The organism is Pseudomonas sp. TYF_14, from assembly GCF_043105275.1.
Taxonomy (GTDB): Bacteria; Pseudomonadota; Gammaproteobacteria; order Pseudomonadales; family Pseudomonadaceae; genus Aquipseudomonas; species Aquipseudomonas alloputida.
In genome coordinates, this window is sequence record NZ_JBICLK010000086.1 from 1 (window position 1) to 388,880 (window position 388,880).

A 388,880-nucleotide genomic window follows, 5' to 3' on the forward strand; every position below is an offset into this window, starting at 1 on the left:
TGAACACCGCTCCCAGCTACACTGTCTTATCGAATAGCCGTTGCAGTCCATCGCCCCTTACAAGAGCAGGACCACCCGCCATGTTCGATATCCGCAAATACCCCCAGGCACTGGCCGTCAGCCAGTCCGCCGCCCTCCCCCCCGAAGACTACCGCCGCCTCTACCGCCAGTCGGTCGAAGACCCAGACACCTTCTGGGCCGAACAGGCCAAACGCCTGGACTGGATCAAACCGTGGTCAAGCGTGCAGCAATGCGACCTGCATACCGGCAAGGCCCGCTGGTTCGACGGTGCGCAACTCAACGTCAGCTACAACTGCATCGACCGTCACCTGGCCCAGCGCGGCGAGCAAACGGCCCTGCTGTGGGAAGGCGACGATCCCAAGGACTCCAAGGCCATCACCTACCGCGAACTGCACCGTCAGGTCTGCCGCCTGGCCAATGCAATGAAAGCGCGCGGTGTGAAGAAAGGCGACCGGGTGTGCATCTACATGCCAATGATTCCCGAGGCCGCCTTCGCCATGCTCGCCTGCACTCGCATCGGCGCCATCCACTCGGTGGTGTTCGGCGGTTTCTCCCCCGATGCCTTGCGAGACCGCATTCTCGATGCCGACTGCCGCACCGTGATCACCGCCGATGAAGGCGTGCGTGGCGGCAAACGCATCCCGCTGAAACAGAACGTCGACAAGGCCCTGGCCAGCTGCCCAGCGGTCAGTAGCGTGTTGGTGGTGCGCCGCACTGGCGGCGATGTTGCCTGGACCGAGGGCCGCGACCTCTGGTATCACGAAGCGACGAAGGATGCCGGCGACGACTGCCCCCCAGAACCGATGGAGGCCGAAGACCCGCTGTTCATCCTCTACACCTCCGGCAGCACCGGCAAACCCAAAGGGGTGCTGCATACCACCGGCGGCTACCTGCTGCAGGCAACGATGACCTTCAAGGTGGTGTTCGATTATCGTGACGGCGAGGTGTTCTGGTGCACCGCCGATGTCGGCTGGGTGACCGGCCACAGCTACATCGTCTATGGCCCGCTGGCCAATGGCGCAATCTCGCTGATGTTCGAAGGCGTGCCCAACTACCCGGATACCTCGCGCTTCTGGCAGGTGGTGGACAAGCACCAGGTGAACATCTTCTATACCGCCCCGACCGCCCTGCGCGCACTGATGCGTGAGGGCTCCGCGCCACTGCAGAGCACCTCACGCAAAAGCCTGCGTCTGCTGGGCAGCGTCGGCGAGCCGATCAACCCGGAAGCCTGGGAATGGTACTTCGAGGAGGTCGGGCAAAAGCGCTGCCCGATTGTGGATACCTGGTGGCAGACCGAAACCGGCGGCATCATGCTCACCCCACTGCCCGGCACACAGTCACTCAAACCCGGCTGCGCCACCCAGCCGATGTTCGGCGTGCAACCGGTGCTCCTGGACGAAAAAGGCAAACTGATCGAAGGCCCCGGCGCCGGCGTGCTGGCGATCAAAGCCAGCTGGCCCGGGCAGATCCGCAGTGTCTACGGCGACCACCAGCGGATGGTCGACACCTACTTCAAGCCCTTGCCCGGCTACTACTTCACTGGCGACGGTGCCCGTCGCGATGCCGATGGCGACTACTGGATTACCGGGCGCATCGACGATGTGATCAACGTGTCCGGGCACCGCATCGGCACCGCTGAAGTGGAAAGTGCACTGGTGCTGCATGACAGCGTGGCCGAAGCCGCGGTGGTCGGCTACCCCCACGACCTCAAGGGCCAAGGCGTCTACGCCTTCGTCACGACCATGAATGGCGTGACACCAGATGACACGCTCAAGGCCGAGCTGCTGGCCCTGGTCAGCAAGGAAATCGGCAGCTTCGCCAAGCCTGAGCTGATTCAGTGGGCGCCAGCGCTACCCAAGACGCGCTCAGGCAAGATCATGCGGCGTATACTGCGCAAAATCGCCTGCAATGAGCTGGAAAACCTGGGCGATACCTCGACCCTGGCCGACCCAAGCGTGGTACAGGGCCTGATCGACAAACGCCTCAACCAGTAACCGGCGGCCACCCATCATGGCCGCCCTGCACAGCAGGTCGCCATGGAAGCCCTTCGTCGCCGCATCGAAACCCAGGTCATGAGCCTCACCGGGCTGGCCCTCGGCCAGCTCGACCTGCAATCGCCCAAAGGCGACCCCGGCCTGTTCGGCCCGCACAGTATCAGCTGGCGGGTACATGGCGACTTCCCGAGCATGCTGGTCGGTGGCATCAGCGCGCTGATGCTGCAGTTGTTGCATCCCCTGGCCCTGGCCGGTGTGTGGGACCACTCCAACTTTCGTGAAGACCTGCTCGGCCGCTTGCGCCGCACCAGCCAGTTCATTTCCGGCACCACCTTCGGCGCCACTGGCGATGCCGAGTGGCTGATCGACAAAGTGCGCACCATTCACCTGCAGGTCACCGGCACGGCACCAGATGGCCGCCCTTATGCGGCCAGCGACCCGGATCTGTTGACCTGGGTGCATGTAGCGGAGGTCAGCCGTTTCCTCGCTGCCCACCTGCGTTACCGCAACCCACGCCTGCCACGCGCCGAGCAGGATGCCTATTACAACGAAATCGCCCTGATCGCCGAGCGCCTTGGCGCCCGTGACGTGCCGCGCTCGTGCCAGCAAGTTGAAGACTATCTGCAACACATACGCCCGCAGCTGCATTGTGATGCGCGCAGCCATGAGGTGATACGAATCCTGCTCGACGCCCCTGCCCCCAGCCGCCTGGCACAGCCGGTTGGCAAACTGATGCTGCACGCGGGTATCGACTTGCTGCCCGGCTGGGCCCAGGCCCTGCTCGGCCTGCAGCACGGGCCCCTGCAGCAGCGCCTGATCCGTCTGGGCCTGCGACGCACCGCGCCGGTGTTGCGCTGGGCAATGCGCGACGGTTCGGCACACCGAGCCAAACGGCGCATGGGCATTGATTGAGCGCAAAGGGTGGCCCCTGCGGAACTGATTTAACGTGCCATACTCCAAGCACTCCTGCTTAGACTGACGAAGCGACACATGTACAAAGGATTGACTCGCGCCGCTGGCGCAATCGTGGCCTTGGTAGCCCTGTATAGCCTGCTTGGCTTTCTCATTCTTCCTGGTGTCGCACTGCGCATTGCCAACCAGCAGTTGGCCCAATACGCCACCGTGCCGGCTCACCTCGAACGGATCGAACTCAACCCCTTCAGCCTCGAGCTGACGCTGTGGGGCCTGCAGATCGGCGAGCCGGGCAAGGAGCAGGTCGGCTTCGAGCGTCTTTACGCTAACGCCTCACTCGACAGCCTGTGGACCAAAGCCCTGCATCTGGAAGCGGTGGAACTCGACAAACCGCGCAACGAAGTGCTGTTCGCCAAGGACGGTACCCTCAACCTGACCGGGTTGTTCAAACTACCGGCCAGCGAAGCCAAACCCGAAGAGCCGCCCAGTGACCCGTTCCCGCTGCGTATTGGCAGCATCAAGCTCGTCGACGGCTACCTGCACTTCGAGGACCTGCGGCCCAGCGAGCCGATCGAGTTCCTCTACGACAACATGAATCTGGAGCTGAAAAACCTCAGCACCCTGCCCAACGACAACGCCGACATGACCTTGGTGGCCAGCGGCCCCAATGGCGGACGCATCGACTGGAAGGGCACCCTGAGCCTGTCGCCGATCGCCTCCGAAGGCACACTGAAGGTCACTGACGGCAAGATGAAGCTGTTCTGGCCCTACGTGCGCGATGCCGTGCCACTGGTGCTGGAAGACGGCGTGGTAAGCCTCGATACGCACTACAAGCTCAACCTCGCCAAACAGACCGAGCTGCTGCTGGATAACGTCTCCGTGCGCATCGCGCCATTCGCCATCAAGGCGCCGGATGGCCGACCGTTGGCACGCCTGGCCAGCCTGGAGGTTAGCGAAACCTCCATCGATCTGGTCAAGCAGCAGGTCACCGTGGGCAAGGTTCGCAGCGAAAAGCTCGAAACCTGGGCGGCGCTGGAAAAAGATGGCCAGCTCGACTGGCAGAAGCTGTTTGCCAGCCAACCCACCAAGGCCACGCCGAAGGAAAAGGCCGAGCCGGCTGCCGCAGAACCTACGCCTGAAGAGAAAGCTGCCAAGGAGCCAAGCAAACCCTGGCAAGTGCTGCTCAAGGACGTGCAGTTGCGCAACTACCTGGTGCATCTGGCAGATCGCAGCCAGAAGGAACCGGTAGCCTTGGACATTGGCCCCCTCAACGCCGACCTGCAAGGTTTCGACAGCCTCAACCAGTCGCCCTTCACCCTCAAACTCGATACCGGTGTGGGCAAGCAAGGCAAGCTGCAGGCCGCAGGCCAGGTCAACCTGGCACCGATATGGGCAAAGCTGGATGTGAGCACCCGCGACATCGACCTGCGTGTGGCCCAGGCCTACATCAGCCCGTTCATCCTGCTGGAGCTGCGCAGCGGCATGCTCTCCAGCGACCTCAAGGTCGACCTGAAGAACACCGCGCCGCTGGCCTTCAATGTGACCGGCAAGGCGCAGGTCAGCCAGTTGCACACCCTCGACACCATCAAGAGCCGCGACTTCGTCAAATGGCAGCAGGTGAACGTCGACGGCTTGTCCTACGTGCACGGCGATGCTCTGTCGATCGACAAGGTGACCCTGCTGCAGCCCTATGCACGCTTCATCATCAACGAAGACCGCACCACCAATGTCAATGACCTGCTGATCCCGCAACCGGCCGACGCCCCGGCGAGCAGCCAGCCCAAGCCGACCACGGCCAGCAACAACAAGCCGCTTGGCATCCATATCGGGCAGATTGACATCAACGACGGCTCGGCCAACTTTGCCGACCTGTCGCTTACCCCCAACTTCGCCACGGCTATCCAGCAACTCAACGGCCAGATCGGCACCATCGACAACCGCAAGCCACAGCCGGCCAAGGTCGACGTCAAGGGCAAGGTAGACCGCTACGCACCGGTGACCATCAAGGGCGCACTCAACCCGTTCAACCCACTGGCCAGCCTGGACATTGCCACCAGCTTCAAGCGCGTCGAACTGACCACGCTGACGCCCTACTCCGGCAAGTTCGCCGGCTTCCGCATCCGCAAGGGCCGGCTGAACCTGGACCTGCACTATCTGATCACCAACGGCCAACTCAAGGCCGAGAACAAGGTAGTAGTGGAACAACTGCAGCTGGGCGAGAAAGTCGACAGCCCGGATGCGGTCGACCTGCCGATCCGCCTGGCGGTGGCATTGCTGAAGGATACCGAGGGCAAGATCTCGATCGAACTGCCGGTGTCTGGCGACCTCAACAACCCGCAATTCAGCGTCATGCCGATTGTTTGGCAAACCCTGCGCAACCTGGTGCTGCGCGCGGCGCAGGCGCCATTCAAATTCATTGGCGGGCTGATCAGCGGCGGCAGCTCGGAAGACCTTGGCAACGTGGCGTTCGCCCCCGGCTCCAGCGAACTCAGCAGCGAGGCCCAGTCGTCCCTGGACAAGCTGGCATCCGCGCTGAAAGAGCGCCCGGAACTGCGCCTGGAAATCGAAGGCACCAGCGCCCAGGCCAGCGATGGCCCGCTGATTGCCCAACAGCGCCTTGAGCGTGAGTACCAGGCCACCTGGTACAAGATCCTGCAGCGACGGGGTGACAAGGTGCCGGCCAATGCCTCGATGCTGGTGGTTGACGACAGTGACAAACCGGCGATGCTCGAAGGCATCTACCGTACCCGCCTGAAGCAGCAGCCGCCTGCCGAATGGGAGCAGTTGGGCCGTGACGAGCGCGCCGCCAAGCTGCGCGAGGCCGTGATCAAGTCGTGGGCCGAGAGTACCGCCTTGCTGCGTACCTTGGGGCAGGAGCGGGCCAGCAGCATCAAGGACTATCTGGTCGACAAGGGCAAGCTGGAAGACGACCGGGTGTACTTCATCGATACCAGCCTGGGGCAGCCTCAAAGCGATGGCCGGGTGGTGACACCGATGCACCTGGATGCCGAGTAATCCCCTCTGGCAGGCCCGCCCCCACAGGCCTGCGCACTACCTGTGGGAGCGGGCGTGCCCGCGAAGAGGCCAGCACGGGCTTCAAACCAACCGCTGCCCCGACACCGCCGGGTGATACAGCGGTTGAACCTTGTTCCCGGCCGGGTCCAGCAGGTGGAAGCTGCGTGCGCCGTCACCATGGTTGAACGGCCGGTCGAGCAAGGTCACGCCATGAGCCTTGAAGTACTGGTACCAGGCTTCCAACTCCTCCACGCTGTCGACAATGAACCCGTAGTGATCCAGGGTCTGCAACCCGTTGGCCGCCCCTGCCCCACGCCCCAATGACAGGTTGTCGTTACCGCAAGTGAGGTACACCAGGTCCTCATTGGCGCGATTCAGCACTTCCATGCCCAGCACATCGACGTAGAAGCGTTCACACTCTTCCAGGTTAGGCACCAGCAGGGCGATGTGGCGCAAGCCATTCAGGCGGCCAGGGCGTGCAGGCAATTCGGACATTGGCGAAGCTCCATTTTTGTATACAATTCATTATTGAATTTAAAACAAAAGGAGAGATTTGTGTATAGCCTGTTCATAAAGACCCGAGTGAAGCCTGGATGCGCCGACGCTTTCCTGAGTGCAATCAAGGTCAATGCTGCAGCTTCCGTGGCGAGTGAGCCAGGCTGCCTGGTGTTCGATGTGTCGCAGGACCGGGTCGACCCGGAGGTGATCTACCTGTACGAAATCTACCGCGATGATGCGGCGTATGACGCGCATACCCAGACCGCGCATTTTCGCGACAGCCGTCCATTGGTGGAGCCTCTGATCCTTGAGCAGGAATGCTTCGAAAGCGATGTGATCGCGCGCAACCCGGTGTATTGAGCGCAAGAAAAAGCCCTGGCACGGGCCAGGGCTTCGATGAAAGTGGCCAAATCCATTTGGCCGACGGGACATTCCTTATTCGGCTTTCAGGCCGTCAGACATTACGCTCTTGACGCCTTTGATGTTCTTGGTAATGCGCACCGCTTCTGCTTTCTGCGATTCGGTAACCTTCACATCAGAAGACAGCGAAACAACGCCTTGGCTGGTCTCGACTTTGATGTCGCTGCCTGGGATGCCTTTTTCAGTCAGCAGATCAGCTTTGACCTTGGTAGTGATCCAAGTGTCGGAGCCTTCTTGCTTGGCGTTGTCGACGGTGTTGGCCGCCAACATGACTGGAGCCTGGGTTGGCTCAGCGGCGAATGCACCGTTAGCCATGGTCAGGGTCAGAGCGGTAGCAGTAGCGGCAGCAATGGCGAACTTCTTCATGTGGGTCACTCCTGTTTTTCGAAAGGTCTGCGCCGTATGTCCTGGCGTCAGGTATGAAGGTAGTTGCACGGGCTGTGCCAGCTTTGCTGCTTCTGTTATTTCCTTTTAAATCAATAAGTTAGCAAATATCTATCACTTCGGTGGTCGTGCATTTTGCAATCAGCGCGGTAAACCTGCATGCAAGATGCAAGTCCGCAAAAGGTTCCCGTCCCCATGAAAAAAGGGCCCTGCGAAGGGCCCTTTCTCTATTGCGTGACGTTCGCTTACACGCCCGAGGCCTTGGCCGCAGGGACGTCTTTGATCGACAGCTTGATACGGCCGCGGTTGTCCACGTCCAGTACAAGCACTTCAACTTCCTGGCCTTCCTTGAGGATGTCGGTGACTTTCTCGACGCGAGCATCGCTCAGCATGGAGATGTGCACCAAACCGTCCTTGCCAGGCAGGATGTTGACGAAGGCGCCGAAGTCGACAATGCGCTCAACCTTGCCGACGTAGATCTTGCCGATCTCGGCCTCAGCGGTGATGCCCAGGATGCGCTGCTTGGCAGCATCTGCCGCTTCCTTGGTTTCGCCGAAGATCTTGATCGAGCCGTCGTCTTCGATGTCGATCGAAGCCTTGGTCTCTTCGCAGATGGCGCGAATGGTGGCGCCGCCTTTACCGATGACGTCACGGATCTTGTCGGTGTCGATCTTCATCGCGATCATGGTCGGGGCGTTGGCCGACAGTTCGGTACGCGACTGGCCAATAACCTGGTTCATCTGGCCGAGGATGTTCAGGCGCGCTTCCAGGGCTTGGCCCAGGGCGATTTCCATGATCTCTTCGGTGATGCCGTTGATCTTGATGTCCATCTGCAGCGCGGTGACGCCTTTGGCGGTACCGGCTACCTTGAAGTCCATGTCGCCCAGGTGGTCTTCGTCACCCAGGATGTCAGTCAGGACTGCGAACTTGTCGCCTTCCTTGACCAGGCCCATGGCGATACCGGCAACCGGCGCCTTCATCGGCACACCGGCGTCCATCAGGGCCAGGGAAGCACCGCAGACCGAAGCCATGGAGCTGGAACCGTTGGATTCGGTGATTTCCGAAACCACGCGGATGGTGTACGGGAACACGTCAGCAGCAGGCAGCATGGCCTGAACCGAACGGCGGGCCAGACGGCCGTGGCCGATTTCGCGACGGCCAGCACCGCCCATGCGGCCACACTCACCTACCGAGAACGGTGGGAAGTTGTAGTGCAGCATGAAGGGGTCTTTCTTCTCGCCTTCGAGGGTGTCCAGCAGCTGGGCATCACGGGCAGTACCCAGGGTCGCAACGACCAGGGCCTGGGTTTCGCCACGGGTGAACAGTGCCGAACCGTGAGTTTTTGGCAGCACACCCACTTCGATGTTCAGCGGGCGTACAGTCTTGGTGTCGCGGCCGTCGATACGTGGCTTGCCGTTGACGATGTTTTCGCGAACGGTGCGGTATTCGATTTCGCCGAAGATCTCTTTTACTTCGGAAGCCGAAGGCTGGCCTTCTTCACCGGAGAACTTGGCAACCGCCTGGTCACGCAGCTCACCCAGACGCGCGTAGCGGTCGGCTTTGACGGTGATGGTGTAACCCTGCGAAACCGCTTCGCCGAACTCGGCGCGGATAGCATTGAACAGCTCGGTGTTGGCAACGGCAGGTTTCCAGTCCCAAGTCGGCTTGCCAGCTTCGGCAGCCAGCTCTTTGACAGCCTGGATAACAGCCTGGAATTCGTCGTGGGCGAACAGTACGGCACCCAGCATCTGGTCTTCGGTCAGCTCTTGAGCTTCCGATTCAACCATCAGTACAGCGTCGGAGGTACCGGCAACGACCATGTCCAGGCTCGAGGCAGCCAGTTGCTCATAGGTCGGGTTCAGCAGGTAGCCAGTGCTTTCGTGGAAGGCAACGCGGGCAGCGCCGATCGGGCCTTCGAACGGAATGCCGGAAATGGCCAGGGCAGCCGAGGTACCGATCATCGCAGCGATGTCCGGGTCGGTCTTCTTGCTGGTGGAAACCACGGTGCAGACGACCTGCACTTCGTTCATGAAGCCTTCCGGGAACAGCGGACGGATCGGACGGTCGATCAGGCGCGAGGTCAGCGTCTCTTTCTCGGAAGGACGGCCTTCACGCTTGAAGAAGCCACCTGGGATCTTGCCAGCGGCGTAGGTCTTTTCCTGGTAGTGAACCGACAGCGGGAAGAAACCCTTGCCTGGATCAGCCTGTTTGGCGCCTACCACAGTCACCAGCACGGTGACGTCGTTGTCGACGGTAACCAGCACGGCGCCGGTTGCCTGACGGGCAATACGGCCCGTTTCGAGAGTGACGGTCGATTGACCGAACTGGAAAGTCTTGATTACCGGGTTCACGGTTTCCTACCTTTTTCAGTGGCTCTTGGGGGAACTGGTTTCTTGCGAATTCTTGGGCAGAACGGGGAATCGGCCCCATTGACCGTCCAGATACAACACGAGGCTGGGAGCCTGGCACCAAGCGGAAAAACCGCTCAGCATTGCCAGGCTGCCAACCTCGGAGATACGCGTGAAGTGCCCAACGGCAGCGCTGCGAAACAGCCCTGCCGAAGCCTGCGACACCCCACGCACACCACTGACCAGGCCGCTATTAGCGACGCAGGCCCAGGCGACCGATCAGGGCGCTGTAACGAGTGGTGTCTTTGCCCTTCAGGTAATCCAGCAGCTTACGACGCTGGTTGACCATACGGATCAGACCACGACGGGAGTGGTGGTCTTTGTCGTTGGCCTTGAAGTGGCCTTGCAGCTTGTTGATGTTGGCGGTCAGCAGAGCAACCTGCACTTCCGGGCTACCGGTATCGCCGGCGGCTTGCTGATATTCGGCAACGATCTGAGCTTTTTCTTCAACGCTGAGGGCCATGTGGCTTCTCCTGATAACGGATCCCGCATGCGGGGTCCAATAGGCCAGGGACAAATCCCTGTATTAATAAAAAAGGTGTGACCGTGCCTACTGACAGCCACCCTTGATGCCGTGGGGCTCGGCAACTGCCTGACCCCGCGGTTTCGGTCATTCCGACCGAATCAGCCGACGCGGCGCAATGCGCCCGTCTTCGCTCACTTCACCGATACCGATGAAGCGTGCATTGTGATCCTGCACCCGAACCATGCCAAATTGTGGCGCGTCCGGCGCGCGTACCGCCTGGCCATGCAGCCAGTAGAACGCACTGTGTTCCGACAGGCTGACCAACGGCCAGTCCTGCAGCCCGCTGTCCGATGGCATCAGGAAGCGGTCGAGCGCTTCGTTACCACCTTCGGCATGGGCCTGTTCGAGTTCCTCGAGGGTGACCGTCTGTGCCAGCGCAAAGGGCCCTGCCTGGGTCCTGCGCAGCTCGGCGACATAGGCCCCGCAACCAAGGGCTTCACCGATATCCTCCACCAGCGTGCGGATATAGGTGCCTTTGCTGCATCCTACGCTCAGCCGTGCACGGGTGCCTTCGCACTCGAGCAACTCCAAGCGGTTAATAGTAACAGAACGCGCCTCGCGCTCCACTACCTCTCCTGCACGTGCCAGCTTGTACAACGGCTGGCCGTCACGCTTGAGCGCCGAGTACATAGGCGGTATCTGGCTGATCGGGCCGCGAAAACGTGGCAGCACTGCTTCGATGTCGGCGCGACCAACGGTCACGTCGCGGGTCTGCAGCACCTCACCCTCGGCATCGCCGGTGTTGGTAGTCTGCCCCATCTGCATGACGGTTTCGTAGCCCTTGTCGGAATCCAGCAAGTACTGCGAAAACTTGGTCGCTTCACCGAAGCACAGCGGCAACACGCCGGTCGCCAGCGGGTCGAGGCTACCGGTATGGCCGGCCTTTTCCGCATTCAGCAGCCAACGCACTTTCTGCAAGGCGGCATTGGACGTGAAGCCCAGCGGCTTGTCGAGCAGGATGATGCCGCTGACATTGCGGCGGATACGTTTGACCTGGGCCACCGCTTACTCCTTGGTGTCCGACTCGTCGGCATCCTTGTGCAGGCGGTCTTCGGCCACTGCACGCTCGATCAGCGCCGACAGGTGCACACCACGGCTGACACTTTCATCGAAATGGAAATGCAGCTGCGGCACGCTGCGCAGTTGCATCGAACGCCCCAGGTGCAGACGCAGGAAGCTGGCGGCGCTATTCAATGCCTTGAGCGACTGCTGCACGGCATCCGGGGTTTCCTCGCCCATGACGGTGATGAACACCTTGGCATGGCCCAGGTCACGGCTCACGTCCACGGCGGTGATAGTCACCAGACCGACACGCGGGTCCTTGACTTCGCGACGGATCAGCTCGGCCAGCTCGCGCTGCATCTGATCGCCAATACGTTGGGTACGGCTATATTCTTTGGCCATTCTTGCTACCTGTAACTTAAAGCGGCAAACGCCCGGACAGACGAATGCCTGACCGGGCGCTACCTGAAGAGGTACCGCAAGCCGCCCTGTAGCAGGCGCTTGCGGCTCGCTCGCCCTTAAAGGGTACGAGCCACCTGGACTTTCTCGAAGACTTCGATCTTGTCGCCGACCTTGACGTCGTTGTAGCTCTTGACGCCAATACCGCACTCCATGCCCGAACGGACTTCGGAAGCATCGTCCTTGAAGCGACGCAGCGATTCCAGCTCGCCTTCGAAGATCACAACGTCATCACGCAGTACGCGAATCGGACGGTTGCGGTACACGGTACCCTCGATGACCATACAGCCAGCGATGGCGCCGAACTTCGGCGAACGGAACACGTCACGTACTTCGGCGACACCCAGGATGTTCTCGCGAACATCGCTGCCGAGCATGCCGGTCAGGGCCTTCTTGACGTCTTCGATGATGTCGTAGATCACGTTGTAATAACGCATATCCAGACCTTCCTGCTCGACGATCTTGCGCGCACCGGCATCGGCACGCACGTTGAAGCCGAACAGTACTGCATTCGAAGCCAGCGCCAGGTTGGCATCGCTCTCGGTGATACCACCAACGCCACCACCAATCACGCGCACTTGCACTTCGTCGTTGCCCAGGCCGCCGAGCGAACCCTGCAGCGCTTCCAGAGAACCACGCACATCGGTCTTGAGAACGATGTTGAGGGTTTTCTTCTCTTCCTGACCCATGGTCTCGAAGATGTTTTCCAGCTTGCCGGCGTGAGCACGGGCCAGCTTGACCTCGCGATACTTGCCTTGACGGAACAGGGCAACTTCACGGGCTTTCTTCTCGTCGGCAACCACGGACAGCTCGTCACCGGCTTCCGGAGTACCGTCCAGGCCGAGGATTTCGACCGGGATCGACGGGCCAGCTTCCTTCACAGGCTTGCCGTTCTCGTCGAGCATGGCGCGAACGCGGCCATAGTTGGAACCGCACAGGACCATGTCGCCCTGACGCAGGGTACCGTCCTGAACCAGGATGGTCGCGACCGGGCCACGGCCCTTGTCCAGGCGCGATTCGACGACCACACCACGACCTGGCGCGGTTGGGGTAGCGGTCAGTTCGAGGATCTCGGCCTGCAGCAGAACGGCTTCGAGCAGCTCGTCGACACCGGTACCCATCTTCGCCGAAACCTTGACGAACGGCGTGTCACCACCCCAGTCCTCAGAGGTAACGCCTTCTACGGACAGCTCGTTACGGATGCGATCGAGGTCAGCACCTGGCTTGTCGATCTTGTTCACCGCAACGACCAGCGGAACACCGGCTGCCTTGGCATGCTGAACGGCTTCGCGGGTTTGTGGCATCACACCGTCGTCCGCCGCCACCACCAGGATGACAATGTCGGTCGCCTTGGCACCACGGGCACGCATCTGGGTAAACGCAGCGTGACCTGGGGTATCGAGGAAGGTGACCATGCCGCGGTCGGTTTCCACGTGGTAGGCACCGATGTGCTGGGTGATACCACCGGCTTCGCCAGCGGCAACCTTGGCACGACGGATGTAGTCGAGCAGCGAGGTCTTACCATGGTCAACGTGACCCATGACGGTAACCACCGGCGCACGCGACTCGGTCTGGCCTTCGAACTTCAGCGATTCGGCCAGGGAGTCTTCCAGGGCGGTATCGCTGACCAGCGTGACCTTGTGGCCCAGCTCTTCGGCGATCAGCTGAGCGGTTTCCTGGTCGAGCACCTGGTTGATGGTAACCGGGGTCCCCATCTTGAACATGAACTTGACCACTTCAGCGCCCTTGACGGACATCTGGTTGGCCAGCTCGGAGACCGTGATGGTCTCGCCGATGGTCACGTCACGGATGACGGGGCCAGTCGGGTTCTGGAAGCCGTGCTGATTACGCTTTTTCAGCTTGCTCTTGCCACCACGACCACGACGAGCGCCATCGCTCTCTTCGTCGGTAGTGCGCGGAGCAGCACGCGGAGTCGGCGCCTTTTCCTTCTCCTTGACCTTGACCTTGATCGACACACGAGGCGCTTCGCCACGACGACGGTCGTCATCACGGGTACGGCTTTCGTTGCGACGGGTCTCGTCTTTCTTGCGCTCGGCAGCACGGGCTGCGGCGTCTTCAGAGGCCGGGGCGTCTGCGACTACCGGGGCCGGAGCAGCGACCGGAGCAGCGGCAGGAGCCGGCTCTGGCTTGGCAGCAGGCGCAGGGGCGGCGGCTGCGGCGCCGGCGGCCTGACGGCGAGCCTGCTCTTCGTTGCGCTGGCGAACTTCGGCCTCGACCTTGTCGCGAGCGGCATTTTCAGCCGCGCGGCGCTCATCCAGCTCACGCTTCTGCTCAGCCTGGATTTCTTCAGGGCTGCGCTGAACGAAAACTTTCTTCTTGCGTACTTCTACGCTGATGCTCTTGCTACCGGCGACACGCAGGGTGCTGGTGGTTTTGCGCTGCAAGGTAATCTTGCGCGGCTCTTCCGCCTTGCTCTTGTGGCTGCTTTTCAAATGAGTCAGCAAGGTCTGCTTCTCATTGTCGGTCACTACCTGACCGGCGTCGGTGTGCGGCAGACCTGCCTCACGCATCTGCTGCAGCAGGCGCTCTACCGGTGCCTCGACCTCTTGGGCCAGTTCTTTCACCGTGACTTGCGTCATGCACTTCTCTCCTCAGGCCGCGCCTAATTACTCGAACCAGTGGGCTCGGGCGGCCATGATCAACTTGCCGGCACGCTCTTCGTCGATGCCGTCGATGTCGAGCAGATCGTCGATCGACTGCTCGGCCAGGTCTTCGCGGTTAACCACGCCGCGCACCGCCAGTTCAGCCGCCAGGTCTTTGTCCATGCCCTCAAGGGAGAGCAGGTCTTCGGCCGGGTGGGCGTCTGCCAGTTTTTCTTCGGTAGCGATGGCCTTGGTCAACAAACGGTCCTTGGCTCGAGCGCGGAGCTCATTGACGATGTCTTCGTCAAAGCCATCGATGTTGAGCATTTCTTCCAACGGTACGTAGGCAATTTCTTCAAGGCTGGTGAAGCCTTCGTCGACCAGCACTTGGGCCAGCTCCTCGTCGACTTCCAGTTCCTCGATGAAATTGCGCAGGATGTCACCGGTTTCGGCCTGTTGCTTGGCCTGGATGTCCTTCTCGGTCATCACGTTCAGGGTCCAGCCGGTCAACTGACTGGCCAGGCGAACGTTCTGACCGCCACGGCCAATGGCCTGGGCCAGGTTGTCCTCGGCGACGGCGATGTCCATGGCATGGGCATCTTCATCAACGATGATCGCCGCGACTTCAGCCGGCGACATGGCGTTGATGACGAACTGCGCCGGGTTATCGTCCCACAGGACGATATCCACACGCTCACCACCCAGCTCCCCGGATACGGCCTGGACGCGCGAACCACGCATGCCGATACAGGCACCTTGCGGATCGATACGCTTGTCCTTGGAGCGGACGGCAATCTTGGCTCGCGAACCCGGATCACGGGAAGCAGCCATGACTTCGATGAGGCCCTCGGCAATTTCCGGCACTTCAATGCGGAAAAGCTCGATCAGCATCTGCGGCGCGGTGCGCGACAGGATCAGCTGTGGGCCACGGTTTTCGGTGCGAATTTCCTTGAGCAGCGCACGCAGGCGCACGCCAACACGGAAGGTTTCGCGCGGAATGATGTCTTCGCGAGCCAGCAAGGCCTCGGCATTGTTGCCCAGGTCAACGATGACGTTGTCGCGGGTAACCTTTTTTACGGTACCGGAGATGATCTCGCCAACGCGCTCACGGTAGGCATCGACCACCTGGGCACGCTCGGCCTCACGGACCTTCTGCACGATGACCTGCTTGGCGGTCTGGGCGGCAATACGACCGAACTCGATGGACTCGATCTTCTCTTCGATCACGTCACCGACCTTGGCTTCAGGGTGGGTGTCCTTGATCTTGTCCAGCCAGGTCTCTATCGCCGGATCATCAAGATCGGCTTCGTCGACCACGGTCCAGCGACGGAAAGTCTCGTAGCTACCGGTGTGGCGGTTGATTTCCACACGTAGGTCGACTTCGTCTTCAAAACGTTTTTTGGTTGCAGTGGCCAGGGCCACTTCCAGCGCTTCGAAAATGACGCCGGGCGGTACACCTTTTTCGTTGGATACCGATTCAACAACCAGCAGTACTTCTTTGCTCATCGTACGCCTCGCCTTGCGCAAGCCATTGGGCCCGGATAGTCCGCCGGGCCCGGCACGTCTCAGTCAAAACTGGGAATAATATTGGCCTTGTCGATCGAGTCGATCGGTAACAGGAACTCCTGGTTGTCCACCTGGACCACCACATCCTGCTCCTCCACACCGCGGAGAAGGCCCTGGAAGTTACGACGACCCTCGAAGGGTGAGCGCAGCTTGATCTTCACTTGTTCGCCGGCATGCGAGGCAAACTGTTCCAGCGTGAACAGTGGGCGATCCATGCCTGGAGAAGACACCTCGAGGGTGTACTCACTGCTGATTGGATCTTCCACATCGAGGATTGCGCTGGCCTGACGGCTGACTGCTTCGCAGTCGTCCACCAGAATACCGCCTTCCTTGTCGATGTAGATGCGCAGTACCGAATGCTTACCCTGGGAAACGTATTCGATCCCCCAGCACTGATAGCCCAGACCCTCGACAACCGGGGCCAACAAGGCCTGCAACTGTTCTAGCTTGCTCGACACCTGAACCCCCTCGTGCATGCTGTGCAAATAAAAAATGGGCGAAGCGCCCATCCCTGAAAGCGCCGTAGGACAACGACGCCGAAACTGTTCGGTTAGCAAAAAGCCCCTGAAAAGGGGCTCCGCTGAAGCTGGTTGCGGGGGCTGGATTTGAACCAACGACCTTCGGGTTATGAGCCCGACGAGCTACCAAGCTGCTCCACCCCGCGACAAAGCTGGGGCAAAAGTATAAGACCGAACCCTGTTGAGGGTCAAATCCAAACATTCACCTACAAGAAAGCCCGCTAAAGCGGGCTCTCAAGCTTTAATTGGTACCGAGAAGGGGACTCGAACCCCTACACCCTATGGGCACAACCACCTCAAGGTTGCGTGTCTACCAATTCCACCACCTCGGCAATACTACTACTTGAAACCCGTTACTTCTGCTCTTGAGCCGGAGGAGGTACATCACCCGTATTATTGGTGGTTTCGCTCTTCTGCTGCTGGAGCACCGGTACATCATCATTAACTGCCGGTTTTTGCGGCTCTTTCACTTCTAGCACTGCTGGATCTGGAAGACCTGCTTGGCTAAGCTGGTGAGCTTGTTGCTTCGCGAAGTATCCTAACCCAAGTGCTGTCAAAAAGAAAGTGGCAGCGAGTATAGCAGTTAATTTACTTAGGAACGTTGCAGAGCCTTGGCTCCCGAACACGGTGTTTGAGGCCCCCGCGCCGAAAGATGCACCTGCTTCAGCACCTTTACCCTGTTGCAACAGAACCAGCACTACAAGCGACAGCGCTGCCAACAGATGAAAAACAACGATGACTGTTTCCAGCATTTGTTCAGTTTCCTGCGGCGCGACAAATTGCACCGAATTCGTCTGCGTTCAGGGAAGCCCCACCAATGAGACCCCCATCGATATCCGGCATGCCGAACAGTTCGGCCGCATTGGCCGCCTTCACGCTGCCGCCGTATAGCAACTGCACCTTCGCAGCCACTTCAGCATCTTCTGCCGCCAACTGGCCGCGGATGGCGGCGTGCACATCCTGGGCCTGCTGTGGCGTGGCCGTAAGGCCCGTACCGATGGCCCATACAGGCTCATAGGCAATTACTGCATCGGCAAAAGCCTTAACACCGAATGCTTCGATGATACTGCTTAGTTGACGCCCGACAACTTCGAGCGTTTTGCCTGCCTCGCGCTCCTCAAGGGTTTCCCCTATGCAAAGCACTGGCTTCAAGCCTTTGGCCTGGGCCGCTGCAAACTTGCGATTGAGCACTTCGTCGGTTTCACCAATAATCTGGCGACGCTCCGAATGGCCAATCAACACCAACTTGCAACCTGCTTCAACCAGCTGCTCGGGAGCAACTTCCCCGGTCAGCGCACCCTGTTCGGGTTGTACAGCAGAATTCTGTGCGCCGACAGTAATTTCTTTACCTGCCAGGCCATCAATCACCTGATTGATGAACAAGGCCGGTGGAAATACGGCGACTTCCACTCCGCTCGGCAAGGCGAGATTACTCAAGCCTTTGGTCAGCTCAGCGACGCTAGCGCGGGTACCGTGCATTTTCCAGTTACCAGCTACCATAGGGCGACGCATGCTTTACCTCGTCGGTCAAAGTGGGCGCAGATCTTACCCAACCAGATCTGCGCTGGCAAGCGCCTTCAGACACAAACTTCGCCGACCAGTTTGGCCAGCGCTTCAGCATGGGCCCGCACCTGGCTTTCGTCCTCGCCCTCAACCATGACCCGCACCAACGGCTCGGTACCGGACTTGCGCAACAGCACACGACCCCGCCCCGCCAGCGCTTCGGTAACCTTGGCACTGGCTTCCTTGACGGCGGGGTGCTCCAGCGGGTCGACCTTGCTGGCGCCAAAGCGCACATTGATCAGCACCTGCGGGCACTTGCGCAGGGCCTGACGGGCCTGGGCCAGGGTTTCGCCCCGGCGCTTGAGCGCCATCAGCACCTGCAGCGCGGCAATGATCGCGTCGCCCGTTGTGGTGTGGTTGCAGCACACGACGTGACCGGAGTTTTCACCGCCGACCAGCCATTCACGCTCCAACAGCTCGGCCATGACGTAACGGTCGCCGACCTTAGCCCGCACAAACGGGATGTCCAGGTCCTTGAGCGCCAGCTCCAGGCCCAGGTTACTCATCAGCGTACCGACCACCCCGCCTTGCAGCTTGCCATGTTCCTGCAGGTCGCGAGCAATGATGAACAGCAGCTCGTCACCGTCGACGATGGCGCCCGTGTGGTCGACCATCAGCACGCGATCGCCGTCACCGTCAAAGGCAATGCCGAGATCGGCATGCCCGACCAGTACAGCGGCCTGCAGCGATTCGATGTGTGTCGAGCCGCAACCTTCGTTGATGTTCAGGCCGTCCGGTTGCGCATGCAGCACGGTCACGTCGGCACCCAGCTCACGGAATACGCTGGGCGCAACCTTGTAGGTAGCACCATGGGCGCAGTCGACCACCAGCTTGAGGCCTTCGAAGCTGGTGCTGCTCGGCACACTGCTCTTGCAGAATTCGATGTAGCGGCCGGCGGCATCGTTGATACGCGAAACCTTGCCCAGCTTGCCCGACTCGACAACGGTCATCGGTTGGTCGAGCAGCTCTTCGATCATCAGCTCGACCTCGTCCGGCAGCTTGGTGCCCTGGCCCGAGAAGAACTTGATGCCGTTGTCATCGTGCGGGTTGTGCGAGGCACTGATGACGATGCCGGCTTCGGCGTGGAAGGTACGCGTGAGGTAAGCGATGGCCGGTGTCGGCATCGGCCCGAGCAGCATCACATCGGCACCTGCCGCGGACAGGCCGGCTTCGAGTGCGGACTCGAACATGTAGCCGGAGATACGCGTGTCCTTGCCCACCAGCACGCGGCAATGGCCTTGCTTGCGGAAGGCCATGCCGGCCGCCCAGCCAAGCTTCAGCATGAAGTCAGGCGTGATCGGGTATTCGCCGACGCGGCCACGAATGCCGTCGGTACCAAAGTATTTTCTGCTCATAGGGACTCCAATGTTCTTATTCGGCGTTTTGCACCGCAGCGATCATGCGTACCACATCAACGGTTTCGGCCACGTCATGTACCCGAAGGATGCTCGCCCCTTTGGTCATGGCCAACGCCGCCAGCGCAAGGCTGCCGTACAAGCGCTCGCCGACCGGACGTTCCAGCGTCAGGCCGATCATGCTCTTTCGTGAAACGCCCACCAGCAGTGGGCGCCCAAGGCGATAGAGCGCTTCCATGTGCTTGAACAGGCTCAGATTGTGCGCCAGTGTCTTGGCGAAACCGAAGCCCGGGTCAAGGATGATTCTGTCAGCATCAATGCCCGCTGCGGCGCAGGCGGCCATCCGCTGTTCAAGATAACGGGTGACGTCGGCGGTCACGTCCTGGTACTGCGGATCGTCCTGCATGTTGCCTGGCTCGCCACGCATGTGCATGAGGCACACCGGCAGACCGGTATCCGCCGCAGCGTCCAGGGCGCCATCGCGCTCCAGGGCCCGCACGTCGTTGATCAGCCCGGCCCCCAGGCGCGCGGCTTCACGCATGACAGCAGGCGTGGAGGTATCGACCGAAATGACCACGTCGAGGCGACTGTTGATGGCCTCGACCATTGGCGCCACACGCTCCAGCTCCTCGGTCACCGAGACTGCACGCGCACCCGGGCGCGTGGACTCGCCACCGATATCGATCAACGTTGCGCCGGCGGCAACCATCGCTTCGGCGTGGCGCAGGGCCTCGTCGCGCTGACTGAAGCGACCGCCATCGGAGAAGGAATCGGGGGTGATATTGAGAATACCCATGACATGGGTATGCGACAAATCAAGAACCCGGCTGCCGCAAGGCAACCGGGTAGGGTACTGCACTGAGCTCATAGATGCCCTTAGTGTTCAGCCGCTGGGCCGCCGATTGGCGATTCCGGACGCTCATCCTGGGCCGCAGGCGTGCCCGAGTGCTTGTCATCGTCCCAATCACGTGGCTCACGTGGTGTGCGCCCAGCCATGATGTCGTCAATCTGATCGGCATCGATGGTCTCGTACTTCATCAGCGCTTCGGTCATCGCCTCGAGCTTGTCGCGGTTGTCGATCAGCAACTGCTTGGCAGTGGCGTAGCACTGATCGATGATGCTGCGCACCTCGGAGTCGATCAATTTGGCAGTCTCGCCGGACACGCTGGCATGCTGGCTACCGGCACTGCGGCCGAGGAACACCTCGCCCTCTTCCTCTGCATACATCAGCGGGCCGAGCTTCTCGGACAGGCCCCATTTGGTCACCATGTTACGAGCGAGCTGGCTGGCGCGCATGATGTCGTTGGACGCGCCAGTGGTCACGCCATCGAAGCCCAAGGTCATCTCCTCGGCGATACGGCCGCCATACAGCGAGCAGATCTGGCTGATCAGCGCACGCTTGGAGAGGCTGTAGCGGTCTTCTTCCGGCAGGAACATGGTCACACCCAAGGCACGACCACGCGGGATGATCGAAACCTTGTAGACCGGGTCGTGCTCAGGCACCAGGCGACCGACAATGGCGTGGCCAGCCTCGTGATAGGCAGTGTTTCTCTTTTCCTTTTCGGACATGACCATGGTCTTGCGCTCGGCGCCCATCATGATCTTGTCCTTGGCCAGCTCGAACTCTTTCATTTCGACCAGGCGCTTGTTGGAACGCGCGGCAAACAGCGAAGCCTCGTTGACCAGGTTGGCCAGGTCGGCGCCGGAGAAGCCTGGGGTACCACGCGCGATGACCGCCGGGTTGACGTTCTCGCCAATCGGCACCTTGCGCATGTGCACCTTGAGGATCTGCTCGCGACCACGGATGTCCGGCAGGCCAACCACCACCTGGCGGTCGAAGCGGCCGGGGCGCAGCAGCGCAGGGTCGAGCACATCCGGACGGTTGGTGGCGGCGATGACGATGATGCCATCATTCATCTCGAAGCCGTCCATCTCCACCAGCAACTGGTTGAGGGTTTGCTCACGCTCGTCGTGACCGCCGCCCATGCCGGCGCCACGATGGCGACCAACGGCGTCGATTTCGTCGATGAAGATGATGCACGGGGCGTGCTTCTTGGCCTGCTCGAACATGTCGCGCACACGGCTGGCACCGACACCCACGAACATTTCCACGAAGTCCGAACCGGAAATGGTGAAGAACGGTACTTTCGCTTCGCCCGCGATGGCCTTGGCCAGCAGGGTCTTACCGGTACCGGGTGGGCCGACCATCAGCACACCGCGCGGGATACGGCCACCCAGGCGCTGGAACTTGCCCGGATCGCGCAGGAACTCGACCAGCTCGCCAACCTCTTCCTTGGCCTCGTCGCAGCCCGCAACGTCAGCCAGCGTGGTCTTGACCTGGTCTTCGGACAGCAGGCGCGCCTTGCTCTTGCCGAAGCTCATCGGCCCGCCCTTGCCGCCCGCGCCACCTTGCATCTGGCGCATGAAGAACATGAACACGGCAATGATCACCAGGATCGGGAAGCTCGCCACCAGCAACTGCGTCCAGATGCTCTGTTGCTCAGGCTGCTTGCCTTCGACGACCACGTGGTTGTCGACCAGATCGCCGATCAGGCCATTGTCGGTGATGGCCGGGCGCACAGTCTTGAAGTTGTCGCCATCGGTGCGCTTGCCAGTAATGATGTAGCCATCGACGGTCACACGCTCGACCTTGCCATCCTTGACCTGCTGGATGAAGTCGGAGTAGTTGAGGGTCTGCGGCTCGTTAGGGCTGGAGAAGTTGTTCATCACTGTCACCAGGACAGCTGCGATGATCAACCACAGGATCAGATTCTTTGCCATGTCGTTCAATTAGCTACCCTCTGAGGCCGGCGCACGACGCAGCCGTGCCTCGCATGATATTCATCGCCCTAACTTACTACATTACCTACGCAGCCGCAGGCACCGTCTGTAACCCTTTGTGAAAGCTAGACTACACGAAGTTCGGACGATCCTGACGCAGTGGCCGATTGGAATTAACTATCGACCACCCCGCTTCACACCTTTCATTACCCTTTGAAGCCCCTGCCCAACAGGTATTGCTCCCGGGAACGGTCCCGTGACGACGACGGCTTGCGCATTTGCACCTTGTCGAACTTGCTGCGCACGTCCTTCAGGTACACGTCAAAACCTTCGCCCTGGAAAATCTTGATCAGGAAGTCGCCCCCGGGCTTGAGTACGCGGGTCGCCAGATCGAGGGCCAGCTCGCAGAGGAACATGGCACGCGGAATGTCCACCGCGGGCGTACCACTCATATTGGGGGCCATGTCGGAAATCACAAGGTCTACATGCGAATCGCCCACCGCTTCGAGAATGCGCTGCAGCACTTCGTCGTGGGTGAAGTCACCCTGAATGAAGGTCACGTCGGCGATCGAGTCCATTTCCAGAATGTCGGAAGCGATCAGGCGACCCTGGCCACCAATCAGACGACTGGTCACCTGGGACCAGCCACCAGGGGCCGCGCCGAGGTCGATCACGCTCATGCCTGGGCGGATAAGGCGGTCCTTCTCCTGGATCTCCAGCAGTTTGTAGCTCGCACGCGAGCGATATCCATCCTTCTGCGCCTGCTTCACAAAAGGGTCGTTGAAATGCTCTCGCAGCCAGTTTGCGCTGCTTTTGGAACGTTGTACCACGGGGCACCTCGATGATATGCGTCGTGATTGACTGGGCGGAGCCGGTGGCCCTCGGGTAAAATGCCGGTCAATTTTACAGAATCAGACGGAAAGGGTCAGATTATGCCGCTCAATAACGAGCAGAAGAAGCAATACAAGTCCATTGGTCATGACCTGAAGCCGGTCCTGATCGTTGCTGGCAACGGTTTGAATGAAGGCGTGATCGCCGAACTGGAGCGCGCTCTGGTCGACCATGAGCTGATCAAGGTCGAGATTCGCTCGGAAGACCGCGAAGAACGCGCCGAGACCATCGCCGAGCTGTGCAAGGCCGGCCGTGCCGAGCTGGTGCAGACCATCGGCAAGAAAGCCCTGATCTACCGCAAGAACCCACAGCCGAACAAGCAGCTGTCCAACATCCACCGTTACAAGTAACGGTAGCTCCGATCAGTGGCGCGGTGAACGCGCCCTGACCGGTACCGGCTGGGCCACCAGCACGATGCCGGAAAAGCCCAGCACCAGGAAGCAGAACATCTGCCAGCGCTCGCCCACGGAAATACCGTAGCGCAAGGTGTAATACCCCACGCAGGCCCCGAAGCCGAGCAACAGCATCTGGCCGCGGAACTGCCGCCACCAGGCCGCCAGGCCGTCCACCCTCGCCAGCACTGCCAGCTGGGTCAACAAGCCAAGCAACGCCACGCCGATCAACCAGCGGTCGATCTGCCCGGCGATATCCTGTACCAGCAGCGGGGCCAGGCCACTGACCTTGAGCGCAGGCACCAGCCCTACATGGAACACCCACAGGCCACCGACCCAGAAAACCTGGGCCAGTTGCCAGAGGATCCCCTCGAGGGATGGCGCCCGCAGGCGTCGGTCAGATGTGCTTGACTTCGACAATCTCGTACTCGACCGTGCCACTAGGCGTCTTGACGACGACAGTATCACCTTCTTCCTTGCCGATGATGGCACGGGCAATGGGTGCGCCGCTCGACAGCTTGCCCTGCTTCACGTCAGCTTCATCCTCGCCAACGATCTGGTAGGTCACCTCTTCATCGGTTTCGGTGTTGGCCAGTACCACGGTGGTACCGAAAATCACCTTGCCGGTGTGAGGGATGGTGGTCACATCGATGACCACCGAATTCTGCAGACGGCCTTCGATATCACGGATACGCGCTTCGACCATGCCCTGCTCCTCACGGGCGGCATGGTATTCGGCGTTTTCCTTGAGGTCACCCAGCTCACGCGCTTCACCAATGGCCTGACTCAGGCGCGGGCGCTCGGTCTTGCTCAGGAACAGGTGCTCTTCTTCCAGGGCGCGAGCGCCCTGGACGGTCATCGGGTATTTGGTAATGCTCATGCTTTCAGTCCTGCATGCAGATCCTGCAAGCGACGAACGGTCTTTTCGGGACCGAATTTCAGCGCTTCGCAGATGGCTTCACCAGCCGCAATGGTAGTGGTGCAGTAAATCTTGTGCTGCAGCGCATTGCGACGAATCGAGTAGGAGTCGGCGATCGACTGACGACCTTCGGTGGTGTTGATGATCAGCGACACTTCGTCGTTCTTGATCATGTCGACCACGTGAGGGCGACCTTCGGTCACTTTGTTCACACGGCGCACTTTCAGGCCAGCCGCCTCGATAACCTTGGCGGTGCCGGCAGTGGCAACCACTTCGAAGCCCAGGGCGATCAGGTCGCGGGCAACGCCGGCCACTTGTGGCTTGTCGTCGTCGCGCACGCTGATGAACGCGGTACCGCCAGTCGGCAGCACTTCGCTGGCACCCATCTGGGCTTTGGCGAAGGCTTCACCGAAGCTGTCACCGACACCCATGACTTCACCGGTCGATTTCATCTCAGGGCCGAGGATCGGGTCAACCCCTGGGAACTTGGCGAACGGGAAGACGGCTTCCTTCACGCTGTAGAAGTTCGGGATGATTTCCTGGGTGAAGCCCAGCTCTTTCAGGGTTTTACCCGCCATGACACGGGCTGCGATCATCGCCAGGGACGTGCCGATGCACTTGGACACGAACGGTACGGTACGCGAGGCACGCGGGTTGACTTCGATCACGTAGATCTTGTCGCCCTGCAGGGCCAGCTGCACGTTCATCAGGCCGACTACACCCAGCTCCAGCGCCATTTTCTTGACCTGAACGCGGACTTCGTCCTGCACTTCCTTGCTCAGCGAGTAAGGTGGCAGCGAGCACGCCGAGTCGCCGGAGTGTACGCCGGCCTGCTCGATGTGCTGCATGATCGCGCCGATGACCACGTCGGTGCCGTCGCACACCGCATCCACGTCCATCTCGATGGCGCAGTTGAGGAAGTGGTCGAGCAGTACCGGGCTGTCGTTCGACACTTGTACCGCTTCACGCAGGTAGCGCTTGAGCTCGTCCAGCTCGTAGACGATCTCCATGGCACGGCCGCCCAGTACGTAGGACGGACGCACGACCAGCGGGTAGCCGATGCTGCCCGCAGCACGGATGGCTTCTTCTTCGCTGCGCACGGTGGCGTTTGGCGGCTGCAGCAGGCTCAGGCGCTGAACCATCTGCTGGAAGCGCTCGCGGTCTTCGGCGCGGTCGATGGCGTCAGGGCTGGTACCGATGATCGGCACGCCAGCCTCTTCCAGAGCGCGGGCCAGCTTCAGCGGGGTCTGGCCGCCGTAGTGAACGATCACGCCCTTCGGCTTCTCGACGCGGCAGACTTCCAGCACGTCTTCCAGGGTCAGCGGCTCGAAGTACAGGCGGTCGGAAGTGTCGTAGTCGGTGGAGACGGTTTCCGGGTTGCAGTTGACCATGATGGTCTCGTAACCGTCTTCACGCAGCGCCAGGGCGGCGTGTACGCAGCAGTAGTCGAACTCGATACCTTGGCCGATACGGTTCGGGCCGCCACCCAGGATCATGATCTTGTCGCGGGTCGACGGGTTGGCCTCGCACTCTTCCTCGTAGGTGGAGTACAGGTAGGCGGTGTCGGTGGCGAACTCGGCGGCGCAGGTGTCGACGCGCTTGTACACCGGGAACACTTCCAGCTTGTGGCGGTGGCGACGCAGGTTCTTGTCGGTGATACCCAGCAGTACTGCCAGGCGCTGGTCCGAGAAGCCCTTGCGCTTGAGGCGCAGCATGTAGTCCTTGTCGATTGCCGACAGGGCCAGGGTCTTGACCTTCTCTTCTTCCTTGATCAGGTCTTCCATCTGCACCAGGAACCACATGTCGATGCCGGTCAGATTGAAGATTTCTTCGCAGGTCATGCCCGAACGCATGGCGTCAGCCACGTACCAGATACGCTCGGCACCCGGCACGGTCAGTTCGCGCTTGAGGATGCTGGCGGCTTCCGGGCTGGCCAGGTCGACTTTCGGGTCGAGGCCGCAGGCGCCGACTTCCAGGCCGCGCAGGGCTTTCTGCAGGGATTCCTGGAAAGTACGGCCGATGGCCATGACTTCACCCACGGATTTCATCTGGGTGGTCAGGCGGGCGTCGGCTTTCGGGAATTTCTCGAAGGCGAAGCGTGGCAGCTTGGTGACGACGTAGTCGATCGAAGGTTCGAAGGACGCTGGGGTGCGACCGCCAGTGATGTCGTTCTGCAGCTCGTCGAGGGTGTAACCAATGGCCAGCTTGGCGGCGATCTTGGCGATCGGGAAGCCGGTGGCCTTGGAGGCCAGGGCGGACGAACGCGACACGCGCGGGTTCATCTCGATGACAACCATGCGGCCGGTGTTCGGGCAAATGCCGAACTGGACGTTGGAACCGCCGGTTTCCACACCGATTTCACGCAGCACCGCCAGCGAGGCGTTGCGCATGATCTGGTATTCCTTGTCGGTCAGGGTCTGTGCCGGGGCAACAGTGATCGAGTCACCGGTGTGCACACCCATCGGGTCGAAGTTCTCGATCGAGCAGACGATGATGCAGTTGTCCTTCTTGTCGCGGACCACCTCCATCTCGTATTCCTTCCAGCCGATCAGCGATTCGTCGATCAGCAGCTCTTTGGTCGGCGACAGGTCCAGACCACGGGTGCAGATTTCTTCGAACTCTTCACGGTTGTAAGCGATACCGCCGCCGGTGCCGCCCATGGTGAACGACGGGCGAATGATGCATGGGAAGCCGAGCTTCTCGAGGACCGCATTGGCCTCTTCCATGCTGTGGGCGATACCGGAGCGCGGGCACTCCAGGCCGATGTCCTTCATGGCCTTGTCGAAGCGCGAACGGTCTTCGGCCTTGTCGATGGTGTCAGCGTTGGCACCGATCATCTCCACGCCGAACTTTTCCAGAACGCCGTGGCGCTCCAGGTCCAGGGCGCAGTTCAGGGCGGTCTGGCCACCCATGGTCGGCAGGACGGCGTCCGGGCGCTCTTTCTCGATGATCTTGGCCACCGATTGCCACTTGATCGGCTCGATGTAGGTGGCGTCAGCCATGGCCGGGTCGGTCATGATGGTGGCTGGGTTGGAGTTCACCAGGATGACGCGGAAACCTTCCTCGCGCAGGGCTTTACAGGCCTGGGCGCCGGAGTAGTCGAATTCGCAGGCCTGGCCGATCACGATCGGGCCAGCGCCGAGAATCAGGATGCTTTTGATGTCTGTACGTTTTGGCATGGTGGTCACTCAAATCCGGGGTCAGTCGGCAAGCCGCTTTGAACAATCTGGGTCAGGCGCTGCCGGGCGCGGCAGGTGCCGGCCCGGGGCCTTGAAGCAGGATGCTCAGCGGCGCTTGGCCATGGCATCGGTGAAACGATCGAACAGAGGCGCGACGTCGGTCGGGCCCGGGCTCGCTTCAGGGTGGCCCTGGAAGCTGAACGCGCTCTTGTCGGTACGCTCGATACCCTGCAGGGTGCCGTCGAACAGCGACTTGTGAATGGCGCGAACGTTGCCCGGCAGGGTCGCCTCGTCAACGGCGAAACCGTGGTTCTGGCTGGTGATCATGACCACACCAGTATCCAGGTCCTGGACCGGGTGGTTGGCACCGTGGTGGCCGTGGCCCATTTTCACGGTCTTGGCGCCGGACGCCAGGGCCAGCAGCTGGTGGCCGAGGCAGATGCCGAATACCGGGATCTCGGTTTCGAGGATTTCCTTGATCGCCTGGATCGCGTAGTCGCACGGCTCAGGGTCACCAGGGCCGTTGGACAGGAACACGCCGTCCGGGTTGAGTGCCAGTACTTCGCTGGCCGGGGTCTGGGCTGGTACCACGGTCACGCGGCAGCCGCGGGCCACCAGCATGCGCAGGATGTTCAGCTTGACGCCATAGTCGAAGGCAACCACGTGGTACGGCAGGTCGGCAGCGTCGATGGTCGGGTGGCTGTCGGTTTTCAGCTCCCACACGCTGGAGCGCCACTCGTAACGTTCCTTGGTGGAGACGACCTTGGCCAGGTCCATGCCCTTCAGGCCCGGGAAGCCGCGGGCAGCAGCGATGGCAGCTTCTTCGCTGATGTTGTCACCCGCCAGAATGCAGCCGTTCTGGGCGCCCTTTTCACGCAGGATACGGGTCAGGCGACGGGTGTCGATGCCGGCGATGGCGACGACGTTGTTGGCCTTGAGGTACTCAGGCAGCGACTGGGTGTTACGCCAGTTGCTGGCCAGCAGCGGCAGGTCACGGATGACCAGGCCAGCGGACCAGACGCGGCTCGACTCGGCGTCTTCCGGGGTAGTACCGGTGTTGCCGATGTGCGGGTAGGTCAGGGTAACGATTTGCTGCGCGTAGGAAGGGTCTGTAAGGATTTCCTGGTAGCCGGTCATAGCGGTGTTGAATACCACCTCACCAACGGTCTGACCGTCGGCACCGATGGCTTCACCGCGGAAAATACTGCCGTCGGCAAGGGCGAGTATGGCTGGCTTTGTCAAGAAGACCTCCCGTAAATCAAGCATGAAAGGGCGATCGCAGGTTGCAAAAAAGCGGAGTGACGTATGGACACGTCACCCCGCTTTCATGTGCTGAATTCAATTCGCTGCGCGCTTTTAGTGGACACACTAAAGCTGTAGCTTACAGAAAAGTGTGTTTTCGGTCTACCGCGGATGTGTCTCTAAAACACATCAATGCGACAGACTGACATCTGTGTTGGCTTCTACGCGGGCTGGTGCGCTTTCACAGGGATCGCACCAGCCCAAGAGCAACGCCGCACCTGTGGGAGCGGGCAAGCCCGCGAAGAAGCCCACACCACACTCACGGCTTAACGCAGCTCAAGCACATCCTGCATGTCGTACAGCCCCGGCTCACGCCCGTCCAGCCACAGCGCCGCACGCACGGCACCCTTGGCGAAGGTCATGCGGCTGGAGGCCTTGTGGGTGATTTCCAGGCGCTCGCCTTCAGCAGCGAACAACACGGTGTGATCGCCCACCACATCGCCGGCACGCACGGTGGCGAAACCGATGGTTTTGCGATCACGCGCGCCGGTTTGCCCTTCACGGCCATACACGGCCACTTCCTGCAGATCACGGCCCAGCGCATTGGCAACCACTTCACCCATGCGCAGTGCAGTACCCGACGGCGCATCGACCTTGTGCCGGTGGTGCGCCTCGATGATTTCGATATCGACATCATCGCCCAGCACCCGCGCAGCCATATCCAGCAGCTTGAGGCTAAGGTTGACACCCACGCTGAAGTTGGCGGCGAACACGATTGGAATATCCTTGCCAGCCTCGGCCAACAGCTGCTTCTCTTCGACTGTAAAACCGGTCGTGCCGATGATCATCGCCTTGCCGTGCTTGCGGCAGAACGCGAGGTTCTTCAGGGTCACCGAGGGGTGAGTGAAGTCGATCAGTACATCGAACTCGTCGGCAACCTTGGCCAGGTCGTCGGACAACAGCACGCCAATTCGGCCAAGTGCCGCCAGCTCTCCGGCATCAGCCCCGACCAACGAGCTGTCAGGGCGATCGATCGCCGCAGTCAGCCCCGCGCCCGGGGTTTGTTGCACGGCTTCGATGAGGGTTTTGCCCATCCGCCCCGCCGCGCCCATCACTGCAATACGTCGCATAACCTGTTCCTTGTCAGAGATCGCCGAAGAAGCGCTTCACACCATCGAACCAGCCGCTGGCCTTGGGCGAGTGGGAACTGTCACCTTCCAGCGAATCACGCAGCTCTTCGAGCAGCTCGCGCTGACGGCGACTGAGATTGACCGGGGTTTCTACGGCCACACGGCACAGCAGGTCACCCGCACCACCACCACGCACCGGGGCAACACCCTTGCCACGCAGACGGAACTGCTTGCCGGTCTGGGTGCCTTCCGGAATCTTCAGCTTCACGCGACCATCCAGGGTCGGCACTTCCAGCTCGCCACCCAGGGCAGCATCGGTGTAGCTGATCGGTACCTCACAGTACAAATGCTTGCCATCGCGCTGGAAAATCTCGTGCTCACGCACGCTGATCACCACGTACAGGTCGCCAGTCGGGCCACCATGAGTACCGGCCTCGCCCTCACCCGACAGACGGATGCGGTCGCCGGTATCGACACCTGCCGGCACCTTGACCGACAGCGTCTTGTATTCCTCGACACGCCCTTCACCATGGCACGAAGTGCACGGGTCGGTAATGATCTTGCCTTGGCCATGGCAGCGCGGGCAGGTTTGCTGCACCGAGAAGAAGCCTTGCTGCATGCGCACCTGGCCGATGCCGCCACAGGTCGGGCAGGTCGACGGGGTCGAACCCTTCTTGGCACCGGAACCGTCGCAAGGCTTGCAGTTGACCAGGGTGGGCACGCGGATACTGACCGTGGTGCCACGCACCGCTTCTTCCAGGTTCAGCTCCAGGGTGTAGCGCAGGTCGCTGCCGCGCTGGGCACCGCCTCGACCGCCACCGCGACCACCGCCGCCGAAGAAGTCGCTGAACACATCGCCGAAGATGTCGGAGAAATTGGCACCACCAAAGCCGGCACCACCGCCACCCATGCTTGGGTCGACACCCGCATGGCCATACTGGTCGAAGGCCGCACGCTTGCTCGCGTCTGACAGCACTTCGTAGGCCTCGTTGGCCTCCTTGAACTTGTCTTCCGATTCTTTATCGCCCGGGTTGCGGTCCGGGTGATATTTCATCGCCAAACGGCGGTAAGCCTTCTTGAGGTCCGCTTCAGTGGCGCCGCGCTCGACACCCAGGACCTCATAATAATCACGCTTGGACATAGGTCATTTGCACCTTGTTGGGCGTGTGGCATCTGCGCCACGCCATCAGCACCCGCCTGCTACCCATTAAGAGCCACTGACAGATGCTGTAAAAATTCTCGAATTCCAGATACGCCAACGCGGGAGCAAGCCCCCGCGCGGCGACATCCTACCAGCTCACCGGCAAACGACGGGGAACTGGCCGACAACATGCAGGGATTACTGCTTGTTGTTGTCTTTCACTTCTTCGAACTCGGCGTCAACCACGTCATCGTGCTTGGCTTCCGGCTCGGCCTGCTGCGCGCCACCCTGAGGCTGTTCAGCCGACTGCTCGGCGTACATCTTCTGGGCAACCGGGGCAGAGACCTTGGACAGCTCTTCAACCTTGGCGTCGATGGCAGCCTTGTCGTCGCCTTTGACAGCGGCTTCCAGGGCAACAACGGCGGCCTCGATGGCGGTTTTCTCTTCAGCGGTAACCTTGTCACCTGCGTCAGCGACCATCTTGCGGGTCGAGTGTACCAGCGCGTCACCCTGGTTACGGGCAGCAGCCAGCTCTTCGAACTTGCGGTCTTCCTCGGCGTTGGCCTCGGCGTCACGCACCATACGCTCGATCTCTTCGTCCGACAGGCCGGAGTTGGCCTTGATCACGATCGACTGAGTCTTGCCGGTGGCCTTGTCTTTCGCACCTACGTGCAGGATGCCGTTGGCGTCGATGTCGAAGGTCACTTCGATTTGCGGCACGCCGCGCGGTGCTGGCGGAATGTCAGCCAGGTCGAACTTGCCCAGCGACTTGTTCTGCGCAGCCTGCTTACGCTCACCTTGCAGCACGTGAATGGTCACGGCGCTCTGGTTGTCGTCGGCAGTCGAGAACACCTGCGACTTCTTGGTCGGGATGGTGGTGTTCTTCTCGATCAGCGCGGTCATCACGCCGCCCATGGTTTCGATACCCAGGGTCAGCGGGCTGACGTCCAGCAGCAGGACGTCTTTCACGTCACCGGCCAGTACCGCACCCTGGATGGCAGCACCCATGGCAACGGCTTCGTCCGGGTTGACGTCCTTGCGCGCTTCTTTACCGAAGAAGTCGGCCACTTCTTTCTGCACCAGCGGCATGCGGGTCTGACCACCGACCAGGATCACGTCGTCGATCTTGCTGGCGTCGATGCCGGCGTCTTTCAGGGCGATGCGGCAAGGCTCGATGGTACGCTTGACCAGGTCTTCGACCAGCGACTCCAGCTTGGCGCGGGAGATCTTCACGTTCAGGTGCTTAGGACCGGTGGCATCTGCAGTGATGTACGGCAGGTTGACGTCGGTCGACTGAGCGGACGACAGCTCGATCTTGGCTTTTTCTGCGGCTTCTTTCAGACGCTGCAGGGCCAGAGGATCGTTCTTCAGGTCCATGCCCGACTCTTTCTTGAACTCGTCGACAAGGTAGTCGATCAGGCGCATGTCGAAGTCTTCGCCACCCAGGAAGGTGTCGCCGTTGGTAGCCAGTACTTCGAACTGGTGCTCACCGTCGACTTCGGCGATTTCGATGACCGAAACGTCGAAGGTACCACCACCCAGGTCATAAACGATGACGGTGTGGTCGCCCTTGGCCTTGTCCATGCCGTAAGCCAGTGCAGCGGCAGTCGGCTCGTTGATGATGCGTTTTACGTCCAGGCCAGCGATGCGGCCGGCGTCTTTGGTCGCCTGACGCTGGCTGTCGTTGAAGTAGGCCGGAACGGTGATGACCGCTTCGGTGACTGGCTCGCCGAGGTAGTCTTCGGCGGTCTTCTTCATTTTCTTCAGGACTTCGGCACTGATCTGCGGCGGAGCCATTTCCTTGCCAGCAGCCTCGACCCACGCGTCACCGTTGTTCGCCTTGACGATCTTGTACGGCACCAGCTTGATGTCTTTCTGCACGACATCTTCTTCGAAGCGGCGGCCAATCAGGCGCTTCACTGCGAACAGGGTGTTGTGCGGGTTGGTGACTGCCTGGCGCTTGGCCGACTGGCCAACCAGGATTTCGCCATCGTTGGCGTAGGCCACGATCGAAGGGGTAGTACGCGCACCTTCGGCGTTTTCGATGACTTTGACGTTACCGTTTTCCAGAATGGAGACGCACGAGTTGGTGGTCCCCAGGTCGATACCGATGATTTTACCCATGTTAACTCTCCCGAAACTTGAATTTGGTAGCAGCGACTACTTTGGCCAACTGCGGTAATACTTGAAGGCTTGACACCTAGATGGGGATGCCCCGAAGGATTTCAAGCCTTTTCATTGATCGAGGGTTGCGCCGCGCTCGGCGCCTTGCTGACCACCACCATGGCGGGGCGCAGCAGGCGGCCGTTCAGCAGGTAACCCTTCTGGAACACGTTCAACACGCTGTTTGGCTCGACCTCGGCGTTTTCCTGCATGGCCATGGCCTGGTGGTGCTCAGGGTTGAACGGCTGGCCGTGCGGGTCGACGGCTTCAAGGTTGTAGCGCTTGAGGGTGTCCTGGAACATCTTCAGGGTCAGCTCGACACCTTCGCGGATCTGCTTGACGTGCTCATCGTCGGCACTGGAGTGAGCCAGGGCCAGTTCCAGGCTGTCGATCACCGGCAGCAAGTCGCTGGAGAACTTCTCCAGGGCGAACTTGTGGGCTTTCTCCACATCCTGCTCGGCACGACGACGTACGTTCTGCAGGTCGGCTACGGCGCGCAGCGCCTGGTCCTTGGCTGCGGCCAGCTGTTCCTCGAGCTCCAGAACACGGGTATCAGCTGCATTGCCTGCACCGGTTTCTTCCACGTTAAGGTCTTTCTCGTTCAGCTGCTCATCAGCCATGGGGTCTCTCCTGCGCAATTTTGTGGACTGCGAGCCAGGCTCGCCTTGGATGTCGGCTATATGGGGCCGGAAAAACCAGGTTCAAGGGGCAAGGTGGTTTTCAAGGCTGCAACATAATCTGCGAAGGGGCATTGGCAGGCCTGAAAAAAGTACTGTATAAATAACCAGACCTGATTTCCGGGAGCCGACCCCATGCTGGTGCACCTGTCCATTCACAACTACGCCATCGTCGAGCACCTCGACCTCGAAATCGCCCGCGGCATGTCCGTCATCACCGGCGAGACCGGTGCCGGCAAATCGATCATGCTCGACGCCCTCGGCCTTGCCCTGGGCGACCGTGCCGACAGCGGGGTGGTGCGCCCCGGCACCGACAAGGCGGACATCCTGGCCACCTTCGACCTGGTGGACATTCCCGAAGCCCACACCTGGCTGGCCGAGCGCGACCTGGACAACGAAGGCCTGTGCATCCTGCGCCGGGTGATCACCGCCGAAGGCCGCAGCCGCGGCTACATCAACGGCACGCCCTGCCCGCTCGGCGACCTCAAGGCGCTGGGCGAACTGCTGATCGATATCCACAGCCAGCACGAGCACCAGTCCCTGCTCAAGACCGACACCCACCGCCGCCTGCTTGACGAGTATGCCGGCGCCGTCGACCTGGCCCGCCAGGTACAGCTTGCAGCCAAGCGCTGGAACCAGACCCGCCTGGAGCTGGAGCGCCTCTCCAACTCGGGCGACGAGCAGCGCGCCCGCCACCAGTTGCTCAGTTACCAGCTGGAAGAACTGGACAACCTCGGCCTGGGCGAGCACGAACTGGAGCAGCTGGAACAGGAACACAAGAACCTGACCAGCGCCGAAGCCCTGTTCGGCATCTGCCGCCAGGTCATCGACCAGTGCAGCGAAAGCGATTCGGGCAATGTGCTCAGCGCCCTCACCTCCAGCCTCAACCGCCTGGGTGCCGCCACCAATTCGCCCAAAGCGCTGAGCGAAGCGGCCAACCTGATCGCCAGCGCGCAGATTCAGGTCGAGGAAGCCGTGGGCGAACTCAACCGCTTCCTCGACAACTTCGACGCCGACCCGATGCGCCTGCAAGCCCTGGAAGAGCGCCTGGACACCATCTACACCCTGGCACGCAAACACCGGGTGCACCCCACCGAACTGCCCCACCTGCAACAGCAACTGATGGAGGAGCTGGAAGGCCTTAACGCCAGTGACGAGTCGATCGAGCGGCTGGGCGAAGAGCTTGCCGCCTACGCCCAGCACTATAAAGAGAAGGCGCGCGAACTCAGCGGCCTGCGCCAGCAAGCGGCGCAGCAGCTGGCAGGCGCGGTGGAGCAGGAAATCCAGCGCCTGGGCATGCCTGGAGGGCGCTTCTGCATCGAACTGACAGCGAACGAAGGCACCGAACTGTCACCCCATGGCCTGGAGCAGATCGAACTGCTGGTCAGTGCCAACCCTGGCCAGCCGCTCAAGGCCCTGGCGAAGGTGGCGTCGGGTGGCGAACTGTCGCGTATCAGCCTGGCGATCCAGGTCATTACCGCGCAGACCTCGCGCATTCCCACCCTGGTGTTCGACGAAGTCGACGTGGGTATTGGCGGGCCAACGGCAGAAATCGTCGGCCAACTGCTGCGGCGCCTGGGCGAACGCGGCCAGGTACTGACCGTGACCCACCTGCCGCAGGTGGCGGCGCAGGGGCATCACCATCTGTTCGTGCACAAGGTGCGCAACAGCGACACCACCCACACCGCCGTGGCTAGCCTTGGCAAGCGTGAGCGCGTGGAAGAAGTGGCGCGGATGCTCGGCGGTATCGACCTGACCAAGGAATCTTTGGCGCATGCGCGCAAGATGGTGGTGAGCGGCAAGGCCTGAGCCTTGCTTTTCCAGGACGATTCGCGGGCACGGACAACACATCTTTCAGCTTCAGAAAGCACAAAGGCGACCCGAAGGTCGCCTTTGCTATCCATAACGAAAAATCGTTACTTCTTCTTACGCACGTACAGGACCAGATTGTGGTCCACCAGCTCGAAGCCATGCTCGGCTACGATTTCGCGCTGGCGCTTCTCGATTTCGGCATCCATGAATTCGATGACTTCACTGGTATCCACGTTCACCATGTGGTCGTGGTGACCGCCATCGGCCAGCTCGAACACTGCATGACCGCCGTCGAAGTTGTGGCGAACCACCAGACCCGCCGCCTCGAACTGGGTCAGCACGCGATAGACGGTGGCCAGGCCTACATCCTCGCCAGCCTCCATCAGCGCCTTGTAGACATCCTCTGCACTCATGTGACGCTGCTCGGTAGAGTCGAGCATCTGAAGGATCTTGACTCGAGGCAGGGTCACCTTGAGACCGGCTTTGCGCAATTCGCTATTTTCAACCATGGTCAGCTTTCTCGCCGATGCTGCTTCGCAGCTTCTCTTAATACGGGTATGATCGGGGTTTACGTTGTCCAGCCAAGATAGTGGAAGTCGCCCACCGATGCAAAACACCAAGCTCTTGCTAACCAGCCTCACCCTAGTGGGACTGCTCGCACTCGCCGGTTGCTCGTTTCCCGGGGTTTACAAAATCGACATCCAGCAGGGCAATGTCGTCACGCAAGACATGATAGACCAATTACGCCCGGGAATGACCCGCCGGCAAGTAAGGTTTATCATGGGCAACCCGCTGATTCAGGACACCTTCAACACCAATCGTTGGGATTACCTGTACAGCCTGCAGCCTGGTGGCGGTAAACGTCAGCAAGAACGCATGAGTGTATTTTTCAACGAAAGCGATCAACTGGTCAGCCTGTCTGGCGACTTCATGCCAGGCGTCAGTCGCGATCAGGAAATCCTCGGCGGCAGCAGCGATACCACCGTCAGCCCGGCTACCGAGCCAGGCCAGACCGAACAGCCGGCAGCGCAACCTGAAGAAAAACCGGCCAAGCCTGGTTCGACCGAAGAGTCCATCCAGCGCGAGATCGACACCATCGAGACCACCCCGGTCCCGACCCCGGCACCGCTGGAAACCCGCTAAGCGGGAACAGCAGATGCAAAAAGCCCGGACCTGGTCCGGGCTTTTTGTTTGTGCCTTATCCGTCAGGCATTCAATTGCTTGGCACGCTGACAGAACGCATCGACCAGTGTGTTGGCCGCCTGATTGAACAGCGGGCCCAACGTGGCGCGCACAATCGGCCCAGCGTAATCGAAGGACAGGTCCAGGCTGATCTTGCAGGCTTTTTCACCCAGCGGCTTGAACACCCAAACACCATGCAGCTGGGTGAATGGCCCTTCTTCGAGGTTCATCTCGATGGACTGCCCCGGCACCAGCACGTTACGCGTCACGAAGTGCTGGCTCATGCCCCCCTTGGCCACTTCGAGCTTGGCACGCATGTGTGTATCGCTGGTTTCGATCACCGTCGAGGCCGAGCACCACGGCAAAAACTCAGGGTAGCTGGCCACATCGTTGACCAGATCGTAAAGCGCCTGGGCGGGGTATGGCAGCAGGGCGGAGCGTTGAATATGGGTAGTCATCCAGGCGTCACTTCCAAGGCTGGGTGGCGGCGCTTCGCAGCGTGCCGAAAACAGGTTCTGTGCGTATGACAGGGTTTGTATTGTCCGGTATTCATTCCAGTGGCTCAAGCACACCGAAATCCCATAGCGGACGACGCGCGGACTTGCCTATAATGCCGCCCCTATGGCTAAGCAAAAAAAACATCCGACCGGGACCATCGCGCAAAACAAGAAAGCGCGACACGATTACTTCATCGAACACAAGTTCGAGGCCGGGCTGGTCCTGTCCGGCTGGGAAGTAAAAAGCCTGCGAGCCGGCAAGGCGCACCTGACTGACAGCTACGTGCTGCTCAAGGACGGTGAGGCCTGGCTGTTCGGCAGCCACATCACCCCGCTGACCACGGCCAGCACCCACGTCATCGCCGACCCCACACGCACCCGCAAGCTGCTGCTGAACAAGCGCGAGCTCGAGCGCGTGGAGGCGGCCGTGGCGCAAAAAGGCTACACCTGTGTGGCTTTGGCGCTGTACTGGAGCAAGCACCTGATCAAGTGCGAAATCGCACTGGGCAAGGGCAAGAAGGAATTCGACAAGCGCGACACCATGCGCGAACGCGATTCCAACCGCGAGCTGCAGCGGGCTGTGCGGAACAAGGGCAAGGAAGAGTAACTACTCTTCAACCTGTTCCGGCCTCTTCGCGGGCAAGCCCGCCCCCACAGGAATGGCACCAGATTCAAGCCCGGCGCCTATCCTGTGGGAGCGGGCTTGCCCGCGAAGAGGCCGGTACTGCCCATAAAAGCCTCAGCGCCCGCTGCGCCGCTCTGCCCGTGCCACCCGCTGCGCTTCTTCGTGCGCCTCATGCAGCACCTCCTGCACATACAAAATGTGCCGGCTGGACACCTCCCGCGCATCCTCCGCCCTGCCCTCGACAATCGCCAGGTACAGTTCCCGGTGCTGGCTGATCAGCATGTCCCGGGTTTCGGTGCGCTGCTGGTACATGCCGCCGATGTTGGTCACCACGTTACGCTTGAGCAGGTCGAACAAACCCCGGATGGTGTGCAGCAACACCGCGTTATGACTGGCCTCGGCGATCGCCAGGTGGAAGCGCGCATCAGCCGCGCCCTCCTCCGCACGGGTCACCTCATCGACCCTGGCATAGCAATCCTGTAGCGCATCGAAGGCCGCCTTCAACCGTGCCCGGTCCGGCTCGGTGGCACGCTGGGCAGCGTAATAGGCGCAGGACGCCTCCAAGGTATGGCGGAACTCGAGCAGGTCACGCTGCGCTTCGGCACTGTGCTCGAGCAACTGCAGCAACGGGTCGCTGAAGGTGGACCCCAACGACTCCGCCACAAAATTGCCCCCGCCCTGACGGCTGACCAGCAGCCCCTTGGCCACCAGCTTCTGGATCGCCTCACGCAGTGACGGGCGGGACACACCAAACTGCTCGGCCAGGACGCGCTCGGCCGGCAGCCGCTGCCCCGAGGTCAGCGTGCCTTCCAGAATCATCCCTTCCAGCCGATCGACAATGTCGTCGGACAGGCGCCGTTGGCGTACCTGATCAAAAACCATCACATGCTCTCCACAAACCCCCGGCAAATTTCAGGGGGTGCCTATTCTCGCCGATCCAGGCCACGCAAACACCCATCAAGCCGCGATTTTCCGAGCACATCAGACGCCCGCTCATCGGCACGCGACCAAAGTTTTGCACGGGACAAATTGACACACCCACCGCAGCGCTTTTAACCTAGCGCCCAGCCATTGTAAATTGGTCTTACCAATTATCCAATGCCAGTGCCTGACCAACAACAATTAGGGGCCACCCCATATGCAAACCTGGCAACAACTCTATAGCCCGCTTGGTAGTCTTGGCCTGTCCGCACTGGCGGCGGTCATCCCTATCGTGTTCTTCTTCCTGGCCCTCGCCGTGTTCCGCCTCAAGGGCCACGTAGCGGGCAGCATCACCCTCGCGCTGTCGATCCTGGTGGCGATCTTCGCCTTCCAGATGCCTGTCGACATGGCCCTCGCCGCCGCGGGTTACGGCTTCCTCTATGGCCTCTGGCCAATTGCCTGGATCATCGTTGCCGCGGTGTTCCTGTACAAACTCACGGTCAAGAGCGGCCAGTTCGAAGTGATCCGCAGCTCGGTGCTGTCGATTACCGACGACCAGCGCCTGCAAGTGCTGTTGATCGGCTTCTGCTTCGGCGCCTTCCTCGAAGGTGCGGCAGGCTTTGGTGCACCGGTGGCCATCACTGCCGCACTGCTGGTGGGCCTGGGCTTCAACCCGCTGTACGCTGCCGGCCTGTGCCTGATCGCCAACACCGCGCCAGTGGCCTTCGGCGCCCTGGGCATCCCGATCATCGTGGCCGGCCAGGTCACCGGTATCGACGCCTTCCACATCGGCGCCATGACCGGCCGCCAGCTGCCGCTGCTGTCGCTGTTCGTGCCGTTCTGGCTGGTGTTCATGATGGACGGCCTGCGTGGCGTGAAGGAAACCTGGCCTGCCGCCCTGGTCGCCGGCCTGAGCTTTGCCGTCACCCAGTACTTCACCTCGAACTTCATCGGCCCGGAACTGCCAGACATCACCTCGGCACTGGCCAGCCTGATCTGCCTTACCCTCTTCCTGAAAGTCTGGCAGCCCAAGCGTGCGTTCAGCGAGGCCAAAGGCAGTGTCGGCGCAGCCGTTGTGCAGCCAAGCGGCAGCCAGCCTAGCCCGTACAGCTTTGGCGAGATCTTCAAGGCCTGGTCGCCGTTCCTGATCCTCACCGTGCTGGTCACCATCTGGACCCTGAAGCCGTTCAAGGCGGCTTTCGCTCCGGGCGGCGCGATGTACAACTTCGTGTTCAACTTCGCCATCCCGCACCTCGACCAGCTGGTGATCAAGACCGCACCGATCGTAGCCGCGCCGACCGCCATGCCAGCGGTGTTCAAGCTGGACCCGATCTCCGCCACCGGCACCGCGATCTTCCTCTCGGCGCTGATCTCGATGGCGGTGCTGAAGATCAACTTCAAAACTGGTCTTACCACTTTCAAAGAAACCTTCTGGGAACTGCGCTGGCCGATTCTGTCGATCGGCATGGTGTTGGCCTTCGCCTTCGTCACCAACTACTCGGGCATGTCCTCGACCATGGCCCTGGTGCTGGCCGGTACCGGCGCCGCGTTCCCGTTCTTCTCGCCGTTCCTCGGCTGGCTGGGCGTGTTCCTGACCGGCTCGGACACCTCGTCCAACGCCCTGTTCAGCTCGCTGCAGGCCACCACCGCGCACCAGATCGGGGTCAACGACACCCTGCTGGTGGCGGCCAACACCAGCGGCGGCGTAACCGGCAAGATGATCTCGCCGCAATCGATCGCCGTGGCCTGCGCCGCTACCGGCCTGGTCGGCAAGGAATCCGACCTGTTCCGCTTCACCGTCAAGCACAGCCTGTTCTTCGCCACCATCGTCGGCCTGATCACCCTGGTCCAGGCTTACTGGCTGACCGGCATGCTGGTTCATCACTAAAGTGAAAGGGGCCGGGCGCCGTCGCGCGCCCGGCACTCCCACAAGCAACGCTGCGAGAATCCATGATCATTTCTGCCTCTACCGACTATCGCGCCGCGGCCCAACGCAAGCTGCCCCCCTTCCTGTTCCACTACGCTGACGGCGGCGCCTACGCCGAGCACACCCTGCGCCACAACGTCTCGGACCTGGCCGGCATCGCCCTGCGCCAGCGCGTGCTGAACAACATGTCCGAGCTCAGCCTGGAAACCAAGCTGTTCGACGAAACCCTGAGCATGCCGGTGGCCTTGGCCCCGGTCGGCCTCACCGGCATGTACGCCCGCCGTGGCGAAGTGCAGGCCGCACGCGCAGCGGCGGCCCATGGCATCCCGTTCACCATGTCGACCGTCTCGGTGTGCCCGATCGAAGAAGTGGCGCCCGCCATCAACCGGCCGATGTGGTTCCAGCTGTATGTGCTCAAGGACCGCGGCTTCATGCGTAATGCCCTGGAGCGGGCCAAGGCCGCCGGCGTCAAGACCCTGGTGTTCACCGTGGACATGCCCGTACCCGGCGCTCGCTACCGCGACGCCCACTCTGGCATGAGCGGCAAGAACGGCCCGCTGCGCCGCGTGCTGCAAGCCATGACCCACCCCGAGTGGGCATGGGACGTGGGCGTGATGGGCCGCCCGCATGACCTGGGCAACATCTCCAAATACCGTGGCAACCCCACCGGCCTTGCCGACTACATCGGCTGGCTGGGCAACAACTTCGACCCGTCCATTTCCTGGAAGGACCTGGAGTGGATCCGCGAGTTCTGGGACGGCCCGATGATCATCAAGGGCATTCTCGATGCCGATGACGCCCGCGATGCGGTCAAGTTCGGTGCCGACGGTATCGTGGTGTCCAACCACGGCGGCCGCCAGCTCGACGGCGTGCTGTCCAGTGCCCGCGCCCTGCCGGCCATTGCCGACGCGGTCAAAGGTGACCTGAAGATCCTGGCCGACTCGGGCATTCGCAGTGGCCTGGACGTGGTGCGCATGATCGCCCTGGGTGCCGACACCGTACTGATCGGCCGCGCCTTCCTTTACGCCCTTGCCGTGCATGGCCAGGCCGGCGTGAAAAACCTGCTTGAGCTGTTCGAAAAGGAAATGCGCGTGGCCATGGTGCTGACCGGTGCCAAGTCGATCAGCGAGATCACCCGCGACTCGCTGGTACGCGAACTGGGCGCCTGAACGCCTGCAAGAACCACCGCCTGAATGACCCGGGGCATGTAGCGCACAGACGCCACAGCCCCGCGAGGAGACTGCATGAGCCTGCCCGCCGCGTTCCTGCGTGATGCCGAGCGCCTGATCCCCGCCGAACGCCGCTTCGACGACCCCACCTCCACCCTGGCCTTCGGCACCGACGCCAGCTTCTACCGCTTGATCCCCAAGCTGGTGGTGCGCGTCGAGTCCGAGGACGAAGTGGTCGGCCTGATCAAACTGGCCCAGCGCGAGCGGGTGCCGGTCACCTTCCGCGCTGCCGGCACCAGCCTGTCTGGCCAGGCCATCAGCGACTCGGTGCTGATCGTGCTTGGCGATAACTGGAACGGCCGCGAAATCCGTCGCCAGGGCGAGCAGATTCGCCTGCAACCCGGCGTGATCGGCGCCCAGGCCAACGCCTGGCTGGCCCCCTTCGGGCGCAAGATCGGCCCCGACCCGGCCTCGATCAACGCCTGCAAGATCGGAGGCATCGTCGCCAACAACGCCAGTGGCATGTGCTGCGGCACCGCGCAGAACACCTACCACACCCTGGCGGGCCTGCGCCTGGTGCTGGCCGACGGCACCCGCCTGGACAGCGAAGACCCAGCCAGCGTCGCCGCCTTCGAAAGCAGCCACGCCGAGCTGCTGGAAGCACTGGCCCGCCTGGGCCGCGAAACCCGCGCCAACACCGCGCTGGCCGAACGCATCCGGCACAAATACCGGCTGAAGAACACCACCGGCCTGTCACTGAACGCACTGGTGGACTACGACCAGCCGCTGGACATTCTGCAGCACCTGCTGGTCGGCTCGGAAGGCACCCTGGGCTTCATCAGCGCCGTCACTTACGACACCGTGCCCGACCACCCGCACAAGGCCAGCGCCCTGCTGGTGTTCCCCAGCGTCGAAAGCTGCTGCCGCGCGGTACCCGTGCTCAAGCAGCAGCCGGTCTCGGCCGTGGAACTCCTCGACCGCCGCAGCCTGCGCTCGGTGCAGAACATGCCCGGCATGCCGCTGTGGGTAAAAGGCCTGTCGGACAATGCCTGTGCCCTGCTGATCGAATCCCGCGCCGCCAGCCAGAGCCTACTGCACGAGCAACTGCAGCAGATCATGGCCTCGATCGCCGACTTCCCGCTGGAACAGCAGGTGGACTTCAGCGAAGACCCGGCCGTGTACAACCAGCTGTGGAAAATCCGCAAGGACACCTTCCCCGCCGTCGGCGCTGTGCGCCAGACCGGCACCACGGTCATCATCGAAGACGTGACCTTCCCCGTCGAGCAACTGGCCGAAGGCGTCAACCGCCTGATCCAGCTGTTCGACAAGCATCACTATGACGAAGCGATCATTTTCGGCCACGCGCTGGAAGGCAACCTGCACTTCGTCTTTACCCAGGGGTTCAACAGCGCCGAAGAAGTCGCCCGTTACCAGGCGTTCATGGACGACGTGGCGCAGCTGGTGGCGGTGGAGTTTGGCGGCTCGCTCAAGGCCGAACACGGTACCGGGCGCAACATGGCGCCCTTCGTGGAGCTGGAGTGGGGGCACGACGCCTACCAGCTGATGTGGAAGCTCAAGCGCCTGCTCGACCCCAACGGCATCCTCAACCCCGACGTGGTGTTGAGCGAAGACCCGGATATCCACCTGAAAAACCTCAAGCCGCTGCCTGCCGCCGACGAAATCGTCGACAAGTGCATCGAGTGCGGCTTCTGCGAACCGGTGTGCCCGTCCAAGGGCCTGACCCTCAGCCCACGCCAGCGCATCGTCATGTGGCGTGACATCCAGGCCAAGCAGCGCGCCGGCATCGATACCCGTGAACTGATGCAAAGCTACCAGTACCAGGGCATCGACACCTGCGCCGCTACCGGCCTGTGCGCCCAGCGCTGCCCGGTCGGCATCAACACCGGCGAGCTGGTGAAGAAACTGCGCAGCCAGGCCGCCGACCACGCTAAAACCGCCGACTGGCTGGCCGAGCATTTCCACACTGCCCTAAGCGGTGCGCGCCTGACCCTGACCGCCGCCAACACCGCACGCAAGCTGCTAGGCGCCCCGCGCCTGGGCCGCCTGAGCGCTTCGCTGAGTAAAGCCAGCAAAGGCCGCCTGCCCCAATGGACCCCGGCCATGCCGCAACCGCTTCGCCCGCTGGCCTTCGGCGCCACCAGCAACGACGCCCGCCCCCGCGTGGTGTACCTGGCCGCCTGCGTTTCCCGGGTAATGGGCCCGGCCTATGCCGACCGCGAGCAAAGCTCGCTGCTGGACAAAACCCGCGCCCTGCTGGAAAAGGCCGGTTACCAGGTGGTGTTCCCCGACAACGCCGACAGCCTGTGCTGCGGCCAGCCGTTCGCCTCCAAGGGCTACCCCGAGCAGGCCGAACACAAGCGCCAGGAACTGATCACCGCCCTGCTGCACGCCAGCCGCGGCGGCCTCGACCCGATCTATTGCGACACCAGCCCCTGCACCCTGCGCCTGGTGCAGGACCTGAGCGACACCCGGCTGGACCTGTACGACCCGGTGCGCTTCATCCGCACCCACCTGCTCGACCGACTGGAGTTCACCCCCCAGGACGAACCGGTAGCCGTGCACGTGACCTGCAGCACCCAGCACCTGGGCGAAAGCCAGGCCTTGATCGACCTGGCGCGGCGTTGCAGCAAACAGGTGGTGATCCCGGAAGGCATTCATTGCTGCGGGTTTGCCGGTGACAAAGGCTTTACCACCCCCGAGTTGAACGCCCACTCGCTGCGCAGCCTGAAGGACGCCGTGCAGTATTGCAGCGAAGGTATTTCCACCAGCCGCACCTGCGAGATAGGCCTGTCGAGCCACAGTGGTATCGACTATCACGGTTTGGTTTACCTGGTAGACCGCGTCACCCGGCCACGCAGTATTTAGGGCGGAGGCGGTTCGCCGTGGGGGGTGTGGCGCCTGGGAGATCGAGCGCCGCCCGCGCGGCGCATCGCGAGCAAGCTCGCTCCTACATCTGTTTCGGGCCAATTATTCCTGTGGGGTTTGCGCGCGAGCGCCTTGGCGCATGGCGTGATATCGCGTTGGCTACCACGGCGGTCGCGCGCGCCTGTCACAGGCGTAACTGGCCCGAAACAGATGTAGGAGCGAGCTTGCTCGCGATGCGCCGCGCGGGCGGCGCTCGATCTCTCAGGCCCCGAACATCCCACGCCGAGCACCTGCCCCCCCCCACACATCCCGATGGAACCCCCGCCAATCCCCCGCAGTCCACCTTACAGGCCCACCTTCCAGAGGCCCCAGAGGAGACACCCATGAAAGGTACCGCACTTTCGGCCCTGTTCGCGGCCGCCACCCTGCTGGCTTCGCCGGTGTTCGCCGCCGATGACCTCTGCACCGCCAACCTGCAAAAGATCGACGACACCATGGCCACCGCCGGCGCCACTTCCGAAGGCCTGGACAAAGCCATCACCGAGCACGTCGACAAAGCCAAGGCCGCCCAGGCCTCGGGCGACACCAAGGAATGCATTGCCATTACCAGCAAAGTGCTGGAGCGCCTGGAAAAAACCGAGAAAGGCAGCGGCAGCAGCAGCGGCGGCGCGTGAGCCCAAAAGCGGGCGACTGGACCGGCTGTCGACGTCGCCCGCGCAATGGCGTATACTCCGTCCTACGCGCCGTAAGGTGCGTTAGCCAAGAGCTAGTGCGGGGCCGATTAGGATTCGACGCCGGTAGCGAAACTCTAGGTGCATGCCGAGTTGGTAACAGAACTCGTAAATCCACTGTTGCAACTTCTATAGTTGCCAATGACGAAACCTACGGCGAGGAATCCTACGCTCTCGCAGCGTAAGTGACCTTTGCTTCTGGTAGCTTCGGCTCCAGCAATCACTAGGGGATGCCTGTAAACCCGAAATGATTGTCATACAGAACAGGATCGTCGCGTAGCACGTTGTGGGCGAAGTGACTAAAACTTACACAACTCATCCAAAGCACCCTGCCCGTCGGGCGGCTGCGGATTAAATCAGTAGACACGGCTAAGCATGTAGTACCGACAGCGGAGTACTGGCGGACGGGGGTTCAAATCCCCCCGGCTCCACCAAATCCAAAGAAGAAGACGCCCTCGGGCGTCTTTTTTTGTGCCTGGCATTCGGGCGCTGCGGGTCGAAAAAATCGGATTTAATCCCTTTCTTGTAGGGCGTTTCCCAAAGATACTGCCTGTGCCTGTTTTCCGTTGCGGTCATTTTTTCAGGGTTTTAGTCTCGGTGGGTCGTTGCTCATCAACGGCATGACTTTGACAGGTCGCGACGGTAAACAACAAAACGGCTCGTCGTTATGGCGGCTGTACGTGCGGGCACGCTTGCGTGCGCCGGAACTTGTTGTTTCCGCCGGTCTGTCAACCCGCGTACAGCTGCCACCCTCTGTTTGACAGCAGACGGTGACGGCCCTGAAATGGAAGCAATCATGTTGAAGATAGTCCCCGACCCACCCCACCACCTCCATTCCCTGGAAGACACGATCATGATGGCCTCGGACTACGCGCTCTGTGCGGAAGCCGTAGCCCAGCAGGCAATACTGATGCAGCCCAAGTCCCCCGCATCAGTTTTGATCATGGCCTCGATGCACGAGATTGAAACCCTGCGGCGGCTACTCGAATCCGCGCTGACGCAAATACAGCAAACAGCCAACCCGCAACCGATGCATTGATTCGCATACCGAGCGAAAAGCCTGTGCAAGCCCGGCTTACCGGCGCATCAGCAGAACCAGGGAGATTGATCAATGACAACCGAAGACACCCAATGCACAGTTGGTAAAACCATCTTCTTTCAAGGCGAAAACCAGACCCACCCATTGTTCCGCATCGAAGCCGGCATTCCTTGCCAGAACGCCCGCGAACAGGCCTCGGAACTGATGGGCTACGCGCGGGACCTGACCATCGATGGGCTGATGGAAGACAAGCCAAAACTGATCTGGGCGGCGCATTACCTCTGTGCTTTGGGCAAAGCGCTACTGGATGATGCAGAACTCGGCATGATGCGTTGAATCACGCCCCGCGATGCTTAAAGGGGTCAGCGTCAGCTGCTTGGCCCCTGTTACGCCACACGATCAACGCCGAGGGATGCGGTCTTTCTCAGCAACCGTCGCATTGATGCGCCGCAGCATTGCCATCAACCCACCATGCAACCCGGTGCGCGTCAGCTTACGTCCCGCCAGTTGCTGCTGGATGAGCGCTCCCGGTCCGTTGTAGATCTCTTCGAATGTACCGTCACGGTTCATGCGAATGCCCAGGTAATAATCAGGCACATGGTGTACCGGGAAAGTCAGGCTCGTGCCAAACGTGGTCTTGATCTGGACATTCCGCCCCTCGTCGCAGACTGCATCGTGGTGCTTTGTGAGTCCTTCGTTCAGCGTCAACTTGTAAGCCAAGCTGGCTACTACTTCACCTATATCACCGACTAAACGGCCATCCAGGGTGAATGGTTTGCCAGGGTATGCAGACTGTAGCTGGGAGACGGCAGCGAACAGCCCCTCCAAAGCGTTTTGGATTTTCGACTCAATCTTTGGATCCATGTAATCCCTTGATGCCTTACCGAACCTATGCGCCATACCGTCCAGATCGGCGCCGGCTCTCGGTTTGAAATTCCAGCTACTCAAATGATATCAAATTGATGTCCAGAGGCCTATTTACGTGGCCGACGCCACTAATACTTCTGAAGAGATAGTCGCGGATAGTTTTGCGGATTTCCTCTCATGGCAAGCGTCGATGTGACCAGCAACGGTGCTGTGGATGAGGGTGCAGCAGACCAAGGAATTGAGCGGTGTTGACGGGCTCGCACGTAACTCGACAACGCCATGTACGACAGGCGAAAATCACTCCGGCTGAGAGCGCAGAGCGCTGGCAGCGAGAACGCCTTGGGCTTGGCAGCGGAAGTATGTGATTGGGTTCCTCAAAAAGCGTCTTCTCGACGCAGCAACGCAACGCGGTATACTTCCTCCTAACCCTGCGACTTTGCTCGCTCGTCGTTTACAAAAGTTCCAGTTAGAATAGCCTCCTCTAGGAGGCACTACCCCGATGATTGATGCTGTTGACCTTTTCTGTGGCGCCGGAGGCCTGACCGCTGGCATGCGTAATGCTGGTATCGAAGTCTACGCCGGCTACGATATTGAGGCCCAGTGCAGGCACGCTTACGAAGTAAACAACCAGGCAGCATTCGTAGCGCAGGACGTCAAGACTCTCACCAAGGAACAGCTTGAAGCATGGTATCCACGAGTCGAAGGCCGCTACCGGCTCCTCGCGGGCTGTGCCCCCTGCCAACCCTTCTCCACCTACAATCAAGGGCGAGACACCAGTACAGACAGCAAATGGCCTCTGCTGTACCACTTCGCACGCCTGATTCGAGAAGTGCAACCTGAACTGGTTACGATGGAGAACGTTCCTGATGTAACCAAGCATCAGGTCTACCAGGACTTCGTAGCCAACTTGGAGTCTCAAGGCTACAAAGTGTGGGCGAACCGAGTGGCCTGCGTAGACTACGGCCTACCTCAGCACCGTCGTCGACACGTCCTGTTGGCCTCCAAACTAGGCCCAATCAAGCTCATTGAGCCCACCCACCGCAATGCCCCCGTCACCGTCATGGACATGATCCATGACCTGCCTCGAATTGCCGCAGGCGAGTGCGATCCCAATGACCCCATGCATCGCGCTGCCACGCTGACTCCGATCAATTTGGAACGCATCCTGCGCTCACGCGAGGGCGGCACTTGGCGGGATTGGCCCCCACACCTAATTGCAGAGTGTCACCGCAAAGCTAGTGGCAAGACCTACCCTAGCGTCTACGGCCGGCTGAAAAGAGATGAACCGGGCCCCACGATGACCACGCTGTGCTACGGCTTCGGTAATGGCCGCTTCGGTCACTACGAGCAAGCGCGAGCGCTCTCGCTGCGCGAGGCTGCAATTCTCCAGTCCTTCCCAAGAGACTACGAGTTCATGCCGCCGGAGCAAATTACCTTCAAAGCAGTCGGGCGGATGATCGGCAACGCCGTACCAGTTCGTCTGGGTGAAGTGATAGGTGAAAGCCTCATGCGTCACGTCGAGGAGTACGAACAAACTCGCCCACAAGAAATTCCCGCCCGAGTCGTTCCTCAAGCTCTGTAGGCTTGCGAGTTTCACATTCCCAGATCACCAGTACACGCCAGCCCAGCTCACACAGCTGGGCTTCTTTTTTTGCATCCCGCACGACATTGGCCTCGAACTTGGGAAGCCAATATTCCTGCCGGCTCTTCGGCACGCTCGCGTAACGACAGCCAAGATGTCGATGCCAGAAACACCCATGCACGAAGACCACCGTCCGGAATCTCGGCAGGACTATGTCCGGTGAACCTGGGAGATCCCGACGATGCAAACGGAACCTCAGCCCCAAAGCATGCAATGCTCGACGCACGACGATTTCCGGCCCAGTATGAGCACGCTTGACCGCACGCATAATGTCACTACGCGACATTCCCCTCCTCCACTGATCAGGCGTCGGCAGGAACGATCACCCCTGTCATCGCCAAAGCCTCCAGATGCCCGTGAAGCTGGCCCGGCAGAGGGTCGCCCGAGATCAAAACGCCAGCCTCTATATTTTTCTCCATGGCGTGCCCAGTCAGGTTCGCACTGGTGATAAAGCACATTTTGCCGTCGGCTACGGCGACTTTGGCGTGGACGCGCCCGTCAGAGAATGGGCCGACCTTTTCACGCCACGCATAGATTTTTGCGGCGGGGACCAGCGTTCTCATTTTGCCTATCGCATCAAAGGCGATGCTACCGCCGTGATCCTCGGACAACTCAAGCAGCATGGAGATGACCACTCCTCGATCACTAGCCGCATTCAGCGTCTTTACGATAGTCGAGACGTCATAAGCCACGAAACTGGTTATGAAAAGGGTCCTCTCAGCGGCATTGATGACTTGCAACAGCGCCTGCTCTGTTCGACGAGCAGAGACGATGGGTGTCGTCGGCCCTGTCCACACGAGCTCGGTGGATTGCTGATTCGCAACCTTGGTCAAGACATGACCTGAAGCGAGAAGCATAGATGCCAACTCCTCAGCGCTAACAGCGCTAGCTCGCCAGGCATTGATGAGTTGATCCACTAGCCCGGCGGCAGTGGGCGTGCCAACCACGCCCGACAGTGCGCTGCTAGCTTTGCTGGTATCGGTCCGGCGAATCCGGCTAGCTATAGCCTGAACCTTCTCTGGAGAGACCAGGCAGACAACGGCCGCAATGGCGTCCAAAAGCTCATCCACGTCAAAAACCCTTGAAGAAAGCAGCGTCGGCGCGTTCGAGTGTCGGTACGAGCAGTGATCGATCCAGATAGCGGTTGCCCCGCTCACAAGAGGTCTCCGCCACCAAACTGCAGGCATGGCAAGCAGCACCATGGAGGGAGCGATCCTTTTCCGGACCATGCTCCGAACAAAGTGGATCGGAAGAGCAAATTTTCGAACGATTCAATGCTTGCTCCAGTAAGCGCCCCAGATTTTCTGGCTTACCGAGATCGACGAGGCCGCCCAGCGTGCCGTCCGAATCCGCTGCAGCGGTATAGATGAGGATGCCAGCCTGCGAGCTAGCTCCTGATGTTTCGGCATAGATGCGCTCACGAATGCTCGCGGCGTTGTATCCGCACTCCAGCGCCAACTCTCGAATTAGTAAATGAGAGAGCGTGTGCAGCATCGCATAACGAATTCCGGGATAACCCTCATCCGGGTCGAGATGACGCGAGTTCCGCCAGCCCTTATGACCACCCCGAAGCATCTGGTCGACCTTTCTGACACCTTCCAAAGCCTCCCAGCCAGCAAGCGCGGCCTCGTCGAACTGGATGAAGATTCCCTCACCATGAACCTGATTGGCTGGCACCCAATCTGGCTTGCCACGTGACAAGCTAGCCATCTGCGGTCGCTCATCGGGGTTACCAGACTCTTCAGGGGCCTCGACCCGAGTAAAACCCAGCAACGCATTCACCTCGCGTAAACGCTCAAGGAGCAGGACTCGGCTGATATGGCCTCCGAGACCCGGCGGCGTTCCAACTTTCTTACTCATGAAATGGGGGTAGTCCGTGGGCGGATTAGCTTCAGTCAGCACGCCCCACTCAGGACCTTTGATGTCGACCTCACCAACGACCGCCTGTCCTCCGCCGTTGCGGTGAGCCTCGACGGCCGTCCAGATCGCGGCCGCATCATATTTGTCGATACCTGGTAGCGCTCCAGTCTTCTTCAAGGTCTTCACCGTCACCAATACCTCGGCCTCGGAATTAAGGTCTTCGAAGAACTCCCAACCATCCTGAATCAGTTGACTGAGCGGGTCTTGGGTTTGAGGAATCGCAAGCGCCGAGAGTGTGATCGGAAACCAGCTATTCGTGGCCCCCAACAATACTGCGCGAGCCTCCTCTTCACACTCCTTATCGAAGTGATCCAGATGCGGATGGCGCCCTCTGCAGCCAGGCAGATTCTCTTTCCCGGCCTTACCGAATGCCTGGGCCAAGCTTCTTGAAGTCGAACAGGTATCACACTTAACCCAAAGGTTTTCGGTCTGTAATGAGGCTCCACTTTCATAGAAACGCAGAGTTCCCTTGCACGAACTGTTGCCACCATGGACGAAATAATGCCATGGGAAGTCGTCGAGATGACCGTCGCGGCAGGCTAAGAGGAAACGCGCAGGCACGGCGTCCGCATCCTTGGGAGGCTTGTTACCTTCAGAACCACGGCAGCCTCTGTGGACGAAACGTGTTCGCTCCGGTCTAAAGCGGTTCTCCTTAATCTCGAACAGGCCGGCATCGAAGGGTGACAGTAGGCCGCACTTCACGCAGCGCATCCAGCGCGGGAATGGCCGAACAGGTACGCCAATATTGGCCTCAGCCGACCAGACGTCGGCAAGCTCACTCTTCTGGAAGGGTGGCATCCGCAGATTCTCGACCTGCGCCCCCAGAACCTTCCGGACCGCGGCAAGAAGCCGTGCCTCTTGAATCGGCTGGCAGCGATCCTTTTCCCATCGGTCGATACCGAGCGTCACTACGGAAAGGCTGGGTAGGTCGATCAGAGCACCGGGTCCATAAGTCCACAGTAATTGGCTGGGACGTACTTCGCCGACTGGAGTTTTGTTATTGATGATCATATTCAATCCTCATCCTTAGTTGCAGGACGAGGCTTCCAATCGTGATCGTCCGTGATATGGCTCGTGTTCATGATCAGGCGCACCCCTGGCTCAACCTCACGCATCGACATGGGTACAGTCCAGTTGTCCCAGGCTTGAAATCCTGGTGGCTTGATCAATGCAACGGTCTTGTCTTTTTCAGGGCCGCGTTTCTCATACGCCAAGATCCGTCCGCCCTTGCTTACTTCTTTCGCCCATTCATCGGCGCGCTCTTTCAACTCGGTCTCAGCCAACTGCTTACGCGAATTGTCTTCAGCGACATTGCCCGCGCGAGTCGCCAACACCTTGATGGCATCGACGATCTCGGCCTGATTGGACATGCTCAATTGGCCAGCGCCTTCGTTCGGGCTGAAATTGTCGTACTCCAAACGCATCAAGCTCAACAGCGAGCCCGTCAGACCTCGATCCATCGCTCGCGGTGAGAACGGCGTTACCGATTGCGCCTCGACGTGTTTGTAGAATGTGGCGTGGTAATGCTCGAAGGTTTCGTAATGCGAAAGGTCGCGCGGTCTGGCCCATGTCAGCACCGTGCAGACTAAGCCAGGGAAGGAACGCCCGACGCGACTGGTGGCTTGGATGTACTCAGCCGTACCTTTGGGCTGGCCATTGACGGCCATCAGGCCGAGTCGATTCACGTCAACACCCACTGACAGCATGTTGGTCGCCAGTACCACATCGATGGCGCGCGTGTCACCTTCCTGCCAGCGGGTCACATACCTGCCGGTAGCTGTGTCGAACTCAGACTTGAACTTGACCTCCAGATTGTCGAGATACTTGGGAATATCCTGACTCGATACGCGCGACGTCAGCTCACGAATGTTACTTATGCTGCGCTGTGCTAGCGCTGGGCGCTCCACCATGCTCATCTGTACGCGGTAGGAACGTGTCTGTACGTCATCCTCTGCCAGACGCTTCATCCCCCCCAGCTCACGCAGGGAGTTGAAGTAGCCCACCATAGTCATGTAGGGGTCGGCAGGCTCGCCAAAGTGATCGAACAGCTCTTGTGCCGCCGTCAAAAACGCAGTGTAGACTCGGATCAGCATCGCAGGGCGTGAACTACCGGGAGAGCACACACCGAGATAGCGCCGCCCCGGTTTTTCCTCTATCGGGCGCTGCACCGAAAAGAAGTTGTCTTCCACGTCCAAGCCGTGCGGAGGAAACACCGAAACACGCCGCATGAAGACGTTGTTCACTTGCTCCTTGGCTTTGCGTACCGTTGCCGTGGAAGCGATGATCTTCGGCTTAACCGTCTTGCCATCAAGCGTCCAGCCGCACAGCTCATCGACAGCAGTTTCATACAGACCAACCATGGTGCCCAACGGCCCACTGATGAGGTGAAATTCGTCCTGAATAATCAGGTCAGGTGGGCGAATCGGGTTGATGACCTTTACCTTCGAAGTAGGAAAGCCTTTGCCCGCTTGGTGATTGCCATTGCAATCGGCGCCTTGCCAAAGCAGCCCGTGGCGCTCGCATTCCCGGCCCACACGACCAAACAATGTCCGCACCTGACCACGCCACGCCATCATGGCGAACTTGTCCACGGTTGCGATCATCATGGTGGGTGGGCGGTGATAAATCTCTTCGTCCACGACCAGCAACGGAATCCCCGGGTGCGGCTGCTTGATGGACTTTCCTTTGGAAAAATCGCAGCGGCCTTTGTTGTCGCCGCAATAGACGAAGGTTCGGCCAGCTCTTTTATCGACTTCGACGTCTCGTCCCGGAGCCACCTCCGAGCCACACCACGGGCAACTGGTGAGCTGCGAGGGCGATGCCGCCCCGGCGTTGTATCTGCCAGGGTTGCGTACATCCTCAATAGCGCGATGGCTGTCCTCGGTCGTGCCCGGCGTGACCTTGTTGCCAACCCAGAGGCCGATGGTGAAAGGTTCGGTGCCGAGGGATTTGTCGCCCTTGTCCAGCGCCTCACGCCGTAACACCTCCATCGCACAAATCAATGCCGTAGCACGCTGGAACTGCTGAAGCGTCAACAGACGCAGGGTGTAGCGCATGATTACGGCCAAACCGCGTGAGCTGTCGTAGCCGCCAAGGTTGCCCTGCATACGTCGGATGGCCATGGTGAAGGCAGCTACACCCAAGTAGGCCTCGGTCTTGCCACCGCCGGTAGGGAACCACAACAGATCGGCATAAGCCTCGACGGGCTGGACGCGATCCGGGTGACTCGGATCTGCCAGCGATGGAATCGAGAGAAGCAGAAACGCCAACTGGAATGGACGCCAGCTGCGGTTCTTCACCAGATCGAACTTGTCGATGCTGACATTTTCACCCCGCCGCATCGCCAGTGCGTATTGGCTGCGCACGCGTTGCGTCGCCATCGAACGGTTAGCGAACCGGAAGGCCGCCAGGGCCTTCTCATTGGATTTCAGCGTGTCGATGCCTTGTTGCAGACGCTCGCAGATCTCCTGGCAGCGATCCATCGCATGTTGCGACTGAGTGTCATAGCCAGTCACTTCGGTACCGATACGAGCACGCTGTTCTTCTATCCACGAGGTGTAGTCCTTGGTCAACATGTTCAAGGCGTCAACCAGCGGGTCAATATCTAAGGTCGCCAGTCGCTGCATGTCGAGCAAGCCGCTGCTGACCATCACGCGCATCGCCGGGCGATCGGAAGAGTCAAGGCCCGGTGTCTCCGTCACTTGCACTTCGTACTGCGGCATGACGGTGGTGCGGACTTCGGTGGCTAGCGACACGTCCTCTGCAGTTTCAGCATGGACGGCAACTCCATGGCCCATGGCGAACTCGACGCGATTGCGATAGATCATTTCCAGCGCTTCACGCTCGGGATCCACACCGTCTGTGTCTAGCACTGGCCTGCGCCGGAAGATGGCCCGTTTGGCGGCATCCTGCGCAGAACGAGCGATCAGCTCAGGCTGGAATACCCACGCCGTATCGCGGTTGGTCTTCAATTCTTTCTGTGCATTCACCAGGAACAAGGTGACCAACCGATCTCCCTTGGCGCTCTTGGCTCGAATGGAACCCTGCACGCGCACTTCGGGAAACTTATTATCAGGAGCCAGATGTGGAATCACGCCTTCAGTCAACGGCAGTACGATCTTGCCGCCACAGGGAATACGTTGCCACACTTTGGCTTTCTGTAAATTAGGTTTTATGAGGTCGTGCTCATCGTTCGGTACACGCTCGTATCTCCCCCAACGAGCTTCGATCTCGATCCGATCGGCATCCCCATCCACACAGAACGTCATACCGATGCTGCTGGGCACCAGCGACTGGTTACTGGCAGCATCAATCTCATCAGCCGAATCCGATTCCGGCTCCACCCTTCCGGTAACCGTTCCAAACTCCGCACCGGGTTCGTGCCGACCGGGCGGCTTGGGCTCGGTAGGTTCCTCGGCCTCGTCATTGGCCAGCGGCCCGTCCAAACCCTCAATGCCGCCCTGTGCGGCCTCACGCGGGGCCAGCTTGCCTACCAAATAGCGATCCCGCACCCCCATATCAACGATGCGCTCACGGGGACCACCAGCCGGGCCGAGCAAGTCGTCCATCACGGCCAGTTGCAGCAGCTCGCGGATATAGGCCTGATCCTCAACGGTAGGCACCTCAGCGATGCTCTTGTTCAATGCCCTGGGAAGCGACTCCAGAAAATCCGCCCATTGGATGCGACCAACGTCGCCAGAGGACGGTGGGGTGAGTGACATAAGACCAATAGAAACCGCCGAATCAACCAACAGCATGCGATCGAAGTAAATCGTGGTTGCTTCCAGATCGGAACGAACCCGCAGCACCCTCGCGACTCGTTTGATGTAGCCAACGGCGCTCAGGATCAACATCCAATCGTCATCGGCGATGGCTTGATACAGCGAGCGTTCCCCCCTCAGCCTCAATGTGTAGGGGGCCAGCGTTGGATCGAAGGAAAGAGCATGATCAACGGCGATCCATGCATTTGGTGTTGTCGTCATATTCTTGAACCTCGATTCACGGGCTAAACTTCGACCCGCGATAAATACGGATAGATGCGGTAGCACTTCTTGAAGATTTCGAAAGGGTTCTCGTCCACGTCCGAAGTTGGCAACTCGAAGCCCATCGTTGTCATGGCATCAGCGCTCGATTCCACAGTCAGCGGCTCTTGAGTCGAAAGCGCGTGCAGATCAAGACGATGCGAAGCATCATCCGTCGCGTAGAGCTCCCATCTCTTCAACAGGCCTTCTACGGCCTTGCCGTACTTCTTGGAAACGATGACTGCAGTGGTAATCATCGCCTGGCCCTCGGCGTAGTGCGTAGCAAGCGCCCAAACGATCCGACGATCCCGAAAACTGGGCACTTTCTTCTGCGGCGAGGCCTGGACTTGAATCATGATGTCCCTCTGTGCTGGCTTTCTCGGTGAGCGGGCTGGATGCAATAGCGTGCCCCACGCCTCTCGCCTTGGCGTTCGATTCTCCTGTCCGCGATCAGGGCATTGATCGCGGCGTTCCATTGGCCGTCAGTGATACCGACGGCAGCGACGAGGTCGGCTTTGGCGTGCCAGCCAGGATGCGCTTTCAGATATTCGGCAATTGCGTGGGACGGGCCAACGGCACTTTCATTGGCCGGAGCAGAGTCGAAGTCGAATGACGGCTGTTGCGTGGGCACGTTCTGAGTGCTCGCAGTGCGAGATTTGCGGGCCACGAAGCCAGCAGCTTTTCCGTGCAATCCTTGGGCGACTTCTTCACCGTAGCGCTGGCGGTTCAGCTCCGACAGCCGCCGCAGCACTTCGACGCGCGCAGCTTCCGAGATGGTGAAGCGGACGCGATCTTTTTCCGGGAGGTATGGTACTTCGTGGAAACCGTGTCCGAGATCTAGATCTTCCCAGCCGTAGGCCTGCACCACAGCCGCGTCCATTTCACGCTGCAATGCACGCAACCGTTCGATGCGAGGATCGCGTTCGGTGTCGGTATGAAAGCGGTTGTAGAGCTTGGTAAGACCGATGCGATCGGCTTGCATGACTTCAATACGCGCTTGATCAAGTCGACTCCCCAGGTCATCAAGCGAGCCATCTGGTGCATCATGAAAACCCACAGGGAACGAGAACGGTTCGAGCGCATCCGTTGGGCTATATCGCAAGTCATTCTTCAGTCGTGAAGCGTGTTGCCACGCGAATACCGCATGAATATTTGATTGAAGTAGTGCGAGATCTCTATCTCTATTTGCTGAAAAAATGACAGTAGCATCTGAAAAAATGATGCCTGTTCTGACAAATGAGAATGCTAGCGTCTTGCTTACGCGCGTAACGACCAACACACGCTCTGATCGCATAGCCGCCGGATTCCAGTCTGGCGGATGCTTTTCAAATTTATGTCCAAAACCAATGGTGTGATACAGATTTGGAACAGCTTCGGAATAATGCCACCAGCGGTCTCTATACTTTGCTCGATTGAGCTTTTCACGAACCGGTTTAACGAGAGAAAGAACTCGTTCATAGGGTTTAACGTATGCTTTGGCGCGTTCTTCACTCCAGTCCCAAAAATTGATTACAAAGCGACTCGGGCGCTGTTCCGGATCAGAATTTAGGTCGCTACCGTTGAGATAAGGAAAGATTACCTCTGAGTTTTTAGGGTCGGCGTCAAGCATTTGCTGAGCTTCTTCGGGCGTGAGAATAAACCCCATGCCGTTGACAACCGATCCGATGAAAGTAATTCCTACATTAGCTTTTAGCCGCTGAAGACTCCAATCTTCATGGCCCGACAAAAAAGCTGATATGTAGGGCACTTCCACACCGTGCAGACTGCGGGAGCCATCCCATTTACCCTTTCGCACGTGGACACGGCTAGTGACAACCGCAGCGGCTCCTGGCCAAGCCTCGTTGGGATAAGCAGAATGTATAACAGCACCAGTTTTGAGCATTTCCTCAAGACCGACTTGACGCGTATCACCCTCGGCAATTGTGTTTACCGCAAGAAGACCAAAATGCCCATTTTCGCGAAGAAGCGAAAAAGATCGTAGAAAAAAATACGCAACCAAATCAGCGCTTCCAACTTTTCCCCCAGCTACATAACTAACAAGCCAATCTCGGAAAGCTGTTCCCGCAGCACCTGTTATCCGCTTTCCTCCTAAGAACGGTGGATTGCCCACTATGCTGTCAAAACCGCCGCGCTCGCAAGCGAATACCTCGGGAAACTCCAATGGCCAATGGAAAGACTGGCGGGCTGGCTTGTCGGCGAGCAAATCGGTTGAGAGCGTGAGGAGGGATCGTTTGCGAATGGCTTTAAGTGAACTCGTGCTGCCATCAACAGCTTGGTCCGCCAAAATTGCAAGCGATGCGAGCCCATTTTCTAGGGCTGAAGCATTGAGCCCTGTTGCGAAAATATCACCGATAAACGCATCAGCGATGCTTTCCGGTACCTTGAGCCTGCGGCGAGCATCCGCATCCAGATATGCCATGGCCTCCACATCGCGAATGTCGCGGATTGGCACTTCGCGCAGGCGTATCCGCAGCTCGATAGCCTCACGCACGGCCTGCTCGATGTTCTGCCCAAATAGACGTAACTGACCTTGACTAGTGGGGCTCATCGAAAGCTGGGTGAGCTGATCTAGCCGATGGATGCCCAACAAGCTGTCGCCGCAGCGCAGGTTATGGTCTAGGAAGCCAAATGGGCACCCCTTAGCTAGGGTCACCAGCCAAATAGAGAGCTTGGCAAGCTCGACCGCCAACGGATTCAAGTCTACGCCGTACAGACACCGTTCGGCGATGAGTCGGCGGGCTGTCACAGTGCGAGTCTCAGTGTCGCGGGACAGAAGCTCTTTGGCAGTTCCCACATCCAGAATTTCACCATCCACGCTTACAGACTTCCCCGAAGCCTCGACCTGTGACCAGGCTTCAACAAGTCGATCTGCTAACCAGCGGCAGGCTTGTACCAGAAATGCTCCCGACCCCATGGCTGGGTCACATATCTTGAGATCAAGCAGATCGGCGGGGGATTTCAATACCCATCGATCACGAGGCATTCCCTCTGCCGGTCCGACATAGGCCACCGGAGTGAGAGTTTCGGCAACGATCGCTTCGGTCAGTGATTTCGGCGTGTAGTGCGTACCGGTTTCGCGCCGGTCGGAACCGGTAGTGACGATGAAAGCACCTGCGGGATAGACCAGTGGATAGCCCCATGGATCGGTACGCAGCAGATGGGCATAGGGTTTGACGCGGTCGCGGAGTTTGGTGTCACCTTGGCAAGCGGTCAGCAGGTGGTCGGCTAAGGTGTCATCGACCGGCTTGGTCAGATCGTTGCGCACCCGGCTGGCAGAGCTGCCAGAGCGTTCTTGCAGCAACTCAGCCAAGTGCGTTGCACCATCCAGACGTGCCGAATCCAGCTCGGCCAGCTTAACCCATGGCGTCTTGGCGCTCTTGGTGGCATCCAGCTCCAGCGTGACTTCATCGGTGCGCTTGACGGTGCGTTCGAGCAGACCTTCATACACGTAACCAATCTGCTCGACATCCAGTGCGCGGTAAGACAGTGCGCGCCCCTGAAATTGCTGAATGGCTTCCAACAACAATAGAACGGTGCGGTTGTCGATGGGCAGGGGCCTAGCTGCATCGGTGCGCCAGTCCGAGCCTTTCGCCCGACCTTCAAGGAAGGGGAAACGGTCGGGATCGAATAGCGAGCCGCCCAGTGCGGGCAGCCGCAGGTTTTCGTGCTTTATGCCGCCAAACACCGCGCGGAAGATCGCCAACAAGCGCGACCACGCATCCCAGCGGCGCTCAAGAATTTCTTCGGATTCCTTGCGTAACTGCATGCGCAAAGTAGAGAGCGCGTAGTTGGCTTCATAGCGTTCGTCGCCCATCAAGAGCAGGCCACGCTCCTCGGCGGAGAGCAGGAACACCAAGCGCATCATTACCGTCAGAGCGGCTTCATAAAGCTCGGGTTCCTTGACGTCGTACAGGAGTTCTCGATTGCGATCCTGGTCGGCTTTGTCGAGCGTCTGAATCAACACTTCAACGGCACGGCGTACTTGCTCACCAAGCGCATCGGTGACTTCGTCCTGGAACTTCAGGGAGCGATCGAACAGTGCAGGCAGTTGTTCGGACTCATCGACAAAGAAACGACGAATGCCGAGCAGGTGCACAAAGGCCTGTAAGGTGATGGGCTCCTGGCTCCAGATACGAGCAAACCAACTTGCAAAGGTGCTGACGGCACCCACAGGGGCATCCACCAACATCCAACGCTCACCGTTGGTCAACAGTCCAAGCCGGCAACCGAGTGAACGGCATAACTGCACCATGCGATCAGCGGGAGTGGCAGCCCAGCCGTCTCGCTTCAGGGTGGCATCGAGATCGACATCCTGTGCATATGTCTGGATCAGCAGCAGCGGCTTGTTAGCACGCTGCTCATCGATTACTGCAAGATCCGGCGACAGCGTTGCGCTATATTCAGGGAAGCTGGCTTGTAGATTTAGGGCGCACCAGCCAGCGCGTTTTAGAACGTCGCCTTTGCCATCTTCATCAAGTTCAAGGCCCCGCGACAGCACTTCGTCAATCCACGCCACGTGCAATTCGGCGAACTGCGCGTCTTCCAGCTCCAGCGCTTCGCACCATTCCTCGTAAGCTTGGCGCAGACGTTTGCGTTTGATGCCATTGAGTTCCTCCAGTCCTTGCGGGAGGGCTTCCTTTAGAACAGGAACGGCGAGGAAAGGGCCGGAGATTTCGATCAACGAAAGCCAATCCTCATGCGCACTAATCGTACTCATACGGCACCTCCCTGAACTGCCGACTCAGGCACGAGAAAGACCACGGCGACCGGGAAGGTGCGGTCATTGAGTTTAGTGTAACGGGTTTCGATGGCCTCGGCCTCCTGCTGGCGCTCGGCTGGAATGCGAACGAGGCGCGCCTCCAGTGCGGCGGTGTCGCGCCTGATCTGTATTCTCTCGTCTTCCGAGAATAATGAGAGCTGCTCTGGCTGTTGATCTTTTTTCAGTTCGGCTTGAATGGCTTTTTCCAGCTCATCAAGCACAGTGCCGATGTCAGCCACTTCCAACTGCTTACGGGATTGAAGGGTGTTGGTCAGGAATTTGAGCCGGTCTTTAGAGCGTGCGTCGACCGACTGCAGGATGGAGCTCTGCGCTCGGTCGAAACGCACGCGGATGGCATCAAAATAGGCGTCTGCAGCTTTCAGTGGTTTGGCCTGATCCAGCCACTGCTGGACCTTAGTGACGCCTTCTTCACGGCGAAAGTATTTGTCCCCTAGGTAGCCACCTGCCACAGTCAGCTCTTCGTGAAGGCGATGATGGTTACCACCGGTGACGACCAGCCGCGAGATGACGACCACAGCGGGGCCATCAATCAGGGCATCCGGTACCGAACGCACGGTTACTCGATGCAGTTTCTTCACATCGTCCTGCGCCCAGACCTCGGCGCGTAGCAAGCGCAGGCTCATCTGTACCAATCGGTGGTTCAGGTGAACCAGCACCACATCGTCACGCCCGGTTGCGACATCGTGATCAAAGGTGATAGGTCGAATCTGCAGTGTATGGGGGTGTCGCAAGCCTTCAAGGCAACGCGCCCACGACCCAGAAAGGGTGGGCATCTTGAATACGGTTCCCGCCGGGGCATCAGCCAAGGCAAAGGGTTCGAGCGGCGGGCGGCCTGCCAACTCAAGGCCTGTCTTGACCGCCATTAGAATGTGCTCTGGCGTGAGGTGAAAATCCTGCTGCGTGGTCAGGAGCCGTTCGTGCAGCTTGGCGACGCGGTCTTTCAGTTCGCGCTCGGCGCGCACGAAGCGTTTGGCCTGAGCAATCTTGGCTTCTGCCAAGCGAGTGTCGAGCTCTTTGAGCGAGCCTTCGATCAACCCTGACATCTGTGGCGCGATGACCGGGTTGACGCTACCCATATCCGCCCGCATGGATTCGAGCTTGCGCAGAGCCCGGATGATGTCCTCGCCATGGCCACCAATGGTGGCTTCGTCTTGTTCGCCGCCATCGACAGGGTGCCAGATCAACACTTCCTTCTGGCGCTGACCGTGTCGGTCGATACGGCCGTTGCGCTGCTCCATCACATTGGGGTTGTAAGGGATCTCCAGATGGATGAGGCAGTTACAGTGGTTCTGTAAGTCAATACCTTCGGATGCGGCATCAGTGGCCAGCAGGATGCGAACTGCTGAATCCTTGGGTGAGGTCTGGAAGGCCGCTTTGACTTTCTCACGTTCCTCCTGCGCCATGCCGCCATGGAGGATGGCCAGTCGGTCGCCACCGAAATCATGGCTGGCCAGGATCTGGTGCATCCACTGCTGCGTGGTGCGGTATTCGGTGAACAAGATGACCCGACGATCATTCCATCGACCGTCGGTTTTGATGTTAGCGGTCAGCCAGTCGAGGATAGCCTTGGCTTTAGCGTCGACCTGGTTCTTGGCCGATTGAGCCCACAACCGCAGTTCATTGAGCGTTTGTTGCTGGTCCTCCGTCAGTGGTAGCGCACGACGCGAGGCCTCTTCAACGGCCTCGGACTGCGCGTTTTCAACCTCTAAATCGTTTGCATAGTCTTCGTCGACCCGCAGGATGGCTTTGCGCAAGATGCGGTCGGCCATCGCATCTTTGTCTTTGCGCTGTTGGCCATTGGTCAGACTGGTGATGTACTTCTCAAGGGTAGATGCGAAGGCAGCGGGAGAGGAAAAAAGCCGTTTCTTGAGCAGTTGGTTCACGAACGACGTGCCGAAAGCATCGCCAGCTTTTTTGGCATCCTGCTCTCGGCTCGCGCAGTAGTCGTTCAGCTTCTTGTGAATGACACGCTCTTGTGTTGAGTACGAGGTCGGCAGCGCTTGCAGCTTGCGCTGCGCATAGAGCGGCTTGCCTTCGGCATCGACCAGATCGCTTTTGAGGCGACGGATCATCACCTGACTCAACTGCTTTTCATCGGGCAGGATGTTTCTAGCGAAGCGTTGGTCGTCCAGCAACTCCAGCAGAGAGGTGAAAGATTCCGTGTAACCATTATGCGGAGTTGCGGTGAGAAACAGGCGATGCTGGAAGTGCGGGCTGATTGAACGAATGAAGCGCGTCCGCTGGCTTTCCAGTGCGTAATTTGCTCCGGCAGCGGGGGCGATGTTGTGTGCTTCGTCGACGACAAGCATGTCGAATTTGCGTGGGTAGCTGGTGTGCGCAGGTAGGACGTCGCGCATGGCGCGCAGTCCTTCGCCGCTCTTGACCCAGTCCATGGAGGTGATCAGGCGCGGATGCGAAGTCCACGGATTGGCGTGGATACCGCGACCTCGACGCAATTGTTTGATGTAGCCTGTATCGACAATGCTGAAATCTAGGCCGAATTTCTCCAGCATCTCGACCCGCCACTTCTCTTGCAGAGAAGCGGGGCAGACGATTAGGACTGTGCGAGCACGGTGCCGCAGCAACATCTCCTGGATGACTAGGCCGGCCTCAATGGTCTTGCCTAATCCGACATCGTCAGCGATGAGCAGATTGACACGGGCCATGTCGATGGCGCGTACCAGTGGGTCGAGCTGGAAGTCCTCAATGCTGACGCCACTGCGAAACGGAGCTTGCAGAAAGCCTCTGTCAGCGTTGGTCGCAGCCCCCCAGCGCACTGCATCGAGAAACGCATCAAGGGTGTCGGAATCATCCTGGCCGGTGATCGACGGCAGCCCCGCACGCTCAATGACATGTGCGCCCGGCTCGATTTCCCAGATTACCTGGAGTTCTTCGCCGAGGGCATCCTCATCAATGGAGGCCAGCGTAACGGCATGCTGTCGTAAGCTGCCCAACTTGGAGGCATCCACTTCTGCCACCACCCACTGGCGGCGTCTCACTTCGACAAGCTGACCTGGTTCCGGGATATCACGGTAGCTGCTTTCCGCCATTGCCATTCTTAACCCCATAACACCATTCATCTAACCGATGATAACGAATGAAAAAAAACCATGTGCTGTGCGCCTTAGGAGCGCGCGGCATTAAATTCAGTTGGATACCAGCAGGAGAATCGAGGCCTGAAGCTGCAGCGTTCGTGCTCGTGTAAAACGCTGGAGATCGCCCCTCGGACACCAGCCTTGCATGATGTGAAGCCCGTCACCTTATCCATTGCTTCAAAGTGGGTAAACCCATGTCACCCCCTTTTTGCCATCATGGCAAATGCACAGAAATGCTCTCGTTGGTCTTCAGCGTTCCGGTTAGATCGTCGTGCCCTCCGTACTCCAGGAGGGTGCGTATGCCCTGCTGAAGCTCGTCAGCATAATTAGAACAAACGTAACCTACCCATGTCCGTATACGGCATGCTGTATCGCATGCGCACTGGCGGCCCTTGGAAAGGCACAAGACCAGTGCGCGACGCACTACAAAAGGTTATCTCTATCTCCGGCTACATCCAAAGCCATGGCAACCATCTCCATAGCGCTTCGTCGCTGCTCTGCACAGGTAGCTGGCTCGATGAAACAGTTCAGGTAACTGATCCATGTTACCTGGTCGGACTTCCCAATCTACTCGGTATTCTGCATTACACTGGATATGTACCAAGCCCCTCACTTGCTCAACCTCGCACTTCAACGCGCTCGCCCAAGCCTCTTGCATACAGGTGATCAAATTAGGCCTTTGTGGCTGCAACCGCCCGACTGTGTAGTAGGCGTCTCTGTTGAGCAGGATCAACAGGTGGTAAGACTGTCGCCCTCCCTCGCTCCTTTCTCTTGCCCAAACGTAAAGTACCTTACAGTCATGGGCGTGCTTGTTCAGCTCACGTGCCTTTTCACGGTTGTGCTCAATTTTGGCTTTGAACGATTCGATGAACCTGCTAATTGCATTTTATCTGACCACCGATTGCATCGGCATTTATCAGCACGCTTCGTAAACATAATCGGCGAAGAGCGACCCCAAGCGGGCAGCGCAGAGCCTTCTGTCGTGAACACTGCCCCGCCGCCCATCGAACAGGCCCCCAAAGATGTCGAGGGTTATATTCAATGCGTCCAGGACGCCTACGCTGCCAACCGCTGGACAGCCAGCCCCCCCCCGACAAGCACACCTCTAACCGTTCACCCAAACCCCTACCCTCACTCCATAACGCCCTCTTCTTTAAGGCTCAGCCGAAACGTATCCCGAGCCGTCTTCCCCACATACTTCGTCAGCGCGTAATTCGCCGTACCACCCACTACAACCCCAATCCCAAATGGAATCACTTTAGCGGCAGCCTTCTGGGTGAACGTAATCCCGATCTTCTTGAACAAATCCTTGATCACTTGCAAAACCGGACCCGTGAGGTACTTCTTGACCATCCGCACCCCGGCTTTGCTGGCGATTCGGGTCGTTCCCGTTGTCCCCATCTGCTCCAGGGAACCGTAGAGGGCGATGATGTACGACATGTGCTTGGCGTCCTCATTGGACATCTTCCCGTTGATCGCGACCGCCAGGCACATCGTCATATCAATCTGAAGCTTCATGCACACCGAAATGTCCGCCAACCCGCCGCCCACAGCACTCACCGCAGTTCCGATACCCGGGATAACACCCGGCAGTGCAGTGGCAGCACCAGAGGTGGCGGCCAATTTTGAGTAGCGGCTGATAATCTTGTCGACCACCGTGTCCTCGATTTTCTGCTCCGAGGCAGACGGCGAGGCCTTGCGCGCCTGCGCCTGGTACTGGGCGACCAGCTCCCGCGCATCTTGGGGACTAATGGCGATGGCTTCCACCATCTTCATCAACGACGAGCTGCTTTCTACTACTTCAGTGGTCATGCCGGATTCCGTTCGTAAAATGGTTTGCCAACTGCCCGCAAAAGCGAAGCATGGGTATCAAGGCGGTCAACGTGGCGCCTGGCGCAGGGTCTCACACGACCCGATACTGGCTTCGCCGCTAAAGGTCCGTGCCCCGCGCAGGGCTGCAGCAGCCCTTAGCGCTCAAGAAGCCGCATGGCTGATAAGGCATAATGCCATCATTTGATTGTAAGTCTCCACCGGGCCAGGTGAAATCGGCTTTGAACCGTTCCGTAGGCATTCAGCACTGCACCTGCCCAAGCAGCGGCCTATTCAAAAGCCTCCCTTAACGGCCTTGTGTCACAGCCATGTCCTGCAAAATGACCACCTTGCGCTGCAACTGCGCAACATGCTCTCGCTCCGCCCGCAACGCTGACCGTAGCTCGCGGTTCTCCATCTCCCAAATTTGCAGCCAACGCAAATCCCGCTGGCAGTGCTCCACCTTCTTGCCAAGCTCCCCCAGCTTCAACCCTTGCTGGATCAGCACCAGCAGGATGATTCCCATTGCCACCAAGGCCCCCGTCGCAACCACTTCCGGCATCGTCATGTTCATGTCCTTTGATGCCTCCGATGCATTCCGAAGGCGAGTCAAAGGTATGTAATGAAAAACTACACGTCTAGAATGTAGACTTATACAGGTAAAGTAATCGCGCACATGGAGAGGGTATGAAACGCAAGCAATCCATCGAGCAGGTACGCTGGGACCTGGCACTTCGCTATCGTTTGATCGAGACCGTTGCCTGGTGGGAAGGCCGGCTGACCACGGGGCATCTGATGCAGAGCTTTGGCATCAGCCGCCAGCAGGCGTCGAAGGACATCAATACCTACATCACCGAGCATGCGCCCGAAAACTTGACGTATGACAAGCAGATCAAGGGCTATGTACCGAGCGAGCAGTTCGAGCCGCGGTTCATCGACAACAGCGCCAGCGCCTATTTGCACCTGCTGTACCAGAACAATGAGCGCGCCCCGCACATCGACGGGCTGGCACTGGCCTATGCGCACACCCGGGTGCTGGAAGTACCCGATCGCCCAATTCGGCCAGAGGTGCTGCGCCCATTGCTCAAAGCCTGCCGTGAAGGCCTGCGCCTGGAAACCGAATACGTGTCCTTCAACACCCCCAACGTCGAGGTACGCCTAATCGCCCCGCACACGCTGGTGTACACCGGCATGCGCTGGCACGTGCGGGCTTATTGCGAAAAGAACGGCCAGTACCGCGACTTCGTGCTGAGCCGCTTACGCGGGCAACCGGACTTGCTCGACGCATCGCCGAACACGCGTGAGCAGGATGAAGACTGGAATGTGGAAGTGCCCGTCATCTTCGAACCTGATGGGCGGTTGAACGCGGCGCAGAAGGCAATCATCGAAACCGACTTCGGCATGACGGATGGGCAATTGGTGGTACCGAGCCGCAGGGCGTTGGTGAAGTATGTGTTGCAGCGGTATCAGATCGACCACCGCAACATGGCGATACTGCCCGAGGCCCAGCAACTGGTGGTGAGCAACCTCAAGGAATTGAAACAGTGGTTGATGAATGACTAATAGCTGAATGCCGGGGCCGAGAGTTGCTGCCGCAAGTCTCAGCCCGGCACACGCGCTCAGCTACGACCACCTGCTCCAGCGCTTGCTGGGGTTATCAGGGCTCATTTGCGCAGCAATTCGTGCCTGAAACGTGCTTCCAGCGAGGGGATTTCAAGCAACACATCTTCGTCTTCCCACACATCGTAGGAGCGTTCCATCTCAATGTTTCCGGCCATGAAATCTTCATCGAAAGGGGCATCATCATCGATTTCCTCGTAGAGCGACGAGGTGTAACCCTTGATCCAAAGCTTGCGCTTTTCTGCACTGACCACATAGCCGGAAGAGTACTCACTACCCAGCAGGCGCTGGGGCTCCGCAGAGCCTTTACGGCCAAGGGCGGTAATGGCAATGACCAGATGCGCCAGTTCATCCATGTCTGGGCAGACGAACTCATGAAACGCTGGCCAAAACTCCATATCGGCGTCAGAAGCGCGCCAACCTTTCGCATCGTTGACCTCGCTCAGGTCTTCGTAGGGGTGCGAATGGAACGTGCCGATGAGCTCCAACTGCGGCCAGTACTCTGCGAAGAAGTCGCGCTTCATCGCGATGGATTCGAAATCGGGCTTTACCCATTCCGAGTGCCTGAGCGCCGAGGTTTCGACCGTGGCGACCACCGCAACCAGGCGGGCAGGAAGGTTGTTGCGCACGGGTAAGGCATACCCCCACAGCAAGCCGAATGTTTCGAGCTTCTTGTTGCTTCGTCCCCGCGCGTGCGCCCTGTGCGACACCTCGTACGCCTCGATCGCCGAAGTAAGCAACTGCGGCAGGACATGATCCTCAATAATTACCTGTGTGCGCATTTATTCCTTCCTGGGAGTTGTTGATGGCTTGCGCCGCGTTATCAATGCCCAGGACACGCCAGGCAGATAATGGCAAATAGCCTTTATCCTACCTTATTTAGCTGATCAGAATACGGTGGAGGCTGGCCGAATGCCCAGCGTCCACCCGGTACACATTTCCCCTACCAGCTATAACTCACCTTCGCCGTAACCTCCCGCCCCGGGTTGTAGTAATTCGCCGTCCCCGACCCCACCACATGCTGCTCGTCAAACAGGTTGCTCACATTCAGCGCCAGGTCGGTCCCTTTGGCGATCTTGTAGTTCAGCGCCGCATCAAACAACGTGGTCCCATCGCTCTTCTTGGTATTGGCAGCATCCATGTAGTACGCCCCCACATACCGCGCGCCCAGGCCGACACTCACATCAGTGCCAGGTATGTCGTAGTAGCTCCACAGCGATGCGGTGTGTTTGGGCGCCGTGGTGAACTCATTGCCCTTCAAGGAAGAGCCGTCATACAGCGACCCGCGCAGCACTTCGGACTCCATGTAGGAGTAAGCACCAATCACGCTGATGTCTTGCGTGACTTGTGCCTTGGCTTCCAGGTCAAGGCCACGCACGCGTGACTCGCCCACCGTCTGCTGCTCGATGATGCCGCTTGGCAACACCACGGCAATGGTGACGTTCTCTTGGGTCAGGTCATAAACAGCGGCGGAGAAGAGTGCGTCCATGCCCATGGGCGAATACTTGATGCCCACTTCGTATTGCTTGCCGGTCTGCGGGGTAACGCCCACTTGCGGGGGCGAGACGGACTCCACCATGCTCACGTAGGTCGACACTTCATCGTTGACGATATAGGTCAGTGCCGCGCGGTAGGAGGTTTCGGAGAAGTTGTCCTTTTCCGTCTGCTCGCCACCGATGTATTCCTTGCTCGACAGGTCCATCGAGTCATTACGCACGCCTGCGGTCGCGATGACGCGGTCAAAGAACGACAGGTTCTGCTGCAGGAAAACCGCCTTGGTGGTGGCGTCATTCTTTTTGCGGGTATAGGGCGTGATGCCGCCGGGCACGCCGGTGAATACCGGGTTGGCGATGTCGATGGAGGGCGCCAGGCCGTAGACCGAGCTCTGTTTGGTCGTCGAGTCGAGGTACTCGACGCCCACCAGCGTGCTGCTGTCGATGTGCTCGAACTGGGCATCGTACTGCAGCATCAGGTTGCCGTTGAGCTGATCGGCATCGCTGTCGGTGCCGAAGACGTAACGTGGAATGGTGGTGCCAACACGCGAGGCGTTGTCGCTCAGGTAGACATAGCCGAAGTCATCGGTCAGCTCGCTGTAGCGCAGGTTGCTGCGCAGGGTGAAGCCGTTGTCGAAGTCGTGGGTAATGTTGCCGCTCAGGCTGGTGCGCTCGACATCGTGGAAGTTGTAGCCGGGCTCGCCGTAGAAGTCGCTGCGGTCGTACTCCTTGTCCAGCGGGTAGCCACCGCTGTTCGGCGAGCTGTTGGTCTTCAGGTAATCCAGCACCACCGTGCCCGAGGTGAAGTCGGTCGGCGCCCAGGTCAGGCCGCCCATCACGAAGCGGTTATCGTCCTGCGAATGGTCGTACTCGCGGTCGCTGTTCTGCATCTTGGCCGTGAAGCGGCCGGCCAGGGTTTGTTCGTCGTTCAGCGCATCGCCTACATCAATCCCGGTTTCGGCATGGTCATAGGAGCCGTAGGTCACGTAGCCTTGGCCAAACTTCTCGAAGCGCGGTTGCTTGGTCACGAAGTTCACCGAGCCACCCGGGTCTGCCGGGCCGAACAGGGTGGAGTTGGCACCCCGCAGAATTTCGATACGCTCGTAGGCGTAAGGGTCTTCGCGCACACCGCGCATCGAGCTGAGGGTCAGGCCGTCTCGGTAGGTGGTGGCCTGGAAGCCGCGGATCAGGAAGTAGTCGTTGCGGTCGTCCGAACCGTAGTAGTCGCTGACCACGCCGGGGGTGTATTGCAGCGCCTCTTCGGTGGTGCTGACGCTGCGCTGCTGCATTTCCTTGTTGGTCACCACAGACACGGACGCGGGCGTGTTGAGGATGCTGGTCGCCACCTTGCCCCCAACCCACAGCTCCTTGGCAACCACCGAGTTGGCGTCATCGTCAGCGCTGGCCTTGACCTTGGCATTGATGATGACAGGCGCCAGACGGTAGTCCTCGGTCGCGCCCAGTTCCAGCGGGCCGGCAGGCTTAGGCTGCGGTATTACCAGGTACGCATTGGGGCCCTGCGGCTCAAACTGCAACTCGGTTCCGCGCAGCAGCGACGACAGCGCCGACCGCGTATCCAGCGCGCCCTGCACCCCGTTGGTATTGCGGTTGGCCACGTTCTGCGCATCGAACGAAAGGCTGATGCCCGCCTCGCGCGCAAAGCGGTCCAGTGCCGGCGCCAGCGGGCCCGCGGGAATGCTCCATTGCTTGAGCGGGCTGTTGTGATCAGCGCTCAAAGGCTGTGCAAGCGACGGCAGTGCGTAGGTGCTGACTGCCAGGCCCAATAGTGCAGCATGCAGGGCACGACTCAAGGGGTGGCGCTGTGGAACCGGGGTAAAACTCATTCTCTCGCTCCGTGTCGGGGGTCGGCGGGCTGGCCTGTAATCCGGCCTTCTCTACATGCCGAACGAGAATGAGAAAACACCTCATTTATTTTCAATGAATTGCGCTAGCGGGGCGGGTACCTGCGAGCACCTGTTAATCCAAACGCTCTCTCAAACCAAAAAACAAAGGGCACCCATCCTCGGGTGCCCTTTGCCTTACAGCCAGGTGAACTGAATCACCCCATCGATCGCGCGCCCACCGGTTGCGCATGGCCCCTCGACGTCACGATCCCCAGGAAGGAAATCACGATCGCCAGGCCCAATGTCGAGCTCACTTCCGCCCGATGCTCAGGCGTGTACATCATCACCGCCAGCGCCCCTGCGATGAAAATGATCACCGCCCAGGTCAGGTACGGGAACAGCCACATGCGGAACTTCAGTTCGGTGTTCTCGCGCTCCAGTCGGCGGCGCATGCGCAGCTGCGAGATGGCGATAACCATGTACACCAACAGGGCGATGGCACCAGAGCTGGCCAGCAGGAACTCGAACACGCCCTTCGGCGCGAAGTAGTTGAGGACCGCGATGGCCGCACCGATCAGGGTGCTGCCGAACACTGCAGCACGCGGTACACCGACCTTGGAGGTCTTGTTGAGGAAGGCCGGGGCGTCACCGCGCTTGGCCAGCGAAAACATCATCCGCGAAGCGATGTAGATGGACGAGTTCATGCAGCTGGTAACGGCTACCAGCACCACCAGGTCGACCATGAACGCGGCGTTGGGGATGTTCATGATTTCCAGCGCACGCTGGTACGAACCCACCACCGCCAGCTGCGGGTCGTTCCACGGCACCACCGAAATGATCACGAAGATCGACAGGATGTAGAAGGTGCTGATACGCCAGATCACCGAGCGGGTGGCCTTGGCGATGTTGCGCGACGGGTCGCTGGACTCGGACGCGGCGATGGTCACTGCCTCGGTGCCGATGAAGCTGAACATCACAGTGATGAACGCACCCACCACTGCCGACCAGCCTTTCGGCGCAAAGCCGCCGTACTCGGCCATAAGCCCGCTCAGCCCACTGACCTCGCGGTTGGGCAGCCAGCCCATCAGCGCGGCGAAGCCCAGGCCGATGAAGCCCAGGATGGCGGTGACCTTGAGGATGGCGAACCAGAACTCGAACTCGCCGTACTTGGCCACGCTGAACAGGTTGGTACCGGCCAGCAGCAACACCGAAGCCAGGGCGAAGATCCAGCTGTCCACCTGCGGGAACCAGGCGTTCAGCACATGCCCGGCGGCCAATGCTTCGATAGGAATCACCAGTACCCAGAACCACCAGTACAACCAGCCGATGGTATAGCCGGCCCAGCGGCCAATGGCCTGGTCGGCATAGGTGGAAAACGATCCGGTGTCGGGGTGTGCCACGGCCATTTCGCCGAGCATGCGCATGACCAGTACCACCAAGGTCCCGGCCACGAAATAGGAAATTATGGTTGCTGGGCCGGCTGCCGCGATGGCATGGCCAGAGCCGACGAAAAGTCCGGCGCCGATGATGCCGGCGATGGACAGCATCGTTACGTGACGTGGCTTGAAACCTTGTGCAAGGTTGCCATCAGATCCCACGGTGTTCATTGATGTTGTTCTCTTTTTGCTGACACAAGGAAGGACGGGCAGGCGTAGGCGAAAAATATCTCCTTTGAAATCAATAAGTCGACACGTTGTTCGCGCGCTGTTGTTGATATTTGGCACGCGTCACAGAGCAAGGTGTCAGTGCGGTTCGGGGTTCATTTAATCCCCGCATGGCTGTGGGGAATTACACGAGAACGCCACGGAACTGTTCGATCACGACAGGGCATTTCCATCAACGCCAGATGTCGCGAATGGCATATCTGATCGCGCCACAGGCCCAAATGGAGGTTTTGTTTTGCATTTGGATGTGTTGCCGGTGCCGATATCTTCGCCGCACGCCGACGCTCGATGAACCCGCTTCTGCAAGCCGCCAATCGAGTAGGAGGCGGATTCACACCCGCCGTCCTCTCACACCACCGTGCGTACGGTTCCGTACACGGCGGTTCAGGTTACGCGGCTAAGCCGGTTAATCGTATCCAGTATCGAGACCAGCCCGAGCCGGTCCCACAGTTTCTTTGGCAGCGCGTAGTTCATATGTTGCGCTCCCGAATTCCACCATGGACCTCGGCCATTGAAGGCTGACTTGTTGGCACGCTCCTCGCTCAACCCCAGGCGCATCAAGTTTCTCAGCCTCGTGGGAGGCTGCTTCCATTGACGCCAGATGACGCAGCGGAGTTTGTGCCTGACCCAACCATCCAGTTCCTCAAGCGGCCGCTTGCTCTGGCTGAGCTTGAAGTAGCTAGCCCAGCCTCTCAGGACGGGGTTGATCCGCTCGATGACAGTCGCCATTTTGCGAGCCCGTACGCTGCGCAGCAGCATTCTGAGCCGGTCGCGTAAGCGGTCTAGGCTCATCCTTGCCACGCGCAGTCTTGGCTGCTGGTGCCAGCTCATCCCATAGCCTAGGTAGTCGCACTTCCACGCCCTTGCCACTTGGCTTTTCTTCCTGTTCACCGTCAGCTTCAGACGTTCTCTCAGGAAGCGCTCGACGCTGACCAACACCCGTTCGCCGGCCCGGGGACTGCGTACATAGATGTTCGCATCATCGGCATAACGTACGAAGCGATGGCCCCGCCGCTCCAGCTCGCGGTCGAGTTCGTCGAGCAGGATATTCGACAGCAACGGCGAGAGCGGGCCGCCTTGCGGCGTCCCCTCCTGCCGTGGGCTGACGACACCGCCCGACATGATCCCGGCTTCAAGGTAGCGGCGGATAAGCCTGAGTACGCACTTGTCTCTGATCCGACGTTCGATGCAGGCCATGAGGATGTCGTGATTGACCCGATCGAAAAACTTCTCCAGATCGAGTTCCACGCACCAGCGGTGTCCCGCTGTCACATGAGCACGGGCCATCTCGATGGCTTGATGCGTACTTCTGCCCGGACGAAAACCATAGCTGTAGTCCGAGAACAGTGGGTCGAAGATAGGTGTGAGCTGCTGCTGCAGTGCTTGCTGGATCAGGCGATCCACGACGCTGGGGATTCCCAGTTGCCGTGTGCCGCCCTGCGGCTTGGGAATTTCAACCGCTCGCACTGCTTGGGGCTGGTATTCACCGGCCAGTAACCTGACCTTGAGGGTTGGCCAATACTGTCTCACGTAGCCCGCCAAGTCAGCGACCGTCATGCCATCGGCACCCGGTGCTCCCTTGTTGCTGACCACGCGTTGATACGCACGTCTGAGGTTGGCCGGTGCAAGCACCCGCTCCATCAGCGTGTCCGGCTCCGCGTTCGTCCACGTCACGGACGCCGTCGATACCTTTGCACTGTCAGGCGTCACCCTCGGCTTCTGGCCGGAGCTCGGGATGACAGTTTCCGCTGTGGGAAATTTCTGCATTACGGTTACCAACGAGACGGCGACGCCTACTGGCGGCATAACCTGTTCGGCCCTTGGTGGCGCGGTTAACCGCCACTTACTACGGCTTCGGCTGACTTCTGCACGCTCATCCCGTCGCCTTTCGACGCGCGGTAGCACAATGGCAAACGTACAGATCTCCCAGGGTAATTCGCGCGACCTTCCTGCTTATGCCTGTCGGATCTACGTCACAGCGTTCCGTGCAAGTATTGGGCTTTGGCGATTTGTGCCACCTCACCCCGCTGTGCCGCCTCTATCCGCTTCCTGTTCGTCAGGCCAGCATTTTGCCTCGGGCTTCCTTCAGATTCGCGGTCACCCGCGACACCCTTGCCTCCGGCTAACACTTCCCCTTGCCGGGTGTGTAGAGGACTTTCACCTCCAAGTCACCCACTTGGCCACCACAACCAAGCGGGTTGCGCTTACGCGCAACGCGCCATGCCTGGCGCACACAAAAAAGCCCCGGTTTCCCGGGGCCTCTGTTGCCAAGGCGTCTGCCTACGCCTGCCCGGTACGCTCGAAGCGCCTGGCCAGCAACAGGTAAGCGAGGATCCCCAGCACGCCATGGGCGGCCACGAACCAGAGTGCGTTGTGGAACGAGCCGGTGCTGGCAACCACGTAACCAATCACCAGCGGGGTGACGATGCCGGCAATGTTGCCGATGCCATTGAACACGCCACCGCACAGGCCGACCATCTTCTTCGGCGCCACGTCCGACAGCACCGCCCAGCCCACCGCAGCCAGGCCCTTGCCGAAGAACGCCAGGGTCATCAGGGCTATGACCGCCGCGTTGCCATCCACATAGTTGGCCAGCACCAGGCTGGTGGACAGCCCCATGCCGATGATGAACGGGGTCTTGCGCGCCCTGGACGGGTGCACGCCACGGCGGATCAGCCAGTCGGATACGAAGCCACCCAGAATACCGCCAGTGAAACCACAGATTGCCGGCAGTGCGGCCACCCAGCCGGCCTCCATGATGGTCATGCCACGGCCCTTGATCAGGTAGATCGGGAACCAGGTGATGAAGAAGTAAGTCAGCGCAGTGATGCAGTACTGGCCAAGGTACACCGCCCACAGGTTGCGGCTGGTGAACAGTTGCGCAAGCTCTGCCCGGGTCGGCTTGCTCTTGGCAGCCTTGCGTTCCTTTTCCAGGTCGACCAGGGCGCCACCTTCGCGCATGTATTCCAGCTCTTCACGGCTCAACCCAGGTGCGCTGTGGGGCTCATGGTACAAGCGGAACCAGAACAGGCTCAGCAGCAAGCCCAGAAGCCCCATCCAGATGAACACCTGCTCCCAGCTCATTGCATGGGTCATCCATGCCATCAAGGGGGCGAACACCACCACCGCCATGTACTGCGCCGAATTGAACAGTGCTGATGCAGTGCCACGCTCCTGGGTGGGGAACCAACAGCTGACGATGCGCGAGTTGGCCGGGAAGGCCGGCGACTCCACCAGCCCAAGCATGAAGCGCATTGAAAACAGTGCCACCGCTGCCGAGACGCCGGCCAGCCCCATCCAGCCCACAGTGCCTTGCAGCAAGGTAAACAGCGACCAGAGGATCAGGCTGATACCGTACACGCGGCGGGCACCGAAGCGATCGAGCAGCCAGCCCCCCGGCACTTGGCCGAGGGCGTAGGCCCAGGCGAAGGCAGAAAAGATCATGCCCAGCATGACCGGATCGAGCCCCAGGTCCTTGAGCACCTCGGTGCCGGTGATCGACAAGGTGGCGCGGTCGGCGTAGTTGATGACGGTAATGACGAAGATCAGCGCCAGCACCAGGAAGCGATGGCGACCGATCCCGGCCACGGCCTGCGGTGCGGCAACGGCGGATTTGCTGTTCATGTGGACCCTCTTGCTTCTCGATGGAAGCGATTGTTCTTGTACGCAGAAGGGGTGGCCGCAAGGGCCTTGTAGTACCTGTACCCGCGAAAGGGGGCTAACTGTCGATCACCCGATTCGGTGGCACTTCACCTCGGAAACAGGCCTGAAGGTTGTCCAGCACCATGCGCCCCATCTCCAGTCGGGTCTGCAGCGTCGCGCTGCCCCGGTGCGGTTGCAGGCTGACCTGGTTCAGGTCCAGCAATGCCGGCGGCACCCGTGGTTCATCGACAAATACATCCAGCCCTGCCCCGGCGATCCGCTGCTCGCGCAACGCTTCCACCAGCGCGTCTTCATCGACCAACTTGCCACGTGCCACATTGACCAGGTAACCCTGTGGCCCCAGCGCCTCCAGCACCTCGGCCGTCACCAGCACTTGCCCGCCGTCAGCAGAAGCGGCCACGACCAGGACATCCACCGAGCGCGCCAACTCAACCAGATCCGGCTCATAGCGATAGCCCGTTTCTGGCTGCTCGCGCCGGCCGTTGTAGGCGATGCTCATGTCGAAGGCGGCGGCACGGCGAGCGATGGCCTTGCCCACCTGGCCAAGGCCGACGATGCCCAGCGCGCAGCCACTGACCCTGTGCGCCAGCGGCAGGTCGACCTTGCCCCACAAGCCATCGCGCACCAGCCGCTCCCCCTCGCCCAGGCGACGCAGGCTGCTGATGATCAACCCCATGGCCAGGTCGGCAACGTCAGCCGTCAACACCCCCGGGGTGGTGGTGACATGGATGCCGCGGCTGGCCGCATGGCGCAGATCCACCGCATCGGTACCGATGCCACTGATGGCGATGATCTCAAGGGCAGGCAACTGGTCCATCAGCGCGGTAGACAGGCCTTTGGCACCGCCGGTGACCACGCCGCGGATGCGCGGTGCGGCTTCGTCCAGCAGCTGTTGCGGGTTGTGCTGTTGGTACAACCGATGCACGTGGTAGGCGCTGACCAGTTGGGCATCGATCGCCTCGGGTACGGGCTGGGTCAGCAGCACTTCAATCGGGGTGTGAGTCATCGCGGGCTTCCGGCATTGAGAAGACATGAGTCGATGCTAGGCCTGCATTTGATACAGGTCTAATATAGATGCTGGATTGAATAATTCAGGATTTGAATCATGGAATTGCACCAGCTGCGTTGCTTCGTGGCCGTGGCCGAAGAGCTGCATTTCGGTCGCGCTGCCACCCGCCTGCACATGACCCAGCCACCCCTTAGCCGCCAGATCCAGCTGCTGGAGCATGCCTTGGGTGTGCTGCTGCTCGAGCGCAACAACCGTCAGGCGCGGCTCACCCTGGCGGGCGCGAGCTTCCTCGAGGATGCCCGGCGCATTTTGCAGATTGCCGAATCAGCCAGCCACTCCGCGCGGCGCATCGCCCACGGCGAAGCAGGCCGCCTGACCCTGGGTTTCACCGCCGTTGGGGCGTACAGCATGGTCCCCCGTTTGCTGGTGCACGCCGGGCAGACGCTGCCGGACATCGAGCTGGTGCTCAGCGAGCGCGTCTCCAGCACTCAGGTGCATGACCTGGAAGCAGGGCTGATCGATGTCGGGCTGGTGCGCCAGGTACTGCCCAGCGCGCGGGTGGAGTACTTGCCAATCCACCGCGAGCCCTTCGTCGCCGCCCTGCCCGCCGGGCACGCGCTGGCGAACCACGAACGGCTGACACCCAGCGACTTCGACCAGCAGCCGTTCGTGATGTACAGCGCCAACGAAGGGCGGTACTTCCATGACCGTATTGCCAACCTGTTTGCGCGGCACGAAGTGCAGCCGCGCTACCTGCACCAGTTGGGTCAGACTCATTCGATTCTGGGCCTGGTCAATGTGGGACTGGGCTGTGCCGTGGTGCCGGCCTCTGCCCAGGCACTGCGCCTGGAGCAGGTGGTATTCCGGCCGTTGGAGGGGATGGAGCAACAGGCAGAAATCTTCCTGGCGTTCTGCCGGGACAACCCCAACCCGGTGCTGGGGTCTTTCGTTGCAATGGCGCGGGCCTTTTTTGAAGCCGCTTGAGGGCTGCCACCCCCACAGGCCCCACACCAGCCTGAAGCCAGGTGCAATCCCTGTGGGAGTGGCTTTAGCCGCGAACACCGGCGGAGCCGGTGCCATGCACTGTGTTGAATTCTTCGCGGGACAAGCCCGCTCCCACAGGTGCCCCCGCAGGCTTGAGGCTGATGCAGTACCTGGGGAAACAACTGGCTTGCTCAATTTCTAGAATCTTGCGCAATCCCGGTGGAAGCGGCCAGCCGCCTTACCGTACCAGGCAAGGCCGTTTGTTATCGAAGCTCCAACCCGGAATCAGGAACTGCATCGCCACGCTGTCATCCCGCGCACCCAGCCCCATGTTGCGGTAGCACTCATGGGCCTTGGCCAGCTGGTCTTCGTCCAGTTCCACGCCCAGGCCCGGCCGCGCCGGTACCCGCACATGCCCATCGACAACGCGCAGCGGATCACGCGTCAGCCGCTGGCCATCCTGCCAGATCCAGTGCGTATCGATCGCAGTGATATCCCCCGGCGCAGCAGCCGCCACCTGGGTGAACATCGCCAGCGAAATGTCGAAGTGGTTGTTCGAGTGCGACCCCCACGTCAGGCCCCAGTCGTTGCACATCTGCGCCACCCGTACCGAACCCTGCAAGGTCCAGAAGTGCGGGTCGGCCAGCGGAATGTCCACCGACTGTAACTGAATGGCATGGCCCATCTGTCGCCAGTCGGTAGCGATCATGTTGGTCGCGGTGGGCAGCCCGGTGGCGCGGCGGAACTCGGCCATCACCTCGCGGCCCGAGTAACCGTTCTCGGCGCCGCACGGGTCTTCGGCGTAGGCCAGCACATCGTGCTTGTCACGGCACAGGGCGATGGCCTCCTTCAGCGACCACGCGCCATTGGGGTCGAGCGTGATGCGCGCTTCGGGGAAGCGTTCGGCCAGCGCTGTCACAGCCTCCATCTCTTCTTCACCGCGCAGCACGCCGCCCTTGAGCTTGAAGTCGCTGAAGCCATAGCGCGCCTTAGCGGCCTCGGCCAGCCGCACCACTGCTTCCGGGGTCAGGGCCTTTTCATGGCGCAGGCGGAACCAGTCGTCATCGCTGTCGGCTTCGTTGCGGTAGGCCAGGTCGGTCTGCTGACGGTCGCCGATGTAGAACAGATAGCCGAGCATCTTCACCGCATCGCGTTGCTGCCCCTCGCCCAACAATGCTGCCATCGGCACGTTCAGGTGTTGGCCGAGCAGGTCGAGCAACGCCGACTCGATGGCCGTCACCGCATGCACGGTGATGCGCAGGTCGAAGGTCTGCAGGCCGCGGCCCGCCGAGTCGCGGTTGGCGAAGGTCTGGCGCATGGCATTGAGCACGCGCTGGTAATGGCCGATCGGCTGGCCGACCACCAGGCTGCGGGCGTCCTCCAGGGTCTGGCGAATCTTCTCGCCGCCGGGCACTTCGCCCAGGCCGGTATTGCCGGCGCTGTCGCGCAGCACCACCACGTTGCGGGTGAAGAACGGACCATGGGCGCCACTGAGGTTGAGCAGCATGCTGTCATGGCCGGCCACGGGGACCACGCGCAGGTCGGCGACCACCGGGGTGCTGGTGTGAAGGGTCTGCATATTCATGAGGGTTGTCTCGCAGTCATCAGTGGGTCTGGCCCAGGGCCGAAGGGGCCATGAGGTCATCGGAAGGGGCGCCCTTGGGGCGAGTGCGTACGAAGAAGATGGCAATCGCCGCCAGCACCGAGGTCACCGCCAGGCCGTACAGCCCGCCCTGGATCGAACCGGTCTGCTGCTCCAGCAAGCCGAAGGTGGTGGGGGCAACGAAACCGCCGAGGTTGCCGACCGAGTTGATCAGGGCAATCACCGCCGCAGCGATGCGGGCGTCCAGGTAGCCCTGGGGGATCGGCCAGAACAGTGACGACGCTGACTTGAAGCCGATCGCGGCGAAGCACACGGCGACGAAGGCGAACACCGGCCCACCCGTGGTGGACATGAACATGCCCGTGGCAGCAACCAGCAGGGCGCCTGCCACCCAGGCCTGCTGGAACTTCCAGCGCGCGGAACCGGCGGCGAAGGCGTACATGGCCAGGATCGAGATCAGCCAAGGGATCGAGTTGAAGAAACCGACTTGCATGTCACTGAGGTCGCCCATGCGCTTGATGATGCTGGGCAGCCAGAAGGTGGCGGCATAGATGGTCAGCTGGATGCAGAAGTAGATCAGGCAGAACAGCACGATCTGGCGGTCCTTGAGCAGGCTCCAGGCCGACGGCCTGACCGCGCCGATGGCCTCACGCGCTTGCTGCTCGCGGTCGATGGTGGCGACTAGCGCGTCCTGCTCGGCCTTGCTCAGCCACTTGGCGTCCTGCGGCTTCGAGTCGAGCCAGAAGAACACAAAGAAGCACAGCGCCACCGAGGCCATGCCTTCAATGAACAGCATCCACTGCCAGCCATGCAGGCCCAGGCCCTGGATCTGCATCAACGCCCCGGCCAGCGGCCCGGAAATCAACGAAGCCAGCGCCGAGCCACTGAGGAAGATGGCAATCGCCTTGCCGCGTTCTGCCGCCGGCAGCCAGCGGGTGAAGTAGTAGATCACTCCAGGAAAGAAGCCTGCTTCGGCAACACCGAGCAGAAAACGCAGCACGTAGAACTGGGTTTCGTTCTGCACGAAGGCCATGGCCGTGGCCACCAGCCCCCAGGTGAACATGATACGGGTCAGCCACAGCCGGGCACCGACCTTTTGCAGCAGCATGTTCGAAGGGACTTCGAACAGCGCGTAACCGATGAAGAACAGCCCGGCACCAAAGCCATAGGCCGCAGCGCTGATGCCCAGGTCGCTTTCCAGGTGCGGGCGGACGAAGCCAATGTTGACGCGGTCGAGGTAGTTGACGATGAACATGATGACGAACAGCGGCAGGACGTGGCGCTTGACCTTGGCCACGGCACTGGCCAACGCGTCGCCTTCATGCCGGGCAGACGGAGCGAGGGTGTCGTTCACTTGCGGATCTCCCACTAATTGTTTTTGTGCGGGTCGGGTTGTCTGACATGGCAGTGGGGAGGAGCTTATTCGCAGCGAGGTTGTACGACAAGATCATTAACGTCGGCAAAATAGCAAAATACAAGCTGCCATAATGCCAATTTGATCCTAACGCGCAAAAACAGCTCAACTACATGCTGAATTGGATGCGCGAAAAATCGGCAAAAAATATTTCTATCGATTAACTTGTCGTACAAGCCAATCAAGAACCGGATCACACATGGAACCCGAACACGCGCGCAAACGCGGCCACAGCCGTGCCCACGACCTGGTTTCCAGCCTGACCCAGCAGATTTTGCTGGGCACCTTCAAACCAGGCGACAAACTGCCTTCGGAAAACACCTTGGTGCGCGAGCACGGGGTCAGCCGCACGGTGGTTCGCGAAGCCTTGTCGAAGCTGCAGGCCTCTGGGCTGGTGGAGCCGCGCCACGGGATCGGTACGTTCGTGATGGAACGCCAGGCCCAGGCCGGCCTGCGCGTTGCGGCGGAGAGCGCGGCGAATGTGCGCGATCTGCTGGAGCTGCGTATTGGCCTTGAGGGCCAGGCTGCCGCGCTGGCCGCACTGCGTCGTGATGAGGGGCAACTGGCGCGCATGCGCCAGGCGCTGGATGACTATCAGGACCTGGCCGCTGCCGGCGACAGCTGCATCGAAGCCGACCGGCGCTTTCACCTGCTGATTGCCGAGGCCACCGGCAATCTGTATTTCACCGAGATGCTGCTGCAACTGGGTAACGGCCTGATCCCGCGCAACCGCATGGCCCTGGCCGAGCGCGCGGGGGCCAAGCTGGCGCGGCAAGCGTACCTGGCCAACCTGGAGCATGAGGCGATCCTCAATGCCATTCGCCGACAAGACCCGGATGCCGCGCGGGCGGCAGTGTGCCTGCACCTGTCCAACAGCCGCGACCGGCTACTGCCGGACTGACTGTCAGGCAGTGTAAGACGAGTATATTGGCGTGCAGGGTGGGCCGTTACATCCAGCTACCCTGCCCTCACTTCACCAGGTCAGGCAGATCTTGCCGAAATGCCGGTTGCTCTCCTGGTAACGGAACGCCTCGACGATCTGTTCCAGCTCGAAATGCTTGTCCACCACCGGCCGCAGGCCGTTGGCGTCGATCGCCCGCACCATCGCCTGCTGCTGCGCTCGGCTGCCAACCAGCACCCCTTGCAGCCGAATCTGCCGCACCAGCGCCTGCACCAGCGGCAACTGCCCGGCCACCCCGGTAAGGATGCCGATCAGCGAAACATGCCCGCCAATGCGCGCAGCAATCATCGACTGCTCCAGTGTCGCCGGGCCGCCCACTTCAATCACATGATCGACACCGCGGTTGCCTGTCAGCTCGCGCACCTTCTCACCCCAGGCCGGGGTGCTCTTGTAGTTGATCAGGTGGTCGGCACCCAGGGCCTTCAGGCGCTCCAGCTTGGCATCGCTGGACGAGGTGGCGATCACGGTCGCGCCCGCCAGCTTGGCGAACTGCAGGGCGAAAATCGACACACCGCCGGTACCTTGCACCAGCACCGTGTCGCCGGGCTTGAGGTGATCATCGCTCATCAGCGCCCGCCAGGCGGTAAGGCCGGCGGTGGTCAGGGTGGCAGCCTCGGCATGGCTGAAACCCTGGGGTGCCAGGGTGAAGGCGGTGGCGCGGGCAGTCACCTGTTCACGGGCGTAGCCATCGATGCCGTCGCCGGGCACCCGGGCAAAGCCCTCGACGTTGGCCTGGCCATCGAGCCAGTCGGGGAAGAAGGTGCTGACCACATTGTCGCCGACCTGGAACTCAGTGACGCCAGCCCCCACCGCAACCACCTCGCCGGCGCCATCGGCCATGGGGATGCGCCGCTCGCTCGGGCCCCACATGCCGCTGACCACGGCAAAATCGTGGTAGTTGAGGGAACTGGCGTGCAGGCGCACGGTAATCTCGCCGGCCTGGGGGGCCTGGGCCTCGCAGGTGCCGACCTCGACCTTGTCGTAGCCGCCGCCGGGTTGTACGTAGATGGCCTTGCTGCTCATGGGTGGGTCTCCGTATCAGAGCAAAGAATGGGGTTGAGCATAGACAGATCCGGCCCTTTCGCGGGCACGCCCGCTCCCACAGGGGCACCAAAGGACCCGAGACTTGCGCAATACCTGTGGGAGCGGGCATGCCCGCGAAGAGGCCCGCATTGCCAACACAAGCGTCAGCCCAGCATCACCTTCAGCGCCCGGCAATCCGCCGCATGCCAATCCACCAGCTCTGGCCAGGGGTTGTCCGGCAGGTTCACCAGCACCGTGCGCGCCCCCGCCGCCCGCCCACAGTCCAGGTCAAAGCGGTAATCCCCCACCATCACCAGTTCGCTCGGCGTCACGCCCCAGGCGCTGGCAATCTTCAGCAGCCCATCCGGGCTCGGCTTGGGCGCAGCCTCGTCACGCCCGAGAATGTGTTCCACCGGGAAGCAGTCCGCCAGGCCGATGGCCTCCAGCGTTACATGCGCCAGCTCACGCGCATTGCGGGTCAGAATACCCAGCCGGCACCCGCGCCCGGCCAACTCGCGCACCAGCTCCACCGCCCCGGTGGCCGCCGTGGAGGCCGTTGCCAGGTCCCTTTCGTGCGCCAGCAACCAGGCATGCTTGGCCGCCGCTTCCTCTGCCGGCAAGGCCGCTAGGTGGGTGAGGATGTCGTGTTCGGCCGGGATGTCCAGCGCCACCCGAATGGCGGCGAAGTCGTGCACGGCCACGGTCAGGGTGCCGTCCATGTCGAACACCCAGTTGCGCACCTCGCCCAGGCTCATGCCCAGTCCTTGCGATAGCGAATCAGGCCTTCCTGGGCCGACGACGCCACCAGTTGCCCGGCCTGGTTGAAGATGCTGCCGCGGCTGAAACCACGAGAATTGCCCGCCCAGGGGCTGTCGGTGGCGTACAGCAGCCACTCGTCGGCGCGCAGGTTGCCGTGAAACCACAGCGAATGGTCGAGGCTGGCGATCTGCATGTCGCGCTGCCACACCGATTTGCCATGGGGCAGCAACGCCGTGGTCAGCAGGCCGAAGTCCGAGGCGTAGGCCAGCATGTACTTGTGCAGGGCAGGCACGTCAGGCAGGTTGCCGTCGGCGCGGAACCAGGCGTACTTCACCGGGTCGCCCGGCTTGGGGTTGAACGGGTCGCGCTCGGTGACCGGGCGGATCTCAATCGGCTTGGCACACAGCACCTTGTCGCGAATGCGCTCGGGCAACTGGTCGGCCATGGCGCGGGCCAGCTCCACCTCGGTGGGCAGGTTTTCCGGGCCGACCACCTCAGGCATTTGCGCCTGGTGCTCGAACCCTTCCTCGTCGTACTGGAACGATGCACTGCAGGTGAAGATGGTCTGGCCCTTCTGGATCGCCGTCACCCGTCGTGTACTGAAGCTGCCGCCATCGCGCACGCGGTCTACCGAGTACACCACTGGAAGGCTGGCATCGCCCGGGCGCAGGAAGTAGCCGTGCAACGAATGCACATGGCGCGCGTCCTCCACTGTCTGGCTGGCAGCCGACAACGACTGGCCCAGCACTTGGCCACCGTAAAGCTGGCGGAAGCCCAGGTCCTGGCTACGTCCACGGAACAGGTTCTCCTCGATGGATTCGAGGCTCAACAGGTCGACCAGGTCGTCCAACACATGACTCATCGGCGGTTCTCCGTAGGAGCGAGCCTAGCTCGCGATGCGCCGCCCGAGCGGCGCTCGATTTCACAGGCGCTGAACGTGTTACGGGCAAGCGCCTTCCAAGTAGGCAAATGATACAGCGTTTGTCATTCGCGCCGGGCATGGCCGTGCATTCAGGCGCGCAGGGTGCGCTCCCAGTGTGCGCGGTCGATGCGGTACAGCACGTGCGGGCGCAGCGGGTGGCCCTCGGCCAGGCGGGGGTGTTCGAAGCTGCCGTTCAGGTCCTGCTGCATGCCGATGGCTTGCATCACCTTCTGCGACGGCAGGTTGCTCTCGCTAGTGAACGACACCACTTCTTCCAGGCGCAATTGGGCGAAAGCACAACGCAGGCAGGTCCACGCCGCCTCGCTGGCAAAGCCCAGGCCCCAGTGGCGACGTGCCAGACGCCAGCCGATTTCCACCGCCGGGGCAAAAGGCGCGTCGAAGTTGACATTGAGCAACCCGGTCATGCCGATGAACGCGCCACTGTCCTTGCGCTCCAGGGCCCACAAACCAAAACCGTACTCATTGAAATGCCCACGCACGCGGCCGATCAACGCAGCCGCCTCAACGCGCGTCAGCGGCGCCGGAAAGTAGCGCATCACCTGTGGGTCGGCGCACAGTGCGGCGAACTCGCGCAAGTCATCGTCATGCCATTGGCGCAGCACCAGCCGTGCGCTTTCCAGTTCGAGGATGGGGGTCATCGGGCCTGCTCCGGTTTACCGCCTTGCAGTTTACAGCGTAGGCGCGGGCGCAGGTTTCACCCAGCCGGCAGCCGCCAAATGCAATTTTCACACGCCCTTCACCGGCCCCCGACAGGCCGCTTGGCAGGATGCCGCCATCCACCACCGCGCCAGCCGCGGCACTGCCAACGGAGCAACGCATGCTATCTAGCAACACCCTGGGGCACCCCGCCATTCATGCCCGGCGCAAGCGACGCCTGACTCGCAAAGCCGTCGGAACCGCCCTGGGCCTGTGCATGGTCGTGGCGGCGTTGACCACCTGGCTGGCGACGAGGACGCATATCGTGGACCTTGGCAACGAGCAACAACTGAGTGACAGCGGCCTGCTGCAGGACTGGGCCGACGGTGCGGTGATCGTGATGATCCGCCACGCCGAACGCTGCGACAGCGCCCCCGGCCCCTGCCTGGACGACCCCACGGGGATCACCCTGAGCGGCAGCCAGGCCGCTGCCCGCGTTGGCCAAGGGCTGCACCAGCTGGGCCTGAACAAAGCCGACCTGCTCAGCAGCCCGAAACTGCGCACCCGGCAAACCGCGCACTTCATACTGGGTCAGGCGGTGGCCAGCGAGGACTGGCTCGAAAGCTGCGACAGCCAGTTCGCCAACGAAGCGCTTGCACACAAACGCGCGGGCTACAACCTGGTGCTGGTGACTCACAACGGCTGCATCGACCACTTTGCCCGCCAGCAGCACGTTGCTGGCGGCGAACGTCAAAGCAACTATGCCAGCGCCCTGTTCGTATCGGTGGATGGCAATGGCAAGGCACGTATCCTGGGGCGCTTGAACGAACCGGACTGGCAACGCGTATTGGCCAGCACAGGAAAATAGCCTCTGTGGGAGCGGTACCGGCGCAAGAAACAGGTACTCCCATTGCAGTCACCCGTCATGGCAAGATCAGCACTGGCCCTGATTGCGACCCCATCCATGCCGTTGCCGCTGATCTACCACGAAGATTACAGCCCGGAGTTCCCCGCTGAACACCGCTTCCCGATGGACAAGTTCCGCCTGCTGCACGACCACCTGGTCGGCAGCGGGCTGACCACCGACCAGGCCCTGCTGCGCCCGGAGATCTGCCCCAACGACATCCTCGCCCTGGCCCATGACCGCAGCTACATCGAGCGCTACATGAACGGCGAGCTGTCGCGCGAGGACCAGCGCCGCCTCGGCCTGCCCTGGAGCGAGGCCCTGGCCCGGCGTACCGTGCGCGCTGTCGGTGGCTCACTGCTGACTGCCGAGATGGCGCTGCAGCACGGCATCGCCTGCCACCTCGCCGGTGGCACCCACCACGCCCATTACGACCACCCCGCCGGCTTCTGCATTTTCAACGACCTGGCGGTCATCAGCCGCTACCTGCTGGAAGCAGGCCGGGTACACCGGGTGCTGATCTTCGACTGCGACGTGCACCAGGGTGACGGCACCGCGCGCATCCTGCACGACACGCCCGAGGCCATCACCGTGTCGCTGCACTGCGAGCAGAACTTCCCCGCCCGCAAGGCACAAAGCGACTGGGACATCCCCCTGCCCCGAGGCATGGGCGACACTGCCTACCTGAAGGTGGTGGACGACGCCCTCAACTACCTGTTGCCGCTTTATCAACCCGACCTGGTGCTGTATGACGCCGGTGTCGACGTGCACAAGGACGACGCCCTGGGCTACCTGCAACTGACCGACGCAGGCGTTGCCGCCCGTGACGAAGCCGTGCTGCGCCACTGCCTGGGCCGCGACATCCCGGTGATGGGCGTGATCGGCGGAGGCTACAGCAAGGACCGCACAGCCTTGGCCAGACGCCACGGCATCCTTCACCACAGCGCGGCACGTGTCATAGGTTGTTCACAATGACTGTGGAACCGCTTGTGGATAACCTGCGCGAAAGGCGCTGTAGCCCTTTACTGGCAAGGCCTGCATAACACTGGCTATTTTTTGATCAGTGCTTCCATGGGCAGCGCTGCGGTAGAATGCGCCTCTTTTCCACAGCCTGCTGCCCACCATGCCCGATCTGACCCCCGCATCCCCTCCCCCCGCTGTCGTCATCGGTGGCGGCCCCGCCGGCCTGATGGCTGCCGAAGCACTGGCCAAGGCAGGCCTGGCGGTCGAGGTGTTCGATGCCATGCCTTCAGTGGGCCGCAAGTTCCTGCTGGCGGGCGTCGGCGGCATGAACATCACCCATTCCGAGCCCTACCCGGCGTTCGTGGCACGCTATGCCGAACGCCAAGGCGAAATCGGGGCCCTGCTACGCGACTTCGATGCTGACGCGCTGCGCCAGTGGATTCATGGTTTGGGCATCGAAACCTTCGTCGGCACCTCCGGCCGGGTGTTCCCCACCGACATGAAAGCCGCACCGTTGCTGCGTGCCTGGCTCAAGCGCCTGCGCGACAACGGGGTAGTTATCCACACCCGCCATCGCTGGTTGGGCTGGAACACCGATGGCAGCTTGCGCATTGCTTATCCACAGGGCGAGCGTCAGGTGAAAGCCTCGGTCGTGGTGCTGGCGCTGGGTGGTGCCAGCTGGGCGCGCCTGGGTTCTGACGGCAGCTGGCAACCGCTGCTGGCAGAACGGGCTGTGGATATCTCGCCTTTGCAGCCGAGCAACTGCGGTTTTGAAGTAGCGGGCTGGAGCGCGCTACTCAAGGACAAGTTCGCGGGCGCACCGCTGAAGAACATCGCCCTCAGCGTCCCGGGCAGCGCACCGCGCAAGGGCGAGTTCATTCTCACCGCTCAAGGCGTGGAAGGCAGCCTGGTGTATGCCTGGTCGGCACCGGTCCGCGAGGCCATCCACCGTGAAGGCCGCGGGGTGCTGTTGCTGGATCTGCTGCCGGACAAGCCTGTGGACAAGATTGCCCAGGCGCTGGCCAAACCCCGCGGTTCACGCTCCATGGCCAAGCACCTGCAGAGCCAGCTGGGGATTGATGGGGTCAAGGCGGCGCTGCTGCGCGAGCTGACCGATCAGGCGACCTTTGCCGACGTTGATGCGTTGGCTCGGGCCATCAAGGCATTGCCCATCACCCTGGTACGCACACGGCCGCTGGATGAAGCGATCAGCAGCGCCGGCGGAGTACGCTTCGAGGGCCTGGATGAGGGGTTGATGGTCAAGGGCATACCGGGGGTGTTCTGTGCCGGCGAAATGCTGGACTGGGAGGCGCCGACCGGGGGCTATCTGCTGACAGCATGCTTTGCCAGCGGCTTGCGCGCCGGACGGGCAGCGGCGGATTGGGTGCGGGCTTCCTGACAGATTGCCGGGCTCATGCGGGAGCGGCCTTGCGTCGCGAAAGGGCCGCAAAGCGGCCCCAAAACCTCAAGGCTTGCGCTTGCGCGGCCCACCATTGAAGCTCGGCACCTTGCGTACAGCCTTCACCGCCGGTTCCGCACTGCCGGCTTCAGTGCTGTCCATCCAACGCCCCAGCCCGCGCTTGGCGCTGTTTTCTTTCGGTTTCTTGGGCTTCTTCGGTTTCTTGATAACCTGCCCACTGGCATCGGTCATCGGCACCCGGTGCTCGGGGATGAAATCCGGCTCTTCATGACGCGGCAGGGTCTGCCGGGTCAGCACCTCGATAGCCGCCAGCAGTTGCACTTCATCCGCACACACCAGCGAAATCGCCTCGCCCTTGTTGCCCGCCCGCCCGGTACGCCCGATGCGGTGCACGTAGTCTTCGGCAACGATCGGCAGGTCGAGGTTGACGACCAGCGGCAAGTCATCGATATCCAGGCCGCGGGCCGCCACATCGGTCGCCACCAGCACTTGCACCTCACGGGCCTTGAAGCTGTCCAGCGCACGCTGGCGGGTCGCCTGTGGGCGATCACCGTGGATGCCGTCGGCATTCACGCCTTCGGCCAGCAAGCGCTCCACCAGCTGATCGACGCCATTGCGGGTCTTGGCGAACACCAGCACCTGCTTCCAGCGCTGCTTGCGCAGCAGGTGGCAGAACAGGTCGGCCTTGCGCTTCTTGTCCACAGGCACCAGCCACTGCTTGACGCTGGTGGCCGTGGCGTTGCGCGGGCTCACTTCGATACTGAGCGGGTCATTCAGCGCCAGCCCCGCCAGCATGCGAATCTGATCAGAGAAAGTGGCGGAAAACAGCAGCGTCTGGCGCTTGCGCGGCAGTGCCGCGTACACCGACTGCAGCTCTTCGGCAAAGCCCAGGTCAAGCATGCGGTCGGCTTCATCCAGCACCAGGGTCTGCACCTGGTTGAACTTCACGGCGTTCTGCCGGAACAGGTCGAGCAAGCGGCCAGGGGTAGCCACCAGCAGGTCGACACCCCGGCGCAGGCGCATCATCTGTGGATTGATACTGACCCCGCCATACACCGCGTAAGTAGTCAGCGGCAGGTTCTCGGCGTATTCGCGCACGTTGTTGTGCACCTGCTCGGCCAGCTCGCGAGTGGGTACCAGCACCAAGGCGCGGATCGAGTTGCTGGCCACCTTCTCGCCCTCCAGCGCCAGGCGCTGCAGCACAGGCAGGGCAAAGCCTGCGGTCTTGCCGGTACCGGTCTGGGCTGCGGCCATCAGGTCGCGGCCGGCCAGCACGGCGGGGATGGCTTTGGCCTGCACCGGGGTCGGGGTGGTGTAGTCCAGTTGCTGCAGCGTGCGCAGCAGCGGTTCGATCAGGCCGAGTTTGGCGAAATTCATGGCAATACCGTCAGGGGGTTCAGCGAAGGCGGCAAGTTTACCGCATCGCCCCTGCCTACTTGCAGATTTCACCTTTCAACGGTTGTACAGGTTCAGGCGCCTTGCGCCACTGCGGCAGGCCGATCAGCACCACCGCGCCGATGATCACTGCCATCGCCACACACTCTTCAGCGCCAATCTGCTCACCGGCAAAGACGATACCCAGCAGCACCGCCACCGCCGGGTTGACGTAGGCGTAGCTGGTGGCCGCTGCCGGGCGCACGTGCTTGAGCAGGTACATGTAGGCACTGAACGCCAGGATCGAGCCGAAGAACACCAGGTAGGCCAGCGCCCCCCAGCCAGCGGCGGTCGGCAGCTGTGTCATGCGTTCGCCCGATAGCACACTGCCCAGCAACAGCACCGCACCCCCGACCAGCATTTCCGCTGCGCTGGCCATCGGCCCCTGGGGCAGCGGCAAGGTCTTGCTCCACACCGAGCCAAACGCCCAGGACGCCGCCGCGAAGATGATCAGCGCTGCACCTATCGGGCTTGCCTGCAGGTTGGAGCCCAGGTTCAGCAGGCCGATGCCCACCAGCCCAAGGGCTATCCCCGCCCACTCCAGCTTCGAATTGCGGTGCCCGAACAACAGGCCGAACAGCAAGGTGAACAGCGGCACCGTCGCCACCGCCAAAGCCGCCACGCCCGAAGCCACGCCGGCATGCTCGGCCACGGTCACCCCGCCGTTGCCACAGCTGAGCAACAAGAAACCGATCGCCCCTGCCGCCCGCCATTGTGGCCAGGTAGGGGCCGGCACGCCGCGCCAACGCAGGAAGCCGTACAGCAGGCCACCGGCGATCAGGAAGCGCACACCGGCCATGAGCATCGGAGGCCAGCTCTCGACGCCGATGCGAATGAACAGGTAAGTAGAACCCCAGACCAGATACAGGGCCAGGAAGGCGCCAATCAGCAGCAGCGGGAAACGACGGGAGGCAGGCATGGGGGAAACTCGAAATCCGTTTACGGGTGCCTCAGTTTAACGGCCTGTCTGGGTGAAGGGACGTTACAGAACGGGTTCAATTGAGCGGCACAATTCTGGTGCGTTCGACGTAGGCGACCCTCCCCCCGACGTTCACTGGCTAATCCCTGCAGTACTTGGCCAGCGCTTCGCGCAGCTTCGCAGCCGGGGTTTTCTGCAGCCGGCAAAGCAGCTCGTGCGACAGTTGCTGAACCCCGTGGTCCTGGCGCAATACACCCGCCAGATACTGCAGCAGGTTGGCGGCCATTTCGGCATCGGCCATGGCCCGGTGCGCGGTCCCCGTGTCCGGCAACCCAGCCCAGCGTGTCAAAGTGCCCAGCTTGTGGTTCGGCGCGGCGGGCAGCAGGCGCCGTGACAGCAACAGGGAACACGCGAAGGGCTGGCTGCGGCTGCGGCCAATACGGCTAAGCTCGTAGTCCCAGAACTTCTGGTCGAAAGCAGCGTTGTGCGCCAACAATGGGGTGCCACCGACGAACTCGGCCACCTCGTTCATCACTTTCTCCACCGGCGGCGCACTGCGCAGCATGGCGGTGGTAATGCCGGTCAGCCCTGCGACGAAGGCCGGCACCGGCACGCCAGCGTTCATCAGGCTCTGGTAGCGCTCGACAATGCGCCCACCCTCAAGCATTACCACCGCCACCTCGGTGGCACGGCAGCCGGTACCGGGGGAAATGCCGGTGGTTTCAAAGTCGATGACAGCGATACGTTCCATGAAAAGACCTTAGTGTTTGAGCAACAGCGCGCCTTCGATGGGCACGTAGCGGGTGGCAGCACGGATCAGTGACAACGCCGTCAGCCCCGGCACGCCATACACCACCGCTTCGGTGCCATGGCGCTGGATTACCCGCTCCAGCAGCAAGTCGAAATCACCGTCGCCGGAGGCCAGCACCACCTGGTCGACCCGGCTGGCCGCGTCGATCACATCCAGGGTAATGCCCACATCCCAGTCACCTTTGGCCGAGCCATCACTGCGCTGGATGAACGGTTTGAGGCGCACATCGAAACCGAGGTTGCGCAAGATCTGCTGGAACTGCTGCTGTTTGCTGTCGCCACGGTCGATGGCATAGGCCACGGCCTCGACGATCTGGCCTTCGCGGCTGACATCGGCCCACAGGGCGGTGTAGTTGAAATGGCAGCCGTGGGCCTGGCGCACGGTGTAATAGAGGTTCTGCACATCGGCGAACAGCGCGATCTTTTTCACCTGGGAACCTCATTTTTGGCCTGGGGTGCCGGGGGGCTGCTGCGCAGCCCTTCGCGGGCACGCCCGCTCCCACAGGTATCGCACGTACACCTGTGGGAGCGGGCGTGCCCGCGAAGGGGCGCAAAGCGCCCCCGGAAATGCCAGCAGTATGCCAGACCTGTCAGACGTAAGAATCGTCGTCCGAGAAGAACCCGCCGTCATCGCTGCCAAAACCACCGTCGGCGTATCCACCCTGGTCACTGCCCCAGCCACCGTTGTCAGCCACTTGCTGCTGCCCGCCCTGGTCGTTCCAGCCGCCACTGTCGCTGGCTGGCGCCGGCTCTTCCTTGATGACCTCGACCACTTCTTCCGGTTGCGAGTTGTGGTTGAACAGGCTGCTGATACCCTGCGCCAGCAGCACACCACCGGCCACACCGGCGGCGGTCTGCATGGCCCCGCCAAGGAAGCTGCTGGCCCCACTGCGCGCAGGCGCGGCGCCATAGCCAGGCTGCGGCGCCTGAGGCTGGGCGAAACCAGGTGCCGACGGCTCGCGCCAGCCACCACCGGACGCTACAGGGGGCGCCGAAGGACGCTGTGGCTGCACCGCCGGGGCTGCGTTGCGCCCACCCGAACCAAAGATGCTGGACAAGAAGCCACCCCCGCCATTGCTCGGCGCACTGCTGGCGGCTTGTGCCGCCTGAGCCTGGGCACGGGCCTGCTGCAGCTCGGCTTGCAGCTGCTTGTTCTGTTCGTCGAGGCGCTTGATCGCGGCCTCCTGTACCAAAATCGCCTGGGCCATGTAGTAAGGCGCCGCCGGTTGCTGACGCACGTGCTGCTCGATGCACGCCTGGGCTTGCGCGTCACGCGGCTGGCTTGGGTCTTCGGCTTGCTTGAGGCGGCCGAACAGGCCGTCGATCAGGGTTTGTTCTTCAGTGTTCATGGGGCGACCTCGTGGGGTAGCGGGACATCGGACAGCGTCAAAGATGGGGCGTACAGGCGCGGGATTCAATCACTGCTGCGGTGAAACTTTTTTCAGCAAGTGACAGCTCCAGGCCCGCTTTGGGCTAAAGTTAGGCCCCTGTTTTTACTGCCATGCGATGTTGACTGATGAATCCGCTGAGCGTTCTGCGCGACTCCCTGTACTTCTTCCGCCGTCACCTGCCAAACATCCTCCAGCTGTGCCTGCCGTTGGTGGTGGTGGAAGCCCTGCTCACCCAATTGCTGGACCGGCAGCTGGGCGACCAGGCATCACCGGCCTACGGCATGCTGGTCAGCCTGTTGTTCTACCCGCTGTACAGCGCAGCCCTGATCCTGTACCTGGACACACGCAGCAACGGCCAGGAAATCGCCAAGCGCGACCTGTTCGCCCGCGCCCTTCAACTGTGGCCGCAACTGGCCCTGCTGATCCTGATCAGCTCGCTACTGATCATGGCCGGCCTGGCGCTGTTCATCTTCCCGGGGGTGTGGATCATGATCAACCTGGTGTTCGCCGAGTACCTGCTGGTGCTGCGCGGCCGGCCGGTGGTGCAGGCGATGCGCGAAAGCGCAAGCATGACCACCGGGCATTTCATGCGCATCATGATCTGCGTGTTAGGCGTGCTGGCACCGATATGGCTGATCGACGGGCTGCTGTTGATGGCCTTCCCCGAGCCATCACCCGGGATGGAACTGGCCATGGACAGCCTCAGCGGCTTCCTGCAGCTGTTCAGCACCGTGGTGCTGTACCGCCTGTTCATGTTGCTGGAAGGTGAAGCCAGCACCTGAGGCCACCGGGGAATGTTTTCGATCTGCCGGCTGCCCAGCCTTGGCGCCAGAGTGCACACCCTCAACGCCATTCAAGGAGTGCACCATGAACGAAACCATCAAGGCAGGGTACGCCCGGTCATTTCGCGGCCAACTGTACATGCGCGCCGTCGACCGAGACATCCCGCTGCGCCTCAGCCGCAGTACAGACAAATTCGGCTGGGGCATTAGCCCCGAGGATGACTGGTTGCAGGCGGGAGGTAGGCAGGAGTCGCCGGTGATGGACTTTCATTACCACTCGCGGACCAACGATCGCCTGCACTACCGCATCAGCATGCCAGGGCGCCCGGAGACCAAGAAGCTAGGATTCAGCCGCAATGGCTATCTGGGCTTCTACTGGCATGCAGACGTTAGCGAATACTGGAAAATCGAGCCGCTGGCGCTGACAGATGAAGGACTTGTCTGCCATCTGCGCGACCAGCGGGGCTACAGGGTCGGCGCCCTCACGGATACGCCGCACAGGAGTGGGGAGTGGGTAGCCTGGCTCAACGTCGAGGAAGGCGAAGTGATCACGTTCCTATTGAGGCAGGCAGATCGAGCTTCACTGGCCGGGGCAATACGATGAATGGCACGACCACTGACACGTCGTGGCCAGCGCATGATTTTTTCGGCCTGCCGCACTCGGTGGTGTGCATCAGCTCCCTCTCGGCTTGGCCCTGGCGGTAGCCTCGGCCACCAGAGGGTCGTCCGGCCAGTAGTGCTTCGGATATCGCCCTTTCAGGTCTTTCTTCACCTCGGCATAGGTCGTGCGCCAGAAACTGGCCAGGTCCTGGGTCACCTGCACCGGCCGACGCGCCGGTGACAGCAGGTGCAGCTTGACCTGCTGCCGGCCATTGGCGATGCGCGGGGTGTCGGCAAGGCCGAACAGTTCTTGCAGACGCACGGCAAGAATCGGCGGGGTTTCGCTGTAATCCAGGCGGATGTTCGAGCCGGACGGCACGGCCAAATGCGCCGGGGCCTGTTCTTCCAGGCGTTGCGGCAGCGGCCAGGGCAGCAGGTTGCGCAGCATCGACGGCAAGTCCAGCGCGGCAAAGTGGCTGAGGCGCGATACTTTGCTCAGGTAAGGCTGTAACCAGTCTTCCAGGCTGGCCAGCAGGGCTTCGTCCCCCAGGTCAGGCCATTCGCTGTGGCCATCCTTCTGCAGGTCGAGCTGACGCAGCAGCGCCACACGTGCCTGCCATTGCCGCAGTTCCGGCGTCCAGGTCAGCAGGTTCAAACCTTTGCGCCGGACCAGGCCAAGCAGCGCCCGGGTCCTGGCTTCATCATCCAGCCCAGGCAGCGGCTCGCGGCTGAGGACCAGTTCGCCAACCTTCACCTGACGCTCGGCGCGCAACACCTGCTCGCGCTCGTCCCAATCGAGGATATCGACCCGCTCGACCTGCTCGGCCAGTACCCCCTCAAGCAACGCCGGATCGAATTCGGCTGCCAGATAGATCCGCTCCTCACGCTGCCCCTGGCGGCTACCCAGGTCGGCGATCACCAGCCATGGGCACTTCATCAATGCATCGACTTCGCCAAACAGGGCCGCACGGCCGTTGGCCAGCCGATACTCCGCCCCACCCGCCCGGCGCTGCTGGGCGACCCGGTCAGGGTAGGCCAGCGCCAGCAGGGCGCCCAGCCAGCGTGGGTGGTCCGGGTCGGCGACCGGCGCACCGACCTTGCCACGCAACAGGCCACGGTATTGCCGGGCCAGCTGACGAGCACGCTGCACACCACCCTGGCCGCCACGCGCTGCCTTGCTCTCACCGCTGACCAGCGCAAGCCGGCTGTGCAAGTCGGCACCACCGCCACGCTGGATGTCCCGCTCCCCCAGCAGTGCAGCCACATCGCAGGCCATCTGTGCCAGGCCCAGATCCTGACCCCGCAGCAACAAGTGCGCGATGCGTGGGTGAGCCGGCAGTTCGGCCATGGCCTGGCCATGTTCGCTGAGGGTGTCGCGGCTGCCCGGCCGGAAGGCGCTGAGTCGCGCCAACAGGTCCTGTGCCTGGGCGTACGCTGCAACTGGCGGCTGGTCGAGCCAGCGCAACTGCTCGGGGGTTACACCCCAGCGCGCCAACTGCAGGGCCAGCCCGGCCAGGTCGGCCTGGAGAATCTCGGCACTGCCATGGGCGGCCAGCTGGTCATGCTGGGCCTCGGACCAAAGGCGGTAGCACACGCCGGGTTCCAGGCGGCCAGCACGCCCAGCGCGCTGGGTGGCACTGGCGCGGGAAATGCGCTGGGTGTCCAGGCGGGTCATGCCGCTGCCGGGGTCGAAGCGCGGCACTCGGGCCAGGCCTGCGTCGATCACCACGCGCACGCCATCGATGGTCAGGCTGGTTTCGGCGATGTTGGTGGCCAGCACCACCTTGCGCAGGCCCTTGGCCGGCGGGTCGATAGCGGCGCGCTGGGCATTGAGGTCGAGCTCGCCATGCAGCGGGCACAGCAGAATCTCGGGTCGCGCCCCCAGGGCGTCCTGAAGGCTTTGGTGAACCCGGCGGATCTCGGCTTGCCCAGGCAGGAACACCAGCACGCTGCCGGCCTGGTCAGCCAGCGCATGCAGCACGCTGTCCACCACCCGTGGCTCGATGAATTCGCCTGGCTGAAACGGCCGCCCCCAGCGGATATCCACCGGATGCATGCGGCCTTCGCTGCTGACCACCGGGGCATCGTCCAGCAACCGCGACAGGCGTTCGCCTTCCAGGGTCGCGGACATCAGCAGAATCTTCAGTGGCGGGTCGTCACGCAGCAACTCGCGGCCGTTAAGGCTCAGCGCAAGTGCGAGATCGGCATCCAGGCTGCGCTCGTGAAATTCGTCGAAGATCAGCAGGCCCACACCTTCCAGCGCCGGGTCGGCTTGCAGGCGGCGTGTGAGGATGCCTTCGGTCACCACTTCAATACGGGTTTTCGGGCCGACCTTGCTGTCCAGACGGATGCGGTAACCCACCGTTTCCCCAACCTGCTCACCCAGCTCACTGGCCAGCCGTTCGGCCGCTGCCCGCGCAGCCAGGCGCCGTGGCTCGAGCATGAGGATGCTCTGCCCGGCCAGCCACGGTTCGTGCAGCAGCGCCAGTGGCACGCGGGTGGTCTTGCCAGCGCCAGGCGGCGCTTCAAGCACCACTTCGTCACGGTTTTCCAGAGCCTGGCGCAGGGCGGGCAAGGCAGCATCAATGGGTAATGAAATCATGGTGGTCCTCGAGCAGTCTCGCGAGTATAACGGCGAACCCAGCCTGCTCTATCATGGTCTTAACATCAGGTGCAGGCGCTTCGCTTGTCCTGCTGAACACCTTCTCGGAGATTTACATGCGCATCTCGACCCGCGTCATCGGTGGCGCCCTCATCGCCACCCTGCTGACTCAACTGACGGCCTGCGGCACCATTTTCTACCCGGACCGGCGCGGCCAGATCGGCGGCAAGATCGACCCTGTGGTTGCTGCAATGGATGCCATCGGTATCCTGTTCTACGTGATCCCGGGGCTCATTGCCTTCGGCATCGACTTTGCCACCGGCGCCATTTACTACCCAGGTGGCCGCACTGCCCAGGTTGACCCGGCCAAACTGCAGGAAGCCGTCAGCCCCGATGGCAAGGTCGACAACCTGAAGTTGCAGGCCATTCTGGAAAGCGAACTGGGCCAGCGCCTGCCGCTGAACGACCCACGGCTGATCCAGCACCGCGGCAGCATCGAACAACTGGCCAGCCTGGGCCTGGTCCCGGCAGCCTGAGCCACAAGGACACTGACCACGGATGATCACTACCCCGGCTGAACACCAGCGCCTGCTCCGCCTTGCCACGCGCGCATCACTGGCGGTGGCCGGCATCCTGGTGCTGAGCAAGGCGCTGGCCTGGTGGCTGAGCGGGTCGGTGAGCCTGCTGGCCGGGCTGACCGACTCGGCACTGGACGCCGTGGCCTCGTTCCTCAACCTGCTGGCGGTGCACTACGCCCTGCGCCCGGCCGACGACGATCACCGGTTCGGCCATGGCAAGGCCGAGGCCTTGGCCGGTATGGCTCAGGCGCTGTTCATCGGTGGCAGTGCGGTGCTGATCGGTGTACAGGCGGTCGAGCGCTTGTACACCCCGCAACCGCTGGGTGATACCTCCATCGGTATCGCGGTGATGCTGCTGTCGCTGGTGCTGACGGTCGCCCTGCTGGCGCTGCAGTACAAGGTCATCCGGCTCACCGGCTCCACTGCGGTACGGGCAGATTCCCTGCACTACCGTTCTGACTTGTTGCTCAACGGCAGCATTCTGCTGGCCCTGTTGCTGACGCGTTTTGGCTGGCCGCAGCTGGATGCGCTGTTCGGCCTGGGCATCGCCTTTTACATCCTCTGGAGCGCGTTGCAGATTGCCCGCGAAAGTACGGCCATCCTGATGGACAAGGCCTTACCCGGCGATGTTGGCGAGGACATGACCGCGCTGGTGCTGGCCGTTGCAGGCGTGAAAGGCGTGCATGACCTGCGCACGCGCGTGTCGGGCAACCAGTGGTTTGTGCAACTGCACCTGGAACTGCCGGGGCAACTGCCGCTGCATGAAGCGCATAGCTTGTGCGTGGAGGCCTCGCGGGTGATCCGCCAGCGTTACCCACAGGCAGACGTGATGGTGCACGCCGACCCGGTATGAGGTAATTAATCCCTACCCCTGCAGGGTTCAGTTGATGCTGTAACCCCGACCACTGAAGCAAGCCCCCAGCGCCCGCTGGTAGTGGCTGAGCACAGTGGCCGCCGGTGCGTACGTCGCCGTCGCCGGGTCGAAGCCCGACTGGCTCACCGCCCAGCGATGGCACTGGTAGCGGTCCTGCTCCTGCTGTTCCTGACCCTGGCCATACATCGGATAAGCCACCACGTCATACCCGCCATTTGCCGGGGCCACCGGCACGGGCGACGGCACGCCGACCGGCGGGTTGACCACCACATATTCCTGGCTGTCTGCCAGGTACTGGTAATAGGTATCGGCCACCAGAAAGAACAGCGCACCACCCAACCACACTTCCCGCGCGTAAGGCGGCAGATAACTGACCCGCACGCCGTACGGCGGGGTCACCACGATGTAACGGCCCCCGTGCGGGCGGTACCAGTAACCCCCGGAGTAGAAATAGTCAGCGCCCCGGTAGGGTACTTTCCAGTAGCGGTCAGGAAAATGATCCACCGTGTGCCCTGGGCGATACTGCGGCCCAGGCCCCCAGCCATTGCCATGGCCATCCGGGCGCCCCTGCCAGTCGCCACCGGGCCGTTGCCCCGGGCCACCGGTTTGCCAGTGGTGATCATCACCGTGGCGGCGGGGGATGTCCTGGTAATACCCCTGGCGCGGCGGTTGGGTCTGGCGCACTTCGTCGCGCGAGTTGAGCGAGCGCCCCGGTCCACTCTCACCTTGCACCTGCTGGCCACGTTCACCGTGCCCCTCGCCGGGCCCTTCAGCCAAGGCCCCAAGGCTGATGCTCAAACCCAGTAAACCAACACCTGCCAACTGCCAGATGCGCGACGTCATGGTGTTCCTCTCGGTAGAAAAAACTGCAACCAACGCCAGTCTACCGTGCCCACCACACAGGCCAATTAAAATTCCCGACATGAAAAAAGGGAGACCACAGGGCCTCCCTTCAGGAATTGTCGTCCGTGCTCGGCACTTGTGGCGCCGGCTCACCTCACACCGTCTTCTGGAGGGTGTGTAGCCCGGGGGCCTGCAGATCCTGTTGGATGGCCGGCCGCGACCGCCCGCCTAGGGCGCGTCGCCGTGGACTGATGTCCGGGCAGTGATTCTGGTGATAAAGATACCGGACGGGTTGCGACAGAGGATTGCGAAGATTGCTCAGATAAATAGCACTTGCGCAATTTTTCACCCTGGATTGATAATTCGCAGCAATCCGAACAGAAAAGGCAAATGCCATGAGCAAACTTGACCGCTACGACCTGAGCATCCTCGCCGAATTGCAGCGCGATGCGCGCATTTCCAACCAGGAACTGGCCGAACGCATCGGCCTGTCGCCATCGCCATGCTCGCGTCGGGTCAAGCAACTGGAGGACGACGGCTATATCTCGCGCCAGGTGGCCCTGCTCGACCGCAAGAAGCTGGGCCTGAGCCTGACCGCCTATGTGTTGATAGGTATGGACCGCCACACCCCGGAGCGCTTTGAAACATTCGAGGCCGCCATCCGCAACCTGCCACAGGTGCTCGAGTGCAGCCTGGTCACCGGCATGGATGCCGACTATCAGTTGAAAGTGGTGGTGCCGGACATGGACCACTACCAGAAACTGCTTCTAGGCAGCCTGACCCGTATCGAAGGCGTCACCAGCGTGCGCTCGAGCTTCGTGCTCAACCAGGTGTTGGCCAGCACCGAGCTGCCATTGACCCACCTGCGTTAATTGCTTGCCCAGCCGACGTATAATCGGACGCTCAACCCGCCTGGAGAACACCGATGGATCCCGCCGTATTCGAAGAATGGATGATGATCATCCTGGTCACCGTGTTGATCGGTTTCATGGGCTTCATCGTCTGGGACCTGGCAAAAAAGTCCAAGGCGGGTAAGTTCGGGACGCTGATCCTGTTCTTCGTGCTGGGCCTGGGGGTGCTGGCCTTCATCATCAAAAGCGTGGTGGTGGGCTTTCTGGAAGGCGTATAAAACATTTCAGGGCCATTCGCGGGCACGCCCGCTCCCACAGGTTGGGCGCAGCCTTCAAGTACTGCACCGTCCCTGTGGGAGCGGGCGTGCCCGCGAACAGGCCCTGACCTGAACTAAAGCTTGGCAGGGACCTCCCGCCAGCAACCCTGCTCCAGCCCATCCAGCGCCCAGTCACCAATCCGCACGCGCACCAGGCGCAAGGTCGGCAAGCCCACTGCTGCCGTCATGCGCCGCACCTGGCGGTTACGCCCTTCGCGAATCACCAGCTCCAGCCAGCTGGTCGGCACGCTCTTGCGAAAGCGTACCGGCGGGTTACGCGGCCACAGCTCGGGTTCTTCCAGGCGCCGCGCCTCAGCCGGCAAGGTCGGCCCATCGTTCAGCTCCACGCCATCACGCAAGCGCTGCAACTGCTCGTCACTCGGCTCACCCTCCACCTGCACCCAGTAGGTCTTGGCCAGCTTGTGCTTCGGATCGGCAATCCGCGCCTGCAACCCGCCATCGTTGGTCAGCAACAGCAAGCCTTCGCTGTCGCGGTCCAGCCGCCCGGCCGGGTATACGCCCGGAATGTCGATGAAGTCCTTGAGCGTCGCGCGCCCTTCACCGTCGCTGAACTGGGTCAGCACGTCGAACGGTTTGTTGAACAGGATCAGGCGCGGCTCGGCGGGTGGCGCCTTGGCCTGGCGACGCGGGCCGGCGGCAGGCCGCGCCTGGGGGCGGCGCGGCTTGTTACGGGGTGGCAGTGACATGGATCCTCAGCGGAACGGCGGCTCATCGAAGCTGCGCAGTTTACGCGAGTGCAGCGAGTTGAGCTCGGTGCGCAGCAGGTCGAGGGCAGCAATGCCGATCTTCAGGTGCTGGCTGACCGCCCGGTTGTAGAAGGCGTTGGCCGAACCTGGCAGTTTGATCTCGCTGTGCAGCGGCTTGTCGGACACACACAGCAAGGTGCCGTAAGGCACGCGCAAACGGTAGCCCTGGGCAGCAATGGTGCCGCTTTCCATGTCCACCGCCACGGCACGCGACAGGTTGATCAGCGGGCGTTCCTGAGCCCAGCGCAGCTCCCAGTTGCGGTCGTCGTAGGTCAGCACGGTGCCGGTGCGCAGGCGCTTTTTCAACTGCTCGCCACGCTCGCCAGTGACCTGCGCGGCGGCCTCCTGCAAGGCCATTTGCACTTCGGCCAAGGCCGGGATCGGGATATTCGGCGGCACGACCCGGTCGAGAATGCCGTCACGGCGCATATAGGCGTGTGCCAGCACGTAGTCGCCGATGGTCTGCGACTGCCGCAGGCCGCCGCAGTGACCGATCATCAGCCAGCAATGCGGGCGCAGCACGGCCAGGTGGTCGGTGATGTTCTTGGCGTTGGATGGGCCCACACCAATGTTGACCAAGGTAACGCCATCGCCGTCGGCGGCGATCAGGTGGTACGCCGGCATCTGGTAACGGTGCCAGACCACGCTGGCCACCAGGGCCTGGGTTTCGCCATGGTCCATGCCCTTTTCGATCACGACGTTGCCCGGCAGCACCATACGCACGAAGCGCGGGTCGTCACGCAGTTGTTCCAGGCCATGGCTGATGAACTGGTCGACATAGCGGTGGTAGTTGGTCAGCAGGATCCACGGCTGTACATGGCGCCAGTCGCTGCCGGTGTAGTGCACCAGGCGGCGTAGCGAGAAGTCGACGCGCGCGGCATCGAACAACGCCAGTGGCATGATTTCAGCACGGTCCCAGTCGTACAGGCCATCAGCGATGTTGTCGGTTGCCGCCGACAGGTCAGTGCTGGGGAACACTCGCGCCAGCTGGGCAGCGGTAATGCCGCTACCGGCCAGCTCGTCGCCCTGGTCGACCACATAGGGATAAGGGATGTTCTGCTCGCTGACGCCGACTTCTACCGTAACGGTGTAGTCATGCATCAGCGGGCGCAGTTGCTCAAGCAGGTAGCCACGGAACGCAGCGGGCTGGGTGACGGTGACGCTGTAGGTGCCGGCAACCTGGACCTTGGCATAGGCACGGGTGGTGGCGGCGACTTCGCCATGGCTGTAGTAGGTCAGGCGCAGTGCCGGGTAGCGGAACAGGTCGCGCTCATCGGTATCGGGCTCGGTACGGTCCTTCAGGTAACGCTTCAGGGCCTGACTAAGGGCACCTGTGGCCTGTTCATGCAAGGCCGCCAGACGGTCGACGGCCTGTTCGGGGGTATCAACGACTACAAAAGCGTGGCTCACACTGTGCTTCCTGTCTGGACATGCATGTGATCCATCTTGCCTGCCTTCTTGGTTAAATACACCCCCATTGATCGGTGTTGGGTTCATTCGCGGGCAAGCCCGCTGCTACAGCGGCCAGGCAGGCGTAGCCCTTGTGACCAATGCCATCACATCCACACCTCGCGGCAGCGCCCCGTACACCCGGCCACCACCGGCCAAGCGGCTGCCGATAAACGCATCACTGACGTCTGCATTCCCGGCCTCCAGCAGCAGCTTGGCCTGCAACGCCAGGGCAATATCCTCGGTCAGTTGCCGCGCGCGGTACTGCATGTCACCGGTGTCGGCAAACGCCCCCTTGAGGTTGCCGATATGCGCCGCCAGGCGCGGGTCGCCATGCCCGTCACCCAGCTCGACAAACAGTGCATCGAGTACGCCCGGCTCCTTGGACAAGGCCCGCAGCACATCCAGGCACTGCACGTTGCCCGAGCCCTCCCAGGTCGAGTTGACCGGTGCCTCGCGGTACAGCCGTGGCAGAATGCTGTCTTCCACATAACCCGCGCCACCCAGGCATTCGGCGGCCTCGTTGATCATGGCCGGCGCACGTTTGCAGATCCAGTACTTGCCCACCGCCGTGACCAGCCGGGCAAAATGCGCCTGTTGCGGGTCGTCCAGTTGCTCCAGCGCCTGGCCCATGCGCAAGCTCAGGGCGAGCGCAGCCTCGCTTTCCAGGGCCAGGTCGGCCAGCACGTTCTGCATCAATGGCTGCTCGTTCAGCACCCGCCCGCCGACCTTGCGATGCGCGCAATGGTGGGCCGCCTGCGTCAACGCCTGGCGCATCAGTGCGCTGGAGCCGACCATGCAGTCGAACCGGGTCATGGCGACCATCTCGATGATGGTCGGCACGCCGCGTCCCTCTTCGCCGATCATCCACGCCAGCGCACCGCGGAACTCCACCTCGCTGGAGGCGTTGGAGCTGTTGCCCAGCTTGTTCTTCAGGCGCTGGATATAGAACTGGTTGCGGTTGTCATCGGGGCGGTGGCGCGGCAGCAGGAAGCAGCTCAGGCCTTTTTCGGTTTGCGCCAAGGTCAGGAAAGCGTCGCACATCGGCGCCGAGCAGAACCACTTGTGGCCAACCAGCTCATAGGCCTGCCCCGGGCCCGGCGCACCGACCGGATAGGCCCGGGTAGTGTTGGCGCGCACATCGGTGCCGCCCTGTTTTTCGGTCATGGCCATGCCCAGGGTGACCCCGGCCTTGTGCCGGTCGCCAACGTTGCGCGGGTCATATTCGCAGGCAAGGACCTTCGGCAGCCAGTATTCAGCCAGCTCAGGCTGCAGGCGCAATGCCGGCACGGCGGCAAACGTCATGGTCAGCGGGCAGCCGGTGCCGGCCTCGGCCTGGCTGTGCAGGTAGGTCATCGACGCCCGTGCAACATGGGCGCCAGCACGGGGTTCGGCCCATGGCAAAGAAGGCAGGCCATGTTCGACGGCGGTACGCATCAGCTCATGGTAGGCCGGGTGGAACTCGACCAGGTCGATGCGATGGCCATAGCGGTCGTGGCTGCTGAACTCGGGTTTGTGCGCGTTGGCCAGGAAGCCTGCCTGCATCAGCGGGCCGCCGGCCAGGGCACCATAGGCGTCGATCCGCGACTCGGCCCAGCCCGCGCCAAAACGCCTTGACCATTCTTGCAAGGGCAGGTCGAGGCGGTACAGGTTGGCACCGTCGAGCGGCGGCGGCTGGTTGGTGACTTCGTGGGTTTCAGCGTACTGGTGCAGGCTCATCGGGGGGCTCCTGGATCCGGGTAGGCTTGAGAGACCCAGTGAAGCACTGCTTGCGGGGTAGTCAAAGGGGTATTAATGACTAAACGTGTGGTTGCAGGCGTGCGCGCGCGCGTAGGAGCGGGTTTACCCGCGAATACGGTGGTGGCGGCAACGGTGAACGGTGGGTGGATATTGGCCAGCAGACCCGGCCCTTCCGCGGGTGAACCCGCTCCTACAGCGAGCGCCGCGCCTGCAGCATGTGCGGGCTCATCTGCGCCTGCGAAATCGCCATGTTCAAACTCAACTCGAAGCGGCTACCCAGCCCGCGCGTCGATTCATGCGCCAATCTGGCCCCCAGCAACTCCCCCATCTGCCGGCAAATCGACAACCCAATCCCCAAACCGCCATACCGCCTGGTCATCGAACCGTCGACCTGGAAGAACCGCTGGTACAGGATCGACTGCTCCAGATCATCGAAACCGATACCGCTGTCGCTGACGGTAAAGGTCAACGCCAGATCATCCGGCCCCACCCGGCGGCCGCGCACCTGGATCATCACACCGCCCTGATGAGTGAACTTCAAACCGTTGTCCACCAGGCAACCCAGGCAGTGCGCCAGCTTCTGCCCGTCACCGAGCAACCCGTCCGGCAGGTCGGCCGGAATATCCAGGCTCAAGTACAGGCCTTTGCCAAGCGCCTGCCCGGCATAACCGGCGCGCAAACCCTGCAACAGGGCGCGCAGGCTGAACGGTGCCGGCTGCGCCCGCAGGCGGCCGGCCTGCAGTTCGGACAGGGTAAGAATGGCATCGACCATATCCATCATGCCTTGGGCAGACCCCACAGCCGTGTGATGGTACTGAGCCATTTCAGCCCCCATCGGCAGGGTGTGCATCAGCTCGAGCGAGCCAATCACTCCGTTCATCGGGGTACGCAGCTCATGAGTCACGCTGGCCAGGAACTCGTCCTTCAGGCGATTGCTCCTGGCCAGTTGCAGGTTCAGTTGCTCCAGCGTACGCCCAGTGTCGCGCAAGGTCTGTGCCTGCTGCTCGCGCAGGCTGTTGATGCGGTCGGCCAGTGCCAGCGACAGCAAGGCCACTTCCAAGGCCGAACCCAGCTGGCTGGCATACATGGTGATGAACACGTTCGGCAGGTAGCCCAGTACCATCAAGGTGTTGACCAGGCCACCAAGCAGGAACGCCGTCCAGGCGATGATGAACCAGCGCGCCACTCGCAAGCCGCGCCACCAGGCATACAGGCCGGCGCTGAAGACGCTTATGGTGAACAGCAGCGCCAGCAGCGTGGCCATGCGCAGCGCAATGCCGTAAGGCATGCTCACCGCCAGTACCATGACCAGCGCCCCCCCCAGCATCAGCAGTTGCAACAGGCGATCGAAGCCACGGTTGAGGCTGCCCAATTGCAGGAAGTGCCGGGCGAACTGGCAACCGAACAGCCCGGCTGCACCAATGAACAAAGGCGTGGAGGCGTTCGCCCACCAAGGGCTGTCTGGCCAGAAATAGGCTACACCGGCGCCGTTCACCGAGACCTGGTAAAGGCCGAACGAAGCTATGTAAAGGATGTAATAGAGGTAGCTGACGTCACGCACGCTGAGGTAGATGAACAGGTTGTACACCAGCATCACCAGTAACACGCCGTAGATCATCCCCAGCACATACAGGCGCGTGGGCTGCTCTTCCAGATAGGCTTCAGGGGACCATAACGCCAGCGGCGCTTGCACCGAACCCTGGCTGTGCAGCCGCAGGTACGCGGTGGTCACCTTGCCAGGTGGCAGTTGCAGTTCGAACAAGTAGTTGTTCTGCCGGATCTGCCGGCTGTCGTAGGGCAAGGCATCGCCGGTGCGCTGCGCCAGGCGGTACAAGCCGCTGCTGTCAGGCAAATACAGTTCGAGGTGATCCAGCGGCGGGTAGGCCAACTCCAGCAGCCATGACCGCGGGGCGGCGTTGGGCGCGGCAGTGGGGCGCAGTTCTACCTTGAGCCAGAACACCGAGGTGGAGTAACCGGCGTTCAGCACATCCTCATGGTGGGGCTGAAAGTGTTTGGCGAAACCGGGGGCACTGACCTGAGCGATGCTGGCATTGCCATCGGGGTCTTCATAAACCTGCATGGCCTTGCCCAGTGGAAGATGCCGGGTAGCGTCGTCGAAATCGACCGCTCCGGCCAGCACGGGCAGCAAACCCAGAAGCACAATCAGCAAATAGCGCATACAGCCCCAGCATGGCCTGTCCGGTCGCGTCGCGGTAGCCTCCCATCCGTTTGAGACGACGTGATCCTGCAGAACCCGTTTATCGAGTTATCCGAGCACTCTAGCATAGCCTCACAACCTGGCAATCGGCCACATAAAAACACAAAGAAAAGGCTCTAAATCAATGCTTTCAATAGAAAACCAATCAATAACCTGACCGATCGATCAGTAAAACTCGTTTGTCGGACGATCCGCCCAAACAGGTTTGGTGGTAAGCTCGCCGACCATGAATACCTACAGCTCCCGCCCCGTTGTCCTCTGTCTCTCCGGCCACGACCCCAGTGGCGGCGCCGGCTTGCAGGCAGATATCGAAGCCCTGATCGCCCAAGGCTGCCACGCTGCACCTGCAGTGACCGCCCTGACCGTGCAGGATACCGTCAACGTTTCCGACTTCCGCGTGCTCGACCGCGAGTGGGTGCTGGCCCAGGCCAATGCCGTGCTGGCCGACTCCACGGTGGCCGCCGTCAAGTTGGGCATGCTCGGCTCGATCGAGATGGTCGACACCGTCGCCGAACTGCTGGCCGCCCACCCTCACCTGCCGCTGGTCTGCGACCCGGTGCTGCGTGCCGGTGGCGGTGGCCGCCTGGGCAAGGACGAAGTGGGCTACGCCCTGCGTGAACGGTTGCTGCCGCTGGCGACCATCGCCACGCCGAACCTGCCCGAAGCACGCATCCTCGCAGAACTGCCCGAGGGCACCGCTGACGAATGTGCCGAGAAACTGTTGCCGTTCTGTAGACACCTGCTGATTACCGGCGGTCACGGCGACGAAGACGAAATCCACAACCGCCTGTACACCCAGGACGGCCAGCACTTCACCTGGACTTGCCAGCGCCTGCCGGGCAGCTACCATGGCTCGGGCTGCACCCTGGCCAGCGCCCTGGCCGGCCGCCTGGCGCTCGGCGAGCAGTTGGAAAGCGCCGTGCGCACCGCCCTGGACTACACCTGGCGCACCCTGCGTGACGCCGAGCAACTGGGCAAGGGCCAATACGTGCCGCGCCGCCTGCCCCTGGACTTCTGCTCCTGATACGAGGCCTTCAATGAAGCTACGCGGTCTGTACGCCATCACCGACAGCCAGCTGCTCGCCGGCCGTTTCCTGTCCCATGTCGAGGCAGCCCTGGAAGGCGGCGTGTGTCTGCTGCAGTACCGCGACAAGAGCGACGATGCGGCGCGCCGCCTGCGTGAAGCCGAAGGGCTGATGAAGCTCTGCGAGCGTTACGGCACCCAGTTGCTGATCAACGACGACGCCGAACTGGCCGCCCGCCTGGGTGTCGGCGTGCACCTGGGCCAGACCGACGGCCCGCTGACCCCGGCCCGCGCACTGCTCGGCCGTCAGGCAATCATCGGCTCCACCTGCCACGCCAGCCTCGAACTGGCCGCCCAGGCTGCCAGCGAAGGCGCCAGCTACGTGGCCTTTGGCCGCTTCTTCAATTCTGTCACCAAGCCGGGCGCGCCCGCTGCCAACGTCGGCCTGCTCGAGCAGGCCCGCGCCCAGGTGAAACTGCCGATCGCCGTGATCGGCGGCATCACCCTCGACAACGCCGCCCCGTTGGTCGCCCACGGCGCCGACCTGCTGGCGGTGATCCACGGCTTGTTCGGTGCCGACAGCGCGCAGGAAGTCACCCGCCGCGCCCGCGCCTTCAACGCCTTGTTCGCATCCTGATTCGAGAGATACTTCCATGTCCCGTTCCGAAGCCCTGTTCGCCCAAGCCCAGAAGCACATCCCTGGCGGTGTCAACTCGCCAGTCCGCGCTTTCAAGAGCGTTGGCGGCACGCCGCTGTTCTTCAAGCATGCCGAAGGCGCCTATGTCGTTGACGAGGACGACAAACGCTACGTCGACTACGTCGGCTCCTGGGGCCCGATGATCCTCGGCCACGGCCACCCGGACGTGCTGGACTCGGTACGCAGGCAGCTGGAGCACGGCCTGTCCTACGGCGCGCCGACCGCCATGGAAACCGAGATGGCTGACCTGGTCTGCTCGATCGTACCGTCGATGGAAATGGTGCGCATGGTCAGCTCGGGCACTGAAGCCACCATGAGTGCCATCCGACTGGCCCGTGGCTACACTGGCCGTGATGCCATCATCAAGTTCGAAGGCTGCTACCACGGCCACTCCGACAGCCTGCTGGTAAAAGCCGGCTCCGGCTTGCTGACCCAAGGCGTGCCAAGCTCGGCAGGCGTGCCAGCGGACTTCGCCAAGCACACCCTGACCCTGCCGTTCAACGACATCGCCGCCGTCGAGAAGACCCTGGCCGAAGTTGGCCAGACCGTGGCCTGCATCATCGTGGAGCCAGTGGCCGGCAACATGAACTGCGTACCACCGGCACCGGGTTTCCTCGAGGGCCTGCGCGAGCAATGCGACAAGCATGGCGTGGTGCTGATCTTCGACGAAGTGATGACCGGTTTCCGCGTCTCGCTCGGCGGCGCCCAGGGCCATTACGGCATCACGCCGGACCTGTCGACCTTCGGCAAGATCGTCGGTGGCGGCATGCCGGTCGGCTGTTTCGGCGGCAAGCGTGAAATCATGGGCTGCATCGCCCCGCTCGGCCCGGTCTACCAGGCCGGCACCCTGTCGGGCAATCCACTTGCCATGGCCGCCGGCCTGACCACCCTCAAGCTGATCAGCCGCCCAGGTTTCCACGCCGAGCTGACCGACTACACCAGCCGCATGCTTGACGGCCTGCAGCAACGCGCCGATGCCGCCGGTGTGCCATTCGTCACCACCCAGGCCGGTGCCATGTTCGGCCTGTACTTCAGCGGCGCCGACGATATCGTCACCTTCGAAGACGTGATGGCCAGCGATGCCGAGCGCTTCAAGCGCTTCTTCCACCTGATGCTCGACGGTGGCGTGTACCTGGCACCGAGCGCATTCGAGGCGGGCTTCACCTCCATCGCCCATGGCGACAAGGAGCTGCAGATCACCCTGGATGCGGCTGAGAAAGCCTTTGCTGCCCTGAAGTGATGGCCAGCCTGTACCGGCCTCTTCGCGAGCAACCCCACGCCTACACTCATGAAAGCGACACCCCCTTGTAGGCGCCGGTTCACCCGCGAAGAGGCCGGCACAGGCAATAAATACGCACGCACAATCAGCTGACTTCCCCAACCAAGCAGAAATTCGAGTAAAACTTTGTAAGGTTGGCGCTGCTTATCCCATAATGTGCCACCAGAGACATTGGCCGCAGCTTTGCAGAGGTAAGTCGATCCCCATGAACCGCACCGGCCGCGCCCTGACCCTGGGCTGCCTGTTGCTTCTTCAGCCCCTGCTGGCCCTGGCGGAGGGCGGTAACTCGTTGCTGATTCCGGCGACGGGCCGCTGCACCTTGAACGTTCAGCCTGAAGACCTGGCAAACGCCCTCAAGGCCTGCGAGCAGACGGCGACTGCGGGGGATGCCCAGGCGCAATTCGAACTGGGCGAGTATTACTACACGCAAACGCCAAAAAACCTGGGCAAAGCCCTGGACTGGTTCCAGAAGGCATCGCTGCAAGGCCAAGCCGACGCCCAATACCGTCTGGGTGCCATGTTCTTCCATGGCGAAGGGGTCAAGGCCAACAACGTGCAGGCCTACATCCTGCTGAAAATGGCTGCGGTCAATGGCGCCGAAGATGCGCTGGACATGGCCGACGAAGTGACCGAGCAAATGCCCCGCGACGAACTGGAGCATGCCACCCAGGTGCTCGGCCAGATTTTCCGCAAGTACCTGCTCGAACTGCAGAACGCCGAAGGGCGCACGCCGTTCTCGCCACTTCCCTGAAGGTCACTTTTCCGGCATTGGCATCGGGAACGGCATCACATTGCCTCCACCCTTGGCCTCGCTGATCTTCGCCGTGCCCAGGCGCTCCACCTCATCGATGCGCACAATCGAGTGCATCGGCACGAAACTGCGGACCACTCCGTCGAACTGGCTCTTGAGCTTCTCCTCACTCGGGTCCACTACCAGTTGCGAGCGCTCGCCGAACACGAACTCCTCGATTTCCAGAAAGCCCCACAGGTCACTCTGGTAGATCTGCTTGGCGTACATCTCGAAGACCTGACCCTGGTTCAGGAAGATCACTTTATAGATGGCGGGTTCGCGTTTGCTCATGTTTGGCCAGATAACACATGCGTAAGAAAAGACGGGGATCATACCTGCACCGCCCCCTTCGCGGGCAAGCCCCACAGGTATTGCACCCACCTTCAAACCCGTGCAGTACCTGTGGGAGCGGGCATGCCCGCGAAGAGGCCAGAACAGGCACTATATACCTTGAGCCAACCCTTGATCGTTTCAGTGCTTTCGCCACTGCCATTCAAGGGTTATTCTTGAGTTCAACTCCATCGCCGTCGAGCGGCTAAAAACGACCTTGAACGCACCCATAGAACCCCATCGTTTCATCCTCGAACCCTTCGAGGCCCACCGTTTCGCCAACTTGTGCGGCCAGTTCGACGAGCACCTGCGCCTGATCGAACAGCGCCTGGCCATCGAGATCCGCAACCGCGGCAATCAGTTCGAACTGATCGGCGAACCCAGGACCACCTCCGCTGCAGAACAGCTGCTGCGCCGTCTCTATCGCGAGACCAAGGCCACCGACCTGTCACCGGAAACCGTGCACCTGTACCTGCAGGAGTCGGCTGTCGAGAACATCGACAACCCGGCCGTCAACGAGGTCAGCGTGTCGCTGCGCACGCGCAAGGGCAATATCCGCCCGCGCGGGCTCAACCAGCAGCGCTACGTCAAGGAAATCCTGGCCAACGACATCAATTTCGGCATCGGCCCGGCCGGTACCGGCAAGACCTACCTGGCCGTAGCCTGCGCCGTGGACGCGCTGGAACGCGAACAGGTGCGCCGCATCCTGCTGGTGCGCCCGGCGGTCGAGGCGGGTGAAAAGCTCGGTTTCCTGCCCGGCGACCTGGCACAGAAAATCGACCCGTACCTGCGCCCGCTGTACGACGCCCTGTACGAAATGCTTGGCTTCGAACACGTGGCCAAGCTGATCGAACGCCAGGTGATCGAAATCGCCCCTCTGGCCTACATGCGTGGCCGCACCCTGAACAACAGCTTCATCATCCTCGACGAAAGCCAGAACACCACGCTCGAGCAGATGAAGATGTTCCTGACCCGCATCGGCTTCGGCTCCACCGCGGTGATCACCGGTGACATCACCCAGGTCGACCTGCCCCGTGGCACCAAGTCGGGCCTGGCGCACGTCATCGAGGTGCTGAAGGACGTTCCGGGGATCAGCTTTACCCATTTCCAACCCAAGGATGTGGTTCGTCACCCACTGGTTCAGCGTATCGTCGAAGCCTACGACCGCTTTGAAGCCCGCCAGCCCAAGCCCGAGGCGCCCGGCAAAGATGCTTGAACTTGATATCCAACGGGCCACGGATGCTGCCACTCCAGAAGACGCCGCCTTGCGCCGCTGGTGCGAATTGGCGTTGCGCCAGCGCAGCGCCGACTCGGAAATGACCATTCGCCTGGTCGACGAAGCCGAAGGCCGCGAGCTGAACCACACCTACCGGCACAAGGACTACGCGACCAATGTGTTGTCGTTCCCGGCCGATGTGCCCGATGACCTGCTCGATATCCCGCTGCTGGGCGACCTGGTCATCTGTGTAGCGGTGGTCGAGCGCGAAGCGGCCGAACAAGGCAAATCGCTGGAAGCGCACTGGGCGCACCTGGTCATCCACGGTTGCCTGCACTTGCTCGGCTACGACCACATCGAGGATGAGGAAGCCGAGGAAATGGAAAGCCTGGAACGGGAATTGCTGGCAGAACTGGGTCACCCCGACCCGTATGCCGATGATGAAACCGACACAATCACACACTGATACACGAAGGATCACGAGAACCGCCATGAGCGAAGATCGATCGAGCAACGGGCAGAAGTCCTGGCTGGGTAAACTGACCCAGGCTTTTGCCCATGAGCCGAAAAACCGCCAGGAGCTGCTTGAGCTGCTGCGCGAAGCCCATCAGAACAAATTGCTGGACAGCGAAGCGCTGACCATCGTCGAAGGCGCCATTCAGGTCGCCGACCTGCAAGTTCGCGACATCATGGTGCCGCGTTCGCAGATGAACAGCATCAAGGCCGGCCAGTCGCCTCGCGAGTTCCTGCCGGCGGTGATCGACGCCGCGCACTCGCGCTACCCGGTAATCGGCGAAAGCCATGACGATGTGCTCGGGATCCTGCTCGCCAAAGACTTGCTGCCGTTGATCCTCAAGGAGAACGGCGACAGCTTCAACATCAAGGACCTGCTGCGCCCGGCCACCTTCGTGCCCGAGTCCAAGCGCCTGAACGTGTTGCTGCGTGAATTCCGCGCCAACCACAACCACATGGCCATCGTCATCGACGAATATGGCGGCGTGGCGGGCTTGGTCACCATTGAGGACGTGCTGGAGCAGATCGTCGGCGATATCGAAGACGAGCACGACGTCGAGGAAGACAGCTACATCAAACCACTGCCCAGCGGTGATTTCCTGGTCAAAGCGCTTACCCCGATCGAGAACTTCAACGAGTTCTTCGACAGCGAGTTCTCCGATGACGAGTTCGACACGGTCGGCGGCCTGGTGATGAGCGCCTTTGGCCACCTGCCCAAGCGCAACGAAACCACTGAGATCGGGTCTTACAAGTTCCGTATTCTCAACGCCGACAGCCGGCGGATACACTTGCTGCGCCTGACCCCGATCACCCGTTAAGGACAAACATGCGTTGGATCACCCGCCCCGGCTGGCCCGGTAACCTGCTGGCCCTGGCGGCCGGTGCTTCCACCCTCCTGGCCCTGGCGCCGTTCGACATCTGGCCGTTGGCGGTGCTGTCCATCGCAGTGCTCTACCTTGGCCTGCGCGAGCTCAGCCCGCGCCAGGCCATGTGGCGTGGCTGGTGGTTTGGGTTTGGCCTGTATGGCGCCGGCACCTGGTGGATCTACGTCAGCATGAACACCTACGGCGGCGCCTCGCCGCTGCTGGCAATCGTGTTGCTGCTGGCGTTCTTCGCCGCACTGGCCTGGTTCTTCGCCCTGCCCACCTGGCTGTGGGCGCGCTGGCTACGGCGCAACGAAGCACCACTGGCCGACGCCCTGTGCTTCGCCGCCCTCTGGCTACTGCAAGAGGCCTTCCGCGGCTGGTTCCTGACCGGCTTCCCCTGGCTCTACGCCGGCTATAGCCAACTGGACGGCCCGTTGGCCGGCCTTGCGCCGCTGGGCGGGGTATGGCTGATTTCCTTCAGCCTCGCCCTCACCGCCGCCCTGCTGTGCAACCTGCACCGCCTGCGCACCCGCCCCTCGTTCCTGGCCGTGGCCAGCGTGCTGTTGCTGGCCCCCTGGGTGCTGGGCCTGGCGCTCAAGGGCCATGCCTGGACCATTCCGGCAGGCGATCCGCTGAAAGTGGCGGCGATCCAGGGCAACGTCGAGCAGGACCTGAAATGGGACCCCGCGCACATCGACGCGCAACTGGCGCTATACCGCGACCTGAGCTTCAGCTCCAGGCCGGTGGACCTGCTGGTGTGGCCGGAAACCGCCGTTCCGGTGCTCAAGGACCAGGCCCAGGGCTACATCGACGTGATGGGCCGCTTCGCCGCCGAGCGCCACTCGGCGCTGATCACGGGCGTGCCGGTGCGTGAAGAAGTGCACCACCAGCGCCGCTACTACAACGGCATCACCGTCACTGGCGAAGGCGACGGCACCTACCTCAAGCAGAAGCTGGTGCCATTTGGCGAGTATGTGCCGCTGCAAGACGTGCTGCGTGGGGCCATCGAGTTCTTCAACCTGCCCATGTCCGACTTCGCCCGCGGTCCGGAAGACCAGCCGCTGCTGCAGGCCAAGGGCTACCAGATTGCCCCTTACATCTGCTACGAGGTGGTCTACCCCGAGTTCGCCGCCGGCCTGGCTGCGCGTAGCGACCTGCTGCTGACCATCAGCAACGACACCTGGTTCGGCAAATCGATCGGCCCCTTGCAGCACCTGCAGATGGCGCAGATGCGCGCGCTGGAAGCCGGCCGCTGGATGATCCGCGCCACCAACAACGGCGTGACCGCGCTGATCGACCCGTTTGGCCGCATTACCACGCAGATTCCGCAGTTCCAGCAGGCCGTGCTGTATGGCGAGGTGGTGCCGATGCAGCAGCTGACGCCTTACCTGCAATGGCGCTCATGGCCGCTGGCGATTGTCTGTGCATTGCTGCTGGGCTGGGCGTTGCTGGCAGGGCGCATTGCAAAAACCGTCTGATTGACGATACGCGACCACTGTAGGAGCGGGTTTACCCGCGAATACGGTAGTCGCGGCAACGGTGAACGGCGGGTGGAGATTGGCCAGCAGGGCAGGCCCTTTCGCGGGCAAGCCCGGTCCTACAGGGGATTATGTAAGCCGGTGAATCAGTAGAACACCCGATACCCCACCAACCCCACCACTTCATTGAACAACTGCCCGCTCTGCCACATCGCCCGGCTCTCTGGCAGCAGCCCGCCAAACGGCCGCGCATGATCGCGCCCAAGGAACCCCACCGGCGCCGGCACCACCTCGAACCCCGCCTGTTCAAAACTCCAGCGTGAACGCTGCATGTGCCAGGCCTGGGTCACCAGCACCACCCGGCGAAATCCCAAAGGCTGCAGCACCTTGGCCGTCAGCTGAGCATTTTCCAAGGTCGTGCGGCTGGCCTCTTCGCGCCATTTCACCTCGACAGCGAAATCTTCATGCAAGCGTTCCGCCATCAGCCTCGCCTCGCTGGGCGGCGTGCCGTAATGCAACCCACCACTGGTCAACACTGGCAGGCCCGAAGCCTTGGCCAGCCGCGCGGCAAAGCGCATCCGTTCCAGTGCCGTGGCCGTGGGCTGGTCACCGCCACCCCAGGCCGGGTCCCCGCGCTCGCGCCCGGCGCCCAGCACCACAATGGCATCCGCCCGGCTCGCCAGGCCGGCCCAGTCGCTCACGGCCAGCGGCGGCTCACTTTCCAGCACACGGGCGGTTTCCTGCACCACCAGCGGCAGGCTCATCAACCACAGGCCACCCAGCCCTACGCTAAAGCAAAGCACCGCCAACCGGGGCCGACGCGTACGCAGCCACCATGCCGCAAGCAGCAGCAAGAACAGCACGCCTGGCGGCATCAGCCATTGTTTGATGAAGAATCGGATCGGCATCGGCCACACCTCCTTGGCAGGCGTGCAGCCTAGAAGGATCGACGCCGGTCAACAAGTGCGTACCGGCGTCGATCTTGAGTTGTGTGATAGTGAAGAACCGGCGCGCGATAGCCTGCGCCTGGCGTCCTGAACGGCTAGCGATGTGGCAGCGTCCTGGATCTCGCCGTACTGGCGGGGCGTTTCTTGTCCTTGAGCCAGATGATCTTGGCCGATGTCGGCTCCGCTTGTGGGTAACTGCCGACAGGGGCATTGTGGCGCTCCGGAAGGGATTCCAGGTAGGCCTTGATCACTTCGAACTCTGCGTGGCTCAGGCCACGCAACTCAAGCTCAGCTGGCATCTCGTCGCGCAATCGCACCGAGGTCCTGGCCGTTTCCAGTGCCAGGCCAAGCCGGTCGATCAGGCGCTCGTAAAGCTCCGGTCTGATTGCGGGTAGCTGCGTCTCTCCCATCCGTTCACCTCATTGAAGGTAAGAATATCTCCCCCCACACCTGAGCTTAGCGTCGCTGCAAAAAGCAGCCGTGCGCCGCGACCAGCGGCCATTCGCAACGAAGGTTTCCCACGATGCGCGGCGCTGCTGTATGCTACGGCGTTCACTCTAAACGACACCGGAGTGCCGGACGCAGCGAGGTTCCGCTGCCTGGAACAAGGTCTCTTCTCTCTCAGCCAAAAGTAGCCATGCACGAACAATACACGCCCCGTGATATCGAAGCCGCCGCCCAGAAGTTCTGGGACGAGCAACAATCGTTCGCTGTTACCGAACAGCCAGGCAAAGACACCTACTATTGCCTATCGATGTTCCCGTACCCGAGCGGCAAGCTACACATGGGCCACGTGCGCAACTACACCATCGGTGACGTGATTGCCCGCTACCAGCGCATGCTGGGCAAGAACGTCCTGCAGCCGATGGGCTGGGACGCTTTCGGCATGCCCGCGGAAAACGCGGCGATGAAAAACAACGTCGCCCCGGCCAAGTGGACGTACGAAAACATCGACTACATGAAGACCCAGCTCAAGAGCCTGGGCCTGGCCATCGACTGGGCACGTGAAGTCACCACCTGCAAACCCGACTATTACCGTTGGGAGCAGTGGCTGTTCACCCGCCTGTTCGAAAAAGGCATCATCTACCGCAAGAACGGTACCGTGAACTGGGACCCGGCGGACCAGACCGTACTGGCCAACGAACAAGTCATCGACGGCCGTGGCTGGCGTTCGGGCGCGCTGATCGAGAAGCGCGAAATCCCGATGTACTACTTCCGCATCACCGATTACGCCGACGAGCTGCTGGAGAGCCTCGACGAGCTGCCGGGCTGGCCTGAGCAGGTCAAGACCATGCAGCGCAACTGGATCGGCAAATCGCGCGGCATGGAAGTCCAGTTCCCGTACGACCAGGCCAGCATCGGCCACGAAGGCACCCTCAAGGTCTTCACCACCCGTCCGGACACGCTGATGGGCGCCACCTATGTCGCCGTCGCCGCCGAGCACCCGCTGGCCACCCAGGCTGCGCAGGGCAACCCGGCGCTGCAGGCGTTCATCGATGAGTGCAAGAGCGGCAGCGTTGCCGAAGCCGACATGGCCACCCAGGAGAAGAAAGGCATGGCCACTTCCCTGCTGGTCGAGCACCCGCTCACCGGCGAGAAGCTGCCAGTATGGGTCGCCAACTACGTGCTGATGCACTACGGCGATGGCGCGGTAATGGCCGTGCCGGCCCACGACGAGCGCGACTTCGAGTTCGCCCACAAGTACAACTTGCCGGTCAAGGCCGTGGTGCGCACCAGCGCTGGCGATGAAGTCGGCAGCGAGTGGCAGGCAGCCTATGGTGAGCACGGCCAGCTGATCAACTCCGCCGAGTTCGACGGCCTGGACTTTGCTGGCGCCTTCGACGCCATCGAAGCGGCCCTGATCCGCAAGGAACTGGGCAAATCGCGTACACAGTTCCGCCTGCGCGACTGGGGTATCAGCCGCCAGCGCTACTGGGGCTGCCCGATCCCGATCATCCACTGCCCGTCCTGCGGCGACGTCCCGGTGCCGGAAGACCAGCTGCCGGTCACCCTGCCGGAGAACGTGGTGCCGGACGGCGCCGGTTCGCCACTGGCACGCATGCCTGAATTCTACGAATGCAGCTGCCCGAAATGCGGTGCTGCGGCCAAGCGCGAAACCGACACCATGGACACCTTCGTCGAGTCGTCCTGGTACTTCGCCCGCTACGCCTCGCCAAACTACGACAAAGGCCTGGTCGACCCCAAAGCCGCCAACCACTGGCTGCCGGTAGATCAGTACATCGGCGGTATCGAACACGCGATCCTGCACCTGCTGTACGCGCGCTTCTTCCACAAGCTGATGCGTGACGAAGGCCTGGTCACCTCGAACGAGCCATTCAAGAACCTGCTGACCCAGGGCATGGTGGTCGCCGAAACCTACTACCGCGTTGCCAGCAACGGCGGCAAGGACTGGTTCAACCCGGCCGATGTCGAAATCGAGCGTGATGCCAAAGCCAAGATCATTGGCGCCCGCCTGAAGACCGACGGCTTGCCGGTGGAAATCGGTGGCACCGAGAAAATGTCGAAGTCGAAAAACAACGGCGTCGACCCGCAGTCCATGATCGAAGCCTACGGCGCCGACACCTGCCGCCTGTTCATGATGTTCGCCTCGCCGCCCGACATGAGCCTGGAATGGTCCGACTCCGGCGTCGAAGGTGCCAGCCGCTTCCTGCGCCGGGTCTGGCGCCTGGCTCAGGCTCACGTCAGCCAGGGCCTGCCAGGCAAGCTGGATGTTGCCGCCCTGGACGACGCGCAAAAGGTCATCCGCCGCGCCATTCACGCTGCCATCAAGCAGGCCAGCACCGACGTGGGCCAGTTCCACAAGTTCAATACCGCCATCGCCCAGGTGATGACCGTGATGAACGTGCTGGAAAAGGCCCCGCAAGCCACCGAACAGGACCGCGCCCTGCTGCAGGAAGGCCTGGAAGCCGTCACCCTGCTGCTGGCGCCGATCACTCCGCACATCTCTCACGCGCTGTGGCAGCACCTGGGCCACGCAGGCTCGGTGATCGATGCCGCCTGGCCAAGCGTCGACGAACAGGCGCTGGTGCAGGACTCCATTACCTTGGTGGTTCAGGTCAACGGTAAACTGCGCGGCCAGGTCGAGATGCCTGCCGCTGCCAGCCGCGAAGAAGTCGAAGCCGCTGCCCGCAGCAACGAGAATGTCCTGCGCTTCATCGATGGCCTGACCATCCGCAAGGTCATCGTGGTACCGGGCAAGCTGGTCAACATCGTCGCCAACTGATGAAAACGCCCACCCGCATCGATTGCGGGTGGGCGGAACAGGCCCAAAAGGGAGCAACAACATGATCAAACGCAATTTGCTGGTAATCGGCCTGGCGGTCATGCTCAGCGCCTGCGGTTTCCAGCTGCGCGGCACCGGCGCCACCGAGCTGAGCGTGAAGGAAATGGACGTCAGCGCGCGCAATGCCTATGGCCCGACCGTGCTCCAGCTGCGTGAAGTGCTGGAACGTAGCGGCGTCAACGTGCACGCCGGCGCACCGTATCGCCTGGTGCTGACCAACGAACAGGAGCGCGAGCGCTCGGCGACCTACAACAGCGGCAACCGTACCGCCGAGTACGAGCTGACCACCAAGCTGGACTACAGCATCCTGGGCCTGAACAACCTGGAGCTGATGAGCGACAAGCTGGAGGTGCGCAAGGTCTACGTGCGTGACGGCTCGAACATCACCGGCTCCGAGCAGGAAGCCAAACGCGCCCGCGAAGAAATGCGCCGCGACCTGGTCAACGCCATGGTCGTACGTTTGCAGATGCTGTCCCCGTCCCAACTGGATGAGCTGCAGCGTAAAGCAGACGAGCGCGCCCAAGCCGAAGCTGCCGCGCTGGAGGCTGCCCGCCGCCAGCAAGCCGAGACGCCTCAGCAATCGCCACTGGAAGTACCGGGCAACTAAGCCCGCGAGGGGCGCCCTCGGGCGCCCCACCTGTTCCCCATGAAACTTGCCCCCGCCCAACTCAACAAGCACCTGCAAGGCGCCTTGGCACCGGTCTACGTGGTCAGCGGCGACGACCCGCTGCTGTGCCAGGAAGCCGCCGACGCCATCCGCAATGCCGCGCGTCAGCAAGGTTTCGATGAACGCCAGGTATTCAGTGCCGACGCCAACTTCGACTGGGGCACCCTGCTCCAGGCCGGTGCAAGCCTGTCGCTGTTCGCCCAGCGCCGCCTGCTGGAACTGCGCCTGCCCTCGGGCAAGCCCGGTGACAAGGGTGCCGCTGCGCTGATGGAATACTGCGCCAACCCCGCCGAAGACACGCTGCTGCTGATCAGCCTGCCCAAGCTCGACAGCAGTGCGCAGAAGACCAAGTGGGGCAAGGCATTGATCGAAGGCACCCATTGCCAGTTCATCCAGATCTGGCCGGTGGATGTGCACCAGCTCCCGCAGTGGATCAACCAGCGCCTGCAACAGGCCGGCCTGTCAGCCCAGCGTGATGCCGTCGACCTGATTGCCGCGCGCGTGGAAGGCAACCTGCTGGCAGCCGCGCAGGAAATCGAAAAACTCAAGCTGCTGGCCGAAGGCAGCCAGATCACCGTGGAAACCGTGCAGGCTGCCGTCGCCGACAGTGCCCGCTTCGATGTCTTCGGCCTGGTCGATGCCATTCTCAACGGCGAGGCTGCGCATGCCCTGCGCATGCTCGAAGGCTTGCGCGGTGAAGGTGTGGAGCCGCCAGTCATCCTCTGGGCCTTGGCCCGTGAGCTGCGCCAACTGGCGGGGCTAGCCCAGCAGTTCAGCCAAGGCGTGCCATTGGACAAGGCGTTCAGCCAGGCCCGCCCGCCCATCTGGGACAAACGCCGACCGCTGGTCAGCAAGGCCCTGCAGCGCCTCTCCGCGCAACGTTGGGCGCAACTGCTGCAGGATGCCCAGCGAATCGATGCGCAGATCAAAGGGCAGGCTGAAGGTTCGCCGTGGATTGGCCTGGCGCGGCTGTCGCTGTTGATGGCTGGCCAGCGCCTGGCCCTCCCTCCGGAGTAACTGCGGCCGTCGTAGGAGCGGGTTTACCCGCGAATAGGCCGGACCTGCTAATCAATCTCCACCCACCGTTCATCGTTGCCGCCGCCACCGTATTCGCGGGTAAACCCGCTCCTACACATAGGCACCAGCGCCTCGACCATATACACAATCAATTGGCCCCCACCCTTCGGGGGGCCTACAGTGCGCCCGAAACTCACCCAACCCGGGAAGCCCACCATGAGCAAAAAGCCGAAAAAGCACGGCCCCAACAAGGCCAAGTCCATCGTTGCCCAGCCACTGTTCCGCTGCCGCCAGGAACAACCGAACAAGGGCAAAGGCAGCTACCGCCGCGAAGCCTTCCAATCCAGAGATTGGGAGGCTTCCTACTTTTTGGCTGCATGAAAGCATCGCAAGCGCAGGCATGGTATGGTCGTCACCTGACCTGCAACTCTGGATCTGTGCATGCTCTTCCGTCTTATCCCCCGCTGGGAAACCCGCCAGCTGATCGCGGCCTCCAGCTTCATCCTGCTCGTGGCCTGTGCGGAAAAGCCCACCGCCGCCGACGCGCTGCCACTGGCCCCTGCCCAACCCAATCCCGTGGTGACCGTGCCCGGCGCAACGCCCGACGTCAGCACTGACATCCAGCCCCTGCAAACCTTCGCCCAGTGGCAAGCGAGCTTCCGCGAGCAGGCCCTGCAAGCCGGCATTTCGCCGAGCACCTTCGACCGCGCCTTCCTCGGTGTCACCCCCGACCTGGACGTGATCAAGGCAGACCGCAGCCAGCCGGAGTTCACCCGCCCGGTGTGGGAATACCTCGAAGGCGCCCTGTCGCCCCTGCGTGTGCGCAACGGCAAGAAGCTGCTGGAGCAGAACGCCGAGCTGCTGACTCGCCTTGAGCAACGCTATGGCGTGGACCGCCAGGTGCTGGTCGCGGTATGGGGCATGGAAAGCAACTTCGGCCAGTTCCAGGGCAGCAAGTCGGTGATCCGCTCGCTGGCCACTTTGGCCTATGAGGGCCGCCGCCCACAGTTCGCCCAGGATCAGCTGATTGCCGCGCTGCAGATCATCCAGCACGGAGACATCCAGCCTGAAGCCATGCGTGGCTCGTGGGCCGGCGCCATGGGCCAGACCCAGTTCATCCCGACCACCTACAACACCCATGCCGTGGACTTCGACGGCGATGGCCGCCGCGACATCTGGAACAGCACACCAGACGCCCTGGCCTCAACAGCGCACTACCTGCAGAGTTCGGGCTGGAAACGCGGCCAACCGTGGGGCTTCGAGGTACAGGTGCCGGCCGGCTTCGACTTCTGGCAGGCCGATGGTGCACTGCGCAAACCGGTGAGTGAATGGCTGGCGATGGGCGTGAAACTGCCAGCGGGTACCCAGCTGCCGGCAGGTAGCAACCAGCTGTCTGCCGCCCTGCTGCTGCCGGCCGGTGCACGCGGCCCGGCGTTCCTGGTGCTGGACAACTTCCGCGCCATCCTCAAATACAACAACTCGTCGTCCTATGCCCTGGCGGTGAGCCTGCTCGGGGATCGCTTCAGCGGCTGGGGCTTCATTGCCGGCAGCTGGCCGAAAGAGGACCTGCCGCTCAGCCGCACCGAGCGCATGGAGTTGCAGAACTTGCTGAACAGCCGCGGGCATGATGCGGGTAATGCCGATGGCATTATCGGGGCCAATACCCGCAAGGCAATCCGCAATGCCCAGCAAGGGCTGGGATGGCCGGCGGATGGCTACCCGACCCACAAGCTGCTTGAGAGCCTGCGCCAGCAGTAAGCATTCCGGGGCCGCTGCGCGGCCCCGGTAATCTCACGCCCTGAACAGATCCTGCTCCAGCACCAGTGTTTGCTGAACACTGTCCAGCCTCACCCGAGCCCCCAGGGGCAAGCATACATTCGGGTCACAGTGCCCGCTGCGCCAACCCGCCAGCACCGGCACACCCAGCGGTGCAAACGTATCCTCCAGCAACGGCGTCAGCGCCGCTGTGGTAATCCCGGCAAAGTCGCCCACCAGCACGCCCTTGACCCCCTCCAGCTTGCCTGCCAGGCGTAACTGGGTCAGCAGCCGATCCACCCGGTACAACGGCTCATTGACGTCCTCGATGAACAGGATGCAGCCCTGGGTATCCAGCTCGGCAAGGGTCCCCATGGTCGCCCCCAGCATCGACAGGTTGCCCCCCAGCAACGGTCCGCTGGCCACCCCCGGCAGCACGCAGTCCAATGCGAAGCCCGCCGGGTGCGCGACCTGCTCGCCTGCCCTCACATGCCCACCCAGTTGCGCCAGCAACGACGACTCGGTCGGTGGCAACTTGGCCCCCAACAGGTCGGCATTGAGCATTCCCCCATGGAAGGTCAGCAGCCCGGCATGCCGGTAGATCGCCGTATGCAGTGCGGTGATGTCGCTGTAGCCGATCAGCGGCTTGGGGTTGCGCCGGATCAGTTCAAAGTCGAGCTGGTCAAGCAGGCGCATGCTGCCGTAGCCCCCACGCATGCACAGGATGGCGTCCATGGCCGGATCGGCAAACGCTGCATGCAAGTCCTGCAGGCGCTGCTGGTCCGGCCCCGCCAGGTAGCCCTGCGCCTGCAGGGCACCCGGGTAGATATGGCAACGGTAGCCGCGGTCAACGAACCACTGGCTAACCCTGTGCGCATCAAGCCGCGCCGCGCCCGCCGGGGCGACAATGGCAAAACATGCGTTGGCCGGCAGCGCGGCTGGCAGGGTGGGTTGGAAGGTTTTGGCGCAGTACATCGCGGCTCCTTGCAGCGCATTGGACACAAACAAAAATGCCGATGCCGCCCTTGGGCGCGCATCGGCATCTGTGGCTCCGCTCTAGGCTAGAGCATAGCTCAGAGCTTGATCTTGGCTTCGTGGGCCTGCTGGTCGGCGTGGTACGAAGAACGCACCAGCGGGCCAGAAGCAACGTTCTTGAAGCCCATCTTGTAACCTTCCTCGGCGAACCAGGCAAAGGTGTCCGGGTGAACGAAACGCTGCACCGGCAAGTGGCTGCGCGACGGCTGCAGGTACTGGCCGAGGGTGAGCATGTCGATGTCATGCTCGCGCATGCGGTGCATCACTTCGATCACTTCCTCGTCGGTTTCGCCCAGGCCGAGCATCAGGCCCGACTTGGTCGGTACGTGCGGCACCAACTGCTTGAACTTCTGCAGCAAGTCCAGCGACCAGTCATAGTCCGAACCCGGGCGCGCGGCCTTGTACAGGCGCGGTACGGTCTCGAGGTTGTGGTTGAACACATCCGGCGGCTCTTGCGCGGTGATCTCCAGGGCAACGTCCATACGGCCACGGTAGTCAGGCACCAAGGTCTCCAACTGCACGCCCGGCGACAGCGCGCGGATTTCCCGGATGCAGTCAGCAAAGTGCTGGGCACCACCGTCACGCAGGTCGTCGCGGTCCACCGAGGTGATCACCACATACTTCAGGCGCAGGTCGGCAATGGCGACCGCCAGGTTTTTCGGCTCGTCCAGATCCAGCGGCTTCGGTCGGCCGTGACCAACGTCGCAGAACGGGCAACGACGGGTGCAGATGTCACCCATGATCATGAAGGTGGCGGTACCACCCGAGAAGCACTCGCCCAGGTTCGGGCAGGAGGCCTCTTCGCACACGCTGTGCAGTTTGTGCTTGCGCAGCAGCTGTTTGATGCGGTCTACCTCGGGCGACACCGGGATACGCACGCGAATCCAGTCGGGCTTCTTGGGTAGCTCATCGGTAGGGATGATCTTCACCGGGATGCGCGCGACTTTGTCGGCACCACGCAGCTTGACCCCAGCTTCCACCTTCTTCGGCGCTGGGCGCGGGGTGGCATCCTGGGTAGGTATCAGGTTCGGCACGGCTTCTTGCACAGTTGTCATATTCAGTCGATTCCGCCCGTGAGGGTCGTCTGCTCAGCGTAGTCGAGGTGCTTGACCAGCTGTCCGCGCAGCCTTGTCCTGACCTCGTCGAGTTCGATCGGGCCTGCCAGGTCGCGCAGCTGGGTCATCGCCAGCCCCGCATAGCCGCAGGGGTTGATTCGGCGGAATGGCGCAAGGTCCATGTCCACGTTCAGGGCAAGGCCGTGAAACGAACGGCCGTTGCGAATTCGCAGGCCGAGGGAGGCGATTTTCGCTCCGTCGACATAGACACCCGGGGCATCGGGCTTGGCAGACGCCTGAACAGCATAGCTGGCGAGCAGGTCGATGAGGGCCAGCTCGATACGGCTGACCAACTCACGCACGCCAAAGCCCAGCCGGCGCACATCCAGCAGCAGGTAGGCCACCAGCTGCCCGGGGCCATGGTAGGTGACCTGGCCGCCGCGGTCGGTTTGCACCACCGGGATGTCGCCCGGCACCAGCAGGTGCTCGGCCTTGCCGGCCTGCCCCTGGGTGAAGACCGCAGGGTGCTCGACCAGCCAGATTTCATCCTGGCTGTCCGGGCTGCGCTGCTCGGTAAAACGACGCATGGCCTCCAGCACCGGTTCATAGGGCTGCAGGCCAAGCTCGCGAAAACCGAGGCAGGCGGACATCAAAGCACCATTTTCACGATGCCGGTAGCGCGCAGGGCGCTGTTGATATCGTGCAGCTGGTTCTCGCTTTCGGCAACGATGTGCAATTGCACGGTGGTGTACTTGCCTTCCTTGCTCTGGCGTTCGGCCAGGGTGGAAAGATCGACTTTGGCGTGCTTGCTGAGCACCTCGATGACCATGTCCTTGAAACCGACAACGGTGTCACCAATGACCTTGATCGGGTAATCGTCGCAAGGGAATTCGATCTTGTGCGACTTGACGTCTGGTTCGCTCATGGCGGAAACGGCCTCGTAAGCCGTGGCAACAACAACACCCCCGCGGTAGGCGCGGGGGCATGCAGGTCACGTATCAGTTGAACAACCCGTAGAAGAATAGACGGATGCTATCCCACATACGGCGGAAGAAACCACCTTCCTCGACGCCATCAAGGGCGATCAGGTCGGCACTGTGAATCACTTTTTCGTCCAGTTTGACTTCCACTTTGCCGATCACGTCACCTTTGGCGATCGGTGCGGTGAGCTGCGGGTTCATGGTCATCGAAGCCTGCAGGCGCTTCAATTGGCCTTTAGGCATAGTCATGGTCAGGTCGTCAGCCAGGCCAGCCTTGACCTGGCTGGTAGCGCCCTTCCAGACCGGCGCCTGGGTCAGCTCGGTGCCTTTCTGGTAGAAGGTCTGGGTTTCGAAGAAGCGGAAACCGTAGGTCAGCAGCTTCTGGGTTTCGGCAGCACGCGATTGCTCGCTGTTGGTACCGAACACCACGGCGATCAGGCGCTGGCCGTCACGAACGGCCGAAGCCACCATGCAGTAGCCGGCTTCGTCGGTGTGACCGGTTTTCAGGCCATCGACGGTCTTGTCACGCCACAGCAGCAGGTTGCGGTTAGGCTGCTTGATGTTGTTCCAGAAGAACTCTTTCTGCGAGTAGATGGCGTAGTGGGCCGGGTCGACGTTGATGATCGCACGGGCCAGGGTCGCCATGTCGTGCGCCGACGAGTAATGCTCGGGGTGCGGCAGACCGGTCGGGTTCATGAAGTGGCTGTTGGTCATGCCCAGGTCGGCAGCCGTCTTGTTCATCATGTCGGCAAAGGCGTCTTCGCTGCCGGCGATGTGCTCGGCCAGGGCGACCGAGGCGTCGTTACCGGACTGGATGATGATGCCGTGCAGCAGGTCGCTGACCGTTACCTGGCTACCAACCTTGATGAACATGCGCGAACCGCCGGTACGCCAGGCGTTTTCGCTGACGGTAACCGGGTCGCTTTCACCGATCTGGCCGCGGCGGATGTCCAGGGTGGCGATATAGGCGGTCATCAGCTTAGTCAGGCTGGCTGGCGGCAGGCGCTCGTCACCGTTGTTCTCGACCAGCACGTTGCCGCTGGACGCGTCCATGAGTACGTAGGACTTGGCTGCCAGTTGCGGTGGCGCCGGCGTCATCTGCTCCGCCGCGAAGGCGGCAGGCGTGATCAGCAGCAGTACAGGCAGGCAAAGTCGTTTGGCAAGGTTGGTGATGTTCATCCGTCTCTCGAAAATCGCTAATGGTCTGAGATGTTCCCTGGGCAAGATCATGTGCCCAGCGCCAGTCAGTCTAGTTTTATGGCCAATGGCCTGGCCCGCGAACGTGCGGCTTTATGTCGCTGCGGGCAAAAGCGGTCATTGTACATGGCCGCGACCGGCAATTCATGACAAAACCGATAGTTTGGTGTTGCCGTCTTCGCAGGCGCGCCCGCTCCCACAGTCAGTCTGCTGTGACCAGCTTTGCCTGCCCCAAGTTCGCCAGGCGAATGCTGTCTTGTGCTTGCTGGATCTCGCCCTGGCTGCCGATCGGCCCCAGGCGCACGCGGTGCAGGGTCTGCTGGTTACGCACGATCGAGCTGATGAACACGGGTGCATTGACCATGGTGCTGAGCTTGGCGCGCAGCAACTCGGCAGCGTCCGGGTTGGCGAACGCGCCTACCTGCAAGAAACTGCCACCGTTACCGCCGGGCACGTTGTTGCCACCCACCTGTACGGGTACCACGGGCGCTGCGTGCTGCTGTGGCGGCGGGGTCCACTGCTCGACCCGCCCGGTACTGGCCGGTATTGCCTGGGTCTGCGCCACTTGCGGCTCCTTCAGCACCATCGGCGGCGTTTGGCCGCGCTGAGCCCACCACTGCTGCGGATCGATACCCTCGACGCGCACATGCGCGGTGCCGATCTCGGCATAGCCGAGCTTTTTCGCGGCAGCATAGGACAAGTCGATGATTCGGTCGGAATAGAACGGGCCACGGTCGTTCACCCGAAGGATCACGCTGCGGCCGTTCGCCAGGTTGGTCACCCGCACATAGGCTGGCAGCGGCAGGGTCTTGTGCGCTGCGCTCATGCCATACAGGTCGTACAGCTCGCCGTTGGCAGTGTTCTGCCCGTGGAACTTGGTGCCGTACCACGATGCCGTACCCTCGGCGCGGTAGTTGCGCGAGTCCTGCATCGGGTAGTAGGTCTTGCCCAGCACGGTGTACGGGTTGGCCTTGTAGTTACCGGTGTGCACGGTCGGGGTGGCATCGGGGATCTTGTTCACATCCACGTCCCACCACGGTGCGCCGTCCTTGTGCGCCCGGTTGATGTCCAGGCCCGGCTGGCTGCGCACGACATTACCACTGCTTTTCGGGGCCGGGCGGTTGGAAGAGCAGCTGACCAGCGCCACACCGACGGCGAGGCAGGTGAGCAGCTTGAAAGCGTTGCCAGAGATGATTGCGCGCATTACTTGACGCCCCGTACTTGAACCAGCTGTTCCGCAAGCTGATGTACCGCCATGGCATACATCACGCTGCGGTTGTAGCGAGTGATCGCGTAGAAGTTCTTCAGGCCCATCCAGTACTCGGGGCCGCTCTCGCCCTCGAGACGGAAGGCGGTAACCGGCAGATCATCGCGCAGCGAATCATGAACCGACCAGCCCAGCGTACGCAACTCCCCTACCGTTTTCACCGGCTCGATGCCGGTGGTCAGGCCTTCGTCGGCGCGCTCACCTTCCACCCAGGCGCGACTGACCACACCCTCGCCGGCCACCCAGCCGTGGCGCTTGAAGTAGCTGGCCACGCTGCCGATGGCATCGTCAGGGTTGTTCCAGATATTGATATGGCCGTCCCCGTCGAAGTCCACCGCGTAGTTGCGGAAGCTGCTTGGCATGAACTGCGGCAGCCCCATGGCGCCGGCGTACGAGCCCTTGAGCGTCAAGGGATCAAGCTGCTCCTCACGGGCCAGCAGCAGGAACTCTCGCAGCTCCTTGCGGAAGAACTCGGCCCGTGGCGGGTAGTCGAAGCCCAGCGTCGACAGGGCGTCGATCACCCGGTAGTTGCCGGTATTGCGGCCAAAGAAGGTTTCCACGCCGATGATCGCGACAATGTACTGCGCAGGTACGCCGTACTCCTGCTCGGCACGTGCCAATACAGCCTCGTGCTGACGCCAGAAATCCACACCGCGAGCGATACGCGCATCGGTGATGAACATCGGCCGGTAGTCCTTCCACGGTTTGACCCGCTCGGCCGGGCGCGAGATGGCGTCGAGGATCGACTGCTTGCGCTGCACCTCACGAAACACACCCATCAGTTGCTCAGGCGCAAAACCATAGTCGCGGCTCATTTCGCCAACAAACGCGGCTACCTCGGGCGAGCCGTCGTATTCGCCGGCATGGGCCAGCTGTACAGCGCCGAACAGGCCCACCGCACCGATCCAAGGCGCACAACGGGCAGCCCAGTTACGCACTGCTTGCATGAAATTGTTCACCTTATTCAAACCTGCGCGATCCATTTGCGGTGCGTATGGATCGACATCAAAACGCCAAACGCTGACAGCAGCGTCACCAACGATGTTCCGCCATAGCTGATGAAAGGTAACGGCACGCCCACCACGGGCAGAAGGCCGCTTACCATTCCGATATTGACGAACACGTATACAAAAAAAGTCATGGTCAGGCTGCCCGCAAGCAGCTTGCCGAACAGGGTCTGCGCCTGGGCGGTGATCACCAGGCCACGGCCGATCAGCAGCAGGTAGACAATCAGCAGCAGGCAGATGCCGACCAGGCCGAATTCCTCGCCGAGCACGGCGATGATGAAGTCGGTGTGGCTTTCCGGCAAAAAGTCCAGGTGCGACTGCGTGCCAAGCAGCCAGCCTTTGCCAAACACCCCGCCCGAGCCGATCGCCGCCTTGGACTGGATGATGTTCCAACCGGTGCCCAACGGGTCGCTTTCAGGGTCGAGGAAGGTCAATACCCGCTGCTTCTGGTAGTCGTGCATGACGAAGAACCACATTGCCACCGCGACTGGCACGGCTGCCGCCAGCACGCTGAGGATCCAGCGCCAGCGCAAGCCGCCCATGAACAGCACGAAGGCACCGGAGGCCAGGATCAGCAGCGCGGTCCCCAGGTCGGGCTGACGTACGATCAGCATGAACGGCACGCCGATCAGCACCAGGCTGATCGCCACGTGCTTCAAATGGGGCGGCAAGGTGCGCTTGGACAGGTACCAGGCGATGGTCGCCGGCATGATGATCTTCATGAATTCCGAGGGCTGGAAGCGGATCACCCCAGGAATGTTGATCCAGCGTGTGGCCCCCATGGCGTTGTGGCCCATCACGTCCACTACTACCAGCAACAGCACCCCGGCCAGGTAGGCCAATGGCACCCAACGCGCCATGAAGCGCGGCTCCAGCTGGGCGATGACGAACATCGACACCAGACCGATGCCAAACGAGGTGGCTTGCTTGAGCAGCAGGTCCCAGTTCTTGCCACTGGCCGAATACAGTACGAACAGGCTGCCGGCTGCAAGGGTCAGCAGAATGATCAGCAAGGGGCCGTCGATATGGATGCGTTGCAGAAAGCTCGCACGCCGACGCATCACATCCTCGCTGGAGAGCATGCGATCGAAATTGTTCATCACAGGGCCGATTCCTGGGTAACGGTGGCGGGCGCGAACTCGGGTTTGAGCCGGCCATTTTCGTCGAGCAGCCAGGCGTCCATGATCTGGCGTACCACCGGAGCGGCGACACCCGAGCCGGACTCACCGTTCTCGACCATCACCGAAACCACGATTTTCGGGGCTTCGGCTGGGGCAAACGCGACGAACAGGGCATGGTCGCGGTGGCGCTCCTGGAGTTTGTTGCGATCGTACTTCTCGCCCTGCTTGATCGCCACCACCTGGGCGGTACCGCTCTTGCCGGCAATGCGGTACTGGGCTCCGGCAGCTGCCTTGCGCGCGGTACCGCGGGCGTTGTGCATCACCTGTTCCATGCCATGGGTGACCTTGGCCCAGTCGGACTTGTCACGCAGTACGATGTCTTCCATGGGGTTGTCGTCTACCGGCGGCAAGCCTTCGATGGTCTTGGCCAGGTGCGGGCGGTTCCACACACCTTTGTTGGCGATCAGTGCAGTGGCCTGGGCCAGTTGCAGCGGCGTGGCCTGCATATAGCCCTGGCCGATGCCGAGAATCAGGGTTTCGCCAGGGAACCAGGCCTGGCGACGGGTGGCACGCTTCCATTCGCGCGACGGCATCAACCCGGCAGACTCCTCGAACATGTCGAGGGAAACCCGCTGGCCGATACCGAACTTGTTCATGTAGCTGGACAAGCGATCGATGCCCATCTTGTGCGCAAGGTCATAGAAGTAGGTGTCGTTCGAGCGCATGATGGCGGTGTCCAGGTCGACCCAGCCATCCCCGGAGCGGTTCCAGTTACGGTATTTATGGTCGTAGTTGGGCAGCTGGTAGTAGCCAGGGTCGAACACCCTGCTGCTGGCATTCACGACGCCACTGTCCAGACCGGCAATAGCCACCGCCGGCTTGATGGTCGACCCCGGCGGGTACAAGCCACGCAGCACGCGGTTGAACAGCGGCCGATCGATCGAATCGCGCAACTCGGCATAGGCCTTGAAGCTGATGCCGGTGACGAACAGGTTGGGGTCGAAGCTAGGCTGACTCACCATCGCCAGCACCTCGCCGGTTCGCGGGTCGAGCGCAACCACTGCACCACGCCGGCCTCCCAGGGCGGCTTCAGCGGCCTCCTGCAGCTTGATGTCCAGGCTCAGCACAATGTCCTTGCCCGGCTTCGGATCGGTGCGCTTGAGCACCCGCAACACCCGGCCACGAGCGTTGGTCTCGACTTCCTCGTAACCCACCTGACCGTGCAGGGCGGCCTCGTAGAAGCGCTCGATGCCGGTCTTGCCGATATGGTGGGTACCGCTGTAGTTCACCGGGTCGAGCGTTTTCAGCTCTTTCTCGTTGATCCGCCCTACATAACCCACCGAATGGGCAAAATGCGCACCCTGCGGGTAATGCCGCACCAGCTGTGCCACCACCTCGACACCCGGCAGGCGGAACTGGTTTACCGCCACGCGGGCGATCTGCTCTTCGTTGAGCTCGAACAGGATCGGCACCGGCTCGAATGGCCGGCGGCCCTGGCGCATGCGCTTCTCGAACAGGGCACGGTCGTCAGCGGTGAGGTCCAGCACTTCGACGATGGTATCCAGCACTTCCTGCCAGTTACCCGCACGTTCGCGGGTCATCGACAGGCTAAAACTGGGCCGGTTGTCGGCAACGATCACCCCGTTGCGGTCGAAGATCAGCCCGCGGGTCGGCGGGATCGGCTGCACATGCACCCGGTTGTTCTCCGACAGCGTGGAGTGGTAGTCGTACTGGATGATCTGCAGGTAGTACAGCCGTGCGATCAACACGCACACAAGCAGCATGATCGCGACTGCGCCGACCACGACGCGTTTGCGCACCAGGCGGGCGTCTTTCTCGTGGTCCTTGAGACGGATCGGCTGCGACATCGGACTGCTTACAGGCTCATTTGTGGTAAGGGTGCCCGGACAACACGGTCCAGGCGCGGTAGATCTGCTCGCCGATGAGTATCCTTACCAACGGGTGCGGCAACGTCAGCGGCGACAGCGACCAACGTTGCTCGGCGCGCGCGCAAACCTCAGGCGCCAGGCCCTCCGGGCCGCCCACCATCAAATTCACCGTGCGCGCATCCAGGCGCCAGCGGTCCAGCTCGGTCGCCAGCTGCTCGGTACTCCATGGCTTGCCATGGACCTCGAGGGTGACAATGCGTTCCCCAGGCTGCACTTTGCTCAGCATGGCTTCGCCCTCCTGACGGATCAGGCGGGCGACGTCGGCATTCTTGCCACGGGTATTCAGCGGGATTTCCACCAGCTCCAGCGACAGCTCGGCGGGCAGGCGCTTGGCATATTCATGCCAGCCTTCCTCGACCCACTTCGGCATGCGCGAGCCGACCGCAATCAGGCGCAGACGCACAGCGCTTTCCTTATTCGCGGTCTTTGAGCTTGTCGGAGTACTCGTGGGCATGGTCCGGGCTGTGGTGCTTGCCATCGGCGGCACGGCTTTGCTCGGCACCCTGCCACAGACGCTCAAGGTCGTAGAACTGGCGGGCAGCGGCGGTCATCATGTGCACGATGACGTCGTTCAGGTCCAGCAGCACCCAGTCGCTGTCGCCCTTGCCTTCTTCACCCAGTGGCTGGGCGCCCTTGGCCTTGACTGCTTCACGGACCTTTTCGGCCATCGCGTTGATCTGGCGGTTGGAGGTACCGGTGGCAATGATCATGTAGTCGGTCAGGCTGTGCTTCTCGCGCACGTCGATGACCTGGATGTCCTGGGCCTTGACGTCTTCCAGCGCTGCCTTGGTCACTGCGACCAGTTCTTCGCCGTAAATTTTCTGCTTGGTCATATAAAACTCGTTCAACTCGTTGGATGAGGCGCCAGAGGCACCGTCAGTTGGGCGCACGATACAGTTCGTGCGCCTCGATATAGGCCAGTACGGCGTCCGGCACCAGGAACCTCACCGATTTGCCGCTGGCCAGCAGCTGTCGGATCTGTGTAGCCGACACCGCAAGCGGCGTCTGCCAGACGAACGAAATATTTCCCGCCGGGCCGGACATGGCGGTGGGATCGCTCTCCGAGCGCGCAGCCAACAGGTTGCGCAACTCGTCAGGGGGTTCTACGTCGGCATCCGGACGTTGCAGTACCAGGATGTGACAGTGTTGCAGCAATTCTTCCCAGCGATGCCAGGCGGGCAGGCCACAGAAGGCATCCCAACCCAGCACCAGGAACAGCTGGTCGTGGCCGGACAGTTCGGCGCGGATCGATTCCAGCGTATCGATGGTGTACGACGGCTTGTCACGTTCCAGCTCGCGGGCATCGACGCTCAGGCAAGCGACGCCCTGCACCGCTTCACGGACCATCGCCAGGCGATCCTGCGCGGCCACCTGTGGCGTGTCGCGGTGCGGCGGCCGGGCATTGGGCAACAGGCGTAGCTCATCCAGCCCCATGAACTCGGCCACTTCCAGCGCGCTGCGCAAGTGGCCGATATGCACGGGGTCGAAGGTACCACCTAGAATGCCGATACGCCGGACTGCCTGGGCCTTGCTCAACTCAGCAGGACCCCTGGCCGCGCAACTGGCCATCGCCGATCACCACATACTTCTCGCAGGTCAGGCCTTCCAGGCCGACAGGGCCGCGGGCATGCAGCTTGTCGGTGGAAATACCGATTTCCGCACCCAGGCCGTACTCGAAGCCATCGGCAAAGCAGGTCGGGGTGTTGAGCATGACCGACGCCGAATCGACCTCAGCCATGAACTGACGGGCTTCACCCTGGTGTTCGCTGATGATCGAGTCGGTGTGGTGCGAGCCATAGTGGTTGATGTGCTCGATGGCCTGGTTCAGGCCGTCGACCACGCGAATCGACAGGATCGCATCGAGGTATTCCGTGTGCCAGTCGGCTTCGGTGGCCGGTTTGGCGCTGATGATAGCCTGGGTACGCTCGCAACCGCGCAGCTCCACGCCCTTCTCCACGAAGCGGCGGGCCATTTCTGGCAGGAAGCGCTCAGCCACTTGTTGGTCGACCAGCAGCGTTTCCATGGCACCGCAGATGCCGTAGCGGTAGGTCTTGGCGTTGAAAGCCACATTCCAGGCCTTGTCCAGGTCGGCATGCTGGCTGACATAGATGTGGCAGATGCCGTCCAGGTGCTTGATCACCGGCACGCGGGCATCGCGGCTGATGCGCTCGATCAGGCCACGGCCTCCGCGCGGCACGATGACATCGACGAATTCCGGCATGCTGATCAGCGCGCCCACGGCTTCGCGGTCGGTGGTTTCGACCACCTGCACCACCGCCGCCGGCAGGCCGGCTTCGGCCAGGCCACGCTGAATGCAGGTGGCAATGGCGCGGTTGGAGTGGATGGCTTCGGAACCGCCACGCAGGATGGTTGCATTGCCCGACTTGAGGCACAGGCTGGCGGCATCAATGGTCACGTTCGGACGCGATTCATAGATGATCCCGATCACCCCCAGCGGGGTACGCATCTTGCCTACCTGAATGCCCGATGGACGGTAGCTCATGTCGCGGATGGCACCGACTGGGTCCGGCAGGCTGGCCACCTGGCGCAAGCCGGTGATCATGCCGTCGATACGCGCCGGGGTCAGCGCCAGACGATCGAGCAGTGCGGGCTCCAGGCCACTGGCGCGGCCGGCGGCCAGGTCCAGCTCGTTGGCAGCGGTGAGCTCGGCACGGGCAGCATCCAGCGCGTCGGCGGCGGCTTGCAGGGCGCGGTTCTTCTGCGCGGTGCTGGCACGGCCAATCACCCGGGAAGCCTCACGGGCAGCGCGACCCAAACGGGTCATATAGTCAAGAACGGACTCAGTCATGGGTTCGGTGTCTTGGCGAAGGGGAAATCGGCTGATTATAACTGCCGCGCAGGTGTACGCCCAGCGGCGGGTGGCGGATGGTAGAAAATGGATGGGGCAATGTGTAGGAAAGATGTAACCGGGGTTATCGAGATTTCCATCTCCTGTCGCGGCCCTTTAGCGGGCGCGCCCGCTCCCATTGGGATTTGTGTAGGAGCGGATTTACCCGCGAAAGGGCCGGCACTGCCAACATCACCATCCAATTCAGCCTCGATTAAGCCATTCATTGCTATCATCCCCGCCTCTCCAGCCACGAACTGCCCCGCATGCCAGCCCTGCCCGACAGCTTTTTCGACCGCGACGCCCAGACCCTGGCCAAGGCCCTGCTGGGCAAGGTCATCCGTCACCGCCACGGCGACCTGTGGCTGGCCGCGCGGATCATCGAGACCGAGGCCTACTACCTTTCCGACAAAGGTAGCCACGCTTCGCTCGGCTACACCGAAAAACGCAAGGCGCTATTCCTGGATGGGGGGCACATCTACATGTACTACGCCCGCGGCGGCGATTCGCTGAACTTCAGCGCCCACGGGCCGGGCAACGCGGTGCTGATCAAGTCTGCCTATCCTTGGCAGGACACCCTCTCGGGGCCCGACAGCCTGGCGCAGATGCAATTGAACAACCCCGATGCAAGCGGCAATATCCGCCCGCAAGAGCGCCTGTGCGCCGGCCAGACCCTGCTATGCCGGGCCCTGGGCCTGAAAGTGCCGCATTGGGACGCCCAGCGTTTCGACGCCGAACGCCTGTACGTCGAGGACTGCGGCAACGCCGTGCCCCGGGTGATCCAGGCCGCTCGCCTGGGCATCCCGCACGGGCGCGACGAGCACCTGCCGTACCGCTTCGTCGATGCCGAGTACGCCCGTTTCTGCACACGGAACCCGTTACGTCGCGGCCAAGTCGAAGGCCGTGATTTCTTCATTCTCGAACAAGGAAGCTGAACATGGGCCAATGGCTCGACAGCCTGACCGGCTGGCTCAGCGCCAACCCGCAGTGGCTTGGCCTGGCGATTTTCCTGGTGGCCTGCATCGAATGCCTGGCCATCGCCGGCATTATCGTGCCGGGCACCGTACTGCTGTTCGCCGTTGCGGTACTGGCCGGTAACGGCACGTTCAGCCTGGGCGAAACGCTGCTCCTCGGCTTTCTCGGCGGCCTGCTGGGCGACGCCATGTCTTACGCAGTGGGCAAGTACTTCCACCAGAACATTCGCCGGCTGCCGCTGCTACGCCACCATCCGGAATGGATCGGCAGCGCCGAAAGCTACTTCCAGCGTTATGGCATCGCCAGCCTGCTGGTAGGCCGCTTCATCGGCCCGCTGCGGCCGATGCTGCCAATGGTCGCCGGCATGTTCGACATGCCCCTGCCGCGCTTCATCGCCGTCAGCCTGCTGGCGGGCGCCGGCTGGTCGGTCGCCTACCTGCTGCCCGGCTGGGCCACCGGCGCCGCCATGCGCCTGCCCCTGCCGGAAGGCTTCTGGCTGGACGCCGGGATCATAGCCGGCGCCCTCGCGGTGCTGATCGGCCTGAGCCTCAATACCAGCCTGCGTGACCAGCGCCACGGCACCCGGCTGGTTGCCGCGCTCAGCTTCATCGCCCTGGCCGGTGTATTCCTCGGCTGGCCCTACTTCCATGAGTTCGACCAAGGCGTGATGACACTGGTCCAGGAGCATCGCAGCCAGGCCATCGACGGCACCGCGGTGCTGGTGACACGGCTAGGCGATTTCCGCACCCAGTTGTTCCTCGGCGCCCTGCTGACCGGCCTGCTGCTGCTTGCCCGTCAGTGGCGACACGCATTTTTCGCGGCGGGCGCGTTGATGGGCACGGCGATCGCCAACGGCACACTGAAATGGCTATTTGCCCGGGCCAGGCCGGAAGTACTGACCGACCCACTGACCAGCTACAGCATGCCCAGCGGGCACAGCTCGGCATCGTTCGCGTTCTTCCTGGTCATGGCCGTACTGGCGGGGCGTGGGCAGCCACCACGCATGCGCCTGACCTGGGTGATGCTGGGGTGCATTCCGGCGCTGGCGATTGCCCTGTCGCGGGTGTACCTGGGGGCGCACTGGCCAACCGATATCCTGGCCGGGGCCCTGCTGGCCTGCTGCGTGTGCGCACTCAGCCTGACATTGGTGCAACGCCAGCAGACCCTGCCAGCCCTGCCGCTGCGGGTGTGGTGGCTGGTGTTGCCGGCATGCGTGGCGCTGCTGGCGTTCTTCGCCATGCATGCGTTGCCGCAGGCGTTGGTCAGGTATCAATATTGATGTTGCCTGTGCCGGCCTATTCGCGGGTAAACCCGCTCCTACGCACGGGATCGCGCTTATCGTAGGAGCGGGTTTACCCGCGAATAGGCCGGCACAGGCAATACAGAACCATCAGGCGAACAACTCCCCCTGAATCCGCTCCAGCAGCTTCTGGATCTCGCCCAGCCGCTGCTGTGGCGAATCGAGGGTCAGCAGGTCCAGCTTGTCCTCTTCCATGAACGGCAACAGGTACGCCAGCTGATTGGCCAGCGCCTGACGCCCGTCCACCGGCCGCGGCATGCCCAGCGCTTCGACCATGGGGTGCTCACCCAGGGCCACCAGCAGCGCCAATAGGTCGTCATCGGCCTCCAGCAACGGGCTGTCGGCCTGCTCCGGCAGCCATTGCACCTGGCCCACCAGCAACTGGTCCTTCTGCACCTCGGAGCTTTCCAGATTGAAGCGCCGCACGCCCTCGACGCGGATACCCAGCAAGCCGTTATCCTGCTGCACGAAGTCGCGGATCACCGCTTCACAGCCGATCGAGGCGACCACCGGCGGCGCCTTGCCGACTTGATCGCCCTCAAGGATGCACACCACACCAAACCCTTCGCCCTGCTTCATGCAGCGCCCGATCATGTCCAGGTAGCGCGCCTCGAAAATCTGCAAATCGAGAAAGCAGCCAGGAAACAGCACGGTATTGAGCGGAAACAGCGGTAGCGTCATCACAATTCCTCAAGCCACCAGGCTGACCGCCAGCGGCAGGAACACCGCTGTAGCCACTCCCATCAGGCTCATCGCCAGCGCGGCAAAGGCGCCGCATTCGTCACTTTCCTGCAGGGCCACCGAAGTGCCCACTGCGTGTGCGGTCACGCCCAGCGACATGCCGCGCGCCTCAGGGCTGTGCACGCCGAAGCGGCTCAGCAACGCCGGGCCGAAGATCGCCCCGATCACCCCGGTAATCAACACGAACACCGCCGCCAGGGCCGCCACGCCACCAATCTGCTCAGCCACCAGCATGGCGATCGGCGAGGTGACGGACTTCGGCGCCATGGTCATCAGGATCATGTGCTCGGCACCGAACCACCAACCCAGCACCAGACAGCAGAGCGTGGCGAACAGGCCTCCGACTACCAGCGTAGTAAATGTAGGCCAGAACAGCTGGCGGATCCGCCGCAGGTTGAGATAGAGCGGCACAGCCAGGGCCACCGTAGCGGGCCCCAGCAGGATGTTCATGATTTCGGTGCTTTTGCGGTACTCGCTGTAATCGATGCCGCACAGCAGCAACACACCGATCACCAGCAGCATCGATACCAATACAGGTTGCAGGAAGATCCAGCGGGTTTTCTCGTAGGCTGCCAGCACTACCTGATAGGCCCCCAGCGTGATGCCGATACCGAACAATGGGTGATGAATGACCGCATCGAGCGCGCCCTGCCAATCGAGCATCATGGCTGCTCCTCACGCTTGCCCTGGCGCTGGATGAGCTTTTGCATCAGCACACCGACGAACACCAGGGTCACCAGGCAGGAGATCAGCAAGGCCCCGACAATCGCCCAGAAGTCGGCGGCAATGTCCTTGGCATATACCATCACCCCGACTGCCGGCGGCACCAGCAGCAGCGGGAGATAGCGCAGCAAGCTGCTTGCGGCCTCGTTCAGCGGCTTGCCGACCTCACCGCGGGCCATGAGGAAGAGCAGCAGCAACAACAGGCCGATGATCGGCCCGGGTAAAAACGGCACGAACAGGTGATTGATCGCCGTCCCCAGCAGCTGGAACAGTACCAGCCAGGTCAAACCACGCAACAGCATAAGCATCTCCCTCGGGCATGGCCGCCATTATAAGCACGCTCGGCTGTAGACCGATATTCGCCGAAAAGCGGGCAACTTGACTGAAACGGTTCGCCGTGCTGATCTTGTACTTTCGTACCAACTGACAACCCGGAGAGTCCGCGATGCCCCATGTACCGGTTACAGAGCTTTCGCAGTACGTTGGCAAGGAGCTGGGCCACTCGGAGTGGTTGAAGATCGACCAGCAGCGCATCAACCTGTTCGCCGAGGCGACCGGCGATTTCCAGTTCATCCATGTCGACCCTGAGAAGGCGGCAAAAACCCCGTTTGGCGGCACGATCGCCCATGGTTTCCTGACCTTGTCGCTGATCCCCAAGCTGATCGAGGACATCCTCGTCCTGCCGCAAGGACTGAAGATGGTGGTGAACTACGGGCTGGACAGCGTGCGCTTCATTCAGCCGGTCAAGGTCGACAGCCGGGTTCGGCTGAAGGTAAAGCTGGGCGAGGTGACCGAGAAAAAACCGGGGCAGTGGCTACTCAAGGCGATTGCCACGCTGGAGATCGAGGGTGAAGAGAAGCCTGCTTATATAGCCGAGTCGCTGTCGCTCTGTTTTGTCTGATACATGCCGGGGGGCTGCAGTGCAGCCCCCGATCCACAAATCCCCCGCACTCGCGTAAACTGCCAGCCTTCGCGCAGCCTAGGGCTGCCCCTGTCGATTTATCAAAGGTGCCCGCCATGCCCTGGCTGCAAGTACGCCTGGCCATCAGCCCGGAACAAGCCGAAACCTATGAAGATGCGCTGCTTGAAGTAGGCGCCGTCTCGGTCACGTTCATGGATGCCGAAGATCAACCGATCTTCGAACCAGACCTCAACACCACCCCGCTGTGGTCGCACACTCACCTGCTGGCGCTGTTCGAGGCCGATGCCGACCCTGAACAGGTGTTCGCCCACCTGCGCCTGCTGACCGGCGCCGAGCTGCCCGAGCACCAGGCCGAGGTGATCGAGGACCAGGACTGGGAACGCAGCTGGATGGACAACTTCCAGCCGATGCGCTTCGGCCGCCGCCTGTGGATCGTGCCCAGCTGGCACGATGCCCCGGAAAAGGACGCCGTGAACCTGCTGCTCGACCCGGGCCTGGCCTTTGGCACCGGCACTCACCCCACCACGGCCCTGTGCCTGGAATGGCTCGACGGCCAGCAGCTTGAAGGCACCCAGGTGCTGGACTTTGGCTGCGGTTCGGGCATCCTGGCCATCGCTGCGCTGCTGCTGGGCGCCCGCGAAGCGGTAGGCACCGACATCGACGTGCAAGCCATCGAGGCTTCGCGCGACAACGCCCAACGCAACGGCATTGCCGACGAGAAACTGGCGCTGTACCTGCCCGAGCACATGCCGGCGATGCAGGCCGACGTGCTGGTTGCCAACATCCTCGCCGGCCCGCTGGTGTCGCTGGCGCCACAGTTGTCCGGCCTGGTTCGCCCAGGTGGCCTGCTGGCGCTTTCGGGCATCCTCGCCGAGCAAGGTGAAGACGTGGCCGCCGCTTATGCCGCCGACTTTGAACTGGACCCGATCGTCGTGCGCGACGGCTGGGTGCGCATCAGTGGTCGGCGTCGCTAAGCGGGCCTAGAATACTTTTCTGCACAGCTCCCGGATCGCCGCATGACCGACAGTTTCGTCACCCAGTGCCCGCATTGCCAGACCAGCTTTCGCGTCACCCACCACCAGTTGGGCGTGGCCCGTGGCGTAGTGCGCTGCGGTCACTGCCTGCAGGTATTCAATGCCGCCAAGCAGCTGCTGGAGCAAAACCGCGCCGCCACCACCAGCGCCCCCGTGGTGCCGGCACCGGTACCTGCAGTGCCTGCCGAGCCGCTGGCCGAGCCGGCGCAAGAGCCTGCCACCAGCGTACGCGGCACCCCACCTGACCAGGACTGGGCGCTGACTGCCCAGGCGCTGGACGAGCTCGACCTCGACAAGGAACTGGAGCGCCTGGAGCGTCGCGGCCAACCGGCCCCGACCCACCCGGCCAGCCAGGATGACAAGCTGCAGGCACGGCGCGATGAACTTCACCCGGACGAGCACGCAGAAGACCTTTTCGGCACGGCTACCGATGAGCCCTACGTGCCGCAGGAACCGGCAGAGCCTACCCCGGTGCTGCTGGAACCGGAACCTTTGGAGCTCGACCTGGAGCCTGCACCCGGCGAACGCACCGAGCCTACCCTGGGCAGCAACCTTGACCTGGACATCGATGGCGAGCCGCCCGTGCACGGTGCGGCCGAACGCGATGACCAGCCCGCATTCAGCGAACCGCTGCGCATCAGCGATGACGAAAACCCGGAAACGGGCCTGAGCGCCCGCGACGACGAGCCACTGGCGCTGCGCCTGTCGGCGCATGACGACGAGCCCGTCGAGCCGCTGCCCGGAGAGCGCCTGGAACCAGGCCTTGCCGGCAAATCCGAGCGCCCCTCGCGCAAGGAGCCGCTGGTCGATGTGGTCGACGACCCATTGCAGCTAGGCTGGGAAAAACCCGCACCCAACTGGGGCAAGCGCCTGCTGTGGGGCTTTCTGACCCTGCTGGCTGCCGGCCTGCTCGCGTTCCAGTACGTGTGGTTCCACTTCGACGAAATGGCCCGCCAGGACCAGTATCGGCCGATTTTCCAGCAGATCTGCCCGATGGTCGGTTGCCAGGTGCCTACCCGCGTCGATATTGCACGCATCAAGAGCAGCAATCTGGTGGTACGCAGCCACCCGGACTTCAAGGGCGCGCTGATTGTCGACGCGATCATCTACAACCGCGCGCCGTTCGCCCAGCCATTCCCGTTGCTGGAGCTGCGCTTCGCCGACCTCAATGGCCAACTGATCGCCAGCCGTCGCTTCAAGCCCAGCGAGTACCTGTCGGGCGAACTGGCAGGGCGCGGTGAAATGCCCAGCCAGACGCCAATCCACATTGCCCTGGACATCCTCGACCCTGGCCCGAAGGCCGTGAATTACAGCCTGAGCTTCCGTTCGCCGGAGTAGGCGACAAGCGGCCAGCAGCGAGCGACAAGACAAGAAGCCCCAACCGCGACCGCTTTTCGTCCTGTCGCCTGCTGCTTGAAGCGCAAAGGCATAAGCCGACAACTGTTCAGATTTTATCCAAATCCATCTTTATCCAGTCATCGAGAGCGGGTATCATGCCAACCCTTTTTCGAACTCCAAGATTCGGCCCCACAACAGGGATCACCTATGTCGGCGGTACGCATCGGCCAATACACACTACGTAACAACCTGATCCTCGCGCCCATGGCCGGGGTCACGGACCAGCCTTTCCGTACACTTTGCCAGCGCCTGGGCGCCGGTATGGTGGTGTCGGAAATGGTTAGCAGCGACATGAGCCTGTGGAACAGCCGCAAGTCGAGCCTGCGCCGCATCCATGAAGGTGATCCCGAGCCACGCTCGGTGCAGATCGCCGGCGGCGATGCGCAGATGATGGCTGCGGCGGCAAAGGCCAATGTCGAGGCGGGTGCCCAGATCATCGATATCAACATGGGCTGTCCGGCAAAAAAAGTCTGCAACAAAGCCGCAGGCTCTGCTTTATTGAGAGATGAAGCCTTGGTCAGCGAGATCCTCCACGCCGTGGTCAGCGCCGTGGACGTACCGGTGACCCTGAAAATCCGCACCGGCTGGGACCGGGCGAACAAGAACGGCCTGAACGTGGCGAAGATCGCCGAACAGGCTGGCATCCAGGCGCTGGCGGTGCATGGCCGCACACGTGCCGACCTGTACACCGGCGAAGCCGAGTACGACACCATCGCTGCCATCAAGCAGGCGGTGTCAATCCCGGTTTTTGCCAACGGCGATATCACCTCGCCAGAAAAGGCCCGGGCGGTGCTGGAAACCACCGGGGTCGATGGCCTGTTGATTGGCCGGGCTGCCCAGGGGCGGCCATGGATCTTTCGCGAGATCGAGCATTACCTGCGCACTGGCGAACATCTGCCAGCGCCGCAACTGGACGAAGTGGAACGCATCCTGCTGGAGCATCTGGCCGCGCTGCATGCCTTCTATGGCGATGTGATGGGCGTACGTATCGCCCGCAAGCACGTTGGCTGGTACCTGGCAACACGACCCGGCGGCAAGGAGTTTCGCGCCCGGTTCAACGCTTTGGAAGACACACAAGCGCAGTGCGCCAACGTTCGCGCGTTTTTCAGCGAACGTCGACAGAGCCTTGAGACAGAGGACGGACAAGGGGTGGCCGCATGACGATGATGACCGAGAATTTTGTGAGTGGAACAACGCCCGTGAGCGACAACGCCAACCTGAAACAGCACCTCAACACGCCGAGCGAAGAGGGCCAGACCCTTCGCGACAGCGTCGAGAAGGCGCTGCACAACTACTTCGCCCACCTGGAAGGCGCGACCGTGACGGACGTGTACAACCTGGTGCTCTCCGAAGTCGAGGCGCCCCTGCTCGAAAGCGTGATGAACTACGTGAAGGGCAACCAGACCAAGGCCAGCGAGATGCTCGGGCTGAACCGAGGCACCCTGCGCAAGAAGCTCAAGCAGTACGACTTGTTGTAAGCCAGAATCCCATCCAGAAAAGGCGACTCCCTGAACAGAGGCGCCTTTTTTGCTGACTCCACCGCGTTATTGGAACCCGAAATGACCGACCAGACTACCCGCCTGCCAGTCCGCCGCGCCCTGATCAGCGTCTCCGACAAGACCGGTATCCTCGAATTCGCCCGTGAGCTGCAGCAGCTCGGTGTCGAGATCCTGTCCACCGGCGGCACCTACAAGCTGCTCAAGGACAACGGCGTAAACGCGGTGGAAGTGGCCGACTACACCGGCTTCGCCGAAATGATGGATGGCCGGGTCAAAACCCTGCACCCGAAGATCCACGGCGGTATCCTCGGCCGTCGTGGCACCGACGACGCCATCATGAACGAGCACGGCATCAAGCCGATCGACCTGGTTGCGGTCAACCTGTACCCGTTCGAAGCCACCATTTCCAAGCCTGGCTGTGACCTGCCGACCGCCATCGAGAACATCGACATCGGCGGCCCGACCATGGTCCGTTCGGCAGCCAAGAACCACAAGGACGTGGCCATCGTGGTCAACGCCAGCGACTACGCCGGCATCGTCGAAGGCCTCAAGGCCGGTGGCCTGACCTATGCCCAGCGCTTCGACCTGATGCTCAAGGCGTTCGAGCACACTGCCGCCTACGACGGCATGATCGCCAACTACATGGGCACCATCGACCAGGCCAAGGACACCCTGAGCACCGAGGCGCGCAGCGAATTCCCGCGCACCTTCAACAGCCAGTTCGTCAAGGCACAGGAAATGCGTTATGGCGAGAACCCGCACCAGAGCGCGGCGTTCTATGTAGAAGCCAAGAAAGGCGAAGCCAGCATTTCCACCGCTGTCCAGCTGCAAGGCAAGGAACTGTCATTCAACAACGTGGCCGATACTGACGCCGCGCTGGAATGCGTAAAGAGCTTCGTCAAGCCGGCCTGCGTCATCGTCAAGCACGCCAATCCGTGCGGCGTGGCAGTAGTACCGGAAGACGAAGGCGGCATCCGCAAAGCCTACGACCTGGCCTACGCGACCGACACCGAATCGGCGTTCGGCGGCATCATCGCATTCAACCGTGAACTGGATGGCGAAACCGCCAAGGCCATTGTCGACCGCCAGTTCGTCGAAGTGATCATCGCCCCGAAAATCTCCCAGGCCGCCCGCGACGTGGTGGCTGCCAAACAGAACGTACGTCTGCTGGAGTGCGGCGAGTGGCCAGCCGAGCGCGCTGCCGGTTGGGACTTCAAGCGCGTCAACGGTGGCCTGCTGGTGCAAAGCCGCGATATCGGCATGATCACCGCCGATGACCTGAAGATCGTCACCAAGCGTGCCCCGACCGAGCAAGAGATCCACGACCTGGTATTCGCCTGGAAAGTGGCCAAGTTCGTCAAGTCCAACGCCATTGTCTACGCCAAGCAGCGCCAGACCATCGGCGTCGGCGCCGGCCAGATGAGCCGCGTCAACTCCGCCCGCATCGCTGCAATCAAGGCTGAGCACGCTGGCCTGCAGGTGCAGGGCGCGGTCATGGCATCGGATGCATTCTTCCCGTTCCGTGACGGCATCGACAATGCAGCTAAAGTGGGTATCAGCGCCGTGATCCAGCCGGGTGGTTCGATGCGTGATGCTGAAGTCATCGCTGCTGCCGACGAGGCCGGCATCGCGATGGTCTTCACTGGCATGCGCCACTTCCGCCACTAATTACGCGGATCCCGAGGCAAGTCGAGATCCTGTGGGAGCGGGCTTGCCCGCGAATACGATGGTGGATTCACCGCCGCATTCGCGGGCAAGCCCGCTCCCACAGTGTTCGGCGCAAGCCACGGGATCACTTGAATCGAGGTTTTGACATGAAAGTTTTGATCATCGGCAGCGGTGGCCGTGAGCACGCCCTGGCCTGGAAAGTCGCCCAGGACCCACGCGTCGAGAAAGTCTTCGTTGCCCCGGGCAACGCCGGTACCGCCATTGAAGCCAAGTGCGAGAACGTCGCCATCGACGTGTGCGCCCTGGAGCAATTGGCCGACTTCGCCGAGAAAAACGTCGACCTGACCATCGTCGGCCCGGAAGCACCGCTGGTTATCGGTGTGGTCGACCTGTTCCGCAGCCGCGGCCTGGACTGCTTCGGCCCAACCAAGGGCGCGGCCCAGCTGGAAGGCTCCAAGGCCTTCACCAAGGATTTCCTGGCGCGTCACAAGATCCCGACCGCCGACTACCAGAATTTCACCGAGATCGAGCCAGCCCTGGCCTACCTGCAGGAAAAGGGCGCGCCGATTGTGATCAAGGCCGACGGCCTGGCTGCGGGCAAGGGCGTAATCGTCGCCATGACCCTGGAAGAAGCCGAAGCCGCCGTGCGTGACATGCTGGCTGGCAACGCCTTCGGTGAAGCAGGTTCGCGTGTCGTGATCGAAGAGTTTCTCGACGGCGAGGAAGCCAGCTTCATCGTCATGGTCGACGGCCACAATGTGCTGCCCATGGCCACCAGCCAGGACCACAAGCGCGTCGGCGACCAGGATACCGGCCCGAACACGGGCGGCATGGGCGCCTACTCCCCTGCCCCGGTCGTTACCGCCGACGTGCACCAGCGCGTGATGGACCAGGTGATCTGGCCAACCGTGCGCGGCATGGCCGAGGAAGGCAACGTCTACACCGGCTTCCTCTACGCCGGCCTGATGATCGACAAGGCGGGCAACCCCAAGGTCATCGAGTTCAACTGCCGCTTCGGCGACCCGGAAACCCAGCCGGTCATGCTGCGCCTGGAGTCGAGCCTGGTCCTGCTGGTGGAAGCCGCATTCGCCAAGGCACTGGACAAGGTCGAAGCACAGTGGGACCCGCGCCCGAGCCTGGGCGTGGTCCTGGCAGCGGGCGGTTACCCGGGCGACTACGCCAAGGGCAACGTGATCAACGGCCTGGACGCTGCCGCCAAGATCGAAGGCAAGGTATTCCATGCCGGTACTGCGCTCAAGGATGGCAAGGTAACCACCAACGGCGGGCGCGTGCTGTGTGCCACCGCCATGGGCAGCACCGTTGCCGACGCGCAGCAGCAGGCTTATCGCCTGGCCAAGGAAGTCAGCTGGAACGGCAGCTTCTACCGTTCCGACATCGGCTATCGGGCCATCGCCCGCGAGCGCGGTGAGCACCAGCAGTAAGTACTACCGGTATGCCGTAGCGGTTTCAGCCTGCGGCATCCGGCTCGTCGACAGGGCCCGGAATGGGCCTTGCCTTCGACTTGGCGCGCCGCGCATAGTGAGTACCCGGCACATCGGCCAAGAAGGGATTTCGTAGTGCGTCGGCTTCGGATTGCCTCAGCTCTGATCGTCAGCTTGCTGACCCTGCTCTGCATGTTTCCGGCTGCGGCCGAACATGACGGTGGCTGGACCGTTCTGCTCGACGAACAGGCCAACCTGCAACTGAGCGATGTGCGCTCCGAGCGCTATCGCAACCAGTTCAGCCCACTGCCTCTCGCCGACCTTGATGCTGCCCCGGCTGGACAGGCCTTGTGGCTGCACTATCGTCTGGCACCAGGTGACCAGGAGCAGCTGCTGCGGGTATTTGCCCCGGACCTTTCTGGCCTGGACCTCTACGCCCTCGAAGGCGAACAACTTCTGCGTCAGCTGCACCACGGGCGCCAGGCCGGCAATGCCAGCCCGACCCTGCGTGGCAGCGACCATGTATTGCCCCTGCCCAACAGCAGGCAACCGCTGGACATCTACCTGCGCCTGGTCTCAGAGCACCAGCTGCGTCCGGCCATCAGCCTTGAGCCTGCGGCCGAGGCAGCCTCGGATCAACGCCAGCCGCTGCTGTTCGGCATGCTGTTCGGCGGCCTGATCATGCTGATCATGCACAACCTGATCCGCTTCCTCTACACCCGCTCCAGCACCACCCTGATCCTGGCGCTGTACCACGGCCTGATGCTGCTCAGCGGCCTGATCCTGCTGAACCTCAGCGGCCCTTGGTGGCATGTGTGGCACAGTGCGCAAACGCCTGCCGCCTATCTGACGCTGGTCCTGGCCGGCCTGTCCGGGTTGTATTTCACTCAACATTTCTTTTCGCCGTGCAATTCGCCCCGGCTTAACCGCCTGCTGCAGGGTGAGATGCTGATTGTCGGGCTCAGTGGCCTGGTGCTGCTGTTCGTCGATACCCTGCCACTGAACCTGATGACCTACGCCCTGATGGCGCTGGGCAGCGTGAGCATGCTGCTGGTCAGCAGCTACCACTGGTACAAGGGTTATGCGCCCGGACGCCTGTTCAGCCTGGCCATGGTGGTGTTCAACCTCGGAGGCCTGGTACTGCTGCCAGCCCTGCTGGGCCTGACACGCACCTCGACACCCTGGCTGCTGTGTATCCTGCTGGGCCTGACCGTGGTCAGTGGCCTGCTGCTCAACCTGGCGGTCAGTGAACGGCTGCGGCGCATAAGCGAGGAGCGTTTCAGCGCCAGCCGTGCACTGGCCGCCAGCGATGCGGAAATCAACGCCAAAGCCGAGTTCCTGGCCAAGATCAGCCACGAAATCCGCACCCCGATGAACGGCGTGCTCGGTATGACTGAACTGCTGCTGGGCACACCGCTGTCGGTGAAGCAACGAGATTATGTGCAGACCATCCACAGCGCGGGCAACGAGCTGCTGACGCTGATCAACGAAATTCTGGACATTTCCAAGCTGGAATCCCGGCAGATCGAGCTGGATGACGTGCAGTTCGACCTTAACGCGCTGATCGAGGATTGCCTGAACATCTTCCGCGCCAAGGCCGAGCAACAGAACATCGAGCTGATCAGCTTCACCCAGCCACAAGTACCGCGGGTCATCAGCGGAGACCCGACGCGTCTGCGCCAGGCCTTGTCGAGCCTGCTGGAAAACGCCCTGAAAAACACCGACCAGGGCGAGATCCTGCTGGTGGTGGCGCTGGATCAACGCGGCGAGGTGCCACGCCTGCGTATCGCCGTGCAGGACAGCGGCGAACCGTTGCCCGCCGCCGACCGTGAAGCCTTGCTGCAGGCCGAGTTGCACAGCCACCACTTCCTTTCCAGCAACAAGCTGGGCGGCCATCTGGGGCTGGTCATCGCCAAACAGCTGATCGGTCTGATGCAGGGCGAGTTCGGCATCAAGAGCAGCACCGGCATGGGCAACACCTTGTGGCTGACCTTGCCGCTGGACCCTTCGCGCCTGGAACAGCCACCGGCGGACCTCGACAGCCCGCTGCGCGATGCCCGCGTGCTGGTGGTCGACGACAACGACACGTGCCGCAAGGTGCTTGTACAGCAGTGCAGCGCCTGGGGCATGAACGTCAGCGCGGTGCCGTCAGGCAAGGAGGCTCTGGCCCTTTTGCGCACCAAGGCGCACCTGCGCGACTACTTCGACGCGGTGCTGCTGGACCAGAACATGCCCGGCATGACCGGCATGCAGCTGGCCGCCAAGATCAAGGAAGACCCGAGCCTGAACCACGACATTTTGGTGGTGATGCTCACCGGCATCAGCAATGCGCCGAGCAAAGTCATCGCGCGCAACGCCGGGGTCAAGCGAATACTGGCCAAGCCGGTGGCCGGTTATACGTTGAAGACCACCCTGGCCGAGGAGCTGGCCCAGCGCGGCCGCGAACAGGCGATGCCTGCCAGCCTGCCTGGCATCCCGCAGGCGCTGGACCTGCCAGGCGACTTCCGCGTGCTGGTCGCCGAAGACAACAGCATCTCGACCAAGGTGATCCGCAGCATGCTCGGCAAGCTCAACCTCAAGCCCGATACCGCCTGCAATGGCGAAGAGGCCTTGCAGGCGATGAAAGCGCAGCATTATGACCTGGTGTTGATGGACTGCGAGATGCCGATACTGGACGGTTTCTCGGCCACCCAGCAGTTGCGGGCCTGGGAAGCTGAAAACCAGCGCCAGCGCACGCCGGTGGTGGCACTGACAGCGCACATACTGGCCGAACACAAGGAGCGTGCGCGGCTGGCAGGCATGGACGGACACATGGCCAAGCCGGTGGAGTTGTCGCAGTTGCGTGAGCTGATTCAATACTGGGCCAATCACCGGGAAGCCAAGGTGGACCCGGCACATACGTCCTGACCGATATCCAATGCTCTTGCAGGAGCGGCCTCGCGACACAAGGCCGCGCCGGCATAAACCCAAGGAACACTGCTCATGCTCCATGAGTTGTTCAGCGTCTACCTGAAAATGCTCGTGCTCTACAGCCCGTTCTTCGTGCTGTCGTGTTTCATCAGCCTGACCCGTGGCCACTCCAGCAAGGAGCGCAAGCAACTGGCCTGGAAGGTCGCGTTCGCAGCCTTGGTCGCCAGCGTGTTGCTGTACCTGTTCGGGCGGGCGATCTTCGGAATTTTCGGCATCACCGCCGATGCCTTCCGCATCGGTGCCGGCAGCGTGCTGTTCATTTCGGCCCTGGGCATGGCCCAGGGCAAGCCGGCGGTACAGGCAGACAACGTTCAGCAGGATGTGACCATCGTACCGCTGACCATTCCGCTGACCGTTGGCCCCGGCACCATCGGTGCCCTGCTGGTGATGGGGGTGAGCCAGCCGCACTGGGATGAAAAACTGCTGGCCATCGTCAGCATTGCCCTGGCCAGCTTTACCGTAGGGCTGGTGCTGTATCTATCGCACGGTATCGAGCGCCTGCTCGGTGACCAGGGTTTGCAAATCGTCAGCCGCCTGATGGGCCTATTCGTCTGCGCCCTGGCAGCACAGATCATCTTTACCGGGATTCGCGGCTACCTGCTGCCCTAGGGTGCAGAGCCTACAACTGCAGCTCAAGGATAGCCTTGCCATTTTGCTTGTCGACACTGGCCTGGGCCCGCTTGCGGTAGTCTTCGCGGAACCCCTGCAAGTTGAAGTGGATCACGTCGACACGCATGTCCAGGAGTTTTACTTCACTGTTCAACTGCATGAACAAGAAGCCCTTGGAGGTCTTTTTCATCGACATTTCCATGTGCACCAACACCATGTCGATGAAGCCGCTCGACTGTTGTGAGCAAGGCAGCAACTGAAAGCGCCCGACCGCTTTGGAGACTGCCCTGGATTCAAACGCGGTCAGTGCCTGGCTGTCATTGCGCAGCGCCTGAAGCGACGACTGGGCAGATTGATAATGGCCGGCGGAGCCTTTCTGGCGAATCTGGGCAAGCGCCTGATCGGCAAGGCTGGCCCTGTCCGGCCCCGGTCGAGTCGCCGTGGGCGCGAGCTTGCCATCAAAGCCCAGAAACGCAAGGTTACGCCAGTAGTTCCTGAACCAGTCCGGCTCCAGGCCTTCGTTGAAGTCCCCCCAGGCAACTTGCTGGGCAAACGCATTGGCCAACAGGATGTCGTCACGGGCTTCGCGACTAACACCTGGCAAGAATGACAGCAGGCTGCTGTGGACGAGTTTGCCACTGGCGGCACCTTGATTGAACTCACTCATTTTCGACTCCTGAGGTAGTGGCAAGTTTGACCTGGCTGCGGTACTGCAATTGCTTGACCTTGATAGCGTCATGCAAGCCCGGACTTATCGAACTGATCACTTTTTCATGGGTGAAATAATTGGCATCGAACTGCTGAGTGGCCTGGGCACTTGAAAGATTCAGCGGCTGCCACAGCCAATCCATCGCCAGATGCTCTGCTGTGCTAAAGCCCAACTCGGTACTGATGACGCCTGAATCGGCCAGTATCAGGCGCAACTCCATACGAACATGGCTCACGCCTTTATCGTCCGGGGGCTGAACACATTCCGCCCATAACAACTGTTCCATGGCATCGTCTGGTTGGGCGGAGTAGGCGTCGAGGCATGTGGCTACCGCCCCCTGCAGGGCGCTGGGCACACCTGCCAAGAGCTTGGCCCGCAGCATGTTCCACGGTTCACAGGCCACTGCGGTTGCAGCAGGCACGGCGCCGGAATGCAAGGTCGCGACAGTGCAGCCGAAGTTACCCTGAATTCGCAGATAGTCCTTGTGCCAATCAGCGTCCTGAATGGCGTGCCCCTTGTTAGCGGTCAGGTAGGCTGCCAGCTGAACATCCAACAGTGCTTCTGCTCGTGAAGCACTGACATTGTTGTCGATCAATACCAGGCTATTGCCGTTCAACCACAAAGTGTAATTGGCTTGCATCAGTATGCCCTCCAGGCCCGTCGACGCCGTGTCGACAGGCCAACTTCATGGTCAGAGTTCCAGTGCCAGCAAGACCTGCAGGGCATTGTCGTCAAGTTTGGTTTCTACAATGGCGCGAACTTTGTCATATCGGCGGCTATCGAAATTCAACACCGCACCACAGGCAAAATTGGAGGTGCCACTGCTTTCCCATTTGGCCAGGAGATAGTTGGCAGACTTGTCAGGCTTGGCGTCGGTCTGGATCGCACTGACCAGCATCGCCACCTGCCCTTCGCCGGTTTGCTCGCACTTGACCAGGCTCAGCTCGGTTCGGTCATCTTCCACCGACTTGCGATTGAGCAACTCGACGTTTTTGGTACTGGCGGCCAAGGCTGAAACAACCGTTTTGCCGAGATTGTCCAGGGCCATTGCTACATCGCCAGTGAAAGCGCCATATGCTGCCTGCAGGCCCTTGCCCAGCAGGTTGCTGATCTCAAGGTGCATATTGCGTTCAGTGAGCTGCTGTACGTCGACATTGGTTGACGCCCAGCCCAATTTGGACATCAGGTAGATGTAGTGCTTGAACCAAAGCTGCGTTTCACGCATAGGGTCATGCTGCCTGTTGGCACCTTGCGTAGCCAAGGCATGACAAGCCTTTGCAGCATCGCGGTTTAGCTCACTCATTTGGTCGGGGAACACGAACAGATTCTTGTCCGGCAGAACCTGAAGCTGCAGCTTCTCTTTATCGGTCGTCATGGGAAAGGTCTCCAGGAAGGGTACGGTTGGAGCCAAATAGCTCCAGCCGAAAACCTACCTGTGACCTTTACCTCAATCTGCCACGAAGCAGTTCCTCATCTGCCCGCGCTGCCGCCGCTTACGGCTTTGCGCCATACCAGCGCGGGGTATAGACCCAAACCCCGCCAGCTGCGCGGTCGAAAGTGCAGGTAGTGGACGATCCAACCAGCACCATGGTGCGCATGTCGACCATTTCTGGCAGCAGTTCGGCCAAGGTGACTACCTTCAGCGTCTGCCCCGGCCTACCGATGTCACGGCCAAGGACTACAGGCGTGTTCCCGTCACGATGTCGGCGCACAACCTCCAGGGCCACACCGAGCTGGTGCGGCCTGGCCTTGGAGATCGGGTTGTAGAAGGCCAGCACCAGGTCGGCCTGGGCAGCCAGGTTCAGGCGCTTTTCAATGATCGACCAAGGCTTGAGGTTGTCCGACAGCGACATCACGCAGAAGTCATGCCCCAGCGGTGCACCTGCCTGGGCGGCGGTTGCCAGCGAGGCGGATACTCCCGGCAAGATCTGCAGGTCAACGCGATGCCAGGTGGGGTCGCTGGATTCGTGCAATGCTTCGAGCACCGCAGCGGCCATGGCGAAAACGCCCGGGTCGCCTGACGACACCACCACCACCGAACGGCCTTGGGCCGCCAGTTCGAAGGCATGTCGGGCGCGCTGCATCTCTTCGCGGTTGTCGGTGCAGTGCAGCACCTGGTCGCCGCGGAACGGGCCAGCCATGCGCACGTAGGTTTCGTAACCGAGCACATCTTCGGCCTGCGCAAGTTCGGCCTTGACCGCGGGCACCATCAGTTCCGCCGCACCTGGGCCAAGGCCGATGACCGCCAGGCGACCGCGACGGCGGCCGACCTGCACTACGTCGACCGGGGCAGGCGCCACCGCGACCACGACTTCTTCAAGCGCTATCAACTCGGCATCGGGCACCGCCGCAGCGACCATGCTGGCCACATCGCCAGGGCCGGTGGCAAAGCGCAGGGGTACACCCAGTGCCTGCGCAGCTTCGTGCAGGGCGCTGTCGGCCATGGTTCGCTCGTCGGCCAGCACGCAGGCAACCGAGGGCTCGGCGATGCCGGCCTGCTGCAGTGCTGCGCGAATACTGCGCAGATTGCCACCTGCAACGCCCACGACCACCTGGCGCGGGTGGATAAGCAGCTCGTCGCGGTTGGCCGGACGCGCCTGATGCCCCACATGGATGGTGCGCTGCGCCGCTTCGCTGGCGGGCAACTGCGCCAGCTGCAGCCACGGTGCGTTACCTTCGATACGCACGGACTCACCTGCCAGCAGGTCGGATACAAAGCGCTTGCCTTGCTCGATGTCCGCCAATGCATAGCCCTGGGGCGGGTTCAGCAGGCAAGTACCGAAGCGCAGCTCGCCACTGGTGGTGATGGCGGCGGAAACGCCCAGCGCGTCAGCGATTTCGCGCGCCATCACGTTCACCCCGCCGAGGCCGCCGAGCAACGGCACTACCGCGCTACCATCCTCGGCCACGGCCAGTACCGGCGGCTCGCTGCCCTTCTCGCTGAGCAGGCTGGCCAGGCTGCGGATGACGATACCCGCGGCGCACAACGCGATGATCGGCGTGTCTTGCTGGTACAACCCGCGAAGGGTATCGCCAAACGACGCGTACGACTGGTCCGCACCCTCGACACGCCCCTCGAGGCCATGGATCGTGGCCTGTGGATAACAGGCCTGGATACGCTGCGCCGTCGCCAGGCTGCCCGGGCCGAGAATGACGATGGCTGGTGCCTTGTGCATGTTCAGCCCTGCCATTTTTCCCCCGGCACGATGATCAACGAGAAGTAGGGCGACGACTGCGGGTCGACCTGGTCCAGCGGCACGATCTTCTGGTTGGCCATGGTCGCCCGTTCCACATACAGTGCACGCCTGTCCAGGCCCAGTTCGGCCAGCACTTCGCGCACCTTGGGGAAGTTGCGCCCAAGTTTCATGATCACCGCTGCATCGGCGTCGGCCAGACGGCGCTTGAGCTCTTGAGCGGGCAACACGCCGGACAACACCGACAGGCTCTGGTTACGGTACACCAGCGGTGCCCCCAGCACCGAAGCGCCACCGAGCATGGAGCAGACACCCGGAATCACTTCGGCGTCATAGCGCTGCGCCAGGCGGTCATGCAAGTACATGTAGGAGCCATAGAAGAACGGGTCGCCTTCGCAAATCACCGCCACGTCGCGGCCGGCATCCAGGTGCTCGGCCACCTGTACGCTGGCTTCGTCGTAGAAGTCGCTGATCACTTGCTCATAGGACAGCGGCGCCGGCAGCACTTCGGTGGTGACCGGGTAGACCAGCGGCAGCAAGGTCTGCTCGGGCTGCAGGTGCGCCTCGATAATGCCGAAGGCATTGCCACGCTTGCCCTTGGCCACGAAGTAGCCGACCACCGGCGCCTCACGCAACAGGCGCAGGGCCTTGAGGGTAATCAGTTCAGGATCGCCAGGGCCCACGCCCAGGCCAAGCAGTCGTCCGCGCGGCGCCATCATTCCACCTCCGTGGCCAGGGCGTTGACCGCCGCGGCGGCCATCGCGCTGCCGCCCAGGCGGCCTTGCATGATCACGAACGGCACGCCACGGCTGTCGGCGGCGAGCATGGCCTTGGACTCGGCAGCGCCGACGAAACCGACCGGGAAACCGAGGATCAGCGCCGGCTTGGGCGCACCGGCGTCGAGCATTTCCAACAGGTAGAACAGCGCAGTAGGGGCGTTGCCGATGACCACCACGCTGCCCTCCAGGTAAGGGCGCCACAGTTCCAGGGCTACGGCGGAGCGTGTGTTGCCGGCGTCTTTGGCCAGGCCCGGCACGCTGGGGTCACGCAGGGTGCAGATGACTTTGTTGTCAGCTGGCAAGCGGGCCCGGGTGATCCCTTCGGCCACCATGTGCGCATCGCAAAGGATCGGCGCGCCGTTGAGCAGCGCCTCACGCCCGGCCCGGCCGGCACCGTCTGAGAACTGCAGGCCATCGATGGCGTCGACCATGCCACAGGCGTGGATCACGCGCACGGCGAGCTTTTCAAGGTCTGCGGGGATCCGCTCGAGTCGGGCTTCCTCACGGATGATCCGGAAGGAGTTGCGATAGATCTCCTGACCATCGCGGATGTAGTCAATCATCAAGGTGCTCCGTCGGCAGGTCGAGCATGGCGCCTGCTTCATTCAAGGTAAGGTCGGTGGCGCGCAGGGCACCGAAACCCGGCTGGCGCGCATCACGCAGGTACAGGTCGTAACGGCCCGGCGAACGGGCCAGCAAAGTGGCCGGGGCAACATGGGCCACGGCGCAGGAACGGGGGCAGCCGGACAGGTGCACGCTGGCCGGCACGCCAGGGCCCAGCAGCGCGGCCAGGACAACGGCGTCAGCCTTGGTCTCGGCAAGGGCCTTGGCGCAGCCGCTGGCACCGGTGCAGGCGCTGATACGCGCCAGGGGTTCACGGTCGTGGCACAACAACCCCAGCGCAGACAGCTCGGCCAGGGCCTGATCGATGTGCTGCGCTTGCAGGTTGCTCAGCACCAGGCTTTGCCAGGGACTAAGGCGCATGCTGGCATCGCCCAGTTCACGGGCAATACGTGCGGCGCCACGCAGCATCGCGGGGGTCAGGCGGCCTTGCGGCGGGGCAACGCCAAGGGCAATACCCTGCGCCTGGGGCAACCTGCCCAACCACGAGGCGCGGTGCTGTTCACGCCGCCAGGTGAGCACGGCGGCATCGCGGCGGATATCCAGGCCGAGCTCAGCGACAAAATCGGCTGTCGGGTACACCTCAAGCAGGTGGCGCATGCGCGTCTGCGTCGGGGATGCCAGATCGAGGAAGCGCTCCAGCACGGCGCGCACCAGCATCAGACCCTGCGTCAGCGGCACCGCACCGAGCGCCTGGCCCTCTGCCGGGCACCCTGCCAGGCCAAACGCCAGCCAGGTCTGCTGGTCCAGGTGCAGGGGCGACAGCCACAGGTCATGGGGGTGTTCGAGCATCGCCAGGCGCTCGCCTGCATCCAGCTGCACAGCGAACTTGGCCGACAGCTGGTGAAAGCGCGGGGTGCCTTCCAACAGGTCGAGGATCTGCCCGGCCAGCGGCCTGGCGTCCAGCAGCATGAGCGGGTCATGCCCGGCCAGTGGGCTGAGCATCACGTTGCGCACATCGTCACCCGCGGCATCGCGTGGTCCCAGGCCGGCTGCGAGCAGTGCCTCGACCAAAGCGCGATGCTCGCTGCCAATGCCACGAATCTGCAGGTTGCCACGGTTGGTGGCCTCGATCACGCCGCCAGCAAAACGCTCCGCCGCCGCCGCCACGGCTTCAGCCTGCTCGGCCAGCAGCAGGCCACCCGGCAGCTTGATGCGGCAGATACCGCCATCACGGGCACTGACGATGCGCCACAACCCCGGGCAGGCCGAGGGACGAGGGATGACAGTGGGGGCTTCGGCCTGGGTCAATGGGGTGTCCGGCAATCTGTGAAAGTGCGCTTGAGTGTAGAAGGCGCGGTATTATGCCTGCTTTGTCCGGCGGCATGAAAAGCCGGTGGTCGAGCATCCTCGGCGATCAAGTAGAAATTCAGGACCGCGTCGCCTTCTTCACGGGCTCGCCCGCTCCCACAGGATCACTGCAGGCTGCACATGCTGCACTGTACCTGTAGGAGCGGGCTTGCCCGCGAAGGGGCGCGAAGCGGCCCCAAAAATGGCGGATTGAAATACATGACACCCTGGCTGACAGTAGTAGGCATCGGCGAAGACGGCTTCAGCGGCCTGGGCAAACAGGCCCGGCGCGCCCTGCTGGGCGCTGGCCGGGTCTTCGGCAGCCCGCGCCAGCTGGCCTTGCTGCCACGTTGCGTGACCGCTGAACAGCTGGCCTGGCCCAGCCCGTTCTCGCTGGCCCCGGTGCTGGCCCTTCGCGGCGAGCCGGTGTGCGTGCTGGCCAGCGGTGACCCTATGTTCTACGGCGTCGGCGCCAGCCTGGCACGCCAGGTGCCTGCTACAGAAATGCGCGTGTTGTCGCTGCCCTCTTCCTGCGCCCTGGCCGCTGCCCGCCTGGGCTGGCCGCTGCAGGACCTGCAGGTGGTGTCGCTGGTGGCCCGCCCCCTGGCAGCGCTCAATGCCCACTTGTACAGCGGCATGCGCCTGCTGGTGCTGAGCAACGATGGCGACAGCCCGGCGGCAATTGCCGCGCAACTGCGCGAGCACGGCTTCGGCCCTAGCCGCCTGCAGGTGTTCGAGCACCTGGGGGGCGTGGACGAACGTGCACTGGCCGGCACCGCCCAGGACTGGCCGCACACCGGTATCGCGGCGCTCAACCTGGTCGCCATCGAATGCCTGGCTACACCGGATGCCCCCCGCCTGCACCGGCTGGCCGGGCTGCCAGACGCCGCATACCGGCACGATGGCCAGTTGACCAAGCGTGATGTCCGCGCCATCACCCTGGCGCGCCTGGCACCGCAGCCTGGCGAACTGTTGTGGGATGTGGGCGCGGGCTGCGGCTCGATCGGCATCGAATGGATGCGCGCCCACCCGGCATGCCGCGCGCTGGCCATCGAGGCCGACGAAGGCCGCCAGGGTTTGATCGAGCATAACCGCGATGCATTGGGTGTACCCGGCCTGCAACTGATTCGCGGCAAGGCGCCAGCGGCGCTGCAAGGCCTGGAACAACCGGATGCAATCTTCATTGGAGGCGGCGTTACCCGCACAGGTGTACTGGACCTGTGCTGGGCAAGCCTGCGCCCCGGCGGCCGCCTGGTGGCCAACGCCGTCACCCTGCAAAGCGAACTGGCCCTCGCGCACTTTCGCGAACAGCACGGTGGTGAGCTGACCCGCATCCATGTCGCGCATGCCCAGCCCTTGGGTGCATTCGACACTTGGCGCCAGGCGCTGCCGATCACCCTTCTCGAAGTACTGAAACCCGCCGATGCGTGAAGAAACCCGCGAACAGCCCGCGCCTCTGCGCAGCGGCCTTACCACCGGCAGCTGCGCCACCGCCACCAGCCTGGCAGCGGCCAAGCTGCTGCTCACCGGGCAGCGTAACGATGCGGTGGACATCACCCTGCCCAAAGGCAAGGTCGTGCAGATGCGCCTGGAATTCTGCCGCCTGATCGGCGAGTGCGCCGAAGCCGGCACCCTCAAGGATGCAGGTGACGACCCGGACGTGACCCACGGTGCCCTGGTCTATAGCCAGGTGCGCCTGCTGGCGGAACCTGGCATTGGTTTTGTCGCCGGCAGCGGCGTGGGCACGGTGACCCGGCCGGGGCTGGTGCTGGCTGTGGGTGAACCGGCCATCAACCCGGTGCCTCGGCGCATGATCAGTGAACACCTGCAACACCTGGCCGACGCGTGTGGCTACCTTGGCGGCTTCGAGGTCACGGTCAATGTGCAAGGTGGCGAGCAGCTGGCCCTGAAAACCATGAACCCGCGTCTGGGCATTCTCGGTGGGCTGTCGATCCTCGGCACCAGCGGCATCGTGCGGCCGTTCTCCTGCGCGGCCTACATTGCCTCGATCCACCAAGGCATCGACGTGGCCCACACCAATGGCTACACGCACATAGCCGCGTGCACCGGCAATGCCAGCGAAGACACCATGCGCCGCGTCTACGGTCTGCCGGAAATCGCCCTGATCGAAATGGGCGATTTCGTCGGCGCGGTGCTCAAGCACCTGCGCAAGGTACCGGTGCCGCGCCTGACCCTGTGCGGCGGCTTCGGCAAGATCAGCAAACTGGCCGCCGGGCACATGGACCTGCACAGCCGTCACTCCAGCATCGACTTGCCGCAACTGGCAGGTTGGGCCGCAGACATTGGCGCTGACGAGGCGTTGCAGGCTGCCATCAGCGGCGCCAACACCAGCCAGCAAGCGCTCGCCCTGGCTCATGCGGCCGGCATTGCCCTGGGTGACGCGGTGTGTGCCCACGCCCTGGCCTTCGCCCGTAGCGTCGTGCCGGCGCAGGTGCACGTGGAAGTGTTCGCCATCGACCGCCAAGGCGGCATCGTCGGCCAGGCGGGTGTGCAATGACTGCGCGCATCCTGTTGCTGGGAGGGGTCACTGAAGCCCTGGCGATGGCCCGCCAACTCGGGCCTCGACATGTCTACAGCCTGGCCGGTATCGGCCGCGTGCCCCAGGGCTTGCAATGCCAGGTGCGGGTCGGGGGCTATGGCGGTGTCGAGGGCCTGACCCGCTACCTGCGCGAAGCGGGCATCACCCTGCTGATCGACGCCACCCACCCCTATGCCGCGCAAATCAGCCGCAATGCCGCCAGCGCCGCACGCAACGCCGGCATCCCGTGCTGGGCCTTGCGTCGTCCCGCCTGGCAGGCGCAAGCAGGGGACGACTGGCGAGAAGTCGAGGATTGGGCAGGGTTGATCGAAGCACTGAAGCCGTTCCGCAGGCCACTGTTCACGCTAGGACGCGAGCCGCTGCAGCACCTGGACGAGATTCCGCCGGAGCAGTTCTGGACCTTGCGTGCGCTGGAGGCGTGCCCTGGCAACGAGCGCTGTGAAGTGATTGGCGCACGTGGGCCGTTCCATATCGAGGATGAGCGGGCGTTGTTCCAGCGCCGCCACATCGATGTGCTGATCAGCAAGAACAGCGGCAGTGTGGCGACCGAGCCGAAGCTGGAAGTGGCGCGGGAGCTTGGCGTGCCGGTGCTTGTCCTGAAACGTCCGACGCTGCCGGAGGTGGACCGGGCATTCGACTCACTGACGGATCTGGCCACAGCGCTCGCCCTTTAGGCGCTGCCCTTTCGCAACACAAAGGCACTCCTACAAGGATTTCAGACTTTTCTTCCAACCAACCCAGTGGCCCGTTGCAGATCTGCTGCCTTAAACTCGACGCCCCTCCCCCGGAAGGTTTCACCCATATGGAAATGCAATGGTGGATCTGGCTGGTCTTCGGCATTGCGCTGATCCTGCTTGAACTGGTCCTCCCAACGTTCTTCATACTCTGGTTCGGCATCGGCGCCGTGCTGGTCTCGCTTATCTCGCTCGCCGCACCCAGCCTGCAACTGGACATGCAGGTCCTGCTGTGGGTACTGCTGTCGTCGGCCACCACCGTGCTGTGGTTCAAAGTGTTCCGGCGCAAGCAGCCGGATGTGCGCTGGACCGCCGACAGCGTGATCGGCGAAGTGGGCCTGCTGACCGCTCCCGTGTCGGAGTTCCAGAAAGGCCGCGTACGCTTCCAGAAGCCGATCCTCGGCAACGAAGAATGGACCTGCATCGCCGATAGCCAGATCGCCGCCGGCGAGCGGGTACGCCTGACCGCCATCGAGGGGAACACCGCCCGCGTTATCCGGGCCTGAATCCGCATTAAAAGGAATTTTGCAGCATGACCAGCCTCATCGTCGTCGGCGCCATCGCCCTGTTCGTCCTGATCACCGTGTTCAAGGGGGTGCGCATCGTGCCCCAGGGCGAGGAGTGGATCGTCGAACGCCTGGGTCGCTACCACAGCACCCTCAAGCCGGGCCTGAACATTGTCATCCCCTACATGGACGTTGTCGCCTACCGCCTGCCGACCAAGGACATCATCCTCGATGTGCAGCAGCAGGAAATCATCACCAAGGACAACGCGGTAATCGTCGCCAACGCCCTGTGTTTCGCCAAGGTAGTCGACCCGCAGAAAGCCTCGTATGGTGTGCAGGACTTCTCGTTCGCCGTCACCAGCCTGACCATGACCTCGCTGCGCGCCATCGTCGGTGCAATGGACCTCGACGAGGCGCTGTCCAGCCGCGAGCAGATCAAGGCCCGCCTGCGCGATGCAATGTCCGAGCAGACCGAAGACTGGGGCGTGACCGTGCGCTCGGTGGAGATTCAAGACATCAAACCCTCGGAAAACATGCAGTTGGCCATGGAACGCCAGGCCGCAGCCGAACGTGAGCGCAAGGCCGACGTTACCCGCGCCGAAGGGGCCAAGCAGGCGGCGATCCTCGAAGCAGAGGCGCGCCTGCAGGCGGCCAGGCTGGATGCCGAGGCACAGATCAGCCTGGCCGAGGCCTCGGCGCGCTCGATTTCGCTGGTGAAGGAAGCGGTAGGCAACGAAACCGTACCGGCGATGTACCTATTGGGCGAACGCTATGTGGGCGCGATGGAGAATCTCGCGGGGAGCAGCAATGCCAAGGTGGTGGTGTTGCCGGCTGACCTGCAAGAGACCGTGCGCGGGTTGATGGGCCGCAACAAGGTTTGAGAGTGTCGGGGGCGCTTTGCGCCCCTATCGCGACACAAGGCCCCACAGGACAGCGCAGTATTCGAGGCTGCCGCAATTCTGTGGGAGCGGCCTTGTGTCGCGATGGGCTGCACAGCAGCCCCCATTACCAGACCACCTGCGTCACTTCACCGCACCCCGGCATTTTTACCTATACTCCGCCGTACAATAGCCACCACGATTCCTGACCGGATCTCTCCATGCCCCCACGTCGGCACATTGCCTGGATAGCCTGCCTTGCAGTGCTGTTCAACCTGCTGGCCATGCCGCTGTCTTCTGCTGCGCCCAAGGGCACGGCCGAGCAGCTGCTGTGGGGGGCTTTCTGTTCCAGCATGGCCAACAAGGCCAACGTCGACGTTCAGGCCCTGGCCAAGATCGACCTCGGCCCGCAAAGTGACGACAGCGTCGGCATGATGAACTGCTGGTGCTGCTCCGGTGCCGTGCCGCTGCTGGCCCTGCCCGGCTACCCGCCACAGTTGCACAACCCGCCGACACTGCTCAGCGGGCTGCTGCCGCCACCTGCCAAGTACACACCCACGCCCCGCCAGCTCTGGCCTGGGCTAAACCCTCGTGCCTCTCCGCTAGCCTGAGTTCATCATGCTGTCTGCCTGAACCAGAACGGAAACGGAGATTCACCATGCTCAAGCACGCCCTCGTCATGGCCGCCCTGCTGCTGCCTGGCGCCTTTGCCAATGCCCACGAATACAGCGTGGGTGACCTGCACATTGCCCACCCGTGGTCGCTGCAGTTGCCACCCAACGCGCCTAACGTCGCCGCGTATTTCGTGGTGCACAACAATGGCCAGGCTGATGACCGCCTGCTCAGCGTCGACAGCCCCATCAGCGATGACGCGCAACTTCACGAGCATGCCATGAGCGCCACTGGCGCCATGAAGATGCAACAGGTGCCCAGCGTGGTAGTGCCTGCCGGCAAGGACCTGACCTTTGCCCCCGGTGCCTACCATGTGATGCTGATGCAGCCCAAGGACCGCAGCCTGCTCAGCGACGGCAAACGCTTCCCGTTGACCCTGCACTTCGAAAAGGCCGGCGACATCACCGTCGAAGTGGCCGTACAGAAGCAGGCGCCTGCGGACCAACCGCAAGCCCACGAACACGCGCACTGATACCTGCTGACAGGCACGCGCCATGAGCCTGCCGCGCCACAGCATCGGCCGTACCACCCGCCCTGACCTCAGGCGCGCCGGTGGCGGATGGCTGAGCCTGTTCGCCATGTGGATGATCTTCATCGGCCCGCTGATCTCCCAGTCGATGCCGATGGACCACCACGCGGGCATGAACATGCCGATGGACATGCCGATGGCGGCTGCCCATCAGCATGGCGGCGACGCCCATCACGGCCACGGCGGCGATGGCCAGTTGCATGTGATGTGGGAAAAGTGCGGTTACTGCAGCCTGTTGTTCAACTGCCCGGCCCTGCCCCAGGCCCTCAGCCCGCTCAGCGCCGGCAGCATCGCCCCCACCACCCACCTGCTTGCGCCAACGCACCAGGGCCATGCCCGGCAGGCTGTATTCCCTGGTGCGCGCAGCCGCGCCCCGCCTTCTTCGATCAACGTCTGAAACAACATTTTGCGCACGAAGCCAGGAGGCTTCGCGCTAACTCATGACTGATCGACTGGAATCATTATGTCCGGCTGCACCCCTGTTTTTGCCTTGTCCCTGCGTGGGACCATCGCCGCCCTGTGCGGCTCGCTGCTCGCGCCCATGGCCCTGGCCGCCGGCCCTGGCCATGAAGACCATGTGCACGACGCACCCGAGTTGAGCCCGACGGTGATCACCGCCGTGGCCCCGAGTTCGCCGCTGACTGTGGTCACCAACCCGAAAGACCCGCGCCAGCCAGTGCCGGCCAGCGACGGCGCCGACTACCTGAAGACCATCCCCGGCTTCTCGGCAATCCGTGCTGGCGGTACCAACGGCGACCCGGTATTGCGCGGCATGTTCGGCTCGCGCCTGAACATCCTCACCAACGGCGGCTTGATGCTTGGAGCCTGCCCCAATCGCATGGACGCACCCACGTCCTATATCTCGCCAGAAACCTACGACCGCCTGACCGTGATCAAAGGCCCGCAGAGCGTCATCTGGGGGCCCGGCGGCTCGGCCGGCACCATCCTCTTCGAGCGCGAACCTGAGAAATTCGGCACCCTCGGCAGCCGCGTCAACGCAAGCCTGCTGGCCGGCTCCAACGGCCGCTTCGACAAGGTGCTGGATGCCGCGGCCGGCAACAGTCAGGGCTATGCCCGCTTCGTCGGCAACCAGTCACGCTCGGACGACTACCACGACGGCAACAACGACACCGTGCCGTCGCGCTGGGAAAAGTGGAACGGCGATGTCGCCCTCGGCTGGACACCCGACCAGGACACCTTGCTGGAACTGACTGCCGGCAAGGGTGACGGCGAAGCCCGCTACGCCGGGCGCGGCATGGACGGCTCGCAGTTCAAGCGCGAAAGCCTGGGCCTGCGCTTTGAAAAGTCCAACCTCGGCGAGGTGCTCGACAAGGTCGAGGCGCAGGTCTACTACAACTACGCCGACCATGTGATGGACAACTACAGCCTGCGCACGCCGTCGGGTAGCGGCATGATGGGCATGCCGATGGTCAGCAACGTCGACCGCCGCACCATGGGCGCACGCATCAAAGCCACCTGGCGCTGGGCCGACGTGCAACTGATCAGCGGGATTGACGCGCAAACCAACGAACATCGCCAGCGTGGCGGTATGGGTGTGGACGCACACAAGGGCCAGGCCTGGACCAAGGACGCCGACTTCCACAACTACGGCGCCTTCAGCGAACTGACCTGGTACGTCAGCGGTGAGGACCGCTTGATTACCGGCGCCCGCCTGGACCGCGCCTCGGCGCGTGACTTCCGCAAAACCAGCGCCACCGAAGGCGACACCCGTGCCGACACCTTGCCGAGCGGTTTCATCCGCTACGAGCACGACCTGGCAGCCATTCCGGCCACCACCTACATCGGTCTCGGCCATGCCCAGCGCTTCCCCGACTACTGGGAGCTGTTTTCACCCAAGCTGGCACCACCCGGGGCAGCCAATGCCTTCGACGGCATCAAGCCAGAGAAAACCACCCAGCTCGACTTCGGCATCCAGTACCGCACCGAGCGCCTGGAGGCCTGGGCTTCGGGCTATGTCGGGCAGATTCGCGACTACATCCTGTTCGACTACCGCACCGGCATGATGGGCATGAGCACCTCCCAGGCGCAAAACATCGACGCCCGCATCATGGGTGGCGAACTGGGCGCCGCCTACCAGCTGACTGACAACTGGAAGGCCGACGCCACGCTTGCCTACGCTTGGGGCAAGAACAGCAGTGACGGCAAGGCGCTACCTCAAATGCCTCCCCTGGAAAGCCGCCTGGGCCTGACCTACAGCCGCGACGTGTGGAGCGTCGGCGCACTGTGGCGGCTGGTGGCGGCGCAAAACCGCATTGCCGAAAACCAAGGGAACGTCGTCGGCAAGGACTACGACAAGAGCGCCGGCTTCGGCGTGTTCTCCCTGAACGGCGCCTACAAGGTGAACAACAACCTCAAGCTCAGCGCAGGGGTCGACAACCTGTTCGACAAAACCTACGCCGAGCACTTGAACCTGGCCGGGAACGCCGGGTTCGGCTACCCGGCTACAGATCCACAGCCGGTCAATGAGCCAGGCAGGACCTTCTGGACCAAGGTCGACTTCAGCTTCTGACAACAACGGGCGCAGCTTCGGTTGCGCCTTTCAGCTGGTCAAAAAAGGAGGTTCCCATGAGAGGAACACGCGTCTCTTTCTATAACCTGGCCTGGCGTTGGCATTTTTATGCGGGGCTGTTCGTGGCCCCGTTCATGATCCTGTTGGCAATCACCGGGATCATCTACTTGTTCAAGCCCCAGCTCGCCCCGCTGCTGTACCGCGACCTGATGGTGGTCGAGGCCGGCCAGCACCGGCAGGGCGCAGACACGATGCTGGCTGAAGTGCGCCAAGCCTACCCAAAGGGCCACATCGCCCAGTACTTGCCGCCACTGAACGCCGCGCGCAGTGCGCAGTTCGTGGTGCATGACGGCGGGCGCGAACTGAACGTGTTCGTCGACCCATACAGCGGCAAGGTCCTCGGCGAACAGGACGGCAAGCAGAACCTGCAGGCTATCGCCCGCGCCCTGCATGGCGAGCTGATGGTCGGCACGGTCGGTGACCGGCTGGTGGAACTGGCTGCGGGCTGGGGCATCGTGCTGGTGGTATCGGGCCTGTACCTGTGGTGGCCGCGCGGGCGCAGTGGCGCTGGCGTGCTTTGGCCGCGGCTGTCGGCGCGCGGCCGGCTGTTCTGGCGAGACCTGCACGCGGTAACCGGTTTCTGGGGTTCGGCCTTGCTGTTGTTGATGCTGGTCAGCGGCATGACCTGGACCGGCTTGTGGGGCAAGCAGTACGCTGATTTGTGGAACCGCTTCCCGGCAGCCATGTGGAACGACGTGCCCAAGTCGGACCAGCAGGCGCGTGAGCTGAACAGCGCACACCGCCAGACCGTGCCCTGGGCCATGGAAAACACGCCGATGCCACAGTCCGGTGCACACGCCGAGCACGCCGGGCACCACATGATGTCGGACATGCCCGCAGCGCCCCAGGTGAGCGTGCAGCAAGTCGAAGACATTGCCACTTCGCGTCAGGTCGAGCCGGGCTACAGCATTACCCTGCCCACCACGGCAGACGGCGTGTTCACCATTGCCGTGTTCGCCGACGACCCGCGCAACGACGCCACCCTGCATGTCGACCAATACACCGGCAAGGTTCTGGCCGATGTGCGCTGGCACGACTACAGCCCGGTTGCCCGCGCCACCGAGCTGGGGGTGATGCTGCATGAGGGCAAGATGTTCGGGGCGCTGAACCAGATCATCATCCTGCTGGTGTGCCTGATGATTCTGCTGGGTTCGGTGAGCGGGCTGGTGATGTGGTGGAAGCGCCGGCCTGAAGGCGGGCTGGGCGTGCCGCCTTTGCGTCATGACCTGCCACGCTGGAAGGCCGCGGTGGGGGTGATGCTGGTGCTGGGGCTGATGTTCCCGTTGGTGGGCGTATCGATGGTGGTGATGTGGGTGGTGGACAGCCTGGTATTGCGCCGCCGCCGGGAGCTGGCCAGCGCCTGAGCCCTGCATAACCTGCACTGGCCTCTTCGCGGGCTTGCCCGCTCCCACAGGATCTCTGCCGCCCTCAGGCGTGGCGCGATACCTGTGGGAGCGGGCATGCCCGCGAAGAGGCCGGTGAAGGTCTCGAACTTTTCCTGCGAAAGCACGGCTGCCATCTGAAAATCGTGGCGATCTGTCGCGATCTCGAATTGGAACGCCCGTGTTAGCCTAGCCGGCGACTTTCAAGGGAATGCAGCTTATGACCGCAATTTCACCAAAACCACAAGAAGAGCAGCACCTGCAACGCAACCTGACCAACCGCCACATCCAGCTGATCGCCATCGGCGGCGCGATCGGTACCGGTCTGTTCATGGGCTCAGGCAAGACCATCAGCCTGGCCGGGCCATCGATCATCTTCGTCTACATGATTATCGGCTTCATGCTGTTCTTCGTCATGCGCGCCATGGGCGAACTGCTGCTGTCGAACCTGAACTACAAGTCGTTCATCGACTTTTCCGCCGACCTGCTCGGCCCCTGGGCCGGCTACTTTACTGGCTGGACCTACTGGTTCTGCTGGGTGGTCACCGGCATTGCCGACGTGGTCGCGATCGCCGCCTACACGCAGTTCTGGTTCCCCGACCTGCCGCAGTGGATACCGGCGCTGACCTGCGTAGGGCTGCTGCTGTCGCTGAACCTGGTCACCGTGAAAATGTTCGGCGAAATGGAGTTCTGGTTCGCCCTGGTCAAGATCGTTGCCATCCTCGGCCTGGTCGCTACCGGCCTGTACATGGTCATCACCGGCTTCACCTCGCCAAGCGGGCGCACCGCCCAGCTGGCCAACCTGTGGAATGATGGCGGCATGTTCCCCCATGGCCTGATGGGCTTCTTCGCCGGTTTCCAGATCGCCGTGTTCGCCTTCGTCGGCATCGAGCTGGTGGGTACCACCGCCGCCGAAGCGAAGAACCCGGAACGCACCCTGCCGCGGGCGATCAACTCGATCCCGGTCCGTATCATCGTGTTCTATGTGCTGGCGCTGATCGCGATCATGGCCGTGACCCCGTGGCGCGATGTGGTGCCCGGCAAAAGCCCGTTCGTTGAGTTGTTCGTGCTGGCAGGCCTGCCGGCGGCGGCAAGCATCATCAACTTCGTGGTGCTGACCTCGGCGGCTTCGTCGGCCAACAGCGGCGTGTTCTCCACCAGCCGCATGCTCTACGGCCTGTCGCAGGAAGGTGACGCGCCCAAGGCTTTCGAGAAGCTGTCGAGCCGTTCGGTGCCGGCCAACGGCCTGTATTTCTCGTGCACCTGCCTGTTGCTCGGTGCGGTGCTGATCTACCTGGTGCCGAACGTGGTCGAGGCATTCACCCTGGTCACCACCGTGTCGGCGGTACTGTTCATGTTCGTGTGGACGCTGATCCTGCTGTCATACCTGAAGTACCGCAAAGACCGCGCGGCGCTGCACCAGGCATCGAACTACAAGATGCCGGGCGGGCGCTTCATGTGCTACGTGTGCCTGTCGTTCTTTGCGTTCATCCTGGTGTTGCTGAGCCTGGAGGCGGATACCCGTTCAGCACTGGTGGTGACACCGATCTGGTTTGTCGTGCTGGCGGTGACCTACCAGCTCGTACGCAGCAGGCGCCATCCCCGCACGGCCGTGCGTAACGGCTGATGGCCTCGGGGGCTGTTCCCACGAAGGCACGGTGTACGCCGTCCGATGTGGGAGCGCCCTTGTGTCGCGATGGGCCGCACCGCGGCCCCAATCCTGTGCACACAAATCCATCAGGCACCAACCTGGATCCAACCAACGCCCCAAGACCTCGCACAGCCCCTCTAAACCGTACCTTTCGCCACTAGGCACAGCCCTTGCAACGCCCTCCCCGCTTGCCCAACACCATAAAAAACTCAGCGGAGAGAGCACATGAAGCGTCGCAGTCTGATCAAGGCCCTTACCCTCAGCGCATCGATCGCGGCGATGGGCCTGAGCTGGAGTATCCAGGCCGCCGAGACCATCAAGGTCGGTATCCTGCATTCGCTTTCCGGGACCATGGCCATTTCCGAGACATCGCTCAAGGACATGGCGCTGATGACCATCGAGCAGATCAACGCCAAGGGTGGCGTGAACGGCAAGATGCTGGAACCGGTGGTGGTCGACCCGGCGTCCAACTGGCCGCTGTTCGCTGAAAAGAGCCGTCAACTGCTGACCCAGGACAAAGTGGCCGTGGTGTTCGGCTGCTGGACATCCGTGTCGCGCAAGTCTGTTCTGCCGGTGTTCGAAGAACTCAACGGCCTGCTGTTCTACCCGGTGCAGTATGAGGGCGAAGAGATGTCGCCGAACGTGTTCTACACAGGCGCCGCCCCGAACCAGCAAGCCATCCCGGCCGTGGAATACCTGATGAGCGAGGACGGCGGCAGCGCCAAGCGCTTCTTCCTGCTGGGCACCGACTACGTCTACCCACGCACCACCAACAAGATCCTGCGCGCATTCCTGCACAGCAAAGGCGTGGCCGACAAGGACATCGAAGAGGTGTACACGCCGTTTGGCCACGCTGATTACCAGACCATTGTCGCCAGCATCAAAAAGTTCTCCGCCGGCGGCAAGACCGCGGTCATTTCCACAGTCAATGGTGACTCCAACGTGCCGTTCTACAAGGAACTGGCCAACCAGGGCCTGAAGGCCACCGACGTGCCGGTGGTGGCCTTCTCGGTGGGCGAGGAGGAACTGCGCGGCATCGACACCAAACCGCTGGTGGGCCACCTGGCGGCGTGGAACTACTTCGAATCGGTGGATAACCCGGTCAACCAGAAGTTTGTCGCCGACTGGAAGGCCTACGCCAAGGCCAAGGGCCTGCCGGGTGCCGACAAGGCCGTGACCAACGACCCCATGGAAGCCACCTATGTAGGCATCCACATGTGGGCACAAGCGGTGGAGAAAGCCAAGTCCACCGACGTCGACAAGGTCCGCGAAGCACTGGCCGGGCAGAGCTTCGAGGCGCCGTCGGGCTTCACCCTGACCATGGACAAGACCAACCACCACCTGCACAAGCCGGTGATGATCGGCGAGATTCAGGATGACGGCCAGTTCAGCGTGGTGTGGGAAACCGAGCAGCCGCTGCGGGCGCAGCCATGGAGCCCGTTCATTCCGGGCAATGACAAGCGGCCAGATTACGCCGTGAAAGGTAACTGAGTGCATGGGGCTGCTTTGCAGCCCATTCGCGGGTGAACCCGCTCCTACAAGGACCGCGCAGGTTTCAAACCTTGCACCGTCTCTGTGTAGGAGCGGGCTCACCCGCGAAGAATCCAACACCGATTTCCAGGATTGCCCGCATGCTCAGACTCCTGCTCACCCTCCTGCTGCTAATCCCCCTGGCAACCCACGCCAGCGAGGGCGAATTCTTTCTCACCGCCAAGCCCGCCGAGCAGGCCGGCCTGCTCGAAGGCTGGGCAGCACAACCCGATGCCGCGCGCCTGCCGCTGCTGGAAAACCTGCGCCAAGGCCGCATCGCCACCGATGACACGCGCAAGGTGCGCCTGAACAACCGCCTGCGCGGCCTGATCGACAACGCCCTGGCCAGCCACCAGTTGCTCAGCGACAACAGCGAAACCCGCCTGGCCGCAGCCCAGCAACTACAGAAAAGCGCACAACCCGCGCAAATGGCCTTCCTCGACCGGCGCTTCGCCGCCGAGCCGGACGCCGCCGTACAGGCCGCCCTCGGTCTGGCCCTGGCCAACCTGCAGCTGGGCGCCAGCGAGCCTGCGGTACGCCTGGCCGCCGTGCGCCTGCTGGGTGAAACCGGCGACCCGCTGGCCCGCACCCGCCTCGAAGCCCTGCTGCAGCCCGATGCAGAACTAGACCCGGGCGTGCGCACAGCCGCCGAAACGAGCCTGGCCCAGGTCAAGCGCAAACTGCTGGTAGGCGAGCTGCTCGGCCAGGCCTTCAGCGGCCTGTCGCTGGGTTCGGTCCTGCTGCTGGCAGCGCTGGGCCTTGCGATCACCTTCGGCCTGCTCGGGGTGATCAACATGGCCCATGGCGAGATGTTGATGCTCGGCGCCTACAGCACCTACATGGTCCAGGTACTGCTGCAGCGCTTCGCCCCAGGCGCCATCGAGTTCTACCCGCTGATTGCCCTGCCGGTGGCCTTCGCCGTCAGTGCCGGGGTAGGCATGGCGCTGGAGCGCACGGTGATCCGCCACCTGTACGGCCGCCCACTGGAAACCCTGCTGGCCACCTGGGGCATCAGCCTGATCCTGATCCAGGCCATCCGCCTGCTGTTCGGCGCGCAGAACGTCGAAGTGAGCAACCCGGCCTGGCTGTCCGGCGGCATCCAGCTGCTGCCCAACCTGGTGCTGCCGTACAACCGCCTGGTCATCATCGGCTTCGCCCTGGCCGTGGTGCTGCTTACCTGGCTGCTGCTCAACCGTACCCGGTTGGGGTTGAACGTGCGCGCAGTCACCCAGAACCGCAACATGGCCGCCTGCTGCGGCGTGTCCACCGGGCGCGTCGACATGCTCGCCTTTGGCCTTGGCTCGGGCATCGCAGGGCTCGGTGGCGTGGCTTTAAGCCAGGTGGGCAACGTCGGCCCGGACCTGGGCCAGAGCTACATCATCGATTCGTTCCTGGTGGTGGTGCTCGGCGGCGTCGGGCAGCTGGCCGGTAGCCTCTGGGCCGCGTTCGGCCTGGGCATCGCCAACAAGCTGCTGGAGCCGCAGATCGGTGCCGTACTCGGCAAGATCCTCATCCTTGCGTTGATCATTCTGTTCATCCAGAAACGCCCGCAAGGCCTGTTCGCCCTCAAGGGACGGGTAATCGACTGATGAACCAGCCACTGCTTGTCACTGCTACGCAAAAGGCCGGCCCACGCCTGACCCTTGCCATCGGTGCCGTCGTCGTCCTGCTGCTGGTGGCTTTGCCACTGTGCTCACTGCTGCCGGCAGATCATGCCCTGCACGTGTCGGCCTACACCCTGACCCTGGTCGGCAAGATTCTCTGTTACGCCATCGTCGCCCTGGCCCTGGACCTGGTCTGGGGCTATGCCGGGCTGCTGTCACTGGGCCATGGCCTGTTCTTCGCCCTGGGCGGCTATGCCATGGGCATGTACCTGATGCGACAGGCCGCCGGCGACGGCTTGCCTGGGTTCATGACCTTCCTGTCGTGGACCGAGCTGCCCTGGTACTGGGCCGGTACCCAGCATTTCGCCTGGGCCCTGTGCCTGGTGGTGCTGGCACCCGGGCTGCTGGCGCTGGTGTTCGGCTGGTTCGCCTTCCGCTCGCGGATCAAGGGCGTGTACTTCTCGATCATGACCCAGGCCCTGACCTTTGCCGGCATGCTGCTGTTCTTCCGCAACGAAACCGGCTTCGGCGGCAACAACGGCTTCACCAGCTTCCGCACCATCCTCGGCTTCGACATTGCAGCCCAGGGCACCCGCGCGGTGTTGTTCCTGCTGACCGTGGCCCTGCTGCTGGCCAGCCTGTACCTGTGCTGGCGCCTGACCCGCAGCAAGTTCGGCCGCCTGCTCACCGCCGTGCGTGACGCTGAAAACCGCATGATGTTCTGTGGCTACGACCCGCGCGGCTTCAAGCTGCTGGTGTGGGTACTGAGCGCCGTGCTGTGCGGCCTGGCCGGTGCCCTGTACGTGCCGCAGGTGGGCATCATCAACCCCAGCGAGATGTCGCCGACCAACTCGATCGAAGCCGCCGTCTGGGTAGCCTTGGGCGGGCGCGGCACGCTGATCGGTCCGCTGCTCGGTGCCGGCCTGGTCAACGGCATGAAAAGCTGGTTCACCGTGGCCTTCCCCGAGTTCTGGCTGTTCTTCCTCGGCGCGTTGTTCATCCTCGTTACCCTGTACCTGCCCAAGGGCGTGGTCGGCCTGTTGAAGAAAAGGAGCCAGCCATGAGAGGCGTGCCCCCAGTCCACCCGGAGTTCATGCTGGAACCGGTATTCGACAACCTCGGCGCCGGGCGCGATGCCATCGGCCTGGGCCAAAGCCGCAAGGCCGGCCTGGATACCCGCCACGGTACGGTGCTGAGCCTGGAAGACATCAGCGTCAGCTTCGATGGTTTCAAGGCGCTCAACACGCTGAACCTGTACATCGGGGTGGGCGAGCTGCGCTGCATCATCGGCCCCAACGGCGCCGGCAAGACCACGATGATGGACGTAATCACCGGCAAGACCCGCCCCGACAGCGGCACGGCTTACTTCGGCGACACCCTCGACCTGACCCGCATGAGCGAATACCAGATCGCCCAGGCCGGCATTGGCCGCAAGTTCCAGAAGCCCACAGTGTTCGAAGCGCTGACCGTGTTCGAGAACCTGGAGCTGGCGCTGAAGACCGACAAGTCGGTGTGGGCCAGCCTGGCCGCGCGCCTGAGCGGTGACCAGCGCCAGCGCATCGAGGACGTGCTGACCACCTTGCGCCTGCTGCCGCTGGCCCAGCGCCAGGCCGGCTTGCTGTCGCATGGGCAGAAGCAGTTTCTGGAGATCGGCATGCTGCTGGTGCAGGAGCCGCAACTACTGCTGCTGGATGAACCGGTGGCAGGCATGACCGATGCCGAGACCGAATTTACCGCCGAGCTGTTCAAGGGCCTGGCCGGCAAGCATTCGCTGATGGTGGTGGAGCATGACATGGGCTTCGTCGGCAGCATTGCCGACCATGTGACCGTGCTGCACCAGGGGAGCGTGCTGGCAGAAGGCTCGCTGGAGCAGGTGCAGGCAGATGAGCGGGTGGTCGAGGTGTATCTGGGCCGGTGACCGGATTTGAAATTTTTGGAGCCTGTGCCGGCCTCTTCGCGGGTAACCCCGTTCCTACAGTGGGCGTAATGCCATGGGGCGGTTCCCGTCGTAGGAGCGGGTTTACCCGCGAAGAGGCCGGCACAGGCACAGCATCCCTTTCAGGAACTCTCACATGCTCAAGATCGACACCCTGCACCAGTACTACGGCGGCAGCCACATCCTGCGCGGCCTGTCCTTCGAAGCCAAGATCGGCGAAGTGACCTGCCTGCTGGGCCGCAACGGCGTGGGCAAGACCACCTTGCTGCGCTGCCTGATGGGCCTGGTGCCCGCCCGCGACGGCAGCATCGAATGGGAAGGCAAGCCGATCACCGCGCTCAAACCGCAGCAACGGGTGCAGGCCGGCATCGCCTACGTGCCCCAGGGCCGCGAGATCTTCCCGCGCCTGACCGTCGAGGAAAATCTGCTGATGGGCCTGTCGCGCTTCCCCGCCCGTGAAGCCCGCGAGGTCCCGGCCTTCATCTACGAACTGTTCCCTGTGCTGGAGCAGATGAAACAGCGCCGCGGTGGCGACCTGTCTGGCGGCCAGCAGCAACAGCTGGCCATCGGCCGCGCCCTCGCCAGCCGCCCGCGCCTGCTGATTCTCGACGAGCCGACCGAAGGCATCCAGCCCTCGGTGATCAAGGAAATCGGCGCGGTCATCCGCCGCCTGGCCGAGCGTGGCGACATGGCGATTTTGCTGGTGGAGCAGTTCTACGACTTTGCCGAGGCGCTGGCTGACCAGTACCTGGTCATGGCCCGTGGCGAAATCATCCAGCGCGGTCGCGGCGAAAACATGCAAGCCGAAGGTGTACGCGGGCTGGTAACCATTTAATCTGCGAGCAACGACCTTGCGAGACGCTGTCATGAGCTACGAAATTCGCGATGCCCTGCACACCGACGTGCCAGGCATACTCGACATCTACAACGACGCGGTGCTCAACACCACGGCGATCTGGAACGAAACCCCGGTGGACCTCGACAACCGCCAGGCCTGGTTTGAAGCGCGTGCGCAGCAGGGCTACCCGATTCTGGTGGCGGTCGATGAAACCGGCGTGCTGGGGTATGCCTCGTTTGGCGACTGGCGACCTTTCGAGGGCTTTCGCCTGACCGTTGAGCACTCGGTGTACGTGCGCAGCGACCAGCGTGGCAAAGGGCTCGGGCCGGTGTTGATGGCGGTGCTGGTCGAACGCGCGCGCGGATGTGGCAAGCATGTGATGGTGGCAGCGATCGAGCGTGGCAATGCAGCTTCGGTGCGCCTGCATGAGCGGCTGGGCTTCGTGGTGACCGGCCAGATGCCGCAGGTGGGGGTTAAGTTTGGCCGCTGGCTTGATCTGACCTTCATGCAACTGGTGCTGAACCCGGGCGCCGAACCGACCTGAAATGCGGTCCATCGTGTGAGCATCGCGAAAGGGCTGCAAAGCAGCCCCGGCAATTTTGCGGTGGAGCAAAGATCTGGGGCTGCAAAGCAGCCCATCGCGACACAAGGCCGCTCCCACAGATGCCGGCACGGCCGGCCTACAACTGGATAAACCGGCCCAGCCGCTGCTTCAGCATGCTGTTCTCACTGCGCAACTGCTGCACTTCCTGCAACAGCTCCAGCGCCAGCGCCACCCCTTCCCACTCCAGTTCCAGCTCCTGGTGCAGCTTCACCGCTCGTTTGGTCACCAACGGCGCCTGATCGTCAAACAGCCAGTCCTCCGGCGTTCGCCCGGAAGGTTCGACAATGCCGTGCTCGACGATTTCGATCACGCATTCAGCCGTGACATCGGCTTCCTGACACAGGGTACGCATGTCCAGTTGAACGATCAGGGTGCTGCTCATGATCACTTACTCCATTGTGTCCTCGGGTTGAACGCAGCTTTCTCGGAAAGCTTGGTCCAGAGTTCGCGGGCAGATTCGTCCGACGCGGGCGGCATGACCACCTTGAGCTGCGCATAAAGGTTGCCGCGCTCTCCCTGTTTGTTCGCCAGGCCCTTGCCCGGTACACGCAGGCGCTGGCCGCTCTGGCTGTCAGGACGGATGGTCAGGTTGATCTTGCCATCCAGGGTCGGAACCGCCACCTTGGCGCCCAGGGCCGCCTCCCACGGTGCCAACGGCACAGTGATGATCAGGTCATGACCTTCGACATCGAACAGCGGGTGCGGTGCCATGCGGATGGTCAGGAACAGGTCACCGTTGGCCCCGCCACCGCTGCCGGGCGCGCCCTGGCCCTTGAGGCGGATGCGCTCGCCGTCGGTCACCCCAGCCGGAATCCTCACGTTCAAGGTTTTGGTGGTGAAGCCGGTGCGCTGGCCCATGGCATTGGTTTGCGGCACCTGGAAGCTGATCTGCTTGGACTCCTTGCTCAGGGTCTCTTCAAGGAACACTGCCAGTTCAAGCTCCACGTCCTGCCCCCGCCTGCCAGCACTGCGTTGCTGCTGCCGGGCGCCACCGAAGGGGTTGCCACCCGCACTGCGCCCACCGAAGATCGAGCTGAAGAAGTCGGAGAAGTCGCCGCCTTCGAAGCCGCCGCCACCACCGCGGCTTTCCCAACCCGGTGGTGCCTGGAACGGCCGGCCATGCTGGCCGCCGTACTTGCGGATTTCATCGAACTCGGCACGTTTCTGCGCGTCGCCCAGCACCTCATAGGCCTCGTTGGCCTCCTTGAATTTCTCCTCGGCGTCGCGCTCCTTACTGACATCGGGGTGATACTTGCGCGCCAGTTTGCGGTACGCGGCCTTGATCGCCTTTTCGTCCGCAGTGGGCTCTACGCCGAGTATCTTGTAATAGTCTTTGAAGTCCATTTATGGATCACCAATGTGAATGTGCATGTTGCAACTGAAGATAGGGGTCAAGCATAGCCTTTCAAGACCGACTTGGGTTTGCCTCAAGGCAGACGACTGGTCTTGATTCTGTAGCCAACTGGCATACACTGCGCGGCCGTTTTGCCTCCGGAAGCCCATTTCCCATGTCTGACGTATCCCCGGCCCGCGCCCTGGGCATCGACTTTGGCACCTCCAACTCCACAGTCGGTTGGCATCGGCCTGGCGTCGAGTCGCTGATTGCCCTGGAAGACGGCAAGATCACCTTGCCCTCGGTGGTGTTCTTCAATATCGAAGAGCGGCGCCCGGTGTATGGCCGCCTGGCGCTGCACGAGTACCTGGAAGGCTACGAAGGCCGCCTGATGCGCTCGCTGAAAAGCCTGCTGGGCTCGAAGCTGATCAAGCACGACACCAGCGTGCTGGGCAGCGCCTTGCCGTTCAAGGACCTGCTGGGCATGTTCATCGGCGAGCTCAAGAAGCGCGCTGAGGCGGCCGCTGGCCGTGAATTCGACCAGGTGGTGCTGGGCCGCCCGGTGTTCTTCGTCGACGAAGACCCGGCTGCCGACCAGGAGGCCGAGGACACCTTGGCCGAAGTGGCGCGCAAAATCGGCTTCAAGGACGTGTCGTTCCAGTACGAGCCGATTGCCGCGGCCTTCGACTATGAGTCGAGCATCAGCCGCGAAGAGCTGGTACTGATCGTCGACATCGGCGGTGGTACCTCGGACTTCACCCTGATCCGCCTGTCGCCCGAGCGCCATCTGGTCGCCGAGCGCCAAAGCGACATCCTCGCCACCGGCGGTGTGCACATTGGCGGTACCGACTTCGACAAGCAACTGAGCCTTCAGGGCGTGATGCCGTTGTTTGGCTATGGCAGCCGCATGAAGAGCGGTGCGCTGATGCCGACCAGCTACCACCTCAACCTGGCCACCTGGCACACCATCAACGCCTTGTATTCGCAGAAGTCACAGTTGGCGCTGGGCAGCATGCGCTATGACATCGAGGACAGCTTCGGCATCGATCGCCTGTTCAAATTGATCGAACAGCGCGCCGGGCACTGGCTGGCGATGGAAGTGGAAGCCAGCAAGATCGAGCTGACCGAGCATGACAGCCGCCACATCGACCTGCGCCGCGTCGAGCCCGAGCTGACTGCGGAACTGACCCGCACGCTGTTCGAAGAGGCGATCGAAGGCCTGCTGGAGCGCGTGCGCGGTAGCGTGACCGAACTGCTGGCCAAAGCTGGGGTAAGCGAAGGCCAGGTCGATACGGTGTTCTTCACCGGTGGCTCCAGCGGCATTCCGGCGCTGCGCAACAGTGTTTCGGCGATGCTGCCGAATGCACGGCATGTGGAAGGCAATATCTTTGGCAGCATTGGTAGCGGGCTGGCCATCGAGGCGCGCAAGCGTTACGGCGCGGCCTGATTTGTCGTTTAGCCTGTACCCGCGAAAGGGCCGGTACAGGCCACTACATGATCAGACCAGCTCCGCCCGCTTCAGCTCACTCTTCAGATAGGCATAGTAGATGGGCCCCGCCACGACACCAGGCAGCCCGAACGCCGCCTCGAATACCAGCATCGCCAGCAGCAATTCCCACGCCTTGGCACTGATCTGCCCACCCACGATCCGCGCGTTGAGGAAGTACTCGATCTTGTGGATGACGACCAGGTAACCCAGCGCCGCTGCCGCCACCCAGATCGACAGCGACAGGCCGACGATGGTGATCAAGGTGTTGGACATCAGGTTGCCGATCACCGGCAGCAAGCCCAGCAGGAAGGTCAGCACGATCAGCGTCTTGGTCAGCGGCAGGTGTACGTCGAACAGTGGCATCACCACGGCCAGGAAAATGCCGGTGAAGATCGTGTTGAGCAGCGAGATCTTGATTTGCGCGAACACGATGTTGCGAAACGCTTTCACCAGCAGGCTAAGACGTTCGAACAGCGCCGCCGCCAGGGGCTTGCGCCGGGAAATATCGGGAATGCGCTGCAAAGCGATGATGGCACCGAGGATCATGCCGATGAGCATCGTCACGAACATGTGCGCCATACCCTTGCCCACCAGCTGCAAATCGCTCAGGTGGCTCTTGATCCAGTCGCCGATGGCCACCTTGAACTCTGCGGCACTGGCAGGCAGGTAGCCCTCGATGAAAGGGGGCAACTGGCTGCGGGCTCGCTCGACCAAGGCCATGAACTTGTCCAGCGAGGCGCCGGGGTTTTCCGCCTCGTGCAGCAGGAAGCTGAAGGCACCGGCAATCAGCAGTGTCAGGGTGCTGACCACCAGCGTGCCGAGCAACGCCACGGCCAGCCAGCGCGCGCGTTGGCCAGCAAGCAGCGGTTGCAGGCGCGGGGTCAGCATGTTGACCAGTTCGAACACCAGCAGACCGGCCAGCAGGCTGGGCAGCAACTTCAGGGGCAAAGCCAGCAGCAGCCCAGCCATGACGATGATCAGGCTGGCCAGGGTGATCTGACGGGGGGTAAAGGTCATACAGCCTCGACGGCAGACAGCGGGAATGCCGCAGTCTGCCAGCCTTGGCGGCGCAGGCATAGGCGCAGGTCATTTCTTCTTCAGGCAATCGCTCATGAAGGCCTTGCGCTCATCCCCCTTCAGGGCTTTGGTGGTGGCGTCAGCATTGCAGGTCTTCATTTTTTCTTGCTGGGTTTGAGGCACATCCTTTTTCAGGCAGGTGCTCATGAACGCTTTGCGTTCATCGCCCTTGAGGGCCTTGGCAGTGGCGTCGGCGTTGCAGGTTTTCATCTTTTCCTGCTGCGCGGTATTGGCAGCGAAACCTTGGGCACTGAACAACACCGCCAGCGCCAGTAACGGGATTTGCAGCACTTTCATGGAGTGGTCTCCTTGGCTCCGCGCCCGATGCACGGTGATCGAGCTGAGTGTAGCCAAGAATGTTCAGCGCCCCGCCCGCGCCTGCCGGCGGTACTGCTCGGGCGTACACCGGGCCTGGCGCTGGAACATGGCGATGAACGCCGAAGCGCTGCTATAGCCAAGGTCGAAGGCAATGGCCTGAATCGGCAGGCCGGCTTCCAGCGCTTCGATGGCACGCAGAAAACGCAGGCGCAGGCGCCATTCGCCAAAGCTGATGCCCAGCTCGCGCAGAAACTGGCGGGCCAGGGTGCGTTCGCTGACGTGTACGCGTGCGGCCCAGTCGGCCAGCGGGCGGTTGTCCCCCGGCTCGGCGCTGAGCGCGTCGAGCACCTGGCGCAAGCCATCGCTGTGGGCAAACGGCAGGTAGCAGGCCAAGGTGGGCGCCAGCAGCAACTGGTCAAGCAGTACCTGTACCAGGCGCTGGTCACGCTCGTCCTCGGCCACCTTGAGATTGCGCCGGGCGAAGTCACCGAGGATGGCCTTGAGGATGTCACTGATCATCAGGCTGCACGGGTGCGGTGGCAGCGCTGCGCACAGGCTGCGGTCGAGATAGATAGAACGGTAGACGATGGCCTGGGGGTTGTAGCAGCCGTGCTCGGTGTCGGGCGGCACCCAAACGGCGTAGTGCGGCGGCGACAGGAAGCGCTGGCCGGCCACATCCAGTTGCATCACGCCGTGGGCGGTGTAGTTCAGCTGGCCCCAGGCGTGTTGGTGCACGGCGCTGTGGGTGTCGGCAACGAACTCGTCGTGGCGGAAGTACACCGGGGCCGGCAGTTGGGTGAACTGGGGGATATCGAGGTATTTACGCGGCATGTTGTCTGCTTTGCAGGGTCGGTTGTCTGGATAGAAGTATAGGCTTGTAAACAGACACTCGATAATACAGGCCTATCGAGGGCCTGCCTTGCAGGCCTTCGCGGGCTCCCCGCTCCCACAGGATCTGCGCCAGCCTCCAGGCCTGTGTATCCCCCGTAGGAGCGGGTTCACCCGCGAAGGGCTGCAAAGCAGCCCCATTCCAGCCCCCAGCGAGTACCCTGCTGCATGAACTACCTGTTCCCCCTCACCGCCATCCTCATCTGGGCCGGCAACACCGTGGTTACCAAGATGTCCGCCGGTGCCATCCACCCTGCGGAGATCGGCTTCTACCGCTGGTTGCTGGCCGCCTTGCTGTTCACGCCGTTCCTGCTGCCCGCCGTGTGGCGCAACCGTGCAGCCATCCGCCCGCACCTGGCCAAGGTGTTCGTGCTCGGCGTGCTGGGCATGGCGATGTACCAGAGCCTGGCCTACTTCGCCGCCGGCATCACCAGTGCCACCAATATGGGCATCATCCTCTCGCTGATGCCGCTGATGTCACTGGCGCTGTCCATCGCCTGGCTGGGCCAGCGCCTGAGCTACGGTGCCCTGCTGGGCGCGGTGGTGTCATTCTTTGGCGTGCTTGAAGTGGTCAGTGCCGGCCACCCCGCCAGCCTGCTGCAGCATGGGCTGAACAGCGGCGACCTGTTGATGCTGGTGGCTACATTGGCCTATGCGCTGTACAGCTTCCTGCTGAAGAAATGGCAGCTGCGCCTGCCGCCGATGCAGCTGCTGTACCTGCAGGTTCTGGTGGCCATCGTCGTGTTGCTACCGCTGTTCTTGCTGTCGGACAAGACCGGCCTGAACAGCCACAACATCGGCCTGGTCCTGTATGCCTGCGTACTGGCCTCGATGATCGCGCCACTGGTGTGGATGCAGGCCGTGCACCGCCTGGGGCCCAGCCGCACCACACTGTTCTTCAACTTGCTGCCGCTGGTCACTGCGCTGATCGCCGCCGTGGTGCTCGATGAGCAACTGGCCAGTTACCACCTGGTCGGCGGCTTGCTGACCCTGGCCGGGGTAGTGCTGGCCGAACGCTGGACCACGCCGATCCGCCGCCAAGGCACTTGAGCTAAAGCCCCGCCGCCTTGAGCCGGGCGGCATGTTCGGTGAATAGCCGCACAGGCTCCGCGCCTTTGCCCACGGCACCGAGCGACTGGTTGACGATGTCCAGGTGATCGAGCGGGTAATCGTCGCCGATCACCTGCCCCAGGTGCGAACTGAAACGCCCGACCATGCCGTCGCAATGGCCCTTTTCCTTGATGAAACTGCGTGCGAACAGGCGGCAGAAGCGGCTGCTGCCGTCGAAGCGGTTGCGCCCCTGGTCTGTCAGGCCGGGCTGCAAGGTGCCGGACCAGGAGTAATAGCGTACGCCATTGACCTCATAGGCCCCTTCCCCACCCCAGGTTTGCGGCAGGCCCTGTGGATAAGCCTGGTTGAACAGCGCCACCCCGGCGCTGGTCAGCGACTGGTGCGAGGCGTGCACATCTACCGGCAGCGGGTCACGACGCCAGCCGGTTTCCAGCCACACCAGCAGCACGGCAAACCCATGCAGCACGGCCTTGAGGACGCGCCCCTGGGGTGAATGGCCCGGTGCCGTGCGTTCCAGGTGGTCGGCCAGCTCGGAGCCATGGTTGGGCCCCGCCACCGAGGTGACCGACGCCACCCGCTCCGGCCGTTTGGCCGCTGCGTAACGCGCGCTCAGGGCGCCCTGGCTGTGGCCGATGAGGTTGACCTTGTCGACGCCGGTACGTTGGCAGATATCGTCGATGATCGCCAGCAACTGCTCGCCGCGCACCTCGCTGGAATGCAGCGGCGAAACCTGCACCGGAAACACCTGCGCCCCGCCCTTGCGCAAGGCCGGCACAATGCCGAACCAGTAGGGGTAGAGCACCATCCGGACAAACCCGAGCATGCCTGGCACCAGCACCAGCGGGTATCGCGTTGCCAAATCCTGCTGCATTGCCGCAGCTCCTTTGCGTGTACGACGGGCCAACACTACAGCGGCCATCATGACCATCGCAATCGAACTCCTGGCGCGCGCTGTGGTTCAAAACCACACAGACCCTTTGCAAGGAGCGGGACCATGTACAAGCAGACCCTGGCAATCCTTCTGGCAAGCGCCACCCTGGCCGCCTGCGGCAGCCGTCCGGAAAACCCGGTGGATTACGTCACCTACCGCGATGAGCCGCTGGTCAAGCAGGTGGAGAACGGTATGACCATGCAGAAGGTCATCGCCATTGGCGGCAGCCCGTCGAGCGTGATCGACCTGCCACACGGGGGCACCTGCAACGACTACATCCTCAACCACGATGGCAAGCAGCAGCCCTATTACGTGCGCTTCGATGCCACCGGCCATGTGGATGCCAAAGGCTTCAAGACCTGCAAGCAACGCCAGGAGGACAGCGACGCCCTGCATGGCGCGTAAGCCTGTGTTCCGACCCGACCCTGACCCCTGCTGGAGATAACCATGAGCAATGTTGAACTGACCGATGTGAAAACCCTGCGCGAGCGTGCACGCCAGCATGTGGAGCAAGGCGCAGTGACCGAGGGTTACCACGCCGACCGTGAACAGATCCTGCGCCTGCTTAATGAATCGCTGGCCACCGAGCTGGTCTGTGTGCTGCGCTACAAGCGCCACTACTTCATGGCCAGCGGCATCAAAGCCAGTGTGGCTGCCGAGGAGTTTCTGGAACATGCCAACCAGGAAGCCGAACATGCCGACAAATTGGCCGAACGCATCGTGCAACTGGGCGGGGAGCCGGACTTCAACCCCGACAACCTGACCAAGCACTCGCATGCCCAGTACGTGGCCGGCAATTCGCTCAAAGAGATGGTGCTGGAAGACCTGGTGGCAGAGCGCATTGCCATCGACAGCTACCGCGAGATCATTCAATACATCGGGGATAAAGACCCGACTACCCGTCGTATCTTCGAAGACATCCTGGCGCAGGAAGAGGAGCACGCGGACGATATGTCCGACCTGTTGCAAGGCCTTTGATTTCTGACACCCTCAAGGGGCCGCTTTTGCGGCCCCTTGCTATTTCTGTGCTTTCACCGCTGCCGGCGCCTTGCCTGCCTTCATCTGCTGCAACAACGGTGTGCACTGGTTCGGGTCATCCCCGCTGCTGGGCGCAATCAGCGCCAGCAACCCCGCCGCCGGCCCTGCCACCACCCCCAGCGCAACCATCCCTGCGCCACGCAACGCCAGCGGCACTGCCTGCACACCGGCGTTCGGCTTGGCGAACGGTCCGCGCACATACAGGGGTGAACGCAGCGAGAACAACCGCAGCCCTTTCGATTCAGGGGTGATGTTCAAATCCAGTTGCTCAGAAGCGAAGTTCGCCGTGCCGTCGATGTAGATGATCGCGTTCTCGGTATCGAAGATGAACAGCCGCGTAGTCGCCAGGCCATCCTTGATGCCTACATCGGCTGCCGCACAGTTGATCTTCACGTCCTCGTCACCAAACAGCTTGCCGACCACATAGTTGCCCACGTTCAAGCCGGCAATTTCCATCAGGCTGCGGCTGATGGCGCCATCGTTGATCAGCATGCGCAAGTCGCCATTGGCGGTACCCAGCAAGGCGGCTACCGAGTTGCCACGGCCGCTGATGTCGGCGTCGCCATTGAGCTCACCAAAGCTGGTCTGCATTGGCGCAAAGGTGGGGAACAGTTGCTTGAGCTTGAAGCCCCGCGCAGTCAACTTCGCGCGCCCCTGCAAGGGCACGCTGCGCCCGTCCAGGCGGATGTTGGAGGCCAGGCTGCCGCCGGCCACGCCAAAGCGCAGGGGCTCCAGGCGCAACAGACCGTCTTCCAGAACCAAATGGGCCGACAGGTCAGTGAACGGCAGTTGCGCGCTGTGCACGATGCGCTTGCCAGCAAAGGTGACATCAGCGTCCATTGCCCGCCAACGCTCGGTGCGAAACGCCTCCACTGGCAGCACCTTGCCTGCCGGCTGCTTGCTGGCACCGCCACGGGCCTTCTGTTCGGCATTGGAGTCGGCACCGATCAGCGGCGCCAGGTCCTTGAACAGCAACTGGTTCGATACCAGGTTGCCGGACAGTTTAGGCCGTGGCTGGCTGGCAACGAAGGCCAGGTCCCCATGTATATCGCTGTCGCCGATCTTGCCGTTGAAGCCCTGGTAATTGAACGACGCCCCTTGCGCCGCCTGCAGGTTGGCGCGTAGGTGGCCGTCGGTGGAATAGGCCGGGGTGTCAGGCAAGGTGACGCCGGTCAATGGGTAGAGGTTGCCCAGGCTGGCACCCGACAAACGCAGGCGCAGGTCGAGGGCACCAAGGTTGCGCGGGTCGGTGAGGGTGCCGGCGAGCACCACATGGGTGTCGGCGATGCGCACGTCGGCCTGCAGCGGGAACGGCTGGCTGGCGTCCTGCAGGGCCAGCAGGCCACCGATCTTGCCGGTGCCGGACACTGGCTGGCCTTTGTAGCGGCCCTGGGCCTTGAGGCCGAAGGCATAGTCCTGAGCACCGCCGGCCTTCTCGGCGCTGGCCTTGCCGACAATCTCACTGAACGGGATTGGCTTGCCAAGCGGGTCGACCTGCACCTTCATGCTGGTTTTCAGGGTCTGGTCGTCGAAGCTGACGTTGCCCTGGTCAAAGCCGATGGCGCCGATGTCCAGCTGCCATTTGGAAGGTTCGGCGTTTTCATCCTTGGGGCCGAAGTCGAAGACCCAGTTGGCGCGGCCATCGGCCAGGCGAGTGAGGCTGGCAGTGGGCTTGGTGAGGTTGATGCGGGGTATGCTGATCTGCTGGAACATCAGCGGCAGCGGCGCCAGGCGAAACTCCACACGCTCAAGGCCGACCATCTTCGGCTCCTTGAGCCACTCGGGGTTGCCCAGCGTCAGGTCTTCGGCAATGAAGTGCGGCCAAGGCACCCAGGCACGCCACCCGCCCTCTTCGGGCTCGGTACGCCAGTGCACGGCGAGGTTGCCGTTGATCGCGAAGGGCCGATGCAAGGCTTCAGAGACCTTCTCGTTGAGCAGTGGCTTGACGCGGTTCCAGTCGAAGGTGGCAATCACTACCACCAGGATCGCCAGCACGGTAAGCAGGCTGGCGAGGGTCCAGACGAGGATTCTGGCGGGACGCGTCATTGCGTAATTCTCCTTGCGGCATGACAGAAAACAGGCGCTGCGATGGCCTCAATAACTCCGACTGATGAAAACCCGTGAGGTTTTATCAATGGCGCCATGATAGCGAAGTTTTTCCTGGCCCTTTGCTCAGGAATGTGTCGCGCCAGACTGCACATGTTACCCACCGCCAACAGGGGCCGGTGGTTGCCTGCATGGCTGCAAGGTCCGGAATAGAGGCACTGCAATCCTCTATCAATATGGTCGATTGTTACCATTACCCGTATGAACTTCTCTCTGGCGTTACGCGGCGTAGCATTGGCTTCGTACCCACTTTCCAGCCCCCGAGAGGAGCACCGAAATCATGAAACGCCATCTGCTGACCCTGACCCTGTCCCTTCTGGCCGCCAACGCTTTCGCCCTGCCGGCGTCCGAGCAACACCTGACGTCCGAAGCGCGCTCCAGCGCTGCCGAAATCGCCCAGCCGCTGAACACCGTAGCTGAAGGCGGCTCCGATCGCCTGATCGAACGTTCTGGCCGTGTTGCCGAAGGTGGCTCCGATCGCCTGATCGAACGTTCTGGCCGCGTTGCTGAAGGTGGCTCCGATCGCCTGATCGAACGTTCTGGCCGCGTTGCTGAAGGTGGCTCCGATCGCCTGATCGAACGTTCTGGCCGTGTTGCTGAAGGTGGCTCCGATCGTCTGATCGAACGTTCTGGCCGCGTTGCTGAAGGTGGCTCCGATCGTCTGATCGAACGTTCTGGCCGTGTTGCCGAAGGTGGCTCGGATCGTCTGATCGAACAAGCTGGCCGTGTTGCCGAAGGCGGCTCCGATCGTCTGATCGAACAAGCTGGCCGTGTCGCTGAAGGTGGCTCGGATCGCCTGGTTGAACTCAGCCGTGTGAGCTGATCGCCATGGCCGAAAAGAACAACTTCTGTCACAACGCTTGCTCCCCTCCAGGCCCGGTCCATTGACCGGGCTTTGTTTTTTTATCTAGAGTGCCCAGCCTGACCGTTACAGAAGCCCGCATCATGCTGCCGCGCGCCGAACAGAAGCTACAGACCCGCCAGGCCCTGCTCGATGCCGCCTGCCTGCTCATGGAGAGTGGCCGTGGTTTCGGCAGTATCAGCCTGCGCGAAGTGGCGAAGACAGCTGGCATCGTGCCGACCGGCTTCTATCGGCATTTCTCCGACATGGACGCTCTGGGCCTGGCCCTTGTCGCCGAAATCGACACCACCTTCCGCCAGACCATCCGCCTGGTGCGCCAGAACGAATTCGAACTGGGCGGCATCACCGACGCTTCGGTGCGCATCTTCCTCGACGTGGTAGCCGCCCACCGCGCGCAGTTCCTGTTCCTGGCCCGCGAGCAGTACGGCGGTGCGCAGGCCGTGCGCCAGGCCATTGCCCGCCTGCGCCAGGATATCAGCGACGACCTTGCCACCGACCTTGCGCGCATGAAGCGCTGGCAACACCTGGACAGCGCCGCGCTTGCGGTGATGGCCGACCTGGTGGTGAAGACCGTGTTCGCCACCCTGCCCGAGCTTATCGACAACCCGGAAGCGGGTTATCCACAGGCCCTGACGCCGCAGGAAAAGATCACCCAGCAATTGCGCTTCATCTTTGTCGGGGCGCGGCATTGGCAGGGGCTCGGCAACCCAGGCTACTGAAAACCCCACTTCTGCTACCATGGCGCCCTGCCCGACAGCGACGAGCGCCCAAATGTCCGACCCCCGCCCCACCCTGCCCGAACTGGCCCGCTTCAACCAGCACTTCGCCGAACGCATCGTGCCGCTGTGGCAAGGCCCGGGCTGGAACGCCGACATGGCCCTGCCCTACGAAGCGCTGGACGCCCAGCACCAACCGTTGCCGGTGCAGCGCTACCGGGCCATGGCCTGTGCACGCCAGCTGTACGTGTTCAGCAGCCGTATCGGCCAGCCGGGCGCCGCCGAACGCGCCGCAGCCCTGTTTCGCTCGCTGCAAAAGCACTTCCACGATGCCGAGCACGGGGGCTGGTTCTACAGCATCGACGCCCAAGGCAAGCCGCTGGACCGGCGCAAGGACCTGTATACCCACGCCTTCATCGTGTTCGCCTGCGCGCACTACTGGGGCAAAGTGCGCGAAAACCTGGTGGAGTCCACGTTGAATGCCGCGCTGGACATCATCGACCAGCAGTTCGCCCGTGACGATGGCCTGTACGAAGCCTGCCTGGGCGAAGACTGGGCCGACCTCGGCAGTGGCCCGCTGCAGAATCCGCAGATGCACCTGGCCGAAGCGTTCCTGCAGGTACTGGCTGTGCGTGACGACGAACATGTCCGCCAGTCGCTGCTGCAATTGTGTCAGGCACTCGAGGCGCATTTCATTGAACCGGCCCATGGCCTGATGCTGGAAAAGCCACGCGGGGCTGTGGATAACTGGTTCGAGCCTGGGCACCAGTTCGAGTGGTTCTATCTGCTGCATACCTCCCCGCTGCTGCGTGACACCCCGCTGCATGCGTCAATAGACCGGGCTTTCGCCTTTGCCGAGCAATTCGGGGTGAAGGATGCGGCCGTACTGGCCATGCTGAATGTGGATGGCCGGGTGCTTGATGCCTCCCAGCGTATCTGGGCGCAGGCCGAGTACCTGCGGGCGCTTACATTGCGTGAAGGCAGTGAAGCAAAGCTCGCGGGGCAGTTGGGCGCCCTTTCAGCGCGGTTCCTGCGTGACGCCGGCTGGTATGAGTGCCGAGGGGGTGACGGCGCGGTGAGCAGGGATGACATGCCATCGACCACGCCTTATCACTTGGCTACCTGCCTGGAAGGGCTGAATCAGGCGAACATCTAATCCATACAACGAATCTGTCAGGGGTGAGCGTTTCCCTCTGCCGGAAGCATCTCCCCACCCCTATGTTGGTGCCCCTTTCTCGAACGTTCAGGAGTAACCAACTATGGAAGCAGAAGCCTTCAAGGCATTTGTCGAAGAGCAGATCAACCGAGCGGCACAGAAGATAATCGATCACGGCCACCGCTATGACGAGCACTCCCATGGCAAACTCAGCTACCTGCTAAGCCTGCGCCGTGTCATCAATTGCGAGGCAACGGCCGAGGACATGGGCCGGCATGACGCCATCAACGATGTCCTTCAAGCGTTAGGCATCATCCCTGAAGGCAGAACCGGCTTTAGCTATATCAACTGAGCGATGCGGTTGTTTCGCGAACCGGGTCTTTCCGGTTCGCGGCGTATGCTTAGCCTTTTGATCGGTCGATCGAGAACCCTGCCCAGTCCTGGCTCACCGGCATCAGTTCCAAGCTGTTGATGTTGATGTGCGCCGGCTGGTTGAGGATCCAGAAGATGGTCTCGGCAATATCCTGTGGCTGGATCGGCTCCGCACCCGCGTAGGTAGCATCGTACTTGGCCTGGTCACCCCCGAAGCGCACCAGCGAGAACTCGCTCTCGCACAGGCCCGGCTCGATGTTGCTCACACGCACGCCGGTACCGCGCAGGTCGCAACGCAGGCTCAGCGAGAACTGGCCGACGAAGGCCTTGGTGCCGCCATACACGTTGCTGCCCGGGTACGGATAGTTGCCCGCCACCGACCCGACGTTCAGGATCGACGCGCCGCGGCCATGGGCGATGAGCCGTGGCAGCAGCAGGCGAGTGGTGTACATCAGGCCCTTGATGTTGGTGTCGACCATGGTTTCCCAGTCGTCCAGGCTGCAGTTCTGCGCAGCATCCACACCCAGCGCCAAGCCGGCGTTGTTGACCAGACCGCGAATCTTTTCAAAGCCGGCCGGCAGATTGGCAATAGCCTGCTCCATTGCCTTGCGGTCACGCACGTCCAGCACCAGGCCATGCACTTCGGTCTTGGCCGACAGTTCAGCGCACAGGGCATCCAGGCGCTCTTTGCGGCGCCCAGTGAGTACCAGCTTCCAGCCGGCTTCTGCGAAGCGGCGGGCGGTGGCCTCGCCGAAACCGGAAGTCGCGCCAGTGATGAATACGGTGGACGTCATGCTGTGTTCCTCACGGTAGGTTGTCATGGCAGCTTTGCAGCATGCCCGCGCACGGCGCAGGCAGCAAGCCGCTCAGGGGCTGTTCATTTTTTGTTCATACTCGCGAAACCCTTGCAGCAGAGGGCTCGCCGCCAGGTATGCGCATGTTATCCACAAGGCTTTCCCCACGGATTGGGGGCAACTTGTCCACTGTACGGAACCCTTTCAGCGGATTGTGGTCTGTGGATATCTTGTCGGTGATGGCGCAAGGCTTTCAAACATGCCGCCTGCAGCGGTCTGTCCAAGGTTTTTACACAGAGTTATCCACAGGATTGGCACTGCACTTGAAGCACACGCAGAGATGTTGAAAGCTTGGGAAAATCATCCACAACGGGGATATGAACAAAAAATGATCAAATCGCTACAGGGCTTGATACTCAAGGCCTTGAGCGATATGCCACCATGTTTTCCACAGGCGGCTCCACACTATCCGTGGAAAAGAGTTGGCCTGTGGAAACAATGGCTTGCGAAGGAATATGGGTGTGTTTCGGGAGAAGGGAACGACAAGTTTTCCACATTGAGAAGGGGGCTGCACTGCAGCCCCTTAACACAACTCAGTGCCCGCCCAGATAAGCGTTACGCACTTCCTCATTGACCAACAGTTCCTGCCCGGTCCCGGTCATGCGAATCTGCCCGTTGACCATCACATAGGCCCGGTCCGACAGTTTCAGCGCATGGTTGGCGTTCTGCTCCACCAGGAAGATAGTCATCCCGGTCTTGGCCAGTTCTCGCAGGGTCGAGAAAATCTGCTTGACCACGATCGGTGCCAGACCCAGCGAGGGCTCGTCCAGCAACAGCAATTTCGGCCGGCTCATCAGCGCCCGGGCAATCGCCAGCATTTGCTGCTCGCCACCCGACATGGTCATGGCCCGCTGGTTACGCCGCTCCTTCAACCGCGGGAACAGCTCGTACATACGCTGCATGTCTTCGTCGGCATGCTTGTCGCCGATGGGGATGGTACCCATCATCAGGTTTTCCTCGACGGTCATGTCGGGAAACACCCGGCGCCCCTCCGGCGACTGGGCAATGCCGTTGGAGGCGATGTAGTGCGAGGATTTGCGGGTGATGTCGGTGCCGCGGTACACGATATGCCCGGATGCCGCCCGCGGCTGGCCGAAAATCGACATCAGCAGGGTCGACTTGCCGGCACCGTTGGCGCCGATCAGGCTTACCGTCTCGCCCTCGTTGATGTGCATCGAGACTTTCTTCAGTGCCTGGATCGGCCCATAGAACACGTCCAAGTCTTTCAGCTCGAGAATGGGTGCACTCATACCAGTTCCTCTTCGTCTGCACCCAGGTAGGCGGCAATAACCGTCGGGTTGTGGCGGATGTCCTGCGGCGCACCTTCGGCAATCACGTTGCCGTGGTCCAGCACCACGATATGGTCGGAGATGCTCATGACCATGCCCATGTCGTGCTCGATCAACACCACAGTGATGTCGTGCTCGTCACGCAGCACACGGATCATGCGGCTGAGTGCCTCGGTTTCCTGCGGGTTAAGGCCTGCCGCCGGTTCGTCCAGGCAGATGATCTTCGGCCGCGTGCACATGGCCCGGGCGATTTCCAGACGCCGCTGCTGGCCGTACGACAGCTCGCCGGCCAGGCGGTTGGCGCAATCGACCAGGTCCACTACTTCCAGCCAGTAGAAGGCGTGGTCCAGCGCATCGCTTTCGGCCTTGCGGTAGGCCTTGGTGTTGAGCACCCCGGCCAGCAAGTTGCGGTTGACCCACATGTGCTGGGCCACCAGCAGGTTCTCCACCACCGACATTTCCTTGAACAGGCGAATGTTCTGGAAGGTGCGCGCCAGGCCGGCGCGGTTGACCAGGTGGGTACCACCGAACATCTTGTAGTACATACGGTTGGCAAAGCGCGCAGGCGACACGAAGTCGGCCGCCTGGAAGCGCTCGCCGAGCAGCTGGATGACGTTGGTGTGGCTGCCGCGCACGTTCAGTTCGATACGTCCGCCACTGGCCTTGTAAAAGCCGGTCAGGCAGTTGAATACCGTGGTCTTGCCGGCGCCGTTGGGGCCGATCAGGGCAAATATCTGGTTGCGCCGGACCTTCAGGCTGACGTCGCTGAGCGCCTTGATGCCACCGAACTGCATCATCAGGTTGTCGACCGAGAGAATGATATCGTCGCTCATGGCGCCACTCCTTTACGTGGGGTCACACCGGTACGGCTGATACGGATCAGCCCACGCGGTCGCCAGATCATCATCAGCACCATCAGCACGCCGAACAGCAGCACCCGGTACTCGGAGAAGCTGCGCAGCAGTTCCGGCGCCACGGTCAGCACGAACGCCGCGATGACCACACCCACGGTCGAGCCCATGCCACCCAGCACGACGATGGCGAGGATCAGCGCCGACTCGAAAAATGTGAACGACGACGGGTTGACGAAGCCCTGGTAGGTGGCGAAGAACACCCCGGCCAGACCGGCAGTCGAGGCGCCCAGGGTAAAGGCCGACAGCTTGACCAGCACGTGGTTCAGGCCCATCGAACGGCAGGCAATCTCGTCTTCGCGCAGCGCTTCCCAGGCCCGGCCGACCGGCATGCGAGTCAGGCGATGCTTGATGTACAGCACTGCCAGCACGACCATGAACAGCACCGCGTAGATGAACACGAACTTGAGGCTGGCGTTGTACTCGAAGCCGAAGAACTCGTGGATCGGCACCCCGCCATCCTTGGCCCGGCGGCCGAACTCAAGGCCGAAGAAGGTGGGTGAAGGTGCCGGCATGCCGTTGGGGCCACCGGTGAACGATAGCCAGTTGTTCAGCACCAGGCGAATAATCTCGCCAAAGCCCAGCGTCACGATCGCCAGGTAGTCACCGTGCATGCGCAACACCGGGAAGCCGAGGATGCACCCCGCCAGCGCCGCAGCGATGGCCGCCAGCGGCAGCACGCTCCAGAAGCCCAGCCCCAGGTACTGGTAACCCAGCGCCAGGCCGTAGGCACCGATGGCATAGAACGCCACGTAACCCAGGTCGAGCAGGCCGGCCAGGCCGACCACGATGTTCAGGCCAAGGCCCAGCAATACGTAGATCAGGCCGAGGATGACCACGGTCAGCAGGTACTTGTTGGCGAAGATCGGGAAAACGATGGCAATCACGATCAGCGCGGGGATGATGTAACGCAGGCGCGACTTGTAGTCCGGTGCGGTCACATGCACGCCCGAGCCACCGCTGTCGAAGCCCAGGAGCATGCGCTGCCCGGGGGCAGTCTGCAGGAACAGGCTGAGCAGGAAGCGCCCCACCATCACACCGCCGACCAGCCAGGCCACGCGGCGCGGCTCGGCATTGAAGGTGTAGCCGTCGAGCACCACACCAACGACCGGACCAAACACGATAAGTGCCAGCAGGCCAGCGACAATGGTCTCCAGCAGGCTGCGTTTAAGGTCGAAACCCTTGGTTTCGCTAATAGAGGCAGTTTTGGCAACGGACATGTTCACACCTTAGCCACGAGCGGGCGACCCAGCAGGCCTTGTGGGCGGAAGATAAGGATCATCACCAGCAGCGAGAAGCTGAACACATCCTTGTAGTCGGAGTTGATCAGGCCTGAGAACAGCGACTCGGAAATTCCCAGGATGATCCCGCCGAGCATGGCACCCGGCAGCGAGCCGATACCCCCGAGCACTGCGGCAGTGAACGCCTTGATACCGATGATGAAGCCGGCGTAGAAGTCGAAGGTGCCGTAGTTCATGGTGATGAGCACGCCGGCCAGGGCGGCCATCACTGCACCGATGACGAACACGTAGGAGATTACCCGGTCGGTGTTGATACCCAGGATCGAGGCCATCTTGCGGTCTTGCTGGGTAGCACGGCACATGCGGCCGAGCTTGGTGTACTTGATCACGTAGGTCAGCAGGCCCATGCCGACAAAGGCCGCCACCAGGATGAAGATCTTGGTATAAGTCAGTTGCACGAAGCCGGACCCGACTTCGACACGCATGGCGCCTTCCAGCAGGGTTGGCACGCCTTGCTGGCGGGCGCCCTGGCTGATCTGTGCGTAGTTCTGCAGGATCAGCGAAATGCCGATGGCACTGATCAGCGGTGCCAGGCGGGTGGAGTTACGCAGCGGTTTGTAGGCGATGCGCTCGATGGTGAAACCATAAACGCCGGTGACGACGATGGTGAACAACAAGGTGCCCAGCATCAGCAGGGGGAACGATTCGACACCGAAGTAAGCCAGCAATGCCAGGCTGATCGCCGCGAGGTAAGCGGAGATCATGTACACCTCGCCGTGCGCGAAGTTGATCATGCCGATAATGCCATAGACCATTGTGTAGCCGATGGCGATCAGGCCATAGACCGACCCGAGGGTCAGGCCGTTGACCAGTTGCTGCAGGAAAATACCATCCATAACGCAATCTCACCTGATTGAGATTGCACGAGCGCCGACCACGGCGCGGGCCACCTGTGCGGGGCCCTCGCAGCGCAGAACTGTGCAGATCTACGAATAAAGACAGGTACCGCGGGGCTTGGGCCCGAGCAACCGCCCGGGCCGCGGGCCGTTGTTATTTTTGTTTTTCCAGCTGGTGGTATTTACCGGTCTTGTCCCACTGGTAGACCACGTAGTCGGAGACGGTCAGGTCGCCCTTGCTGTCCCACTTCTTCTCACCCATGACGGTCTGCACCGGGTTGGCCTTGAGCCACTTGGCAGCGTCCTCGCCCTTGTTCGACTTCGCGCCATTGAACGCGGCAGCCAGAGCCTGCAGCGAAGCGTAGGCGTACAGGGTGTAGCCCTCAGGTTCGGTGCCGGCCTTGCGGAACTCCTCCACCACCGCCTTGCTGTCTGGCAGCAGGCGCGGGTCGGCACCGAAGGTCATGTACACGCCGTCAACGTATTGCGCGCCGCCGGCGGTAGACACCAGTTCGTCGGTGACGATGCCATCATCGGACATGAACTTGACGTCCTTCAGGCCTTGCTCGCGCAGCTGGCGTACCAGCGGGCCGGCTTCCGGGTGCAGGCCGCCGAAGTAGACCACGTCGGCACCGGTAGAGCGGATCTTGGTGACCACCGCGCTGAAGTCTTTCTCGCCACGGGTCAGGCCTTCGTACAGCACAGGCTTCACGCCGCGTTTTTCCAGCTGCGCCTTGGTCGCGTCAGCCAGGCCCTGGCCGTAGGTGTCCTTGTCGTGCAACACCGCAACCTTCTTGCCCTTGAGCACGTCGACGATGTAGTCGCCAGCGACGATACCCTGCTGGTCGTCACGGCCGCACATGCGGAACATGGCACTCAGGCCGCGCTCAGTGACCTGTGGGTTGGTGGAGCCTGGGGTGATGGCGATCACGCCCGCCTCGTCATATACCTCGGAGGCCGGGATCGTGTTGGAAGAGCAGAAGTGGCCCACCACGCCAATCACCTTGTCCTGATCGACCAGGCGGTTGGCCACGGCCACGGCTTGCTTCGGTTCACAGGCGTCATCGCCTTTGACCAGGACGATTTTCTCGCCATTCACGCCACCAGCGGCGTTGATCTTGTCAGCCGCTGCCTGCGCACCTTTCATGTACTGCTCGCCAAACGCTGCGTTTGCCCCAGTCATGGGGCCCGCTACACCGATCTTGACGTCGGCCTGAACATACGAAGAAACACCCAGTGCCGTAGCTACGGCCAGAGCCAGGAAACCTTTCTTGTAAAACGTCTGCGACATGAGGTGGTGCTCCTAGAGTTTTTTTGGTTGGCACTACAACTTCTCAGCCCGGTACTCAGAGCAAGGGCCGTGCCATCGGTTTTGTCTTCCGGGAAAACACACTGTGAAGGGTGCCGGTAGGCGACGGGCGGCCTTTTCTTTATTGAGCGTGCAACCGTCTGCCACGCGGCAGGCGCCACCACACGTACAGACAAGGAGCAACCTTCGAGTGCCATCATTGCAACCCTGGCAAGTGTTTACGTGCAACCGCCCTGTAACAGCGGACGTCACCGAACTGCACACCGCTGGTGCGCGACTGCTACAGGCGGCACCGTTTCAAGGCTAGCTGGTGCACGGAAAAACACCTCTGTTTTGGCTGTTTCGGCCTCTTCACGGGCACGCCAGCTCCCACATTAGGAGCAAGTCCCCGCACCGTGCAGGAGCGGGCTTGCCCGCGAAGAGGCCGGAACAGCCACACAAGGTGGAAAAGGCTGGCACAATGTCCGCCAATCGCCGCTTCCGGAGCCCCCTTGATGAGCGAAAGCGCATTCGCCGAGCGCATCGTGCACAACCTGCTCGACACCGACTTCTACAAACTCACCATGATGCAGGGTGTGCTGCACAACTACCCGGACGCCGACGTCGAATGGGAATTCCGCTGCCGCAACGGTGAGGACCTGCGCCCCTACCTCGGCGAAATTCGCAATCAGCTCGAACGGCTTGCCGACCTCACCCTGGACGATGGCCAGCTGGCCTTCCTCGAACGCATCAGCTTCCTCAAGCCCGACTTTTTACGCTTTCTGCGCCTGTTCCGCTTCAACCTGCGTTACGTGCACGTCGGCATCGAAAATGATCAGCTGTTTCTGCGCCTGAAAGGTCCGTGGCTGCATGTGATCCTGTTCGAAGTGCCGCTGCTGGCCATCATCAGCGAAGTACGCAACCGCAATCTGCACCCGCACATGCGCCTGGCCGAGGCGCGGGATCAGTTGTACCGCAAGTTTGACTGGCTGCGTGCACATGCCAGCGACGACGAGCTGGCCGAACTGCAGGTGGCCGACTTCGGCACCCGCCGGCGCTTTTCCAGCCGCGTGCAGGAGGAAGTGGTAAGGGTGCTGCGCGACGACTTCCCCGGCCGTTTTGTCGGCACCAGCAACGTCGACCTGGCATGGAAACTGGATATCAAGCCGCTGGGCACCATGGCCCACGAGTGGATCATGGCCCACCAGCAGCTCGGCCCACGGCTGATCGACAGCCAGATCGCTGCGCTGGACTGCTGGGTACGCGAGTACCGCGGCCTGCTCGGCATCGCCCTGACCGACTGCATCACCATGGATGCCTTCCTCGGCGATTTCGACCTGTACTTCGCCAAGCTGTTCGACGGCCTGCGCCATGATTCGGGCGAGCCGGTAGCCTGGGCGGAAAAGGCCATTGCCCATTACCAGAAACTGGGTATCGACCCGATGACCAAGACCCTGGTGTTTTCCGACGGCCTCAACCTGACCCGCTCGCTGGAAATTTTCCGCGCCCTGCGCGGCCGCATCAACGTCAGCTTTGGCATCGGAACCAACCTGACCTGCGACATCCCTGGTGTGGCACCCATGAGCATCGTGCTTAAAATGACCGACTGCAACGGCGCGCCGGTGGCCAAGATTTCTGACGAAGCCGCCAAGACCCAGTGCCGCGACGAGAACTTCGTCGCCTACATGCGTCACGTATTCAAAGTCCCCAGCAAGGAGTAACCCATGCAAGCGGTTCAGCAAGAGATTGCCCAGGCGCTGAAGGTACAGCCGCCGTTCGCCGACGCGGCAGCGCTCGAGGCCGAAGTCGCCCGGCGGGTGGCGTTCATCAAGGACTGCCTGGCCAATGCTCGACTCAAGACCTTGGTGCTGGGCATCAGCGGTGGCGTCGACTCACTGACTGCCGCCCTGCTCGCCCAGCGCGCCATCAACGAGCTGCGCGCCGAGACCGGCGACAAGGCCTACACCTTCATTGCCGTGCGCCTGCCGTACCAGGTACAGCATGACGAGCATGACGCCCAGGCATGCCTGGAAGTTATCAAGGCAGATGAAGTTCACACGGTGGATATCGCCCCGGCAGTGCGTGCATTGGCAGCTGAAGTGGCGGCGTTGAAGAACGGCTCGCCGACGTTGGTGGACTTCGTGGTGGGCAACGTCAAGGCACGCACCCGGATGGTCGCCCAGTACACCATCGCTGGCGCCCGCGCAGGTCTGGTGATCGGTACCGACCACGCGGCCGAGGCAGTAATTTCTACCCCCCTACACTGAACTGCACAATCCGATAGCCCTTAGCCTAACCCCCTCCAGAATCTGAGCCATGAGCCATACTTCCCACCGACCTTCCTGAGTCGGTGTGTAGGGCCTCAGAATATGAAAGTGATTGCGGTGCGAGACAGAGAGCTCGACCTAAGCAACTCCATCCTTGCCAATGGCAAACACAGAGAAGAGTTCCTAGCTCAGCCAGAAGGCAGCAAGCCATCCGTGAAGGTAACTGGGTGCGGGCTAATTGATGACGATGAACAGCTTCTTCCTCTGGTGTCCTCCTACCTATGCCGGAACTACCGGAACGTCTCAAAGGCAGACAAAACCGTTCTGTCCTATGCCAGGCGTATTTCGTACCTGCTTCAAGACCAGAAGACCAAACCCGAGTACGAGAACACCCGCCGAGACGATCTCCTGCTGAGTATCGGGTTAGGTAGCCTAGAGGTGTACCTGGGTCAACTGGATGCTGCGGGCTTAGCTCCCAAAACAGTTCAAGGCCGAGATGCCGCCTATAACCATTTCTTCAGCAAACATCTGTGCATCAGCCTGAATGGCAAGCCTCCGATCCGGAGTGACGACCCTTACGAGCACGGGCCGATTCGGACAGGCAAGGCAAACATCAAAGCCATCGTCCAGCCATGCAGCATGCTTGAGCTTGAACAGATGATCCTGCATACGAAATCAGAACGTGAGAGGTGCATGCTGCAGCTGATTTACGACGCGGGCATTCGAGAGTCTGAGGTTCCACGCATAACGCTTCAGCACATTCTCGATGCGCTTGATTACCAGAAGCTCCAGTACGTTTCTAATGAATGCAACATCCCGGTGAATGCGGACTACAGCCCCTTGCATGTCCAGGGCAGCAAGGGCAAAAAAAATGAAATAGTCCCACGGATAACGCTCGTCAGCAGGACGACACTGGAACGCATCGAGAACTACCACAGGACACCGCTGTACCGTCGCTACAGCCAGCGCATCAGAGACCCGAACGATACGCCTGCGTTCTTCAACTCACATGGAAAGCCTTACACCACCAAGAGCGTTGAAAAGCTGTTTGAGCGCCTTTCCAAGCGGGCGAGAAAGTCACGCAAGATCAAGCGAAAGATCTCAGCACACAAGTTCCGACATGGTTCTGCATACCTTCTGCTCACAAGTCCTGATCTTGGAGAGGATTATTTCGAGCGTTTGGGAATGCTTTCGGTAGGGCATGGCCACTCGTATACCACCACGACTGAGGGTTACGCGCAGATCCCTCATGACATCTACCAAAAACTCTGCACGCCGGACTCTCTCATCAAAACCAAGTGCGGAGAGATGCACGTCCTACGCGAGAGGACGACCATTCGCATCAAGACCGGAGATAAAAAATGATGCGCCTCGTAAGCCGTCAATCTAGCCACAACCTAGGCTAACGGCACCGTAGGATAAATCCGCTGGGCAGTTGATTACCCGCCTCCTCCCCTCGCGACGCTCGACGAAAATGTCTTGAACGTCAGCTCTTTAGCGTCAATGGGTATGCTGCAAACATACCCGTATACCACTGATTTAAATGACTTTTTTACGAATCTGGCTTGACGTAAAGCCCTCTCTGGACTTCCATTTTTTCAGCCCACGGGAAGTGATAGCTCCCAGGCCTCTCCCATCCGCGTTATCCAGAAGGATGCTCAAGATGAAAACGACCAAGCCGACCTCTACTTCCGATCAGCCAGTTGATGATCAGGCCCGTCTTGAAGCAGTAGCTCAAATTTTCGACTTCCAGGCAGACCACTATGAGCGACTCATTGAGGTTTCCAAGCGATTCGGTCACATGCACCAGACGACCACTGATGCTTATGTGAATCGACATTACGTCAGCCAGATAGCAGCCTCCCGCTTCTCAGTGGACGGTAGCCCCTTCCTGCCCTGCCTCAGATGCAAAAATTTTGGCGAATTGCTTGTGACACATTCCGTCACCTCTGCCCCGAAAAAGGCCTGAGAGGACAAGTGCTTAGCGTTAAGGGTATGCCAGCAGCATACTCTTAACTCGTTGATTCATAAGGTTTTTGTACATTTTTCCGGCTTGACCAACGCTTCACCATGGTGTTCAGTCTGTTTACCAGTCGGCGTTCACCTGGATCGGGAGCAAGCCTAGAATGAGCACTACTCATCAGCCGCCTGAGGATCAGGCAGACGGTCAATCTCGCAGCGAATCTGAGGCTTCCGGCCAAGCAAGGCGTCCCAAGCGGAAAAAGTCCGAAGTCACTGAGGCAATCGAGGCTTGGGCCACCCAGATCATGAGCAGTCGTCAATCCCTCTTGAACGTACAGCTCTCGCAGAGAGGAAAGCTGAGCCCCGCCTATACGTATCTCGAGACGGAGCTGGAGACAAGCGGCACCACCTTCAACACGAGAGTAGAAATCCTCGACTCAATCATCCAACGGATGATCGAGGAGCAGATCGTGATACCCGACCAACCCTCAATCGCAAATGAGTGGCGCCGGAAGCTTCTTTGCTGGTACGAAAGCCTGACGGAAGAAGAGAAGCAAAGCATCCCGGTCTTCGGCAATACCATCTCTTCTAAGGCGAGCCTGTTCCAGGTCGAGGGGATGGCAAACCTGAAGTGGGCCCGCTCCAAGTTCGTTATTGTTGAACAGACTTTTCAAGACATTCTCACTGACCTCACGCGGCTTGGCGTCATCAAGGCAGACTACAAAAACTGCAAGGAACGAGAGGTCGAAGCCGAGCTTAAAAAACAACAGGCCGCGCCAAAGGACTCCCTTACCAAGGCGCTCTCTGAGCTCAGGCTCATCGGACTTTCAAAGTACGAAGACCTGGTAGAAGACCCCAACAGGCCATTCGGCAAGCTTCTGCACATGTTTGCTGCCGCATCGCTGAAATCGAAATCCGCATCCGGCCAGCAGAACTACAGTGATGGTTTTCGACTGATGACCCTTCATCTGAGTGAGGTTGGCTTCACGGGAAATGAGGATCCTCGGGAGTACGTTACAGCCCACTACCTGACGCGTTTCAGGAAGTACCTCACCGACCAAATGGAGGCCAACATCCTCACGTCGCTCTACTCAAAGGGTGTCTTGTCGGCAGTCCGCTCGATGCTCAAGCGAGCAGTGAAGATTCGTGGAATGGGGCTCACATCATTTATTGATGTGGAAGGATTCAACACTGCCCGAGAGACGGATGAATATCGCCCATACCCGAAATTCGCACGAACGGCGATCCAGCAAGCCTGTGACATGGAGCGGCAGCAGACTAACGAGCTAGCAAAGGACTATGTACCCTTCCATGGTGGCAGTGATCCGTTGGGTGAAGATGGATACCTTGTGAAAGGTATGGCCACCTTAGAAAACGCTCGCTGGATATTTGAGAACAAGCTCAGCGGCAGGATGATTAGTCAGTGGTCAGCTGACCCTGATGACAAATATGAGCAGGCCTTTGTGCGGCTGCTGAATATCGGCGGGCTCGGACTCGCTGAGACGTATGCCAGCTGGGGTGTTATTTACCATGTTACCTCGAGGATGCTGGCGCCATACATCACACGCCTCGCGCAAGTGACGGGGTTGAACGCCGACTCTCTCAAAAGCTTGGATATCGATGATTTCGTCGAGCGCCACGAGGTTACCCATCGCCCATACCTGCGGTACTGGAAAGTCCGCTCAGGCGGGGGGAAGGTTCTTCATCTCGACATGATGCACGCGGATTGGACATGGTACTCGCGGGCACAAAGCATTGAGATCAAGAAGATCTTCCAGGAGGTCATCTACCTGACCCGCCACATTCGCGAGCGCGCTGAAGGGGCAATCAAAGAGAGGCTGTTCATCTACGAGTCGCAGAAGGGATCCGAGTTTCGGAAGGTGAAGTCTTTCGAGGATTCAACTGTCATCAATAACGTAATGAACCAGTTGGCCAGGGATCACGACCTCAAAACTGAGGACGGGCAGCCGCTGAATATCTCGGCTTCCCGGCTGCGCCCGAGCCTCGTGGCTGACCTCGTTGAACTAGGCCTGTCAGTCAGGGAAATCCAGGTGATTCTCGGCCACAAATCGATTTATGCCACACAGACGTATCTCGACAAGCTCGAGTTCAACAAGACGGCTCGCGAAGTCAACACCAAAGCGCTGACCCAAATTCACAAAGGGACGATCATTCGGGAAAGCCAGCCGGCCAAGCCGATGCCCCCAGCTGCAAACTCGTCACCGATCATCATCAGGACGGGCCTGGTCAGTTGCAAGGATGCGCTTAACCCTCCTGACGAAATCAAAAGGCTGCCGAGCTATAAAAAGGGCAGTAAGTGCTCTCTGCTGAACAAGTGCCTGTCCTGTAGCAACTCCATCATCACAGTGTCGAATCTTCCCGACCTCTTCGCCATGCAATGGGACTACATCTCGATTATGTCCTCAAGCAACGTGGCCGAAACGCCCTATGGCGCCGTCATCCGCGAGAACCTTGAGGTGCTGGAAAGTATCCTCTCGCCTAGTGATAGCGGTTTCACAGCGGCGCAACTGGAGGAGGCTCGTCGACTCGCAGAGCACATCATCACTAGCCCTCTGATTGAGACGGTGTCCCTGTGATTCTCGGGTTCGATAGCCTTATCTACAAGATCAAATCGGTGCGAGACCGGTTCTTGGGCTACTTGGGCAACGAGCTCATTGCGGTTACCTCCCATTCCAATGATGGCGTAAACGCACTGGAATTGCTCGCAGCACTGATGAACCTCCCAGCCAGCAAGTTGAGCCTCGTAAAGGATATGCTCTGGGATTACAACGATGAGCCCTACGCAATTCCGAGGGGCATCCAGGGCTCTAAATCGCGAATTGATTTCGGGGTCTATGAGAGCCTTAGCAGCACTATCCTGTTCGAGCTGAAGATGGCCATGCTGTGCATGCTCGAGATTCCAGGGGCTCTTCACTACAGTCGAAAACCTAAAAGCTATAAACCTCACTATGTCTTGGACATCTTCAAGTCTGTGATCCCATTTATCAATCAGATGTGTGCCCGCAAGCGAGCTGAACATGGGGATCACTTCTTTGAAAAATCGCACTTCAGCCTGTCAGACTTTACCGAACGGGACTACCAGGTAGGTGCTGAAAACTTTGATCGAGCTTTCAGGGAGCCGACCGTTCAAGCCTTCCGGATATTACGGTCTCACTTCCTGGTCGAGAATCTATTCGCCAAACCTTTGGCCTATGTCGAATTAGAGGCTTTGAAGTGGAAGCACAACAGCTTCATCAACAAGAAAAAACGCACCAAAAAGAAATGGTTCAGTAATCATATTTTTGAAAAGTGCTCCCGTGAGGGCTCGTTCGCGGTTGTCGACTTTCTTAGAGCTCTGAAGGAAGACATCTGCGATCAGCACACGCTGAGCCGACTCGACTTGGTTGAGTACCAGAAGGCTAGGAGCGCCAAGATCACACGTAGAAATTACGACATCTACGTTGCTTACCGTATGACCTCAAGGGGTTACACAGGTCTCGAGATCAAGCCATTCCTGTACAAGCTCGAGCCTGAGTATTGGTCGCCCCAGAACCTTGGAATGCTCAAGGACAAGGAAGCCCTGTGCAAGCTGACACGGGCCCCCATGGACAATGCGCTGTATGAGTACCTCACCCATATCAACAATAGCGCGTGCTACATCGTTGCCCAGTACACCGGGATGAGGCCATCAGAGCTAGCCAGTTGCCTGATTGATAGCTGCCTGACAGTCGATGAGTTTGGGCACGACCTCATCATCAGCGGAGTTATCAAGCATCAGGAAATCCTCAGGAAGCTGTTCGATGATAAGTGGGTTGCGATCCCAATCGTCAAGGATGCAGTTCAAGCGCTGCGGATCTTGAACCGATTCAAGCAGCACCCCTACCTGTTCTCCAACATGAATACCGTGCCGCCAGGCATGCAGCATGAGGCCAATTCGTTAAGCGGGTCAGGATTAACCCATCAGCTCTGTACGTTCTTGGAGAATACCGTAACCTTCGAAGAGCTCGAAAACCTGGATGTATCGCCTTACACACTGAGGCATTCATTGTCCAACCAGATGTTTAGGGCTGCTGTGGGACTGCCCTTCATTTCGTATCAGCTTAAGCACTTTGGCCATCATGCCAGTACCATCGGCCAAGACATGCGTCACAAACGGGTCGGCACCGTCACCATTGATTACGGTGGCATCGGTGAGGCCCTAAGCTCAGGTGGTGGCTCAGATGCTCCCGGTCGAAGGGATGCCGAGAAGGAGTTCATCATGAATTCCTTAAACCCCGACGGTGGTTATGCTGGCGAGAACGCCGCCGCACACCGTGCTCGTCTCAAAAAATACTTCAGGGGGTATCTTGAGGCCGGCTATTCGAACGACGACATTTTCGAGCGAATGGTTGAGTTGGGTTTCGCGGTCATCAACGTCGGTCAAGGCTATTGCTACGGTAACGCAACGGATCTGGATGACCCTTCCATCCCCTGCATTGGCTCACTGCGGTGTAACCCTAACCGGTGCGAGAACGCGGTAGTGACCGAGGCCAATGCGCCTAAGTGGCAAGAAATCTATGTCGAAAACACCATAGCGCTCAGGCGGTATGAAACGAATCCTGCTGCGGCCTTTGCAGAACTGAGAGATCTGGATGACGTTGCTTTATCCATCAAGCAAATGAAGCTCGTGATTGCCGAGGCCAAAGGCGTGCTCACGCAACTCGGTATTGAGGTATCTGTGTGAGTACAGCCGCGTATGACGCCAAGAATGAGGAGAACTTCGAGGCTGTCACGTTGGCGCTTGATGCTGCGCTGAAGAAAATGGAAAAAGACTCTTCAATCTCGGCCAACGCAACCCAGCTGGCCAAGCTAGCTGGAGTGCATCGGAACACCATCTACCATCGCGTCTGGCCGCTTGAGCGTCTGCAAGAAATCAAGGCCAAACGGGCTCAGCAAAAAAAAGATGAGGCAGCCACAAAAGCACTGACGCGCACACCTGCGGAGCTGCTGGAGCTCAGCAGGCTGGAGATCGTCTATTGGTTCACCCAAGTTCAAGATGCTCGAGCTGGCAATACCCAAGTGCTCGACAGCCTCAGGGAAACAGAGAAGGCTCGCGATATGTACATGGCGGATCATCAGGAAGCCCTGAAGGTCATCAACCAAATGCGAGTCAACATCCGCAAACTCGAGCACACGATTGTGGTGCTTCAGGATGAAATTCAACAGCTGCAGGGCCGCTTGGATGCTGAGACTGGAGCTGGAGGGTGAATGATGTCGCTGAATAGGGAAAGTGCGGAGTTTGAGAAAGACCGTGCGGACGAGCTGGAGGCGGTAGAGGAAGCGATTGACGCGATGAGTGATGCACCTGACCTGGACTCACTCTGGGAACAGCAGCGTTTAATCCGAAATCGTCTTCTTAACGCTTGGTCGACGCTTATTGATGATGAGGAGCATGACGACTGGATGGATAGGTTGAATGCAGCCACTCGCTGGCGGGAGCGTGAATTGTGATAGGACAATCTATGTACCGTCGCTCAAGGCGGGCTGCCGTAAATTTCGGCAAACGCCTGTGGAGCCTCACTACAGATGATGATCGCTCTGAACTTGAGAAAGCCAGAGAGCGGTCGTTCATCGACGCGGTGAACTCACTCAAGACGCTGAGAACAACACCTGGAGGTGGCATGGCCATCGACCCCGAGGAGATTCGTGATCAGGTGTTAGCGTCACGAGAGGAAATGAAGCAATTCGTCCACAAATCGCAAAACTTCCCCAAAAGGAGCGCCCCCATGAGTAAGCCGGCCAAGTACAGTGACGTCAGAGTGATTTTCGAGATTGATGGCTGCCAGGCGGATGCCTTCATGAGCCACGGAGAGGCTATGGCACTCGCCCAATTCTTTAAGCGATCCCACTGGAGCGAGTTCCGTGGGTGCACAGTAGATGATGACGAAGCCTATTCAATCCGAGCCGCTGTCGGAAAAGTGCAAAATGCCCTGGCACGTAGTGGTTATAACCCACGCTGATCGAGCGCTTGTTCGGCAAACTGGCTCTTGTTTGCCGGGCAGGTCGGGAAATTCACGACAGGCGTGAAGCGCAATGGTTGGAGCCTCTGCATGAGTCTGGCATGCTCCAGGTCTAGCTCTTCCTAGATACGATGACAGGTACTACCTTATGTCATCATTCTGCTGCGACGGTGGCTCCCGTGGACTTGCTAAACCCTCTCTACCCTACCGACAAGCTCCATCCGCATTTCAAAACGATCACCGATGGGCGTGAGGGCCGGCATTATCAGCGAGATGAGCTACTGCGCTGGCTCGAGGGGTTCCCCGACAGGGATAATAAGTTTGTGAGGGAGTTTCAGACGACCTTCAACTCGAGCTTCTGGGAAATCTACCTGCACGCGGCCTTTCGCGAGTATGGCTTCTCGTTTGACTGGACTCATCCTGCACCCGACTTTTTACTCACAGCGGGTAGCGTGAAATTCACCATCGAGGCTACCACTGCCAACCATGCCGCTGACGCAACGCCGGAATGGGGGTTGGGAATGACGCCAGAGTTTTACAAGAACGTCGACTTCAACGAGCTCAATCGGGTTGCCATCATTCGCTTGGCTAATGCCTTCATGAGCAAGTCGCAAAAATTCGATGACAAATACGCCCTCCATGACCATGTCAAAGGTCGTCCCTTCGTCCTCGCTATTGCCCCTTTTGAACAACCCGGTTTCCATCTGCAGGCCTTTCGACCAATTGAAGCTTTGCTGTTCGATTACTACGTGGATGAGGCCGAGTACCTAGCCAATCCTGAGCGCTTCCCAAACGGTCTAGAAGGCAAAACATTGGAGAGCGTTCAAAAAGACAATGGAGCAGAGATCGAGCTGGGTTTTTTCGACTGTCCGCGCTTCAGCCACATCAGCGCAGTGGTGTTCAGTCATCTGGGCACCTGGGGGAAAGTAGATGCGATGTGCGGTTGTCCGACTGCGGTCATTCGTTCGACCTGGTCATCTCCGAGCGGCTTGGAGCACGTTGTTTCCAAGGGCGATGAATGCACGGAAAAGATCACCGATGGGCTGAGGGTCTATCACAATCCGTATGCGTCATTTCCTCTCCCGATGGAGGTATTCCGCAAAGAGGGTGTGGCCCAAATTTGGGCTGATCCTATCGAACGCTCACTATTCAGTGAGGAAGCGGAAAACTGCTTGCAGTCCCGAACGGCCATGATGTTCTTTACCGGCAAAGATAAGGATTTCGAGCAGATGCTTGCGCCGTAGCCGCGCCAGCCCGCCGCGTCAAGATTTCTCCCTGAGATGCCGTGTAATGAATAGTGCTCAAAAAAAGCGCTTGGTTATCACTCGCCTGCGTGCCACAGACGCCCAACAGTGGTATCCGGCAACCCCGGCATCTTGCAGACCTCGGCCTGAGAAAGGCCGGCCTCCTTCAGCTCTCGTTTCGCTCTGAGCTTCTTAGCCGGAGCTGCCTGGCTCTCGCTCCCAGAGCCGCCACACAGTGCCCTTCGAGTACCCTAGAGCACGAGCCACCTCTGCCTGGGTGAGGCCGTCTTTTTTCAGCGCCTGTACTGCCTTCCACTTCTCTCTCGCAGCCGTCACTCGTGGATGCTCAATCTCGCGAGGTCGACGTTCCATTATCTCGCTGGCTCTCCCCAATGCCTCTGCTTCCACGATTGCATCGATCAGCACCTGGTGAGTCGTTTGCTGATTTTCAGCTGCAATGACCATGGCGAACAGGGTGGCTGGGCTGATGCCCAGCGAAATGGCAAGATCCCTCACGGTATCGATGGTGGCCGTGAAGCGAGCCGCTTCCAGTTCGCTGATCGTTTGTTGACGAAGAAGGCCGGAAATCTCCTGTTGAGACAGGCCTTGCTGCGTTCGGAGCGACTGGAGCACGGCGGCGAGAGAGTGGCGTAGCGGCATTTCTGCCTCCGCAAAAGGAGACGGTATGCCTCGTTTGCCTAGGCTCGCTCAAACAGATATATTGGTTTGAGTGAGTCGAACGGCGATCTGCCGCTACGTTCCCGTTCGCACATCACCTCGTCGTTTTGAATACCGAGGTAATTGGTGACTGATAGCTCCGTAGAGCACGAGCTGCTCCAGGAAGGGCACGTCTCTTCCGCAGGGACGTCGCTGTCCCAACCCGAAATTGAGGCATTGCTTGCCGAACGCTTTCCTCGCAGGCCGTATTGCTTGGTTGAGGACTGGCTCATCTTCCACGTTGACGAGCCACAGGAGTCGCTGGACAGAGTCAGGTCTCTAGGCCTGCAGCCGATGTTCCTGTACTCCCATTGCGTCAACTACGACAGCGAGGGCCGATTCCCACCAGGGGGTTGGGTGCGCTCGACGCTGTGCAAGACCTACGACAGCGTGTGCATGTTTGAAACGCGCAACACCGTGTACGTCCTGGTTGGCCCTGGTCGTGAGCAGACCGCCTCGCTGAAGACAATTTTCGGCTTATGTTGACCCGCAGGTTCCGCCTGGCGGGCTTGCCCTGATGAGATTCACGATGTTCCGCATTAGCACGCAAGACCAAGCTGGCCCAGTAGGCATGTTTGGAGACGGCTTGGCTCACTTTCATGCCGTCACACGATCTCTGGCCACTCACTGGTATCACGTCAGCCTCAAGCGCCGGCATGAGGATCGATTCGTTGCCTACGAGGAGATGCTCAACGATGAAATGCGCCTTGTGGAGTTACTGGTATCCCAAGATGAGAGCTTTGTTGTACAGGAAGTCCAAGCCGTCACCCCATCCTGGATGAACAAGGATGGTGGTTGGAGGATGGAGAAGCTCACTTCACTGTCGATGGGACACAACCAGGCTGGTGTGGCTGTTTGCGTACTGGAAGTAGAGGGTGGTGCTGTGTACGTCGATACGCATGAGCCTGGTCTCGGTGCCGACTCCCTGAACGACGTCAAAGAGCTGTACCGACGCGGTATGGCTCAGGCCGGTGCTGCAGCTCAGCCTAGGAGGGCGTAGGCATGGCAAAGGACAACACGGTGAAGGTGGATTACCTCGTGAAGCGCTACTCGGACTTCGACCTGTTGCGTATCGCTCGAGCTGTAGGCCAGGGGTACGAGGACGAGATCACGGCATTTCTGGTGAATGTCCACATTCATAGACTCAGTGCCGTTGGCGTCGTCTTCGGGCATGTGCGGCAAGGGCCTCATGGCCGATTCGCCGATGGGCACTTGATCCAAACCTCCGACATCGTGGCTATCAAGAAAGAAGGTAGGTTCTGGGTGATCACGACCATGAACTCCAAGTACGTAGTGGCTACCTTTCGCCGTGATGGTGGGCGCCGCAGCCTGAGGGATTTTTGCCGCCTGGTTGGAGACCGCTTCCCCAATACACAGCTGCACTGATTTAGATCGAGCCTGAGCACGCCGAGGTGTGCTCAAGGCCCCCCCTGCCTGTCATTCAGGAATTGAGCAAGGAGCTGCAAGTGTTTATAAAGTTTGAATATCTGAAGTTTTCGGGGTGCTTAGAAGACATACGGGTTTTTGAGAGCTTCTCAGATAATGTTCAGGTCATCATGAAAATCGATGATGTGCTCATACCCAATTTCCGAATGCCGACTCGTATCTACGAAGAGCTGGAGAATGGCGGTCAGTATGAGTTCTACGGCCTGGTTCAGAAGTCTAGAAACAAAGTGAAGAATAAAGGATTTGTATTTGCTGTGAAGGACGCGAGTGGAAGGGTTCTTGAGCAGCCTAGCTTAAAATACACCAGTCAGGTTGGTATTTGGGCCAACGGTGCGGTAGTAGCGGGTGTTGCGTTCCTGCTCTCTTGGGTTGCCTTGTTTTTTGCAATCGGTCTGTTCGATAGAAGTGGTGGATCTTACAATGCCTTTGCTCAATTTGTATCTGATCTGACTGGTTATTCTCTTACCATCGCTGGTTTGGTGTTTGCTGGTTTTGTTGGCATAGGCATCAACTTATTCCGTAAAGCAAATGCGTTTGAGACATGGCAGTCGATTTCTCCCGGCAAGCTCGTGGAGCGCTTCAGCAAACTGCATCGTTGAAGCCTGGACGAGCCTCCTTCGGAGGTGCGGCTGTCGTGAACTGAGCCCGGCCTTGCCGGTCTCGGCCCTCGCGGACTTTCATCCTCTCGCCTTTGCCCATCCCTGGCCTGCGCGTTCCGCTTGCGGTTTGATCGCATATCACATGGCCGGGCCTCTACCCCTACAGTGAACCTTGAGCACTATGAAGACGCCGCCTGAAGCTCTACCCGAGATCGACATAGAAGAGTTCCGTCAGCGCTATCCGCAGCTGTTTTCTGATCCTGGCGTCGATGTGATCTACTGCGGGCCTGGCTGGAAAAACCTCCTCCTCGCACTGTGCGATACGCTGCGGGATCACCTGGCTCGACATCCAGAGGTTGTCCCGGTGACCGTCGCGCAGATCAAATCAAAATTCGGAGAGCTGCACTTCTTCTACGATGGCGGGGATGCCTACTGCCGAGGCGCGGTAGATGTTGCCACCGAGTTATCGCTGAAGACTTGCTCCTACTGTGGCTCTCCTGGAAGGCAGGTGGGTACGACCTGGGTCAGCACGCTCTGCTCCGCACATAGCAGCAATGCCTCTCTTACTTCTGAGTAGAAGTCCGGGCTTACTATCGTTAAGGATGGTGGGCTTTGAGCGCGATAGCCCGTTGGGTCTTTCACAGCGATGTCGTATGCTCGATTCGCTGTGCTTGATCAAGGACGCGTGGCATGCCCAAGATAAAACCGTTTGATATGAAGCTCCTGGATCTCCTCTTCGAAATGGAAGGGGGGTACGTTTTGGATTTTTCGAACGCTACCTTCAGCCGGTTCTTCCTCGGGGAGTTGGAGCTCGATATTGATGATCAACTCTTCACCGCCGATGGTACGTCCAAGGCCAAGCGCTTTCGCAGCTTCCTAAACCTTGCAGATACCCAGACGTGTGTACGAGCCTTGAAGGCCGTGTGGGCACATCGACAGGCTCGCCTGTTGTATGAAGGTCGAGATGACCCAGTTGCGAATGCCGAAGGGCGTTTTCTGACCCTGATCCAAGATTTGGAATCGGGCACCTCCAGTAGCGGCGTTGCAGGCGATCCATTTGCCGCAGTACGCAAAGTCAGCGTTGATGAGGCGGCCAAGCTCAAGCAGGCCCTGCTGGATATCCATAAGCTCGCGCCCCAGGCACGAGGTTATGCGTTTGAGACGTTCCTGCAGCAGCTGTTTGAGGCCTCCAACCTCCAACCACGTGCCCCATTCCGGAATACCGGGGAACAGATCGACGGGAGCTTCATGTGTCGCGGTGACATCTACCTCGTCGAAGCGAAGTGGGTAACTAACCCCGTTGGAGCTGGTGAGCTTCATGTCCTACAGGGCAAGATCAACGAGAAGGCTGCATGGACACGCGGAGTGTTCATCAGCTACTACGGCTTCACGGATGTTGGATTAGAAGCCTTCGGTCGTGGGAAAAGCCTGGTGTGTATTTCTGGCAAAGATATCCGCGACGCACTCGACAAACAGATACCGTTCGCCGACGTCATCGACCGCAAGGTTCGAGCTGCCGCAGAGACCGGATCGGTGTTCGTTGAGGTGAATAGCCTGTTTTAGATCGAGACTTATCTTCAGTCCGGGATAGCAGTTGGGCGTTAACTGAATGTATTCTTGCCCCACCAACAATGTAGGAAGCTAACAATGTCTCGTCTTGCAGAATTTCGTCGTCTCGAGCAGCAACTCGCTCAGCAGCTTGCAGAATTGGAAGCGATGAAAAGCGATGGCGCCATCCAGGCCGAAATGGAGTTTGAAAACAAACTCCGCGCCTTGCTTGGCGAATACGGTTACAGCCTCCGCGAAGTGATTAACATCCTGGATCCGCAAGCTGGCACTCGTCGTCTAGCCCCTCAGACTCAAGAGAAATCCACTCGTAAGCCACGCGAGCTCAAGGTATACAAAAACCCGCACAACGGTGAAGTTGTGCAAACCAAGGGCGGCAACCACGCTGTTCTGAAAGAATGGAAAGCTGAGCACGGTGCCGAGACTGTGGAATCGTGGCGTCAGTAAGCATCGCTTCTTGACGCAGCAAATGTCAGTTAGGTAGCCTCATGTGGTACGTGTCCGGCACCAAAACCTCTCTGAGGAAAAGACCTCTTCAACGGCAACCTAAACCCCGTCGTGGAGAGCCGGAGACCCCGGGCAAGACCTTGAAAAACCGCCTTTCCAGGCGGTTTTTTTATGTGTGTAAGTACCCTGGATGCTTGGCTCAGAAGTGGTTTCGAGTGCGATCAGCGATTTCATTGAGAACAGTATGGATCGGCGTTGGACGTCACGTCCGCGTGGCCAAATAGCCTGCATTCATAGATATAAAAGGTTCAGCAGGTAGCGGCAGCCTTCGTCCTGGCCAGAGATGTAACTCACCGGCCTGTCGACCGCAAATTCAAGCACATCGCCAGGCTGCATCGAGTATCTGTCGTCACCGTACAGCACCTCTAGCGCCCCCTCGAGCAACCAAACTCGCTGATGGTAGGGATTGCTGTGCCATTGAGGGTAATCGACTCGAGTAGCCGGTGGCAGGTCGATTTCGATGAGCTCGCTACTGCTAGACTCCTTCCGTTCCGCGACCTGCCTGCGGATGTAGCCGCTTTGGCTGTCCTGCCAGGTTGGCTGGTCTGCCTGACGTCGCAGAATTGAGTAAGGAAGCGCAGTTTCCTCTGTGAGTAGCTCGGTCAGCGAAACCCCTAAGCCCGCTGCCAGTCGACCCAGAACTGCAGCTGTTGGACTGCTTTCAAGTCTTTCGATTTTCGAGATCATGGCCTTGCTCACGCCTGCCTTCTCGCCAAGCTCGGCCAAGCTCAGGCGCTGTTCCTGACGGAGCGATGAAAGCTGTTTTGCGATGATCTGATCAATCGTGTTCATGTCTTCTCTTCTGGCAAAATCATCTATACGATACGAATCGTATCATATAGTGGATTCACGGAGAGCATATGAACAACCTAGTGCGTTGTACCGAAGAACGGCATTCAGCCGCGATACTGGAGATTTTCAACCACGCGATTCTGACCTCCACGGCCCTTTACGATTACAAGCCTAGGACTGCCGAATCCATGATCGGGTGGTTTGAGGTAAAGCGTCGGAACGACTTTCCGGTGGTTGGCGTTGAAGACGATGCCGGCAAGCTTCTCGGTTTCGCCAGCTATGGGACGTTCCGCGCCTGGCCTGCCTACAAATACAGCGTCGAGCACTCGGTCTACATCCACCACGACTTTCGTGGTCAGGGCCTGGGGAAGCTGCTGATGCTGAAGCTCATCGAAGAGGCTACCGCCCGTGACGTCCACACGATGATAGGAGGGATCGATACCACCAACCGAGGCAGCATCGTACTGCATGAGCGGCTCGGTTTCGTTGAGGCTGGGGTGATCAAGCAGGCTGCATTCAAGTTCGGTCAGTGGCTGGATCTGGGTTTTTACCAAAGGATATTGGAGACACCAGCTTCACCAACCGAGGATTAAATCATGGCTTCAAGGCATGTGATGAACTGCTAGCCATTAGCAATCTTGTCTGTGGATGTTGCGACTGACCGCGATGAGCTCTCGTTCGACTCTTTAATTTCGGCTAGCACGTGGTTCATGAGTTTGTTCCTGGATCGATTTAGCGATGCCCGGCGAGCGGCGCTGACCTGTTGCCAGGCAGGCTAGGCGGCTTGCCGGGTACGCTTGAAAGCGTCAGGCGATTGCGGCTATTACGGACATCTCAACGAGCAGGCTTGGCTTGAACATAGCCGCCTCAACGCAAGCTCGCGCAGGAGCCTGACCTTCCGCGACCCACTCTTCCCAAACCTCGTTCATGGCAGCGAAGTCGGTGGTGATGTCTTTCAGATAGATAGTCACTGTGAGGATTTTCGACTTGTGACTACCGGCCTCTTCAAGAAGCCTGTCGATGTTCGCCAGGGTCTCGGCAGTTTGAGTGCGAATGTCGGCATCGTGGTTGTTCGCCAACTGGCCTGCGAGATAGACGATGCCGTTGTGAATAACGGTGTTGCTCAGGCGCTTATTAGAGTGCAGTCGCTGGATTGCCATGATTATGGGCTTCCTTTTGGTTGGAGTAACGGGAGATATCAAGGCCTTTGGCGCTGATCTTTGGCTTTTTTCCTGCCATCAAATCGGCCAACAACCGACCTGAGCCGCAAGACATCGTCCAGCCTAGAGTCCCGTGGCCGGTATTGAGGAACAGGTTGCGGTATTTTGTTTTACCAACAATTGGAGTTCCGTCAGGTGTTGCTGGGCGTAGCCCTGTCCAAAACGTAGCTTTGGTGAGATCCCCGCCTTTTGGATAAAGGTCGCCTACAACAAGCTCAAGCGTGTCTCGGCGGCGAGCGTTCAGTGACAGATCGAAGCCTGCGATTTCAGCCATGCCACCAACACGGATTCGATCATCGAAGCGTGTGATAGCAACCTTGTAGGTTTCATCAAGAATGGTGGATGACGGAGCCATACTTGCATCCGTGATGGGAATCGTAAGTGAGTATCCCTTCAGCGGGTAAATAGGTGCCTGGATGCCCAGTGGCTTCAACATCTGGGGGCTGTAACTTCCCAGTGCCAGCACATACTGGTCGGCTACTTCGAGTTTCCCATTGATCCATACGCCGGAAATGATATCTCCAGAACACTCGAGGCGATCAATATTGCATCCAAAACGAAATTCTACGCCAAGCTCTTCAGCCATTTTTGCCAGCTTCCGCGTAAACATCTGGCAGTCACCGGTCTGATCATTTGGTAGGCGAAGAGCCCCTGCCAACTTATCGCGCACACTTGCGAGCGCCGGCTCAGCTTTAGCAATTCCGTCGCGATCAAGTAACTCGAAAGGCACGCCTGACTGTTTCAGGATAGCTATATCCTTAGCAGCATTATCTACTTGAGCTTGAGTGCGGAACAGTTGCGTAGTTCCGAGCTGGCGAGCCTCGTAAGATATACCAGTCTCAGCCCTGAGTTCATCCAGGCAGTCTCGGCTATATTCGGAAATCCGAACCATCCGCTCTTTGTTGACTGCATAGCTTGCCGGATTACAGTTGCGCAACATCTGGATCATCCAACGATACTGATCCAGGCTAGACGTAGGCTTGATCGCTAAAGGTGCGTGTTGCTGAAGCATCCATTTAATGGCCTTCAATGGCACTCCAGGTGCGGCCCAAGGTGAGGCATACCCCGGAGAGACCTGCCCTGCGTTTGCGAAGCTTGTTTCCATCGCGGGGCCGTCCTGGCGATCTACCACGACGACTTCAAAACCCTCTCGCGCGAGGTAGTAGGCACTGACAGTTCCGACGACGCCGCTACCGAGTATCAGTACACGCATTTCCAGGCACCTCGTAATTTAGAAATTCTTTGTTCTTCTCGCAGTGCGCGATGCGGCCAGTGTAACTAGATACCAGAAGTGAATTTCGCTGAATAAGTAACGTAGCTCAGCTAAAAATCTTAAAATCGCTGAAGAACATAAGCAATCTTTCGGATGCTTTTTCGCCAATCCAGTGGTTTGTGTTGCCGGCAACTACATGATTGATGAAATGCTGCGTTATGACGCGAAAGAGAGGGCATTAACGCTCAATTCCTGCGCGCTTTTGGCTTTTCTCGTTGGTAAACTGCGTTAAACCGCACGGCTTCGATTAAGGGCAAGAGATAACGAAGACACTGATATCAGGGCCAGATGCCAGCGGTGAGATAAGAATAAAAAGGAAGGGTAAAGCGCTGCTGCTTAGATGGACGTAGCCGGTCGGTTTGCCCGGAGGATTGTAGCTTCGCGACAGCCTGGGTGCTGATTTGCACCCAGGCTCTATACCATCTGCCTATTAGGTTATTTTGCCCCAGGGATTCCATCCCCGCGAATCGAGCAACCTTTAGTCTCGATCACAAAGAACAACGCAATAATCCCAAGTGCTGATGCAATCATGATGTAGTAGGCAGGTGCGTCAGGTGAACCGAGGAATTTAATAATTTGATCGCATACCAGTGGTGTTGTTCCGCCAAAAATAGAGGCCGAAATATTGTAGACAATGGCCAGCGCCGCATACCGGATTTGCGTTGGGAACATTGCCGGGAACATGGCGGAAATAGTGGCAAGCTGAGGGACGAAAAATGCCCCTAGCACTGCAAATCCTATCATTGAACCCGTCAGCCCTGTAGACATGAGCTTGAACATCGGGATCGCTAAAATGAAAAGACCTACAAGCGAGAATAGCCACATCTTTTTGAAGCCAACCACGTCTGAGATTCGCCCCGCAAATGGTATGAACATCATCATGGCCAACATTCCAACCAGAGGCGCAAGCAATGACATGTTCTCGCTCGCCCCAACTTCCTTGTGCATGTAGGTCGGCATGTATGCCAGCAGGATATAATAAGTTATGTTCAGTGCTGCTACCAGAACCCCTAGCGACAATGCTGCCTTTTTGTATTTCCCAAAAATTTCAGCAATAGAAGTCTTCGGTCGAGCAGGCTCGCTTGCCATCTTCTTTTCGAGCTCTAGAAACACAGGGGTGTCTTCGATCCTGGTGCGCAAATAGACTGCGATGACGCCCAGTGGAGCTGCGATCAGGAATGGAACGCGCCACCCCCACTCGTACATGGCGGCATCTCCAATGACGACCGATACGCTCAAGGTCAACAAAGCGCCGAGTGAAAAACCAGCGAGGGAGCCAAACTCCAGGAAGCTACCGTAAAAACCTCGCCGCTTGTCAGGCGCGTATTCCGCTAGAAAGGTAGCTGCTCCACCGTACTCACCGCCTGTTGAGAAACCTTGGATGAGCCTCAGCGCGATAAGCGCTACAGGTGCTATCCAGCCTACCGATTGATAAGTAGGCAGGATGCCAATAATAAATGTTGCTACAGACATCATGAGGACAGTCATGGCCAGCACACGCTTGCGGCCAATTCGGTCACCTAGCGGCCCCCAAAACATCCCGCCAAGGGGTCGAATGAGGAACGAGATAGCGAATGTTGCTAGGCCGAAGTAAAGGGCTTCAGATTGAGAGCCAGGAAACAAGGCGGCTGAGATGAAGGTAAGCCCGTAAGCATAGATTCCGTAATCGAACCATTCCGTTGCGTTGCCTAATGCAGCGGCGACCACGGCTTTGCGAGGCATGCTCGTGTTCGAGCTTTTTAATGTGCTCGAATAAATGCTTGGAGCTGGATGCGTACTAATAGACATAATTTACCACTTTTCTTAGGTAAGACGAACTGGCTAGTCAGGCTTGAATGCACATGGCCAAATGACCAACTGCTGATCTGCGCTCTATCGCGAAGCCGCTCTTTGATTTCGATAATAGTTGGCAGTTATGCAAGAAGTCGCTGTGGGGCATGTTGTCACCTTTTTTTGTTATCTGTCTTTTAGCGCTTGAGCAGGAGGTCTATGCCACCAACCCAGTATGGTGTGTTACTTCTATCCAGCGTCGTCCTTGATAAGTTTCAGGCGTTAGGCACAGGTTGATTCGCTCCCTGGGGAACAATCAACTTTCAACCTCTTCAAGGCTGCGTGCTTTTTTGTAAAACAAAGAAGTGGCTGGAGTGATGGTGCTTTAAGGCACCATCACATTGTCGCTGAAGATAGCCGTGGAACTATAACTCCAGCGACTTGCAAACTTCTCGTCAGTCCTTGACGAAGAGCTTGCGAGGAGTCGAGCAGAACGTCTCGACCCCAGTATCAGTGATCAGGATGCTCTCGGTAATCTCGAGCCCCCAATCATCCATCCATAGGCCAGGCATGAAGTGGAAGGTCATACCAGGTTTGAGCACGCTGTTGTCGCTCGGGCGCAGGCTCATGGTGCGCTCGCCCCAATCTGGTGGATAGCTGATACCGATTGGGTAACCGCAACGGCTGTCCTTGTGGATATCGAACTTCTCAAGCACGCCGAAGAAGGCACGTGCGATATCACCAGTGGTGTTGCCAGGCTTGGCGGCCTCGAGGCCGGCAGCGATACCTTCGACGACTGCTTTCTCACCATCGATGAAATGCTGCGGTGGCTTGCCCAGGTAAACAGTTCGGGACAGCGGGCAGTGATAGCGCTTGTAGCAGCCGGCGATTTCGAAGAAGGTGCCGGCGCCGACCTTGAATGGAGAGTCATCCCAGGTCAGGTGTGGGGCGCTGGCGTCTGCTCCGGTAGGAAGCAGCGGCACGATGGCCGGGTAGTCCCCGCCATAGCCATCGACACCGAGAATGCCACTGGCATAGATGTCAGCAACCAGCTCGTTCTTCCGCATGCCGGGCTCAATGCGTTCCAAGATGCGGTCATGCATCTTTTCGACGATTCGGGCAGCCACACGCATGTAGGAAATTTCTTGCTGGGACTTCACCGCACGCTGCCAGTTTACGAGCGCGTTCGCGTTGACGAACTTGGCCTTGGGCAGATGCTGCTGCAGTGCCAGGTATGCCGCAGCGCTGAAGTAGTAGTTGTCCAGCTCAACGCCGATAGTGAGCGAATCCCAGCCACGCGCCTGGATCACCTCTTTGCAGAGGTAGTCCATTGGGTGCCGTTCAGTCGACTGAACGTAGATATCGGGGTAGCCGACAATGTTGTCTTTCTTCATGAAGACAGTACGTCGAGCGCCGTTAGCGTCCTGGTTACGGCCATACCAAACAGGCTCACCTTCCATGGCCAGCAGTACGCACTGGTGGACGTAGAACGACCAACCGTCGTAGCCGGTCAGCCAAGCCATGTTCGAAGGGTCAGTAACCAGCAGCAGCTCAATGTTCCTAGCCTGCATTTCTGCACGGACTTTGGCGATACGCTGGGCGTACTCCTCCCGTGTAAACGGAAGGTTCACAACAATTTCAGACATGATCGATCCCTCATGATTGGGGTATGGTTTTATTGCGTTGCCTGGTGATTCAGTTGTTGTAGAGCAAGCCTTTGCCTGTGCTGATTGCTCTGGAAAAAGCCAGGTTGGCAATCGCTGTGTCCTGAACGCCTGTGCCGGTGAGATCGCAAAGAGTTACGTCGGTTGGAGTCAACCTTCCGACGCGATCTCCAAGGATCACCTGACCCAGTTCGGCGTACACACGAGGGTCTTGTGCAACACCAGCGTTGATCGCGTGATGGAGTTCTCCGAGTGTTGCCGTCTGGCTGACTCGATCCGCAACGTAGTGATCGACTGCTGCTATTACCTCAGGAGCAACCTCGTTTTTGTGTTCGGTGTCTGCCCCCATAGCCGTGATATGGAGACCAGGCCGCAAGTGCCTGCGATGTAAAATTGGCTGATTGCTCGGCGTGCAGGTGACTGCAATGTCAGCGCTCGACATTGCTTCATCGACCGACTCTGCGGCAGTGGCTTCCAGGCCGTAGACGCTCGATAGCTGCAAGGCCAGTTGCTGCGCTTTTGGGGCACTCCTAGCCCATACCCGTACTCGCTTGATATCCCGTACAAGAAGCAGCGCTTTGAGTTGAAGCTCGGCCTGTTCACCTGCACCAAGAAGGGCAACCTCTTCACTGTCCTGGCGGGCGAGCCAACGTGCAGCCACAGCCCCAGCAGCTGCTGTCCTAACGGCAGTGAGGTATCCGTTGTCGAGTAGGAGCGCCTGGAGAAGTCCAGTGCGTCCAGAGAGCAGCATCATCATGCCGTTCAGACTTGGTAGGCCTAGACCAGGATTGTTGAAGAAGCCTGGACTGACCTTGATAGCGAAATTCTCAAGGTCTGGCAGGTAAGCGGTTTTGACGTCCACCTCGCCATTGTGCTCGGAGATGTCTAACCGGAGGACTGGCGGCATGACCACTTTGCCTCTGGCCAGCGATGCAAATGCGTTTTCCACTACGTCGATACTGTCTGTATCGAGCGTTACGCACTCACGGATTTCGCGTTGGTTAAGCAGAAGGACTTCGTTCACATGGCACCTCTTCAAGCACGTGCTGGGCGGCGGTCGCGCACAGCTTCCAGGATGATACGTTGGTGTTGGGCCATGTCGACATTTCCACCGCTCACGACGATCACGATTGGCCCTTGAGCTTCAACCTGCCTGGTAAGCAGAGCTGCGATACCTACCGCTCCTGCTCCCTCAATGACGAGCCGTTCTTCTAAGTAGGCATGGAGCATCGCATCCGCGATTGAGCCTTCATTGAGCAAAATCACGCGGTCGATGAATCGACGGGTGAGTTCAAATGTGTATTGGTTTCGCAGACCAATTCCGCCACCGAGCGAGTCGGCCAGCGTGGCTACTTCCTCAACATTCACGGGCTTTCCAGCCTCGAGGCTCTGTGCCATTGCTGCGCCAAGCCTCATGCTCACACCATGGGTTTTCACCTGAGGAAGTAGTGCTTTGAGCGCCAAGGACACGCCGGAGAAAAGTCCTCCACCCGAAAGCGGTATGAGTACCTGCGAAACGGAAGGGAGTTGCTCAGCGATCTCCAGGCCCAAAGTGGCTTGGCCTGCAATTACGTCCTGGTGATCGAAAGGAGGGATGAAGGTAAGGCCCTCTTCTTGAGCAAGACGGGCAGCTTCGAACTGAGCATCGTCTTGAGAGTTACCAACCACCTGCACGGCGGCGCCCAGCGCACGAATCGCAGCCACCTTGTTGGAAGGGACAAGCCTTGAAAGGCACACGGTAGCGCGAACGCCGGCGGCAGCTGCGGCATAGGAAAGGGCACGACCATGATTGCCCGTTGAAGCGGTTACTACTCCCAGAGCACGCTGTTGAGAGGTAAGGCCCGCTATCGCGTTCGTGGCCCCTCTCAGCTTGAAGCTACCAGTCGCCTGGTGGCATTCCAGCTTGAGGTACACGGGCACTTTCATGAAGTCGGAGAGGCTTGGAGAGAGCTCCATTCGCGTTTCGCGCACCAGGTGCTTAATGCGCTCCCGGGCGATGAGGGCCTCTCGAACTGATACTGCCGGCATGGTAGACCACCGAACGATTGTTTTTTCGGAGTCTACGAGCCGCTGATTGTCATAATGAATGTACTAGGGCAATCCAGTGGCGTTTTTTCAGATTTGTGTCAAACGGTCAGAAGTCATGGACTCCTGGGTATTGTTCGAAAGTCATCCGCATGGTTTTCAGGGCCTGGGATAGCTCGCTTTCACTCGTTTCAGCGCCGATGCAAAGCCGGATGCCGCGTGCTGGGGTCACCCCCCGAACGGAGAACGGCTCCGGTGACGTAACCGCAATATGCTGTTGTCGCAGTGTGCGCACCAGGCTGGAAACATCCCAATGTGCTGGCACATTCAGCCAAGCGTTTAATGAATGAGGGCGATGGCAATAGAGGTAGTCCCCCATCTCGTCTGCTACCAGCTTCTGGCGTGTCTCCAGGAGCCTTCGCTGGTGTTGGATCAATGTGTCGGCCCTCCCATCCATAATCCACCGTGCGGCAACCTCGGCAAGCATGGGGGCAGCCATCCAGCTCGTCACGCGGAGGATGCTTTCTGTTCGCAGCGCCAGTCGTTTAGGTACTTTAAGGAACCCAATTCGCAGCCCAGTCAGAACTGACTTCGTCATGCTGGTGCAGTAAAACGAGAGCTCGGGGGCATATGAGCTGATTGGAGGGCCTTCGTACTGGTTAAGCAGGGGGCCGTAAACGTCATCCTCAATAATGTGGACACCGAAGCGACGAGCGATGGAGGCTATCTCTTTCCTACGGCTATTGGGCATCAACGCGCTGGTCGGGTTATTAAGGTTCGGCGTGCATACCAGGGCCGTAACGCGCTCGTTGCTGCAGATATCCTCAAAGTGCTCGGGATCGATCCCGTCACGATCAGTGTCTAGGCCTTTCAGATTGAAACCGAGGACTTGAGAGTTCCCAATAACACCGTGATCGGTCATGCCCTCACAGAGCACCAGGTCATCAGGGCCTGCAAGGGAGGCCAGCGCCAGGAACAGACCGTGAGCTGCCCCATTTGTGATCAACACATCTTCACGAGCCAGCCCTGGCAAGCCAAGGCGCCCAAGCCAATGGCAGGCGGCATCACGATGAGCATCGAGCCCCGCTACAGGTCGGCACAGCCGAATCCAGCTTTGATCGACCTCATTAGCAAGCTCGGCACATGTTTCTCGCCAGTACCTGTCATGCTCTGGGGTGTGAATGATTCGGGCGGTGGATAGATCGACGAGTGCGCGCTCGGGAGCATCGAGAATGTAGCTCGCTACACGGTCACTCATTCGCCGAGAAACGAAACTCCCGCGACCCACTTCGCACCTTACCAGCCCTTGGCGCTCGAGTTCCTTGTAGGCGTTTGTCACGGTTTGGACACTGATGCCCAAGGCATCGGCAACCTGCCGTTGAGGTGGCAGGCGCTGATCATCCGCCAGCTTATGCTGTTCGATGTCCGATCTGATCGCTTGGACAAGAATCTTGTACTTCGACTCGCCGCCACGGGCGTGCTCAACCGCTTCCCGCCATTTTTCCATCATCGCTATGCTTGCTCCTAAGCCACGGCCTACAGCATGGACGTTACAACATGTTGAGATCAATTGTCCTAGTGCAATGCTCGTCACGGAAAGCCTTTTGTATGCTCATCTCACGCTTCCGAGGAAGGCTTGGGTCTTCTTCAAGCTACCGCTATCAACTCCAAAAATAGCGGCGCTGCAGCGTGATCTTCTATCTGCCCAAAACTCCGCGCCACGCGGGCCAATTACAATAGAGGGAGATTTTTGATGAACTTGGTCACTTCGCTTTCCGCAGTCGCTCAACGCCTGACCCTGGCGTGTGCCATTGCGAGCATCGCCGTATCCGCACACGCAGCTACAACCCTCGACTCTCTCAAAGAGCAGGGCAGTGTTCGGATTGGCTATGCCAACGAAACGCCTTTCGCCTATACCGGAACCGATGGAAAAGTCACGGGCGAGTCGCCTGAAATCGCCACCGCGATTTTCAAGCAGTTGGGGATCAAGGACGTCAATGGTGTACTCACCGAATGGGGATCGCTGATCCCTGGCCTGCGAGCTGGTCGTTTCGATGCTATCGCAGCCGGCATGTACATCACTCCAGCCCGCTGCAAGCAGGTCTTGTTCACCGACCCTCACTACCAGCTCCCTGACGCGCTCCTGGTGCCGAAGGGCAATCCCAAGAAGCTGTTCAGCTACGAAGATGTCGCAAAGAACCCAGAAGTGAAGCTGGCCATTATGGCGGGCACCGTGGAGCTCCAGTACGCCCGTGACTCTGGCGTGAAAGACGAACAAATCCTCCAGGTTCCAGATACCACGGCTCAGCTGCAGGCAGTTCGTGCCAAGCGGGCAGATGCTGCTGTAGGCACACAGCTCACGATGAAAGGGCTCGCGGCCAAAGGCGGTGATTCGGTAGAGGCCATGACCGACTTCAAAGATGACCCTTCCCATATCGGCTACGGTGCCTTGGCCTTCAGACCGGAAGAGAAGGAGCTTCGTGACCAGGTCAATGCCCAGCTCAAGAAGTGGCTCGGCAGTGAAGAGCACCTGAAAACAGTGGCGCCATTCGGATTTGACAAGAGCAACCTCACCACCAAAACAGCTGCGGAGCTCTGCGGGCAGTAACCCTGCATCCAAATCGGCGCGTCAAGTCCACTGCCGCGCCTTTCGCTGATTTAACGTGAGGTAGGGTCAAATGGCAGATTTACTACCACTTATGCTCCAGGGCGCATGGGTTACCCTGCAGGTCACCTTCTTCGGATCTCTCCTGGCCATCATTGCAGCGACCCTGGCGGCACTCGGCAAAATGTCGACATGGAGGCCGCTGCGCTGGTTTTGCGTAGTCTACATTGAGATATTCCGGGGTACGTCGCTGCTCGTTCAGCTGTTCTGGCTTTTCTTCGTCCTTCCGCTTCCTCCATTCAACCTCGAGCTTAGCCCTTATACCGTCGCAATCGTTGGCCTTGGGCTGCACATCGGCGCCTATGGTGCAGAGATAATGCGCGGCGCGATTAACTCGGTAGCTAAAGGTCAATATGAAGCTTGCACAGCACTTAACTTCGGCCCATTCACACGCTTTCGTCGCATCATTTTGCCGCAAGCCCTGCTCGCAGCGATGGGGCCTGGAACTAATCTGCTGATCGAGCTGTTGAAAAACACATCCCTTGTTTCCCTTATAACGCTTGCAGATTTGAGCTTCAGGGCGCGTCAACTCGATCAGGCTACATTCGAGACTCTCAAGGTCTTCGCCCTTGCGCTGCTCATGTACTTCGTAATGGCCCAAGCGATTAACTTGGCAATGCGGCGTTTAGAGCGACATCTGGCCCGTGGTCGTGTCCAAGGGAGCCTGTGATGAATTTCTTCGACTGGAACTATGCAATACAGCTTTTGCCCGAATTGTTCCGGGCAGCTCTTAACACAATCGGCGTCACGTTGCTGGGCTTTGCAATCGCTATCGTTCTTGGGCTGTTCCTCGCCATTGGCAGACGCAGTGCAAGAATATGGATCTCTTGGCCAATAGGTGGGGTGATCGAATTTATCCGCAGTACACCTTTACTGATCCAGGTTTATTTTCTTTATTACGTCCTGCCTAACTACGGCGTTAGCCTGACAGCAATGCAAGTAGGCGTGCTAGGCATCGGTCTACACTACGCCAGCTATCTGGCAGAGGTGTATCGAAGCGGACTCGATGCGGTTCCGCGAGGCCAATGGGAAGCAGTGACAGCACTCAACATGAGTCCTTCGCTTGCCTATCGAAATATCATTTTACCCCAAGCTCTTCGTCCGATTTTGCCACCGGTTGGCAACTACCTAGTTGCGATGCTGAAAGATACACCTGTGCTTTCAGCTATCACTGTCGTTGAGATCATGCAGCAAGCAAAGAACATCGGCTCTGAGACATTCCGATATCTTGAGCCAATCACCATGGTGGGTGTGTTCTTCCTTGTTCTGAGTATTGTTCTGGCTTATTTGGTACGCCGCGTTGAAGCGCGCTTGGAGCAAAAATAATGACCACCTCTCCTGTTTCCAACATTCAGATAGCTCCAAGCGAAATTTTGACTGGTGTCAGCTCAGCCGCCATTTCGTCCCCGGCCATTGGCAAGCCCATGGTTAGCTTCCGCAGCGTTACTAAGCGATATGGCGACTTCACTGTCTTGGACGGCTTGGAACTGGATGTTTCGGCAGGCGAAAAAGTCGCCATCATTGGCCCCAGCGGGTCAGGTAAATCGACGTTGCTCCGAGTGCTGATGACCCTTGAGGGAATCGATGAGGGGAGCATCCTGGTCGAAGGCGAGTCGCTGACTCACATGCAAGGAAGGAATGGAAAGCTGGTTCCAGCCGACGCGAAGCACGTGCGTGCTGTCCGGGGCAAAATAGGAATGGTATTCCAAGGGTTCAACCTCTTTCCCCACCGTACTGCGCTGCAAAATGTAACTGAGGCCCCCGTCCATGTCCTGGGTGTAAAACCAGCCGAAGCCAGGGATCGCGCCGTGCAGTTGCTGGAAATGGTGGGACTGGGTGCCAAGCTCGATCATTACCCTTCGCAACTGTCTGGTGGCCAGCAGCAGCGGGTCGCGATAGCACGGGCCCTAGCCATGAGACCAAAGGTCATGCTTTTCGACGAGGTCACCTCGGCGCTCGACCCGGAACTCTGCGGTGAAGTCCTTAACGTCATCCGTCGACTTGGAAGCGAGCATAAGCTGACCATGCTTATGGTTACTCACCAAATGGGCTTTGCTCGGGAGTTTGCGGATCGCGTTTGCTTCTTCTACAAGGGTCGAATTCATGAACAAGGTGCTCCAGGCCAACTGTTCGAGAACCCCCAGGAAGAGCGTACCCGCAGCTTTCTGAGCGCCGTTAGAGAAGCAAATTAAGAATTTCTGCTGGCTCTTCAGGAGTAGCCCCCCTGAAGAGCCAAGAGGTGCTAAGCATCATCAATTGGAAGTGTGAATCCGGCCTTTACCCGATCCATCACGACCATTGTTTTGAAACTCTTGATGTCATTGTTTTCGTAGAAGAACCTTCGGGTGAAGTTTTCGTAGTCCTCCATATCCTTTGAGGTTACGAGGAGTACAAAGTCAGCATCACCCGTGACATAGGATCCGCTCATGACCTCAGGAGTATTTTTAATGGCCTGCTTGAACGTATCGATAATGTCTGAGCGCTCTCGTTCCAAAGTGACCAGCACCAGCATGGTGACATGTCTTCCAACCGCTTTAGGGTTGATGATGGAGACGTCGCTCTCGATGACCCCTTCACTGCGCAGGCGCTTAAGCCTGCGCTGGCAGGCCGTGGAAGATAAACCGACCAAATCACCAAGCTCTTCAGAGGTGAGCCTGTTGTTGACTTGCAAGGCACTTAAAATTCGTAAGTCAATCCTATCAAGCTCCATGAGTCTCTCACCCCTACTAATACTTGATGAAAATGAGTCAGTTGCGTTAGCTGAGTGTACATCAGATACGTCAGCCAACAAAGCTAAATGCCAATGCTAGTAGTGCATCACCCCTACGCACTGGTTACACCTGTTGGGTCGAGACATAGCCGCTGCGCTGAGACTTAGCCTACTTGAACGACAAATAAACAAGGAATTTGCAATGAAACCTAGTCCCATCAAGCCAACTATCGACTTCGACCAACAAGGGGTGTCGCACGGGTTCTTGAAGCTGCCTTACTCACGTGATGACTCTGCGTGGGGCGCGATCATGATTCCTATCACCGTCATGAAAAACGGGATCGGCCCGACTGTGCTCCTCACTGGCGGCAATCATGGCGACGAGTATGAAGGCCCGATTGCACTCACCAAGCTAGCTAATCAATTGGACATCGAAACAGTCAGAGGGCGGATCATTATTTTGCCCTTCATGAACTATCCTGCTTTTAAAAACGCCTCCAGAACCTCTCCGATTGATCGCGGGAACCTGAATCGTACCTTCCCAGGTAAGGCTGACGGGACAGTTACGGAAAAAATCGCTGACTATATCCAGCGACACTTGCTGCCATTGGCGGATTACGTCCTTGATATCCACTCTGGCGGCAAGACTCTGGATTTCATTCCATTTGCCGCTGTTCATATTCTGCCGGACAAGCTGCAACAGCAGAAAGGCGAACGGGCAATGGATGCTTTCGCGGCTCCCTACAGCATGAAAATGCTGGAGATCGATAGCGTGGGCATGTTTGATACGGCTGTCGAAGAAGCTGGCAAGATCTTTGTGACAACCGAGCTTGGTGGTGGGGGTACAGCCAGCGCCACCACTATTAAAATTGCAGAGCGCGGGGTGCGAAATTTCCTGGTTCATGCAGGGGCGGTCATGGGTGATCTTGATATTGCACAGGACAGCATCTTCCTGGATATGCCTGACGACAATTGCTTCATTGCAAGCGAGCATGCCGGGCTCATTGAATACTGCTTCAATCTGGGCGATCAGGTCTCAAAAGGCGATGTGATTGCTCGGGTGTACGACGTCACAAGAACAGGTGTGGCACCTACCGAATACAAGGCCCAACGTGACGGCCTTCTTGCCTGCCGTCACTTCCCGGGGCTCGTGCAGTGCGGTGACACAATCGCAGTTCTGGCTGAGAAAATTTCTTAAAACATCTGCCCCTTCAAGAAGGCTGCCAAGTGCAGCCTTTTTTGTTTTTCTACACCGAATTGGTTTTGCTCCAACCATTTTATATGCACCTACAGACCTGAAATCGCATCTCTGAGAAATGACGCAGGAAAGCTGCGTAACCATGAAAACATCACAGCATTACTGCGTACGCTGGTTGAATTACTCACATTTTCAGCGTCAAGCCAGACATAGAATGATCCTCGTCGAACATCAGCTTTATCTCTTCGAGGCATATAAAAATGAAAGATCTTGCGCCCTCCGCCCTCAATAAGCTTCGTCGTAATGACCTGCTTGAGACTCGGGCCTACATTGATGGGCGCTGGGTTACTGGCGAGGGCTCGCTCGACGTCACTGATCCAGCGAATGACCAGGTGATCGCGCAGGTAGCCCATTGCGACGAGTCCTGGGTAGATCTGGCCGTCGAAGCCGCTTCGCGTGCCTTCGATGGTTGGCGGAACACCTTGCCGGCACAGCGTAGTGCAGTCCTTCGTAAATGGGCAGCACTGATGCGTGAGAACCAAGAAGACTTGGCGGTCATCATGACCTGCGAGCAAGGTAAGCCGCTCAGCGAATCACGCGGAGAGATCAATTACGGCGCGAACTTTGTCGAGTGGTTTGCGGCAGAGGGTGAGCGTTGCTACGGCGAGACAATTCCAAGTCATATCCCGAACAGCCAGTTGGTCACTAAGCTGCAGCCGATTGGTGTAACCGTGGCCATCACGCCCTGGAACTTCCCCAGCGCCATGATCACCCGCAAGGCTGCTGCTGCACTGGCGGCTGGATGCCCGATGATCGTCAAGCCGGCGCCTGAAACTCCGCTGTCTGCCCTGGCTCTCGCCCGGTTGGCTGAAGAAGCTGGTATTCCTGGTGGTGTGTTCCAAGTGCTGACCGGGGATGCACCGAAGATGTCGGCTCGTCTCTTGGCCGCCTCCGCAGTCCGTGCGTTCAGCTTCACCGGCTCGACAGAAGTTGGTCGAATTTTGCTGCGCCAGTCTGCGGACACGGTCAAGAAAGTATCCCTTGAACTGGGTGGCCATGCTCCATTCATTGTGTTCGATGATGCCTCAATCGCAGAGGCCGTCGAAGGGTGCATTGGCGCCAAGTTCGCAACCTCTGGTCAAGATTGCCTGGGCGCGAATCGCATCTATGTGCATCGCAATATCTACGGGCAATTCGTAGAGGAATTCACCAAGGCCACCGAGAAGTTACGCGTTGGTCATGGCCTCGAAGAAGGCGTTGATATCGGCCCAATGACCAGGGTAACGGTTGCCAACAAGTGCCGCGAGCAGATTTCGAATGCACTCTCGCTGGGTGCAAAACTCACCTGCGGCGGTATCGACAATCACCTGGGTAGCAGCTTCGTCCTCCCGACTGTTCTGGCTGACGTCACGGACAAAATGGACATCGCTTTCGAAGAGACCTTCGGCCCCGTGGCGGCAATCTTGCCCTTCGATTCCGAAGATGAAGTAGTGACCAGGGCCAACAACACCGAGTTCGGCCTCGCTGCCTACGTGTACACCAACGACCTTCGTCGTGCCTGCCGAGTATCTGATCGACTCGAGTACGGCATGGTCGCACTCAACACTCCGAAGTTCACCGGCGCACCAATCCCGTTTGGCGGCTGGAAGCAATCGGGCTTGGGCCGTGAAGGCTCGAAGCACGGTTTGGCTGAGTACATGGAACTGAAATACGTCTGCATCGGCGGTCTGTAAAAATCACAAGAGGATTGAAAAATGGATAAGCAAAAGCAAGATTTGATCTCCCAACAAGATCGCGGTGCAGTGCTCCACCCGTTCACCCAGCTGAAAGACTTTGCCTCTGGCAAGGCAGGTGATCCAACAATCATCGAAACCGCGAAAGGGATCACTATCACCGACGCGACTGGGCGTGAGTACATCGATGGCTTCGCTGGCCTGTACTGCATGAACGTCGGCTATGGCCGTACCGAAGTCGCCGAGGCGATCTCCAAGCAAGCCCACAAGCTGGCGTACTACCACACCTATGCTGCGCACACCACGGAAGAGCTCGCTCGCCTGTCTGACCGCCTGGTGAAGATGGCTCCGGGCAAAATGAGCAAGGTCTTCTACGGCATGTCCGGTTCGGATGCCAACGAGACCCAAGCCAAACTGGTCTGGTACTACAACAATCTGCGCGGTAAGCCGAACAAGAAGAAAATCATTGCTCGTGAGCGCGGCTATCACGGTTGCTCGGTAGTTTCTGGTTCCATGACCGGCATGTCCTTCTACCATGACCACATGGATCTGCCGATTGCAGGCATCCTGCGTACTGGTGCTCCTCACTACTACTGGGGCGCCGAGCTAGGTGAGACTGAGCTGGAATTCTCTGCCCGGCGTGCACGTGAACTCGAAGAGCTCATCCTGCGTGAAGGCCCAGACACTATCGGCGCATTCATTGCTGAGCCTGTGCTCGGAACCGGTGGTATTACCCCTCCGCCAGAAGGCTACTGGGCTGCTGTTCAGCCGGTGCTGAAAAAGTACGACATCCTGCTGATCGCTGACGAAGTAATCACCGGATTTGGTCGTACTGGTGCCATGTTCGGCTGCGACAAGTACGGTATCGAGCCTGACCTGATCACCGTAGCGAAAGGCCTGACTTCTGCTTACGCACCGCTGTCGGCTTCGATTGTTGGTGAAAAGGTGTACAAGGTGATGGAAGAAGGCGCTGATCGTGTAGGCGCGTTCTCCCACGGTTACACCTACTCCGGCCACCCTATCGGTGTCGCGGCAGCAAACGCGGTACTTGATATCGTCGAGGGAGAAAACATTCCAGCTCACGTCGACAAGGTTGGTCAGTATTTCCAAAAGTCGATGCAGGAAACCTTCTCCTCGCTACCAATCGTCGGCGAAGTGCGCGGTGTAGGCATGATGGCCGCCATTGAATTCGTAGCTGATCCAGCTACCAAGAAGCGATTCGACCCAGCCCTCAAGGTTGGTGCACGGATTTCGAAAGCAGCCCGTGATCGCAACCTGATTGCTCGTGCCATGCCTCACGGTGAGATCCTGGGCTTTGCTCCTCCCCTGGTCACGACCGAGCAGGAAGTTGATCGCATCATCAGCATCGCACACGAAGCTGTGCTCAGCGTGCTTGATGAGCTGAAGGTCTGAACCATCAAGGTCGGCAACCATGCCAGCCCAATTGTCCTCTTCGTTTTGAGCCCGCCGTTAGGCGGGCTTTTTTTTGAGCAGTCACAATCGAAGCAAAGGCGCTCGTATTAACTCATGAGGACGTACTCTCAGTTCAAATACTTGTCCAATACCCAGAAATTAAAACCCGTACCTGCCAACCTCCATGAGAGCGATGTAAGTATCGCTTCTTCTCGTCGGTTGTCACGGGGCAGGCCCAGTTAACAGAAAGTCGACAGAAAATCCTCTGAGGTGATCCATCAATGATCCTTAACCGACCGGCTCCCAGGGTTTTCCATAATAATCCTTGCTGATCGAAAAGCCCTGGCAATTTGGCACGTAATTCGCCAACCCGTACTGACGCCAATCCAGCATTGCTTGACCGTCCATCTGTTGGGGCCTTTTCTCATGGAGCCAGCGCACGGTGTTCATGACCTGCCCATGCGAAAACACAACGATATCAGTGGCCGACTGCTCTGCCAGTCGCTTAAGAAATGCCCGAACCCTGGTCACTAGGTCGATGAAGGACTCAGCACCGTCACCATCAGAAAAGGCAGGGTCTGATCGCTCCCAATTAACCTCGACCCAACCCTGCCGCTGTGCGAGCGTCGTATCTACACAGCGTGCTGGCGCAAGGTAGGTGAATTCGTGAATCGGCCAAGTTTCGAAAACAGCACCAGGATAGAGTGCCGTGGTAGCCAGTGCGGTTACTTGGGCGCGAGGGAACGGTGAGGCCAGAATGAGGCCTGGGGCGCTGGTGATCGACTGAGCGACGATACGGGCCTTTTGCCGTCAAAGGTATGCTCGCGTGATCCCTGGTGGGCTCGCCAGCGTTGGCGGCGCTCTCGCCGTGGCGTATCAGCCTGACGTTCTTCATGGGCTATCCTTCCCTGGCTCACGTTGCTTGGATTGCGTAATGCTGGCATGGCATTGACTGGGATAGCCACGGCGAAAGGGAGAGATCGTGAAAAGAGATCTGAGCAAGGTGCTCATGCCCGACCACCACGTGTACACCGAGGCTGTGGAAGCGCTGAAGGTCTACCATCAGGCCGAGGCTGATGGAGTCGAGGGGATGGAACTGGAGCGTCTGCGGTTGATGGCCGAGCATCGTTTTCAAGCCGTCACTGATTATCAGCTTCGAGCCCTTGGCGGGCCGGCAGAGAAAGACCATTGAGCCTCTGGCTGACCACGCCCTACCTATCAGCGATTCAAGGCTTGCTGTACGGCGTCGACCGTACCGATCCAGTGACGGCCATTGTCGCGTGGGCTGAAGCCCAGCCTTTCGGCGAACGCTGATGCGTTGGCATTGGCGGACTCGATTGCTAGGTAGCGATAGCCGAATTGGGGAGCTAGCTCCACCAGGCGCTGCACCAGCGCTCGCCCATGTCCAACACGCTCCTTCGTGAAGCCGATCCGAGCCAGGACGAGGCACTCCCTTGGCCAGTAGTCATTTGGCTTCACGAACATTCGGATGTAGATGTCGAACTGCGTGCTCAGGGCCGACACGGTCGCGAAGGTTCGCCACACGCGTTGTTGGACATACCTGGGCTTGTACGTGAACCTTTCCAGGATGAACTCCGCCACATGAGGCTTGAGCTCCTCACAGCGCTCTTCGGCAAAGGCGCGCCATTCTTCGTCACTGGCCTCAGTCGGAGGAAGTGTGGGCATCGTTTTGACCTCGGTCGCGGGCTGGAAAAACGAGTGTAGATGCCTTTTAGGAGCTAGCTGCAGCGATTATCGACAAGCGCCTGACTAGGTGAATCGGTCTGTACACTCAACCAGCCAGACCGTGGTTCAAGGAGTAAGGCATGAGGCCCACTGACGCGATACGAGGAAAGGCAGCGGACATCCGGCGCCTGATCGAGAGCTATAGCTTCGTTGAGCCCAAATTTTTCGGCTCTGCCGCTCGAGGCGATGATTACGAAGGGAGTGATCTCGATCTGCTCGCCACGATCCCTCCAGCAATGGCTGGCAAGATTTCCTTGTTCGACATCGCCGAGCTCGAGGATGAGCTCCAGGCCATGGTGGGGGTGCCAGTCGACTTCCACGTCTGCAACAACATGCCCGAACACCTCAGGCAATCCATCGAGCGTGAGATGGTTACGCTGTAGCTGTGAACATGCTTGCGATGATCCTGGCGTCGAGCAGGGCATGGTGAGGCAGTTCTTCCCCATCGTTCATCGCGGTCAGGGTCGTGGCATCAGTGGGGAAATTCCTCACGTTCTGGGGCCATTTCCCATCCTCATAAGCGAGCTCGCAAAACAGCTCCCAATCGTAGGCAGGTGCGTCAGTGACAATCTCGAGCTCTTCATCGTAGGTTGCCAGGAACCGCAGGAGCGCCGCTCTGGCCTCGATGATCGGCATGGCGTATTCACCATCCCACAGCTGCGGCAGTACGATCTCTTTCACGAAATCACTGCAGTCTTCTTCTCGCCACGCGTCGATCACTTCCACGTAGAATTCCTGGCGATCCTCGGCGACCAACGCCAGGGAGATCAGCTTTGCCTGCGCGGTGAGCTGAGTGAACTCACAATCGAGAAAGAGCCTCATCTGTTGGAACCTCTGCAATGACTAGGGCCTGCCTGAAACTGTCCCAGGAAGGCTGCCTGTGGGAAATCGCCTTGGCGTATTTCGGCCCCGAAAAGCTGTTGGAAACGATTGTAGATCTGTGGGGCGATGCGAGCCCTCCCACAAGGCCGACCGTCGAGCACCTGTCGACCGACACGCTACCCGCAGATGTCGTGAATATACTGAAAATTGCCCAGGTGCGAGTCGGGGCCCTCGTTCCAGATCGCGTGCCTGTACCAGATGTTGTCACGTTGTACGCCCGGCATGCCAATGACCTCGCCGATGGGATCCTGGCAAGACTGCCGAGAGGCGAGCTCACCCGCACCTTGCGGGAATCGCAGTTAGAAGTCGAACTTGGCCTGTGACGTCCACCTGCAGCTGGGAGAAATGACGTGACGATTCATCATCGGCTGCGGAGCCTGGAGATCGCGAGGCGCAGAGCGCTGTGGGCACTTGCCGATCTACAGCCTGGAGACGCTCGCGCTGAAAAGGTGCTGGCTGAACTCGACGAGGTTGACCAGGCCCTGCAGGGCGTCGTGGGCGGTGATCAGCTCTTCGCCCAGGTGCTCGTCGATGTCGTCACCACGAAGCTCCACAATGGCGTTCAACTGGTCGTCGAGGACAGCATCCCCGAGCCATGGCTGCAGCGCTTCCAAGCGGCAAGTGTTGGATCTACCCGCCTGGCAGAGGGGCCCTATCTGCGCGACTTCGAGAAGTTCGTGGCCGTGTGGCACCAGGAGCTTGAGCACCTGAGCGCCCATCGCAGTAAGAGGTCGCGATGAAGAGAACGATCCTGGGCATGGCAGAGGCCGGCGAGCCGCTCTTGCAGCAGGCTCTCCAAGCCATCCGGGCCCATCAGCAGGCGGTGGATGAAGGGCGACCAGCAGGGGAGATCGAAAGGCTCCGCCTCGAGGCTGATCACCTGTATCAAACCGTCATCGACTACCAGTTGCACAAGGCTGGCACGCTTGGGCAGTCAGTCCACTGATAGATGGCAGTGATCTCCAGGCGCGCCGGTTTTGTTCAGTGGAGTGTCGGCTTGATCTCGCCCACGTCCTTGGCCATGTAGCCCAATGTGGTGGTGCGTAGGCGCAGTCCAGGCATCTCACGGGTCTCAGTGGGTACTAAGGAGCAGGTCGATTTCGAGAGCAGATCGGACATGGCCATGGCTGCAAGTGGAGCGCGCCGGCCCAAAGGGCCAGAGGCGAGAGGCGAGAGGCGAGAGGCGAGAGGATGGAAGCCCGTAGGGCCAAAACCGGGCGCAGACAGGGTTTGGTTCACGACAGCTGTGCCCGCAGGGCCGAGCCAGCAAATTTGTGGATTCAAAAAATCCCTGGAGCCATCGTAGCGCCTGGCTTACAGCGAAGAAGTCTCCCAGTTTTCTCGGATTTCTTTGCGGATTTTTCAGCACACCGTGCGGATGTCATGGCACCTCAGGTGGTACTAGCTTGCAGGCCGGCTTACCGTTCTTGGTGATCACGAACGAGTGCCCCTCCTGCAGAAGCTTCATGATCCTTCGGAAACGCCGCCTTGCCTGGGTCGCGCTGATCACTTGCATTCTGATCCTCCCAGCCTGATTCGAGAGTTGACGCATAAGTCCGTTAGCCATTACTGATCGGGCCATTCGTGGATTGAGCTGGTCACTTCTCTGGCTGGGACTATCCTAGTGGATAGCATAACCCGCCGAAAGAATGAATAGCTTGGTGCAGTGCTGGCGAGGTCAATTCTTGGTTAAGAAATGGAATCGCAGTAAGCCTTCTGCTATCTGGATTATCTCATGTTGATCCGGGACGAAATGCTGGTAAGAAGCGGTAAGGTGTATGTTATAAACGCAGCTCCTCGTCAAAGTGAACCGGTCTAGACGACGCTTCCATCATTCGAGGTGGTGCGGGGTTAGGTGCAAGGTGCCAGTATTGGCTAAAAACGATGTCTCAGAGATAAATAATGCGTGAATTCCCAAGAATAAAAGAGCCAGTTGAGAACATCAATATTTATGATCTTGATTCGGGTAAGATACCTGGCCCCAGGCAATCAGTGGTGCTGAAACGTGTTGAGTTCGGAGTGAATCGGCCAGATGTGCGGATTTCGCGCATAAAGAATATCACCTTTGAAAGGTGTGTTTTTAATCACCAAGAAATCGGGCAAATGAACTTCTACGGTTGCAAATTTGTCAACTGTGAGTTTAATGGCTCAAAATTCAAAAGTAGTGAATTCCACAAGTGCACCTTCATTAACTCACTATTCTACAAGCCAAACTTCGAAGACACTTATATAGACCCGAAATCCTTCAAGTTCGACTGGTATTGGCGCCGCCACTTCGCCAACATCAATGTAGGCTTATTCCAAGCTTTATACAGAAACTCAAAGGATATGCATCAAGATATATTTGCAATGGAGGCAGATAAAAAATTCCTCCTTTACAAAAGATACGAATACTTATTCGGAAAAAAGAAAAAGTACGGTAGTTTTGTATTCTCTCAAGGTTACAACATCTTGCTAGGTAGCGGCTACGGAATAATTAACGCCACGCTGTTTACCGCTTTCGGCATTCTATTATTTGCCTGGTTAATAGACGGACACTTAGTGGATCAAAAAGGATACTTAGAAGCACTTTACTTCGCAGTAGTATCATTTACCACAGTGGGATATGGTGACATAAAACCTGAGATGCATTGGGCTCCGCTCGCACTGACAATGTTTTTCATAATGACGTCCGTCATTTGGTGTGCGATAGTGACAGCAATTGCAGTAAAAAGGATTGTAAAATAGTGGCATATTTGGTCATGGAATGCGGCTCCTCGGCCAGGGGAGATACGAACTCGAATAGTGATCGCGATGTAGTATGCATTTGGCGCGATCAGTTTCCCGACTTAAGCGCCATAAATGCCGCCTATGACCAAGTAATGTTCTATTCGGTGAGCGCGCTTCATAGAATGAAGCAAAAAGGATCTTTGTTCCTCGTACATCTTGATATCGATGGTGTATGTCTAGAGGGCGACATTTCCCTCCTAAATGAAATAAGAGGATTTCGCCCAGCCCCTGAATTGATCGAGGAAACTCTACAAGGGGCTATTAGCTTTGTGCGGGAAATCTCTTGGTATCCTCCAAGCCAAGAGGGTTACCTATGGTTGCTTGACTCACTTTATGTTGCCTTGAGGAATTGCATTTACAGTGCCAATGCAATAAGAGGTCATTATGCTTTCGGGCTGCTACAAGCGCTGCAAATTTTTGGACTATCTCAATCAGACATCAACACAATACTTTTAGTGAGAGAGGGTAAGTACAGCTATCGAAGATCCTGCGCTTCCATCGACACGTTGCCGCCTCTCAAAGATGTAGAAAGGGCTTGCCAGGCAATCATCCAATATGAAGTGCATTTTTCATGCGGGGGGTTGACGGATTGGCATAGGGCCTGGAAATTTGATTATTGGGATGAGCGGCTCATCGAACGAGCCATCTTGAACAACGAGCATCATTCTCCAGAGTTCATGAAGAAAATGCGCCATCATAATTACTTCAAAAACTCACTAAAAAAAGAGATGGCCTGCATAGTTGATGATCATTCTAATTGATAGCAGGTTAGAAGTTTCTTACGCCCGATCTCAAAGTATCTGCCATGAGATCAAATTCTACATTTCGGCGCTTAACGTAACCGGCAACCGGCCTAGGTTGATCGTCTAGGAAAGAATTGCAAACGGAGCGCGCAGGCCTAGGGCGGGCCGTAGGCTTTAGGATGGAAGGTCTCGGGCCGAAACCTGACTCTGATGGGGCTCGGTTCACGGCAGCCGTACCCCGAAGCCGAAAAAAGCAAAATAAAACGCTCGATATAATGCTCCAATTTGGGAACATTATAGCCATTTATCCTCATAATGTTCCCAAATGGGGACATTACGAGAGGCGCTGACTTGTAACACTCAAGATCAGGTTTTCGCGTTACACCAATGGCCGGCCTACACTGAGATTTTTACTCAACCATAGGTAGCAGCCATGTTGACTCTGGGCGGAATTCAACTACGGGGTTTTTTCAGCATTCAAACAGAGGTAGTGAAAAATCTTCCCATTCTTCAACATTCCGACGATATCAATATCAAACGAAACATGCTTCAAGCCTTGCAAATGTTTGATGCATATATGACCCTTACTGGCCTCCACCCACATACTATGTGCCTTGACGACTACGCAGGATATAGAGGCTTCCTACATAAAGTGCTAAAACTCACTGAAGATGATACAAAGTTCTTCACTTGGCAGTTACTTCAAGACTTTGTTATTGCTGGCTTTCTGGAAGAAAAGCAAGCCAACTTAGCTCTAAGTATGTCTCAAGCTGAATGCAATGAAAAATATCAAGAGCGCGAGCCTACTAAATGCCGCTTCCTACATTACCAGTCGCTGTTCCAAACCTCGGATCCGAATGGTTTCGTGCATGTAGATTTCGCCTCTATAATGCACCTACTTAGTGAGGAGTCTTTCGATTATCTAGGTAGGCTGCTTACTGAATACCTTACACCCCTTCCTACGGCGCGGGCGGAGATAGATGCCCCGCTCATCATTGCCATAGCACAAGGGCTGCTATATGACCACCCGGGGGTAGATTTTGGTGAAATTCACCTTAACGCTAATAAGTCTGCCGATTTTTTCGGGAGCGTCCGCACCGTTGCTGAATGGCGAATGCACAACGCAGGTTTCTTTCGTGGGGACGTCGCCGAGAACTGGAAGTACCTCTCGGCAGTGCTAATGAATTTTTTCGTAGCCAACAATATCTGCTGTCTCAATAAGGCTGGTCGCCGCATGCTTGCGCCCTACTGATTCAACGTTGCATTGCAATTCTACGCTTAGCATCAACTGCTTTGATCAAATACTCAATCGCATTTGTTTGCAAACGCAGAGCCTTACGGCATCGTTCATTATCACGAGCGGAGCTAGCCGACAAGGCTTCAGCCTGCAAGAAATTGATTTCGAATTTGAGATGGGCAATCATTTGATTAACAAGACGTTCGCGCATATTACACCCCGTGATTGGTAATGGGTTACGTCACCCAGTGGCTATGTAAGCCGAATCTAACAATGCAGTGTAGCTGCTGTAGACGATTGCGCTCGGCTTTAAGTGAGCTCGCCGGAAAATCCATAGGCCAGGTGCTCCATCTCGTCAGCAGCGCGATGTGGTGAGCCCCACCTATGCTGCCACTCGCTCCCCTGGTAAAGCGAACGGGAGCCCTTGGCTCGAGCCGCCCCCTGCTCTGCTGAACCTCGATGCAGCCCTCAGGAAGGGTTCCGAGGCCTGATAGCCACGCACGCAGGCCGTGGCCTCAAAAGCTGCATCATCCCACCTAATCCGAGGGTTCGCGGCAGGAGCGCCCTTGTGGAGCCGTAAGCGAAATCTGTAATATCACGCTGCTGGCACTCACTGCCGAGTGACCGACTACCATGGAGAAAGGAATGTTCGGCTTCTTGAAGGTTATCGTAGGCGCAGGGGGAACATTCACAGCCCTAGGGGCGGCCATGTTCTACTCTATGTACGCCGGCTGGTTCAATTCCGACTTACTCAAGGGCCTGCCAAGCGAATCCATCTACAAGCTGTTCTTGTACTCCCTTGGAAGTTGCGTGTTCTGCTTTACTCTATTGGTGGCGCTGCAAGCGTTCAGTAGAAAACCGGCGATTTCAGCTTCGTCGGACAATAGTTCTACCACTGTTGTATCCACAGGTCGCGGCAGTGTAACTGTGCATAAGCCATGAGCCTATTCACGCCGAATATTGACGCTCAGGCAACGAACGGTGGATTAACAGTTGTCAGCACGGGAAGCGGGGGTGTCACAGTAGCTGCATCCCCAGCGGCTATCTCCTCCCTACTAAATCCGCTTTTGATAAAAATCGTATCAAGCCATACTCCGTATGATGAGATCGCCGACGTCGAAATTGATTATCGTGGCGTTGATGAAAAAATCGAGCACAACAATGTCACGGTTTACTCAGAAATTATAATCGACAATGTGGGCTACATGGAGCTCATTGAAAGTCTGATTTTAACTATTGATAACGAAGAGCCTGGCGCACAGAAGCGATTTCTCTACGCCATTAATCAGAAGTACAAAATTGCGAGGCGCGAACTATTTATGCGCCAGACAGAGAAGCCTGCTACAGATGAACAAAGGCTTAGTGTAGTCCGGCTAGGCTCGGACGAACTTATCTTGAAAGTATCCGAGCTCATTGTAGATATCAAGACAGGCTTTCACGGAATACCATCCGAACTGGTCGAATGGGCCAGACAGCTGATTGTTTGCTACGGCTTCATTAACTGCAAGATTTTGGAGCCACCACAATGATTATTCAGAACACCAGTTCCCCGCTCAAAAGCCTTTACATTATTGGCGGTCGGATACTTATGGTTTTGAAATCTAGCGACCTTGGCGCCATGAGCCCCCTGGCGCTATTTGAAAGATACCAAGAAAAATTTGAGCGTGTTTCTTTTGCTTACATTCTGTACGCGCTCGACTGGCTTTACATCACTGGATGCGTAGAGCTGACGAAGCAAGGTGATATTTCTTTATGCAACTGATTAAGTTATCTGTATTTGATGGAAGCGAAGAAATACGTACCATTTCATTCAAGGAAGGAATGAATATAATTACCAACCTGGGCGAAACCGGAAACCAGATCGGTAAAAGTACGTCACTGCGCGCCCTCGCGTTTTGCTTAGGCAGCAAACCTGATCCTCTATGGAAAGACCCTGACAACAACAAGATCAACGAAAAGGTAAAAGAATTCCTTACCAAAGGGGACGTGAGGTTTGAGTTAGTCCTAAACATTTCTTCCATTAAGCACACTATTACTCGAGTATTATCAAAAAAGATTGGTGCGCGCGAGACCATCGCAGTTTCCAGCACCATTGATGGTATTGGGTACAAGAATGGCGCCTCTTTCGACAGAGATCTGCCACGGTTGTTCGGTTACACAAGAGAACAACCAAAATTCGGATCAATTCGCAGCAAGTTTTTCAGAATCAACAGGCCGACAAGCAACAACTCGCTAAAGTATTTGAACGTATTTACGAGCAACAACGAATACGACTTAATCTACGCATACCTTTTTGATTTCGAATTCATCGACTCCGTCCGTCAAATAAATTTGATTGAGCAACATATTCAGATTGAGGAAAGCCGGATCAAGACTCTCCTTGACGGAGCCGAACTTGAGTTCCGACTTGAAGAAATCAAAACAATCGAACACAAGATAGCCGACTTGCAATCAAAGGAGGACGAATATGATCTCCTTGACTCTCAAAACTATGCCATTGCCGAACTCCGCGAATCACGCAGAAGTGTAGCCGCACTAACATCTCGAATTGTCAACCTGGAAACCAAACTCTACTACAACAACAAAACCATTGAACGATACAGAGACAATTCAGTAGAGATTAATGTAGGAGAGATAACCGCCCTATACAATGAAGCTAAATCTTTAGTGCCAAACCTTAGCAAGACCCTAGAAGAGACCATTGAATTTCACAACTCAATAATGAGCCGTAAGGCAGCCTATGTTGAAGAGCTTTCTGCTGATACCGCCGATGAACTTGAGTCCCTAAGAAGCAGCCTGGCTCAACGGCTGATTGACGAAAAATCAATAGTTAAAGATCTTTCTAGGGATAGCCACTTCAGCGGTTTGATTTTGGCGGAGAAACAACTGCAAGACTTGCGCGAGGCCAAGGGGCGGCTTGCATACGTCACAAGTGAAATAGAGATCTCTACCAACAGAATTGCAGAACTGAAAAGCACAGTTGAAGACGTGAGACGAACTATTGCTGTGTACTATTCAGATCTGCATACCAAGCTTGAAATTTTCAATGAAGCATACACCGACATCACGGGAAGGCTTTTCATAAAACACCATAACGAATTGCTAGTTACCGCCAGCCATAATGGCAAAGCGGACTTCACAATCGTGAACGAAGAAAAAAATACTGGCGACGGTGTTCCACGGGCTGCAGCAATGGCTTTTGACATGGCCTACGTGTACTTCGTTAATAAGTACAAATCAAAGCTGCTTGCCTTCACCGTCCAGGACTATCTAGAAGTGGTTGATGAGGACAAGCTCATCAAACTCTTCAGCTTTGCCAATGAGAAAAAAATTCAAACCATCGCTGCCATATTGAATGACAAACTTGATGGTTTTGACAAAAAATTCATTCAAGAGAATACCGTTCTTCGACTCGCTAAAGACGAAAAATTCTTCAAGATTTAATTACACTGAACCGACGAGAAAAAGGGGCGCAAAGGCGCCCCTAGCATACCCAGTCAGCTGACTAAGGCATCAATCTCCGATGCTCCAGCCAGAAGTGATTGGGTAACGCCGGTCACGACCGAAGCCACGCTCGGTGACACGCGGGCCCACAGCCGCCTGGCGCCGCTTGTATTCGTTCAGGTCGACCAAGCGAATTACCTTCCTCACAACCTCCTGATCGAAGCCCTTCTCGGTGATGGCATCGGCAGACAAGTCCTGCTCGATGTACAAGCGAAGGATCTCATCGAGGACTGGGTATGGAGGCAAGGAATCCTCGTCCTTCTGGTCAGGAGCAAGCTCTGCAGAAGGTGGACGATCAATGACGCGCTGCGGAATGACGTAGCCCAGGGTGTTGCGGTATTCACAGAGGCGGAATACCAAGGTCTTTGGTACGTCCTTCAAGACGTCATAGCCACCCGCCATATCGCCATACAAGGTTGCATAGCCGACCGCCATCTCACTCTTGTTGCCAGTCGTGAGGACGAGATACCGCTTCTTGTTAGAAATCGCCATGAGCATGGTGCCGCGACACCGGGCCTGGAGGTTCTCCTCGGTGGTGTCCTTACCCAAGCCTTCGAACATTGGTGCAAGCGTGGTCAGGAAGGCTTCTACCATGGATGCGATGGGCAGGACGCTGTACTTCACGCCCAGGATGTCGGCTTCCTCTTTCGCGTCGTCCTGGCTCATCTGGGCCGTGTAGTGGTACGGCATCATCACAGCTTCGACGTTTTCCGCGCCAAGGGCATCCACAGCAACAGCGAGCACCAGCGCGGAGTCGATACCACCCGAAAGGCCCAGCACGACGCCTTTGAAGCCATTACGCTGCACATAGTCCTTAACCCCAGCTACCAGAGCCTGGTAGACGCTAGCTTCCAAGCTGAGAAGCTCGGAAGCCTGAGCAGGCACCGGCACCAAAGCACCGTCTTTGACCTCGAAGTCCGCGACGAAGAGTCCTTCCTCAAAAGCAGGAGCGCGCTGGGTGACCTTTCCGCCGCCATCCACCACAAAGCTATTGCCGTCAAACACTAGCTCGTCTTGGCCACCGACCTGGTTCACGTAGACCATGGGCATGGAACATTCGCTGGCACGCTTCGCCAGGAGCTCTTCACGCTCAGCCTGCTTCCCGCGATGGAACGGCGACGCGTTAAGGGTCAGCATGATCTGGGCGCCGGCATCACTAGCCTGCTTAAGAGGCTCGGAGAACCAGATGTCTTCACAGATGGTGATACCGACTGGCACGTCGAACAGATTGACCACACAAGGGCCGCTGCCTGGCTCAAAGTATCGTTTCTCATCGAATACACGGTAGTTGGGCAGGCGCTGCTTGTTGTAGCGGGCGAGTTCCTCACCGTCCGAGATCACGGCGCAGCTGTTGTAGCGCGCTCCATCCTCGACCCAAGGGAAGCCGATTACAGTGACGATGCCTTGAACAGCGTCCTTGATATGCTGCAGGGCTTTTTCGATCCGGCTCTGCATGCTGGAGCGAAGGAGCAGATCCTCTGGTGGGTAGCCACAAAGGGTCAGCTCTGGAAACACGATGACCTGGGCTTTGAGGTCGTCGCGGGCCTTATGAGCGGCTTCGATGACCTTCTCAACGTTGCCGTATACATCCCCGACTCGGATGTTCAGCTGGGCCATTACCACTCTCAAACGTTGCTCCATGGTTCCTCCAGAAATGCCTAGATCGAGATCGGCAAGATGCAACACTGTCCTGACATCTGCGATCAAAGAAGCACATCTGAAGCTCCATGCTGTGCGCGGGGCTATCGGATTACTGCTAGCCATTACGGCTCATTGAACCTGGGTCAGGACTGCCCGGAGGTCGCGGGCATCTTGCGAACTAGGACATTATGCCCTATCCAAGCTCAGCCCAATCTAGCGAAATCGGATGAAGCTCGAGGAGATCACGCAGCCCAGAACCCCCAGTCTGTGCAGATACAGCTTCTGCACAAGAGCACAAATAGTCACTCACTCAGTCACTGCGCCGGATTGGGCACTATTTCGGGGGGAGGAAGGTGATGGGCTTCTTTACCAAGTTTGGTGATGGTGCCTGCGACCTCGCGCCGTTGAGTGGGCTGGTGAAGAATCAGGTGCGGGCGATTGCGCGCAGCTTCGGTGCGCCGGAGTCACTGGTGGAAAAGGTGCCAACGGCCGACCTGGAAGACCTGGAGCCGGGCAAGCCGGACGAGGCGTCACATGGCGTGACCTACGCGCAGATCGATGCCTTCCTGCATGGGCAGCCGGTTGACCAGGCAGCGTTCGACATCATCGTCGCCACCTACCGCAAGACCCAGCACAAGCGCGAACTGCCGTTCGCTCCTTGATAAGTGGCCTGCAGGAGCGGGTTCACCCGCGAATACGAGGGTGAACCCACCGATGCATTCGCGGGTGAACCCGCTCCTGCAGGGTTCGCCGTCAGCCTTTGATTACTTGACGATGACCTTGCCTTTCATCATCGAGATGTGGCCCGGGAAGGTGCAGAAGAAGCTGTAGTCACCACCGGCTTCCAGCTTGGAAGTGTCGAACTTCACTTCGGTTTCTTTCTCAGGCGCGCCGATCATCTTGGTGTGGGCGATGATCGCGGCGTTGTCAGCCTTCAGATAGTCCTTATCCAGACCCTGACTCATGCCTTCGGTGGCAATGGCCTGCATGTCGGCAGTCTTGCTGATCACCAGGTTGTGGCCCATGACGTTCTTCGGCAGGTTGCCAGAGTGGGTCAGTTTGACGGTGAATTCCTTGCAGCTCTTGTCGACAGTGAATTCCTTGCTGGTGTAGGACATCTGGTCAGTCGAGTCGACAGTGACCGAGCACTCGGCGGCGAAGACAGAAGCGCTGGCGAGGGTCAGCAGGGATACCGCTACAGCTTTCGCAAACATCATGAATCTCCTTGGCAGGGTTTTATCAATTGCGAGACTGCCTGAAACCGTTCAGCCCCTTGCTGATATGGGTCAAGGGGGCGTCAAGAGGCCAGCCAGTAGAATTGTTCAATGGATTGTATACAACAAATCTAAGGGCACATCATGCCCTTTTATTGGACGATGAGACAACCTCTCATTTAGGAGCAATACCAAATGCCCATCTCCAACTTCCTCAATAGCCTGCTCGCCGCCTACGCCCACGGGGCCACAGGAGCCATCTGCGAATTCTCCCGGCCAGAATGAACCGGCCTTGGAAGTGACCGGCATGCGCCGTAACCTGTGCGCCTCAGTGACAGGAGATGAGCAATGCCCGTACGTTCCGTTTGTGTGTTCTGCGGCGCCAGCATGGGCGCCAACCCTGCCTACCGTGAAGCAGCCGTCGCGCTAGGCCAGGCCATTGCCCGCCGTGGCTTGACCCTGGTGTATGGCGGTGGCGCGGTCGGCTTGATGGGCGTGGTGGCCGACGCGGCCATGGCGGCCGGCGGCGAAGTGGTCGGGATCATTCCGCAGAGCCTGCTGGACGCTGAAGTCGGCCACAAGGGCCTGACCCGCCTGGAAGTGGTGGATGGCATGCATGCGCGCAAGGCCCGCATGGCCGAGCTGAGCGATGCCTTCATTGCCTTGCCGGGTGGGCTGGGTACGCTGGAGGAACTGTTCGAAGTGTGGACCTGGGGGCAGCTGGGCTATCACGCCAAGCCACTCGGGCTACTGGATGTGAACGGTTTCTACGACAAGCTGGGCGGGTTCCTCGACCATATCGTCGAAGAAGGTTTCGTGCGCCCGCAACACCGGGCGATGTTGCTGCTGGGGCAGCAGCCGGACGAGCTGCTGGACGAGATGGACAGCTTTGTGGCGCCGGTCGCGCCTAAGTGGGTCGACAAGCAGCCTGACTGAAGCTGAGACTTTTGGGACCGCTTCGCGGTCCTTTCGCGACACAAGGCCGCCCCCACAAAGGCAATGGGGGAGCGGCCTTGTTTCTCGATGGGCTGCAAAGCAGCCCCAATAGTCGATCAGTTAACGCGGAATGACAGGCTGACGCGGCTTCTTGTTGCCCTTGCCACCCTTGCTCGCCTCTTTGCGCTCCTTGGCAGCCTGCTGGTTACGCGCAAACGCCTCGGCCTTGGCCTTTTCGCGCTTGTCCCACGGCTTGCTGCCATCGCTGCCACGCGGCGGCAGGCCGGTGTGCTGGGTCAGGATCTTCTGGTCCTTGCCCACCTTGTGGCTCCCCGCCGGGGTCGAGTTCTTCCGGCGCGCGCTCTGATAAGTATCGGTCTGCGGCTGGTGCAGCGGGATCAGCTGGTGCTTGCCCGGCCCGATCAGGTCGGCTCGGCCCATACGCTGCAGCGCTTCACGCAGCATCGGCCAGCCCTTCGGGTCGTGGTAGCGCAAGAACGCCTTGTGCAGACGGCGTTGCTCGTCGCTCTTGACGATCTCCACCCCTTCGCTCTTGTAGGTCACCTTGCGCAGCGGGTTCTTGCCTGAGTGGTACATGGCCGTGGCCGAGGCCATGGGCGACGGGTAGAACGCCTGTACCTGGTCGGCGCGGAAGCCGTTGCCCTTCAACCACAGGGCCAGGTTCATCATGTCTTCGTCGGTGGTACCGGGGTGCGCGGCAATGAAGTACGGGATCAGGTACTGCTCCTTGCCCGCTTCTTTCGAGAACTTCTCGAACATGCGCTTGAAGCGGTCGTAGGTGCCGATACCCGGCTTCATCATCTTGTCCAGCGGGCCACGCTCGGTGTGCTCCGGGGCAATCTTCAGGTAGCCGCCAACGTGGTGGGTGACCAGTTCCTTGACGTACTCCGGCGACTCCACCGCCAGGTCGTAGCGCAGGCCGGAAGCAATCAGGATCTTTTTCACACCCGGCAAGGCACGGGCCTTGCGGTAAAGCTCGATCAACGAGCTGTGGTCGGTATTGAGGTTTTCGCAGATACCCGGGAATACGCACGACGGCTTGCGGCAGTGCTTCTCGATTTCGGGGCTTTTGCAGGCGATGCGGTACATGTTGGCAGTCGGCCCGCCAAGGTCCGAGACCACGCCGGTGAAGCCCGGCACCTTGTCACGCATCTCTTCGATTTCGTGCAGGATCGACTCGTGCGAGCGGTTCTGGATGATGCGGCCTTCGTGCTCGGTGATCGAGCAGAAGGTACAGCCACCGAAGCAGCCACGCATGATGTTCACCGAGAAACGGATCATCTCGTAGGCCGGGATGCGCTCCTTGCCATAGGCCGGGTGCGGCACACGGGCGTAAGGCATGCCGAACACGTAGTCCATTTCCTCGGTGCTCATGGGGATGGGTGGCGGGTTGAACCACACATCCACTTCGCCATGCTTCTGCACCAGCGCGCGGGCGTTGCCCGGGTTGGTCTCCAGGTGCAGCACGCGGTTGGCATGGGCATAGAGCACCGGGTCGTTACGCACCTTTTCGAACGATGGCAGGCGGATCACCGACTTTTCCCGGGTCACGGCCGGGCTGTCGAGAATCTGCACCACCTTGGCTTCGTTCGGGTCTTCCTGGTCGCCCTTGGCCTGCTCGATGGCGCAGGCCTGGGTGTCCTGGGTGTTCACGTACGGGTTGATGATCTTGTCAACGCGCCCCGGGCGGTCGATACGGGTGGAGTCGATCTCGTACCAGCCCTGCGGGGTATCGCGGCGCACGAAGGCGGTGCCGCGCACGTCGGTGATGGTCTCGATCTTCTCCCCGTTGGACAGGCGCTGGGCCACCTCGACCACCGCACGCTCGGCGTTGCCGAACAGCAGGATGTCCGCGCTGGCGTCGATCAGGATCGAGTGACGAACCTTGTCCTGCCAGTAGTCGTAGTGGGCGATGCGGCGCAGCGAAGCCTCGATGCCGCCGAGCACGATCGGCACATGCTTGTAGGCTTCCTTGCAGCGCTGGCTGTACACCAGGCTGGCACGGTCCGGACGGCTGCCGGCCAGGCCACCCGGGGTGTAGGCATCGTCGGAACGGATCTTCTTGTCCGCGGTGTAGCGGTTGATCATCGAGTCCATATTGCCGGCGGCCACACCGAAGAACAGGTTCGGTTCGCCGAGCTTCATGAAGTCGTCTTTCGACTGCCAGTTCGGCTGGGCGATGATGCCCACGCGGAAGCCTTGGGCTTCCAGCAGACGGCCAATGATGGCCATGCCGAACGACGGATGGTCGACGTAGGCATCACCGGTCACGATGATGATGTCGCAGGAATCCCAGCCGAGCAGATCCATCTCCTCCCTGCTCATTGGCAGGAAAGGTGCTGGTCCGAAGCATTCGGCCCAGTACTTGGGATAGTCGTAGAGTGGTTTGGCTGCTTGCATGTCAGTGACCGGTTCTGGTGTGCAGGGAAATCGCGGGCGCGGAATATAGCACAAATTTTGACCAAATCCGACTGGATTCGTGGGGATTGGTGGGCGGGGCGACGGTTGGGGGATGGACGTGGCAGGTGGTTGGGTTGAGGGGTGTAGTGGGGTTGCCAGGTGTTCGACAGAATCCTTGCAGCGCCTTTGAGATCAAGCGCCGCGCGGGCGGCGCTCGATCTCATAGGCGCTGAAACTGTTGCGGCGAACTCCTGGCGGCCTTCATGCAACCTGAAGCCAACCCCTCACTGCCTCATCCACAGCTCAGCATCATCCATCAGCGCCTTGGCCATCGCACTCAGGTAATGGGCAGCCCAGATCATCATCGGCTTCTCATCCATCAACCCGGTGATGGTCAGTTCGCGCACATAGCCCATCAACTCCGAAGACTGCTCGCGGGCGTCTCTACACTGGATCCCGGGCTCGATGCGGAACAACGGGTGGGGTAAACCCGCTCCCACAGGTACGGTGCAACTCTTGAAGCCTATGGTGAACCTGTAGGAGCGGGTTCACCCGCGAAAGGGCCAGCCCAGGCAACACATCAACGAAGCCTTACAGCAGGCCCCTGCCCCTGCATCGGGTTGTCTTCAAGAAAAGGGGGATCGTGGGGTGGATCGGGGCAAGGCGATTACTCACAGGAAAACCTGAGCCTGCTTAGACCGATGGCGATCGCGCCCCCTGCTGAGCGATCGCAATTCCTTCAGTTTTTTACTGAATGTTTAGCCTACCCAACCCTGAGAAAGTGCTAACCAGCTAATTATTGGTGCTTTTTTCTTTATCTCTTAAGAATTGTAGGAATCGACCTTCTAGTCTTAGTAAAAAATCCTACATTAACTTTCCTCAACAAATCCCGAGAAGATCTTGAACCCCCAAAAAAACAAGTGCTACAACAGTGACGCGCTGAAAGGCGCACTCAAACCAACTCTATAGGAGCATTAGCCATGGGACGTCGTCGTTCTGAAATCCACACTCTGCAGATCCCACGCGTGATGAACTACACATTCACCGAGTCCGAGGTTGAATTTCTCAACCTTCTGTAAGTGACAAACCAGAAGGGGCTTAGCCCCTTCTGGCTCTACCAAGGAGCAGAACATGATCACCGAACGCGAGCTGAACATAGAAGAGGCCTACAACCGCTTGACAAGAATGCATCATCACTTAGGGCTTCAATCGAAAACAGAACTATCAAAAAAGAATAGCCTGGTCGCCACATGCCACTTATACGACAGCGCCTACAAAGAAGTTTCTTGCGGAGCAGGAAAAGGGGAGCATTGCGAACTAGGAGCCCTTGCCGAGAGCCTAGAGCATTACTTCGTCGACAAGAGCACTCCACCACTCATCGAAAGCGACCAAATTTTGCAATCGATAGCCCCATTTGACGATTGGCTCCTAAAATCCATTCCCCCGGATTGCCGAATACCTTATTTCAGTCTTCAGGCATTGAACAGCTACGACGAAATAGCCATTCCCGCGATATTGATAGCACCTTCCTCCAGAAACATTGATGAAATCGAAAAAACTGCAGCGGACTTTCTTTCCAAATATTCGACTAACTCTGGTACAGCACTTGGCTGCACGGAGAACGAGGCTCTGCTCCACGCCATCAATGAAGCTATCGAACGTCACGCACTTTCTATGTACTACCTATCACTTTGTGGCCTGACTTCCCCACCCGAACTTTACCAACCTTCGAGTTCTTTTCTGGAAGAAACATTTGCCCATGATACCGAGCTTCTCCGCCGAGCCAAAAAACTAGAAATATACTTGACGCACGACTTCTACGAAGTTTCATTTTGCATTGCTGTTTCTCGTAGTAAAAAAGAAGGTTCACTCAGCAGCATTGGCTCCGGCAGCTCCATCAACCCCTCCATTGCAATGTACCGCGCCGTAACGGAGCAGATTCAGTGCGAGCAGCTTTCTGGGGCCACAGAAAAACAAGAGGATCTCTCTGCTGAAAAAATGCTTACTCATTCAACCCGCCTTTCAGCACTTATACACCCATGCCCCACATATGCTGTACCCGCTTTTCACCCTCCGCATACCGACCTCAGCGTGCGCGGGCAAGTCAAGCGAACACTGATCAACTTGGAAAAACATAATAAGGTCGCATTCTATCGCACACTTTATGAGCACCCGAATCTCGCTACGGTTGTTCAGGTGTTCATACCCGGACTTGAACGCTTCCACCTGATCAGATCAGGTATTCCAGTCGCGCCACAGAGTGCACTCAAAGGCATAAGGCAATGACATGCAAATCTATAGAGGAATTCTCGCCGCCCTCGGCGCGACACTGCTCCTGAAAATCGCGACCGTCGTACCTGCTCTAGTCTTGGCCGACATCATTGACAACCTGGCCACCTCAGCCGCGTCTTCCCAGCTTCTGCTAGGAGCCTTCATATGCCTTGTCGCATTACAAGCCTCAATGACCCCTCTACAAGCCTGGTGCCTGGCGCGGCTTTGCCAGGAACGCGTGAAGCAACTTTCCATCCGCTGGTGCCGCGAATTGCTGGACAAGCGCTTCGAGGCCTATGGACAACTCCATGGCGGAACACTGGTAAAAGTACTGGATAGGGGCATTACCGCACAGGAGCGGTGGTTAGGCTTTCTGATTGGCTCGGCATGGCCGGTGCTAGCCGAAGCTGCAGTGCTGATAACGCTCTTCGCTTACCTGGGGGCTACTTCGGTATTGATCGGCCTCATCCCTTTGAGCCTGGCCTACCTGTGGGCCAACGATCGCCTGGTGCGCTGGCGCCGGCCACATATCGAGGCAGTGAACGCGCGCGAGGATGAACTGGCGGAACAATGGGTCGATACCTTCGCCAGCGCGGCAACGGTCAAACTGGAAAAGGCCGAGGATGCCGCAATGCTCCCGGTCAACCAGACACTTTCGCACTATGCCGACTCAGCAGTGCAGGTAGCTCACAGTGGGGGTTGGATTCAGAGCCTGCGCACCCTGTTCATAGGCCTGGGCAGTGGCGGTTTGCTCATGTGGGGTATCCATGATCAGGCTCTGGCAACACCGCAATTGAGCCTGGGCGAGCTGGTTGCTCTCTTCACCTTGGTGAGCGGATTGCTGGCAGGGGTTGCGCAACTTGCTGAGGCCTGGCGATTGCTAGACCAGTTTCGGCTAGACAAACGCAAACTCGAACACTGGCTCCAGCTCCCCTCGTTCGGCCCAGCATGCACTACTGAGGCGAAGTCCCAAGACAAGGACGCTGGCCTAAGCATCGCCCCGTGCCAGTTGAGCGCTCGAGATACTGTACAACTTCACATCGAAGAACCCTTGGTACTGCACAAAGGAGAACGGGTCGCACTGATCGGGCCCAGCGGATGTGGTAAATCGACACTTCTGCATACGCTGGCGGGAACGATATTCCCGTTGCGCAAGGATGTGCACCTGCACGGCAGGTGCCTGGCGTCGCTCGACGCTAGTGAACAATTCAGTCGATTACGACTCTGCCCTCAGGATGCGCATTTCATTCCCGGCCCCCTGCCCCGCGCGGTGCTGTTCGAGCAAGCTCATGATCGCGCTCAAATCGAACGATGGCTTGAACGGTTGGGCCTGAGCAAAGACTGGTACGAACTTGATCTGGATGCACGCGCAGAATCGATATCGGGCGGCGAAGCACGCAGGCTGACGCTGCTACGCCTTCTTAATCAGCCTGGGGAATTCAATTTCTTTGACGAACCCACAGCCGGGCTCGATGCCGCGTCGGCAGAGCGTACCTGGGACCTGTTGTTCGAAGCATTTAAAGGGCGAGGGCTGATTTGCGTGACGCATGATCAGAGCGCACTGTCGCGGTTTGACCGGGTGATCACCCTGAGCGAGGGGCGGATCATCAGCCAAGGGCAAACGAACATCGCTCAGATTTCAGAGCTAGCAGGCGCACCACAAACCTTGTAGGAGCGGCCTTGCTAGCTCAATGGGTTATTCATCATCATCAAAGTTGTACATCCCCGGCGCCAAGTTCTCGAACCGGGTGTACTTGCCGATAAACGCCAAACGCACGAAGCCGATGGGGCCGTTACGCTGTTTGCCGATGATGATTTCCGCCACGCCCTTGTGCTCGGTCTCGGGGTGGTACACCTCGTCGCGGTACACGAACATGATCACGTCGGCGTCCTGCTCGATTGCACCGGATTCACGCAAGTCGGAGTTCACCGGGCGTTTGTTCGGGCGCTGTTCCAGCGAGCGGTTCAGCTGCGAAAGGGCAATGACCGGGCAGTTGAATTCTTTGGCCAGGGCCTTGAGCGAGCGGGAAATCTCGGAAATTTCGTTGGTACGGTTGTCACCGGCCGACCCCGGGATCTGCATCAGCTGCAGGTAGTCGACCATGATCATGGCGATTTCACCATGCTCACGGGCCAGGCGGCGGGTACGCGCGCGCATTTCCGAAGGGCTGATACCCGCCGTATCGTCGATGAACAATTTTCGGTCGTTGAGCAGGTTCACTGCCGAGGTCAGGCGCGGCCAGTCGTCGTCATCCAGCTGGCCGGAACGGACTTTGGTCTGGTCGATACGCCCCAGGGACGAGAGCATACGCATGATCAGCGACTCACCTGGCATCTCGAGGGAGAACACCAACACCGCCTTGTCGGTACGCAGTACGGCGTTTTCCACCAGGTTCATGGCGAAGGTGGTCTTACCCATCGACGGACGACCCGCGACGATGATCAGGTCGGCTGCCTGCAGCCCGCTGGTCTTCTCGTCCAGGTCGGTGTAACCGGTGGAGATACCGGTGATGTCACTGTCGGAGTTGAACAGCGTATCAATGCGGTCGATGGCCATGGTCAACAGCTCGTTGACGCCCACCGGGCCGCCGGTTTTAGGCCGCGCCTCGGCGATCTGGAAGATCTGCCGTTCGGCATCGTCGAGAATCTCGGCAGCGTTGCGCCCCTGCGGGTTGAACGCGTTGTCGGCGATGTCGGTACTGATGCTGATCAGCTGGCGCAACGTGGCCCGCTCACGAATGATCGCGGCGTAGGCCTTGATGTTGGCCACCGAAGGGGTGTTCTTGGCCAGCTCGGCCAGGTAAGCCAAGCCGCCGACTTGCGAGGACAGGCCTTCCTTGTCCAACTGCTCGTGCAGGGTCACCACGTCGAATGGCTGGTTGGCGTCGGCCAACTTGTGCACAGCGCGGAAGATCAGCCGGTGGTCATGCCGGTAGAAGTCGCCGTCCGACACCTGGTCCAGCACCCGCTCCCAGGCATTGTTGTCCAGCATCAGGCCACCGAGCACGGCCTGTTCGGCCTCGATGGAATGCGGCGGTACCTTCAGGGCTGCGGTTTGCAGGTCAAGCTGTTCGGAGGTGGTGATCTCGTTCATGGCCACGAAAGAATTCTGGAGGATGAAAAAGACAAAGGGCACGGCCTGTCGAAAACAGGACCGTGCCCGATGTTAACCGCCTGACTCGCAAGGAGCCAGCCAGTTAGCGCAGCTTAGGCAGCTACGACGACCACGCGTACGGTGGCTTCAACGTCGCTGTGCAGGTGCACGGCTACGTCGTATTCGCCAACCTGACGGATGGTGCCGTTCGGCAGACGAACTTCAGCCTTGGCCACTTCAACGCCGGAGGCGGTCAGGGCGTCAGCGATGTCGTGGGTGCCGATCGAACCGAACAGCTTGCCTTCGTCGCCAGCGGTGGCAGTGATGGTCACTTCCAGCTCGGCCAGTTGGGCAGCGCGGCTTTCAGCCGAAGCTTTCTTGTCAGCGGCTGCTTTTTCCAGCTCGGCACGACGCTCTTCGAACGCAGCCAGGTTGGCGGCGTTGGCAACGGTGGCCTTGCCGAATGGCAGCAGGAAGTTACGGCCGTAACCAGCCTTAACTTTTACTTTGTCGCCCAGGTTGCCCAGGTTAGCGACTTTTTCCAGCAGGATCAGTTCCATTTGGTAAAACCTCTTAACTTTTAACCTTCACCGTTCGCGGAGTCTTTCCCCGGAGGGGACTTGCGACCGCGAAAATCAATCAGGCTGTCGACAATGGCCAAAACCATCAGCAACGGATAAATCAGCTGCATGATCAGCGGTAGCGTCACGTACATCCCCACCAGCCAGAAACCGGCCAGTCGGCCCTGTGCCACCAGCCCGTGCATCAAGGCGATGCCGGCCAGCACCAGTACCAGGCTGGAAGCCGATGCCAGGATGATGAACTGCGGGCCGATAAACGGCGCCACCACCATCACTGCCACCAAGACCGCCATGGTCTGTTTCGGCAACTTCAGTTCGCGAAACTCGCGACCGAAGCCTCCAGGGTTGTACAACGCTGCCTGCCAATAGCGCGCCAGCATCAACGCCAGCACACTGAACAATTGCACCGTCACTGCTGTGGAAGCGACCAGCACAGGGCGGATCAGCTCACCGGAGAGCACCGGTTGCCCTTCGATTTTCGGCATGGCTTCGGCAAACGCCTTGGCCAGCACATCGAAGGTTTGCGCCAGCGCCAGATCAAGCACGAGGCTGAAAGCCACGGCGAACACGGCACTGGCGAGCAACACCCGGCTCCAGGGGTGCTCGGCACGCAACATGGCGGCCAGGGCCAAGGCACCCGCAATCACCAGAAAGGTGATGGGATCACCCATGACCCACACGGCCAGCCCGGCCAGCAAGCCGCCGGCGATGACCGATGTAGCATCCTTGAACCCACGCCGCAGCAGCACGAGGCTGCCGGCAGCGGCACTCAACCAGAACAGCAGCGGCAGTACCGCGCTGATGACCACCACGAGGGTGGCCTGCACACGACCGCGCATGATGAAACTTGCTAACGCTCGCATGCTAATCCCTTACTGCTTGTCGACGACCCGGTCTCAGCGGCCGTGGCTGTCGGTGTAGGGCAGCAGGGCCAGGAAGCGGGCGCGCTTGATAGCGGTAGCCAGCTGACGCTGATAACGAGCTTTGGTACCGGTGATACGGCTTGGAACGATCTTGCCGGTTTCGGATACGTAAGCTTTCAGGGTGTTGAGATCTTTGAAGTCGATCTCTTTCACGTCTTCAGCAGTGAAGCGGCAGAATTTACGACGACGGAAGAAACGTGCCATTTAATAGGCTCCTCTAAAGGTCCGTGGATTACTCGTCAGCGTTATCGCTGGAGTCGCTGTCATTGCTGTCGTCGCCTTCGGCGGAGTCAGCATGCTCAGGACGCTCGCGACGCTCACGGCGCTCGCTGCGGTTCTCTTCAGCCTTCAGCATCTCGGACTGGCCGGTAACGGCTTCGTCGCGACGGATGACCAGGTTACGGATAACGGCATCGTTGTAGCGGAAGTTGTCTTCCAGCTCGGCCAGGGCTTTGCCGGTGCACTCAACGTTCAGCATCACGTAGTGAGCCTTGTGAACATTGTTGATTGCGTAGGCCAGTTGACGACGGCCCCAGTCTTCCAGGCGGTGGATCTTGCCACCATCTTCTTCGATCAGCTTGGTGTAACGCTCAACCATGCCGCCGACTTGTTCGCTCTGGTCCGGGTGAACCAGGAAGATGATTTCGTAATGACGCATGAATGCTCCTTACGGGTTAGTAGTCTGCCAGTGAATCTGGTCAGACAAGGAGTGAATGACACTGTATGTCTTGCACGGAGGGGAGGCACATGAGCGCCTGCCAGCTCGGCAAGGGGCGCAATTGTAGAGAAGCCGGGGCGCACAAGCAAGGTGATTGGTGAATATTTGAACAGCCTGAAACATATTCACAAGCTGCGGGCCCTTTCGCGGGTGAACCCAGTCCTACAGGGGAACGCAATCACCCTGTAGGAGCGGGTTCACCCGCGAAGAGGCCGGAACAGGCTGAGAGTCAGCGCTTGACCTGCCGCTGACGCACGGCTTCGAACAGACAAACCCCGGTCGCCACCGACACGTTAAGGCTGCTGACGCTACCCGCCATCGGCAACTTGACCAGGAAGTCGCAATGCTCACGGGTGAGCCGGCGCATGCCCTTGCCTTCCGCCCCCATGATCATCACCAGTGGCCCGGTCAGGTCCTGCTGGTAGATCTCCTGCTCGGCCTCGCCAGCAGTACCCACTACCCACAGGCCACGCTGCTGCAACTTCTCAAGCGTACGCGCCAGGTTGGTCACAGCCACCAGCGGAATGACTTCGGCCGCCCCACAAGCCACCTTTCGCACAACCGGCGTCAACGTTGCGGATTTGTCCTTGGGCACGATCACTGCCGTGGCACCGGCCGCATCCGCGGTACGCAGACAAGCGCCGAGGTTGTGCGGGTCGGTCACGCCGTCCAGCACCAGGATCAGCGGCGGCGTTTCTGTGCGCTCAAGCAGCTCTTCGAGCATCAGCTCGCCCCACACCTGGCTCGGACTGACCTCGGCTACAACGCCTTGGTGCACGCCTTCGACCCAGGCATCCATCTCACGGCGCTCGGCCTGGCCGACCGGCACGCGGTTTTCCGCGGCCAGCGCCAGCAAGGTTTCGAGGCGTGGCTCGCTGCGCCCTTCCGACAGCCAGATCTGCTTGACCCGCTTTGGATGGTGCTGCAGCAATGCCTGCACGGCGTGTACGCCGTAGATTTTTTCCAGCTGACTCATGAATTGCTCTTGTTTTTGCGTGGAGCGCCGGACTTCGGCGGGCCTTTACGGTGCTTGGTCGGTTTGCCGGACGGCTTGCCACCTTTCTCCGATTTGCTGCCAGCACTGCTGCGCGCGTCGGTCATCAGCGCTTTTTTCATCTCGCGGCTTTTACGCACTTCTGCGTTACGCTGCACAGCATCCTTGGGGAAGTACGCTTCGGACGCTTCGCTTTTGCGGCTGCGCGGCTTGGGCGTGGCTTTCGCTTCGGTTGTCGGCTGCTGCTCGGCTTTTTCCGCAACCGGTGCGGCGCCACGCTGCTTGCGGCCGATCGGTGCGGCGAGGGTCTTTTCCGACACTTCGAAGTCGATCTTGCGCTCATCCAGATCAACACGCATGACCTTGACTTCGATGGTGTCGCCCAAGCGGAAGCTGCGACCGGTGCGCTCGCCGGCCAGGCGATGGTGTACCGGGTCGAAGTGGTAGTAGTCACCCGGCAACGCACTGACGTGCACCAGGCCCTCTACATAGATATCGGTCAGTTCGACGAACAGGCCGAAACCGGTAACCGCAGTGATCACACCCGGGAAGGTCTCGCCCACGCGGTCTTTCATGAACTCGCACTTGAGCCAGTTGACCACGTCACGGGTGGCTTCGTCGGCCCGGCGCTCGGTCATCGAGCACTGCTCGCCGAGTTGCTCCAGGGTGTTCTCGTCGTACGGGTAGATACGCGCCTTGGGAATGCTCATGGCGCCGGCACGCTTGACGTGCGGGGTATCGACCTTGGAGCGGATGATGCTGCGGATGGCGCGATGCACCAGCAGGTCCGGGTAACGACGGATCGGCGAGGTGAAGTGGGTGTACGCCTCGTAGTTCAGGCCGAAGTGGCCGTTGTTCTCGGTGCTGTACACGGCCTGGCTCAGCGAGCGCAGCATCACCGTCTGGATCAGGTGGAAGTCCGGGCGACCGGCGATGCTCGCCAGCAGGGCCTGGTAGTCCTTCGGCGACGGGTCCTTGCCCTTGTGCAGGCTAAGGCCCAACTCGCCGAGGAAGGTGCGCAGTTTTTCCAGGCGCTCCGGCGGCGGGCCGTCATGCACGCGGTACAGGGCCGGTACGCCGTGCTTCTGCAGGAACTCGGCGGTGGCCACGTTGGCCGCCAGCATGCATTCCTCGATCAGCTTGTGGGCGTCGTTGCGCACGGTCGGGCGGATTTCGGCGATCTTGCGCTCCTCGCCGAAGATGATGCGGGTTTCCTGGGTCTCGAAGTCGATGGCACCCCGGGTGTGGCGCGCCTCCACCAGCACCTTGTACAGGTTGTACAGGTTCTTCAGGTCCGGCACGACCTCCTTGTACTCTTCGCGCAGCGCCTTGCCCTCACGGGTACGCGAGTGCTCGAGCATGCTGCTGACCTTGTTGTAGGTCAGACGGGCATGGGAGTGGATCACGCCTTCGTAGAACTGATAGTCGACCATCTGGCCGGCTTTGTTCATGGTCATTTCACAGACCATGGCCAACCGGTCGACATGCGGGTTCAGCGAGCACAGGCCGTTGGACAGCTCTTCGGGGAGCATCGGCACCACGCGCTCGGGGAAGTACACCGAGTTACCGCGCTGCTGGGCTTCGACATCCAGGGCAGAGCCCAGACGCACATAGCTGGAGACGTCAGCGATGGCCACGTACAGGCGCCAGCCACCGGAGAACAGACGCAGCTTGCCCAGCGGTTCGCAATAAACGGCATCATCGAAGTCGCGGGCGTCTTCACCGTCGATGGTGACGAACGGCAGATGACGCAGGTCGACACGCTTCTCTTTGTCCTTCTCCTCGACTTCGGAGCGGAACTTGCGTGCTTCCTTGACCACATCATTGGGCCAGACGTGCGGAATGTCGTAGCTGCGCAGGGCAACGTCGATTTCCATGCCCGGCGCCATGTAGTTGCCGATGACTTCGACCACATCGCCTTGCGGCTGGAAGCGCGGAGTCGGCCAGTGGGTGATCTTGATCTCGACGAACTGGCCGATCTTGGCACCGCCGTTGCGCCCGGCGGTCACCAGCACTTCCTGCTGGATCTTCGGGTTGTCCGGGGTCACGTAGCCGATGCCGCCTTCTTCGAAATAGCGGCCGACCACGCTTTCGTGGGCACGGGAGATGACTTCGACCAGCACGCCTTCACGGCGGCCACGGCGGTCGACACCGGAGACGCGGGCCAAGCCGCGGTCGCCGTCGAACACCAGTCGCATCTGCGACGGGCTGAGGAACAGGTCTTCGCTGCCGTCATCGGGAATAAGGAAGCCGAAGCCGTCGCGGTGGCCGGAGACGCGACCACAGATCAGGTCCAGCTTGTCTACCGGGGCATAAGTGCCGCGCCGGGTATAGATAAGCTGGCCATCGCGCTCCATGGCACGCAGGCGGCGGCGCAGGGCTTCGATCTGGTCTTCTTCATACAGACCGAACTCTTTTGCCAGCTCCTCGCGGGCAGCAGGTTCGCCTCGGTCGGCGAGACGCTGCAGGATCAGCTCACGGCTGGGAATGGGGTTGTCGTATTTTTCCGCTTCGCGAGCGGCCTCGGGATCGAGGGATTGCCAATCGGCCATCAGAAGGGGTTCACCTTGGGGTATATAGATAGGAATTCTGGCATAGGCGTATTGAAACCGGAAATGTCTGCCTTGGACAGCCCCCGCTGCAGTGCATAAACAGCAGAAATAGGCTTGTGGAATCAACAAGTTGAATTTTTTGAATTTTTTTTCGATTGGGGGCTTTACAGCCTTGGGGAGCGTCCGTATAGTGCGCACCACAACGACGGACAACCCCGAAGTTGTAGTAGAGATGAACGACGCTGTAAAGCATCAAGTAACCTCGAATGTGTGCCCAGGTGGCGGAATTGGTAGACGCGCTGGTTTCAGGTATCAGTGACCGCAAGGTCGTGGAAGTTCGAGTCTTCTCCTGGGCACCAAATATTTTCAAGTAACAGATGACCAAGGATCTGTTACTACTGTGTGAAAGCGAACGATAGTCGCCTTCTGCAGATGATGTAAAGCTTTGCCCAGGTGGCGGAATTGGTAGACGCGCTGGTTTCAGGTATCAGTGACCGCAAGGTCGTGGAAGTTCGAGTCTTCTCCTGGGCACCATACAAAAACCCACTAGCTTGCTAGTGGGTTTTTTCTTGCCTGCGATTTATGTGCCCCCTCCCCCCCCTTGCACCATGGTCTGACCATGAATTTCTCGTCACACGGCCACTTGAGAAACAATTTCGTTTACCATTGTTTCCAAATATGTAGCCGTAAGCGAGGAAGTACCCGCATGACGATCCGCCCGCAACCGCTGATGCGTACCCTGGCCGCCGCAGTGCTGAGCCTGGTCATCGGCGCTCCGGCCGCCATGGCAGACGCACCGGTCACGCTGACCATGTACAACGGTCAGCACAAGGAAATTGGCGAAGCCATTGCCAAGGCCTATGAGGCCAAGACCGGCATTCACATCGACATCCGCAAAGGCAGCAGCAACCAGCTGGCCAGCCAGATCATCGAGGAAGGTGATCGTTCGCCGGCCGACATCATCTACACCGAAGAGTCCCCGCCCCTGAACAACCTGGGCGAGCTGGGCCTGCTGGCCAAGATTGACGACGCCACGCTGAACATGATGCCCAAGGAGTACGTTGGCGCCAACGGCACCTGGATGGGTATCACCGCCCGTACGCGCATCGTGGTGTACAACCCGAAGAAAGTCGACGAGAAAGACCTGCCGACCACGGTGATGGACTTCGCCAACCCTGAGTGGGAAGGGCGCGTCGGCTACGTCCCTACCAGCGGTGCGTTCCAGGAGCAGGCCGTGGCCATTCTGAAGATGCACGGGCGCGAAGCCACTGAAGAATGGTTGACCGGCCTGAAAGCCTTCGGCAAGACCTACACCAACAACATGGTCGCCCTCAAAGCTGTGGAAAAAGGTGAAGTGGCTGCAGTACTGGTTAACAACTACTACTGGTACGCACTTGAACGCGAACGCGGCAAGCTGGACACCAAGCTCTACTACCTGGCCGACGGCGATGCTGGCAACCTGGTCACTATCTCCGGCGCAGGCGTGGTCAAGGCCAGCAAACACCCGAAAGAAGCCCAGGCCCTGCTCAACTGGATGGCCAGCGAAGAAGGCCAGCGCGTGATCACCCAGACCACCGCCGAGTACCCACTGCACAAGGGCATGGTTTCTGACCGCGGCCTGAAACCGTTCGACGAGCTGCGCCCGCCGAAGATCTCGCCAGCTGACCTGGGCAATGCCGAGGAAGCCATCGAACTTGAGCGTGAGGTCGGCTTGCTCTGATGACTGCCGCCCTGTCCGAACCGGTGCCGGTACGCTTCGTACCGCGCCGCAAGCGCCCTTCCATCTGGGTAGTGCTGCCTGTGCTGTTCCTAGTGGCAATGAGCTTGCTGCCACTGGCTTATGTCGCCATCAAAGCCTGGGAAGCCGGCTGGCGCGAAGCCTTGCACCTGCTGTGGCGGCCCTTTGTCTGGGGGCTGATGCGCAACACCCTGCTGCTGATGGTCGGGGTGACGCTGACCTGCATGGTGGTCGGCCTGGCACTGGCCTGGCTGCTGGAGCGCAGCAACCTGGCCGGCCGCCGGTTGTGGGGCGTGGTGCTATGCCTGCCATTCGCCGTGCCGTCGTTCGTCAGCAGCTTCACCTGGGTGTCGCTAAGTTCGGACTTTGAAGGCCTGGGCGGCGCGATCATGGTCATGGCCCTGTCCAAGTACCCGCTGGTGTTCCTGCCCGTTGCCGCGACCCTGCGCAACCTCGACACCTCGCTGGAGGAGTCGGCACGCACTCTGGGTTGCAGCCGCTGGGGCGTGTTCAGCAAAGTCACCCTGCCACTGCTGTGGCCGTCGATGCTCGGCGGTGCGCTACTGATTGCCCTGCATATGCTGGTGGAGTTTGGCGCATTGTCGATCCTCGGCCTGCAAACCTTTACCACGGCGATCTACCAGCAGTTCGAACTGGAGTTCAGCAACGCCAACGCGGCCATGCTGTCTGCCGTGCTGCTGGCGATGTGCCTGGCAATGCTGTGGCTGGAACTGCGGGTGCGCGGCAAAGCCCGCCATGTACGCATCGGCCAGGGCGTAGCGCGGCGTGCGCAACCGGTGCGGCTGCGCGGCTGGGCGGTGCTGGCGCAACTGTTCTGCGTGGGCCTGGCGGTGCTGGGCAGCGGCATTCCGCTGGCGATGCTCGGTTACTGGCTGAGCGTGGGTTCGTCGGCGGCATTCCCGGTGGCGGCCATCTCGAAGGCGTTGTTCACCTCGCTGTCGGTGTCGCTGGGCGGTGCCGGCTTCTGTGTGCTGCTGGCTCTGCCTATCAGCTTCCTGGTGGTGCGCTACAAAGGCCGCCTGGCGATTTGGGCCGAGCGTCTGCCCTATCTGCTGCACGCCCTGCCCGGCCTGGTGATTGCCCTGACGTTGGTGTTCTTCGCCCTGCACTACGTGCCGGCGCTGTACCAGACCACGGCACTATTGCTGCTGGCCTATGCACTGCTGTTCCTGCCGCTGGCCCAGTCGCCGGTGCGCACCGCACTGAACAAGGCCTCACCAACGCTGGAAGAAGCTGCGCGCACCCTTGGCGCCAGCAGCTTTGCCGCGTTCTGCCGGGTGACCTTGCCGATCATCTTCCCGGCCATGGCGGCAGCCTTTGCGCTGGTGTTCCTGGATGCCATGAAAGAGCTGACGGCTACCCTGCTGCTCAGCCCGACCGGCATGACCACCCTGGCCACCGAGGTGTGGGCACACACAGCCAACGTCGAGTTCGCGGCGGCGGCGCCGTATGCGGCGTTGTTGATTGTGGTGTCGGGGTTGCCGGTGTATTTGCTGACTACGCGGATGTATTTGAACAAGGCTTGAAAGCCTGCCCAGGCCGCCATGTGGCCTGGGCACAAGCCTGAGTGCCTGAGACTTCATCACAAGTTCACTTTAAAACTCCCACTAGCCAGTTGAAAGCAAAGAACAAGGTCGTAGATACTACAAGTCCCACCCAAGAGGATAACAAAACTCTTTTCATAGACCTTGGGAAACTCTCGAGATCTGGAATATCTGCCACACCTTTTCGAACAAACGACCCTGGAATCATGAGCATATTTGCCGCCAGGCAAGTACGCATTAATTTTCCAGTAAGGCCAGCCGCTGAAAAGTTTTTTCCCTATTATTCTGAATATACTTGCATTTCGCTAAAGCTTTTTCGATAGCTTCTATAGATCGACAAGCTGGGGTTTCAGCTGGCGGCTGCTTGAGTGCTTAGAAAACAATGGGTTGCATTCTTTTTGACCAGGGCTTACCTCAAGTACTCTATCCAAACAAAAAAAAGAACAATCAGTGCAATCAGCAAAATTTGCACGGTCCACAAGCGCACTAACAGCCTTTGCAGGTCGGCGGGAGCCTTAGCAACATCATTGCGATCTAATAGGCCCTTTCGAACGCTAAAATATTTCATAGACAGCATTGCAGAGATTGATCCTAGCCGCATGACTTTCCCAAGCAGCCCAGCATGAGAATATATTTCTCTGTTCACAGCCACCATTCGGCTATTTGACAAGATTGATTCGATACGATCCAGATATCGATACGCAACGAATACCCACACACCAAACATCAAAAACGGGGAGATAATTACAAACACACCAAGCACTGCCAGGTGCAAGTTACTCATCGCACTGCCTCATACAAAATCTCCACCACGCTTTCTCCCAATACCTCACCAAACTCACCGCCAGCAATACCTCCAGCCGCTCCCCCCAATACCGCACATGCGAAAGTTGCCGTTCCACCGGTGGGAATACCTACAGCAACACATGCTATTGGCCCCAATAGGCCCCCGACATGTCCACCCATTCCTCCTAGCCCCAAGCTCGCAACTAGCGAACTCCTCTCGACATACTCAGCCTTTCTGCACTCCTCCTCCCGCCCAAGCACGCAAGCGTTACGAATTGACAGTTCGGTTGACGCCACTTCTTCCAGGACGACTTCGTAGTACTTGAGCTTGTCGCCACCCGCACGACACAGCACGAGCTTCACTTCCTTCAGGTGCTGCCCGGCACAGCTCGCCTCCAGCAGCTTGCAGCTGGCACTGTCCAGGTACTTAGTGAAGGTGAAGTTGGTGAGTGTGGTGCGGCCTGACGATGCGCCGCCTGCGGAGCTTGCGGTGGCAGAGGTGCTCTGGTTGGCACCGAACTTGTAGCCGATGATTTCGATCCAGTTGGCGTACTGCTCATCCAGTGCTTCGCCAGTGACTTCCGCGATATGAACATAAGCATCGAAAGCCATGCTTACCTCTCCCTGGTAAAGGTCCGGCTGATAACGACGATGTTCAGACGTCGTCATCCTGAGGTTGCTCCCGAAGTAAAACGGCGGCCGGTACCGACCGCCTTCAGGCTCAATACAACACTAACCCCTGTGTCAGCCCTTGCAACAGCAAACGCCCTATCAAGGAATATTTGGGAAATCTCCTACAGATTCGACGATGATAACGATTTGGTCAGTAAAAGAATGTTTCCTGGTCAGTTTCGATGCTGCTTAAAGCTTCTCCAGCATTTTCCTTACGATCAGGCCATGCACCATGCCGACCGGCAGCATGTACAACCGGCCAAAAGTATTGAGGCACAGCACCGATGTGGTCACGCTTAAGCTTTGCCCGTACACATCCATGCAGACCATCACCGCCAAGTGCGTATCACGCGAAGTCAGCACCAGCTGCTGGTCGCTGATGGTCTCGACAGTGAAGAAGTCCAGGCGCTCACCGACGGCTGGCACATGCGTTGGATCGCCGCGAGTGAAGCCGTGAATATCGGCGACATTGAAACGGCGTGAGATAAAGTCGCGAATGCGGAAGGCCCGGGCCAGCCAGCAGGGGACGTCCGAGGTCATGGCGCAGTAGGCTTGCAGGGCGGTCATCGGGTCAGTGAGCTTTACGCTGTCACTGTGCAGGAAATTCAGGTCGGCCTGGGCAGCGATTAGTTGGGCGGACATTAGCAACTCCTTTTGCCATGTGTCGCCGACAGCATAGCAACACCGTGGTGGATGGCACGGGCTTCGCCCGTGTTCGCGGGCAAGCCCGCTCCCACAGGGATCGCGCCAGCTTTTAGAAATTGAGCAAGACAATTGCTCTCACAAGAGACCGCGCAGGATTCAGGCCCGGAACTGGCCCAGGCTGGCGCGCAGCTGAGCCGCCAGATCATCCAGCACCTTGCTGCTGGCCGTAGTCTGCATCACCACCTCAGCCGAACGCTCAGCCTGAGCATGGATAGTCTCCACCCGCCCACGCACCGCCTGCGCGCCATTCGCCTGCTGCTCGGCCGCACGGGTGGCCAAGCCAATGGCCGCATGCACCTGCTCCACCGCCGCCTGCACTGACTGCTGCCGACGCTCGTTGTCACGCAGCACCAGCAAGCCTTCGCTAGCCTTGAGCCCAGCCTGGCTGATGGTGGCCACCGCCTCCTTGGCACCCTTCTGCAATGCTGCGATGTGCGCCTGGATATCGCCCGTAGAGCTCTGCGTCTTGCTCGCCAGCGCGCGCACCTCGTCGGCCACCACGGCAAAGCCGCGCCCGGTTTCGCCAGCACGGGCCGCCTCGATGGCGGCGTTCAAGGCCAACAGGTTGGTCTGCTCGGCGATACCGTGGATCACCGTGAGCACCACTTCGATCTGCTCGCTCTGCTTGGCCAAGCGCTCGATCACCTGGGAGCCGGCATCCACCTGCCCAGCCAGGTTCTCGATCAAACCGGCAAGCTGGGTCGAGGTGCGGCTGTTTTCATCGGTCGCCTGGCGGATATCCACCACTTGCTGCAACGCCGCCTGCATCGCATGGCTTTCGGCTTGTGCTTCATCAGCCATGCTCGACAGGTCGCGCAGGCTGGCGGCCACTTCATCGCGCTGCAATGCGGCGGCAGCATCTGCGCCAGCGTTGCGCTGGGCCATCGCGCCAATCTCCACACCCGTGCGCTGCGCCACCTCGCCGGCTTCGCGCACAATCGGCTGCAACTTGTCGACAAAGCGGTTCACTGCCGAGGCCATGTCGCCGATTTCATCTCGGCTGTCGAGCGGCACGCGCTTGGTCAAGTCACCTTCGCCGGCCGCCAAGTCATCGAGAGCGGCAATCAACAGGCGCAGCTTGCTCAGTACCCGGCGGCCTAGCACCAAAGCCACCACTACCAGCACCCCGAGGCCGACCAGCACCAGGCCCAGACCGATACGCCAGCGCAGCTCTGCAGCGGCATCGCGCACGGTTTGCGCGGTATTGGCCTGCATGGCGGCAGCACTGCCCTGCGCCTTCTCCAGGCGCTCACGCAGGGTCTTGCCGCTATCGGCAGCAGCACCGACCAGGCTGTCGCCAACCAACTGCTCTCCGCTAGCGATCAGCGCCGCGAAGCGCTGGTCCAGCGCCTTTAGCTCATGGTCGATGCCGGCAGTGGAAACACCCATCACCACCTTACCGATTTCCGTGCCATTGGGGCTGATCGAGGCTTCGACGAAGTACACCGCCGGGTCACGCCGGGCAGCATCAATCACCTTGTCCAGCGCACGCTCGCCCTGACCCTTTTCCATCAAGGCCTGGTTGATCGGGTTTTGCCGGTTGAGGTAGCGAGTCAGGTGCTGACCCTGAGCGTCGTCGTACACCACGAACAGCACGTTCGGGTTACGCTGAGCGCGTCGGGCGAAGTCTGAGAGCACAGGCACGTCGTTGTCCCAGATCGCCCGCGGGGCAACCGAAGCCAGCAGCTCGGCCATGTCGTTGGCGGAATCCTTGAGGTTCTTTTCCAGGGTGCTGCGCAGTTGCTGCTGTTCGCTTTGCAGGCGCTCCGACAACCCTGCGCTCAGGCGCTGGCGGGTACTGCTGGACAGGCCGTCGAGCCCAGAGCGCACATCTTGCCCGGCTTGCTCCAGATCGCTTGCGAGTTGGCGGCTGTCATTACCCAGCCGTTCGCCAAGGTCGGCCTCCAGGGCGGTGACCGTGCTTCGGGTGAGCGCAACGGCAACCAGCACCTGCACCAAAAGAGCGATACCAAGGGCAACAAACACAGGCCGCAAGAGGCGGCTTCGTAACAGTGAGAGGATGGCAGACACGGTGTAACCCTCGTGTTTTCTGGCGCCACTATTTTGATGGCATCTACAGAAACTTCTTACAGCAAGGGTTGTGCCGCAGGCAGCGGGGAAATGCGCCAAGGTCTAGCAATGGGGTTTCGTGTGCAGGCCCATTCGCGGGTAAACCCGCTCCTACAACGGCCTGCGCCCAACCATCGTTGTGTGCCCACATAGGAGCGGGTTTACCCGCGAATACGGTAGCGGCGGCAACGGTGGATTACCGGTGGATATTGGCCAGCACAGACATGCCCACAAATGAAAACGCCGCGGCCCTTCTCAGGGCCGCGGCGTCAGATCAGCCTGGAGGGCAGATCAGGCGAACGGGTGACGCAGCACGATGGTCTCGTTGCGGTCCGGGCCGGTCGAAATGATGTCGATCGGCGCGCCAACCAGCTCTTCGATGCGCTTGATGTAGTCACGCGCAGCTTGCGGCAGCTCTTCCAGGGTTTTCACACCCAGAGTCGACTCGCTCCAGCCTGGCATCTCTTCGTACACCGGCTCAAGGCCAATGTAGCTGTCGGCATCGGAAGGCGCGTCGATGACGGCACCGTTCTCGTTCTTGTAGCCAACGCAGATGTTGATGGTTTCCAGGCCGTCCAGTACGTCCAGCTTGGTCAGGCAGATGCCCGAGATGCTGTTGACGTCGATGGCGCGACGCAGGATCACGGCATCGAACCAGCCGCAACGACGGGCACGGCCGGTGGTGGAACCGAACTCGTGGCCACGCTTGGCCAGGGTAGCACCGGTCTCGTCGAACAGTTCGGTCGGGAACGGACCGGAACCCACGCGAGTGGTGTAGGCCTTGGTGATACCGAGGATGTAGTCGAGGTACATCGGGCCGACGCCGGAACCGGTGGAAATACCACCGGCAGTGGTGTTGGAGCTGGTGACGTACGGGTAGGTGCCGTGGTCGATGTCCAGCAGCGAGCCCTGGGCGCCTTCGAACATGATGTCCTTGCCGGCGCGACGCAGGTTGTGCAGCTCGGCGGTGACGTCGAGCATCATCGGCTTGAGCTGTTCGGCGTAAGCCATGCACTCGTCCAGCGTCTGCTGGAAGTCGATGGCTGGCTCTTTGTAGTAGTTCACCAGCTGGAAGTTGTGGTAATCCAGCAGCTCACCCAGCTTGGCAGCGAAACGCTCGCGGTGGAACAGATCACCCACGCGCAGGCCGCGACGTGCCACCTTGTCTTCGTAAGCTGGGCCGATACCACGGCCGGTGGTGCCGATCTTGGCTTCGCCACGGGCTTTTTCGCGGGCCTGATCCAGGGCCACATGGTACGACAGGATCAGCGGCGCAGCCGGGGAAATGCGCAGGCGCTCGCGCACCGGTACGCCTTTCTCTTCCAGCTTGGTGATTTCACGCATCAGTGCATCCGGGGCAACGACCACGCCGTTACCGATCAGGCACTGCACGCCTTCACGCAGGATGCCGGACGGAATCAGGTGCAGAACGGTCTTTTCACCGTTGATCACCAGGGTGTGACCCGCATTGTGGCCACCCTGGTAGCGCACTACGGCGGCAGCATGTTCGGTCAGCAGATCGACGATCTTGCCTTTGCCCTCATCACCCCACTGGGTGCCCAGGACGACGACATTCTTACCCATTACATTGGTCCTCATTCACGCAAACTTGGTTGCCGGCCTGTTGCCGACGCAGAAACTCACTGGGCCAGCGGCAGAACCTGCCAGCGCCCGTCTTGCTGAATCAATTGCCGATCACAATCCGCCTCGAGAGCAGCACTCAACGGCTGGCCAGGCAGAGCCTGAACCACACGCTGGCCCTCGTTGCGCAACTGGCAGACTTGCTGCCAGAGGGCCGCATCGCCACTGTCCGGCATCCAGATGCCGCCAGTTGGCAATACGACCTCCGCTCGCCCCAGTGTGACCAGGGTCTTCAAATCCGTGGAGAAACCAGTGGCCGGGCGCGCCCGGCCAAAGTCGGCGCCGATATCGTCGTAGCGACCGCCCTGGGCGATCGATTGGCCTTCGCCTGGCACGAACACGGCGAACACCACGCCCGTGTGGTAGTGGTAACCACGCAGCTCGCCGAGGTCGAAGTACAGCGGCAGGTCCGGGTAGCGCGACGCCAGGCGATCAGCGATCGCCAGCAGGTCATCCAGCGCCGCCAGCACGCTGGCCGGGGCGCGACCGAGGCGCACGCGGGCTTCAGCCAGTACTTCCCGACCACCACACAGCTCGACCAGGGCGCGCAGCATGCTGCCCAGGTCTTTCGGCAGGTCGGCCGTCAGCGCCTGCACTTCATCGACAGCCTTGCGTTGCATGGCGTCGAACAGCTGCTGTTCGACCGCGCCGGACAGACCGGCGGCACGGGCCAGGCCGCGGTAGATGCCGACATGGCCCAGGTCCATGTGAACATCCGGCACATCGGCCAGTTGCAGCGTGGCGAGCATCAGGCTGATGACTTCGACATCGCTGGTAGGGCTGGCATCGCCGTACAGTTCGGCACCCAGCTGGATCGGGCTGCGCGAGGTGGACAAGGCACGTGGCTGAGCGTGCAGCACGCTGCCGGCATAGCACAGCCGGCTCGGGCCTTCACGGCGCAGTGTGTGCGCATCGATACGCGCTACCTGCGGGGTGAAGTCGGCGCGGAAGCCCATCAGGCGGCCGGACTGCGGGTCCACTACCTTGAAGGTGCGCTGATCCAGGTCCTGGCCGGCGCCGGTAAGCAGCGACTCCAGGTACTCGATATGCGGGGTGACGACCAGTTCGTAGCCCCAACTCTGGAACAGGTCCAACACCTGGCGGCGCGCGATCTCGATGCGCGCAGCCTCAGGTGGCAGTACTTCCTCGATGCCATCTGGCAGCAGCCAGCGGTCTACCGTTGCCATTACGCCATTTCCCCTCTGGTCCGGGCGGCTTGCCAGCAGGCAAACCGTCAGAAAAGCCGGTATCGCGCACAGCAGCGGGCAGCACTGATCCCAGCGCAGCCACCGTACCCGACACCCTCAAATTGCCTTGCGAGCTGACCAAACCGTCAACCGGCGCTGAGCCAATCAACCTTGCAGACGCAAAAAAGCCGGGAAATTTCCCGGCTGCCTCATCATACACCCCTTTTCATTCAGGATGCACCCCGCCTGGTGCATTAGCTGCCAGGCGGGGTGCCGCTGCATGAAAATCAGGGCCTGAGCATCACGGTCTGCTCTTGTCCAGGTAACGGAAGAATTCGTTCTTCGGGTCCAGGACCATCACGTCGCTCTTGCTCGAGAAGCTCTCGCGGTATGCCTGCAGGCTACGGTGGAACGCATAGAAATCAGCGTCCTGGCTGTAAGCCTTGGCATAGATAGCGGCCGCTTGGGCATCGCCATCACCACGGGTTTCTTCTGCTTCGCGATAAGCCTCGGCCAGCAGCACACGGCGCTGACGGTCGGCATCGGCACGGATACCCTCAGCCAGCTCGTTACCCTTGGCACGGTGCTCGCGGGCTTCACGCTCACGCTCGGTGCTCATGCGGTCGAACACGCTGCGGTTGACTTCCTTCGGCAGGTCGATGGCCTTGACGCGCACGTCGACCACCTCGATGCCCAGTTCCTTGCTCGCCATGCGATTCAGCGATGCAGTGATGTCAGCCATCAGTGCATCACGTTCACCGGAAACCACTTCGTGCAGGGTACGTTTACCGAACTGGTCGCGCAGGCCACTTTCCAGACGACGCGACAGACGCTCGTCGGCGATCTGCTTCATGCCGGACGTGGCGGTGTAGAAGCGTTCAGCGTCCTTGACGCGCCACTTGGCGTAGGCGTCGACCATCACCGCTTTCTTTTCCAGGGTCAGGAACCGCTGGGTAGGCGCGTCGAGTGTCATCAGCCGGGCGTCGAACCTGCGCACCTGGTTCACGTACGGAATCTTCACGTGCAGGCCTGGCTGAACATCCGCCTGGACCACTTTACCGAAACGCAGCAGTACCGCCCGCTCGGTCTGGGACACGATGTAGAAGCTGTTCCAGGCCACAATGGCCAGGACCACGGCGGCGATCAGGGCGATCAGCGATCTATTGCTCATCAGCGGCTCTCCCTAGTACGCAGCGGCTGCTGTTGCTGTTGCATGTCCTGCGCGGCACGAGCGGCCGCATCGTTAGCCGATGGCGACGCGCTGGTGGTTGGCACGGACGGCTTGCGGCTGCCCTCGACCATCTTGTCCAGCGGCAGGTAGAGCAGGTTGCTCTGCCCGTCCTTGGTTGCCACCATGACCTTGCTCGAGTTGCTGTAGACCTCTTGCATGGTCTCCAGATACAGACGCTCACGGGTTACGTCAGGTGCCTTGCGGTACTCGGCAAGCAGCTTGGTGAAGCGGTCTGCCTCACCCTTGGCGCGGGCAATGACTTCGTCGCGGTAACCATTGGCATCCTCGATGATGCGCTGGGCCTGACCACGGGCTTCCGGCACCACGCCATTGGCATAGGACTCGGCCTGGTTGCGGGCACGCTGCTCGTCTTCGCGGGCGCGGATCACGTCGTCGAAGGCTTCCTGCACTTCACGCGGGGCCGCCGCGCTCTGTACGTTGACCTGGGTAACGGTGATACCGGTGCGGTAGTTGTCGAGGAAGCGCTGCAGGCGTTCGCGGATATCCACGGCCATCTGCTCACGACCCTCGGTCAACACCTGGTCCATCGAAGTGGAACCCACCACGTGGCGCAGGGCGCTGTCGGTCGCGTGCTGCAAGCTCACCTCAGGCTGGTCGACGTTGAGCACGAAGTCCTGCAGGTTGCTGATCTTGTACTGGACGGTCAGCGGCACCTCGACGATGTTCTCGTCTTCGGTCAGCATCTGGCCCTGCTTGGTGTAGGCACGCTCACGCGTGACGTTTTCCATGTACTTGCGATCAATCGGCGGGAAGTAGATGTTCAGGCCGGGACCGACCGTCTCATAGTACTTGCCGAAGCGCAGCACAACCGCCTGCTCCTGCTCGTCGACCACATACACGGCGCTGTACAGCCAGATTGCAGCCAGCACCGCCAGGCCGATGCCCAGCAGGCCCAGGCCACCGCCCTTGCCGACATTGCGATCACCGCCGCCACGTTTCTTGCTGCCGCCGAACATGCCATTCAGGCTGTCCTGCAGTTTGCGGAAGGCCTCGTCCAGATCCGGTGGACCTTTCTTGTCACCACCGCCGCCACCGCCACCGCGGCGGCCGCCCCAGGGATCCTGATTGTTCGAGTTGCCACCCGGCTCGTTCCAAGCCATAGCGCTCTCCATCTGATAAAGCAAAGACGCGCCCACGGCGCGCCGTCCAATGCTACAGAATGCCTGTCACTGCTGCCCGGCGACCTCGACGAGCATTTATTGCAAAGTGTGTTGCTGGACAAACACTTGCGGCTCCATGCCTTCGCGGCTGACCAGGCGATTCAGTTCGACCATGGGCAGTCGCACGCTCAGCAGGCTGCGCCCTTCTTCATCATGCTCTTCACTCTGCACGGCACCCAAGGCAAAGAATTGCGCGCGCAAGCGGGCAAAACGCTGCTCCAGGCACAGGGTACCGACAAACAGATCATCCCCCAGCAACTCGGCAACCGCCTGGCCAACCAGCTCCAGGCCACGCCCATCGCGTGCCGATACCCAGACCCGTTCCGGCTTGCCATCGGCATTGCGCTGGATCTGTGGCTCGACATCTTCGAGCAAGTCGAGTTTGTTGTACACCTCCAGGATCGGCAACCCCTCGGCACCAATCTCGCCCAACACCGCCAGCACCTGCTCGATCTGCTCCATGCGCTCTGGCTCATGGGCGTCGATCACATGCAGCAGCAGGTCGGAGTTGCTCGACTCTTCGAGCGTAGCCCGAAATGCCTCGACCAGCTTGTGCGGCAGGTGGCGAATGAAGCCTACGGTGTCGGCCAGCACGATCGGCCCCAGGTCGTTGAGCTCGAGCCGGCGCAGGGTCGGGTCGAGGGTGGCGAACAACTGGTCCGCGGCATACACCTCGGATTCGGTCAGGGCGTTGAACAGCGTGGACTTGCCGGCGTTGGTATAACCCACCAGCGACACCGAGGGGATATCCGCGCGCTTGCGCCCGCGACGCGCCTGCTCACGCTGGCTGCGCACTTTCTCCAGGCGCGACTTGATCTGGCGTATACGCACCCGCAACAGGCGGCGGTCGGTTTCCAGCTGGGTTTCACCCGGGCCGCGCAGGCCGATACCACCTTTTTGTCGCTCAAGGTGAGTCCAGCCGCGCACCAGCCGCGTGCTCATGTGCTCCAGCTGGGCCAGTTCGACCTGCAGCTTGCCTTCATGGGTACGCGCCCGTTGGGCGAAGATATCGAGGATCAGCCCGGTACGGTCGAGCACACGACACTCGAACACACGTTCAAGGTTGCGCTCCTGACTGGGCGTGAGGGTGTGATTGAAAATCACCAGGTCTACCTGTTCGGCATGGACCAGGTCGTGCAGCTCTTCGACCTTGCCACTGCCAATCAGGTATTTGGCGGAAGGCTGATGCCTTGTCACCGTGACCAGCGAGACGATGTCGGCACCGGCCGACAATGCCAACTCCTGAAACTCCTGCGGGTCTTCGCGCGCCTCAGGGTTCTGACCTTCCAAGTGAACGAGCAACGCCCGCTCACCACCACCGTGGCGCTCAAAGAACAATGCAGGCTCCTATCAGGCGTTGCCTGGCTCGCTGTCGCCGTGCTCGCTGTCGGTCGGGCTTGGCAGGCGGACCGGACGGGCCGGAACTACGGTCGAGATGGCGTGCTTGTAGACCATCTGGCTGACGGTGTTCTTCAGCAATACCACGAACTGGTCGAACGATTCGATCGAGCCCTGCAGTTTGATACCGTTGACCAGGTAAATGGATACCGGGACCTTTTCTTTTCTCAAGGTGTTCAAGTAAGGGTCTTGTAGCGAATGCCCTTTTGACATATGCCGCACTCCTGTAAGGATAAATAATAGAAAATCAATAAAATCGATAAATTAGGCCGCCCCTTCGCAAGAATAGACGGCAATCAGCAGGGACTCAGCTCAATATGGAGATGGCCCCAAGGTATTTCAAGGTGCGGGACAGATTGTCGCAGGCCAGGCTGTCAAGCCAGTGCACTTCAGGCCAGCCACGCAACCAGGTGAACTGCCGTTTGGCCAGCTGCCGGGTAGCGATGATACCGCGTTCACGCATCTCATTCTCAGTCAGCTTGCCATCCAGGTAATCCCAGACTTGCCGATACCCCACTGCCCGTATAGACGGCAGCCCGGCGTGCAAGTCACTTCTGGCTCGCAGCGATCGGACCTCGTCAACGAAGCCCTGTTCCAGCATCTGCGAAAATCGTAACGCAATTCGCTGATGCAAAATGTGACGATCTGTAGGAGCAATCGCCAAACTGGCGACAGTATAGGGCAAATGTCCGCCGGCGCCTGCGTCTGCGCCGCGACTTTCCGCGAATTGACGCCGACGATGAGCTGTCATGCTCTCGCCGCTCACCCGGTATACCTCCAATGCCCGGATCAGCCGCTGCGGGTCATTGGGGTGGATACGTGCCGCGGACTCCGGGTCGACTTCGGCCAACTGGCGGTGCAGCTCGGCCAGGCCCAGGGCTTCAGCCTGCGCTTCCAGCTCGGCGCGCACCGTCGCATCGGCGGCCGGCATGTCGGCCAGGCCATCGATCAACGCCTTGTAATAGAGCATGGTGCCGCCGACCAACAGCGGGATCTTGCCGCGCGCGGTGATCTCGGCCATGGCCTCCAGCGCGTCGGCACGGAACTGCGCGGCGGAATAGCTCTGGGCCGGGTCGAGAATGTCGATCAGCCGGTGCGGGTGGGCAGCGAGGACTTCTTTCGACGGCTTGGCCGAACCGATATCCATGCCACGGTAGACAAGTGCCGAATCGACGCTGATCAGTTCACACGGCAGCACTGTGGTCAGTTCGATGGCAAGGTCGGTCTTGCCGGCCGCCGTCGGACCCATCAGGAATATTGCAGGGGGCTTGCCGCTCATTTCATCGACCGCGCAGGAAAAGTTTGTCCAGATCGTCCAGCCCCATCTGGGTCCAGGTAGGACGACCATGGTTGCACTGGCCGCTGCGCTCGGTGTTTTCCATGTCGCGCAGCAGGGCGTTCATCTCGGGAATTGCCAGACGCCGGTTGGCGCGCACGGCACCGTGGCAAGCCATGGTGCCGAGCAGCTCGTTGAGGTGCGCCTGAATGCGATCACTGGTGCCGTACTCCATAAGGTCGGCAAGCACGTCCTGCACCAGGCGGTTGGCTTCAGCCTGCTTGAGCAAGGCCGGGATCTGGCGAATCGCCAGGGTCTCGGGGCCCAGGCGCTGCAATTCGAAGCCCAGGCGCTGAAACCACTGTGCATGCTCTTCGGCACAGTCGGCTTCACGCTGGCTGAGGGCCAGGGTCTCCGGCACCAGCAGCGGCTGGCCGCTCAGGCCCTCGCTGGCCATGGCCACCTTGAGGCGCTCGTACATTATCCGCTCGTGGGCGGCGTGCATGTCCACCAGCACCAGGCCAACAGCATTCTCGGCCAGGATGTAGATACCCTTGAGCTGCGCCAGGGCATAGCCTAGCGGGGGAATGTCGCCCTGGCTTTCGGGCAGTGCCGTCGCAGGCGCAGCACCTGTTTCCAGCGGCTTATAGAACTCGCGGTACACCGCCTGTGCCTCTGCGGCCGGCAGCGGCTGCGAGGGACGTGGGGTGTATTGATACTGGTAACCGGCGCCGCTGCCACCATTGGAAAACGACTGTTGCGGGGCTCGAGGCTGTTCAAGCACCGGCGAGGCCAGGCGCATTTCACCCTGGGGCCCGAACTCACCGGCCTGCTGGCCGGTGGGGCGAACCAGCTCAGGTACGGCAGCAGGTGCGGCCAGCTGGTCTTCCGGACGTACATCGGCCAAGGCACGGTGCAAGGTGCCATACAGGAAGTCATGCACCGAGCGCCCTTCGCGGAACCGTACTTCATGCTTGGTTGGGTGCACGTTCACATCGACGCCGTTGGGCTCCAGTTCCAGGAACAGCACGAACGTGGGGTGGCGGCCGTTGAACAGCACGTCCCGGTAGGCCTGACGCACGGCATGGGCGACCAGTTTGTCGCGCACTGCCCGGCCATTGACGAAGAAGTACTGCAGGTCTGCCTGGCTGCGCGAGAACGTCGGCAGGCCGACCCAGCCCCAAAGGCGCAGACCGTTGCGCTCGACGTCGATCGGCAGTGCCTGCTCCATGAAGCCCGGGCCGCAGATGGCACCCACCCGCCGTGCACGGGCGATTTCGTCGTGGGCCTCGTGCAGGCTGAGGATGCTCTTGCCATTGTGGCGCAGGTGGAAGCCGACATCGAAACGGGCCAGCGCCAGCCGCCGGATCACTTCCTGCAAGTGATCGAATTCGGTTTTCTCGGCTTTGAGGAACTTGCGCCTGGCCGGGGTATTGAAGAACAAATCGCGCACTTCCACCGAGGTACCGACCGGGTGCGCCGCCGGCTGCACCCGCGGCGTCATGTCGCGGCCTTCGGTTTCTACTTGCCAGGCCTCACTGGCACTGGCGGTACGCGAGGTCAGGGTCAGGCGCGCCACCGAACTGATCGAGGCCAAGGCCTCGCCACGGAAGCCCAGGCTCAATACCCCTTCTAGGTCTTCCAGCTCGCGGATCTTGCTGGTGGCGTGTCGAGCCAGGGCCAGCGGCAGGTCGTCGGCAGAAATGCCGCTGCCATCATCCCGCACCTTCAGCAGTTTGACGCCGCCCTGCTCGACTTCGATATCGATGCGCCGGGCACCGGAGTCCAGGCTGTTTTCCAGCAGTTCCTTGGCCACAGACGCCGGCCGCTCGACAACCTCGCCGGCGGCAATCTGGTTGGCCAGCCGCGGGCTGAGCAACTGAATTCGCGAACCGCCACTCATCATTGCGCGGCCAAGGTTGTGGCGGGTACATCGAGGCGCTGGCCAACCTTCAGCTCATCGGTCTTGAGGCTGTTGATGCTGCGCAGACTGGCCACACTGACCTGGTAACGCACGGCGAGCATCGCCAGGGTTTCGCCAGGGCGTACGGTGTGTTCACGCGGGCCGGCGGCGATCTTGCCGGTGTCACGCAGCCAGGCGATATAGGTGCCAGGTGGTGGGTTCTGCTGGAAGTACTGGTGCACCCCAGTGCGGATCGAACGGGCCAACGCTTGCTGGTGGCTCGACGAGGCCAGCTTGGCTGCTTCGTTGTTGTTCGAGATGAACCCGGTTTCAACGAGGATCGACGGAATATCCGGCGACTTCAGCACCATGAACCCGGCCTGTTCCACGCGCTGCTTGTGCAACGAAGTGACCCGCCCCATGTTGCCCAATACCTTTTGCCCCACGTTGAGGCTGGAGCTGAGCGTAGCGGTCATCGACAGATCAAGCAGCACGCCAGCGAGCATGCGGTCCTTGTCGTCGAGGCTGACATTACCCGCACCACCGATCAGGTCAGAACGGTTTTCCGTGTCGGCCAGCCAGCGCGCCGTCTCGGAGGTGGCTCCACGATCGGACAGGGCGAACACCGAGGCGCCAAAGGCTGCGCGCGACGGGGCCGCGTCGGCGTGAATCGAAATGAACAGGTCGGCGCCTTTCTTGCGGGCGATTTCCGTACGCTTGCGCAGCGGGATGAAGTAATCGCCGGTGCGGGTCAGCTCTGCACGGAAACCTTTTTCGCTGTTGATCTGACGCTGCAGTTCCTTGGCGATCTGCAACACGATGTCTTTTTCGTGCTGGCCACGCGAGCCGGAAGCGCCAGGGTCTTCGCCGCCGTGCCCGGCATCGATGGCAACCACGATGTCACGCTTGCCACTGGGTACCGGTGGCAGCTTGATCGCCGGCTGGGTCGGCGTCACGGGCACCGCGGGCGTTGTTGCAGGCGTTTGTACCGGGGCCGGCGCAGGTGGCGGCGTGCTGGCCGCGATAGCGTCAGCCTCCTGGTCATACAGGTCGACCACCAAGCGGTTGCCGTACTGTGCGTTGGGCGCCAGGGTGAAGCTTTTCGGGGTAACCGACTTTTTCAGGTCGACCACAACCCGAAGGTCGGTTGGCGTACGCTGAGCCGAACGCACACTGCTTATCGGCGTGTTGGAGGTGGCCACATTCAGTGGCGCGGCCAATGTTGCGCCATTGATGTCGATGACCAGGCGATCGGGTGCGCTCAGGGTGAAGACACTATGCTGCACGGGGCCAGACAGGTCGAAGACCAGCCGCGTGTTGTCCGGTGCGCGCCACAGGCGCATGCTCTTGACTTGAGTGACGGCCAGAGCCTCAACGGTCACCGTTGTCAGCAGCAGCCCAACGATGGCGACCAGTGCGCGTATGCGCATACCTACCCCACTTACTGTTTATAGTGTTCGGCCAGTGCCACGCACCAGGCCTCGCCGCGAGCCCCCTGCGGCGAAAGGTTCAGCGAGCGTCCACTCGCTTGGGGGCTTATGGTAATGGTCAGGTCAGGCTTTGGCAAAACGCCCGCACCCTTTTGTGGCCATTCGAACAGGCACAGCGGGTCGCCCTCGAAATAGTCACGAATGCCCATGAACTCAAGCTCCTCCGGGTCGACCAGGCGATACAGGTCGAAGTGAAAGGCTCGGACCTCGCCGATTTCATAGGGTTCGACCACGGTGAACGTCGGGCTTTTCACAGGCCCAGTATGGCCCAGACCGCGGATCAGGCCACGCGACAGGGTTGTTTTACCCGCGCCCAGGTCGCCCTCAAGGAAAATCACGCCGCGACCGCCGGTCACCTCGGCCAGTGCTGCACCGAATTTGACCGTGGCCTCTTCATCGGCCAGAAACAGATTTAAGCCAGACACGCAGAATGCTCCTCCAACAACTCACGAATGGCCGGCGCCAGATCACTGGCCGCCAGGCCTCTACCTTTTTTCCCAAGGCGCTCGCCGGCACAGGCGTGCAGCCACACCCCCAGACAGGCTGCGCCCCAGGCATCCAGGCCTTGGGCCAACAGGGCTGCCAGCACGCCAGTCAGCACATCGCCCAGGCCGGCGCCGGCCATCGCCGGGTGCCCGCGCTCGCACAACGCCAGCTGCCCGCTCGGGGCTGCCACCAGGGTGCCGGCACCTTTGAGTACACAGACGCTGTTATAACGGCGCGCCAGCTTGCGCGCAGCACCAGGACGGTCGGCCTGCACGGCTTCAGTGGAAATGCCCAGCAGCCGCGCCGCCTCCCCTGGGTGCGGAGTAAGGATGCTGCCACTGGGCAGGGCCAGCGGGGTTCGCGCCAGCAAATTCAAGGCATCGGCATCCCACACTTGCGGCCGCTCGGCGTTGGCCACCGCCGACAACAGGCTACAGCCCCACGCCGCCTGCCCCACGCCGGGCCCGACCACCAGGACCGAGGCGCGCTCCAGCACACCCATCAGTTGGTTGGCCGAACGGACACCCAGGCACATGACCTCGGGCAGGCGCGCCAGGCTGGCCGACACGTGCTCGGGCCGGGTTGCCACGCTGACCAGCCCGGCGCCACAACGCAGGGCGGCTTCGGCACTGAGCAACACAGCGCCTCCGGTACCCAGGTCGCCACCGACCACCAGTACATGGCCAAAGTCGCCTTTGTGGGCATGCGCCTGCCGTGCCGGCAGGCGGGCAACCGTCACGCTGCTGAGCAATTGTGGGGCATTACTGGGGTGTTTGGTCTGCGGCATGGGGTCAAAGGCTCCAATGTCTGGCAGAATTATACGCACCTGAGCCCGTATTGCCTTGCCCATCCATGTCCGCCTCTACACCTGACCTCGCCCAACTGGCCCAATCGATCAAGATTTGGGGCCAGGAACTCGGTTTTGCCCATGTTGGCATCGCCGGGGTCGACCTTGGCGAACACGAACACCACCTGCAGCGTTGGCTCGACGCCGGTTATCAGGGTGAAATGGAATACCTGGGCGCCCACGGCAGCAAAAGGTCACATCCCGACCAACTGATCCCCGGCACGGTACGCGTGGTCTCGCTACGTATGGACTACCTGCCCGGCGATACGCAGATGGCGCAGCGCCTGGCCCAGCCCGAGAATGCCTACGTGTCACGCTACGCGCTTGGCCGGGACTACCACAAGCTGGTGCGCAAGCGCGTGCAGTTCCTCGCCGACCGCATCCAGGAAGCCATCGGCCCGTTCGGCTACCGCGCCTTCGTGGACAGCGCCCCGGTACTGGAAAAAGCCCTGGCCGAACAGGCCGGGCTGGGCTGGATCGGCAAGAACACGCTGCTGCTCAACCGCAAGGCGGGTAGCTACTTCTTCCTTGCCGAACTGTTCGTCGACCTGCCGTTGCCGGTGGACGAAGCCACCACCAGCGAGCACTGCGGGCGTTGCCAGGCCTGCCTGGACATCTGCCCGACACAAGCGTTTGTCGGGCCCTATGTGCTGGATGCGCGACGCTGCATCTCGTACCTGACCATCGAGCTGAGGGGCGCGATTCCTGTCGAGTTACGCGCAAAGATGGGCAACCGGGTATTCGGTTGCGACGACTGCCAGATCGTCTGCCCCTGGAACCGTTTTGCCAAGCACAGTCAGGAGCAGGACTTCCAGCCACGGCACGGGCTGGAAAATACCGACCTGGCGGCGATGTTCCTGTGGGATGAACGCACCTTCCTGCGCAAGACCGAGGGCGGGCCTTTGCGGCGGGCGGGGTACGAGCGGTTCTTGCGCAACCTGGCGGTGGGGTTGGGCAATGCGCCCTCCACGATTCCGGTGATCGAGGCGCTGAAGGCCAGGCGTGACGATGAATCGGAATTGGTGCGCGAGCATGTGGAGTGGGCGCTGGCCCGTCACGGAGCTCAATAGCGACCAGCCTCAGAGCATGCGCCATCCTTGTGGGAGCGGGCGCGCCCGCGAAGCAGGCAACACAGGGAATGGCACCACTTCGCCGGTGTTCGCGGGCACGCCCGCTCCCACAAGGGCCATGTTGCGCTTGTAAATTGCGTCACTGCTGGTCGTTGTAGTGGAACTTGGGCATTTCCCAGTGGAAGCGTATCGCCAACAGGCGCAACAGGAAGCCGCCAAACAGAGTCAGCAACATCGCCTGCTCCGCCGGCACCTTGAAATACACGCATCCCAGATAGAACCAGGCCGCCGCGAATGACACGCTGGCATACAGCTCACGGCGGAACACCAGCGGGATGTCGTTGCAGAAGATATCCCGCAGGATCCCGCCAAACACCCCGGTGATCACCCCGCTGATCGACGCCACCAGCATGCCCTGCCCCATCTCCAGCGCCGTCATGCAACCTATCAGGGTAAACGCCACCAGCCCCAGGGCATCGAGCACCAGGAACAGCGAGCGAAGGCGGCGCATCATTGGCGCGATGAAAATGGTCAGCAGCGCCGCAAAACTGGTCAGCACCAGGTACTCCGGGTGCTTCACCCAGGTCAGCGGATAATGCCCGAGCAGCACATCACGCACCGAGCCGCCCCCAAGCGCAGTGACGCAGGCGATCAGCACCACGCCAAACCAGTCCATGCCGCGACGCCCGGCAGACAGCGCGCCAGTCATGGCTTCGGCGGTAATGGCGATAAGGTAGAGCATCAACAACATGGTGCGGGTCCGTGCAGGAAAGGCGCGCAGTCTAACCAGTTGCCCAGGGCACCAAAAGGGGGCGCAGATACAATATCTGCGCCGATTCGACTCACAGCTTGATGAAGTGCTCGCGATAGTGACGCAGTTCGGCGATCGATTCGCGGATATCGTCCAGCGCCAGGTGGGTATTGCCTTTCTTGAAGCTGTCACGCACGTCCGGCGCCCAGCGCGCGGCCAGTTCCTTGAGGGTGGAGACATCCAGGTTGCGGTAGTGGAAGTAGTTTTCCAGGTTGCGCATGTGGCGGTAGAGGAAACGACGATCCTGGCAGATGCTGTTGCCGCAGATCGGCGACTTGCCTTTAGGCACCCACTGCTCGAGGAAGGCGATGGTCTGCGCCTCGGCTTCGGCCATGCTGACCTTGCTCTCGCGCACGCGCTGGGTCAGCCCCGAAGCGCCATGGGTGCGGGTGTTCCACTCGTCCATGCGCGCCAGCACTTCGTCACTGTGGTGGATGGCGATCACCGGGCCTTCGGCTAAGGTATTGAGCTCGCTGTCGGTGACGATGGTGGCCATTTCGATGATGACGTCGCTGTCCGGATCCAGGCCGGTCATTTCCAGGTCGATCCAGATCAGGTTCTGTGGGTTTTGCATGCAGGGGCTCCTCATATAGGCGGTCATATTAGCCTAGTGGCCAAGGCACGCCCATTCACGGCACAAAGGTGAGCAGAATAGTCCAGCGGCGGGCGTGCTAAACTGCCTGCCGTTTTCAATGCCCCACGCCGGGCCTCTCTTACGGTACCTTCATGGCCAAACGCCAGCTCAATCGCCGCCAAAACTGGCGGATCGAAAAAATCCAGGGCGAGCGCGCCGCTCGCGCGGCCAAACGCGAGCAGCATGCACTGCAGGAACTGGAAGGTGGCGATCTGGGGCCGGAACAACTGGGCCTGGTGATCGCGCACTTCGGCGTGCAGGTAGAAGTTGAAGCTCAGGATGGCGAAACCGCAGGCCAGGTGTTCCGCTGCCATTTGCGCGCCAACCTGCCAGCACTGGTCACCGGCGACCGTGTCGTGTGGCGTGCGGGTAACCAGGGCATCGGCGTGATCGTGGCGCAGATGCCGCGCAGCACCGAACTGTGCCGGCCGAACAACCATGGTCAACTCAAGCCGGTGGCAGCCAACGTCGACCTGATCGTGATCGTGTTCGCCCCGGCGCCGGAGCCGCACCCGAACCTGATCGACCGCTATCTGGTAGCGGCCGAGCACGCCGGCCTGCGCCCGCTGCTGCTGCTGAACAAAGCCGACCTGATCAACGACGAGAACGGCCCCGGCCTGCATGCGCTGCTGGAGGTCTACCGCGAACTGGGCTACCCGCTGCTGGAAGTATCGGCTCACCAGGGCGACGGCATGCAGCGCCTGCAGCAACAACTCGACGGCCATATCAGCGTGTTCGTCGGCCAGTCGGGGGTGGGCAAGTCGTCGCTGGTCAACAGCCTGCTGCCAGACGCCGGCACCCGCGTCGGCGACTTGTCGGAATGGTCAGGCCAAGGTACCCACACCACCACCACGGCGCGGCTGTACCACTTCCCCAACGGCGGCGACCTGATCGACTCGCCGGGTATCCGCGAATTCGGCCTTGGCCATGTCAGCCGCGACGACGTGGAGGATGGCTTCATCGAGTTCCGCGACCTGTTCGGCACCTGCCGCTTCCGCGACTGCAAGCATGACCGCGAACCGGGCTGCGCGCTGCTCAAGGCACTGGAAGAGGGGCGCATCAAGCCGCAGCGCATGAACAGCTACCGCTCGATCATCGCCAGCCTGGCAGAAGACAGCTACTGAAACGCTCGAATTGAAAGTTGCCGCGATCCCTTGTATGAGCGGGTTTACCCGCGAATACGGTGGCGACTGCAACGGTGAACGGCGGGTGGAAATTGGCCAGCAGGTCCGGCCCTTTCGCGGGTGAACCCGCTCCTACGACGGCCTGCGCCCAATCACCGATGTGTATGTAGCGGCTTTAGCCGCGAACACCGGCAACGCCGGTGCCATTCACCGCGCTGGAGGCTTCGCGGGTAAACCCGCGCCTACAGTGATCGCGCCAGCGTTCAGGTGTTGGGTAGCACAGTTGCCCACCCCCAAAAAGCCGCTTACTGCTCCTTGGCTTCATCCATCTTCAGCGTGCCATCTTCAAAGATGTTCAGCTTCTGGCGCAGCTCACGCGGTTGCATCGGTGGCTGTTCAGTTGCCACTGGGGCAGCCGGTGCCGAAGCCCCTGGCGCTGCACCACTGGCTGGCGCTGCAGGAGCAGTTGGCGCAGCTGGCGGTGTTTCCGGCGCACCCTGCTCACCTTCGATATTGCGCTGGGCTTTCTTGGTCAGCACGATGATGTCGATACGGCGGTTGACCGGGTTGAACGGGTCCTTGCGGTCGAACAGTGACGACGAGGCGTACCCCACCACCCGTGCCACCTGGCCGTCCGGATACCCCCCCGCCACCAGGGCACGCCGCGCGGCGTTGGCGCGGTTGGCCGACAGCTCCCAGTTACCGTACTCGCCAGTGCCAGCATACGGCTTGGCATCGGTATGGCCGCTGATGCTGATCTTGTTCGGCACCGCCTTGATGGTGTCGGCCATGGCCAGCAGGATATCTTCGAAGTAGGGCTGCAGGCGCGCGCTACCGATGTCGAACATCGGTCGGTTCTCGGCATCCATGATCTGGATGCGCAGGCCGTCCTGGGTGATTTCGAACAGGATCTGGTCCTTGAACTTCTGCAGTTGCGGGTTCTCTTCCACCTTGTTCTGCAGTTCCTGCAGCAGCAGCTCCAGACGCTCGCGCTCGACCTGCTCGGCCATGGTCTCGACCTGGTCCTTGCTCAGCTGAGTGGGGGACTGCTGCGTCGGCTCGGTCTTCACTTCCGGATTGATGGTTTTGTCCGGCGCCATCTCCGGTGAACCACCCAGGTCGATGACATAAGGCGTGCCACTCTCGGAGAAACCGATAGGGTCCTGGAAGTACCCGGCAATGGCGATCTTCTGCTCAGGCGTGGCCGTGGACAACAGCCACAGCACCAGGAAGAACGCCATCATCGCCGTGGCGAAGTCGGCAAAGGCGATTTTCCAGGCGCCACCATGGTGGCCGCCGCCAAAGCGCTTGACGCGCTTGACGATGATGGGCTGATTGTTCTCCATGACTCAGCGACCGCGAACCGCTTGTTCCAGTTCGGCGAAGCTTGGGCGGTGCTTGGGGTACAGCACCTTGCGCCCGAACTCGACCGCCAGCGAAGGAGGCATGCCCGACGCCGAGGCCACCAGCGAAGCCTTGATCGATTCGTAGAGGTTCAGTTCTTCCTTGGCATCGTGCTCCAGGCACTTGGCCAAAGGGCCGAAGAACCCGTAAGCCGCCAGAATACCGAAGAAGGTACCCACCAGCGCCGCACCTACGTGCATGCCGATGGCCGCCTGATCGCCATCGCCCAGCGAGGCCATGGTCACCACGATACCCAGTACCGCCGCAACGATACCGAACCCGGGCATACCGTCGGCGATGCCGGTCACCGCGTGGGACGGGTGCTCCAGCTCTTCCTTCATGCTCAGCAGTTCCATGTCGAACAGGCCCTCGAGCTCGTGCGGGGCCATGTTGCCGGTGGACATGATGCGCAGGTAATCGCAGACGAACGCGGTCATGCGCTCATCGGCCAGTACCGTCGGGTACTTGGCGAAGATCGGGCTGGCAGCGGCGTCCTCGATGTCGGCCTCGATGGCCATCATGCCTTCGCGACGGCTCTTGTTGAGGATTTCGTAAACGAGGCCCAGCACCTCCAGGTAGAAGGCATGGCTGAAGCGCGAGCCGAACATCTTCATCGACTTCTTGATGACGTGCATGGTCATGTGGCCAGGGTTGGCCTGCAGGAATGCACCAAAGGCCGCACCGCCGATGATCAGTACTTCGAACGGCTGGATCAGCGCTGCGATCTTGCCGTGGGAGAGCACGTAGCCGCCGAGCACGCTCGCGAATACGACGATGATGCCGATAATTTTAGCCATAGGTTCAAAGCACTTGCTGTCGTGGTCAGGGGAAGAGACGGGAGCTTTAAAACTCTTCTTCTACTTATCGGCAGAACTGCGCCAGACTATAGCCACTCAATGCGAAAAGCCAGTTCGGACTGATGTCAAAATGCCAATTGAAACCAAGGTGCCCACTCAGGCCCCGCGTACGCTAGAGGCCTGGGTAAAGCTGCTCGAGAGTGTTCGCATCCCCGTGCCGAAGCACAGCTACGACCGGGTCATGGCTGCCATCCACGATAGCCGTCGCTCGCTGCGCGATATCGCCGAACTGATGCAGGATAGCCCGGCACTGGTGCTGTCAGTGATGCGCGAAGCCAATCACCCCACCAATGCCAGCCTTGCCGAACCCGCCGAAAGCCTGGAGGTTGCTCTCAACCGCCTGGGCCTGGAGCGCAGCGAGCAGCTTCTCAAACGCCTGCCGGCGCTGCCCGTGGAGGAAATTCCGCCGGTACTGTGCCAGTTCCAGATGATCAGCCAGCATGCGGCACAGCAAGCCAGCGGCCTGTTCGCCAGCCGCCTGGCACGGCTGTGGCAAGAGATTCACTGGGGCAGCCTGCTGTTCCTGTCGCCACTCTGGCCACTGGCACTGGCCTACCCCAAGCTGCTCGACACCTGGGAGCTGCGGGTTATCCACAAAGGTGAAGACGCCGCCCACGTCGAGGAAGAACTGTTTGGCGTGCGCATCATGGCGCTGTGCCAGACCATGGCCGAGTATTGGCGCCTGCCCCAGTGGGTCACCCAGGGTTATCGCCTGCTGCTGGAAGAGCGCGAGCAACTGGCCCAGGTGCTGAATATCGCCCGCGACGAAGACCTGCTCAGCCAGCAACACCGCATGGATGCCGAGCCCGGCCTGCGGCGCTGGTTCAACCAGCCGGCCAATACCGTACTGCTGGCCAACAACCTGGCCCTGGCGGCACAGGTCGGCTGGGACAACCCGCATCTGCTGCGCTGGCAACTGCTGACCGCGCTGTACCTGCAAACCTCGCTGGAAGACGTGCAGCAGCAGGTGCACCAGCAGGCGGCCGCCAGCGCCCGCCGCCACGCCCGGCACGCCCTGTTCCACCCGGCCGAGGCCTTGATCTGGCCGTGGCACCAACGCCGCCCTCACCCGGACATGCTGGCCCCGCCACCGCCCAGCAGCGACGACCTGGCACGCTGGCGCACATTGTGCCAGCACCTGCTGGCCCAACCCAGCCCGTTCACCAACGCCGTGCACCTGGCCACCCAGGCCCAAGAAGCCCTGCTGGCCTGCGGCATGCAACGCATCATGCTGCTTAGCCTGGACAAGGCCAGCGACTACCTGCGCGTGCAGCAAATTGCCGGCCTGCCCAAGGAGGCCGGTGCCCTGGCCCTGCAGGTATCGCAGAACAAACTGCTGCAAAAGCTGCTGAGTCAGGCCGGGCAGCTGCGCATCACACCGGAAAACCACAGCCAGTTCTCGGCGCTGTTGCCCGCCCCGCTGCGCACCTTGTTCCGCAGCGAACATGTACTGCTTCGCTCGCTGGCAGCCAACGACCAGGTGCTGATGCTGTTGGTGGCCGACCAGGGCTGCCGGCCTTTGGCGGATATCAGCGTGCAAGCCTTCGGCAAGACCGCACAATGCATCGAGCGGGCCTTGTCGGTGTTTACCAACCGCAAGGGTTGAGCCTTGCGCTACAATCGCCCCTCTTTCCACACTGGAGACCGTGGATGACCGACTTTTCCGGCCTGCCCCTGGTGATCGAAGCTGCAGACCTGCTGCCACGCCTGGATTCGCCGCAGCTGATCCTGGTCGACCTGAGCAGCGCCAACCGCTATGTCAGCGGGCATATCCCCGGCGCACGCTTTGTCGAAGGCAAGCGCACCCAGCTCGGCCAGCCCCCGGCGCCCGGCCTGCTGCCAGCCCTGGGCGAGCTCGAAAAACTGTTCAGCGAACTCGGCCACCGCGCCGATGCCGTGTATGTGGTGTACGACGATGAAGGCGGCGGCTGGGCCGGGCGCTTCATCTGGCTGCTCGATGTCATCGGCCACAAGCGCTACCACTACCTCAATGGCGGTATCCAGGCCTGGCCGGCAGACAAACTGTCCACCGCAGTGCCTGCCATTGGCAGCGCCCCGGTGCACCTGCACATAGACAGCGCACCCACTGCCACCCGCGAGTACCTGCAAAGCCGCCTGGGCGCCGATGACCTGGTCATCTGGGACGCACGCGGCCCGCAGGAATTCAGCGGCGAAAAAGTGCTGGCAGCCAAAGGCGGCCACATCCCCGGCGCGATCAACTTCGAGTGGACCGCCGGCATGGACCTCAACGACCACCTGCGCATTCGTCAGGACATCAAACAAGTCCTCGAGCAACTGGGCATCACCCCTGACAAGGAGGTGATCACCCACTGCCAGACCCACCGCCGCTCCGGTTTCACTTACCTGGTGGCCAAGGCCCTCGGCTACCCACGCGTCAAGGCCTACGCCGGCTCGTGGAGCGAATGGGGCAACCACCCGGACACGCCTGTAGAAGTCTAAGGAACCTGCATGAAATCCCGTCTGTTCATCATCAGCCAGTACCTGCTGCCGCACCACCTGCTGTCGCGGCTGGCCGGCTGCATCGCCGAGTGCCGCGTGCGCTGGTTCAAGAACGCCTTCACCGCATGGTTCGCCAAGCGCTACCAGGTGAACATGAGCGAGGCGCTGGTCGAAGACCTGAGCGCTTACGAGCACTTCAATGCGTTCTTCACCCGCGCCTTGAAACCTGGTGCCCGTCCGCTGGACGAAACCCCGGGCGCCATCCTGTGCCCGGCCGACGGTGCGGTCAGCCAGCTTGGCCCGATCGAGCACGGTCGTATCTTCCAGGCCAAAGGCCACGGTTTCAGCGCGCAAGAGCTGCTGGGCGGTGATCCGGCCATGGCCGCGCCGTTCATGGGCGGCGAGTTTGCCACCATCTACCTGTCGCCCAAGGACTACCACCGCGTGCACATGCCGCTGGCCGGCACCCTGCGCGAAATGGTCTATGTGCCGGGCCGCCTGTTCTCGGTCAACCAGACCACTGCAGAGAATGTCCCCGAGCTGTTCGCTCGCAACGAGCGTGTGGTCTGCCTGTTCGATACAGAGCGTGGGCCAATGGCTGTGGTACTGGTCGGCGCGATGATCGTCGCTTCGATCGAAACGGTATGGGCCGGGCTGGTCACGCCGCCCAAACGTGAGCTGAAGACCTTCCGCTACGACGAAGCCAGCCGCACGCCGATCCACCTGGAGAAAGGTGCCGAACTAGGCCGCTTCAAGCTGGGTTCGACCGCCATCGTGCTGTTCGGGCCGGAGCAGGTAAAGTGGGCTGAAAGCCTGGGTGCGGGTTCTGCAGTGCGCATGGGGCAGCAGCTGGCGGCGCCTGTGCAGGCTTGATTCGAGCCATATGAAAAAGGCCCTGCAGAGGCAGGGCCTTTTTCGTTGGGCCATGCGGCCCCAGATTCACGGATCAGCCGCGGGCGTCGCGATCACGCAGGCCCAGCAGATACAGCACCCCGTCCAGCCCCAAGGTGGAAATCGCCTGCTTGGCCGACTGGCGCACCAGCGGCTTGGCACGAAACGCCACGCCCAAACCGGCCAGCGACAGCATCGGCAGGTCATTGGCACCATCGCCCACGGCGATGGTCTGCTCCAGTTGCAAGCCTTCGTCGCTGGCCAGCTTCTTCAACAAATCGGCCTTGCGCTGGGCATCGACAATCGGCTCAACAGCCACGCCCGTCACCTTGCCATCGACCACTTCAAGTTCGTTGGCGAACACATAGTCGATACCCAGGCGCGCCTGCACCTGACGAGCGAAATAGGTAAAGCCACCGGACAGAATCGCGGTCTTGTATCCCAGGCGCTTGAGCTCGGCAAACAGGTTCTCGGCACCCTCGGTCAGGCGCAGCGATGCCCCGATCTCGTCCAGTACCCCCACATCCAGGCCCTTGAGCAGCGCCATGCGCTCTTTGAAGCTGGCGCGGAAGTCCAGTTCACCGCGCATGGCGCGCTCGGTGATCGCCGCCACCTGCTCACCCACACCCGCCGCCTTGGCCAGTTCGTCGATGACTTCGGCCTCGATCAGCGTGGAGTCCATGTCGAACACCGCCAGGCGGCGGTTACGGCGGAACAGATCGTCCTTCTGGAAGGCGATGTCGACGCTCAACTCTTCAGCCAGGGCAAAGAAGTCGGCACGCAGGGCCTGGGCATCGCTCGGCACACCGCGCACGGAGATCTCGACGGCTGCCTTGCCCTTGTCGGTTTCGGCATCCAGTGCCACCCGGGCCGACAGGCGCTCGATACGCTCGATGGTCAGGCCGTACTGGCTGATCACCGCACTCACCCGCTGCAGTTGCTCGGGAGTGATCTTACGGCTGAGCAGGGTAACGATGTGGCGCGCTTCGCCATGCCCATCAGCCCAATGCTGGTAGTCCGCCTCGGAAATCGGCGTGTAACGGGCCTGCAGGTTCAGTTCGTGGGCTTTAGCCTGCACGCTTTGCAACAGCGCGGTAGCCACTTCGTTGTCCGGGATGTCGACCAGGATGCCAAACGACAAGGTGCCGTGCATGACCGCCAGGCCGATGTCGAGGATACTCACACCGCCCTGTAGCAGGACGCCGGTGATAGCCGCAGTGAGACCGGGACGGTCCTCACCGGTGATGTTGATCAGGACGATTTCGCGCACAACCTGGCTCCGACTTCGATGAAAAATGCGCATTCTACCGATTTTCCATGACCATCGGGCGCCAACGATACTTTGCCGACAAAACCCGGCTCGCTATACTCCCCCCACTTTCATGCCATTAAGAGCCGAGCTCTGTGAACCGGCCCACGCCAGTCAAACCAGACAATTTCTTCCTGATGATCTATCGCGCCCTGAGTCAACGTCGCGTGCCGCTGGCACTGCGCATCGCCTGCACCAACATTTTCCTGGTGGCGCTGGCGCTGGTGATCTACGCCTGCGTGATGGGCCTGCAGTTCAAGCAGGCCATGCATGAGCAGGCCGATGCCTTGGGCCAGAGCCTGACCACCCAGACGGCCACATCGGCAACCGAGCTGCTGGTGTCCAACGACATCCTCAGCCTCAACGTGCTACTGGGCAACCTGGTTAAAAACCCGCTGGTGGCCCATGCCGCAATCTACAGCGTGGATAACCGCATCCTCGCCGAAGCGGGCCAGCGCCCGCGCAACAGCCTGCTGGGCGAGGCCGAAGGCCTGTACCAGACCAAAATCACGTTCCAGGACGTGACGGCCGGGCAGCTGCGCATCAGCCTGGACATGAGCCAGTTCCAGCAACCGATGCTGATCAGCCTGCAGAGCATGGGCATTCTGGCCGCTATCCTGCTGGCCCTGGCCTTGGCCCTCAGCTTGCGTCAGGGCCGCTTCATCACCCTGCCACTGCTGCAGCTGCGGGTATGGCTGCGCGACCCGCAGCCCTATACCCCGGCCACCGACCGCCAGGACGAAATTGGCGACATCGCCCGCCAGCTGCATGCACGCCTGGCCCCGCCTCCGCCCCCGGAGCCGGAGCCTGAGGAAGAAGACGACGAGCAGTTCGACGACCTGCCCGCCGCTGCCTCGGCACCCAAGGCCGTACCGCGCGCCAAGGCTGCCCTGGAAGACGAGGATGACGACGAGGCCTTCGCCGGCCTGCTGGACGACGACACTGCACCCAAGGCTGCCGCAGAGGTCGAGTCCGACGAGCCGCAGTACAGCGCCGTACTTGCCGTGCAGCTGGGCTCGCAGGAGCAACTGCGTCGCCTGCCACGCACACGCCTGGCCGAGCTGACCGAGCGCTACCGTGATTGCCTGGAGCACGCGGCCTCGCTCTACGACGGCGAAACGCACACGCTGAACGACGGCAGCACCCTGGTGCTGTTCCACAGCCGCGAGTGTGGCGAGGACTACCTGACCAACGCCATTTGCTGTGGCGAACTGTTGCGCGCCCTGGGCCACGCCCTGCAGATCGAGGTAGCTGACAGCGGCATTACCTTGCAACTGCAGCTAGGCCTGGTCTTAGGCAACGACCTGCATGGGCTGGAACTGGTTGACCTGCTGATGGCCGAGAAGGTCCAGGATGCCCTGGCGTTGTCGCAGCACAGCCGCAACCTGTTGCTGGTGGAGCGGCAGATCAACGATGACGCCCTCATTCGCCAGCGTGCACGTATTCGCCCGATCGCCAGCCCCGAAGGCGCCTGCTGTGTGGAGCGACTTATGGAGCCCTACCCGTCAATGCTGGAACGGCAACTGGCGCGCATGCATGAGCACCGCGCCTGACAGGTAGACGCGACATCTACAGCGCATGTCTTGAGCCAGGCTGGTTTCCTTGCGATCACCTGCCTGGCGCAAGATCCAGCCAATAGCGCAAACCCCCAGTAGGAGCGGGTTTACCCGCGAATACGGTAGCGGCGGCAACGGTGAACGGCGGGTAGAAATTGGCCACCAGGGCCGGCCTCTTCGCGGGTAAACCCGCTCCTACGAAGACCGGCAGATACAAAAAAGCCCGCAGCGAATGCGGGCTTTGTCGTATCTGGCCGTTTGATCAGAACCGATAAACTTCCATATCGGTGCGAATCGGCGAGGCCATCGGGATTTTGGGTTTCTCCGGCCCCTTCTTCACCTGCGTCGGTGCAGCGGGCTTTTTCGGTGCTTCTTCGGCAATCGCCGGCTGGTTGGCCAGCGGCTTCACCGCCGTGCTCAGCTGTTCCGCCAGCTTCTGCAGCAGTTGGCCCTGAGCCTGCACCTGCGACGACTCACTGCCCTCGTGCTGCTGCTCGAGGTGGATGATACGGTTGTCACGCACATGGCCACGGCGGTCAAGCAGACGCCACTGGGCATCCAGGATGGCCGGCTGGTTCTTGCCAGAATCCAGGCGTGTGATCGACAACAGCACTTGTACGTCCGGGCTGAAGCCTGCGGTCGCCGGGGCCAGTACTACGCGTTGGCTGTCCAGACGCCAGGCCAGTTGACGCACCAGCAGCTGGTCGATATCCGATGAAAGGCTGCCAGCCCAACGACCGTCGGTCGCCGCGCTCAGGCTGCCATCAGGTTGACGCTGCAGGAATGTCTCACGCTGAAGGTAATCGGCCACCGATACAGGGCCGAGTACCACGGCCATGCCCGCACTCTGCGACGGCTGGCCAGGATCACCACTGTCGAGCTGATACAGGGCAACCGGCTGATGCATGGTGCACCCGCCAAGGCCCAGCAGGCCAGTCATCAACAGCGCAAATGGAAGGCGCAGAAATTTCATCATCCCATCCAGGCGGCTGCCACAAGGCACACCGCAGTGATACATGTAGATTCAAACGGGCACACGGCCACGCCGGCACCGCAAGGGGCATATCATCCGCGAAATAACCGTCCGACTCCAGCATTTCTGCCCGAAACGGCGTTGAAATTGCCGTTCCAGACATTACAACCGGTTATGTCGGCACTTCCACCTGCAACCCATCGACGCGCTGGAACCCGCGTGGCAGCTTGCTGCCGCGCCGACCGCGCTCGCCCTTGTAGTGCTCCAGGTCGTCCGCCTTCAAAGACAGGGTACGCTTGCCGGCCTGCAATACAAGGGTCGCGCCTTCGGGAATCACGGCCAGATCGGTAACAAATTCTTCACGGCTGGCCACCCGGTCACCCGGCACGCCAATGATCTTGTTGCCCTTGCCTTTACCCAGCTGTGGCAAGTCGCTGACCTTGAACACCAGCAGGCGGCCTTCGGTGGTCACCGCCGCCAACCAGTCCTGCTCGCGATCGGCCACCGGGCGCGGGGTCATGACCTTGGCCCCGTTGGGCAAGCTGAGCAGGCCTTTGCCGGCCTTGTTCTTGGCCTGCAGGTCTTCACCCTTGACCACGAAGCCGTAACCGGCATCCGAAGCCACCACGTACAGCGCATCGTCGTCAGGCAACAACACACATTCGAAAGTCGCCCCCGGTGGCGGCGTCAGACGGCCAGTCAGCGGCTCGCCCTGGCCACGCGCCGATGGCAGGCTGTGGGCGGCCAGCGAGTAGCTGCGACCGGTGGAATCGATAAGCACGGCAAACTGGTTTGAACGCCCGGCCGCAGCAGCCTTGAAGCCGTCGCCGGCCTTGTAGGAAAGGCCAGTTGCGTCGATATCGTGGCCCTTGGCGCAGCGCACCCAGCCCTTCTCCGACAGCACCACGGTGACGGGCTCGGTCGGCATAAGCTCGTTTTCCGACAGCGCCTTGGCTTCGGCACGCGCTACGATCGGCGAGCGACGATCATCGCCATAGGTTTCGGCATCCTTGATCAGCTCGCTGCGCACCAGCTTGCGCAGTTTGGCCTCGCTCCCCAGCAAGGCCTGCAGCTTGGCTTGCTCCTTCAGCAACTCATCCTGCTCACCGCGGATCTTCATCTCTTCCAGGCGCGCCAACTGCCGCAGGCGGGTCTCGAGGATGTAGTCGGCCTGTATCTCGGTCAGCTCGAAACGTTCGATCAGGGCCTGCTTGGGATATTCCTCGGTACGGATGATGTGGATCACTTCATCCAGGTTGAGGAATGCAGTGAGCAAACCGTCCAACAGGTGCAGACGCTTCTCGACCTTATCCAGACGATGCTGCAGGCGGCGACGAACGGTATTGGTGCGGAACTCCAGCCACTCCACCAATAGGGTTCGCAGGTTTTTCAACTGCGGCCGGCCGTCCAGGCCGATGATATTCACGTTGACCCGATAGGTGCTTTCCAGGTCGGTGGTAGCGAACAGGTGCTGCATCAGCTCGTCGACATCGACGCGGTTGGATCGCGGGATGATGACAATACGGCACGGGTTCTCGTGGTCCGACTCGTCGCGCAGGTCGGCGACCATCGGCAGCTTCTTGGCCTGCATCTGTGCGGCAATCTGCTCCAGCACTTTGGCCCCGGAGACCTGGTGCGGCAGCGCAGTGACGACGATGTCGCCATCCTCGACGCGGTACACGGCACGCATGCGGATCGAGCCGCGGCCGCTTTCGTACATCTTGAGAATTTCAGCCCGCGGCGTGACGATCTCTGCCTCGGTCGGGTAATCCGGCCCCTGAATGTGCTCGCACAACTGCTCGATGGTTGCCTTGGGCTCATCGAGCAGTCGCACACAGGCACTGGCCACCTCTCGCAGGTTGTGCGGCGGTACGTCGGTGGCCATGCCCACGGCGATACCGGTGGTACCGTTGAGCAGGATGTTGGGCAGGCGCGCGGGCAGCACGGCCGGTTCCTGCAACGTGCCATCAAAGTTCGGCACCCAGTCCACGGTGCCCTGGCCGACTTCGCTGAGCAGCACTTCAGCGTAGCGCGACAGCCGCGCCTCGGTGTAGCGCATGGCGGCGAACGACTTCGGATCATCCGGCGCACCCCAGTTGCCCTGGCCATCGACCAGGGTATAGCGGTAGCTGAACGGCTGCGCCATCAGCACCATGGCCTCGTAGCAGGCCGAATCGCCATGGGGATGGAACTTGCCGAGCACGTCACCGACGGTACGTGCCGACTTCTTGTGCTTGGCATCGGCATCGAGCCCCAACTCGCTCATGGCGTAGACGATGCGTCGCTGCACCGGCTTCAGGCCGTCGCCGATATGCGGCAAGGCACGATCCATGATCACGTACATGGAGTAGTTGAGGTAGGCCTGTTCGGTGAAGTCAGCCAGCGAGCGGCGTTCGACGCCGTCCAGGCTGAGTTCCAGTGAGTCGCTCATGCGGGCCTCGTCATTATTTCAGGTTCTGGCGCAGCAGCATGGTGCCACCGCGCTGGGTAAATTCAAGTTGTTGCAGGGCACTCATGCCCAGCAGTACGGTGGACCCATCCAGGCCCGGCACCACGATGGCGCGTACGTTCTGCAGGCGGATATCGCCCAGTTGCAGGCTGGTCAGGCGCGTGCGGTAACCTTCAGTACGGCCATTGGCGGTGCTCAGTAGCACCGGGCTACCGCGCTCCAGGCTCAGTTCATGAGCCAACGCCTCCGGGATCGCCACATCGGTGGCGCCGGTGTCGAGCATGAAATGCACCACCTGGCCGTTGATGGCACCATCCACCACGAAGTGGCCCTGGCCATTACTCAGCAGGCGCACTTCGATAAAGCCTTGACCATGTTCGGATTGCACCTGGCTGTTGGGATTACGCTGGCTGTCTTCCCACTGGCCGAAAAAACGCGTGGCAAGAAACAGCGCCGCCGCCCAAGCGACGATCATCAGCAACTTGCCCGCGCGCTTGCCCGGCGCCTGGCTCATGGTTTGGCGCTCCAGCCGCCTTCCGGTGCGTCGAAGCGCCAGACAACTGGGCGGGTTTCACCGTCGGCACGGGCGCCGTTGTTATTGTCCAGGCCAATCCAGGCGCCCTTGGCATCGATCACCAGTGCTTCGGCCAGGCCAAACGGCTGCGCGTAGCGCCGTGACTCGACCAGCGCATCAGCAGCGAACGACCAGCAACGCTCGACCTTGCCACTGTCGATATCACGTCGGCACACCCGGTAGGCGTTACGTTCGAGGGTAAACAGCTTGCCCTCGAACCAGGCCAGGTCAGCGAAGTCGCGCGACAGGGCCCTGGCATTGGGCATCTGCGCGGGTTGCATTTCGACCCCCGCCTCGCTCAGCAGCACGCAACCACGCCCGCAGGTCCAGACCGACTGCTGGCGCTCGATGGCCACCAGGCCACGGCGCTCACGCTCGGCAGCCAGCCACAGGCGGTCACCCGCCGGGTTGATCGCCAAACCTTCGAACAGGGCATTGAAGTTCAGCAGCATGCCGCTTGCCCGGGCCTGGCGCACCATGGCCGAGTCGATCCTCAACCAGTCCGGCTCGCCTTCCAGCGGCAATTGCAGCACCGCGGCATGCGCCTCGCTGACCAGATAGAGGTTACCCGCCTGATCACAGGTGATACCTTCGAAATCCAGCTCGCCACCGCGAATGTACGATGCCGCCCAGTTGCGCGACTTCAACCCCCATGGCAGGCCGCTTTCCGGGACAGCCGGCGGGGTGAAGGTAAGCGGCTGCGCGCGCCAGGTCGGGTTCTGCTGATCGAAGCGGTAGATACGGTCGTCGTCACGATCGGACACGCCCCACAACCCGCCCCGGCATTCCACCAGCCCCGACAGGTTGCCACCGCGCATACCGTCGATCGGGTGCTCGGCTGTCATCTTCAGCTCTGGCCAGTTGCCCGCCAGGCAAGGCAGGGCAACCAGCGCCAGGCAAACGGCAAGTACTTGCCGAATCAAACCATGACCTCGGCCAGGTTGCCTTTGGTTTCCAGCCAACTCTTGCGGTCACCGGCGCGCTTCTTGGCCAGCAGCTTGTCCATCAGCTCGCAGGTGGCCTCTACGTCGTCCAGGGTCAGCTGCACCAGGCGCCGGGTGTTCGGGTCCATGGTGGTTTCGCGCAACTGCGGCGGGTTCATCTCGCCCAGGCCCTTGAAGCGTGTTACCTGCGGCTTGCCGCGCTTCTTCTCGGCCACCAGGCGGTCGAGGATGCCGTCACGCTCGGCTTCGTCGAGGGCGTAGTAGATTTCCTTGCCCAGGTCGATGCGGTACAGGGGCGGCATGGCCACGTAAACATGCCCAGCCTCGACCAGTGTCCGGAAGTGTTGAACGAACAGCGCACACAGCAATGTGGCGATGTGCAGACCATCGGAGTCAGCGTCGGCGAGGATGCAGATCTTGCCATAGCGCAGCTGCGCAAGGTCGGTTGCACCCGGATCGACGCCAATGGCCACGGCAATGTTGTGCACTTCCTGGCTCGCCAGGACTTCGCCCCCGTCCACTTCCCAGGTGTTGAGGATCTTGCCGCGCAGCGGCAGGATGGCCTGGAATTCCTTGTCCCGCGCCTGCTTGGCCGAACCACCGGCCGAGTCACCCTCGACGAGGAACAACTCGGCACGCATCGGGTCCTGGCCTGCACAATCGGCCAGCTTGCCGGGCAATGCCGGGCCCTGGGTGATGCGCTTGCGCTCGACCTTCTTGCTGGCCTTGAGGCGGCGCCCGGCGTTGCTGATGGCCAGTTCTGCCAGTTGCATGCCCAGCTCGGGGTGGGCGTTGAGCCACAGGCTGAAAGCATCCTTGACCACACCGGAGACGAACGCGGCCGCCTCGCGTGATGACAGGCGCTCTTTGGTCTGCCCGGAGAACTGCGGGTCCTGCATCTTCATCGACAGTACGAAGGTGATGCGCTCCCAAACGTCTTCCGGCGCCAGCTTTACCCCGCGTGGCAGCAAGTTGCGGAACTCGCAGAACTCACGCATGGCATCCAGCAGGCCCTGGCGCAGGCCGTTGACGTGGGTGCCGCCCTGGGCGGTGGGGATCAGGTTGACGTAGCTTTCCTGAATGCTGTCACCGCCTTCGGGCAGCCACAGCAAAGCCCAGTCAACCGCTTCCTTGTTACCCGCCAGGCTGCCACAGAACGGCTCGTCGGGCAGGCGCTGGAATTCGTTGACCGAGTCGACCAGGTAGGAGCGCAGGCCATCCTCGTAGTGCCATTCCACCTTTTCGCCGCTGGCCTTGTCCTCGAAGCTGACCAGCAGCCCCGGGCACAGTACCGCCTTGGCCTTGAGCACGTGCTTGAGGCGGCTGATGGAAAACTTGGGCGAGTCGAAGTACTTCGGGTCGGGGCTGAAGTACACGCTGGTGCCGGTGTTGCGCTTGCCGACCGAGCCGACCACTTCCAGCTCGCTGGCCTTGAAGCCATCGGCAAAGGTCATCTGGTATTCGTTGCCGTCACGTTTGACGCGCACGCGCACCTGGGTCGACAGGGCGTTGACCACCGAGATGCCCACCCCGTGCAGGCCACCGGAAAACTGATAGTTCTTGTTGGAGAACTTGCCGCCGGCGTGCAGCTTGGTAAGGATCAGCTCGACCCCGGACACGCCCTCTTCCGGATGGATGTCCACCGGCATGCCGCGGCCGTCGTCGCTGACTTCCAGCGAGTGGTCGGCATGCAGGATGACCTGCACCGAACGCGCGTGGCCGGCCAGTGCTTCGTCGACACTGTTGTCGATGACTTCCTGGGCCAGGTGGTTGGGGCGGCTGGTATCGGTGTACATGCCCGGCCGCTTGCGGACCGGATCAAGGCCCGAGAGGACTTCGATGGCGTCTGCGTTATAGGCGCTAGCGCTGGGATTGGCCATAGGGTCTCGTCGTCAGTCTGGTGAATGCAAAAAAGTCAAAATACAGAAAAATCGAGCGCCGCATACTGCCCACGGGCAATGCCGGCGAACGCCAGCAGTGCCGGCAGGCGCTCGGCGAAGCCCTGGAAGCTGTGGTCGCCACCGGCCTGGATACGCAGGGCACAAGCACGGTAATAGCGCTCGGCGTGTCGATAGTCCAGGGTTTCATCGGCGGTCTGCAGCCACACTTGATAGCGGTCGGCATCGGCCGGGGCCGCGACTTCCAGCTCGGCCAGGGCCTGCACGTGATCGTGGGTCAGCTCCCAGGTTTCACCGCTGTAATGATTGCGCTGGGTGCCCAGGTAACCGTCGAAATGCTTGTGCGGGGTTACCGCCGGGTTGACCAGCAGGGCCTTGAGGCCATGGCGCTCGGCCAGATGGGTGGCATAGTAGCCGCCGAGCGAACTGCCCACCAGCAGTGGCGCCCCCAGTTCGGCGATGGCAGCTTCGAGCTGGACCATGGCTTGCCGTGGGTGGTGGTGCAGGGCCGGCACTCGCAGCTGGTCGGCCAGGCCGAGCTGCTGCATGACTGCCTCCAGCTGACGCGCCTTGGTCGAAAGCGGCGAGCTGTTGAAGCCATGGATATAGAGGATGGAACCCGACATGCTGCCCCCGGAATCTGTGGCTTCGCGCCTGGTAATGCGGGCGCAGGGACGCGCAGTGTAGCGCGTTCGCCGGGTTTTGACGCAGTGCCACGGATTTCGCAATACATTTCCGGCAGGCTGACGTGGCCTGCTCAATACCCTGGGCTGTCGAAGTCGAGCTGCACCTCGAAATCCAGCGCCCGCTCCACCCCGGTCTCCAGCCGCCCGTCGGCATGCAGGCGCAACCAGCGGTACCCCGGATGCTCTTCGCTCACCTGGAAGTCTTCGCTGCGCGCCGCGAACTGAATGCAGGTCGACGGCGTGGCCAGCAGGCGCCGCCCCCCTCGGACCTCATCCCATTCCTGATGCACATGCCCCCATAACAAAGCCCGCACCTGTGGATATCCTTCAAGGATATCGAACAGCGCCTGGGCATTGCGCAAGCCGATCGGCGCGATCCAGGCGCAGCCGATGTCCACTGGCTGATGGTGGAAGCACACCAGGCAATGCCGTTCGCCGGCCTCTTTCAAGGCGGCTTCCAGTACGGCCAGCTGGTCATCTTGCAGAAACCCGTGGGTAGCACCCTGCACGGCGGTGTTGAGCATGACCACCCGCCACGCGCCGATATCAGTCACCGCCTGCACCAGTTCCGGCGCCACCTGCGCCATCACCTGAGCCTCGTCATGGTTGCCCGGCAGCCAGCGAGTGGGTACGGCAAACGGTGCGGTCAGCTCCCGAAACGCTTCATAGGATGCCACGCTGGCATCCTGGGACAGGTCGCCCGTGCACAGCAGCAAGTCGACAAGCGGCTGCTCGCGCCGCACCTGGGCCACCACGTGGCGCAGGCTGTCTCGGGTCTTGAGGCCCAGCATGCTGCCAGCCGGGTCGGCGAACAGGTGGGCATCGGTCAGTTGCACCACATGCACGGGGCGGGATTGGTCTGGCGGCGACAACGGCCATCTCCTCGAATGGATTCAGCGGGAATTATGGCTGTGCGACGGTGACGAGCAAACACCCGCAAACGACTCACGTCACAATTCAGCGAACACTTGCCAGTTCGTGGCCGCAGGCCAGGCAGTGGCTGAGCCATTCACCCAGGAACAGGTTGAGCTGGGCCTTTTCGTCCGGCTGGTGCATGGCATCGTTCGGATACGGGTAGATGCTGCGCAGGCGCCGGGTGTGTTCGGCGCTGACCACTTCGGCCATGCGCGCATCGTGATACACCTGCACTTCCAGGTGTGGCACTGGCAACCACGGCAGGCTGTGTTCCTGGCGCACATGCAGGGTGGTGGTATACGGGCAGGCCAGCACCACGTCGAGCACCAGCACGCCAAGCATCTGGTCACCCTGGGTCATGCCGATGCGGCGCGAGCTCTGGGTGGTGCGCATGTCGGGCAACAAGCGCATCAGCCGGGCATAGTTGGCCTCGCAGGCTGCCTGCAGCCCGACCAGGTCAACTCGATAGCGCTCGCGCAGCAGGTTCACTTCCACATACCTCTTACTTCGTCACGGTTCAGCGCCAGCCATTGCAGGCCAATGATGGTGGCCGCATTGCAGATGCGCCCGTCGCGCACCGCCTGCAGGGCATCCTCGAACGCCCACACGCGTACGCGAATGTCTTCGCCCTCTTCCTCCAGGCCATGCAGCCCTCCCGCGCCCTCGCTGCTGCAACGGCCGAGGAACAGATGAACGTATTCGTCACTGCCGCCAGGCGACGGGAAGTAGCGGGTCATCGGCCACAGGGCGCTGAAGGTCAGGCCGGCTTCTTCTTCAGCCTCGCGATGGGCGACTTCCTCGGGCTGCTCGTCTTTGTCGATCAGCCCGGCAACCATCTCGATCAGCCAGGGGTTGGCGACCTTGTCCAGGGCGCCCACGCGAAACTGTTCGATCAGCACCACTTCATCGCGCGCTGGGTCGTACGGCAGCACGCATACCGCATCGTGGCGCACAAACAGTTCGCGACTGATCTCGCGCCCCATGCCCCCGGCAAATAGCTCGTGGCGCAGGCGTAACTTGTCGAGCTTGTAAAAGCCCTGGAAGCAATTGGCCCGCTCGATGATTTCGAAGCCCTTGGGCACAGCGTTCAACGCGTCTGACATGGAAATCCTCATTACCTCGAATACTGCTTCGCGCCATCCTACTCCGCACGCCTGTTGGTTTCACCCCTTTCCAGCAACCGCTGGCGCACTCGGGACAGCAGCCCTTCACTCTGTTAGCTTAGTGGCGAACTGAAGGCCGCGCAGACGGTCAAAGGCCGACTTTTCCCTGTTCTGCAAGGATCATCATGACACTTGTCAAACTGACTTCCGTGGCCGTGCTGGCACTCGCTCTGGGCGCCTGCCAGAGCCTGTTCACGCCCAACTACCGGGCCCCGCTCGAGGTCAAGCGCGACGCCTGGGAGCATGTCAAACCCGGCTGCAGCGAGAGCGACTGCCCGCTGGTGAACATCGACATGATCCACTTCCCGGCCCTGCCCAAGCTCGACGGCATCGTCGAAAAACGCCTGCTGCAACTGACCGAAGACAATCAGCATGGCACCGCACCAGCCACCCTGCAGGCCTACGAACAGCAATATCTGGCCAGTGCCGACAAACGTAACAGCAGCTACTTGCAAGCCAAGGTACGCGAGCAGCATGACGGGCTGGTGATCATCGAGTTGTCCAGCTACCTGGACAGCGGTGGTGCCCACGGCATGCCCGGGCGCGGCTTCATCAACTATTCACGCAAACTGGACAAGGTGCTGACCCTGCAGGACATGCTGGTGCCCGGCCAGGAAGACACCTTCTGGAAAACCGTCGAAGAATCGCACCGTGCCTGGCTGATGAGCGTGGGAATGGACAAGGATGCCGAGTTCGTCAAGACCTGGCCGTTCAAGAAATCGCCGCACGTCGCCCTGACGTACGGCGCGGTAGTGGTCAAGTACGAGGTCTATGCCATCGCGCCCTATTCCATGGGCCACGTGGAACTGAAGATCCCCTACCCGCGCCTGAATGGCGTACTCAAGCCTGAACTGTTTCCCGGCCGCGGCTGAGGCTTAGCAGCCCATGCAGCACACCTGCCAGCAGCAATGCGGGCAGGGTGGCGCCCAGTTCGGGCGCCTTGGCGGCAATCAGGTGATAGGCCACCGCCCCGGCAAACCAGGCCACCAACGCCTGCCAGTGCAAGCCATTGACCTGTGCTGGCAGACGGCGTCGACGGACCACGTAGTGGTCCATCAGCACCACGCCGAACAGCGGTGCGAACACCGAACCGATCAGCAACAGGAAGTTTTCGTACTGTGCCAGTGGCGCCAACAGGGCGATCAGGGTGCACATCACGCCGATGGCCAACGCCAGGTGCTCGACCTTCAGCGGTAGCAGCACACCGGTGGAAACCGCCGCCGAGTGGATGTCGGCGAAGGCCTTTTCCGACTCGTCCAGCAGAATAAGCAGCAGCGGAATCCCCATGCCGGCGCCCGCCAGGGCCAGCAGCAAGGCATTGACTTCGCCACTGGCGGCGAACGCCAGCGTGTACGCCACGCCCAGGCTCATCAGCCAGGTGTTGCCGATGAAGTAGCCCACTACCGTACCGCCGAACACATGCCTGCCATTGCGGGCAAAGCGCGAGTAGTCCGCGATCAGCGGCAGCCAGGACAGCGGCATGGCGATGACGATATCGAAGCCAACCGCCAGCGACATCGAACCATCCCCGGCACGGTTCCACAGCTCCGCCAGGTCGGCCTTGGCGAACAGGTTCCAGCTCAGCCACAGGCAAGCGCCCAGCAACAACCAGATGCCCCAGGCGCGCAGTACCTTGCGCACGAAGGCCAGTGGCCCGCTGACAGCCAGCAGGGTGGCCAGGGCACCGAAGCACAGCGTCCAGAGCATGGGGCTGTTCCAGGCACTTTCCTCACCGAACGCTCGCGCACCCAGCAAGCTGGCAGCATCGCGCATGACGATAATCTCGAAAGCGCCCCAACCCACCAGTTGCAGCAAGTTGAGCAGCGCCGGCAAGCGCGCGCCATGGCTGCCCAGGCTGAGTTTCAGGGTGCCCATGGCGGACAGGCCGGTGTCGCTGCCGATAACCCCCGCCGCACCCAGCAACAGCACACCGACACCGGTGCCCAGGGCGATGGCCAGCACGGCGCCAGCAAGGCCTAGGCCTGGCGCCAGCATGGCGCCGACCTGCAGCACCATCAGGCCGATGCCGAGGGAAAACCACAGTGAAAACAGGTCGCGAGCACCGAAAATGCGCTGCTGGATGGGGATTGGATGGTCGGGAGAGAACTGGCTGGGTGATGTCATGGTCATGTCCGCAGGAGTGATGTTAAGTGGCATACACCACCCTGTGGGAGCGGGCTTGCCCGCGAACACCGGCAAAGCCGGTGCCATGCACCGCAGTGCTTGCTTCGCGGGCAAGCCCGCTCCCACAGGGTAAGGTGCTGCGGTTTAGACTTTGTGGTACAGCTGGCTGCCTTCCTGGCGGAACCGCTCGGCCTGCTCACGCATGCCTTGTTCGACCGTCACATCCACGGCCTCGATCTTGGCAGCGTACTCACGCACTTCCTGGGTGATCTTCATCGAGCAGAACTTCGGCCCGCACATCGAGCAGAAGTGCGCGACCTTGGCCGATTCCTTCGGCAGGGTCTCGTCGTGGAAAGCACGGGCGGTGTCCGGGTCGAGGCCCAGGTTGAACTGGTCTTCCCAACGAAACTCGAAACGCGCCTTGGACAGGGCATTGTCGCGAATCTGTGCACCCGGGTGGCCCTTGGCAAGGTCGGCGGCATGCGCGGCGATCTTGTAGGTGATGATGCCGGTCTTGACGTCGTCCTTGTTCGGCAGGCCCAGGTGCTCCTTCGGCGTGACGTAGCAGAGCATGGCGCAACCGAACCAGCCGATCATTGCCGCACCAATGCCCGAGGTGATGTGGTCGTAACCCGGCGCGATGTCGGTGGTCAGTGGGCCGAGGGTGTAGAACGGCGCCTCGTCGCAGCACTCCAGCTGCTTGTCCATGTTCTCTTTGATCAACTGCATCGGCACGTGGCCGGGGCCTTCGATCATGCATTGCACGTCGTGCTTCCAGGCAATCTTGGTCAGCTCGCCGAGGGTTTCCAGCTCACCGAACTGCGCGGCGTCGTTGGCGTCTGCAATCGAGCCAGGGCGCAGGCCGTCGCCCAGCGAGAAGCTGACGTCGTAGGCCTTCATGATTTCGCAGATTTCGTCGAAGTGGGTGTACAGGAAGTTTTCCTTGTGGTGAGCCAGGCACCACTTGGCCATGATCGAGCCACCGCGGCTGACGATGCCGGTGACCCGCTTGGCGGTCAGGGGCACATAGCGCAGCAGCACACCGGCGTGAATGGTGAAGTAGTCCACGCCCTGTTCGGCCTGCTCGATCAGGGTGTCGCGGAACAGTTCCCAGGTCAGGTCCTCTGCCACGCCGTTGACCTTTTCCAGGGCCTGGTAGATCGGCACGGTACCGATCGGCACCGGCGAGTTGCGAATGATCCACTCGCGGGTTTCGTGGATGTGCTTGCCGGTGGACAGGTCCATGACCGTGTCCGAGCCCCAGCGGATGCCCCAGGTCAGCTTGGCCACCTCTTCCTCGATCGAGGAACCCAGGGCGCTGTTGCCGATGTTGCCGTTGATCTTCACCAGGAAGTTGCGGCCAATGATCATCGGCTCTACTTCCGGGTGGTTGATGTTGGCCGGAATGATCGCGCGGCCACGGGCGATTTCCTGGCGGACGAATTCAGGGGTGATTTCTTTCGGGATGTTGGCACCGAAGCTGTGGCCGGCATGTTGCTCATTCAGCAGGCCGGCAGCGCGGGCCTCCTGTAGCTTCATGTTTTCGCGGATGGCCACGTATTCCATTTCGGCGGTGATGATGCCCTGACGGGCATAGTGCATCTGCGAGACGTTGGCGCCGGCCTTGGCCCGGCGCGGGTTGCGCACATGGGCAAAACGCAGCTTGGCCAGCTCTGCATCGTTCAGGCGCTGCTGACCGAAGTCGGAGCTCAGACCTTCCAGGCGCTCGGTGTCACCGCGGGCTTCGATCCACGCCGAACGCACATCGGGCAGGCCTTTGCGCACGTCGATGATCACGTCGGGGTCGGTGTACGGGCCAGACGTGTCATACACCAGCACCGGGGCGTTGGACTCGCCGCCGAAATCGGTCGGGGTGTCATCCAGGCTGATTTCACGCATGGGGACGCGGATGTCCGGGCGCGAGCCTTCGACATACACCTTGCGCGAACGCGGGAAGGGTTGCACGGACTGCTGATCGACTTGTGCCGATTCGCTGAGGTTGATCGCTTTTTCTTGTTTGGTCATCACAGGCTCTCCTGACGGCTTCCTAGCAGTGGAATGTCGGGGTGAACCTGAAACGCGCGGACGCACCCTCTTTGGGTGCAGTGCCGGACATGGGGGTGCCTGAAGCTGTATGCAGCTGTGACAATCCCGGACCTGGCACAAGAGGCTCCCCGGGAAGGCGAGCAATCTTGTTCCCTACGCAGGCGCTAACCTGATCAGGTTCAACGGGATCCGCACCTCTGCGATCTCAGCCTTTGCTTCAAGGCACCCCGACAAGAACATGCGCAGTCTAGACTGGAGTGGTCAGCAAAGCCAAGCAGGTAAATGCGCGGATGATGAAAGGCACACCGAGCGATTGTTGCCGGGTGCGCATGGCACTACACTGGCCCATCGCTCGATACTCAACAGTTCAGTAATTAAATTTCGTACAAGGATTGCCTCTATGCTGCGCAAACTCTCACTGGCGATAGCCGTGTCTTGTGCGTCCAACGGAGTGGTCTGGGCAGCGGACGTGCCCTCGACAGTCAAAACCGATCTGGTCAGCGTCTACCAGGAAGCAGTGGACAACAACGCCGACCTGGCTGCAGCCCGCGCCGATTACGGGGCGCGCCGCGAAGTGGTGCCGCAGGCCCGCGCCGGGTTGCTGCCAAACCTGTCGGCCGGTGCCGAGATGATGAACACCCGCACCAAGCTGGACGAGCCATCCATCACGTCCAATCGCAGCGGCAACTCCTGGAGCGCGACCCTGGCTCAGCCGATCTTCCGCGCTGATCGCTGGTTCCAGTTGCAAGCCGCCGAAGCAGTCAACGAACAGGCAGCCCTGGAGCTGTCGGCGACCGAGCAAAACCTGATCCTGCAAACCGCGCAAAACTACTTCGCCGTCCTCCGCGCCCAGGACAACCTGGCCGCCACCAAGGCAGAAGAAGCCGCCTTCAAGCGCCAGCTGGATCAGTCCAACGAGCGTTTCGACGTGGGCCTTTCGGACAAGACCGACGTGCTGCAATCCCAAGCCAGTTATGACACTGCACGGGCCAACCGGATCATCGCCGAACGCCAGGTGCAGGATGCCTTCGAGGCCCTGGTGACCCTGACCAACCGTGAGTACACCTCTATCCAGGGCGTGGTACATAGCCTGCCGGTACAAGTGCCAACGCCCAACGATGCCAAAGCCTGGGTCGAAACCGCCGGGCGCCAGAACCTCAACCTGCTGGCCACCAACTACGCGGTTTCTGCCGCAGAAGAGACCCTGCGTCAGCGCAAGGCCGGGCATGCACCGACCCTGGACGCCGTGGCCAAGTACCAGAAGGGTGACAACGACAGCCTTGGCTTCACCAACCCATCGCAACTGGGGGTGCGCTACAGCGGCGACGTCGAGCAGACCAGCGTTGGCCTGCAACTGAACATACCGATCTACAGCGGCGGCCTGACCAGCTCGCAGGTACGCGAGGCTTACCAGCGCCTGAGCCAGAGCGAGCAGCAGCGTGAAAGCCTGCGCCGCCAGGTCGTGGAAAACACCCGCAACCTGCACCGCGCAGTGAACACCGATGTGGAACAGGTACAGGCGCGCAAACAGTCGATCATTTCCAACCAGAGCGCGCTGGAAGCCACCGAAATCGGCTACCAGGTCGGTACCCGCAACATCGTCGACGTGCTTGATGCCCAGCGCCAGCTGTACACCTCGGTGCGCGACTACAACAATAGCCGTTACGACTACATTCTCGACAACCTGAGCCTGAAGCAGGCAGCCGGCACCCTGAGCCCGCAAGACCTGCAGGACCTGAAGCGCTACCTGAAACCTGACTACAACCCGGACAAGGACTTCCTGCCGCCGGACCTGGCGGCAGCAGCGGCCAAGAACTTCGAGCGCAGGCCTTGAGATAGGGGCTGGACTCTTCGCGGGCTTGCCCGCTCCCACACGGTGCCAGGCCTGAAGGCATGATGCACCTGTGAGAGCTGGCTTGCTGGCGATAGGCCTTCAATATCACTCCAGCCCTGAACGACAACGCCTAGGCGGCTACGGCAATCGTCGAGTCGATGCGTTGAGCCGACATATCACCGATAAGCACAGGCCCCGCAGGTTCAGGGGCGAACGCAGCCATTGCGTCAACAAGATTCCCCAGGCTCGGTAGCGAGTGCTCGACAGCAACCAGCGATGACCCTGCTGAAAGGGCGGAAATTTCTGGCACGGCAACCGCTTCAGATGTGACCATTGCCGGCTGCGCAAAGATAAAGTCCTCCGCTGTCACCTGCGCAACTTCGAGCGCATCCAGGTACAGCATCTTCACTATACCTTCCTGCCCCGGCACTGCCTGGGTATCAACGGCTACACCGTGAATCTGCGCAAAGTCATTGAGTTTGAAGCGCTGGACCTTGCTGACGTGCAGATCCTCGAAGCGACTGATGCCTACCTGGGTCAGGTCAATCTTGTCGATACCGTGTCGGAACCCCCGAAGGGTGTTCTTGTAATCGCTCACACCTTCTTGTTTTGTCACCAGAAACACGCTGGGCGCAACCGTCGGCGGGGAATATATCGTGCCTGCCAAAGAAGCCACCAACTGCCCGGATGCGTCACTGGCAAGCGACACGCCACCTGCACCACCGGTAAGCAGAACATTCGCGCTGACAGGCGGGGTCGTCTGCTCTTCAGGGCTGCCCTCGAAATAACCTGGCGCAGCGGTGAAAGCGTCAAGGAAACGGAAGTTCGCTGACCGCAGTTCAGCAATCGTAGTGTCCGCAAGCGTCAGCTTCTGCCCACTGCCAAGGTCGAGCACAGTCGAATTGCCGTCCTGTTGCATCTGCAAGTCAGCAAACCCTGAACCACCAAAGCCGACCAGGTCGATCACCTCACGCGAAGTCTCGAACTGCTTGAGTACATCGTTACCGCCTGCACGCCTGTGGATGACAAAGCGGTCGGTACCCTCACCCCCCTTGAGGAGATTGTACCCACGGCCACCATCCAGTAATGCCCCGGCGGGCCCGGCGATCAAGGTATCGTCGCCATCACCACTGATAAGGTTTTGCACCGAACCAGGGGCTATGGTGAGCGCCGCACCGGCAATACTGGCGCTGCCGCTGGCCAGATCCACCGAGATACTGCGACTTACTGCAGCCGCATTCAACGTATTGCGCCCGCCAGCGGTGCCGCTGATGGCATCGTCAAGCTTCGCGCGCCCTGGGTTTTCTGCCACCAGGTTCGCGTAGTCATCGGTGAAGTAATAGACATCATCGGTGGTGCCGGGGCTGCCGACGAGGCGCAGCGTCCAGCGATCAAGCGTTAACGGTAAGCCAGCAACAGCATTACGCACCTCAAGCTTCCACTCCCCAGCCGAGCGCTCTGCGCGATGATGGGTCGACATGAACCCATATTTGAACGCCCCTGAACGCGAATCGCCCAGATCGTCATCACCAGAGCCCGGCGCCTTGCCTGTGCGATCGAGCAGTACGCTGCGCGTGCCGCCAGGCGACACCAGCGTGAGCGTCATGTCGCCAAGGCGGCCGACCATCGAGTGGACATCGACCTCCACATGCTCCACCAGCAAATCAGCCGGCAGGGTCAAAGACAAAGTCGCAACCTGCCCCGCCGCAACCTGTTGAGCCACTGGTTCACTGCTGGCTGTCAGCAGCCGTTCATTGGCCTTGGTCGCCCGGCTCCCCCAGGACTCGGCAAGGCGCACCGCCGCGCGGGCGTCGATCATGCCAAAGCCGTAGTCGTGGCTGGCGTGCATGCCACCGCCATTCCAATTGCGCCCTGCGTTGTAAGCCCATTGGGTTGATGCGTCATCCACTTTGCGCGCAGACAGTGCGAGGATCTGCTGAACATCCCGGTAACCCAACCCCGGGTTGGCCTGCAACATCAACGCCACCACGCCTGAGACGATCGGCGCGGCGAAGCTGGTGCCCTGAGTCGTGCTGTAGGCGCTGCCGACCGACGCACCGCGCTCCGCTTCAAGGCTGACGCCACTGGATAGAACATGGCTCCCCGGTGCAGCGACCAGCAAGCTGGAGCCTGGATTGGAAAAGGGTGCCGTGGCAGCTTGCAGTACCGAGAGGTCTGCCTTTGCGTTGATGGCCGCCACTTCAATGGCGTGGCGGTTGTTGTTGGTCAGCGAGCCCTGTGCATTACCGCCTTTATGGCGCTGGTTGCCACCAGAGGCGACGACGATGGTGCCTAGCCCGCCACGGCCGTTGGTGGCGGCAAGCGTAGTGCTGAATGCCAGCGCCAGAGCAGTATCGACTTTTCCTTCTGGAACATTTGTAAGTCCGAAGTCCGTTTTGAAACCCCAACTGTTGTTGGCTATGTCGTAGTTGACCATTTGCCCCAGATTGGTCAGGTCATCGCCTTTGTTGGCCAGGTAGTGCCCGCCGATCTTCGCCTCATATGCGATGCCGATCCCTCCTTGATCATTGCGCGCGCCAACCATGACCCCAGCCACTTGAGTGGCATGATTGGACGCCAGAGCGGGCAGCGTGCCATTGGTGCGTTGGGTTTGCAGCCAGATGGGATCGATATTCGGCTTGAGATCGGGGTGCCCGATGTCGAAGATTTCCGGCGCCACGGCAAACTCCCCACCCGGCTCGAACTGCCCTATCCTCACCCCCTTGCCCGTGAAGTCACGCCATACCGGCGCGACATTGATCTCGTCCAGATACCACTGCCGCCCCGACAGCGGGTCAGCGGGGGATTGTTCATGGCGCAACGTTACCGTTGCCCGCAAGGGTGCTGATGCAGCACTGCCCACCTCGGTCACACTCATGGAGGCGTTGCCGGCAGCATCGACCAAGTCGTAGCGGAAACTGACATCACCGTCATGGCCTGGCAACGGCGTGACCTCCACATCACCCTGCTCATTCAGCCGCACTGTTGCACCCTTGCCAGCGCTGACTGAGGCGATGCGCAATGGCCCGCTGCTGCCAAGTGGCTGGTCATTGCCCAGCAGCGCCGTTGCAGGGACTATCAGCGCCGTGTCAGTGGTGGCGAATGTAGCCAGTTGCTCAGGCGAGAGCCTGTCGCCGATTGGCATGGCTCCCCGGCCGAGAAGATCGATGGCAGCAATGTCGGCGAAGCTGAGTTTCTGGATGTTGCTCAGGCTCAGGCGGCCATCTCGTCCCGCCACGGTGTCGGTGATCAGGTGGCCCGATTCGGTACGTGTGATCAGGTACTCGTCGTGAGCACCATGCAAACTGACCAGGTTGGTGCCCGCGCCTCCGTCGATCGTGGCATCGCCGCGTCCGGCCTCGATCACGTCATCGGCAGCACCGCCCGTAATCCGATCAGCGCCACCACCGGCGTAAATGATACTTCCGCCCGCCGAGGCCCGGATGCGATCCCCCTTGGGGCCCGCATAGATCACCGACTTGCCGGTACCACCGATGATGTCGTTACGGCCTGTACCACCCACAAGCACATCGTTGCCGCCCCCGCCAATCAGCAAGCTGTCGCCCGAGCCGCCCTTGATGAATACTCCGCGTTGACCGCCGCTGGCGATGATGTCCTTACCCCGCCCGCCTTGCGCAATGGTCAGCCCGGCCTTGGCCATGTTCAGCCCAACGCCATGCTCCCCCACGATCAGTGCCGTGTCGCGCCCACCATTGCCCTGCATGTTCGCCCAATCGTCGCTGGCACTGATCACGAATACATCGTCGCCCGCCCCGCCGTGATAGGTGTTGCTGCCACCGCCACCAACCAGCCAACTGCCCTCTGGAGCCGCGGTCAAGACATCATCGCCCGCGCTGCCGTACAGCGTCTGTACGCCGAGCGCTGCGGCGTCCAGCGTGCTTTCTTGAGCACTCTGGCTGATGTAGGCCCTTCGGGAAGTGGGCCCGCTTGACGAAGTCAGTAGAGTGCCACCCTCCTGGGCCTCGATCCGATTACCGACGGTATCGGCAAGAAACCTCACCGCCAGTACTTCCCGGTCCTCACCATTGACAGTGAAAGCGCCTCGGGAAATGACCTCGTTACCTTGACGCACCTCTCCTACCGGCTCGACCTGGCCGAGCTTGATCTGGCTAATGCCATGCTCCTGCAATGCCCTCAGCTCACCGGCATCGGCACGCCCGTCGTGGTTGCCATCGACCCACACCTTCAATTGCGCCCAGACGGCGTCTTCAACGTTGATGACGCCATCGGCGTTGGCGTCAACACTTGCCAGGGCGGCGAAGCCATCCTTGAACGGTGTTTCACCAGAGCTGCCGTCGCTGCCTGCCTTGCCGCCGTAGTATTCGGAGAACAGCTGGCTGACGTTGCTCACCTGGCCAGTACCGTTGTCATGCACCAGCATCCCGCTCAGCCGGTCTGCCCAGCCGGTGCGGCGCAGTGAACCACTGTTGTCGATATCGAACAGTACGCCCTCCTCGATACCCGTCAGGCCAACGCCCTTGCCGCTGAGGTCGAGCAAGAGCGGGTCGACAAACGTGTTCACCGTAGTCATTGCTGCCAACCCGTTGAGTACCACGGCATTGCGCAGGCTGAAATCCGGTTGTTCATTGCCATCACGATAGAACTGAGCCAGGTGCTGATTGGGTCGCACGTTGGGGTCGATCTGGAGCTCGCCGGGGCGAACACCACCGCTGGCCAAACTGCCCAACTGAGCGGAGGTGAAGTCGGTGTTGTCGAGGGTGCTGTCGGTGAATGCGATACTGTGGGTCAGGCGACGATCGACGTAGCCGTTGGAGACGTCATTGCGGATATCGTCCTGGCCTTGGAGGTCGCGGCGGGATTCGGTTGTGGGGGTGATTTCGATTTTGATTGAGGCGTCTGATGCACCTCCACCTAAACCAGTATCTTGATGTATGAAAAAATCAACCAGTTTGTCGAAAGTAGTTGACGCAAGATCGAACCATCCCGTGGGTGCTTCGATATGATGAAACCACTTTCTAGCAGCTCCAATTACCTCTTTTGAACCCAACACACTTTTTTGGCTCATAAAAGCATGGGTACGCCCTGCCAGCTCTAGCTCCTTCGCGGGATCCCCCGCAGAGGACAAAACCAGTCCCCAATATATCTGTTTACTTTCTTCTGGCAATCCTAAAAATATGGGATAAAGGGTCCAAGCGCTTTCAGGATATCCGGAACCTTCAAATACTTGCTTATGGAAATTCGCTATAGCAGTTTGAGGTATTGGCCCTAAAACAAAACCATCCACCGTATGCGCCTTTAACGCATTCAGATACTCCTTAGCCATATTAAAACGGATGATTTCAACATCTTCATCGCGCATTGGCATACCCGCTTCTGCGGCTACGCCTTTCATGTAGTTTATCGCCGCCACACCTGCAATGCTGTTCCCCCGAGCCACACCATTTGCGAGCACCGCATATTTATCACCTTTTTCGGCTAATTTATCATACATTGCCGACGGACCTTCTTTTGTTAACAACTCGCTTGCAAGCTCGATATCAGAATGGCTTAATTTCATCATAAAAATTATCCTTGTATACCATTAGAAACTAAGAAGATTTTTACACGCGACGCTATCTCACCCCACTCGCTTAATTCGTCCCATCCAAAATCAATCTTTACAATAGCTTTACTGCCCCCCAGTAAATATCTAAAATGACACCGATGGTATTTAGACCTATACTTACTCCAACTACACCTTCCAATTTGCTCCATGTACCCATTTCTTTCAGACCAGAAAATCATCCGTGGTGAATTGGGGAAAACGCTATCAACACCCTCCACTCGATTCAAACCTAATTGTCTATCAAACACCTTGGCCTCTCGTTGCTTATAAGTTGCCTCGGAAATGAAAAAATCAAAGGTTTCGCGCAGTCCCCTCTCACCAGCGGGCCATGGTTCAAGCGTCACTACGATTCCACTAAACGTCTCTGAGAAATAATTTCCGGGCGTTAACTCAGGCCAGTTCATGGCCAGACTTAAAGAATATAAATTTGATTTACACCCTCTATCAACGCCGCCAGAACCTCTCTTATAATTTCCTTCACCCTCATATTCCGGCCAGAAAGGAACATATTCGCTTGAAAACTCATACATAACACCGGACACCACACCACATACTTTTGGCGCAGGGGGTGCGACCGGCTTCGATTTCTCGCTTAAAGCAACAGTCGCCACTGCTAAAGCAACACAGCTCGCGGGAAGACACAACGCGACCGCTGCGCTAACCCTCAGTGCATTCCATATAATTTCGTACAGCATTCTCCAGCCGCTTTTTTCTCGTAGCCGATTCGCGTCCATCTGTTATCACCCTCACAAGTAATCACTTAGCGCTCCGTTAAACTTTCCTGCACATGTCGCCGCAAAGGCCTTAGAAAATAACTTATAACCTTGCGCTTATCCGTAATAACCTCCGCACGCACTGACATACCCGCCGTCAACGGAACATCCTGTTTTCCTACACGCATTATTTCCTTACCCAGGCGGACTCGAGCGCTATAAACCAACCCTCGCTTCTCATCTTCAATGGCATCGTCAGAAATACTCTCCACCACCCCCGGGACAACCCCGTACTGGGTAAACGTGAACGTCTCAACTTTCACTTCCACTGGCTGCCCCGGAAAAACAAAGCCGATATCTTTGTTCTCGACTTTCACTTCCACTTCCACCGGCTCGCCCGTCGGCACAATGACCATCAGTGTCTGCGCGGGTGTAACCACCCCGCCCTGTGTATGGATCGCCAACTGCTGGACGGTGCCGTCAACGGGGGATGTCAGTACCTTGAGGCGATGCCGCTGCTCGGCCTTGTTCAACTCCTGCTCAAGGGTTGCAATGCGCCGTTGCGCCTCACCGTGAAGGTCGAGCATGGCTCTGCGCAGTTGGGCAATGGCACCGCTACGGCGGTGCTGAGCAGCAAGCCGTGCAGCGTTCAGTTCGTCGATGCGCGAGCGCTGGAGAGCCAGTTCGCGTTCCTGCTCCAGGCGGGCCTGCTCCTTTTCCAGGTAGGTGTGCTTGGCCACCGCCGATTCACTGAACAACAGCTTGTAATCCGCCGTCAGTTGGCGGGTGATCACCAACAGTTGCCGGAGCGCGTCAGCCCGGCCCTGGGCGGAACGGATTTCGGCAGCGCGTTGACCGATTTCGGCATCGGCCTGTTCCAGCGTGGCCTGCAACTCCAGGTATTGCCCCTCCAGCCAGCGCTGCGCGCCTGCCTGCTGCGCGGCCGTGGCCTGCGGTATCAAGGGTGCCAGGGAGGCAGGTGCCACATCGCCGTCCAGCGCACTCAGCAGTGTGCTGGCGCGGGCCTGGTCGATCTGTGCAGCCAGCAGTTCGCTGCCCAGGCGCTTGATGTCAGCCTCGGTCAACTGCCCTTCCAGCTCGACCAGCACATCACCTTTGCGCACCGGCTGGCCATCGACGACGTGGATCGACTGCACCACCGCGACTTCGCTGGCCTGTATCAACTTGCTCCTGCCACTGGGCACGATCTTGCCTTCGGCACTGGCGATGACATCGATCTCACCGATGCAAGCCCAGGCAAGCGCCAGCCCGATGAACATCAGCAGGCTCCACTGCAGGTAGCGCGGCAAGGGATGCACTGGCGTTTCCTGCAAGGACAGTGCCGCAGGTAAAAAGGCCAGTTCGTCGGGCTCACGTACGGGGCCGTCCATGCTCCGGCGCTTTCGCCATGCCGTCCTCCACGCATCCCGGTAGCGCTCGGCAAGGTCCTTGAACGCCACACTCATACGGCGGCCCCGAGCTGCAGTTGATGCAGGTAGGCATAGGTGCCCTGTGGATAACCCAGCAGCTCATCATAAGTCCCTTGCTCGATGATCTGCCCACGCTCCATGACCACGATGCGGTCGGCATGGCGTACTGCCGAAAGCCGATGGGCAATGATGATGACCGTGCGCTGCGCGCAAATCCGCGCCATGTTCTGCTGGATGATCCGTTCGGACTCATAGTCCAGCGCACTGGTGGCTTCGTCGAAAATGAGGATGCGTGGGTTGCCGAACAGCGCTCGGGCGATGGCTATGCGCTGTCGCTGCCCACCCGACAGGCTGGCGCCGTGCTCACCAATCAGGGTTTCGTAGCCATCCGGTAATTCGAGGATGAACTCGTGCGCACCCGCCAGCGTCGCTGCGGCGATTACTTCTTCAAGCGGTGCTGCTGGGTTGCCGAGGGCAATGTTCTCGCGCACGGTGCGCCGAAAAAGCACGTTGTCCTGCAACACCACGCCGATCTGCCGACGCAGTGACGCCACATCGGCTACCGCCAGGTCAGCACCGTCGAGCAATACCCGCCCCCGCTCAGGTGAGTACAGCCGCTGAATCAAGCGTGTCAGCGTGCTCTTGCCTGACCCCGAGCGACCTACAACGCCTATCACTTCTCCGGCGGCGATCTTCAGGCTGACATCGCGCACCACTTCGCCCCCGTCCGGCCGATAGCGAAAACACACACGATCGAGCTCGATCTGCCCGACAAGTGTGGGCAGCACCGTGCCCTTGCCTTGGTTGACCTCGGTACGGGTGTTGAGAATGTCGCCCAGGCGTTGAATCGATACCCCTGTCTGCTGGAAGCTGGTCCAGAGTTGGGCCAGGCGGATGATGGGCTGCGACACGCGCCCTGCGAGCATGTTGAAGGCGATCAGCTCGCCCACCGTGAGTGCGCCTTCGATGACCAGCCGGGCCCCCAGCCACAAGGTGGCTACCGTGACAAGCTTGCCGATCAGGCCGACGCTTTCATTGGCGAGACTGGAAAGGTTCTGGGTCTTGAAACTGGCAGATACATAAGCGGCCAACTGATCATTCCAGCGCCGGGTCACCTGAGGTTCCACGGCCATCGACTTCAGTGTGTCGATGCCGTTGACCGCCTCGACCAAGAAAGCCTGGTTCTCGGCGCCGCGTTGGAAGCTTTGATCAATCAACGCCCGCAGTAGCGGAGTAACGACCAGGGATACGAGAAAATAGAAAGGCAGCGAGCCAACGACGACCAGCGTCAACCATCCGCTATAGAGGAACATGACAGCGATGAAGACCACCGAGAACAGCACATCCAGCACTAGCGTGATGCTGTTGTTGGTCAGGAAACTTCTGATGTTCTCCAGTTCTCGCACTCGGGCAACCGAGTCACCGACTCGCCTGGCGTGAAAATAGGCGGTTGGAAGATCGATCAAATGCCTGAACAGTTTTGCACCCAGTTCGACATCGATTCTTGACGCTGTATGAGCTGCCACATAGGTACGCAACCCACTCAGCAATGTTTCAAACAGAACGACGACCAATAAACCCAAGGCGATAACATCCAGCGTGGTCAAACCGCGATGCACCAGGACTTTGTCCATTACCACCTGAAAGAACAAAGGCGTCAGCAAAGCCAGTATCTGAATGACCAGGGAAACCACGAGCACTTCGCCAAATAGCCGCCTGTACTTCACCAGAGCAGGAATGAACCAGGTAAAGTCGAAGCGCGACAGCCCTAGGGGCAACTGGGCATCGGAGCGAACCAGAATGAGTTCTCCCGACCAGCGCACCAACAGTTCCGCGAGGGTCAGCGCTTGCGGCGCGCGGGAATGGGGGTCCTGCACCAGAACCTGCTCGCCCTCCACGCGCGCGATGATGAAGTACTCACCACGCGTATCCACTGCAATAGCGGGCAAGGGCGTCTGCTGCAGCCGGGCCGGATCGACGCTGCGGTGTTTGGCCTTGAGGCCAAGTTGCTGAAATGCCCGAAGTAGTGGGCCGGTGGAGAAACGCTCACCCGCTGCTGCATGATCGTGCTGCAACTGCTCGGCAGAGACGGCAACACCATGGTAACGCGCCAGCGTGATAAGACACACCAGCCCACTTTCAATAGTGTTGGCATTGCCATCAGATAAATCAGCCATCACGCCACCTCTTATGAAAACCGGACATGAGGCGATACTAGCCCGAAGCAATAGGACAAACGTCCTACAAGCTTCCGACGCAAGCGTGTGACACTTCTGACTTTTAAAGTCTATTCGTAGGAAGTTTCCTAACGGCGAGAAATCCAGTGTAGGAAGTTACAACTTACGCCGTAGGAATAAATAACCAGAATCAGACATATCCACTCTAGACCGGGTCTTTCAGTGGATATGTCGGTTATCAGCGGATCAAGGCCCCCAGACCCTCGAGCAATCGCTGCAAAGCCCCCTGATTGGCCCGCATCACCGCCCTGCCCGCCTCGCCCATGCGCTGGGCGTCCTGCGGCAGTTCCACCAGACGGCGCACCGCGCCGGCCAGCCCGTCAGCATCATCCACCTGCTGCAACGCACCCGCCTCGCGCAGCATCGCGCTGATTTCGAGGAAGTTGAACACATGCGGCCCCATGAGCACCGGCAAGGCCAGCGCCGCAGGCTCCAACGGATTGTGCCCACCGGTCGGCACCAGGCTGCCACCGACGAAGGCAATGTCGGCCAGGGCATACAGGAACAGCAGTTCGCCCATGGTGTCGCCCAGCAATACCCGCGTTTGCGCATCGACCAGCGTGCCGGCAGAGCGGCGCACGGTGGTGAACTGCTCGCTGCACAACGCATGCACTGCATTGAAGCGCTCGGGATGGCGCGGCACCAGGATCAGCAAGGCATCGCCATGCACCTGCAACAACTGCCGATGCGCCTGCAGGATCAAGGCATCTTCACCGTCGTGGGTGCTGGCGGCAATCCACACAGGGCGCTGGCCGCCCCCCCACTGTTCACGCAATGCCCTGGCGCGCGGCAGCAGCTGTTCGTCGATCGTCAGGTCGAACTTGATCGAACCGGTGACTTGCACGCGCTCAGGGCGTGCACCCAGGTCACTGAAGCGCTGGGCCTCGGTTTCGGTCTGCACGGCAATCAGGCTCATCTCGGCCAGCATCGGCCGGGTCAGCCTGGCAAAGCGCCCATAGCCACGGGCCGAGCGCTCGGACAAGCGCGCATTGGCCAGCGCCACCGGAATGCCGCGCCTGGCACACTGGTGAATGTGGTTGGGCCAAAGCTCGGTTTCCATGATGATGCCCAGCTTAGGCTGCACATGATCGAGAAAACGCCCCGCCGCCCAAGGCAGGTCGTAGGGCAGGTAGCAATGCTGCACGCGCGGTTCGTTGGCGAACAGGGCGCGAATGCGTTCAGAGCCGGTAGGGGTCATGCAGGTCAGTGTGATCGGCAGCTCCGGGTAAGCCTTTAGCAAGGCACGCACCATGGGTGCGGCAGCAATGCTCTCGCCCACCGATACCGCGTGTACCCAGATACCACCCTGGCGCATGGCCGGCAGCTTGAAAGCAAAGCGCTCGCCGATACGCTGGCCGTAGGCCGGTGCCTTGCGCGCGCGCAGATACAGGCGCAGCGCAACCAGCGGCAGGCCCAGGTGAAACAGCAAGGTATAGAGAGTTCTGTTCATGGCGGCTAAGTCTACCCGATCGCGCGAAGGTGCACTGCAAAGCGCTCGGCCAGCCACTGCGCGGCCGGGCCCAGAGGTTCATCGCGGCGCCAGGCCAGCTCTGCCACCAAGGCCGGCGGCCGCCAGTCGCTGTCCAGTTCGACCATGTGCGCCTGGTAGGTCGGGTACTGCACCACATGCCGGGGTAACCAGGCCCAGCCCAGGCCGCGCATCAGTAGTTCGGCCATGGCGTAGAAACTGTCGGCACGCCATACCTGCGGGCTGATCGCTTCACCGCCGGGGTAACCGCTTTGTTGTGGCGTGATCAGCAACTGCCGGTGGCGGGCCAATTGTTGGCGGGTGACCCGGCCTTCGCCCGCCAGCGGGTGGCCGACCGCGCACACCGTGACCATCTCCACGCTGCCCAAGGCACGGCGTTCCAAGGAAGCCGGGATGCTTTCGTGGAGGAAGAACAGGCCCAGATCGGCGCGCCGCTCCACCAGCTTGCGCGCCACATCGCCCTGGGCTCCGCTGGCCAGTTGCACCTCCAGGAACGGGTAGCGGCTCGCCAGTTCGTCGAGGCTGTCGATCACCGGCTGATACGGCATGGCTTCGTCCTGCGCGACCCGCAGCAAGGCCTCCTGCCCGCGCATCAGGGCCAGGGCGCGGCCATCCAGGCGTTCGCACTGGCGTAACAATTCGCGGGCGTCCTCCAGCAAGGCGCTGCCGTTTTCAGTCAATTTCGGTTGCCGGCCGCTGCTGCGCTCGAACAGAGTGACCCCCAGGTCGGTTTCGAGCAGCGCGATGGCACTGCTGATCGCCGACTGGGCTTTGTGCTGCTCACGTGCCACCGCGGAGAACGAGCGCAGTTCTGCAACGCGCAGAAAGGTACGCAATTGTTCAAGGTTCCACTGCTCGGCCATCAACCTATCTACCATATCGATAGGTAATGACTTTACCCCATCCAGGCAACGTCTAGAATGCCCGCTCAGTAACGGAGGATCCTGCCATGAATGCCTATACCTACCTCGCCATTGCCATCTGCGCCGAAGTCATCGCCACCGCCTCGATGAAGGCGGTGAAAGGCCTGAGCACGCCGTTGCCACTGCTGCTGATGGTGGTTGGCTATGGCATTGCGTTCTGGATGCTGACGCTGGTGGTCCGCAGCATTCCGGTGGGGATTGCCTACGCCATCTGGTCGGGGCTGGGGATTGTGCTGATCAGTGTGGCGGCGCTGGTGATCTATGGGCAGAAGCTGGATATGCCGGCAATGCTTGGCATGGCCATGATCGTGGGTGGCGTGGTGGTGATTCAGCTGTTCTCGAAGACCGCTGGGCATTGAGAGCCCGTGTGCGGGGCTCGCCGACGATAGGGCCATCTCAGGTATAGCCTGTATACTTGCCAGCTGTCCCAGTCTTCGAGGTACCGCCATGCCATCTGCCATTTCCACTGACGTGCTGATCGTCGGCGCCGGGGTCGCAGGCCTCTGGCTCAATGCCCGCCTGCGCCGCCTGGGCTACTCGACAGTGCTGGTGGAGCGCGCCAGCCTTGGCGGCGAGCAGACCATCAAGTCGCAGGGCATCATCCACGGCGGCACCAAATACGCCCTGCACGGCGCCCTGACCGGCGCCTCGGAAGCCATCGCCGACATGCCGCGCCGCTGGCGCGAGGCCTTGGCCGGCAACGGCGAACTCGACCTCAGTCGTACCCGCCTGCTCTCCGATGCCCACTACCTGTGGTCGCCGGGCACCTTGGCCGGCAACCTCACAAGCTTCTTCGCCAGCAAGGCCGTGCGCGGCCGGGTCGACCAGGTCAAGGGTGACCAGTTGCCACCGGCACTGCAGGACCGCGCGTTCAAGGGCAAGGTGTACCGCCTGGCGGAACTGGTGGTCGATGTCCCGAGCCTGCTGGCCAACCTGGCCGAGCTGGCCGGCGAGTCCTTGCTGGCAGGTGAACGCATCGAACCCTTGCGTGAAGGTAATGCGTTGGTCGGCCTGCGCGTGGACGACCGGGAAATCCGTGCCCAACGCATCGTATTGAGTGCCGGAGCCGGCACCGAAGGCTTGCTGCAGGCGCTGGGCCTGGATCAGCCGGCCATGCAAACCCGCCCGCTGCACATGGTCATGGCCAAGGGCCCGAACCTCAAACCTTTGTACGCCCACTGCCTCGGCGGCGGGCCCAAGCCGCGGGTAACGGTAACCACCCATCCGGCAGCCGATGGCCAGTGGGTCTGGTACCTCGGTGGGGACCTGGCCGAAGCCGATGGCGTGGCGCGCGAGCCTGCAGCGCAGATTGCTGCAGCACAGAAGGAAATCGCCAGCCTGCTGCCATGGGTCGACCAGAGCCTGGTGCGCTGGGCCACACTGCGCGTCGATCGCGCTGAGCCGGCACAATCCGGCCTGGTACGCCCGGACAACGCCTTCCTTGCCGACAAGCAGCGCCTGCTGGTGGGCTGGCCTACCAAACTGGCGCTGGCACCGGACTTCAGCGACCGGGTGATCAGCCACCTGGAGCGCGACGGCATTCGTCCACAAGCACAGGCCGACCTGACCGACCTGCCACGCCCTCCGCTGGGCGTACCGGCCTGGGAGCAACTGCTGCCATGAGCCTGCCAACCCTGCACGCATTCCATCGCCCGCTGGGCAGCACCGGCCTCAAGGTCTCGCCACTGGGCCTCGGCACGGTCAAGCTGGGTCGCGATCAGGGCGTGAAGTACCCCACGGGCTTCACTATCCCCGGCGATGAAGACGCCCGCCTGTTACTGGCTCAGGCCCGCGAGCTTGGCATCAACCTGATCGACACCGCCCCGGCCTACGGCCACAGCGAAGAACGCCTGGGCCCGCTGCTGCGCGGCCAACGTGATGAATGGGTAATCGTCAGCAAGGTCGGTGAAGAGTTCGAGGAAGGCCTGTCGCATTTCGACTTCAGCGCCGCCCACACCCGCCGCTCGGTGGAGCGCAGCCTGCGCCGGCTCGAAACCGACCGCATCGAACTGGTGCTGGTGCATTCCGACGGCAACGACCTGGCCATCCTCGAACAGCAGGAGGTCTACCAGACCCTGGCCGAACTCAAGCAGGAGGGCAAGATCCTCGGTTTCGGGCTGTCCGGCAAGACCGTCGCCGGCGGCCTGAAGGCACTGGAGCAAGGCGACTGCGCCATGGTCACCTACAACCTCAACGAACAGGCAGAACGCCCGGTGCTGGACTACGCTGCCGAACACGGCAAGGCCATCCTGGTAAAGAAGGCCTTGGCGAGCGGGCATATCTGCCTGGCCCCGGGCGTCGACCCGGTGCAGGCCAGCTTCGAGCTGCTGTTCGCCCACCCGGGTGTCAGCAGTGCTATTGTCGGCACCATCAACCCGTTGCACCTGGCCCACAACGTGGCCACCGTCGCCCGTATCCTGGGCCAGCATTGAGTTACCTCAGGCTCCCGACTCAGGGACTGAAGACTGACCCGACGCAAGGAGGAGCCTCGTGGCGCGAACGCTGATCCGCAAGAACCCGAGCAACTTCAAGACACTGCCACTGCATGTCGAGGCCACGCCCGAAGGCTTGATTTACCAAAGCATCGGCATGCCGCTGAACTTTGCCCAGACCCAGCAACGGCGCAAGGCCATCCAGTTACCCGATACACAACACTTCGTGGTCGAACTGGCCAACCTGGGCGTGTCAGTGCGCCTCACGCTGCATTGGCAGAACCGCGATTACTGGGTACTGGTGCGTCAGCGCCGCCAAGACCGTGGCGATGTGGTGCTGAAACTGATTTCCGGTTATGTACCGGCGCAGGAGCTGAACCTGCCGTTGCACACGGCCGTACAGGAAGTGGCCGAGGAGTGCCTGCTGGAAACCCCGGAAGGCTGGCTGGGCGGGCGCTTCAACGACACCTGGCTGCCCGTACCCTACGCCGCCGCCCTGCACTACCGCGAAACACCCCACTTCGTGCTGGCTCCGGAGTCCGGTGCCGCACGCCCGGTGCATTGCGGCAAGCTGATGCTACTGGAGCGCCCACGGGCCTATGTGCACCTGCCCACCGCTTCGCTACAGCTGATCTATGACATGCGCCTGCAAGTGCCCCGGGACGCCAAGAAACTCAGCTTGTTCCACGTTGACGAGCGGCTGGAGGGCGACCAGCTGGTGGCGCGGCTCAACCGCAAACGGCCCGACCTGTACCTGATGCCATTGAAGGACGGCCAGCCACTGGCAGAGCTGTACACGCTGAAAAAGGATGAGCTGGTGCCGGCGAGTACGCGTGGGCTGTACCTGGCAGAAAGTTTTGCCCGGCAGGAAGGCTGGGTGGTGGCAGATGAACGGGTACGCTGGAAGGATTGGGTGAAGCAGCAGGGGTTGGTGGAAAGCAAGCCCGCACGGGCGTCGCACTTGCAACGGTTTGGCGACAAGGCGCGAGCGCTGCTGGAGCGGGCGCGGTCCTCGCTGAACAAGTGACATCCCGAAAGCTTTCACCTGCTTGCAGGAGCGGGTAAACCCGCCCCTGCAGAGGGCCGCCGAAGCGGCCCCAAGGTCAGATCAGTTCTTGCGAATTTTCTCGACAATCGCCGTGGTCGAGCTGTTCTCGACCAGCCCCAGCACCTTCACGGTGCCGCCATAGCCCTTGACGATATCAGCCCCCACCACCTGGTCGATGCCATAGTCGCCCCCCTTCACCAACACATCCGGCTTGACCTGGCTCAGCAGGTTTTCCGGGGTGCCTTCCGGGAAACTGATCACCCAGTCCACCGCGCCCAGACCGGCCAGCACGGCCATACGCCGGTCAACGCTGTTGATCGGCCGGCCCGGCCCTTTCAGGCGGCTTACCGAGGCATCGTCGTTTACCGCAACGATCAGGCGATCACCCTGGGCCCGCGCCTGCTCCAGGTAAGTGACATGCCCGGCATGCAGGATGTCGAAGCAGCCATTGGTAAAGACGATCTTCTCGTTGTGTGCCCGCGCGTCATCAATGGCCAGCAGCAGTTGCTCAAGGCCCAGCACGCCGCGTTCGGAGCCTTCCTCACGCTGGATGGCCCGGCGCAGCTCAGGGGCGCTGATGGCAGCCGTACCCAGCTTGCCGACCACAATGCCCGCTGCCAAGTTAGCCAGGGCCACCGCATGGGGCAGGTCCTCACCCGCAGCAATGGCCGCGGCAAGGGTGGAAATGACAGTATCGCCGGCACCGGTCACATCGAACACTTCGCGTGCCCGCGCAGGCAGGTGCAACGCCGGCTGACCAACACGCAACAGGGTCATGCCATGCTCACCGCGGGTGACCAGCAAGGCGCCCAGGTCCAGGTCCTGCAGCAACTGCAAGCCCTTGGCGACCAGTTCGGCCTCATCGACGCAACGGCCGACGATGGTCTCGAACTCGCTGAGGTTCGGGGTAATCAGGCTGGCGCCACGGTAGATGGAAAAGTCCTTGCCCTTGGGGTCGGCCAGCACCGGAATGCCCTTGGCCCGCGCCGCCTGGATCAGGTTTTGGTGATTTTTCAGTGCGCCTTTGCCGTAGTCGGACAGGACCAGCACCTTGACGCCTTCGAGCAGGCTGTCGACCTCCGCGCCCAGCGACAGTGGGTCGGTGGCGAACGGCTCTTCGAAATCGATACGCAGCAGCTGCTGGTGACGGCTCATGACCCGCAGCTTGACGATAGTCGGCTGGTGCGCGATGCGCTGGAACACCGAACGGACACCGGCAGCCTGCAGGCTGTTGGCCAGGCTGTCAGCAGCCTCATCCTGGCCGGTGACGCCGATCAGCGAAGCCGGCGCGCCCAGCGCAGCAATGTTCAAGGCAACGTTGGCCGCGCCGCCGGGGCGATCCTCGATCTGATCGACCTTGACCACCGGGACTGGCGCTTCAGGCGAAATACGCGAAGTACCGCCATGCCAGTAGCGGTCGAGCATGACATCGCCGACCACCAGTACCGGGGCTTGATCGAAACGCGGCATGGACAACTTCATGGGCAACCCATATGGAAATAATGAACAGGGGCAGGATATTAGCACAGGGTAGTCAATGGCTTTATGGCCAGATCATCCCTGGAAAATTCCCGTGACAATCGGGGCCATGACGGCCCCGATCAAGGAGGGTTCAGGTGATATCGGCCTTGGCCGGCTCATCCAGCCCCATGGCATGCAGACGGGCATAATGGCCATTAGCCGCAAGCAGCTCGGTGTGAGTACCGCGCTCGACCAGGCGGCCCTGGTCCATGACAAGGATCTGGTCGGCCTTCTCGATGGTCGACAGGCGATGGGCAATCACCAGCGTGGTACGGCCTTGCATCACATGGTCCAGGGCGGCCTGGATATGCCGCTCGGACTCGGTATCCAACGCCGAAGTCGCTTCGTCGAGGATCAGCAACGGCGCGTTTTTAAGCAGCGCACGGGCAATTGCCAGGCGCTGGCGCTGGCCACCGGAAAGCAGTACACCGTTCTCACCCACTTCGGTATCGAAGCCCTTTGGCAGCCGGTCGACGAATTCCTTGGCATAGGCATCGGCCGCGGCGGCTTCGATGTCTGCGCGCGGCGCGCCGGCCAGATCGCCATAAGCGATGTTGTTGGCCACGGTGTCGTTGAACAGGGTGACATGCTGGGTGACTTGCGAAACATGGCGACGCAGGTTACGCAGGCGATAGTGCTCGATCTCCACGCCATCGAGCAGGATCTGCCCCTTGTCGTGATGATAGAAGCGTGGAATCAGGGCCGCCAGGGTAGACTTGCCACTGCCGGAGCGGCCGACCAGGGCGATCATCTGCCCGGGCTCGGCGACAAAACTGATATCGCTCAGCACTTCACGCTCGGTACCCGGGTAGGTAAAGCTCAGGTTACGCACTTCCAGGCGCCCTTCCACGCGCTCCTTCTCGACCGTACCAGTGTCCACTTCAGGCGCTTCGTCCAGTTGCTCGAAGATGCTCTCGGCACCTGCCAGGCCCTTCTGGATGGTCGAGCTGACTTCCGACAACTGGCGAATCGGCTTGGGCAGCAGGCCGGCAGCGGTGATATACGCCACCAGGTCACCAGCAGTAGAGTCCCCGCGCAGGAACAACACCAGGAACATCAGCGCAGCCATGGCGCTGTAGATCACCAGCTGAAGCATCGGCGTGTACAGCGAGCCGGTCTTGGTCATGCGCAGTTGCTTGTCGGTGTTGCTCTGGCTGGCCTGGCCGAATCGCTGCTGTTCGTAGGCCTCGCCACCGAAGCTACGGACCACGCGGTAACCCTGGATGGTTTCCGAGGCAACGTGGGTGACGTCGCCCATGGCTACCTGGATTTTCTTGCTCTGCTTGCGGAATTTCTTGCTGGCGATGCTGACCATAACCGCAATCACCGGCAAGATGGCGACCATCACCAGGGTCAGGTGCCAGTTCATCCAAAGCAGGTAGGCAAACAGGAACACCACGGTCAGGCCTTCGCGGATCACCACCTTGATGGCGTCGGTAGCGGCGCCGGTGACCATGGTCACATTGAAGGTGATGCGCGAAATCAGGTGCCCGGAGTTGTGGTTGTCGAAGTAGCGGTTGGGCAACACCAGCAGCTTGTTGAACAATGCCACCCGCAGGTCATGCACCAGGCTCAGAGAGACCTTGGCCAGGAAGTAGTTGCCGAGGAACGAGCCCAGGCCCTGCCACGCAGCGATCAGGATGATCAGCAGCGGCACCGCCTGCAGCAGTTGCAGGTCGCGCAGGTAGGGGACGTTGGGGAACAATACCGCTTCGGGGTTGCTCAGCCCATCGACGAAGTACTTGAGGATGCCGGCCAGCATTGGCTGGGTCGAGGCAAAGATCACGAAACCGACAATGCTCAGCAGGAAAATGCCGACATAGGGTTTCACATAGCTCAACAGCCGGAAGTAGATCTTCAGGCTGGAGGTGTGCTCCGCTGGTCGCGGTGTTTCGGCCATTATCGAGCTCGCTGTTCAGGTTGAACCGGCAATTTTACCACAGGCGTCATTTTCGGCACGCCCCCATGGCAGCAACATGGCAAGGCCCACCGGCAGCCAGCTGATGAACCATTCGGCACGTGGCGTACCGGTGAGGCTGGCGGCATCGAACTGCATGGCCAGGGTCGAGTAGACCCAGAAGCCCAGCAGGACCTTGCCGAACAGGGTGCCGCGGGCGCGCACGATTTCGCCCAGCGTGAACAGCCACACCATTACCCACAGCAACATGCCGGGCAAGCCCATCTCAACGGCAACATGGGTGAACATGTTGTGGGTGTGATCGAAGTGCATGCCGACGGCGCTCACCTCGTAATCAGCCCCCAGGCCAAGACCAGTCCAAGGGTGCGCGGCAATCATCTGAACCACGGCATGGAAAATTTCCGGCCGGTAGGACGAGCCCCGTTGGGCGATAACGTCGTACACGGCCAAAAAGGCCAGGCCGGTGGCAAGCAGAGCCAGAACAGAGAACACCCGGCTGTGGCGGTCACGGAACCACAACGGCGCCATCACCACGGTAATCACCAGTGCCAGAACCGCACCACGGCTCTGGCTGAGCATGGCGAAGGCCCCCAGGCAAGCCAGTGCCGCCAGCCACAACAACTGCAAGCCACGTCGCCGAGGTGGCTCGTAGAGCATCAAGAGCAAGGCCGAACCAATGACATAAGCCCCCAGGATGGGGTGGGATATCTCGCCGATACCCGCCAGCCTGAACAGCAAAGGCGCACGCTGCACCCCATAGAACTTGATGATGGAGACCAACGCAGCGATGGCCAGCAGCGCGCTGCCAAGCAGCAATAACTGACGAATGCGGGCTTGGCCAAGCTGGGCCAACAGCGGAAACGCCAGCAGGAACACCAGGATGTAGAGCAAGCGCTTGAGCTCGCGCATGGGCTCCTCGGCGGGCGACCATGCCAGGCTCAGCCCGCTCCAGGCCAACAGCAGCAGCACACTCCCCCACAGCGCCGGTTGCCGCCTCCAGGCTTGCACCAGCACACCTCGGGCCGACCAGGCCAATACCAGCGTTGGCAGCCACAAGAACAACACCAGACCTTGCTGATAAACCTTGTTGCTGGGTGCCAGGGCAATCGCCGCCAGGAACCAGACCAGGCCCAAACCTAACCACGCTTGTGCCCAGTTTTTTTGATACAACATCCTTTCCCCCGATGAATCAGAAACACCATCCATGGTGCTACAGCATTATTTTCGGCATTATTGCCGGTCATTTTGCTCGCCAGACGACAAGGCTCTATTCATGCAATGCTCCCGGCTCACCCAGGTCGACTTCGATCAGCTGACACTCGGCGCACAGGTGCTTGAGGCAGACAGCCATGGCGCCAAAGTCTACCTGCTCACAGATGGAAATTTCCTCAAGGTTTTTCGTAGGAAGCGTCTGATTTCATCTGCACTGCTACGTCCTTACTCGCAGCGCTTCGTCGATAACGCCGCGCGCCTGGCGCAACTGGGCATCCCTACCCTCGAAGTGATCAGCCAGCACAAGCTCGACCTGCCGGGCCGCACTGCGGTGCTGTATCGCCCGCTACCCGGGCGAACGCTGCTGCAGATGTCGCGCGATGACGGCTTCAGCTGGGACACTTACCTGCCACGCCTGATCGAACTGATCCGTCAGCTGCACCGCAGCGGTGTTTATTTCCGCTCGCTGCACCTGGGCAACGTGGTGGTCACCCCCGATCAGCGTCTGGGCTTGATCGACGTGGCCGACATGCGCTTTTTGCGCCCGCCACTGTCGGCCCGCATGATTCGACGCAATGTGCAGCACATGGTGCGCTATATCGAGCGGGAGAACCTGGGCGACCGGTTCCCCCTTGCCGCCTTCGAGGCAGCCTTGCTGACACGCTGAAGGTCAGCTGCGCAACAGGCTCTGCGAGCCGCTGCAGAACGCCTGCCAGGCCTGCTCCGGTGCCAGTGCCTGGCGCTGCTTAGCGGCGATTGTCGATGCACTGAGCGCCGTACAGCGCTCGATCGCCTCAGCCCAGGCGCTTTCGTCGGCAACCGGCAGGTAGCCACCCGTGTCGCGCAACTGCTCGCGAAACACTTCCAGGTCGCTGCACACCACCGGTACATCGGCCATCACCGCCTCTTGCACCACCAGCCCCAGGCCTTCGGAACGCGAAGGTACCAATAGCCAGTCGAATGCCCGATACAGCTGCTGCAGGTCTTCGCGGTGACCGCGCAGATGAACGCGCTCGGCCAGGCCCAACGCGTCGATACGCTGCTGCAGCACGGCATGCTGCGGCCCCTCGCCAATGATCGCCAGCTGCAAGCCCGGTTGCCGTGCACTGGCCCTGGCGAATGCCTCGATCAGCATTTCGAAGCCTTTGCTCTCTACCAATCGCCCTACCGCACCCAGCATCACCTCGGCGTCCTGAGGCAACTTCAGCGCCTGCCTGGCCTGATCCCGGTTCAGCAAAGGCTCGACGAATGCAAGCGGGTCGAGCGCCATGCGCAGCGTCTGCACCGGCCTGCCCAGGTCACGCTCCAGCGACTCGGCCAACGTCTGTGATACCGCCGCGATACTCAGACGCTCGGACGGAAAACTCTGCAACAAGCGGATATCGCTGGCATGCAGACGCGTCTTGCCATGGAACAGGACCTTGGCACGTACGTGCCCGATGCGTTGCAACAACGGCAGCACCAACCGGGCAACGCCAATACCATCGAGCAGCACCACTTCTGCCCCGGCCTCGGCCAATGCCTTGCGCAAGCGCATGCGCAGCCACGGGCGCAGCAAGCGCCACAAGTGCCGCCCTTTGAGCGCACGTGAGGGCATATGCCATTCCCGGGTCGAACCGAGCCCACAGCAGAGCCCGCTCCCCAGCAGCAGCCAGTTACTGATCCGGGCATCGGCACCCGCGTTCGACAAGACCTGCCGGTGCACCTTGTGGATGGACATGTACGGCGTTCCACCCGCCCACATCATATTGACGATGTTCATGGGCCCTCTCCCGCTCAAGTCAGGTGGGACAGCGACTTCATTGAACAAAAATGGTGATTCCCATGCCGATCAAGGCCCCCGCAACCAGCGTCAATGCCAGCTTCAACCGATCACGCTGACGACGCTTGGCCTTACGCTCCACTTCAATGGGCAAGGTCACGTGATTGCCGAATCCAGTGTGCAATACTGCGTCACCCTCCAAGGTGACCGCTGTCAGATTTAACTCAGCGTAGCGGCGGGAAAGCGCCTTTTCTCCAGCATAGGCGGCAAATGGCGCACAGCGCTGGTAATCGCTCAATCGGCGCAGCCCAGGGTTGAGCGAGAACGCCTGCCACTCGGCCTTGTCGGACAGCAGCGGATAGCACGGCACCCCAGCGATCACCTGGCGATCGCCCAAGTGGATGTACGGGCTGTGGATGGCCAGGTCGTGGGCATGGCTGCGCAACCAGACCTGCAAGATGTTGGGACTGACATCCAGGATGGCCTGCGAGTCTTCGACAAAGCCTTGGCGATAGAATTGCCAGTCGTCTTCGCAGTGAAAAATGTACGGCGTCTTGACCTGGCTGTAGGCCAGGTCGATAGACGGCAACTGGCCAAGTTTGGGCCGGTTGACGAACACCTTGCAGTGCGGCTTCCAGTGCGCCGGCACAGCGGCATGCACAGCATCGTCGCCAGAGTCTTCGGTGATGAATACCTCGCGAATGGGCGCGGTGTTGTAGCGATCGAAACTCTCAAGGGTGTCTTTGAGCAGATCGAACCGCCCACAACTGGTCACGACGAGCGTGACGTCACTCTCATTTGAAAAGCGCACCGGATTCCCTCCGCATTACGACTATCGGCCTTCAACAACCCGCTCCTGGGCGTGAAAGCTCTTGTTTAGATGCCCAGCTTCAGACGCAGCCGCTGCCATGCAGACAATGGCGGGTGGGGCCTGAGCGCCGGGCGCATGTGGTCGACGATGCTACGTCCAACTGCGCCGAAACTAAAACGGGAAACCGCCAGATGGCGGCCATTTTCTGCAATCTGCCGGGCTAGCTCGGGGTTCGCGCGCAAACGACGGAGCTTTTCCTGAAGGGTCGGGATGTTGTCATAGAACACCACGTTGTGCATGTCTTGCAGACCCAGCGCACGGTTCTCTTCCTCGCCCTGGTCGTATGCCAGCAACACACAGCCACAGGCCATGGCTTCGAAGTTCTTGATCATGTATTCGCCCATGCCGACATCGGCACTGACGAAGAAACGAATACGGTTAAGCGTGTTGCAGTAGTCCTCGCCCGACTTGGTACGGGTTACCAACAGGTTCTCGACCTGCCCCAACTCGTCCAGCAGTGCCTTGCGGCCGCTGTAGGCCACACTGTTGACGCTGCCGACAAAGGCCAGTTCGATATCACGCTCACGCCCTTGGTCGGCCAGCAACTGCTCGTCATAGCCCTTGGGCACGAACACCGCGTCGAAACCTTCCTGGCGCAAGCGCTCGCTGACCATGTAGCCGGAGCTGATCACCCGCGCCCATGGCAACTGGCGGTAATGAGCGCTGAACTTGCCGGTGTACTTGCACGGGATGTAGTTCTGGTAGGCGTCGTGCTCGAGAATCACCAGGTTCGGCACAGTGCGGATGAAGGCCACCTGGCGGATCTCCTGCTTGAAACGCAGGAAGAACACGATGCGGTCATAGCGCTCGACTTGCACCTCACGCTTGAAGTAACGGCGCAGGTTGCGCTGATCCTGGCTGGTCAGCCAGCGCAGGTCGCACTCGCAGTTGGCCGCGACGCCATCGTACAGGCGGTCAAGAATCGCCCGCTGTTCCTTCTGCACCAGAAATAGGACTTTCATTGCTTTCCTTGGGCGCTCTGCGCCTTCGCGGTCAACCATGGGGCGTGCTTACAGCTCACGCCGCCAGAACAGTTCGTGTCGGCGCACGGCCTTGCGGAAGAATTCGTTCTCCCCATAAGGCGATGGCTGTCGCCCGGCAAGCCAGCGTTGCAGCAGGCGGCGCAGGCGGCGCTTGAACGGTGCCGGCGGCTGCAGGTCGTGCATCATGCCCAGGGCCATCGCCTTGTCGCGCTGGATCGCGCAGTCCAGCACCAGGCTGCAGGGTGCCCAAGCCTGGGCAGCGCTCAATTGCGGCGGTAAAGCCACGCCATCGCCACTGTCGCCCATCGGCCAGCGGTCGTTATCGTGCAGGTGGTTGGCGTAGCACAGCAAGGTTTGTGGCTGCCAGGCCATGCCTTGCAAGGCTTCCAATACCGCCGCCTGAGCGCAGATATGGTCCGGATGGGGGTCTAGCTGCGGGTGCGGCATCACCAGCACCTCTGGTTTGGCCAGCTCCAGCAAGGCTCGCAGGTCGGCCAGCAGGTTGTGCCAGGTGGGTGCGCCATCACGGTCGCCCGGTAACGGGAACGGGTTGAACTGGCGGAACACGCGGATATCGGCCAGGTCGGCTTCACGTGAGGCGGCCGGCTGGTCGGGTGCTGCCTGCATGGCAGGCAGCTGCAGGCAAAAGTAGCCCAGCTGTATGCAACGCGACTCCGGCACGCCGGCCCAACGCGGCACGACGATGCTGTCCCATGCACGCAGGCGCCCCTTCAGGCGCGCGGCCTCGGCCTTTGCCAGGCCCATCTGCTGGTAGTGCTCGGCCTCTATCTCACCGGCGGTCAGGGTCACCACCCAGCTTTCGTCGGCCCGGCTGTACAAACCATACGCGGCCAACTCGGCGTCATCGGCATGTGGCGCGATCACCATCACCCGGCGCCGCTGCAGCTCGACCGAGGGGGTTATCCACAGGCGCAACTGACCCTGCAGCCGGCAATGCCGGCCGCGCAGTCGCAACGTACCGGCCTGCAGTGGCGCAGCAAGACCCGTCAGGTTAAGGAAGCGCACGCCATCGACGCCACGCTCGAACGCTTGCCGATCGGCCTGTTCGCCAGCCAGCAGCTCGACCCGAGGGTCGAGAAAGCGCCCCAACCAGCTGCTTTTTAGCCGCAGTTCAAGCACCAGGGTTTCGTCGCCTTGCAACGTGCAATCAGCCTTGAGCCAGCCATCGTGCAGGCTGGCAGGAACCTGCTGCACCTGATCGCCGAAGTCGTAGGCATAGTCCTCACCCGGTGCATAGAACAGGTGGTCGGCAAACCAGGCCTCATGGGCAGCCCAGAGCAGCGGCAACAGCAGCAGTGGCAGCCACCACCAGCTGAAAACACCGAGGGCGACCAGCGCAACCAGGCCCGCCAGCAGCCCCAGGCGTTTGTTGCGCCGGTGGCGCTTGAGCAACTGCTGCTTGCGGCTCACGCTTGATACACCGGCACAGGGTTGCACCAGCGGTCCTTATACTCACGGTCAGCACGGCCGAACGAGAACCGCAGCGGCTTGTTGCGTGACCGGGCGTCTTCCCAGGCGGCCTGGGTATTGAGGAAGCTCAGCACGCTGCCTGGGCTGAAGGCCTTGGTTTCAGGGTCGACGCCGCCATTGATGTACTCGACGCTGATCCACTCCGGCGCTTCGACGCGGTACACCAGCTGGATGGCAATCGGCTTACCGTCCAGCAGCAACACCGAGCCGATCAGCAGCTCACGCAGGCGCTCCAACACATCGGCCATACGCTCGGCACCGGTGGCCGGGAACCCCCAGCGGCGCAGGAACAGGTCGCAATACATGCTGGCGATTTCCTGGGCACTGAAGTCGCTGATCGGGCGTACCACACCACCCGCCTCTTCCAGCAGGCGCAGTTCACGGCGCTGGTTGTAGCGGAACTTCTTCGACAGGTCTTCAGGCGCCCGGGCCATGGCCAACTGCTCCTTCTGCGCCTTGAGACCGCTGAAGCGGCCCTGGTTCAGTTCGGACAGGTAACGCATTGTATGGCGCAACGGCGCAGCGGCATCAGACGCCGCCGGCAGAATGATCTCGGCATTACCGAGGTCGAACAGGGCCTTCTTGCCAGCACGCTTCAGCACGTCCTTGGACAGCGCCAGGTGACGCCCCCAGGCCGGGATGGCGGCTTGCAGCTCGCCAGCCTGGTGCCAGCCCAGGTAACGCACCGGGATCTGTGCCAGGTCCGCCAGTTGCTCGACCACCAGCGGATGGGTGGCAACACTGCCGCCAAAGCGCGCCCACGCCTGGGCATAAGCCTTGGCATCGATAGCTTGCCAACCGCGTTCGCGGAAGGCCTGGATACGATTGAGCATCAGGCCTGCCCCACCAACGCGCGCACCTGTGGGAGTTGCCAGAAGGCCTCGCGCACCGCCTGATCAGAGAAACGCTCACCCAGGCGCTGCAGCATGTGCCTGGCACAGGCCTGGCGCTGCCCAGCGTCCAGTACGGCCATGTGCTGCAGGCCCTGGGCCAGCTGCGCGGCGTCGCCCAGCGGGAACAGCACGCCAACGCCCTCGACCACTTCGCGGGCACCGCCACAGGCCGTGGCCAACACCGGCACACCGGCAACCATCGCTTCGAGCAGGACCATGCCGAACGGCTCGTGATCGGAACTCAAAGCGAACACGTCGAACGCCTGGAAATAACGGCGCGCATCCGGTACCTGGCCAAGAAAGTCGACTTGCCCGGCAATGCCAAGTTCGGCGGCCAACGCCTTGAGCCTGGCCTCCAGACGCCCCTCGCCGAGGATTGCCAGGCGGGCGCCAGCCGGCAGCCCCGGCAGTGCCTGGGCAAAACCGCGCAACAGGGTGGCCTGATCCTTGTCCGGGTGCAGGCGCCCAACATTGCCGACGATCCACGCCTGAGCATCCAGGCCCAAGGCCTGGCGTGCGTCAGCGCGCGGCACCAGGGCTGCTTGCAGGGCGTCGATGTCGATGCGGTTGTACAGAGTCTGGATGCGTTCGGCCGGCCACTGCGGCAAGCAACGGCGCATATCGTCACGTACCGCGTCCGAAACACCCAACAGGCTCAGACGCTTGCTGAACAGGTTCGCGAACAGGCGGCGGCCTTTGCGCTGGTAGTCGCCAAAGGCATGGTGCACACCAATCACCGGCAGGCCGGTCCCCAGCAGGGCAACGTAGATCGGCTTGAAGCGGTGGGCGATGCAGAAAGCGAAATTGCGCTCGGCCGCAATGCGCCGCAATGCGCGGATGGCGCCGAGTTTCAGGCCACGCACGGCCTTGGAACTGAACTCAAGGAACAGCACCTCGTCCGACGCACAGCCAGCCGCCACCTGCGCATCGGCGGCGCCGGTGAGGAATACCGTGGTCACCTGGTACCCACGCCCCTGAAACAGGCTGGCGTACTGACGGGCGCAGTCCAGGAACGGCCCGTCATAGCCATGGCAGAACTGCAGGATGCGCGGTTCAGAGCGGCTGGTCATACGGGGCCGCGCCGTCCTTCACAACCAGGATGTCTTCCATGATCAGGTACTGCAGGTCCGAGCCGAAGAACATGTTCAGGGCATCGGTCGGCGAGCAGATCATCGGTTCACCACGACGGTTCAGCGAGGTGTTCAGCGACACACCGTTGCCAGTCAGGTCTTCCAGTGCCTTCATCATGTCGTAGTAGCGCGGGTTGTACTCGCGCTTGAGCACCTGGGCACGCGAAGTGCCGTCCTCGTGCACCACTTCCGGCACGCGGGTTTTCCACTCTTCAGCGACTTCGAAGGTGAAGGTCATGAACGGCGCGGGATGGTCGACCTTGATCATCTGCGGGGCGACAGTGTCGAGCATCGACGGGCAGAAAGGTCTCCAGCGTTCACGGAACTTGATCTGGTGGTTGATGCGGTCAGCCACGCCTTCCACGCTTGGGCAACCGATGATCGATCGGCCACCCAGGGCACGCGGCCCGAACTCCATGCGGCCCTGGAACCAGGCTACCGGGTTGCCATCGACCATGATCTGGGCGATCTGCTGCGGCATGTTCTCGAGTTTGCGCCACTTCGGCTGGTTCGGGTGACGGGCGCAGGCGGCGATCACGTCTTCGTTGGAGTACGACGGGCCGAGGTAGACGTGCTCCATCTTCTCGACCGGAACGCCACGGGCGTGGGAAACATAGGCAGCGGCGCCAACGGCAGTCCCGGCGTCGCCGGAGGCCGGCTGGACGAACAGCTCTTTCACATCCGGACGGGCGATGATCTTCTGGTTGAGCTTGACGTTCAGCGCACAGCCGCCGGCGAAGGCCAGCTTGCCGGTTTCGCGCAGGGTGTCGCCCAGGTAATGGTCGATCATCTGCAGCGCCAGTTTCTCGAACAGCGCCTGCATGCTGGCGGCGTAATGGATGTACGGCTCGTCGGCGATGTCGCCTTCGCGCTTGGGGCCCAGCCATTCGATCAGCTTTGGCGAGAAGTAGAAGCCCTTGCCCTTCTCTTTATAGCGGCGCAGGCCGATAACGTTGGCGTACTCGGTGTTGATGACCAACTCGCCGTTTTCGAAGCTGGCCAGACGCGAGAAATCATACTTGCTGGCGTCGCCATACGGCGCCATGCCCATGACCTTGAACTCGCCATCGAGCATTTCGAAGCCCAGGAACTCGGTAATGGCACCGTAAAGGCCACCCAGCGAGTCCGGGTCGAAGAACTCCTTGATCTTGTGGATCTTGCCGTTTTCGCCGTAACCAAAGAAGGTGGTGGCGTACTCGCCCTTGCCGTCAATGCCAAGGATTGCGGTTTTTTCCTTGAAACCCGAGCAATGATAAGCACTGGAAGCGTGGGCCAGGTGGTGCTCGACCGGCTCGATCTTGACCTTTTTCGGGTCGAAGCCCAGTTGCTCCAGGCACCAGACGATCTTCTTGCGATAGCGCTTGTAGCGACGGTTGCCCATCAGGATGGCATCGAGTGCACGATCCGGGGCGTACCAATAGCGCTTGGCATAGTGCCACCGCGCCTTGCCGAACAGGCTGATCGGGGCGAACGGGATGGCTACCACGTCGACGTCGGACGGCTTGATGCCTGCCTGTTCCAGGCAGAACTTCGCCGACTCGTAGGGCATGCGGTTCTTCGCATGCTTGTCACGCACGAAGCGCTCTTCTTCGGCGGCGGCAATCAGCTTGCCGTCAATGTACAGGGCCGCGGAAGGGTCATGGCTAAGGGCGCCGGACAGGCCAAGAATCGTCAATGCCAAGGGATTAGCCTCTTCATTCGGTAAAAATGCGCCAGCGGCCTCTTGGGCGGATGGCGGCTAAAGAGCGGGATTATAACGCAAACATTGGAGGCACACCGCCCCCTTGTAGGGGCGGGTTCACCCGCGAAGCAGGCAACGCGGTGGATGGCACCGGCGTAGCCGGTGTTCGCGGGCAAACCCGCGCCTACAGGCTTACTCGGCGATCAGCCAGTCCATGCGGTAACTACCGGCGGTCTGTGCCAGCTCTTTGGCCAGCCATGGCAGCAGCTCCTTGAGTTCATCCTCCAGCCCCCATGGTGGGTTGGCAATGGCCAAGCCCGAACCATTCAGGCCCTGCGGGCTGTCCTGGTGATGCACATACAGCTCGACCCGCAGCAGCTTTGGCGCGCCAGTGCTTGTCAGGTCCTGGTAGTAGCGGGTCAGCGAGCGCTGGTCCTTGATCGGGTACCAGATGGCCGCAACGGTCTGGCGCATGCGGCCGATCGCCTCTTTCATGGCCGTGGTGCAGCGTTTGAGCTCATCGGCCTGCTCGAACGGCGGGTCGATCAGCATGATCGCGCGCTTTTCCTGCACCGGCAGCAAGGCCCGCGGCACATGCCAGCCTTCACCCAGGTGCACGGTCACGCGCGGGTCTTTTTTCATGTTTTCCTTGAGGAGCGGCCCGTCTTCGGGGTGCTTCTCGTTAAGCAGGGCGCGGTCCTGCTGGCGCATCAGGCGACGGGCCAGTTCGGGCGACCCCGGGTAGTAGCGCAGCTCGCCATCGGCATTCAGGCGCTTGATGATGCGCAGGTAGTCGTCGGCCATGGCCGGCAGGTCATCGCGATTCCACAGGCGGGCTACGCCTTCCAGGTACTCGCCGGTACGGCTTGCCTGGTCGCCTTGCAGGTCGTACAGGCCGAGCCCTGCGTGGGTATCGATATAGGCGAACGGCTGCTCCTTGCGCGACATCAGGGCGATGAGGCGGGTCAGCACGATGTGTTTGAGGACGTCGGCGTGGTTGCCGGCGTGGAAGGCGTGACGATAGTTCATGGCAACTCCTGCGAAGGCGGCAAGTTTACCTTGCCTTGCAGGCGGAGTCAGGCCTGGCTGCTGATTGGCGGCACCCGCAAAGCAGGCGCCGCCAATTCAACGGGTGTTACTTGTCGGCGTGATACGCCGCATCAGCCGCTTCGAAGCGCTTGACCATCGTCTGCGAAGGGCTGCCCAGCTTGCTCACCAGAACAATGGCGATGCTGGCGAACAGGAAGCCCGGGATGATTTCGTACAACCCGAGGGTGTCGAAGTTCTTCCACAGGATCACCGTCAGCGCACCCACCACGATACCGGCCAGCGCACCGTTACGGGTCATGCCTTTCCACAGCACCGAAATCAGCACCACCGGGCCGAAGGCGGCACCGAAGCCAGCCCAGGCATAGGCCACCAGGCCCAGCACGCGGTTTTCCGGGTTGGCGGCCATGGCGATGGCGATCAGAGCCACGGCCAGCACCATCAGACGGCCGACCCACACCAGTTCGACCTGCGAAGCATTCTTGCGCAGGAAGGCTTTGTAGAAGTCTTCGGTCAGGGCACTGGAGCACACCAGCAGCTGGCAGCTCAGGGTACTCATGACTGCGGCCAGGATGGCCGACAGCAGGACACCCGCAACCCATGGGTTGAACAGGATCTTGGCCAGCTCGATGAACACACGTTCGTGGTTCTCGCTAACCGGGCCTGCCAGCTCAGGATGGGCCGAGAAGTAGGCAATGCCGAAGAAGCCAACGGCACAGGTACCCGCCAGGCACAGGATCATCCAGGTCATGGAAATGCGGCGCGCCTTGGCGATGGACTTCACCGAATCAGCGGCCATGAAGCGCGCCAGGATATGCGGCTGGCCGAAGTAACCCAGGCCCCAGCCCATCAGCGAGATGATGCCGATGAAGGTGGCACCCTTGAGCATGTCGAAGTTCGCCGGGTTCACCGCCTCGATAGCGGCGAAGGTCTGGTCGAAGCCACCGGTGGAGATCAGCACGATTACCGGGGTCAGGATCAGCGCGAAGATCATCAGCGAAGCCTGTACGGTATCGGTCCAGCTCACCGCCAGGAAGCCACCAACGAAGGTGTAGGCGATGGTCGCCGCCGCACCAGCCCACAAAGCGGTTTCGTACGACATGCCGAAGGTGCTCTCGAACAGACGGGCACCGGCCACGATGCCGGAGGCACAGTAGATGGTGAAGAACACCAGGATGACGATGGCGGAAATGATACGCAGCAGCCCGCTATTGTCTTCGAAACGGCTGGAGAAGTAGTCCGGCAGGGTCAGCGCGTCACCATTGTGTTCGGTCTGCACGCGCAGCCGGCCTGCCACGAACAGCCAGTTCAGGTAGGCACCCACTGTCAGGCCGATGGCGATCCAGGCCTCGGACAGGCCCGCGAAGTAGATGGCACCGGGCAGGCCCATCAGCAGCCAGCCACTCATGTCGGAGGCACCGGCAGACAGCGCGGTAACCACGCTACCCAGGCTGCGACCACCCAGAATGTAATCGGAAAGGTTGTTGGTAGCGCGATAGGCGGCGAAGCCGATCAGCACCATTGCTGCGATGTAGATCACGAAGGTGATCGTTAGTGGATTGCCCATGCGTGTGCCCTGGCGTTTGTTTTTATCATGCGCAACCACAGCGTTGGTGGTTGCACCCAGGCGGCGAATGCTATGCAACAACGCAAAGAAGGTGCAACCATTTTTCTTTTGCAAGTTGCACCTGCCCGTGCATTTTCCGACAAAGCCCACTTCTTGCTCCTTTCGGGAGCAAAAAACCGCTTTTTCAGAATAAATCGCACCGAAAGCGCCCCTTTTCAGGGTATGGGAATAGCTGTCGGACGAGTTGCACCTTTCACACGAAAAAATCGGGTTGCACCTGGTTGCACCCGAATTGTCCTACAGATACTCTTGACGCCAGCTTAGGCCACAACCGTGGCAATAACGAGGATAAGAAATGGCGACTACCACCCTTGGGGTCAAACTCGACGACCCGACCCGTGAGCGACTCAAAGCAGCTGCGCAGTCCATCGACCGCACGCCTCACTGGTTGATCAAGCAAGCGATCTTCAATTACCTGGAGAAGCTCGAGGGTGGTGCCACCCTGACCGAACTCAACGGTCATGCCAGCAACCCGGCCGACGATGCCGGTGAAGTCCAGGCCGACCACAGCCACCAGTGCTTCCTCGAATTTGCCGAGAGCATCTTGCCGCAGTCGGTACTGCGCTCGGCGATCACCGCCGCCTACCGCCGCCCCGAGCAGGAAGTGGTGCCGATGCTGCTGGAGCAGGCGCGCCTGAGCGCGCCGCTGGCCGACGCCACCAACAAGCTGGCCGCAAGCATTGCCGAAAAACTGCGCAACCAGAAAAGCGCCGGCGGCCGTGCCGGTATCGTCCAGGGCCTGCTGCAGGAATTCTCGCTGTCGTCTCAGGAAGGCGTGGCGCTGATGTGCCTGGCCGAAGCCCTGCTGCGTATCCCCGACAAAGGTACCCGTGATGCGCTGATCCGCGACAAGATCAGTACCGGCAACTGGCAGCCGCACCTGGGCAACAGCCCGTCACTGTTCGTCAACGCCGCCACCTGGGGGCTGCTGCTGACCGGCAAGCTGGTCAGCACCCATAACGAAACCGGCCTCACCTCCTCGCTCACCCGCATCATCGGCAAGAGCGGCGAGCCGATGATCCGCAAGGGCGTCGACATGGCCATGCGCCTGATGGGTGAGCAGTTCGTTACCGGCGAGACCATTGCCGAAGCCCTGGCCAACGCCAGCCGTTTCGAGGCCAAAGGCTTCCGTTACTCCTACGACATGCTTGGCGAAGCCGCACTGACCGAGCACGACGCGCAGAAGTACCTGGCGTCCTACGAGCAGGCCATCCACTCGATCGGCAAGGCCTCGCATGGCCGTGGCATCTATGAAGGCCCAGGCATCTCGATCAAGCTGTCGGCACTGCACCCGCGCTACAGCCGGGCCCAGTACGAGCGCGTGATGGAAGAGCTGTACCCGCGCCTGCTGTCGCTGACCCTGCTGGCCAAGCAGTACGACATCGGCCTTAACATCGACGCCGAAGAAGCCGACCGCCTGGAGCTTTCGCTGGACCTGCTCGAACGCCTGTGCTTCGAGCCATCCCTGGCTGGCTGGAACGGCATCGGCTTCGTTATCCAGGCCTACCAGAAGCGCTGCCCGTACGTGATCGACTACGTCATCGATCTGGCCAAGCGCAGCCGCCACCGCCTGATGATCCGCCTGGTAAAAGGCGCCTACTGGGACAGCGAGATCAAGCGTGCCCAGGTCGAAGGCCTGGAAGGCTACCCGGTCTATACCCGCAAGGTGTACACCGACGTGTCCTACGTCGCCTGCGCCCGCAAGCTGCTGGCCGTGCCAGAAGCCATCTACCCGCAGTTCGCCACCCACAACGCCCACACCCTGTCGGCCATCTACCACATTGCCGGGCAGAACTATTACCCGGGCCAGTACGAGTTCCAGTGCCTGCACGGCATGGGCGAGCCGCTGTACGAGCAAGTGGTCGGCAAGATTGCCGATGGCAAGCTGAACCGCCCGTGCCGCGTGTATGCACCGGTCGGCACCCATGAAACGCTGCTGGCCTACCTGGTGCGCCGCCTGCTGGAAAACGGCGCGAACACCTCGTTCGTCAACCGCATTGCCGACCACTCGATTTCCATCCAGGAACTGGTCGCCGACCCGGTGGCCAGCATCGAGCGCATGGGTACCCAGGAAGGCAGTATCGGCCTGCCGCACCCACGCATTCCCCTGCCGCGCGACCTGTATGGCACCGAACGGGCCAACTCGGCCGGCATCGACATGGCCAATGAACACCGCCTGGCGTCGCTGTCCTGCGCCATGCTGGCCACCGCTCACAACGACTGGAAGGCTGCCCCGCTGTTGGCCTGCGCCACCAGCGAGAGCGCTGCCGCACCGGTGCTGAACCCGGCTGACCACCGCGACGTCGTCGGCCATGTGCAGGAGGCCACCGTTGCCGACGTTGACAACGCCATCCAGTGCGCACTGAACGCCGCGCCGATCTGGCAGGCCACCCCACCAGCCGAGCGTGCTGCCATTCTGGAGCGCACCGCCGACCTGATGGAGGCCGAGATCCAGCCGCTGATGGGCCTGCTCATCCGCGAGGCCGGCAAGACCTTCGCCAACGCCATTGCCGAAGTGCGTGAAGCCGTGGACTTCCTGCGCTACTACGCGGTGCAGGCACGTAACGACTTCAGCAACGACGCCCACCGCCCACTGGGTCCTGTGGTGTGCATCAGCCCATGGAACTTCCCGCTGGCGATCTTCACCGGCCAGGTGGCCGCAGCCCTGGCTGCCGGCAACCCGGTACTGGCCAAGCCTGCCGAGCAGACCCCACTGATCGCCGCCCAGGCCGTGCGCCTGCTGCTGGAAGCTGGCATCCCAGAAGGCGTGCTGCAGCTGCTGCCGGGCCGCGGTGAAACCGTCGGAGCCGGCCTGGTCGGGGACGAGCGCGTCAAAGGCGTGATGTTCACCGGCTCCACTGAAGTGGCCCGCCTGCTGCAGCGCAACGTCGCTGGCCGTCTGGACAACCAGGGCCGCCCGATCCCGCTGATCGCCGAAACCGGCGGCCAGAACGCGATGATCGTCGACTCCTCGGCACTGACCGAACAGGTCGTGATCGACGTGGTGTCCTCGGCCTTCGACAGTGCCGGCCAGCGTTGCTCGGCCCTGCGCGTGCTGTGCCTGCAGGAAGATTCCGCCGACCGCGTGATCGAAATGCTCAAGGGCGCTATGGCTGAAAGCCGCCTGGGCTGCCCGGACCGCCTGGCCGTGGACATCGGCCCGGTGATCGATGCCGAAGCCAAGGCCGGCATCGAGAAGCACATCCAGGGCATGCGCGAGAAAGGCCGCCCGGTCTATCAGGTCGCCATTGCCGATGCTGCCGAGATCAAGCGCGGCACCTTCGTCATGCCAACCCTGATCGAGCTGGACAGCTTCGACGAGCTGAAGCGCGAAATCTTCGGCCCCGTGCTGCACGTGGTGCGCTACAACCGCCGCAATCTGGACCAGCTGATCGAGCAGATCAACAACTCCGGCTACGGCCTGACCCTCGGCGTGCACACCCGTATCGACGAGACCATCGCCAAAGTGGTGGAAACCGCCAACGCCGGCAACATGTACGTCAACCGCAACATTGTGGGTGCAGTGGTGGGCGTGCAGCCGTTCGGTGGTGAAGGCCTGTCTGGCACCGGCCCGAAAGCCGGCGGCCCGCTGTACCTCTACCGCCTGCTGTCGACCCGCCCGGCCGACGCCATTGGCCGCCACTTCCAGCAGCAGGACGGCGAAGGCACGCCGGACCGCACCCTGCACGAACAGCTGGTAAAGCCGCTGCACGGCCTGAAGGCCTGGGCCGAGAACAACCAGCTGGCCGACCTGGCCGCGCTGTGCAGCCAGTTCGCCAGCCAGTCGCAGAGCGGCATCGCCCGCCTGCTGCCAGGCCCGACCGGCGAGCGCAACAGCTACACCATTCTGCCGCGTGAGCACGTGCTGTGCCTGGCCGACAACGAAACCGACCTGCTGGCGCAGTTCGCCGCGGTACTGGCCGTTGGCAGCTCGGCGGTGTGGGTTGACGGTGAACCGGGCAAGGCCCTGCGCGCCCGCCTGCCGCGTGAGCTGCAGGCCAAGGTGAAGCTGGTCGCGGACTGGAACAAGGATGAAGTGGCGTTCGACGCCGTGATCCACCATGGCGACTCGGACCAGCTGCGCGGCGTATGCCAGCAGGTGGCCAAGCGTGCCGGGGCGATCGTTGGGGTGCACGGGCTGTCCAGCGGGGATCACCAGATTGCGCTGGAGCGCCTGGTCATCGAGCGCGCGGTGAGCGTGAACACTGCAGCGGCGGGTGGTAACGCCAGCCTGATGACCATTGGCTAATGGCTGAGGGTTGTTGAAGAAGAAGGAGAGCCTCGGCTCTCCTTTTTTATGCGTGCATGTCCTGAAGCAGGGGCTGGACTAACAGGTGCTCACCAGAACGTGGTCATGCCAACGGTGACTTGGGTGTCTTCTGTTGTTACCGTTTATCCCCTGGAAATTCTCGGCTGCCTGGGCCGGTCCTTTCGTGGGTAAATCCGCCCCTATACACATGCACAGGCCGTCGTGTAGGAGCGGGTTCACCCGCGAAGAAGCCGGACCTGCTGGCCAATTTCTACCCGCCGTTCACTGTTGCCGCCACCACCGTATTAAGGCAAGTGGAAGCGCGGGTTGGATCGGGGACTATCCGGAGCTCCCCTCAGACAGAGCTCCGGCCAAAAGTTGCTCAAACCATTGGTGAAAGCGCAATCAAAGCAGACAGCTGTGCTGCCATAAGCCCAATACCCAACAGCATCCAAAGCCAATTTGCCAGCGTGAACCGGCTGTTGGCCTTCCCTTCTTTGTCACCCGCACTGAAATTGATGCCCTTCTGCATGAACACCAGAATGATCAGCCAAGCTGCCTGAATGGCTAAACCCGCAAAATAGGCCGGCCACAGCTGGCCTTCCAACACGACGCCGGCAGCCACCCAGACAACGCAAAAACCGTAATAGCCCAGCGTGAGCCCTAGGATGGACCACGGATAGGTTTTACCTGAGTCGCGAATATGGTCATTTGCCCTTCTCAATAATGGATAGATGAAGAACACTGCAAAAGCGCTTCGCCAGAGCGGACTTACGCGCTCTCCCGTTTTCTCTCTATGCAGACTCCAACTTTGATAGAAGCAGTAAACCCAGTAGAAGCCCAAGGTAAAGAAAGTCATTACGCCAAATTTCATGGGTGAGACTACGAAGAAGGGAACCTGATTGCCGTTGGCCTCAGCCAAGTCAGCGGGGTGGGCATCACTCATCTGAAACGTTTCCTTGTGAACACCAAAAAGCACATTCAAGGCCAACTGACATTCGATCCGCAGCAGTCCATTTCCGATCGGGATTATGGGAAACGTCTCTATATTGTTCCGAGCAGGCATTACAGGACCTGACCTTGCGTTGGTTTCACCAATAACCGGCAGGCTTCCCGGCGTTCTCAACCCATATCACGCAAACCTATTAACCTGTCCCCAGTCTCACCACGCTCCTACACTCGCAGCATCCCGCCTCAGGACCGCCACCATGCCCGAGACCTTGCTCAGCCCCCGCAACCTCGCCTTCGAGCTCTACGAAGTCCTCGACGCTGAAGCCCTGACCCTGCGCCCGCGCTTCGCCGAGCACAGCCGTGAAACCTTCGATGCGGCACTGACCACCGCCCGCACCATCGCCGAAAAGTATTTCGCCCCGCACAACCGCAAGGCCGACGAAAACGAACCACGCTACGTGGACGGCCGCGCCGAGCTGATCCCCGAAGTTAAGCCCGCCGTCGATGCCTTCCTCGAAGCCGGCTTCCTCAACGCCAACCGGGACTTCGAGGTCGGCGGCATGCAGCTGCCCAGCCTGGTCTCGCAAGCCTGCTTCGCCCACTTCCAGGCCGCCAACGCCGGCACCACGGCCTACCCGTTCCTGACCATGGGCGCGGCCAACCTGATCGAGAGCTTCGGCTCCGATGAACAGAAGCGCCTGTTCCTGCAACCGATGATCGACGGCCGCTACTTCGGCACAATGGCGCTGACCGAACCCCACGCTGGCTCGTCGCTGGCCGACATACGCACCCGCGCCGAACCAGCAGGCGACGGCAGCTACCGGCTCAAAGGCAACAAGATCTTCATTTCCGGCGGCGACCACGAACTGTCGGAAAACATCGTGCACATGGTGCTGGCCAAGCTTCCGGACGCCCCGCCCGGGGTCAAGGGCATTTCGCTGTTCATCGTGCCCAAGTACCACGTAAACCCGAACGGCAGCCGTGGCCCGCGCAACGATGTGCTGCTGGCCGGGCTGTTCCACAAGATGGGCTGGCGTGGCACCACCTCGACCGCGCTGAACTTCGGCGACAATGGCCAGTGCGTCGGGTACCTGGTCGGCCAGCCGCACCAGGGCCTGGCCTGCATGTTCCAGATGATGAACGAGGCGCGGATAGGCGTAGGCATGGGCGCGGTGATGCTGGGTTACGCCGGCTACCTTTACTCCCTGGAATACGCTCGCCAGCGGCCGCAGGGCCGACTGCCGGACAACAAGGACCCACACAGCCCGGCGGTACCGATCATCGAGCACACGGATGTGAAACGCATGCTCCTGGCGCAGAAGGCCTACGTAGAAGGCGCCTTTGATCTGGGCCTGTACGCCGCGCGCCTGTTCGACGACACCCATACGGCCCCTGACGAAAACGCCCGCAAGCCGGCGCAGGACCTGCTCGACCTGCTGACCCCGATCGTCAAATCCTGGCCCTCGGCGTTCTGCCTCAAAGCCAACGAACTGGCGATCCAGATTCTTGGCGGCCACGGCTACACCCGCGAATACCCGGTGGAGCAGTACTACCGTGACAATCGCCTGAACCCGATCCACGAAGGCACGGAGGGTATCCAGTCGCTCGATCTGCTCGGCCGCAAGCTGGCACAGCACAATGGTGCCGGCCTCAAGCAATTGATCCGCCTGATCGCCGCCACCTGCGAGCGCGCCAGCCATCACCCGAACCTTGACCCACTGCGTCAGCCGCTGGAGCAACTGGCCAACCGCCTGCAAGGCGTAACCCTGGCCCTGCTCGGCGACCTGGCCCAAGGCAAAGTCGCTGGTGCCCTGGCCAACTCTGCCTTGTACCTCAAGGCCTTCGGCCACTGCGTGATCGGCTGGCGCTGGCTGGAACAGGCGGTTCACGCCGAGCTTGGCATGCTCAAGGGAACGGCTGCTGATCGCGACTTCTACCTCGGCAAGCTGCAAGCTGCGCGTTATTTCCTGACCTGGGAAGTACCGGGCTGCCATAATGAGCTGGCATTGCTCGAGGCACACGACGATACCTGCCTCGGCATGCAAGACGGGTGGTTCTAGGGGGAGCCACCGTGTACACGGAGGCATCCGCATGTTCGATTCCAGCGCCCTGCTGCGCCAGCGCTTTGCTGCGCTGCGCAGTACGGCCGAGTTGTTTTCCCTGCGCCATGTGAAACAGTCGCACCAGGCGCTTTCGGTTCGCCGCAACGTCGCCGAACCACCCTTCTTCAGCCAGGATGAGGGTGCCATGCTCACCGTGCGGGTCAATGGCGTGGAGGCCTACGCTGCCACCGCCGACCTGTCCCAGGCTGGCCTGCAGCGCGCCCTTGAGCAAGCCGAGGCGCTGGCGCGGCAGATCGCCCGGCACAGCCTGCTGGACCTGCGCGAGCACGCCGTGACCAGCGCACGGCACGACCATGTGTCGCCCAACTTCGACCAACCCGTACCCAGCCTCGCCGACTGCCTTGGCCTGCTCGCCGCCGAATCGGCCAGCGTGCCCAAGGACAGCCGTTTGGTGGACTGGCAGGCCAGCCTGGGGCTGAGCCTGGTCGAGCAAACCTACCTGAACTCGGCCGGCGCCGAACTGCGCCATGCCCAGCGCTTCCTGTTCCCGGGCCTGGGGGTGACCGCCAGCGACGGCCAGGACAGCCAAAGCCGCAGCCTGGGGCGCGACAACTTCGGCCAACAGGGTGGTTTCGAGATCATCGAGCGCTGCGGCCTGGTCGGCGCGGCCAGCCGGGTGGCCGAAGAAGCACTGCAACTGCTGCTGGCACCGAACACCCCCAGTGGCCCGCGCGACCTGCTGTTGATGCCGGACCAGATGATGCTGCAGATTCACGAATCCATCGGCCACCCGCTGGAGATGGACCGCATTCTCGGCGACGAGCGCAACTACGCCGGCACCAGCTTCGTCAAAACCAGCGACTTCGGCCACCTGCAGTACGGCTCCAGCCTGCTGAACGTGACCTTCGACCCGACCATTGGCGAAGAGCTGGCCAGCTACAGTCATGACGACGATGGCACCCCGGCCAGCAAAGCGTTCCTGATACGCGACGGCCTGCTGCTGCGCCCGCTGGGTGGCGCGCTGTCTCAGTTCCGCTCCGGCCTGGACGGCGTGGCCAACAGCCGTGCCTGCGGCTGGAACCGCGCGCCGATCGACCGCATGGCCAACCTCAACATCGAGCCGGGCGACCAGTCTTTCGAGCAACTGGTCGGAGGCATCGAGCACGGCATCCTGATGCGTACCAACCGTTCCTGGTCCATCGACGATGCGCGCAACAAGTTCCAGTTCGGCTGCGAATGGGGCCAGTTGATTGAAAATGGCGAGCTCAAGGGCATCGTCAAGAACCCCAACTACCGCGGCATCTCCGCGCAGTTCTGGCGCAACCTGTCGGCGGTTGGCGACCACAGTACCTTCCAGGTGCTGGGCACGCCCAACTGTGGCAAGGGCGAACCCAATCAGGTGGTGCGGGTCGGCCACGCCTCGCCGGCCTGTGTGTTCCGCCAGATCGATGTATTCGGAGGAGACGCCTGATGAAGCACGCTTTCGAAACCCTGGTCGGGGAGGTGCACGCCGCCCTTCAGGCGGGCGAGCAGTTCACCCTCGGTTACAGTGCCGAGCAATCGCAGTTCGTGCGTTTCAACCATGCCAAGGTGCGCCAGGCCGGCGAAGTCAGCCAGGCCAGCGCGCAACTGCGGCTGGTGCGCGATGGGCGCCAGGCGGAACAGCAGGTGACCTTGAGCGGCGACGTGCAACTGGATCGCCAGCGCCTGAACGTTGCGCTCGAGCAGCTGCGCCAGACCTTGCCGCTGCTGGCGCTCGACCCTTACCTGCGCCTGGACGAAAACGCCTGGCACAGCCATAGCCTGCAGGAACACCCCCTGCCCGCACTGAACGAAGTACTGGCCCTGCTCGAGCGTGAAGCAGGTGACCTGGACCTGGTCGGCATCTACGCCGCCGGCCCGGTATGCCGCGGCTTCGCCAGCTCGTTCGGCGCCTTCGGCTGGCACCAGGCCAACAGTTTCAACGTCGACTGGAGCCTGTTCCACGATAATGGCCAGGCAGTGAAGGCCAACTATGCCGGCCAGGCCTGGAGTGCCGACGACTTCACCGCACGCCTGCGCCAAGCACGAGAGCAGTTGGGTTTCCTCGGCCTCCCGGCAGTTACCCTCAAGCCCGGCACCTACCGCGCCTACCTTGCACCTGCGGCCATGGACGAAGTCGCCGGCATGTTGTGCTGGGGCGGCTTTTCCGCGCAGGCGCTGGCCACTGGCAACAGCGCTCTGCAGCGCCTGTACAACGGCGATGCACGGCTTAGCCCGCTGGTCAGTTTTACCGAGCAGGTCAGCGGCTCGCTTAGCCCGGCGTTTTCCGATGAAGGTGCGCCGCGCCTGGATGTGCCGCTGATCCAGCAAGGCGAGGCACGGCAGCGGTTGATCAGTGCGCGCAGTGCGGCCGAGTTCGAGCTGCAGGCCAATGGCGCCGACGGCTACGAGTCGCCCTGTGCGCTCAGCCTGGCGCCGGGCAATCTGGCCAGTGCGCAGATCCTTGAGCGTCTAGGCACCGGGCTGTACATCAGCAACCTGTGGTACCTGAACTACTCGGACCTGCCAGCGGCGCGCATGACCGGGCTGACCCGCTTCGCCACTTTCTGGGTAGAAGACGGGCAGATCCAGGGGCCGGTGAGTACCATGCGCTTCGATGACAGCTTGTACAGCTTGCTGGGCAGCCAGCTGGAGGACCTGACCCAGGAGCGCGAGATGATCCTGTCGACCAGTACTTATGGACAGCGCAGTACCGGGTCGAGTCATTTGCCCGGGGCACTGGTCAAAGGCCTGACCCTGACATTGTGACTGGACTTGCCGGCCCTTTCGCGGCTAAAGCCGCTCCTACAAGGAACGCGTAACCCCTGTAGGAGCGGCTTTAGCCGCGAAAGGGCCGGCACTGACAAACGAGGACGTCATGCCCGAACGCACCCCGCTGGACCCCGTCACCGCCCGCTGGATCCCTTGGGTGGTGGCCATCGCCTTCTTCATGCAGTCCCTGGACGGCACCATCCTCAACACTGCCCTGCCGGCCATGGCCCGCTCGTTGGCCGAAGACCCCTTGCGCATGCAGGGTGTGATCATTGCCTACATGCTCACCGTGGCCCTGCTGATCCCTGCCTCAGGCTGGATCGCCGACCGATTCGGCACCAAGCGCATCTTCTTCAGCGCCATCTTGCTGTTCAGCTTTGGCTCGCTGCTGTGCGCTGCAGCCAACAGCCTTGGCTTCCTGATCTTCGCCCGCGTGGTGCAGGGCCTGGGCGGTGCGCTGATGCTGCCGGTCGGGCGGCTGGTGGTGCTGCGCGCCTACCCACGCAGCGAGCTGGTGCGGATCATGAGTTTCATCACCATCCCCGGCCTGCTCGGGCCATTGCTGGGCCCAACGGTCGGTGGCTGGCTGGTGGAAATCCTCAGCTGGCACTGGATCTTCCTGCTCAACCTGCCAGTCGGCCTGCTTGGCTGCATTGCCGTGTGGAAGTTCATCCCGGACTTGCGCGGCGCCGAGCGCACCACCTTCGACGGCCCTGGTTTCCTGCTGTTCGGCGCAGCCATGGTACTGATCACCATTGCCATGGAAGGCCTGGGCGAGCTGCACCTGCCGCACTTGCGGGTAATGTTGCTGCTGTTCGCCGGCATGGCCTGCCTGGCCGCGTACTGGCTGCGCGCCGGGCGCGACCCGGAGCCGCTGTTCTCGCCAAGCCTGTTCCGCGTGCGTACTTTCGCCATCGGCATCCTCGGCAACCTGTTCGCCCGCCTGGGCAGCGGCGCGCTGCCGTTCCTGGTGCCATTGCTGCTGCAGGTTGCGCTGGGCTACTCACCCGCCCAGGCCGGCATGAGCATGATCCCGCTGGCGGCGGCGGCCATGCTGGCCAAATCCATTGCCCGACCGCTGATCGAACGGTTCGGCTATCGCATCATCCTCACCGGTAATACCTTGCTGTTGGGCATCCTGCTGGCAAGCCTGGGCCTGGTGGACGAGCAGACCCCTTATTGGCTGCTGTTGGTGCAACTTGGCCTTCTGGGCGCAGTGAACTCCATGCAGTTCACTGCGATGAACACAGTGACGCTCATCGATCTCGACGACGCCAGCGCCAGCAGCGGTAACAGCCTGCTGTCGGTGGTCGCGCAACTGTCGCTGAGCCTGGGTGTGGCCTGCGCCGGCGCACTGTTGGGCGGCTTTACTGCGGCAGGCAGCGCCGAAGGCGTGGAAACCACCCTGGGCGCGTTCCAGCTGACCTTCGTCACCATCGGTGTAATGGCCATGCTGGCAGCAGCGATCTTCCTGCAGCTGGCGCCGACGGACGGAAGGCGTGCCCGTCGTCCGGAACAACACATGGAGTCGTAGGGCGAATGGCCACGAGGCTGGTAGACTATGCGGCATTTTTCGCTTCGCACCGCAGGCCCGCCTCGTGACCACCGAATCCACCGCCTTTGCCACCTTGCCGCTGTCCACTGCCATGCTGGCCAACCTGGAGGCCCTCGGCTATGCCTCGATGACGCCGATCCAGGCCCAGAGCCTGCCTGTCATCCTCAAAGGCCAGGACCTGATCGCCCAGGCCAAGACCGGTAGCGGCAAGACTGCCGCCTTCGGCATCGGCCTGCTCAACCCGATCAACCCGCGCTACTTCGGCTGCCAGGCGTTGGTGCTCTGCCCTACCCGCGAACTCGCCGACCAGGTGGCCAAGGAGCTGCGCCGCCTGGCCCGTGCCGAGGACAACATCAAGATCCTGACCCTGTGCGGCGGCGTTTCGCTGGGCCCACAGATCGCTTCGCTGGAGCACGGCGCGCACATCATCGTCGGCACCCCAGGGCGCATCCAGCAGCACCTGGACAAAGGCACCCTGGTCCTGGACGGGTTGAACACCCTGGTGCTGGACGAAGCCGACCGCATGCTCGACATGGGCTTCTTCGACGCCATCGCCAGCATCATCGGCAAGACCCCGTCGCGCCGCCAGACCCTGCTGTTCTCGGCCACCTACCCGGCCGGCATCAAGCAACTGGCCGCCGACTTCATGCGCAACCCTCAGCAGGTCAAGGTCGAAAGCCTGCACACCGACAACCAGATCGAGCAGCGTTTCATCGAGATTGACCCGCAGCAACGCCTGGAAGCCGTCACCCGCGTGCTCGGCCATTACCGCCCGCAGTCGTGCGTAGCGTTCTGCTTCACCAAGCAGCAATGCGAGGACGTGGTTGCCCACCTGACCGCCAAGGGCATCGTCGCCCAGGCCCTGCACGGCGACCTGGAGCAGCGCGACCGTGACCAGGTGCTGACCATGTTCGCCAACCGCAGCAGCTCGGTGCTGGTGGCTACCGACGTGGCCGCGCGCGGCCTGGACATCGATGGCCTGGACATGGTCATCAACGTGGAGCTGGCGCGTGATGCCGAAATCCACGTGCACCGCGTGGGCCGTACCGGCCGCGCCGGCGAGAAAGGCGTTGCGGTCAGCCTGGTGGCACCGGCCGAAGGCCACCGCGCCCAGGCCATCGAAGCGCTGCAGAATAGCCCGCTGCGCTGGGACCAGCTGGACAGCCTGAAAAACAAGGGCGGCGAGCCCCTGCTGCCGGTGATGACCACACTGTGCATTGCCGCTGGCCGCAAGGACAAGCTGCGCCCTGGCGACATCCTGGGGGCCCTGACCGGTGATGCCGGCATCCCGGGCAAGCAAGTGGGCAAGATCGCCATCTTCGACTTCCAGGCGTTTGTGGCCGTGGAGCGGGCGCTGGCCAAGCAGGCCATGCAGCGGCTGAACAGCGGCAAGATCAAGGGGCGCGCCCTGAAAGTCCGCATTCTCTAAAGCCAGGCAAAGCCCCCTGTAGGAGCGGGTTTACCCGCGAATGCGGCAGTAAATGCATCGTCGCATTCGCGGGTGAACCCGCCCCCACAGGGTTCAGCATTTCAAATCTGAAGGTTCATACCGTGCACTCCACCGACGTGATCATCCTTGGCGCCGGCGCCGCCGGCCTGATGTGCGCCCAGCTCAGTGCCCGTCGCGGCCGCCGGGTGCTGCTGCTCGACCACGCCAACAAGCCAGGCAAGAAAATCCTCATGTCCGGCGGCGGGCGTTGCAACTTCACCAACCTGTACACCGAGCCGGCCAACTTCCTTTCGCACAACGCGCACTTCTGCAAGTCGGCCCTGGCCCGCTACACCCAGTGGGACTTCATCGAGCTGGTGTGCAAGCACGGCGTGGCGTACCACGAGAAGAAGCTCGGCCAGCTGTTCTGTGACAACAAGGCCAGCGACATCCTCGACATGCTGCTGGCCGAGTGCGACGAGGCCGGTGCCGAGATCCGCATGCACACCAGCATCGAACAGATCGAGAAGACCGAAAGCGGCTACCTGCTGCAGACCAGCGGCGGCCAGTTCGCCTGCCAGTCGCTGGTCATCGCCACCGGCGGCCTGTCGATCCCGACCCTGGGCGCCACCGGTTTCGGCTACCAGGTGGCCCGCCAGTTCGGCCACACCCTGCTGCCAACCCGCGCTGGGCTGGTGCCATTCACCATCACCGAGCCCCAACTCAAGGCGATGTGCACCGAGTTGTCCGGCACCTCGCTGGACTGCACCGCCAGCTGCAATGGCACCAGCTTCCGCGAAAACCTGCTGTTCACGCACCGCGGCCTGAGCGGCCCGGCAATCTTGCAGATCTCGTCGTTCTGGGAAGCCGGTGACACGGTCGAGATCAACCTGTTGCCCGACCGCGATGCGCTTTCCTGGCTGCAACAGATGCAGGCCGAACGCGCCAACGCCGAACTGAAGACCGTGCTGGGCGAGGTGTTCACCCGCAAGCTGGCCAACTTGCTGGCCGAGCTGTGGTTCGAGTCGAAGCCAATGAAGCAGTACACCCCGGCGGAACTGGCGCAAATCGCCGAAAAGCTGGCGAACTGGCAGGTAGTACCGGCCGGCACCGAAGGCTACCGCACCGCCGAAGTGACCCTGGGCGGCGTGGATACCCGCGAGGTGTCGTCCAAGACCATGGAATCGCTGAAAAGCCCGGGGTTGTACTTCATCGGTGAAGTGCTGGATGTCACCGGCCACCTGGGCGGTTTCAACTTCCAGTGGGCTTGGGCATCGGCGAACGCCGCCGCGCAGTTCGTGTAGAGTAGAATCCTTTCAGCAGCACGGAACGCTTCTTGCTGGCCCGTGCTTGGCGCCGTTATTGGGGCCGCTGCGCGCCCCAATAACCGGCCCTGAAAGGTATTCTTCTGATCACCGCCTGGCAGGCCATCATGTCATCGAGCTCGTTCCGTCAGTCACTGCGTCGCCTGTGGGGCCAAGACAAGTTCAGCTACAGCATCCGGGTCACCATTGCCCTCACCGGCAGCCTGGCCCTGTGCTGGTACCAGAACGAGATGGCCCTGCTGATTCCGCTGTTCCTCGGCATCATCGCCAGCGCCCTGGCCGAAACCGACGACAGCTGGCAGGGCCGCCTCAGCGCCCTGGCCGTTACCCTGGTGTGCTTCGCCATCGCTGCACTGGCAGTCGAGTTGCTATTCCCCTACCCCTGGATCTTCGTCGTTGCCCTGGCCCTGGCTGCCTTTGGCCTGACCATGCTCGGGGCGCTGGGCGAGCGCTACGGCGCCATCGCTTCGGCCACCTTGATCACTGCGGTCTACACCATGATCGGCGTGGACCAGCGCGGCGGCCAGGTCACCGACTTCTGGCACGAACCGCTGCTGCTGGTGGCAGGTGCGGCCTGGTACGGGCTGTTGTCGGTGCTGTGGCAGGCGCTGTTTTCCAACCAGCCGGTACAGCAGAGCCTGGCCAGACTGTTCTTCGAGCTGGGCAGCTACCTGAAGCTCAAGGCCAGCCTGTTTGAACCGGTCCGCACGCTCGACGTCGAGGCACGGCGCCTGGAACTGGCCCAGCAGAACGGCAAGGTGGTGGCCGCGCTGAACGCAGCCAAGGAGATCATCCTGCACCGGGTGGGCAACAGCCAACCAAACTCGAAGGTAAGCCGCTACCTCAAGCTGTACTTCCTGGCCCAGGATATCCACGAGCGTGTCAGTGCCTCGCACTACCCCTACAACGCACTGACCGAGGCGTTTTTCCACAGCGACGTCATGTTCCGCTGCCAGCGCCTGTTGCGTAAGCAGGGTTCATCCTGCCAGGAACTGGCCCGCTCGATCCGCCTGCGCCAACCGTTCGTGCTGGCCAGCGGTTATCCAGAAGCCCTCGAAGACCTCAACGCCTCGCTGGAGCACCTGCGCATCCAGAGCAACCCGGCCTGGCGCGGCCTGTTGCGCTCACTGCGGGCACTCGCCGCCAACCTGGCAACACTGGACCGCCTGCTCAGTGCCGCCAGCAACCCGGACAGCCTGGCCGACGCCAGCGACAGCAGCCTGCTCGACCGCTCGCCGCGCTCGCTGAAGGACGTGTGGACGCGCCTGCGCACCCAGCTCACACCGACCTCGCTGTTGTTCCGCCATGCCTTGCGCCTGCCGCTGGCGCTGTCGATCGGCTATGGCATGGTGCACCTGATTCACCCGACCCAGGGCTACTGGATCATCCTCACCACGCTGTTCGTCTGCCAGCCCAACTATGGGGCCACGCGGCGCAAGCTGGTGCAGCGAATCTTCGGCACTGCCGTTGGCCTGACAGTGGGTTGGGCCTTGTTCGACCTGTTCCCCAACCCGGTCATCCAGTCGTTGTTCGCCGTGGTTGCCGGGGTGGTGTTCTTCGTCAACCGCACCACCCGATACACCCTGGCCACTGCCGCGATCACCCTGATGGTGCTGTTCTGCTTCAACCAGATCGGCGATGGCTACGGCCTGTTCCTGCCGCGCCTGTTCGATACCCTGGTCGGCAGCCTGATTGCCATTCTTGCAGTGTTCCTGTTCCTGCCTGACTGGCAGGGCCGACGGCTGAACAAGGCGCTGGCCAATACCCTGGCCTGCGCCAGCGTGTACCTGCGCCAGATCATGCAGCAGTATGCCCACGGCAAGCGCGACGACCTGGCCTACCGCCTGGCCCGGCGCAATGCCCACAACGCTGACGCGGCGTTGTCCACCACCTTGGCCAACATGCTGATGGAGCCGGGGCATTTCCGTAAGGAGGCCGACGTTGGCTTTCGCTTCCTGGTGCTGTCGCACACCTTGCTCAGCTACCTCTCGGGGTTAGGCGCGCACCGCGACACGGCGTTGCCAGCCGAGGTGCAGGAGCAGTTGATCGAAGGCGCCGGGCAAAGCCTGGCCAGCAGCCTGGACGAAATTGCCAACGGCCTGGCCGCGCGGCTGCCGGTGGCGATTCACAGTGATTCCGAAGAGGCGTTGGCCAATGCCCTGGAGCAGATGCCGGAAGATCTGGATGAGCATCAGCGGTTGGTGCAGACGCAGCTGGCGTTGATATGCCGGCAGCTGGGGCCACTGCGGACCCTGGCGGCACACCTGATCAAGGAGAATGCCCCGGCCTGATCGTTTTAGTGCCTGTGCTCAAAAGCCGTACTGACGCAGCAGCCGGGCATAGCTGCCATCGGCCTTCATCGCCGCTATCGCCTGCTCGAAGCGCTCGACGATCCGATCATGCTCCGGGTGCTTCAGGCTGACCAGAATATGCAGGGTGTTCTCCCCCAGCGGCGGATCCACCAGCATCACCCCATCACGCACGTCCTGCGGCTCACGCTGCAGGTTGTAGCGGGCCACGTACTCGTCTTCCACCGCCAGGCTTACCCGCCCTGCCGCCAACATGCGTACCGCAGAAGAAAAGTTGCGCACCGGCACTTTGTGCAGACGGGGATCCCCGTCGAATTCCGGTGAATAGGCGTAATCACGCACTACGGCAATGCTATAGGCATAAAGGTCAGACAGACGCTTGTAGCTAAACGCCTCGCCCTTACGCTGCAGCAGGCGAATACGATTACTCAGGTAGGCGCTGGAGAATTGCCCGATATTGGCGCGCGAGTCGTTGTACCAGGCATTGATCAGCACGTCGTAGCGCCCTTCACCTACCCCCAGCAACGCACGCGCCCACGGCACCTCTTCATAGCCGCTGGCGTAGCCGGCACGCGCCAGTGCCGTGGTAACGATGCTGGTCGCAAGGCCACCGCCCGGCATCTTGGCATCGGTGAACGGTGGCCAGCTATCGGCCACCAGGCGTAGCTTGGCGTGACCCGGGGCAGGTGTTGCCAGCATCGTTGCCAGCAATCCCAGAACACAAAGCAGTGGCCGCATGCTCACGTCCTTTCGCAATGGAGGGCAACACTGCCAGTGAGATTACACAAAGCGGTTGCCGAGGGCAGCGGCCAATAGTGTCATTTAGCCTCTATTTTGGCCGAAGCACATGCAGCATGCGATGATCGAGCCCCATCCAAGGAGTTCGTGCCCATGTCAATCGACTGGATCTGCAAGCACCACGCCGACCTCGGCAAGGAGCAGCTCTATGCCATCTTGCAGCTACGCACTGAAGTACTCGTGGTGGAGCAGCGCCACGCCTACCAGGAAGTCGATGGTCAGGACCTGACTGGCGATACCTTGCACCTCATGGCCTGGCAGGAAGACAAGCTGGTGGCCTACCTGCGCCTGCTGGATCCGCAGTCACAAGGTGGGGATGTGGTGATCGGACGAGTGGTGACATCACCGCAGGCGCGAGGTTTGCAGCTCGACGAAAGCTTGCTGCTCAAGGGGCTGGAAGCGGCGGAGCATTGTTGGCCGGGGGTGCCGGTTTATCTGTCGGCTCCGGCGCATTTACAGGCGTTTTATGCCCGCCATGGGTTTGCGGTGGTGGGCGAGGAGTTTTTGGAGGACGGCATCGCGTCCATTGGAATGCGCAAGGGATGAGCCCACCCTGTGCGGGCCGCACATCAGGGGTAACCCAGCACTTCGCGGATCTGCCGCAAGTGACGGATGATCCACTGCTTGTCGATCGCCCCCCAGTCATGAATGCGATAATGCCCGGCGTGGTTGCGTGCGCCTTCCTGCTGTTCGAACTCGCAGACGATGTCCAGGTCGGCCAGCGCGACGATAGTGTCCTGAGCTGTGCGACGGGGCATGCCGGTGGCCTCCATCAGGGCGGGCACGCTGGTCGCGGTCTGGCTATCGATCAGCCAGGCCACGTACAGGCGGCGGTAGAAGCTGCTCTTGGTCTTGCTCACTTCCATGCTGCATGTTCCTTAGAGGTTGCCCGGCAGCTCCCGATAGGTCAGGTAGACGCGCAGGTCGAATTCCAGTTGGTGATAGTCCGGCTCCATGTGCTGGCAGAGCTGGTAGAACGCTTTGTTGTGATCTCGCTCGCGCAGGTGCGCCAACTCGTGCACAACAATCATGCGCAAGAACTGTGGCGCGGCCTCCTTGAACAGCGAGGCAATGCGGATTTCCTTCTTCGCCTTGAGCTTGCCACCCTGCACCCGCGACACCGCCGTGTTCAAGCCCAGGGCCCGATGCGTCAGATCGAGGCGGCTGTCGAACAGTACCTTGTCCAGGTTTGGCGCACTTCGCAGGTACTGTTGGCGCAGATCCTGGGCATAGCCGTACAGCGCCTTGTCGCTTTGCACGTCATGGCGGTCAGGGTAACGGCGCTGCAGGTATTCACCCAGGCGTTCGCTGTCGATCATCTGCCGCACCTGCGCCTGCAGGTGCGGGGGGTAGGCTTGCAAGTAACGTAGTACGGTCATGGCGCTGTATTCGGCGTAACGAATGCCGATTCTAGCCAATCACGGCCCTGGCCAGGAGAAAATTGCCGGGAAGCCGCTAGCGTCAGTCGCGGTCATCGGATAAGCCACCAGGAAACCCTGAACGTATTCGCAACCATTGGCCTTTAGCCAGGCGGCCTGCGCCGGGGTCTCCACACCCTCGGCGATCACCGTGATACGGTAGTCGGCGCACAGGCCGATCACGCTGCGAACCAACGCAGCATCTACCGTCGAATCGGGCAGACGTGCCACTAGATGACGGTCGAGCTTGAGAGTGTCGATAGGCAGGTCGCGCAGCATGCGCAACGAACAGTCACCCGCACCGAAGTCATCCAGGGCCACCCTCACGCCCAGCTCACGCAAGCGGTGTATCTGTTTGACGGCCGCGTCGATGTTATACATCAGCGACGTTTCCGCCACTTCCACCTCCAACTGCGTCGGGACAAGCTGGTAAAGCTGGATGACCCGTTGCAGCTCTTCGACCAGGCCAGGCATGACGAACTGCGCGCGGCTCAGGCTGATGCCGAGCACAAGGTCCGGCGGAAACCGGTCGTACCAGGCCTGCCGCTGGGCGGCCCCCTGGCGGTAGATCCAGCTGGCCAGGCGGTTGATCAGCCGTGCTTCTTCCAGCAACGGGATGAACAGCCCCGGCGGCACATCGCCAACGCTGGGGTGCTGCCAGCGCAGCAAGGCCTCGAAACCACGCAGGCGGCCATCGTGGAAGGCGACCTGTGGCTGGTACACCAAGGTAAAGTCCTGCTGCTCGATGGCCATGCGCACGCTGTCCTCGAGCATCAATCGCGAGCGCGCCCGTCCGTTGAGTTCCTGGTCGTAGAAGCGGTATTGCTGACGCCCCGCTTGCTTGGCTGCGTACATTGCTGCATCGGCCGAACGCAGCAGGCCTTCGACATTGGCGCCACAGTCCGGGTAGGTGGCAATGCCGATGCTGACCCCAAGGCACACATCGAGCCCGTCTACCTCATGGCTGATGGAAACACGTTCGAGCAACCGTTCGGCAAAACGCCCGGCCTGCTCCGGGTAGGGCAAGCTGTCAAACAGTGCAGTGAACTCATCACCGCCCATACGCGCCAGCAAGGCCTCACTGCCCAGGCAGTCCTTGAGCTGCTCGGCCACCCAGCGCAACACCCGGTCGCCCGCGTCGTGGCCGAGCGAGTCGTTGATGCGCTTGAAGCCATCCAGGTCCATGTACATCAGCGCCTGCGCCTTGTCAGAGCGCTCGTTGCGCAACAGTGCACCTTCAGCCGCCTGGTAGAAACCACGGCGGTTGAGCAGGCCGGTTAGCGGGTCAGTAATGGCCTGGTATTCCAGCTGCTGGTGCAAGTTACGCACTGCCGACATGTCCAGCACGGTCACCACCATGGCCTGTTGATCGGCCGGCAACGGCGCACAGGACAGCGCCACCGGCACAAGCTCACCGCCTTGGGTACGCAGTTGGGCATCGTGTACGCGGTAGATCTGCCGCCCCTGGTAGGCCTTGTAGAAGTCCGACTCGCGCCACAGGCTGGTACTGGTCAGTTGCACAACGTCGAGCAATTGGGTGCCCTGCAGGTGTTGCACCGGTGCCGCCAGCAAACGGGAAATGGCCGGATTGGCAAAACGGATGATGCCATGGGCATCAACCACCAGAATGCCTTCGGCGGCATTTTCCAGGATGGACGCATTGAAGGCCCTGGCCGTCTCCAGCTCACGACTCAGCTGCTGCAGCATGCGCCGGTTGCGCTGCTGGTCGAGCAGCGCCTGGACCTTGGGCTTGAGGATTTGTGGGTCGAACGGTTTGAACATGTAGTCCACGGCGCCGCTGGCGTAGCCTTTGAGCACGGCCGCTTCGGACTGTTCGTTGGCGGTGAGGAAAATGATCGGGGTCAGTCGGGTACGCTGATTGCCGCGCATCAGCCGGGCGACTTCAAAGCCGTCCATTTCCGGCATCTGTACATCCATCAACACCAGGTCGACTTCGTATTCAAGCAACGCGCTCAAGGCTTCTATCCCAGAGCTTGCCGTCAATACTTGCCAATCCTGCCGGGCCAGCAAGGCCCGCATGCTGATGAGGTTCTCGGGGTAGTCGTCTACCACCAGAAGAACTGAGCTGCCATCCAGTGGCTGCTGTTGAGGGTAAGCGCCATCCATGCTGCTTCTCTGTTATGTGACCGACTTCAAAATACGGTTGGATCCATTAGTACTCTAGACCTGAGGCTGCAACACGCAATGCAATCAGAACGCTATCAATGATCAAACTGTACGGTAGCCGACTAACGGTCGGTCTGCCGGAATTATGTACAGGTTTCCCTCGCCCATAAAAAAACCCGCATCGCTGCGGGTTTTTCAGGGTTACCTGTCGATCAGTTGACCTTGGCGGCCAGTTCACCTTTCAGGTAGCGCTGGTACATGCCTTCCAGAGAGATCGGCTTGATCTTCGAGGCATTGCCCGCGGTGCCGAAGGCTTCGTAACGCGCGATGCACACGTCGCGCATGGCCTTGATGGTTTCACCGAAGAACTTGCGTGGGTCGAACTCGCTCGGGTTCTGCGCCATCAGACGGCGCATGGCACCGGTAGAGGCCAGACGCAGGTCGGTATCGATGTTGACCTTGCGCACGCCGTGCTTGATGCCTTCAACGATTTCTTCAACCGGTACACCGTAGGTTTCTTTGATGTCGCCGCCGTACTGGTTGATGATCGCCAGCCACTCTTGCGGTACCGAGGACGAACCGTGCATCACCAGGTGGGTGTTGGGGATGCGCTTGTGGATTTCCTTGATACGATCGATGGCCAGCACGTCACCGGTTGGTGGCTTGGTGAACTTGTAGGCACCGTGGCTGGTACCGATGGCGATCGCCAGGGCGTCGACCTGGGTCTTCTTGACGAAGTCGGCGGCTTCTTCCGGGTCGGTCAGCATCTGGCTGTGATCCAGCACGCCTTCGGCGCCGATCCCGTCTTCTTCACCGGCCATGCCGGTTTCCAGGGAGCCCAGGCAGCCCAGTTCGCCTTCAACCGAAACGCCGCAGGCGTGAGCCATGGCAACGGTCTGCTGGGTAACGCGGACGTTGTACTCGTAGTCGGTCGGGGTCTTGCCGTCTTCACCCAGCGAACCGTCCATCATGACCGAGCTGAAGCCCAGCTGGATCGAGCGCTGGCAGACGTCAGGGCTGGTACCGTGGTCCTGGTGCATGCACACCGGGATGTGCGGGAACTCTTCGATGGCAGCCAGGATCAGGTGGCGCAGGAATGGCGCACCCGCGTATTTGCGGGCACCGGCCGAAGCCTGAACGATCACCGGGGAGTCGGTCTTGTCGGCCGCTTCCATGATGGCGCGCATCTGCTCGAGGTTGTTGACGTTGAAAGCTGGTACGCCGTAGCCGAACTCGGCGGCGTGGTCCAGCATCTGGCGCATGCTAATGAGTGCCATTGTGTATCTCTCTCCCGACAAGCGTCGTTTGTTTCGTGCAAGCCTGCCGCAGGGGCGGTTGCTGTTCAAGTAGTGTGGGCCACCCTCGCGGCCCGGCCAGTCACGGTGCCTTGCAGCCCCGCCCAATCAGATCGTTGGTTGCCACCCAGTACACCAGGCCTTCTTCGCCCTTGGTGTGGAAGGCCAGCATGCCATCGCTGTACAGCGCACCCGAGGCACCCGGTTCAGCCTTGAGCCGGTACACCTGGTCGCCGCCGCCAAGGCGCACGTCAACCTGGTCACGTTGCGCATCGGCGAAGCGCCAAAGCACCTCAGCCTGGGTGTCGCAGACCCAACGGGTCCAGTTGTCTGCCGGGGCCGGTTGCGCCGGCTGCAGCAGTGAGCATCCTGCCAGCGTCGCCAGGGCCGTCACGGCCAAAAGCGCTTTCATTCAGTTTCCTCGATTTGGGGCTGCTGTGCAGCCCTTCGCGGGCACGCCCGCTCCCACAGGTACAGGTCAGTCTCTGTGGGAGCGGGCGAGCCCGCGAAGGGCCGCACAGCGGCCCCTTCTTCAAGACCACAAATCAACGTTCAGGTTGCCTATTACCCGATCAAGGGCAACCCGGCGCCTTGCGCTGGTGGTCTTCGTCGTACTTTTCCAGGCCTTCCGGGCCCACGCGCTTGCCGATGACCGGCACAGTCTCGGCCTGCCAGTCGGACTGATAGCAACCGCCCTTGTGCGACTGCGCCGGGTCGGCATCCGAGGCCGGGCTGCCCGCGCAAGCGCTCAGCAGACCGGCCAGCATCATCACAGGCAATTGTTTGACCACCAGGCCACTCCCTTTGCCAAGCGCCGACGTCATCAGGCCTTGGCCCGCTCTTCCAGAATTGCCACAGCTGGCAGGACCTTGCCCTCGACGAACTCGAGGAAGGCGCCACCACCGGTAGAAATGTAGGAGATTTCCTTGCTGACGCCATATTTGTCGATGGCTGCCAGGGTGTCACCGCCACCGGCGATGGAGAACGCGGCGCTGTCGGCGATGGCCTTGGCCAGTACCTTGGTGCCGTTGCCGAACTGATCGAATTCGAACACGCCAACCGGGCCATTCCAAAGAATGGTTTTCGACGATTTCAGCAGCTCGGCGAAATTGGCCGCGGTTTGCGGGCCGATGTCCAGGATCATGTCGTCGGCAGCTACGTCGGCAATGGCCTTGACGGTGGCTTCGGCGCTCTCGGCAAACTCCTTGGCAACCACCACGTCGACTGGCAGCGGCACGCTGACCTTGGCGGCAATGGCCTTGGCGGTGTCCACCAGGTCAGGCTCGTACAGCGACTTGCCCACCGGGTGGCCGGCAGCGGCCAGGAAAGTGTTGGCAATACCGCCACCGACGATCAGCTGGTCGCAAACACTGCTGAGGCTGTTCAGCACGTCCAGCTTGGTGGAAACCTTGGAGCCGGCAACGATGGCCGCCATTGGCTTGGCCGGGGCTTTCAGGGCCTTGCCCAAGGCATCCAGTTCGGCTGCCAGCAGTGGGCCGGCAGCGGCCACCTTGGCGAACTTGGCGACGCCATGGGTCGAGCCTTCGGCGCGGTGTGCGGTGCCGAAAGCGTCCATGACGAATACGTCGCACAGGGCTGCGTATTTCTGCGCCAGCTCGTCGGCGTTCTTTTTCTCGCCCTTGTTGAAGCGCACGTTCTCGAACAGCACCAGTTCACCGGCCTGTACCGCGACACCGTCCAGGTAGTCGGCAACCAGCGGCACGTCGCGGCCCAGGGCCTTGCTCAGGTAATCGGCGACCGGCTTGAGGCTGTTCTCGGCAGAGAATTCGCCTTCGGTCGGGCGGCCCAGGTGCGAGCAGACCATTACCGCTGCGCCCTTCTCCAGGGCCAGCTTGATGGTCGGCAGCGCTGCCAGGATACGCGCATCGCTGGCTACCACACCGTCCTTCACAGGCACGTTGAGGTCTTCGCGGATCAGTACGCGCTTACCTTGCAGGTCGAGGTCGGTCATCTTCAACACGGTCATGAATGCAGTCCTTCAGGGCTGTTTGGTGCGGGTTGGGTGAACGAGGTGCAGAAAGTGTTCGGCAACGTCGAGCATACGGTTGGCAAAACCCCATTCGTTGTCGAACCAGGCCAGCAGGTTTACCAGGCGGGGGCCGGAAACACGCGTCTGGCTGGCATCGACGATCGCCGAATGTGGGTCATGGTTGAAATCACAGCTGGCGTGCGGCAGCTCGGTGTAAGCCAGCAAGCCTTTAAGCGGACCTTCCAGCGCAGCCTCGCGCAGCACTCGGTTGACTTCGGCCGCACTGGTGTCGCGGGCAGTCTGCAGGGTGATGTCCAGGCACGAGACGTTGACGGTCGGTACACGTACCGCTTTGGCCTGGATTCGCCCGGCAAGTTCCGGAAGCAGGCGCTCGATGCCACGCGCCAGGCCAGTGGACACGGGGATCACCGACTGGAAGGCCGAACGCGTGCGGCGCAGGTCTTCGTGGTGATAGGCATCGATCACCGGCTGGTCGTTCATCGCCGAGTGGATGGTTGTGATCTGCACATATTCGATGCCAAACGCTTGGTCCAGCACACGCAGCAGCGGCACGCCGCAGTTGGTGGTGCACGAGGCGTTGGACACCAGGCGCTCGCTGCCGGTCAGGCAGGCCTGGTTGATGCCGTAGACAACCGTGGCGTCAACGTCGGCCTCGCTGGCCATGGGCTGCGAGAACAGCACCCTTGGCGCACCGGCTTCGAGGAAACGCTGGCCATCGGCACGGGTGTTATAGGCACCGGAACACTCCAGCACCAGGTCGATGCCCAGCGCAGCCCAGTCGATGCCTTCGGGGGTGGCACTGCGCATTACCTTCACGCAGTCGCCATTGATGTGCAGACAGTCGCCGTCGACCTTGACCTCGCCGGGAAAACGCCCGTGGGTGGAGTCGAAGCGTGTCAGGTATTCGAGGCTGGCCTGATCGGCCAGATCGTTCAGCGCGACGATCTCGAAACCGGCCTTTGCCCCCCGCTCGAACAGCGCGCGCAGGACACAGCGGCCGATACGGCCATAACCGTTGAGTGCAACTTTGTAGGGACGGTGGGGCATTCGGGGCTCACGAGACAGTTCAATTGTCGTCAGCCTGCGGAATTTGCGGTGTGGCATTCGCGGGCAAGCCCGCTCCCACAGGGTTTCATGCAACCTCTGTGGGAGCGGGCTTGCCCGCGAATGAAGGCGACACCGCCCGCAGATCTTTAAATCAGTCTTCCAGCAGCTCTTCGGCAGTACCGAGGATGTTCTCCAGGGTGAAGCCAAACTCTTCGAACAATGCCGAAGCCGGCGCCGACTCACCGTAGGTGGTCATGCCGATGATACGACCTTCCAGGCCGACGTACTTGTACCAGAAGTCAGCGTGGGCAGCTTCGATGGCGATACGCGCACCGACTTCCAGCGGCAGCACGGACTGCTTGTAGGCAGCGTCCTGGGCATCGAACACGCTGGTGCACGGCATGGAAACCACGCGCACCTTGCGGCCTTGCTCGGTCAGCTTGTCGAAGGCCTGAACAGCCAGGCCCACTTCGGAACCGGTGGCGATCAGAATCAGTTCAGGCTCGCCGGCGCAGTCCTTGAGCACATAGCCACCGCGGCTGATGTCGGCGATCTGCTGGGCATCGCGGTCCTGGTGCTGCAGGTTCTGGCGCGAGAAGATCAGCGCCGATGGGCCGTCCTTGCGCTCCAGGGCGTTTTTCCAGGACACGGCGGATTCCACCGCGTCGGCCGGGCGCCAGGTGTCCAGGTTCGGGGTGCTGCGCAGGCTGGTCAGCTGCTCGATCGGCTGGTGCGTCGGGCCGTCTTCACCCAGACCGATGGAGTCGTGGGTGTACACGTGGATCACGCGCTGCTTCATCAGGGCCGACATGCGCACGGCGTTGCGGGCGTATTCCATGAACATGAGGAAGGTCGCGCCGTAAGGCACCAGGCCACCGTGCAGGGCAACGCCGTTCATGATGGCGGTCATGCCGAACTCGCGCACGCCGTAGAACACGTAGTTGCCGCTGGCGTCATTGGCTTCGACGCCCTTGCAACCTTTCCACAGGGTCAGGTTGGAGCCGGCCAGGTCCGCCGAACCGCCGAGGAACTCGGGCAGCAGCGGGCCGAAGGCGTTCAGGGCGTTCTGGCTGGCCTTGCGGCTGGCGATGGTTTCGCCTTTGGCAGCCACTTCGTTGATGTAGGCCTGGGCCTTTTCGCTGAAGTCGGCCGGCAGCTCGCCGCTGGCACGGCGCTTGAACTCGGCAGCCAGCTCCGGGTAGGCCTTGGCGTAGGCGTCGAAGCGCTGGTTCCACTCGGCTTCAACCTTGGCACCGGCGGCCTTGGCATCCCACTCGGCGTAGATGTCGGCCGGGATTTCGAACGGGCCGTGGTTCCAGTTCAGGGCCTGGCGGGTCAGGGCGATTTCGTCGTTGCCCAGCGGGGCACCGTGGCAGTCTTCCTTGCCCTGCTTGTTCGGCGAACCGAAACCGATGGTGGTCTTGCAGCAGATCAGGGTCGGGCGATCGCTCTTGCGGGCGGTCTCGATGGCCATCTTGATTTCTTCGGCATCGTGGCCGTCGACGTTGCGGATCACCTGCCAGTTGTAGGCTTCGAAGCGCGCCGGGGTGTTGTCGGTGAACCAGCCGTGCACTTCGCCGTCGATGGAGATGCCATTGTCATCGTAGAAGGCGATCAGCTTGTTCAGGCCCAGGGTGCCGGCCAGCGAGGCGACTTCATGGGAGATGCCTTCCATCATGCAGCCGTCGCCGAGGAACACATAGGTGTTGTGGTCGACGATATTGTGGCCGTCACGGTTGAACTGGGCAGCCAGCACTTTTTCGGCCAGGGCGAAGCCCACGGCGTTGGCGATACCCTGGCCGAGCGGGCCGGTGGTGGTTTCAACGCCTGGGGTGTAGCCGTATTCCGGGTGGCCCGGGGTGCGGCTGTGCAGTTGGCGGAAGCCTTTGATGTCATCGATGGTGACGTCGTAGCCGGTCAGGTGCAGCAGCGAGTAGATCAGCATCGAACCGTGGCCGTTGGACAGCACGAAGCGGTCACGGTCGGCGAAGCTCGGGTTGCTCGGGTTGTGCTTCAGGTAGTCGCGCCAAAGCACTTCGGCGATATCCGCCATGCCCATGGGGGCACCTGGGTGGCCGCTGTTGGCCTTTTGCACGGCATCCATGCTGAGGGCACGAATGGCGTTGGCACGTTCACGACGGCTGGGCATCGCTGATCTCCTAGGGGGCTTGAATAGGTGGTGTCACGAAAAAGGCGGCCATTTTCGCCCACTGGGGGCGCTTGGGGCAAACATTTAAGCGCCAAGCGCCGGCTTTAAGCCGCAACTGAAGAAGCAGAGCGCGACTCGGGGCGCCCCAAAGCGTGTAACTTGAGGCTTTCGGCTTGCAGCTCATCGCCAATATCAAAACTTTTTGATATTGGCCTTGCTAGGGCATCGATGCCTGTCTAGACTGCCGCCCCATGAATCTGCGTACGCAATCGATCCCCGAGCAACGCGAAACATTGGCAGCCCTGTGCAAAGCCAGTGGCGATGCGCTGCGCCTGAACGTATTGCGCGCCTTGGCCAATGACTCGTTCGGCGTGCTGGAACTGGCGCAGATCTTCGACATCGGCCAGTCGGGCATGAGCCATCACCTCAAGGTGCTGGCTCAGGCCGACCTGGTGGCAACCCGCCGCGAAGGCAACGCCATCTTCTACCGCCGTGCCCTGCCCGATGGCCTGCGCCTGGGTGGCCGGCTGCACGCGGCGCTGCTCGAAGAAGTCGACGACCTGGCCCTACCGCCCGATGTGCAGGCGCGCATAGCCCATGTCCAGCAGCGACGGGCGGCCACCAGCCAGGACTTCTTCCTGCGCGTGGAAGAGAAGTTCCGTGCCCAGCAGGACCTGATCGCCGGCCTTCCGCAGTACCGCGACAGCCTGCTGGCGCTGCTCGACAAACTGCATTTCGACCCGGCCGCCAGCGCGCTGGAAGTCGGCCCCGGCGACGGTGGCTTCCTGCCCGACCTGGCCCGGCGCTTCGCCCAGGTCACCGCCCTGGACAACAGCCCTACCATGCTCGAGCTTGCGCGCCAGGTGTGCCAGCGCGAAGGGCTCGACAACGTGAACCTGCAGTTGGCCGATGCACTGGGTGCAACGGATGTGGCCGCCGACTGCGTTGTGCTGAACATGGTGCTGCACCATTTCAGCGACCCGGCCCTGGCCTTGCGCCAGCTGGCCAAACGGGTGAAGGCAGGCGGCAGCCTGCTGGTCACCGAACTGTGCAGCCATGACCAGGGGTGGGCGCGCGAAGCCTGCGGCGACCTCTGGCTGGGCTTCGAACAGGACGACCTGGCGCGCTGGGCCAACGCTGCCGGGCTGGCCCATGCGGACAGCCTGTACGTGGGCTTGCGTAACGGTTTCCAGATCCAGGTCCGCCATTTTCAGCGGACGGCTGGCGACATACACCATCGGTAAATTTCAGGAACCTTCGAGATGAGCGAATACTCCCTTTTCACCTCCGAGTCCGTGTCCGAAGGGCATCCGGACAAGATCGCCGACCAGATTTCGGACGCAGTCCTTGATGCCATCATCGCTCAGGACAAATACGCCCGCGTAGCCTGCGAAACCCTGGTCAAGACCGGTGTCGCCATCATCGCCGGCGAAGTCACCACTTCGGCCTGGGTCGACCTGGAAGACCTGGTACGCAAAGTCATCATCGACATCGGCTACAACAGCTCCGACGTCGGCTTCGACGGCGCCACCTGCGCCGTGATGAACATCATCGGCAAACAGTCGGTAGACATCGCCCAGGGCGTGGACCGCTCCAAGCCGGAGGACCAGGGCGCCGGTGACCAGGGCCTGATGTTCGGCTATGCCAGCAACGAAACCGAAGTCCTGATGCCTGCACCGATCTGCTTCTCGCACCGTCTGGTAGAACGCCAGGCCGAGGCGCGCAAGTCCGGCCTGCTGCCATGGCTGCGCCCGGATGCCAAGTCGCAGGTCACCTGCCGCTACGAGAACGGCAAAGTGGTCGGTATCGACGCCGTGGTGCTGTCGACCCAGCACAACCCGGAGGTTTCGCAGAAAGACCTGCAAGAAGCCGTGATGGAGCTGATCGTCAAGCACACGCTGCCGGCCGAACTACTGCACAAAGGCACCCAGTACCACATCAACCCGACCGGCAACTTCATCATCGGTGGCCCGGTGGGTGACTGCGGCCTGACTGGCCGCAAGATCATCGTCGACTCCTACGGTGGCATGGCCCGTCACGGGGGTGGCGCGTTCTCCGGCAAGGACCCGTCCAAGGTCGACCGTTCCGCTGCCTACGCCGGCCGCTACGTGGCCAAGAACATCGTCGCCGCCGGTTTGGCCGAGCGTTGCGAGATCCAGGTGTCGTACGCCATTGGCGTGGCCCAGCCGACCTCCATCTCGATCAACACCTTCGGTACCGGCAAGGTCTCCGACGACAAGATCATCCAGCTGGTGCGCGAGTGCTTCGACCTGCGTCCGTACGCCATCACCACCATGCTCGACCTGCTGCACCCGATGTATCAGGAAACCGCTGCCTACGGCCACTTCGGCCGTACTCCGCAGCAGAAGACTGTCGGCGACGACACCTTCACCACCTTCACCTGGGAGCGCACCGACCGCGCCCAGTCGCTGCGTGACGCTGCCGGCCTGTAAGCTTCCTGCAGCGCCAGACGAAAGCCCCTGCCGAGCGATCGGCAGGGGCTTTTTTGTGCCTGTTACGGCATTTTCATCGCCCGTCAGATCGAGCGCCGCGCTCGTTTCTTGCTCCGTCTCGGGCTTGGAGACGAGCACCAGCGAAATATCACCTGACAACTGCACGCACCGCCCGCCCCGCCACCCGCCTACGCTAAGCGCTTCCCCGCCATGCAAGGATGCCAGGCCATGCCGTACCTGTTGTTGTTCGCCCTGCTATTTGTGCTGAACACCCCATTGGCCAGGGCTGCCTCATGCCCACACTGGAACCCGCAACAGGCCAAGGCCGAAGTTGCGCAACTGCGCGCCACGCTTGCCCGATGGGACGAGCACTACCATCGGCACGGCATAGCCCTGGTGGCCGACGAACTGTACGACCAGAGCCGCGAGCGCCTGAACCACCTGCAGCAGTGCTTCGCGGTTGGCACCAGCCCCTCCCCCCTGGCCAGCGCTCGCGGCCCGGTCCCCCACCCCGTGCCGCATACCGGCGTCGACAAGCTGGCAGACCGCCAGGCCGTGGCGCGATGGATGGCCGGCAAGACCGGCGTGTGGGTACAGCCCAAGGTCGACGGCGTTGCAGTTTCCCTCACTTACCAACAGGGCCGATTGGTGCAGCTGACCAGCCGGGGGGACGGTGTACACGGCCATGACTGGAGCCGACACATCCCACAGCTCGGCGCTGTCACCCGGCAGTTGCCTGAGGCGGTCGACCTGCACTTGCAAGGTGAGCTGTATCTGCGCCTGGACGAACATGTGCAAGCCAAGGCAGGCAGCGCCAACGCGCGGGGTACCGTGGCAGGGCTGCTCGCACGCAAGCAACTGACTGGCGCACAAGGCAACGCTATCGGCCTGTTCGTGTGGGGCTGGCCGCACGGCCCCGAGCAACAGGCCGAACGCCTCGCCCAGCTGGCACGACTGGGTTTTCCGGACAGCCAGCTTTACAGCATCGCCATCGACACGCTGGAGGATGCAGCACACTGGCGCGAGCACTGGTATCGCTCTGCTCTGCCCTTCGCCACCGACGGTGTGATCCTGCGCCAGGGCAATCGGCCACCTGCCGAGCGCTGGCAGGCCAAGGCGCCCTACTGGATCGCGGCCTGGAAGTACCCCTATGCACAAGCCTTGGCCGAAGTACGCGACGTGCGCTTTCGGGTCGGCCGCACTGGCAGGGTCACGCCCGTTCTTCACCTGCAACCCGTTACCCTCGATGACCGGCGCATTACCCAAGTCAGCCTTGGGTCGCTGGCGCGCTGGCAACGCCTGGATATTCGCCCCGGCGATCAGGTGGCCATCAGCCTTGCCGGGCTGACCATTCCGCGGCTCGAACACGTCGTGCACCGCGCTGTAGAGCGCCAACCGCTAACCGCGCCAGCCCCCGACCAGCATCATGCCCACAGCTGCTGGCAAGCCAGCGAGGGCTGTGATGAGCAGTTCATTGCCCGCCTCACCTGGCTTGGCGGTAAACAGGGCCTGGCCCTGCCACGCACCGGGCCCGGCACATGGCGTCGGCTGGTCGAAGCTGGCTTGGTAACGTCCATGACCGACTGGCTGCAGCTCGATGCCGAGCGCCTGCAGCAGGCCCCCGGTATCAGCAGGCTCACTGCGGCACACCTGATGGGCAGTTTCGACGAAGCCCGCTCACGCCCATTCGATCAGTGGCTGCGCGCCCTTGGCGTGCCCATTGGCAAGCATTTGCCACTGACTGGCGACTGGCAGGCGCTGGCTTCACGCAGTGCCGGGCAATGGCAAACCGTGCCCGGCATCGGCGCAAAACGCTCGCGCCAACTTGTGGAATTTTTCGCGGCCTCCGAGGTGCAAGCCATTGCCGCACAGTTGGCCGAAGCCGGCATAGAAGGTTTCCGGACCCCACCCCAGCGCATTGAGCAATGATTTTTTACCAAATAGTGCGTAGGAAAAACCCGAGACTCCGGCAGAAAACCTCACCAAGGGTTTCTAAATGGGCAAAACCAAGGCAGGATTTCCCCCAACTTTTGCTGCCCCGCCCCGTTAGGGAGGCTTTTCATGAAACGTATTTCGACTCTTTTCCTGCTCGCAACACTGGGCCTGGCCGCGGGCACTGCTCAGGCTGCCCAGCCGGATGCCGGCCTGACCGGCTGCGCCGCCAAGCGCAGCGCCATCGAAAACCAGCTGAAAATTGCCCGTGACCACGGTAACAGCGACCAGGTTGCAGGGCTGGAGGAAGCCCTGCGCGGTGTGGACAACTGCACCGACGCCAGCCTGCGCAAAGAACGTGAGCAGAAGGTGCTCGATGCGCGTCACGAAGTGGCGCAGCGGGAAAAGGACTTGAAGAAGGCAGAGAAGAAAGGCGACGCCGAGAAGATCAACAAGCGCAAGGACAAGCTGGCCGAGTCGCGTAAAGAGCTGCAGGAAGCGGTCGACGATCTCGACCGCTAAGGCATCTGGCCGGCAAGCCTGGTCTTTGTGGAATTTGTACACGCCTCGAAGGTTTGCGCAAACAGCACAGCCATTCAATGATTACGAAATTCGCTATGACAGGCCTTGCACGCAGCCTCGACCTTGTCCATCGGTGCCTTCAGTTGCGCAGCATCCAGTGGCTGGTTGCGGGTGACATCGACCAGTTCGCCGGTGACGCCCTCAAGCTGCCGGGCCAGGTCATGGAACCGCGCCTGGCGCTCCCACACTTCGGCACGGGCGGCGCTGTCACCACCATCGCGCACCTGTGGAAAATGCTGCCACGGCTGATGCGACAGGCTGTCCAGCTTCAGCGCACCGTCGGCAAACTTCACCCCGTCGAACGGCAACCGGCCACGCAGCATGCCGCCGAGGTCCTCGCTGGTCTTGAGCATGTCCTTGAAGATCACCTTGCGTTTGCCCAGCGGCGAATTCGGGTCAACCCGGTCACAACCCGTCAGAGCCCCTCCCAGGGCAAGTGCTGCCAGCAGAACAACGGTCAATCGCTTAAACATCACGCTCACTTCGGCCTACGCAAATGGGCGGCCAGTATCGCTGCCCCTGGGCCAAACACCAATAGCCACATAAAAGACAGGGGCGAACCTTCATGTTCGCTCATGACAGGAATGCACACATGAAATCTGCCCTGCGCCACCTGGCCTGGACACTGCCGGTGCTGGCTTTGCTGGCCGGCTGCAACGGCGGCGAGAGCGCCAAGCCCGAGCCCCACGCTGTCGCCACCTATGCCCCGGCCACTTGGAAAGACTTGCCGCCCGTCAGCGATGAAGACCTGCTGGCAGGCTTTTATGCATGGCGCAACGGCTGCGAAAAACTCAAGCGCGACCCGGTGTGGGCGGCCACCTGCGAAGCGGCCGGCAGCGCCACAGCCAGCGCCGCCCAAGTGCGAACCTTCCTTGAACAGAACCTGCAGGTGTACGGCCTGCGCTCTGCAGAGAACAATGCCAACGGCCTGATTACCGGCTACTACGAGCCTGTCTACCCAGGCAGCCTGAGCCAATCGGCAACCAACCATGTGGCGGTCTACGGCATCCCTGATGACATGATCGTGGTCGACCTGGCCAGCGTGTACCCCGAACTGAAGGGCAAACGCCTGCGCGGCCGCCTGGAGGGTCGGGTGCTCAAGCCCTACGACACGGCCGAAGTCATCAACCGTAACGGCGTCAAGGCACCGGTGCTGGCCTGGCTGACCGACCCGATGGACCTGCAATTCCTGCAGATCCAGGGTTCTGGCCGGGTGCAACTGGAGGACGGCCGTCAACTGCGCCTGGGCTACGCCGACCAGAACGGCCACCCCTATCGGCCGATCGGCCGCTGGCTGGTGGAGCAAGGTCAGCTGAAAAAAGAAGAAGTGAGCATGGGCGCCATTCATGCCTGGGCCCAGGCCAACCCGCAGCGCGTACCAGAGCTGCTGGCCAGCAACCCCAGCTACGTATTCTTCAGCACCCGCCCGGACAGCAACGAAGGCCCGCGCGGCTCGCTGAACGTACCGCTTACCGCCGGCTACAGCGTGGCCATTGACCGCAAGGTGATTCCCCTGGGCAGCTTGTTGTGGCTGTCTACCACACGCCCGGACGGCACGCCTGTGGTACGACCGGTTGGCGCGCAGGACACCGGCGGGGCGATTACCGGCGAAGTGCGTGCCGACCTGTTCTGGGGCACCGGGCCGGAAGCAGGCGAACTGGCCGGGAACATGAAGCAGCAAGGGCAGATCTGGATGCTGTGGCCCAAGGGCCAGCCACTGCCTGAGGTACCCAAGGTACCTTGATCGTTGTGGCTATCTTCGCGGGGGCTGCCCGCGAAGATGGCCAGCCGGTTTCAGATGGAAACCACGAAGAACGACACGATCAGTGCCAGGCTGGCAAACCACACCAGCGACCGCAAGGCAGCCCAGTCGGCCAGGTAGCAGATGATGTAAAGCAAGCGGCTGGTGATATACATCACCCCCAGCACATCCTGGGTCACCTGCTCGGCATTGCCCACGATATCCGCCACAAGCACCGCCGCAGCAAATGCCGGAAACGCTTCGTAGCCATTCTGCTGCGCTGCATGAGCACGCCGCGGCAGGCCCGACAAGGTATCGAGGAAGGCTCGCGGATCGTGATTGTCCTTGAGGCCGAAGCGGCCACTGCTCGCCTTGGCGATCAAGGCACAAAGCGGGTTCAACAGCAGCGCAATCAGGATGCACCACAGGGCAACAGTCATGGACAGGACTCCTTGTTCAGTTTTCAGGTCAAAGCTTCATTACCAGCATGCCGGCCAACACCAGCCCGCAAGCTAGGAGTCTCGGCCCGCCAAAAGGTTCTTTGAGGTAGCGCATGCCCAGCAGCACCACCAGGATCACGCTCAACTCCCGCAGTGCCGCCGCTTCGGCCACTGACCCCAGGTGCATGGCCCACAGCACCAGGGCATAGCTGAACAATACGCAGAACCCTACCGCCAACCCAAGGCGCCATTGGGTTCGCCAGAACAGTACGAATGGCGCCCGCCGCGCTACGCCAGCCAACAACGGGAATTGCCAGGCGCTGAGCAGGGTCAGCCAGACCAGGTAATCCCACGGCTTGCCCCACAGGCGCACGGCCTGGCCGTCGAACCAGGTGTAGCAACCAATGCACAGGCCAATCAAGGCAACTACCGGCAGCATCGACCATGGCAGCCGGTCACCGCCGCCGCCCTGCCACAACAGGCAGGCCATGCCACAGGGGATCAACAGGATACCGATGATCTGCTGCTGGCTCAGCGATTCCCCGGCAAAGGCCAGGGTCAGCCCCAGCACCACCAGCGGTGACAGCCCGCGCATCAGAGGATAGACCAGCCCCAGGTCGCCCACGCGGTAGGCCTTGATCAGCAGATAGCGGTACAACTGCTCAGCCAGTGCCGAGGCTACCAACCAGGGCCAGATTTCAGCAGGCGGAACATCGACGAAGGGCACCGCCAGCACCGCGAAGGCCAGCGCTACCGTGTCCATGCTGGCAATGACCAGCAAGCGCTCGCCACTGAATTTGATCAAGGTATTCCAGGTTGCATGCAGCAGGGCGGCAACCAGCACCAGAGATGTTGCCAACACGCCTTCTTGTCCTTATGGCTTTTCATGGCTGTGAATATATAGCGTTCAGGGGGGGGTTGTGGGAGCGGGCATGCCCGCGAAGAATGCAACTCGGTGTATGGCACCGGCTTTGCCGGTGTTCGCGGGCACGCCCGCTCCCACAGGGTAACCAGTGCAGACTGTCACGGGAACGATTTGGACTAATTCGGTCAAACCCTGTGCCCCGAACCCCGTGCCAGGTCATCAAAGAACTGCCCGAGTCACTCGGGTAACGACTTGGAAGCCACTGTTACAGGATTCGGGATGCTTGAATTAGTTGCCGCGTTTATCTGCCTCACCACACTTCTGACCTATGTGAACTACCGCTTCATCGGCCTGCCCCCCGCTATCGGCGTGATGGTTACGGCGCTGTTGTTTTCCCTGATATTGCAAGGCCTGAGCCTTGTCGGCTTCCCCGGCCTGGAAGAGCGCGTCGAAGGGCTGATGAACCAGATCGACTTCAACGATCTGCTCATGCACTGGATGCTGGCGTTCCTGCTGTTTGCCGGCGCCCTGCACGTCAACCTCAGCGACCTGCGCAGCTACCGCTGGCCGATCGGCCTGCTGGCTACCTTGGGCGTGCTGATCGCCACCGTGGTCATCGGCTACCTGGCGCATTGGGTGTTTGCCCTATTCGGCTGGCAGGTGCCCCTGATCTACTGCCTGCTGTTCGGTGCACTGATCTCACCGACCGACCCGATTGCCGTGCTTGGCGCGCTGCGTACTGCCAATGCGCCCAAACCGCTTAAAACCACCATCGTCGGCGAGTCACTGTTCAACGACGGCACGGCAGTCGTGGTATTCACCGTGTTGCTGGGCATCATCCAGCTGGGTGAAACACCGAGCATGGCCGACACGGCGATCCTGTTCGCCCGCGAGGCCATTGGCGGTGTGGTGTTCGGTGGCCTGATCGGCTACGCCACCTACCGCATGATCAAGAGTGTCGAGCAGTACCAGGTGGAGGTCATGCTGACCCTGGCGCTGGTAATCGGTGGTTCGGCAATGTGCTACGAGCTGCATGTGTCGGCACCGATCGCCATGGTGGTGGCAGGCCTGATCATCGGCAACCTGGGGCGCAACCTGGCGATGAATGACATGACCCGCCGTTACATGGACGGTTTCTGGGAGCTGATCGACGACATGCTCAATGCCCTGCTGTTCGCATTGATCGGCCTGGAGCTGTTGCTGCTGCCGTTCAACTGGATGCACCTGGCGGCCGGCGGCGTGCTGGCGCTGGCAGTGCTGCTGTCTCGCCTGTTGACGGTGGCCCCGGCGATCGTGCTGCTGCGGCGCTGGCGCCCGGTGCCCAAAGGCACGGTGCGGGTGCTGACCTGGGGTGGCCTGCGCGGTGGCGTGTCGGTGGCACTTGCACTGTCGCTACCGCTGGGCGAGGAACGGGACCTGCTGCTGTCGATCACCTACATCGTGGTGTTGTCGTCGATTCTGGTGCAGGGGTTGAGCATTGGGCGGGTGGTGCGCAAGGTCAGCGCCCAGCCTTGAGAATGCCGGGGCCGCTTTGCGGCCCATTCGCGGGTGAACCCGCGAAGAGGCCGGCACAGGCAACCAGGGTCTATTCGACTGCCGAATCCGGGAACTGGTCCTGCACGTACTTGATCTCGGTGCGCCCATGGGCTGCCGGCAAGCCATCCTCGCCCAGGTTGACGAACACCATCTTGTCGACAGTCAGAATGCTCTTGCGGGTGATCTTGTTACGCACTTCGCACTTGAGGGTGATCGAGGTGCGGCCGAACGCGGTAGCGGTGATGCCCAGCTCGATGATGTCACCCTGACGCGAAGCACTGACGAAGTTGATTTCCGACATGTACTTGGTCACCACACGCTGGTTGCCCAGCTGGACGATGGCGTAGATCGCCGCCTCTTCATCGATCCAGCGCAACAGGCTGCCACCGAACAGGGTGCCATTGGGGTTGAGGTCTTCGGGTTTAACCCACTTGCGGGTGTGAAAGTTCATCTGTACTCCTGACCTGCTTGGCTAACGTGTAGCAATGATGGCAGAGCGGCTGCCTTCGCTCCATTGAACATCGACTATCGTCGCGATTAATCGACGGAAAACCTTGGGCAAGCCGGCGGGGGCAGCTATAATCTGCGCCGTTTTACATGGTTGCCCACAGCGGTGCCATGCCCGCCACCTGTCCGAGGGGCGCTGCAGCAGGCTAGGCCTGTCAGGCTCGGATGGGGCGTTGCTCGCTCCCGCGAGCGCTTAACGCACAACGGCGCCCATTCGCACATTACGAATGGAGGCTCTCATGAGCGCTGCAAACATGCCTGCTGGTTTTACCGATTACAAAGTCGCCGACATCTCCCTGGCCGCCTGGGGCCGTCGCGAAACCATCATTGCCGAATCGGAAATGCCTGCGCTGATGGGCCTGCGTCGCAAGTACCTGGCCGAGCAACCGCTCAAGGGTGCGAAGATCCTGGGCTGCATCCACATGACCATCCAGACCGCCGTGCTGATCGAAACCCTGGTTGCCCTGGGTGCCGAAGTGCGCTGGTCGTCCTGCAACATCTTCTCGACTCAAGACCAGGCCGCCGCCTCGATCGCCGCCGCCGGTATCCCGGTTTTCGCCTGGAAAGGCGAAACCGAAGAAGAGTACGAGTGGTGCCTGGAGCAGACCATCCTGAAAGATGGCCAGCCATGGGACGCCAACATGATCCTCGACGACGGTGGTGACCTGACCGAACTGCTGCACAAGAAGTACCCGCAGGTACTGGACCGCGTGCACGGCGTGACCGAAGAGACCACCACCGGCGTACACCGCCTGCTGGACATGCTGGCCAAGGGCGAGCTGAAAGTCCCGGCGATCAACGTCAACGACTCGGTCACCAAGAGCAAGAACGACAACAAGTACGGCTGCCGTCACAGCCTGAACGATGCCATCAAGCGTGGTACCGACCACCTGCTGTCGGGCAAGCAGGCCCTGGTGATCGGCTACGGTGACGTGGGCAAGGGCTCGGCCCAGTCCCTGCGTCAGGAAGGCATGATCGTCAAGGTCTCCGAAATTGACCCGATCTGCGCCATGCAGGCCTGCATGGACGGCTTCGAGCTGGTCTCGCCGTTCATCGACGGTATCAACGACGGCACCGAAGCCAGCATCGACAAGGCCCTGCTGGGCAAGATCGACCTGATCGTGACCACCACCGGTAACGTCAATGTCTGCGACGCCAACATGCTCAAGGCCCTGAAAAAGCGTGCCGTAGTCTGCAACATCGGCCACTTCGACAACGAGATCGATACCGCCTTCATGCGCAAGAACTGGGCCTGGGAAGAGGTCAAGCCGCAGGTTCACAAGATCCACCGTACCGGCGCTGGTAGCTTCGACCCGCAGAACGACGACTACCTGATCCTGCTGGCCGAAGGCCGCCTGGTCAACCTGGGCAACGCCACTGGCCACCCAAGCCGCATCATGGACGGCTCGTTCGCCAACCAGGTTCTGGCACAGATCTTCCTGTTCGAGCAGAAGTTCGCTGACCTGCCGGCCGAAAAGAAAGCCGAGCGCCTGACCGTTGAAGTGCTGCCGAAGAAACTCGACGAAGAAGTGGCCCTGGAAATGGTCCGCGGCTTCGGCGGCGTGGTCACCCAGCTGACCAAGCAGCAAGCCGACTACATCGGCGTGACCGTCGAAGGCCCGTTCAAGCCGCACGCCTACCGCTACTAAGCGGAAAGCTTGAAGCTGCAAGTGGCAGGCAAAGGCATACCGTGCCGTTGCCACTTGCAGCTCCGGAAACACAGATCTTGAACGACGCCCAAGCCAGACCGGCCATCACCGATCTGGCTTTTACTTGCAGCTTGCCGCCAGACGCTTGTTGCCAGAGGAACGCCTGATGTCACAAGAACGCCGCTACAGTTTCGAGTTCTTCCCGACCAAGACCGATGCCGGTCACGAAAAGCTGATGGGCGTCGCCCGCCAGCTGGCCACCTATAACCCGGACTTCTTCTCCTGCACCTACGGTGCCGGTGGGTCGACCCGCGACCGCACGCTCAATACCGTGCTGCAGCTGGAAAGCGAAGTGAAGATACCTGCCGCGCCGCACCTGTCGTGCGTGGGCGACACCAAGGCCGAATTGCGTGCCCTCCTGGCCGAGTACAAGGCAGCCGGCATCAAACGCATTGTCGCGCTGCGTGGTGACCTGCCGTCGGGCATGGGCATGGCCAGTGGTGAACTGCGCTATGCCAGTGACCTGGTCGAGTTCATCCGCGAGGAGACCGCTGATCACTTCCACCTGGAAGTGGCTGCCTACCCGGAAATGCACCCGCAGGCGCGCAACTTCGAGGCGGATCTGGCCAACTTTGTGCACAAGGTCAAGGCCGGTGCCGACAGCGCCATCACCCAGTACTTCTTCAACGCCGACAGCTACTTCTACTTCGTCGAGCGTGCACAGAAGCTGGGCGTGGAGATTCCGGTGGTACCGGGCATCATGCCGATCACCAACTACAGCAAGCTGGCCCGCTTCTCCGATGCCTGTGGCGCCGAGATCCCGCGCTGGATCCGCAAGCAGCTGGAAGCCTATGCCGACGACACTGCCAGCATCCAGGCGTTCGGCGAAGAAGTGATTACCCGCATGTGCGAACAGCTGTTGCAAGGCGGCGCGCCAGGCCTGCACTTCTATACCTTGAACCAGGCTGAACCGAGCCTGGCGATCTGGAACAACCTGAAGCTGCCGCGCTGAAATCTTTTGGCAAAGTCTGCTTAAGAAATGATTAAGGCTTTGGTCATAGACTAAAGCCTTATTCATTTTCGGGTTAAACAGGTCTTGCCTGCCATGCAGCACACCCAACCTTCGCGCCCACAGCTTGTATACCTGGCTTTTGGCCCGGCAACCTACCATCAGGAAGCCTGCTTCAGCATCGTCAGCGCCCTCGCCCAGCTAGGCAGCGCAGCCGGCGAGGCCATGGACATACAGGTCTACACCGACAATGCGCAGCCATACGCCAGGCTGCCCGTCACCGTCCACCTGCTGGACGAGGCCACGCGCCAGGCATGGAATGCCCCGCACGGTTATCACTTTCGCAGCAAGCATGTGCTGTTGCGCCAGGTACTTCAGCAACACCCGCTGGCAGTGCTGATCGACACCGACACCTTCTTCCGCACTTCGCCGTTGCATCTGTTCGCCCGCGTGGCGCCCAACCGCCTGCTGTGCAACGCCATCGGCACGCGCTACGGCGCTGACCAGAAGTGCCTGTTGTACAAGAACCTGCTGGCCATTCTCGAGTCCCGGGGACTGGCCGACTGCCAGATGCCGCTCGTCAATTCCGGCGTTATCGGCCTCACTGCCGAGAACTGCGACACCCTGGACCGCTCCATCGCCATGATGGACGAATTCTACCCCTTGGCTCGAGAGGCCTATACCCTCGAGGAGTTCTGCCTGGCAGTGGCGGCCTACCGCAACCTGGAGCTGGCCGAGTGTACCGATGTCATCCATCACTACTGGAGCCGGAAGGCGCAGTTCCGCGCCAAGATCCAGGCCTGGCTGCGCAAGCACGAGCACGACCCACTCAGCCCCCCGGCCCTGGCCGACGTTGCGCTGGTCAACGATCAACTGCCGCGGCCACCCACTCTGCACCGCCTGGGTTACAAGGCGTTGAGCCTGACCCTGCCCAGTCACGAGCGCCAGTTCGCCCGCGAATTGCTCTATGGCTGCTACCCCTACCCCAATGAGTTCGATCGCGCCTGTGCGTCTGCCTGGTGGGACAAGGCCCTGGAAAACCTCAATGACCGCTACGGCCACGTGGAGCCCGAGCGGCTGCGTCAGTGCCTGCGCCATCCGGGGCTACGGCTATCGCTGGGCGAGCGGCGCAAGGATATCGAGGCGCATCTGCTGCGATCCACCCAAGCCTGATGTGCCCGCAAAACTCATTGCCTTGCGCGGACTTGTGGGAGCGGGCGTGCCCGCGAAGAGAGCAACCCGATCGTTGGCACCGGCTTCGCCGGTGTTCGCGGGCACGCCCGCTCCCACATCGATAATGCATGCCTTTACCGTACACCGGCCGAGCGCGTAATCTCCGGCCATGCCACATATCGCCCGTCTGTTCTGGATCCTGCTGCTCGTTTGCCTGAGCCCGTTGGCTCTGGGCGAACGCTTGCGCCTGGTAACCGACGACTGGGCACCTTATGTGTTTCAGCACAACGGCCAACCGCGCGGCATCGACTACGAAGTCGCCAGCCAGGTCTTCGCACGCCTCGGCGTCGAGGTAGAGTGGCAATTCCTGCCTTGGAAGCGCTGCTTGGCAATGGCTGAGCAAGGCCTGGCCGATGGCATTCTCGACATCTTCCAGACGGACGCGCGCCAACCCTACATGGTGTACGGCTCCGAACCCATGTCGGAGGTCGAATTCGTCCTGTTCCAAAGCCGCACGCGCCGCCATGCCGTCACCCACCTGGACGACCTCGCCGGCCTCACCGTCGGCACATCGCCCGGCTACGCCTACGGTAAAGGGTTCACCGAGGCCCCGCACTTCAAGCGCGAAGCCGCACCTACTCAAGAAGCCAACTTCGGCAAGCTGATACTGGGCCGCATCGACCTGGTGATCACCGACCGCAGGGTGGGGCATTACCTGCTCCGCCAGCTCGGCCTGCAACAGCAAGTCGAAGAACTGCCGCTGGTAATCAGCCGCCAGGCGCAGTACCTGGGCCTGGTGCGCAAGCCTGGGCGCGAGGCACTGGCCGTGGCCTTTGCCGAAGAGCTGCAGCGGTTCAAGCAGGAGCCGGCCTATGCAGCGATCAGCAACCGTTATACAAGCGACACTGGAAACATTCTCAACGCCGTTGAGCAGCAGGAAAGCAGCACAGCGCGATAGCTCTGTTATACTCGGGCCTTCCCGCCCGGCTCACGCCCGGACGCTCGGCCTCGCAACAGGCATCCCGATCGGTACCGACGCCCCTTCGCGTCCAGCCTCCGTTTCCCGGATGTGCAGTGAAAGCCCAGCTGGACCGGACGCGATCGCATTTCACCGATGCCCGTCGCGCCAGGCAGAACATCCCAACGGGCCCAGCCCACACGAGAACAGGATCGCCCATGTCCTTTGCTTCCCTCGGTCTCTCCGAGGCTCTTGTCCGCGCTATCGAGGCTGCGGGCTACACCCAGCCGACCCCCGTGCAACAGCGGGCTATTCCCGCCGTGTTGCAAGGCCGCGACCTGATGGTTGCCGCACAGACAGGTACGGGTAAAACCGGCGGCTTTGCCCTGCCGATTCTCGAGCGCCTGTTCCCGGCCGGCCATCCCGACAAATCACAGCGCCACGGCCCACGCCAGCCTCGCGTGCTGGTCCTGACACCGACCCGCGAACTGGCAGCCCAGGTGCATGACAGTTTCAAGGTCTATGCCCGTGACCTGCCACTGGTCAGCGCCTGCATCTTCGGCGGCGTTGGCATGAACCCGCAGATCCAGGCCATTGCCAAAGGCGTTGATGTGCTGGTCGCCTGCCCAGGCCGCCTGCTCGACCTCGCCGGCCAAGGCAAGGTCGACCTGGCCCACGTGGAAATCCTGGTACTGGATGAAGCCGATCGCATGCTCGACATGGGCTTCATCCACGACGTCAAGAAGGTCCTCGCCCGCCTGCCGGCCAAGCGCCAGAACCTGCTCTTCTCGGCCACCTTCTCCAAGGACATCACCGACCTCGCCGACAAGCTCCTGCACAACCCGGAGCGTATCGAGGTCACCCCGCCGAACACCACCGTCGAGCGTATCGAGCAGCGGGTATATCGCCTGCCTGCCAGCCACAAGCGTGCCTTGCTGGCGCACCTGATCACCCTGGGCGCCTGGGAACAGGTGTTGGTGTTCACCCGAACCAAGCATGGCGCCAACCGCCTGGCCGAGTACCTGGAAAAGCAAGGCCTGACCGCCGCCGCGATCCACGGCAACAAGAGCCAGAACGCCCGCACCAAGGCGCTGGCCGACTTCAAGGCCAACAGCGTGCGCGTACTGGTCGCCACCGACATCGCTGCCCGCGGCCTGGACATCGACCAGTTGCCCCATGTTGTCAACTTCGAGCTGCCGAATGTCGAGGAAGACTACGTCCACCGCATCGGCCGTACCGGCCGTGCCGGTCGTTCGGGCGAAGCTATTTCCCTGGTCGCGCCAGATGAAGAGAAGCTGCTCAAGAGCATCGAGCGGGTGACCAAGCAGCGCATCGCGGATGGCGACCTGATGGGCTTCGACGCCAGCCAGGTAGAAGCCGAGAAGCCCGAAGCACGCGAGCGCCCGCAGAATAACGGCCGCGGTGGCCGCAACCAGCAGGCCCGTGGCGAAGGTGGTAAAGACACCAACGGCGGCCGCAAGGACAAAGGCAAGGACAAAGGCAAAGCCAGGCAGCAAGCTGCGGCCAAGCCGGACGACAAGGAAAAGAGCGGCGACAAGCAGCAACCGCGCAAGCCGCGTGACAAGAAGTCACGCCCGCAGCAGGCCAGCAATAACAGCGTGCCGAAGCCGCCGGCAGACCGCGACCCGGAAGAGTTCCTGGACGACGAACTCGATAACTTCGGTAACCGCGCGGACTATGTCAGCCCTTACCAGGGCAAGAACCAGGGCCGCAACCGCCGCCCGGGTGGTGCTGGCCAAGGTCAGGGGCAAGGCAATGGCCAACGCAGCAACGCTGGCGGCCAGGGCCAAGCCCGAAATGGCGGCCAGCCACGCAGTGGTGGCGGAGAAAAACGCCCGCCCCGCGCCAACAACGGTGGCGGTGCCCGTCGTGATGGCGGCGGTGGCCGTGGTCGCCCTGCGCGTGACGATGCTGCCCGGCAAGAGCCGGCCGTGCGCAACCCGCGTCAGCCGGAAAAACAGCCAGTGATCATTCGCAAGGAGTCCAAGCTGGACCGTTTCCCGACGCCTGAGCAACTGGATGACCTGCCAAGCCGCCCACGCGGTGAGCGCCCAGCGCTGCTGACCCGCAAGGGCTGATAGAAGTACCGAGGGGGCTGCTTCGCAGCCCTATCACGACACAAGGCCGCTCCTGCAGAGAATTTCTTGATCTCTGCAGGAGCGGCCTTGTGTCGTGATAGGGCCGCAAAGCGGCCCCCTCGGTTTTCAGCTGGCAGAAATTACTTCTGCTTCACACCTTCGACACTGATATCCAGGTCCAGGGTCTGCGAAGTAGCACCCGGGCCTTTGATGCCGAAGTCGTTCAGGTTCAGCGTGGTGGTGGCGTTGAAGCCAGCGCGCTCGCCACCCCATGGGTCCTTGCCTTCACCGTTGAAGGTAGCCTTGAACGTCACCGGCTTGGTGACACCGTGCATGGTCAGGTCGCCAGTCACGTCAGCCGTCTTGTCGCCAGTAGACTTGACGCTGGTGGAGACGAATTTGGCGTCCGGGTACTTCTTCACGTCGAGGAAGTCGGCGCTGGCGATGTGCTTGTCACGCTCGGCGTGGTTCGACCACAGGCTGGCAGTTTTCAAGTCGACGCTGATCTTGCTGGCTTCAGGCTTGGCACTGTCCCAGGTGAAGCTGCCGTCGAAATCCTTGAAAGTACCGTGGATGAAGCTGTAGCCCAGGTGGCTGATTTTCCAGTCAACGAACGCGTGCTGGCCTTCCTTGTCGATCTTGTACTCGGCAGCCATGGCCTGGCCAGCAGAGAGCAGAGCGGTACCGAGCGCCAGAGCGGCAAAAGTCTTTTTCAACATCCTGTTCCTTCCTGTGTAATTGAGGTTGAGAGTCAAGCTTTGCGGCCCAGCATGCGAGTCAGGGTCGCGTCACGGTCGATGAAATGATGCTTGAGCGCGGCAAGGGCATGCAGCACGGCAAAAATCACCAGCCCCCAAGCCAGCCACAAATGAACCACACCCGCCACATCTGCCTGGTCAGGCAGGTCGCTGATCAGTGCCGGCACTTCGAACAGGCCGAACACCGGAATGCCGACGCCGTCGGCGGTGGAAATCAGGTAACCGGCAACCATCACCGCAAACAGCCCAAGGTACAGGGCCAGGTGGCCCAGCTTGGCCGCCAGGCGTGTGACCGCACCATGGTTGGTTGGTGCCGGTGGTGGCGGGCTGATGAAACGCCAGACTACCCGCAGCAGCATCACCGCCAGCAGCACCAGGCCGATGCTCTTGTGCAGGTCCGGGCCAGCTTTGCGCCAAGGGCTGTAGTAGTCGAGGCCGACCATCCACAAGCCCAGGCCGAACAGGCCGAAAACTGCCAGCGCCACGCCCCAGTGCAGGATGATGCTGACCACGCCGTAGCGAGAAGGTGAATTGCGCAGTTGCATGTTGCGTGTTTCCCCGTGAAAGCTATGCACAGACTAACGCGTAACGTATCGAAGAAAAGCGGAAAAAATTGCTTTGGATTATCGAGGAATCCGATATTTATTCTGTTAGCTGACCATTAAGAAAACATTAACGATAGTCGGAGAGTTAGGGTTGCAGTGCCGGCCCTCAGGCGAACAGGCGAACAGGCCGGCACTGTCGATCGGTCAGCCCGCCTTGGCCTGGGTATTGGTTACAGGCTTCTTCGCAGGCTCCGACTTGGCTGTCGCCTTCTTCGTCTCGGCAGGCTTGTGGGCTGGCTTATGCACGGGCGCATGCTTGGCGGGAGCGGCTTTGGTTGCCGCAGGCTTGGCAGCCGTTTCCTTGGCCACAGGCGCAGGTGCTGCAGGAGCCGGAGCTGCCTGTGGAGCGGGCGCAGGTGCAGGCGCCACTTCCTCAGCCTTGGCAATTGGCTCAACCTTCGCCTCTGGCGCTTGCGCCCCGCCAAACAGGCGCTTGAAGAAGCCTGGCTTGTCCTGCTTGGCCTCTTCGGTCTGCTTGGGCTCAGCTTTGGCCGGCGCCTTGTCAGCTTTGTCGCCCTTGTCGGACGAACCGTCGAACATATTGGAGAAGAACCCGCCCTTGCTCTCCTTGGCGGCGGCCGCACCTGCCGCCGCCGCAACCGGCAGCGCCTTGGCCGGGTCGAACGACTTGCCGGCCAACAGGTCCTGTGCCTGGCTGGCCGCACGCTGGCCACTGCGCAGGGCGCCTTCCAGGGTGCCCGGGTACAGGGCATCCGTGTGCTCACCGGCAAAGGTCATGCGCTGCACCGGACGTTCCCACAGGCGCCAGTATTTACTGATCTGCCCTGGGCCGTAGGCCAGGTAGGCACCACCCGTGCCAGCATCAGCACTGTATCGCTTGACCTCGTAACCGGTGAATGCGCCACGGGCCTGGGGGTAGAACGCATGCAGCCGGATCAGCACCTGGTCGACCATCTGCTTTTCACCAAAGGCCTGCAGCAGGCGTGCGTTGTCGCCGGACAGGTTGATCACCACGTTGGCACCACCCTTGAGCGCCGGCTCGACCCACAGCATGCCGAGGCCGGCGTTACTGTAGATTTCGCCCGACATGCGTGCACGGCTTTCCCAAACGGGTTTCTTGAACTTGAGCATGATCTGGTCGCGCCAACCATAGTTGGTGCCCTTGAGCGCCGCCAGGTGCTGGCTGTCCAGGCCAGGGGTCATCTGAATCTTGGCTAGCGCGCGTAGGGGCACAGCCATGACCAGATAGTCCGCCTTGTAGCCGACGCTGCCGACTTTTACCGTGACACCATCCTTGTCCTGGACAATGGCGGTAACCGGCGAGTTGGTCTTGATGGTTTTCAGCTGCTTGACGAAAGCCTGGGCCAGCACCGGGCTGCCACCGGGCAGGCGCGCAGCGCGCAGGTCGCGGTCGCTGACGCCGCGGTAGACGCGGTTCTGCTGGGCGAAGTACAGCAGCGACAGGCGCGACGGTTCATCGTAGCGGGTGCGGATCTGCTGATTGATCAACTGACGGGCGGTGGCCGGCAGTTGCAGTTTGTCCAGCCAGGTGGAGACGTTGATCTGGTCAAGGGCGAACAGCGTGCTGGTTGCCTGCGGGTTCAGCGGGTCATCGATCGAACGGGCCAGGTCATCGAGGGTTTTCTCGTAACGCTTGAGCGCCTCGGCAGTGGCCGGTTGCTTGGTGGCCAGGTCGCTGGCGCTGAAGTACTCGCCGTCGATCAGGTAACCCGGGGTACGCACGAACTCGGGCGCCGGCAGTGTTTCAAGCTTGAAACGGTCGAGGTACTGGTTGAGCACCGGCTGTGCCTTGGCGTTGCCGATCCACTCGCTGGTGGCCAGGCCCGAACGCCCGCCCATGCCCGCCTTGGCCTCCAGCAGGGTCACCTGCCAGCCTTTGTTCTGCAGCTCGTAGGCTGCCGTCAGGCCTGCCAGCCCCCCCCCCACGACAATCGCCGTGGGCGTCTTGTCTTTTGCCAGCGCAGCGCCGCTGGACACACCAATCAATACCAACGCGCACAGGCGCACCCAAGCAGCAGCCATGTCGGCGAACTCCGAGTCAGAGGTTACAGAAACGGGGAGAGGCAGGAATGCCCCAGGAAGATGCGTTAAGAATACGTCAGGTCCGAGCACCCTGCCAGCGCAGTGACATCAAGTCCTTTTGGCAGCTCATATTTTTGTCGGTAGCTATGCCACACAGTAGCAGGACCTCTGCATGAACCTGGTGACTGCGCACAGCCTCAGGCCTGAGCCTTCACTCCGGCACCACATCCTGCAGGGCTTTGCTCTGTGTATGGCAGCAGGCTCGAATGGACCAGCCCCCACCTCCATTGAACGGCAGCGGTTGTCCTGCCCTGCGGCATTGCTTAGGCTTACGCGGTCGAACCACGCCGCAAAGCCAGGAGAAGTGCCCATGGGCCTCAATGATCAGTGGATGCAACGCGACCTCAAGGTCCTGTGGCACCCCTGTACCCAGATGAAAGACCACGAGCAGCTGCCGCTGATCCCTATCAAGCGCGGCGAAGGCGTGTGGCTGGAAGACTTCGAGGGCAAACGCTACCTGGATGCGGTGAGCAGCTGGTGGGTCAACGTGTTCGGCCATGCCAACCCGCGCATCAACCAGCGCATCAAGGACCAGGTTGACCAGCTCGAGCACGTGATCCTGGCCGGTTTCAGTCATCAGCCAGTGATCGAGCTGTCCGAACGCCTGGTCGCCATGACCCCGGCCGGTCTCGACCGGGTGTTCTATGCCGACAATGGCTCGTCGTGCATCGAAGTGGCGCTGAAAATGAGCTTCCACTACTGGCAGAACATCGGCAAACCGGACAAGAAGCGCTTCGTCACCCTGACCAACAGCTATCACGGCGAAACCATTGCCGCCATGTCGGTGGGTGATGTGCCGCTGTTCACCGAAACCTACAAGGCGCTGCTGCTCGACACCCTCAAGGTGCCAAGCCCTGACTGCTACCTGCGCCCCGAGGGCATGAGCTGGGAGGAGCACTCGCGCAACATGTTCCAGGCCATGGAGCAGACCCTGGCCGAACACCACGCCTCGATCAGCGCCGTGATCGTCGAGCCGCTGATCCAGGGTGCCGGTGGCATGCGCATGTACCACCCGGTGTACCTCAAGTTGTTGCGCGAGGCCTGCGACCGCTATGACGTGCACCTTATCCACGACGAGATCGCCGTGGGCTTCGGCCGCACCGGCACGATGTTCGCCTGCGAGCAAGCCGGCATCCGCCCGGATTTCCTGTGCCTGTCCAAGGCCCTGACCGGCGGCTACCTGCCGCTGGCCGCCTGCCTGACCACCGACAAGGTGTACCAGGCGTTCTATGACGATTACCCGACACTGCGCGCATTCCTGCACTCGCACAGCTACACCGGCAACCCGCTGGCGTGCGCTGCAGCGCTGGCGACCCTGGATATCTTCGAGCAGGACAACGTGATCGAGGCCAACAAGGCCCTGGCCACGCGCATGGCCACAGCCACTGCACATTTGGCCGATCATGCTCATGTTGCCGAAATACGCCAGACTGGCATGGCCCTGGCCATCGAAATGGTTCAAGACAAGGCAGGCAAGCTTGCCTACCCCTGGCAGGAGCGCCGTGGCCTGAAGGTGTTCGAGCACGCCCTGACCCGCGGCGCCCTGCTGCGACCGCTGGGCAGCGTGGTGTACTTCCTGCCGCCGTACGTGATCACCCCCGAGCAGATCGACTTCCTTGCCGAAGTGGCCAGCGAAGGCATCGATATCGCCACCCGCGACAGCGTCAGTGTCGCAGTACCGCCCAACTTCCACCCCGACTTCCGCGACCCGGGCTAGGCCCGGCAATTCGCCACACCACTTTTCCTGTGGGAGCGGGCGAGCCCGCGAACAAGGGCGAAGCCCTTGCCAGGCACCGCGGCGCCTGATTCGCGGCGGTTCGACGCATCGACACGCCCGCTCCCACAGGGATCTGCGTCTCTCTATTTTCCGAGCAAACCCATGAGACTGTCCCGCTTCTTCATCGACGCCCCCCTGAGCCTTGGCGAGCACGACCTGCCCGAGGCCCAGGCCCATTACATTGGCCGCGTGCTGCGCATGGCACCCGGCGACGCCGTGCAGCTGTTCGATGGCAGCGGCCAGGAATACCGTGGTCAGTTGCTCGAGGTGGGCAAGAAAACTGTCCGCGTCAGCCTTGACCAGGCCTTTGCCGGCCAGGCCGATTCACCGCTGCATGTGCACCTGGGCCAGGGCCTTTCCCGTGGCGAGCGCATGGACTGGGCGATCCAGAAGGCCACCGAGCTTGGTGCCAACGAAATCACCCCGATCGTCAGCGAGCGCTGCGAAGTGCGCCTGAAAGACGAACGCGCCGACAAGCGCCTGGCCCACTGGCGCCAAGTGGCGATCAGCGCCTGTGAACAATGCGGGCGTTCTACCTTGCCCGTCATCCACCCACCCGTGACCCTGGCCGAATGGTTGAGCAGCACCAAGGCTGACCTGAAGCTGGTCCTGCACCCGGTGGCTGAGCCGCTTATCAGCCATGAAAAGCCCGCCACCCTGGCCTTCGTGATCGGCCCCGAAGGCGGCCTTAGCGAAGCCGAGGTCGAGCAGGCCAAAGCCGCCGGCTTCCACGCAGCACGCCTTGGCCCGCGCGTGCTGCGCACCGAGACCGCGCCGGTGGTGGCGCTGTCGGTGGCACAGCAGTTGTGGGGCGACTTTTAACTAGCGCACGTAGAGCGACACCGCCACGAAGTGCATCAGGCTGCCAGCGATGACGAACAGGTGCCAGATGCCATGCCAGTGGCGGAAACGGCTGTCGAAGGCGAAGAAAATGATGCCGACGGTGTAGAACACGCCGCCGGCAGCCAGCCAGGCGAAGCCGGCCGTGCCCAGCGAGTTCAGCAGCGGCTTGACTGCCACCAGCACGATCCAGCCCATTACCGCATAGATGATGATCGACAGGATCCGCGCCTCGGAGCGCGGCTTGATCTCTTGCAACATGCCGATGATCGCCAGCCCCCAGACCACGCCGAACAGGCTCCATCCCCAAGGGCCGCGCAGGCTGACCAGGCAAAACGGCGTGTAGCTGCCGGCAATCAGCAGATAGATCGACAGGTGGTCGAGCTTGCGCATGATCACTTTCGCCCGCCCACGGGTGCTGTGGTACAGGGTGGAAATGCTGTACAGCAACAGCAGCGTGCCGCCGTAGATGGAGAAGCTGACGATCTTCCACGGGTCGCCTTGCAGGCCCGCGGCCACGATCAGCCAGATGGCACCAATAGCAGCGAGGACGGCACCGACCAGGTGGGTCCAGGCGTTGAAGCGTTCACCGTAATACATGCAAACACAGACCTCCTGAGGTGGGCTGGGTTCCTGTTGTGATGCTGATGGCTTCGTT

Annotated in this window: 340 protein-coding genes, 4 tRNA genes, 1 other RNA gene, 7 pseudogenes and 2 riboswitches; of the genes and pseudogenes, 156 read left to right on the forward strand and 196 right to left on the reverse strand. The window is 61.0% G+C overall.

What is annotated here, in order from left to right; genetic code table 11:
- Positions 1-80 precede the first annotated feature (80 nt).
- The 3 genes from acs (at position 81) to ACF8O8_RS22755 (ending at position 5,942) form a co-directional block, all read left to right on the forward strand.
- The gene (gene acs / locus ACF8O8_RS22745; RefSeq protein WP_392510526.1) at positions 81-2,015 is read left to right on the forward strand and encodes an acetate--CoA ligase; all 1,935 of its coding nucleotides are present in this window, start codon (positions 81-83) and stop codon (positions 2,013-2,015) included.
- Between the two features lie 42 nt (positions 2,016-2,057).
- Entirely contained in the window at positions 2,058-2,927 is an 870-nt protein-coding gene (locus tag ACF8O8_RS22750) for an oxygenase MpaB family protein (protein WP_392510527.1), read from the forward strand.
- A 78-nt stretch (positions 2,928-3,005) separates the two neighbouring features.
- Positions 3,006-5,942, forward strand: coding sequence for a DUF748 domain-containing protein (locus ACF8O8_RS22755; protein WP_392510528.1), 2,937 nt, complete (start codon positions 3,006-3,008; stop codon positions 5,940-5,942).
- An 81-nt stretch (positions 5,943-6,023) separates the two neighbouring features.
- Here the strand turns inward: ACF8O8_RS22755 and ACF8O8_RS22760 are convergent, their stop codons facing one another.
- Positions 6,024-6,437: a VOC family protein gene (locus tag ACF8O8_RS22760; protein ID WP_010955354.1), complete on the reverse strand. Its 414-nt coding sequence runs from the start codon at positions 6,435-6,437 to the stop codon at positions 6,024-6,026.
- A gap of 60 nt (positions 6,438-6,497) precedes the next feature.
- Here ACF8O8_RS22760 and ACF8O8_RS22765 point away from each other — a divergent pair, with 60 nt between their 5' ends.
- A complete protein-coding gene (locus ACF8O8_RS22765) occupies positions 6,498-6,800 on the forward strand; it encodes a putative quinol monooxygenase (RefSeq protein ID WP_350298563.1) in 303 nt (100 codons plus the stop codon).
- 75 nt (positions 6,801-6,875) lie between these two features.
- On the opposite strand, the gene ACF8O8_RS22770 is transcribed toward ACF8O8_RS22765, so the two are convergent.
- From ACF8O8_RS22770 to rlmE, 16 genes are all read right to left on the reverse strand, one after another.
- On the reverse strand, positions 6,876-7,226 hold the full coding sequence (locus ACF8O8_RS22770) for a BON domain-containing protein (RefSeq protein WP_003249976.1): 351 nt from the start codon (positions 7,224-7,226) through the stop codon (positions 6,876-6,878).
- Positions 7,227-7,489: 263 nt separating this feature from the next.
- On the reverse strand, positions 7,490-9,595 hold the full coding sequence (gene pnp / locus ACF8O8_RS22775) for a polyribonucleotide nucleotidyltransferase (RefSeq protein ID WP_392510529.1): 2,106 nt from the start codon (positions 9,593-9,595) through the stop codon (positions 7,490-7,492).
- A gap of 250 nt (positions 9,596-9,845) precedes the next feature.
- On the reverse strand, positions 9,846-10,115 hold the full coding sequence (rpsO, locus tag ACF8O8_RS22780; RefSeq protein WP_003249971.1) for a 30S ribosomal protein S15: 270 nt from the start codon (positions 10,113-10,115) through the stop codon (positions 9,846-9,848).
- A gap of 147 nt (positions 10,116-10,262) precedes the next feature.
- On the reverse strand, positions 10,263-11,180 hold the full coding sequence (gene truB / locus ACF8O8_RS22785; RefSeq protein ID WP_049586945.1) for a tRNA pseudouridine(55) synthase TruB: 918 nt from the start codon (positions 11,178-11,180) through the stop codon (positions 10,263-10,265).
- 3 nt (positions 11,181-11,183) lie between these two features.
- Positions 11,184-11,582, reverse strand: a complete 399-nt coding sequence (rbfA, locus tag ACF8O8_RS22790; protein WP_003249967.1) for a 30S ribosome-binding factor RbfA — start codon at positions 11,580-11,582, stop codon at positions 11,184-11,186.
- Positions 11,583-11,698: 116 nt separating this feature from the next.
- Positions 11,699-14,239 (reverse strand): translation initiation factor IF-2, encoded by a 2,541-nt coding sequence (gene infB / locus ACF8O8_RS22795; protein ID WP_392510530.1) that lies wholly within the window; start codon positions 14,237-14,239, stop codon positions 11,699-11,701.
- A 27-nt stretch (positions 14,240-14,266) separates the two neighbouring features.
- Positions 14,267-15,748 carry a transcription termination factor NusA gene (gene nusA / locus ACF8O8_RS22800; RefSeq protein WP_003249963.1) on the reverse strand — a complete coding sequence of 494 codons (1,482 nt, stop codon included), beginning with the start codon at positions 15,746-15,748 and terminating at the stop codon, positions 14,267-14,269.
- Between the two features lie 59 nt (positions 15,749-15,807).
- Positions 15,808-16,266, reverse strand: a complete 459-nt coding sequence (gene rimP, locus ACF8O8_RS22805; RefSeq protein ID WP_003249960.1) for a ribosome maturation factor RimP — start codon at positions 16,264-16,266, stop codon at positions 15,808-15,810.
- 129 nt (positions 16,267-16,395) lie between these two features.
- Positions 16,396-16,472, reverse strand: a tRNA-Met gene (locus ACF8O8_RS22810).
- A 100-nt stretch (positions 16,473-16,572) separates the two neighbouring features.
- Positions 16,573-16,658 (reverse strand) — tRNA-Leu (locus ACF8O8_RS22815).
- Positions 16,659-16,679: 21 nt separating this feature from the next.
- Positions 16,680-17,078, reverse strand: coding sequence for a preprotein translocase subunit SecG (gene secG, locus ACF8O8_RS22820; protein ID WP_020193781.1), 399 nt, complete (start codon positions 17,076-17,078; stop codon positions 16,680-16,682).
- A gap of 4 nt (positions 17,079-17,082) precedes the next feature.
- Positions 17,083-17,838, reverse strand: a complete 756-nt coding sequence (gene tpiA, locus ACF8O8_RS22825; RefSeq protein ID WP_003249956.1) for a triose-phosphate isomerase — start codon at positions 17,836-17,838, stop codon at positions 17,083-17,085.
- Between the two features lie 65 nt (positions 17,839-17,903).
- The gene (glmM, locus tag ACF8O8_RS22830; RefSeq protein WP_010955358.1) at positions 17,904-19,244 is read right to left on the reverse strand and encodes a phosphoglucosamine mutase; all 1,341 of its coding nucleotides are present in this window, start codon (positions 19,242-19,244) and stop codon (positions 17,904-17,906) included.
- Positions 19,245-19,260: 16 nt separating this feature from the next.
- Positions 19,261-20,112 carry a dihydropteroate synthase gene (gene folP, locus ACF8O8_RS22835; RefSeq protein WP_010955359.1) on the reverse strand — a complete coding sequence of 284 codons (852 nt, stop codon included), beginning with the start codon at positions 20,110-20,112 and terminating at the stop codon, positions 19,261-19,263.
- Positions 20,113-20,120: 8 nt separating this feature from the next.
- On the reverse strand, positions 20,121-22,025 hold the full coding sequence (gene ftsH / locus ACF8O8_RS22840) for an ATP-dependent zinc metalloprotease FtsH (protein WP_012053749.1): 1,905 nt from the start codon (positions 22,023-22,025) through the stop codon (positions 20,121-20,123).
- A gap of 206 nt (positions 22,026-22,231) precedes the next feature.
- On the reverse strand, positions 22,232-22,855 hold the full coding sequence (gene rlmE / locus ACF8O8_RS22845) for a 23S rRNA (uridine(2552)-2'-O)-methyltransferase RlmE (RefSeq protein WP_003249947.1): 624 nt from the start codon (positions 22,853-22,855) through the stop codon (positions 22,232-22,234).
- A gap of 102 nt (positions 22,856-22,957) precedes the next feature.
- Between rlmE and yhbY the strand changes: the two genes are divergently transcribed.
- A complete protein-coding gene (gene yhbY / locus ACF8O8_RS22850; RefSeq protein WP_003249945.1) occupies positions 22,958-23,266 on the forward strand; it encodes a ribosome assembly RNA-binding protein YhbY in 309 nt (102 codons plus the stop codon).
- A 12-nt stretch (positions 23,267-23,278) separates the two neighbouring features.
- Here yhbY and ACF8O8_RS22855 read toward each other — a convergent pair whose 3' ends face one another.
- The 8 genes from ACF8O8_RS22855 to grpE all read right to left on the reverse strand — a co-directional run bounded on the left by ACF8O8_RS22855 (position 23,279) and on the right by grpE (position 33,702).
- A complete protein-coding gene (locus ACF8O8_RS22855) occupies positions 23,279-23,728 on the reverse strand; it encodes a hypothetical protein (RefSeq protein WP_012053750.1) in 450 nt (149 codons plus the stop codon).
- The gene (gene greA / locus ACF8O8_RS22860) at positions 23,706-24,182 is read right to left on the reverse strand and encodes a transcription elongation factor GreA (RefSeq protein ID WP_024717413.1); all 477 of its coding nucleotides are present in this window, start codon (positions 24,180-24,182) and stop codon (positions 23,706-23,708) included. The genes ACF8O8_RS22855 and greA overlap by 23 nt, the downstream gene beginning before the upstream one ends.
- Positions 24,183-24,184: 2 nt before the next feature.
- A complete protein-coding gene (gene carB / locus ACF8O8_RS22865; protein WP_010955363.1) occupies positions 24,185-27,406 on the reverse strand; it encodes a carbamoyl-phosphate synthase large subunit in 3,222 nt (1,073 codons plus the stop codon).
- Between the two features lie 105 nt (positions 27,407-27,511).
- Positions 27,512-28,648, reverse strand: coding sequence for a glutamine-hydrolyzing carbamoyl-phosphate synthase small subunit (gene carA, locus ACF8O8_RS22870; protein WP_010955364.1), 1,137 nt, complete (start codon positions 28,646-28,648; stop codon positions 27,512-27,514).
- A gap of 326 nt (positions 28,649-28,974) precedes the next feature.
- On the reverse strand, positions 28,975-29,778 hold the full coding sequence (dapB, locus tag ACF8O8_RS22875) for a 4-hydroxy-tetrahydrodipicolinate reductase (protein WP_003249933.1): 804 nt from the start codon (positions 29,776-29,778) through the stop codon (positions 28,975-28,977).
- Positions 29,779-29,791: 13 nt separating this feature from the next.
- Positions 29,792-30,919 carry a molecular chaperone DnaJ gene (gene dnaJ, locus ACF8O8_RS22880; RefSeq protein WP_020193785.1) on the reverse strand — a complete coding sequence of 376 codons (1,128 nt, stop codon included), beginning with the start codon at positions 30,917-30,919 and terminating at the stop codon, positions 29,792-29,794.
- A 198-nt stretch (positions 30,920-31,117) separates the two neighbouring features.
- Positions 31,118-33,043: a molecular chaperone DnaK gene (gene dnaK, locus ACF8O8_RS22885; protein ID WP_010955366.1), complete on the reverse strand. Its 1,926-nt coding sequence runs from the start codon at positions 33,041-33,043 to the stop codon at positions 31,118-31,120.
- 101 nt (positions 33,044-33,144) lie between these two features.
- A complete protein-coding gene (gene grpE / locus ACF8O8_RS22890; RefSeq protein WP_010955367.1) occupies positions 33,145-33,702 on the reverse strand; it encodes a nucleotide exchange factor GrpE in 558 nt (185 codons plus the stop codon).
- A 192-nt stretch (positions 33,703-33,894) separates the two neighbouring features.
- On the opposite strand from grpE, the gene recN reads away from it, so the two are divergent.
- Entirely contained in the window at positions 33,895-35,568 is a 1,674-nt protein-coding gene (gene recN / locus ACF8O8_RS22895) for a DNA repair protein RecN (RefSeq protein ID WP_392510531.1), read from the forward strand.
- A gap of 107 nt (positions 35,569-35,675) precedes the next feature.
- Here the strand turns inward: recN and fur are convergent, their stop codons facing one another.
- Positions 35,676-36,080, reverse strand: coding sequence for a ferric iron uptake transcriptional regulator (gene fur / locus ACF8O8_RS22900; protein WP_003249922.1), 405 nt, complete (start codon positions 36,078-36,080; stop codon positions 35,676-35,678).
- Positions 36,081-36,177: 97 nt separating this feature from the next.
- Here fur and ACF8O8_RS22905 point away from each other — a divergent pair, with 97 nt between their 5' ends.
- A complete protein-coding gene (locus tag ACF8O8_RS22905) occupies positions 36,178-36,714 on the forward strand; it encodes an outer membrane protein assembly factor BamE (protein ID WP_010955369.1) in 537 nt (178 codons plus the stop codon).
- Positions 36,715-36,776: 62 nt separating this feature from the next.
- On the opposite strand, the gene ACF8O8_RS22910 is transcribed toward ACF8O8_RS22905, so the two are convergent.
- Entirely contained in the window at positions 36,777-37,211 is a 435-nt protein-coding gene (locus tag ACF8O8_RS22910; RefSeq protein WP_003249916.1) for a type II toxin-antitoxin system RatA family toxin, read from the reverse strand.
- Between the two features lie 163 nt (positions 37,212-37,374).
- Between ACF8O8_RS22910 and smpB the strand changes: the two genes are divergently transcribed.
- Positions 37,375-37,857 (forward strand): SsrA-binding protein SmpB, encoded by a 483-nt coding sequence (smpB, locus tag ACF8O8_RS22915; RefSeq protein WP_003249914.1) that lies wholly within the window; start codon positions 37,375-37,377, stop codon positions 37,855-37,857.
- Positions 37,858-37,989: 132 nt separating this feature from the next.
- On the opposite strand, the gene ACF8O8_RS22920 is transcribed toward smpB, so the two are convergent.
- A complete protein-coding gene (locus ACF8O8_RS22920; RefSeq protein WP_010955371.1) occupies positions 37,990-38,757 on the reverse strand; it encodes an FCD domain-containing protein in 768 nt (255 codons plus the stop codon).
- 256 nt (positions 38,758-39,013) lie between these two features.
- Here ACF8O8_RS22920 and ACF8O8_RS22925 point away from each other — a divergent pair, with 256 nt between their 5' ends.
- From ACF8O8_RS22925 to ACF8O8_RS22955, 7 genes are all read left to right on the forward strand, one after another.
- Positions 39,014-40,684: a lactate permease LctP family transporter gene (locus ACF8O8_RS22925; protein ID WP_010955372.1), complete on the forward strand. Its 1,671-nt coding sequence runs from the start codon at positions 39,014-39,016 to the stop codon at positions 40,682-40,684.
- 62 nt (positions 40,685-40,746) lie between these two features.
- Complete coding sequence (gene lldD, locus ACF8O8_RS22930; RefSeq protein ID WP_003249907.1) at positions 40,747-41,892, forward strand: FMN-dependent L-lactate dehydrogenase LldD; 1,146 nt, start codon at positions 40,747-40,749, stop codon at positions 41,890-41,892.
- A 75-nt stretch (positions 41,893-41,967) separates the two neighbouring features.
- Positions 41,968-44,778, forward strand: coding sequence for an FAD-binding and (Fe-S)-binding domain-containing protein (locus tag ACF8O8_RS22935; protein ID WP_392510532.1), 2,811 nt, complete (start codon positions 41,968-41,970; stop codon positions 44,776-44,778).
- Positions 44,779-45,161: 383 nt separating this feature from the next.
- Positions 45,162-45,452, forward strand: coding sequence for a hypothetical protein (locus ACF8O8_RS22940; RefSeq protein WP_392510533.1), 291 nt, complete (start codon positions 45,162-45,164; stop codon positions 45,450-45,452).
- A 99-nt stretch (positions 45,453-45,551) separates the two neighbouring features.
- Positions 45,552-45,943, forward strand: a transfer-messenger RNA (tmRNA) gene (gene ssrA / locus ACF8O8_RS22945).
- Between the two features lie 362 nt (positions 45,944-46,305).
- Positions 46,306-46,548 carry a hypothetical protein gene (locus ACF8O8_RS22950; RefSeq protein WP_392510534.1) on the forward strand — a complete coding sequence of 81 codons (243 nt, stop codon included), beginning with the start codon at positions 46,306-46,308 and terminating at the stop codon, positions 46,546-46,548.
- Between the two features lie 72 nt (positions 46,549-46,620).
- Positions 46,621-46,884 (forward strand): DUF3077 domain-containing protein, encoded by a 264-nt coding sequence (locus ACF8O8_RS22955; protein ID WP_003249898.1) that lies wholly within the window; start codon positions 46,621-46,623, stop codon positions 46,882-46,884.
- Between the two features lie 63 nt (positions 46,885-46,947).
- Here the strand turns inward: ACF8O8_RS22955 and ACF8O8_RS22960 are convergent, their stop codons facing one another.
- The gene (locus ACF8O8_RS22960) at positions 46,948-47,412 is read right to left on the reverse strand and encodes a DUF6998 domain-containing protein (protein WP_392510535.1); all 465 of its coding nucleotides are present in this window, start codon (positions 47,410-47,412) and stop codon (positions 46,948-46,950) included.
- Positions 47,413-47,914: 502 nt separating this feature from the next.
- Here ACF8O8_RS22960 and ACF8O8_RS22965 point away from each other — a divergent pair.
- The gene (locus ACF8O8_RS22965) at positions 47,915-48,997 is read left to right on the forward strand and encodes a DNA cytosine methyltransferase (RefSeq protein WP_392510536.1); all 1,083 of its coding nucleotides are present in this window, start codon (positions 47,915-47,917) and stop codon (positions 48,995-48,997) included.
- On the opposite strand, the gene ACF8O8_RS22970 is transcribed toward ACF8O8_RS22965, so the two are convergent.
- From ACF8O8_RS22970 to ACF8O8_RS23015, 10 genes and pseudogenes are all read right to left on the reverse strand, one after another.
- A complete protein-coding gene (locus ACF8O8_RS22970; RefSeq protein ID WP_267303060.1) occupies positions 48,921-49,343 on the reverse strand; it encodes a DNA mismatch endonuclease Vsr in 423 nt (140 codons plus the stop codon). The genes ACF8O8_RS22965 and ACF8O8_RS22970 overlap by 77 nt on opposite strands.
- Positions 49,344-49,359: 16 nt before the next feature.
- Positions 49,360-50,127, reverse strand: a complete 768-nt coding sequence (drmC, locus tag ACF8O8_RS22975; protein ID WP_392510537.1) for a DISARM system phospholipase D-like protein DrmC — start codon at positions 50,125-50,127, stop codon at positions 49,360-49,362.
- A gap of 1 nt (position 50,128) precedes the next feature.
- The gene (drmB, locus tag ACF8O8_RS22980; protein WP_392510538.1) at positions 50,129-51,988 is read right to left on the reverse strand and encodes a DrmB family protein; all 1,860 of its coding nucleotides are present in this window, start codon (positions 51,986-51,988) and stop codon (positions 50,129-50,131) included.
- A 2-nt stretch (positions 51,989-51,990) separates the two neighbouring features.
- Positions 51,991-55,959, reverse strand: coding sequence for a DISARM system helicase DrmA (gene drmA, locus ACF8O8_RS22985; RefSeq protein ID WP_392510539.1), 3,969 nt, complete (start codon positions 55,957-55,959; stop codon positions 51,991-51,993).
- 23 nt (positions 55,960-55,982) lie between these two features.
- On the reverse strand, positions 55,983-56,354 hold the full coding sequence (locus ACF8O8_RS22990) for an O-methyltransferase (RefSeq protein ID WP_392510540.1): 372 nt from the start codon (positions 56,352-56,354) through the stop codon (positions 55,983-55,985).
- On the reverse strand, positions 56,351-60,715 hold the full coding sequence (locus ACF8O8_RS22995; RefSeq protein ID WP_392510541.1) for an Eco57I restriction-modification methylase domain-containing protein: 4,365 nt from the start codon (positions 60,713-60,715) through the stop codon (positions 56,351-56,353). Before ACF8O8_RS22995 ends, ACF8O8_RS22990 begins: the two co-directional genes overlap by 4 nt.
- Positions 60,712-63,834 (reverse strand): DISARM system SNF2-like helicase DrmD, encoded by a 3,123-nt coding sequence (gene drmD / locus ACF8O8_RS23000; RefSeq protein WP_392510542.1) that lies wholly within the window; start codon positions 63,832-63,834, stop codon positions 60,712-60,714. Before drmD ends, ACF8O8_RS22995 begins: the two co-directional genes overlap by 4 nt.
- Positions 63,835-64,312: 478 nt before the next feature.
- Positions 64,313-64,753 (reverse strand): annotated as a pseudogene (locus ACF8O8_RS23005) (inovirus-type Gp2 protein); the annotation flags it as partial.
- A gap of 251 nt (positions 64,754-65,004) precedes the next feature.
- Entirely contained in the window at positions 65,005-65,685 is a 681-nt protein-coding gene (locus ACF8O8_RS23010) for an EcsC family protein (RefSeq protein WP_003249877.1), read from the reverse strand.
- A 304-nt stretch (positions 65,686-65,989) separates the two neighbouring features.
- Complete coding sequence (locus ACF8O8_RS23015) at positions 65,990-66,250, reverse strand: hypothetical protein (RefSeq protein WP_017147968.1); 261 nt, start codon at positions 66,248-66,250, stop codon at positions 65,990-65,992.
- 119 nt (positions 66,251-66,369) lie between these two features.
- Between ACF8O8_RS23015 and ACF8O8_RS23020 the strand changes: the two genes are divergently transcribed.
- Positions 66,370-67,245: a WYL domain-containing protein gene (locus tag ACF8O8_RS23020; protein WP_014859377.1), complete on the forward strand. Its 876-nt coding sequence runs from the start codon at positions 66,370-66,372 to the stop codon at positions 67,243-67,245.
- 101 nt (positions 67,246-67,346) lie between these two features.
- Here ACF8O8_RS23020 and ACF8O8_RS23025 read toward each other — a convergent pair whose 3' ends face one another.
- From ACF8O8_RS23025 to ACF8O8_RS23050, 6 genes are all read right to left on the reverse strand, one after another.
- Positions 67,347-68,084, reverse strand: a complete 738-nt coding sequence (locus tag ACF8O8_RS23025; protein WP_003249871.1) for a hypothetical protein — start codon at positions 68,082-68,084, stop codon at positions 67,347-67,349.
- A 161-nt stretch (positions 68,085-68,245) separates the two neighbouring features.
- Complete coding sequence (locus ACF8O8_RS23030) at positions 68,246-70,639, reverse strand: TonB-dependent siderophore receptor (RefSeq protein ID WP_392510543.1); 2,394 nt, start codon at positions 70,637-70,639, stop codon at positions 68,246-68,248.
- Between the two features lie 215 nt (positions 70,640-70,854).
- Positions 70,855-72,246, reverse strand: a complete 1,392-nt coding sequence (locus tag ACF8O8_RS23035; protein ID WP_014592477.1) for an amino acid permease — start codon at positions 72,244-72,246, stop codon at positions 70,855-70,857.
- A 441-nt stretch (positions 72,247-72,687) separates the two neighbouring features.
- Positions 72,688-74,109, reverse strand: a complete 1,422-nt coding sequence (gene ltrA / locus ACF8O8_RS23040) for a group II intron reverse transcriptase/maturase (RefSeq protein ID WP_010952386.1) — start codon at positions 74,107-74,109, stop codon at positions 72,688-72,690.
- A gap of 474 nt (positions 74,110-74,583) precedes the next feature.
- Positions 74,584-75,927: an MFS transporter gene (locus tag ACF8O8_RS23045; protein ID WP_014754540.1), complete on the reverse strand. Its 1,344-nt coding sequence runs from the start codon at positions 75,925-75,927 to the stop codon at positions 74,584-74,586.
- Positions 75,928-76,021: 94 nt separating this feature from the next.
- Positions 76,022-76,972 (reverse strand): 2-hydroxyacid dehydrogenase, encoded by a 951-nt coding sequence (locus ACF8O8_RS23050; RefSeq protein WP_392510544.1) that lies wholly within the window; start codon positions 76,970-76,972, stop codon positions 76,022-76,024.
- Between the two features lie 99 nt (positions 76,973-77,071).
- On the opposite strand from ACF8O8_RS23050, the gene ACF8O8_RS23055 reads away from it, so the two are divergent.
- Positions 77,072-77,959 (forward strand): LysR substrate-binding domain-containing protein, encoded by an 888-nt coding sequence (locus ACF8O8_RS23055; RefSeq protein ID WP_014754542.1) that lies wholly within the window; start codon positions 77,072-77,074, stop codon positions 77,957-77,959.
- A 238-nt stretch (positions 77,960-78,197) separates the two neighbouring features.
- Here ACF8O8_RS23055 and gudD read toward each other — a convergent pair whose 3' ends face one another.
- Positions 78,198-79,544 carry a glucarate dehydratase gene (gene gudD, locus ACF8O8_RS23060; RefSeq protein ID WP_392510545.1) on the reverse strand — a complete coding sequence of 449 codons (1,347 nt, stop codon included), beginning with the start codon at positions 79,542-79,544 and terminating at the stop codon, positions 78,198-78,200.
- Positions 79,545-79,563: 19 nt separating this feature from the next.
- Positions 79,564-80,916 carry an MFS transporter gene (locus tag ACF8O8_RS23065; RefSeq protein WP_392510546.1) on the reverse strand — a complete coding sequence of 451 codons (1,353 nt, stop codon included), beginning with the start codon at positions 80,914-80,916 and terminating at the stop codon, positions 79,564-79,566.
- A 259-nt stretch (positions 80,917-81,175) separates the two neighbouring features.
- On the opposite strand from ACF8O8_RS23065, the gene ACF8O8_RS23070 reads away from it, so the two are divergent.
- Positions 81,176-81,877, forward strand: a complete 702-nt coding sequence (locus ACF8O8_RS23070) for a FadR/GntR family transcriptional regulator (protein ID WP_003249857.1) — start codon at positions 81,176-81,178, stop codon at positions 81,875-81,877.
- A gap of 72 nt (positions 81,878-81,949) precedes the next feature.
- Here ACF8O8_RS23070 and ACF8O8_RS23075 read toward each other — a convergent pair whose 3' ends face one another.
- The 4 genes from ACF8O8_RS23075 to ACF8O8_RS23090 all read right to left on the reverse strand — a co-directional run bounded on the left by ACF8O8_RS23075 (position 81,950) and on the right by ACF8O8_RS23090 (position 85,300).
- Positions 81,950-82,960: an NAD(P)-dependent alcohol dehydrogenase gene (locus tag ACF8O8_RS23075; RefSeq protein WP_010955388.1), complete on the reverse strand. Its 1,011-nt coding sequence runs from the start codon at positions 82,958-82,960 to the stop codon at positions 81,950-81,952.
- Between the two features lie 164 nt (positions 82,961-83,124).
- Positions 83,125-83,715, reverse strand: a complete 591-nt coding sequence (locus ACF8O8_RS23080; protein ID WP_392510547.1) for an HAD family hydrolase — start codon at positions 83,713-83,715, stop codon at positions 83,125-83,127.
- Positions 83,712-84,581 (reverse strand): acyl-CoA thioesterase II, encoded by an 870-nt coding sequence (gene tesB / locus ACF8O8_RS23085; protein WP_392510548.1) that lies wholly within the window; start codon positions 84,579-84,581, stop codon positions 83,712-83,714. Before tesB ends, ACF8O8_RS23080 begins: the two co-directional genes overlap by 4 nt.
- 149 nt (positions 84,582-84,730) lie before the next feature.
- Complete coding sequence (locus ACF8O8_RS23090; protein WP_086977129.1) at positions 84,731-85,300, reverse strand: GNAT family N-acetyltransferase; 570 nt, start codon at positions 85,298-85,300, stop codon at positions 84,731-84,733.
- Between the two features lie 179 nt (positions 85,301-85,479).
- Here ACF8O8_RS23090 and ACF8O8_RS23095 point away from each other — a divergent pair, with 179 nt between their 5' ends.
- The 3 genes from ACF8O8_RS23095 (at position 85,480) to ACF8O8_RS23105 (ending at position 88,564) form a co-directional block, all read left to right on the forward strand.
- A complete protein-coding gene (locus ACF8O8_RS23095; protein WP_392510549.1) occupies positions 85,480-86,166 on the forward strand; it encodes a histidine phosphatase family protein in 687 nt (228 codons plus the stop codon).
- A 96-nt stretch (positions 86,167-86,262) separates the two neighbouring features.
- On the forward strand, positions 86,263-87,177 hold the full coding sequence (locus ACF8O8_RS23100) for a histone deacetylase (RefSeq protein ID WP_350298803.1): 915 nt from the start codon (positions 86,263-86,265) through the stop codon (positions 87,175-87,177).
- Between the two features lie 148 nt (positions 87,178-87,325).
- Positions 87,326-88,564 (forward strand): TIGR03862 family flavoprotein, encoded by a 1,239-nt coding sequence (locus ACF8O8_RS23105; protein ID WP_392510550.1) that lies wholly within the window; start codon positions 87,326-87,328, stop codon positions 88,562-88,564.
- Between the two features lie 66 nt (positions 88,565-88,630).
- Here the strand turns inward: ACF8O8_RS23105 and ACF8O8_RS23110 are convergent, their stop codons facing one another.
- The 5 genes from ACF8O8_RS23110 to ACF8O8_RS23130 all read right to left on the reverse strand — a co-directional run bounded on the left by ACF8O8_RS23110 (position 88,631) and on the right by ACF8O8_RS23130 (position 93,097).
- On the reverse strand, positions 88,631-89,962 hold the full coding sequence (locus ACF8O8_RS23110) for a DEAD/DEAH box helicase (RefSeq protein WP_350298540.1): 1,332 nt from the start codon (positions 89,960-89,962) through the stop codon (positions 88,631-88,633).
- A gap of 55 nt (positions 89,963-90,017) precedes the next feature.
- Positions 90,018-90,938: a drug/metabolite exporter YedA gene (yedA, locus tag ACF8O8_RS23115; RefSeq protein WP_004576856.1), complete on the reverse strand. Its 921-nt coding sequence runs from the start codon at positions 90,936-90,938 to the stop codon at positions 90,018-90,020.
- Positions 90,939-91,077: 139 nt separating this feature from the next.
- Entirely contained in the window at positions 91,078-91,689 is a 612-nt protein-coding gene (locus tag ACF8O8_RS23120; RefSeq protein WP_392510551.1) for a PolC-type DNA polymerase III, read from the reverse strand.
- Positions 91,690-91,698: 9 nt separating this feature from the next.
- Entirely contained in the window at positions 91,699-92,178 is a 480-nt protein-coding gene (locus ACF8O8_RS23125; RefSeq protein WP_004576858.1) for an NYN domain-containing protein, read from the reverse strand.
- A 160-nt stretch (positions 92,179-92,338) separates the two neighbouring features.
- Positions 92,339-93,097, reverse strand: a complete 759-nt coding sequence (locus ACF8O8_RS23130; protein ID WP_104962605.1) for a DUF2076 domain-containing protein — start codon at positions 93,095-93,097, stop codon at positions 92,339-92,341.
- 167 nt (positions 93,098-93,264) lie between these two features.
- On the opposite strand from ACF8O8_RS23130, the gene ACF8O8_RS23135 reads away from it, so the two are divergent.
- Both ACF8O8_RS23135 and ACF8O8_RS23140 read left to right on the forward strand, forming a co-directional pair.
- The gene (locus tag ACF8O8_RS23135) at positions 93,265-93,921 is read left to right on the forward strand and encodes a YciC family protein (RefSeq protein ID WP_010955396.1); all 657 of its coding nucleotides are present in this window, start codon (positions 93,265-93,267) and stop codon (positions 93,919-93,921) included.
- A gap of 85 nt (positions 93,922-94,006) precedes the next feature.
- Positions 94,007-94,525: a hypothetical protein gene (locus ACF8O8_RS23140; protein ID WP_392510552.1), complete on the forward strand. Its 519-nt coding sequence runs from the start codon at positions 94,007-94,009 to the stop codon at positions 94,523-94,525.
- Positions 94,526-94,594: 69 nt separating this feature from the next.
- On the opposite strand, the gene hrpB is transcribed toward ACF8O8_RS23140, so the two are convergent.
- Positions 94,595-97,123 carry an ATP-dependent helicase HrpB gene (gene hrpB, locus ACF8O8_RS23145; protein WP_392510553.1) on the reverse strand — a complete coding sequence of 843 codons (2,529 nt, stop codon included), beginning with the start codon at positions 97,121-97,123 and terminating at the stop codon, positions 94,595-94,597.
- Between the two features lie 116 nt (positions 97,124-97,239).
- Between hrpB and ACF8O8_RS23150 the strand changes: the two genes are divergently transcribed.
- On the forward strand, positions 97,240-97,659 hold the full coding sequence (locus ACF8O8_RS23150; protein ID WP_014592516.1) for a hypothetical protein: 420 nt from the start codon (positions 97,240-97,242) through the stop codon (positions 97,657-97,659).
- A 22-nt stretch (positions 97,660-97,681) separates the two neighbouring features.
- Positions 97,682-98,554 carry a cation diffusion facilitator family transporter gene (locus tag ACF8O8_RS23155; RefSeq protein WP_010955399.1) on the forward strand — a complete coding sequence of 291 codons (873 nt, stop codon included), beginning with the start codon at positions 97,682-97,684 and terminating at the stop codon, positions 98,552-98,554.
- A 27-nt stretch (positions 98,555-98,581) separates the two neighbouring features.
- Here ACF8O8_RS23155 and ACF8O8_RS23160 read toward each other — a convergent pair whose 3' ends face one another.
- Positions 98,582-99,418 (reverse strand): DUF6515 family protein, encoded by an 837-nt coding sequence (locus ACF8O8_RS23160; protein WP_392510554.1) that lies wholly within the window; start codon positions 99,416-99,418, stop codon positions 98,582-98,584.
- A gap of 395 nt (positions 99,419-99,813) precedes the next feature.
- Here ACF8O8_RS23160 and ACF8O8_RS23165 point away from each other — a divergent pair, with 395 nt between their 5' ends.
- Together ACF8O8_RS23165 and ACF8O8_RS23170 are read left to right on the forward strand one after the other, a co-directional pair.
- A complete protein-coding gene (locus tag ACF8O8_RS23165) occupies positions 99,814-100,290 on the forward strand; it encodes an Lrp/AsnC family transcriptional regulator (protein WP_003249795.1) in 477 nt (158 codons plus the stop codon).
- Positions 100,291-100,343: 53 nt separating this feature from the next.
- Entirely contained in the window at positions 100,344-100,547 is a 204-nt protein-coding gene (locus tag ACF8O8_RS23170; RefSeq protein WP_003249787.1) for a DUF2788 domain-containing protein, read from the forward strand.
- A gap of 113 nt (positions 100,548-100,660) precedes the next feature.
- Here the strand turns inward: ACF8O8_RS23170 and ACF8O8_RS23175 are convergent, their stop codons facing one another.
- The 4 genes from ACF8O8_RS23175 to ACF8O8_RS23190 form a co-directional block, all read right to left on the reverse strand.
- Positions 100,661-101,293: a pseudouridine synthase gene (locus ACF8O8_RS23175; RefSeq protein WP_014592519.1), complete on the reverse strand. Its 633-nt coding sequence runs from the start codon at positions 101,291-101,293 to the stop codon at positions 100,661-100,663.
- A 6-nt stretch (positions 101,294-101,299) separates the two neighbouring features.
- Entirely contained in the window at positions 101,300-102,763 is a 1,464-nt protein-coding gene (gene amn / locus ACF8O8_RS23180; RefSeq protein WP_014592520.1) for an AMP nucleosidase, read from the reverse strand.
- 105 nt (positions 102,764-102,868) lie between these two features.
- Entirely contained in the window at positions 102,869-104,521 is a 1,653-nt protein-coding gene (locus ACF8O8_RS23185; RefSeq protein ID WP_392510555.1) for an acyl-CoA dehydrogenase family protein, read from the reverse strand.
- Between the two features lie 211 nt (positions 104,522-104,732).
- Positions 104,733-106,721, reverse strand: coding sequence for a sensor histidine kinase (locus tag ACF8O8_RS23190; RefSeq protein ID WP_392510556.1), 1,989 nt, complete (start codon positions 106,719-106,721; stop codon positions 104,733-104,735).
- Between the two features lie 265 nt (positions 106,722-106,986).
- Between ACF8O8_RS23190 and ACF8O8_RS23195 the strand changes: the two genes are divergently transcribed.
- The 4 genes from ACF8O8_RS23195 to ACF8O8_RS23210 all read left to right on the forward strand — a co-directional run bounded on the left by ACF8O8_RS23195 (position 106,987) and on the right by ACF8O8_RS23210 (position 110,511).
- Positions 106,987-107,784 (forward strand): hydroxymethylpyrimidine/phosphomethylpyrimidine kinase, encoded by a 798-nt coding sequence (locus tag ACF8O8_RS23195; RefSeq protein ID WP_010955404.1) that lies wholly within the window; start codon positions 106,987-106,989, stop codon positions 107,782-107,784.
- 13 nt (positions 107,785-107,797) lie between these two features.
- Complete coding sequence (thiE, locus tag ACF8O8_RS23200; protein ID WP_004576913.1) at positions 107,798-108,421, forward strand: thiamine phosphate synthase; 624 nt, start codon at positions 107,798-107,800, stop codon at positions 108,419-108,421.
- Positions 108,422-108,437: 16 nt separating this feature from the next.
- Positions 108,438-109,721 carry a glutamate-1-semialdehyde 2,1-aminomutase gene (hemL, locus tag ACF8O8_RS23205; protein WP_392510557.1) on the forward strand — a complete coding sequence of 428 codons (1,284 nt, stop codon included), beginning with the start codon at positions 108,438-108,440 and terminating at the stop codon, positions 109,719-109,721.
- Between the two features lie 244 nt (positions 109,722-109,965).
- Positions 109,966-110,511 (forward strand): tetratricopeptide repeat protein, encoded by a 546-nt coding sequence (locus ACF8O8_RS23210; protein WP_004576914.1) that lies wholly within the window; start codon positions 109,966-109,968, stop codon positions 110,509-110,511.
- Between the two features lie 3 nt (positions 110,512-110,514).
- Here the strand turns inward: ACF8O8_RS23210 and ACF8O8_RS23215 are convergent, their stop codons facing one another.
- Positions 110,515-110,841, reverse strand: coding sequence for a DUF1820 family protein (locus tag ACF8O8_RS23215; protein WP_003249769.1), 327 nt, complete (start codon positions 110,839-110,841; stop codon positions 110,515-110,517).
- Positions 110,842-111,097: 256 nt separating this feature from the next.
- On the opposite strand from ACF8O8_RS23215, the gene ACF8O8_RS23220 reads away from it, so the two are divergent.
- From ACF8O8_RS23220 to lnt, 4 genes are read left to right on the forward strand one after another with little or no spacing between them, the layout of a single operon-like run.
- Positions 111,098-112,096: a PhoH family protein gene (locus tag ACF8O8_RS23220; protein ID WP_014592526.1), complete on the forward strand. Its 999-nt coding sequence runs from the start codon at positions 111,098-111,100 to the stop codon at positions 112,094-112,096.
- On the forward strand, positions 112,089-112,562 hold the full coding sequence (gene ybeY / locus ACF8O8_RS23225) for an rRNA maturation RNase YbeY (protein WP_010955408.1): 474 nt from the start codon (positions 112,089-112,091) through the stop codon (positions 112,560-112,562). Before ACF8O8_RS23220 ends, ybeY begins: the two co-directional genes overlap by 8 nt.
- Before the next feature lie 25 nt (positions 112,563-112,587).
- A complete protein-coding gene (locus ACF8O8_RS23230; protein WP_003249762.1) occupies positions 112,588-113,427 on the forward strand; it encodes an HlyC/CorC family transporter in 840 nt (279 codons plus the stop codon).
- 8 nt (positions 113,428-113,435) lie between these two features.
- Positions 113,436-114,953, forward strand: coding sequence for an apolipoprotein N-acyltransferase (lnt, locus tag ACF8O8_RS23235; protein WP_019437045.1), 1,518 nt, complete (start codon positions 113,436-113,438; stop codon positions 114,951-114,953).
- A 146-nt stretch (positions 114,954-115,099) separates the two neighbouring features.
- On the opposite strand, the gene ACF8O8_RS23240 is transcribed toward lnt, so the two are convergent.
- Both ACF8O8_RS23240 and ACF8O8_RS23245 read right to left on the reverse strand, forming a co-directional pair.
- Positions 115,100-115,861, reverse strand: coding sequence for a YdcF family protein (locus tag ACF8O8_RS23240; RefSeq protein WP_392510558.1), 762 nt, complete (start codon positions 115,859-115,861; stop codon positions 115,100-115,102).
- A gap of 134 nt (positions 115,862-115,995) precedes the next feature.
- On the reverse strand, positions 115,996-116,310 hold the full coding sequence (locus ACF8O8_RS23245; protein ID WP_010955411.1) for a hypothetical protein: 315 nt from the start codon (positions 116,308-116,310) through the stop codon (positions 115,996-115,998).
- A gap of 227 nt (positions 116,311-116,537) precedes the next feature.
- On the opposite strand from ACF8O8_RS23245, the gene leuS reads away from it, so the two are divergent.
- The 5 genes from leuS to ACF8O8_RS23270 all read left to right on the forward strand — a co-directional run bounded on the left by leuS (position 116,538) and on the right by ACF8O8_RS23270 (position 122,646).
- Complete coding sequence (leuS, locus tag ACF8O8_RS23250; RefSeq protein WP_004576918.1) at positions 116,538-119,144, forward strand: leucine--tRNA ligase; 2,607 nt, start codon at positions 116,538-116,540, stop codon at positions 119,142-119,144.
- Between the two features lie 61 nt (positions 119,145-119,205).
- Positions 119,206-119,811, forward strand: coding sequence for an LPS assembly lipoprotein LptE (gene lptE, locus ACF8O8_RS23255; RefSeq protein ID WP_020193850.1), 606 nt, complete (start codon positions 119,206-119,208; stop codon positions 119,809-119,811).
- 39 nt (positions 119,812-119,850) lie between these two features.
- Complete coding sequence (gene holA / locus ACF8O8_RS23260; RefSeq protein ID WP_014592530.1) at positions 119,851-120,888, forward strand: DNA polymerase III subunit delta; 1,038 nt, start codon at positions 119,851-119,853, stop codon at positions 120,886-120,888.
- Positions 120,889-121,104: 216 nt separating this feature from the next.
- Positions 121,105-121,269, forward strand: coding sequence for an alternative ribosome rescue factor ArfA (gene arfA / locus ACF8O8_RS23265; protein ID WP_003249747.1), 165 nt, complete (start codon positions 121,105-121,107; stop codon positions 121,267-121,269).
- Positions 121,270-121,329: 60 nt separating this feature from the next.
- The gene (locus tag ACF8O8_RS23270; protein ID WP_392510559.1) at positions 121,330-122,646 is read left to right on the forward strand and encodes a lytic murein transglycosylase; all 1,317 of its coding nucleotides are present in this window, start codon (positions 121,330-121,332) and stop codon (positions 122,644-122,646) included.
- A gap of 33 nt (positions 122,647-122,679) precedes the next feature.
- Here the strand turns inward: ACF8O8_RS23270 and ACF8O8_RS23275 are convergent, their stop codons facing one another.
- The 13 genes from ACF8O8_RS23275 to ACF8O8_RS23335 all read right to left on the reverse strand — a co-directional run bounded on the left by ACF8O8_RS23275 (position 122,680) and on the right by ACF8O8_RS23335 (position 135,063).
- Positions 122,680-123,618, reverse strand: coding sequence for an LD-carboxypeptidase (locus tag ACF8O8_RS23275; protein WP_392510560.1), 939 nt, complete (start codon positions 123,616-123,618; stop codon positions 122,680-122,682).
- A 98-nt stretch (positions 123,619-123,716) separates the two neighbouring features.
- Positions 123,717-124,733, reverse strand: coding sequence for a lipoyl synthase (gene lipA, locus ACF8O8_RS23280; protein WP_003249742.1), 1,017 nt, complete (start codon positions 124,731-124,733; stop codon positions 123,717-123,719).
- Between the two features lie 2 nt (positions 124,734-124,735).
- The gene (gene lipB, locus ACF8O8_RS23285) at positions 124,736-125,383 is read right to left on the reverse strand and encodes a lipoyl(octanoyl) transferase LipB (protein ID WP_003249738.1); all 648 of its coding nucleotides are present in this window, start codon (positions 125,381-125,383) and stop codon (positions 124,736-124,738) included.
- Positions 125,383-125,658 (reverse strand): DUF493 domain-containing protein, encoded by a 276-nt coding sequence (locus ACF8O8_RS23290; protein WP_010955417.1) that lies wholly within the window; start codon positions 125,656-125,658, stop codon positions 125,383-125,385. Before ACF8O8_RS23290 ends, lipB begins: the two co-directional genes overlap by 1 nt.
- A gap of 73 nt (positions 125,659-125,731) precedes the next feature.
- Entirely contained in the window at positions 125,732-126,892 is a 1,161-nt protein-coding gene (locus ACF8O8_RS23295; protein WP_010955418.1) for a D-alanyl-D-alanine carboxypeptidase family protein, read from the reverse strand.
- Between the two features lie 220 nt (positions 126,893-127,112).
- Positions 127,113-128,114, reverse strand: a complete 1,002-nt coding sequence (locus ACF8O8_RS23300; protein WP_392510561.1) for a septal ring lytic transglycosylase RlpA family protein — start codon at positions 128,112-128,114, stop codon at positions 127,113-127,115.
- Entirely contained in the window at positions 128,114-129,124 is a 1,011-nt protein-coding gene (gene mltB / locus ACF8O8_RS23305; protein WP_014592536.1) for a lytic murein transglycosylase B, read from the reverse strand. The genes ACF8O8_RS23300 and mltB overlap by 1 nt, the downstream gene beginning before the upstream one ends.
- A 17-nt stretch (positions 129,125-129,141) precedes the next feature.
- Entirely contained in the window at positions 129,142-130,245 is a 1,104-nt protein-coding gene (gene rodA, locus ACF8O8_RS23310; protein ID WP_003249727.1) for a rod shape-determining protein RodA, read from the reverse strand.
- A 38-nt stretch (positions 130,246-130,283) separates the two neighbouring features.
- Positions 130,284-132,173, reverse strand: coding sequence for a penicillin-binding protein 2 (gene mrdA, locus ACF8O8_RS23315; protein WP_010955422.1), 1,890 nt, complete (start codon positions 132,171-132,173; stop codon positions 130,284-130,286).
- A 16-nt stretch (positions 132,174-132,189) separates the two neighbouring features.
- Positions 132,190-132,657 (reverse strand): 23S rRNA (pseudouridine(1915)-N(3))-methyltransferase RlmH, encoded by a 468-nt coding sequence (rlmH, locus tag ACF8O8_RS23320; RefSeq protein WP_003249722.1) that lies wholly within the window; start codon positions 132,655-132,657, stop codon positions 132,190-132,192.
- A 10-nt stretch (positions 132,658-132,667) separates the two neighbouring features.
- A complete protein-coding gene (gene rsfS, locus ACF8O8_RS23325; protein WP_009685825.1) occupies positions 132,668-133,087 on the reverse strand; it encodes a ribosome silencing factor in 420 nt (139 codons plus the stop codon).
- A gap of 43 nt (positions 133,088-133,130) precedes the next feature.
- Positions 133,131-133,823 carry a nicotinate-nucleotide adenylyltransferase gene (nadD, locus tag ACF8O8_RS23330; RefSeq protein WP_010955423.1) on the reverse strand — a complete coding sequence of 231 codons (693 nt, stop codon included), beginning with the start codon at positions 133,821-133,823 and terminating at the stop codon, positions 133,131-133,133.
- Complete coding sequence (locus ACF8O8_RS23335; protein WP_004576854.1) at positions 133,792-135,063, reverse strand: glutamate-5-semialdehyde dehydrogenase; 1,272 nt, start codon at positions 135,061-135,063, stop codon at positions 133,792-133,794. Before ACF8O8_RS23335 ends, nadD begins: the two co-directional genes overlap by 32 nt.
- A 305-nt stretch (positions 135,064-135,368) precedes the next feature.
- On the opposite strand from ACF8O8_RS23335, the gene ACF8O8_RS23340 reads away from it, so the two are divergent.
- The gene (locus ACF8O8_RS23340) at positions 135,369-136,037 is read left to right on the forward strand and encodes a DNA-3-methyladenine glycosylase (protein ID WP_010955424.1); all 669 of its coding nucleotides are present in this window, start codon (positions 135,369-135,371) and stop codon (positions 136,035-136,037) included.
- 2 nt (positions 136,038-136,039) lie between these two features.
- Positions 136,040-137,356 (forward strand): bifunctional DedA family/phosphatase PAP2 family protein, encoded by a 1,317-nt coding sequence (locus tag ACF8O8_RS23345; RefSeq protein WP_392510562.1) that lies wholly within the window; start codon positions 136,040-136,042, stop codon positions 137,354-137,356.
- 111 nt (positions 137,357-137,467) lie between these two features.
- On the opposite strand, the gene ACF8O8_RS23350 is transcribed toward ACF8O8_RS23345, so the two are convergent.
- From ACF8O8_RS23350 to ACF8O8_RS23360, 3 genes are read right to left on the reverse strand one after another with little or no spacing between them, the layout of a single operon-like run.
- Positions 137,468-138,058 (reverse strand): LON peptidase substrate-binding domain-containing protein, encoded by a 591-nt coding sequence (locus ACF8O8_RS23350; protein WP_049586736.1) that lies wholly within the window; start codon positions 138,056-138,058, stop codon positions 137,468-137,470.
- Positions 138,059-138,067: 9 nt separating this feature from the next.
- Positions 138,068-138,784, reverse strand: a complete 717-nt coding sequence (locus ACF8O8_RS23355; RefSeq protein ID WP_004576852.1) for an LrgB family protein — start codon at positions 138,782-138,784, stop codon at positions 138,068-138,070.
- The gene (locus tag ACF8O8_RS23360; RefSeq protein WP_012053815.1) at positions 138,781-139,143 is read right to left on the reverse strand and encodes a CidA/LrgA family protein; all 363 of its coding nucleotides are present in this window, start codon (positions 139,141-139,143) and stop codon (positions 138,781-138,783) included. Before ACF8O8_RS23360 ends, ACF8O8_RS23355 begins: the two co-directional genes overlap by 4 nt.
- A 143-nt stretch (positions 139,144-139,286) precedes the next feature.
- Between ACF8O8_RS23360 and ACF8O8_RS23365 the strand changes: the two genes are divergently transcribed.
- The 9 genes from ACF8O8_RS23365 to ACF8O8_RS23405 all read left to right on the forward strand — a co-directional run bounded on the left by ACF8O8_RS23365 (position 139,287) and on the right by ACF8O8_RS23405 (position 150,383).
- Positions 139,287-139,742, forward strand: coding sequence for a MaoC family dehydratase (locus ACF8O8_RS23365; RefSeq protein WP_088513263.1), 456 nt, complete (start codon positions 139,287-139,289; stop codon positions 139,740-139,742).
- A gap of 116 nt (positions 139,743-139,858) precedes the next feature.
- The gene (gene prmA, locus ACF8O8_RS23370) at positions 139,859-140,737 is read left to right on the forward strand and encodes a 50S ribosomal protein L11 methyltransferase (RefSeq protein WP_003249700.1); all 879 of its coding nucleotides are present in this window, start codon (positions 139,859-139,861) and stop codon (positions 140,735-140,737) included.
- Between the two features lie 42 nt (positions 140,738-140,779).
- Positions 140,780-142,135, forward strand: coding sequence for a DUF3426 domain-containing protein (locus tag ACF8O8_RS23375; protein ID WP_392510563.1), 1,356 nt, complete (start codon positions 140,780-140,782; stop codon positions 142,133-142,135).
- Between the two features lie 207 nt (positions 142,136-142,342).
- On the forward strand, positions 142,343-143,356 hold the full coding sequence (gene dusB / locus ACF8O8_RS23380) for a tRNA dihydrouridine synthase DusB (protein ID WP_003249695.1): 1,014 nt from the start codon (positions 142,343-142,345) through the stop codon (positions 143,354-143,356).
- Complete coding sequence (fis, locus tag ACF8O8_RS23385; RefSeq protein WP_003249693.1) at positions 143,353-143,673, forward strand: DNA-binding transcriptional regulator Fis; 321 nt, start codon at positions 143,353-143,355, stop codon at positions 143,671-143,673. Before dusB ends, fis begins: the two co-directional genes overlap by 4 nt.
- Positions 143,674-143,754: 81 nt before the next feature.
- The gene (gene purH, locus ACF8O8_RS23390) at positions 143,755-145,362 is read left to right on the forward strand and encodes a bifunctional phosphoribosylaminoimidazolecarboxamide formyltransferase/IMP cyclohydrolase (protein ID WP_003249687.1); all 1,608 of its coding nucleotides are present in this window, start codon (positions 143,755-143,757) and stop codon (positions 145,360-145,362) included.
- Between the two features lie 146 nt (positions 145,363-145,508).
- Positions 145,509-146,804, forward strand: coding sequence for a phosphoribosylamine--glycine ligase (gene purD, locus ACF8O8_RS23395; protein WP_392510564.1), 1,296 nt, complete (start codon positions 145,509-145,511; stop codon positions 146,802-146,804).
- Between the two features lie 135 nt (positions 146,805-146,939).
- Complete coding sequence (locus ACF8O8_RS23400) at positions 146,940-149,711, forward strand: hybrid sensor histidine kinase/response regulator (protein ID WP_010955433.1); 2,772 nt, start codon at positions 146,940-146,942, stop codon at positions 149,709-149,711.
- Between the two features lie 75 nt (positions 149,712-149,786).
- Positions 149,787-150,383: a MarC family protein gene (locus ACF8O8_RS23405; RefSeq protein WP_010955434.1), complete on the forward strand. Its 597-nt coding sequence runs from the start codon at positions 149,787-149,789 to the stop codon at positions 150,381-150,383.
- 10 nt (positions 150,384-150,393) lie between these two features.
- Here the strand turns inward: ACF8O8_RS23405 and ACF8O8_RS23410 are convergent, their stop codons facing one another.
- The 7 genes from ACF8O8_RS23410 to cobG form a co-directional block, all read right to left on the reverse strand.
- Positions 150,394-151,050 carry a hypothetical protein gene (locus tag ACF8O8_RS23410; RefSeq protein WP_392510565.1) on the reverse strand — a complete coding sequence of 219 codons (657 nt, stop codon included), beginning with the start codon at positions 151,048-151,050 and terminating at the stop codon, positions 150,394-150,396.
- Positions 151,043-151,732, reverse strand: a complete 690-nt coding sequence (locus ACF8O8_RS23415; RefSeq protein WP_350298533.1) for a hypothetical protein — start codon at positions 151,730-151,732, stop codon at positions 151,043-151,045. The genes ACF8O8_RS23410 and ACF8O8_RS23415 overlap by 8 nt, the downstream gene beginning before the upstream one ends.
- Positions 151,733-151,783: 51 nt before the next feature.
- Positions 151,784-152,467, reverse strand: coding sequence for a hypothetical protein (locus ACF8O8_RS23420; RefSeq protein WP_049586726.1), 684 nt, complete (start codon positions 152,465-152,467; stop codon positions 151,784-151,786).
- Between the two features lie 118 nt (positions 152,468-152,585).
- Complete coding sequence (cobJ, locus tag ACF8O8_RS23425) at positions 152,586-154,283, reverse strand: precorrin-3B C(17)-methyltransferase (RefSeq protein ID WP_392510566.1); 1,698 nt, start codon at positions 154,281-154,283, stop codon at positions 152,586-152,588.
- Positions 154,271-155,002 carry a precorrin-2 C(20)-methyltransferase gene (locus tag ACF8O8_RS23430; protein ID WP_049586741.1) on the reverse strand — a complete coding sequence of 244 codons (732 nt, stop codon included), beginning with the start codon at positions 155,000-155,002 and terminating at the stop codon, positions 154,271-154,273. The genes cobJ and ACF8O8_RS23430 overlap by 13 nt, the downstream gene beginning before the upstream one ends.
- Entirely contained in the window at positions 155,002-155,628 is a 627-nt protein-coding gene (locus tag ACF8O8_RS23435) for a precorrin-8X methylmutase (RefSeq protein WP_003249670.1), read from the reverse strand. Before ACF8O8_RS23435 ends, ACF8O8_RS23430 begins: the two co-directional genes overlap by 1 nt.
- Positions 155,621-156,952, reverse strand: coding sequence for a precorrin-3B synthase (cobG, locus tag ACF8O8_RS23440; RefSeq protein WP_392510567.1), 1,332 nt, complete (start codon positions 156,950-156,952; stop codon positions 155,621-155,623). Before cobG ends, ACF8O8_RS23435 begins: the two co-directional genes overlap by 8 nt.
- A gap of 243 nt (positions 156,953-157,195) precedes the next feature.
- Between cobG and cbiE the strand changes: the two genes are divergently transcribed.
- From cbiE to ACF8O8_RS23525, 17 genes are all read left to right on the forward strand, one after another.
- Positions 157,196-158,407: a precorrin-6y C5,15-methyltransferase (decarboxylating) subunit CbiE gene (gene cbiE, locus ACF8O8_RS23445; RefSeq protein WP_392510568.1), complete on the forward strand. Its 1,212-nt coding sequence runs from the start codon at positions 157,196-157,198 to the stop codon at positions 158,405-158,407.
- Entirely contained in the window at positions 158,400-159,494 is a 1,095-nt protein-coding gene (locus ACF8O8_RS23450) for a cobalt-precorrin-5B (C(1))-methyltransferase (RefSeq protein WP_392510569.1), read from the forward strand. The genes cbiE and ACF8O8_RS23450 overlap by 8 nt, the downstream gene beginning before the upstream one ends.
- Positions 159,491-160,210 carry a cobalt-precorrin-6A reductase gene (locus ACF8O8_RS23455; RefSeq protein WP_010955440.1) on the forward strand — a complete coding sequence of 240 codons (720 nt, stop codon included), beginning with the start codon at positions 159,491-159,493 and terminating at the stop codon, positions 160,208-160,210. Before ACF8O8_RS23450 ends, ACF8O8_RS23455 begins: the two co-directional genes overlap by 4 nt.
- A gap of 128 nt (positions 160,211-160,338) precedes the next feature.
- Entirely contained in the window at positions 160,339-160,776 is a 438-nt protein-coding gene (locus ACF8O8_RS23460; RefSeq protein WP_003249659.1) for an NfeD family protein, read from the forward strand.
- 26 nt (positions 160,777-160,802) lie between these two features.
- Positions 160,803-161,657 carry an SPFH domain-containing protein gene (locus ACF8O8_RS23465; protein ID WP_012053830.1) on the forward strand — a complete coding sequence of 285 codons (855 nt, stop codon included), beginning with the start codon at positions 160,803-160,805 and terminating at the stop codon, positions 161,655-161,657.
- 218 nt (positions 161,658-161,875) lie between these two features.
- Positions 161,876-162,265 (forward strand): DUF2946 domain-containing protein, encoded by a 390-nt coding sequence (locus ACF8O8_RS23470; protein ID WP_010955443.1) that lies wholly within the window; start codon positions 161,876-161,878, stop codon positions 162,263-162,265.
- Positions 162,266-162,312: 47 nt separating this feature from the next.
- Complete coding sequence (locus ACF8O8_RS23475) at positions 162,313-162,798, forward strand: copper chaperone PCu(A)C (protein WP_003249653.1); 486 nt, start codon at positions 162,313-162,315, stop codon at positions 162,796-162,798.
- Between the two features lie 22 nt (positions 162,799-162,820).
- On the forward strand, positions 162,821-163,252 hold the full coding sequence (locus ACF8O8_RS23480; RefSeq protein ID WP_010955444.1) for a DUF2946 domain-containing protein: 432 nt from the start codon (positions 162,821-162,823) through the stop codon (positions 163,250-163,252).
- Between the two features lie 66 nt (positions 163,253-163,318).
- The gene (locus ACF8O8_RS23485; RefSeq protein WP_392510570.1) at positions 163,319-165,385 is read left to right on the forward strand and encodes a TonB-dependent copper receptor; all 2,067 of its coding nucleotides are present in this window, start codon (positions 163,319-163,321) and stop codon (positions 165,383-165,385) included.
- A gap of 56 nt (positions 165,386-165,441) precedes the next feature.
- Positions 165,442-166,809 carry a PepSY-associated TM helix domain-containing protein gene (locus ACF8O8_RS23490; protein WP_392510571.1) on the forward strand — a complete coding sequence of 456 codons (1,368 nt, stop codon included), beginning with the start codon at positions 165,442-165,444 and terminating at the stop codon, positions 166,807-166,809.
- A gap of 238 nt (positions 166,810-167,047) precedes the next feature.
- Positions 167,048-168,454, forward strand: coding sequence for a D-serine/D-alanine/glycine transporter (cycA, locus tag ACF8O8_RS23495; protein ID WP_392510572.1), 1,407 nt, complete (start codon positions 167,048-167,050; stop codon positions 168,452-168,454).
- 249 nt (positions 168,455-168,703) lie between these two features.
- The gene (gene urtA / locus ACF8O8_RS23500; RefSeq protein WP_003249642.1) at positions 168,704-169,969 is read left to right on the forward strand and encodes an urea ABC transporter substrate-binding protein; all 1,266 of its coding nucleotides are present in this window, start codon (positions 168,704-168,706) and stop codon (positions 169,967-169,969) included.
- A gap of 140 nt (positions 169,970-170,109) precedes the next feature.
- On the forward strand, positions 170,110-171,597 hold the full coding sequence (gene urtB, locus ACF8O8_RS23505) for an urea ABC transporter permease subunit UrtB (protein ID WP_064491161.1): 1,488 nt from the start codon (positions 170,110-170,112) through the stop codon (positions 171,595-171,597).
- Positions 171,597-172,676 carry an urea ABC transporter permease subunit UrtC gene (gene urtC, locus ACF8O8_RS23510; RefSeq protein ID WP_010955449.1) on the forward strand — a complete coding sequence of 360 codons (1,080 nt, stop codon included), beginning with the start codon at positions 171,597-171,599 and terminating at the stop codon, positions 172,674-172,676. Before urtB ends, urtC begins: the two co-directional genes overlap by 1 nt.
- Positions 172,673-173,530, forward strand: coding sequence for an urea ABC transporter ATP-binding protein UrtD (urtD, locus tag ACF8O8_RS23515; RefSeq protein WP_010955450.1), 858 nt, complete (start codon positions 172,673-172,675; stop codon positions 173,528-173,530). The genes urtC and urtD overlap by 4 nt, the downstream gene beginning before the upstream one ends.
- A 154-nt stretch (positions 173,531-173,684) precedes the next feature.
- Positions 173,685-174,383, forward strand: coding sequence for an urea ABC transporter ATP-binding subunit UrtE (gene urtE, locus ACF8O8_RS23520; RefSeq protein ID WP_010955451.1), 699 nt, complete (start codon positions 173,685-173,687; stop codon positions 174,381-174,383).
- Between the two features lie 31 nt (positions 174,384-174,414).
- Complete coding sequence (locus ACF8O8_RS23525; protein WP_392510573.1) at positions 174,415-174,930, forward strand: GNAT family N-acetyltransferase; 516 nt, start codon at positions 174,415-174,417, stop codon at positions 174,928-174,930.
- Positions 174,931-175,066: 136 nt separating this feature from the next.
- Here the strand turns inward: ACF8O8_RS23525 and ACF8O8_RS23530 are convergent, their stop codons facing one another.
- Both ACF8O8_RS23530 and cbpA read right to left on the reverse strand, forming a co-directional pair.
- Positions 175,067-175,372 (reverse strand): chaperone modulator CbpM, encoded by a 306-nt coding sequence (locus ACF8O8_RS23530; protein WP_010955453.1) that lies wholly within the window; start codon positions 175,370-175,372, stop codon positions 175,067-175,069.
- 2 nt (positions 175,373-175,374) lie between these two features.
- Complete coding sequence (cbpA, locus tag ACF8O8_RS23535) at positions 175,375-176,334, reverse strand: curved DNA-binding protein (RefSeq protein ID WP_010955454.1); 960 nt, start codon at positions 176,332-176,334, stop codon at positions 175,375-175,377.
- A 164-nt stretch (positions 176,335-176,498) separates the two neighbouring features.
- On the opposite strand from cbpA, the gene ACF8O8_RS23540 reads away from it, so the two are divergent.
- Entirely contained in the window at positions 176,499-177,770 is a 1,272-nt protein-coding gene (locus ACF8O8_RS23540) for an Hsp70 family protein (RefSeq protein ID WP_010955455.1), read from the forward strand.
- A 51-nt stretch (positions 177,771-177,821) separates the two neighbouring features.
- Here ACF8O8_RS23540 and ACF8O8_RS23545 read toward each other — a convergent pair whose 3' ends face one another.
- The 3 genes from ACF8O8_RS23545 to ACF8O8_RS23555 all read right to left on the reverse strand — a co-directional run bounded on the left by ACF8O8_RS23545 (position 177,822) and on the right by ACF8O8_RS23555 (position 180,038).
- The gene (locus tag ACF8O8_RS23545; protein ID WP_014592570.1) at positions 177,822-178,829 is read right to left on the reverse strand and encodes an AI-2E family transporter; all 1,008 of its coding nucleotides are present in this window, start codon (positions 178,827-178,829) and stop codon (positions 177,822-177,824) included.
- Between the two features lie 69 nt (positions 178,830-178,898).
- Positions 178,899-179,186 (reverse strand): PsiF family protein, encoded by a 288-nt coding sequence (locus tag ACF8O8_RS23550; protein ID WP_014592571.1) that lies wholly within the window; start codon positions 179,184-179,186, stop codon positions 178,899-178,901.
- Positions 179,187-179,249: 63 nt separating this feature from the next.
- Positions 179,250-180,038, reverse strand: coding sequence for a helix-turn-helix transcriptional regulator (locus tag ACF8O8_RS23555; protein WP_064492499.1), 789 nt, complete (start codon positions 180,036-180,038; stop codon positions 179,250-179,252).
- A gap of 225 nt (positions 180,039-180,263) precedes the next feature.
- Here ACF8O8_RS23555 and ACF8O8_RS23560 point away from each other — a divergent pair, with 225 nt between their 5' ends.
- Complete coding sequence (locus ACF8O8_RS23560; protein ID WP_350298524.1) at positions 180,264-181,145, forward strand: DMT family transporter; 882 nt, start codon at positions 180,264-180,266, stop codon at positions 181,143-181,145.
- Between the two features lies 1 nt (position 181,146).
- Here the strand turns inward: ACF8O8_RS23560 and ACF8O8_RS23565 are convergent, their stop codons facing one another.
- A complete protein-coding gene (locus ACF8O8_RS23565; protein ID WP_003249615.1) occupies positions 181,147-182,037 on the reverse strand; it encodes a triacylglycerol lipase in 891 nt (296 codons plus the stop codon).
- A 123-nt stretch (positions 182,038-182,160) separates the two neighbouring features.
- On the opposite strand from ACF8O8_RS23565, the gene osmE reads away from it, so the two are divergent.
- Positions 182,161-182,502, forward strand: coding sequence for an osmotically-inducible lipoprotein OsmE (gene osmE / locus ACF8O8_RS23570; protein ID WP_003249613.1), 342 nt, complete (start codon positions 182,161-182,163; stop codon positions 182,500-182,502).
- A gap of 42 nt (positions 182,503-182,544) precedes the next feature.
- Positions 182,545-183,075, forward strand: coding sequence for a bacterioferritin (locus ACF8O8_RS23575; protein ID WP_004576962.1), 531 nt, complete (start codon positions 182,545-182,547; stop codon positions 183,073-183,075).
- A 39-nt stretch (positions 183,076-183,114) separates the two neighbouring features.
- Here the strand turns inward: ACF8O8_RS23575 and ACF8O8_RS23580 are convergent, their stop codons facing one another.
- A complete protein-coding gene (locus ACF8O8_RS23580) occupies positions 183,115-185,181 on the reverse strand; it encodes an AsmA family protein (RefSeq protein ID WP_392510574.1) in 2,067 nt (688 codons plus the stop codon).
- A 340-nt stretch (positions 185,182-185,521) separates the two neighbouring features.
- Here ACF8O8_RS23580 and ACF8O8_RS23585 point away from each other — a divergent pair, with 340 nt between their 5' ends.
- The 4 genes from ACF8O8_RS23585 (at position 185,522) to ACF8O8_RS23600 (ending at position 188,327) form a co-directional block, all read left to right on the forward strand.
- Positions 185,522-186,064, forward strand: a complete 543-nt coding sequence (locus ACF8O8_RS23585; RefSeq protein ID WP_060488932.1) for a hypothetical protein — start codon at positions 185,522-185,524, stop codon at positions 186,062-186,064.
- A 122-nt stretch (positions 186,065-186,186) separates the two neighbouring features.
- Positions 186,187-186,822, forward strand: coding sequence for a TetR family transcriptional regulator (locus ACF8O8_RS23590; protein ID WP_003249603.1), 636 nt, complete (start codon positions 186,187-186,189; stop codon positions 186,820-186,822).
- A gap of 52 nt (positions 186,823-186,874) precedes the next feature.
- Positions 186,875-187,975 (forward strand): AGE family epimerase/isomerase, encoded by a 1,101-nt coding sequence (locus ACF8O8_RS23595; RefSeq protein ID WP_049586712.1) that lies wholly within the window; start codon positions 186,875-186,877, stop codon positions 187,973-187,975.
- 103 nt (positions 187,976-188,078) lie between these two features.
- The gene (locus ACF8O8_RS23600; RefSeq protein ID WP_010955465.1) at positions 188,079-188,327 is read left to right on the forward strand and encodes a hypothetical protein; all 249 of its coding nucleotides are present in this window, start codon (positions 188,079-188,081) and stop codon (positions 188,325-188,327) included.
- 49 nt (positions 188,328-188,376) lie between these two features.
- Here the strand turns inward: ACF8O8_RS23600 and ACF8O8_RS23605 are convergent, their stop codons facing one another.
- From ACF8O8_RS23605 to ACF8O8_RS23630, 6 genes are all read right to left on the reverse strand, one after another.
- Positions 188,377-189,141 carry an SDR family oxidoreductase gene (locus ACF8O8_RS23605; protein WP_003249597.1) on the reverse strand — a complete coding sequence of 255 codons (765 nt, stop codon included), beginning with the start codon at positions 189,139-189,141 and terminating at the stop codon, positions 188,377-188,379.
- A gap of 593 nt (positions 189,142-189,734) precedes the next feature.
- A complete protein-coding gene (locus ACF8O8_RS23610) occupies positions 189,735-190,451 on the reverse strand; it encodes an ABC transporter ATP-binding protein (protein WP_004576969.1) in 717 nt (238 codons plus the stop codon).
- Positions 190,448-191,323 carry an ATP-binding cassette domain-containing protein gene (locus ACF8O8_RS23615; RefSeq protein WP_010955466.1) on the reverse strand — a complete coding sequence of 292 codons (876 nt, stop codon included), beginning with the start codon at positions 191,321-191,323 and terminating at the stop codon, positions 190,448-190,450. Before ACF8O8_RS23615 ends, ACF8O8_RS23610 begins: the two co-directional genes overlap by 4 nt.
- A complete protein-coding gene (livM, locus tag ACF8O8_RS23620; RefSeq protein WP_049586711.1) occupies positions 191,320-192,621 on the reverse strand; it encodes a high-affinity branched-chain amino acid ABC transporter permease LivM in 1,302 nt (433 codons plus the stop codon). The genes ACF8O8_RS23615 and livM overlap by 4 nt, the downstream gene beginning before the upstream one ends.
- A 2-nt stretch (positions 192,622-192,623) precedes the next feature.
- A complete protein-coding gene (locus ACF8O8_RS23625) occupies positions 192,624-193,538 on the reverse strand; it encodes a branched-chain amino acid ABC transporter permease (RefSeq protein ID WP_003249590.1) in 915 nt (304 codons plus the stop codon).
- Between the two features lie 154 nt (positions 193,539-193,692).
- Positions 193,693-194,829, reverse strand: coding sequence for a branched-chain amino acid ABC transporter substrate-binding protein (locus tag ACF8O8_RS23630; protein WP_003249588.1), 1,137 nt, complete (start codon positions 194,827-194,829; stop codon positions 193,693-193,695).
- 512 nt (positions 194,830-195,341) lie between these two features.
- On the opposite strand from ACF8O8_RS23630, the gene pncB reads away from it, so the two are divergent.
- The 10 genes and pseudogenes from pncB (at position 195,342) to ACF8O8_RS23680 (ending at position 206,298) form a co-directional block, all read left to right on the forward strand.
- The gene (pncB, locus tag ACF8O8_RS23635) at positions 195,342-196,547 is read left to right on the forward strand and encodes a nicotinate phosphoribosyltransferase (protein ID WP_392510575.1); all 1,206 of its coding nucleotides are present in this window, start codon (positions 195,342-195,344) and stop codon (positions 196,545-196,547) included.
- Positions 196,548-196,550: 3 nt separating this feature from the next.
- Positions 196,551-197,075, forward strand: a pseudogene (nadE, locus tag ACF8O8_RS23640) (NAD(+) synthase); the annotation flags it as partial.
- A gap of 120 nt (positions 197,076-197,195) precedes the next feature.
- Positions 197,196-198,458, forward strand: coding sequence for a tyrosine-type recombinase/integrase (locus ACF8O8_RS23645; RefSeq protein ID WP_196169231.1), 1,263 nt, complete (start codon positions 197,196-197,198; stop codon positions 198,456-198,458).
- Between the two features lie 298 nt (positions 198,459-198,756).
- Positions 198,757-199,062 (forward strand): hypothetical protein, encoded by a 306-nt coding sequence (locus ACF8O8_RS23650; protein ID WP_392510576.1) that lies wholly within the window; start codon positions 198,757-198,759, stop codon positions 199,060-199,062.
- Between the two features lie 157 nt (positions 199,063-199,219).
- Positions 199,220-201,652 (forward strand): tyrosine-type recombinase/integrase, encoded by a 2,433-nt coding sequence (locus tag ACF8O8_RS23655; RefSeq protein WP_196169233.1) that lies wholly within the window; start codon positions 199,220-199,222, stop codon positions 201,650-201,652.
- A complete protein-coding gene (locus tag ACF8O8_RS23660; protein ID WP_392510577.1) occupies positions 201,649-203,778 on the forward strand; it encodes a site-specific integrase in 2,130 nt (709 codons plus the stop codon). Before ACF8O8_RS23655 ends, ACF8O8_RS23660 begins: the two co-directional genes overlap by 4 nt.
- A complete protein-coding gene (locus ACF8O8_RS23665) occupies positions 203,775-204,302 on the forward strand; it encodes a hypothetical protein (RefSeq protein WP_196169235.1) in 528 nt (175 codons plus the stop codon). Before ACF8O8_RS23660 ends, ACF8O8_RS23665 begins: the two co-directional genes overlap by 4 nt.
- Positions 204,303-204,545 carry a hypothetical protein gene (locus tag ACF8O8_RS23670; RefSeq protein ID WP_196169236.1) on the forward strand — a complete coding sequence of 81 codons (243 nt, stop codon included), beginning with the start codon at positions 204,303-204,305 and terminating at the stop codon, positions 204,543-204,545.
- Between the two features lie 11 nt (positions 204,546-204,556).
- Positions 204,557-205,054, forward strand: a complete 498-nt coding sequence (locus ACF8O8_RS23675) for a hypothetical protein (RefSeq protein WP_392510578.1) — start codon at positions 204,557-204,559, stop codon at positions 205,052-205,054.
- A gap of 179 nt (positions 205,055-205,233) precedes the next feature.
- Positions 205,234-206,298, forward strand: a complete 1,065-nt coding sequence (locus ACF8O8_RS23680) for a hypothetical protein (protein ID WP_392510579.1) — start codon at positions 205,234-205,236, stop codon at positions 206,296-206,298.
- A 192-nt stretch (positions 206,299-206,490) separates the two neighbouring features.
- Here the strand turns inward: ACF8O8_RS23680 and ACF8O8_RS23685 are convergent, their stop codons facing one another.
- Complete coding sequence (locus ACF8O8_RS23685) at positions 206,491-206,958, reverse strand: helix-turn-helix domain-containing protein (RefSeq protein WP_196169238.1); 468 nt, start codon at positions 206,956-206,958, stop codon at positions 206,491-206,493.
- Positions 206,959-207,102: 144 nt separating this feature from the next.
- Here ACF8O8_RS23685 and ACF8O8_RS23690 point away from each other — a divergent pair, with 144 nt between their 5' ends.
- The 7 genes from ACF8O8_RS23690 (at position 207,103) to ACF8O8_RS23720 (ending at position 211,073) form a co-directional block, all read left to right on the forward strand.
- Positions 207,103-207,501: a DUF6957 family protein gene (locus tag ACF8O8_RS23690; protein WP_367237333.1), complete on the forward strand. Its 399-nt coding sequence runs from the start codon at positions 207,103-207,105 to the stop codon at positions 207,499-207,501.
- Between the two features lie 43 nt (positions 207,502-207,544).
- Entirely contained in the window at positions 207,545-208,015 is a 471-nt protein-coding gene (locus ACF8O8_RS23695) for a hypothetical protein (protein ID WP_392510580.1), read from the forward strand.
- A gap of 2 nt (positions 208,016-208,017) precedes the next feature.
- Positions 208,018-208,401 carry a hypothetical protein gene (locus ACF8O8_RS23700; RefSeq protein ID WP_196169241.1) on the forward strand — a complete coding sequence of 128 codons (384 nt, stop codon included), beginning with the start codon at positions 208,018-208,020 and terminating at the stop codon, positions 208,399-208,401.
- Positions 208,402-208,481: 80 nt separating this feature from the next.
- Positions 208,482-209,060, forward strand: coding sequence for a hypothetical protein (locus ACF8O8_RS23705; protein WP_196169242.1), 579 nt, complete (start codon positions 208,482-208,484; stop codon positions 209,058-209,060).
- Between the two features lie 181 nt (positions 209,061-209,241).
- Entirely contained in the window at positions 209,242-209,637 is a 396-nt protein-coding gene (locus tag ACF8O8_RS23710; protein WP_196169243.1) for a hypothetical protein, read from the forward strand.
- 113 nt (positions 209,638-209,750) lie between these two features.
- On the forward strand, positions 209,751-210,623 hold the full coding sequence (locus tag ACF8O8_RS23715) for a restriction endonuclease (RefSeq protein WP_392510581.1): 873 nt from the start codon (positions 209,751-209,753) through the stop codon (positions 210,621-210,623).
- A gap of 84 nt (positions 210,624-210,707) precedes the next feature.
- Positions 210,708-211,073: a histone-like nucleoid-structuring protein, MvaT/MvaU family gene (locus ACF8O8_RS23720; RefSeq protein ID WP_070094665.1), complete on the forward strand. Its 366-nt coding sequence runs from the start codon at positions 210,708-210,710 to the stop codon at positions 211,071-211,073.
- Positions 211,074-211,364: 291 nt separating this feature from the next.
- On the opposite strand, the gene ACF8O8_RS23725 is transcribed toward ACF8O8_RS23720, so the two are convergent.
- Positions 211,365-211,925 carry an XRE family transcriptional regulator gene (locus ACF8O8_RS23725; protein ID WP_154211667.1) on the reverse strand — a complete coding sequence of 187 codons (561 nt, stop codon included), beginning with the start codon at positions 211,923-211,925 and terminating at the stop codon, positions 211,365-211,367.
- A 68-nt stretch (positions 211,926-211,993) separates the two neighbouring features.
- Here ACF8O8_RS23725 and ACF8O8_RS23730 point away from each other — a divergent pair, with 68 nt between their 5' ends.
- Positions 211,994-212,518, forward strand: coding sequence for a GNAT family N-acetyltransferase (locus ACF8O8_RS23730; protein ID WP_392510582.1), 525 nt, complete (start codon positions 211,994-211,996; stop codon positions 212,516-212,518).
- A 213-nt stretch (positions 212,519-212,731) separates the two neighbouring features.
- Here the strand turns inward: ACF8O8_RS23730 and ACF8O8_RS23735 are convergent, their stop codons facing one another.
- The 7 genes from ACF8O8_RS23735 to ACF8O8_RS23765 form a co-directional block, all read right to left on the reverse strand.
- Positions 212,732-213,085 (reverse strand): RidA family protein, encoded by a 354-nt coding sequence (locus ACF8O8_RS23735; RefSeq protein WP_103462949.1) that lies wholly within the window; start codon positions 213,083-213,085, stop codon positions 212,732-212,734.
- Positions 213,060-214,358 (reverse strand): D-amino acid dehydrogenase, encoded by a 1,299-nt coding sequence (locus tag ACF8O8_RS23740; RefSeq protein WP_154211669.1) that lies wholly within the window; start codon positions 214,356-214,358, stop codon positions 213,060-213,062. Before ACF8O8_RS23740 ends, ACF8O8_RS23735 begins: the two co-directional genes overlap by 26 nt.
- A gap of 495 nt (positions 214,359-214,853) precedes the next feature.
- Entirely contained in the window at positions 214,854-216,140 is a 1,287-nt protein-coding gene (locus tag ACF8O8_RS23745) for an MFS transporter (protein WP_392510583.1), read from the reverse strand.
- Positions 216,141-216,643: 503 nt separating this feature from the next.
- Complete coding sequence (doeA, locus tag ACF8O8_RS23750) at positions 216,644-217,834, reverse strand: ectoine hydrolase DoeA (protein WP_185280038.1); 1,191 nt, start codon at positions 217,832-217,834, stop codon at positions 216,644-216,646.
- A gap of 49 nt (positions 217,835-217,883) precedes the next feature.
- Positions 217,884-218,876, reverse strand: coding sequence for an ectoine utilization protein EutC (gene eutC / locus ACF8O8_RS23755; RefSeq protein ID WP_392510584.1), 993 nt, complete (start codon positions 218,874-218,876; stop codon positions 217,884-217,886).
- A gap of 11 nt (positions 218,877-218,887) precedes the next feature.
- A complete protein-coding gene (gene eutB, locus ACF8O8_RS23760) occupies positions 218,888-219,880 on the reverse strand; it encodes a hydroxyectoine utilization dehydratase EutB (RefSeq protein ID WP_049276649.1) in 993 nt (330 codons plus the stop codon).
- 106 nt (positions 219,881-219,986) lie between these two features.
- On the reverse strand, positions 219,987-221,384 hold the full coding sequence (locus ACF8O8_RS23765; protein ID WP_392510625.1) for a PLP-dependent aminotransferase family protein: 1,398 nt from the start codon (positions 221,382-221,384) through the stop codon (positions 219,987-219,989).
- 246 nt (positions 221,385-221,630) lie between these two features.
- On the opposite strand from ACF8O8_RS23765, the gene ehuB reads away from it, so the two are divergent.
- From ehuB to ehuA, 4 genes are all read left to right on the forward strand, one after another.
- A complete protein-coding gene (gene ehuB, locus ACF8O8_RS23770; protein ID WP_049276648.1) occupies positions 221,631-222,485 on the forward strand; it encodes an ectoine/hydroxyectoine ABC transporter substrate-binding protein EhuB in 855 nt (284 codons plus the stop codon).
- Between the two features lie 70 nt (positions 222,486-222,555).
- Positions 222,556-223,212, forward strand: a complete 657-nt coding sequence (gene ehuC / locus ACF8O8_RS23775; RefSeq protein ID WP_185280040.1) for an ectoine/hydroxyectoine ABC transporter permease subunit EhuC — start codon at positions 222,556-222,558, stop codon at positions 223,210-223,212.
- Positions 223,212-223,868, forward strand: a complete 657-nt coding sequence (ehuD, locus tag ACF8O8_RS23780; RefSeq protein WP_392510585.1) for an ectoine/hydroxyectoine ABC transporter permease subunit EhuD — start codon at positions 223,212-223,214, stop codon at positions 223,866-223,868. The genes ehuC and ehuD overlap by 1 nt, the downstream gene beginning before the upstream one ends.
- A 98-nt stretch (positions 223,869-223,966) precedes the next feature.
- Complete coding sequence (gene ehuA, locus ACF8O8_RS23785; RefSeq protein ID WP_185280359.1) at positions 223,967-224,734, forward strand: ectoine/hydroxyectoine ABC transporter ATP-binding protein EhuA; 768 nt, start codon at positions 223,967-223,969, stop codon at positions 224,732-224,734.
- Between the two features lie 50 nt (positions 224,735-224,784).
- On the opposite strand, the gene ACF8O8_RS23790 is transcribed toward ehuA, so the two are convergent.
- Positions 224,785-225,252 carry an Lrp/AsnC family transcriptional regulator gene (locus tag ACF8O8_RS23790; RefSeq protein ID WP_185280041.1) on the reverse strand — a complete coding sequence of 156 codons (468 nt, stop codon included), beginning with the start codon at positions 225,250-225,252 and terminating at the stop codon, positions 224,785-224,787.
- Positions 225,253-225,454: 202 nt separating this feature from the next.
- Between ACF8O8_RS23790 and doeB the strand changes: the two genes are divergently transcribed.
- The 3 genes from doeB to ACF8O8_RS23805 all read left to right on the forward strand — a co-directional run bounded on the left by doeB (position 225,455) and on the right by ACF8O8_RS23805 (position 229,596).
- A complete protein-coding gene (doeB, locus tag ACF8O8_RS23795; protein WP_049276643.1) occupies positions 225,455-226,450 on the forward strand; it encodes a N(2)-acetyl-L-2,4-diaminobutanoate deacetylase DoeB in 996 nt (331 codons plus the stop codon).
- Positions 226,451-226,710: 260 nt separating this feature from the next.
- A complete protein-coding gene (locus ACF8O8_RS23800; RefSeq protein WP_392510586.1) occupies positions 226,711-228,183 on the forward strand; it encodes an NAD-dependent succinate-semialdehyde dehydrogenase in 1,473 nt (490 codons plus the stop codon).
- A 21-nt stretch (positions 228,184-228,204) separates the two neighbouring features.
- The gene (locus ACF8O8_RS23805) at positions 228,205-229,596 is read left to right on the forward strand and encodes an aspartate aminotransferase family protein (protein WP_392510587.1); all 1,392 of its coding nucleotides are present in this window, start codon (positions 228,205-228,207) and stop codon (positions 229,594-229,596) included.
- A 288-nt stretch (positions 229,597-229,884) separates the two neighbouring features.
- On the opposite strand, the pseudogene ACF8O8_RS23810 reads toward ACF8O8_RS23805, so the two are convergent.
- Positions 229,885-230,491 (reverse strand): annotated as a pseudogene (locus ACF8O8_RS23810) (histidine phosphatase family protein).
- A gap of 87 nt (positions 230,492-230,578) precedes the next feature.
- On the opposite strand from ACF8O8_RS23810, the gene ACF8O8_RS23815 reads away from it, so the two are divergent.
- A complete protein-coding gene (locus ACF8O8_RS23815) occupies positions 230,579-230,788 on the forward strand; it encodes a hypothetical protein (RefSeq protein ID WP_196169252.1) in 210 nt (69 codons plus the stop codon).
- 26 nt (positions 230,789-230,814) lie between these two features.
- On the opposite strand, the gene ACF8O8_RS23820 is transcribed toward ACF8O8_RS23815, so the two are convergent.
- Complete coding sequence (locus tag ACF8O8_RS23820) at positions 230,815-231,282, reverse strand: GNAT family N-acetyltransferase (RefSeq protein ID WP_196169253.1); 468 nt, start codon at positions 231,280-231,282, stop codon at positions 230,815-230,817.
- A 140-nt stretch (positions 231,283-231,422) separates the two neighbouring features.
- Here ACF8O8_RS23820 and ACF8O8_RS23825 point away from each other — a divergent pair, with 140 nt between their 5' ends.
- A complete protein-coding gene (locus ACF8O8_RS23825; RefSeq protein ID WP_392510588.1) occupies positions 231,423-231,725 on the forward strand; it encodes a nucleotidyltransferase family protein in 303 nt (100 codons plus the stop codon).
- On the opposite strand, the gene ACF8O8_RS23830 is transcribed toward ACF8O8_RS23825, so the two are convergent.
- Entirely contained in the window at positions 231,715-232,164 is a 450-nt protein-coding gene (locus ACF8O8_RS23830; protein ID WP_196169255.1) for a 3'-5' exoribonuclease, read from the reverse strand. The genes ACF8O8_RS23825 and ACF8O8_RS23830 overlap by 11 nt on opposite strands.
- Before the next feature lie 17 nt (positions 232,165-232,181).
- On the opposite strand from ACF8O8_RS23830, the gene ACF8O8_RS23835 reads away from it, so the two are divergent.
- The 3 genes from ACF8O8_RS23835 to ACF8O8_RS23845 are packed head-to-tail and all read left to right on the forward strand — an operon-like array spanning position 232,182 to position 233,170.
- The gene (locus ACF8O8_RS23835) at positions 232,182-232,547 is read left to right on the forward strand and encodes a hypothetical protein (protein WP_392510589.1); all 366 of its coding nucleotides are present in this window, start codon (positions 232,182-232,184) and stop codon (positions 232,545-232,547) included.
- A 27-nt stretch (positions 232,548-232,574) separates the two neighbouring features.
- Positions 232,575-232,964: a hypothetical protein gene (locus ACF8O8_RS23840; RefSeq protein ID WP_196169257.1), complete on the forward strand. Its 390-nt coding sequence runs from the start codon at positions 232,575-232,577 to the stop codon at positions 232,962-232,964.
- Entirely contained in the window at positions 232,961-233,170 is a 210-nt protein-coding gene (locus ACF8O8_RS23845; RefSeq protein WP_196169258.1) for a hypothetical protein, read from the forward strand. Before ACF8O8_RS23840 ends, ACF8O8_RS23845 begins: the two co-directional genes overlap by 4 nt.
- Positions 233,171-233,605: 435 nt before the next feature.
- On the opposite strand, the gene ACF8O8_RS23850 is transcribed toward ACF8O8_RS23845, so the two are convergent.
- A complete protein-coding gene (locus tag ACF8O8_RS23850; protein ID WP_328327231.1) occupies positions 233,606-233,806 on the reverse strand; it encodes a type II toxin-antitoxin system Phd/YefM family antitoxin in 201 nt (66 codons plus the stop codon).
- Between the two features lie 320 nt (positions 233,807-234,126).
- Between ACF8O8_RS23850 and ACF8O8_RS23855 the strand changes: the two genes are divergently transcribed.
- The 3 genes from ACF8O8_RS23855 to ACF8O8_RS23865 all read left to right on the forward strand — a co-directional run bounded on the left by ACF8O8_RS23855 (position 234,127) and on the right by ACF8O8_RS23865 (position 236,988).
- Entirely contained in the window at positions 234,127-234,951 is an 825-nt protein-coding gene (locus ACF8O8_RS23855; RefSeq protein WP_392510590.1) for an ion channel, read from the forward strand.
- Entirely contained in the window at positions 234,951-235,754 is an 804-nt protein-coding gene (locus tag ACF8O8_RS23860; protein WP_392510591.1) for a hypothetical protein, read from the forward strand. Before ACF8O8_RS23855 ends, ACF8O8_RS23860 begins: the two co-directional genes overlap by 1 nt.
- A gap of 415 nt (positions 235,755-236,169) precedes the next feature.
- A complete protein-coding gene (locus ACF8O8_RS23865; protein WP_196169263.1) occupies positions 236,170-236,988 on the forward strand; it encodes a hypothetical protein in 819 nt (272 codons plus the stop codon).
- Between the two features lies 1 nt (position 236,989).
- Here the strand turns inward: ACF8O8_RS23865 and ACF8O8_RS23870 are convergent, their stop codons facing one another.
- Positions 236,990-237,184 (reverse strand): hypothetical protein, encoded by a 195-nt coding sequence (locus ACF8O8_RS23870; protein ID WP_196169264.1) that lies wholly within the window; start codon positions 237,182-237,184, stop codon positions 236,990-236,992.
- 727 nt (positions 237,185-237,911) lie between these two features.
- Here ACF8O8_RS23870 and ACF8O8_RS23875 point away from each other — a divergent pair.
- The 3 genes from ACF8O8_RS23875 to ACF8O8_RS23885 are packed head-to-tail and all read left to right on the forward strand — an operon-like array spanning position 237,912 to position 240,417.
- Complete coding sequence (locus ACF8O8_RS23875; RefSeq protein ID WP_392510592.1) at positions 237,912-238,502, forward strand: hypothetical protein; 591 nt, start codon at positions 237,912-237,914, stop codon at positions 238,500-238,502.
- Positions 238,499-238,735, forward strand: coding sequence for an ABC-three component system middle component 6 (locus ACF8O8_RS23880; RefSeq protein WP_196169266.1), 237 nt, complete (start codon positions 238,499-238,501; stop codon positions 238,733-238,735). The genes ACF8O8_RS23875 and ACF8O8_RS23880 overlap by 4 nt, the downstream gene beginning before the upstream one ends.
- The gene (locus ACF8O8_RS23885) at positions 238,726-240,417 is read left to right on the forward strand and encodes a DUF2326 domain-containing protein (protein ID WP_392510593.1); all 1,692 of its coding nucleotides are present in this window, start codon (positions 238,726-238,728) and stop codon (positions 240,415-240,417) included. Before ACF8O8_RS23880 ends, ACF8O8_RS23885 begins: the two co-directional genes overlap by 10 nt.
- A gap of 69 nt (positions 240,418-240,486) precedes the next feature.
- Here ACF8O8_RS23885 and ACF8O8_RS23890 read toward each other — a convergent pair whose 3' ends face one another.
- Positions 240,487-242,118 (reverse strand): NAD+ synthase, encoded by a 1,632-nt coding sequence (locus ACF8O8_RS23890; RefSeq protein WP_196169268.1) that lies wholly within the window; start codon positions 242,116-242,118, stop codon positions 240,487-240,489.
- A 350-nt stretch (positions 242,119-242,468) separates the two neighbouring features.
- Between ACF8O8_RS23890 and nadE (ACF8O8_RS23895) the strand changes: the two are divergent.
- A pseudogene (gene nadE, locus ACF8O8_RS23895) lies at positions 242,469-242,780 on the forward strand (NAD(+) synthase); the annotation flags it as partial.
- 102 nt (positions 242,781-242,882) lie between these two features.
- On the opposite strand, the gene azu reads toward nadE (ACF8O8_RS23895), so the two are convergent.
- Positions 242,883-243,332 carry an azurin gene (gene azu / locus ACF8O8_RS23900; RefSeq protein ID WP_003249580.1) on the reverse strand — a complete coding sequence of 150 codons (450 nt, stop codon included), beginning with the start codon at positions 243,330-243,332 and terminating at the stop codon, positions 242,883-242,885.
- A gap of 348 nt (positions 243,333-243,680) precedes the next feature.
- On the opposite strand from azu, the gene ACF8O8_RS23905 reads away from it, so the two are divergent.
- Entirely contained in the window at positions 243,681-244,268 is a 588-nt protein-coding gene (locus ACF8O8_RS23905; RefSeq protein WP_392510594.1) for a TIGR00730 family Rossman fold protein, read from the forward strand.
- Between the two features lie 120 nt (positions 244,269-244,388).
- Here ACF8O8_RS23905 and ACF8O8_RS23910 read toward each other — a convergent pair whose 3' ends face one another.
- Together ACF8O8_RS23910 and ACF8O8_RS23915 are read right to left on the reverse strand one after the other, a co-directional pair.
- The gene (locus ACF8O8_RS23910) at positions 244,389-246,689 is read right to left on the reverse strand and encodes a YgiQ family radical SAM protein (protein WP_014592586.1); all 2,301 of its coding nucleotides are present in this window, start codon (positions 246,687-246,689) and stop codon (positions 244,389-244,391) included.
- A 284-nt stretch (positions 246,690-246,973) separates the two neighbouring features.
- The gene (locus ACF8O8_RS23915; protein WP_019438726.1) at positions 246,974-247,189 is read right to left on the reverse strand and encodes a DUF3077 domain-containing protein; all 216 of its coding nucleotides are present in this window, start codon (positions 247,187-247,189) and stop codon (positions 246,974-246,976) included.
- 631 nt (positions 247,190-247,820) lie between these two features.
- Here ACF8O8_RS23915 and ACF8O8_RS23920 point away from each other — a divergent pair.
- Positions 247,821-248,975, forward strand: coding sequence for a YcaO-like family protein (locus tag ACF8O8_RS23920; RefSeq protein WP_392510595.1), 1,155 nt, complete (start codon positions 247,821-247,823; stop codon positions 248,973-248,975).
- Position 248,976: 1 nt separating this feature from the next.
- Positions 248,977-250,632 carry an ATP-binding cassette domain-containing protein gene (locus tag ACF8O8_RS23925; RefSeq protein ID WP_392510596.1) on the forward strand — a complete coding sequence of 552 codons (1,656 nt, stop codon included), beginning with the start codon at positions 248,977-248,979 and terminating at the stop codon, positions 250,630-250,632.
- A 24-nt stretch (positions 250,633-250,656) separates the two neighbouring features.
- Here ACF8O8_RS23925 and dnaB read toward each other — a convergent pair whose 3' ends face one another.
- The 7 genes from dnaB to rnr all read right to left on the reverse strand — a co-directional run bounded on the left by dnaB (position 250,657) and on the right by rnr (position 257,822).
- Complete coding sequence (dnaB, locus tag ACF8O8_RS23930) at positions 250,657-252,054, reverse strand: replicative DNA helicase (protein WP_010955472.1); 1,398 nt, start codon at positions 252,052-252,054, stop codon at positions 250,657-250,659.
- A 113-nt stretch (positions 252,055-252,167) separates the two neighbouring features.
- Positions 252,168-252,614 (reverse strand): 50S ribosomal protein L9, encoded by a 447-nt coding sequence (gene rplI, locus ACF8O8_RS23935; protein ID WP_003249568.1) that lies wholly within the window; start codon positions 252,612-252,614, stop codon positions 252,168-252,170.
- Positions 252,615-252,634: 20 nt separating this feature from the next.
- Positions 252,635-253,498, reverse strand: a complete 864-nt coding sequence (locus ACF8O8_RS23940) for a hypothetical protein (protein WP_003249565.1) — start codon at positions 253,496-253,498, stop codon at positions 252,635-252,637.
- A 33-nt stretch (positions 253,499-253,531) separates the two neighbouring features.
- Complete coding sequence (gene rpsR / locus ACF8O8_RS23945; RefSeq protein ID WP_003249563.1) at positions 253,532-253,762, reverse strand: 30S ribosomal protein S18; 231 nt, start codon at positions 253,760-253,762, stop codon at positions 253,532-253,534.
- Positions 253,763-253,790: 28 nt separating this feature from the next.
- Complete coding sequence (gene rpsF / locus ACF8O8_RS23950; RefSeq protein ID WP_003249557.1) at positions 253,791-254,216, reverse strand: 30S ribosomal protein S6; 426 nt, start codon at positions 254,214-254,216, stop codon at positions 253,791-253,793.
- Positions 254,217-254,505: 289 nt separating this feature from the next.
- Positions 254,506-255,252 carry a 23S rRNA (guanosine(2251)-2'-O)-methyltransferase RlmB gene (gene rlmB / locus ACF8O8_RS23955; protein WP_010955473.1) on the reverse strand — a complete coding sequence of 249 codons (747 nt, stop codon included), beginning with the start codon at positions 255,250-255,252 and terminating at the stop codon, positions 254,506-254,508.
- On the reverse strand, positions 255,249-257,822 hold the full coding sequence (gene rnr / locus ACF8O8_RS23960; RefSeq protein ID WP_392510597.1) for a ribonuclease R: 2,574 nt from the start codon (positions 257,820-257,822) through the stop codon (positions 255,249-255,251). The genes rlmB and rnr overlap by 4 nt, the downstream gene beginning before the upstream one ends.
- A 272-nt stretch (positions 257,823-258,094) precedes the next feature.
- On the opposite strand from rnr, the gene ACF8O8_RS23965 reads away from it, so the two are divergent.
- The 4 genes from ACF8O8_RS23965 (at position 258,095) to ACF8O8_RS23980 (ending at position 261,107) form a co-directional block, all read left to right on the forward strand.
- Positions 258,095-258,181: transfer RNA gene (locus ACF8O8_RS23965), tRNA-Leu, on the forward strand.
- An 88-nt stretch (positions 258,182-258,269) separates the two neighbouring features.
- Positions 258,270-258,356 (forward strand) — tRNA-Leu (locus tag ACF8O8_RS23970).
- A gap of 172 nt (positions 258,357-258,528) precedes the next feature.
- Positions 258,529-259,542, forward strand: coding sequence for an extracellular solute-binding protein (locus ACF8O8_RS23975; protein ID WP_003249550.1), 1,014 nt, complete (start codon positions 258,529-258,531; stop codon positions 259,540-259,542).
- Positions 259,542-261,107: an iron ABC transporter permease gene (locus tag ACF8O8_RS23980; RefSeq protein ID WP_020192088.1), complete on the forward strand. Its 1,566-nt coding sequence runs from the start codon at positions 259,542-259,544 to the stop codon at positions 261,105-261,107. Before ACF8O8_RS23975 ends, ACF8O8_RS23980 begins: the two co-directional genes overlap by 1 nt.
- Positions 261,108-261,534: 427 nt before the next feature.
- Here the strand turns inward: ACF8O8_RS23980 and ACF8O8_RS23985 are convergent, their stop codons facing one another.
- From ACF8O8_RS23985 to ACF8O8_RS24060, 16 genes and pseudogenes are all read right to left on the reverse strand, one after another.
- Positions 261,535-261,909, reverse strand: a complete 375-nt coding sequence (locus ACF8O8_RS23985; protein WP_392510598.1) for a hypothetical protein — start codon at positions 261,907-261,909, stop codon at positions 261,535-261,537.
- Positions 261,910-262,187: 278 nt separating this feature from the next.
- A pseudogene (locus tag ACF8O8_RS23990) lies at positions 262,188-262,523 on the reverse strand (Hcp family type VI secretion system effector); the annotation flags it as partial.
- A gap of 249 nt (positions 262,524-262,772) precedes the next feature.
- A complete protein-coding gene (locus ACF8O8_RS23995) occupies positions 262,773-263,225 on the reverse strand; it encodes a DUF2867 domain-containing protein (protein WP_392510599.1) in 453 nt (150 codons plus the stop codon).
- 159 nt (positions 263,226-263,384) lie between these two features.
- Positions 263,385-263,930: pseudogene (locus ACF8O8_RS24000) on the reverse strand (methyl-accepting chemotaxis protein); the annotation flags it as partial.
- Positions 263,931-264,290: 360 nt separating this feature from the next.
- Positions 264,291-264,983 (reverse strand): annotated as a pseudogene (locus ACF8O8_RS24005) (methyl-accepting chemotaxis protein); the annotation flags it as partial.
- Between the two features lie 666 nt (positions 264,984-265,649).
- Positions 265,650-266,942 (reverse strand): adenylosuccinate synthase, encoded by a 1,293-nt coding sequence (locus ACF8O8_RS24010; protein ID WP_003249542.1) that lies wholly within the window; start codon positions 266,940-266,942, stop codon positions 265,650-265,652.
- Positions 266,943-266,998: 56 nt separating this feature from the next.
- Entirely contained in the window at positions 266,999-268,186 is a 1,188-nt protein-coding gene (locus ACF8O8_RS24015; RefSeq protein WP_010955481.1) for an ATP phosphoribosyltransferase regulatory subunit, read from the reverse strand.
- Between the two features lie 301 nt (positions 268,187-268,487).
- Positions 268,488-269,357: a protease modulator HflC gene (hflC, locus tag ACF8O8_RS24020; protein ID WP_003249538.1), complete on the reverse strand. Its 870-nt coding sequence runs from the start codon at positions 269,355-269,357 to the stop codon at positions 268,488-268,490.
- Positions 269,357-270,538, reverse strand: a complete 1,182-nt coding sequence (hflK, locus tag ACF8O8_RS24025; protein ID WP_003249536.1) for an FtsH protease activity modulator HflK — start codon at positions 270,536-270,538, stop codon at positions 269,357-269,359. Before hflK ends, hflC begins: the two co-directional genes overlap by 1 nt.
- A 96-nt stretch (positions 270,539-270,634) precedes the next feature.
- Entirely contained in the window at positions 270,635-271,936 is a 1,302-nt protein-coding gene (hflX, locus tag ACF8O8_RS24030) for a ribosome rescue GTPase HflX (RefSeq protein WP_003249534.1), read from the reverse strand.
- Between the two features lie 12 nt (positions 271,937-271,948).
- Positions 271,949-272,209, reverse strand: a complete 261-nt coding sequence (gene hfq, locus ACF8O8_RS24035) for an RNA chaperone Hfq (protein ID WP_003249532.1) — start codon at positions 272,207-272,209, stop codon at positions 271,949-271,951.
- A 94-nt stretch (positions 272,210-272,303) separates the two neighbouring features.
- The gene (gene miaA / locus ACF8O8_RS24040) at positions 272,304-273,275 is read right to left on the reverse strand and encodes a tRNA (adenosine(37)-N6)-dimethylallyltransferase MiaA (protein ID WP_010955483.1); all 972 of its coding nucleotides are present in this window, start codon (positions 273,273-273,275) and stop codon (positions 272,304-272,306) included.
- Position 273,276: 1 nt separating this feature from the next.
- Positions 273,277-275,175, reverse strand: a complete 1,899-nt coding sequence (mutL, locus tag ACF8O8_RS24045) for a DNA mismatch repair endonuclease MutL (RefSeq protein WP_010955484.1) — start codon at positions 275,173-275,175, stop codon at positions 273,277-273,279.
- A complete protein-coding gene (locus tag ACF8O8_RS24050; RefSeq protein ID WP_003249525.1) occupies positions 275,175-276,605 on the reverse strand; it encodes an N-acetylmuramoyl-L-alanine amidase in 1,431 nt (476 codons plus the stop codon). The genes mutL and ACF8O8_RS24050 overlap by 1 nt, the downstream gene beginning before the upstream one ends.
- Before the next feature lie 11 nt (positions 276,606-276,616).
- Positions 276,617-277,090 (reverse strand): tRNA (adenosine(37)-N6)-threonylcarbamoyltransferase complex ATPase subunit type 1 TsaE, encoded by a 474-nt coding sequence (gene tsaE / locus ACF8O8_RS24055; RefSeq protein ID WP_392510600.1) that lies wholly within the window; start codon positions 277,088-277,090, stop codon positions 276,617-276,619.
- Positions 277,078-277,938, reverse strand: coding sequence for an NAD(P)H-hydrate dehydratase (locus ACF8O8_RS24060; RefSeq protein WP_392510601.1), 861 nt, complete (start codon positions 277,936-277,938; stop codon positions 277,078-277,080). Before ACF8O8_RS24060 ends, tsaE begins: the two co-directional genes overlap by 13 nt.
- A gap of 65 nt (positions 277,939-278,003) precedes the next feature.
- On the opposite strand from ACF8O8_RS24060, the gene queG reads away from it, so the two are divergent.
- A complete protein-coding gene (queG, locus tag ACF8O8_RS24065) occupies positions 278,004-279,068 on the forward strand; it encodes a tRNA epoxyqueuosine(34) reductase QueG (protein ID WP_392510602.1) in 1,065 nt (354 codons plus the stop codon).
- Positions 279,069-279,207: 139 nt separating this feature from the next.
- Here the strand turns inward: queG and ACF8O8_RS24070 are convergent, their stop codons facing one another.
- Positions 279,208-279,819, reverse strand: coding sequence for a trimeric intracellular cation channel family protein (locus ACF8O8_RS24070; protein WP_020193322.1), 612 nt, complete (start codon positions 279,817-279,819; stop codon positions 279,208-279,210).
- Between the two features lie 91 nt (positions 279,820-279,910).
- A complete protein-coding gene (gene orn, locus ACF8O8_RS24075) occupies positions 279,911-280,453 on the reverse strand; it encodes an oligoribonuclease (RefSeq protein WP_003249514.1) in 543 nt (180 codons plus the stop codon).
- 152 nt (positions 280,454-280,605) lie between these two features.
- Here orn and rsgA point away from each other — a divergent pair, with 152 nt between their 5' ends.
- On the forward strand, positions 280,606-281,637 hold the full coding sequence (gene rsgA / locus ACF8O8_RS24080; protein ID WP_014592599.1) for a small ribosomal subunit biogenesis GTPase RsgA: 1,032 nt from the start codon (positions 280,606-280,608) through the stop codon (positions 281,635-281,637).
- Between the two features lie 305 nt (positions 281,638-281,942).
- Here the strand turns inward: rsgA and motB are convergent, their stop codons facing one another.
- Entirely contained in the window at positions 281,943-282,983 is a 1,041-nt protein-coding gene (motB, locus tag ACF8O8_RS24085) for a flagellar motor protein MotB (RefSeq protein WP_129932012.1), read from the reverse strand.
- A gap of 3 nt (positions 282,984-282,986) precedes the next feature.
- The gene (gene motA, locus ACF8O8_RS24090) at positions 282,987-283,838 is read right to left on the reverse strand and encodes a flagellar motor stator protein MotA (protein WP_003249507.1); all 852 of its coding nucleotides are present in this window, start codon (positions 283,836-283,838) and stop codon (positions 282,987-282,989) included.
- A 130-nt stretch (positions 283,839-283,968) separates the two neighbouring features.
- Between motA and ACF8O8_RS24095 the strand changes: the two genes are divergently transcribed.
- Genes ACF8O8_RS24095 through asd form a run of 3 tightly spaced genes read left to right on the forward strand, consistent with a single transcriptional unit; the run spans position 283,969 to position 287,231 of the window.
- On the forward strand, positions 283,969-285,504 hold the full coding sequence (locus tag ACF8O8_RS24095) for an HDOD domain-containing protein (protein WP_010955488.1): 1,536 nt from the start codon (positions 283,969-283,971) through the stop codon (positions 285,502-285,504).
- A gap of 44 nt (positions 285,505-285,548) precedes the next feature.
- On the forward strand, positions 285,549-286,358 hold the full coding sequence (locus tag ACF8O8_RS24100; RefSeq protein ID WP_392510603.1) for a rhodanese-like domain-containing protein: 810 nt from the start codon (positions 285,549-285,551) through the stop codon (positions 286,356-286,358).
- A 9-nt stretch (positions 286,359-286,367) separates the two neighbouring features.
- Complete coding sequence (asd, locus tag ACF8O8_RS24105; protein WP_003249501.1) at positions 286,368-287,231, forward strand: archaetidylserine decarboxylase; 864 nt, start codon at positions 286,368-286,370, stop codon at positions 287,229-287,231.
- A 73-nt stretch (positions 287,232-287,304) separates the two neighbouring features.
- On the opposite strand, the gene serB is transcribed toward asd, so the two are convergent.
- Positions 287,305-288,519, reverse strand: coding sequence for a phosphoserine phosphatase SerB (serB, locus tag ACF8O8_RS24110; protein ID WP_003249498.1), 1,215 nt, complete (start codon positions 288,517-288,519; stop codon positions 287,305-287,307).
- Between the two features lie 134 nt (positions 288,520-288,653).
- On the opposite strand from serB, the gene ACF8O8_RS24115 reads away from it, so the two are divergent.
- Positions 288,654-290,111 carry an AhpA/YtjB family protein gene (locus ACF8O8_RS24115; protein ID WP_019752631.1) on the forward strand — a complete coding sequence of 486 codons (1,458 nt, stop codon included), beginning with the start codon at positions 288,654-288,656 and terminating at the stop codon, positions 290,109-290,111.
- A gap of 265 nt (positions 290,112-290,376) precedes the next feature.
- On the opposite strand, the gene ACF8O8_RS24120 is transcribed toward ACF8O8_RS24115, so the two are convergent.
- The 9 genes from ACF8O8_RS24120 to ACF8O8_RS24160 all read right to left on the reverse strand — a co-directional run bounded on the left by ACF8O8_RS24120 (position 290,377) and on the right by ACF8O8_RS24160 (position 299,656).
- Positions 290,377-291,087, reverse strand: a complete 711-nt coding sequence (locus ACF8O8_RS24120; RefSeq protein ID WP_019437569.1) for a membrane integrity-associated transporter subunit PqiC — start codon at positions 291,085-291,087, stop codon at positions 290,377-290,379.
- A gap of 172 nt (positions 291,088-291,259) precedes the next feature.
- A complete protein-coding gene (gene parC / locus ACF8O8_RS24125; RefSeq protein ID WP_010955494.1) occupies positions 291,260-293,518 on the reverse strand; it encodes a DNA topoisomerase IV subunit A in 2,259 nt (752 codons plus the stop codon).
- 13 nt (positions 293,519-293,531) lie between these two features.
- Positions 293,532-294,050, reverse strand: coding sequence for a TIGR02281 family clan AA aspartic protease (locus tag ACF8O8_RS24130; RefSeq protein WP_004577399.1), 519 nt, complete (start codon positions 294,048-294,050; stop codon positions 293,532-293,534).
- Entirely contained in the window at positions 294,047-295,033 is a 987-nt protein-coding gene (locus ACF8O8_RS24135; RefSeq protein ID WP_049587466.1) for an esterase-like activity of phytase family protein, read from the reverse strand. The genes ACF8O8_RS24130 and ACF8O8_RS24135 overlap by 4 nt, the downstream gene beginning before the upstream one ends.
- Entirely contained in the window at positions 295,030-296,934 is a 1,905-nt protein-coding gene (gene parE, locus ACF8O8_RS24140; RefSeq protein ID WP_010955497.1) for a DNA topoisomerase IV subunit B, read from the reverse strand. Before parE ends, ACF8O8_RS24135 begins: the two co-directional genes overlap by 4 nt.
- A gap of 35 nt (positions 296,935-296,969) precedes the next feature.
- A complete protein-coding gene (locus ACF8O8_RS24145) occupies positions 296,970-297,578 on the reverse strand; it encodes a YqiA/YcfP family alpha/beta fold hydrolase (RefSeq protein WP_003249484.1) in 609 nt (202 codons plus the stop codon).
- 131 nt (positions 297,579-297,709) lie between these two features.
- Positions 297,710-298,510 carry a 3',5'-cyclic-AMP phosphodiesterase gene (cpdA, locus tag ACF8O8_RS24150; RefSeq protein WP_392510604.1) on the reverse strand — a complete coding sequence of 267 codons (801 nt, stop codon included), beginning with the start codon at positions 298,508-298,510 and terminating at the stop codon, positions 297,710-297,712.
- Positions 298,511-298,595: 85 nt separating this feature from the next.
- Positions 298,596-299,048, reverse strand: coding sequence for a DUF1249 domain-containing protein (locus tag ACF8O8_RS24155; protein ID WP_003249480.1), 453 nt, complete (start codon positions 299,046-299,048; stop codon positions 298,596-298,598).
- Positions 299,039-299,656, reverse strand: a complete 618-nt coding sequence (locus ACF8O8_RS24160) for an NUDIX domain-containing protein (RefSeq protein WP_003249478.1) — start codon at positions 299,654-299,656, stop codon at positions 299,039-299,041. The genes ACF8O8_RS24155 and ACF8O8_RS24160 overlap by 10 nt, the downstream gene beginning before the upstream one ends.
- A gap of 185 nt (positions 299,657-299,841) precedes the next feature.
- Between ACF8O8_RS24160 and ACF8O8_RS24165 the strand changes: the two genes are divergently transcribed.
- A complete protein-coding gene (locus ACF8O8_RS24165) occupies positions 299,842-300,588 on the forward strand; it encodes an RsiV family protein (RefSeq protein WP_003249476.1) in 747 nt (248 codons plus the stop codon).
- Here ACF8O8_RS24165 and cytX read toward each other — a convergent pair.
- Positions 300,557-301,840 carry a putative hydroxymethylpyrimidine transporter CytX gene (cytX, locus tag ACF8O8_RS24170; protein ID WP_392510605.1) on the reverse strand — a complete coding sequence of 428 codons (1,284 nt, stop codon included), beginning with the start codon at positions 301,838-301,840 and terminating at the stop codon, positions 300,557-300,559. The two genes, ACF8O8_RS24165 and cytX, sit on opposite strands and share 32 nt — an antisense overlap.
- Positions 301,841-301,984: 144 nt before the next feature.
- Positions 301,985-303,865, reverse strand: a complete 1,881-nt coding sequence (gene thiC / locus ACF8O8_RS24175) for a phosphomethylpyrimidine synthase ThiC (protein ID WP_010955502.1) — start codon at positions 303,863-303,865, stop codon at positions 301,985-301,987.
- 154 nt (positions 303,866-304,019) lie between these two features.
- Positions 304,020-304,126: riboswitch (TPP riboswitch) on the reverse strand.
- 160 nt (positions 304,127-304,286) lie between these two features.
- Here thiC and ACF8O8_RS24180 point away from each other — a divergent pair.
- Complete coding sequence (locus tag ACF8O8_RS24180; protein WP_010955503.1) at positions 304,287-305,720, forward strand: TolC family outer membrane protein; 1,434 nt, start codon at positions 304,287-304,289, stop codon at positions 305,718-305,720.
- Between the two features lie 130 nt (positions 305,721-305,850).
- Here ACF8O8_RS24180 and ACF8O8_RS24185 read toward each other — a convergent pair whose 3' ends face one another.
- The 6 genes from ACF8O8_RS24185 to ACF8O8_RS24210 all read right to left on the reverse strand — a co-directional run bounded on the left by ACF8O8_RS24185 (position 305,851) and on the right by ACF8O8_RS24210 (position 318,039).
- Positions 305,851-311,262, reverse strand: coding sequence for a S8 family serine peptidase (locus ACF8O8_RS24185; protein ID WP_392510606.1), 5,412 nt, complete (start codon positions 311,260-311,262; stop codon positions 305,851-305,853).
- Positions 311,263-311,267: 5 nt separating this feature from the next.
- The gene (locus tag ACF8O8_RS24190) at positions 311,268-312,041 is read right to left on the reverse strand and encodes a hypothetical protein (protein ID WP_392510607.1); all 774 of its coding nucleotides are present in this window, start codon (positions 312,039-312,041) and stop codon (positions 311,268-311,270) included.
- Between the two features lie 26 nt (positions 312,042-312,067).
- Positions 312,068-313,486 carry an HlyD family type I secretion periplasmic adaptor subunit gene (locus tag ACF8O8_RS24195; protein WP_392510608.1) on the reverse strand — a complete coding sequence of 473 codons (1,419 nt, stop codon included), beginning with the start codon at positions 313,484-313,486 and terminating at the stop codon, positions 312,068-312,070.
- Complete coding sequence (locus ACF8O8_RS24200; RefSeq protein WP_392510609.1) at positions 313,483-315,627, reverse strand: type I secretion system permease/ATPase; 2,145 nt, start codon at positions 315,625-315,627, stop codon at positions 313,483-313,485. Before ACF8O8_RS24200 ends, ACF8O8_RS24195 begins: the two co-directional genes overlap by 4 nt.
- Before the next feature lie 238 nt (positions 315,628-315,865).
- Positions 315,866-317,137, reverse strand: coding sequence for a lipid IV(A) 3-deoxy-D-manno-octulosonic acid transferase (gene waaA, locus ACF8O8_RS24205; protein ID WP_392510610.1), 1,272 nt, complete (start codon positions 317,135-317,137; stop codon positions 315,866-315,868).
- Between the two features lie 11 nt (positions 317,138-317,148).
- Positions 317,149-318,039: a LysR family transcriptional regulator gene (locus tag ACF8O8_RS24210; RefSeq protein WP_003249460.1), complete on the reverse strand. Its 891-nt coding sequence runs from the start codon at positions 318,037-318,039 to the stop codon at positions 317,149-317,151.
- A gap of 86 nt (positions 318,040-318,125) precedes the next feature.
- On the opposite strand from ACF8O8_RS24210, the gene ACF8O8_RS24215 reads away from it, so the two are divergent.
- The 4 genes from ACF8O8_RS24215 (at position 318,126) to ACF8O8_RS24230 (ending at position 321,558) form a co-directional block, all read left to right on the forward strand.
- The gene (locus ACF8O8_RS24215; RefSeq protein WP_004577390.1) at positions 318,126-318,458 is read left to right on the forward strand and encodes a multidrug efflux SMR transporter; all 333 of its coding nucleotides are present in this window, start codon (positions 318,126-318,128) and stop codon (positions 318,456-318,458) included.
- An 88-nt stretch (positions 318,459-318,546) separates the two neighbouring features.
- Positions 318,547-319,722, forward strand: a complete 1,176-nt coding sequence (locus ACF8O8_RS24220) for an NAD(P)/FAD-dependent oxidoreductase (protein WP_392510611.1) — start codon at positions 318,547-318,549, stop codon at positions 319,720-319,722.
- The gene (locus tag ACF8O8_RS24225) at positions 319,719-320,531 is read left to right on the forward strand and encodes an aldo/keto reductase (protein ID WP_010955511.1); all 813 of its coding nucleotides are present in this window, start codon (positions 319,719-319,721) and stop codon (positions 320,529-320,531) included. The genes ACF8O8_RS24220 and ACF8O8_RS24225 overlap by 4 nt, the downstream gene beginning before the upstream one ends.
- 58 nt (positions 320,532-320,589) lie before the next feature.
- Positions 320,590-321,558: a metal ABC transporter ATPase gene (locus ACF8O8_RS24230; RefSeq protein ID WP_350298510.1), complete on the forward strand. Its 969-nt coding sequence runs from the start codon at positions 320,590-320,592 to the stop codon at positions 321,556-321,558.
- A gap of 81 nt (positions 321,559-321,639) precedes the next feature.
- Here the strand turns inward: ACF8O8_RS24230 and hldE are convergent, their stop codons facing one another.
- The 3 genes from hldE to ACF8O8_RS24245 form a co-directional block, all read right to left on the reverse strand.
- The gene (hldE, locus tag ACF8O8_RS24235) at positions 321,640-323,061 is read right to left on the reverse strand and encodes a bifunctional D-glycero-beta-D-manno-heptose-7-phosphate kinase/D-glycero-beta-D-manno-heptose 1-phosphate adenylyltransferase HldE (protein ID WP_003249449.1); all 1,422 of its coding nucleotides are present in this window, start codon (positions 323,059-323,061) and stop codon (positions 321,640-321,642) included.
- Positions 323,062-323,191: 130 nt separating this feature from the next.
- A complete protein-coding gene (gene msbA / locus ACF8O8_RS24240; protein ID WP_010955513.1) occupies positions 323,192-325,000 on the reverse strand; it encodes a lipid A export permease/ATP-binding protein MsbA in 1,809 nt (602 codons plus the stop codon).
- Between the two features lie 15 nt (positions 325,001-325,015).
- Entirely contained in the window at positions 325,016-326,191 is a 1,176-nt protein-coding gene (locus ACF8O8_RS24245; protein WP_010955514.1) for an O-antigen ligase, read from the reverse strand.
- Between the two features lie 100 nt (positions 326,192-326,291).
- Between ACF8O8_RS24245 and ACF8O8_RS24250 the strand changes: the two genes are divergently transcribed.
- A complete protein-coding gene (locus tag ACF8O8_RS24250) occupies positions 326,292-326,897 on the forward strand; it encodes a hypothetical protein (RefSeq protein ID WP_003249444.1) in 606 nt (201 codons plus the stop codon).
- Between the two features lie 3 nt (positions 326,898-326,900).
- Here the strand turns inward: ACF8O8_RS24250 and ACF8O8_RS24255 are convergent, their stop codons facing one another.
- From ACF8O8_RS24255 to putP, 9 genes are all read right to left on the reverse strand, one after another.
- The gene (locus ACF8O8_RS24255) at positions 326,901-327,992 is read right to left on the reverse strand and encodes a glycosyltransferase (protein WP_020191476.1); all 1,092 of its coding nucleotides are present in this window, start codon (positions 327,990-327,992) and stop codon (positions 326,901-326,903) included.
- Between the two features lie 37 nt (positions 327,993-328,029).
- The gene (locus ACF8O8_RS24260; RefSeq protein ID WP_010955517.1) at positions 328,030-328,803 is read right to left on the reverse strand and encodes a glycosyltransferase family 2 protein; all 774 of its coding nucleotides are present in this window, start codon (positions 328,801-328,803) and stop codon (positions 328,030-328,032) included.
- 65 nt (positions 328,804-328,868) lie between these two features.
- Positions 328,869-329,825 carry a glycosyltransferase gene (locus ACF8O8_RS24265; RefSeq protein WP_003249439.1) on the reverse strand — a complete coding sequence of 319 codons (957 nt, stop codon included), beginning with the start codon at positions 329,823-329,825 and terminating at the stop codon, positions 328,869-328,871.
- A 48-nt stretch (positions 329,826-329,873) separates the two neighbouring features.
- On the reverse strand, positions 329,874-331,277 hold the full coding sequence (locus ACF8O8_RS24270; protein WP_010955518.1) for a PIG-L deacetylase family protein: 1,404 nt from the start codon (positions 331,275-331,277) through the stop codon (positions 329,874-329,876).
- Positions 331,274-332,170 carry an antimicrobial resistance protein Mig-14 gene (locus ACF8O8_RS24275; RefSeq protein WP_010955519.1) on the reverse strand — a complete coding sequence of 299 codons (897 nt, stop codon included), beginning with the start codon at positions 332,168-332,170 and terminating at the stop codon, positions 331,274-331,276. The genes ACF8O8_RS24270 and ACF8O8_RS24275 overlap by 4 nt, the downstream gene beginning before the upstream one ends.
- Positions 332,170-333,300 carry a glycosyltransferase gene (locus ACF8O8_RS24280; RefSeq protein ID WP_392510612.1) on the reverse strand — a complete coding sequence of 377 codons (1,131 nt, stop codon included), beginning with the start codon at positions 333,298-333,300 and terminating at the stop codon, positions 332,170-332,172. Before ACF8O8_RS24280 ends, ACF8O8_RS24275 begins: the two co-directional genes overlap by 1 nt.
- Positions 333,284-335,041, reverse strand: a complete 1,758-nt coding sequence (locus ACF8O8_RS24285) for a carbamoyltransferase (RefSeq protein WP_003249431.1) — start codon at positions 335,039-335,041, stop codon at positions 333,284-333,286. Before ACF8O8_RS24285 ends, ACF8O8_RS24280 begins: the two co-directional genes overlap by 17 nt.
- Before the next feature lie 192 nt (positions 335,042-335,233).
- Complete coding sequence (locus ACF8O8_RS24290) at positions 335,234-336,070, reverse strand: 23S rRNA (adenine(2030)-N(6))-methyltransferase RlmJ (RefSeq protein WP_010955521.1); 837 nt, start codon at positions 336,068-336,070, stop codon at positions 335,234-335,236.
- Positions 336,071-336,176: 106 nt separating this feature from the next.
- Positions 336,177-337,655: a sodium/proline symporter PutP gene (gene putP, locus ACF8O8_RS24295; RefSeq protein ID WP_010955522.1), complete on the reverse strand. Its 1,479-nt coding sequence runs from the start codon at positions 337,653-337,655 to the stop codon at positions 336,177-336,179.
- A 355-nt stretch (positions 337,656-338,010) separates the two neighbouring features.
- Here putP and putA point away from each other — a divergent pair, with 355 nt between their 5' ends.
- A complete protein-coding gene (gene putA, locus ACF8O8_RS24300) occupies positions 338,011-341,964 on the forward strand; it encodes a trifunctional transcriptional regulator/proline dehydrogenase/L-glutamate gamma-semialdehyde dehydrogenase (protein ID WP_350298505.1) in 3,954 nt (1,317 codons plus the stop codon).
- Between the two features lie 382 nt (positions 341,965-342,346).
- Here the strand turns inward: putA and ACF8O8_RS24305 are convergent, their stop codons facing one another.
- Positions 342,347-343,030, reverse strand: a complete 684-nt coding sequence (locus tag ACF8O8_RS24305; RefSeq protein ID WP_049587477.1) for a hypothetical protein — start codon at positions 343,028-343,030, stop codon at positions 342,347-342,349.
- A gap of 142 nt (positions 343,031-343,172) precedes the next feature.
- Here ACF8O8_RS24305 and ACF8O8_RS24310 point away from each other — a divergent pair, with 142 nt between their 5' ends.
- The 7 genes from ACF8O8_RS24310 to yccS all read left to right on the forward strand — a co-directional run bounded on the left by ACF8O8_RS24310 (position 343,173) and on the right by yccS (position 354,371).
- Positions 343,173-344,975, forward strand: coding sequence for an acyl-CoA dehydrogenase (locus ACF8O8_RS24310; protein WP_392510613.1), 1,803 nt, complete (start codon positions 343,173-343,175; stop codon positions 344,973-344,975).
- 31 nt (positions 344,976-345,006) lie between these two features.
- Positions 345,007-346,449, forward strand: coding sequence for a TldD/PmbA family protein (locus ACF8O8_RS24315; protein WP_392510614.1), 1,443 nt, complete (start codon positions 345,007-345,009; stop codon positions 346,447-346,449).
- Positions 346,449-347,768 (forward strand): TldD/PmbA family protein, encoded by a 1,320-nt coding sequence (locus ACF8O8_RS24320; protein ID WP_392510615.1) that lies wholly within the window; start codon positions 346,449-346,451, stop codon positions 347,766-347,768. Before ACF8O8_RS24315 ends, ACF8O8_RS24320 begins: the two co-directional genes overlap by 1 nt.
- Positions 347,769-347,877: 109 nt before the next feature.
- Positions 347,878-349,305 (forward strand): multidrug transporter subunit MdtD, encoded by a 1,428-nt coding sequence (gene mdtD, locus ACF8O8_RS24325; protein WP_003249408.1) that lies wholly within the window; start codon positions 347,878-347,880, stop codon positions 349,303-349,305.
- 112 nt (positions 349,306-349,417) lie between these two features.
- The gene (gene dbpA / locus ACF8O8_RS24330) at positions 349,418-350,755 is read left to right on the forward strand and encodes an ATP-dependent RNA helicase DbpA (RefSeq protein WP_392510626.1); all 1,338 of its coding nucleotides are present in this window, start codon (positions 349,418-349,420) and stop codon (positions 350,753-350,755) included.
- A gap of 122 nt (positions 350,756-350,877) precedes the next feature.
- Positions 350,878-352,059 (forward strand): NAD(P)/FAD-dependent oxidoreductase, encoded by a 1,182-nt coding sequence (locus ACF8O8_RS24335; RefSeq protein ID WP_392510616.1) that lies wholly within the window; start codon positions 350,878-350,880, stop codon positions 352,057-352,059.
- A gap of 128 nt (positions 352,060-352,187) precedes the next feature.
- Complete coding sequence (gene yccS, locus ACF8O8_RS24340) at positions 352,188-354,371, forward strand: YccS family putative transporter (protein WP_010955529.1); 2,184 nt, start codon at positions 352,188-352,190, stop codon at positions 354,369-354,371.
- Positions 354,372-354,389: 18 nt separating this feature from the next.
- Here the strand turns inward: yccS and ACF8O8_RS24345 are convergent, their stop codons facing one another.
- Positions 354,390-355,127 (reverse strand): ABC transporter substrate-binding protein, encoded by a 738-nt coding sequence (locus ACF8O8_RS24345; RefSeq protein ID WP_010955530.1) that lies wholly within the window; start codon positions 355,125-355,127, stop codon positions 354,390-354,392.
- A 153-nt stretch (positions 355,128-355,280) separates the two neighbouring features.
- Between ACF8O8_RS24345 and ACF8O8_RS24350 the strand changes: the two genes are divergently transcribed.
- Complete coding sequence (locus ACF8O8_RS24350; protein ID WP_010955531.1) at positions 355,281-355,733, forward strand: GNAT family N-acetyltransferase; 453 nt, start codon at positions 355,281-355,283, stop codon at positions 355,731-355,733.
- A 23-nt stretch (positions 355,734-355,756) separates the two neighbouring features.
- Here ACF8O8_RS24350 and ACF8O8_RS24355 read toward each other — a convergent pair whose 3' ends face one another.
- The 9 genes from ACF8O8_RS24355 to tkt all read right to left on the reverse strand — a co-directional run bounded on the left by ACF8O8_RS24355 (position 355,757) and on the right by tkt (position 365,234).
- Positions 355,757-356,053, reverse strand: a complete 297-nt coding sequence (locus ACF8O8_RS24355; protein WP_010955532.1) for a helix-turn-helix domain-containing protein — start codon at positions 356,051-356,053, stop codon at positions 355,757-355,759.
- Positions 356,054-356,065: 12 nt separating this feature from the next.
- On the reverse strand, positions 356,066-356,566 hold the full coding sequence (locus tag ACF8O8_RS24360; protein ID WP_392510617.1) for a M48 family metallopeptidase: 501 nt from the start codon (positions 356,564-356,566) through the stop codon (positions 356,066-356,068).
- Positions 356,567-356,605: 39 nt separating this feature from the next.
- A complete protein-coding gene (locus tag ACF8O8_RS24365) occupies positions 356,606-358,732 on the reverse strand; it encodes a putative bifunctional diguanylate cyclase/phosphodiesterase (protein WP_392510618.1) in 2,127 nt (708 codons plus the stop codon).
- A gap of 212 nt (positions 358,733-358,944) precedes the next feature.
- On the reverse strand, positions 358,945-360,009 hold the full coding sequence (gene fba, locus ACF8O8_RS24370) for a class II fructose-bisphosphate aldolase (protein ID WP_010955535.1): 1,065 nt from the start codon (positions 360,007-360,009) through the stop codon (positions 358,945-358,947).
- Between the two features lie 100 nt (positions 360,010-360,109).
- Positions 360,110-360,439, reverse strand: coding sequence for an MliC family protein (locus tag ACF8O8_RS24375; RefSeq protein ID WP_004576614.1), 330 nt, complete (start codon positions 360,437-360,439; stop codon positions 360,110-360,112).
- 160 nt (positions 360,440-360,599) lie between these two features.
- Complete coding sequence (locus tag ACF8O8_RS24380; protein WP_003249384.1) at positions 360,600-360,851, reverse strand: hypothetical protein; 252 nt, start codon at positions 360,849-360,851, stop codon at positions 360,600-360,602.
- Positions 360,851-362,014: a phosphoglycerate kinase gene (locus ACF8O8_RS24385; RefSeq protein WP_010955537.1), complete on the reverse strand. Its 1,164-nt coding sequence runs from the start codon at positions 362,012-362,014 to the stop codon at positions 360,851-360,853. Before ACF8O8_RS24385 ends, ACF8O8_RS24380 begins: the two co-directional genes overlap by 1 nt.
- 12 nt (positions 362,015-362,026) lie before the next feature.
- Entirely contained in the window at positions 362,027-363,085 is a 1,059-nt protein-coding gene (epd, locus tag ACF8O8_RS24390; protein WP_392510619.1) for an erythrose-4-phosphate dehydrogenase, read from the reverse strand.
- Between the two features lie 151 nt (positions 363,086-363,236).
- Complete coding sequence (gene tkt / locus ACF8O8_RS24395) at positions 363,237-365,234, reverse strand: transketolase (protein ID WP_010955539.1); 1,998 nt, start codon at positions 365,232-365,234, stop codon at positions 363,237-363,239.
- 251 nt (positions 365,235-365,485) lie between these two features.
- Between tkt and ACF8O8_RS24400 the strand changes: the two genes are divergently transcribed.
- From ACF8O8_RS24400 to ACF8O8_RS24415, 4 genes are all read left to right on the forward strand, one after another.
- Positions 365,486-366,478, forward strand: a complete 993-nt coding sequence (locus ACF8O8_RS24400) for an ArsR/SmtB family transcription factor (protein WP_392510620.1) — start codon at positions 365,486-365,488, stop codon at positions 366,476-366,478.
- 18 nt (positions 366,479-366,496) lie between these two features.
- A complete protein-coding gene (gene metK, locus ACF8O8_RS24405; protein ID WP_003249375.1) occupies positions 366,497-367,687 on the forward strand; it encodes a methionine adenosyltransferase in 1,191 nt (396 codons plus the stop codon).
- Between the two features lie 228 nt (positions 367,688-367,915).
- Positions 367,916-369,616, forward strand: coding sequence for an NAD-dependent DNA ligase LigB (gene ligB / locus ACF8O8_RS24410; protein WP_392510621.1), 1,701 nt, complete (start codon positions 367,916-367,918; stop codon positions 369,614-369,616).
- Between the two features lie 132 nt (positions 369,617-369,748).
- A complete protein-coding gene (locus tag ACF8O8_RS24415; protein WP_003249372.1) occupies positions 369,749-370,141 on the forward strand; it encodes a DUF1090 domain-containing protein in 393 nt (130 codons plus the stop codon).
- 74 nt (positions 370,142-370,215) lie between these two features.
- Here ACF8O8_RS24415 and ACF8O8_RS24420 read toward each other — a convergent pair whose 3' ends face one another.
- Positions 370,216-370,674, reverse strand: a complete 459-nt coding sequence (locus ACF8O8_RS24420) for a cytochrome c (RefSeq protein ID WP_064492989.1) — start codon at positions 370,672-370,674, stop codon at positions 370,216-370,218.
- A gap of 119 nt (positions 370,675-370,793) precedes the next feature.
- Here ACF8O8_RS24420 and ACF8O8_RS24425 point away from each other — a divergent pair, with 119 nt between their 5' ends.
- Positions 370,794-371,945 carry a murein transglycosylase A gene (locus ACF8O8_RS24425; protein ID WP_049587483.1) on the forward strand — a complete coding sequence of 384 codons (1,152 nt, stop codon included), beginning with the start codon at positions 370,794-370,796 and terminating at the stop codon, positions 371,943-371,945.
- 50 nt (positions 371,946-371,995) lie between these two features.
- Here the strand turns inward: ACF8O8_RS24425 and ACF8O8_RS24430 are convergent, their stop codons facing one another.
- Positions 371,996-372,382, reverse strand: coding sequence for an MAPEG family protein (locus ACF8O8_RS24430; RefSeq protein ID WP_010955544.1), 387 nt, complete (start codon positions 372,380-372,382; stop codon positions 371,996-371,998).
- 28 nt (positions 372,383-372,410) lie between these two features.
- Positions 372,411-373,244 carry a DMT family transporter gene (locus tag ACF8O8_RS24435; protein WP_020191826.1) on the reverse strand — a complete coding sequence of 278 codons (834 nt, stop codon included), beginning with the start codon at positions 373,242-373,244 and terminating at the stop codon, positions 372,411-372,413.
- A gap of 282 nt (positions 373,245-373,526) precedes the next feature.
- Between ACF8O8_RS24435 and ACF8O8_RS24440 the strand changes: the two genes are divergently transcribed.
- Positions 373,527-374,762, forward strand: a complete 1,236-nt coding sequence (locus tag ACF8O8_RS24440) for a sodium:proton antiporter (protein ID WP_010955546.1) — start codon at positions 373,527-373,529, stop codon at positions 374,760-374,762.
- A 70-nt stretch (positions 374,763-374,832) separates the two neighbouring features.
- Here the strand turns inward: ACF8O8_RS24440 and ACF8O8_RS24445 are convergent, their stop codons facing one another.
- On the reverse strand, positions 374,833-375,234 hold the full coding sequence (locus ACF8O8_RS24445; protein ID WP_003249362.1) for an acyl-CoA thioesterase: 402 nt from the start codon (positions 375,232-375,234) through the stop codon (positions 374,833-374,835).
- A gap of 178 nt (positions 375,235-375,412) precedes the next feature.
- Positions 375,413-375,509: riboswitch (S-adenosyl-L-homocysteine riboswitch) on the forward strand.
- A 20-nt stretch (positions 375,510-375,529) separates the two neighbouring features.
- Here ACF8O8_RS24445 and ahcY point away from each other — a divergent pair.
- From ahcY to ACF8O8_RS24470, 5 genes are all read left to right on the forward strand, one after another.
- The gene (gene ahcY, locus ACF8O8_RS24450) at positions 375,530-376,939 is read left to right on the forward strand and encodes an adenosylhomocysteinase (protein ID WP_021783768.1); all 1,410 of its coding nucleotides are present in this window, start codon (positions 375,530-375,532) and stop codon (positions 376,937-376,939) included.
- A 166-nt stretch (positions 376,940-377,105) separates the two neighbouring features.
- Complete coding sequence (gene metF / locus ACF8O8_RS24455) at positions 377,106-377,951, forward strand: methylenetetrahydrofolate reductase [NAD(P)H] (RefSeq protein WP_049587485.1); 846 nt, start codon at positions 377,106-377,108, stop codon at positions 377,949-377,951.
- A 93-nt stretch (positions 377,952-378,044) separates the two neighbouring features.
- A complete protein-coding gene (locus ACF8O8_RS24460; protein ID WP_049587487.1) occupies positions 378,045-379,121 on the forward strand; it encodes a hypothetical protein in 1,077 nt (358 codons plus the stop codon).
- A gap of 169 nt (positions 379,122-379,290) precedes the next feature.
- Positions 379,291-380,079 (forward strand): substrate-binding periplasmic protein, encoded by a 789-nt coding sequence (locus ACF8O8_RS24465; protein WP_392510622.1) that lies wholly within the window; start codon positions 379,291-379,293, stop codon positions 380,077-380,079.
- Between the two features lie 218 nt (positions 380,080-380,297).
- Complete coding sequence (locus ACF8O8_RS24470; protein WP_010955550.1) at positions 380,298-382,178, forward strand: DEAD/DEAH box helicase; 1,881 nt, start codon at positions 380,298-380,300, stop codon at positions 382,176-382,178.
- A 140-nt stretch (positions 382,179-382,318) separates the two neighbouring features.
- Here ACF8O8_RS24470 and ACF8O8_RS24475 read toward each other — a convergent pair whose 3' ends face one another.
- From ACF8O8_RS24475 to ACF8O8_RS24485, 3 genes are all read right to left on the reverse strand, one after another.
- Positions 382,319-382,897 (reverse strand): YceI family protein, encoded by a 579-nt coding sequence (locus ACF8O8_RS24475; protein WP_020191536.1) that lies wholly within the window; start codon positions 382,895-382,897, stop codon positions 382,319-382,321.
- Positions 382,898-382,929: 32 nt separating this feature from the next.
- Positions 382,930-383,481: a cytochrome b gene (locus tag ACF8O8_RS24480; protein ID WP_010955552.1), complete on the reverse strand. Its 552-nt coding sequence runs from the start codon at positions 383,479-383,481 to the stop codon at positions 382,930-382,932.
- A 204-nt stretch (positions 383,482-383,685) separates the two neighbouring features.
- Positions 383,686-385,545 (reverse strand): flavin monoamine oxidase family protein, encoded by a 1,860-nt coding sequence (locus ACF8O8_RS24485; RefSeq protein WP_392510623.1) that lies wholly within the window; start codon positions 385,543-385,545, stop codon positions 383,686-383,688.
- A gap of 370 nt (positions 385,546-385,915) precedes the next feature.
- On the opposite strand from ACF8O8_RS24485, the gene ACF8O8_RS24490 reads away from it, so the two are divergent.
- Both ACF8O8_RS24490 and ACF8O8_RS24495 read left to right on the forward strand, forming a co-directional pair.
- Positions 385,916-387,322 (forward strand): adenosylmethionine--8-amino-7-oxononanoate transaminase, encoded by a 1,407-nt coding sequence (locus ACF8O8_RS24490; RefSeq protein WP_392510624.1) that lies wholly within the window; start codon positions 385,916-385,918, stop codon positions 387,320-387,322.
- Between the two features lie 162 nt (positions 387,323-387,484).
- Entirely contained in the window at positions 387,485-388,204 is a 720-nt protein-coding gene (locus tag ACF8O8_RS24495; RefSeq protein WP_010955555.1) for a 16S rRNA (uracil(1498)-N(3))-methyltransferase, read from the forward strand.
- On the opposite strand, the gene ACF8O8_RS24500 is transcribed toward ACF8O8_RS24495, so the two are convergent.
- A complete protein-coding gene (locus ACF8O8_RS24500; RefSeq protein ID WP_010955556.1) occupies positions 388,205-388,822 on the reverse strand; it encodes a hemolysin III family protein in 618 nt (205 codons plus the stop codon).
- Between the last annotated feature and the right edge of the window lie 58 nt (positions 388,823-388,880).

Bases quoted from the DNA above. Each gene is read 5' to 3' on its own strand.
- ACF8O8_RS24345 (WP_010955530.1), bottom strand. From the start codon at position 355,127: ATGCGGCCACTGCTTTGTGTTCTGGGATTGCTGGCAACGATGCTGGCA.
- ACF8O8_RS23195 (WP_010955404.1), top strand. From the start codon at position 106,987: ATGAATACCTACAGCTCCCGCCCCGTTGTCCTCTGTCTCTCCGGCCAC.
- ACF8O8_RS24420 (WP_064492989.1), bottom strand. From the start codon at position 370,674: ATGTTTAAGCGATTGACCGTTGTTCTGCTGGCAGCACTTGCCCTGGGA.
- ACF8O8_RS23150 (WP_014592516.1), top strand. From the start codon at position 97,240: ATGCGCATCTCGACCCGCGTCATCGGTGGCGCCCTCATCGCCACCCTG.
- ACF8O8_RS23075 (WP_010955388.1), bottom strand. From the start codon at position 82,960: ATGAGCAGCAAGGCCATCTACGTACAACCCGGCGGCGGCTACGACAAG.
- asd (WP_003249501.1), top strand. From the start codon at position 286,368: ATGAAATCCCGTCTGTTCATCATCAGCCAGTACCTGCTGCCGCACCAC.
- ACF8O8_RS23045 (WP_014754540.1), bottom strand. From the start codon at position 75,927: ATGAACAGCAAATCCGCCGTTGCCGCACCGCAGGCCGTGGCCGGGATC.
- ACF8O8_RS24310 (WP_392510613.1), top strand. From the start codon at position 343,173: ATGCCCGAGACCTTGCTCAGCCCCCGCAACCTCGCCTTCGAGCTCTAC.
- ACF8O8_RS24375 (WP_004576614.1), bottom strand. From the start codon at position 360,439: ATGAAAGCGCTTTTGGCCGTGACGGCCCTGGCGACGCTGGCAGGATGC.
- hflK (WP_003249536.1), bottom strand. From the start codon at position 270,538: ATGGCTTGGAACGAGCCGGGTGGCAACTCGAACAATCAGGATCCCTGG.
- ACF8O8_RS23885 (WP_392510593.1), top strand. From the start codon at position 238,726: ATGCAACTGATTAAGTTATCTGTATTTGATGGAAGCGAAGAAATACGT.
- ACF8O8_RS23540 (WP_010955455.1), top strand. From the start codon at position 176,499: ATGTCTGACGTATCCCCGGCCCGCGCCCTGGGCATCGACTTTGGCACC.
- ACF8O8_RS23645 (WP_196169231.1), top strand. From the start codon at position 197,196: ATGAAAGTGATTGCGGTGCGAGACAGAGAGCTCGACCTAAGCAACTCC.
- cycA (WP_392510572.1), top strand. From the start codon at position 167,048: ATGACCGCAATTTCACCAAAACCACAAGAAGAGCAGCACCTGCAACGC.
- ACF8O8_RS23290 (WP_010955417.1), bottom strand. From the start codon at position 125,658: ATGAGCGAACCAGACGTCAAGTCGCACAAGATCGAATTCCCTTGCGAC.
- urtE (WP_010955451.1), top strand. From the start codon at position 173,685: ATGCTCAAGATCGACACCCTGCACCAGTACTACGGCGGCAGCCACATC.
- ACF8O8_RS23890 (WP_196169268.1), bottom strand. From the start codon at position 242,118: ATGGAGCAACGTTTGAGAGTGGTAATGGCCCAGCTGAACATCCGAGTC.
- fba (WP_010955535.1), bottom strand. From the start codon at position 360,009: ATGGCACTCATTAGCATGCGCCAGATGCTGGACCACGCCGCCGAGTTC.
- ACF8O8_RS23820 (WP_196169253.1), bottom strand. From the start codon at position 231,282: ATGCCCACACTTCCTCCGACTGAGGCCAGTGACGAAGAATGGCGCGCC.
- ACF8O8_RS23555 (WP_064492499.1), bottom strand. From the start codon at position 180,038: ATGCCGCGTAAATACCTCGATATCCCCCAGTTCACCCAACTGCCGGCC.
- ACF8O8_RS23340 (WP_010955424.1), top strand. From the start codon at position 135,369: ATGCCAGCCCTGCCCGACAGCTTTTTCGACCGCGACGCCCAGACCCTG.
- ACF8O8_RS24400 (WP_392510620.1), top strand. From the start codon at position 365,486: ATGAATCTGCGTACGCAATCGATCCCCGAGCAACGCGAAACATTGGCA.
- hflC (WP_003249538.1), bottom strand. From the start codon at position 269,357: ATGAGCAATAGATCGCTGATCGCCCTGATCGCCGCCGTGGTCCTGGCC.
- dnaJ (WP_020193785.1), bottom strand. From the start codon at position 30,919: ATGTCCAAGCGTGATTATTATGAGGTCCTGGGTGTCGAGCGCGGCGCC.
- ACF8O8_RS24380 (WP_003249384.1), bottom strand. From the start codon at position 360,851: ATGACGTCGGCGCTTGGCAAAGGGAGTGGCCTGGTGGTCAAACAATTG.
- ACF8O8_RS22750 (WP_392510527.1), top strand. From the start codon at position 2,058: ATGGAAGCCCTTCGTCGCCGCATCGAAACCCAGGTCATGAGCCTCACC.
- ACF8O8_RS23825 (WP_392510588.1), top strand. From the start codon at position 231,423: ATGAGGCCCACTGACGCGATACGAGGAAAGGCAGCGGACATCCGGCGC.
- ACF8O8_RS22770 (WP_003249976.1), bottom strand. From the start codon at position 7,226: ATGAAGAAGTTCGCCATTGCTGCCGCTACTGCTACCGCTCTGACCCTG.
- ACF8O8_RS24165 (WP_003249476.1), top strand. From the start codon at position 299,842: ATGACACTTGTCAAACTGACTTCCGTGGCCGTGCTGGCACTCGCTCTG.
- ACF8O8_RS22905 (WP_010955369.1), top strand. From the start codon at position 36,178: ATGCAAAACACCAAGCTCTTGCTAACCAGCCTCACCCTAGTGGGACTG.
- urtA (WP_003249642.1), top strand. From the start codon at position 168,704: ATGAAGCGTCGCAGTCTGATCAAGGCCCTTACCCTCAGCGCATCGATC.
- parE (WP_010955497.1), bottom strand. From the start codon at position 296,934: ATGGCCAATCCCAGCGCTAGCGCCTATAACGCAGACGCCATCGAAGTC.
- ACF8O8_RS23300 (WP_392510561.1), bottom strand. From the start codon at position 128,114: ATGCGCGCAATCATCTCTGGCAACGCTTTCAAGCTGCTCACCTGCCTC.
- ACF8O8_RS24060 (WP_392510601.1), bottom strand. From the start codon at position 277,938: ATGCCGCAGACCAAACACCCCAGTAATGCCCCACAATTGCTCAGCAGC.
- metK (WP_003249375.1), top strand. From the start codon at position 366,497: ATGAGCGAATACTCCCTTTTCACCTCCGAGTCCGTGTCCGAAGGGCAT.
- ACF8O8_RS23030 (WP_392510543.1), bottom strand. From the start codon at position 70,639: ATGAGTTTTACCCCGGTTCCACAGCGCCACCCCTTGAGTCGTGCCCTG.
- ACF8O8_RS23420 (WP_049586726.1), bottom strand. From the start codon at position 152,467: ATGACGACCGATAAAGAGAAGCTGCAGCTTCAGGTTCTGCCGGACAAG.
- ACF8O8_RS23630 (WP_003249588.1), bottom strand. From the start codon at position 194,829: ATGTCGCAGACGTTTTACAAGAAAGGTTTCCTGGCTCTGGCCGTAGCT.
- ACF8O8_RS24195 (WP_392510608.1), bottom strand. From the start codon at position 313,486: ATGAGTGTGGCGTTCAAGGACCTTGCCGAGCGCTACCGGGATGCGTGG.
- ACF8O8_RS23120 (WP_392510551.1), bottom strand. From the start codon at position 91,689: ATGGAACGTATCGCTGTCATCGACTTTGAAACCACCGGCATTTCCCCC.
- ACF8O8_RS24100 (WP_392510603.1), top strand. From the start codon at position 285,549: ATGACCGACTTTTCCGGCCTGCCCCTGGTGATCGAAGCTGCAGACCTG.
- parC (WP_010955494.1), bottom strand. From the start codon at position 293,518: ATGAGCGACTCACTGGAACTCAGCCTGGACGGCGTCGAACGCCGCTCG.
- cytX (WP_392510605.1), bottom strand. From the start codon at position 301,840: ATGACATCACCCAGCCAGTTCTCTCCCGACCATCCAATCCCCATCCAG.
- mltB (WP_014592536.1), bottom strand. From the start codon at position 129,124: ATGCAAGCAGTGCGTAACTGGGCTGCCCGTTGTGCGCCTTGGATCGGT.
- purH (WP_003249687.1), top strand. From the start codon at position 143,755: ATGACCGACCAGACTACCCGCCTGCCAGTCCGCCGCGCCCTGATCAGC.
- smpB (WP_003249914.1), top strand. From the start codon at position 37,375: ATGGCTAAGCAAAAAAAACATCCGACCGGGACCATCGCGCAAAACAAG.
- cobJ (WP_392510566.1), bottom strand. From the start codon at position 154,283: ATGGCAGGGCTGAACATGCACAAGGCACCAGCCATCGTCATTCTCGGC.
- urtB (WP_064491161.1), top strand. From the start codon at position 170,110: ATGCTCAGACTCCTGCTCACCCTCCTGCTGCTAATCCCCCTGGCAACC.
- ACF8O8_RS23070 (WP_003249857.1), top strand. From the start codon at position 81,176: ATGGAACCCGAACACGCGCGCAAACGCGGCCACAGCCGTGCCCACGAC.
- ACF8O8_RS23580 (WP_392510574.1), bottom strand. From the start codon at position 185,181: ATGACGCGTCCCGCCAGAATCCTCGTCTGGACCCTCGCCAGCCTGCTT.
- ahcY (WP_021783768.1), top strand. From the start codon at position 375,530: ATGAGCGCTGCAAACATGCCTGCTGGTTTTACCGATTACAAAGTCGCC.
- purD (WP_392510564.1), top strand. From the start codon at position 145,509: ATGAAAGTTTTGATCATCGGCAGCGGTGGCCGTGAGCACGCCCTGGCC.
- doeB (WP_049276643.1), top strand. From the start codon at position 225,455: ATGAAACCTAGTCCCATCAAGCCAACTATCGACTTCGACCAACAAGGG.
- ACF8O8_RS23610 (WP_004576969.1), bottom strand. From the start codon at position 190,451: ATGAGTGCACCCATTCTCGAGCTGAAAGACTTGGACGTGTTCTATGGG.
- tesB (WP_392510548.1), bottom strand. From the start codon at position 84,581: ATGAGTCATGTGTTGGACGACCTGGTCGACCTGTTGAGCCTCGAATCC.
- ACF8O8_RS23130 (WP_104962605.1), bottom strand. From the start codon at position 93,097: ATGAACACTGAAGAACAAACCCTGATCGACGGCCTGTTCGGCCGCCTC.
- ACF8O8_RS23975 (WP_003249550.1), top strand. From the start codon at position 258,529: ATGACGATCCGCCCGCAACCGCTGATGCGTACCCTGGCCGCCGCAGTG.
- rsgA (WP_014592599.1), top strand. From the start codon at position 280,606: ATGGCCAAACGCCAGCTCAATCGCCGCCAAAACTGGCGGATCGAAAAA.
- ACF8O8_RS23105 (WP_392510550.1), top strand. From the start codon at position 87,326: ATGCCCGATCTGACCCCCGCATCCCCTCCCCCCGCTGTCGTCATCGGT.
- ACF8O8_RS23715 (WP_392510581.1), top strand. From the start codon at position 209,751: ATGCCCAAGATAAAACCGTTTGATATGAAGCTCCTGGATCTCCTCTTC.
- ACF8O8_RS23710 (WP_196169243.1), top strand. From the start codon at position 209,242: ATGAAGACGCCGCCTGAAGCTCTACCCGAGATCGACATAGAAGAGTTC.
- glmM (WP_010955358.1), bottom strand. From the start codon at position 19,244: ATGAGCAGAAAATACTTTGGTACCGACGGCATTCGTGGCCGCGTCGGC.
- livM (WP_049586711.1), bottom strand. From the start codon at position 192,621: ATGTCCGTTGCCAAAACTGCCTCTATTAGCGAAACCAAGGGTTTCGAC.
- ACF8O8_RS23740 (WP_154211669.1), bottom strand. From the start codon at position 214,358: ATGCGTGTACTGATACTCGGTAGCGGCGTCGTCGGAACTGTCAGTGCC.
- ACF8O8_RS24250 (WP_003249444.1), top strand. From the start codon at position 326,292: ATGCAATGCTCCCGGCTCACCCAGGTCGACTTCGATCAGCTGACACTC.
- ACF8O8_RS23725 (WP_154211667.1), bottom strand. From the start codon at position 211,925: ATGAACACGATTGATCAGATCATCGCAAAACAGCTTTCATCGCTCCGT.
- rpsR (WP_003249563.1), bottom strand. From the start codon at position 253,762: ATGGCACGTTTCTTCCGTCGTCGTAAATTCTGCCGCTTCACTGCTGAA.
- leuS (WP_004576918.1), top strand. From the start codon at position 116,538: ATGCACGAACAATACACGCCCCGTGATATCGAAGCCGCCGCCCAGAAG.
- ACF8O8_RS23980 (WP_020192088.1), top strand. From the start codon at position 259,542: ATGACTGCCGCCCTGTCCGAACCGGTGCCGGTACGCTTCGTACCGCGC.
- ACF8O8_RS23450 (WP_392510569.1), top strand. From the start codon at position 158,400: ATGCGTGAAGAAACCCGCGAACAGCCCGCGCCTCTGCGCAGCGGCCTT.
- ACF8O8_RS23720 (WP_070094665.1), top strand. From the start codon at position 210,708: ATGTCTCGTCTTGCAGAATTTCGTCGTCTCGAGCAGCAACTCGCTCAG.
- ACF8O8_RS24120 (WP_019437569.1), bottom strand. From the start codon at position 291,087: ATGAAATTTCTGCGCCTTCCATTTGCGCTGTTGATGACTGGCCTGCTG.
- ACF8O8_RS24470 (WP_010955550.1), top strand. From the start codon at position 380,298: ATGTCCTTTGCTTCCCTCGGTCTCTCCGAGGCTCTTGTCCGCGCTATC.
- arfA (WP_003249747.1), top strand. From the start codon at position 121,105: ATGAGCAAAAAGCCGAAAAAGCACGGCCCCAACAAGGCCAAGTCCATC.
- ACF8O8_RS24320 (WP_392510615.1), top strand. From the start codon at position 346,449: ATGAAGCACGCTTTCGAAACCCTGGTCGGGGAGGTGCACGCCGCCCTT.
- acs (WP_392510526.1), top strand. From the start codon at position 81: ATGTTCGATATCCGCAAATACCCCCAGGCACTGGCCGTCAGCCAGTCC.
- ACF8O8_RS23090 (WP_086977129.1), bottom strand. From the start codon at position 85,300: ATGACCCCCATCCTCGAACTGGAAAGCGCACGGCTGGTGCTGCGCCAA.
- azu (WP_003249580.1), bottom strand. From the start codon at position 243,332: ATGTTTGCGAAAGCTGTAGCGGTATCCCTGCTGACCCTCGCCAGCGCT.
- ACF8O8_RS23670 (WP_196169236.1), top strand. From the start codon at position 204,303: ATGATGTCGCTGAATAGGGAAAGTGCGGAGTTTGAGAAAGACCGTGCG.
- ACF8O8_RS23735 (WP_103462949.1), bottom strand. From the start codon at position 213,085: ATGGCAATCCAGCGACTGCACTCTAATAAGCGCCTGAGCAACACCGTT.
- ACF8O8_RS23080 (WP_392510547.1), bottom strand. From the start codon at position 83,715: ATGAGCCTGGGCGAGGTGCGCAACTGGGTGTTCGACATGGACGGCACC.
- ACF8O8_RS23870 (WP_196169264.1), bottom strand. From the start codon at position 237,184: ATGCGCGAACGTCTTGTTAATCAAATGATTGCCCATCTCAAATTCGAA.
- ACF8O8_RS22960 (WP_392510535.1), bottom strand. From the start codon at position 47,412: ATGGATCCAAAGATTGAGTCGAAAATCCAAAACGCTTTGGAGGGGCTG.
- eutB (WP_049276649.1), bottom strand. From the start codon at position 219,880: ATGCCGGCAGTATCAGTTCGAGAGGCCCTCATCGCCCGGGAGCGCATT.
- ACF8O8_RS22990 (WP_392510540.1), bottom strand. From the start codon at position 56,354: ATGATTCAAGTCCAGGCCTCGCCGCAGAAGAAAGTGCCCAGTTTTCGG.
- ACF8O8_RS24355 (WP_010955532.1), bottom strand. From the start codon at position 356,053: ATGGAAGTGAGCAAGACCAAGAGCAGCTTCTACCGCCGCCTGTACGTG.
- ACF8O8_RS22760 (WP_010955354.1), bottom strand. From the start codon at position 6,437: ATGTCCGAATTGCCTGCACGCCCTGGCCGCCTGAATGGCTTGCGCCAC.
- msbA (WP_010955513.1), bottom strand. From the start codon at position 325,000: ATGGCCGAAACACCGCGACCAGCGGAGCACACCTCCAGCCTGAAGATC.
- ACF8O8_RS23800 (WP_392510586.1), top strand. From the start codon at position 226,711: ATGAAAGATCTTGCGCCCTCCGCCCTCAATAAGCTTCGTCGTAATGAC.
- hemL (WP_392510557.1), top strand. From the start codon at position 108,438: ATGTCCCGTTCCGAAGCCCTGTTCGCCCAAGCCCAGAAGCACATCCCT.
- hfq (WP_003249532.1), bottom strand. From the start codon at position 272,209: ATGTCAAAAGGGCATTCGCTACAAGACCCTTACTTGAACACCTTGAGA.
- grpE (WP_010955367.1), bottom strand. From the start codon at position 33,702: ATGGCTGATGAGCAGCTGAACGAGAAAGACCTTAACGTGGAAGAAACC.
- ACF8O8_RS22910 (WP_003249916.1), bottom strand. From the start codon at position 37,211: ATGACTACCCATATTCAACGCTCCGCCCTGCTGCCATACCCCGCCCAG.
- ACF8O8_RS23585 (WP_060488932.1), top strand. From the start codon at position 185,522: ATGAAACGCCATCTGCTGACCCTGACCCTGTCCCTTCTGGCCGCCAAC.
- ACF8O8_RS24415 (WP_003249372.1), top strand. From the start codon at position 369,749: ATGAAACGTATTTCGACTCTTTTCCTGCTCGCAACACTGGGCCTGGCC.
- ACF8O8_RS23695 (WP_392510580.1), top strand. From the start codon at position 207,545: ATGTTCCGCATTAGCACGCAAGACCAAGCTGGCCCAGTAGGCATGTTT.
- hldE (WP_003249449.1), bottom strand. From the start codon at position 323,061: ATGAAGTTGTCCATGCCGCGTTTCGATCAAGCCCCGGTACTGGTGGTC.
- ACF8O8_RS23565 (WP_003249615.1), bottom strand. From the start codon at position 182,037: ATGCAGCAGGATTTGGCAACGCGATACCCGCTGGTGCTGGTGCCAGGC.
- ACF8O8_RS24130 (WP_004577399.1), bottom strand. From the start codon at position 294,050: ATGAGCCAGGCGCCGGGCAAGCGCGCGGGCAAGTTGCTGATGATCGTC.
- ACF8O8_RS24255 (WP_020191476.1), bottom strand. From the start codon at position 327,992: ATGAACATCGTCAATATGATGTGGGCGGGTGGAACGCCGTACATGTCC.
- yhbY (WP_003249945.1), top strand. From the start codon at position 22,958: ATGCCGCTCAATAACGAGCAGAAGAAGCAATACAAGTCCATTGGTCAT.
- ACF8O8_RS23355 (WP_004576852.1), bottom strand. From the start codon at position 138,784: ATGATGCTCGATTGGCAGGGCGCGCTCGATGCGGTCATTCATCACCCA.
- putP (WP_010955522.1), bottom strand. From the start codon at position 337,655: ATGGGCAATCCACTAACGATCACCTTCGTGATCTACATCGCAGCAATG.
- ACF8O8_RS22920 (WP_010955371.1), bottom strand. From the start codon at position 38,757: ATGGTTTTTGATCAGGTACGCCAACGGCGCCTGTCCGACGACATTGTC.
- ACF8O8_RS22970 (WP_267303060.1), bottom strand. From the start codon at position 49,343: ATGTCGCGTAGTGACATTATGCGTGCGGTCAAGCGTGCTCATACTGGG.
- ACF8O8_RS24245 (WP_010955514.1), bottom strand. From the start codon at position 326,191: ATGTTGTATCAAAAAAACTGGGCACAAGCGTGGTTAGGTTTGGGCCTG.
- ACF8O8_RS23920 (WP_392510595.1), top strand. From the start codon at position 247,821: ATGATCACCGAACGCGAGCTGAACATAGAAGAGGCCTACAACCGCTTG.
- dnaB (WP_010955472.1), bottom strand. From the start codon at position 252,054: ATGAACGAGATCACCACCTCCGAACAGCTTGACCTGCAAACCGCAGCC.
- ACF8O8_RS24475 (WP_020191536.1), bottom strand. From the start codon at position 382,897: ATGTTGAAAAAGACTTTTGCCGCTCTGGCGCTCGGTACCGCTCTGCTC.
- urtD (WP_010955450.1), top strand. From the start codon at position 172,673: ATGAGAGGCGTGCCCCCAGTCCACCCGGAGTTCATGCTGGAACCGGTA.
- infB (WP_392510530.1), bottom strand. From the start codon at position 14,239: ATGACGCAAGTCACGGTGAAAGAACTGGCCCAAGAGGTCGAGGCACCG.
- ACF8O8_RS23995 (WP_392510599.1), bottom strand. From the start codon at position 263,225: ATGTCCGCCCAACTAATCGCTGCCCAGGCCGACCTGAATTTCCTGCAC.
- ACF8O8_RS23335 (WP_004576854.1), bottom strand. From the start codon at position 135,063: ATGACTGAGTCCGTTCTTGACTATATGACCCGTTTGGGTCGCGCTGCC.
- fur (WP_003249922.1), bottom strand. From the start codon at position 36,080: ATGGTTGAAAATAGCGAATTGCGCAAAGCCGGTCTCAAGGTGACCCTG.
- ACF8O8_RS24215 (WP_004577390.1), top strand. From the start codon at position 318,126: ATGAATGCCTATACCTACCTCGCCATTGCCATCTGCGCCGAAGTCATC.
- ACF8O8_RS23365 (WP_088513263.1), top strand. From the start codon at position 139,287: ATGCCCCATGTACCGGTTACAGAGCTTTCGCAGTACGTTGGCAAGGAG.
- queG (WP_392510602.1), top strand. From the start codon at position 278,004: ATGTCCGCCTCTACACCTGACCTCGCCCAACTGGCCCAATCGATCAAG.
- ACF8O8_RS23270 (WP_392510559.1), top strand. From the start codon at position 121,330: ATGCTCTTCCGTCTTATCCCCCGCTGGGAAACCCGCCAGCTGATCGCG.
- dbpA (WP_392510626.1), top strand. From the start codon at position 349,418: ATGCTGGCCAACCTGGAGGCCCTCGGCTATGCCTCGATGACGCCGATC.
- pncB (WP_392510575.1), top strand. From the start codon at position 195,342: ATGAGCGAAAGCGCATTCGCCGAGCGCATCGTGCACAACCTGCTCGAC.
- ACF8O8_RS23530 (WP_010955453.1), bottom strand. From the start codon at position 175,372: ATGAGCAGCACCCTGATCGTTCAACTGGACATGCGTACCCTGTGTCAG.
- ACF8O8_RS24480 (WP_010955552.1), bottom strand. From the start codon at position 383,481: ATGCAACTGCGCAATTCACCTTCTCGCTACGGCGTGGTCAGCATCATC.
- ACF8O8_RS23015 (WP_017147968.1), bottom strand. From the start codon at position 66,250: ATGACGATGCCGGAAGTGGTTGCGACGGGGGCCTTGGTGGCAATGGGA.
- ACF8O8_RS23460 (WP_003249659.1), top strand. From the start codon at position 160,339: ATGGAAATGCAATGGTGGATCTGGCTGGTCTTCGGCATTGCGCTGATC.
- ACF8O8_RS23805 (WP_392510587.1), top strand. From the start codon at position 228,205: ATGGATAAGCAAAAGCAAGATTTGATCTCCCAACAAGATCGCGGTGCA.
- ACF8O8_RS22925 (WP_010955372.1), top strand. From the start codon at position 39,014: ATGCAAACCTGGCAACAACTCTATAGCCCGCTTGGTAGTCTTGGCCTG.
- ACF8O8_RS23455 (WP_010955440.1), top strand. From the start codon at position 159,491: ATGACTGCGCGCATCCTGTTGCTGGGAGGGGTCACTGAAGCCCTGGCG.
- rnr (WP_392510597.1), bottom strand. From the start codon at position 257,822: ATGGCCGATTGGCAATCCCTCGATCCCGAGGCCGCTCGCGAAGCGGAA.
- ACF8O8_RS23490 (WP_392510571.1), top strand. From the start codon at position 165,442: ATGAGAGGAACACGCGTCTCTTTCTATAACCTGGCCTGGCGTTGGCAT.
- ybeY (WP_010955408.1), top strand. From the start codon at position 112,089: ATGCTTGAACTTGATATCCAACGGGCCACGGATGCTGCCACTCCAGAA.
- thiC (WP_010955502.1), bottom strand. From the start codon at position 303,865: ATGACCAAACAAGAAAAAGCGATCAACCTCAGCGAATCGGCACAAGTC.
- mrdA (WP_010955422.1), bottom strand. From the start codon at position 132,173: ATGTCGCAGCCGATCCGTCTCAAGGACCACGAGAAAGACGCCCGCCTG.
- ACF8O8_RS23590 (WP_003249603.1), top strand. From the start codon at position 186,187: ATGCTGCCGCGCGCCGAACAGAAGCTACAGACCCGCCAGGCCCTGCTC.
- ACF8O8_RS23185 (WP_392510555.1), bottom strand. From the start codon at position 104,521: ATGAGCCTGCACCAGTACGCTGAAACCCACGAAGTCACCAACCAGCCG.
- lipA (WP_003249742.1), bottom strand. From the start codon at position 124,733: ATGACAACTGTGCAAGAAGCCGTGCCGAACCTGATACCTACCCAGGAT.
- ACF8O8_RS23410 (WP_392510565.1), bottom strand. From the start codon at position 151,050: ATGAGTGAGTTCAATCAAGGTGCCGCCAGTGGCAAACTCGTCCACAGC.
- ACF8O8_RS24225 (WP_010955511.1), top strand. From the start codon at position 319,719: ATGAGCCTGCCAACCCTGCACGCATTCCATCGCCCGCTGGGCAGCACC.
- yccS (WP_010955529.1), top strand. From the start codon at position 352,188: ATGTCATCGAGCTCGTTCCGTCAGTCACTGCGTCGCCTGTGGGGCCAA.
- cbpA (WP_010955454.1), bottom strand. From the start codon at position 176,334: ATGGACTTCAAAGACTATTACAAGATACTCGGCGTAGAGCCCACTGCG.
- carB (WP_010955363.1), bottom strand. From the start codon at position 27,406: ATGCCAAAACGTACAGACATCAAAAGCATCCTGATTCTCGGCGCTGGC.
- dusB (WP_003249695.1), top strand. From the start codon at position 142,343: ATGTCGGCGGTACGCATCGGCCAATACACACTACGTAACAACCTGATC.
- ACF8O8_RS24290 (WP_010955521.1), bottom strand. From the start codon at position 336,070: ATGAACTATCGTCACGCCTTCCACGCCGGCAACCACGCCGACGTCCTC.
- ACF8O8_RS23415 (WP_350298533.1), bottom strand. From the start codon at position 151,732: ATGCAAGCCAATTACACTTTGTGGTTGAACGGCAATAGCCTGGTATTG.
- rbfA (WP_003249967.1), bottom strand. From the start codon at position 11,582: ATGGCCAAAGAATATAGCCGTACCCAACGTATTGGCGATCAGATGCAG.
- ACF8O8_RS24500 (WP_010955556.1), bottom strand. From the start codon at position 388,822: ATGTATTACGGTGAACGCTTCAACGCCTGGACCCACCTGGTCGGTGCC.
- recN (WP_392510531.1), top strand. From the start codon at position 33,895: ATGCTGGTGCACCTGTCCATTCACAACTACGCCATCGTCGAGCACCTC.
- ACF8O8_RS23830 (WP_196169255.1), bottom strand. From the start codon at position 232,164: ATGAGGCTCTTTCTCGATTGTGAGTTCACTCAGCTCACCGCGCAGGCA.
- ACF8O8_RS23865 (WP_196169263.1), top strand. From the start codon at position 236,170: ATGTTGACTCTGGGCGGAATTCAACTACGGGGTTTTTTCAGCATTCAA.
- ACF8O8_RS23190 (WP_392510556.1), bottom strand. From the start codon at position 106,721: ATGCGCTATTTGCTGATTGTGCTTCTGGGTTTGCTGCCCGTGCTGGCC.
- ACF8O8_RS24010 (WP_003249542.1), bottom strand. From the start codon at position 266,942: ATGGGTAAGAATGTCGTCGTCCTGGGCACCCAGTGGGGTGATGAGGGC.
- ACF8O8_RS24445 (WP_003249362.1), bottom strand. From the start codon at position 375,234: ATGAACTTTCACACCCGCAAGTGGGTTAAACCCGAAGACCTCAACCCC.
- ACF8O8_RS24365 (WP_392510618.1), bottom strand. From the start codon at position 358,732: ATGGATGGCGCTTACCCTCAACAGCAGCCACTGGATGGCAGCTCAGTT.
- nadD (WP_010955423.1), bottom strand. From the start codon at position 133,823: ATGGCCAGTTGCGCGGCCAGGGGTCCTGCTGAGTTGAGCAAGGCCCAG.
- fis (WP_003249693.1), top strand. From the start codon at position 143,353: ATGACGATGATGACCGAGAATTTTGTGAGTGGAACAACGCCCGTGAGC.
- ACF8O8_RS24360 (WP_392510617.1), bottom strand. From the start codon at position 356,566: ATGACCGTACTACGTTACTTGCAAGCCTACCCCCCGCACCTGCAGGCG.
- drmB (WP_392510538.1), bottom strand. From the start codon at position 51,988: ATGATCATCAATAACAAAACTCCAGTCGGCGAAGTACGTCCCAGCCAA.
- yedA (WP_004576856.1), bottom strand. From the start codon at position 90,938: ATGCCTGCCTCCCGTCGTTTCCCGCTGCTGCTGATTGGCGCCTTCCTG.
- motB (WP_129932012.1), bottom strand. From the start codon at position 282,983: ATGGAGAACAATCAGCCCATCATCGTCAAGCGCGTCAAGCGCTTTGGC.
- ACF8O8_RS23160 (WP_392510554.1), bottom strand. From the start codon at position 99,418: ATGACGTCGCGCATCTGGCAGTTGGCAGGTGTTGGTTTACTGGGTTTG.
- rodA (WP_003249727.1), bottom strand. From the start codon at position 130,245: ATGCGTCGGCGTGCGAGCTTTCTGCAACGCATCCATATCGACGGCCCC.
- ACF8O8_RS23745 (WP_392510583.1), bottom strand. From the start codon at position 216,140: ATGCCTCGCAAAGCCGTGGTCGCCGCTGCATTAGGCAACGCAACGGAA.
- ACF8O8_RS24210 (WP_003249460.1), bottom strand. From the start codon at position 318,039: ATGGCCGAGCAGTGGAACCTTGAACAATTGCGTACCTTTCTGCGCGTT.
- lptE (WP_020193850.1), top strand. From the start codon at position 119,206: ATGATCAAACGCAATTTGCTGGTAATCGGCCTGGCGGTCATGCTCAGC.
- ACF8O8_RS23405 (WP_010955434.1), top strand. From the start codon at position 149,787: ATGCTCCATGAGTTGTTCAGCGTCTACCTGAAAATGCTCGTGCTCTAC.
- ACF8O8_RS23350 (WP_049586736.1), bottom strand. From the start codon at position 138,058: ATGACGCTACCGCTGTTTCCGCTCAATACCGTGCTGTTTCCTGGCTGC.
- urtC (WP_010955449.1), top strand. From the start codon at position 171,597: ATGAACCAGCCACTGCTTGTCACTGCTACGCAAAAGGCCGGCCCACGC.
- rplI (WP_003249568.1), bottom strand. From the start codon at position 252,614: ATGGAACTGATCCTGCTGGAAAAAGTCGCTAACCTGGGCAACCTGGGC.
- ACF8O8_RS23100 (WP_350298803.1), top strand. From the start codon at position 86,263: ATGCCGTTGCCGCTGATCTACCACGAAGATTACAGCCCGGAGTTCCCC.
- prmA (WP_003249700.1), top strand. From the start codon at position 139,859: ATGCCCTGGCTGCAAGTACGCCTGGCCATCAGCCCGGAACAAGCCGAA.
- ACF8O8_RS24460 (WP_049587487.1), top strand. From the start codon at position 378,045: ATGCAGCACACCCAACCTTCGCGCCCACAGCTTGTATACCTGGCTTTT.
- ACF8O8_RS22755 (WP_392510528.1), top strand. From the start codon at position 3,006: ATGTACAAAGGATTGACTCGCGCCGCTGGCGCAATCGTGGCCTTGGTA.
- dapB (WP_003249933.1), bottom strand. From the start codon at position 29,778: ATGCGACGTATTGCAGTGATGGGCGCGGCGGGGCGGATGGGCAAAACC.
- ACF8O8_RS23600 (WP_010955465.1), top strand. From the start codon at position 188,079: ATGGAAGCAGAAGCCTTCAAGGCATTTGTCGAAGAGCAGATCAACCGA.
- ACF8O8_RS23435 (WP_003249670.1), bottom strand. From the start codon at position 155,628: ATGATTGACTACATCCGCGATGGTCAGGAGATCTATCGCAACTCCTTC.
- ACF8O8_RS23730 (WP_392510582.1), top strand. From the start codon at position 211,994: ATGAACAACCTAGTGCGTTGTACCGAAGAACGGCATTCAGCCGCGATA.
- ACF8O8_RS24315 (WP_392510614.1), top strand. From the start codon at position 345,007: ATGTTCGATTCCAGCGCCCTGCTGCGCCAGCGCTTTGCTGCGCTGCGC.
- ACF8O8_RS24070 (WP_020193322.1), bottom strand. From the start codon at position 279,819: ATGTTGTTGATGCTCTACCTTATCGCCATTACCGCCGAAGCCATGACT.
- lldD (WP_003249907.1), top strand. From the start codon at position 40,747: ATGATCATTTCTGCCTCTACCGACTATCGCGCCGCGGCCCAACGCAAG.
- ACF8O8_RS23905 (WP_392510594.1), top strand. From the start codon at position 243,681: ATGCCCGTACGTTCCGTTTGTGTGTTCTGCGGCGCCAGCATGGGCGCC.
- ACF8O8_RS24200 (WP_392510609.1), bottom strand. From the start codon at position 315,627: ATGGCTGATTTATCTGATGGCAATGCCAACACTATTGAAAGTGGGCTG.
- ACF8O8_RS23135 (WP_010955396.1), top strand. From the start codon at position 93,265: ATGAATCCGCTGAGCGTTCTGCGCGACTCCCTGTACTTCTTCCGCCGT.
- ACF8O8_RS23650 (WP_392510576.1), top strand. From the start codon at position 198,757: ATGAAAACGACCAAGCCGACCTCTACTTCCGATCAGCCAGTTGATGAT.
- secG (WP_020193781.1), bottom strand. From the start codon at position 17,078: ATGCTGGAAACAGTCATCGTTGTTTTTCATCTGTTGGCAGCGCTGTCG.
- ACF8O8_RS24160 (WP_003249478.1), bottom strand. From the start codon at position 299,656: ATGTCAGACGCGTTGAACGCTGTGCCCAAGGGCTTCGAAATCATCGAG.
- ACF8O8_RS23940 (WP_003249565.1), bottom strand. From the start codon at position 253,498: ATGCGAGCGTTAGCAAGTTTCATCATGCGCGGTCGTGTGCAGGCCACC.
- drmA (WP_392510539.1), bottom strand. From the start codon at position 55,959: ATGACGACAACACCAAATGCATGGATCGCCGTTGATCATGCTCTTTCC.
- ACF8O8_RS23470 (WP_010955443.1), top strand. From the start codon at position 161,876: ATGCCCCCACGTCGGCACATTGCCTGGATAGCCTGCCTTGCAGTGCTG.
- ACF8O8_RS23210 (WP_004576914.1), top strand. From the start codon at position 109,966: ATGAACCGCACCGGCCGCGCCCTGACCCTGGGCTGCCTGTTGCTTCTT.
- ACF8O8_RS22940 (WP_392510533.1), top strand. From the start codon at position 45,162: ATGAAAGGTACCGCACTTTCGGCCCTGTTCGCGGCCGCCACCCTGCTG.
- lipB (WP_003249738.1), bottom strand. From the start codon at position 125,383: ATGTCCGCCTGCCTCGGTTTTCGCGAGCTTGGCCTGCAGCCCTATGAA.
- ACF8O8_RS22995 (WP_392510541.1), bottom strand. From the start codon at position 60,715: ATGAGTACGATTAGTGCGCATGAGGATTGGCTTTCGTTGATCGAAATC.
- ACF8O8_RS23295 (WP_010955418.1), bottom strand. From the start codon at position 126,892: ATGAACATCACCAACCTTGCCAAACGACTTTGCCTGCCTGTACTGCTG.
- ltrA (WP_010952386.1), bottom strand. From the start codon at position 74,109: ATGCCGCCAGTAGGCGTCGCCGTCTCGTTGGTAACCGTAATGCAGAAA.
- thiE (WP_004576913.1), top strand. From the start codon at position 107,798: ATGAAGCTACGCGGTCTGTACGCCATCACCGACAGCCAGCTGCTCGCC.
- dnaK (WP_010955366.1), bottom strand. From the start codon at position 33,043: ATGGGTAAAATCATCGGTATCGACCTGGGGACCACCAACTCGTGCGTC.
- ACF8O8_RS23230 (WP_003249762.1), top strand. From the start codon at position 112,588: ATGAGCGAAGATCGATCGAGCAACGGGCAGAAGTCCTGGCTGGGTAAA.
- ACF8O8_RS24185 (WP_392510606.1), bottom strand. From the start codon at position 311,262: ATGATGAAATTAAGCCATTCTGATATCGAGCTTGCAAGCGAGTTGTTA.
- ACF8O8_RS23240 (WP_392510558.1), bottom strand. From the start codon at position 115,861: ATGCCGATCCGATTCTTCATCAAACAATGGCTGATGCCGCCAGGCGTG.
- miaA (WP_010955483.1), bottom strand. From the start codon at position 273,275: ATGAGCGGCAAGCCCCCTGCAATATTCCTGATGGGTCCGACGGCGGCC.
- ACF8O8_RS23910 (WP_014592586.1), bottom strand. From the start codon at position 246,689: ATGCAAGCAGCCAAACCACTCTACGACTATCCCAAGTACTGGGCCGAA.
- ACF8O8_RS24265 (WP_003249439.1), bottom strand. From the start codon at position 329,825: ATGAAAGTCCTATTTCTGGTGCAGAAGGAACAGCGGGCGATTCTTGAC.
- ACF8O8_RS23850 (WP_328327231.1), bottom strand. From the start codon at position 233,806: ATGGCCCGATCAGTAATGGCTAACGGACTTATGCGTCAACTCTCGAAT.
- ACF8O8_RS23050 (WP_392510544.1), bottom strand. From the start codon at position 76,972: ATGACTCACACCCCGATTGAAGTGCTGCTGACCCAGCCCGTACCCGAG.
- putA (WP_350298505.1), top strand. From the start codon at position 338,011: ATGGCGACTACCACCCTTGGGGTCAAACTCGACGACCCGACCCGTGAG.
- ACF8O8_RS23465 (WP_012053830.1), top strand. From the start codon at position 160,803: ATGACCAGCCTCATCGTCGTCGGCGCCATCGCCCTGTTCGTCCTGATC.
- ACF8O8_RS23025 (WP_003249871.1), bottom strand. From the start codon at position 68,084: ATGCGCACACAGGTAATTATTGAGGATCATGTCCTGCCGCAGTTGCTT.
- gudD (WP_392510545.1), bottom strand. From the start codon at position 79,544: ATGAATATGCAGACCCTTCACACCAGCACCCCGGTGGTCGCCGACCTG.
- ACF8O8_RS23845 (WP_196169258.1), top strand. From the start codon at position 232,961: ATGAAGAGAACGATCCTGGGCATGGCAGAGGCCGGCGAGCCGCTCTTG.
- motA (WP_003249507.1), bottom strand. From the start codon at position 283,838: ATGGCTAAAATTATCGGCATCATCGTCGTATTCGCGAGCGTGCTCGGC.
- cbiE (WP_392510568.1), top strand. From the start codon at position 157,196: ATGACACCCTGGCTGACAGTAGTAGGCATCGGCGAAGACGGCTTCAGC.
- ACF8O8_RS23035 (WP_014592477.1), bottom strand. From the start codon at position 72,246: ATGAACACCGTGGGATCTGATGGCAACCTTGCACAAGGTTTCAAGCCA.
- ftsH (WP_012053749.1), bottom strand. From the start codon at position 22,025: ATGGCAAAGAATCTGATCCTGTGGTTGATCATCGCAGCTGTCCTGGTG.
- ACF8O8_RS23875 (WP_392510592.1), top strand. From the start codon at position 237,912: ATGAGCCTATTCACGCCGAATATTGACGCTCAGGCAACGAACGGTGGA.
- drmD (WP_392510542.1), bottom strand. From the start codon at position 63,834: ATGGCAATGGCGGAAAGCAGCTACCGTGATATCCCGGAACCAGGTCAG.
- ACF8O8_RS23245 (WP_010955411.1), bottom strand. From the start codon at position 116,310: ATGGGAGAGACGCAGCTACCCGCAATCAGACCGGAGCTTTACGAGCGC.
- ACF8O8_RS23275 (WP_392510560.1), bottom strand. From the start codon at position 123,618: ATGTACTGCGCCAAAACCTTCCAACCCACCCTGCCAGCCGCGCTGCCG.
- tkt (WP_010955539.1), bottom strand. From the start codon at position 365,234: ATGCCCAGCCGTCGTGAACGTGCCAACGCCATTCGTGCCCTCAGCATG.
- ACF8O8_RS23855 (WP_392510590.1), top strand. From the start codon at position 234,127: ATGCGTGAATTCCCAAGAATAAAAGAGCCAGTTGAGAACATCAATATT.
- ACF8O8_RS23475 (WP_003249653.1), top strand. From the start codon at position 162,313: ATGCTCAAGCACGCCCTCGTCATGGCCGCCCTGCTGCTGCCTGGCGCC.
- waaA (WP_392510610.1), bottom strand. From the start codon at position 317,137: ATGAACAGAACTCTCTATACCTTGCTGTTTCACCTGGGCCTGCCGCTG.
- tpiA (WP_003249956.1), bottom strand. From the start codon at position 17,838: ATGCGTCGCCCTATGGTAGCTGGTAACTGGAAAATGCACGGTACCCGC.
- ehuB (WP_049276648.1), top strand. From the start codon at position 221,631: ATGAACTTGGTCACTTCGCTTTCCGCAGTCGCTCAACGCCTGACCCTG.
- ACF8O8_RS23685 (WP_196169238.1), bottom strand. From the start codon at position 206,958: ATGCCGCTACGCCACTCTCTCGCCGCCGTGCTCCAGTCGCTCCGAACG.
- ACF8O8_RS23560 (WP_350298524.1), top strand. From the start codon at position 180,264: ATGAACTACCTGTTCCCCCTCACCGCCATCCTCATCTGGGCCGGCAAC.
- ACF8O8_RS23055 (WP_014754542.1), top strand. From the start codon at position 77,072: ATGGAATTGCACCAGCTGCGTTGCTTCGTGGCCGTGGCCGAAGAGCTG.
- ACF8O8_RS24430 (WP_010955544.1), bottom strand. From the start codon at position 372,382: ATGACTGTTGCCCTGTGGTGCATCCTGATTGCGCTGCTGTTGAACCCG.
- ACF8O8_RS23010 (WP_003249877.1), bottom strand. From the start codon at position 65,685: ATGACCACTGAAGTAGTAGAAAGCAGCTCGTCGTTGATGAAGATGGTG.
- holA (WP_014592530.1), top strand. From the start codon at position 119,851: ATGAAACTTGCCCCCGCCCAACTCAACAAGCACCTGCAAGGCGCCTTG.
- ACF8O8_RS23095 (WP_392510549.1), top strand. From the start codon at position 85,480: ATGCTATCTAGCAACACCCTGGGGCACCCCGCCATTCATGCCCGGCGC.
- mdtD (WP_003249408.1), top strand. From the start codon at position 347,878: ATGCCCGAACGCACCCCGCTGGACCCCGTCACCGCCCGCTGGATCCCT.
- rpsF (WP_003249557.1), bottom strand. From the start codon at position 254,216: ATGCGTCATTACGAAATCATCTTCCTGGTTCACCCGGACCAGAGCGAA.
- ACF8O8_RS24350 (WP_010955531.1), top strand. From the start codon at position 355,281: ATGTCAATCGACTGGATCTGCAAGCACCACGCCGACCTCGGCAAGGAG.
- rsfS (WP_009685825.1), bottom strand. From the start codon at position 133,087: ATGACCAAGCAGAAAATTTACGGCGAAGAACTGGTCGCAGTGACCAAG.
- ACF8O8_RS23765 (WP_392510625.1), bottom strand. From the start codon at position 221,384: ATGGAAAAATGGCGGGAAGCGGTTGAGCACGCCCGTGGCGGCGAGTCG.
- ACF8O8_RS24180 (WP_010955503.1), top strand. From the start codon at position 304,287: ATGCTGCGCAAACTCTCACTGGCGATAGCCGTGTCTTGTGCGTCCAAC.
- ACF8O8_RS22950 (WP_392510534.1), top strand. From the start codon at position 46,306: ATGTTGAAGATAGTCCCCGACCCACCCCACCACCTCCATTCCCTGGAA.
- rlmB (WP_010955473.1), bottom strand. From the start codon at position 255,252: ATGAGTCAGCTGGAAAAAATCTACGGCGTACACGCCGTGCAGGCATTG.
- ACF8O8_RS24050 (WP_003249525.1), bottom strand. From the start codon at position 276,605: ATGCGCATACGCGCACTGGTCGCCATCGTTGGGCTGCTGCTGACAACG.
- ACF8O8_RS23020 (WP_014859377.1), top strand. From the start codon at position 66,370: ATGAAACGCAAGCAATCCATCGAGCAGGTACGCTGGGACCTGGCACTT.
- ACF8O8_RS23140 (WP_392510552.1), top strand. From the start codon at position 94,007: ATGAACGAAACCATCAAGGCAGGGTACGCCCGGTCATTTCGCGGCCAA.
- epd (WP_392510619.1), bottom strand. From the start codon at position 363,085: ATGCCCCACCGTCCCTACAAAGTTGCACTCAACGGTTATGGCCGTATC.
- ACF8O8_RS23170 (WP_003249787.1), top strand. From the start codon at position 100,344: ATGGATCCCGCCGTATTCGAAGAATGGATGATGATCATCCTGGTCACC.
- ACF8O8_RS23595 (WP_049586712.1), top strand. From the start codon at position 186,875: ATGTCCGACCCCCGCCCCACCCTGCCCGAACTGGCCCGCTTCAACCAG.
- nusA (WP_003249963.1), bottom strand. From the start codon at position 15,748: ATGAGCAAAGAAGTACTGCTGGTTGTTGAATCGGTATCCAACGAAAAA.
- ACF8O8_RS23215 (WP_003249769.1), bottom strand. From the start codon at position 110,841: ATGAGCAAACGCGAACCCGCCATCTATAAAGTGATCTTCCTGAACCAG.
- ACF8O8_RS23925 (WP_392510596.1), top strand. From the start codon at position 248,977: ATGCAAATCTATAGAGGAATTCTCGCCGCCCTCGGCGCGACACTGCTC.
- ACF8O8_RS24095 (WP_010955488.1), top strand. From the start codon at position 283,969: ATGCCAATTGAAACCAAGGTGCCCACTCAGGCCCCGCGTACGCTAGAG.
- ACF8O8_RS23575 (WP_004576962.1), top strand. From the start codon at position 182,545: ATGAGCAATGTTGAACTGACCGATGTGAAAACCCTGCGCGAGCGTGCA.
- ACF8O8_RS23110 (WP_350298540.1), bottom strand. From the start codon at position 89,962: ATGAATTTCGCCAAACTCGGCCTGATCGAACCGCTGCTGCGCACGCTG.
- ACF8O8_RS23615 (WP_010955466.1), bottom strand. From the start codon at position 191,323: ATGAGCGACGATATCATTCTCTCGGTCGACAACCTGATGATGCAGTTC.
- ACF8O8_RS24385 (WP_010955537.1), bottom strand. From the start codon at position 362,014: ATGACCGTGTTGAAGATGACCGACCTCGACCTGCAAGGTAAGCGCGTA.
- ACF8O8_RS23880 (WP_196169266.1), top strand. From the start codon at position 238,499: ATGATTATTCAGAACACCAGTTCCCCGCTCAAAAGCCTTTACATTATT.
- orn (WP_003249514.1), bottom strand. From the start codon at position 280,453: ATGCAAAACCCACAGAACCTGATCTGGATCGACCTGGAAATGACCGGC.
- ACF8O8_RS23525 (WP_392510573.1), top strand. From the start codon at position 174,415: ATGAGCTACGAAATTCGCGATGCCCTGCACACCGACGTGCCAGGCATA.
- metF (WP_049587485.1), top strand. From the start codon at position 377,106: ATGTCACAAGAACGCCGCTACAGTTTCGAGTTCTTCCCGACCAAGACC.
- ACF8O8_RS23700 (WP_196169241.1), top strand. From the start codon at position 208,018: ATGGCAAAGGACAACACGGTGAAGGTGGATTACCTCGTGAAGCGCTAC.
- ACF8O8_RS24280 (WP_392510612.1), bottom strand. From the start codon at position 333,300: ATGACCAGCCGCTCTGAACCGCGCATCCTGCAGTTCTGCCATGGCTAT.
- ACF8O8_RS23360 (WP_012053815.1), bottom strand. From the start codon at position 139,143: ATGCTGTTGCGTGGTTTGACCTGGCTGGTACTGTTCCAGCTGCTGGGG.
- rpsO (WP_003249971.1), bottom strand. From the start codon at position 10,115: ATGGCCCTCAGCGTTGAAGAAAAAGCTCAGATCGTTGCCGAATATCAG.
- ACF8O8_RS24495 (WP_010955555.1), top strand. From the start codon at position 387,485: ATGAGACTGTCCCGCTTCTTCATCGACGCCCCCCTGAGCCTTGGCGAG.
- doeA (WP_185280038.1), bottom strand. From the start codon at position 217,834: ATGTCTGAAATTGTTGTGAACCTTCCGTTTACACGGGAGGAGTACGCC.
- ACF8O8_RS23175 (WP_014592519.1), bottom strand. From the start codon at position 101,293: ATGTCACTGCCACCCCGTAACAAGCCGCGCCGCCCCCAGGCGCGGCCT.
- osmE (WP_003249613.1), top strand. From the start codon at position 182,161: ATGTACAAGCAGACCCTGGCAATCCTTCTGGCAAGCGCCACCCTGGCC.
- lnt (WP_019437045.1), top strand. From the start codon at position 113,436: ATGCGTTGGATCACCCGCCCCGGCTGGCCCGGTAACCTGCTGGCCCTG.
- ACF8O8_RS23625 (WP_003249590.1), bottom strand. From the start codon at position 193,538: ATGGATGGTATTTTCCTGCAGCAACTGGTCAACGGCCTGACCCTCGGG.
- ACF8O8_RS23480 (WP_010955444.1), top strand. From the start codon at position 162,821: ATGAGCCTGCCGCGCCACAGCATCGGCCGTACCACCCGCCCTGACCTC.
- ACF8O8_RS22935 (WP_392510532.1), top strand. From the start codon at position 41,968: ATGAGCCTGCCCGCCGCGTTCCTGCGTGATGCCGAGCGCCTGATCCCC.
- ACF8O8_RS24465 (WP_392510622.1), top strand. From the start codon at position 379,291: ATGCCACATATCGCCCGTCTGTTCTGGATCCTGCTGCTCGTTTGCCTG.
- ACF8O8_RS24190 (WP_392510607.1), bottom strand. From the start codon at position 312,041: ATGGACGCGAATCGGCTACGAGAAAAAAGCGGCTGGAGAATGCTGTAC.
- ACF8O8_RS23655 (WP_196169233.1), top strand. From the start codon at position 199,220: ATGAGCACTACTCATCAGCCGCCTGAGGATCAGGCAGACGGTCAATCT.
- ehuA (WP_185280359.1), top strand. From the start codon at position 223,967: ATGGTTAGCTTCCGCAGCGTTACTAAGCGATATGGCGACTTCACTGTC.
- ACF8O8_RS23485 (WP_392510570.1), top strand. From the start codon at position 163,319: ATGTCCGGCTGCACCCCTGTTTTTGCCTTGTCCCTGCGTGGGACCATC.
- ACF8O8_RS23430 (WP_049586741.1), bottom strand. From the start codon at position 155,002: ATGGCGCCGCGCGGACGACTGCTTGGCCTGGGCGTGGGCCCTGGCGAT.
- ACF8O8_RS24015 (WP_010955481.1), bottom strand. From the start codon at position 268,186: ATGGCAACGGTAGACCGCTGGCTGCTGCCAGATGGCATCGAGGAAGTA.
- ACF8O8_RS24275 (WP_010955519.1), bottom strand. From the start codon at position 332,170: ATGCTCAATCGTATCCAGGCCTTCCGCGAACGCGGTTGGCAAGCTATC.
- hrpB (WP_392510553.1), bottom strand. From the start codon at position 97,123: ATGATTTCATTACCCATTGATGCTGCCTTGCCCGCCCTGCGCCAGGCT.
- ligB (WP_392510621.1), top strand. From the start codon at position 367,916: ATGCCGTACCTGTTGTTGTTCGCCCTGCTATTTGTGCTGAACACCCCA.
- ACF8O8_RS24440 (WP_010955546.1), top strand. From the start codon at position 373,527: ATGCTTGAATTAGTTGCCGCGTTTATCTGCCTCACCACACTTCTGACC.
- ACF8O8_RS23835 (WP_392510589.1), top strand. From the start codon at position 232,182: ATGACTAGGGCCTGCCTGAAACTGTCCCAGGAAGGCTGCCTGTGGGAA.
- ACF8O8_RS24490 (WP_392510624.1), top strand. From the start codon at position 385,916: ATGGGCCTCAATGATCAGTGGATGCAACGCGACCTCAAGGTCCTGTGG.
- ACF8O8_RS24220 (WP_392510611.1), top strand. From the start codon at position 318,547: ATGCCATCTGCCATTTCCACTGACGTGCTGATCGTCGGCGCCGGGGTC.
- ACF8O8_RS24425 (WP_049587483.1), top strand. From the start codon at position 370,794: ATGAAATCTGCCCTGCGCCACCTGGCCTGGACACTGCCGGTGCTGGCT.
- ehuD (WP_392510585.1), top strand. From the start codon at position 223,212: ATGAATTTCTTCGACTGGAACTATGCAATACAGCTTTTGCCCGAATTG.
- ACF8O8_RS23550 (WP_014592571.1), bottom strand. From the start codon at position 179,186: ATGAAAGTGCTGCAAATCCCGTTACTGGCGCTGGCGGTGTTGTTCAGT.
- folP (WP_010955359.1), bottom strand. From the start codon at position 20,112: ATGAGCTCAGTGCAGTACCCTACCCGGTTGCCTTGCGGCAGCCGGGTT.
- ACF8O8_RS23605 (WP_003249597.1), bottom strand. From the start codon at position 189,141: ATGACGTCCACCGTATTCATCACTGGCGCGACTTCCGGTTTCGGCGAG.
- ACF8O8_RS22955 (WP_003249898.1), top strand. From the start codon at position 46,621: ATGACAACCGAAGACACCCAATGCACAGTTGGTAAAACCATCTTCTTT.
- ACF8O8_RS23545 (WP_014592570.1), bottom strand. From the start codon at position 178,829: ATGACCTTTACCCCCCGTCAGATCACCCTGGCCAGCCTGATCATCGTC.
- ACF8O8_RS22965 (WP_392510536.1), top strand. From the start codon at position 47,915: ATGATTGATGCTGTTGACCTTTTCTGTGGCGCCGGAGGCCTGACCGCT.
- ACF8O8_RS23375 (WP_392510563.1), top strand. From the start codon at position 140,780: ATGACCGACAGTTTCGTCACCCAGTGCCCGCATTGCCAGACCAGCTTT.
- ACF8O8_RS23675 (WP_392510578.1), top strand. From the start codon at position 204,557: ATGTACCGTCGCTCAAGGCGGGCTGCCGTAAATTTCGGCAAACGCCTG.
- ACF8O8_RS23985 (WP_392510598.1), bottom strand. From the start codon at position 261,909: ATGAGTAACTTGCACCTGGCAGTGCTTGGTGTGTTTGTAATTATCTCC.
- ACF8O8_RS23790 (WP_185280041.1), bottom strand. From the start codon at position 225,252: ATGGAGCTTGATAGGATTGACTTACGAATTTTAAGTGCCTTGCAAGTC.
- ACF8O8_RS24305 (WP_049587477.1), bottom strand. From the start codon at position 343,030: ATGCCTGCTCGGAACAATATAGAGACGTTTCCCATAATCCCGATCGGA.
- mutL (WP_010955484.1), bottom strand. From the start codon at position 275,175: ATGAGTGGCGGTTCGCGAATTCAGTTGCTCAGCCCGCGGCTGGCCAAC.
- ACF8O8_RS23165 (WP_003249795.1), top strand. From the start codon at position 99,814: ATGAGCAAACTTGACCGCTACGACCTGAGCATCCTCGCCGAATTGCAG.
- ehuC (WP_185280040.1), top strand. From the start codon at position 222,556: ATGGCAGATTTACTACCACTTATGCTCCAGGGCGCATGGGTTACCCTG.
- ACF8O8_RS23345 (WP_392510562.1), top strand. From the start codon at position 136,040: ATGGGCCAATGGCTCGACAGCCTGACCGGCTGGCTCAGCGCCAACCCG.
- ACF8O8_RS24145 (WP_003249484.1), bottom strand. From the start codon at position 297,578: ATGTCGGGTTCCATCCTCTATATCCATGGCTTCAACAGCTCGCCGCTT.
- ACF8O8_RS23155 (WP_010955399.1), top strand. From the start codon at position 97,682: ATGATCACTACCCCGGCTGAACACCAGCGCCTGCTCCGCCTTGCCACG.
- ACF8O8_RS24485 (WP_392510623.1), bottom strand. From the start codon at position 385,545: ATGGCTGCTGCTTGGGTGCGCCTGTGCGCGTTGGTATTGATTGGTGTG.